General features: G+C 67.3%; 418 protein-coding genes, 3 tRNA genes and 4 pseudogenes (1 of these 425 cut by a window edge). 226 read left to right on the top strand and 199 right to left on the bottom strand.

Going from position 1 to position 461,373, the window contains the following annotated elements; translation table 11 throughout:
* The first annotated feature begins 123 nt into the window (after positions 1-123).
* Positions 124-702, top strand: a complete 579-nt coding sequence (locus AC3B6C_RS07575) for an RES domain-containing protein (protein WP_231896066.1) — start codon at positions 124-126, stop codon at positions 700-702.
* Positions 703-852: 150 nt separating this feature from the next.
* Here AC3B6C_RS07575 and AC3B6C_RS07570 read toward each other — a convergent pair whose 3' ends face one another.
* The 3 genes from AC3B6C_RS07570 to AC3B6C_RS07560 all read right to left on the bottom strand — a co-directional run bounded on the left by AC3B6C_RS07570 (position 853) and on the right by AC3B6C_RS07560 (position 3,064).
* On the bottom strand, positions 853-1,302 hold the full coding sequence (locus AC3B6C_RS07570) for an Imm63 family immunity protein (RefSeq protein ID WP_004020847.1): 450 nt from the start codon (positions 1,300-1,302) through the stop codon (positions 853-855).
* Positions 1,299-2,012, bottom strand: coding sequence for a TNT domain-containing protein (locus tag AC3B6C_RS07565; RefSeq protein ID WP_004020848.1), 714 nt, complete (start codon positions 2,010-2,012; stop codon positions 1,299-1,301). The genes AC3B6C_RS07570 and AC3B6C_RS07565 overlap by 4 nt, the downstream gene beginning before the upstream one ends.
* Positions 2,013-2,131: 119 nt before the next feature.
* The gene (locus AC3B6C_RS07560) at positions 2,132-3,064 is read right to left on the bottom strand and encodes an AraC family transcriptional regulator (protein WP_101820397.1); all 933 of its coding nucleotides are present in this window, start codon (positions 3,062-3,064) and stop codon (positions 2,132-2,134) included.
* Between the two features lie 238 nt (positions 3,065-3,302).
* Here AC3B6C_RS07560 and AC3B6C_RS07555 point away from each other — a divergent pair, with 238 nt between their 5' ends.
* Together AC3B6C_RS07555 and AC3B6C_RS07550 are read left to right on the top strand one after the other, a co-directional pair.
* Positions 3,303-4,514, top strand: a complete 1,212-nt coding sequence (locus AC3B6C_RS07555) for a cytochrome P450 (protein WP_101820398.1) — start codon at positions 3,303-3,305, stop codon at positions 4,512-4,514.
* A gap of 1 nt (position 4,515) precedes the next feature.
* Entirely contained in the window at positions 4,516-5,559 is a 1,044-nt protein-coding gene (locus AC3B6C_RS07550) for a 2Fe-2S iron-sulfur cluster-binding protein (RefSeq protein WP_369519014.1), read from the top strand.
* Between the two features lie 41 nt (positions 5,560-5,600).
* On the opposite strand, the gene AC3B6C_RS07545 is transcribed toward AC3B6C_RS07550, so the two are convergent.
* The 8 genes from AC3B6C_RS07545 to AC3B6C_RS07510 all read right to left on the bottom strand — a co-directional run bounded on the left by AC3B6C_RS07545 (position 5,601) and on the right by AC3B6C_RS07510 (position 13,690).
* Positions 5,601-6,557 (bottom strand): alpha/beta hydrolase family protein, encoded by a 957-nt coding sequence (locus AC3B6C_RS07545; RefSeq protein ID WP_101820400.1) that lies wholly within the window; start codon positions 6,555-6,557, stop codon positions 5,601-5,603.
* On the bottom strand, positions 6,554-8,125 hold the full coding sequence (locus AC3B6C_RS07540) for a hypothetical protein (protein WP_101820401.1): 1,572 nt from the start codon (positions 8,123-8,125) through the stop codon (positions 6,554-6,556). The genes AC3B6C_RS07545 and AC3B6C_RS07540 overlap by 4 nt, the downstream gene beginning before the upstream one ends.
* Positions 8,126-8,281: 156 nt before the next feature.
* On the bottom strand, positions 8,282-8,413 hold the full coding sequence (locus AC3B6C_RS07535) for a hypothetical protein (protein WP_255220179.1): 132 nt from the start codon (positions 8,411-8,413) through the stop codon (positions 8,282-8,284).
* A 43-nt stretch (positions 8,414-8,456) separates the two neighbouring features.
* Positions 8,457-9,296 carry an HpcH/HpaI aldolase/citrate lyase family protein gene (locus AC3B6C_RS07530; RefSeq protein ID WP_369519015.1) on the bottom strand — a complete coding sequence of 280 codons (840 nt, stop codon included), beginning with the start codon at positions 9,294-9,296 and terminating at the stop codon, positions 8,457-8,459.
* The gene (locus AC3B6C_RS07525) at positions 9,293-10,456 is read right to left on the bottom strand and encodes an acyl-CoA dehydrogenase family protein (protein ID WP_004020855.1); all 1,164 of its coding nucleotides are present in this window, start codon (positions 10,454-10,456) and stop codon (positions 9,293-9,295) included. The genes AC3B6C_RS07530 and AC3B6C_RS07525 overlap by 4 nt, the downstream gene beginning before the upstream one ends.
* 74 nt (positions 10,457-10,530) lie before the next feature.
* Positions 10,531-11,916, bottom strand: a complete 1,386-nt coding sequence (locus tag AC3B6C_RS07520; RefSeq protein WP_369519017.1) for an MmgE/PrpD family protein — start codon at positions 11,914-11,916, stop codon at positions 10,531-10,533.
* The gene (locus AC3B6C_RS07515; RefSeq protein ID WP_369519018.1) at positions 11,913-13,139 is read right to left on the bottom strand and encodes a CaiB/BaiF CoA transferase family protein; all 1,227 of its coding nucleotides are present in this window, start codon (positions 13,137-13,139) and stop codon (positions 11,913-11,915) included. Before AC3B6C_RS07515 ends, AC3B6C_RS07520 begins: the two co-directional genes overlap by 4 nt.
* Positions 13,136-13,690 carry a MaoC family dehydratase gene (locus AC3B6C_RS07510; RefSeq protein WP_065632054.1) on the bottom strand — a complete coding sequence of 185 codons (555 nt, stop codon included), beginning with the start codon at positions 13,688-13,690 and terminating at the stop codon, positions 13,136-13,138. Before AC3B6C_RS07510 ends, AC3B6C_RS07515 begins: the two co-directional genes overlap by 4 nt.
* 255 nt (positions 13,691-13,945) lie before the next feature.
* On the opposite strand from AC3B6C_RS07510, the gene AC3B6C_RS07505 reads away from it, so the two are divergent.
* From AC3B6C_RS07505 to AC3B6C_RS07495, 3 genes are all read left to right on the top strand, one after another.
* Entirely contained in the window at positions 13,946-16,024 is a 2,079-nt protein-coding gene (locus AC3B6C_RS07505) for a hydantoinase/oxoprolinase family protein (protein WP_101820405.1), read from the top strand.
* Position 16,025: 1 nt separating this feature from the next.
* Entirely contained in the window at positions 16,026-17,846 is a 1,821-nt protein-coding gene (locus tag AC3B6C_RS07500) for a hydantoinase B/oxoprolinase family protein (RefSeq protein ID WP_488375580.1), read from the top strand.
* A 77-nt stretch (positions 17,847-17,923) separates the two neighbouring features.
* Positions 17,924-19,153 carry an amidase gene (locus AC3B6C_RS07495; protein ID WP_488375579.1) on the top strand — a complete coding sequence of 410 codons (1,230 nt, stop codon included), beginning with the start codon at positions 17,924-17,926 and terminating at the stop codon, positions 19,151-19,153.
* A 10-nt stretch (positions 19,154-19,163) separates the two neighbouring features.
* Here the strand turns inward: AC3B6C_RS07495 and AC3B6C_RS07490 are convergent, their stop codons facing one another.
* The 12 genes and pseudogenes from AC3B6C_RS07490 to AC3B6C_RS07435 form a co-directional block, all read right to left on the bottom strand.
* On the bottom strand, positions 19,164-19,889 hold the full coding sequence (locus tag AC3B6C_RS07490; protein ID WP_239404009.1) for a FadR/GntR family transcriptional regulator: 726 nt from the start codon (positions 19,887-19,889) through the stop codon (positions 19,164-19,166).
* Between the two features lie 147 nt (positions 19,890-20,036).
* Positions 20,037-20,525 (bottom strand): hypothetical protein, encoded by a 489-nt coding sequence (locus AC3B6C_RS07485; protein ID WP_488375578.1) that lies wholly within the window; start codon positions 20,523-20,525, stop codon positions 20,037-20,039.
* 116 nt (positions 20,526-20,641) lie between these two features.
* Positions 20,642-20,851, bottom strand: a pseudogene (locus tag AC3B6C_RS07480) (HNH endonuclease); the annotation flags it as partial.
* A gap of 105 nt (positions 20,852-20,956) precedes the next feature.
* Positions 20,957-21,646, bottom strand: coding sequence for a group II intron maturase-specific domain-containing protein (locus AC3B6C_RS07475; protein WP_488375577.1), 690 nt, complete (start codon positions 21,644-21,646; stop codon positions 20,957-20,959).
* Positions 21,643-22,943, bottom strand: a protein-coding gene (locus AC3B6C_RS07470) for an IS3 family transposase (RefSeq protein ID WP_488375576.1) whose coding sequence is annotated in 2 segments (ribosomal slippage) — positions 21,643-22,670 and positions 22,670-22,943 — 1,302 coding nt in all. Because the reading frame shifts where the segments join, the coding sequence is not laid out codon by codon here. The genes AC3B6C_RS07475 and AC3B6C_RS07470 overlap by 4 nt, the downstream gene beginning before the upstream one ends.
* Before the next feature lie 49 nt (positions 22,944-22,992).
* Positions 22,993-23,754: pseudogene (locus tag AC3B6C_RS07465) on the bottom strand (reverse transcriptase domain-containing protein); the annotation flags it as partial.
* Between the two features lie 545 nt (positions 23,755-24,299).
* Positions 24,300-25,409 carry a DUF222 domain-containing protein gene (locus tag AC3B6C_RS07460; protein WP_488375575.1) on the bottom strand — a complete coding sequence of 370 codons (1,110 nt, stop codon included), beginning with the start codon at positions 25,407-25,409 and terminating at the stop codon, positions 24,300-24,302.
* Between the two features lie 196 nt (positions 25,410-25,605).
* Entirely contained in the window at positions 25,606-26,040 is a 435-nt protein-coding gene (locus AC3B6C_RS07455) for a hypothetical protein (protein WP_488375574.1), read from the bottom strand.
* A complete protein-coding gene (locus AC3B6C_RS07450) occupies positions 26,037-27,218 on the bottom strand; it encodes an FAD-binding oxidoreductase (RefSeq protein WP_488375573.1) in 1,182 nt (393 codons plus the stop codon). The genes AC3B6C_RS07455 and AC3B6C_RS07450 overlap by 4 nt, the downstream gene beginning before the upstream one ends.
* Positions 27,219-27,299: 81 nt before the next feature.
* The gene (locus AC3B6C_RS07445; RefSeq protein ID WP_064572106.1) at positions 27,300-27,794 is read right to left on the bottom strand and encodes an RrF2 family transcriptional regulator; all 495 of its coding nucleotides are present in this window, start codon (positions 27,792-27,794) and stop codon (positions 27,300-27,302) included.
* 79 nt (positions 27,795-27,873) lie between these two features.
* Positions 27,874-28,107, bottom strand: coding sequence for a DUF2510 domain-containing protein (locus tag AC3B6C_RS07440; protein WP_488375572.1), 234 nt, complete (start codon positions 28,105-28,107; stop codon positions 27,874-27,876).
* Positions 28,108-28,215: 108 nt separating this feature from the next.
* Positions 28,216-28,968, bottom strand: a complete 753-nt coding sequence (locus AC3B6C_RS07435; protein ID WP_488375571.1) for a DUF72 domain-containing protein — start codon at positions 28,966-28,968, stop codon at positions 28,216-28,218.
* Positions 28,969-29,103: 135 nt separating this feature from the next.
* Here AC3B6C_RS07435 and wrbA point away from each other — a divergent pair, with 135 nt between their 5' ends.
* From wrbA to AC3B6C_RS07420, 3 genes are all read left to right on the top strand, one after another.
* Complete coding sequence (gene wrbA / locus AC3B6C_RS07430) at positions 29,104-29,703, top strand: NAD(P)H:quinone oxidoreductase (protein WP_064572107.1); 600 nt, start codon at positions 29,104-29,106, stop codon at positions 29,701-29,703.
* A gap of 214 nt (positions 29,704-29,917) precedes the next feature.
* On the top strand, positions 29,918-30,412 hold the full coding sequence (locus AC3B6C_RS07425) for an FBP domain-containing protein (RefSeq protein WP_248644228.1): 495 nt from the start codon (positions 29,918-29,920) through the stop codon (positions 30,410-30,412).
* A 68-nt stretch (positions 30,413-30,480) separates the two neighbouring features.
* Positions 30,481-30,909: a nitroreductase family deazaflavin-dependent oxidoreductase gene (locus tag AC3B6C_RS07420; protein ID WP_004020870.1), complete on the top strand. Its 429-nt coding sequence runs from the start codon at positions 30,481-30,483 to the stop codon at positions 30,907-30,909.
* A gap of 22 nt (positions 30,910-30,931) precedes the next feature.
* On the opposite strand, the gene AC3B6C_RS07415 is transcribed toward AC3B6C_RS07420, so the two are convergent.
* Positions 30,932-31,624: a lysophospholipid acyltransferase family protein gene (locus AC3B6C_RS07415; protein WP_248644226.1), complete on the bottom strand. Its 693-nt coding sequence runs from the start codon at positions 31,622-31,624 to the stop codon at positions 30,932-30,934.
* 37 nt (positions 31,625-31,661) lie between these two features.
* Here AC3B6C_RS07415 and AC3B6C_RS07410 point away from each other — a divergent pair, with 37 nt between their 5' ends.
* Together AC3B6C_RS07410 and AC3B6C_RS07405 are read left to right on the top strand one after the other, a co-directional pair.
* Positions 31,662-32,219 (top strand): TetR/AcrR family transcriptional regulator, encoded by a 558-nt coding sequence (locus AC3B6C_RS07410; protein ID WP_488375569.1) that lies wholly within the window; start codon positions 31,662-31,664, stop codon positions 32,217-32,219.
* A gap of 72 nt (positions 32,220-32,291) precedes the next feature.
* Positions 32,292-32,840, top strand: coding sequence for a dihydrofolate reductase family protein (locus AC3B6C_RS07405; protein ID WP_452191866.1), 549 nt, complete (start codon positions 32,292-32,294; stop codon positions 32,838-32,840).
* 6 nt (positions 32,841-32,846) lie between these two features.
* Here the strand turns inward: AC3B6C_RS07405 and AC3B6C_RS07400 are convergent, their stop codons facing one another.
* Together AC3B6C_RS07400 and AC3B6C_RS07395 are read right to left on the bottom strand one after the other, a co-directional pair.
* Positions 32,847-33,281, bottom strand: a complete 435-nt coding sequence (locus AC3B6C_RS07400; protein WP_488375568.1) for a DUF309 domain-containing protein — start codon at positions 33,279-33,281, stop codon at positions 32,847-32,849.
* Positions 33,282-33,393: 112 nt separating this feature from the next.
* Positions 33,394-33,912, bottom strand: a complete 519-nt coding sequence (locus tag AC3B6C_RS07395; protein ID WP_248644224.1) for an XRE family transcriptional regulator — start codon at positions 33,910-33,912, stop codon at positions 33,394-33,396.
* Between the two features lie 300 nt (positions 33,913-34,212).
* Between AC3B6C_RS07395 and AC3B6C_RS07390 the strand changes: the two genes are divergently transcribed.
* Positions 34,213-34,734 carry a DUF6325 family protein gene (locus AC3B6C_RS07390; RefSeq protein WP_248644223.1) on the top strand — a complete coding sequence of 174 codons (522 nt, stop codon included), beginning with the start codon at positions 34,213-34,215 and terminating at the stop codon, positions 34,732-34,734.
* Here AC3B6C_RS07390 and AC3B6C_RS07385 read toward each other — a convergent pair.
* Positions 34,665-37,502 carry a winged helix-turn-helix domain-containing protein gene (locus tag AC3B6C_RS07385; protein ID WP_248644222.1) on the bottom strand — a complete coding sequence of 946 codons (2,838 nt, stop codon included), beginning with the start codon at positions 37,500-37,502 and terminating at the stop codon, positions 34,665-34,667. The genes AC3B6C_RS07390 and AC3B6C_RS07385 overlap by 70 nt on opposite strands.
* A 22-nt stretch (positions 37,503-37,524) precedes the next feature.
* Between AC3B6C_RS07385 and AC3B6C_RS07380 the strand changes: the two genes are divergently transcribed.
* From AC3B6C_RS07380 to AC3B6C_RS07350, 7 genes are all read left to right on the top strand, one after another.
* On the top strand, positions 37,525-37,728 hold the full coding sequence (locus AC3B6C_RS07380; protein ID WP_248644221.1) for a hypothetical protein: 204 nt from the start codon (positions 37,525-37,527) through the stop codon (positions 37,726-37,728).
* A 142-nt stretch (positions 37,729-37,870) separates the two neighbouring features.
* Positions 37,871-38,251, top strand: coding sequence for an SHOCT domain-containing protein (locus AC3B6C_RS07375; protein WP_248644220.1), 381 nt, complete (start codon positions 37,871-37,873; stop codon positions 38,249-38,251).
* A 50-nt stretch (positions 38,252-38,301) separates the two neighbouring features.
* A complete protein-coding gene (locus AC3B6C_RS07370) occupies positions 38,302-39,603 on the top strand; it encodes a DUF1254 domain-containing protein (RefSeq protein ID WP_248644219.1) in 1,302 nt (433 codons plus the stop codon).
* 98 nt (positions 39,604-39,701) lie between these two features.
* Entirely contained in the window at positions 39,702-39,896 is a 195-nt protein-coding gene (locus tag AC3B6C_RS07365; protein WP_248644218.1) for a hypothetical protein, read from the top strand.
* A 188-nt stretch (positions 39,897-40,084) separates the two neighbouring features.
* Entirely contained in the window at positions 40,085-41,053 is a 969-nt protein-coding gene (locus tag AC3B6C_RS07360) for an AAA family ATPase (RefSeq protein ID WP_248644217.1), read from the top strand.
* Complete coding sequence (locus tag AC3B6C_RS07355) at positions 41,046-43,592, top strand: S8 family peptidase (protein ID WP_488375566.1); 2,547 nt, start codon at positions 41,046-41,048, stop codon at positions 43,590-43,592. The genes AC3B6C_RS07360 and AC3B6C_RS07355 overlap by 8 nt, the downstream gene beginning before the upstream one ends.
* 213 nt (positions 43,593-43,805) lie before the next feature.
* A complete protein-coding gene (locus AC3B6C_RS07350) occupies positions 43,806-46,061 on the top strand; it encodes a hypothetical protein (protein WP_248644215.1) in 2,256 nt (751 codons plus the stop codon).
* Between the two features lie 18 nt (positions 46,062-46,079).
* Here AC3B6C_RS07350 and AC3B6C_RS07345 read toward each other — a convergent pair whose 3' ends face one another.
* Genes AC3B6C_RS07345 through AC3B6C_RS07335 form a run of 3 tightly spaced genes read right to left on the bottom strand, consistent with a single transcriptional unit; the run spans position 46,080 to position 54,459 of the window.
* A complete protein-coding gene (locus AC3B6C_RS07345; RefSeq protein WP_248644214.1) occupies positions 46,080-47,180 on the bottom strand; it encodes a DUF3320 domain-containing protein in 1,101 nt (366 codons plus the stop codon).
* Positions 47,177-50,638, bottom strand: coding sequence for a helicase-related protein (locus tag AC3B6C_RS07340; RefSeq protein WP_248644213.1), 3,462 nt, complete (start codon positions 50,636-50,638; stop codon positions 47,177-47,179). The genes AC3B6C_RS07345 and AC3B6C_RS07340 overlap by 4 nt, the downstream gene beginning before the upstream one ends.
* Positions 50,635-54,459, bottom strand: a complete 3,825-nt coding sequence (locus AC3B6C_RS07335) for an Eco57I restriction-modification methylase domain-containing protein (protein WP_248644212.1) — start codon at positions 54,457-54,459, stop codon at positions 50,635-50,637. The genes AC3B6C_RS07340 and AC3B6C_RS07335 overlap by 4 nt, the downstream gene beginning before the upstream one ends.
* 320 nt (positions 54,460-54,779) lie before the next feature.
* On the opposite strand from AC3B6C_RS07335, the gene AC3B6C_RS07330 reads away from it, so the two are divergent.
* Positions 54,780-55,565: an abortive infection family protein gene (locus AC3B6C_RS07330; protein WP_248644211.1), complete on the top strand. Its 786-nt coding sequence runs from the start codon at positions 54,780-54,782 to the stop codon at positions 55,563-55,565.
* 181 nt (positions 55,566-55,746) lie between these two features.
* Here AC3B6C_RS07330 and AC3B6C_RS07325 read toward each other — a convergent pair.
* Positions 55,747-55,829 (bottom strand) — tRNA-Leu (locus AC3B6C_RS07325).
* Between the two features lie 277 nt (positions 55,830-56,106).
* On the opposite strand from AC3B6C_RS07325, the gene AC3B6C_RS07320 reads away from it, so the two are divergent.
* From AC3B6C_RS07320 to pknB, 7 genes are all read left to right on the top strand, one after another.
* On the top strand, positions 56,107-57,453 hold the full coding sequence (locus AC3B6C_RS07320; protein WP_488375563.1) for an FHA domain-containing protein: 1,347 nt from the start codon (positions 56,107-56,109) through the stop codon (positions 57,451-57,453).
* 222 nt (positions 57,454-57,675) lie between these two features.
* The gene (locus AC3B6C_RS07315) at positions 57,676-58,140 is read left to right on the top strand and encodes an FHA domain-containing protein FhaB/FipA (RefSeq protein WP_004023305.1); all 465 of its coding nucleotides are present in this window, start codon (positions 57,676-57,678) and stop codon (positions 58,138-58,140) included.
* Positions 58,137-59,654: a PP2C family protein-serine/threonine phosphatase gene (locus AC3B6C_RS07310; protein WP_248644209.1), complete on the top strand. Its 1,518-nt coding sequence runs from the start codon at positions 58,137-58,139 to the stop codon at positions 59,652-59,654. Before AC3B6C_RS07315 ends, AC3B6C_RS07310 begins: the two co-directional genes overlap by 4 nt.
* Positions 59,651-61,084, top strand: a complete 1,434-nt coding sequence (locus AC3B6C_RS07305; protein WP_488375562.1) for an FtsW/RodA/SpoVE family cell cycle protein — start codon at positions 59,651-59,653, stop codon at positions 61,082-61,084. The genes AC3B6C_RS07310 and AC3B6C_RS07305 overlap by 4 nt, the downstream gene beginning before the upstream one ends.
* Positions 61,081-62,580 (top strand): peptidoglycan D,D-transpeptidase FtsI family protein, encoded by a 1,500-nt coding sequence (locus AC3B6C_RS07300; RefSeq protein WP_004023309.1) that lies wholly within the window; start codon positions 61,081-61,083, stop codon positions 62,578-62,580. Before AC3B6C_RS07305 ends, AC3B6C_RS07300 begins: the two co-directional genes overlap by 4 nt.
* On the top strand, positions 62,577-63,950 hold the full coding sequence (locus AC3B6C_RS07295) for a protein kinase domain-containing protein (RefSeq protein WP_101820415.1): 1,374 nt from the start codon (positions 62,577-62,579) through the stop codon (positions 63,948-63,950). Before AC3B6C_RS07300 ends, AC3B6C_RS07295 begins: the two co-directional genes overlap by 4 nt.
* A 128-nt stretch (positions 63,951-64,078) precedes the next feature.
* Positions 64,079-66,025 (top strand): Stk1 family PASTA domain-containing Ser/Thr kinase, encoded by a 1,947-nt coding sequence (pknB, locus tag AC3B6C_RS07290; RefSeq protein ID WP_488375561.1) that lies wholly within the window; start codon positions 64,079-64,081, stop codon positions 66,023-66,025.
* Between the two features lie 46 nt (positions 66,026-66,071).
* Here the strand turns inward: pknB and AC3B6C_RS07285 are convergent, their stop codons facing one another.
* On the bottom strand, positions 66,072-66,731 hold the full coding sequence (locus AC3B6C_RS07285) for an aminodeoxychorismate/anthranilate synthase component II (protein WP_055476667.1): 660 nt from the start codon (positions 66,729-66,731) through the stop codon (positions 66,072-66,074).
* Positions 66,732-66,880: 149 nt separating this feature from the next.
* Between AC3B6C_RS07285 and crgA the strand changes: the two genes are divergently transcribed.
* Together crgA and AC3B6C_RS07275 are read left to right on the top strand one after the other, a co-directional pair.
* Positions 66,881-67,171, top strand: coding sequence for a cell division protein CrgA (gene crgA, locus AC3B6C_RS07280; protein ID WP_010843022.1), 291 nt, complete (start codon positions 66,881-66,883; stop codon positions 67,169-67,171).
* Between the two features lie 115 nt (positions 67,172-67,286).
* Complete coding sequence (locus AC3B6C_RS07275; protein WP_488375560.1) at positions 67,287-67,787, top strand: PH domain-containing protein; 501 nt, start codon at positions 67,287-67,289, stop codon at positions 67,785-67,787.
* A gap of 79 nt (positions 67,788-67,866) precedes the next feature.
* Here AC3B6C_RS07275 and AC3B6C_RS07270 read toward each other — a convergent pair whose 3' ends face one another.
* The gene (locus AC3B6C_RS07270) at positions 67,867-68,580 is read right to left on the bottom strand and encodes a rhomboid family intramembrane serine protease (protein WP_488375558.1); all 714 of its coding nucleotides are present in this window, start codon (positions 68,578-68,580) and stop codon (positions 67,867-67,869) included.
* A gap of 209 nt (positions 68,581-68,789) precedes the next feature.
* Entirely contained in the window at positions 68,790-69,311 is a 522-nt protein-coding gene (locus AC3B6C_RS07265) for a peptidylprolyl isomerase (protein WP_014924811.1), read from the bottom strand.
* A 111-nt stretch (positions 69,312-69,422) separates the two neighbouring features.
* Between AC3B6C_RS07265 and AC3B6C_RS07260 the strand changes: the two genes are divergently transcribed.
* Both AC3B6C_RS07260 and AC3B6C_RS07255 read left to right on the top strand, forming a co-directional pair.
* Positions 69,423-69,602, top strand: coding sequence for a hypothetical protein (locus AC3B6C_RS07260; RefSeq protein WP_035717507.1), 180 nt, complete (start codon positions 69,423-69,425; stop codon positions 69,600-69,602).
* Positions 69,603-70,336: 734 nt separating this feature from the next.
* Positions 70,337-70,771 (top strand): DUF4190 domain-containing protein, encoded by a 435-nt coding sequence (locus tag AC3B6C_RS07255; RefSeq protein ID WP_010843028.1) that lies wholly within the window; start codon positions 70,337-70,339, stop codon positions 70,769-70,771.
* Positions 70,772-71,116: 345 nt separating this feature from the next.
* Here the strand turns inward: AC3B6C_RS07255 and AC3B6C_RS07250 are convergent, their stop codons facing one another.
* Together AC3B6C_RS07250 and AC3B6C_RS07245 are read right to left on the bottom strand one after the other, a co-directional pair.
* On the bottom strand, positions 71,117-72,319 hold the full coding sequence (locus AC3B6C_RS07250; protein WP_010843029.1) for an acyl-CoA dehydrogenase family protein: 1,203 nt from the start codon (positions 72,317-72,319) through the stop codon (positions 71,117-71,119).
* Positions 72,316-73,686, bottom strand: a complete 1,371-nt coding sequence (locus AC3B6C_RS07245) for an LLM class flavin-dependent oxidoreductase (protein WP_488375556.1) — start codon at positions 73,684-73,686, stop codon at positions 72,316-72,318. The genes AC3B6C_RS07250 and AC3B6C_RS07245 overlap by 4 nt, the downstream gene beginning before the upstream one ends.
* A 233-nt stretch (positions 73,687-73,919) precedes the next feature.
* Between AC3B6C_RS07245 and AC3B6C_RS07240 the strand changes: the two genes are divergently transcribed.
* Genes AC3B6C_RS07240 through AC3B6C_RS07225 form a run of 4 tightly spaced genes read left to right on the top strand, consistent with a single transcriptional unit; the run spans position 73,920 to position 79,163 of the window.
* Complete coding sequence (locus AC3B6C_RS07240; protein WP_488375555.1) at positions 73,920-75,584, top strand: ABC transporter substrate-binding protein; 1,665 nt, start codon at positions 73,920-73,922, stop codon at positions 75,582-75,584.
* Positions 75,581-76,576 carry an ABC transporter permease gene (locus tag AC3B6C_RS07235; protein ID WP_488375553.1) on the top strand — a complete coding sequence of 332 codons (996 nt, stop codon included), beginning with the start codon at positions 75,581-75,583 and terminating at the stop codon, positions 76,574-76,576. Before AC3B6C_RS07240 ends, AC3B6C_RS07235 begins: the two co-directional genes overlap by 4 nt.
* A complete protein-coding gene (locus AC3B6C_RS07230) occupies positions 76,573-77,484 on the top strand; it encodes an ABC transporter permease (protein ID WP_488375552.1) in 912 nt (303 codons plus the stop codon). The genes AC3B6C_RS07235 and AC3B6C_RS07230 overlap by 4 nt, the downstream gene beginning before the upstream one ends.
* A complete protein-coding gene (locus AC3B6C_RS07225; protein WP_488375551.1) occupies positions 77,481-79,163 on the top strand; it encodes a dipeptide ABC transporter ATP-binding protein in 1,683 nt (560 codons plus the stop codon). The genes AC3B6C_RS07230 and AC3B6C_RS07225 overlap by 4 nt, the downstream gene beginning before the upstream one ends.
* On the opposite strand, the gene AC3B6C_RS07220 is transcribed toward AC3B6C_RS07225, so the two are convergent.
* A complete protein-coding gene (locus AC3B6C_RS07220) occupies positions 79,115-80,602 on the bottom strand; it encodes a DHA2 family efflux MFS transporter permease subunit (protein ID WP_488375550.1) in 1,488 nt (495 codons plus the stop codon). The two genes, AC3B6C_RS07225 and AC3B6C_RS07220, sit on opposite strands and share 49 nt — an antisense overlap.
* Before the next feature lie 78 nt (positions 80,603-80,680).
* Between AC3B6C_RS07220 and AC3B6C_RS07215 the strand changes: the two genes are divergently transcribed.
* The 3 genes from AC3B6C_RS07215 (at position 80,681) to AC3B6C_RS07205 (ending at position 82,577) form a co-directional block, all read left to right on the top strand.
* Entirely contained in the window at positions 80,681-80,932 is a 252-nt protein-coding gene (locus tag AC3B6C_RS07215; RefSeq protein WP_014924808.1) for a hypothetical protein, read from the top strand.
* A complete protein-coding gene (locus AC3B6C_RS07210) occupies positions 80,922-81,770 on the top strand; it encodes an SDR family NAD(P)-dependent oxidoreductase (RefSeq protein WP_488375548.1) in 849 nt (282 codons plus the stop codon). The genes AC3B6C_RS07215 and AC3B6C_RS07210 overlap by 11 nt, the downstream gene beginning before the upstream one ends.
* An 87-nt stretch (positions 81,771-81,857) precedes the next feature.
* Entirely contained in the window at positions 81,858-82,577 is a 720-nt protein-coding gene (locus AC3B6C_RS07205) for a type 1 glutamine amidotransferase domain-containing protein (RefSeq protein WP_488375546.1), read from the top strand.
* Between the two features lie 71 nt (positions 82,578-82,648).
* Here the strand turns inward: AC3B6C_RS07205 and rpsR (AC3B6C_RS07200) are convergent, their stop codons facing one another.
* From rpsR (AC3B6C_RS07200) to rpmB, 4 genes are read right to left on the bottom strand one after another with little or no spacing between them, the layout of a single operon-like run.
* Positions 82,649-82,912, bottom strand: a complete 264-nt coding sequence (rpsR, locus tag AC3B6C_RS07200; RefSeq protein WP_083889011.1) for a 30S ribosomal protein S18 — start codon at positions 82,910-82,912, stop codon at positions 82,649-82,651.
* A 28-nt stretch (positions 82,913-82,940) separates the two neighbouring features.
* Positions 82,941-83,246, bottom strand: coding sequence for a 30S ribosomal protein S14 (rpsN, locus tag AC3B6C_RS07195; RefSeq protein ID WP_055476351.1), 306 nt, complete (start codon positions 83,244-83,246; stop codon positions 82,941-82,943).
* The gene (gene rpmG / locus AC3B6C_RS07190) at positions 83,246-83,410 is read right to left on the bottom strand and encodes a 50S ribosomal protein L33 (RefSeq protein ID WP_488375545.1); all 165 of its coding nucleotides are present in this window, start codon (positions 83,408-83,410) and stop codon (positions 83,246-83,248) included. Before rpmG ends, rpsN begins: the two co-directional genes overlap by 1 nt.
* The gene (gene rpmB / locus AC3B6C_RS07185) at positions 83,410-83,646 is read right to left on the bottom strand and encodes a 50S ribosomal protein L28 (protein WP_055476352.1); all 237 of its coding nucleotides are present in this window, start codon (positions 83,644-83,646) and stop codon (positions 83,410-83,412) included. The genes rpmG and rpmB overlap by 1 nt, the downstream gene beginning before the upstream one ends.
* A gap of 105 nt (positions 83,647-83,751) precedes the next feature.
* Between rpmB and mrf the strand changes: the two genes are divergently transcribed.
* Positions 83,752-85,107 (top strand): ribosome hibernation factor-recruiting GTPase MRF, encoded by a 1,356-nt coding sequence (gene mrf / locus AC3B6C_RS07180; protein WP_488375544.1) that lies wholly within the window; start codon positions 83,752-83,754, stop codon positions 85,105-85,107.
* Positions 85,108-85,145: 38 nt separating this feature from the next.
* The gene (locus AC3B6C_RS07175; protein ID WP_014924801.1) at positions 85,146-85,397 is read left to right on the top strand and encodes a type B 50S ribosomal protein L31; all 252 of its coding nucleotides are present in this window, start codon (positions 85,146-85,148) and stop codon (positions 85,395-85,397) included.
* 44 nt (positions 85,398-85,441) lie between these two features.
* Here the strand turns inward: AC3B6C_RS07175 and AC3B6C_RS07170 are convergent, their stop codons facing one another.
* Positions 85,442-86,743, bottom strand: coding sequence for a serine/threonine-protein kinase (locus AC3B6C_RS07170; protein ID WP_488375543.1), 1,302 nt, complete (start codon positions 86,741-86,743; stop codon positions 85,442-85,444).
* Between the two features lie 63 nt (positions 86,744-86,806).
* The gene (locus AC3B6C_RS07165) at positions 86,807-87,376 is read right to left on the bottom strand and encodes a TetR/AcrR family transcriptional regulator (RefSeq protein WP_488375542.1); all 570 of its coding nucleotides are present in this window, start codon (positions 87,374-87,376) and stop codon (positions 86,807-86,809) included.
* Positions 87,377-87,449: 73 nt separating this feature from the next.
* Here AC3B6C_RS07165 and AC3B6C_RS07160 point away from each other — a divergent pair, with 73 nt between their 5' ends.
* On the top strand, positions 87,450-88,016 hold the full coding sequence (locus AC3B6C_RS07160) for a dihydrofolate reductase family protein (protein WP_488375541.1): 567 nt from the start codon (positions 87,450-87,452) through the stop codon (positions 88,014-88,016).
* An 8-nt stretch (positions 88,017-88,024) separates the two neighbouring features.
* Here AC3B6C_RS07160 and AC3B6C_RS07155 read toward each other — a convergent pair whose 3' ends face one another.
* Entirely contained in the window at positions 88,025-88,957 is a 933-nt protein-coding gene (locus tag AC3B6C_RS07155; RefSeq protein ID WP_488375540.1) for a saccharopine dehydrogenase, read from the bottom strand.
* A gap of 99 nt (positions 88,958-89,056) precedes the next feature.
* Between AC3B6C_RS07155 and AC3B6C_RS07150 the strand changes: the two genes are divergently transcribed.
* Positions 89,057-89,635 carry a helix-turn-helix domain-containing protein gene (locus AC3B6C_RS07150; protein ID WP_488375539.1) on the top strand — a complete coding sequence of 193 codons (579 nt, stop codon included), beginning with the start codon at positions 89,057-89,059 and terminating at the stop codon, positions 89,633-89,635.
* Between the two features lie 102 nt (positions 89,636-89,737).
* On the opposite strand, the gene AC3B6C_RS07145 is transcribed toward AC3B6C_RS07150, so the two are convergent.
* The 9 genes from AC3B6C_RS07145 to dnaA all read right to left on the bottom strand — a co-directional run bounded on the left by AC3B6C_RS07145 (position 89,738) and on the right by dnaA (position 101,259).
* Positions 89,738-89,813 (bottom strand) — tRNA-Ala (locus tag AC3B6C_RS07145).
* A gap of 60 nt (positions 89,814-89,873) precedes the next feature.
* Positions 89,874-89,947, bottom strand: a tRNA-Ile gene (locus AC3B6C_RS07140).
* A gap of 66 nt (positions 89,948-90,013) precedes the next feature.
* The gene (locus AC3B6C_RS07135; RefSeq protein ID WP_488375538.1) at positions 90,014-90,949 is read right to left on the bottom strand and encodes a DUF3566 domain-containing protein; all 936 of its coding nucleotides are present in this window, start codon (positions 90,947-90,949) and stop codon (positions 90,014-90,016) included.
* A 118-nt stretch (positions 90,950-91,067) separates the two neighbouring features.
* Entirely contained in the window at positions 91,068-93,557 is a 2,490-nt protein-coding gene (gene gyrA, locus AC3B6C_RS07130; RefSeq protein ID WP_010843052.1) for a DNA gyrase subunit A, read from the bottom strand.
* Positions 93,558-93,601: 44 nt separating this feature from the next.
* Positions 93,602-95,668, bottom strand: coding sequence for a DNA topoisomerase (ATP-hydrolyzing) subunit B (gene gyrB / locus AC3B6C_RS07125; RefSeq protein ID WP_055476359.1), 2,067 nt, complete (start codon positions 95,666-95,668; stop codon positions 93,602-93,604).
* Positions 95,669-96,010: 342 nt separating this feature from the next.
* Complete coding sequence (locus AC3B6C_RS07120; RefSeq protein ID WP_010843054.1) at positions 96,011-96,595, bottom strand: DUF721 family protein; 585 nt, start codon at positions 96,593-96,595, stop codon at positions 96,011-96,013.
* Positions 96,588-97,805 (bottom strand): DNA replication/repair protein RecF, encoded by a 1,218-nt coding sequence (gene recF, locus AC3B6C_RS07115; protein ID WP_488375537.1) that lies wholly within the window; start codon positions 97,803-97,805, stop codon positions 96,588-96,590. The genes AC3B6C_RS07120 and recF overlap by 8 nt, the downstream gene beginning before the upstream one ends.
* 43 nt (positions 97,806-97,848) lie before the next feature.
* Complete coding sequence (gene dnaN / locus AC3B6C_RS07110; RefSeq protein WP_010843056.1) at positions 97,849-99,018, bottom strand: DNA polymerase III subunit beta; 1,170 nt, start codon at positions 99,016-99,018, stop codon at positions 97,849-97,851.
* 732 nt (positions 99,019-99,750) lie between these two features.
* The gene (gene dnaA, locus AC3B6C_RS07105; RefSeq protein WP_488375536.1) at positions 99,751-101,259 is read right to left on the bottom strand and encodes a chromosomal replication initiator protein DnaA; all 1,509 of its coding nucleotides are present in this window, start codon (positions 101,257-101,259) and stop codon (positions 99,751-99,753) included.
* Between the two features lie 504 nt (positions 101,260-101,763).
* Between dnaA and rpmH the strand changes: the two genes are divergently transcribed.
* The 9 genes from rpmH to AC3B6C_RS07060 all read left to right on the top strand — a co-directional run bounded on the left by rpmH (position 101,764) and on the right by AC3B6C_RS07060 (position 109,870).
* On the top strand, positions 101,764-101,907 hold the full coding sequence (rpmH, locus tag AC3B6C_RS07100) for a 50S ribosomal protein L34 (protein ID WP_004020968.1): 144 nt from the start codon (positions 101,764-101,766) through the stop codon (positions 101,905-101,907).
* 47 nt (positions 101,908-101,954) lie between these two features.
* Positions 101,955-102,386, top strand: coding sequence for a ribonuclease P protein component (rnpA, locus tag AC3B6C_RS07095; RefSeq protein ID WP_010843058.1), 432 nt, complete (start codon positions 101,955-101,957; stop codon positions 102,384-102,386).
* Positions 102,383-102,814: a membrane protein insertion efficiency factor YidD gene (gene yidD, locus AC3B6C_RS07090; protein ID WP_488375535.1), complete on the top strand. Its 432-nt coding sequence runs from the start codon at positions 102,383-102,385 to the stop codon at positions 102,812-102,814. Before rnpA ends, yidD begins: the two co-directional genes overlap by 4 nt.
* Positions 102,815-102,841: 27 nt before the next feature.
* A complete protein-coding gene (gene yidC / locus AC3B6C_RS07085) occupies positions 102,842-104,050 on the top strand; it encodes a membrane protein insertase YidC (protein WP_488375534.1) in 1,209 nt (402 codons plus the stop codon).
* A 45-nt stretch (positions 104,051-104,095) separates the two neighbouring features.
* Entirely contained in the window at positions 104,096-104,809 is a 714-nt protein-coding gene (locus AC3B6C_RS07080; protein WP_488375533.1) for a Jag family protein, read from the top strand.
* A gap of 1,101 nt (positions 104,810-105,910) precedes the next feature.
* The gene (gene rsmG, locus AC3B6C_RS07075; protein WP_488375532.1) at positions 105,911-106,618 is read left to right on the top strand and encodes a 16S rRNA (guanine(527)-N(7))-methyltransferase RsmG; all 708 of its coding nucleotides are present in this window, start codon (positions 105,911-105,913) and stop codon (positions 106,616-106,618) included.
* A gap of 169 nt (positions 106,619-106,787) precedes the next feature.
* Positions 106,788-107,741 carry a ParA family protein gene (locus tag AC3B6C_RS07070; RefSeq protein WP_488376234.1) on the top strand — a complete coding sequence of 318 codons (954 nt, stop codon included), beginning with the start codon at positions 106,788-106,790 and terminating at the stop codon, positions 107,739-107,741.
* A gap of 64 nt (positions 107,742-107,805) precedes the next feature.
* Positions 107,806-108,858, top strand: a complete 1,053-nt coding sequence (locus AC3B6C_RS07065) for a ParB/RepB/Spo0J family partition protein (RefSeq protein WP_488375530.1) — start codon at positions 107,806-107,808, stop codon at positions 108,856-108,858.
* 148 nt (positions 108,859-109,006) lie between these two features.
* Positions 109,007-109,870, top strand: a complete 864-nt coding sequence (locus AC3B6C_RS07060; protein WP_488375529.1) for a hypothetical protein — start codon at positions 109,007-109,009, stop codon at positions 109,868-109,870.
* Here AC3B6C_RS07060 and AC3B6C_RS07055 read toward each other — a convergent pair.
* The 9 genes from AC3B6C_RS07055 to AC3B6C_RS07015 form a co-directional block, all read right to left on the bottom strand.
* A complete protein-coding gene (locus AC3B6C_RS07055) occupies positions 109,815-110,993 on the bottom strand; it encodes an N-acetylmuramoyl-L-alanine amidase (protein WP_488375527.1) in 1,179 nt (392 codons plus the stop codon). The two genes, AC3B6C_RS07060 and AC3B6C_RS07055, sit on opposite strands and share 56 nt — an antisense overlap.
* Positions 110,994-111,263: 270 nt before the next feature.
* Positions 111,264-111,602 (bottom strand): thioredoxin, encoded by a 339-nt coding sequence (trxA, locus tag AC3B6C_RS07050; RefSeq protein WP_010843067.1) that lies wholly within the window; start codon positions 111,600-111,602, stop codon positions 111,264-111,266.
* 59 nt (positions 111,603-111,661) lie between these two features.
* Positions 111,662-112,678: a thioredoxin-disulfide reductase gene (gene trxB / locus AC3B6C_RS07045; protein WP_010843068.1), complete on the bottom strand. Its 1,017-nt coding sequence runs from the start codon at positions 112,676-112,678 to the stop codon at positions 111,662-111,664.
* Positions 112,679-112,819: 141 nt separating this feature from the next.
* Entirely contained in the window at positions 112,820-113,593 is a 774-nt protein-coding gene (locus AC3B6C_RS07040) for a hypothetical protein (RefSeq protein ID WP_488375525.1), read from the bottom strand.
* A gap of 147 nt (positions 113,594-113,740) precedes the next feature.
* Positions 113,741-114,307, bottom strand: a complete 567-nt coding sequence (sigM, locus tag AC3B6C_RS07035; protein WP_010843070.1) for an RNA polymerase sigma factor SigM — start codon at positions 114,305-114,307, stop codon at positions 113,741-113,743.
* Positions 114,308-114,403: 96 nt separating this feature from the next.
* Positions 114,404-114,772, bottom strand: coding sequence for a hypothetical protein (locus AC3B6C_RS07030; RefSeq protein WP_014928721.1), 369 nt, complete (start codon positions 114,770-114,772; stop codon positions 114,404-114,406).
* Between the two features lie 4 nt (positions 114,773-114,776).
* The gene (gene scnC, locus AC3B6C_RS07025; RefSeq protein WP_488375524.1) at positions 114,777-115,493 is read right to left on the bottom strand and encodes a thiocyanate hydrolase subunit gamma; all 717 of its coding nucleotides are present in this window, start codon (positions 115,491-115,493) and stop codon (positions 114,777-114,779) included.
* Positions 115,490-116,347: an SH3-like domain-containing protein gene (locus AC3B6C_RS07020; RefSeq protein WP_010843073.1), complete on the bottom strand. Its 858-nt coding sequence runs from the start codon at positions 116,345-116,347 to the stop codon at positions 115,490-115,492. Before AC3B6C_RS07020 ends, scnC begins: the two co-directional genes overlap by 4 nt.
* 258 nt (positions 116,348-116,605) lie before the next feature.
* Positions 116,606-117,346: a TetR/AcrR family transcriptional regulator gene (locus tag AC3B6C_RS07015; RefSeq protein WP_488375523.1), complete on the bottom strand. Its 741-nt coding sequence runs from the start codon at positions 117,344-117,346 to the stop codon at positions 116,606-116,608.
* A 101-nt stretch (positions 117,347-117,447) separates the two neighbouring features.
* Between AC3B6C_RS07015 and AC3B6C_RS07010 the strand changes: the two genes are divergently transcribed.
* Positions 117,448-118,440, top strand: a complete 993-nt coding sequence (locus AC3B6C_RS07010) for a sterol desaturase family protein (protein ID WP_488375522.1) — start codon at positions 117,448-117,450, stop codon at positions 118,438-118,440.
* Between the two features lie 30 nt (positions 118,441-118,470).
* Here AC3B6C_RS07010 and murJ read toward each other — a convergent pair whose 3' ends face one another.
* From murJ to AC3B6C_RS06995, 3 genes are all read right to left on the bottom strand, one after another.
* Positions 118,471-122,145, bottom strand: a complete 3,675-nt coding sequence (murJ, locus tag AC3B6C_RS07005; protein ID WP_488375520.1) for a murein biosynthesis integral membrane protein MurJ — start codon at positions 122,143-122,145, stop codon at positions 118,471-118,473.
* Positions 122,146-122,555: 410 nt separating this feature from the next.
* Entirely contained in the window at positions 122,556-125,378 is a 2,823-nt protein-coding gene (locus tag AC3B6C_RS07000; protein WP_488375519.1) for a hypothetical protein, read from the bottom strand.
* A complete protein-coding gene (locus tag AC3B6C_RS06995) occupies positions 125,269-126,516 on the bottom strand; it encodes an NUDIX hydrolase (protein WP_014928714.1) in 1,248 nt (415 codons plus the stop codon). Before AC3B6C_RS06995 ends, AC3B6C_RS07000 begins: the two co-directional genes overlap by 110 nt.
* A 284-nt stretch (positions 126,517-126,800) precedes the next feature.
* On the opposite strand from AC3B6C_RS06995, the gene AC3B6C_RS06990 reads away from it, so the two are divergent.
* Positions 126,801-128,216 (top strand): CCA tRNA nucleotidyltransferase, encoded by a 1,416-nt coding sequence (locus AC3B6C_RS06990; RefSeq protein WP_055476385.1) that lies wholly within the window; start codon positions 126,801-126,803, stop codon positions 128,214-128,216.
* A 31-nt stretch (positions 128,217-128,247) separates the two neighbouring features.
* Here AC3B6C_RS06990 and AC3B6C_RS06985 read toward each other — a convergent pair whose 3' ends face one another.
* Positions 128,248-129,156, bottom strand: coding sequence for a diacylglycerol/lipid kinase family protein (locus tag AC3B6C_RS06985; protein WP_055476374.1), 909 nt, complete (start codon positions 129,154-129,156; stop codon positions 128,248-128,250).
* 49 nt (positions 129,157-129,205) lie between these two features.
* Between AC3B6C_RS06985 and AC3B6C_RS06980 the strand changes: the two genes are divergently transcribed.
* On the top strand, positions 129,206-129,802 hold the full coding sequence (locus tag AC3B6C_RS06980; RefSeq protein WP_014928711.1) for a TetR/AcrR family transcriptional regulator: 597 nt from the start codon (positions 129,206-129,208) through the stop codon (positions 129,800-129,802).
* A 36-nt stretch (positions 129,803-129,838) separates the two neighbouring features.
* On the top strand, positions 129,839-131,359 hold the full coding sequence (locus AC3B6C_RS06975; RefSeq protein WP_488375518.1) for a glycerol-3-phosphate dehydrogenase/oxidase: 1,521 nt from the start codon (positions 129,839-129,841) through the stop codon (positions 131,357-131,359).
* Between the two features lie 31 nt (positions 131,360-131,390).
* On the opposite strand, the gene AC3B6C_RS06970 is transcribed toward AC3B6C_RS06975, so the two are convergent.
* Positions 131,391-132,482: an aminotransferase class V-fold PLP-dependent enzyme gene (locus AC3B6C_RS06970; protein ID WP_055476377.1), complete on the bottom strand. Its 1,092-nt coding sequence runs from the start codon at positions 132,480-132,482 to the stop codon at positions 131,391-131,393.
* 122 nt (positions 132,483-132,604) lie between these two features.
* Here AC3B6C_RS06970 and AC3B6C_RS06965 point away from each other — a divergent pair, with 122 nt between their 5' ends.
* Positions 132,605-133,162 carry a hypothetical protein gene (locus AC3B6C_RS06965; RefSeq protein WP_488375517.1) on the top strand — a complete coding sequence of 186 codons (558 nt, stop codon included), beginning with the start codon at positions 132,605-132,607 and terminating at the stop codon, positions 133,160-133,162.
* On the opposite strand, the gene AC3B6C_RS06960 is transcribed toward AC3B6C_RS06965, so the two are convergent.
* Positions 133,143-134,477 (bottom strand): MFS transporter, encoded by a 1,335-nt coding sequence (locus AC3B6C_RS06960; RefSeq protein ID WP_488375516.1) that lies wholly within the window; start codon positions 134,475-134,477, stop codon positions 133,143-133,145. The genes AC3B6C_RS06965 and AC3B6C_RS06960 overlap by 20 nt on opposite strands.
* 145 nt (positions 134,478-134,622) lie before the next feature.
* Here AC3B6C_RS06960 and AC3B6C_RS06955 point away from each other — a divergent pair, with 145 nt between their 5' ends.
* Together AC3B6C_RS06955 and AC3B6C_RS06950 are read left to right on the top strand one after the other, a co-directional pair.
* Positions 134,623-135,216, top strand: a complete 594-nt coding sequence (locus tag AC3B6C_RS06955; RefSeq protein ID WP_488375515.1) for a YqgE/AlgH family protein — start codon at positions 134,623-134,625, stop codon at positions 135,214-135,216.
* Positions 135,217-135,366: 150 nt separating this feature from the next.
* Positions 135,367-137,406 carry a CocE/NonD family hydrolase gene (locus AC3B6C_RS06950; RefSeq protein WP_488375514.1) on the top strand — a complete coding sequence of 680 codons (2,040 nt, stop codon included), beginning with the start codon at positions 135,367-135,369 and terminating at the stop codon, positions 137,404-137,406.
* A 50-nt stretch (positions 137,407-137,456) separates the two neighbouring features.
* Here the strand turns inward: AC3B6C_RS06950 and AC3B6C_RS06945 are convergent, their stop codons facing one another.
* The 7 genes from AC3B6C_RS06945 to AC3B6C_RS06915 form a co-directional block, all read right to left on the bottom strand.
* Positions 137,457-138,623 carry a toll/interleukin-1 receptor domain-containing protein gene (locus AC3B6C_RS06945; RefSeq protein ID WP_488375512.1) on the bottom strand — a complete coding sequence of 389 codons (1,167 nt, stop codon included), beginning with the start codon at positions 138,621-138,623 and terminating at the stop codon, positions 137,457-137,459.
* Between the two features lie 139 nt (positions 138,624-138,762).
* Positions 138,763-139,551, bottom strand: a complete 789-nt coding sequence (locus AC3B6C_RS06940) for a DUF5663 domain-containing protein (protein WP_488375511.1) — start codon at positions 139,549-139,551, stop codon at positions 138,763-138,765.
* A 47-nt stretch (positions 139,552-139,598) separates the two neighbouring features.
* On the bottom strand, positions 139,599-141,860 hold the full coding sequence (locus AC3B6C_RS06935) for a type IV secretory system conjugative DNA transfer family protein (RefSeq protein ID WP_488375510.1): 2,262 nt from the start codon (positions 141,858-141,860) through the stop codon (positions 139,599-139,601).
* A 27-nt stretch (positions 141,861-141,887) separates the two neighbouring features.
* Positions 141,888-142,595 carry a protein DA1 gene (locus AC3B6C_RS06930; RefSeq protein ID WP_488375509.1) on the bottom strand — a complete coding sequence of 236 codons (708 nt, stop codon included), beginning with the start codon at positions 142,593-142,595 and terminating at the stop codon, positions 141,888-141,890.
* Positions 142,592-143,863: an OmpA family protein gene (locus AC3B6C_RS06925; protein WP_488375508.1), complete on the bottom strand. Its 1,272-nt coding sequence runs from the start codon at positions 143,861-143,863 to the stop codon at positions 142,592-142,594. The genes AC3B6C_RS06930 and AC3B6C_RS06925 overlap by 4 nt, the downstream gene beginning before the upstream one ends.
* Complete coding sequence (locus AC3B6C_RS06920) at positions 143,860-144,459, bottom strand: hypothetical protein (protein WP_488375507.1); 600 nt, start codon at positions 144,457-144,459, stop codon at positions 143,860-143,862. The genes AC3B6C_RS06925 and AC3B6C_RS06920 overlap by 4 nt, the downstream gene beginning before the upstream one ends.
* Before the next feature lie 224 nt (positions 144,460-144,683).
* Positions 144,684-146,162, bottom strand: a complete 1,479-nt coding sequence (locus AC3B6C_RS06915) for a hypothetical protein (protein WP_488375506.1) — start codon at positions 146,160-146,162, stop codon at positions 144,684-144,686.
* Positions 146,163-146,444: 282 nt separating this feature from the next.
* On the opposite strand from AC3B6C_RS06915, the gene AC3B6C_RS06910 reads away from it, so the two are divergent.
* The 12 genes from AC3B6C_RS06910 (at position 146,445) to AC3B6C_RS06855 (ending at position 159,668) form a co-directional block, all read left to right on the top strand.
* On the top strand, positions 146,445-146,987 hold the full coding sequence (locus tag AC3B6C_RS06910) for a hypothetical protein (RefSeq protein ID WP_488375504.1): 543 nt from the start codon (positions 146,445-146,447) through the stop codon (positions 146,985-146,987).
* Positions 146,984-148,201 (top strand): type IV secretory system conjugative DNA transfer family protein, encoded by a 1,218-nt coding sequence (locus AC3B6C_RS06905; protein ID WP_488375503.1) that lies wholly within the window; start codon positions 146,984-146,986, stop codon positions 148,199-148,201. The genes AC3B6C_RS06910 and AC3B6C_RS06905 overlap by 4 nt, the downstream gene beginning before the upstream one ends.
* Complete coding sequence (locus AC3B6C_RS06900) at positions 148,198-148,596, top strand: hypothetical protein (RefSeq protein ID WP_488375502.1); 399 nt, start codon at positions 148,198-148,200, stop codon at positions 148,594-148,596. Before AC3B6C_RS06905 ends, AC3B6C_RS06900 begins: the two co-directional genes overlap by 4 nt.
* A gap of 95 nt (positions 148,597-148,691) precedes the next feature.
* Positions 148,692-149,813, top strand: a complete 1,122-nt coding sequence (locus AC3B6C_RS06895; RefSeq protein WP_488375501.1) for a caspase family protein — start codon at positions 148,692-148,694, stop codon at positions 149,811-149,813.
* Complete coding sequence (locus tag AC3B6C_RS06890) at positions 149,810-151,450, top strand: hypothetical protein (RefSeq protein ID WP_488375500.1); 1,641 nt, start codon at positions 149,810-149,812, stop codon at positions 151,448-151,450. The genes AC3B6C_RS06895 and AC3B6C_RS06890 overlap by 4 nt, the downstream gene beginning before the upstream one ends.
* 61 nt (positions 151,451-151,511) lie before the next feature.
* Positions 151,512-152,822: a hypothetical protein gene (locus AC3B6C_RS06885; protein WP_488375499.1), complete on the top strand. Its 1,311-nt coding sequence runs from the start codon at positions 151,512-151,514 to the stop codon at positions 152,820-152,822.
* The gene (locus AC3B6C_RS06880) at positions 152,819-153,841 is read left to right on the top strand and encodes a hypothetical protein (RefSeq protein WP_488375498.1); all 1,023 of its coding nucleotides are present in this window, start codon (positions 152,819-152,821) and stop codon (positions 153,839-153,841) included. Before AC3B6C_RS06885 ends, AC3B6C_RS06880 begins: the two co-directional genes overlap by 4 nt.
* Positions 153,842-153,843: 2 nt before the next feature.
* A complete protein-coding gene (locus tag AC3B6C_RS06875) occupies positions 153,844-154,332 on the top strand; it encodes a hypothetical protein (RefSeq protein ID WP_488375497.1) in 489 nt (162 codons plus the stop codon).
* Between the two features lie 4 nt (positions 154,333-154,336).
* A complete protein-coding gene (locus AC3B6C_RS06870; protein WP_488375496.1) occupies positions 154,337-155,605 on the top strand; it encodes a hypothetical protein in 1,269 nt (422 codons plus the stop codon).
* Positions 155,605-156,762, top strand: a complete 1,158-nt coding sequence (locus AC3B6C_RS06865) for a hypothetical protein (RefSeq protein ID WP_488375495.1) — start codon at positions 155,605-155,607, stop codon at positions 156,760-156,762. Before AC3B6C_RS06870 ends, AC3B6C_RS06865 begins: the two co-directional genes overlap by 1 nt.
* A gap of 115 nt (positions 156,763-156,877) precedes the next feature.
* Positions 156,878-157,738: a hypothetical protein gene (locus AC3B6C_RS06860; protein WP_488375493.1), complete on the top strand. Its 861-nt coding sequence runs from the start codon at positions 156,878-156,880 to the stop codon at positions 157,736-157,738.
* Positions 157,739-157,889: 151 nt separating this feature from the next.
* The gene (locus AC3B6C_RS06855; protein ID WP_488375491.1) at positions 157,890-159,668 is read left to right on the top strand and encodes a ThiF family adenylyltransferase; all 1,779 of its coding nucleotides are present in this window, start codon (positions 157,890-157,892) and stop codon (positions 159,666-159,668) included.
* Between the two features lie 188 nt (positions 159,669-159,856).
* On the opposite strand, the gene AC3B6C_RS06850 is transcribed toward AC3B6C_RS06855, so the two are convergent.
* The 5 genes from AC3B6C_RS06850 to AC3B6C_RS06830 form a co-directional block, all read right to left on the bottom strand.
* Positions 159,857-162,943, bottom strand: coding sequence for a toll/interleukin-1 receptor domain-containing protein (locus AC3B6C_RS06850; RefSeq protein WP_488375490.1), 3,087 nt, complete (start codon positions 162,941-162,943; stop codon positions 159,857-159,859).
* 37 nt (positions 162,944-162,980) lie between these two features.
* Positions 162,981-163,346 carry a hypothetical protein gene (locus tag AC3B6C_RS06845; RefSeq protein WP_488375489.1) on the bottom strand — a complete coding sequence of 122 codons (366 nt, stop codon included), beginning with the start codon at positions 163,344-163,346 and terminating at the stop codon, positions 162,981-162,983.
* A 236-nt stretch (positions 163,347-163,582) separates the two neighbouring features.
* Positions 163,583-164,053, bottom strand: a complete 471-nt coding sequence (locus AC3B6C_RS06840; RefSeq protein WP_488375488.1) for a hypothetical protein — start codon at positions 164,051-164,053, stop codon at positions 163,583-163,585.
* Positions 164,054-164,471: 418 nt separating this feature from the next.
* Positions 164,472-165,467, bottom strand: coding sequence for a bile acid:sodium symporter family protein (locus tag AC3B6C_RS06835; protein ID WP_488375487.1), 996 nt, complete (start codon positions 165,465-165,467; stop codon positions 164,472-164,474).
* Between the two features lie 43 nt (positions 165,468-165,510).
* A complete protein-coding gene (locus AC3B6C_RS06830; RefSeq protein WP_055477287.1) occupies positions 165,511-166,020 on the bottom strand; it encodes an SdpI family protein in 510 nt (169 codons plus the stop codon).
* Between the two features lie 106 nt (positions 166,021-166,126).
* Here AC3B6C_RS06830 and leuS point away from each other — a divergent pair, with 106 nt between their 5' ends.
* Complete coding sequence (leuS, locus tag AC3B6C_RS06825) at positions 166,127-169,009, top strand: leucine--tRNA ligase (RefSeq protein ID WP_488375486.1); 2,883 nt, start codon at positions 166,127-166,129, stop codon at positions 169,007-169,009.
* Positions 169,010-169,264: 255 nt separating this feature from the next.
* On the opposite strand, the gene AC3B6C_RS06820 is transcribed toward leuS, so the two are convergent.
* Positions 169,265-169,597, bottom strand: a complete 333-nt coding sequence (locus tag AC3B6C_RS06820; protein ID WP_010843832.1) for a TfoX/Sxy family protein — start codon at positions 169,595-169,597, stop codon at positions 169,265-169,267.
* Between the two features lie 72 nt (positions 169,598-169,669).
* Here AC3B6C_RS06820 and AC3B6C_RS06815 point away from each other — a divergent pair, with 72 nt between their 5' ends.
* Complete coding sequence (locus AC3B6C_RS06815) at positions 169,670-170,863, top strand: acyl-CoA dehydrogenase family protein (RefSeq protein WP_055477171.1); 1,194 nt, start codon at positions 169,670-169,672, stop codon at positions 170,861-170,863.
* 129 nt (positions 170,864-170,992) lie between these two features.
* Positions 170,993-172,240 (top strand): amidohydrolase, encoded by a 1,248-nt coding sequence (locus tag AC3B6C_RS06810; RefSeq protein WP_488375485.1) that lies wholly within the window; start codon positions 170,993-170,995, stop codon positions 172,238-172,240.
* 21 nt (positions 172,241-172,261) lie between these two features.
* Here AC3B6C_RS06810 and AC3B6C_RS06805 read toward each other — a convergent pair whose 3' ends face one another.
* Complete coding sequence (locus AC3B6C_RS06805) at positions 172,262-173,503, bottom strand: lipase family protein (RefSeq protein ID WP_488375484.1); 1,242 nt, start codon at positions 173,501-173,503, stop codon at positions 172,262-172,264.
* A 61-nt stretch (positions 173,504-173,564) separates the two neighbouring features.
* Positions 173,565-174,407, bottom strand: coding sequence for an RDD family protein (locus AC3B6C_RS06800; RefSeq protein WP_488375483.1), 843 nt, complete (start codon positions 174,405-174,407; stop codon positions 173,565-173,567).
* Positions 174,408-174,519: 112 nt separating this feature from the next.
* Between AC3B6C_RS06800 and AC3B6C_RS06795 the strand changes: the two genes are divergently transcribed.
* Positions 174,520-175,515 (top strand): stage II sporulation protein M, encoded by a 996-nt coding sequence (locus tag AC3B6C_RS06795; protein ID WP_488375482.1) that lies wholly within the window; start codon positions 174,520-174,522, stop codon positions 175,513-175,515.
* A 78-nt stretch (positions 175,516-175,593) separates the two neighbouring features.
* Entirely contained in the window at positions 175,594-175,869 is a 276-nt protein-coding gene (locus AC3B6C_RS06790; RefSeq protein WP_488375481.1) for a hypothetical protein, read from the top strand.
* Positions 175,870-175,890: 21 nt separating this feature from the next.
* Here the strand turns inward: AC3B6C_RS06790 and AC3B6C_RS06785 are convergent, their stop codons facing one another.
* The 5 genes from AC3B6C_RS06785 to AC3B6C_RS06765 are packed head-to-tail and all read right to left on the bottom strand — an operon-like array spanning position 175,891 to position 181,268.
* Positions 175,891-177,183 (bottom strand): DUF58 domain-containing protein, encoded by a 1,293-nt coding sequence (locus tag AC3B6C_RS06785; protein WP_488375480.1) that lies wholly within the window; start codon positions 177,181-177,183, stop codon positions 175,891-175,893.
* Complete coding sequence (locus AC3B6C_RS06780) at positions 177,183-178,262, bottom strand: AAA family ATPase (RefSeq protein WP_010843840.1); 1,080 nt, start codon at positions 178,260-178,262, stop codon at positions 177,183-177,185. The genes AC3B6C_RS06785 and AC3B6C_RS06780 overlap by 1 nt, the downstream gene beginning before the upstream one ends.
* Positions 178,259-179,530 (bottom strand): DUF4350 domain-containing protein, encoded by a 1,272-nt coding sequence (locus AC3B6C_RS06775; protein WP_488375478.1) that lies wholly within the window; start codon positions 179,528-179,530, stop codon positions 178,259-178,261. Before AC3B6C_RS06775 ends, AC3B6C_RS06780 begins: the two co-directional genes overlap by 4 nt.
* Positions 179,527-180,207, bottom strand: coding sequence for a DUF4129 domain-containing protein (locus AC3B6C_RS06770; protein WP_488375477.1), 681 nt, complete (start codon positions 180,205-180,207; stop codon positions 179,527-179,529). Before AC3B6C_RS06770 ends, AC3B6C_RS06775 begins: the two co-directional genes overlap by 4 nt.
* The gene (locus AC3B6C_RS06765; protein ID WP_488375476.1) at positions 180,204-181,268 is read right to left on the bottom strand and encodes a glycerophosphoryl diester phosphodiesterase membrane domain-containing protein; all 1,065 of its coding nucleotides are present in this window, start codon (positions 181,266-181,268) and stop codon (positions 180,204-180,206) included. The genes AC3B6C_RS06770 and AC3B6C_RS06765 overlap by 4 nt, the downstream gene beginning before the upstream one ends.
* Before the next feature lie 146 nt (positions 181,269-181,414).
* Here AC3B6C_RS06765 and AC3B6C_RS06760 point away from each other — a divergent pair, with 146 nt between their 5' ends.
* Entirely contained in the window at positions 181,415-181,804 is a 390-nt protein-coding gene (locus AC3B6C_RS06760; protein ID WP_055477151.1) for a nuclear transport factor 2 family protein, read from the top strand.
* A 255-nt stretch (positions 181,805-182,059) separates the two neighbouring features.
* On the top strand, positions 182,060-182,395 hold the full coding sequence (locus AC3B6C_RS06755; RefSeq protein ID WP_488375475.1) for a hypothetical protein: 336 nt from the start codon (positions 182,060-182,062) through the stop codon (positions 182,393-182,395).
* Between the two features lie 604 nt (positions 182,396-182,999).
* Here AC3B6C_RS06755 and AC3B6C_RS06750 read toward each other — a convergent pair.
* Both AC3B6C_RS06750 and AC3B6C_RS06745 read right to left on the bottom strand, forming a co-directional pair.
* Positions 183,000-184,202 carry an MFS transporter gene (locus tag AC3B6C_RS06750; protein ID WP_488375474.1) on the bottom strand — a complete coding sequence of 401 codons (1,203 nt, stop codon included), beginning with the start codon at positions 184,200-184,202 and terminating at the stop codon, positions 183,000-183,002.
* Entirely contained in the window at positions 184,199-184,987 is a 789-nt protein-coding gene (locus tag AC3B6C_RS06745; protein WP_488375473.1) for an alpha/beta fold hydrolase, read from the bottom strand. The genes AC3B6C_RS06750 and AC3B6C_RS06745 overlap by 4 nt, the downstream gene beginning before the upstream one ends.
* A gap of 118 nt (positions 184,988-185,105) precedes the next feature.
* On the opposite strand from AC3B6C_RS06745, the gene AC3B6C_RS06740 reads away from it, so the two are divergent.
* Together AC3B6C_RS06740 and AC3B6C_RS06735 are read left to right on the top strand one after the other, a co-directional pair.
* A complete protein-coding gene (locus AC3B6C_RS06740; RefSeq protein WP_055476303.1) occupies positions 185,106-185,456 on the top strand; it encodes a MerR family transcriptional regulator in 351 nt (116 codons plus the stop codon).
* Positions 185,457-185,741: 285 nt separating this feature from the next.
* Positions 185,742-186,338, top strand: a complete 597-nt coding sequence (locus AC3B6C_RS06735; protein WP_488375472.1) for an NUDIX domain-containing protein — start codon at positions 185,742-185,744, stop codon at positions 186,336-186,338.
* Positions 186,339-186,521: 183 nt separating this feature from the next.
* Here the strand turns inward: AC3B6C_RS06735 and AC3B6C_RS06730 are convergent, their stop codons facing one another.
* The gene (locus AC3B6C_RS06730; protein ID WP_488375471.1) at positions 186,522-186,779 is read right to left on the bottom strand and encodes a hypothetical protein; all 258 of its coding nucleotides are present in this window, start codon (positions 186,777-186,779) and stop codon (positions 186,522-186,524) included.
* Positions 186,780-186,986: 207 nt separating this feature from the next.
* Here AC3B6C_RS06730 and AC3B6C_RS06725 point away from each other — a divergent pair, with 207 nt between their 5' ends.
* Entirely contained in the window at positions 186,987-187,439 is a 453-nt protein-coding gene (locus tag AC3B6C_RS06725; protein ID WP_488375470.1) for a PLDc N-terminal domain-containing protein, read from the top strand.
* A gap of 114 nt (positions 187,440-187,553) precedes the next feature.
* Here the strand turns inward: AC3B6C_RS06725 and AC3B6C_RS06720 are convergent, their stop codons facing one another.
* A complete protein-coding gene (locus AC3B6C_RS06720) occupies positions 187,554-188,375 on the bottom strand; it encodes a hypothetical protein (RefSeq protein WP_488375469.1) in 822 nt (273 codons plus the stop codon).
* Between the two features lie 208 nt (positions 188,376-188,583).
* Here AC3B6C_RS06720 and AC3B6C_RS06715 point away from each other — a divergent pair, with 208 nt between their 5' ends.
* The gene (locus AC3B6C_RS06715) at positions 188,584-189,972 is read left to right on the top strand and encodes a DUF1254 domain-containing protein (protein ID WP_488375468.1); all 1,389 of its coding nucleotides are present in this window, start codon (positions 188,584-188,586) and stop codon (positions 189,970-189,972) included.
* 30 nt (positions 189,973-190,002) lie between these two features.
* Here AC3B6C_RS06715 and AC3B6C_RS06710 read toward each other — a convergent pair whose 3' ends face one another.
* Entirely contained in the window at positions 190,003-190,683 is a 681-nt protein-coding gene (locus tag AC3B6C_RS06710) for an SDR family oxidoreductase (RefSeq protein WP_488375466.1), read from the bottom strand.
* 85 nt (positions 190,684-190,768) lie between these two features.
* On the opposite strand from AC3B6C_RS06710, the gene ggh reads away from it, so the two are divergent.
* On the top strand, positions 190,769-192,109 hold the full coding sequence (gene ggh, locus AC3B6C_RS06705) for a glucosylglycerate hydrolase (protein ID WP_010843846.1): 1,341 nt from the start codon (positions 190,769-190,771) through the stop codon (positions 192,107-192,109).
* 18 nt (positions 192,110-192,127) lie between these two features.
* Here ggh and AC3B6C_RS06700 read toward each other — a convergent pair whose 3' ends face one another.
* Positions 192,128-192,739 (bottom strand): TetR family transcriptional regulator, encoded by a 612-nt coding sequence (locus AC3B6C_RS06700; protein ID WP_055476306.1) that lies wholly within the window; start codon positions 192,737-192,739, stop codon positions 192,128-192,130.
* Between the two features lie 121 nt (positions 192,740-192,860).
* Here AC3B6C_RS06700 and AC3B6C_RS06695 point away from each other — a divergent pair, with 121 nt between their 5' ends.
* Complete coding sequence (locus AC3B6C_RS06695; RefSeq protein WP_488375464.1) at positions 192,861-194,336, top strand: MDR family MFS transporter; 1,476 nt, start codon at positions 192,861-192,863, stop codon at positions 194,334-194,336.
* A 25-nt stretch (positions 194,337-194,361) separates the two neighbouring features.
* Here AC3B6C_RS06695 and AC3B6C_RS06690 read toward each other — a convergent pair whose 3' ends face one another.
* Together AC3B6C_RS06690 and AC3B6C_RS06685 are read right to left on the bottom strand one after the other, a co-directional pair.
* On the bottom strand, positions 194,362-194,712 hold the full coding sequence (locus AC3B6C_RS06690) for a hypothetical protein (RefSeq protein ID WP_010843848.1): 351 nt from the start codon (positions 194,710-194,712) through the stop codon (positions 194,362-194,364).
* A gap of 127 nt (positions 194,713-194,839) precedes the next feature.
* Positions 194,840-195,130 carry a WhiB family transcriptional regulator gene (locus tag AC3B6C_RS06685; RefSeq protein ID WP_010843849.1) on the bottom strand — a complete coding sequence of 97 codons (291 nt, stop codon included), beginning with the start codon at positions 195,128-195,130 and terminating at the stop codon, positions 194,840-194,842.
* Between the two features lie 586 nt (positions 195,131-195,716).
* Here AC3B6C_RS06685 and AC3B6C_RS06680 point away from each other — a divergent pair.
* The 13 genes from AC3B6C_RS06680 (at position 195,717) to AC3B6C_RS06620 (ending at position 209,354) form a co-directional block, all read left to right on the top strand.
* On the top strand, positions 195,717-196,100 hold the full coding sequence (locus tag AC3B6C_RS06680; protein WP_014928662.1) for a cupin domain-containing protein: 384 nt from the start codon (positions 195,717-195,719) through the stop codon (positions 196,098-196,100).
* A 9-nt stretch (positions 196,101-196,109) separates the two neighbouring features.
* Positions 196,110-196,679: a dimethylamine monooxygenase subunit DmmA family protein gene (locus AC3B6C_RS06675; protein ID WP_488375463.1), complete on the top strand. Its 570-nt coding sequence runs from the start codon at positions 196,110-196,112 to the stop codon at positions 196,677-196,679.
* Positions 196,676-197,677 carry a PDR/VanB family oxidoreductase gene (locus AC3B6C_RS06670; protein WP_488375462.1) on the top strand — a complete coding sequence of 334 codons (1,002 nt, stop codon included), beginning with the start codon at positions 196,676-196,678 and terminating at the stop codon, positions 197,675-197,677. The genes AC3B6C_RS06675 and AC3B6C_RS06670 overlap by 4 nt, the downstream gene beginning before the upstream one ends.
* A gap of 35 nt (positions 197,678-197,712) precedes the next feature.
* Positions 197,713-199,206: a heme-dependent oxidative N-demethylase subunit alpha family protein gene (locus AC3B6C_RS06665; RefSeq protein ID WP_488376233.1), complete on the top strand. Its 1,494-nt coding sequence runs from the start codon at positions 197,713-197,715 to the stop codon at positions 199,204-199,206.
* Positions 199,203-200,201 carry a PDR/VanB family oxidoreductase gene (locus AC3B6C_RS06660; RefSeq protein ID WP_055476311.1) on the top strand — a complete coding sequence of 333 codons (999 nt, stop codon included), beginning with the start codon at positions 199,203-199,205 and terminating at the stop codon, positions 200,199-200,201. The genes AC3B6C_RS06665 and AC3B6C_RS06660 overlap by 4 nt, the downstream gene beginning before the upstream one ends.
* A complete protein-coding gene (locus tag AC3B6C_RS06655) occupies positions 200,198-201,199 on the top strand; it encodes a heme-dependent oxidative N-demethylase family protein (RefSeq protein ID WP_488375461.1) in 1,002 nt (333 codons plus the stop codon). Before AC3B6C_RS06660 ends, AC3B6C_RS06655 begins: the two co-directional genes overlap by 4 nt.
* Positions 201,200-201,264: 65 nt before the next feature.
* The gene (locus AC3B6C_RS06650) at positions 201,265-202,635 is read left to right on the top strand and encodes an ammonium transporter (protein WP_014928656.1); all 1,371 of its coding nucleotides are present in this window, start codon (positions 201,265-201,267) and stop codon (positions 202,633-202,635) included.
* A 221-nt stretch (positions 202,636-202,856) separates the two neighbouring features.
* Positions 202,857-204,215, top strand: a complete 1,359-nt coding sequence (gene glnT, locus AC3B6C_RS06645) for a type III glutamate--ammonia ligase (RefSeq protein WP_488375460.1) — start codon at positions 202,857-202,859, stop codon at positions 204,213-204,215.
* Between the two features lie 66 nt (positions 204,216-204,281).
* Entirely contained in the window at positions 204,282-205,178 is an 897-nt protein-coding gene (locus AC3B6C_RS06640) for a class II glutamine amidotransferase domain-containing protein (RefSeq protein ID WP_488375459.1), read from the top strand.
* Positions 205,166-205,924, top strand: a complete 759-nt coding sequence (locus AC3B6C_RS06635) for a protein glxC (protein WP_488375458.1) — start codon at positions 205,166-205,168, stop codon at positions 205,922-205,924. Before AC3B6C_RS06640 ends, AC3B6C_RS06635 begins: the two co-directional genes overlap by 13 nt.
* A gap of 169 nt (positions 205,925-206,093) precedes the next feature.
* A complete protein-coding gene (locus AC3B6C_RS06630; protein ID WP_010843860.1) occupies positions 206,094-207,425 on the top strand; it encodes an FMN-binding glutamate synthase family protein in 1,332 nt (443 codons plus the stop codon).
* The gene (locus AC3B6C_RS06625; RefSeq protein WP_488375457.1) at positions 207,422-208,612 is read left to right on the top strand and encodes an NAD(P)/FAD-dependent oxidoreductase; all 1,191 of its coding nucleotides are present in this window, start codon (positions 207,422-207,424) and stop codon (positions 208,610-208,612) included. Before AC3B6C_RS06630 ends, AC3B6C_RS06625 begins: the two co-directional genes overlap by 4 nt.
* A gap of 94 nt (positions 208,613-208,706) precedes the next feature.
* Positions 208,707-209,354, top strand: coding sequence for a helix-turn-helix domain-containing protein (locus AC3B6C_RS06620; protein ID WP_425307037.1), 648 nt, complete (start codon positions 208,707-208,709; stop codon positions 209,352-209,354).
* Between the two features lie 10 nt (positions 209,355-209,364).
* On the opposite strand, the gene AC3B6C_RS06615 is transcribed toward AC3B6C_RS06620, so the two are convergent.
* The 6 genes from AC3B6C_RS06615 to AC3B6C_RS06590 form a co-directional block, all read right to left on the bottom strand.
* Positions 209,365-210,051, bottom strand: coding sequence for a hypothetical protein (locus AC3B6C_RS06615; RefSeq protein ID WP_488375456.1), 687 nt, complete (start codon positions 210,049-210,051; stop codon positions 209,365-209,367).
* A 55-nt stretch (positions 210,052-210,106) separates the two neighbouring features.
* A complete protein-coding gene (locus AC3B6C_RS06610; protein ID WP_488375455.1) occupies positions 210,107-211,393 on the bottom strand; it encodes an MFS transporter in 1,287 nt (428 codons plus the stop codon).
* Positions 211,394-211,448: 55 nt separating this feature from the next.
* Positions 211,449-211,922 (bottom strand): MarR family winged helix-turn-helix transcriptional regulator, encoded by a 474-nt coding sequence (locus tag AC3B6C_RS06605; RefSeq protein ID WP_014928650.1) that lies wholly within the window; start codon positions 211,920-211,922, stop codon positions 211,449-211,451.
* Between the two features lie 175 nt (positions 211,923-212,097).
* On the bottom strand, positions 212,098-214,188 hold the full coding sequence (locus AC3B6C_RS06600) for a PhoX family protein (RefSeq protein ID WP_488375454.1): 2,091 nt from the start codon (positions 214,186-214,188) through the stop codon (positions 212,098-212,100).
* Between the two features lie 183 nt (positions 214,189-214,371).
* Entirely contained in the window at positions 214,372-216,402 is a 2,031-nt protein-coding gene (locus AC3B6C_RS06595; RefSeq protein ID WP_488375453.1) for a TPM domain-containing protein, read from the bottom strand.
* A gap of 123 nt (positions 216,403-216,525) precedes the next feature.
* A complete protein-coding gene (locus tag AC3B6C_RS06590; protein WP_488375452.1) occupies positions 216,526-217,317 on the bottom strand; it encodes an LLM class F420-dependent oxidoreductase in 792 nt (263 codons plus the stop codon).
* A 162-nt stretch (positions 217,318-217,479) separates the two neighbouring features.
* On the opposite strand from AC3B6C_RS06590, the gene AC3B6C_RS06585 reads away from it, so the two are divergent.
* Both AC3B6C_RS06585 and AC3B6C_RS06580 read left to right on the top strand, forming a co-directional pair.
* Positions 217,480-218,124 (top strand): class I SAM-dependent methyltransferase, encoded by a 645-nt coding sequence (locus AC3B6C_RS06585; protein ID WP_055476319.1) that lies wholly within the window; start codon positions 217,480-217,482, stop codon positions 218,122-218,124.
* Between the two features lie 127 nt (positions 218,125-218,251).
* The gene (locus tag AC3B6C_RS06580) at positions 218,252-219,502 is read left to right on the top strand and encodes an esterase/lipase family protein (protein WP_488375451.1); all 1,251 of its coding nucleotides are present in this window, start codon (positions 218,252-218,254) and stop codon (positions 219,500-219,502) included.
* Positions 219,503-219,535: 33 nt separating this feature from the next.
* Here the strand turns inward: AC3B6C_RS06580 and AC3B6C_RS06575 are convergent, their stop codons facing one another.
* The 3 genes from AC3B6C_RS06575 to ilvD all read right to left on the bottom strand — a co-directional run bounded on the left by AC3B6C_RS06575 (position 219,536) and on the right by ilvD (position 222,898).
* Positions 219,536-219,802 (bottom strand): lipopolysaccharide assembly protein LapA domain-containing protein, encoded by a 267-nt coding sequence (locus AC3B6C_RS06575; RefSeq protein WP_014928644.1) that lies wholly within the window; start codon positions 219,800-219,802, stop codon positions 219,536-219,538.
* A gap of 144 nt (positions 219,803-219,946) precedes the next feature.
* Entirely contained in the window at positions 219,947-220,891 is a 945-nt protein-coding gene (locus tag AC3B6C_RS06570; protein WP_010843872.1) for a manganese catalase family protein, read from the bottom strand.
* 291 nt (positions 220,892-221,182) lie between these two features.
* Positions 221,183-222,898: a dihydroxy-acid dehydratase gene (ilvD, locus tag AC3B6C_RS06565; RefSeq protein WP_010843873.1), complete on the bottom strand. Its 1,716-nt coding sequence runs from the start codon at positions 222,896-222,898 to the stop codon at positions 221,183-221,185.
* A gap of 170 nt (positions 222,899-223,068) precedes the next feature.
* Here ilvD and AC3B6C_RS06560 point away from each other — a divergent pair, with 170 nt between their 5' ends.
* The 10 genes from AC3B6C_RS06560 to AC3B6C_RS06515 all read left to right on the top strand — a co-directional run bounded on the left by AC3B6C_RS06560 (position 223,069) and on the right by AC3B6C_RS06515 (position 234,066).
* Complete coding sequence (locus tag AC3B6C_RS06560) at positions 223,069-223,899, top strand: alpha/beta fold hydrolase (RefSeq protein WP_014928638.1); 831 nt, start codon at positions 223,069-223,071, stop codon at positions 223,897-223,899.
* Between the two features lie 196 nt (positions 223,900-224,095).
* On the top strand, positions 224,096-224,797 hold the full coding sequence (locus AC3B6C_RS06555) for a DUF6766 family protein (RefSeq protein ID WP_055476322.1): 702 nt from the start codon (positions 224,096-224,098) through the stop codon (positions 224,795-224,797).
* A gap of 280 nt (positions 224,798-225,077) precedes the next feature.
* Complete coding sequence (locus tag AC3B6C_RS06550) at positions 225,078-226,043, top strand: helix-turn-helix domain-containing protein (RefSeq protein WP_488375450.1); 966 nt, start codon at positions 225,078-225,080, stop codon at positions 226,041-226,043.
* A complete protein-coding gene (locus AC3B6C_RS06545) occupies positions 226,040-226,957 on the top strand; it encodes a helix-turn-helix domain-containing protein (protein ID WP_488375449.1) in 918 nt (305 codons plus the stop codon). The genes AC3B6C_RS06550 and AC3B6C_RS06545 overlap by 4 nt, the downstream gene beginning before the upstream one ends.
* 247 nt (positions 226,958-227,204) lie before the next feature.
* Positions 227,205-227,948 (top strand): GntR family transcriptional regulator, encoded by a 744-nt coding sequence (locus tag AC3B6C_RS06540; protein ID WP_051129833.1) that lies wholly within the window; start codon positions 227,205-227,207, stop codon positions 227,946-227,948.
* On the top strand, positions 227,945-228,172 hold the full coding sequence (locus AC3B6C_RS06535; protein WP_010843879.1) for a 4Fe-4S dicluster domain-containing protein: 228 nt from the start codon (positions 227,945-227,947) through the stop codon (positions 228,170-228,172). The genes AC3B6C_RS06540 and AC3B6C_RS06535 overlap by 4 nt, the downstream gene beginning before the upstream one ends.
* Positions 228,173-228,280: 108 nt before the next feature.
* Entirely contained in the window at positions 228,281-229,720 is a 1,440-nt protein-coding gene (locus AC3B6C_RS06530; RefSeq protein WP_488375446.1) for an ABC transporter substrate-binding protein, read from the top strand.
* Entirely contained in the window at positions 229,717-230,574 is an 858-nt protein-coding gene (locus AC3B6C_RS06525; RefSeq protein WP_488375445.1) for an ABC transporter permease, read from the top strand. The genes AC3B6C_RS06530 and AC3B6C_RS06525 overlap by 4 nt, the downstream gene beginning before the upstream one ends.
* Positions 230,571-231,341 carry an ABC transporter ATP-binding protein gene (locus AC3B6C_RS06520; protein WP_488375444.1) on the top strand — a complete coding sequence of 257 codons (771 nt, stop codon included), beginning with the start codon at positions 230,571-230,573 and terminating at the stop codon, positions 231,339-231,341. Before AC3B6C_RS06525 ends, AC3B6C_RS06520 begins: the two co-directional genes overlap by 4 nt.
* Positions 231,342-231,348: 7 nt before the next feature.
* The gene (locus AC3B6C_RS06515) at positions 231,349-234,066 is read left to right on the top strand and encodes a fumarate reductase/succinate dehydrogenase flavoprotein subunit (protein ID WP_488375443.1); all 2,718 of its coding nucleotides are present in this window, start codon (positions 231,349-231,351) and stop codon (positions 234,064-234,066) included.
* 120 nt (positions 234,067-234,186) lie between these two features.
* Here the strand turns inward: AC3B6C_RS06515 and AC3B6C_RS06510 are convergent, their stop codons facing one another.
* Positions 234,187-234,918: an SDR family oxidoreductase gene (locus tag AC3B6C_RS06510; RefSeq protein WP_488375442.1), complete on the bottom strand. Its 732-nt coding sequence runs from the start codon at positions 234,916-234,918 to the stop codon at positions 234,187-234,189.
* A gap of 140 nt (positions 234,919-235,058) precedes the next feature.
* Between AC3B6C_RS06510 and AC3B6C_RS06505 the strand changes: the two genes are divergently transcribed.
* From AC3B6C_RS06505 to AC3B6C_RS06490, 4 genes are all read left to right on the top strand, one after another.
* The gene (locus AC3B6C_RS06505; RefSeq protein ID WP_488375441.1) at positions 235,059-235,898 is read left to right on the top strand and encodes a helix-turn-helix transcriptional regulator; all 840 of its coding nucleotides are present in this window, start codon (positions 235,059-235,061) and stop codon (positions 235,896-235,898) included.
* Between the two features lie 130 nt (positions 235,899-236,028).
* Positions 236,029-236,865 (top strand): alpha/beta fold hydrolase, encoded by an 837-nt coding sequence (locus AC3B6C_RS06500; RefSeq protein ID WP_488375440.1) that lies wholly within the window; start codon positions 236,029-236,031, stop codon positions 236,863-236,865.
* A 36-nt stretch (positions 236,866-236,901) separates the two neighbouring features.
* The gene (locus tag AC3B6C_RS06495; RefSeq protein ID WP_488375439.1) at positions 236,902-237,729 is read left to right on the top strand and encodes an alpha/beta hydrolase; all 828 of its coding nucleotides are present in this window, start codon (positions 236,902-236,904) and stop codon (positions 237,727-237,729) included.
* A 124-nt stretch (positions 237,730-237,853) separates the two neighbouring features.
* The gene (locus AC3B6C_RS06490; protein ID WP_488375438.1) at positions 237,854-239,194 is read left to right on the top strand and encodes a carboxylesterase family protein; all 1,341 of its coding nucleotides are present in this window, start codon (positions 237,854-237,856) and stop codon (positions 239,192-239,194) included.
* A 108-nt stretch (positions 239,195-239,302) separates the two neighbouring features.
* Here the strand turns inward: AC3B6C_RS06490 and AC3B6C_RS06485 are convergent, their stop codons facing one another.
* Positions 239,303-241,024 (bottom strand): CocE/NonD family hydrolase, encoded by a 1,722-nt coding sequence (locus tag AC3B6C_RS06485; RefSeq protein WP_488375436.1) that lies wholly within the window; start codon positions 241,022-241,024, stop codon positions 239,303-239,305.
* Between the two features lie 129 nt (positions 241,025-241,153).
* On the opposite strand from AC3B6C_RS06485, the gene dinB reads away from it, so the two are divergent.
* The 6 genes from dinB to AC3B6C_RS06455 all read left to right on the top strand — a co-directional run bounded on the left by dinB (position 241,154) and on the right by AC3B6C_RS06455 (position 248,655).
* Positions 241,154-242,362, top strand: coding sequence for a DNA polymerase IV (gene dinB, locus AC3B6C_RS06480; protein ID WP_488375434.1), 1,209 nt, complete (start codon positions 241,154-241,156; stop codon positions 242,360-242,362).
* Positions 242,363-242,553: 191 nt separating this feature from the next.
* On the top strand, positions 242,554-244,026 hold the full coding sequence (locus AC3B6C_RS06475) for a CitMHS family transporter (protein WP_010843891.1): 1,473 nt from the start codon (positions 242,554-242,556) through the stop codon (positions 244,024-244,026).
* A 92-nt stretch (positions 244,027-244,118) separates the two neighbouring features.
* Positions 244,119-245,834: a sensor histidine kinase gene (locus AC3B6C_RS06470; protein WP_488375433.1), complete on the top strand. Its 1,716-nt coding sequence runs from the start codon at positions 244,119-244,121 to the stop codon at positions 245,832-245,834.
* Positions 245,834-246,499, top strand: a complete 666-nt coding sequence (locus AC3B6C_RS06465) for a response regulator (protein ID WP_010843893.1) — start codon at positions 245,834-245,836, stop codon at positions 246,497-246,499. The genes AC3B6C_RS06470 and AC3B6C_RS06465 overlap by 1 nt, the downstream gene beginning before the upstream one ends.
* Before the next feature lie 57 nt (positions 246,500-246,556).
* Complete coding sequence (locus AC3B6C_RS06460; protein WP_488375432.1) at positions 246,557-247,900, top strand: TrpB-like pyridoxal phosphate-dependent enzyme; 1,344 nt, start codon at positions 246,557-246,559, stop codon at positions 247,898-247,900.
* Positions 247,901-247,926: 26 nt separating this feature from the next.
* Positions 247,927-248,655, top strand: a complete 729-nt coding sequence (locus tag AC3B6C_RS06455; protein WP_488375431.1) for a DUF429 domain-containing protein — start codon at positions 247,927-247,929, stop codon at positions 248,653-248,655.
* Positions 248,656-248,685: 30 nt separating this feature from the next.
* Here the strand turns inward: AC3B6C_RS06455 and AC3B6C_RS06450 are convergent, their stop codons facing one another.
* Both AC3B6C_RS06450 and AC3B6C_RS06445 read right to left on the bottom strand, forming a co-directional pair.
* Complete coding sequence (locus tag AC3B6C_RS06450) at positions 248,686-249,261, bottom strand: GNAT family N-acetyltransferase (protein ID WP_010843896.1); 576 nt, start codon at positions 249,259-249,261, stop codon at positions 248,686-248,688.
* A gap of 84 nt (positions 249,262-249,345) precedes the next feature.
* A complete protein-coding gene (locus AC3B6C_RS06445; protein WP_014928618.1) occupies positions 249,346-249,963 on the bottom strand; it encodes a TetR/AcrR family transcriptional regulator in 618 nt (205 codons plus the stop codon).
* A gap of 142 nt (positions 249,964-250,105) precedes the next feature.
* Between AC3B6C_RS06445 and AC3B6C_RS06440 the strand changes: the two genes are divergently transcribed.
* Positions 250,106-251,224 carry a homogentisate 1,2-dioxygenase gene (locus AC3B6C_RS06440; protein WP_488375429.1) on the top strand — a complete coding sequence of 373 codons (1,119 nt, stop codon included), beginning with the start codon at positions 250,106-250,108 and terminating at the stop codon, positions 251,222-251,224.
* Positions 251,221-252,408: an alpha/beta hydrolase family protein gene (locus tag AC3B6C_RS06435; RefSeq protein ID WP_488375428.1), complete on the top strand. Its 1,188-nt coding sequence runs from the start codon at positions 251,221-251,223 to the stop codon at positions 252,406-252,408. Before AC3B6C_RS06440 ends, AC3B6C_RS06435 begins: the two co-directional genes overlap by 4 nt.
* Positions 252,409-252,454: 46 nt before the next feature.
* Here the strand turns inward: AC3B6C_RS06435 and AC3B6C_RS06430 are convergent, their stop codons facing one another.
* Entirely contained in the window at positions 252,455-253,342 is an 888-nt protein-coding gene (locus AC3B6C_RS06430; protein ID WP_488375427.1) for a hypothetical protein, read from the bottom strand.
* A gap of 155 nt (positions 253,343-253,497) precedes the next feature.
* Positions 253,498-254,889 (bottom strand): acyl-CoA synthetase, encoded by a 1,392-nt coding sequence (locus AC3B6C_RS06425; RefSeq protein ID WP_488375426.1) that lies wholly within the window; start codon positions 254,887-254,889, stop codon positions 253,498-253,500.
* A 139-nt stretch (positions 254,890-255,028) separates the two neighbouring features.
* Between AC3B6C_RS06425 and AC3B6C_RS06420 the strand changes: the two genes are divergently transcribed.
* Together AC3B6C_RS06420 and AC3B6C_RS06415 are read left to right on the top strand one after the other, a co-directional pair.
* Positions 255,029-256,198 (top strand): low temperature requirement protein A, encoded by a 1,170-nt coding sequence (locus AC3B6C_RS06420; protein ID WP_084817334.1) that lies wholly within the window; start codon positions 255,029-255,031, stop codon positions 256,196-256,198.
* Positions 256,199-256,500: 302 nt separating this feature from the next.
* Positions 256,501-256,752 carry a DUF6480 family protein gene (locus tag AC3B6C_RS06415; RefSeq protein WP_010844872.1) on the top strand — a complete coding sequence of 84 codons (252 nt, stop codon included), beginning with the start codon at positions 256,501-256,503 and terminating at the stop codon, positions 256,750-256,752.
* A 16-nt stretch (positions 256,753-256,768) separates the two neighbouring features.
* Here the strand turns inward: AC3B6C_RS06415 and AC3B6C_RS06410 are convergent, their stop codons facing one another.
* Both AC3B6C_RS06410 and AC3B6C_RS06405 read right to left on the bottom strand, forming a co-directional pair.
* A complete protein-coding gene (locus tag AC3B6C_RS06410) occupies positions 256,769-257,221 on the bottom strand; it encodes a hypothetical protein (RefSeq protein ID WP_488375425.1) in 453 nt (150 codons plus the stop codon).
* 81 nt (positions 257,222-257,302) lie between these two features.
* Complete coding sequence (locus tag AC3B6C_RS06405) at positions 257,303-257,854, bottom strand: helix-turn-helix transcriptional regulator (RefSeq protein WP_488375424.1); 552 nt, start codon at positions 257,852-257,854, stop codon at positions 257,303-257,305.
* Positions 257,855-258,146: 292 nt separating this feature from the next.
* Between AC3B6C_RS06405 and AC3B6C_RS06400 the strand changes: the two genes are divergently transcribed.
* On the top strand, positions 258,147-258,890 hold the full coding sequence (locus tag AC3B6C_RS06400) for an MSMEG_1198 family transcriptional regulator (protein ID WP_488375423.1): 744 nt from the start codon (positions 258,147-258,149) through the stop codon (positions 258,888-258,890).
* Here the strand turns inward: AC3B6C_RS06400 and AC3B6C_RS06395 are convergent, their stop codons facing one another.
* Genes AC3B6C_RS06395 through AC3B6C_RS06375 form a run of 5 tightly spaced genes read right to left on the bottom strand, consistent with a single transcriptional unit; the run spans position 258,891 to position 264,517 of the window.
* Complete coding sequence (locus AC3B6C_RS06395) at positions 258,891-259,772, bottom strand: HAD family hydrolase (RefSeq protein ID WP_488375422.1); 882 nt, start codon at positions 259,770-259,772, stop codon at positions 258,891-258,893.
* Positions 259,769-260,896, bottom strand: coding sequence for a cysteine protease StiP family protein (locus AC3B6C_RS06390; RefSeq protein WP_488375421.1), 1,128 nt, complete (start codon positions 260,894-260,896; stop codon positions 259,769-259,771). The genes AC3B6C_RS06395 and AC3B6C_RS06390 overlap by 4 nt, the downstream gene beginning before the upstream one ends.
* Positions 260,896-262,194: a phosphoribosyltransferase family protein gene (locus tag AC3B6C_RS06385; RefSeq protein WP_488375420.1), complete on the bottom strand. Its 1,299-nt coding sequence runs from the start codon at positions 262,192-262,194 to the stop codon at positions 260,896-260,898. Before AC3B6C_RS06385 ends, AC3B6C_RS06390 begins: the two co-directional genes overlap by 1 nt.
* Positions 262,191-263,408, bottom strand: a complete 1,218-nt coding sequence (locus AC3B6C_RS06380) for an HpcH/HpaI aldolase/citrate lyase family protein (protein ID WP_488375419.1) — start codon at positions 263,406-263,408, stop codon at positions 262,191-262,193. Before AC3B6C_RS06380 ends, AC3B6C_RS06385 begins: the two co-directional genes overlap by 4 nt.
* The gene (locus AC3B6C_RS06375) at positions 263,405-264,517 is read right to left on the bottom strand and encodes a hypothetical protein (RefSeq protein WP_488375418.1); all 1,113 of its coding nucleotides are present in this window, start codon (positions 264,515-264,517) and stop codon (positions 263,405-263,407) included. Before AC3B6C_RS06375 ends, AC3B6C_RS06380 begins: the two co-directional genes overlap by 4 nt.
* A gap of 248 nt (positions 264,518-264,765) precedes the next feature.
* Between AC3B6C_RS06375 and AC3B6C_RS06370 the strand changes: the two genes are divergently transcribed.
* The 3 genes from AC3B6C_RS06370 to AC3B6C_RS06360 are packed head-to-tail and all read left to right on the top strand — an operon-like array spanning position 264,766 to position 266,886.
* The gene (locus AC3B6C_RS06370) at positions 264,766-265,386 is read left to right on the top strand and encodes an AIM24 family protein (protein ID WP_014928604.1); all 621 of its coding nucleotides are present in this window, start codon (positions 264,766-264,768) and stop codon (positions 265,384-265,386) included.
* A gap of 16 nt (positions 265,387-265,402) precedes the next feature.
* Positions 265,403-266,125: an AIM24 family protein gene (locus tag AC3B6C_RS06365; RefSeq protein ID WP_488375417.1), complete on the top strand. Its 723-nt coding sequence runs from the start codon at positions 265,403-265,405 to the stop codon at positions 266,123-266,125.
* Positions 266,122-266,886, top strand: a complete 765-nt coding sequence (locus AC3B6C_RS06360; RefSeq protein ID WP_488375416.1) for an AIM24 family protein — start codon at positions 266,122-266,124, stop codon at positions 266,884-266,886. Before AC3B6C_RS06365 ends, AC3B6C_RS06360 begins: the two co-directional genes overlap by 4 nt.
* 141 nt (positions 266,887-267,027) lie before the next feature.
* Here the strand turns inward: AC3B6C_RS06360 and AC3B6C_RS06355 are convergent, their stop codons facing one another.
* The 6 genes from AC3B6C_RS06355 to AC3B6C_RS06330 all read right to left on the bottom strand — a co-directional run bounded on the left by AC3B6C_RS06355 (position 267,028) and on the right by AC3B6C_RS06330 (position 272,543).
* Positions 267,028-268,185 carry a DUF475 domain-containing protein gene (locus AC3B6C_RS06355; RefSeq protein ID WP_014928601.1) on the bottom strand — a complete coding sequence of 386 codons (1,158 nt, stop codon included), beginning with the start codon at positions 268,183-268,185 and terminating at the stop codon, positions 267,028-267,030.
* Positions 268,186-268,329: 144 nt separating this feature from the next.
* The gene (locus AC3B6C_RS06350) at positions 268,330-268,905 is read right to left on the bottom strand and encodes a TerD family protein (RefSeq protein WP_055476934.1); all 576 of its coding nucleotides are present in this window, start codon (positions 268,903-268,905) and stop codon (positions 268,330-268,332) included.
* Between the two features lie 194 nt (positions 268,906-269,099).
* A complete protein-coding gene (locus AC3B6C_RS06345) occupies positions 269,100-269,918 on the bottom strand; it encodes an SDR family NAD(P)-dependent oxidoreductase (RefSeq protein WP_014928600.1) in 819 nt (272 codons plus the stop codon).
* Between the two features lie 4 nt (positions 269,919-269,922).
* The gene (locus tag AC3B6C_RS06340; RefSeq protein WP_488375415.1) at positions 269,923-270,564 is read right to left on the bottom strand and encodes a TetR/AcrR family transcriptional regulator; all 642 of its coding nucleotides are present in this window, start codon (positions 270,562-270,564) and stop codon (positions 269,923-269,925) included.
* 145 nt (positions 270,565-270,709) lie between these two features.
* On the bottom strand, positions 270,710-271,801 hold the full coding sequence (locus tag AC3B6C_RS06335) for an inositol-3-phosphate synthase (protein ID WP_014928599.1): 1,092 nt from the start codon (positions 271,799-271,801) through the stop codon (positions 270,710-270,712).
* Complete coding sequence (locus AC3B6C_RS06330) at positions 271,794-272,543, bottom strand: PadR family transcriptional regulator (protein ID WP_014928598.1); 750 nt, start codon at positions 272,541-272,543, stop codon at positions 271,794-271,796. The genes AC3B6C_RS06335 and AC3B6C_RS06330 overlap by 8 nt, the downstream gene beginning before the upstream one ends.
* Positions 272,544-272,830: 287 nt before the next feature.
* Between AC3B6C_RS06330 and AC3B6C_RS06325 the strand changes: the two genes are divergently transcribed.
* From AC3B6C_RS06325 to AC3B6C_RS06310, 4 genes are all read left to right on the top strand, one after another.
* The gene (locus AC3B6C_RS06325) at positions 272,831-273,223 is read left to right on the top strand and encodes a DUF5318 family protein (RefSeq protein WP_010844588.1); all 393 of its coding nucleotides are present in this window, start codon (positions 272,831-272,833) and stop codon (positions 273,221-273,223) included.
* A gap of 126 nt (positions 273,224-273,349) precedes the next feature.
* Entirely contained in the window at positions 273,350-275,692 is a 2,343-nt protein-coding gene (locus AC3B6C_RS06320; protein WP_488375414.1) for a transglycosylase domain-containing protein, read from the top strand.
* Entirely contained in the window at positions 275,652-277,295 is a 1,644-nt protein-coding gene (locus AC3B6C_RS06315) for a glycosyltransferase family 87 protein (protein WP_488375413.1), read from the top strand. Before AC3B6C_RS06320 ends, AC3B6C_RS06315 begins: the two co-directional genes overlap by 41 nt.
* Positions 277,296-277,359: 64 nt before the next feature.
* Positions 277,360-277,767, top strand: a complete 408-nt coding sequence (locus tag AC3B6C_RS06310; protein WP_488375411.1) for a hypothetical protein — start codon at positions 277,360-277,362, stop codon at positions 277,765-277,767.
* An 8-nt stretch (positions 277,768-277,775) separates the two neighbouring features.
* Here the strand turns inward: AC3B6C_RS06310 and AC3B6C_RS06305 are convergent, their stop codons facing one another.
* Positions 277,776-278,348 carry a GNAT family N-acetyltransferase gene (locus AC3B6C_RS06305; RefSeq protein ID WP_488375410.1) on the bottom strand — a complete coding sequence of 191 codons (573 nt, stop codon included), beginning with the start codon at positions 278,346-278,348 and terminating at the stop codon, positions 277,776-277,778.
* A complete protein-coding gene (locus AC3B6C_RS06300) occupies positions 278,345-279,829 on the bottom strand; it encodes a hypothetical protein (protein WP_488375409.1) in 1,485 nt (494 codons plus the stop codon). The genes AC3B6C_RS06305 and AC3B6C_RS06300 overlap by 4 nt, the downstream gene beginning before the upstream one ends.
* Before the next feature lie 167 nt (positions 279,830-279,996).
* Between AC3B6C_RS06300 and rpsF the strand changes: the two genes are divergently transcribed.
* The 4 genes from rpsF to rplI all read left to right on the top strand — a co-directional run bounded on the left by rpsF (position 279,997) and on the right by rplI (position 281,737).
* On the top strand, positions 279,997-280,278 hold the full coding sequence (rpsF, locus tag AC3B6C_RS06295; protein WP_004020660.1) for a 30S ribosomal protein S6: 282 nt from the start codon (positions 279,997-279,999) through the stop codon (positions 280,276-280,278).
* Positions 280,279-280,393: 115 nt separating this feature from the next.
* The gene (locus AC3B6C_RS06290) at positions 280,394-280,918 is read left to right on the top strand and encodes a single-stranded DNA-binding protein (RefSeq protein WP_004020661.1); all 525 of its coding nucleotides are present in this window, start codon (positions 280,394-280,396) and stop codon (positions 280,916-280,918) included.
* 86 nt (positions 280,919-281,004) lie between these two features.
* Entirely contained in the window at positions 281,005-281,262 is a 258-nt protein-coding gene (rpsR, locus tag AC3B6C_RS06285; protein ID WP_004020662.1) for a 30S ribosomal protein S18, read from the top strand.
* A gap of 19 nt (positions 281,263-281,281) precedes the next feature.
* Positions 281,282-281,737: a 50S ribosomal protein L9 gene (gene rplI, locus AC3B6C_RS06280; protein WP_010844594.1), complete on the top strand. Its 456-nt coding sequence runs from the start codon at positions 281,282-281,284 to the stop codon at positions 281,735-281,737.
* A gap of 80 nt (positions 281,738-281,817) precedes the next feature.
* Here the strand turns inward: rplI and AC3B6C_RS06275 are convergent, their stop codons facing one another.
* Entirely contained in the window at positions 281,818-282,480 is a 663-nt protein-coding gene (locus AC3B6C_RS06275; RefSeq protein ID WP_488375408.1) for a hypothetical protein, read from the bottom strand.
* A 572-nt stretch (positions 282,481-283,052) separates the two neighbouring features.
* On the opposite strand from AC3B6C_RS06275, the gene dnaB reads away from it, so the two are divergent.
* Positions 283,053-285,284 (top strand): replicative DNA helicase, encoded by a 2,232-nt coding sequence (gene dnaB / locus AC3B6C_RS06270; RefSeq protein ID WP_488375406.1) that lies wholly within the window; start codon positions 283,053-283,055, stop codon positions 285,282-285,284.
* 173 nt (positions 285,285-285,457) lie between these two features.
* On the opposite strand, the gene AC3B6C_RS06265 is transcribed toward dnaB, so the two are convergent.
* A complete protein-coding gene (locus AC3B6C_RS06265) occupies positions 285,458-286,177 on the bottom strand; it encodes a TetR/AcrR family transcriptional regulator (RefSeq protein ID WP_488375405.1) in 720 nt (239 codons plus the stop codon).
* On the opposite strand from AC3B6C_RS06265, the gene AC3B6C_RS06260 reads away from it, so the two are divergent.
* Positions 286,158-286,898: an SDR family NAD(P)-dependent oxidoreductase gene (locus AC3B6C_RS06260; RefSeq protein ID WP_488375404.1), complete on the top strand. Its 741-nt coding sequence runs from the start codon at positions 286,158-286,160 to the stop codon at positions 286,896-286,898. The genes AC3B6C_RS06265 and AC3B6C_RS06260 overlap by 20 nt on opposite strands.
* Before the next feature lie 307 nt (positions 286,899-287,205).
* On the top strand, positions 287,206-288,237 hold the full coding sequence (locus AC3B6C_RS06255; protein ID WP_488375403.1) for a hypothetical protein: 1,032 nt from the start codon (positions 287,206-287,208) through the stop codon (positions 288,235-288,237).
* A gap of 78 nt (positions 288,238-288,315) precedes the next feature.
* Here the strand turns inward: AC3B6C_RS06255 and AC3B6C_RS06250 are convergent, their stop codons facing one another.
* The gene (locus tag AC3B6C_RS06250) at positions 288,316-288,519 is read right to left on the bottom strand and encodes a hypothetical protein (RefSeq protein ID WP_010844598.1); all 204 of its coding nucleotides are present in this window, start codon (positions 288,517-288,519) and stop codon (positions 288,316-288,318) included.
* Between the two features lie 7 nt (positions 288,520-288,526).
* On the bottom strand, positions 288,527-289,630 hold the full coding sequence (locus AC3B6C_RS06245; protein ID WP_488375402.1) for a zinc-binding dehydrogenase: 1,104 nt from the start codon (positions 289,628-289,630) through the stop codon (positions 288,527-288,529).
* 334 nt (positions 289,631-289,964) lie between these two features.
* On the opposite strand from AC3B6C_RS06245, the gene AC3B6C_RS06240 reads away from it, so the two are divergent.
* Positions 289,965-290,714: a FadR/GntR family transcriptional regulator gene (locus tag AC3B6C_RS06240; protein ID WP_010844600.1), complete on the top strand. Its 750-nt coding sequence runs from the start codon at positions 289,965-289,967 to the stop codon at positions 290,712-290,714.
* 7 nt (positions 290,715-290,721) lie between these two features.
* Here the strand turns inward: AC3B6C_RS06240 and AC3B6C_RS06235 are convergent, their stop codons facing one another.
* From AC3B6C_RS06235 to AC3B6C_RS06215, 5 genes and pseudogenes are all read right to left on the bottom strand, one after another.
* A complete protein-coding gene (locus AC3B6C_RS06235) occupies positions 290,722-292,176 on the bottom strand; it encodes a wax ester/triacylglycerol synthase domain-containing protein (protein ID WP_010844601.1) in 1,455 nt (484 codons plus the stop codon).
* The gene (locus AC3B6C_RS06230; protein ID WP_488375400.1) at positions 292,173-293,666 is read right to left on the bottom strand and encodes an HAD-IB family hydrolase; all 1,494 of its coding nucleotides are present in this window, start codon (positions 293,664-293,666) and stop codon (positions 292,173-292,175) included. Before AC3B6C_RS06230 ends, AC3B6C_RS06235 begins: the two co-directional genes overlap by 4 nt.
* Positions 293,663-295,981: a glycerol-3-phosphate 1-O-acyltransferase gene (locus tag AC3B6C_RS06225; protein ID WP_488375398.1), complete on the bottom strand. Its 2,319-nt coding sequence runs from the start codon at positions 295,979-295,981 to the stop codon at positions 293,663-293,665. Before AC3B6C_RS06225 ends, AC3B6C_RS06230 begins: the two co-directional genes overlap by 4 nt.
* A gap of 72 nt (positions 295,982-296,053) precedes the next feature.
* Positions 296,054-296,694, bottom strand: a pseudogene (locus tag AC3B6C_RS06220) (oxygenase MpaB family protein).
* A 249-nt stretch (positions 296,695-296,943) separates the two neighbouring features.
* Positions 296,944-297,147 (bottom strand): cold-shock protein, encoded by a 204-nt coding sequence (locus tag AC3B6C_RS06215; protein WP_004020476.1) that lies wholly within the window; start codon positions 297,145-297,147, stop codon positions 296,944-296,946.
* Between the two features lie 214 nt (positions 297,148-297,361).
* Here AC3B6C_RS06215 and AC3B6C_RS06210 point away from each other — a divergent pair, with 214 nt between their 5' ends.
* The gene (locus AC3B6C_RS06210) at positions 297,362-300,793 is read left to right on the top strand and encodes a protein kinase domain-containing protein (protein ID WP_488375396.1); all 3,432 of its coding nucleotides are present in this window, start codon (positions 297,362-297,364) and stop codon (positions 300,791-300,793) included.
* Positions 300,794-300,941: 148 nt separating this feature from the next.
* On the top strand, positions 300,942-301,775 hold the full coding sequence (locus AC3B6C_RS06205) for an aldo/keto reductase (protein ID WP_010844606.1): 834 nt from the start codon (positions 300,942-300,944) through the stop codon (positions 301,773-301,775).
* A 352-nt stretch (positions 301,776-302,127) separates the two neighbouring features.
* On the opposite strand, the gene AC3B6C_RS06200 is transcribed toward AC3B6C_RS06205, so the two are convergent.
* From AC3B6C_RS06200 to AC3B6C_RS06190, 3 genes are all read right to left on the bottom strand, one after another.
* A complete protein-coding gene (locus AC3B6C_RS06200) occupies positions 302,128-302,922 on the bottom strand; it encodes a class I SAM-dependent methyltransferase (RefSeq protein WP_488375394.1) in 795 nt (264 codons plus the stop codon).
* A gap of 136 nt (positions 302,923-303,058) precedes the next feature.
* The gene (locus AC3B6C_RS06195) at positions 303,059-303,841 is read right to left on the bottom strand and encodes a sulfite exporter TauE/SafE family protein (protein ID WP_010844926.1); all 783 of its coding nucleotides are present in this window, start codon (positions 303,839-303,841) and stop codon (positions 303,059-303,061) included.
* Positions 303,842-303,901: 60 nt separating this feature from the next.
* Positions 303,902-304,852, bottom strand: a complete 951-nt coding sequence (locus AC3B6C_RS06190) for a DUF808 domain-containing protein (protein WP_010844927.1) — start codon at positions 304,850-304,852, stop codon at positions 303,902-303,904.
* 316 nt (positions 304,853-305,168) lie between these two features.
* On the opposite strand from AC3B6C_RS06190, the gene ribB reads away from it, so the two are divergent.
* Positions 305,169-306,401 carry a 3,4-dihydroxy-2-butanone-4-phosphate synthase gene (ribB, locus tag AC3B6C_RS06185; protein ID WP_488375392.1) on the top strand — a complete coding sequence of 411 codons (1,233 nt, stop codon included), beginning with the start codon at positions 305,169-305,171 and terminating at the stop codon, positions 306,399-306,401.
* Positions 306,402-306,526: 125 nt separating this feature from the next.
* On the opposite strand, the gene AC3B6C_RS06180 is transcribed toward ribB, so the two are convergent.
* From AC3B6C_RS06180 to AC3B6C_RS06170, 3 genes are all read right to left on the bottom strand, one after another.
* Positions 306,527-307,033 carry a flavin reductase family protein gene (locus AC3B6C_RS06180; RefSeq protein WP_488375390.1) on the bottom strand — a complete coding sequence of 169 codons (507 nt, stop codon included), beginning with the start codon at positions 307,031-307,033 and terminating at the stop codon, positions 306,527-306,529.
* Positions 307,030-307,545, bottom strand: a complete 516-nt coding sequence (locus tag AC3B6C_RS06175) for an NADPH-dependent FMN reductase (protein ID WP_488375388.1) — start codon at positions 307,543-307,545, stop codon at positions 307,030-307,032. The genes AC3B6C_RS06180 and AC3B6C_RS06175 overlap by 4 nt, the downstream gene beginning before the upstream one ends.
* Positions 307,546-307,627: 82 nt before the next feature.
* On the bottom strand, positions 307,628-308,485 hold the full coding sequence (locus AC3B6C_RS06170) for a GntR family transcriptional regulator (protein WP_488375387.1): 858 nt from the start codon (positions 308,483-308,485) through the stop codon (positions 307,628-307,630).
* A 274-nt stretch (positions 308,486-308,759) separates the two neighbouring features.
* Here AC3B6C_RS06170 and AC3B6C_RS06165 point away from each other — a divergent pair, with 274 nt between their 5' ends.
* From AC3B6C_RS06165 to AC3B6C_RS06135, 7 genes are all read left to right on the top strand, one after another.
* Positions 308,760-309,890 carry an ABC transporter permease gene (locus tag AC3B6C_RS06165; RefSeq protein WP_488375385.1) on the top strand — a complete coding sequence of 377 codons (1,131 nt, stop codon included), beginning with the start codon at positions 308,760-308,762 and terminating at the stop codon, positions 309,888-309,890.
* Position 309,891: 1 nt separating this feature from the next.
* A complete protein-coding gene (locus AC3B6C_RS06160) occupies positions 309,892-310,830 on the top strand; it encodes an ABC transporter permease (protein WP_488375383.1) in 939 nt (312 codons plus the stop codon).
* 67 nt (positions 310,831-310,897) lie between these two features.
* Positions 310,898-312,517: an ABC transporter substrate-binding protein gene (locus AC3B6C_RS06155; protein WP_488375381.1), complete on the top strand. Its 1,620-nt coding sequence runs from the start codon at positions 310,898-310,900 to the stop codon at positions 312,515-312,517.
* Positions 312,514-313,365: an ATP-binding cassette domain-containing protein gene (locus AC3B6C_RS06150; RefSeq protein WP_488375380.1), complete on the top strand. Its 852-nt coding sequence runs from the start codon at positions 312,514-312,516 to the stop codon at positions 313,363-313,365. Before AC3B6C_RS06155 ends, AC3B6C_RS06150 begins: the two co-directional genes overlap by 4 nt.
* Positions 313,362-314,135 (top strand): ABC transporter ATP-binding protein, encoded by a 774-nt coding sequence (locus AC3B6C_RS06145; protein ID WP_488375379.1) that lies wholly within the window; start codon positions 313,362-313,364, stop codon positions 314,133-314,135. The genes AC3B6C_RS06150 and AC3B6C_RS06145 overlap by 4 nt, the downstream gene beginning before the upstream one ends.
* Positions 314,136-314,250: 115 nt before the next feature.
* Positions 314,251-315,585: an NtaA/DmoA family FMN-dependent monooxygenase gene (locus AC3B6C_RS06140; protein ID WP_488375377.1), complete on the top strand. Its 1,335-nt coding sequence runs from the start codon at positions 314,251-314,253 to the stop codon at positions 315,583-315,585.
* 374 nt (positions 315,586-315,959) lie between these two features.
* Positions 315,960-317,606, top strand: coding sequence for an acyl-CoA synthetase (locus AC3B6C_RS06135; protein ID WP_488375376.1), 1,647 nt, complete (start codon positions 315,960-315,962; stop codon positions 317,604-317,606).
* A gap of 1 nt (position 317,607) precedes the next feature.
* Here the strand turns inward: AC3B6C_RS06135 and AC3B6C_RS06130 are convergent, their stop codons facing one another.
* The 6 genes from AC3B6C_RS06130 to AC3B6C_RS06105 all read right to left on the bottom strand — a co-directional run bounded on the left by AC3B6C_RS06130 (position 317,608) and on the right by AC3B6C_RS06105 (position 326,405).
* Complete coding sequence (locus AC3B6C_RS06130; RefSeq protein ID WP_488375375.1) at positions 317,608-320,100, bottom strand: polynucleotide kinase-phosphatase; 2,493 nt, start codon at positions 320,098-320,100, stop codon at positions 317,608-317,610.
* Entirely contained in the window at positions 320,097-321,509 is a 1,413-nt protein-coding gene (locus AC3B6C_RS06125; RefSeq protein WP_488375374.1) for a 3' terminal RNA ribose 2'-O-methyltransferase Hen1, read from the bottom strand. The genes AC3B6C_RS06130 and AC3B6C_RS06125 overlap by 4 nt, the downstream gene beginning before the upstream one ends.
* Before the next feature lie 169 nt (positions 321,510-321,678).
* On the bottom strand, positions 321,679-322,968 hold the full coding sequence (locus tag AC3B6C_RS06120) for a competence/damage-inducible protein A (protein WP_488375373.1): 1,290 nt from the start codon (positions 322,966-322,968) through the stop codon (positions 321,679-321,681).
* A gap of 96 nt (positions 322,969-323,064) precedes the next feature.
* The gene (locus AC3B6C_RS06115) at positions 323,065-324,597 is read right to left on the bottom strand and encodes a catalase (RefSeq protein WP_010844485.1); all 1,533 of its coding nucleotides are present in this window, start codon (positions 324,595-324,597) and stop codon (positions 323,065-323,067) included.
* A gap of 73 nt (positions 324,598-324,670) precedes the next feature.
* Positions 324,671-325,849, bottom strand: a complete 1,179-nt coding sequence (locus AC3B6C_RS06110) for a CaiB/BaiF CoA transferase family protein (RefSeq protein ID WP_055475959.1) — start codon at positions 325,847-325,849, stop codon at positions 324,671-324,673.
* A 31-nt stretch (positions 325,850-325,880) separates the two neighbouring features.
* Complete coding sequence (locus AC3B6C_RS06105; RefSeq protein ID WP_488375372.1) at positions 325,881-326,405, bottom strand: MarR family winged helix-turn-helix transcriptional regulator; 525 nt, start codon at positions 326,403-326,405, stop codon at positions 325,881-325,883.
* 55 nt (positions 326,406-326,460) lie between these two features.
* Here AC3B6C_RS06105 and AC3B6C_RS06100 point away from each other — a divergent pair, with 55 nt between their 5' ends.
* Positions 326,461-326,889: a DUF5313 domain-containing protein gene (locus tag AC3B6C_RS06100; protein ID WP_010844482.1), complete on the top strand. Its 429-nt coding sequence runs from the start codon at positions 326,461-326,463 to the stop codon at positions 326,887-326,889.
* A gap of 21 nt (positions 326,890-326,910) precedes the next feature.
* On the opposite strand, the gene AC3B6C_RS06095 is transcribed toward AC3B6C_RS06100, so the two are convergent.
* Positions 326,911-327,747, bottom strand: coding sequence for an SDR family oxidoreductase (locus tag AC3B6C_RS06095; RefSeq protein WP_488375371.1), 837 nt, complete (start codon positions 327,745-327,747; stop codon positions 326,911-326,913).
* A gap of 446 nt (positions 327,748-328,193) precedes the next feature.
* Between AC3B6C_RS06095 and AC3B6C_RS06090 the strand changes: the two genes are divergently transcribed.
* A complete protein-coding gene (locus AC3B6C_RS06090; protein WP_488375370.1) occupies positions 328,194-329,795 on the top strand; it encodes a GMC oxidoreductase in 1,602 nt (533 codons plus the stop codon).
* Positions 329,796-329,835: 40 nt separating this feature from the next.
* Here the strand turns inward: AC3B6C_RS06090 and AC3B6C_RS06085 are convergent, their stop codons facing one another.
* Positions 329,836-330,540, bottom strand: a complete 705-nt coding sequence (locus tag AC3B6C_RS06085) for a TetR/AcrR family transcriptional regulator (RefSeq protein WP_488375369.1) — start codon at positions 330,538-330,540, stop codon at positions 329,836-329,838.
* A 253-nt stretch (positions 330,541-330,793) separates the two neighbouring features.
* Between AC3B6C_RS06085 and AC3B6C_RS06080 the strand changes: the two genes are divergently transcribed.
* Together AC3B6C_RS06080 and AC3B6C_RS06075 are read left to right on the top strand one after the other, a co-directional pair.
* Positions 330,794-332,788, top strand: coding sequence for an OPT family oligopeptide transporter (locus AC3B6C_RS06080; RefSeq protein WP_488375368.1), 1,995 nt, complete (start codon positions 330,794-330,796; stop codon positions 332,786-332,788).
* 3 nt (positions 332,789-332,791) lie between these two features.
* The gene (locus AC3B6C_RS06075) at positions 332,792-333,403 is read left to right on the top strand and encodes a maleylpyruvate isomerase family mycothiol-dependent enzyme (protein WP_488375367.1); all 612 of its coding nucleotides are present in this window, start codon (positions 332,792-332,794) and stop codon (positions 333,401-333,403) included.
* Positions 333,404-333,422: 19 nt separating this feature from the next.
* On the opposite strand, the gene AC3B6C_RS06070 is transcribed toward AC3B6C_RS06075, so the two are convergent.
* Positions 333,423-333,992 carry a type 1 glutamine amidotransferase domain-containing protein gene (locus tag AC3B6C_RS06070; RefSeq protein ID WP_010844475.1) on the bottom strand — a complete coding sequence of 190 codons (570 nt, stop codon included), beginning with the start codon at positions 333,990-333,992 and terminating at the stop codon, positions 333,423-333,425.
* A 152-nt stretch (positions 333,993-334,144) separates the two neighbouring features.
* Here AC3B6C_RS06070 and AC3B6C_RS06065 point away from each other — a divergent pair, with 152 nt between their 5' ends.
* From AC3B6C_RS06065 to AC3B6C_RS06050, 4 genes are all read left to right on the top strand, one after another.
* The gene (locus AC3B6C_RS06065) at positions 334,145-335,248 is read left to right on the top strand and encodes an alpha/beta hydrolase (protein WP_488376232.1); all 1,104 of its coding nucleotides are present in this window, start codon (positions 334,145-334,147) and stop codon (positions 335,246-335,248) included.
* A 61-nt stretch (positions 335,249-335,309) separates the two neighbouring features.
* Positions 335,310-335,705, top strand: coding sequence for a hypothetical protein (locus AC3B6C_RS06060; RefSeq protein WP_488375366.1), 396 nt, complete (start codon positions 335,310-335,312; stop codon positions 335,703-335,705).
* Positions 335,686-337,233 (top strand): sensor histidine kinase, encoded by a 1,548-nt coding sequence (locus tag AC3B6C_RS06055; protein ID WP_488375365.1) that lies wholly within the window; start codon positions 335,686-335,688, stop codon positions 337,231-337,233. Before AC3B6C_RS06060 ends, AC3B6C_RS06055 begins: the two co-directional genes overlap by 20 nt.
* Complete coding sequence (locus AC3B6C_RS06050; protein ID WP_488375363.1) at positions 337,230-337,910, top strand: response regulator transcription factor; 681 nt, start codon at positions 337,230-337,232, stop codon at positions 337,908-337,910. The genes AC3B6C_RS06055 and AC3B6C_RS06050 overlap by 4 nt, the downstream gene beginning before the upstream one ends.
* A 34-nt stretch (positions 337,911-337,944) precedes the next feature.
* On the opposite strand, the gene AC3B6C_RS06045 is transcribed toward AC3B6C_RS06050, so the two are convergent.
* The 3 genes from AC3B6C_RS06045 to AC3B6C_RS06035 are packed head-to-tail and all read right to left on the bottom strand — an operon-like array spanning position 337,945 to position 340,827.
* Complete coding sequence (locus AC3B6C_RS06045) at positions 337,945-338,520, bottom strand: class I SAM-dependent methyltransferase (protein WP_488375362.1); 576 nt, start codon at positions 338,518-338,520, stop codon at positions 337,945-337,947.
* A gap of 20 nt (positions 338,521-338,540) precedes the next feature.
* Positions 338,541-339,689: an Rv3169 family protein gene (locus AC3B6C_RS06040; protein WP_488375361.1), complete on the bottom strand. Its 1,149-nt coding sequence runs from the start codon at positions 339,687-339,689 to the stop codon at positions 338,541-338,543.
* 4 nt (positions 339,690-339,693) lie between these two features.
* A complete protein-coding gene (locus AC3B6C_RS06035; RefSeq protein WP_488375360.1) occupies positions 339,694-340,827 on the bottom strand; it encodes a phosphotransferase family protein in 1,134 nt (377 codons plus the stop codon).
* 114 nt (positions 340,828-340,941) lie between these two features.
* Between AC3B6C_RS06035 and AC3B6C_RS06030 the strand changes: the two genes are divergently transcribed.
* Genes AC3B6C_RS06030 through AC3B6C_RS06015 form a run of 4 tightly spaced genes read left to right on the top strand, consistent with a single transcriptional unit; the run spans position 340,942 to position 343,350 of the window.
* Positions 340,942-341,529 carry a TetR/AcrR family transcriptional regulator gene (locus tag AC3B6C_RS06030; RefSeq protein ID WP_488375359.1) on the top strand — a complete coding sequence of 196 codons (588 nt, stop codon included), beginning with the start codon at positions 340,942-340,944 and terminating at the stop codon, positions 341,527-341,529.
* Between the two features lie 28 nt (positions 341,530-341,557).
* Positions 341,558-341,986 (top strand): CoA-binding protein, encoded by a 429-nt coding sequence (locus tag AC3B6C_RS06025; RefSeq protein ID WP_193748629.1) that lies wholly within the window; start codon positions 341,558-341,560, stop codon positions 341,984-341,986.
* A 16-nt stretch (positions 341,987-342,002) separates the two neighbouring features.
* Positions 342,003-342,785 (top strand): hypothetical protein, encoded by a 783-nt coding sequence (locus tag AC3B6C_RS06020; protein WP_010844465.1) that lies wholly within the window; start codon positions 342,003-342,005, stop codon positions 342,783-342,785.
* A 16-nt stretch (positions 342,786-342,801) separates the two neighbouring features.
* Positions 342,802-343,350, top strand: a complete 549-nt coding sequence (locus AC3B6C_RS06015) for a molybdenum cofactor biosysynthesis protein (RefSeq protein WP_488375358.1) — start codon at positions 342,802-342,804, stop codon at positions 343,348-343,350.
* Positions 343,351-343,485: 135 nt separating this feature from the next.
* Here the strand turns inward: AC3B6C_RS06015 and AC3B6C_RS06010 are convergent, their stop codons facing one another.
* Positions 343,486-344,748 carry an HNH endonuclease gene (locus tag AC3B6C_RS06010; protein ID WP_488375357.1) on the bottom strand — a complete coding sequence of 421 codons (1,263 nt, stop codon included), beginning with the start codon at positions 344,746-344,748 and terminating at the stop codon, positions 343,486-343,488.
* A gap of 115 nt (positions 344,749-344,863) precedes the next feature.
* Positions 344,864-345,820, bottom strand: coding sequence for a LysR family transcriptional regulator (locus AC3B6C_RS06005; protein WP_488375356.1), 957 nt, complete (start codon positions 345,818-345,820; stop codon positions 344,864-344,866).
* Between the two features lie 92 nt (positions 345,821-345,912).
* On the opposite strand from AC3B6C_RS06005, the gene AC3B6C_RS06000 reads away from it, so the two are divergent.
* From AC3B6C_RS06000 to AC3B6C_RS05985, 4 genes are all read left to right on the top strand, one after another.
* Positions 345,913-346,281 (top strand): YybH family protein, encoded by a 369-nt coding sequence (locus tag AC3B6C_RS06000; protein ID WP_488375355.1) that lies wholly within the window; start codon positions 345,913-345,915, stop codon positions 346,279-346,281.
* 104 nt (positions 346,282-346,385) lie between these two features.
* A complete protein-coding gene (locus AC3B6C_RS05995) occupies positions 346,386-347,786 on the top strand; it encodes a phosphotransferase family protein (RefSeq protein ID WP_488376231.1) in 1,401 nt (466 codons plus the stop codon).
* Positions 347,787-347,823: 37 nt separating this feature from the next.
* Entirely contained in the window at positions 347,824-349,095 is a 1,272-nt protein-coding gene (locus AC3B6C_RS05990) for an acyl-CoA dehydrogenase family protein (protein ID WP_010844460.1), read from the top strand.
* Between the two features lie 13 nt (positions 349,096-349,108).
* Entirely contained in the window at positions 349,109-349,585 is a 477-nt protein-coding gene (locus tag AC3B6C_RS05985; RefSeq protein WP_010844459.1) for a hypothetical protein, read from the top strand.
* Between the two features lie 4 nt (positions 349,586-349,589).
* On the opposite strand, the gene AC3B6C_RS05980 is transcribed toward AC3B6C_RS05985, so the two are convergent.
* From AC3B6C_RS05980 to AC3B6C_RS05965, 4 genes are all read right to left on the bottom strand, one after another.
* Positions 349,590-349,763, bottom strand: coding sequence for a hypothetical protein (locus AC3B6C_RS05980; RefSeq protein ID WP_488358422.1), 174 nt, complete (start codon positions 349,761-349,763; stop codon positions 349,590-349,592).
* Positions 349,764-349,865: 102 nt separating this feature from the next.
* The gene (locus tag AC3B6C_RS05975) at positions 349,866-350,393 is read right to left on the bottom strand and encodes a DUF1697 domain-containing protein (protein ID WP_010844458.1); all 528 of its coding nucleotides are present in this window, start codon (positions 350,391-350,393) and stop codon (positions 349,866-349,868) included.
* On the bottom strand, positions 350,390-351,691 hold the full coding sequence (locus AC3B6C_RS05970; protein WP_488375354.1) for a glycoside hydrolase family 183 protein: 1,302 nt from the start codon (positions 351,689-351,691) through the stop codon (positions 350,390-350,392). The genes AC3B6C_RS05975 and AC3B6C_RS05970 overlap by 4 nt, the downstream gene beginning before the upstream one ends.
* A 181-nt stretch (positions 351,692-351,872) precedes the next feature.
* Complete coding sequence (locus tag AC3B6C_RS05965) at positions 351,873-352,640, bottom strand: methyltransferase domain-containing protein (protein WP_488358418.1); 768 nt, start codon at positions 352,638-352,640, stop codon at positions 351,873-351,875.
* 113 nt (positions 352,641-352,753) lie between these two features.
* Here AC3B6C_RS05965 and rnhA point away from each other — a divergent pair, with 113 nt between their 5' ends.
* The 3 genes from rnhA (at position 352,754) to AC3B6C_RS05950 (ending at position 355,024) form a co-directional block, all read left to right on the top strand.
* Positions 352,754-353,248, top strand: a complete 495-nt coding sequence (gene rnhA / locus AC3B6C_RS05960) for a ribonuclease HI (protein ID WP_010844455.1) — start codon at positions 352,754-352,756, stop codon at positions 353,246-353,248.
* Positions 353,245-354,156 carry a D-isomer specific 2-hydroxyacid dehydrogenase family protein gene (locus tag AC3B6C_RS05955; protein WP_488375353.1) on the top strand — a complete coding sequence of 304 codons (912 nt, stop codon included), beginning with the start codon at positions 353,245-353,247 and terminating at the stop codon, positions 354,154-354,156. The genes rnhA and AC3B6C_RS05955 overlap by 4 nt, the downstream gene beginning before the upstream one ends.
* A 76-nt stretch (positions 354,157-354,232) precedes the next feature.
* Positions 354,233-355,024 carry an SDR family oxidoreductase gene (locus AC3B6C_RS05950; RefSeq protein WP_488375352.1) on the top strand — a complete coding sequence of 264 codons (792 nt, stop codon included), beginning with the start codon at positions 354,233-354,235 and terminating at the stop codon, positions 355,022-355,024.
* Here the strand turns inward: AC3B6C_RS05950 and AC3B6C_RS05945 are convergent, their stop codons facing one another.
* Positions 355,025-355,723 (bottom strand): hypothetical protein, encoded by a 699-nt coding sequence (locus tag AC3B6C_RS05945; RefSeq protein ID WP_488375351.1) that lies wholly within the window; start codon positions 355,721-355,723, stop codon positions 355,025-355,027. It abuts the gene before it with no gap.
* Between the two features lie 46 nt (positions 355,724-355,769).
* Here AC3B6C_RS05945 and AC3B6C_RS05940 point away from each other — a divergent pair, with 46 nt between their 5' ends.
* Positions 355,770-356,342, top strand: coding sequence for a YdeI/OmpD-associated family protein (locus AC3B6C_RS05940; protein ID WP_014928548.1), 573 nt, complete (start codon positions 355,770-355,772; stop codon positions 356,340-356,342).
* Between the two features lie 258 nt (positions 356,343-356,600).
* Here the strand turns inward: AC3B6C_RS05940 and AC3B6C_RS05935 are convergent, their stop codons facing one another.
* The 6 genes from AC3B6C_RS05935 to AC3B6C_RS05910 form a co-directional block, all read right to left on the bottom strand.
* Positions 356,601-358,520: an ABC transporter ATP-binding protein gene (locus AC3B6C_RS05935; RefSeq protein ID WP_488375349.1), complete on the bottom strand. Its 1,920-nt coding sequence runs from the start codon at positions 358,518-358,520 to the stop codon at positions 356,601-356,603.
* Positions 358,517-360,250, bottom strand: a complete 1,734-nt coding sequence (locus AC3B6C_RS05930; protein WP_010843186.1) for an ABC transporter ATP-binding protein — start codon at positions 360,248-360,250, stop codon at positions 358,517-358,519. The genes AC3B6C_RS05935 and AC3B6C_RS05930 overlap by 4 nt, the downstream gene beginning before the upstream one ends.
* A gap of 132 nt (positions 360,251-360,382) precedes the next feature.
* Entirely contained in the window at positions 360,383-361,192 is an 810-nt protein-coding gene (locus AC3B6C_RS05925) for a family 1 encapsulin nanocompartment shell protein (RefSeq protein WP_010843185.1), read from the bottom strand.
* Positions 361,193-361,252: 60 nt separating this feature from the next.
* On the bottom strand, positions 361,253-362,257 hold the full coding sequence (locus AC3B6C_RS05920) for a Dyp-type peroxidase (RefSeq protein WP_010843184.1): 1,005 nt from the start codon (positions 362,255-362,257) through the stop codon (positions 361,253-361,255).
* 105 nt (positions 362,258-362,362) lie between these two features.
* Positions 362,363-364,036, bottom strand: coding sequence for an FAD-binding dehydrogenase (locus tag AC3B6C_RS05915; protein ID WP_488375348.1), 1,674 nt, complete (start codon positions 364,034-364,036; stop codon positions 362,363-362,365).
* 73 nt (positions 364,037-364,109) lie between these two features.
* Positions 364,110-365,588: an amidase gene (locus AC3B6C_RS05910; protein ID WP_055475964.1), complete on the bottom strand. Its 1,479-nt coding sequence runs from the start codon at positions 365,586-365,588 to the stop codon at positions 364,110-364,112.
* A 437-nt stretch (positions 365,589-366,025) separates the two neighbouring features.
* On the opposite strand from AC3B6C_RS05910, the gene AC3B6C_RS05905 reads away from it, so the two are divergent.
* A complete protein-coding gene (locus tag AC3B6C_RS05905) occupies positions 366,026-366,991 on the top strand; it encodes an alpha/beta hydrolase (RefSeq protein WP_488375347.1) in 966 nt (321 codons plus the stop codon).
* A 411-nt stretch (positions 366,992-367,402) separates the two neighbouring features.
* On the opposite strand, the gene pgfA is transcribed toward AC3B6C_RS05905, so the two are convergent.
* Both pgfA and AC3B6C_RS05895 read right to left on the bottom strand, forming a co-directional pair.
* Entirely contained in the window at positions 367,403-368,755 is a 1,353-nt protein-coding gene (gene pgfA / locus AC3B6C_RS05900) for a cell envelope lipid trafficking protein PgfA (protein ID WP_488375346.1), read from the bottom strand.
* A gap of 99 nt (positions 368,756-368,854) precedes the next feature.
* Complete coding sequence (locus tag AC3B6C_RS05895) at positions 368,855-370,222, bottom strand: ABC1 kinase family protein (RefSeq protein ID WP_014928539.1); 1,368 nt, start codon at positions 370,220-370,222, stop codon at positions 368,855-368,857.
* A gap of 218 nt (positions 370,223-370,440) precedes the next feature.
* Here AC3B6C_RS05895 and AC3B6C_RS05890 point away from each other — a divergent pair, with 218 nt between their 5' ends.
* The 4 genes from AC3B6C_RS05890 to AC3B6C_RS05875 all read left to right on the top strand — a co-directional run bounded on the left by AC3B6C_RS05890 (position 370,441) and on the right by AC3B6C_RS05875 (position 374,193).
* Positions 370,441-371,484 (top strand): NAD(P)-dependent alcohol dehydrogenase, encoded by a 1,044-nt coding sequence (locus AC3B6C_RS05890; RefSeq protein ID WP_488375344.1) that lies wholly within the window; start codon positions 370,441-370,443, stop codon positions 371,482-371,484.
* 87 nt (positions 371,485-371,571) lie between these two features.
* Entirely contained in the window at positions 371,572-372,705 is a 1,134-nt protein-coding gene (locus AC3B6C_RS05885) for an Rv2629 family ribosome hibernation factor (RefSeq protein ID WP_488375342.1), read from the top strand.
* 141 nt (positions 372,706-372,846) lie between these two features.
* Entirely contained in the window at positions 372,847-373,056 is a 210-nt protein-coding gene (locus AC3B6C_RS05880; protein WP_010843176.1) for a hypothetical protein, read from the top strand.
* Between the two features lie 30 nt (positions 373,057-373,086).
* A complete protein-coding gene (locus AC3B6C_RS05875) occupies positions 373,087-374,193 on the top strand; it encodes a hypothetical protein (RefSeq protein ID WP_488375340.1) in 1,107 nt (368 codons plus the stop codon).
* Between the two features lie 126 nt (positions 374,194-374,319).
* Here the strand turns inward: AC3B6C_RS05875 and AC3B6C_RS05870 are convergent, their stop codons facing one another.
* The 3 genes from AC3B6C_RS05870 to AC3B6C_RS05860 are packed head-to-tail and all read right to left on the bottom strand — an operon-like array spanning position 374,320 to position 377,017.
* Positions 374,320-374,925 carry a flavodoxin family protein gene (locus tag AC3B6C_RS05870; RefSeq protein ID WP_055475966.1) on the bottom strand — a complete coding sequence of 202 codons (606 nt, stop codon included), beginning with the start codon at positions 374,923-374,925 and terminating at the stop codon, positions 374,320-374,322.
* Positions 374,926-374,966: 41 nt separating this feature from the next.
* Complete coding sequence (locus AC3B6C_RS05865) at positions 374,967-375,401, bottom strand: SRPBCC family protein (protein WP_010843173.1); 435 nt, start codon at positions 375,399-375,401, stop codon at positions 374,967-374,969.
* Positions 375,402-375,415: 14 nt separating this feature from the next.
* A complete protein-coding gene (locus AC3B6C_RS05860) occupies positions 375,416-377,017 on the bottom strand; it encodes a phytoene desaturase family protein (protein WP_488375339.1) in 1,602 nt (533 codons plus the stop codon).
* A 265-nt stretch (positions 377,018-377,282) separates the two neighbouring features.
* Between AC3B6C_RS05860 and AC3B6C_RS05855 the strand changes: the two genes are divergently transcribed.
* Entirely contained in the window at positions 377,283-378,146 is an 864-nt protein-coding gene (locus AC3B6C_RS05855; RefSeq protein WP_010843171.1) for an SDR family NAD(P)-dependent oxidoreductase, read from the top strand.
* A gap of 16 nt (positions 378,147-378,162) precedes the next feature.
* On the opposite strand, the gene AC3B6C_RS05850 is transcribed toward AC3B6C_RS05855, so the two are convergent.
* Positions 378,163-379,689: an FAD-dependent oxidoreductase gene (locus AC3B6C_RS05850; protein WP_055475968.1), complete on the bottom strand. Its 1,527-nt coding sequence runs from the start codon at positions 379,687-379,689 to the stop codon at positions 378,163-378,165.
* Positions 379,690-379,874: 185 nt separating this feature from the next.
* Here AC3B6C_RS05850 and nadB point away from each other — a divergent pair, with 185 nt between their 5' ends.
* The 7 genes from nadB to AC3B6C_RS05815 all read left to right on the top strand — a co-directional run bounded on the left by nadB (position 379,875) and on the right by AC3B6C_RS05815 (position 386,883).
* A complete protein-coding gene (gene nadB, locus AC3B6C_RS05845; protein WP_488375338.1) occupies positions 379,875-381,521 on the top strand; it encodes an L-aspartate oxidase in 1,647 nt (548 codons plus the stop codon).
* A 54-nt stretch (positions 381,522-381,575) separates the two neighbouring features.
* On the top strand, positions 381,576-382,598 hold the full coding sequence (locus AC3B6C_RS05840; RefSeq protein WP_488375337.1) for an alpha/beta hydrolase: 1,023 nt from the start codon (positions 381,576-381,578) through the stop codon (positions 382,596-382,598).
* A 177-nt stretch (positions 382,599-382,775) separates the two neighbouring features.
* Positions 382,776-383,642, top strand: coding sequence for a hypothetical protein (locus AC3B6C_RS05835; RefSeq protein WP_488375335.1), 867 nt, complete (start codon positions 382,776-382,778; stop codon positions 383,640-383,642).
* A gap of 216 nt (positions 383,643-383,858) precedes the next feature.
* Positions 383,859-384,152, top strand: coding sequence for a metal-sensitive transcriptional regulator (locus AC3B6C_RS05830; protein WP_004020389.1), 294 nt, complete (start codon positions 383,859-383,861; stop codon positions 384,150-384,152).
* 51 nt (positions 384,153-384,203) lie between these two features.
* Positions 384,204-384,410 (top strand): heavy-metal-associated domain-containing protein, encoded by a 207-nt coding sequence (locus tag AC3B6C_RS05825; RefSeq protein WP_010843166.1) that lies wholly within the window; start codon positions 384,204-384,206, stop codon positions 384,408-384,410.
* A gap of 2 nt (positions 384,411-384,412) precedes the next feature.
* Positions 384,413-384,598: a hypothetical protein gene (locus tag AC3B6C_RS05820; RefSeq protein ID WP_014928528.1), complete on the top strand. Its 186-nt coding sequence runs from the start codon at positions 384,413-384,415 to the stop codon at positions 384,596-384,598.
* The gene (locus AC3B6C_RS05815) at positions 384,595-386,883 is read left to right on the top strand and encodes a heavy metal translocating P-type ATPase (protein WP_488375334.1); all 2,289 of its coding nucleotides are present in this window, start codon (positions 384,595-384,597) and stop codon (positions 386,881-386,883) included. The genes AC3B6C_RS05820 and AC3B6C_RS05815 overlap by 4 nt, the downstream gene beginning before the upstream one ends.
* Before the next feature lie 87 nt (positions 386,884-386,970).
* On the opposite strand, the gene AC3B6C_RS05810 is transcribed toward AC3B6C_RS05815, so the two are convergent.
* The gene (locus AC3B6C_RS05810; protein ID WP_488375333.1) at positions 386,971-388,443 is read right to left on the bottom strand and encodes an FAD-binding protein; all 1,473 of its coding nucleotides are present in this window, start codon (positions 388,441-388,443) and stop codon (positions 386,971-386,973) included.
* Between the two features lie 141 nt (positions 388,444-388,584).
* Between AC3B6C_RS05810 and AC3B6C_RS05805 the strand changes: the two genes are divergently transcribed.
* Complete coding sequence (locus AC3B6C_RS05805) at positions 388,585-390,168, top strand: molybdopterin-dependent oxidoreductase (protein WP_488375332.1); 1,584 nt, start codon at positions 388,585-388,587, stop codon at positions 390,166-390,168.
* A gap of 60 nt (positions 390,169-390,228) precedes the next feature.
* On the opposite strand, the gene AC3B6C_RS05800 is transcribed toward AC3B6C_RS05805, so the two are convergent.
* Together AC3B6C_RS05800 and AC3B6C_RS05795 are read right to left on the bottom strand one after the other, a co-directional pair.
* A complete protein-coding gene (locus tag AC3B6C_RS05800; protein WP_014928524.1) occupies positions 390,229-390,996 on the bottom strand; it encodes an SDR family oxidoreductase in 768 nt (255 codons plus the stop codon).
* A gap of 73 nt (positions 390,997-391,069) precedes the next feature.
* Positions 391,070-391,999, bottom strand: a complete 930-nt coding sequence (locus AC3B6C_RS05795; protein ID WP_488375330.1) for an aldo/keto reductase — start codon at positions 391,997-391,999, stop codon at positions 391,070-391,072.
* Positions 392,000-392,111: 112 nt separating this feature from the next.
* Between AC3B6C_RS05795 and AC3B6C_RS05790 the strand changes: the two genes are divergently transcribed.
* The 9 genes and pseudogenes from AC3B6C_RS05790 (at position 392,112) to AC3B6C_RS05750 (ending at position 402,458) form a co-directional block, all read left to right on the top strand.
* Entirely contained in the window at positions 392,112-392,696 is a 585-nt protein-coding gene (locus AC3B6C_RS05790; RefSeq protein ID WP_488375329.1) for a TetR/AcrR family transcriptional regulator, read from the top strand.
* Between the two features lie 413 nt (positions 392,697-393,109).
* Complete coding sequence (locus tag AC3B6C_RS05785; RefSeq protein WP_014928521.1) at positions 393,110-394,198, top strand: Re/Si-specific NAD(P)(+) transhydrogenase subunit alpha; 1,089 nt, start codon at positions 393,110-393,112, stop codon at positions 394,196-394,198.
* Positions 394,198-394,503, top strand: a complete 306-nt coding sequence (locus AC3B6C_RS05780) for an NAD(P) transhydrogenase subunit alpha part 2 (protein ID WP_004020381.1) — start codon at positions 394,198-394,200, stop codon at positions 394,501-394,503. Before AC3B6C_RS05785 ends, AC3B6C_RS05780 begins: the two co-directional genes overlap by 1 nt.
* Positions 394,500-396,032 carry an NAD(P)(+) transhydrogenase (Re/Si-specific) subunit beta gene (locus AC3B6C_RS05775; protein WP_010843157.1) on the top strand — a complete coding sequence of 511 codons (1,533 nt, stop codon included), beginning with the start codon at positions 394,500-394,502 and terminating at the stop codon, positions 396,030-396,032. The genes AC3B6C_RS05780 and AC3B6C_RS05775 overlap by 4 nt, the downstream gene beginning before the upstream one ends.
* A 392-nt stretch (positions 396,033-396,424) precedes the next feature.
* The gene (locus tag AC3B6C_RS05770; protein ID WP_055477316.1) at positions 396,425-396,859 is read left to right on the top strand and encodes a nitroreductase family deazaflavin-dependent oxidoreductase; all 435 of its coding nucleotides are present in this window, start codon (positions 396,425-396,427) and stop codon (positions 396,857-396,859) included.
* A gap of 221 nt (positions 396,860-397,080) precedes the next feature.
* Positions 397,081-398,303, top strand: a pseudogene (locus AC3B6C_RS05765) (DUF222 domain-containing protein).
* 153 nt (positions 398,304-398,456) lie between these two features.
* Positions 398,457-398,921: a DoxX family protein gene (locus AC3B6C_RS05760; RefSeq protein WP_014928519.1), complete on the top strand. Its 465-nt coding sequence runs from the start codon at positions 398,457-398,459 to the stop codon at positions 398,919-398,921.
* Between the two features lie 133 nt (positions 398,922-399,054).
* Complete coding sequence (locus tag AC3B6C_RS05755) at positions 399,055-400,029, top strand: YdcF family protein (protein WP_488375326.1); 975 nt, start codon at positions 399,055-399,057, stop codon at positions 400,027-400,029.
* A gap of 143 nt (positions 400,030-400,172) precedes the next feature.
* On the top strand, positions 400,173-402,458 hold the full coding sequence (locus AC3B6C_RS05750; RefSeq protein WP_488376229.1) for a SulP family inorganic anion transporter: 2,286 nt from the start codon (positions 400,173-400,175) through the stop codon (positions 402,456-402,458).
* Positions 402,459-402,479: 21 nt separating this feature from the next.
* Here the strand turns inward: AC3B6C_RS05750 and AC3B6C_RS05745 are convergent, their stop codons facing one another.
* Positions 402,480-403,232, bottom strand: a complete 753-nt coding sequence (locus AC3B6C_RS05745; RefSeq protein WP_010843152.1) for a metallophosphoesterase — start codon at positions 403,230-403,232, stop codon at positions 402,480-402,482.
* Positions 403,233-403,602: 370 nt separating this feature from the next.
* On the opposite strand from AC3B6C_RS05745, the gene AC3B6C_RS05740 reads away from it, so the two are divergent.
* Positions 403,603-404,088 (top strand): MarR family winged helix-turn-helix transcriptional regulator, encoded by a 486-nt coding sequence (locus tag AC3B6C_RS05740; RefSeq protein ID WP_488375325.1) that lies wholly within the window; start codon positions 403,603-403,605, stop codon positions 404,086-404,088.
* 19 nt (positions 404,089-404,107) lie between these two features.
* Positions 404,108-405,814 (top strand): MDR family MFS transporter, encoded by a 1,707-nt coding sequence (locus tag AC3B6C_RS05735; RefSeq protein WP_010843150.1) that lies wholly within the window; start codon positions 404,108-404,110, stop codon positions 405,812-405,814.
* A 33-nt stretch (positions 405,815-405,847) separates the two neighbouring features.
* On the opposite strand, the gene AC3B6C_RS05730 is transcribed toward AC3B6C_RS05735, so the two are convergent.
* The 6 genes from AC3B6C_RS05730 to AC3B6C_RS05705 all read right to left on the bottom strand — a co-directional run bounded on the left by AC3B6C_RS05730 (position 405,848) and on the right by AC3B6C_RS05705 (position 410,636).
* Positions 405,848-406,144, bottom strand: a complete 297-nt coding sequence (locus AC3B6C_RS05730; RefSeq protein ID WP_010843147.1) for a hypothetical protein — start codon at positions 406,142-406,144, stop codon at positions 405,848-405,850.
* Between the two features lie 118 nt (positions 406,145-406,262).
* Positions 406,263-407,027: a dienelactone hydrolase family protein gene (locus tag AC3B6C_RS05725; RefSeq protein ID WP_014928513.1), complete on the bottom strand. Its 765-nt coding sequence runs from the start codon at positions 407,025-407,027 to the stop codon at positions 406,263-406,265.
* Between the two features lie 42 nt (positions 407,028-407,069).
* Positions 407,070-409,451, bottom strand: a complete 2,382-nt coding sequence (locus AC3B6C_RS05720) for an ATP-dependent DNA ligase (RefSeq protein WP_488375324.1) — start codon at positions 409,449-409,451, stop codon at positions 407,070-407,072.
* Positions 409,452-409,540: 89 nt separating this feature from the next.
* Positions 409,541-409,951, bottom strand: coding sequence for a DUF5994 family protein (locus tag AC3B6C_RS05715; RefSeq protein WP_488375323.1), 411 nt, complete (start codon positions 409,949-409,951; stop codon positions 409,541-409,543).
* Positions 409,948-410,214: a hypothetical protein gene (locus AC3B6C_RS05710; RefSeq protein WP_055476422.1), complete on the bottom strand. Its 267-nt coding sequence runs from the start codon at positions 410,212-410,214 to the stop codon at positions 409,948-409,950. The genes AC3B6C_RS05715 and AC3B6C_RS05710 overlap by 4 nt, the downstream gene beginning before the upstream one ends.
* Positions 410,211-410,636 (bottom strand): hypothetical protein, encoded by a 426-nt coding sequence (locus AC3B6C_RS05705; protein ID WP_055476421.1) that lies wholly within the window; start codon positions 410,634-410,636, stop codon positions 410,211-410,213. Before AC3B6C_RS05705 ends, AC3B6C_RS05710 begins: the two co-directional genes overlap by 4 nt.
* 192 nt (positions 410,637-410,828) lie before the next feature.
* On the opposite strand from AC3B6C_RS05705, the gene ku reads away from it, so the two are divergent.
* Both ku and AC3B6C_RS05695 read left to right on the top strand, forming a co-directional pair.
* On the top strand, positions 410,829-411,836 hold the full coding sequence (gene ku / locus AC3B6C_RS05700) for a non-homologous end joining protein Ku (RefSeq protein ID WP_010843141.1): 1,008 nt from the start codon (positions 410,829-410,831) through the stop codon (positions 411,834-411,836).
* Positions 411,837-411,909: 73 nt separating this feature from the next.
* Positions 411,910-413,244, top strand: a complete 1,335-nt coding sequence (locus AC3B6C_RS05695) for an MFS transporter (RefSeq protein ID WP_488375322.1) — start codon at positions 411,910-411,912, stop codon at positions 413,242-413,244.
* A gap of 43 nt (positions 413,245-413,287) precedes the next feature.
* On the opposite strand, the gene AC3B6C_RS05690 is transcribed toward AC3B6C_RS05695, so the two are convergent.
* Entirely contained in the window at positions 413,288-414,193 is a 906-nt protein-coding gene (locus tag AC3B6C_RS05690; RefSeq protein WP_044507377.1) for a LysR family transcriptional regulator ArgP, read from the bottom strand.
* A 23-nt stretch (positions 414,194-414,216) separates the two neighbouring features.
* Positions 414,217-415,263, bottom strand: a complete 1,047-nt coding sequence (locus tag AC3B6C_RS05685; protein ID WP_488375321.1) for an ABC transporter permease — start codon at positions 415,261-415,263, stop codon at positions 414,217-414,219.
* Positions 415,264-415,356: 93 nt separating this feature from the next.
* On the opposite strand from AC3B6C_RS05685, the gene AC3B6C_RS05680 reads away from it, so the two are divergent.
* From AC3B6C_RS05680 to AC3B6C_RS05640, 9 genes are all read left to right on the top strand, one after another.
* Complete coding sequence (locus AC3B6C_RS05680) at positions 415,357-415,974, top strand: TetR/AcrR family transcriptional regulator (RefSeq protein ID WP_488375320.1); 618 nt, start codon at positions 415,357-415,359, stop codon at positions 415,972-415,974.
* A 74-nt stretch (positions 415,975-416,048) separates the two neighbouring features.
* Entirely contained in the window at positions 416,049-416,684 is a 636-nt protein-coding gene (locus AC3B6C_RS05675; protein ID WP_488375319.1) for a LysE/ArgO family amino acid transporter, read from the top strand.
* Between the two features lie 117 nt (positions 416,685-416,801).
* Complete coding sequence (locus tag AC3B6C_RS05670) at positions 416,802-417,668, top strand: YhjD/YihY/BrkB family envelope integrity protein (RefSeq protein WP_055476415.1); 867 nt, start codon at positions 416,802-416,804, stop codon at positions 417,666-417,668.
* Positions 417,669-417,687: 19 nt separating this feature from the next.
* Positions 417,688-418,371 (top strand): CDP-alcohol phosphatidyltransferase family protein, encoded by a 684-nt coding sequence (locus AC3B6C_RS05665; protein ID WP_488376227.1) that lies wholly within the window; start codon positions 417,688-417,690, stop codon positions 418,369-418,371.
* A gap of 137 nt (positions 418,372-418,508) precedes the next feature.
* Positions 418,509-419,078 (top strand): isopentenyl-diphosphate Delta-isomerase, encoded by a 570-nt coding sequence (gene idi / locus AC3B6C_RS05660; RefSeq protein WP_014928502.1) that lies wholly within the window; start codon positions 418,509-418,511, stop codon positions 419,076-419,078.
* Positions 419,079-419,120: 42 nt separating this feature from the next.
* The gene (locus AC3B6C_RS05655) at positions 419,121-420,062 is read left to right on the top strand and encodes a phytoene/squalene synthase family protein (RefSeq protein WP_014928501.1); all 942 of its coding nucleotides are present in this window, start codon (positions 419,121-419,123) and stop codon (positions 420,060-420,062) included.
* Entirely contained in the window at positions 420,059-421,666 is a 1,608-nt protein-coding gene (crtI, locus tag AC3B6C_RS05650) for a phytoene desaturase family protein (protein ID WP_488375318.1), read from the top strand. Before AC3B6C_RS05655 ends, crtI begins: the two co-directional genes overlap by 4 nt.
* Before the next feature lie 92 nt (positions 421,667-421,758).
* Positions 421,759-421,926 (top strand): hypothetical protein, encoded by a 168-nt coding sequence (locus tag AC3B6C_RS05645; protein ID WP_488376424.1) that lies wholly within the window; start codon positions 421,759-421,761, stop codon positions 421,924-421,926.
* Positions 421,927-422,571: 645 nt separating this feature from the next.
* On the top strand, positions 422,572-423,765 hold the full coding sequence (locus AC3B6C_RS05640; RefSeq protein ID WP_488375317.1) for a beta-propeller fold lactonase family protein: 1,194 nt from the start codon (positions 422,572-422,574) through the stop codon (positions 423,763-423,765).
* A gap of 196 nt (positions 423,766-423,961) precedes the next feature.
* On the opposite strand, the gene AC3B6C_RS05635 is transcribed toward AC3B6C_RS05640, so the two are convergent.
* On the bottom strand, positions 423,962-424,576 hold the full coding sequence (locus AC3B6C_RS05635; protein ID WP_488375316.1) for a TetR family transcriptional regulator: 615 nt from the start codon (positions 424,574-424,576) through the stop codon (positions 423,962-423,964).
* A 102-nt stretch (positions 424,577-424,678) separates the two neighbouring features.
* Between AC3B6C_RS05635 and AC3B6C_RS05630 the strand changes: the two genes are divergently transcribed.
* Positions 424,679-425,494, top strand: coding sequence for an SDR family oxidoreductase (locus tag AC3B6C_RS05630; RefSeq protein ID WP_488375315.1), 816 nt, complete (start codon positions 424,679-424,681; stop codon positions 425,492-425,494).
* Between the two features lie 114 nt (positions 425,495-425,608).
* Here the strand turns inward: AC3B6C_RS05630 and AC3B6C_RS05625 are convergent, their stop codons facing one another.
* Complete coding sequence (locus tag AC3B6C_RS05625; protein WP_488375314.1) at positions 425,609-426,250, bottom strand: TetR/AcrR family transcriptional regulator; 642 nt, start codon at positions 426,248-426,250, stop codon at positions 425,609-425,611.
* A 155-nt stretch (positions 426,251-426,405) separates the two neighbouring features.
* On the opposite strand from AC3B6C_RS05625, the gene AC3B6C_RS05620 reads away from it, so the two are divergent.
* From AC3B6C_RS05620 to AC3B6C_RS05595, 6 genes are all read left to right on the top strand, one after another.
* Positions 426,406-427,233: an ABC transporter ATP-binding protein gene (locus tag AC3B6C_RS05620; RefSeq protein WP_488375313.1), complete on the top strand. Its 828-nt coding sequence runs from the start codon at positions 426,406-426,408 to the stop codon at positions 427,231-427,233.
* Positions 427,230-428,837 carry an ABC transporter permease gene (locus AC3B6C_RS05615; protein ID WP_488375312.1) on the top strand — a complete coding sequence of 536 codons (1,608 nt, stop codon included), beginning with the start codon at positions 427,230-427,232 and terminating at the stop codon, positions 428,835-428,837. Before AC3B6C_RS05620 ends, AC3B6C_RS05615 begins: the two co-directional genes overlap by 4 nt.
* A 36-nt stretch (positions 428,838-428,873) precedes the next feature.
* The gene (locus AC3B6C_RS05610; RefSeq protein ID WP_488375310.1) at positions 428,874-429,899 is read left to right on the top strand and encodes an ABC transporter substrate-binding protein; all 1,026 of its coding nucleotides are present in this window, start codon (positions 428,874-428,876) and stop codon (positions 429,897-429,899) included.
* Complete coding sequence (locus tag AC3B6C_RS05605; protein WP_488375309.1) at positions 429,896-431,503, top strand: FAD-dependent monooxygenase; 1,608 nt, start codon at positions 429,896-429,898, stop codon at positions 431,501-431,503. Before AC3B6C_RS05610 ends, AC3B6C_RS05605 begins: the two co-directional genes overlap by 4 nt.
* Positions 431,504-431,788: 285 nt before the next feature.
* Positions 431,789-432,514, top strand: a complete 726-nt coding sequence (locus AC3B6C_RS05600; RefSeq protein WP_488375308.1) for a ferritin-like domain-containing protein — start codon at positions 431,789-431,791, stop codon at positions 432,512-432,514.
* Between the two features lie 829 nt (positions 432,515-433,343).
* A complete protein-coding gene (locus AC3B6C_RS05595) occupies positions 433,344-433,715 on the top strand; it encodes a cupin domain-containing protein (protein ID WP_488375306.1) in 372 nt (123 codons plus the stop codon).
* A gap of 52 nt (positions 433,716-433,767) precedes the next feature.
* Here the strand turns inward: AC3B6C_RS05595 and AC3B6C_RS05590 are convergent, their stop codons facing one another.
* Genes AC3B6C_RS05590 through AC3B6C_RS05570 form a run of 5 tightly spaced genes read right to left on the bottom strand, consistent with a single transcriptional unit; the run spans position 433,768 to position 439,114 of the window.
* Positions 433,768-435,267, bottom strand: a complete 1,500-nt coding sequence (locus AC3B6C_RS05590) for a phytoene desaturase family protein (RefSeq protein WP_488375305.1) — start codon at positions 435,265-435,267, stop codon at positions 433,768-433,770.
* Entirely contained in the window at positions 435,264-436,397 is a 1,134-nt protein-coding gene (locus AC3B6C_RS05585) for a glycosyltransferase family 2 protein (RefSeq protein ID WP_488375304.1), read from the bottom strand. Before AC3B6C_RS05585 ends, AC3B6C_RS05590 begins: the two co-directional genes overlap by 4 nt.
* Positions 436,384-437,262: a carotenoid biosynthesis protein gene (locus tag AC3B6C_RS05580; RefSeq protein ID WP_488375303.1), complete on the bottom strand. Its 879-nt coding sequence runs from the start codon at positions 437,260-437,262 to the stop codon at positions 436,384-436,386. Before AC3B6C_RS05580 ends, AC3B6C_RS05585 begins: the two co-directional genes overlap by 14 nt.
* Entirely contained in the window at positions 437,259-437,975 is a 717-nt protein-coding gene (locus AC3B6C_RS05575; RefSeq protein WP_488375301.1) for a monooxygenase, read from the bottom strand. Before AC3B6C_RS05575 ends, AC3B6C_RS05580 begins: the two co-directional genes overlap by 4 nt.
* Positions 437,972-439,114, bottom strand: coding sequence for a polyprenyl synthetase family protein (locus AC3B6C_RS05570; protein ID WP_488375300.1), 1,143 nt, complete (start codon positions 439,112-439,114; stop codon positions 437,972-437,974). Before AC3B6C_RS05570 ends, AC3B6C_RS05575 begins: the two co-directional genes overlap by 4 nt.
* A 103-nt stretch (positions 439,115-439,217) precedes the next feature.
* Between AC3B6C_RS05570 and AC3B6C_RS05565 the strand changes: the two genes are divergently transcribed.
* The gene (locus AC3B6C_RS05565) at positions 439,218-439,511 is read left to right on the top strand and encodes a hypothetical protein (protein WP_488375299.1); all 294 of its coding nucleotides are present in this window, start codon (positions 439,218-439,220) and stop codon (positions 439,509-439,511) included.
* A gap of 58 nt (positions 439,512-439,569) precedes the next feature.
* Positions 439,570-440,850 carry an alpha-hydroxy-acid oxidizing protein gene (locus tag AC3B6C_RS05560; protein ID WP_488375298.1) on the top strand — a complete coding sequence of 427 codons (1,281 nt, stop codon included), beginning with the start codon at positions 439,570-439,572 and terminating at the stop codon, positions 440,848-440,850.
* Between the two features lie 130 nt (positions 440,851-440,980).
* Here AC3B6C_RS05560 and AC3B6C_RS05555 read toward each other — a convergent pair whose 3' ends face one another.
* Positions 440,981-441,934, bottom strand: coding sequence for an oxygenase MpaB family protein (locus AC3B6C_RS05555; protein ID WP_488375297.1), 954 nt, complete (start codon positions 441,932-441,934; stop codon positions 440,981-440,983).
* A gap of 81 nt (positions 441,935-442,015) precedes the next feature.
* Between AC3B6C_RS05555 and AC3B6C_RS05550 the strand changes: the two genes are divergently transcribed.
* The 5 genes from AC3B6C_RS05550 to AC3B6C_RS05530 all read left to right on the top strand — a co-directional run bounded on the left by AC3B6C_RS05550 (position 442,016) and on the right by AC3B6C_RS05530 (position 446,612).
* Complete coding sequence (locus AC3B6C_RS05550) at positions 442,016-442,717, top strand: TetR/AcrR family transcriptional regulator (RefSeq protein WP_488358385.1); 702 nt, start codon at positions 442,016-442,018, stop codon at positions 442,715-442,717.
* A 28-nt stretch (positions 442,718-442,745) separates the two neighbouring features.
* Complete coding sequence (locus AC3B6C_RS05545; protein WP_010843115.1) at positions 442,746-443,393, top strand: TetR/AcrR family transcriptional regulator; 648 nt, start codon at positions 442,746-442,748, stop codon at positions 443,391-443,393.
* A 166-nt stretch (positions 443,394-443,559) separates the two neighbouring features.
* Entirely contained in the window at positions 443,560-444,792 is a 1,233-nt protein-coding gene (locus AC3B6C_RS05540; protein ID WP_488375296.1) for an acyl-CoA dehydrogenase family protein, read from the top strand.
* Entirely contained in the window at positions 444,789-445,805 is a 1,017-nt protein-coding gene (locus tag AC3B6C_RS05535; protein ID WP_488375295.1) for a phosphotransferase family protein, read from the top strand. The genes AC3B6C_RS05540 and AC3B6C_RS05535 overlap by 4 nt, the downstream gene beginning before the upstream one ends.
* Before the next feature lie 60 nt (positions 445,806-445,865).
* Entirely contained in the window at positions 445,866-446,612 is a 747-nt protein-coding gene (locus AC3B6C_RS05530) for an SDR family NAD(P)-dependent oxidoreductase (RefSeq protein ID WP_488375294.1), read from the top strand.
* Between the two features lie 27 nt (positions 446,613-446,639).
* Here the strand turns inward: AC3B6C_RS05530 and AC3B6C_RS05525 are convergent, their stop codons facing one another.
* Positions 446,640-447,350 carry a histidine phosphatase family protein gene (locus tag AC3B6C_RS05525; protein WP_488375293.1) on the bottom strand — a complete coding sequence of 237 codons (711 nt, stop codon included), beginning with the start codon at positions 447,348-447,350 and terminating at the stop codon, positions 446,640-446,642.
* Between the two features lie 84 nt (positions 447,351-447,434).
* On the opposite strand from AC3B6C_RS05525, the gene AC3B6C_RS05520 reads away from it, so the two are divergent.
* Positions 447,435-447,851, top strand: a complete 417-nt coding sequence (locus tag AC3B6C_RS05520; RefSeq protein WP_014928464.1) for a VOC family protein — start codon at positions 447,435-447,437, stop codon at positions 447,849-447,851.
* Between the two features lie 40 nt (positions 447,852-447,891).
* Here the strand turns inward: AC3B6C_RS05520 and AC3B6C_RS05515 are convergent, their stop codons facing one another.
* On the bottom strand, positions 447,892-448,968 hold the full coding sequence (locus AC3B6C_RS05515) for a sigma-70 family RNA polymerase sigma factor (protein WP_488375292.1): 1,077 nt from the start codon (positions 448,966-448,968) through the stop codon (positions 447,892-447,894).
* A gap of 678 nt (positions 448,969-449,646) precedes the next feature.
* Between AC3B6C_RS05515 and AC3B6C_RS05510 the strand changes: the two genes are divergently transcribed.
* A complete protein-coding gene (locus AC3B6C_RS05510; RefSeq protein ID WP_488358750.1) occupies positions 449,647-450,810 on the top strand; it encodes an ROK family transcriptional regulator in 1,164 nt (387 codons plus the stop codon).
* Between the two features lie 36 nt (positions 450,811-450,846).
* Here the strand turns inward: AC3B6C_RS05510 and AC3B6C_RS05505 are convergent, their stop codons facing one another.
* Positions 450,847-451,692 (bottom strand): ABC transporter permease, encoded by an 846-nt coding sequence (locus tag AC3B6C_RS05505; RefSeq protein ID WP_055476393.1) that lies wholly within the window; start codon positions 451,690-451,692, stop codon positions 450,847-450,849.
* Positions 451,692-452,726, bottom strand: a complete 1,035-nt coding sequence (locus AC3B6C_RS05500) for an ATP-binding cassette domain-containing protein (RefSeq protein WP_488375291.1) — start codon at positions 452,724-452,726, stop codon at positions 451,692-451,694. Before AC3B6C_RS05500 ends, AC3B6C_RS05505 begins: the two co-directional genes overlap by 1 nt.
* Positions 452,727-453,007: 281 nt before the next feature.
* Here AC3B6C_RS05500 and AC3B6C_RS05495 point away from each other — a divergent pair, with 281 nt between their 5' ends.
* From AC3B6C_RS05495 to AC3B6C_RS05480, 4 genes are read left to right on the top strand one after another with little or no spacing between them, the layout of a single operon-like run.
* Positions 453,008-453,409, top strand: coding sequence for a TOBE domain-containing protein (locus AC3B6C_RS05495; RefSeq protein WP_488375290.1), 402 nt, complete (start codon positions 453,008-453,010; stop codon positions 453,407-453,409).
* Positions 453,406-454,170 (top strand): molybdate ABC transporter substrate-binding protein, encoded by a 765-nt coding sequence (modA, locus tag AC3B6C_RS05490; protein ID WP_488375289.1) that lies wholly within the window; start codon positions 453,406-453,408, stop codon positions 454,168-454,170. Before AC3B6C_RS05495 ends, modA begins: the two co-directional genes overlap by 4 nt.
* A 53-nt stretch (positions 454,171-454,223) precedes the next feature.
* Positions 454,224-454,991, top strand: a complete 768-nt coding sequence (locus AC3B6C_RS05485; RefSeq protein ID WP_488376226.1) for an ABC transporter permease — start codon at positions 454,224-454,226, stop codon at positions 454,989-454,991.
* Positions 454,988-456,082 (top strand): sulfate/molybdate ABC transporter ATP-binding protein, encoded by a 1,095-nt coding sequence (locus tag AC3B6C_RS05480; RefSeq protein ID WP_055476390.1) that lies wholly within the window; start codon positions 454,988-454,990, stop codon positions 456,080-456,082. The genes AC3B6C_RS05485 and AC3B6C_RS05480 overlap by 4 nt, the downstream gene beginning before the upstream one ends.
* 10 nt (positions 456,083-456,092) lie before the next feature.
* Here the strand turns inward: AC3B6C_RS05480 and AC3B6C_RS05475 are convergent, their stop codons facing one another.
* The 3 genes from AC3B6C_RS05475 to AC3B6C_RS05465 all read right to left on the bottom strand — a co-directional run bounded on the left by AC3B6C_RS05475 (position 456,093) and on the right by AC3B6C_RS05465 (position 459,004).
* Positions 456,093-457,016: an adenylate/guanylate cyclase domain-containing protein gene (locus tag AC3B6C_RS05475; RefSeq protein ID WP_010843101.1), complete on the bottom strand. Its 924-nt coding sequence runs from the start codon at positions 457,014-457,016 to the stop codon at positions 456,093-456,095.
* 93 nt (positions 457,017-457,109) lie between these two features.
* Positions 457,110-457,742 (bottom strand): TetR/AcrR family transcriptional regulator, encoded by a 633-nt coding sequence (locus AC3B6C_RS05470; protein WP_488375288.1) that lies wholly within the window; start codon positions 457,740-457,742, stop codon positions 457,110-457,112.
* A gap of 89 nt (positions 457,743-457,831) precedes the next feature.
* Entirely contained in the window at positions 457,832-459,004 is a 1,173-nt protein-coding gene (locus AC3B6C_RS05465; protein ID WP_488375287.1) for a TetR/AcrR family transcriptional regulator, read from the bottom strand.
* A gap of 129 nt (positions 459,005-459,133) precedes the next feature.
* On the opposite strand from AC3B6C_RS05465, the gene AC3B6C_RS05460 reads away from it, so the two are divergent.
* Both AC3B6C_RS05460 and AC3B6C_RS05455 read left to right on the top strand, forming a co-directional pair.
* Positions 459,134-460,345, top strand: a complete 1,212-nt coding sequence (locus AC3B6C_RS05460; RefSeq protein ID WP_004018964.1) for an acetyl-CoA C-acetyltransferase — start codon at positions 459,134-459,136, stop codon at positions 460,343-460,345.
* 46 nt (positions 460,346-460,391) lie between these two features.
* Positions 460,392-461,373, top strand: the 5' end (the start) of a protein-coding gene (locus tag AC3B6C_RS05455; RefSeq protein WP_488375286.1) for a 3-hydroxyacyl-CoA dehydrogenase NAD-binding domain-containing protein. The gene runs 1,220 nt beyond the window's last position; the window shows 982 of its 2,202 coding nt (coding positions 1-982); it begins with the start codon at positions 460,392-460,394; its stop codon lies off the right edge, out of view.

Genomic DNA, 461,373 nt, shown 5'->3' with positions numbered 1-461,373 from the left:
CCAGCATCCGGACTGCCACGCCCATATATCGAGTCGGATACGCGCCCAGCCCGTGGGAGTGGACACCATGGGAGTACGCCACCGACGACCGCTTCGCCGGCCGCTGGGACGACCCCGACGGGGGTGTGGCGCACCTTGTACTGCGCCGACACTCCCCTGGCCTGCTACCTCGAAGTCCTCGCCTTCGCCCGACCCAGCCCACAACTGATCGCCGAGCTCGACGACATCGTCGTCGACGAGGAAGACGAGCAGGACTACCCCGCGCTGCCGCCCGGCCACGTTCCGCGATCGTGGTGCGATCTACGGATGATCGGTCACGGCACCCTGACCGGACGGTTCGCGGTGCCCGCCGACCCGGACAGCCTCGCCACCCTCCGGACGGTGTTTCGGCCGCTCGCGATCCGCTACGGGCTCGATGACCTCGACACCGCCGCGTTGCGGGACGGCCGGCCCCGCGGGCTCACCCAGGCCATCTCCCGCTGGATTTACGCCCTCACCGACCACGGCCATGCAGCGGTCGACGGGATCGAGTTCGACTCCCGACACGGCGACCAGCTGCGCATGTGGGCGCTCTATGAACGCGCCGCCGACCCCGACATCAGCCCCCACATCGACGTTGTCGATCACTGCCCCATCGACGCCGCGGATCCACAATTGGCCCGCGCCCTGACGCTCCTCGGACTCGAGTGGACCCCCGCGTAGACCGGACTGAAAAGGCCGTGCCGCAATGTCGAACGAGTATGAGTCTGGCTCGACCAGCCGTGGTGACTACGATCGTCTCTTCGAGACCGGGATAGCGAACCTGCACCGCTACGCCGCCCACACCGGTGGACGCCGATTCCCGGCCTCGTCTCAGCCGTGGTGCCCGCCCGGCAGTTGCGCCAGTTCACGATCGTCGGCTCCCTGGTCGACCAACCTCTTCCGGGTCCGCTCCAGCCACGTACGGGCCCACCCCGGGTCGGCCGCGGTCAGCATCCGATACTGCTCCGCCCAGATCCGGCGCAGATAGTCGGGCGCGCCGGGCGAGTGCAGCCGATACGACGCCGCTTCGGCGATCGCCACCGCAACCCAGCTCAGGAACTCCTCTGGATCGCTGGACTGCCGGTCGAACATCACCGTGCCGCGTTCGCGAATGATCAAGTGCCACACACCGTCCGAGTCGCGCACGCACGAGGGCGTCGCGTCGTCGAGGATGTGACCCAGGCGAGGCACATCGGACGGCTCCGCCGACATCGTCGCCGCGAGATCGGCTATCCGGCTGCGCATCTCGGGGTCGAGCTGGTCGTCGGCGCCCGACGTCATCCGGGGAAGACGCTCTCGAGCACACCCGAACACAGCAACCACTGGGTGTTGACGAAACCGCCTGTCTCGTTGAAACATCCGCGATGGTCCTCGATCAACCCGGGATCGAGGAGCTGCTGGTCGATCTGATATTGAATGCCGCCGCCCGGCTGACCGAAGCCCTTGGCGATACGTCCGGTCCACACCTTCACCGAGCGCATGACCACGTACACGTGGTAGTTGCAGAACTGAGGGTTGTCTTTGTCGACGAGGTTCTCCGGCGGAAGCGCCCGCCTCTTGTAGTGCGTGCCCGCGGGGGCCAGGAAGCGACCATTGGCGGGACCATAGCGATCTATCCGCTTGTTCGGGTTGAGGGTGGTCAGCGACTTCTTGGCGGACCCGTCGGGGTTCAGCGTGTATCCGTCGTGGTCCGGATAGTCCCACTTGTCCCCTTTCCGATACGTCTGCAGGAACTCGCTCGGACTCAGACCCGCGAGCCGGTCGTAACCCCTCAACTGCGGACCCACCGGGGCATCGGTCGCCAGAATCTTCGGACCGAACAGTTCGTCGTTGTACAACAGCTGTGCGGAACATCCACCCGCCTCCGGCCCGCCCAGCGATCCGAAATCCAATGCGCCCAAAGGGTTCGGCGCGGCGGCCGCCACCCCTCCCCCGGAGAGTGCCAGCGTGACACTGATGAGGGTGGCAAGCAGAGCATGGCGACGTTTCATGGCCGCGCCTTTCGATGGGTCCGTCGGAATCACGCAGTGCGGAAACTAACCGATCGGCGTCGCCGCGTGGTCTGAACTGCGAAGTTCCGGCACAGATTCGAGCGGTACCCCCGGAATGCCTACCGCCGACGGTGTTCCGACGGCGGGATGCCGTAGCGCTTCTTGTACGCGGCCGCCAGCCGACTGGGGCTCGAAAAGCCCCATCGCGCAGCAACTTCGGCCACCGTGTCGGTGTTGTCCGCTTCGGTGAGGTCGTGGTGAGCCCGGTCGAGTCGGATGTCCCGTAGCGTCTGGGTCGGACTCGCACCGACGTGTTCGGCGAAGCCCTCCTGCAGCCGCCGGAGGCTCGAGCCGCCCAGTTCGGCCATGTCCGCCAGACGCCAGTCGCGTCCCGGATCGTCATGCAATGCGTCGAGCACACGCTTGACCATCCGCGGGCGCAGACCGGTCCCCGCCTCTTCCGGAGAGACAGCGAGGAGGAACGCGCTGCTGATCGCGCTCGCCAGCTGCGGTCCGACCAGTGGGTTCGACAGGAGGTCGGCGGGTTCGCGCACCTGGGCCGACAACGCGCGCACGAGCCCGAACCACGCCTGCTGGTCGGGTCCGGCGAGATCCAGCTGATCGGGCAGCCGCAACTGTGAACGCAGCGCCGACGCCCGGACCCGGTCGGCCTCGCATTCGAGGTAGTCGGCGTCGAACTTCACCCCGACCACGACACAGTCCGCGGACCACCGGGTGATCGTCGACGGGCGATCCGCGGTGAAGACCGTGGCCTTGCCTTCCTCCGACGTCGTCTCCACCGACCCGGCGCGCGAGTCCAGGACACCGCGGATCGGGATGTTGATCTCGTAGGCACCCGGGTAGTCGCAGGAGATGGAGACGTCGGTTCCCCAGTTGAGCTTGCCGATCGTGACCGGTCCCAGCTCGACGGTCTGCAGGTTCAGATTCAGCTGATCCGGCGACGACAGCGCGGTCAGCTCATGCGGGAAGTACACCTCTTCGACGGCACGATGCGCCGTCTCCCAGTCGCTGGTCGATGTCGTGCTCCGCATGGACTTCTTCCTCGTACTCCGGTCGCGCAGGGTCGTGCATCTCGATTCAACCCGGTGACACACGACACTCGCCACCCGGTTCGGAGACTGCGATCACATTGCCGCGCGATCGGTGCCGCCGACGCGCGAAGCGTATCGACCGCCCGGTCGGCGGTCCCTAATGTCACCTCGCACCGGGTCGCCGACAACCTGCCGGCCGCCGCCCCCGGCTCTCGAGACGAACACAGCGGAGGAACCCATGACCAGCACCATGTCGTGGATCGACGACATCACGATGACCGAACTCGAACGCAACCCCTACCCCGTCTACGAACGGCTTCGCGCCGAGGCGCCGCTCGCCTATGTCCCGGTTCTCGGGTCGTACGTCGCGACGACCGCGGACATCTGCCGGTCGATCGCCACCAGCCCCGACTTCGAGGCGGTGATCACCAAGGCCGGCGGCCGTACCTTCGGACACCCGGCAGTGATCGGGGTGAACGGTGCGATCCACGACGACCTACGGTCGATGGTCGATCCAGCCCTGCAACCCCAGGAGGTCGACCGGTGGATCGACGACCTCGTCCGGCCGATCGCCCGCCGGTACCTGAGCGACTTCGAGGACGTGGGGCGCGCCGAACTCGTCGGCCAGTACTGCGAACCCGTCAGCGTGCGCGCGCTCGGCGACCTTCTCGGCCTTCAGTCGGTGAGTTCGGACAAGTTGCGCGAATGGTTCCACAAACTGTCGGCGTCGTTCACCAACGCGGGAGTCGACGAGAACGGCGAGTTCACCAACCCGGACGGCTTCGCCGAGGCCGACGCCGCGAAGCTGGAGATCCAGTCGATCGTCAATCCGCTGATCGACAACTGGATCGAGAATCCCGACGACAGCGCGATCTCCCACTGGTTGCACGACGGTATGCCCGAGGGACAGACGCGCGACCGCGACTACATCTACCCGACGCTGTACGTGTACCTCCTCGGAGCGATGCAGGAGCCTGGCCACGCCATGGCCTCCACACTGGTCGGCCTCTTCAGCCGGCCGGACCAATTCGAGCAGGTCGTCGACGAGCCGAACCTGATCCCGCGCGCGATCTCGGAGGGCATGCGGTGGACGTCACCGATCTGGTCGGCCACGGCCCGGATCAGTACGAAGGACGTCGAGGTCGCGGGCGTCGACCTACCGGAGGGCTCAGTGGTCCTGATGTCGTACGGTTCGGCCAATCATGACCACTCCGTCTACGAGGCACCGTCGGACTACGACATCACCCGACCGCCGTTGCCGCATCTCGCATTCGGTGCCGGCAACCACGCCTGCGCAGGAATCTACTTCGCCAATCACGTGTGCCGGATCGGACTCGAAGAGCTGTTCGAGTCCATCCCGAACCTCGAGCGCGACAACAGCAGCGACGTCGAGTTCTGGGGTTGGGGTTTCCGCGGGCCGACGTCACTGCACACGGTGTGGGAGGTGTGACGTGTCCGACCCGACGACCCGGCCCGGCCCGACGGCCTTCCGAATCGACGCCGGCAACACCTCGGTGACCTGCGGTGACCGACAGCGAGTTCTCGATGCCCTGTTGCGCCAGGGGGTGTGGATTCCCAACTCCTGCAACCAGGGCACCTGCGGCACCTGCAAGGTCCGGGTGATCGACGGCATGGTGACCGCCCCGCCTGCCCCCGACAGTGTCCTGTCCGACGCCGAGCAGCAGCAGGGATACGTGCTGTCGTGTCAGTCGACACCCATCACCGACATCGCCGTCGAACCGCCCGCCGCCGAGTGCGGCGAGCGCCATCACCTGTTGCGCGATGTCGCCGGAACGGTCGGTTCGATCACCGCGGTGGCCGATGACACCGTGTCCATCACGGTGTCACTCGACGAACCGTTCGAGTTCACGGCCGGCCAATACGTCGAGTTGTCGATCCCGGGCACCGGCCAGACCCGGCCGTACTCGATGGCCAACCCGCCCAGCGAATCCGACACTCTCGAGTTCCACGTCCGAAGGCAGCCAGACGGTCTCGCCACCGACCGGTGGATCTTCGATTCCCTGACGGTCGGGGCGGCGGTGTCCATGACGGGACCGTGGGGCGACTTCTGCCATCAGCCGGGCGAACCCGACGTCGGGCTCATCCTGCTCGCCGGGGGAACCGGTCTCGCGCCGCTGAAGTCGATCGCGAGAGCAGCACTCGACGCCGACCCCGATCGTGAGATCCACGTCTACCACGGCGTCCGCACCGAGGCCGAGCTGTACGACGTCGACTTCTGGCGCGCACTCGAGACCGAGCACCCGAATGTCCGGTACACGCCCTGCCTCAGCCGCGAAGAGTGGAGCGGCCGTACCGGTTACGTCGGTGACGCGATGATGGCCGACTTCGACTCCTGCCGCAACCACTCGGCATACCTCTGCGGCCCGCCCGCGATGGTCGAGGCGGGGGTCCGGGCCCTCAAGCGACGACGCATGCCGCCCCGGCGGATCAAGCGGGAGAAGTACACGCCCGCAGCGAGTCTCGTGACCCTCTGAGTCGACCCGGAGGCACGTCGGTCCCGGTGCCGACGACCAGCTCAGGCCACGTCCTGCACATCCGCCGCCGACGCTCCGGAGATGATGTCGAGGACCCGCGGGTACTCGGGCGCAGTCGAGGTGACCACCGACCCGTGGTTGCCGCCACGGATGAGAACGGCCTCGGCGTCTCCGCCGTCACGCACGACGGCGGCGACGTAGCGTTGCGAATTGGCCGGCGCGACCATCCGATCGGCGGTTCCGTGAACGGCGACCACGGGGGTGTCGGGATCGATGTTCTGGATGGGATCGACCATCGTGTACCGCTGCGGGACCTGCGCCGGGGTGCCGCCGAGGGCGGTCACGATCCGGTCGTCGCCATGCGTGGCCGCATAGGTCATGTCGAGTGGACCGGCGAGCGAGACGACCCGCGTCGGGCGAAACAGCGGCCGCGCACCGACCTCGTCGTCGTCCAGTTTGTGCCGGGTGCCGCCCCAGACCGCGAGTTGCGCTCCGGCACTGTGCCCGACAACCAGCTCGTCGTCGGTGTCGATCTGCGGGAACTGCCGGTCCACCACGACGACGTGGTCCAGGGCGCTCGCGACGTCCCGGAACGTCGTCGGCCAACCACCGCCCGATCCGACGCGGCGGTATTCGATGTTGTACACGGCCATGCCCCGATCGGCCAGGTCTCGTGCCAGCGGCTCGAAGACGTCGGCCCCGAGGGCGCTCTGCCAGGCACCGCCGTGGATGAGGACCACCAGCGGGATCGTGTCGACCCGTTGCTCACCCGCGGGCAGGTACAGCTCGGCCCAATTCTGTTCGGAGTCACCATCGTCCGGCGTCGGGTAGTCGAACCGGTGGACGGTCACCTCGTCGAGGTACTCGACCGGGGCGGCTGTGGCACTGCTGCTGGGGGTCGGGGTCGGCGTGGTTCCCGTGGAGCACGCGGACAGTCCCAACACGCCGGCGACGACGACCCCCAGTGCGATGCGGACGCGACGCGACGTGGCCGTCACCGCACGCTCAGCGGTACAGGCGTGATCGACGCGCCGCTACGCAGGGTCGCCGGCAGCGGTCCGAACCCGGGCCACAGATTCACCGGCACCGTGACCGTCGCGCCCGCGGGCAGCGAGATCGACGTCGGGCTGACCGCGACGCGATCGGTGAAGGTGTCGCTGCGTTCGACCTCCAGTCGGAGCCGCTGTGCCCGTCCTTCGGATCGAACGGTCACTCCCGACGGAGAGGTGGCCCCCACCGAGACCGCCGAGCCCGGGCCGATCGCCAACTGCGTGGTCTCGGTCGACAGTGATCGCAGCGAATTCTCGGTCGCGACTTCGAACTCCGCGGTCGACGGTGCCGACGAGGTCACCCGCATCCCGTGCCGGGCCGGATCGGCGTCGATGACCGCGACCGCACCCGCGGGCACCTCGAGATCACCCATCGCGACCACGCCGCCCGCGCTGAGCACTGTGGCGTCGATGTCCGCGGTCCGACCCGCTTCCACCCCGTCCACGACGATCCGGAACTTCCGGTTCGCGGGCACCGTGAACGTGACGGAGTTGTCGTTGTTGAACAAGATCTTCTTGTCGACACCCGGGATCGCACGACCGGCGGGATCGGTGACCCGCACGTCCCAGTCGACGTCGCCGACACCGCGTGCACCGCCGTTGTTGTCCGACACCATCACGACCGTCTCGTCGTTACGCAGCTCCGGATCCTGATGACGTGCCAGGATCGGTGCCAGCGGAACAAGCATCATCTTGTTGGCCGGCGACCCCTGGAACAACAGTGTCGGCTCGGACGGGTTGGTGGCCGTCGAGTAGTACCAGCTGTTGGCAGCCGGGTCGACGACGATCATCTTCTCCACGCCGGGGAAGTTGTTGTCGTAGACGACGATGCCGCGCTTGCCCTGCCCGAGGTCGCGGATGGCGATCGGGTTGATGGCGTGCCCGGCGCTCTGCTCCTCATCGGTGTAGATCGCCAGGACGTAGTTGTCGTTGCGCGCCCACGCCGAGCGCAGTCGGGACAGCGCCTCTGTGACGGTGACCTCTGACTCGAGGAGGTCGGTGGGCGGGAAGCCCTGGGTGATGAACATCCGCGCGATGAGTTCGTCGAGCGGCGCCGACGGGCCGATGCTGTAGACGGACTGCCACGGCATCGCCAGCGGGAACGGGTTCAACCGCTTGGTGGCATACAGTCCGGCCAGGGCGGCCATCCCGAAGCAGTGCCCGCCCGCCATCGACTCGTTGAATTCCTGCTGGACGAGCTCGGCAACCGTCGTCGGCGAACAGACTCCGAACACGATTCGGGCGCAGACCTCGTCACCGAAGACCGCCCGCATGCCCTCGATGCTCAAACCACGAGTGTGCAGAGCGTCGTTCGGCCCCCAGTTCTCGAACGAGAAACCGTCTCGTTTGACCTGGAAGTCGGCCTGCGCGACGAGCTTTCCGGCCTTGGGGTTCACCACGGGCGCCGCCTGCGACGGACCGGGGGCGACGATCGCCAAACCTGCGGCCACCGCCAGCACAAGTGCCGTCACCGAGAGACGCACCAGCCATCGATTACCGCGCGTGCCTGTGAGCATCGCTAAACACTAGCGGACAATTCAGACACCGCCCGAGTAGCCGGTGAATTCACCGGATCGATTTCTGAAATACGTCCCAAAATGTTTGTTGCGGCAGTTCGGCCCGCAATTCGGACCGAGCTGCCGCAACGTGATTGCGGTTGTTTCGGGATTCCCCTACTTGACGCCCGAGAACACGTACTGCAGTACGGCCAGTGCCAGTTCGTTGTCCTGGATCGCCTGCCACAGGATGTTGTCCACCATGTTCGTCTCCGTTTCGATGTTCGCGTGAGGGGTCGGGTCCGGCACCGAGCAGGAAACCGTGGGTCGCCCCGCCCCGGCGCTGTCGATCCTACGTCGACTGCCGGGCGAGAGTTCGCCGGGCGATCCGCGCGACCGCCTCGTCGATCAGACGGCCCGCACTGTCCGTGGCCGCGGCGCCTCCCGCGGCGTCGAAGGCGGTCAGGACGTCGCGGGCGGAAGCGACCTCGGCGTCGGTCGGCGCCATCCCTGCTCGGGCAGGGGCGATCTGTCGCGGGTGGATGCAGGCGCGCCCGAGGAACCCGAGGGCGGTCAGCCGTCGGGTCTCGTCGGCGAAGCCGTCCGGGTCGTCTATGACCGGCGACGCCGCGCCGAGCGGTGGACCGATCCGCGCCGCCGCCGACGCGGCGACCACCTGCGAGCGTGCCCACAGCAGTTCGTTGCCGACCACCGAGGTGACCCCGAGGTCGGCGGCGAGATCGACTTCGCCGATCTGGACGAACTCGACCCGCGGTCCGGCCGCGATCGACGCCGCGTTGCAGAGTCCGGCCCCGGTCTCGATCAGCGGCGACACCGGTGTGCGGGGTCGTCCCCACTCGGCCTCGAGCTCGGCCAGCATGGTGTCCACCCGCTCGAGCGTCGCCGCGTCGTCGACCTTGGGCAGCCAGACGCCGTCGGCGCCGGCCCGCACCGCCATGGTGAGGTCGTCGCGGAGTTCGGCTCCGGGGTTGACCCGCACCCAGACGGGGACGCCGTCCCGGTCGCGGTTCTCCAGCCACGCGCCGACGGCGATGCGTGCGGTGTCCTTGCCCGACAACGGCACCGCGTCCTCCAGGTCGAGGACCACGGCATCGGTCCCCGACCCGACCGCCTTGTCGAAGCGCTCGGGCCGGTCGCCCGGGACGTACAGGAAGACCAGCGTCTGCGTCATCCGACCGTGACGGTGCCGTTGACGAGCGCCTTGGCGATGACCGTCCGCATGATGTCGTTGGTGCCCTCACCGATCGACATCAGCGGCGCGTCCCGGTAGTAGCGCTCGACGTTGAACTCGGTCGAGTAGCCGTATCCGCCGTGGATGCGCATCGCCTCGAGGCTCGCGGTGATCGCGGTCTCCGACGCGAAGTACTTCGCCATGCCGGCCTCGCCGTCGACCCGGGCACCCGAATCCGCCTTGGCCGCTGCCCAGTACGTCATCAGACGCGCCGCCTGCAGCTGGGTGGCGATGTCGGCGAGCTTGAGCTGGATGGCCTGGAAGTCCGAGATCGGCTTGCCGAATGCCGTCCGCTCACGTGAGTAGTTGAGCGCGGCGTCGTACGACGCCTGCGCGATGCCGACGCTACGGCCGGCGATGTTCAACCGACCGATCTCGAGGCCCGACAGCGCCTGCTGCATGCCCCGGCCCTCGACGCCGCCGAGCAGCGTCGACTGCGGGACGCGCACCTCGTCGAGGAAGATCTCGCACGACTCCGTGCCCTTGTAGCCGAGCTTGCCCATGTCCCGCTGGACCTCGAAGCCGGGCGTGGTGGTGTCCACCAGCAGGATGCTCATGCCCTTGTGCGCCGGAGTGGCCGACGGGTCGGTCTTCACCAGTACCGGAAGCACATTCGCGTGACGCGCGTTGGTGATCCACGTCTTGGTGCCACGGATGACGTAGTCGTCACCGTCCTTGGTGGCGGTTGTCTTGATGCCCTGTAGATCGGTTCCGGCCCCGGGTTCGGTGAGGCCGATTCCGGTGCGGCACTCACCACTTGCCAGGCGCGGGAGCCACTGTGCCTTCTGTTCGTCGGTGCCGTGGCGCGCGATCATCCAGCAGGACAGGTTGTGGCTGCCGAGGATTCCGGCGATGCCCATCCAACCGCGTGCGAGCTCCTCGTAGACGAGGGTGAAGGACACCATGTCGAGTTCGAGTCCGCCGAATTCCTCCGGCGTGGTGATCCCGAACAGACCCATCTCCCGCAACCGGTCGACGATCTCGGTGGGATACCGGCCGGTGCGCTCCCACTCGTTGGCGACCGGGATGATCTCCTTGTCGACGAGCTGACGCAGGGCGGCGCGGAAGTCGCGCTGTTCGGAATTGAAACTGAAATCCATTGTGATCCTTGCTCTCAGGCGTGACCGGACGGGTTCGCGGCGGCAAACCCACGGCGAGATGGGCGTGGTGTGTGTCAGCCGGCGGCGACGATGGTCGTCGCGAGGGTGGTGATCGGTACGACCGACGACGCGTTCGGGAGACCGAACACCGCGTCGACGAGGTCATCGGAGGCATCTCCGCCACCGCTGTTCCCACGGAACTTCGCGGCCACGGCGGCGTCGTCCATCGGCCGGCCCGAAGTGCCACGGCTGCAGGGCACCTCGCCGACGACCCGGGAGCCGTCGGCGAAGGTGATGACCGCCCGGCCGGCGGCGTCGGCGGCCGGGCGGTCATCGGGCACGGTGGTGACCTCGACGAGTCCCGCGGTGGTCGCGACCTCGGGGCGCCCGATCGAGTCCACAGCGTAGGTGCCCACGGTGACGGCACCGTCGTGCACGAGGGCGGCGACGCTCCACGGCAAGTCGAACTTGGCGTCGTAGACGCTGCGCGGGCTGCGCGTACCGGTGCCAGGGCCGCAGACGATCTCGACGCTGTCCGGGTGGACGTCGACGGCGATGCTCGCGATCTCCCCCGGCACGATCTCGCGACCCTGCTCGCCGGCCGTGACCAGTGCGGCGCCGACCGCGTCGAGCGCGGCATGCATCAGCTGGCAGCTCGGATACGGCTTGATGCCGATACTGGCACTCTCCCAGCGGGTTCCGAGGTCGGCCACGATGATGTCGGGATCGATGTCACGATCGGCGAGCGCACGGTACAGACCGCGGCGGCCTTCGAGCACCGACTCGGGTCCGCTCGCCCCGGCCACCGCGAGCCGCGCGGCCAGGACACCGCTGAAGCCGGCGTTCCCGGGGTGCAGGGTCTTGGTGTTCGCGCCGGTGTCGAGGAACTCGAGGAGCCCACCCGACGACGACGCGGCGATGCCGATCGCGTTGGTGAGCACATCGGTCCCGGCGCCGTACAGCAATCCGGCGGCGACGGCACCGGCGAGCGGACCGACGACGGCGGTGGCGTGCAGTCCGCGCGCATGGAACCCGTGGGGCGCGGCCGCGCCGAGACGGCACGCGACCTCGAGCCCGGCCACCAGCGCGACGACGGTGTCGGCGCCGGTCGCGTCGACCTCCTCGGCGACCGCCAGCACCGCCGGGGCCACGACCGTCGTCGGGTGCACCAGCGCGCCGGCGTGCGTGTCGTCGAAGTCGAGCGCATGCATCAGCACGCCGTTGGCGAACGCCGCCGCGGGGGACGAGATCGCCTCGGCATCTCCGAGCGGGTGGGCCTGGGCGGGACCGCCGAGCGCGCGAGCCACCGTCAACCCCGGTCCGCCCTGGTCGAGGCGCCGGGCCCCGATCCCGTTGCCGATGCCGTCGAGCAGGTGTCGGAGTGCGGCGCGGCGGGTGGTCTCGGGGATCGCGTCGATACTCAGGCCGGCGGCCCAGCTCGCGAGTCGGCGGGCGGTCACGACGGGGCCTGACCGGAGGGAGTCTGGGCGACCGCGCCGAAGGCGCCGCCGTCGACGAGACCACGGACGTCGTCCGCGCTGTAGCCCAGCAGACCCATCACCTCGTCGAAGTTCTCGTTGCGATGCGGTGCCCGACGATACTCCGTCTTGTCCGTGCCGAAACGCACCGGCGAGGTCACCTGCCGGACCTCACCCCACACCTCGTGTTCGGTGGTGGCGATGAGACCGCGTGCGAGCGTGTGCTCCTCGGTGAGCGCCTGCTCGACGTCGTTGATCGGCCCGGTGGGAACCCCCGCGTCGGTAAGCAGCGACACCCAGTGGTCGACGGTCGACTCGGCGAATCGCTTCTCCAGGATCGGCAGCAGTTCGTCCTTGTGCTGTCCGCGGGCGGCGAAGTCGGTGAACCGCGGGTCGTCGAGCAGCTCGGCCAGACCGATGGCCTCGGCGAGGCGCACCCAGAACTTCTCCTTGGCGCAGCCGACGACGAACCAACCGTCGGAGGCCTCGAAGGCCTGGAACGGCACCAGCGACGGATGCGCCGAGTTCTTGGTGCGACCCGGACGGTAACCGGCATTGAGATGCCATGCGGCCGGGTAGGTGAGCATGGAGACCGCGGTGTCGTACAGCGAGACGTCGCAGTCGCCGCCGACACCGTCGCGGCGCGCGGCGTGCAGACCGGCCATCAAGCTCAGGGCCGCGACGAATCCGCCGGAGAAATCCACCAGGGACAGACCGGATTTCGTGGGTGGTCCGTCCGGGTCGCCGGTGAGGTCCATCCAGCCGGCCAGGCCCTGCAGGATGTAGTCGTAACCGGGCTGTTTGGCGCGCGGACCGGTCATGCCGAAGCCGGTGAGGCTGCAGCAGACGATCGCCGGGTTGAGGTGTTTGAGGTCGTCGTAGGTGATCTTGATCTTCGCCGGGACGTCGCCGCGCAGGTTGGAGTAGACCGCGTCGCTGGTCCGCACGAGGTCCTCGAACACCTTGCGACCGCCGGGGGTCGCGAGATCCAGTGAGAGACTGCGCTTGTTGCGATTGAAGGCCTCGAAGAACAGGGAATCCTCGCCCGAGTTGTACGGGGGGACATACCTTCCGACGTCGCCGCCGGACTGCGGCTCCTCGATCTTCAGCACGTCCGCGCCGAGGTCGGCGAGGTGGACGCTGCCGAACGGGCCGGCGCCGTACTGCTCGATGGCGATGATGCGGACGTCCTCGAGCGGCTTCATCCGACGCTCCCCTCGGTGGTTCCGGTCAGCTCGGTCAGGGACGGGGCCTTGACCTCGGGGAAGTAGTTCTGTCCGATGCCGCTCTCGCGGGTCGCGACCATCACCGAACGCTTCCAGGAGATGACGACCTCGCCGTCCTGGTTGATCCCGCGGGTCACCATCGACACGATCCCCGCGTAGGGACGGGACTGGGACAGGCGCAGGTCGGTGCAGATGCTCTCGGCGTAGATGGTGTCGCCGACGTAGACCGGGTGGGCCAGTTTGACGTCGGTGAACTGCAGGTTCGCGACCGCGTTCTGGCTCATGTCGATGACCGAGAGTCCGAGGACCAGGGCGATGGTCAGACCCGAGTTCACGATGACCTTGCCGTCGGTGATGGGATTCGTCGCGGCGAGGTGGGAGTTGAAGTGGTTCTGGTTGGTGTTCATCGACAGGCATGTGATCCACGCGTTGTCGGTGTCGGTGATGGTGCGGCCCATCGGGTGTTGGTAGACGTCGCCCACGACGTAGTCCTCGAAGAAGCGTCCGAGAGTGGCGGGATGGGTGGTCAATGGTCCTCCTCAGGGTGCGGCGTCGTGGAGTGCACACAACGAGCCGTGACGCGGACCACCATAAACATCTGATCTTTAGAACGTCAAGGATCTCCTCATCCTGGCAATACCCTGAGTTTTGCCGCAGGTGTTGCCGAAACCCTCCGAGGTATTGCATGATGCTCCGGAGCGCAGCTATGGCTCAGATCACTCCCGTCATCGGGGACACAGCTGAAGACGTCGGGGTGACGGCATGTACAGAGGAAGCGAGTTTCGATGAAGCGAATCGGCGTGGATGTGGGCGGCACGTTCACCGACCTGGTCCTGTGGGACGACGACGGGACGGTCACGGTGCACAAGACGCCGTCGACCAACCACGATCCCTCGATCGGCACGATGGACGGGATCGGGGTGCTCGCCGAACGTGCGGGCATCGACGTCGCGGACATCGAGATGTTCTTCCACGGCACGACCGTGGCCACCAACATCGTGCTGGAGCACAACGGCAGTGACGTCGGCATGATCACCACCGACGGCTTCCGGGACATCCTGCACATCGCGCGCAAGAAGCGCCCCCTGAACTACTCCAACTACCAGGATCTGCCGTGGCAGAAGTGGCAGCTGGTGCCCCGTCGCAACCGGCGCACCGTCGCCGAGCGAATGGACGCGGCCGGCAACGTGCTCACCCCGCTCGACGAGGATGCCGTTCGCCGCGAGGTGGGCCTGCTCCGCGAGCGCGGTGTCGAGGCCATCGCGGTGGCCTTCCTGCACGCCTACCGCAATCCGGCCCACGAGCACCGCGTCCGGGACATCATCGCCGAGGAGTACCCCGGCGTGTTCGTCTCGCTGTCCAGCGACGTCGCCTCGCAGTACCGCGAGTACGAGCGCTTCTCCACCACCGCGCTCAACGCGTTCGTCGGCCCCAAGACCTCCCGCTACATCGAGAACCTGGCCGGCAAGGCCAAGGCCGCACAGGTCGGCGAGGACGTCCACCTGATGACCTCCGCCGGCGGTCTCGTCACGTCGCGCAGCGCCAGCGAGGTCCCGGTCTCGCTCCTGACCAGCGGTGTCGTCGCCGGACTCCTCGGCGGCTGCTTCATCGGCAAGGCGTCGGGCTACCCGAGCGTCATCACCCTCGACGTGGGCGGCACCTCCGCCGACATCGGCGTCGCCCCTGACGGCAAGCTCCGCATGAAGCACCTGCTCGACACCCGCATCGGCGACTACCACGCGATGGTGCCGATGGCCGAGGTCGACACCATCGGTGCCGGCGGCGGATCCATCGCCAGCATCGACGAGGGCGGCATGTTCCGCGTCGGACCGCGCAGCGCCGGTGCCATGCCCGGCCCGGCCTGCTACAACCGCGGCGGCACCGAACCCACATCCACCGATGCGATGGTCGTCATGGGCTGGCTCCGCGAGGACAGCTTCCTGTCGGGAACCATGGAGGTCAAGACCGAACTCGCCACCGAGGCGGTCCAGACCCACATCGCCGACAAGCTCGGTGCCGACATCGAGCACGCGGCGATGGGCATCTTCCAGATCCTCGCGCACTCGATGACCGAGGCCATCTCGCTGCACTCGGTGCGCAAAGGCTATGACCCGCGCGAGTTCTCGCTCGTCGCCGAGGGCGGCGCCGGGCCCCTGTACGCCTGGCAGATCGCCGAGCACCTGGGCATTCCGCGTGTCATCGTGCCCGGTCACCCCGGGATCACCTCGGCGGTCGGCCTGCTGACCACCGATGTTCGCTACGAGGTCCCGACCACCGTGTGGACCTCGTCGGCCGAACCCGATCTGGAGCTGCTGCGTCGCGAGATGGACCGGTTGTCCGAGCAGGCAGTCGCCCAGCTTCGCGCCGACGGTATTGCCGAGGACGCGATCACTCTCGAGCGCAGCGTCGACTGTCGTTATGTCGGACAGGGTTACGAGCTCCGGGTCCCCGCACCTGCCGGCGACATCACCGACGAGTGGGTCGAGCAGACCGCGGCCACCTTCCACGAGGTCCACGGCCGTACGTATTCGCAGCGCTTCGACGACAAGCCGGTCCAGCTGGTCAACATCCGCGTGACCGGGGTGGGCGCGGTCGAGCACATCCGCATCGCCGAGATCGAGAAGGGCGACGCGGACGCGTCGTCGGCGATCAAGGCCACCACCCGCGCGCTGTTCTGGAAGAACGACTCGGCCGATCCGGAATGGGTCGACACACCCATCTACGACCGCGCACTCTTCAAGGCGGGCAACACCTTCGACGGTCCCGCGATCGTCCAGCAGTTCGACTCGACGACCATCGTCGGCATCGGACAGAAGGCCACGGTCGACGCCGTGGGCCACATCATCATCGAGAGGAGCGCCTGACATGGCGAAAGCTCTGATGCCCACGGACGGCGTTTCGCTTGCCGCCGAGGCCAACCGGACCTGGAACACCGTCGAGGTCGACCCGATCACCCTGCGCGTCATCGGTGGTGCGCTGAACTCGATGGCCAAGGAGATGGCCCAGGTTCTCTACCGGATGGCCTACTCGAGCCTCATCCGCGAGTCCGAGGACCTCGGCGCCGGCATCTTCGACGTCAACGGCCGCGAGCTGTGCGAGTCGGATTCGACTCCGATGCACTGTGGTTCGATCCCCGCGTACATCCGCGGCGTGAACCGCAAGCTCGCCGGTACCTACAAGCCCGGTGACGTGATCCTGCACAACCACCCGTATCACGGTGCGGCGCACTCCCCCGACTACGGCGTGATCATCCCTATCTTCTGGGAAGGCGAGCACATCGGGTTCGCCGGCTGCACCGGTCACGTCTCCGACATCGGTGGCAACTTCCCCGGCCTGTGCATGGACGTCGTCGACGTCTGGGCCGAGGGCAAGCTGATGGACTCGATGAAGATCTACGACGGCGGCGTCCGCAACGACATGCTGATCCAGCACATCCTGGACAACGTGCGTACCCCGGAGCAGAACCGCGGTGACCTGGAGGCTCTCATCGCCTGCTCGCGCATCGGTGAGAAGCGGTTCGTCGAACTGCTCGAGAAGCACGGGCTCGACACCGTGATTAGTGCCGCCGACCGGTGGATGGACTACTCGGAAGAGATGCTGCGCAGTCGGATCCGCCAGATCCCCAACGGCAGCTACGAGGCACCTATCGGCTACCTCGACGACGACGGCAAGAACCGCGGTGTGCCGCTGAAGGTCGCGGTGCGCGTGCAGGTCGAGGACGAGGACGTCCTCATCGACCTCACCGGCTCCAACGACCAGGTGCCGACGGCGTTCAACGTGCCGTTCGAGGGTTCGGTGTTGCCAGTGGCGGTGAGCGCGATCCGCACCATCCTGCTCGACGAGTACCTCACCGAGGAGTTCGTCCCGCAGAACGACGGGTGTTTCCGACCGGTGCGCGCCTACGCGCCGGAGGGCACGATCTTCAACCCGGACTTCCCGGCATCGTGTTTCGCACGCTTCTCGCAGGTCAACCGCATCTTCGACTCGATCAACCTGGCGCTGGCACCGGTGCTGCCCGAGCGGGCGATCGCCGGTTCGTCGGCGGCGCTGTGCGCCATCGCGTACTCGGGTCTGGCCGAGGACGGTGAATCGTACTGGGTCTACATCGAGATCAACGAGGGTTCCTACGGCGCACGTAACGGCAAGGACGGCATGGACGCCGTCGACGCCCTGATGGCCAACACCCGCAACAACCCGATCGAGGAACTCGAGCTCAACCACGCGATGCGTGCCGAGCGCTACGAGCTCCGCGACGAGTCACCGGCACCCGGCCAGTGGCGCGGCGGCATCGGCAGCGTGCGGACCTGGTACATGCAGACCGACACCTTCCTCGGCTCCGAGGCAGACAACCGCACCGACCCGCCCGCGGGCGCGCTCGGTGGCGGCGACGGCGCGTCGGGTTCGTTCGTCCGCAACCCCGGCACGCCCGAAGAGGAGGTGCTGTTCTCGAAGGTGACCCAGGAGGTCATCCGCGAGGGCGAGCGTCTCGAGATCCGGATGCCGTCGGGCGGTGGCTTCGGCGATCCGTTCCTGCGCGATCCGTTCGCGGTGCTCTCCGACGTGTGGGACGAGTACCTGTCCGCGGACGAGGCGCGTCAGGACTACGGTGTCGTCGTGAACACCGACGACTGGACCGTCGACGCAGCGGCCACCGAGCAGCTCCGCGCGTCGCGGGTGGCGTCCTGACCAGTGACATCGGAGGGGCCGGCGATTCTGTCGTCGGCCCCTCCGGCCATTCCCCGGAAAGCACCGCGGCGCAATCTGTGAGAGACGTTGCCGCGCGGCTCAACACGGTCATCTCGTGGGTGCCCGAGCAGTTCGGTGTCGACCCCGATGTCGCATCCGGTCCGCTGTCCGGCCTGCGGATCGGGGTGAAGGACAACATCGAGGTGGGCGGCGTGCGCTCCACCTGTGGGTCCGAGTACTTCGCCGACCGGGTGGCATCTGCCGACGCGGCCTGCGTGCGTGCGGTGAAGCAGGCCGGTGCCGTCATCACCTCGACGCTGAATCTCGCCGAGTTCGCCGTCGGTGTGACGAGTCAGAACTCGGCATCGGGTGGGTCGGTGAACCCGTGGGCCGCCGATCGCGTACCCGGTGGATCGAGCGGTGGGTCGGGTGTCGCGGTGGCGGCGGGGATCGTCGACGTGTCCCTCGGCACGGACACCGGCGGATCCATCCGGCTGCCTGCCGCGTGCTGCGGTGTGACGGGCCTGCGGCCATCTGTCGGAGTGCTCGACATGACCGGGATCTTCCCGGTGAGTGCCGATTTCGACACCGTCGGCCCGCTGGCACGATCGGCGGCACTGGTTCGGGAGACGTTCGCGGTGCTCGCGGGCGCCGACTCGGCACCGTTGCGGAGCGCGTCGTTGCGGATCGCGCTGCCCTGGCCGTTCGTCACCGAGGACGTGGACCCGGCAGTGCGCGACGCGGTGGTCGGTGCCGCGGACCTGCTTCGCGACCTGGGCCACAGTGTCGTCGACGTGCCGGTTCCGCACAGCGCATCGGCGCAGGACGTCGTGTACACCCTCATCTACTCGGACTTGGCGAAGACCCATGCCGAACGACTGCGGGACGAGCCGAGCCGATTCCAGTCGGCGACGCGCGAGCGGATCCTGCTCGGACTCAGCATCTCCGACGGTCAGGTGACCGCGGCGCGGCGACAACGTGATGTGTTCCGCGCTGCCACGGCCGAGCTCTTCGACGACGTGGACGTGGTCCTCACCCCGGCGATGCCGGCGGACGTCCCCCTGCTCGGTGGTGGCGATGCCGTTGTCGCACAGGCACGTCGGATGGGGCAGCTGACCTACCCGTGGTCGTTGCACGACGGCCCGACGCTCGCGCTGCCGGTGGGAGTCCACCCGTCCGGGATGCCGATCGGGGCTCAGCTGACCGCGGCCCACGACGCCGAGGCCACGCTGTTCGCGCTGGCCGAGCAATACCAGGAGCACACCGACTGGCACCGTCGACGCCCGCCGGTCCGCGTGGACGTGTGAGGCGTCCGCGTCAGCTCTGGCGTCGGAGCAGGTCCATCTGCTTGTAGACGTCCCCGAGGTGGTCGAGGTGGCGGCGCATGAGCGTCATCGCGGTCATCGAGTCCCGCGCCTCGACCGCCTCGAGGATGGCCCGGTGGTCTTCGTCGACGCACTTCCAGAAGTCCTCGGGTGCGGTGTCCCGGCTGAACCGGCTGCCGATCACCCGGAAGACCGGCACGGTGATGAGGTCGAGGAGTGGGTTGTCGGCGGCGCGGAGCAGCACGCGATGGAATTCCTGGTTGTTCGCGTACACCTCGGGACCGATCTCGCCCAGAGGATCGAAGATGGTGGCGCGCAACTCTTCCAGATGCACGTCGGTGTGGCGGTACGCGGCCACGCCCGCCGCGGGGACCTCGGTGAGCTGCCTGACCTCCATGAGCTGATCGACGGTCACACCCTCGGCCGCCGCCAGCAGGGTGACCCCGGCTTCGAGGTGGGCGCTGAGCTGGCTGATGTCGGGGGTCGCAACAAACGTCCCACCCGTCACGCCACGCGTGGTGTGCACCAGGTTCTCGCTGGCGAGCGACCGGATGGCCTCACGTACGGTGCTCTGCCCCACGCCGAACTCGGCGCGCAACTCGGTGTCGGGTGGCAGTCTGGTGCCCGGGGTCAGCTCGCCGGCCAGGATGCGAACCCGAAGCGCGTCGGCCACGACCTGGTACGCCGGGCGCCGGCCGGACTTATTCGCTTCCGTCACAACATCTTCCGATCGTGGAGGGGTGTGACTCAACTTACCAGATCGACGACCCGGACACGACACTGCGGCAACGGTTTTGGGGATACGTCCGACAAGTGGCCGGTCGACGCCCCGCACGGACCTCCAGACATGTGCGCGCAGGGGGTGTCACGCGGTCCGTCGGCGCCCGGCTCGCCGATTCGACGCCTCGACCTCCGCGATCGCGACGCGGAGCATCTCCGCGAAGCGGCTCCAGTACGCGGCCTCGGCGTCGTAGAGCCGGATGGTCCGCGGATCGGCGCCCGCCAGTCGAGCAGTGTTGACCATGCTCTGCCAGTGCTCCCACTGGTCGTCACACACCTCGAGATAGCCGGTGAGTGTGGCGGCGTCGTGGTTTCCCAGTGCGGCGATCCTGCTCGGCATCGAAGTCCCCTCGTCCGGTATCAGTCGCGCACACGCTATGCCGTGGGTACGACAATCCTGCGGTGCGAGCGACGCCAGCCACTTCCCGCTCCCTGATCCGAAAGAATCGCGACACCTCCGCGCCTGAGCCCGAGAGACCTGCTGACCCGATGCTCCCTGCGTAGCGCCCGGAGCTTGCGGAGGGCGCGGCGCGCCGACCCACCCGACCCGCCGGTACGCGGTGGCGAACTGCATTGCTATGCAACATGGTTCGCTACGAGACCGGCGGGCGGGATTGGCTTCACGCTGTGGAGTTGTCAAAGGTCGTGTGGCATCGGGATCGACGCCGGAGGGTCTGGTGCGCGGGATGGTTAGACGAGGGCGTCGTCGAGGCGCATGGTGCGCCGGTTGTAGGCGGGACGGGGTAGGCGTTTGGGGTCGATGTCGACGGGTGGGATCAGCCACGGGTGCCGGTCGGGCCCCATCACCACCTGCCAGCCGTGGTGGTGGACCTGGGTATGACAGCGTTGGCACAGCAGGCACCCGTTGTCGAGATCGGTTGGGCCACCGTCAGCCCAGTTGGTGTCGGCCCCGGGCGTAGTGTCTGCGATTGCTCGCAGGCTATTTCCCGGGGCCGCACCGCCGAACCGGACGTGCGGCTTTCACCGCATCCGGCTCTCCATAGGTCACGCTGGGATGGCGTGTGAGGTGTCCCAGGGGGTCGGGATCTTGGTGCCGCGATAGCGATAACGCTGGATGGTCATCGTTGCCGGGTGATAGAGCCTGACTCCGTTGTATTCCGGCCACCGGTGTGGGTTGTATCTGGCGAACAGGGCCCGTCGACTGGTGTGGGGGTGTTTGTTCTTGATCCAGTTCCACACGCGCCACCACAGGTAGTGCCCGAGGGCGCTGAAGGTTGCGCTGGCCGAGCTGTGCCGGAAATACAGTGCCCAGCCCCGTGCCGTCCTGCCCAGTCGCAGGAACAACTGGTCCGGGGCTTGGTGGGTGATCTGTCGGGTCATACCCTTGAGCTTGCGTCGGATCGAAGCGACTGACTTCTGTGACGGATAGCTGTAGATGTATGACCGGGTGCCGCCTTTCTGGGTGTGCCGCTGGATGCGGAATCCGAGAAAGTCGAACCCTTGTGTGGTGGAGACGATCCTGGTCTTCTCTAGGGCGAAACGCAACCCCATCGGCGCCAAGATCGCTGCCACGGTGTCCCACAACTGTTCAGCATGAGCACGCGATCCGTGCACCAGAACCACGAAGTCATCGGCGTATCGGACGAGCCGATACGTCGCTCCGCCGCGGTTGCGGTGCGCAGCGCGTGCGCTGCTGTTGTTGTGGGCCGCCCACCAGTCATCGATGTGAATCACCCTAGGTTTTGTGCCGCCTCCAGTGTGGGCTGGTCCTCGGGGCCGAGGCCAGAGTAGTGGAGCGTTTCGAACTCGGTCGGGGGAATCTGGCCGATACTCGAGTGCAGCCTGCTGTTGTTGTACCAGTCGACCCAACCAGCGGTCGCGAACTCGACGTCGGAGATCGTCCGGTACGGGCCGGAGTGGAAGATCGTGGTCCGGATGCACTCGGTCTTGTACAGCCCGTTCACCGACTCGGCCAGAGCGTTGTCGTAGGCGTCCCCGACCGACCCGATCGACGCGGCGATGTCTTCGAGCCGCAGCCGCTCAGTCAGTGTAACCGATGTGTACTGACTTCCAGCATCCGAATGATGTATCAGCTCAGCAGCTTTCACCGGATGCCCCTCTCGTTTCCGCTGCCACAGCGCCATCCGAAGCGGGACCGTCACCAGCTCCACCGTCTTCGACGTCGAGGCGTGCCACGCCACGATCCGACGTGAGAACACGTCGATGATGAACACCACGTACACCCACCCCGCCCACGTCCGGCAGTAGGTGAAATCGGTCACCCACACCCGGTTCGGCTCGACGGCACTGAACTGTCGATTCACCAGATCCTCCGCGCGTACACCATCAGCGGACCGCACGGTCGTACGGACTCCCTTGGACCTTCGAATCCCGTTGTGGCCTAGCACTTTCATCGCTCGATCAACGGCGCCATAGGACACCCCGGGCAGTGTTGTCCGATGCAGATGGGCGCGCATCTTCACCCGCCCGTAGAGGCCCTCCGGAGTCATCTTCCGCCGGCCGTCGTCACCGGTCCGCCAGACCACGGTGCGCACCGCATCGACGACGTGAGCATCGGAGACGGTCCGAGCGGCAGGCGTGCGTGTTCGCCACGCCCGATAGGTTCGTGCGGCAATCATGCAGCCCTGCTCACGCAAGACCCGACAGATCGACTCGACCGCAAAACCGTTGGCGCGCATCTGATCTATGAACGCCACAATCATCGATTGCGGGGGTCGAGTTCCCCCGCGAAGAAAGTCGTCGCCGCTTTCAAAATGGCAACGTCCTCTCGCAACTGCTTGTTCTCCGCCTTGAGTCGCTTGATCTCAGCGGACTCCTTCGACGTGGTCCCCGACCGGGCGCCGGCATCGACCTGGGCCTGCACGGCCCACCGACGTACCGTCTCCCCACCGACACCGCCCTGCTTGGCGATCGCCTCTGCCGCGGCAGTCAACGACGTGTACTCGCCGCCGTGCGCCTCCAGCAAACGCAAGGCCCTCGAACGGACCTCCGGATCGATCTTCTTAGGCATGTGCTCATCCTTCCTGACTCAGAAGGAAGCGGCATCAAACCAGGGGTGATTCAATGTGGTCATCGAGGACCGAGAGGGCGATGTTGGCCAGCAGGGGAGAAAGAATACCGCCCTGCGGGGTGCCAGTGTGTGTGTCCCGGAAGGCTTTGTCCTCATCGAGGATTCCTGCTTTGAGGAAGGCCTTGATCAGTGCCAGAACCCGTTTATCGGCGATTCGGGCCCGTACCCGCGCCAGCAGCGCGGGATGGTCGATCTCGTCGAAACACGAGGCGATATCGGCTTCAAACACCCAGTCATAACCTCGGGCCGCATGAAACCGAATGTCCTCGATCGCGTCCTGTGCTCGCCTGCCGGGTCGGAATCCGTAACTTGAGGACGAGAAATCGGCCTCGAAGATCGGTTCCAACACCAGTTTCAGGGAGGCCTGCACGACCCGGTCGGTGACGGTCGGGATTCCCAATCCTCGTTTCTTGCCATTGGCCTTGGGAATCATCACCTGTCGTACCGGGACCGGGCGAAAAGTCCGTGCTTTGAGTTGCGCGCGGACGTCTTCCAGAAACCCGGTCACACCCTGTGCGGATGCCTCGATCGAGGCCGCGGTACGACGATCGATCCCGGATGTCTTTGCTCCCTGGTTACCCCGAACTCGTGTCCACGCCTCGACGAGGAAACACGGATCGGCCACAAGGTTGTACAGATCCTCAAACCGACGACCACGATCGGCCGCCGCCCAACGATGCAACTTTGTCTGCATCCCCAGTACCCGCTGACGTGCCGTGAACGACTTATCGAGCGCGGCACCGATATTCATCGGTGCATCTTCTGTCATTACAGTCCAATCGTTGCCTGTCCTACTGCGGCCCTTCCCCATGTGGCCGGCTCTCCCGTCCTCGGAGTACTACGACCGCTCCGCCCCCACCCGATGCCGTTGATGGGCAGTGCATCTACCCGCCCGGTTGCCGCTGGCCGCGGCCTTACCCGGCGGGAACACCCGATGGGTTCCCCTGTTCACGATGTTCCCGATCGACGAGGGAGGTGCCCAGCTTTACCCCGATGGCCCCGGCAGATACCCCACAGCACTTCTCCACCGGCTACCGGACACCGCAGGCCACGGTGTTCGGCGGACGCGTCTGGTAACACTTCCCTCCGCGCGCACCATCGCCCGACCAATCCACCAGATTGCAGTCGGTTCCACCTAACGAGGCCTCTGACACTGGTTCCTCACGTACACCTTCTCGTCTTGCTCACCAGGCCCGCGCCATCTGGCAGTACTGACACGACCCAACTTTGTCGGAGGCCGCTTGCCACCCGAACCTCACACACTCCCCACGAGATCCGAGCTGCCTCCCAGCTTCCTCAGGCCGCTGTGACGACCCGAGATCGGGGGTCTCTCACCCCCGATCGGTAACAACGCGCCTCAGGGCGCACGTGGACCAGATGGTGAACTTGGGTATGTGCTGCTGGCGCACCGCATTTCACACAACACATATCGCGGACGATGATCGCTTGGCGCAAGTGATGCGGGAACAGTCGTTTCGTCGTCCCCATCCGCAACGGCACCCCTTCGCTGTCGAGGACGATCTCGGCGACTCCGCCGTCACACGACAACCGGCGCGCTGTCGATGCCGTGACTGCCCCGACCCACGGCAATCGTGCCGGATCTGCGTCGTCAGCGGGGATGGTGACCAACACTTGGGTGCGGGGTGCTCCGGCGGTGGTCATCGCGGCACCGATTGCCGCCTGATCCAGAAGGAGTTCCAGGCCGTCGGCGCGGCGTTCTCCGAGACTGCGACGATCCTCGGCGCCGTCGGGTTCGGGACGCGGGCCGGATCGTTCGTCGATCATCGACAAGAACTTCTCCCCGATCACCGCCGTCACATCCCCGGTGATGGCGACTCGGCCCTCCTCGGTCACCCGAGTGTGGACGGTGTTCAGTGATGCGTCATCGGCGGCCGGAACCGCGTCCGGGTTCTCGTCGGCGACACGCATGGCGATCGAGCGGGCGTGGGTGTCGATCTCGGCGGGTGTGGCACCGGAGAACGCCTGGGTGAGCAACTCGGTCTCGAACACCTGGCGGTCGTCGTCGGACAGCCCAGCGGCTGACCGTTTGTCGATGAGGACGATCCCGCGGACCACCGCGTCAACACACTCAGCGGACAAATAACCGTCGGCGGCGCAGTCGGCGACCTTCGGCAACGACGCAAGGCCACCGGCGATCCGCACACCACGGTGGGCGACCGCCGGCGGCATCCCCATCTCGATCAGCCACGACCGTGTCGTCGATCCTGCGCGTGCCGCCGCACCCGAGGCCTCCAGAAGAGCTATGTGGACAGCGATCTGATGATCGAGCACGTTGCGCAGCACCCGTAGTTCGTCGAGACGCTCGAGCACCGCGCGACCGGTGCCGTCGTCGGGTGGTAATGGCAGCGAAATGAGGGTGTCGCGGAGCTCGGTGATCGAGGGCATGACACCAAGGTACTCGCCAAAGCGTTCGACGACGAGGTTTATCCACAACCCCGAGATAGGCGAGTTCCACTGTGCTGCAAACGATGCCACTCATGCCCCAGCGGTGAACCGTAGTGAACTGCAGTGAACACAAACCCGACCAGTCACAGCCACGAGCCGGCCGGGAGACTGCCGATCACCAGCACGCGGCCACCGATCAGGTCGCGCCGATCAGCACCGCAGCGCCGAGCCAGACGAGTGCGACGACCTTGACCACCTCGAATCCGACGTATACGAAGTGGGCGTGACTGCGGGGTCCCTCATGCCCGGCGAGCACCGCGTCGGACCGCTTGGTCAGTGCGGGCCGCACCGTCACCAGCTGAACGATGAGGGCGGCAATTGCCACGCCGGCCGCGATCGGTTCCGCGAGACCACCCCACTCACCGAGCACAACGGCCACGAGAATGCCCACCGCCCAGATGATCTCGGCGGTATTGAGCGCGCGGAACACCAACCGACCGATGCCGAGCCCGATGGGCAGGGTCACCCCCGGTGCGCGGAACTTGAGCGGTGCCTCGATGAACGAGATGGCGATCACCATGCCGAGCCACAGGAACGTCAGCGCGGTGACGACCGCGCCGGCAGCGCTCATCGTGCGCCGGTCCGCAACAGCTCCGGTCCGAACGTCTCGTAGTGGATCCGGCTCTCGTCGACCTCGCGACCGATGAATGCCTCGCGCATCGACGAGAGAAATCCGGTGGGCCCGCACAGCATGACGTGCGAGTCCCGATCGACGTCGACGTCGTCGAGTGTCATCTGCCCGACCCGGATCGCGTCCGACACCACGTGGGGTGACGTGCTCTCATACCACTGGATCAATCGGCCAGACGGCAGTGAATCGACAAGGGCGGCCAGCATTCCGCGGTGCGGTTGCCGGTCTCGCGAACGGTCGGCATGGAGCACGGTCACCGGCCGGGTGTCGCGCTGCTCCGACAATGCGGTGAGCAAGCCGATGACGGGTGTGCAGCCGATACCCGCCGAGGCGAGCAGAAGCGGCGCCTCGTCGTCGGGCAGGACCAGGTCACCGAAGGGCGTGCTGACGTCGAGTAGATCCCCCTCGAAGACCTGCTCGTGCAGATGCGCCGACACCTCGCCGGCGAGTTTGACGCTGAACCGCCACCGCGACTCGGCGGGGGAACCGGTCAGACTGTACTGACGGATCTGTCGAGCACCGTCGAGAAGCGGCACTTGCACCGAGATGTACTGTCCGGGACGGAATCCGGGCAGCTGTCCGTCGACCGCTGCCACCGTCAGCGCGATCGTGTCGGGCGAGACCTGCACGCGCTCGGTGACCCGGACTTCGCGCCAGACGTGCCCGGGATCGACGGCTGCGTCGGCATAGAGCTGCGCCTCGGAAGCGATGAGCAGGTCTGCCATGTCCCAGTAGAGCTGGTCCCAGGCGTCGGCTACCTCGGGCGTGACCGCGGCACCGAGCACTTCGACGATCGCCGCGAAAAGATGCTCGTGCACAACGACATACTGCTCAGCGGTGACACCGAGAGAGGCGTGTTTGTGAGCGATGCGGTCCAGGATGAAACGCTGGCGCCGAACGTCGGGTTCGAGCTGAAGCCGCGCGAACGCGGCGATCGACCCGGCGAGCGCCTGCGGTTGCTCACCCGACTTCTGGTGCGTGCGGTTGAAGAGGTTGTCGAGCAGGTCCGGGTGCGCGGCGAAGAGTCCGCGGTAGAAGAGCGGGGTGATCTCCGCGAGCGACCCCTCGACAGCGGGAAGCGTGGCGGCGATCGTCGCGCGCTGGGTGTCAGACAGCATGAGAACTCCTTTGTTCATCTGCTCATCGGTTGGTGTGCAGTAAATCTGGGGTTTTCGGCGTACCGGCCGACCCGGAGCGCTCTAGGAGCCCGGGCGTCGAACTGTCATTGCGGACGATTCATGGCCGGCCGGACGCGGCGTCAGCGACAACAACACCGCGCTCGTCGGCTCGCGGGCGAGGTCGGCGACCGTCTCGGTGTCCAGGCTTTCGTAGAAGGCCGTCACCGCGCGGGCCAGCGAGCCCCGGAGCCGACACGCATTCCGCAGCGGACAGGGTTGGGCGCCCTCGCATTCCACGACCTCGCCATCGCCTTCGAGCGAACGTGCGAGCCAGCCGACGCGGGCATCGCGGCCGAGTTCGGTGATCGTCAGCCCACCTGTTCGACCGCGTCGAGCATGGACGACGCCCATCTCCGACAGCCTCCCGACGACCTTGGCGACATGCGTGTACGGGACCGCGAGTTCCCGGGCGAGGTCCTTGGTGGTGAGAGCTGTTGCAACCGAGCCACCTTGATCTGCGACCGCCAACCGCATCACGACTCGGAGGCCGATGTCGGTGAAGCGGGTCAATTGCATGGTGCAAGTAGACCATAAATTGGTACGGAAAATACCAATTAATATCGGTGATGCCGGTCACCCGACGCGTACGGGCTGCCTATCCGCCGTCGGCGATGCGGGGCCGGGTGTGAGTGGTCCAGGTCTGACCGTCGTGGTACCGATCCGCGACCGGGTCCTGCGGGTCCGGGTACCAGCCGGCCACGACATTCCGTGAGCCGTCCACAACCGAACCCGCCGACCTCCGGGACACCAGTACGACGATGCCTGCGACCCCGGCACCGAGGACGGCCAGCAGCGCGAGCAGGACGACGAGCATCAGCAGGATCGACATGCTCGCACCGTACCGAGCGCCGGGTGGGCTGCCACGTCGTCGGCGGCAACTGTGCTCCGATTACGTCGAACGATGGACCCGCCCGTGCCGCACGGCCGACCGACCGAATCAACCCTCGACGGTCTTGACGGCGAGCCCCAGCCGCTGCGCACGGCGAATCATGGTGAACGCGTTGTCGATTGCGGCACAACCCGGGTCATTGTTGAAGTAGATGTACACATCGCACGAGTCGTCGTAGAACTCCGAGAGGCGGCGCAGCCAGCTGTCGATCGCACGGGTCCCGTAGCTCATCGGTCGTCGCGACGTGCCGTCGTGAAGTCGCAAGTATCCGAAATCGGCTGTGCGCCAGAGTGGATTGAGGATGCGGTTCTTCCGGTCGGCCCAGCACAATGCCGCGTTGTGCCGTTCGAGGACCGACCGGGTCTCGTCGGTCCACCACGAGTCGTGCCGGGGCTCGACCGCGACCTGAATCGTCTTCGGGAACAGCGCGAGCGTCTCGTCGAGGGCGTCGGGCGCGGCGCGGAGGTTGGGAGGCAACTGGAGGAGCACCGGCCCCAGCCGACCGTCGAGTCCCGCCGACCGGTCGAGGAAGCGCTGGACCGGTTCGGTCGGCTCCTGGAGGCGCTTGATGTGGGTCAGGTAGCGACTCATCTTCGCCGCCATCCGGAAGTCGGCGGGAACGGTCTCGGCCCAGTTCTCGAACGCCTTCCTCTCCGGCAGCCGATAGAAGGTGTTGTTGACCTCTGCGGTCGGAAACCGCTGGGCGTAGTAGTCCAACCACAGACGCTGCGGAAGCTGCTGGGGGTAGAACGCACCCCGCCAGTCGCGGTACTGCCACCCGGAGGTGCCGATGAACAGCACCGTCGTGCCTATCCGTTGGGGACGGGGCTACGAATCCCGTCCACGACGAGTAGTCGGCATGCGCGTGGGTGTGGATTCACGTGCTCCGGGTACCCGTCGGCGGCATATGCCAATCACCGAGACGGGAGCGACACATTGACCAAGCTGGCGATCATCTATTACTCGGCCACCGGGCACGGCACCGCGATGGCGCAGACGTTGTCAGACGCCGGCGAGTCCGCCGGAGCCGAGGTTCGTGTCCGACACATCGCCGAGACGCGGGATCCGGAGACGTTCGCCGAGAATCCGGCGTGGTCGGCCAACTACGAGGCCACCAAGGACCTGCCCGCGGCAAGCGGTGACGACATCGTCTGGGCCGACGGGGTGATCTTCGGCAGCCCGACGCGGTTCGGTAGCACGGCCTCGCCGTTCCAGTCGTTCATCGACTCGCTCGGCGGACTCTGGGCGGAGGGCAAGTTGGCCGACAAGGCCTACGCCGCCTTCACCTCGAGCCAGACCGCGCACGGCGGCCAGGAGACCACGCTCACCGGGCTCTACACGTCGCTGATGCATTTCGGCGGCATCCTCGTCCCGCCCGGTTACACCGACGGGCTGAAGTTCGCCGACGGCAACCCGTACGGCGTCTCCCACGTCACGGGTCCGGAGAACAAGAACGACCTCGACGACGCGACGAAGGCGGCCCTGGCACACATGGCACAACGCGTGGTGCGCATCGCGAAACTCCTCGCCGGCTGAGTCACCGCGAAACGGGTTGACAGCGGTCACCAGGAGGTCCACCATCGGTCCTCGTGTCTGTCCGAGTGTCGCCCTTCGGGCGTGAGGAGGTCGTCGGCGTCGTGCGCGCCGACGGTTGAGCACCCCGCCCCGACCGGCGCGCGTCCCTTGTTGTGGACCGCGCCGGTCGAATCGTGCCCTCCTCCATCCTCCGACACCTGAGGTGTACACAGCCATGCATTCCTTGACCGAAGCCCAGATTCGCTCGTCGTTCGTCAACGCCTCGCTACGCGAACGCAAGAGCATGACCCTCCCACCCGACTTCGACGAGTTCTACTGGGAGAAGCTGGATTTCGCCGGTTGGCGGGATCCGAAGCTCCCGATGGTCGGATACGTGGTCATCCCGACCGACGACGACGTCGTCGGGATCATGCTGCGACTCGGCGGCCGCCAGCCGCGCAACCGTCCGCTGTGCTCGTTCTGCGAAGATGTCCAGCTGCCCAATGAGGTCGCCTTCTTCAGCGCGAAGTTCGCCGGCGCCGCAGGCCGCAAGGGCAACACCGTCGGGACATTGATCTGCTCGAACTTCGAATGTTCGACGAACGTCCGCGCCAAGCCGTCGGCCATCTTCGGCACCGACGACCCCGAAACCGTGCGGCAGCAACGCATTGCCGCGCTGCGCACCCACCTCGCGGGATTCGCACAGCGCGTGGCGAGCGGGGACAGCTGAGCGGAGCGTCGACCGGCGAACCGGTGTTTCAGCCGGTTCGCCGATCGCGGTTCGGCGATAGTGGACCAATGACCTCGCTGTTCATCCGAGCACTTCAGACCCACCAGTGGCTGTACGAGCATTCGGGCGGTCTCGTCGGCCACCGCCTGCTCATGGGCAATCCCACGCTGCTGCTGCGGACGATCGGGCGCCGCACGGGTGAGGCGAGGTGCAACGCACTGACCTATGCCCGCGACGGCGAGGCCTACCTGGTGGTCGCGTCGAACGGCGGGTCGCCGCGACCGCCGGGGTGGCTCGCCAACCTCAAGGCCCATCCGAATGTCGAGGTCCAGGTGGGTCGGCGCCGGATCCAGGTCACCGCGCGGGCGACCTACCCCGACGACCCGGACTACGCCCGACGCTTCGTCCTCGTCGACGAGGTGAACCGCGGTCGCTACGCGGGTTACCAGAAGAAGACGACGCGTCCGCTGGCCATCGTCGAGCTGACACCGCGGTAAGGGGTCCCGCCCTTTCGATGATTTACGCAGCGCCGGGCCGCCCTTCGCCGCTGGTCCACCGCCTGGCGTACTCGTCGATGTAGTTCTGTCCGGACCGCTCGCAGATCGTCGCCATCAGTTCGTCTGTGAGGACGCGGATTCGGCCCTCGGCGACGTCTCCGCATCCGAGGTCGATCGGCGGGAGGATGTCGATCGTGACCCTGCGTCTGCCTGGCAACCGGCCATCCGCTCGCCCGGTCCCGGAGATCGCAACGGGTACGAGCGGCGCACCCGTGATCAGCGCCACCCGCACGGCCCCGGTCCGTCCGCGATACATCCGCCCGTCCGGGGATCGGGTGCCCTCGGGGTGGATTCCCCAGGCTCCCCCGTCATCCAGGATCTCCACCGCTCGTCGGAGCGCCGACGACGCTTCCGTGCCGCCACGACGATCGACCGGGATCTGCCCCAGGGTGAGAAAGAACCAGCGTTGCAGGCGACCGACGGGACCAGGCCGCTCGAAGTACTCGCGCTTGGCGAGGAACGTCACCGGTCGACGCGCGGCCAGAGCCAGGTAGAAGGAATCGAGCACGGACAGATGATTCGCAGCCACGATGACCGGCCCGGTGGTGGGCAGATGCTCGCGGCCCGCTATCCGGGGTCTCCCCCACAGGACGAGTGCCGGACCGATGAGAACGTACCGACACAGGGCGTACGACAGCCTGGTTCTCTCGCGCATAGACAGTGTCTACCCGAGCATGGGTGACACTGTCTACGTGGAGTCAGCGAAGACCAGGATCGCGTTGGTTCGTGCCGGCGTCGAATTGCTCGAGGAGACCGGCTCACCAGATGTGGGACTACGCGAGATCGCACGCCGCGCGGGCGTCTCACACGGCGCTCCCCGCAGATGGTTCCCGACGCACCGCGCGCTTCTGGCGGCCATCGCCCGCGAAGGCCTGGAGGACCTGTCGTCGGAACTGATGCGTGCGGCGGGCGAGGTACCCCAGAACATCCGGCACGTCGCATTCGCGTACGTCGCGTTTGCCCGTCGTCGACCTGCGATGTTCGCCCTGATCTTTCGGCACGACCTGCTCGAGGGCGGCGGGGCCGACCTTCGCACCACCTCACGGCCACTGTTCGCCTGGCTGGTCTCGCTGATCGAGAACAGCGGCACCGTCGACGCTTCCGAGCTGCGCGCAGCCGAGCTGTGGGTCGGCGTACACGGGATCGCGATGTTGTCCTCGACGGGATCGTTGGCACTGGCCGCGCCCGGGATCGGCGACGACGAACTCGTCGACCGGATCGTCGAGAACTGTCTGCGGCCGTCGCGCTGATCCCCCGATGACTATCGCCCGCCCCGCCGGTCGGTATCTGGGAGAACATTGCGACGACTCTTCAGGAGAAGCATGCGAACGCTGGCGATCACCCAGAACATGACGCTCGACGGCTCGATCGAGATGGTGACCGACTGGTTCGACCCGACCGTCGAGGCGCCGGACCTCATGGCCGAGTCGCACCGACAGGACGCCGAGGCCGACGGTCTGCTCGTCGGAAGGCAGACCTTCGAGGACTTCCGCAGCTTCTGGCCGCACCAGACCGAGGACGCCACCGGGATCACCGACTACCTGAACACCGTCGACAAATACGTGGTGTCGAGCACGATGACCGACCCGGACTGGCAGAACTCGACGGTGCTGTCCGGCGATGTCGTGGATGAGGTCACCGCGCTGAAGAACGCCGATGGCAAGGACATCGTCGTGACCGGCAGCATCAGCCTGTGCCACACCCTGATCGGCGCCGGTCTCGTCGACGAGTACCGGCTGTTCGTCTACCCGACCGTCCAGGGATCGGGGCGGCGCCTGTTCCCGGCCGGTCTGGAGATCCCGACCCTGCGGCTCGTCGACACCAAGGCCTTCGAGCTGGGCGTCTCGCTGCTGCGCTATCGGACGGTGTGACGCGGTTCAGGTCGGATCGGAGTCGATCTCCTCGAGAGCACGGGCGCGGATCGCGGCGAGGTCCATCCCGTACGTCGGTCCGTGCGACTGCTCGTACTCCGTCAATCGCGCAGCCGCGCGGTCGTAGAGGCGTCGCGCGCCGACGGCGTTGCCACGACGATGGTGGGTCAGTCCGACGCAGAGCTGGGCCAGTCCCTGCCACAGCGGACGCTCCGCCGGCGGACACGACTTCCAGCGGGTCTCGAACACCTCGTGCGCGGAGAACGGACGACCCTCCTCGAGCAACCGCCATGCCAGCGCAATCGTCTCGTCGGGCGGCAACGGCTCCTCGGACACGGGCTCGACGCCGCGCTCGCCATAGGGCAGCGGCCGTCCCAGCTCGTCACGTGGCCGGGCCTGACGCGCGCGACCGTCGGGGTCGCGATCGCGGGGCTTGTCCATGGGCACCTCCGGTTCGTCACGGCCAATCTGGCTGTTGCGCCGCGTATGTACAAGAGATGACCCGCGCTACGTTAGTCCTAACCCCCGACCGGGAGACGGCCATGTTCAGCAATTATTTCGTTTCCCCGGCGTCAGGCCGCGCCCAGAGCGTCTTCCCTTCGTCGGTCAAACGCGTGAATCCGTTGACCCTGATCAACAACTCACCGTCGACACTTGCACGTTGGCGGTAGGCAAACCCGCCGGACGTGCTCACCCTCTGGACCGGTTCTAAACCCGGATCGAACTCGACGACGAGGTCCTCGTCTTGCATCTTGCGCCACCAAGCCTGTAATCGCTTGAGCTTGTCCATGCTCATTTCACGACCACCAGTCACTACGCACTCGGCGTGATCACGCAGTCTTCGATACGGAATGGCGCCGCAATGTTCGCTAGAGGTCTCCCACGGCCAGTGGTCGTTCAAGACCTGACGTGTCGACCTCGTCCCTCCATACGTCTTCAGGTGCCAAGATACGGCTTGTCGAGTAACTCCAAACATCTCCGCGATCTGCGACTGATTGTGACCTCTGAGCTTGAGTGCCTCGATGACTTCCTTCGACAAACCGGTGCCGTCAGTCTCCAACATGCGCAGCATGGTTCCTTCCTCCCGACCCGAACCTACGACCATATTCGTCTGACGCAGCGACTTCTTCGACGGGGCGAACCCTACGCAACGAGGCACTGTTCGGACCCCGTCAACTGATCTGCGCGGACTGCACGCTGCTGATCGGCAGCACACTTTCGTTTAATGCGCGCCACACCTGCATCGCCTTTAGTCAATTCGTCTTTCCAAGAGTCTTCGTCGCCCGCGCGGGGCGTCACTCATCCATTCAGCATGACGACACCTGCCGACCGGCCGGGCACACTCTCCCCACAACGCGCGAAAGGGGCACCGGTGACCACAGAACTCGGTCCGGTCGACTACGTCGTGGTGGAACTCCCCACCGGTGCATCGTCCGTCTACGGCGACGTGTGCGCCGAGCTCACCGGCTTGGTGGACAACCACCTCGTTCGCGTACTCGATCTGCTGCTCATCACTCGCGGGGCGGACGGCACGGTGAGCGTCGCAGAGTTCGAGGACATGACTCGGGACGGACTCGGTTCGCTCGCCGGCTCGCTGGTCGAGTTGCTGTCCCTGGAGGACGTCGAGAACCTCGCCACCACGATCGCACCGGGCCTCTCCGGCCTCGCGATCGTCTGGGAGTACACCTGCACGGAGCCGTTCTTCTCGGCAGTGACTCGGCCGGTGCGCAACTCACCGCGGTGGGTCGGATACCCGCCCGGGCTATCGTCGCCTCGCTGCGGGGACACTCGGAGCAGCCGTGAACTGGATTCGTTCGCGCTGTCTCACAGCAGATTTCGTTCGCGAGCTCGATCGACCGCGTCACGTCGCGACGACACTCCCAGTTTGCGATAGATCGCCTGCTGGTGGGTTTTGATCGTGTTGACCGACACGAACAGGTCCGCCGCGATCTCTGCCGCCTTGTACATCGTCGGAAGGTAGCGGAGAACGACCAGCTCGCGCTCGGTCAGCGGATCCTCGACCGACTCCAGGACGTCGAGATCACCGGTCTGCGGTGCATCGTCGCCGAGGATCCCCAGCAGATCGAGGACGAACCCGAGATCGACCCGCGGCCCCGCGATCCGCACATGCCACGCCAGCAACGCACGTGCCGGTTCACCTGCCACCGCGAACGGGCGGACCTGTCCGACCTCGGCAGCCAGGGAAACCGCGGCGGCGATGTGATCGAGCGCCACCGAGTCTCGGCGCAATTGGTGCGCGGCCACTGCCCACAGCACCCCCGCGTCCACCGCCTGCAACCGAAACGGGGCGTACTCGGTCAGTTGCCCCAGCTGGGAGATCGCGTCGGCCGGCCGGCCGAGTTCGACGAACGCCCTGGCCCGGACGATCCGGCCGAGCGCTTCGGGGTAGGCACCGACCGCGTCTGCGGGCGGGAATCCCGTTGCCACGACCGACATCCCGACGATCGACGCCGCATCACCCGCGAGAATGGACACCTCCGCCGACACCACCGCACACCAGCTGCCCAGAAGTGCCGGCAGCGGACCACATCGTGCGGCGACCACCCTCATGCGGCCTTCCGCCGCCCGGGCCCCGAAGGTGTCCCGGCGGGTCACCGCGACGCCCACCGCCGCGATCTCGACCAGTAGCAGAGCCGCAGTGTCGGATGCCTCACCGACGGTCAGGCGAGCCGTGTCGATCGCCGACTCGGCCGCGGTGAGGTCGTGACGCTCGAGCAGCAGCAGGGCCTGCGCCGCATACATCGCCATCATCTGCGGCTTTTTCAGCCAACCTCGTCGTCGGGCAATCGATTCGACTGTCGCGACCCGCTCGGCCGTCCGTGCGAGATCGCCGACGATGAGATCGGTCAACGCCAGGTGCGCCTGCGCGGCAACGGCCATCAAGCCCATTCCGCGCGCCTCCGCGGCCGCGTGCACGCTCTCGAGCTCGGCCACCGCGTCGTCGACATCGCCCCGGTGGACCAGGCCCATGGCGCGATTGGCCCGAGCCATCAGTGCGTAGGCCGGAGCCGCGGGCAACCCGACATTCGACGGCGCGGTCGCCAACGCGAACACGGCATCGCAGCGACTCACCACGTGGCCGACCGCCTCGACCCGTGCACGCACCATCGCGGCAAGGGCGAGGATGATCTCGGCGGTCGCGGAACTCCCGCCCGCCCGACGTGACAGTGCGGCCTCGGCTGCGTCCGCACGATGGAACATGACGCCGAAGTCACGGTCGTGGAATGCGACGATCACGCCCGCGAGCAGCGTCTCCGCCGTCGGCCGACGCGCAGCCTCATCGACCGCCGGCGCCAACGCGGCGGCGAGCTCACCCGACTGCGGTGAGAGCACGAGCGGAACCGCACCACCGCCCAGCACCTCGAGTAACGCCTCCCAGTCCGATGCCGCCGCCAGATGTCGGATTGCCGAGATCGGGTCGCCGGCGCGGACGAACCACGTCGCCGCGCGACGATGTAGTTCGGCCGGCGCGTCCGGGTTCTCGGCGGTCAGACGTTCGGCCAGCAGCTCCCGGAACAGCGGGTGGTAGGCGTACCAGTCCGGTCGGCCCTCGAGCCGAACGGTGAACAGGTTGGCGTCGGCCAGCGACGCAAGGATCCGGCGGCAGTCGGGGCGAAGCGTGATCGCTTCTGCGAGCGCAGGGTCGAGTGCCTCGGCGACACTGCTCGCGAGCAAGAACTTGCGGTCGGTCGGCGGGATCTGTTCGAGCACTTCCTCGAGCAGGTACGACGCGATCAGCTCGTCGTGGCCGCGATCCAGCCACGCGCGCAGTCCCGCTGTCCCCGCACTCAGCAGCGCGAGTCGGACACCCGCAGGCCAGCCTTCCGTGCGCAGCCAGAACCCCACCACGTCGTCGTCGGACATGGGTTCCGCGCCGGCACGCTCGGCGAACTGGCCGACCTCGCCTCTCGTCATGGTGAGGTCGTCAGCGCCGATCTCCGTGAGCCGATCGTCGAGCTGGAGTCTCCGCAGATGCAGGCGGGGGGTCGTGCGCGAGATGACGACCAGGTGGACCTGGTCGGGTTGCGACGCGATGAAGCGCGCGATCGATTCCAGCACAACGGGATCGGTGATGCGTTGCACCTCGTCGAGAACAACGGTCAACGGTGTGGAGTACGTTGCGAGAGCATCGGCGATGTGGTCGACGTCGGACAGCGAGAAGTCGTTGCCGGGCGCCATCTCCGCCAGGGACTCACCTGATATCCGCGCCGCCGACAACGCGCCGAGGAAGTCGCCCCAGAACGTCGGCAGCCCGGCCACGTCACTGACGGACAGCCAAGCAGCGTTGTGTCGATCGCCGCGGTCGGCGAGATGGGCTGCCACCGCGAGGGTCTTGCCGTATCCGGGGCCTGCCGTGACCACGGTGACGTGACGACGGCCTCGCGGATGCAGTTGCCGGTCGATCCGCGGCCGTGGGACGAAACCCGGCGGAAGCGTCGGTCGGGAGGTGCGCAGCCGGAGGGTCGGTGGCAGGTGTCGGCTCGCGTCGTCCACCACGCAGCCCCCATCGCCGTCCCCACGACCCATGTCGCGAAGGTCTGGCGGAAATAATAATCGCGGCGCCGCGCGTCCGCGCCGGAAAATAGTCCTGTTCGGATGACGACGAAATGACGCCGACGGACGACCATTCGAGATCCCCACCCGCCAGACACCGGAGGATCTCGTGCCACTTCGCACCGGCCGGTCCGACCGTCCCGCCGTCATCGGTCATCCCGTCGTACGGATGCCTCCGTCGCCGGGTTCCGGGGAGTTGATCGTCGATTCCATCCGCCGCCGGGCGACAACAGCGCTGTCGCACAACGGTTTCGATTCGCGAGAGCCGGCGACGGACGGTGACGGGCAGCAGCTCGATCGGCCCGCGGAGTAGACGTTGCCCGCCATCGCAACTCATACGAGCCGGGTGATCCGATCAACCGCCGACCCCGACATCCTGATTCTCAGACGACCTGCCATCGGCCGGTCGAGAACCGTCGTTCCGCTGCGAATAGCCTCACCCGAAGGAGAGACAAATGTGGGACTCGTTTTGGGATTTCATCTGGTACACGCTCGTGATCTTCGCGTTCGTCGCCTACTTGATGATCCTGTTCAACATCATCACCGACCTGTTCCGCGACCGTGAGTTGTCCGGGTGGTGGAAGGCGATCTGGATCATCGTGCTCATCGTCGTGCCGTTCCTGTCGGCGCTGGTGTATCTCATCGCTCGCGGCAACGGTATGCATGGCCGCGCTCTGGAGGCGCAGAAGGAGCTGCGGCAGCAGACCGACGACTACATCCGGTCCGTCGGCCCGAAGTCTTCAGCGGAGCAGATCGCCGACGCGAAGGCGCTCCTGGATTCGGGTGCCATCGACGACAACGAGTTCTCGGCCCTCAAGGCGAAGGCGCTCGCCTGAGGCGAGTCCGATCGCTGCCCACCGGATGTCAACCAGCCAAGGAGCCACTCATGACACGGTTGTCCGACGACCTCGCAACCCTCAGTGCGGACGCGTACACGTACCTCTATTCCTTGGTGACGATGGACGTCAGTCGTCGCCAGCAGACCTCGCCCGAGGCGGCCGACCGGCCGGGCTTCGGGCCTGCCAACCAGTTCCACCATCTGTCCGAGTTCCCCCCGGCCGACTTCCGCGCGGTGGTCCGGCCCAACTTCGACACGTTGTATTCGTCGGCCTGGCTGGACCTGACCGGCGGTCCGGTCCTCATCGACGTGCCCGACAGCGACGGCCGCTACTACATGCTGCCGATGCTGGACATGTGGACCGACGTGTTCGCCTCACCGGGTAAGCGGACCAGCGGAACCGACGCGCAACGATACGTCGTGGCCCTGCGCGAACACGACACCTCGGGCATCGAGGACGCCGTGGTCATCACGGCGCCGACGCCGTTCGTCTGGGTCATCGGCCGAACCCAGACGAACGGGCCTTCCGACTATCCATCGGTCAACGCCTTCCAGCAGGGCCTGTCGGTGACGGCGCTCGGATCACCGGTCACCACATCCGATGAACCGGTCGATCCGTCCGCGGAACCACTGCGCATCGTGAATGCGATGTCGGCAGTCGAGTTCTTCAGTCGGGCCGCCGAGGTGCTGAAGGTCGTCCCGCCACACGTCACCGACAACTCCGTACTGATGCGGATCGCAGGGCTCGGTCTCGTCCCCGGACGCAACTTCGACGCGACGCGCTTCGGGTCCGACGACATCGCCGAAATCGAACGGGGCGCGAAGTCGGCTCTCGCGGCCATCACCGATGTCCTGCGGCTCGGCCGGGTCGCCAACGGCTGGGAGATCGTCACGAAATCGATCGGGGTGTACGGCATCGATTATCTCGCCCGCGCACAGGTCACTCTCGCGGGACTCGGGGCGAATCCGCCCGAGGACGCGATCTACCCGCTGCTGCTGACCGATTCCGACGGCGAACCGCTGTCCGGCGAGAACGACTACCGCCTACATTTCGCGGCCGGTGAGCTGCCGCCCGTCGACGCGTTCTGGTCGGTCACCATGTACGACGCCGAGGGCTACCAGGTCGGCAACGAGATCGATCGGTACGCGATCGGCGACCGCGACGACCTGCGGTTCAACGACGACGGTTCCCTGGATCTCCACCTCCAGCACACGAACCCGGGTCCCGAGCTGGTCGACAACTGGTTGCCCACTCCGCGTGGACCGCTGGGCGTGACGCTGCGGTTGTACGCCCCGCAACAAGCCGCTCTCACCGGAGCCTGGAATCCCCCGGCCGTGCAGCGGGTCTGACGCCGGCCGGTAGGCCGGCCCAACGCAAAAAGATCAGGTCGCAGGCGACCTGATCTTTTTGTGTACGGAATAGTCCGCTTGTGGTGGTCAGAGTTCAGGTGATCCAACACGTTCAGCAGCAAATGCTCGACCAGTTCCCGCGCGTCATCCCGGCAGGCCAGTCGTCAGGTGTGCTGTACGTGGTCGACGGCGACGTCGAGGTCCGCGCCGACATCCAGTTCGCCGACGAAGTCGGAGCGCTCTGGCGCCGCATGTTTGGAGAGTCACCAGAACCTGTGCTCGAGGAGAGCTAGAGCGGGAGCAAGTATCGTGCCCACCTCCAGCTGGCACTCTTCAAGTCGGTGAGCCCCTTCGATCGAAGCGACAGATACCCCGTTCGTCTGGCTCGCTGCTAGAAGCAGCGGTTCGGCGATCTATCTGTATCGCACACCGTGTAACACCGTACGATCTACGCAGGATATTCCGCCAGGAGGGAGGCGTCATGGCTGGCCTGGGCGAGCACATCACCGCGATGGTCCGCAATCACGCGGCAGGCGACGACGCAGCCTTCTACTCCGTCGCACTGCAGATCGCTGCACGCGAAGCACGACAGGGGCACCACGTCCTTGCCACCAACATCAAGGAAGCTGTAGACGCGTCCCGTGAACGCGCTCCCCTCTCGAACGTCACCTCGCTTCCGCGAGTTCGTGGCGAGTTGGCCGAACTGGTCGAGGTGTCACACCCTCAGGTTCACCTTCGTGAGCTGGTAGCTCCACCAGAGCGAACTGGACAGATCAAGCAACTGCTCGCTGAGCAGCGTCAGCGAAAGAACCTGCTTGAACATGGTTTCGCACCCGCGCATCGTTTACTCCTTGTAGGTCCGCCAGGAACCGGGAAGACGATGACCGCATCGGTTCTTGCCACTGAGCTGTCGCTGCCGATGTTCACCGTTCGTCTCGATGGTCTGCTCAGCAAGTTCATGGGTGAGACCGCAGCGAAGCTACGCATCGTATTCGACTCTGTCGCGGCGGAGCGGGGCGTCTACCTGTTCGATGAGTTCGACGCGCTAGGCGCCGACCGCTCGGGAAACGACGTCGGCGAAGCTCGCCGAATCCTGAACTCTTTTCTCGTATTCCTCGAGAACTCGAGTCCCGAATCGATCGTGATCGCGGCGACTAACCACCGCTCCATCCTCGACAAAGCGCTCTTTCGGCGCTTCGACGCGGTCCTGGACTACACCCTCCCGGACGCTCGACAAGCCGCCGCGGTGATGCGAGCCCGGCTCGGCTCCCTGGTCCATAAGGGCAGTCTTACGAAGCTAGGCGACTACACAGAGGGACTTAGTCACGCAGACTTGGTGAAAGCCGCAGAGTCTGCGGCCAAATCGGTCCTGATGCGGGGCGAGACGATGGTGGAGCGCGACGATCTCATCGCGGCACTCACTGCTCGGCGATCGGCCACCATTGGCTGAACAGGACCAGCCGCTCGACCACCTCTACGTTCAGGGATACACCACAGCTGAGAGCTTCGATCGCTACTCCGGCGGTGGGGGTGGCGGATTCAAGCGCCGGAGCGTAAATCGGAGCTTGCACGGCGCTGCCCGCAAGCAAGAGCTGGCTGGCGCATTCGATGAACTCGATAGCGACCGTGAAGAGTTTGAGCTTCTTGACGATGAGCTCGCGTCACAGGGAATAATCCTCGTTCTCGAAGGCGAGGGTGCGTCGTACCCGTTGAAGCTTGAGTCATTGAACCGGATGACCGCCCACCGAAGGACTCCGAAACAGCCTCGCTGGCTGTTGCTTTCGGTTAAGCCAGCGATCGAGGATGCACCCGAGCGGGCAACCGTGTGGGTCGCAGACGAGCACAGGGCAGCCTTCATGAAGCTGTTCGAGGACTACCTCCATGGCAGCACGCAGACTGGGCAGCCGCCGAATCAAGACCTCGTCGCCAACATCTCACGAATCCGTAAAGCCATCCTCGCCGATCTGTGGACGTCTGAAGGCGAACCCCCGCTGCGCGGGCAGCATTGGTGGGAGCTTTGGCTCGACACTTCGAACGGTGACTTCGAAGCCATCTATGGGTTCGTGAGTGCCTACGAGCTTCGGATGCTGCCTCGGTCGATCCAGTTACGTGACCGCTTCGTAGTGTGGGTCGAGGCCACCTGGAACCAACTCGAACCGCTGCCGTTCACAGTCGTGCCGCTGGCGGAGATCCGAGAGCCGGAATTCATCGAGACGATCGAAGACCTACCCGCTCCTGAACAGGACGAATACGTCCAGGACCTGGTCGAACGCTTGAGCACTGCCGACGGCAGCGCACCAGCGGTTTGTCACCTCGACACAGGCGTGCTGCGCAGCCACGTGCTGATCGCATCGTCACTCGCTCCCGAGGACCTGCACACCATAATCGGCGCTTCGGGAACAGACTCGGACCCCCGGGGTCACGGCACGTCGATGGCTGGCCTTGCCCTGTACGGCGATAACCTGGACGCGGCGCTGCAGAGCCGCGAGCCTGTACAGCTCCGCCATCGCCTCGAGTCCGTGCGAATGAAACCCGGTCCACGCGAAGCCCGGATCGATCCCCTGGACTACGGAAGCGCCACGGTCCAGGCAGTGGCACTCCCCGAAATTACCGCTCAACGCCGCCGCGTATTCGCCCTCACGCTGAGCACAAGGCCCGACAACCCCGGCGACCCGACCTTGTGGTCAGCTGCAGTCGATGCCCTCGCAGTTGGCACCGAAACCACAAGGGACGGCGATCGATTCCGGCTCATCTCGGAGCCCGATCCCGACAATGCACGCCTCATCGTCGTAGCTGCAGGCAACGTCGACACCTACACGAAGGACTATGCCGACCACTCCGACCTTGCCGCGATCGAAGATCCCGCCCAAGCATGGAACGCACTAACGGTTGGTGCCTTCACCAACCTGACCGAATCGCCCCAACATCCGCAGTACGCGGGATGGTCAGTATTGGGAGAGGCTGGCGGCCTGTCGCCCCACAGCCGTACATCGATGAGGTTCCGCCACCGCATCGCACCGATCAAGCCGGACATCTGTATGGAGGGCGGCAATGTCCTCACCGACGGCGGCCAGATGTTCGAAACCAAACTCCCGGGCCTTTCACTTCGGTCGACGGGGAACGAAAATGACATCGCCCTGACCTCAGCGAACGCCACGAGCGCCGCAACCGCGCAGGCCGCACGTTTGGCTGCGCTCGCAATGGCGAGGTACCCCGACTACTGGCCGGAGACGATCCGCGGCCTACTTACGCACGAGGCCGAATGGACACCGGCGATGGCCCGCAACGTCCAGGCCAATCAGCCCAAAGCCGCTCGGATTGAGCAGCTGCGTCGCTACGGGTGGGGTGTCCCTGCCGAACACTCCGTCCTCAACTCATCGCGACGGGCGGTTACGCTCGTCACCCAGGACCATTTCGTACCATTCGATGGCAGCAATTACACAATGCGCCGATTCCGGCTGCACAAGCTCCCATGGCCAACTGAGGCCCTCGAAGAGCTCGGGTCTGCGGCGGTTCGGCTTCGGATCACATTGTCGTACTTCATCGAGCCGTCAGCATCGCGACGCGGATGGCGGCAGCGGTACGCCTATCCGTCTCACTCGCTTCGGTCCGACTTGCAGGGAGCGTTGGAGAGTGGCCAGCAGTTCGCTGCTCGAATCAACCGCAACGCTCAAGCTCAAGAAGCCGGTCGAGCAGGCGCGGGAACAACCTCTGAGAGGTGGCTCCTCGGCGAGCGTCAACGCCACCTCGGATCACTACATCAAGACGAGTGGCATGGCACGGGAAGTGAATTGGCACAATGCAATTCAGTCGCCGTGTACCCCGCTGGTGGCTGGTGGAAGAACAACAAGCGGCAGGACCGGATCGATATGCCGGTGCGGTATTCGTTGATCCTGTCGCTCAGGACACCCGAACAGGGAGTCGACCTGTACACACCCATCGCGACCCAACTGCAAGTTCCGATCGCGACTGCGATCGCAACGGACTGACTCGGGCCTGGAACAACGCGCGTACCGCGCCTCGCACATGGTGGAAACGCAGTCATGTGCATGCGCTCAACGCCCCGATGACTGCTCGATCCGCCATCCACACACCCGCATGTTCTGTTGTTCCGATGATGTTCCAGATAGGGCTTGACAGCGCGTCTAGCATCGCTAATACTCAGTTTCGGAACATCACTGGAACAACGAGGTAGGAGGGAAATGAAGTTTTACACAGCAAGCAAGAGTCGCACCCAAGGGAGAGAGTCGTGGTCCGTGATTTTCCGACATCCTGCGCGTCTGGATGTTGCGACGGGCAAGACAGGTCGGCGCGTTCGGCGCGGCCTGGGTACCCGCGACGAGACGGAGGCGACTGAACTTGTAAAACAGTTGAACGAATTGCTCAGCAATCCGGAACTCTGGGAGATCACGTCCCGTGCTACGGCGATAACCCGCTTTGACTCCCGCGTGGTTGACATCTTCTACGAGGGAATGGAGATCGCAGAAACCGATTACGCAAACCTTCGTGACGAGTTGCTGCCAATACCGGGCAGCGACGAAGGCTACCGCACTGTACAACTGCTCGGCACCACTGGTGCCGGAAAGACGACCGTCGTCCGACAAATGCTGGGAACCGATCCGGACAATGAACGCTTTCCATCGACGTCAACCGCGAAGACGACGGTTTCCGACACCGAATTGATCACCACCGCTGACGAGACATACAAGGCCGTCGTGACCTTTGTTCCCCGCGACCAAGTGATCGACTATCTGACAGAGAACGTCTCCGAAGCGGCGCTCGCTGCGTTCAGGGAGCGCTCCGACGACGAGATCAGAAGGCGCCTCCTAGATCACATTAATCAGCGGTACCGGTTCAGCTACGTACTCGGGCGTGGCGCGCCGCTGGCAGACGCTGATGACTTCGACGATGATGACGACGACGACGATCATGAGCTCACGTTCGACCCCAGTGACTTTGGTTCAGTCGATCTTGAAACAACCAATAAGGTTGTGACTGAAGCTGTTTCGGCAGTGAAGTCAGTCGTTGGCCGCTACGCAGGTCAACTTCGCTCCGTTGAGACCCAAGCTGAACAAGATGAGCGAGTCCTGGAAGAAGTGATCGAGGAACGACTCGACAATGATCTCCGGCAGTCCGAAGAGTTCCATCTCATCGTCGACTCACTCATTGACGAAATCGAAAAGCGTTTCGCGGCCTTAAGGCTCGGCAAGGTAACGCGAAGCCGACAAGGGTGGCCAACCACGTGGACATGGGAGTCCGCAGATCGTTCCGCCTTCATCACCCAGGTAACGCGGTTCTCCAGCAACTATGCGCCTCTATTCGGAAGCCTCCTGACGCCACTGGTCAACGGAATTCGAGTGTCCGGCCCCTTCCAGCCCGACTGGGTCTCCGAGCCTATTCGACTAGTGCTCGTCGACGGCGAGGGTCTCGGACATACGCCTAGGTCCGTCGCGACGCTGTCTACTCATGTTGCCACTCGACTACAGGAGGTCGATGCGATTCTCCTCGTCGACAACGCCGCGCAGCCGATGCAGGCCGCTGCAGTGGCCGCCCTCAAAGGAATCGCTGTGTCCGGCAACGCCGGCAAGCTCCACACCATTTTCACACATCTCGACCAGGTCAAAGGCGACAATCTACCTGGATTCACCGATCGTAAACAACACGTCCTGGCGTCGGTCGACAACGTGCTCAAGTCCATTGGTGACGAACTCGGCCCTGCCGCCGAACGAATCCTGCGACTCAGAGTTGACCAGGCCAGCTTCTTCGTGGGCGGCATTCAGGGCAAGCTAGATGCAAACAAGAAGGCTGGCTCGCGCTCGATCTCGCAACTCGATGCTGCGCTAAAGCTACTCGGGCACCCGGAACTAGCCGCTGACGCTGGTCCTAGCCGGCCGGTATTTAACCGTATGAATCTCTCGCTGGCGGTAACGGAGGCTGCCAAGACGTTCCATGTACGATGGCGCGGCACTCTGGGGCTTGATTTCAATCCCGACGCACCCAAGGAGCATTGGACTCGGGTGAAAGCTCTCAGCCGTCGCCTCGCCGAGGGGTGGGACGACGAGTACGGAAACTTGAAACCGGTAGCCAATCTTCGTTACTTCTTGCAGATGCAGGTCTACCTAATGCTCCAGCAGCCTGAGCGATGGATCGGAGGGGAGCCAAGCGATGACGAGAGGCAGGCAATCGTGGACTCGCTGTCCCACGCCATCACAAGCCGGCTTGTGGAACTGACACAGCGCCGACTACGCGACGAGGTGCGGCAGGGTTGGCAGACTGCCTATCTGCAGAAGGGGCCGGGATCGACATTCGAAAGGGCCAAAATCATCGCGGCCGATGTCTACGATCGCGGTGCGCCTATTCCGACGGTGAGCGCTTCGCCAGATCAGAACCGATTCCTCCGGGAGGTTGCCGCGGCGGTGGAGGACGCGATCCAGGAACTCGACGGGACCCTGGAGTGAGTTGGTCATCATTCCGCATTAAAGGAGATGTCGGGCCCGCGCGAGTTGCGCAGCAAACTGTTTCGTCTTGCGCTTCCGTCCAAAGGTTCGGAGGGTCGCCGCGTCGAGGTCGGCGTCGCTGATCTCCGGGGTATCAGCTCGGAGCAAGCGCATTGCGTTGGCGATCTCGGCTGGACTGATCTCGGTGAAGGGTCGATCGACAGTGCTGTCGTTGGGCCGGAACTCGGTCCACGTCGCTGGGTCGAGATCGGTTGGCCAGACGCACTTGTCATCATCGATGACCAGTCCGGTCTGCTTGATCTGGTAGATCAGTTTCTTCTCGCGCGCTGGCCAGAGCCGCTGGACTCCAAAGGATGCAGCCGTGAGCTGGGCAAGTCGATTGATGTGTATCGGGCCTTCGAACTCGGCGATCTCGGTCGCGACAGCACGGACTTGTTCCTTGGCGACCTTTTTCGGCAAAGCGTCGAGAATATCGACATCACCGACCACGACGACTGTCCACGGCTCGAACTCCGACCGGCCGGAGCCGATAGTCGGGGTGCTCACCGAATCGGAACGCTTTAACACGGAAGGGTCTGGGCGGACGATGTCCGAGTCCGACTCAGCTTCGGCGTCGGGCTCCGAAGCCTCGGTGTGCGGTTGCGGCGGTGTCGGTGCGACGTGCTCAGCGATGACTCTCGCCTCCACCAAGGCATCGAATGCTTCATCACGTAGCTTTCGCGCATCGACGGCACCCTGGTCGTCGCCGAAGTGTTCCAGGAGTCGTACCGCGAAATCGTTTGCGCGCCAGGCATCCAGTGTCGTCAGGTCATCGTGGTGTGCCCACCGGTTGCGGACGATCCGTAGCTCGTTGCCAAGTGTGGTGACTAGGCGGGTGTGGTCATCGAACGGGAACCCGAGTTTGCCGAGGCGTTCGGTGATCATTCTGAGTTGCGATTGCAGGTCGGCCGCAGAGTATGACTTCGGTGGTTTGCCCTTCATCTTGTCGAGCTCACTCAGGACTGTCGGCCACGGAAGGCCGCCGAGGCTGGGCGCCAGTGTGGTGCTGATGATCGGATCGAGTCGCTGCGCGAGGTGGTGCAAGCTTTGATCGACCGAGTGCCGTGGATCGAAGGTCACTGGGCTGCCTCCTCGAGCGCCCGGGTGCCTTTCACAGCAAGCCAGGTCACGAGGCGGACTTCATGCTTTTCGACATCGGGGAGTGGCTCGCGTGGCGGTGGCGCGCTGATTCCAGCCTCGTCGAGCACCTCGGCGATGAGCTTGATGCGTTCCTCGTCCGTGCGCCCCTGGTTGAGAGCCCCGCGGACCTGACGCGACACTTTGGCGGATGGGACGCTCCGAAGGCGATTGGCGAGCGCGATCTGAGAGTCTCTGCCGAGGTATCCGCCCTTCCGAAACACAAGCGCGTAGGCGTCCCGGAAGGACAGTGGCAGGTCGGGCTGGAACGCATTTGGGTCGGTTAGCTCTTGCCAGGCGTTGTAGACGCTGTCGCGTGCAGCCTCCCACGCGTCGAACGCGTGGTCGTAGACCTCATCAGGCAGCCACCGCTCGGCGCTCGCGTTCTGTGGATCAGCGACGCGGAGGGAGAGCAGTGTGTCCGATGAGATCAGCGGTTGGCCGTCCTCGGTGTGGCGGAGCGACCAGTTGTCGTCGACTGGCACGTACCTGAACCAAGGCTTCGGGCTCTTTCCGATCTTGACGCAGAAGACGTACCCGTTGCCGTTCACCACCGGGTTTACGAAGCCGCTTCCCGAACCGTATGGGAGGCTCAGGATATCGGCCCTCAAGAGGGGCTCCATGTTGAAGGCGCCTGACAATCGGCGTCGGTATTCCTCACCGGAGAGCGAAGCACTCGACCCGCCGGCGTCGAGAAGCTTCTCGAACTCGTCGACGACGTTGTCGTCTGTAAGATTGACTTCGTGGCCCGGTCCCCGACCCGGGAGTACATTCCCAGCTCCGACCGCGGCGTTAGCTAGCGCCAGCTTCGCTTCCAGGCGTGCCTCGAGGTCCAACAAGGCGTCGAGGCGCTCGGCCGGAAAGAAAAGTCCCAGGTAGACGTAGTCGTGCTTGGAGCCGATGCGATCGACGCGGCCGTGTCGCTGCACAATGCGCATCGGGTTCCATGGCAGGTCGTAGTTGATCATCTGCCCGGCTTGCTGGAGGTTCACGCCCTCGGAGAGCACATCGGTGGTGAAAAGGATGTCGTACTCATCCTTCGCGGCTGGCTCGCCCTGCGCATTTCGAGGTCCGGCCGTCGCGGGCGCGAAGCCAGCGATCGTTGTCGCCCGGCCTCCCTGGTCGACACCGCCACTGGCTCCACGCTCGTGCGCCTTCGCGTAGGAGCCCATAATCGGCGGAGCGATGCGACCACGGAAGTCCGCCAACGGGGACCCTGTCGGCGCCGCTTCTATTGCTTCTGCGACGGCGTCATGGATGGGGAGGATCGTGTCGGTGAATGCCGAAAAGACGATGACCTTCCGTCTGTCGGCGTGCGAGAGTCCTCGTGGATCGATTCGCTGTGCCTCTGCGGCAATTGTTTTCAGCTCCTCAACTAGCTGATCCACCTTCGGCTCTAGACCTTCGACCACGGCCTCAGCGAGATCTCGGAGTGCACACAACAGGACGATGTCGGACTCAACATCACCTTGTAGCTCTGACAGGTGATAGCCGTCCACCGACTCGACCTGTTCGTCGTTGTCGAACTCAGCAACAAAGTCATCTAGGTCGTCGGAATCGGAGGAGACCCACTCGTTGAGCGCCTCGCTCTTGAGTACATAACCCTTCTCAAGCGCGTCAAGAAAACTCTCGTGCGACGCAATCATCTTCACCAAAGACGCGTGCAATGCCTGTGGGCTGGACTCCAGACGCTTCAGCAAGCCAGACCGAAGCAAGCCCGCATTGGTTATCTGGTACTCCTGCAAGTCATGGTCGACTGTGTACATGCTTGAGAGGTAGCGCGCGAGCATCAGCCGCTGCGGATCGCGACTGCGATCCGCCCATGCGCGCGGGGCGTGTGGGTCGGTCGGGTCGTCGAGTGCGTAAACCATGGCGTCAATGAGCGCCAGACCGGCATCGTTCAGGTTGTAATCGATCCGACGAACCTTTGGCTGGGGGAACTTCAGGGTGGTGAGCTTGCCATCCGCGCCTCGGATCAACTCGTTGGCGTAGTGCTCCTTGACGAACTTGCGGGTGCGTCGCACGGCAACCTGGTCCATAAGGTCAAATAGATGCTCGGGTGTCAGGTTGGCTGGGTCGATTGCCTGCGCCTGCTTGATGTACTCACGAATGCTCGGGATACCCAGCGCCGCAAAGCGGGCATCGTCGCGGATGAAATACCTCACCAGAGTTTCGAGGTCGGTAAGCGAGTTGTTGACCGGGGTGGCAGTTAGCAGCACAACGCGCTTGGACCCACCGGCGGTTATGACTCGGTCAACTGCACCCGAGCGTTGCGCACCGGAGTTACGCAGGTTGTGCGCTTCGTCAATGACCACCAACGAATAGTCCGCAACTTCCTGGAGGAAGGCGTCGATCGATCCCTTGTCTGGGTCTAGGCGGTTGCGTACCTCCTCGTAGGAGTAGACCTTTACCCAGCGGCTGAAGTCGTAGGATTCCAAGAACGGTTCCCACATAGACGATTTCAGCGCGGCGGGTGCAACGATCAGCACACGCTGGCGATTGATGTTCGCCGCGCGGTAGATGACTTCGCCAGCAAGGTACGTTTTGCCCAATCCCACCTCGTCGGCGACAAGGACTCCTCCGTGTTCATCGAGAAGGCGCTCCATGCGCACGACTCCATCCGCCTGAAAGCGAGTCAGTTCAAGGCGCGTATGGGGTTCAGGGTTCTCGTCACTGTCGAGATGCTCCCCGTACAACTCCCAAAGCATCCGAAGGTAGACCACCCACGGTGTATGCGGATCCCACAGACGGCCATACAGCTCAGCAAGGTCATACGGGTCGCTCTGCGACCAGTAGTGCTCAAACCACTCTCGCACCTTCCCTGCGGCGCTTGTCCCGCCACCCGTCCCGAGATTCAACTCCGCGTTGCGGGCGAGACCGGCATAAGTCATGTTCGACGATCCCGCGATCGCCGCTTGCGCCGCGTTGTCCTCGACAAGGTAGGCCTTCCCGTGGAGAAAGCCACCCGAGTAGCGACGCACCTCTACTTTCGGATTACCCTGAATATCTCGGCTTTTCAGCCACTTGACCATGCGCTTCGCCTCGGCCGTGGGAACACGAGCGAATCCCATTGTGTCACGCTCGGCCTCTAGCCAAGCCTGATGGTGTTCTATCGCCGCGTCACGGCGCTCATCCTGATCAGAGTCACCCGAAGTGATCGCCCGGACCGACTCCTCCTCGGGCTCTGCACCGAGCAATAGCCTTACACTTGGCGCAGTCTCTAACTCATCCGCTAGTAGCGCGAAACCAGCTGAGTTCACATAAGCCGTAGCGATCGCTATAGCTGGTGCAGTCAATTTGTTCTGGCGTAACATGCGAAACAGCTCGTTAATTTTGATCGCAACAGTGCCCGAGGCGTCCTCCGGCGAGTGATTAGTTGCGAAATCCGGAAGGTGGGTCATGGCGATACTCCGCCCACCATGCGGATCAGATCCGTGCGATACCGAGTTGGAACTGCATCTTTCGAATCTTTGAAATCCGAAAGAATTACCTCGACATCATCCGCGTCGAGGTGGAACCCGTTTGCTGCCAAGCAATCTAGGCTGAGACGAAGATCCCGATCCGACATCGGTGCCAGTCGGGATTGGCTCGTCACCTCATGGCCACCGGGTAGGTTACGGATTCCGCCGCGTGAAATCAATTCCTCCACGTACGATCCGGCCTCGCTGATCTGAATCTCAGTCCAATCGGGTAACGGAAGGCCGTTAATGACCCGGGACCCAACGTGCCTATCGACGAACCTTCTAGCCCACCAATCAGCCACGACGCTATTAATATAGCCCAAGAGAGCAAGCTTTCGCCTGACTGGCGTTCCCTTCGGATGGACAATACCGTGGGAATAACCCGTCGAATACAGGAATCCTGCGGCCGGCAGCGTAGTTGCGATCAATGTTCTTGAGTCGTCGTTCCTCGATGGAAATCTGTATGTAATGATCGGATGCTCGTCACTCAGCAGGAGGCGGCCACGTTCCATTACAAGCCCTCTTTCCGGCTGCTCTCTTGCCAGCTGGCCAGGGTCGTTGACGAACCTCCGAATTGGGTCGCTGGCGATTTCGTACTGGTCGACATGCCGAGTCATCAGGACGCTCCAAGCCCCATCACCGGCCTTCGATGTAGAGGCGAACGCCTTGTGCTTTCCTGAACCCGAAAAGTCCCATCGCGAGGAATCACTCTTTCCTCCGATCCAGCTCTCACCGGTGCTCAGATTATGGTGAGTCCGCATCTTCGAAAAAACACGCTCATCCTGTGCCGAGTTGAACCATGGAACAACAGAATCTTCGGTCAATTCCTGGATCTCGCTCAGGGGGATGCGCATCGGCCCATTCTCAATTCCCCGGCGAAAGAGGTCCAGACTGGTGACGCCCGGGTAAATTGCGACTTCCTGCGTGCCGTCAGACTGAACCAGCCCAAGAGATAGGAATACGATTGTGTACGACCTGTGAACATCCTCGAACAGCCATCCGCCCGCGTTACGCGCCTCGACGGCAGCGACAGTTCCTCTCTTCAGTAACGCCTTTCGCAACTTGGCCCAGCCACCAAGAAGGAGTGCGCCCTGTGGCAGGACTACTCCCAGAGACCCACCTTCACGCATGACGTCGAGGTATCGCTCTGCAAACATCTTGGCGAAGTCAAAATGGCCAGTACCTAAGAGGCTATAGCTGTTCCGCGCCGCGTCTTGAAGCAACTCACGCTGGCGCTGCTCAGCCTTCTCTTCAGCGGCGTCATTAGGCCGTGTGTCACGGAGGTGTTCGATGTGCGCGTCACGTTTGGCAGCAGGCAATGCATTGAGCCCTGGGTCCCTCACCACCCAGAACTGCTGAGGCTCGTGTCGCACCTTGTCCCACGGGGGATTACCGACGAGCACATCGAATCCCGGCCTGAGGCGCAAAAAAACTTCGGGGAACAGAAACGGCATATGTGCAGGCTGGAGGGTGTTCGAGATCTCCACCACCCCAGAACGTTGACCGAGTGCCTGCAACTCCTGCTCGCTGGAGATCACTCCAACGGCAACGCGACCAAGTCGAGCGGCGACCGCGATATCGAAAATCTCGCGCGCCGGCCTCGCCGCGGCTGCCGCTTCGGCCAGCAGACGAGCGCCCTCTTCCACTTCGCTCTTATTGGCTTCAGAAGCGCTCGCGACATCGGTAAGAAGTTTCCGAGCTTCGACGAGGCTGTCCGTCAGGACAGAATCAAAGAGCCCGTACTCATCCGGACTCCTGCCAGGCTGAAGCGCTTCCAAGGCTTCATTGACGCTGACCATGCCCGTAAGGCTGTTCGCTTGTACGAGACCGTGGTCCAGGTTGCTCATAGGTAGACCCGGAACAAACGTATGAATCCACAGTGCCAGGCGACATAGCTCAACAGCCATCGGGTTAACGTCGAAACCGTATATACATCGACGGGCAATCTGCCTACGGAGAAGGCCAACCTGGTCGACTTCGCTCTTCGCGACATCGTCAGTTCCAAGCGCCTCGCTTGCAATCTCTGCCAGTCGCAATAGTTCGTCAGTGACTCCTGGCACGGTATGCTCAGCCAGGAACGTGCGCATCAGCGCTTCAATCTTATCAACGGCGGCAACTAGGAAGTGCCCCGAACCCATGGCAAGGTCCGCTACCCGGAAGTCAAAGAAATCTCGCGCTGCCGCAGACGCGTCGCCCCTCGAAAGGTGATCGTCGATGCCCTTCAGGTGAGTGGAGAGCCCCGGAACAATCGCCTGTTCGATGAGATGATCGACGACAACCTTCGGAGTGAAGTAAGAGCCGGTTGCCTTCCGCTCACCCGAGGCGGTGTGGAAGTAGATGTCTCCCTCTGCCACAACAATACTGTCAGCGTTGGATGCTGCGACCCAACGTCCTTTGTTGTCGTGAGCGAGGTCCTGGACCGCGACGGACAGTGAACTCTCTAACAGGCCCTCGTAGATTGTCCCAAATTCCCTGACGCTCAAAGAGCGGAAATCAACCGGGCCGAGAACGCCGTCTTCATTGACGTCGATGAGTAAACTGCGGAGCACGGGACCCAGAACGGTGTCTGGCAACGAAAGACCACTCAGAAGTGCGCCTTCACGTGATCGTTCAGGGTCAGATGAGAACAGCCCCCCGTTGTACGAAGGAATCTGCCATTGGGGATTACCTTTGTCGATGGCGTTCCAGACTTGAACGAGATCGAACCAGATCGTTGACGACTCGCCGAACTGTTCAGCGTCAGCTTCGATTAGACGCCTGGCGTTGGTCTTGAGACTATTTGCATCAAACGCTTCATTCCGTCCCGACGGCAACAGCCCGCGGTCCTCCGCGTACGCCTGGAAAATCAGCCTGAAGAGGAGGTGAAGCGCTACCCGGTAAGCGAGGTTAAGTCCTTCAGCGTCTAACTTCAAATTGGAGGACCTGGAAAGGCGCTGAGCAACCTCTACCGCAAGCGGCGGGACGATCTCTTCGTATATCCGTTCACGAAGACGCTCGCCCAACTCAGTCGCAAAGCGCGCACTGTCGCGCAACAACTCGTCCGCAGTACCGTCGTCGACCAATGCCTCTGCCGAAAAGGCCAGCGGGAGCAGCGCGGCAAACTTGGAATCGAGAGTCGACAGGTCAATTTCAAAAAACGTATCCGCCTGGCCCTTGGAACCAACACCAACGCCGTCTCGTCCGGGATAGAGCCTAATCTGGTCCTTGCGAAGTACAACGAGCCACGGAACCTCGTGCCGCGATGCCACCGCAAGGCCGAACGCCACCGGCGAGAGCTGGAATCGCTGGGTCTTGGTGTCAAACTGTTCGGAGTCATCCAATAAGACGGCGACCGCGCGGGGCGGATGGCCACCGATCGACAGCAACTTCGTCCCGTTCGGCCCTGGCGACGTACCGAACCCAAGCGCCTCTACAAGCTGCTTACCCCGCTTGCTGAGCAGTGGCTCGGCCTTCCTGCCGAGAGCCTGCCAATCGGGTCGCCTCGGGACATTGCTCGTAATGTGATGCGTCGCAAACAAACCGCTGTTGGTGAAGCCAACGGCACCTGTCGTGTCATTCGCTTTACGGAAAACTGCGTATCGCTCCGTCGCGGCCAGTACGTCGGGCTCGTCGAGGACGGACTGGAGCTGACGTTGAGCCTGCTCAACTGGGAGTTCAACGGCCTGCGCCTGAGGGTCGGGGCCAAACAAGTACGCGGTTCCGCTGTGGATCACTGCGATGGTGAGCTGGACCTGCGTCTTACCCTTACGTGCGGTGAACAAGTCCCGAAGCGTCTGCTTGGATGGTGCCGACGTAGCGCTCGCGACAGCCACCTGGAAGCCTCCCAGATGGTGCGGGTCTGGGCCAATGTAGATCTTCTCGGGACTGACCTCGTCTGGCGCTGACGCTGCATTCCACTTCACAGTCCTGTCGCCGCTCAAACGCACTGCTGCACTCCTCCGGCTCACCTCGGCGGCCATCGTGCCACCCCGATCAGACACCCTATCCGCGGCGGCCGACGCAATGGGGGAAGTCCGCGCACGTCGGCAGTGACTCGATCAAGCTCCACGCTCTGAGGCGATCCAGGACCAACAATGGGTGTGTGACATCGAAGACCAGTGGCCTGCCCCACCGCATTACGAAGCTCGCAACCGATATGTTCGCGCGCGAGACTGGATTCAGCGGACCGGAGATTCACGACATCTTTGCTGAGTACACCGATGCCCTTGGCCCATACCAAGGCTGGGGTGGTGGAGCAATGTCGCGATGGCAGGTCTTCCAGGCTGGACTCAAGTCAATGCCCGTGCAGCAGCAGAAGAGGTTTCTGCTTGAACTCTGCAGTTACGACGGTGGCAGCAGGTACGGGATGCCTCCCGAGGAGCAGATCGAGAAGCTCCGCTCGCTCCTGTTAGCCGATGGGACACCAGGTGCCAAGTCGGCCGGCGAAGGCTTGGAGAAGCTGGAGGACTGGCAGGCAGTCGCGAAGTCCTGGACGGCAGCGCTGAGCAAGGTGACGTCAGATCCGGACGGCGCGATTACCGCTACACGCACAACGCTGGAAAGTATTTGTAAGCACATCTGCGACGAGCGGTCGGTGGCTTACGAGAACTCTTGGGACCTCGCAAAGCTGTACAAGGTCACGGCGTCGTCGATGGAGGTTTCGCCTGACCAGCACTCCGAACAGATAATCAAACAGATCCTCAGCGGTGCTACGACTGTCGTCAGCGGCCTCGCCGGGATGCGCAACGCCCTCAGCGACGCTCATGGTCGCGGCAAAGGCTCTGTTGGCCCCGCACCGCGGCACGCGAAGCTCGCGGTCAACGCGGGGTTTGCAATTGCCGGGTTCTTGATCGATACCCACATCGAGAAACCGGCTAGGAACTCGTGACCCCCGAAGTCCGTCAGTCCATTGTCATCGCCCGCAGGCGCGCCGCACGGGAAACGTCAACCCAATATCCCCACGATCAAAGGTCTTGGCCGGCCGCCGAGCCGACCGCGACAAAACAAAAGGTCAGGCCGCATTTCTGCAACCTGACCTCATGTACCGATTTGAGCTGAACTGCTCGCGGTGGGCGAAGGGGGACTTGAACCCCCACGTCCCGAAGGACACTGGCACCTGAAGCCAGCGCGTCTGCCATTCCGCCACTCGCCCGTGGCCACCGAAGTTCCGGTGGGCGTGTCGTCGAACTGGGTGTGTCCGGCGACTGGACGACGATAGCAGCACGCCGCCACCGAAACAAAACTCGATCCCCGACGTTGCATTTGTGCAGTACGTCGGGTTACGTCAGATGCCGAATACACACCAATGGGACGGGAGTTGCACACGGTGCACCAGTTGCCTTGGTGGCACAGTTGGCCGTTGATGTCGCTATCATCAAACAAGGCCAGATGCACGGCGACACGCTCTATTGCCGCGAAAGGAGGTCTCGGTGGGGATCCTGCAACGACTGGAACGCAAGCTCGAAGGTGCAGTTGACGACGGTTTTGCCCGTGTCTTCGGTGGTCAGGTGGCCCCGCAGGAGATCGAGAACGGGCTTCAGCGAGAAGCCGAGGAGTCGCTCGAGAACCTCGGTGACGGTACGGTCCTTGCGGCCAACAGCTACACCTTGCTGTTCAGTCCCACCGATCATCAGCACATCGCTGCGGAATACGAGCTGAACCGCAAGACTTTCTCGAAGCATTTGGAAAACTTCATCAAGGACAACGGATGGCAGACCTACGGCAGGGTCGTCGTAGAGTTCGAGCAATCGCCGTCCTTGCACACGGGGATCTTCCGCGCACGCGGCACGGTCAACCCGGACGCGCGGCCCCGCCCGGCGGGCGCGCGTTCGGAGCATCCGCACGCTGCGCCGGTCCCCGGCCCGCCGGCCGGACGCCCGGCCCCTGTTCCCCCACTTACCAACGCCCCCGACCAAGGAGCCCCCAAGATGACTCAGAATCCCGGATACGACCAGCGCAGGGGCGCCGATCCCGCCTACGACCAGTACGGCCAGGGATCGGGACAGCCGGGAGACCAGGGCTACGGCCAGCAGGGGTACGACCAGTACGGTCAGCAGCCCGGCTATGACCAGGGGTACGACCAGCAGGGCTACAGCCAGCAGGGCTACGAACAACAGGGATACGACCAGCAGGGCTACAGCCAACAGCCCGGCTACGGACAGCAGGGCTACAGCCAGCAACCCGGCTACGAGCAGCAGGGCTACAGCCAGCAACCCGGCTACGGCCAACAGGGATACGACCAGCAGGGCTACGGACAGCAACCCGGCTACGAGCAGCAGGGCTACAGCCAGCAACCCGGCTACGGCCAACAGGGATACGACCAGCAGGGCTACGGACAGCAACCCGGCTACGACCAGGGTTACGGTCAGCAGGGCTACGAGCAGCAGGGCTACGGCCAGCAGGCGTACGCCCAGCAGCCCGCGGGATACGACTACCAGGGTGGCTACGACCAGGGATACGGCGCGGGCCGCCCGGCCGCAGGCTACGCCCCGTCGTCGATCACGCTCCTCCTCGAGGACGGCAGCAACCGCACCTTCCAGCTGCACGAGGGATCGAACGTGATCGGCCGCGGACAGGACGCGCAGTTCCGTCTGCCCGACACCGGCGTCTCGCGCCGCCACGTGGAGATCCGCTGGGACGGCGCCACCGCCATGCTCACCGATCTCAACTCGACCAACGGCACCACCGTCAACGATCTCCAGGTGAACACCTGGGAACTCGCCGACGGCGACCGCATCCGCGTCGGACACTCCGACATCACCGTCCGGTTCCAGTAGACCCGCATACGCCGAGCGCACGCCCACCTGTCGTGGGCGGCGGTCGAGACTGGCCCGCGACCGCTCCGGCCGGTTGATACTGAACTGTCACATCCGAATGACCGGGTTCGGCGAATCTGCCCATAAGATGCAGTCGGGTCCGCTCGTTTCGCTCGGCGGTCCCATGATCGCTGCCGTGGGTACGACCCGACCGAGACGGAACGCGCTGGAGGTGAACACGACATGCAGGGCTTGGTGCTGCAACTGACCCGCATCGGTTTTCTGTTGTTGCTCTGGTTGTTCGTCTTCGCCGTGATCCGCACGCTGCGCGCCGACATCGCGTCGGCCGGCGGACTCCGCATCCCCCGGTACTCCGGCGGCTCGGAGAAGCGACGTCGCAGCGGCGGCGTCCGCGGCGCGGCCCGCTATCTCGTCGTCACCCACGGCGCGCTGGCGAACACCCGGATCAGCCTCGGTCAGCAGCCGGTCCTGCTCGGACGCGCCGACGACTCGACCCTGGTGCTGACCGACGACTACGCCTCCGAGCGACATGCGCGGCTCTCCAGACGCGGCGACGACTGGTATGTCGAAGACCTCGGCTCCACCAACGGCACCTACCTCGATCGTTCCAAGGTGACGACCGCGGTCAAGGTCCCGCTGAACACGCCGATCCGCATCGGCAAGACCGTGATCGAGTTGCGCCCGTGACACTTGTGTTGCGCTACATCGCGCGCAGCGACCGTGGTCTCGTGCGGTCCAACAACGAGGACTCGTTCTACGCGGGTCCTCGCCTGCTGGCCCTCGCCGACGGAATGGGCGGCCACGCGGCCGGCGAAGTCGCCAGCCAACTGGTGATCCGCGCGCTCAGCACCCTCGACGACGACGAGCCCGGTGGCGACCTCCTCACCCAGCTCGACGGCGCCACCCGTGCCGGCAACGAGGCGATCGCGGCACAGGTGCACGAATCACCCGAACTCGACGGCATGGGCACCACGCTCACCGCGATCCTCTTCGCCGGCAGCCGAATCGGCCTGTGTCACATCGGCGACTCGCGCGGATACATGTTCCGCGACGGGGCGCTGACCCAGATCACCCGCGACGACACCTTCGTCCAGACCCTCGTCGACGAAGGTCGCATCACCGCCGAACAGGCACACACCCATCCGCAACGCTCGCTGATCATGCGCGCGCTCACCGGAACCGAGGTCGAGCCGACCCTGACGATGCGCGAGGCCCGCGCCGGCGATCGGTACATGCTGTGCAGCGACGGCCTGTCCGACGTCGTGACCGAGGAGACCCTCGCCGAGACCCTGGGGTCCATCGCCGACCCCAAGGAGTGCGCCGACCGTCTCATCGAACTCGCGCTGCGCGGCGGCGGCCCGGACAACGTCACCGTCGTCCTCGCCGACGTCGTCGACACCGAGTACGGCGACTCGCGCCCGATCGTCGGTGGCGCTGCCGGCGGCAACGAGGAGATCTACACGCCCGACCCGGCGACCGCCGCGGGACGGGCGGCAGCACTTCGTCCGCCCCCCGCCGAACCGCAGCGCCCGACGGTGCTGACCGAGGACGAGCCCGCCGCCAAGCACAAGAGCAAGTACCGACGCTGGATCGTCGCCGGTGTCGTGCTGACCGTGGTGGCCGCGCTGGTCGTCGGCGTCTTCGTCGTCCGGTCCGTCGTCCGCAGCAACTACTACGTGGCCGCCGACGACAGCGGCGACGTGCTCATCTACCAGGGATCACCGGAAAAGGTGTTCTTCCTCTCGATGAGCAACCCGGTGCAGCGCGTCTGCGTCGAGAACCTCGATCAGACCGAACCGAGCTACACGTTCATCTCCTACGACGACGGCACCTGCGAGTTCCCCCTCAACGTCGACGACCTGGTGTCAGGGCCGGCGCAGTCGGTCAAGAACGTGATGATCCGGAACAAGAGCGAGCAGCAGATCCAGGGCGTCGTCACCGACGAGCTGACCTTCCGCTGCGACAACGCGCCCTCGTCGGCAACGCCCGCACCGACTCCCCCGCCACCGGCACCGTCGGAGTCCACACCGAGCACCGACCCGTCCGCGCCCGCACCACGCGCCACCGCGGCGCCCGCGCCGGGAATCCCGCAGCAGGGTGCGACCGAGTCGGTGGCTCCGCCCACCGGCAACGCCGGACCTTCCGCCACGCCCGCACCTGATCAGGACGCCGGCACGAGTTGCCGGCAGCAGGTGAGATGACTCAAGCCGCGCCCGCACCGCACGCCCCGCCACGCCAACCCGCCACGAGCACCGGTCGCAACGCCGAACTGATGCTCCTGGTGTTCGCCATCGGTCTGGTGACGGTGGCGTTGCTCATCGTCCAGGCCGCCCAGGGTCAGACCCTCACCTGGGACATCCTCAAGTACGTGGCCGCCTACACCGGGCTGTTCGGTGTCGCCCACCTCGTGGTCCGACGCTATGCACCCCACGCCGATCCGATCATGCTGCCCGTCGTCGCCGTCCTGAACGGCCTGGGGCTGGTGCTGATCCACCGGCTCGACCTCGGTACGGGCAACACCGGGGAGTCGGTGAACGCCACCGAGGCGACCCGCAACGCCGACCAGCAGTTGCTGTGGGCGGTGCTCGGCATCGTGGCGTTCTCCGCGGTCCTCATCCTGATCCGCGATCACCGCACGCTGTCGCGCTATGCCTACACGCTCGGCCTCGGCGGACTGGTCTTCCTGATCATCCCGGCGATCCTGCCCAGTGCGTTCTCGGAGATCAACGGTTCGAAGAACTGGATCATCACACCGTTCTTCTCGATCCAGCCCAGCGAGTTCTCCAAGATCCTGATCATCATCTTCGCCGCGGCGGTGCTGGTGTCGAAGCGCGACCTGTTCATCACGGCCGGTCCGCACGTGCTCGGCGTCGACCTGCCGCGCGCCCGCGACCTGGGTCCGCTCCTGGCCGCCTGGGCGATCGCCATCGCCGTGATGGTGGTCCAGAAAGACCTGGGTACGTCGCTGCTGATCTTCGCGACGATCCTGACGATGCTCTACGTGGCCACCTCACGTGTCGAATGGCTGGTGCTGGGCATCGGGTTGTTCGCCATCGGCGCGGTGTTCGCGTGGTCGATCTTCTCGCACCTGCAGACACGTGTCTCGGTGTGGCTGGATCCCTTCGCGGACTTCGACGGCTCGGGTTACCAGATCGGGCAGAGCCTGTTCGGCCTGGCCACGGGCGGACTGTTCGGCACCGGCCTCGGTTCGGGTCGGCCCAACATCGTGCCGTTCGCCAACACCGACTTCATCATCTCGACCATCGGTGAGGAGCTCGGCCTGGCCGGCCTCACCGCGATCCTCCTGCTGTACATGATCTTCATCCACCGCGGACTACGGACCGGCATCGCCGTACGCGACAGCTTCGGCAAACTCCTGGCGACCGGACTCGCGTTCACCATCGCGATGCAGATCTTCGTCGTCGTCGGCGGCGTCACCAAGCTGATCCCGCTGACCGGTCTCACGACCCCCTTCCTGTCCTACGGCGGGTCGTCGCTGCTGGCCAACTACATCCTGGTCGCGCTGCTCATCCGGATCTCGAACGCCGCGCGCGAACCCGATCCCGGCAAGAAGCGGCCCGCGGCCAAGCCCGTCGAGGCACTGCCCACGCAGGTGGTGAAGCGCCGGTGAACAAGCCGATCCGCAATGTGTCGATGGCGGTGATCGTGATGATCATCGCGCTCCTCGCGAACGCCACCTATGTGCAGGTCTTCAAGGCCGACGCGCTGAAGACCGACACCCGCAACAACCGCGTGCTGCTCGACGAGTACTCCCGCCAGCGCGGTCTGATCACCACCGCCGACGGCACGGTCATCGCGCTGTCGGTGCCGATCGACAGCCGCCTGAAGTTCCTCCGTCAGTACCCGCGGGAGGGCGCCGAGGCCTTCGCCCCGGTCACCGGCTACTACTCGTTCCAGTACCTCGCCAGTCAGATCGAGCACTACGAGAACAGCATCCTGAACGGATCCGACGACCGGTTGTTCGGCCAGCGGTTCATGGACATGTTCTCCGGCCGCGACCCGCGCGGCGGCAACGTCGTCACGACCATCAACCCGAAGGTCCAGCAGGCCGCCTACCAGGCGATGCTCAACGGCCCGTGCGACGGACCGTGCCGGGGCGCCGTCGTGGCCCTGCAGCCGAACACCGGGAAGATCCTCGCGATGGTCTCGACCCCGAGCTACGACCCCAACAAGCTCGCCAGCCACGACCAGGAGGTCCGCGAGGGCAGCTGGGAGGCGTGGAACCGCCCCGGTGACACCGCGCAGCCGATGCTGAACCGCGCGATCAGCCAGCTGTACCCACCGGGGTCGACCTTCAAGGTCGTGACGTCGGCCGCCGCCCTGCGCGACAACATCACTCCCGGCATCCGTCTCACCGCCGCGCCGACCTTCCCGCTGCCCGGCACCGATGTCTCGCTGCCGAACTACGGCGGCGAGACCTGCCCCGGGTCGTCGGGCGGAACCGTGTCACTGGAGACGGCGTTCAAGTACTCGTGCAACACCGCCTTTGCCGAACTGGTGACCGAGAAGATGTCCGACGCGATCCCGAAGTTCACCGAGACCGCGAGCCTCTTCGGCCTCGATCAGCCGGGCCCCGACATCCCGATGCCCGTCGCCGACTCGACTGTCGGACAGATCCCGTCCCTCGACGTCCTCGCGCAGGCCTCGATCGGGCAGCGTGACGTCCGGCTCACCCCGCTCCAGAACGCGATGATCGCCGCGACCGTGGCGAACGGAGGTGTGCGCATGCAGCCGTACCTGGTGGACAAGTTGCAGGCCGCGGATCTGCGGACGCTGCAGACCACCCCGCCGACCACGGCCAACAAGCCGATCACGCCCGAGCAGGCCGCCGAGCTGACGTCGATGATGATCGAGTCGGAACGGTCGACGGCCGGCGCGGGCGGTCCGGTGTCGATCGCGTCGAAGACCGGAACGGCGGAAAGCGGGTCGAGTACGGACACCCCGTTCTCCTGGTACATCGCCTTCGGGCCGTCGTCGAACGCGCAGATCGCGGTCGCCGTCGTGGTGGAGAATGGACAATTCGGTGCGGACTCGGTCGGCGGAACCGTCGCGGCGCCGATCGGACGAGAAGTGATCAACTCACTGGTGGGAGGTGGCAGTCGATGACCCTGCAGAACGGCACCACCATCGGCGATCGGTATCGGCTCATCCGCCTGATCGCCACGGGCGGTATGGGACAGGTGTGGGAGGCGCTCGACACGCGTCTCAATCGACGTGTCGCGGTGAAAGTCCTCAAGGCCGAGTACACCAGCGACCCGGAGTTCATCGCCCGGTTCCGCGCGGAGGCACAGACCACCGCCAAGCTGAACAACCCGGGGATCGCGAACGTCTTCGACTACGGCGAGACCCCGGACTACAACGGCGGCGATCCGCTGGCGTATCTGGTGATGGAACTCGTCGACGGCGAACCGCTGAACTCGGTGATCTCCCGGCTGGGCCGGCTGTCGCTGACCAACACGCTCGACATGCTCGAGCAGACCGGTCGCGCCCTGCAGGCCGCGCACAACCAGGGTCTCGTGCACCGCGACGTCAAACCCGGCAACATCCTGATCACGCCGGTCGGCCAGGTGAAGATCACCGACTTCGGTATCGCCAAGGCCGTCGACTCCGCCCCGGTCACCAAGACCGGGATGGTCATGGGGACGGCGCAGTACATCTCCCCGGAGCAGGCGACCGGTGACGAGGCGACCGCGGCGTCGGATGTCTACTCGCTCGGAGTCGTCGGTTACGAGGCGCTCACCGGCCGACGGCCGTTCCTCGGCGACGGCGCGATCACCGTCGCGATGAAACACATCCGGGAGTCGCCGCCTCCACTGCCGTCGAACCTGCCGTCGGGTGTCCGTGAACTCATCGAGATCACGATGGCCAAGGATCCGCGGCAGCGTTACGCCAACGGCGGCGAGTTCGCCGACGCGGTGGCCGCCGTACGCGCCGGGCGCCGTCCGCCTCGTCCGGGGGCGATCGCCGGTGCCGCTGCGGGAGCAGCGGGTGCCGCGGCGCTCGGTGCCGCGGTCGCACGTGGCGCCACGCCACCGACCGGGGCCGCGTCGCGACCGATGACACCCCGGCCGACGTCCCGCACCGCGGTCGCGCCACCACCGCCGGACAACAGCTGGACGACCGGGCAGAAGGTCCTCGCCGGCATCGCGGCCGCCCTGCTTGTCGGCGCCATCGGACTCATCGGGTTCTATCTGGTGAACAGTGGGAACGGTGGGGCGGCGACGCCACCCCCGTCGTCGTCGCCGACGGTCACCGAGACCACGACCACCGATGCACCGACCGAGGAGACCGACGAGCCGACCACCACCCGGCGCACGACTCGTACGACGACGAGCGAAGAGACCACGACCACCAGCGAGACGAGCGAGGAGACGACCACACTCGCGCCGTCGGGACCCCCCGACTCGCCGCCGGATCCCGGTGCCGCCACCGGAACCCCGTGCTTCCCCGGCGTGCCGTTCTCACCGTTGTGCTGATGGACAGCTGTACTGGAGACAACCGTGCCGGGGCACCCGCAGTGCCTGTGTGCCGAATGTCTCCGACCGAGAAGTTTCCGACCGATATGTTCTGATCTGAGATCCTGAGGGGCGAACCACCGAGGCCGATGTCGACACCACACCACCTCTCCGACCGCTACGAACTCGGCGAAACGCTGGGTTTCGGTGGCATGTCCGAGGTGCACTACGCGCGCGACCTGTTGCTGCATCGCGACGTCGCGGTCAAGGTGCTGCGTGCCGACCTCGCCCGTGATCCGTCGTTCTATCTCCGCTTCCGTCGCGAGGCGCAGAACGCGGCGAAGCTGAACCACCCCACGATCGTGCAGGTCTTCGACACAGGCGAGGCCGAGACCGACGACGGTCCGTTGCCGTTCATCGTGATGGAGTACGTCGACGGCGACACCCTGCGAGATGTGTTGCGCGCCAACGGTCCGATCTCTCCGCGACAGGCGATGACCTGGATGGCCGACGTCGCGGCCGCCATGGACTTCTCGCACCGGAACGGCATCGTCCACCGCGACATGAAGCCGGCGAACGTGATGATCGACAAGTCCGGAGCCGTGAAGGTCATGGACTTCGGCATCGCTCGGGCGATGAGCGACGCGACGTCGACGATGACCCAGACGTCTGCGGTGATGGGAACAGCGCAGTACCTGTCTCCGGAGCAGGCCCGCGGCATCAAGGTCGACCCGCGCAGCGACATCTACTCGATGGGGTGCGTGCTCTTCGAGCTCCTCACCGGTGAGCCGCCGTTCACGGGTGATTCGCCGGTGGCCGTCGCACATCAGCACGTGCACGAGGATCCGCCGTGGCCGTCGCACGTCCGCCCCGAGATCCCGCGCGAACTCGACTCCGTCGTCCTCAAGGCGATGAGCAAGAACAAGGACAACCGCTATCAGTCGGCCGCCGACCTGCGCGCCGACCTGATCCGGGTTCTCGCCGGCGGTAAGCCATCGGCGCCGATGCTGCTGTCGGACGAGGAGCGCACCGAGTTCATCGACACCGGGCCGCGGCGCCCGACCCGCGCGGAGACGACAGGTCCGCGCCGCGCGATCCCCGCCCGGACCGCGAACGGCAACGGGGGCAATCACCGCCGCGACGACGAAGACGCGGGGACACCACGACGCCGGTCCCGGGTGCTCATGGCCGGCGCGGTGGCCGTCGTCGTGCTGTTGGTCGGCACGCTGTTCCTGTGGTCGCCGTGGAGTTCGGGATCCGCTCCGGAGGTGTCGGTGCCAGCGGTCTCGGGACTCAGCTCGGACGACGCCCGGGCCTCCCTGGAACGCGCCGGCTTCGAGGTCCGCGTGCTCGAGGAACCGAGCCTCGACGTCGCCGCGGGTGTCGCCACCCGGTCGACGCCGGGCGAGGGGGTGATGGCGGCCGAGGGATCCGAGATCGCGCTGTACGTCTCGACGGGTCCGGAGCGTGTGCGGCTGCCGTCGGACCTGGTCGGCAAGACCCCGGCGGAGGCCGCCAGACAGTTGGAGGTCCTGGGGTTCACCAACGTCCGGACGGACCGCGTCGATTCGACGGCCGAGATGAAGGACAAGGTGGTCTCCACCGCGCCCGCGATCGGTAGCGAGGTACCCGTCAACGGTGCGGTGGTGGTCAACGTCGGCAACGGGCCGCGCGAGGTCACGGTTCGCGACGTCGTCGGCATGTCCGAGGACCGGGCACGGTCGGTGCTGGAAGAACTCGGCATGACGGTCGTGGTCGTCGCCGCCGATTCCGACCGTCCGGCCGGCGAGGTCATCAGCACCTCACCGGGTCCGGGGTCCACCGCCGAACAGGGCAGCACCGTCCAGATCAGCGTGTCGCGAGGCAACCTGTTCACCGTGCCGAACCTGCGGGGCAAGACTCCTGCCGAGGCCCAGGCCGATCTCGAACGGGCCGGCTGGGAACGGTCGACCCTGACGCGACAGACCCGGAACGTGCCGCTCGGCAGTCCCGACGACGGTCGGGTCGTCGGACAGGAACCGAATCCGGGTTCGCAGGCCCGCAAGAGTGGTTCGATCACGATCGTCGTCGGCCAGGCGAGCCTGCTGCCCAACTGAGCGAACCCGCCTCCGGTCGCGGACCGACACCCGGTCGCGGCGCGGGTCAGCCGATCGCGGTGGCCATCTCCGCTTCGAGGGCGGCCACCCGGGCCTCGTCGATCTCGATCCCGCAGGTCTTGAGCCAGTTGGCGAGCATCCGGTGGCCGCCCTGGGTCAGAACGCTCTCCGGGTGGAACTGCACGCCGTGGATGGGGAGCTCACGGTGCGCCATCGCCATCACGATGCCCGACTCGGTGCGTCCGGTGACGACCAGTTCGTCGGGGATCGTCTCGGGCAGCACCGTCAGCGAGTGGTATCGGGTGGCGGTGAACGGATCGGGAAGTCCTTCGAGAACACCGGCGTCGTCGTGGAACACCAGCGAGGTCTTTCCGTGCAGGAGTTCGGGTGCGCGGTCGACCGTGCCACCGAAGGCCGCGCCGATGGCCTGGTGGCCCAGGCACACTCCCAGTAGCGGCAGTTGTTCGTCGGCGGCGACGCGGACCATCGGCATCGTCGCGCCGGCCCGCTGCGGGGTGCCGGGGCCGGGACTGAGGAGCACGCCGTCGAATCCGGCGACGGCCTCGCGCAGACGGTCGGGATCGGCCGGGGAGAGTTGCGGGTCGTCGTTGCGCCACACGACGGCCTCGACACCGAGCTGGCCCAGGTACTGGACCAGGTTGTAGACGAAGCTGTCGTAGTTGTCGACTACCAGGATGCGACTCACCCGAAAAGGCTACCGCCGAAGCGGGTGGTCGGCGTCGGCGACCTGGTGAGATACCGTAGATCTCGAGTGTTTGCCACTGGCGGGGACGTGTGTTGTCGCCTCCCGCTCGCGTACGACCGCTCCGGCGGTGCCGCACAACAGAGGAAGTCATGCCGAAGTCAAAAGTCCGGAAGAAGACCGATTACACGATCAACCCGGCCAGCCGGACGCCGGTCAAGGTCAAGGCCGGCCCTTCGAGCACCATCTACGTGGGCGTCATGCTCGGCCTGATGGTGCTCGGCCTCGCCTGGCTCGTCGTCTACTACCTGGCCGCCACCCCCACCGCGTACGGCGGCGAGGGACAGGTCCTGCACTGGATGGCCGAGCTCAACTCGTGGAACTTCCTGATCGGCTTCTCGCTGATGGTGGCGGGCCTGTTGATGACGATGCGTTGGCGGTAGGCGCCGTCGGTCGTTCGCGTGTCGAATGCGCTGAGCTGCTGAAACACACGCTTGTAAGTTATCCCCACTGTGGAAATCACATGTGTGTAAGTCATCCCCACTGTGAGTAACTCCTGTGGATAACTCTGAGGACTACACACATGCCTGGGCGACGCCCGTCGGCGCCGGCCTCGCGGGCTGCGTCGGTGGCGTCATCCTGGTCGTGGCGGCCGTGGTCGTCGCCGGCGACCCGGCCGGATCGGTCCTGATGGGTGTCGCCGGGATCCTTCTTCTCGCCCTCGGCGCCTACACCCTGCTGGTGCGTCCCCGTCTGGCCATCTCGTCCGGGCCGTCGCCCGTGCTGGTCATCCGAACCCTTCGCGGGCCACGGGCCTACCCGCGGGAACGCATCGAGCGGATCCGCGTGCTGTCGATCCGCCGCGTCGGACGCCGCGTCGGGCAGCTGGAGATAGACGTGCTCGACGACGAGGCAGTCGCTTCGCCGCCGAACGCTCACGACGCGGGTCCTCGCGACGACACCCGCCTGGTCGTGCTCAGCCGCTGGGACCTGGGGACCGACCTGCCGACCGTCGTCGACGCATTGCGCGAGGCGGGGTTCGTCGTCGACGAGGGGTAGACGTGTCGCTTCCTGAGCAGACCGGACCGTAGAACCGCCGCTCCCTGAGGTGGCTCGCTCGACTCCTGCAAGCCGGGCGTCAGCGGATGTAGGTCAGCCCGTCGTAGGCGAGGCCCGCGCCGATGCCCAGCCCGACCGCGATGACAGCCAGCGTGGCGAGCGCGATCCAGCCGACGCGGCTCGCGGCCCGGGGATTTCTGCGACCCGCGGGCAGCACCGCGTCGGGGAGGTAGACGATGGCCGCGGTGGCGGCCGCTCCGAAGACCAGGCCGCCGAGATGCCCCAGGACCGAGATCCCGGGGAGCGAGAACGACAGCACCACGTTGAACCCGATGATGAGCAGAACCGGGACGGGGGACACACGGGCCTTGAGGACGATCACGAGCATCGCGCCCATGAGTCCGTAGATCGCCCCGGAGGCGCCGGCGGTGAGGGCTCGGTCGTCCTCGAAGAGCATGACCGCGGCACTGCCGCCGAGGAGCGCGATGCCGTAGACGGCCAGATAGCGCGCGATACCGAGTGCGAGTTCGAGGTCACGTCCGAGGATGTACAGCGAGAGCATGTTGACGGCCACGTGCATGACGCTGAAATGCAGGAAGCCCGCGGTGAGGAGCCGCCAGTACTCACCCGAGGCGACGTCGCTCTTGAGGAGGTCGCCGGCGCTGAAGATCGACGCGCCGCCGGGATCGCCGACCCCGGACTGGAGAACACACAGCGCGAAGACGAGCAGGTTCACGGCGATGAGCGCGTAGGTGGCGTACGGCTGCGTCGCCGCCGCGCGGGTGGGCGCCATCCTGCGGACGCCGCGTCCCGGTCCGCCGAGTGACGGCGACCGCTGCACTCCGTCGTCGCGGAGGCAGTCCAGGCAGTGCTGGCCGACCGACGCCGGGCGCAGGCACTCAGGACATGCCGGACGTCCGCACCGGCTGCACGACAGGCCGGTGGGACGGTCGGGATGCCGGTAGCACACCGCCCGCTGCGGGGCGGTGTGCTCCGGAGAGGTCAGTTGACCTCGATCTTCTCGATGACGACCTCGTCGAGCGGACGGTCGCTGCGGTCGGTCGAGGTGGTGGCGATCGCGTCGACGACCTGCTGCGACGCCGGATCGGTGACCTCACCGAAGATGGTGTGGCGACGGTTGAGGTGCGGGGTCGGGCCGACGGTGATGAAGAACTGCGAGCCGTTGGTGCCCGGTCCGGCATTGGCCATCGCGAGCAGGTACGGACGGTCGAACTGCAGTTCGGGGTGGAACTCGTCACCGAACTGGTAACCGGGGCCGCCCATGCCGGTTCCGGTCGGGTCGCCGCCCTGGATCATGAACCCGGAGATGACGCGGTGGAAGACAGAGCCGTCGAAGAACGGGCCGGAGTTGCCGCCGGATGCGTTGGGCTTGCTGTACTCCTTGCTGCCGTCGGCCAGGCCGACGAAGTTCTCGACCGTCTTCGGCGCGTGGTTCGGGAACAGGTCGACCTTGATGTCGCCGCGATTGGTGTGGATGACTGCGGAGGTTTTCTGTGTAGTCATGTCTCCATCCAACCACTTGCCTCTGCATCGATGACCCGGTGATGGTCCCGAGGTGCGGATATGCGACGGGCGGGGTGGCAGCGGCGGGCACCGACTGGCAGTCTTGAGCCCATGTCCAAGAATTACCTTTTCGCCGCGCTCGGTGTGGTCGCCGCGTCCGTCACCGCCGTCATCGTCGTCGGCTCTCTGCGTCGCGCACGACGCGTGGTGGCCCCGGTGTCTCCGACCGTCCCGCGGATCGAGGAGGTTCGCGAGGCGCTCGCCGAGAGCACCGAGACGCAGGCTTCGTGACCCGCCGCGTCGGCCTCGGCACCGGGCCGCACGTCGTGCACGGGTAATTTGGACTCGTGACCTCAGACGACGAGCGCTCCCCGAACCCGCCGCCGGGGTCCGGCGGCGCTGACGACCGGACCCACGAGTCCTGGTCGACGCCCGAGAGCTCTGCGCCGACGAGCAGTCCGGCGCCATGGGAACGGGCTCCCGCGAGGCCGGTCAGCGCGCCGTCGCGGTCAGCAGACACCCCCGAGCGTCCCGACGCCGGCCGGCAAGCACCGCGCGGGGGATTCACTCCCCCTCCGGGCGGCAGGCCTGCGGCCAGACCCGGTCCGCCTCCTGGCCAACGACCGGCCCCACCGCGCGGCGACACGTCCGGGCCGACGGCAGGTCCGCCTGGACCGCGCCCGCCCGCGCCGGGAGCGCAGCGAGCGGGTGGCAACACCACCGCGCCGGGAGCGCAGCGACCGGGGCCGAATGGTCCCGTGCCCGCGCCGCGAGCGGGCGGAAACACCACCGCGCCGGGTCAACGCCCGCCGATGTCGCCTCCCGGTCCGCCGGGGCATCGACCCCCACCCGGTCAGCGTCCGGGTCCCGGTGGGCCACCGCTCGGCAAAGGTGTTCCGCCACAGAACAATCGTCCCCCGGAGGGTGGGCGTCCTCCGCTCGCCGGTCCCCGTCCCGGCGCCGCGCCGAGTGGGCGGCCCGACTCTCCCACTTCGGATTCGGACCGCGACAACCGCACGGCGAAGGTGGCCGGCGCGGGCCTGCTCGTCGGTCAGTCCGATGATCGGGCGTCGGACACCCGCGTCGTGAACAGTCCCGGCGCGGCGAGCGAACCTCGTGTCGCCGACCGCCCGGACACCGACGGTCCGGGGCCGGCCTCCCCCGCCACCCAGGCCTATTCAGCAGTCGATCCCACCAGAAGTTCGGAGGACAGCGTGGCTCCCCAGTCCGGTGCCGGTCCGCGTGTCAATCGGATGGCGTTGTGGGCCTTGGCGTTGTCCATCCTCGGGATCACTTTCATCGTGGGGCTCGTCCTCGGATACCGTGCGCGCACGCAGATCCGGCAGCGGCGCGAGCTCGGTCTGCCCTTCGCCACGGCCGCGATCTGGGTCGGCTGGGCCTACCTCGGCGTCTTCGTCTTCGGGTTGCTGGTCTACGGGTGGATCTTGTTCATCGCCTGATCCGGGTGGCGACATTCCGTCCGATACCTGAAGTGCGAGCACCGATAGCGACAGCCACCCCCGCTCCCCGAGGAGCGAGGAGCGCACGACAGCCACCCCCGCTCCCTGAGGTGCGAGGAGCGCGCAACAGACACCCCGCTCCCTGAGGTGCGAGGAGCGCAAGCGACGAGCCACGAAGGGTCCGGCGACCGAGATTGCGAAACCCTTCGTGACGCGCCCTCCGCAAGCTCCGAGCGCTCCTCAGGGAGCAGGCGGGCCAGTGGGTCTGTGGTTCTTTCGGATCAGGCAGCAGAGTTCCGTCGTGGTCCACGCCACCCGCCTGGCCGCAGATCCGGTCAACTCCGGTCAGAAGTAGCCGTTACCCGGCAGCGGGGTGTCGTTGACGCGCAGATCTCCGATGGCGACGGCCTTGTACGCGGTCGGGTTGTGCAGGGTGATGGTCCGGATGTTGCGCCAGTGCCGGTCCAGGTTGCGGCTGCGACTGGCCGCCGACGCGCCGCCCACGTCGAAGACGGCCGCGGCCGCCGGGAGCGCGATGCGGTCGACGTGCACCTTGACGCGCGCGGCGGCGAGCGATGCCTGCGCGAACTGCGCGACGTCGATGACCCCGCGCCGTGCCAACGCATTCGCCGTCTCGACCTGCCGGGCCGCGCTCAGGACCGCGTCGCGCGCCACGTGTGCGGCGGCATCGATCTCGCCGATCCGTTCCAACAACAGCGGATCCTGCCTGGGCTCCGGCGTGGGTGCGTGCTCGAAGGTCCGTGCCCGCGAATGCAGCAGTGTCACCGCGTCATCCGCCGCGGACAGGAGGATGCCGGCGATCAGCGCCTGGAGGAACAGCTGCAGGAAGGGGCCGTCGTTGGCGGCGGGCGGCGTGGACTCGTCCAGTTCGACGAACTCGAGGACGTCCTCGGAGGTCACCCGGACATCGTCGAACAGGGTCGAGCCGGTGCCCGTGCGATGCTGCCCGATCCCGTCCCAGTCGTCGACGACGCTCACCCCGTCGCGGTCCACCGGGACGACCACTTTGACCAGCCGTGAGCGCAGGGCGTCCGGGACGATGGCGAGTACCGTGACGAAATCCGCGAAAGCCGTTCCGGTGCTGTAGAACTTCTCACCGCGGAGCCGCCAGCCATCACCGTCGGTGACCAGTTGTGTCGCGTACTGGCGCGACCCGGCGGCGACGCCGCGTTCGCTCGACGCGTTGCCGACGATGGCTCCCGCGGCGATTCGCTCGCTCCAGCGGCTGCGCACCGGTCCGATGGGCAGTCGTTCGATCTGCTCGACGAACCAGTAGTGGGCGCGCAGGATGTGCGCCGCGATCGGGTCGGCGCGGGCGAGGTCGATGATGAACTCGAAGAGTTCGACGCTCCCGGCCCCGCCGCCTCCCGACTGTGTGTCGAGGGACAGCGCGGTCAACCTCGACCGTCGTAGGAGCGCCACGGCTTCTCGCGGGTCCTGGCCCAGGCGTTCGCGTTCGGCCGAACCGGCCGCGATCTCCGCGAGGATCTCGTTCCGGTCGGTCACGACCCGCGCGGGTGCGGTCATGCCGGAACCCCGGCGAACGCGCCGCGATAGCGTGCCGCGGGGTGCGACTCCGGAAGCCGGTCGCGGCCGGTGAGTTTGGCGCGTGAGGTCCCCTCGGCGTACTCCCGCTTCGCCAGGCCCCGCTGGCGCAGGACGGGCAGCACGTGCTCGGCGAACTCGACATAGCTGCCGGGGATGGTCGCGTTGATGACGTTGATGCCACCCACGCCGGCGTCGCGCCACTGCTCGAGACGGTCGGCGATCTGGTCCGGGGTCCCGACGACCCGCCCGGTTCGGCTGCGCAGCTGAGCGAGATCGCGCACGGTCGGTTCGCGGTCGGGCACGGCCTCGCGCAGCCACAGCAGGTGGCTCTGGGAACCCTCGGTGTGGATCTGCCCGATCGGGGTGTCGAGGTCATAGTGTCCGAGGTCCACCCCGATGCCACCCGCGGAGTGGGCGATGATCGTGCTCGGATCGATGAGCTCGTCGAGATCGCGGGACTTGCGCGCCGCTTCGTCCTCGGTGCTCCCGACCACGAACGAGAGTCCCTGGAAGAACTGGAGATCCGACGGATTCCGGCCGGATTCGACCGCGAGGCGCCGGGTGTCGGCGATCAGCGTGCGCGCGGCGTCCGGCGACGGCGAGAGGATGAACTGGGCCTCGGCATTGCGGGCCGCGAAGCGCCGTCCGGCAGGCGAGGATCCGGCCTGGAAGAGCACCGGGGTCCGCTGCGGTGACGGTGACACGAGATGAGGACCCTCGACGCGGTAGTGCTCGCCGACATGGTTGATCTTGTGGACGCGGTCGTAGTCCCCGTGGAGGCCGCCCGACTTGTCCTGGATGAGCGCGCCCTCGTCCCAGGACCCCTCCCACAATTTGTATACGACGTCGACGTACTCGTCGGCCCATGCGTAGCGCTCGTCGTGTTTGGTGATGCCGTCATATCCGAAGTTGCGCCAGGCGTTGCCGGACAGGCTCGTGACGATGTTCCACGCGATCCGTCCCTTGCTCAGGTGATCGAGGGTGGATATCTTCCGCGCGAAGTCGAACGGGTGTTCCTGCAGAATCGAACTCGTGATCGCGATGCCCAGATGCTCTGTGTGCGAGGCGATCGCGGAAGCCAAGACGAGCGGGTCGTTGCTCGGGATCTGCAGGCCGGAGTCGACGAACTTCTTCCAGTCCCCCTGGTAGTCGTCGTACAACCCGACCACGTCGGCGAAGAAGATGTAGTCGAACCGGGCCTCTTCCAACAGTTTCGCGAGTCCGATCCAGTGATCGAGGTCGTTGAAGCGGTGCTGCTGCGCCTCGGGTGCCCGCCACGCGCCGTGCAGGATGTGCGATGTCGTGTTCATGACGAAGGCGGCGAAGTTCAAGGGTGGCGCGGACATGGCTGCTCCTGATCACGAGGCGGCGGACTCAGCGCGACGTTACGGACGAGGACGCGCGTGCGGCGACTTCGGATCACGGTGGCCTCAAGGGGTGCCCGACACCGTCCGAAGCCCCTACTTTGTGGTGATTCCCATCCCGACGCCGGGCTCGCGCTGTCGTGTACCAGGACCTCGAGCCGCGTTCGCCGCCATCTGTGCTGCCCGAGGAGAGTTCTGTGCTGCGACGAAGTCCTGTGCTGCGACGACCGCGGCCATCCCGCCTGTTACCCGCGGTCGGCATCGCTCTGACCTGTGCGGCATTGCTCGCGGGATGTGCCCAGCCGCGCACCGGCGACGGCGAGTCGACGGGGGTCTCCGCCACGCCGGGCGAGTACGTCTTGGGCGGGACCATCTCCTACGGCCATGAGCAGGAGCCGCCCTGCGTGCACGGAGGGTGGGTCCAGAACGCCTATCTGGCACGGCAATACCTCGACAACCTGGTATCGCTGGACGACTCGGGACGAGTGGTGCCGTGGCTGGCCACCCGCTGGGACGTCTCCCCCGACGGACGCTCGTACACCTTCCATCTCAAGCCCGGCGTCGAATTCAGCGACGGCACACCGCTCGACGCCGAAGCCGTCCGTGCCACCTTCGCGTCGTATCTGAATCCGGACAAGCCCAACGGCACGGTGGTGTCCTACATCGGCAAGTATTTCGAGTCCGACGAGGTCGTCGGGCCGCTGACCTACCGGATGAACCTCAGGTCCCCGTACACCCCGCTCCTCACCGTACTGACGCAGGGCTACTTCGGAATCCAGTCGCCGACCGCGCTGGCGCGTGGTCCGAAGGCCAATTGCACCAGCCCGGTCGGGTCCGGCCCGTTCATCATCGAACGCTGGGATCGCAATCGCAGCATCACCTTCGTCCGCAACCCGAACTACACCTCGCCCCCGGCGAACGCGAAGAACCAGGGTCCGGCCCACGTGGACAAGCTGATCTGGAAGTTCCTCAAGGATCCGGTGCTCCGCTACGGATCGCTGCGCAGTGAATCCTCCGACGTCATCTACAACGTGCCGGCCATCAACTGGGCGGACGCGACCAGCCGCTATCAGGTGAGTCGGTACGTGACGCCGGGACGACCGAACGCCATCACCCTCAACGTCGACCATGCACCGTTCGACGACGTCCGGGTCCGCCAGGCGTTCGCGTACTCGGCGGACCGTCGGAAAGCCGTCGAGACGGCGTTTCTCGGCGTGGTCCCCTACAACGCCAACGGCGCCCTCAGTCAGAGCACCCCGGACTACGACCCGGAGGCCGGGAACTACCCGCATGACCCGGAGGCGGCCGCTGCCCTGCTCGACGAGGCGGGCTGGACGGGCCGCGACGACGACGGCATCCGCACGAAGGACGGACGGCGCCTGACCGCTCGGGTCGTGTACGCCGCCGACGCGATCGTCGGACCCGAGGGTGCCGCGATCCTTCAGGCGGTGGCTCGACAGGCGCGTGACGTGGGCTTCGACATCCAGCTCGTCCCCGCCACCCAGAGCGCGTATTTCGGCGGGCAATACGCGAAGGCCCCGACCTACGACGCCTACGTCGGCTACTGGACCAGCCCGACCCCGGGCCTGCTCTACATCAACTGGCGTCAGCGACTTCCGGACAGTCCCAACCCGCACAACACGGCGTACTACAACGACCCGCGCCTGCAGAGTCTCATCGAGCAGGGCAACGCATCCCCGGATCCGGTGCAGGCCCGGGCGTTCTACCGGGACGCCCAGCGCCTCATCGGTGACAACGCGCTGTCGATCGGGTTGTATACGCAGACAACGTCGTTGGCGGTGTCACCGCGCCTGCACGGGGTGTGGGTCGAGAAATCACAAGGCGAACCGGTGTTCGCGGATGCGAGGTTTGTGCGATGACCCTGGTCGACGACTCGGCCGTGACCGCGGCCCGGCGCCAGGTACTCCCACCGCGGGGCCTGACCCGTTGGGCGGGCAAGATCGGTTCCGCTGTCTTCGTGCTGTGGGCGGCCGCGTCCATCACCTTCCTGCTACAGGTCCTCGCACCCGGTGACCGCGCCACGCTGCTCCTCAACCTCTCGTCGGGTGAGAGCCGCGAACGCACGCCGGACGAACTCGCTCCGGTCAACGCCGAGTACGGCTTCGACGATTCGGTGTGGTCGCAGTATGTGGACTATCTCGGCGGTCTGCTGCACGGCGATCTCGGCATCTCGTTCCAGCTGCAGCAGCCGGTCACCGAGATCATCGCCGACCAGATCGGGCCCACGCTCGTCCTCACCCTCACCGCCCTGGTCGTCGCGTGGCTCTTCGTGCTCGTCCTCACCACGCTCACGGCGGGCCGCCGCGGGCCCTGGGGCGCGGCCGGGTCCCTGATCGAGACCGTCAGCGCCGGCCTGCCGCAGTACTGGGTGGGATCGATCCTCCTGGTGGTGTTCGCGATCAACCTCGGCTGGTTTCCCGTCGAGAGCGGAACCGGCCTGTGGGGACTCGTCCTGCCGGTGCTCACCCTGGCCATTCCCCTGTCCGGTTTCCTCGGCCAGATCGCCCGCGACGAGTTCGCCCGCGCACTGGACCAGCCCTTCGTGCTCACCGCGCGCAGTCGCGGACTCGGTGACCTGTCGGTCCGGTTTCGACATGTATTGCGGCACTCCGTCCTTCCCGCGGTCACGGTCTCGGGCTGGGCCATGGGTGCGCTGCTGTCCGGTGCGGTGATCGCCGAAACCGTCTTCGCGCGTGCGGGTATCGGTCAGACACTGGTCGCGGCGGCCAGTTCGCGTGACGTCCCGCTGGTGAGCGGCATCGTTCTCTTCGTCGCGCTCGTCTACACGATCGCCAACCTCGCCGTGGACTTCCTCTACACCGTCATCGACCCCAGGATCGAGGTCCCATGACCCTCACCAATCCGGTCCGGCCCGCATTGACGAACGCGCTCTCCGCGGTACGCAGGTCCACCACCGGCACGCGTCTCGGCCAGGACCACCACCCGCGTCGCTCGTGGCCGCCGGCGGCGGTGATCGCCGCGCTCGTGGTTCTCGCCCTGTTGCTCGTGGCCGCGGTCGCACCCAACCTGCTCGCTCCTTACGACCCGCTCGCCGTCGACCTGGACGCCACCCTGCAACCGCCGAGCTGGGCTCACCCGTTCGGCACCGACCTCTCGGGACGAGACCTGCTGAGCCGCGTCATCGCCGGTACACGGCAATCGCTGATCATCGGGCTGGGCGCAGTCGCACTCGCCTCGGTCTTGGCGGTGTTGCTCGGCATCGCCGCGGGACTGTCGGGTCGCGTCTCCCAGGCACTGGCCAATCGCTGGATCGAGGTGATGTTCGCCTTCCCCATCGTGCTTCTCGGCCTCCTCCTGACCTCGGTCTTCGGCCCCGGACAGGTGACCCTGATCCTCGCGATCGGTATCGGTATCGCGCCGGGGTACGCCCGCATCGTCCGCGGACAGGTGCTCGCCGTCCGCAACGCGCCCTACATCGAGGCCGCGACCGCCCTGGGCCACCCTCGCCGCCGAATCCTCCTGCAGCACATCGCGCCCAACGCGCTCCGCCCGATGATCGTGACCGTGACGCTCGGAGTGGGACAGGCCATCATCTGGGCGTCGGGACTGGCCTACCTCGGACTCGGCGTGCCACCACCCGCACCCGAGTGGGGCGCGCTGCTCGACGCCGGACGCACCTACATCACCGTGGCCTGGTGGCTGGAGATCTTCCCCGGCCTCGTGATCGTCACGGTGGCACTGGCATTCACGACCGTGGGCCGGTATCTCGGCACACGCCTGGAAGGAGAACGCCGATGACCGTCGTCACCCGAGAGGCAGTGGCCTCCGGCACCGAAGACCGGACCGACGCGCCGCTGGCCGAGGTGCGCGACCTCCGCGTCTCGTTCGCCGGCCGCGAGGTCGTGAAGGGGGTGTCGTTCAAGGTCGATGCCGGCCAGTGCCTGGCGATCGTCGGCGAATCCGGCTCCGGCAAGTCCGTCACCGCGCGCACCCTCATCGGGCTCACCGGTCCGGGAGCCGAGATCGACGCCGCCGCATTGTCATTCGACGGACGTGACCTGCGCGGCCTCGTCGACCGCGAATGGCGCGCCATCCGAGGCCGCGAGATCGGATTCGTGCTCCAGGACGCCCTGGTGTCCCTGGATCAACTGCGCACGGTGGGCAGCGAGATCGCCGAATCGCTGACCGCTCATGGTGGCATCGGTCGCCGGACCCCGACACGGCTCGGACGTGCGCTCCGCGAGGAGCGTGTCGTCGAACTGCTCGACCTCGTGGGCGTTCCCGAACCGCGGGTACGGGCGCGTCAACGCCCGCACGAACTCTCCGGCGGACTCCGCCAGCGTGCCCTCATCGCGTCGGCCCTCGCCCAGGACCCGAAGCTACTCATCGCCGACGAGCCGACGACGGCACTGGACGCCACCGTCCAGGCACAGATCCTCGACGTGCTGGCCGAAGCGAAGACGCGAGGCAACGGCATCATCCTCATCTCGCACGATCTGGCCGTCGTCTCACGGCTCGCCGACCGCGTGGCGGTGATGCGCGACGGCGAGATCGTCGAATACGGCAACGCGCGCGAGGTGCTGACGGCCCCGCAGCACGAGTACACCCGGGGTCTCATCGACGCGATCCCGTCCCGCGCATCCAAGGGCACCCTGCTCGTCAGCGGTGAGCAACTCGGCACTCCGGTTACTCCGGCACCCGAACAGCCGCTCGCGCTGCGCGTCCGCGACCTGCGCAAGTCGTTCAGCGGCAAGGCGATCACCGCCAGACCAGCCGTGGCCGGGGTGAGTTTCGACCTCGCCGCCGGCCGCACCCTCGGCATCGTCGGCGAGTCGGGCTCGGGCAAGACGACGACCGCGCGGATCATCCTCGGTCTAACCGAACCCGACTCCGGCACTGTCGAACTGAATGGCGAACCGTGGTCTGGACTCACCGAAGCCCGGCGCCGGGAGTCGCGTCGGCTGATCTCGGTCATCTACCAGGATCCGCTCAGTTCGTTCGACCCGCGATGGACCGTCGATCGCATCCTCGCCGACGCCCTGCGCGTGACCGGCGTCCGCAGCGCGGATCTCGACCACCGGATCACCGAACTCCTCGACCAGGTCGGTCTGCACGAGGAGCACCGGCACCGGCACCCCTCGCGACTGTCGGGCGGACAACGACAGCGCGTCGCGATCGCCCGTGCGCTCGCACCACGGCCCGCCGTCATCGTGTGCGACGAACCGGTATCGGCCCTCGACGTGTCCATCCAGGCACGGATCCTCGACCTGCTGGCCCGCCTGCAGGCGGAAACCGGTGTCGCCCTTGTGTTCATCTCCCATGACCTGGGCGTCATCCACCACGTCAGCGATGACATCGCGGTGATGCGTTCGGGCGAGGTCGTCGAGTACGGTGCGGCCGATGCCGTCTTCGACGATCCGCAACACCCCTACACCCGCGAGCTCCTCGCCGCCGTGCCTCGGATCCAGGTGGCCTGACGCCGCGCCGGCATGACGAACACCGCCGCGAGGAGGGCACACCCGAGGAGCCCGGCGGTGAGGTAGTACGTGTCGGCGACCGCGGACGCGAGTTCGGGCATGGCCTCGACGCGTTCGGCCGAGCTCAGCGACATCGCACCCGCCACTCCCCGGCCCTCGACGACCGCACTGCGCGAATTCATCAGCGCCGCAATCGTGGCCGTGACCGCGGCCGACGCCAGCGCGACGGCGAACTGGTTCGAGGTCGTCAGGATGGTCGTGCCCCCGGGGGTGTCCGCACCTTCGAGGTCGCGGGTGGCGGCGGTCATCGTGGGCAGCATCGTCGCGCCGACCCCGATCCCCATGAGAGCGAGGATCGCGACGATGACAGGGTACGGGGTCGCGTCGTCGAGCACCGCGGCCATCGACGTCATCGCCGCCGTGGACATCACGATCCCGCAGATCGCGACCCGGCGCGGGTCCACGGAATCGGCCACCCGCGTGGCGATCTGGAGAGTGATTCCGCTCAGCAGCGCGGGAAGGACGAACAGCATGCCGGCGGTGGTGGCCGAATCGGACCGGACCGACTGGACATAGATGGGCAGGATCGTCATCGAGCCGAAGTACGCCCCGGCGAAGAAGATCATCACCACCACGCCACCGCGCAGGCGCGCATGTGCCAGCAGTCGCAGATCCAGGACGGGTGTTCGGCTGCGCAGCGACCGTCGGACGAAGTAGCCCAACAACATCAGGCCGACGCCCACCGGGACCAGAATCGACGCCTCCAGCAGCGAGCCGGTGTCCCCGGCGCGGGACAGGCCGAGGACCAGGAACGCACCGCCCGGTGACAGTGCGGCCACCGCTCGCAGGTCGATACGCGGCATGCGGCGAGAAGCGGTCCGGGGGAAGAACCGCCACGCCAGTGCCGCCGCGATCAGACCGAGGGGAACGTTGACCGCGAAGATGACGCGCCAGCTGCCGTGGTCGACGAGAACACCGCCCAAGACCGGCCCGAGCACGGGGCCCACGAGCGTGGGCAGTCCCAGGATGGCCATCATCCGTCCTCGCAGTGCTTCCGGTACCGCCTGCAGCGCGATGGCCATGCCCACGGGTTGCAGCATTCCGCCGCCGAGGCCCTGAAGGGCCCGAAAGACGATGAGACTGCCGATGTTCCAGGACAGCGCGGTGAGAAGTGATCCGAGAACGAAGACCATGAGCGCCGCGCAATAGACCCGCCGGCCGCCGAATCGGTTGCTGGCGTAGGCGGACAGCGGCATGACCGCGACGAGAGCCAGTGCGTACGCGGTGGTCACCCACTGCACGCTGGACAGCGGTGCGTCGAACTCGGTGGTCAGTTGTGGGAGCGCGACGGTCACCACCGTCACGTCGAGCATCACCATGAGGGTCGGGACGACGAGGATGAGGCCGATGCGCCGGCGGGCCGGGTCGAGTGTGGTCACGACGACGAGCAGACAACCTCAAGTCAACTTGAAGTCAAGGCCGGTGTGAAAACGTGCGTCTTCGGGCAAGGTGGAGAGATGCCGGACAACGAGAAGCCAACCTGGACGACGAACGAAGACGAACTGAAGACCGATCCCGATCTGCGCGACGATCCCGACGAGGAGAACGGCCCCGAGTCGGTTCTGCCGGCCGCCGGTGACACGGAGATCGGCGAGACCGACCGAATCCGGGAAGACAAGGCGTCCTACGACGGCGCGCAGCCACCGGCCGACCACACCGATGAGGGTCACGCGGTCGGCGGATCGGAGGGCACGACCGATGGCCAGTGAAACCCCGTCCGGACAGAAACGCACGATCGTCCTCACCGGCGCCAGCGACGGGATCGGCGCGATCGCGGCGCGATCCCTGGCCGGACCCGAGACCGAGCTCATCCTCGTCGGACGCTCACCGAAGAAGCTCGCGCCGATCGCGGCGGAGACCGGTGCGACCCCGTTCACCGCGGATTTCTCGGATCTGTCGCAGGTGCGGGACCTGGCCGCGGAGATCAATTCCGCCGTGGGGACGATCGACGTCCTGATGAACAACGCGGGCGGGACGTTCGACTCGTCGCAACGCTCCGCGGACGGGCACGAGCTCAACTTCAAGATCAACCACCTCGCCCCGTTCCTGCTGACCCACCTCCTCCGGGATCGGTTGGCCGCGGCCCCGCAGTCCCTCGTCCTGAACACCTCCAGCGTGGGCAACCTCTTCGGCCAGGTCGACCTCGACGACCTCGACTACGAGAAGCGTCGCACGCTGGGGATGCGGCCCTACGGCACCGCCAAGCTGATGAACATCCTGTTCACACGCGGGATCGCCCAGCGCTGGACCGCTGACAAGATCTACTCCGCCGCAGTCCATCCCGGACCCGCGGCTACGAGTTTCGGCCGCGACTCGCGGTTCGTCGGACTCGCCTACCGGTCTCCGCTGACGCGCCTGGTGACCATCACCCCCGAGCAGGGAGCCGCCCCGCTCATCGCCCTCGCCGAACGCGGCGCCGACCCGAGCGTCAACGGGGTGTACTTCAACCGCCACAAGGCCAACGGCCGGGAGAACCGTCAGGCCCACGACCAGAAACTGATCGACGGCCTGTGGCAGCGCTCCGCCGAGCTCACCGGTCTCGCCTGACCTGACCTGCGTCGTGGCCGACACCGCGGTTTGTCTCTACGTTGGCGGACGACGACCACACCGACTACCTGGGCACAGGAGGTTCAGATGACACGAAACATCCTCTTCATCATGACCGGCGCCGGAAGCTGGACGCTGAACGACGGCTCGACTCACAAGACCGGATTCTGGGCCGAAGAGGCCGTCGCGCCGCTGGAGGTGTTCCGTGCGGCCGGCTACAAGGTGACCGTGGCCACCCCCAACGGTGTCCAGCCGCCGGTCGACGAGACCAGTCTCGCGGTCGAGAGCATCGGCACCCCCGAGCGTGCGGCCGAGATCCGTCACGTCGTCGAGACCGCACCCGAACTGAAGAAGCCGATCGCCCTCACCGACGTTCGCATCACCGACTACGACGCGGTGTTCGTCCCGGGCGGACACGGTCCCATGGAGGACCTGGCCGTGGACTCGAACGCAGGTGGCCTCCTGATAGCGGCCGACGAGGCGAAACTGCCGCTCGGGATCGTGTGCCACGGACCGGCGATCCTGCTCGCCGCCACCAACTCCGACGGTGTCAACGCCTTCGCCGGTCGCACGGTGACCGGCTTCAGCAACGCCGAGGAGGAACAGGCCGGGCTCGCCGACAAGGCACCCTGGCTCCTGCAGGACCGGCTCACCCAGGCAGGGTTCAAGGTCACCCTCGGCGAGCCGTGGGCGGTCCACACCGAGGCCGACGGCAACCTGCTGACCGGCCAGAATCCCGCGTCGTCGGAATCGCTGGCACGCACTCTGCTCGATCGGCTCGAGAACGTACCGCAGGGCTCCAAGTAGCGTCTCTACCCCTGCTCCCTGAGGTGCGAGGAGCGTTAGCGACGCTCCTCGCACCTCAGGGAGCAAACCCGTCAGTGTCGTGAGTCGTACGGCAGCAAGGCCATTTCGCGCGCGTTGCGGATCGCCGTGGCGACCTGACGCTGCTCCTGCGGGCTCAATCCGGTGAGCCGCCGGCTGCGGATACGGCCTTTGTCGGACAGGAACTGTCGCAGCAGCGCGACATCCTTGTAGTCGACGGGAGTACGCCCGTCCACGCGCACGCCCTGTGCGACGAGCAGGTTCCGTTTGCGTTTGACCGGTTCGTCGTCGCGTCGACGGGTTCTCTTGTTGGCCATCACCATTCCTTGTTCTCGTGGAGCCTTCTCACCAGCTGGACTTCTGGATTCCGGGCAGCTCACCCCTGTGAGCGAGTTCGCGGAACCGCACGCGGGACAGACCCGCCTTGCCGATATACCCGCGGGGGCGGCCGTCGACCGCGTCCCGGTTGCGCAGACGCGTCGGACTTGCATTGCGCGGCAACCGCTGTAGGCGATGTAAGGCCGTCATCCGCTCCTCGGGCGTCGAATCGGGCGCCACACTTGCGCGCTTCAGTTCGGCGCGGAGGTCGGCATACCGCGCGACGACCTCCCGGCGCTGCTCGTTCCGGACGATCTTGGACTTCTTGGCCATCAGCGGTCCTCCTTGAAATCGACGTGGGCACGGGCGATCGGGTCGTACTTGCGGAGCACCATGCGGTCGGGATCGTTTCGGCGGTTCTTCCGCGTCACGTACGTGTATCCGGTCCCGGCGCTGGAACGCAGTTTGACGATCGGCCGGATCTCGTTGCGCGCCATCAGACTTTCTCTCCGCGCGCACGGATCCTGCGCAGCACCGACTCGATGCCGTGCTTGTCGATCGTCGAGATCCCCTTGGCGCTCACACGCAGCGTCACGTACCGACCCTCACCGGGCACGAAGTAGCGGCGTCGCTGGATGTTCGGGTCCCAACGGCGCGAGGTCCGCTTGTGCGAATGCGACACCTGCTTGCCGAAGCCCGGTACCCGACCGGTGACCTGGCACCTCTTGGACATGCTGCTGCCCCCTCCTTATCGACAATGATTGGCATTAACTGTTCCGCCACGGTACCGTCGCCGGAGCACAAATGGAAATCATTCTCAATAGATCGGAGTGGAGTCGTGCTCGACGATGGACTCGCGAACCGCCCGGATGGTGCCGGACCGACCGACCGTCGAACCCCGATCGTCGTGGTCACCGGGCTCGACGCGTCGTCGATCCACCGGGTCGGCGACGCGCTGGAGGGCGGGGGCGCCGGCAGTGTCCAGGTGCACCACGACCTGACCCAGGTCGAGGACGGCCGCGTCGTCCGGACCGTCAGCTGGCGGGGACCCGACGGACGCAGCCGACATGACGTCTGCATCGTCGAGCTGGCCCACGGATGCATCTCGTGCACGCTGCGGGAAGACCTGCTCCCGCTGCTCCGCCGACTTCATCGTCGACCGTCGGTGAACCGGATCGTCCTCACCCTGGACCCGGTCCTCGAACCCGAGCAGGTCGCGTGGTCGATCGAGAACGTCATCGTCGCCGACATGCCGGGGTTCGACGACGCCCCGGCAGCGGTCGACGTTCGCATCGACCTCACGGTTGCCTGTGTGGCCGAGGACGATTGGCTGACGTCGGCGACCGGCGACCTCTCTCTCGCCGAGGGTGGGCACGTCGCACTGGACGACGACCGCACGCTCGCGCAGGTGGCGGTCGGGCAGGTCGCGTTCGCCGACGCCCTGGTGGTCGCGGCGTGCGACCCGACCGTCCGCGACGCCTGGGCGTCGGCGCGACTCGTGGCCGTCCTCAAACGGCTCGCACCCAACGTCCCGATGATGTTCGAGCTGCCCCAGCGCCCGATCACCCCCACCCTCGCCGAACAGTTGCTGGCCGCGGTGCCGCCGCGCTCACGACGAGGTCGCATCGACGGACCGCACGACCCCCTCCTCGCCGGCGAACCCCCGTTGGAGTCCGACTGCGGCGTCACGTGGGTCGAGTTCCACAGCGATCGACCGCTGCATCCGGGCCGATTCCACGAGGCGATCGACGCACTGCTCGACGGGGTCGTCTGTGCGCGCGGGCGAGTCTGGATCGCCACCCAACCCGACGAGGCACTCTGGCTCGAGTCGGCCGGCGGTGGGTTGCGCGTGGCCCACGGAGGTCCCTGGTTGGCCTCGATGTCCGACGACGAACTCGCGCAGGTACCCGCCGAACGTCGTGCTCTCGGCGCACTGCGCTGGGACGAGACCTTCGGCGACCGGCACACGTCGCTGGTCGCGCTCGTCCATCAAGGCGACCCCGCCGAGATCGAGGAGGCGCTCCGCAACGCCTGCCTCAACGAGGTCGAACTCGCTGCGGGCCAACAGTTCTGGTCGACCTTCGACGATCCCTTCGGCGAGTTCCACGCCGACCCCTGCGACGACCTCGACGTCGCCGAGTCGACCGTGGACGCGGTGCCGGGGCTCGACACCTCGGACCCGCGGGACAACTGACCCCTCGCCGACACCCATCTCACCGGAAGGCACTCATCATGAAAAAGGGCATCCACCCCGATTACCACCCCGTCGTCATCCGCGACGGTTCAACGGGCAAGGAGTTCCTCACCCGCTCCACCGCGACGTCGCCGACCACCGTCACCTGGTCCGACGGCAACGAGTACCCGCTCATCACCGTCGACGTCACCAGCGATTCGCACCCGTTCTACACCGGGGTCAACACGATTCCCGACGTCGCCGGCCGGGTCGAGAAGTTCCGCCGCCGCTACGCGCACCTCGAGCGCTGACCCGAGTCAGCGGCCATCCGGGTTCGATTGCCTCGCTGTGGCAATCAGTTCTTGTCGTCCTTCGGTTTCCCGTTGCCACTGTTCCCGTTGCCGCTGTTCCCGTTGCCGCCATTTCCTCCGGAGTTTCCCCTACCGTTCCGATCGTTCTCGGTCGGAGTCGGCCCCGTCTGGGGCACACCGGTCTGCGGCAGTTCTGTCTGGGTCGGTTGCGGCGTCTCGATGGTGCTCGCCGGGATCGAGGGCTCTGCGGCGGGCAGTGAGGCAGGGGCGGGGTTCGTCGGCGACGGCGCGTCCTCGTCCGAGCTCGTCGCCGCCACGGTGATGGCGACCAGGAGCGCCGCCAGCAGTGCGGCGGATCCGCCGACCAGCGCGACCCAGGTTCGTCTCCGTGGTCGCGGCCGCCCCGTGGAGAGAGGTGCCGTCGGCGACCCGCCCCCGACCGGGGGTACGGGCCCCGGTGTCGCCGACAGCGGGGTCATCGACAGCGGGGTCACCGACAGCGGGGACGTGAGCCGGCTCGTCGCCGGATGTGACAGCGGTTCGGCACCATGGCCGGACAGCGCCGCAAGCATCGCCGCGGCGTCGGCGAACGATGCCACGTCACCGGGGCGCATGGCCCGATCGATCGTGTCGCGCAGGGCCGGTGAAACGTCTGGACGCACAACGGTCAATGGCGGCAGGGGCGAGTGCAGGATCGCATGCGCGACAGCGGCGGGATTGTCCTGGTCGTACGCGCGACGGCCCGTCAGCGCTTCGTACGCGACGACGGCGGCCGCATAGAGATCGTCGGCAGGTGTCGCCGCCTGACCCAGCACGCGTCCTGGGCTGAGATAGCAGATGGTGCCGACGACTTCACCGGTCGCTGTGTGCGCCGTGCCGGCGGTCTTGGCGATGCCGAGATCGGCCACCTTCACCCGGTCACCGGACATCAGCAGATTCGCGGGATTGATGTCGCGATGAAACACGCCGGCTGCGTGGGCGGCGTGCAGGGCCGCGAGGACGTCGGCAAGAATCGCGGCAACACGGTCGGGTGGCATCGGTCCGTCGACCATGAGGTCTCCGACCGTCGTGCCACTCAGCCGCTCCATCACGATGTACGGAGTCCCGTCGTGCTCGCCGAAATCGTGAACGGCAACGATGTTGGGATGGTTGAGTGCGGCGGCCGCCCGCGCCTCTGCGGCGAACCGTTCACGAGCGACTACCGGGGTCTCCGGCGCCGACCGCAGCAGCTTGATGGCGACCGACCGGTGGAGCCGCCGGTCCCACCCGTCGTGCACCACCGCCATGCCGCCACGTCCGAGAACTCCCCGGATCTCATAGCGTCCGTCGAGCAGATCGCGGTCCACTTGTCCACGGTAGCGGGTGCCTCGCCGGTCGATCATCGGCCCGACCCCGTGCGGACCGCGTACTCAACCGGGCAGCAATCCGTCGACCAGTGCGTCGACGATGTCGTCGAGCGGCACATCCGGGAGCAACGGGCCGGTCAGCTGGTCGAGCAGGAGGCCGTCGACCGCGAAGTGGAACAGGGCGATCTCCCGCGCCGACCCCGGCAGGCCCGCTTGCTCGTTGAAAGCGACGTCCCCGGCGAACCCGGCCCGACGCCATTCGACGATGATCTCCGCGACCTCGGGGCGACGGATCCCCTCGAGTCTCAGTTCGATGAGCGCGATGGTGACCTCGCGGTCGGCCAACAGGCGTTCGACGATGTTGCGAAGGTACTCCGCGAACAGATCGCGGGTCGGGGTGCGTCCGGCCCGTTCGGCGATGAAGTCGTCGCTCGGTGCGAGCCGCTCGTAGATGCGCTCCACGAGACCGGTCAGAAGTGCTGAGCGAGAACGGAAGTAGTTCGTCGTCGTACCGACGGGGGCGCCGGCGGCACGGTCGACCGCGCGGTGGGTGAGTCCTCGCGCTCCGGTGTCGGCGAGGACTTCGAGACCCGCGTCGGCGAGGGCTCGCCGCCGGTCATCATTTCGGACCATGGGAAAACGATAGCCCAACCACTACAAGTGCTGTAGGTTCTCAACCACTACATCTGAAGTGATTGGGGACAACATGCGTGAACTCGTGTACTACGTGGCCGTCAGTCTCGATGGGTACATCGCGGGACCAGACGGCCAGTTCGACGCCTTCCTGATGGAGGGCGATCACATGGACGGCATCAACGATCGGTTCGCCGACACGATGCCGACCGACTACGCCGCCGCGCTCGGTATCGACCAGAGCGCAGGCATCTTCGACACCGTGCTCATGGGAGCGAGTACCTACGCCGCCGGCTTGCCCGAGACGACGAGTCCGTACCGCCACCTCGACCAGTACGTCTTCACCCACCGCCGACACGATCCCGTGGACGGCGTGACGTTCACCGATCGTGACCCGGTCGAGGTGGTCCACGAGCTCAAACAGGCTGATGGCAAGGACATCTGGCTCTGCGGGGGTGGCAACCTCGCGACGCAGCTGTCGGATGAGATCGACCGGTTCGTCCTCAAACGCCAGCCGGTGCTGTTCGGCAGTGGGATTCCCCTGATGGCTCCCGGCCGCTACGCCCCCAGACGGTTACGTCGGGTCAGTGGTCGCGACTTCGAGACCGGGGTGTCGATCGTCGAATACGCCGCGTCGTAGAAGCGGACCTACGTCAGGACCGCGAGCGCGTCGTCGAGTGAGATGAGGTCGGCCATCGTCACACTCCTCGTGGTGCCTCGGAGGTCTCTCGCTGCACGCGTGGCGGCGAGTGCGGTCAGCCTGCCGGTGGCCTCGGACTGTCCGGTGCCCGAGGCCTGCCGTCGCTCGCCGGTGCGTCGATTCTCGGCGACGACGTGCCAGGCCTCCGACCCGAGCGGAGGTGCCCACGTCAGGGTGCTGCGCAACGCGGGCACCCGCCCGACCAGGCCGAGTGCCGCCGTCATCGGTGCCGAGCTGAGGGTGAGATACGAGCGGATCACGCCGGGCTTGTCGTCGAGGAGGACATGGTCGGGGAAGTCCGCGCGCAGGTAGCGCCTCGTGCGCCCGTCCGGACCGGTCGCGCGGCGGCTCTCACCCAGATTGCGCACCGGCCGGCCTTCGGGTGGGCAGTGGACATCGGTGCCGACCAGACCGACAGTCCAGGCCACTGCCGCCGGGCCGTGCTTCTCACCGGCGCCGAGGAGTACGAGGACGTCGAGGTCGTCGCCGGCGTGGGAGTCGAGCGCGCCGGTCAGGATGGTGCTGAGGCCCGGCGCCAGACCGGCGCCCAGGACGACCGGTCCGACCGCGGCGGCGCGCAACTCGTCGAGGTAGGCACCGGACGCCGCGATGTCGACCAGCGGCGTCCGAGCCGTCGCGGCACCGAGGTCTGGACGTTCGATGCCGGAGGCGTTGACGACGACGTCGTGTTCGGCCGCGAGGGTGCGCAGACCCGCAAGGTCGTCGCGTAGATCGATCCGGACATCCCCGGGTGCGGTGCGACTCGTCCCGGTCACGATGTGGCCGTCCCCCTCGAGTTCGCGCCGGACGACGGCGCCCACCGCACCGCGCCCGCCGAGGAGCAGGACCCGCAGGTGCGCGCGCTCGTTCGATTCGTCCATCCGACACCACTTTCGCTGTTCCCGATTGCCTGGAGACCATGCTCGGCGACAGCGATCGCGACCGGTGAGGACTTTTGCGGGATCTGCAAAGATGACGCCATGACCGCGGAGCTCACCGACCTGATCGATGCGATCGGCCCGCGGCTGCGCACCCTCCGGCTTGGGCGGGAACTCACGCTGACGGCGGTGGCCGAGGAGTCGGGATTGTCGATCAGCACACTCTCGCGTGTGGAGACCGGTAAACGGCAACCGACACTCGACGTCCTGCTCCCCCTCGCGAAGCTCTACCGCGTGTCCCTGGATCAACTCGTCGACGCACCGCCAACCGGTGATCCCCGCGTGCACCTCGAACCGAGGTCCATCGCGTCGGGAGGCATCATCGTCCCGCTCACCGGCTACCCGGGACGCGTGCGGGCGTTCAAGCACGTCCTGGGCCCGCGCGAGCCGCGACTGGTCACCCATGACGGGCACGCGTGGCTCTACGTGCTCGCCGGCAGACTGCGCGTGCTCCTGAACGACGACGAGCACATCCTCGAACCCGGCGAGACCGCCCAGTTCGACCCGACGACACCGCATTGGTTCGGACCGGCCGACGACAGCCCGGTCGAGATCCTGCATCTCTTCGGGCCGCACGGCGACCGCCCGGTGTCGCGCCTGGATGCACTTCCACCGCGGTGACCACGGAGTGCGCCGGAAACACGAAAGGCGACGAGCGGGCTCGTGGAGCGCGTCGTCGCCGTCGCAGTACATCGCCGACCGATGCCGGCTTCGAGATGAAGGTGGTGGAGCCTAGGAGATTCGAACTCCTGACATCTGCCTTGCAAAGGCAGCGCTCTACCAACTGAGCTAAGGCCCCGTGCCGTACCGGATCGGTTCGGCGGGATGCGAATTCGATGTCCGAAAACATCCGTCGCAGTGGGCCTAGGAGGACTTGAACCTCCGACCTCTTCGTTATCAGCGAAGCGCTCTAACCGCCTGAGCTATAGGCCCTTGAACCGAGGAGTGAGATTACCCGACCGATGCCCCAACAAACAAAACGGCTGGTCAGGACCTCGGTCAGTCGAGGTCGGCGAGCGTCACCTCAGCGCCGCCGACGAGGTCGGCGCAGATGTTGTAGATGTAGCTGCCGATCGTCGCCAGGGCCGTCAGCAGGATGGCGTTGATGGCCCCCAGGAGGGCCGCAGCGCCGAAGACGGTGCCCGCCCCCACGACGTCGCCACTCGTGCTCGATTCCTCGGCCATGAGCGTTCCGAAGCTGTTGTTCACCTGATCCCACACGCCCATGCCGTCGAGGATCAGGTACAGCACCGCGATGGAGATCATCCAGATGAAGAAGCCGACGACCGACAGCACGGCCGCGATCTTGAACGTCGCCCACGGGTCGATCCGACGGACCTGCACCGCCGCGCGCAGCGCGGTACCGGCGGCGAGCACCTGGCGCGGTGCCGACCGCGGCACCGACTTGCCGCCCGGCGCCTGCGAGGCCTCAGGCCGCTTCAGATCCGCGGTGTGGTGGATCTGATCGAGATCGGGCAGATCGTTCGCCGGGAGGTGACCCCGATCGATCGTGCTCGTGGGTGACTCGACGAAGCCGGACTCCTCGGTCGCCGTCGCCGCACCCGAGCGTCGAGGACTCTCGAGTTTGGTGACCGGCGCCTGCTGGCCGCTCATGCTGGCCGCAGCGGTACCGCTGTTCGTCACGACGCCGCGCGGCGGCGGGCCGCCCGGGTTGTTCTGCGGCGGGCCGCCCGGGTTGTTCTGCGGCGGGCCACTCGGACCGTTCTGCGACGGACCGCCCGGATTGCCGTCCGATCCGGGCCGGCGGGTGTCGTCACGAGTGAACGTCTCGGTCGGCGCGCCGGCCGAATCCTCGGCCGGACCTCGCTGCCACGGAGGCACCAGTCCCCCGGTCGGGGTACCCGTCCCGGGGCCCGCCGGCCCCCCGGCGGGGCGCCCGTTCTGGTCCTGATGCGGCTCGTTCGGTGTGCTCACAGACATTCCCTCACTCAGGCGTTGCTGACGTTGCTCGCTCGGCGCCGGGTCCGAACCCATCGCTCCCCGACCCGCCGGCGGACGACGGGCCGAGAAACAGTGGTCTTCACCCTAACGCCTAGGAAGAGACCTCTGTCTCGTCCGGCTCGTCGGCGTTGCGGGCGATCGCGATGACCGTCGTTCCCTCGTCGATGTTCATCAGGCGCACACCCTTGGTCTGGCGACCGGCCTTGCGGACCGACTTCGCCGTCGTGCGGATGACGCCGCCGCCCGAGGTGATGGCGTAGAGCTCGGAGTCGTCGTCGACGATGAGGGCGCCGATCAGTTCGCCGCGCCGTCGATCGTGGGCGATCGTCAGCACACCCTTGCCGCCGCGGCCCTGCACCGGGTAGTCGTCCATGCCGGTCCGCTTGGCGTACCCACCGGAGGTCGCGACCAGGAGGTAGGTGCCGTCGCGGACGACGTTGAGCGACAGGAGCGTGTCGTCGGTGTTGAACCGCATGCCCTGGACGCCCGAGGTCTGCCGGCCCATGGGCCGCAGGGCCTCGTCGTCGGCGTGGAAGCGGATCGACTGTCCCTTCTGCGACACCAGGAGCAGATCGTCGTCGGCGCTGCACAACTGGGCGCCGACCAGTTCGTCCTCACCGCGCAGGTTGATCGCCGCGATGCCGCCGGAGCGGTTCGAGTCGAAGTCGACCAGGCGGGACTTCTTGACCAGGCCGTTGCGGGTGGCGAGCACCAGGTACGGGGCATCCTCGTAGGTCTTGAGCTGGATGACCTGGGCGATGCGCTCCTCCGGCTGGAAGGCGAGGAGGTTGGCGACGTGCTGGCCGCGCGCGGTGCGGTTGGCCTCGGGCAGCTCGTAGGCCTTGGCGCGGTAGACCCGTCCCTTGGTCGTGAAGAACAGAATCCAGTCGTGGGTCGAGCACACGAAGAAGTGCTTGACGATGTCGTCCTGCTTGAGGCCGGCACCCTGCACGCCCTTGCCGCCGCGACGCTGGCTGCGGTACAGGTCGGTCTTGGTGCGCTTGGCGTACCCGGTCTCGGTGATCGTGACGACAACGTCCTCACGCGCGATCAGATCCTCGTCGCTGACGTCGCCGTCGGCCGCGATGATCTTGGTACGACGCTCGTCGCCGTACTTGTCGACGACCTCCTTGAGCTCGTCGCGCACGATCGCGCGCTGACGCTCCGGCCGGTCGAGGATGTCCTTGTAGTCGGCGATCTCGAGTTCGATCTCGGCGAGCTCGTCGACGATCTTCTGGCGCTCGAGGGCCGACAGCCGGCGCAGCTGCATCGCGAGGATGGCGTCGGCCTGGATCTCGTCGATGTCGAGGAGGTCGATCAGGCCGGTGCGTGCGGTCTCGGTGTTCGCCGAGCGGCGGATCAGCGCGATCACTTCGTCAAGGGCGTCAAGAGCTTTCACCAGACCGCGCAGGATGTGCGCGCGCTCCTCGGCCTTGCGCAACCGGTACCGGGTCCGACGCACGATGACGTCGATCTGATGCGCCACGTAGTAGCGGATCATCTGGTCGAGTCGCAGCGTGCGCGGCACACCGTCGACGATCGACAGCATGTTGGCGCCGAAGCTGGTCTGGAGCTGGCTGTGCTTGTACAGGTTGTTCAGCACGACCTTGGCGACGGCGTCACGACGCAGCGTCACCACGATGCGCATGCCGACGCGGTCCGAGGACTGATCCTCGATCCGGCTGATGCCCTTGAGCTTTCCCTCGTTGACCTGCTCGGCGATCGACTGGATCAGGTTGTCCGGGTTGACCTGGTACGGCAACTCGGTGACCACCAGCGTGGTGGCTCCCTTGTTCTCCTCGATGTCGACGACGCTGCGCATCCGGATGCTGCCGCGACCGGTCGTGTAGGCGTCCTTGATGCCCTGGCTGCCGACGATCAGTCCGGCCGTGGGGAAGTCGGGTCCCTTGATGCACTCCATGCAGGCGGCGAGGGTGGTCTCGTCGTCGGCGTCGTGATTCTCCAGCGCCCAGAACACCGCCTCGGCAACCTCGTTGAGGTTGTGCGGAGGCATGTTGGTGGCCATGCCGACGGCGATACCGCCGGAACCATTGATCAGCAGGTTCGGGATGCGCGACGGCAGTACCGTCGGCTCATTCGTCTTGCCGTCGTAGTTGGGGACGAAATCGACTGTCTCCTCGGTGATGTCACGCAACATCTCCATGGCGAGCGGCGTGAGACGCGCCTCGGTGTACCGCATCGCGGCCGCACCGTCGTTGCCGCGCGAGCCGAAGTTGCCCTGCCCGTCGATGAGCGGGTAGCGCATCGACCACGGCTGGGCGAGCCGGACGAGGGCGTCGTAGATCGCGGTGTCGCCGTGCGGGTGATAGTTACCCATCGTCTCCGCAACGGGTTTCGCGGACTTCACATAACTGCGGTCCGGCCGGAAACCGGCATCGAAGGACGCGTAGAGGAGACGGCGGTGCACCGGCTTCAGGCCGTCGCGCACCTCGGGGAGCGCTCGCCCCACGATCACGCTCATGGCGTAATCGATGTAGCTCTTCTGCATCTCCTGCCCGAGATCGACGGGCTCGATGCGATCGCCTTCGCCTCCGGCGGGCGGCAGAGTGGTGTCAGTCATTGTGTGTTCTTTCTGCGATCACTACGAATCGAGACGATCCGTGATCAGACATCGAGGAAGCGAACGTCTTTCGCGTTGCGGGCGATGAAGCTGCGGCGGGCGGCGACGTCCTCACCCATGAGGATGGAGAACAGTTCGTCGGCGGCCGCGGCGTCGTCGAGCGTCACCTGGCGGAGCACACGCACGGCCGGATCCATCGTGGTCTCCCACAGTTCCTTGGCGTTCATCTCGCCGAGACCCTTGTAGCGCTGGATGCCGTCCTCGGTGTTGATCTTCTTGCCCGCGGCGCGGCCGGCCTCGAGCAGTCCGTCACGTTCACGGTCGGAGTAGGCGAACTCCGGCGCCGACTTCTGCCACTTGAGCTTGTACAGCGGCGGCATGGCCAGATAGACGTGACCGTGCTCGATGAGCGGTCGCATGAAGCGGAACAGCAGCGTGAGCAGCAGGGTCGAGATGTGCTGACCGTCGACGTCGGCGTCGGCCATCAGCACGATCTTGTGATAGCGCAGCTTGCTGATGTCGAACTCGTCGTGGATGCCCGTGCCGAAGGCGGTGATGATCGACTGGACCTCGGTGTTCTTGAGCACCCGGTCGATCCGTGCCTTCTCGACGTTGATGATCTTGCCGCGCAGCGGGAGGATCGCCTGGTACATCGAGTCGCGACCCGACTTCGCGCTGCCGCCTGCGGAGTCGCCCTCCACGATGTAGACCTCGCACTTGCCCGGGTCGTTGCTGCGGCAGTCGGCCAGCTTGCCCGGGAGACCACCGATGTCGGTGGCGGTCTTGCGACGCACCAGATCACGAGCGTTGCGCGCGGCCATCCGGGCCCGCTGGGATTCGACGATCTTCTTGATGATGGTCTTCGCCTCGGCCGGGTTGGCCTCCAGCCAGTGACCGAGGTGCTCGCTGCAGACCCGCTGGACGAAACCCTTCACCTCGGTGTTGCCCAGTTTGGTCTTGGTCTGGCCCTCGAACTGCGGATCACCGACCTTCACCGAGATGACCGCCGCGAGTCCCTCACGGATGTCGTCACCCGAGAGGCGGTCTTCCTTCTTGTCCTTGATGAACTTCTTCTCCACCGCGTACTTGTTCACCGTGAGGGTCAGCGCAGCACGGAAACCCTCCTCGTGCGTACCACCCTCGTGGGTGTTGATGGTGTTGGCGAAGGTGTGCACCGATTCGGAATAGGTAGCGTTCCACTGCATCGCGACCTCGACCTCGTGACCCGTGCCCTGCCCGGTGTAGCCGATGACCGTGGTGTGGATGGACTGCTTCGTGCGGTTGAGGTGCTTGATGTAGTCGACGAGTCCGTCGGGGTAGTGGTAGGTGCGGGTCTTCGGCTTCGCCGCGGCCGCCGCCTTCTCCTCCGCGGACTTGATCTCCTCCGCGGCCTCGGTGAGGGTGCTCTCCTCGTCGCCGTCGGCGTCCCCCGGCGCTTCGATGGCCTGCGGGCGCTGATCGGTCAGCGTGATGGTGAGGCCCTTGTTCAGGAAGGCCATCTCCTGCAGACGACGCGCCACGGTCTCGGCGTTGAATCGCGTGGTCTCGGTGAAGATCTCGGGGTCCGGCCAGAACCGGACGGTGGTACCGGTCTTACGGGTCGGGCTCCCCTTCTCGAGGGCACCGGGCTTGGCGTAGTTGTAGGTCTGCTCCCAGTGGAAACCGTCGTTCTGGATCTCCAGCTCCACCTTGGTCGACAAGGCGTTGACCACCGAGATGCCGACGCCGTGCAGACCGCCCGACACCGCATAGGCGTCGGAGTCGAACTTACCGCCGGCGTGCAGCTGGGTCATGACGACCTCGACGGTCGGGACGCCGGTCCGGTGCATGCCGGTCGGGATTCCACGACCGTCGTCGACGACCTGGACACCGCCGTCGGCGAGCAGGGTCACGTCGACGCGGGAGGCGAAGCCGGCCATCGCCTCGTCGACGGAGTTGTCGACGACCTCCCAGATCAGGTGGTGGAGGCCTCGTTCACCGGTGGATCCGATGTACATACCGGGCCGTTTGCGAACGGCCTCCAGACCCTCGAGGATGTTGATCGAATCGGCGCCATACTCTGACGGCTTCTTCTTGTTCTTCTTCGGTCCGGTGTCGCTGGTGTCGGCCACGAGGTGCGTCCGCTCCTGTTCTGCTCATCGACGGATCAGGTGGTCTCCGGATCCGTCGTCGATCCTTGTCGACGGGGCACACGGCGGTTGCGCGCACAGGAGTACCCGGCGGGTACATCCGGGTAGCCTGGCGGCGCTGTCTGTCTGTCGTTGTGCACCCCTGTCGGGACAACTCTCCATAGTGTACTGCCTGACTCGCCCTGGAACGCGCATCCGGGGCCGCTAACAGGCCCTCAGAACGATTTTTTGGCCTCGTCCCCGGTTCGATCGTGGCTTGGGGATGGAAAACGGCCCACGAGGCTCAGCAACTAGTAATGTGTCAGCGACTCTGCTAGCGATGCGTCAGCCGTAGGTGTCGCGCGGGCCCCGGCCGCGGACATGCCGCTCACCCTTGCGCCACGACGGACCCTTCGGACCACTGATCCGCAACGACGTGACCTGGCCGTGGCCGATGGCCGCGGCTATCTTGGCGAGGATCTGCGACTGGACGTAGCGGAGTTGTGTCGCCCACGCCGTGGACTCGGCCTGGACATGAAGTACGTTGTCGCGCAGTGCAATCGGCTGCGCGTGCGCGGCGATGTCGGAACCGACGATCTGCTCCCACATCCCGAACAGGGTGCCCTCGCCGATCTTCTCCTGCCAGCCGCGTTCTTTCGCCAGACCACCGACGAGGCGGCCGAACGGCTGCGGATCCCGCGCATCCGGTCCGGAACCGGACCAGCGCCGGCGCCCCTGGGATCCGCGCGGGACACGACGGACGGGTGAGGCCCGGCCCCGGCCGACGGACTTCCCCGCGGCTCGGGCCTGCGCGCGCGCCTCCTCCAGCGCCTTACGAGCGCGCTCGTACCCGCCCAGCTCACCGGGCGGGGTCGGGCGCGGCGCGGGCTCGACGGGATCGGAGGATCCGGCCGGGAGATCGTCACTCATGGGTCTCCTCCCCCGCGGCCACCACATCGGCGTCTGCGTCGTCTCCATCATCGTCGTCGTCGACGATGTGTGACCGTCGTCCCTCGCCGTCGTCGACCACGTCGACGCCGATCCGCCGGCCACCGATCTGGCCGGGGATGTCCTCGGCCACGGCAGCGGTGATGAGCAGCTGCTCGGCTTCGGCGGTGAACTCGACGAGTTGCGCGCGCCGCTTGGCGTCCAATTCGGCGAACACATCGTCGAGCATGATGACCGGCTCGACGCCCTCGGCACGGGTCAGCTCGACCGATCCCAGCCGCAGGGCCAACGCCAACGACCACGATTCCCCGTGCGAGGCAAAGCCTTTCGCGACATCGTTGCCGAGCACGATGTCGATGTCGTCGCGGTGCGGCCCGACCAGGCACAGGCCGCGCTCGATCTCCTTGTCGCGCAACTCCGTCAGGCGCACCGCCAGCACGTCGGCGATGGCCTCCGGGGTGCGCTCCTCGATCTCCGCACCACCCGCGGGACGATAGCGGAGCACGGCCGGCCGTGAATGCGGCGCGATCGAGGCGTACGAACCCGTGAAGTGGGGCTCGAGCTCGGCGAGCACCGACAACCGTGCGGCGATCACCTGACCGCCGAGATCCGCGAGCTGACCGTCCCAGACGTCGAGCGTGCTGATGACCGAATCTGCTTGTTCCCCACCACGTCTCAGTGCCGCCGCGGCAGTCTTGAGCAAAGCCGAACGCTGGCGGAGGACCCGGTCGTAGTCGGCGCGGGCCGCGGCGAAGCGGGGTCCTCGCTGTGCGACGAGCTCGTCGACGAAACGTCGTCGATCGCTCGGATCCCCACGCACCAGGGAAAGGTCCTCCGGTGCGAACAGCACCGTGCGGAGGATGCCGAGCAGGTCGCGGGGTCGTCGTGCCGGGCTCCCGTTGATGGCCGCCTTGTTGGCCCCCTCGGCGTTGATCCGCAGATCGGCGGTCAGCTCGCGACCGTCGTTCTCGACCGTCGCGATCACCGATGCCGACGCGGATCCCGCGTGGACGAGAGGCGCATCGGAACTCACCCGATGCGACCGGAGGGTCGACAGGTAGAACAGCGCCTCGAGCAGGTTCGTCTTGCCGAAGCCGTTACGGCCGGTGAAGACGGTCGGGCCGGGCGCCAGATCGAGGTCCACGGCCCGCCACGATCGGAAATCCTTCAGATGCAGCTCACGGACGAACACGAGTCGGCGTCGATCCTGGTGACGGCGAGGCCGGCGGCGGCCGTCAGCCGGGGAGGCGGACGGGCATCAACAGGTAGCTGAAGGCGCTCTCGGGAGCGACGAAGGCGCCGGACTCGTCCGCCACCGGATCCTCGCCGCTGGCCGGGCGGAGCACCGCGGGCCGGCTGGGGGTGGTGAACCCGAAGTCCACCGCGTCGGCGTTGATCGCCGACAAGCCGTCCTGCAGGTACCCGGGATTGAACGCGATCGTGAGGGGCTCACCCTGGAACGACACGGGCAGCTCTTCCTCGGCCTTACCCGCCTCGTCACCGCCCGCGGTGAGGAGCACGGATCCCTCGGAGAACTCCATCCGGACCTGTGCGCCGCGCTCGGCGACGAGGGCCACACGACGGATCGCCTCGATCAGCGGGCCGCTGTCGATGGTGGCGACGGCGGTGTGGCTGGCCGGCAGCAGCTGACGGAACTTCGGGAACTCCGCGTCGAGCAGACGGGTGGTGGTCTTCTTCGTCTCACCGAGGATGCCGAGGATGCCGTCGGAACCGATGGCCGCGCCGCCACCAAAGGCCAGCGAGACGACTCCGGTGCCCTCGGCACCAGCGGTCTTGGCGCTCTCCGAGAGCGTCTTCGCCGGGACCAGGACGGCGCCCTTGGTGTCGGGATCAGAAGGCTCCCACTGCAATTCGCGCACTGCAAGGCGGAAGCGGTCGGTTGCGGCGAGGACGACGGAGTTGCCCTCGATCTCGACGCGCACGCCGGTCAGCATGGGCAGCGTGTCGTCCTTGCCCGCCGCCACGGCCACCTGGGAGATCGCCTCGGCGAACAGTTGCGACGGGATCGTGCCGGTGATGGCGGGGACGTCGGGCAGCTGCGGGTAGTCCTCGACCGGCATCGTCGGGAGCGAGAACTTCGCGCTGCCACAGGTGATGGCGACGCGAGAACCGTCGAGAGTCACGTCGACCGGCTTGTTCGGGAGGGCTTTGGTGATGTCGGCGAGGAGCCGGCCGGAGACCAGGACCTGTCCGGGGTCGGCGACCTCGGCGCCGAGGTTCTCCTGCGCCGAGACCTCGTAGTCGAAGCCCGAGACGGTCAGGCCGGTCTCGCCGACGTTGAGCACGACACAGCCGAGAACCGGGACGGGCGGACGAGACGGGAGACTGCGGGCGACCCAGGCGACGGAATCAGCGAACTCGTCACGCGCGACACGAAACTTCATGCTGGGAGGTTGCCCTTCTCTCGTTCTCGTTCCCGCCTGGATCGCCGGGTCGGCGCCGCAGTGGGTCGGCCGGCCTGGAGTGGGATCCCGCATCCGGGAGTCCCACTGTAGAACGCCGCTGCCCGGACCGGGGTGGTTGGGGGCAAGTCCGGCCCTCGTCGGGGCGATGTCCGACCGGCCCGGTCGGCACCGGTCTGTGCACAGACCTTCTTACAAAAGATTCTCTTTATAGAGGGATCCATCTCAGTAATAGGAGCTGTGGAATCTGTGGACAACCATGACATCGGGCCAGTCCGGGCGGGTGCACGCGTGTGTATGACCGGTGGAGCAACGTCGAGCGGATCCGGCCGCCGGTGTGGAGTTTCGATGTTGTTCGCGCGGCGTCCACCGTCGGTGCACATCCGGACACGGGTTATCCCAAGGATCATCCACAGCTGGTGATCATTCGTGAGCAGGGCAGACGTCGACCGGATCCGACCGCGCGACCCGCCGTTTCGGAGCCGGAGACCCTCGACCCGAGGAGCAGACTTGGCATTCCCGTGGCGCTGTCGGGGGTTGGTGTCGGGGTTGCCGTCGAGGGCTGCCATTCGGGTCCACGGGAGCGGGACGAGACACCGAGGGAACCCGTGAGACGACCGCACCCCCGGGCCGTTGCCGGCTCGGGGGTGCGGGGGCCAGAGATGTGCGCCAGGGCCACAGGTACGCCGGGCCACAGACAGGGAGAAGGACGCCTCAGCCGACGGCACGCTGCTTGATGCGCGCGGTGAGCTCCTGGACGTGGTCGTACACCCGTCGCCGCTCGGCCATCTCCTTGCGGATCTTGCGTTCGGCGTACATCACTGTCGTGTGGTCGCGATCGAAGGTCTCACCGATCTTCGGCAGCGAGAGATCGGTGAGCTCCCGGCACAGATACATCGAGATCTGACGTGCCTGCGCGATCGACCGTGTCTTACCGGGACCGCGCAGTTCTTCGAGGGAGATGTCGAAGTACTCGGCGGTGATCGCGAGGATGCTCGCCGCACTGACCTCGAGCGTCCCCGAGTTGGGCAGCAGCGCCTGGAGAACGACGTCGGCGAGGGACTTGTCGAGTGCGGCGTCGTTGAGCGAGGCGAAAGCCGTGACCCGGATCAGCGCACCTTCGAGCTCGCGGATGTTGCGTTCGATCTTCGACGCGATGAGCTCGAGGACGTCGTCGGGCACCGCGATGTTGTCCATCTGCGCCTTCTTGCGCAGGATGGCGATCCTGGTCTCCAGATCGGGCGGCTGCACGTCGGTGATCAAGCCCCACTCGAACCGAGTGCGGAGCCGATCTTCCAGTGTCGCAAGCTGTTTCGGTGGACGATCGGACGAGATGACGATCTGCTTGCTCGCGTTGTGCAGCGTGTTGAAGGTGTGGAAGAACTCTTCCTGGATACCTTCTTTGCCCACGAGGAACTGGATGTCGTCGACGAGCAGGACGTCGACGTCGCGATAGCGACGCTTGAACGCGACCCGCCGGTCGTCACGAAGTGAGTTGATGAAGTCGTTGGTGAACTCCTCGGTGGAGACGTACTTGACCCGCATACCGGGGAACAGACGCTGCGCGTAGTGCCCGGCGGCGTGCAACAGGTGCGTCTTGCCGAGACCGGACTCACCCCAGATGAACAGCGGGTTGTAGGCCCGGGCCGGGGCCTCTGAGACCGCCACTGCCGAGGCGTGCGCGAAGCGGTTCGACGCGCCGATGACGAAGGTGTCGAAGGTGTACTTGGGGTTGAGGTTCGCACCCGTTGCCGGTGGCGTCGACGTGGGTCGCTCGGCGAAATACGACGCCCAGTCGCCGGACGGGCGTGTGGACTCCGCCACCGGGGCCGAGGCCAGACCGGCGCCCACCGGGGCCGCGGAGTGGTCGGCGGCCGCGGCCGGTACACCGAGGGACCGACCTTCGGCAGCCGGCGCCTCGGGTGCCGGCTCGTCGTTGCGCGGAGTCGCGATACGGACGCCGAGGTCGACGGGTTCGTCGAGGTGACGGCTCAGAACCGAGCGGATGGTCTCACGGAGATTGCGTTCGATCTGCTCCTGGACCAGCGCCGTCGGCACGGTCAGCAGAGCGAAACCCTCGGTGAGGGTGAGGGGTCGAACCAGCGACAGCCATGCCTTCTGCTGGCGTGTCAGTGGTTCGTGGTCGCGTGCGGCTTCGTCGTCGTTGAGTTCGGCGACGACCTGCTGCCACACCTCGCCGAATGAGTCGCGGTCTGAAGTCACGGGGCTGGCCTCCTGGTCCGGAAAACTACCAGCGTTGACGAGACTGGTGACATCGGCGCCGGGAGACCGTCTCTTTCCACAGGGTTATCCACACCTGTGTACAAAGGTGACGACGAGCTGGGGACTTCGGTCTGAAGCCAGGTCCCGAGGAACTTCCTCGACGGGACGGGTGGCCGACGCTGTGAGTGAACGTAACAGAGGTCGCAGAGGGTCACAAAGCGATCGGGACGTTTGACTCGAATCTGCTGAGAATCTTGCTTTCGTGGCCCAGAACACACTGGTCGGGAGCGGTGTCGGCGGGGTGACGCCGTCGTTTGATTTGAACGCTCGGTGTCAGTAGTCTCGACTGGTCATCCAGGTTGCGGATTTGCGCGGCGATCTTTCATGTTCGCCGAGTCATCACCGACACCAGTTCGGCACCGTCCTGGATCAACAGACCAACGACAACATGTGGGTCATGCCCGGGTAACCGGTGTGTGCCCACAGGGAGCACAAGGAGTCACCGTGGCCAAGGGCAAGCGTACTTTCCAGCCGAACAACCGTCGTCGCGCACGCGTGCACGGTTTCCGTCTGCGCATGCGGACCCGCGCCGGGCGTGCCATCGTCAGCGGCCGCCGTTCCAAGGGCCGCGCGAAGCTCACCGCCTGATCGTCGGCTCTCACCGGATCCCGGTTGCGGATCCGGTCAGCTGTTCGATGACTGCGCCCCTTCATCGGATCTCACGGGGATCCGACTTCTCTCGCACCCTCAAGTCCGGTGCGCGGGTGAACAGTCGTGACTTCGTCGTCCATCTCGCGATGGTCGGTCGTCACTGGCCGGACCCTCGAGGTCTGCGTCGCGACGTGGCGATGTCCGGCGGACCCTGGCTCGGCCTGGTGGTCAGCAAGTCCGTCGGCAACGCGGTGACGCGCCATCTCGTCGCTCGTCGTCTGCGCGCGGCGTTCGCGGGCGCGTCACATCTGCTTCCCGACGAGACCTACGTGGTCGTCCGCGCTCGTCGCAGCGCGGCAGATCGATCCAGCGACGAGCTCGCCGATCAGCTACGTGACGCGTTCACGAGCAGGCGGGTAGCCGGTCTGGCCGACGCCGTCTCGGCTCCGGCCGACGGGGCGAGGTCGCAGCGATGAGCGGCACCTCCGGCACCACGTCGTCGCCTCAGCCCCACGTCGAGTCGGCGGCGATCCACCCCGACCCGTCGATCGGACGCGGTGCTCGCCTGGTGCGCGGATTGCGTCTGCTCCCCCGCCGCACCGTCATCTTCCTCATCGAGCTGTATCGCACCTGGGTGTCCCCCATGCGCCTGCCATCCTGCCGCTTCGAGCCGACCTGCTCTGGATACGCGGTCGAAGCACTCGACCGGCACGGCTTCCTCTACGGCTCGGTGCTGTCGATCATCCGGCTCGCCAAGTGCGGGCCGTGGCACAAACCCGGCTACGACCCGGTCCCCGAGCGCGGCTTCGGAGACCTGTGCCGCGACCTGTGGAGTGCGGTCACCACCGGAACACACCGACCTCGAAACCATCAGCACGCGTCCGGCGAGACGCGTGCCCTGTGAGTACAACAAGTGAGGGGTAACTGACCCGTGCTCGACTTCATCTATTACCCGGTCTCCGGGATCATGTGGGTCTGGCATTGGCTCTTCAGCCATGTCACGCCCGACTCCCCCGGTGGCGACGGGATCGCCTGGGCACTGTCGGTGGTGTTCCTCGTGTTCACCCTGCGCGCGATTCTCTACAAGCCCTTCGTGAAGCAGATCCGCACCACGAAGAAGATGCAGGAGATCAACCCGCAGCTCCAGGCGATCCGCAAGAAGTACGCCAAGGATCGGGTCAAGATGACCGAGGAGATGCAGAAGCTCCAGAAGGAGCACGGGTTCAACCCGCTGCTCGGCTGCCTTCCGATGCTGCTGCAGATCCCCGTCTTCATCGGTCTGTTCCACGTGCTGCGGTCGTTCAACCGTATGGGCACCGGCATGGGCCAGCTCGGTATGAGCGCCGCGGAGACGCGTTCGCAGGGCAACTACGTCTTCAGCGCCGAGCAGGTGCAGAACTTCCTCGACGCCCGTCTCTTCGGTGTTCCGCTGTCGTCCTACCTCGTCGAGCCGGCGACCGAGTTCCAGGCGTTCGTCGAGCCCGGGTCCCCCATCGACTTCACGCGTCCGCAGATCGCGTTCGTCGTCGTGCCGATGATGATCGTCGCCTCGATCGCGACGCACCTCAACTCGCGGGCCTCGGTGGCCCGCCAGCCGGAGGCCGCGCTCGAGAACCCGCAGACCCGGATGATGAACAACCTTGCGCTGTACATCTTCCCGATCGGCATCCTCGTCACCGGTCCGTTCTTCCCGGTCGCCATCCTCTTGTACTGGATGAGCAACAACATTTGGACCTACGGGCAGCAGCACATCGTCTTCGGGCACATCGCCAAGGAAGAAGAAGAGGCCAAGCTTCTCAAGCAGGAGAAGCTCAAGGCGAATGCGCCGAAGCCGGGCGTGCGGCCCGACCGCAAGAAGCGCCCCGCGGCCACGAGCGGCAACGGCGCCGAGCCGACGGGTGTGTCCCTCTCGAAGGACGGGACCGCGGACAAGTCCGGCACCGATGGAGTCGAGCCAGAGGTGTCTGCGCCCGACGACGCAACCGCGGCAGCAGCGGACACCGGCGTGGGTGCCAAACCCAAGCCGGGCCAGAAACCCGCGCGCCCCGGCCCCGGCGCCGCACCGGGCAAGAAGCAGAACCACAACCGCGGAAGCCGTTCGACCGCCAAGCGCGGCAACAAACGCGGTGGCAAGCGTTGACCGCCCCAGACTTGTTCGATGAAGCACAGAAGTTAGGTGAATGAGATGACAGCAGAGACTGCAACTCAAGCCGGTACAGATGCCGAGGCATCGGCCGTGGCCCAGACGGAGGATCAGTCCGACGACGCCGCACAGACCGTCGCCGGTGACGGGGCTGTGGTGGAGAACGACGCCACCGAAGCGGACAACGGCGCGGACGACACCGTCGAGGACACGTCGGGTGAGACCGATGACGCCGCGGACATCGATGATGACGACTCGGATGATGACTCCGACGATGACGACGACGAGGACGACGAGGACCGTCTTGTCGAAGAAGGCGAGATCGCCGGTGACTACCTCGAGCAGCTTCTTGACGTCCTCGACTTCGACGGCGACATCGACCTCGACGTCGATGGCGACCGGGCGGTCGTCAGCATCGACGGTGGCGACGATCTGACCAAGCTCGTCGGCCGCAAGGGCGAGGTCCTCGACGCGCTTCAGGAGCTGACCCGCCTCGCGGTGCAGCAGGCGACCGGCGAGCGCAGCCGCCTGATGCTCGACATCGCGCGCTGGCGCTCGGATCGCCGCGATCGGCTCGCACGCCTCGGTCGCGAGGTCGCCGAGCGGGTGCTGGCGTCCGGCGAGCGCGAGGCGCTGGATCCGATGACTCCGTTCGAGCGGAAGATCGTGCACGACGCGGTGGCCGTCGTCGACGGCGTCGTCAGCGAGAGCGAGGGCGCGGAGCCCAAGCGTCGCGTGGTGGTCCTTCCCTCCTAGTCCGCACTCCCCTCCCCCGCGGAGGCGATCAGGCCCCGACCGATGGTCGGGGCCTGATGTGTTTCCGGGACCGGACTCGCGGGGGTTGGCAGGCTGTCACGGAGAGTTACATGGTTGTTGTTTCACGTGAAACGAGGGTGCTTCGGAAGGACGCCGAGCTCTCGTTCGTCGTTGTGATCCGGCGTCGCAAGGGACCGCGGACTGTCGAGGCTCTGCTGCGCGAGCGCTGCCCGCCGCCCGAGCCCGGCCGCCCGAGCGCGCTGCCGGCGGGCTGTTGCGGGCGTTGTCCTGACGCGATGCGGTGAGGTAGCCACGCCTAGGCTTCTGCGGAGGGCGGCAGGGACCATCGAATTCCCCGGCACGGGTTCGTGGGCCGTGGGTGTCGCGGGAGCCGAGACTTCGGCGCGCCGGGTCAGGTGAGGATGTGTTCCGACCGCTGTAGTCGCCGATGCCCGTCCCACACCTGGCCACCGTTCGTTCGCACGAACCAATGCCGCCGAACCACATCAGGCGGCGGCGGCCGAATGCACGAGCCGGAACTTGCGCTGTGGATAGGTGTCCTCGGCGGGGCCGGCCCAGGTCCTGTGAGCGGTCGCGGAGCAAGGGCTTCTCGTCAGCTTGCGGGCGCGCTCGTAGAGGTCGAACGCGCGTGACTGCGGCCGGCGCGGAGGCGAGCGATACGGTCGGTGACGCTGGTAGGCCGCGCGGACAGTGCCGCGATGATCGGGGTCCCGTCGCCTTTGCCTCGACCGTCGGAGAGCTGGCGTCCGCTCTCGAGAAGCCGAGGCCCACGCCCAGTGCCGCGCGGCGAGGGCGCTGCTGGTGACCGTCCTCGGGTCGCGCCGCCGATACATGCGTCACGAGATCAGGGCGGTGTGGATGGTGAGCGACAGAGCTGTTCGGACTGGGACTGGGACTGCTTCTGGCGAGGTGGCGTCCACTTACGCCGCGCGATGGATCCCCTGCCGGGTGGCTCCACCGAATGACAACGATGTTGTTTCACGTGAAACAGTGCCCGGACGTCCGATGTGTACCGACCCGACGGGCGCATAGGTTTCACGTGAAACACTAGATACCGAGTCCCATCCGAACGGAGGCGAAGTGCCGTCTGACGCACAACCCGAGCACGAGCACGATCTGGACGCGTTGGCGGTTCCGCCGGCTGCGGCCGCCGACATCTTCGGCGAGCGGTTGAAGCTGGCGGTCGACTACTGGCGAATCCTCGCGACCGATGGAATCGATCACGGCCTGATGGGTCCGCGGGAGGTACCTCGCTTGTGGGACCGGCACATCCTCAACTGTGGAGTGCTCGGCGAACACATCTCGGACGGCGCGCGAGTGATCGACATAGGCAGCGGTGCGGGACTGCCCGGGATACCCCTCGCCATCGCGCGCCCGGATCTGTCGGTCACGCTGATCGAACCACTGCTCCGACGCAGCACGTTCCTGGAGCGCACAATCGCGGCGCTCTCGCTCGACAATGTGACCGTGGTCCGGGGGCGCGCTGAAGAGAAATCCGTTCGCGCCGCAGTCGGCCTGGCAGACGTGGTCACGTCTCGGGCGGTCGCTCCCCTGGAGCGACTGTCGAAGTGGTCCGGTCCCCTGGTTCGCCCGGGCGGGCAGATGATCGCGATCAAAGGATCGTCAGCGGGCGAGGAGATCGAGCGTGACCGCGCGATCGTGGGCCGCTCTGGAATCACTGACCTGACGGTGCGCACGTGCGGCGATCGGTTCCTCGAGACGCCGACGACCGTGATCGTGGGGACGAAGAACGAACGGTCGCGGAGCGGCCGCTCCGGACGACGCTGAGGAGGCGATCGGATTGGTGTGGAGTCCGCGGAGGGCGCAGAATAAGAGGCGTTCTGTCGGCACCTCTGAAGGTGCTGCAATCGACGCTTCCGCGGCAGTGGGATCGGCGGCTCCAGCCGCCGGCGGTACTGGCGCGAGTCCTTACGAGGTCGGTCAAAGGAGTCCACGCGTGGTCGATCAAGACCCGAATGTTTCACGTGAAACCTCGGCAGGGGGCCGCCCCGGTACGGACGGGCAGCCGTTCGCCGACACCCCTATCGCCATGGCTGCGGAACGCGCGAGCCAGGTCCTGACTCCGGGGGGTGCCGGGCAGCTCCCGAAACCTCCCCATACCCGAATCATGACTGTTGCCAATCAAAAGGGCGGGGTCGGAAAGACCACCACCACGGTGAACCTGGCAGCGGGTCTCGCGCTTCGCGGACTCCGGGTTCTCGTCATCGACCTCGACCCGCAGGGCAACGCCAGTACTGCACTCGGCATCGATCATCGCGCGCAGGACATCGCTTCGGTGTATGAACTGCTGCTCGGTGAGGTGACGCTGAAAGAAGCGGTTCAAGAGTCGCCGAGTCAGCAAGGTCTGTTCTGTGTACCGGCGACGTTGGATCTGGCCGGAGCCGAGATCGAGCTGGTCTCGCTCGTCGCCCGCGAGAACCGTCTACGTAATGCGCTCGCCGATGACATTCTCGCTGAGTTTCAGATCGACTACGTATTCATCGACTGTCCCCCATCGCTCGGGTTGCTGACCGTGAACGCGATGGTGGCCGCTCGTGAGGTTCTCATCCCGATCCAGTGCGAGTACTACGCACTCGAAGGGGTGGGACAGTTGCTGCGCAACATCGAACTCGTGCAGGCACATCTCAACCGCGAACTCCACGTCTCCACGATCGTGCTGACGATGTACGACGGCAGAACGAAGCTGGCCGATCAGGTCGCCGAGGAAGTGCGTCGCCACTTCGGCGACAAGGTCCTGAGCACGATCATCCCCCGCAGCGTCAAGGTTTCGGAAGCACCCGGATACGGGATGACGATCATCGAATACGACCCAGGCTCACGTGGTGCGATGAGTTACCTCGATGCGGCGCGCGAGCTGGCACTGCGCGCGTCCCGGGAAGCGTCGGCGTGACCCAATTCGTCGACGGTTCACGTGAAACGCTGACCGAGCACCACCACCGCGAAAGGGAGTACCAATGAGCCAACGGGACACCGCTCAGCGTCGGGGCGGACTCGGTCGTGGACTGGCCGCACTGATTCCGACGGGACCGGCCGAAGACCAGTCGGACGCCCCTCGCCTCGGCAACGCTGCGGCCGATGTCGTGATCGGCAGGGGTCCGGCGGCGCCGACCGGCGACGCGAAGGACTCGTCGACCACCCCCTCGACAGCTGCGGGAACGCAACCCCTCAGCCCTGAAGAGGCGGGCGCGGTGTACCGCGAACTCCCCCCGAAGCAGATTCAGCCGAACCCGAGCCAGCCCAGAACGGTCTTCGACGACGAAGCCATGGCCGAGCTGGTGCACTCGATTCGGGAGTTCGGGCTCATGCAGCCCATCGTCGTGCGGCGCCTCAAGAAGCCCACCGCCGACGGAATCGGCTATCAGATCGTCATGGGTGAGCGCCGTTGGCGGGCAAGCCAGGAGGCCGGGCTCGAGGCGATTCCCGCGATCGTCCGCGAGACACCTGACGGCGACATGCTGCGGGACGCATTGCTCGAGAACATTCATCGAGCACAGCTCAACCCCCTCGAAGAAGCGGCGGCCTATCAACAGCTGCTCGAGGAGTTCGGCGTCACGCACGAGGAGCTGGCTACTCGCCTTGGTCGCTCCCGGCCACTCATCAGCAACATGATCCGGTTGCTCAAACTGCCGATCCCGGTCCAACGACGTGTTGCCGCGGGGGTGTTGTCGGCCGGCCACGCCCGTGCACTCCTCTCTCTCGAGACCGGGAGCGACGCGCAGGAGGCACTCGCCGCGCGAATCGTCGCCGAAGGTCTGTCGGTACGGGCGACGGAGGAGGCGGTGACGCTCGCCAATCGTGGAGATGGGCCGGATGCCAAGTCACCGACTGCACCGAAACGCCGTCCGATGCAGATGCCGGGACTGCAGGATCTCGCGGAGAGACTGTCCGACAGTCTGGACACCAGGGTTACAGTCAGTCTAGGGAAGAGAAAAGGCAAGATCGTGGTGGAGTTCGGCTCGGTCGACGACCTGGAACGCATCGTCCAGTTCATCGATCCGAAGAAGTGAACTCAGGCGCGAGATTTTCGGTACCACCTAGACGCGGAAGTAATGTCACTGTGACGATAGACGAACCCGACGGGCAAGTTTCCATCGAAAGGTGTTGTTGCTCAGACACTTTGGTGGTCTCGGGCGCGTTCACCCGGAGTGCGCTGACATGAGTGTGTCCGTCACCCGCTTGGATCTGGAATCTTTCGCCTCACTCCCCCAGCACACTCGCAAATGTGTCTTCTGGGAAGTCGAGCCGGCGACCGAGACCAATCGTGCCGCAGGAATGACGGCGGCGGGCTTCAGCGACTTCGAGCCGTACGAGAGCGAGTTCGACAAGGAGGCGTGGATCTCGGGTCTGCTCCTCGACTGGGGTGCCTGCGGTCAGGTTGCGATCGAGTCCGGTACGAACAGTGTCGTCGGCACAGCGTTCTACGCACCTCCGAATCGAGTTCCTCGATCACAGCACTTCCCCACCTCGCCGGTGAGTCACGACGCAGTGCTGCTCACCAGCATCCGTACCGAGCCCGGTTACGACGAGGTGGCCACGATCCTGCTGGACGCGGTACTGGGCGATCTCATCCGACGCGGTGTCCGTGCGGTCGAATCATTCGGACTGGTGCGGAACGGGACGGGCACCGACCTGTTCAAATCAGTCCGCGGTGCGGCAGGACTGGCCGATGAGGTCGAGTTCTGGTCGGATGAGGCCATCGCCGAAGTCACGCGCGAGATCCTCGACGACCCGCAATCCGATCTCTGCACGTCCTGTATGAACGATGCGTCGTTTCTGAAGGACTCCGGATTCGACGTCGTGTCGTCGCACCAGCGGTTCCCGCGTTTCCGGCTCGAGCTCGACGAGGGTCTCGGATGGAAGTTCGAAGTCGAGAGTGCGCTGCAGAAGCTGGTGGTCATGGCCCAGATCGATCTGGCCGGCCGGCAGCAGACGGCGGTCCCGGTGGGAACCGGGCCGCGTCCGATCAGCGAGCGCCGTTCTCCGCTGCCAGCAGATCTGCGAAAGTGTAGGTGCCCGTAGGACGATCGTCCTGGTCGAGCAGGTACAGACGTTTCACGGCGACGACGATGGCGTCGGCGATCACGTTGCGCCAGTTTGAATCCCCAAGCACCGCAGCGTCGTCGGGGTTGGTGATGTATCCGATGTCGATGAGGGCGACGGGCATCTTCGTGAGTCGCAGGAGGTCCCAGGTGCGCTCGTGGGTTCGGCAGTCCGTCAACGGTGTCCGCGCCGCTATCTCGCGCTGGATGAAGCCGGCGAGGTTACGGCCGATCGTCGAATACGAGTTGTTGTTGCCGAAGTAGAACGACGCGACGCCGTTGGCGCGCGGATTCCGGTAGTGCCCACACCGCAACGAGATCATCAGGTCGGCGTCCATCAGGTTGGCGACACGAGCACGCTCGTCGTCTCCGGGACGTCCACGCCCGTCGTGGGAGAGGAACGTCTGCATCCCCGTGGCGGCCATGCGACCTTCGAGGCGAGCACCCAGGTCCCAGAGCAGTTCGGACTCGCGGTCGGCGACCTCATCGGTCGACAGCGCGTGAAGTCCGCCGGATCCGGGGTCGATGAGAATCCGCTTGCCGGACAACTGGGGACCGGATCGTCGGACATGCTCTTCCTCGCGGATGGCGTAGGGAGAACCGCCGGTCACTCGCGTACCGAGACGCTCGAGCGAGCGCAGCGTGGCCGGGCCGCAGATCCCGTCGGAGGCGAGACCGTACTCGCTCTGGTACAGGCACACGGCGTTGTGCGTCGTCAGCCCGAAGACGCCGTCGACGAGGGAGGTGAAGTAGCCGAGATTCTGCAGCCGGCTCTGCAGGGTGGCGACGTCGTCGCCGACCATGGGCGCCGACAGCTGATACGACAGCACACGGGCTCCGAGACGGTAGGACGCCTCACGCAGAACCCGGTAGGTCGCCGGCCCGACGATGCCGTCGACGAGCAGGCCGCGTTCCTGCTGGAATGCCCGGACTGCCCGGTCACAGGCTTCGTCGAAGACGGCGTCGGGCGGATTCCACCCGTTCGTCGTACTGCCGTTTGTGGCGCTCGAGGTTCCGTCGGCGGGCAACAGTCCGCGTCCGACCAAGATGGCGCGGATCTCGGCTACCGCCGAGCCGTGATCACCAAGTCGGAACACTGGCATCTCGTCACCCCTCGTACGAATCGCGGCAGGTGCGGTTCTGCGCGATGTGCGATGTACGCGAAGCGGTACACCGGTCAAACGTCAGCCTGCATTCTCGCAGCTGGACTTCACTACACCAAACTGCCCGTGGTCGGATCGTCCCGGCTCAGAGCACAGGGGTCTCCCGTCGAGACCACGGCCGACACTACCAACGCGAACAGTCCGCGGGTGGAACGGCAGCGTCGTTCACCCGTCGGACTGTCGCGACGATATGGAGATAACGGCAGGTCGTCAGGCCGACTGGCCGACGATCGAATCCAGCTCTCGGAGCAGGGCGGCCTTGCCCTTGGCGCCGACGATCGTCTTCACCGGCTGACCCTTGTCGAACAGGATCATGGTCGGTATCGACATGATCTGGAAATCACGCGCGGTCGACGGGCTCTCGTCGACATCGAGCTTGGCGACGGTCAGTTTGTCGGCGTGGTCACGCGCGATCTCCTCGAGGACCGGAGCGACCATGCGGCACGGTCCGCACCAGGTGGCCCAGAAGTCCACCAGGACCGGCTTGTCGGCGCCCAGAACGGCGTCCTTGAACGTGGTGTCGGTGACTGCAACGGTGTTTGCACCCATGATGTGACCTCCTTGGTCGAACCGGGCTGTGATGCCCGGGTGGAATGTGGTGTGACGGCTCAGGCGTGTGCCTGAACTGCGTCGATCTCGGAAACGGCGGCCGCTTCGGCATCGTCGACGGTGAGGTCGGCCGCTTCACCCTGCTCGGCCAGCCAGCGCTCTGCGTCGATGGCGGCCGAACATCCGCTGCCCGCGGCGGTGATGGCCTGGCGGTACGTGTGGTCGACGAGGTCGCCCGCGGCGAACACGCCGGGCAGGGAGGTGAGCGTCGTACGTCCCTGAACCAGGACGTAGCCCTCGGGATCCAGATCGACCTGCCCGCGGACCAGCTCGCTGCGCGGATCGTGGCCGATCGCGACGAACATGCCGGTCACGTCGAGAGTGCTGACCTCGCCGGTCCGCGTGTCCTCGACCTTCAGGCCGGACACCGACCCGTCGCCGACGACGGAGTGGACGGCGGCGTTGGTGACGAAGCGGATCTTGTCGTTGGCGCGTGCGCGCTCGAGCATGATCTTCGATGCCCGGAACTCGTCGCGGCGGTGGACCAGGGTGACGCTTCGCGCGAACTTGGTGAGGAAGGTGGCCTCTTCCATCGCCGAGTCGCCACCGCCGATGACGGCGATGTCCTGGTCTTTGAAGAAGAATCCGTCACAGGTCGCACACGCCGACACTCCGCGCCCGAGGAGTTGCTGCTCCCCCTCGACGCCGAGGTAGCGTGCCGCGGCACCCATGGCGAGGATGATCGCGCGGGCCCGGTAGACCTCGCCGCCGACCTCGACCTCCTTGATCCGGCCGGTCAGCCGAACGGTGTCCACGTCCTCCATGCGCAGGTCGGCGCCGAAACGGATCGCCTGTTCGCGCATCTCGTCCATCAATGCGGGACCCTGGATACCGGTCTGGAACCCGGGGAAGTTCTCCACCTCGGTGGTCGTCATCAAGGCGCCGCCGAACTGGGTGCCCTCGAAGACGATGGGAGATAGCTCGGCGCGCGCGGCGTAGATCGCTGCGGTGTACCCGGCAGGACCAGATCCGATGATGATCAACTCGTGGATCTGCTGGGTCTCTGGCTGGCTCACTTGTCCTCCGTGCTGTGGGTTGAGCGAGACCCGCCCAGTCGAGGCGGGTCACGGCTGCTTCAACACCAGGGTAAGCGGAGATGTTCCCAGGGACGCGCTACGTACCCCGGCCGGTCCGCCCCCAGCGTGTGGACGCATCGGTCACCCGCCGACGATGCCGCGCGAGATCAGCGCCGGGTTTCCGAGGTCACAGTCGAGGCCGACGATCAGTGCGTCGAAACGTCCCGCGATGCCGGTCGAGAGGAGGATCGCCGCGGCCCCGGAACCGTCGACGAGGATGCGGCCGGAACCCACGATCACGACATCGGCCGAGACACGATGGGCGGCGGTACAGCGGCGGAGCGCCTCGACGGACCCGAATGGTGCGCCATCGGTCCGGCCGAGAACCGCGAGTGCGACCGCGACGTCGGCGGGCCCGCTCCCGGCCGGGGCCGACGACGACTGTGCTCGAGGTGTCCGGTCGGGAGTCGCGTCGGAATCCGAGACCAGCCGCAGGACTCCGAGGGACCCGGCCGCCACGACGACGACCGCGGCGGCGGCCACGAGCATGCGGGTGGCCGTTCGGCGGTGGCTGCGTGCGGACGGATCGACGCTCCGGCGCCCGCGGCGTGCGGCGGCCAGGTCGACCGGTGAGGGTGCCTCTCGTCCCAGCGCGGCGAGAGCGGCCGCGACGTCGTCACGCACGTTGTCGGGAACGGGAGCCGGCGCCGGTCCGGCGGCGCGCAGGTCGAGGGCGGTGCGGTCCAGGGCGGCCAGGATCGATTGCGCAGCAGGGTCATCCGCGATCTGGGAACGAATGTGGGCCGCCACGTGGTCGGGCAGCGCACCGGCGTGGAGGTCGGCTAGGATGTCCGCCGAGTACGGCGGATCGGGCAGATCACTCGTCTCGTGGTCATCGGGTCCCCGAGGGGTCATGGTGTCAGTCTTCCATTCCAGGGGTCGCGGGCGTTCGTGGTGTTCGCGTCGGGTCGGCGTCGGATACTTGGACGCGTGCCGCCCCGATTCGGTTCCCCCGTGATCGCGATCGGCCGGATCGCGGTCGACGTCGTCCGGTGGGACCGGTCAACCGTCACGCAGATGGCCGAGGACCTGCGCGAGCTTGAGACGGCCACGCGCGCATCGACTCTTGATCGTGCCCTCGGCGACCCCCAGGATCGTCGCCGCCTCCGCGACCGTGTAGCCCTCTATGTCGACGGCGACGATGGCCGCTCGCTGGCCTTCCGGGAGGACGTGCAGGGCACGCCCGATCGACACCGACAGGTCGACCGCGGCGATGTCGTCGGTGGTGGCGGCGATCGACGCCACATCCCACTCCGGGAGCGGCACGGTCCTGCGAACCCGGTTGCGACGGATGCGATCGAGCCCGGCATTCACGACGATTCGATGGAGCCAGCTCGTCACCTTGGCATCGGACCGGAAGTCATGCGCGGTCCGGTGGGCGGCGAACAGGGCGTCCTGCAGGGCGTCGGCGGCATCCTCGGGATTCTGGCTCGTCCGCAACGCCACGGACCACAGGTACTCGAGGTGCCGGTTGATCAGATCGGAGAAGGCGTGTGGGTCACCGGCGAGGTGGGCATGCAGGAGTTGCTCGTCGGTACGCGTGTCGGTCGCGTCGTTCCCCCCGGGCATGGGCTGAGAGTAATGGAGCCGACATCGGGTCATCCGATGGAGCGACGCCTGTGCACAGATGCCCGTGAAATGCGGATTCTTCCTCAGGCCGGCCGGTCAGGCCTGCAGGCGCGCACGTACCGCGTCCATCTGTGACCGCAACTCGCCCTCGTCGATGACACCCCGGTCGAGCAGGGTGTGTGCCAGCGCGACGAGCTGGTTCTCCGGGTAGGGCAGGTCGGCGTAGATCGTCGACGACAATCGGTCCTCGTCGTCGCGTCGTTCGACCGCACCGGGGGTGTCCGCGCACGCCGCCGTGGAGTCGGCGACCCGGTCGAGTGCATCGCAGAGTCCGTCGAGGCTCGTCTTCCATGGCGGAACCGGGTTCTCCACACCGTATTTCGCCGCCATGCGGTGCCACACCTGGTTGCGCTCGACGATCTCGTCGAGCGGGCGATGGGAAGCGGCGTGTCCGTCGTCGGTCATGTGGCTACTCCCCCGCCGGGTGGACGGCCGGCCGGATGGTGGAGACGACGTTGGTGGTGACGCCCGGTTTCGGCAGGGCGACGCCGATGAGGCAGTCGCGGGTGATGATCTCCGACAACTGCTGCTCGGTCCATCCTTCGGTACCCTCGGGGCGCTGCGGCATCACCATGAACCGATGTTTCTGATTGGAGTCCTGCACGCGCACCGAGACTCCATCCGGGAGTTGAAGTCCGAACTCCGACAGTACTTGTCGGGGCCATCGCACCATCCGGCGACGGTAGTTCGGGGTTCGGTACCACTCGGGTGAGTTCCCCAGGATGGGACGCGGGTAGCACGAGCACAACGCGCACACGATCACGTGGTGCACGGTGGGGGTGTCGGCCAGGATCTCGAAAGCCGTGAAGTCACTGGGTGTTCCGAATCCGGTCGGTTCCAGCCAGTCGACACCGACCTCCTTGCTGGCCGCCATCGGGTCGTCGAGTGCGACCTTCTCGAACTCGGGATCGAGCCAGGCCCGGGCGACGAGTTGCGCGGCGGGCGTCGGTCCGATCTGCTCGGCGAACTCGGTGAAGCGTCGATGTTCCTCGGCAGTGAAGAGCCCCTTCTCGATGCAGAGCTCACGCAGCGCGATCTCGAGCACCTCGAAGTCGGTGATCTCGTCGACCATCGGCTTGACCGTACGGTCGTGGTCGTGGTCATGAGAGCCGTGGTCGTCGCTCATCGGTCTTCGTCCTCTCCATCGGCCGATTCGAGCCAGCGTTCGGGGATCTCGGTCTGCAGGGTGTCGTCGGCGGGCCCGGTGTAGCCGTGCCAGAGGTCGCCCATGGCGAACCGGATCACGTAGAACCACTCCGGTTGGGCATCGGAGAGACCCCAGGTCTCGTCCTCGGGCGCGGGGCTCTCGTAGGCGACGGCGGCGACCTCGCCGATGGCCCCCCGGACGTATTCCGGTGTGCGCGTGTACAGCAGGACGGGAAGCTCGCGCACTCGGACCCGGTCGCCGATCGCGAACGCGGCGTCACCTGCCCGTCCGGCATAGATCTGCGGGTCGCCGACCCCGATCGCGTGGCGGTGATGGGTGTTCCGGGGAACGTCGGATCCGTCGCCCACGCTGCGGGGCCGGGCTTCGAGGCGCCGGCCCTCGAGCCCCCCGGCGTATCGCTGTCCGACGTCGAGCATGCGCTCACTGAGCTCACCGAGCGCGATGTGGTGTTTCTCGACGAGAATCCTCGCGACGGCCAGCAACCAGCGTCCGTAGTAAGGGATTCCGAGGTAGACGGCGCGACCGACGTCGACGTTGCCGATTCGACGCCGCTCCTCGGACAACCAGATCCCGCGCCAGGCCAGCACCTCACACATGACGTAGGTCATGTGCTCCCATTCCTCGTAGGCCTTGCCCTCGTAGGTGATCGGGGCGTCGGGCTCACCGCCGACGTCGTGCACAGGCTTCATGTAGGCGACGAATCGGCTGTGATCCAGGAGATCGGGCGTCGGCGCATCCGGCAGCTCGGGATACGAGGACTTCAGTCGCGCAACGAGATCGAGTTGCCTCGCACGTTCTTCGGCAGTGCTCACCGGACACCTCCCGGACGCCATGTCCGATATTGTCGAGCGCAGTTGCGGGAGAATTTACACGCAGTCAGCAGGATCCCGAGGCGTTTTCTCCGACCCCGGCGGCACCCGGCGAGCCCCCGTGCTCCCTGAGGTGTGAGCGAAGCGAGCGCCCCGTGCTCCCTGAGGTGTGAGCGAAGCGAGCGCCCCGTGCCCCCTGAGGTGTGAGCGAAGCGAGCGCCCCGTGCCCCCTGAGGTGTGAGCGAAGCGAGCCTCGAAGGGTCAGGTGAGGAGCCGGCCGTAGGCCGCGACGAAGAGCTCCACGCACACGTCGAGGATCTCGTCGAGCGCGAAGCGCTGCGTGTCGGACTCCCCCGCGCCCGCGACGTACCAGTCGACGAGCAGCTGGGTGACCGCTCCGACGAGGCCCACCGACGCCAGGCGCTCGCGGTCGGACGGCGGTCGCGCACCACGGGCCAGCGCCAGGATGAGTGCCGCCCAGTCGTGGATGGCGCGCATACGGACACGTTCGATCTCCGGGGACACACCCACCACTTCGACGAGCATCACCCGTGCGCGTCGGGGATCGTCGGCGAGGCAGGACATGAAGGCGCCCAGGGCGGCACGAGCGACATCCGGAACACGTTCGGCAGCAACACCTTCCGAAGAACCCAGGAGTTCGGGATCGGCGTCGGCGATCTCGGCGGCGGACCGTACGGTCGCCGCCCGGACGAAGGCCACACAGTCGTCGTACACGGCGACGAGCAGATCGGCGCGGTCGGTGAACGACTCATAGAAATATCGCTGCGTCAGACCGGCGTGGTCGCAGATGCCCTTGACCGAGACCTTGGCGTACCCGTCGGTACCGAAGGTGTCGAGTCCGGCCGCGATCAGAGCGGCGCGACGACGTTCCCGGCGCTGCGTCGGGTCGGCCCCGCCATACCGACGTCCGGGCGAATTCTCCGACGGCGATGGCAATGGCGGCGTCGACGCCGACGGGGACGGCTCCGGCACGGACGCCACGCGATCTCCCTCCGACTCTTTACAGCGCTACTTCTGACACGATACCTTGTCAGAATGAACTGACATGGAGTCGTGTCAGATGATGTCGTGAGGGGTACACCGTGTTGGAGTTCTTGCCGGAGCCGATGCGTGAGCCGACGGTGCTCGCGATCCCGTTCTTCGTCACTCTGCTCGCCATCGAATGGTTCGCCGCGGCCAAACTGGAGCACGACGAGCACGCGCTGACCGCGGACGGTGCCGCCGAGTCGGACATCGCCGGACGACCCGGGCAGGCGCCGCCGGGCGCCTACGACTCCCGGGACGCGCGGTCGAGCGTGTCGATGGGACTGGTGTCGATCGTGACCAGCGCCTTCTGGAAGTTCCTCGGTCTACTGCTGTACACCGCACTGTTCGCCTATGTCGCCCCGTGGCAACTCCCGGCGGACGAGTGGTACACGTGGGTGATCGCGTTCGTGGGCGTCGACCTCCTCTTCTACTGGAGCCATCGCGTCTCCCACCGGGTCCGCCTGGTGTGGGCGACCCACCAGGCCCATCACTCCAGCCAGTACTTCAACTTCGCGACGGCCCTCCGGCAGAAATGGAACATCAGTGCTGCGGTCCTGATGTGGATTCCGCTCCCGCTGCTCGGGGTCCCGCCGGCGCTGGTGTTCGCCGCCTATTCGCTGAACCTGATCTACCAGTTCTGGATTCACACCGAGCGGATCGGAACCATGTGGGCGCCCTTCGAATTCGTGTTCAACACACCGTCGCACCATCGCGTGCACCACGGCTGCGACCCCGAGTACCTCGACCGCAACTACGGCGGCGTCTTCATCGTGTGGGACCGCATGTTCGGCACGTTCGCCCCGGAAGTCCGGCGCCCGCGCTACGGATTGACCAAACCCGTCGACACCTACAACATCGTCCGACTGCAGACGCATGAGTATGCGGCGATCGCGCGGGATGTCCGCGCCGCGTCGTCGTGGCGTGCCCGCCTCGGCTACGTCTTCGGACCACCGGGGTGGACGCCCCGCGATGTCGGACCGGACGCACCGGCCCCGGCGTCGACCCCGACGGCCGTCACCGGCTCGACGACGGCGGAACCGGCCGCCTGAGTTCGGCCGCGCGGCACCACGATCGGCGCGTCAGCCCGCCATCGTGATGCGAGAGATCTCGGCCTGGTAGCCGCTTCCCGAACTCGGCAGACTCGTGAGCCAGACCATCACGTATCGGGTGGTCGGCGCCTGCGCGATCGGAATCGTGGTCGACGCCTGGTCCACCTGGCCCGACGCCACCGTCGTGGTCCGGGCGAAGGCCGGGCGGGCCGACGGCGCGGTACGGATCTCGACACCGATGCCCGGCGTCGGACTCTCGATGGTGACCGACCGGACCGCGCGCTCCGTGCCGAGGTCGAACATGAGTCCCAGCCCCGGCTTGAGTCCGCCGAAATCCGGTCGGCCGCGGTAGTTGTCGGTCTGCCACGGCGGCGCGGCGCCGGTGATCACATTGCGCACGTTCGCCGAGTTGTCCGGCGTCTGCGCGGAGAAGTCGACCACCGACACCGATTGCAGCGCGATGGGCTGCGGTGCGGCCGGTGTCGCGGGGGTCGGTGGCGGGTTGGCGCCGGGCGTGGGCGCGGGTTCGCTGGTGGTCAGGATCGAGTCGATGTCGCTCGGCCCGCTGCTGCCCCCGAAGACGTTGGTGGCACCCACGATCAGCGCGATGACGATGAACAGCGCCAGGAGGCCGGCGCCGATCAGCAATGCCAGGTTGCGGCGCGGCGGCTTCTCGCCGCCGCCACCCAGACGCGGTGTCACCGTCACCGGCGGCGGAGCGTCGGCGTCGGTGATCGCCGGCAGCATGTCGGTGTTCAGGTCGACCACGGTGGCCTGATCGAGGACGTGCTGCACGGTGGCAGCGGTGCGGATGCCGCGGGATCCGTCGAGTGCGCGCGCGGCGACCGCCGAGATCTCGAACGGGATGTCGGGCTTGGCGACGCGCGGCTCGACGGGTTGTCCGTCCTCGCCGGGGGTCGCGACCGGAATCCCGCCCACGGGTTCGGTGCTGTCGGCGGTGGTGATCAGCCGGGAACCGTTCGCCGGGTCGAGGGCCCAGCGGTTCAGCAGCAGCGCGTACAGCACGGCTCCGAGTCCGCGCACGTCGGACGCCTTGTCGTCACCGGCGAGGGTGCCCGGGAAGGCGAGAACAGCATTGCCGTCGTGGCTGATGCGGATGCGATCGGGATGGTCGATCGACAGCGCACCACCGGAGCGGTGGGCGATCTCGGCGGCCGCCGCGAGCGAACGCACCGCACGAGCGGCCCCGATCGGCGACGGTTCGGACCTCGCCACATCGGCCAGCGACGACCCCGGCACCCACTCGGCGACGACGATCCCGCCCGACGATCCGCGGACGACGTCGAGGACGCGTGCCACCCCGTCGGAGTTGATCTGGCCGAGACGCAGGGTGCGCGACAGCACTGCCTGGGGTCCCTGGTCGGAGATCCTCGCGCCCTGGCCGCGTTCGGGTGGCGGAGCCAGTTGCTCGGCGTCGACGAAGGTGAGCGCGACCTCGCGGTCGAGATTGATGTCCTGCGCCCGCCAGAACTGGAGTCCGCGGGTGCCGCCGTGTTGCTCCAGCAATCGGTATCGACCGCCGGCGACCGCCGCGCCGGGGACGAGGCGGGGTCCGCGGCGGCGTGGGCTCGACGAGTCGTCGGTGGTACCGGTCGTGCCGGTATCGGCAACGGCGGGAGTCGGGATCGGCGGAGTGGGTGCGTCGCCTGCTCCGGGCTCGGCGGGCGGCCCGGTGGCAGCAGTGGTGTCGATCTCACTGTCACTCACGCGACGGACTCCTCTCCTGCGGTATCTGATGTCGCGCGGTACCGGCGCGCGCTCCGGGATGGGACGCACATCCCGCGTCGCGCCGATGGCGCCACCGGAGTGTACGGAGTACGACTGCCACGTCGCGGTACCTCTGTCGAAGCGGCGCAGCACCTGTACCTGACCAGAGTACGGGAGCGATTCGTCGCCGGTGACCCGCGGAAACTGAACTGTGATCGCCGGTGACTGTTCACGTTCGGGCTGCGGCGGCGGTGCGAGGGACGGGATGAACCGGCCGAGGAGTCGTCGTACCGCGAGGCCGATCGCGACGACGTCGGGCACGCGGGCCGCGGCGAGGCCCGCGTAGGTCACCGCGAGCACCACTGCCGCGGTCAGCCCGAGGTAGAGAACGGATCCCACCTTGCCCAGCCAGCCGATCATCTGGTCGAGGCCGGTCAGTTTCGCGACGGCCCACACCGTCGCGGACACTCCGATCGAGACGGCGAGGGTGACGACGGACGTGCGTGCCACATCGGAGAGCCGTGCCCCGTGGAGCCGGCTGCGGAGCAGGAAATGACCGACGACGGCACCGACGAGATAGCCCAGGCCGTTGGACAGCGCGAGCCATCGCACGATGAGTTCCGGATCGTCGAAGAGCACCGGCCCGAGGTACGACGACGCAACTTTCACCACCGTGATGCCCAACGCGATGAACGTCGGGGTCCACGCGTCCTCGCGCGCGTAGAAAACGCGGAGCTGGACGAGTGTCATCGAGTACGGGATGAGCGTGAACGCGCCCCAGGACAGCACCGAGCCCAGCTGCGACGCGGACGCCGCGTCGAACTTGCCGAAGTTGAACACCGCGATGGCGATGGCCGGTCCGAAGAACGTCATGAAGGAGACGACCGGGACCAGCGCGACCATCGTGAGCCTGGTGGCCAGCGACAGGTCGTCGACGACGGCCTTGGTGTCGTCCGCGGTGGCGTTGCGGGACAGCCTCGGCATGATCGCGGTCAGGATTGTGACGCCCAGCACGCCGTACGGGAGCTGCAGCAACTGCCAGTGTGTGAAGTAGATGCTGACGCCCGACGCGTCGGCCGACGACGCGATCCGGTAGGTCACGATCAGGCCGACCTGGAGAAGCGCGACGTACGCGACGATGGCGACCGCCATGTTCCCGAACTGGCGAAGCCGGGCATCGATGCCCCATTGGAGGCGGAGACGCACCCCCGACTTGCGCAGGAACGGCACCAGGATGAGCGCCTGCAGGACCACACCGGTCGTGCAGCCGATGCCCAGCACCAGGAGCTGCGGATCCGACATCCGAACGGGATTGAGTGTGATCTCGCCGGGCACCACCGCGTAGAGCACGAGCGTGCTGATCTGCACGACGTTGTTCAGGACGGGCGCCCACGCACCCGGCTTGAAGTGCCCGCGCAGGTTGAGGATCGCGATGAACAGCGCGGACAGTCCGTAGAACAGGATCTCCGGCAGCAGCAGGTAGGCCAGCGCGGTGGAGAGCTCGCGATTGACCTGCCCGTCTCCCAGATTGAGGTAGGTCAGCAACGGCGCCGCGATCACCGCCACCACCGTCGCGGTCCCGAGGACGACGACGGTGATGGTGAAGATCCGGTTGATGAACCCCTCCCCGCCATCGGGGTCCTCGGCTTCGGCCCGGGCGAGCAGCGGGATGACGATCGCGGTCAGGACGGCACCGAGGACGACCTCGGCGATCATGTTCGGCAGCACGTCGGCGGCCTGAAACGCCGACGCGATCGCGGGTCCGAGCATCGCGAGGATCAGCACCGTGCGCAGGAAGCCGGTGATCCGACTGAACAGGGTGGCGATGGCGATCGACCCGCTGGTGCGCAGGATGCTCGAGTCGGAGTCGCGCGCCAGCCCGGTCGACGACGCCTTCTCACCCGACGCCTTCTCGTCCGACGCCGCGACGTTGGTCACCGGGCCGCCCGGCGGCCGGTCGGGCGCTGGCGCGGTCATGACCCGCGTGTGGCCCTGAGCGGGTGACGCGACGGGTCGGGCCGGCGCGGGTGGGGTCGACGCCGGTGGGGGCGCTGCCGGCGCGGGCGGGCGGGGCGTCGGCGGACGGCCGGCCGAGGGAGCAGGCCGACCGGGTCGTGCATTCCCCGACCGCGGGTCGGCGGCTCTCGGCGTGTCGGTCCTCGGGTCGGGAGCTCGCGGCGGGGTCGATCGCGGGTTCGGGGAACCCGGCGGGATCCTCGTCGGGGGAACCCGGTCACCCGGTGTCCGGTCCGGCGGGAGCCGTCGGGGTGCGGCGCGCTCGGGACGTTGGTGCGGCGCCGGGCCGGGGTTCCCCGACCGCGGCGCGCGCGGCTCATCGTTCCAGGTCACGTCGCTTCTGCCGCCGTCCTCGGGTCGTCTGATGTCGGTCATGAGGGGTCATCGCCCGGTTCCTCGCCAAGCATCCGACCCTCGCTCTGCAGGGTACGGCGTCGTTCCTGATACCCGCTTCCGGCGAGCATCCGCTCGAGTTCGTCGGGTTCGGGCCGATCGGCATCGGCGGGATCGGGCTGGCCGCGGAAACGATGCCACAGTCGGCGGGCGGTGAGCAGGACGAGCGCTGCCGCGGCGAGAATCGTGATGTAGAAGAGCGGTTTGCCGTAGGCGTTGGTGTGCACGGACAGACTGATCGACTCACCGAGCGGCACACCGGTGACCGTCGACAGCCGGATCTCGACACTGATCGCCTCGGACGTCTCCCCCTGTGTGGGCAGCTGGATCTGTCGGGTGCCGCGGGCCGGGATCTCGATGACGCCGAGGTCGCCGATCTCGATGTCGGCCGGCTCGGACGTGGTGATCCGGGCACGCACCGGCAGGGCGAGGTCGTTCTTCACGACCAGCAGCAGCGGACTGCGTTCGGAGGCCAGCGTGTAGCGGCCGCCGGGATCGAGGATCGTGACCGACTGGGCCATCCGATGCAGGGTCGACGACACCGCGTCGATGCGTTCGGTCTGCGTCCGTCGCAAGTGCGTGTAGACGGCCGAACCCCATGCGTCCGGCGAGCGGATCGCGCGCAACTGGTCCTCGCGCAGCGGGGACATGTAGCGCTCGGGGGTCGCGGCGACGTCCGCCGAGCGCACCAGGGCGCCCTCGAACTGCCAGCTGTCCTCGACATTGCGCCGGATCGATGCGGTCGCGTCGGTCGTCAGCACCGACCCGATGCGACTGATCGGTCCGACCCCGGGCGGGTCGATCAGTCGTCCCTGCTCGGGCGCGGACCCGAGTTCGGACACAAGCGTCGCCAGCGGTGTCGGGGTCGCCGCACCGGACTCGAGCAGCAGGCGCGCGGTGGTGAACAGGGCCTCGGCGTCCGCGCCGGTCGGTGACCAGTACGTCGGCGGCACGAGAAACGCCGATCTGCCGACGACCGGGTCGCGGGGCGTCGGCCGGGCATCTGACCCCGCCGGATCGGACTCCGGAGCGGCGATCGCCGGATACGCCAGCGCGCCGATCGCACTCTGACGCCGGCTCCCCTCGGACTCGTCGGACAGGTCGACTCGCTGATCGGGTGGCGTCAGCGCGGGGGTGGACGGTGCGGTACCGATGGCCGCGAAGGACGCCGTGACGGGTGCGTCGTAGGTCTGCGCCGCGAGTTCACCGATCCGGTAGCGGCCGGCGTCGTCGCGGCGACCGGTCGGCGCGACGGAGTTCGACGACACCGCGGTCGCGGCGAGCTGTGCGGCGGTCAGCGTCGCCGCGCCGTCGGAGTCGATGGCGCCGAGGGCCGGTATCGACAGACCGCGGACGCTCCGGACGCCGAGCACGGTGTCGACGATGTCGGCCGGCGAGCGCAGCGCGGCCTCGGTGAGTCCGGCGTTGCCGATCCGGGACAGCGAGTTCAGGTCCGCCTGCGCATACGGCAGCGCCACCACGCACATCCGCTGTGCGGTCCAGCGCAGGGTGTCGAGCCAGCGGCCGGCCGCCTCGGCGCCGCTGCCCGGGCGGGTCGACGACCTGGGGTCGGCGGGATTGTCGGACACCTCATATCCCAGTGACATCGCGCGCACCGTGACGAGGAGGTCGGGATCGATGGCGAGGCACATGCTGTCGGCGAGTTTCTCCGACCCCGGCAGGGCACCGGGTTCCGGGCTCTCCGATGTCTCGGACGGGGGAGCGTCCGACGCGACCGAATCCGACTTCGCGGGCGGGGGTTCGCCGACGACCTTCTGCAGGGAGGTCAGCAGCTCGTCGAGCCGCCCACCGTCGGCGACGGATCGCGCCAGGTTCTCGTTGATCAGCCGGACCGGTTCGGTGTTGCCGCCGAGCACACCGGGTGCGAGCTGCGGCGGCGCGGCCAACGGCCACAGCATGGTCATGCGCGCCGGACTCGACAGGTTCGCCGACACCGAGCCGTCCGGTCCCAGACCGGTGACCGGGTCGGTGTCGGAGTACTCCGTGGACGGGTCGACGTACCCGGCGGCCCGGGTGTCGTCGGGCGGCAGGGACAGGACCGGTAACAGCATTCGTGATCCCGCGACCTGCGCGGTGTCGCCGTACTCGGGGGTGCCGTTGACGTTGACCTGCATCGGGTACACACCGGTCCGGGAGATGGCCAGGCCCTGGCCGTCGGGACCGTTGCTCGACGAGAGCGCCATCGACATGCGGAACCCGACGCTCTCGCCAGGTGCGAGCGAGTCGGAGAGATTCTCGAACGGACCGGCCACCGCGACCGCCGGATCGTCGTCGGCCAGATCGGTGCGCAGTCCGGCGGCGGACGCGACCGGGTCCCCGCGCTCGAGCCGGATGGTGAGGTCGGTGATGGACCGGTCGCCGACGTTGTCGACGCGGCCGCTGACGGTGACGACCGGCCGGCTCGTCGTGGTCACGATGCTCGGCGTCATCGAGTCGATCACGATGCGGGCGAACCTGCTCGGAGACTCCTGATCCGACGTGTCGGAACCGGTGTCGGACCCGCTGGTGCTCGTCTCCGGCGCCGCCGACGCCGGTCCCGTCGCACCGGACAGGACCGTCAGACCGAGGACGGCCAGGACAACGGCCAGTGCCGCGGCCGCGCCGGACCGCGTCGCACGCGACAGCGCGAAAGGTCGGGACGAACGGGGTGCGGCGGAGGACGGGCGCGGGTCAGCCATCGCCTGCCGCTGGCCGTCGAGGACGGCGTCGGCGCCGACGAGGACGAGCCGGGGGCGGCGGCTCGTTACGGCGCTGGTTGCGCGCGGCGGCGGCTTTCTCATAGGCGTTGGGTTCGGTGCGAATGCTCTCGGCCTCGGACTGGGCCAGCCGGGTCGGGTCGGCGGCGAGTTCGGCGATCACGCCGCGGGCCATCCGGGCGAGTCGTCGCTCGTCAGAGTACGTGAGGCGACGCGGGAGCTCGTGCAACGGCACCCAGGCCACCTCGGACACCTCGTAGTCGGCGTCGGAGAGTTCGCCGCCGATGCACCGCAGAAGGTAGTGGTGCACCGTCTTGTGGATTCGACGCCCCTCGCTGACGAACCAGTAGTCGATCTTGCCGAGCGGGGCCACCACCGTGCCCTGGATACCGGTCTCTTCCTCGACTTCGCGGATCGCGGTCTGCTCGGCGGTCTCGCCGGTCTCGATGTGGCCCTTGGGCAACGACCACATGGTGCGACCCCGCCGGTCGACCCGGCCGATGAGCGCAGCCGACAACTGATCGACGGGGAGGTCGAGGTCGGAGATGACCAGACCACCCGCAGAGGTCTCGCGCACCGTCCGGAGCTTCTCGTTGCCCGCGCGGTCGGAATGCGCGCGCTCGGCGGCGGGACGCTCGGATCCGCGGTCGGTTCGCGACGCGCGTCGTCGTCCCTTCGACGCCTTGCCGCCGGCCTGAGCCGAACCCGCCTGGGCCAGGCCGGTCTTGGTCAGCTTGGCGCTGACGGCGACCATGTCCGAGGGCTTGGGTGGCGTGACACGGGGCCGCGCGCGGTCGGGATCGACGGGGAGTTTGTCGACGGGTTCGGCCTCGACCGGGTCCGGGCATGCGGGATCGGAGGCGCGGGCGCGTGCGAGGTCGTTGGGTGTCGGGTGGTGCGTCGAGGGCGCCGGTTCGGAGGCCGGATTGGGCGAACCCGGTTTGTGGCCCGGCCGGGAACCCGCCTGAGCGGGATTCGGCTGTTTGTTCTTCGGCTGTGTATTCGAGGACTGCGGATGACCGCTCTGCTTGTGCGAAGCCGGGGTGTGCGCCGCCGAGGTACCTCGCGCCTCGGATTTGCGACGGCCCCGGCGTCGACGGCCGCGCCGGGCACGGCGGCCCTGGCCGGCGGGGTTCTGGTCGCCCTGTCCGCCGCCCTCGCCGTGCGCACCCGACGAGACGCCGCTGACGTCTGAAGGGTTGGTGGAGGAATCGGTGGACACTCCACGATGCTAGCGGCTGGTCACCTGCAGTTTGTCCGGACGCCTCCCAGGACGCGTAGGTTGTGGAATCCCGCCTCGGGGGTGCGCCGGAGGTGTATGAGCGGTCGGCGACGAACTGTGCGGCGTCGTCGGCGCGGGTCACGACGGTAGGGTGACAAGCCGTGAACGACACATCCTCGTCCGGGGCGGCGGCGTCTGGGCCCTCACCGAATGGGGCGGTCCCATCGGACACGGCGCGCTCGGACGGGCGGACCGGTGCGAGCGACCCGGAACGGCGCACGCGCCTGCTCGCCTCCGCCGCGATCGCGCTGCGCGGACTCGACGATGTCCTCGTGCCCCTCGGCGAACTGTTCGAGACCGCGGGCCACGAGCTGTACCTGGTCGGCGGCTCGGTGCGCGACGCCGTCCTCGGCCGTCTCGGCAACGACCTCGACTTCACGACCGACGCGCGTCCGGAAGCGGTCTCCCAGCTGCTCCGGGGCTGGGCCGACGCGTTCTGGGACGTCGGCATCGAGTTCGGCACGGTCGGGGTCCGCAAGGGCGATCACCTGATCGAGATCACGACGTTCCGGGCGGACTCGTATGACCAGGTCAGTCGTAATCCCGAAGTCACCTTCGGCACCTCGCTCGAGGACGATCTGATCCGACGCGACTTCACCGTGAACGCGATGGCGGTGCAGATCGGTTCGTCGGGGGCCCAGGATTTCCGGGACCCGCTGGACGGTCTGACCGCACTGCTGTCGGGGATCATCGACACCCCGGCGACCCCCGAGCAGTCCTTCGGCGACGACCCGCTCCGGATGCTGCGTGCGGTTCGGTTCGTCTCCCAGCTCGGATTCCGGCTCGCTCCGCGGGTGTGGCAGGCCATCACCGAGATGAACGGTGAGATCGATCGCATCACCGTCGAACGCATCCGCACCGAGCTGGACAAACTGATCTGCGGCGAGTTCCCGATCGAGGCGATCGACGCCATGGTCGAGACCGGTCTGGCCGAGCGGGTGCTGCCCGAGGTGCCGGGGATGAAGCTCACCATCGACGAGCACCATCAGCACAAGGACGTCTACCAGCATTCGCTGACCGTGCTCCGCCAGGCCATCGACCTCGAGGACGGCGATCCGGACCTGGTGTTGCGCTGGGCAGCCCTGCTGCACGACATCGGCAAACCCGCGACGCGCCGCCACGAACCGGGGGGCGGCGTCAGCTTCCACCATCACGAGGTGGTGGGCGCGAAGATGGTGCGCAAACGGATGCGGACTCTGAAGTACCCGAAGGCGGTGGTGGCCGACGTCGCGCAACTGGTCTTCCTGCACCTGCGGTTTCACGGGTACGGCGACGGCGCGTGGACCGATTCGGCAGTCCGTCGGTACGTCACCGATGCCGGTCCCCTGCTGGACAGACTGAACAAACTCGTGCGCGCCGACTGCACCACTCGCAACAAGCGGCGCGCCCGGCGACTGCAGCAGAACTACGACGATCTCGAGCAGCGGATCGCCGCCCTGCAGGCGGCCGAGAACCTCGAGAAGGTCCGACCCGACCTCGACGGCAACGCCATCATGGAACTCCTCGGCGTGCCGCCCGGCCCGATCGTCGGCCAGGCGTGGCGTCACCTCAAGGAACTTCGACTCGACCGCGGCCCCCTGAGCCGCGACGAGGCGGAGGACGCCCTGCGGGAATGGTGGGCGGCCCGCGGCGGGAACTGACCAGTCCGTGCCGACGGTGGACCCGCCGCGCTCAGCTCGCGGGTGCGAACACCTCGATCGCGTGGGGTACCGCCTCGAAGACGGCAGGCAGCTGTCCGATGAGGTCACCGTCGACCGACACGAGGGCCGGCGGGTCGCAGTAGAGTTCGACCTCCGCGCCGCGCATCGTCCGTACGTTCGGGCTGTCGATGTGCTTGCCCGAGAACACTTTCGGGAAGACGCGAGCGATCGTCCAGCGGGCCATCCGCGGCGGGGTCAGCGCGAGTGTCACGTCGAGCTGGCCGTCGGTGATCGATGCCGCAGGCGTGATCTTCATACCGCCGCCGTATGACGTGGTGTTGCCGATCGCGGCGAAGATGAGGTCGGATTCGACGGCGTGGTCGTCGACGCGGACCTGATAGTGGCGCGACCGCAGCGCGAGGAGTTCGAGCAGCGCCGCGATCGTGTACCGGGACTGTCCGCGCGGGCGGCGCATGTCGATGGCCCGCGCGGTGACGGCTGCGTCGAATCCGGTGGCGGCGACCGTGCTGAACAGCGCGGTCTGACCGTCCGGGAAGCTGACGCGTCCGAGGTCGATCGCTCGCCGGTGACCGGCGAGGATGACCTCGACGGCGTCCGCCGGATCGAGTGGGATGCCGAGGTTGCGGGCGAAGTCGTTCCCGCTGCCGGCCGGGATGACGGCCAGTGGTTTGCCGGAGCCGATGGTGGCCTCGACCGCCAGACGCACCGTGCCGTCGCCCCCCACGACGACGATGACGTCGGTGTCTCCCCGGGCTGCCTTGCCCGCGAGGTCGGCGGCGTCGGCGACGTCCTCGCCGACGATGATCTCCACCTCCACGTCCCGGGCGCGCAGGAGTTCTGCGGCATCATGGGCTACACGGAGTCCTGCTCCGTGACGCGCGTACGGACTGGCCACGAGTGTGGCGTGTTCGATAGTCATATGAGTCGGCCCCCCGCCGTTCAAGTGATCCGTTACAGTGTTACACATCATGGCAATCCGTAACGAGGAGATCGGCGATCTCGTTCTGGATGCAGCACGGAGCTGTCTGCTGCGAAGCGGCGGACGCAAGGTGACTGTCTCCGAGGTGGCCCGACAAGCAGGCGTCAGTCGACCCACCGTGTACCGCCGCTGGCCCGACATCACCGAGATCATCCGCGCTCTGTTGACCCGCGAGGTCCTCGGGGTGGTCGAGGAGGCCATCGGCGGGGCCGGCGAACCCGCCGACCTGGAGGCGCTCGTCGCCCGGGTGGTGTCGGTGGTCGGCGCGCTCCGGGACGACGAACTGATCGCCTCGCTGTGGCGCGAGCAGCGAGACTTCATGTCGCCGTACGTCTTCGAGCGTCTCGGTACGAGCCAGCAGGGAATTCTCGCGATTCTCGCGGACATGCTGTCGGCGGGTCAGGAACGGCGTCAGGTGCGTGCGGGCGACGCCAAGCGCATGGCGGCGATGGTGCTGCTGATCGCGCAGTCGTTCCTGCAGTCCGGAGCGCTGGTGTCCGACATCCTCGCGGAGGGGTGGAGCGTCGAACTGCACGAGATGCTGGCCGGTTACCTGCGGCCGGTCGGTCCGGGCGCCAACGGATGACGGCGTGAGTGCCGATGTCACGGTGGTGAATTCCTGATGGCGACCCTGTCCGCCGGCACGCGCCGCCGTGCGCTGGACCGTCTCGCGTCCGGTGAGCCCCTCGACCTGCTGGTCATCGGAGGTGGCGTCACCGGCGTCGGTGTGGCGCTCGACGCCGCCACCCGGGGGCTGCGCGTGGCTCTCGTCGAGAAGGACGATCTGGCAGCGGGCACCTCGCGATGGAGCAGCAAGCTCGTCCACGGCGGCCTGCGGTACCTGGCGAGGGGCGAGCTCCGGATCGCGCGCGAGAGCGCCATCGAACGTCACCACCTGATGACCGCCATTGCCCCGCATCTGATCGCCCCCCTTCGGCAGATCATCCCCGATCGCGGCGGCCGGCACAGCTCGATCATCCGTTTGGGACTCCGAACGGGGGACATCCTCCGACGCAACGCGGGTACCCCGGACTCGTTGTTGCCCCCACCCTCACGGCTGTCGGCGCTGGAGACGCTCGGCCGTTGCCCGGCCGTGTCGCCCGACGGCTTGCGCGGCGGGATCTCCGCCGCCGACGGTCAGCTCGTCGACGACGCGCGGCTGGTCGTCGCCCTCGCGCGGACGGCGGCGGGTTACGGCGCGTCGATCTGCACCCGCGTCCGGGCCGACCGCGTGGACGGCCGCGGGGCCACCCTGACCGACCGGGAGACGGGCGAGAGTTTCGACGTCGGCGCCCGGATGGTCGTGAACGCCACCGGCGTCTGGTCCGGCGGTGTCGACGATGCCATCGCCGTACATCCCAGTCGCGGAACGCATCTCGTCATCGACGCGGCCAGGCTGGGGTTTCCCGACGCCGCCCTGATGAGCCCGCTGGGCACCTCGGTGTCGCGGTTCGTCTTCGCGATACCGGCCCAACTGGGACGTGTCTACGTCGGTATCACCGACGTCGCCGCGCCGGGGCCCATCCCGGACGTCCCGACGCCGGACGAGTCGGAGATCGACTTCCTTCTCGATGCGATCAATCCCGCGCTCGCGCGGCCACTCGACCGCTCGGACATCGTCGGCACGTTCGCCGGTCTGCGACCGCTCGTCGACACCCGCGGCGGCCGTGACGCCGACGCCCTGGCCGATGTCTCGCGGCAGCACCACGTCGGTGTCCGCGGCGATGGCCTCGTCAGCATCCTCGGCGGCAAGCTCACCACCTACCGGCGCATGGCACAGGACGCCGTCGACGCCGCGCTGGCGACCACCGATCTGTCCGCCGGAGACTGCGTCACGACCACGACGCCGCTGGTCGGGGCGCTGCGGAGTCCGCGCGAGCACGGTCTGCCGTCGTCGTTGGTGCAGCGCTTCGGCGGTGAGGCCCCCTCGGTCGTGGACGCCGCCACACTCGACCGTCCCCTGGACCCGATCGTCCCCGGCATCGACGTGACCCGCGCCGAGATCGAGTTCGCGATGACCCACGAAGGGGCTCTCGACGCCGACGACATCCTGCACCGGCGCACGCGGATCGGACTCGTCCGGCGCGACGCCGACGCGGCCCGCCCGGAGATCGAGCGGATCGTCGGCGAGATCCTCGGGTGAGGAGTCCGGTGTCGAGGCGTTACCGGGTGTGTCAGTAACCCATCGTCCGCAAGGCGTCGGCGACGCGGTCGAGGTCGGCTCTGCGCACGTCGAGATGCGGGCTGATCCGGAGGACCGGATGTTCGGTCGCGAGCGGCGCGCGCCAGGTGTCGGCGGCGGTGACCAGGACGCCGAGTGAGAGCAACTTGTCGCGGGCGGCGGCGATGTCGTCGAACTGCCACCCGGGGGGCGGCGCGAGGGTGACGATCGCGGACGGCTCGTCGAGTGGTTCGAGCACCTCCCAGCTCGCGATGCCGTGGAGCCGTTCCCGGGTGGCCTGACCGATCTTCGCGAGTTCGCGGAAGACGCGCTGCTGACCGATCTCGAGCAGCTCGCGCACGGCGACACCGAGTCCGAGTCGTCCGGCGATGAACGCATCGGAACCGTCGATGTGGACTGGCCGCAACGAGTCTCGGCGTACCGCGACGAACCCGACGCCACGCGGGCCGGTGAGCCATTTACGGCTGGTGCCGTAGACCACGTCGGCGCCGGTGACGGTGGGGACGTGACCCACCGACTGCGCCATGTCCACCACGACGGGCACGCCGGCCCGGTGTGCGAGTTCGACGATCCGCGTGACCGGCTGCACCACACCGGACATCGAGCCGATGTGGCAGACGTGGATGAAGTCCGGCTGATCGAATTGCAGCATGTTCTCGAGTGCGTCGGTGTCGACGTGACCGTAGACGTCGCCGTCGGGCATCGTCCGTACCGCGTAGCCGCGGCGCTCGAACTCCTCGAGGTTGGGCCCGAATTCGTTCTTGGCCACCCACACCGTCGAGGTGACGGGGAGGCTCCAATGGGTGAGAAGCGCACGCAGCGCGGCACGGGCGCTCTCGCGGAAGACGATTTCGTCGCCGGTGTGGCCGATCAGAGCAGCGAGATTCCTTGTGTCGCGCGCGATCTCGTCGGCGCGGTCGTCAGCGGCGACATAGGAGCCGCGTTCGGTCTCCCGCCACAGGTGCGCGGTCATCGCGCCGATCAGCGCATACGACGAGCGGCCCGCCGAAGCAGAGTCGAGATGTGCCAGGGCTGGTTCGAGCCGGGCCGCGTGCCACTGCTCGCCGAGATCGCTGACATACATGGGCCACAACCTACCGGGTGGTCGTGTGCTGGGTCACCACGTGGGTGGTGCGGGTGACGCACTGTCCGGGCTGTGTTCCGTCCCGGGGGAACCGGACAGGGTCCCGCTGCGTCCAAGAACCCATGGAGCCGGTGATCGAGTACTTCTTCGGGCCCGGCGACGGTTCGATGACGCGCTGGTTCTCGCCGGCCGACCTCATCCTCGGGGAGACACCGGGCGGGGGCACCGAGAATGCCGTCGCGCTCGACTTCGACGGCGACGGACGTCGTGACGACGCGATGTGGGACACCGACGCGGACGGTGTCGCCGATGTCGCCGCGCTCGACGTCGATGACGATGCCGGACCCGAGGCCTTCTACCGCGACTCCGGGGCCGGTCTCTGGGACCGGCCTGTCGCCTGGCTCGAACTCGATGAGCCGGTACCGCGACACGACGCGCCCGAGCGGACCACGGAGTCGCCGGCGGCGCACGTCACCCGGGTCGACCTCGACGACGATGGTGACCCCGATGCGGAGATCGTGGGAGCCGATCGGGGCGGCCGGATCGTCGGCGAACGCCTGTACGTGGATGCCGACGCCGACGGCGGTCACGATGTGGTGCTGGTGGACGTGAACGGAGATGGGGTCGCCGACGCTGCCTACGACCGACGGGATCCGCGGTTCACGCGGCGGGGTCGGTGACGGTCGTCCGCACCGTCGTGGGATCGGCGGACCAGTGCCCGCGTGGATGCAGGAGGCGCACCACGAGCATCCCGACCAGGTACAACACCACCCCGAGCACCACCAGCCCGACCGCCCGGCCGTCGTCGGGGATCGCGAGGGCCGCGACGGTCACCGCGCCCACGTAGGCGATGTTGAACACCGCGTCCTGGACCGAGAAGACCTGGCCGCGCACCGCGTCGCCGACGTCGACCTGCATGGCCACGTCACCACACAGCTTCGCGACCTGGCCGATGAGCCCGAGCACGAACGCCGAACCGCAGATCACCGCGAACTCGAAGCTCAGCACCGACAGCTCCGCGACGGCCCCGACGCCCAGGGCGACGAGGAGCGTCACGTACCGACCCACCCGTGCCACCGCGATCGGCGTGATGACGGCGGCGAGAAGCGCCCCGGCGCCGGTGAACCCGATGACCACGCTGACCCGGTCGACACCGTCGCCGGGACCCATCTGGCGCGTCAGAACCAGGATCATGAGTGTGTTCATCCCGAACACGAGCCGATGGGCTCCGATCGCCGACAGTGCGGCGGCCACGGTCTTGTGGTGCCGGACGGCTCGAGCGCCGTGCCACAGCCCGACGGAGACCGCGTGCAGCGCCGATCGGCCCGGATCGTCGGGCTCGTCGGGTCCGAGCTGCAGCGGACGGAACCCGTGTGCCAGCCCGCCGGAGACGACGGCCAGCACGATCCCGGCGAGCATGGTGAGTGCACTGCCGACGTTGTCGTCGCCGAAGATCGCGCGCAGCCCCAGTGTGACGCCGAGCCCGACGGTGAGCATCCCGCCGCCCAGTGTCGTGAACAGCGCGTTGGTGGCCACGAGCACCTCGCGCCGCGCGACGTGCGGCAACCCGGCGGACAGACCGGCGGCCACGAACCGGCTCGCGCCCGTCGCGGCGAGCGCGGAGATCAGCACCACGACGTCGGGTGCGCCGGAGGCGACCGCCAGTGCGACGAGCCCGATGATCAGCCCGCGCAGGAGGTTCGCATACAGCAGCACGTTGCGTCGATCCCAGTGGTCGAGCAACGCCCCCGCGAACGGGCCGATCAGCGAATACGGCAGCAGGAGAACCGCAAGACCGCCGGCCACCGCGAGTGGGTCGGCGTGACGCTCGGGGTTGAAGAGAATGCTGCCGACCAGCGCGGCCTGGAAGATGCCGTCGGTGATCTGACTCGACAGACGGACCGACAACAAGCGGCCCAATCCCGGTGAGGATCGGAGGGAACGGATGAACACCGACCACCCGCGTGGGTCGCGGGTCACCTGGGCGTTGCTCACTGATCCAGGGTACCGAGCCGACGATGGACCTCGTCGGGCACGGACGTGCGATGATGGTCGGGTGGCCGGAGGTGAAGACGCAGACGATCCCACACCGGAATTCCGCCCCGGAGAACACTCGGCGGGCAGCGGTGGTGGTGCACGTATGCCCGGAGTCCCCTGGGACGCCGACCCCACGCCGCGGGTGCGTCCCGGTACCGCGCTGATCGCGTCGACCGACCTCGTCGAGCCCACTTTCGCGCGGACTGTCATCTACGTCATCGAGCACAACGAGTCGGGCAGCCTGGGCGTCATCCTCAACCGGATGAGCCAGACAGCCGTGCACAATCTGCTGCCGCAATGGACCGACATCGCGGCGTCGCCGCGCGCCCTCTACGTCGGCGGACCCGTGAACCAAGAGGCCGCGCTGTGCCTGGGTGTGGTCAAACCCGGCACCGACATCGACGGCGTGCCTGCTCTGCGCCCGGTGGACGGCCGGGTCGTACTCGTGGACCTCGACGCCGACCCCGAACCTCTTGCCGACGTCCTGGAGGGCGTCCGGATCTTCGCGGGGTACAGCGGCTGGGGAATCGGGCAGCTCGACGACGAACTCGACCAGTTCAGCTGGATGATCGCGTCGGCACTCCCCCGCGATCTGCTCGCGCCGCCGGCGTCGGACGTGTGGTTCGACGTCCTGCGCAGGCAGGCCTGGCCCAAACCCCTCCTCGCGACCCACCCGATCGATCTCAGCCTGAACTGAACCCCGCACGGCCGTGTCGGTGATGCTGAGCATTCCCTGGGACACCCCGTGATCCAGGTCACGAACGAGGTGTTAGGTTGTTGTCGGCTTGGTCACAAGCTCGCTGGATGAACCGTTTGTTTCGCCAGCGCATGACATGCGGGGGTGTGCATGAGCGGGTCGAAGAGTGCTCGGGTTCTGGTCGGGGTGGTCCTCGCGGTGGTCGCGCTGATTGCGCCGATCGCGGTGGCCGGCGCCGCGCCGGCCGGACCGAGCGGCGGTGCCGATGCGGCGCGGTGGGCGGCGAGCCATGACGGCCCGCAACCGTACGCCGGCGTCAACGTCACCTGGGACGTGCCGATCCGGATGAGCGACGGCACGGTGCTCCGGGCCAACGTGTACCGCCCGGCCGACGTCCGCGAGCGCCCCACGTCGACGAAGACGCCGGTCATCGTCAACATGACGCCGTACACCAAGCTGATCACCACTGTCGGATCAGCGGTGCTGCAGAACCCGGTCCTCGAGCCCTACCTCCTCCAGATCGCGCGGTCGATCAACCTGTCCGGAACGCCGATCGACGGCATCAACGACATCGCGCACACGATTCGCGACGGCGGCGCGAAGACCTTCCTCGTCGACTTCGACCTCGTGCGCAGCGGGTACACGCAGGTCGTCGTGGACGTGCGGGGCACCGGCTTCTCGCAGGGGGTCTGGGATGTGTTCCAGTCGCGGGAACAGCGCGACACCATCGAGGTGATCGACTGGGCGTCGAAGCAGCGGTGGTCCAACGGCAAGGTCGGCATGTCGGGTGTGTCGTACTCGGCGATCAACCAGATCCAGGCCGCCAACAAGAACCCGGCGGCACTCAAGGCGATCTTCCCGGTCGAGCCGGGCGGCGACCTCATCCGCGACATCGTCGCCCCGGGCGGCGCGCTCGGCGTCGGCTTCCTGCCGCTGTGGCTGACGCTGGTCAACACGACGAAGATGATCCCGAACGTCGCGTCGATGCTGAACGGCACGTTCGACTGGAAGTGGCTGGCGGACCGGATCTCCGACCCCTTCACCTTCTACCCGCAGCTGTTCGCCGCGCTCCTGACCCCCGACATCCCGTCGGTGCCACCGAATCTGAAGGCGTTGCTGGACACCGATTCCGAACCGCGGTCGTCGTGGCTGGACCACGCCGATCGCATCACCACCCCGACGCTCATCTACGGCGGCTGGTTCGACCTCTTCACGAACAGCGAGGTCCGGATGTACAACAACATCCCGCTGCCGCCCGGCAAGAAGCAACTCATCATGGGCGACGGCTATCACCTCACGATCGGCGGCGGCCAGCAGGGTCGAGCCAACACCCCGCCGCGGCTCGACGTCTTGCAGAAGGCGTGGTTCGACAAGTGGCTCAAGGGAATCGACAATGGCGTCGACGCCTACGGGCCCGTCAACCTCAAGCAGGTCGGCGACTCGTGGATCACCGCCCAGCAGTTCCCGCGTGCCGGTATGGAACGTCAGCGGCTCTATCTCGGCGACCGGCGCAGCGGTACCGCGGCGCATGCGGTGCGTGACGGCAGCCTGACGCCCGCGCCCTCCACGTCGCGGGCCCGGATGACCATCGCCCCCGGCCTGGCACCGATGTGTTCACGCGACGCCGCACAGCAACTGGCCGGTGCACTCGCGATCTTCCCCTTCTGCGCCGACGACGCACGCATCTCCGAGCGCGCCGCCTTGTCGTTCACCACTCCCCCGCTGACCACGACGCGCAGCGTGTCCGGGTACGCCAACGTGCGGTTGAACACCGTCCTCGACGCCACCGACGGCTACTGGACCGCCACCCTGAACGACGTCGCCCCCGACGGGACGTCGAAGGTGCTCACCTCCGGTCAGGTGATGGCCTCGCTGCGCGGGTACGACGATGCGGCATCGCAGTTCGCGCCCAACGGTGACGTGATCGACCCGTTCTACGAGCTGACGCTGGCGTCGCGCCAGCCCGTCGTGCCGGGCCGTCCGGTGAGCGTCGACATCGGCCTGCTGCCGACGGAGGCCCTCATCAAGCCGGGGCACCGTCTGCGGGTCGACGTGTTCGCGATGAACTTCCCACGAGGACTGCCCCTGCGTCCGCTGCTGAACGAGTCGGGCCTGCGGCCGCAGCACATCCAGCTCGACCCGAACCAGCCGAGCTTCGTGAACCTGCCGGTGTCGACACCGATCGGGTAGGCGTCGACGACCGTGGTGCTACGGGGCGCACCGTTCCCGGCCAGGTGGGTTCATCGGGAGCAGTCATTGTCGACGTAGATGATGTTGGGACTCATCACGGCGAATCGTGAATTCCTGAACCAGTTCTCCACGGATACCACCGTCCGTCCGCACGCGAACGACGCGGCGGGCTCGACGTCGATGACCGTGCGGAATGAGATTCCGCCACCGCCGCTGTTCAGTCGGACCCCGATCGGCGCGGCGCCGAGATCCGGACTCGGTGCTCCGTTCGGCTGCGTTTCGTTGAAGATCGAGGTCGATCCGTCACGCACGTGGGCCTTGTCGCCGACGACGACGCTCTGCAGCGACAGGTCTCGGTACTGGTCTTCGACGTAACCGGAGCCGACCGACTTCAGTTCGACCGAGAGGTCAAGGGCGACAGGAGTTCCCGGAGCCACCGTGATGGACTGGATGTGATCGGTACCAGATACCGTGCCGTTTCGCGACGGTTCACCGGCGAACACCTCGGACCGGATCCGGAGATTCTGCGCGAACGACGAGAGGTCGACCGGCGTCACGGTCAGGGCGGCCGGCTCAGCGACCGCAGGCGGCTCAGCGGCATCGTCCGTCATCTCGGTGAACGAAACCCCCGCCACTGCACCGATGATCGCCGCCACGACGAACCCGGCCGCGATCGCGGGCCGCGACGTGAGCGGACCCAGTAGCCGCGGCACTCCGGTCGACGTACGCGCGGACGGCGTCGTGACCCGTTCGGATGAGGGAGGACCCGCCGGGGGCGTGTCACCGCTCGACCCGTGCGACACCTTCGTGCCGAGCACCTCATGGTGCAGGTGGGCGGATACGTCGGGCTTTCGCCAGTCCAGCCGATGCAGATTGGAGAGGTTGTAGCGGAACATCTCCGACAGCGGGGTGTCGTCCAGCATCAGCGGGATGATCGGCTTGTCACTGTCCGCGGCGAGCCCGACCTCGCGGGCGCAACCGCGAGACGTGGACGTCTGCTTGGAGTAGACCAGCAGCAACACATCGGCTTGCCCGATGGCGCTGTTTATCTGAACCGTGTAGTCGCCTCGATGGACATCGCGGAACATCGCCCAACACCGCGCCTCACCCGATGCTTCTACGGCGTCGACGATGTCACGTACCGTCGACTCATCTCCTTCAGAGTAGGAGACGAAGACGAGCCGCTTCGGGTTTCCGGCAGACGGGGTGGCGTCCATGCCCGCATATTTCCACAAGTCCGGCCGGAGAACCTCACTCATTGAGACCGATATCCGATCCTTTCGCCGCAGAGGCCTCCACTCGTGGCCGAGTGTTGCCTGAGGAGTCCCTGTTGGGTGAGTTCCGGGACACGTCGTTTCACTCGGAAGACTCCCGGTTCCAACCGAGTATCAAGTCGAACGCCTCGACGAAGCTCTGGCACACGAGCGAGACGGTCGACGCCAGTTGTTCGACGCTGATACCGGTCTGCAGCGGAATCGCCCCGGATATCTCCAGCGTCAGGTCGTCACCGTCCCTGCTCACCCCGGCATGGGCGGCGGCATGGATCCCGTTCCATCGCCGGCAGATGCGGTTCATCTCTTCCACCGAGTGGTCGTGCACCGAGAGGGCCATCGAACTCCGGGCGGCGAACCTCCGAGGTCCGTGCTCAATCAGGTTCCACCGCAGGGTCACCGGCCGTTCGGTCCCTCGCCGGCCGGCAATCACCACCAACTCACCGGTGTCCGCGCTGGTGACGACATCTTCGTGGTGGAAGAGCACCTCGAGGTGTTCGAGCGTGGGATCCATCAGCCGAACCGACCGCACCTGGCCACGTGTCGCGGTCGTGTCACCGGCCATCGCCCGGACGACCTCCGTGATGACACCGAGCCGTTCGATCAGCACGGTCGTCCGGTAGTCCGGCACGGTACGCGAGAGCCACTCTGAGGCGCCTTCGTCGTCGTTGCTGTCGACGAGCTTCTCGAACTCGGCGAGCTGTTGGTCGGTCAGGCCTGCGCTCAACTCACTGCCGACACGCTTCTGCACTTGTGTGAAGGCGCGGTTGGTGAGTTCGGCGAGGTCCGTGTCGTCCAGTCCCGGCAGCAGTACCCCCAGAACTGTGAGCATTCCGTGGTCGGCGACGGGTGCGGTCGTCGTGGTGGCGGTCATCGGTGCTCCTTGGTAGACGGTGTCTCTCAGCCCGGTTACCGATCCCGTCATGCGCCCAGCGCCTCCTCCTCACTCGGCTGCGTACGGTCGGGCAACTCGTCCTCGAACCCGACGACGCCGCCGCACCCGGCGTCGTTCGCGCCGGCGGCTGTTCCGTCCGCGGCCTTACGCTTTGCGAGCCACTCGTCGAGGAAGGACGATCCGTCACCCGTTTGCCGTGACGGCGTGGCGGTACCGGCCGACGCCTCGCCGACGCGGGACTTCCCCAGTGCGGCGGCCGCGGTCTCCGCGCGATACGGGTCGACCAGGAGGGCGTGACTGCGCGCCGACACCATCTGCTCGAAGGTACGTAACTCGCGACCGGCGCGCGGTTCGATCCGCTCGTTGTGATCGATCACGAGCGTGTGCGGCACCGCCGCCGCGATCGCCGACCGCATCACGATCGCCGACAGATCGGGCAGGGTCGTGAGAGTCGATGGCTCGACCATGCCGCCGAACCGAGTCGTCAACGCGGGGAGATCCGAGACCGCACTGCGAAATGCGATCGTGGTCCCGACGTTCCCGTCGACGGCCGGGCGCAGGTCCTGATCGAGTTGATCGATGTACTGGTGGGCCAGGGTCACCGACAGCCCGAACTTCCGACCTTCGGCGAGCATCGTCGACAACGAGCCGGAGATCAGCGAGTGTGCCTCGTCGACGATCACCGAGAACGGTCGCTCGCGGCGCGATCGCAGCAACGCACCCGCCCACACACGATCGAGGTAGAGGTAGCCGAGCAGCCGGGCCGCGGTCTCCCCGATCCCGGCCTTGGACAGATCGACCAGGATGATCCGATCGGAGTCCATGGCGTCGGCGAAATCGACTGCATTGCGACCTGATCCGAGGATCGCACGCACTGGCGCCGTGCCGGAGAAGCCCTCGAACTTCGAGTTCACCCACGACACCAGCTCCCCGTGATCCGACGACCTTCTCGCGGTCTTGTCGTTCTTCCAGAACGCGATCAGCCGCGCATCGGTCGTCCGCTTCAACGCCTCGATCATCGCCGAATCGTCGCCGAGGATGACTGGGACGTCCAGAACCGATGCGGTGTCCCCGTACAGCGCGGTGAGGGCCCGCAACCCCATCGCGACACGTTCGCGGAAGCGCGGACCGACGATCCCGGTCTCCTTCTTGTCGAAGAGTTCCTGGAAGATCGCGCAGGTGGCGTCGATCGCGATGTCGCGTCGCACGGGATCCGACTCCGCCAGAGGCGAGATCGGGACTGCGTTGTCGACGTCGCCGCACCTGATCAGCCATACACGATCGGCACACTCGGCGGGCATTTCGGCGATGACCCGGTCGACCAGCGTCCCATGTGGATCGAGCAGGATCAGACCCTCACCCGACGTTGCCGTGTGGTGGACGAGACCCGCGATCGCGGAGCTCTTGCCGGTTCCGGTGCGTCCGACGACGTGAAGGTGCCGCACCCGCTCGTGAGCGGAGAGTTGAACGGTCGCAGCAGTTCCGGCTGCCGTGACGGCGCTGCCGATCCTGACCGCGCCGAGAGTCTCCGTGCCGCGCACCGGTGTCACGGGAATGGGTGAGGCGGGAGCGGTGTAGCAACCGGGCATCGGGTCGGGACCGCCGACCGGGATCGGGAACGCCGACGACAGGTCGTCCGGATCGATGCCGAGCCAAGTCGGCTCAGCGGCGCCGGCGTCACCCGCGTGGCCGACGACGAGGCCGGGAAAGTGTCTGCGCGCCATAGCGCGGACACGGATGCCGGGCGTCGTCGACGACAGGATTCCGTGAGAGACCAGAAATCCGTCATCGGCGACTCTCAGTCGTGCGGTGAGTCCGGTGCCGGGGAGGGAACTGAGCTCGCGCAGAAACGCTTCCAGGTCGGTCTTCCGATCGGGCCGCCAGGTGTCGCGGCCGCCGCCGGAGCCCGTCGATGCAACCACGAAGCCCAGACGGGCGTCGCGATGTTCGGGCACCAGGGGACGGACTACACATTCCGGGAGGAGATCTCCCGATGACGTTGTCGTCTCGGCGATTCCACGGAGCGCGTCCGCCACGGCATCGACCAACTCGGCGGAACCGTCAACCCCGACGACCGCGATTCGAATCCCGACGATTCCGAACTCGTCGGCACCCATTTCGAGGGCCAGTTCCGCCTCGGGCACCTCGCGCAGGATGCGACCGAGGGCGGCCGGCACGGCGTCCCGTAGGACACGGGCGCGTTCCTGCGGAAACCGGCGCAACGCCGTCAACTCGACACCGACCCCGGCGTCGGTCCTCTTCGGCCCGTTGTCTCGGCGGTCTTCCACTTGGTCCTCCCTTGTTCGGTCGATCGATCACACTCGAGAGTTCTGGCCGGCGGGGATCACGGGTGATCGGTTCCGCAACCGGCGTAGGTAGGCAGCATGGCCGACGCGTTCTGCCGCGCGTAGGTGTCGCCGCAGGCCCTCCCCGTAAACGGGGTCCGGGTCGTGTCGGATGTGTTCGGCGAGTTCAGGACTGATGTCGGCGGCGGTGAGATAACACCAGGCGACGTATTGGCACAGTCCCTCCTCGGAGACGGGATCGAGGTGCCCGGCACCTCCGAGGTGGAGCAGCGCATGGGTGCCCTCGTGTACATAGACCATCGAGAAGATCCGCGGATCGAGCCCCGGACGGATCGCGATCGTGGCGGACCGGTCGCCTCGCGACGAGATACCTTTGACACACTGTCCCAACTGCTTTCCACGAAGGTCGCCGGAGAGCCGGAGCGGTATCGTCGGCAGACGAAGCCCGAGCAGATCGGCCAGACCGCGGTCGGTCACGGCCGCCGCGGCGTATGCATCCGTGTCGGACTGAACGGCCTCGCGACGATCCGTGCAGCGCGCCCGATGGTGACCGAGACAACGGCTACATGGCGCGTGGCCGCCACACACGTTCTCGCCGAACGGTGTACGCGTGTAGCGGCCGGAGATCGCCGTCGCGCAGACCGCGCATTTCGGGTGGCCCGACGCCCGGGACCGGGGGCGTGCCGGTCCCGGACGCCATTCGCGCAGTCGTCTCATCGCAGGATGATCTCGACGCGACGGTTCGCCGCGCACTGCGCCTGGGTGTAGCGACCGTCCGGTTCGGGTCCGGCAAGGGGTTCGCTGACGCCCCGGCCCACGGTGTTGATCCGCCCCGGGTCGACTCCCGGCATCTGGGCGAGCAAGGCTCCGACCGTCTCCGCACGACTCCAGGCGATCCTTTCCTGGCCCGCGCGGGAACCACTGTCGTCGCAGGCGTGCCCGACGACGAGGACCTGGCGTGTCGAACGCCGGGTGATGTCCGACGCGACCTTGCGGAGCGCTGACCGCACGGATGCCGGGTCCACGAGATCGGTGGTGTCTGGCCGGAACGCCGCGGAGTCGACCCGGAAGGTCGTGCTCGCGACACCGGCGACCGGGCTGACGGGGGCCAGTGGCGGGTCCGCCGGGATCCTCGCCGGCACGTCCTCTGCGACCGGGACGTGGTCGTCGAGCACCGAGCAGTCCCCTCCGGCGGCTTCGCAGAGCGAGGTGTAGAAGGACGTCAGCCACGAGCGCCCCGCCTGCGTCTGGTTCTGTCCGATCCCGTAGTAGCTCACGGGTAGACCGCCGAAGGTCGGGAGCTCGTTCGCGGCAGCCACCCGGCTCGCAACCGCGGCCGGATCACCGGCGGGAAAGTTCTGCTCCCGGAGGTCGAGGCTCCCCGCGTTCGCCTCCCCGTCGGAGATGACGACCACCCGGGTGTCGGTGCCGGCGCGTTTCGCCGCTTGCGCGATGCGCGCTGCGGCCTGCTGCGCACGGAGTTCGTCGCTGCCCTCCGTACCCGGGGTCGGCGCCGCATCGAGCGCGACATCGACGCACTCCCCCAGCCTGTTGAGTAGTCGTTCTCGTCGGGCGGATCCGGCCGACGGGTCGGTCAGAGCCGCACCGTCGAGTACCGTCGGCGGCGCCTCACCGTCTCCGCCGACGGTGACCAGGGTCAGTGCCCCTACCGGATCGCCTGCGCCCCCGGCTGTTTCGGACAGCTCACGGAGTACCCCGGTCGGGAGCCCGGCGCTCGCCATGAGGCCGGTCCGGCTCATCACGACGACGGTGTGTCGAGCTCCCGGACTCGCGGGTTCGGTCAGGTACGGGCACTGGTTGTCCGTCAGAGCCTGGTGCACCGAGGGGTCGGCCGCTACGATCCCGCCGATGGATCGGTCGTGGTCTGCCGCGCCGGAGGGCTTCTGCTCGAGTACGGCCACCGCGCCGACGGCGACCACCGCGGCCACGCCGATGGCGGCGGCGATCTTGGTGTTTCGTTTCATGCGATCTCCTTGTCGATCTGTTTGTCGATGGTGTTGTCGCCGGAGGTGATTCCGGATGGGCTGTCTGGTGTCGCCCTACCGGTGAGACCGATCCCGTGAACGTCGCGACCGGTGGCCACCGCGATCGCCTCGACGACCGCGGTGGCCAGACCGCCGCCGTCCCCGCCGCCGACCACGTGTGCGGGGTCGTCCGGGTATGCCGAGCGCCAGCTCAGTGGCGCGGCGTCGCCGAATGAGCCCGATGCCGGGATGAGCAGGGCCACGCCGTCGACGCCCGCGCTGCCTGCGGCGGCTCGGCCGCCGGCCTGTGTCAGATCCGACACCAGTCCATCAGAGATGAGGACGGCAACGGTGGGATGGTTCGTGCCGGGGAATGCGGAGATGAGCTCCCATGTCGGGCCGAGCATCGTCGCGTACGAATGCAGTGCCGGGTCGGCGAGGGTACTGCCTCGGGCCGGTGGGCTCGGCGGGAGCCGGACGCACGCATCGCCGCCGAACGACACGACCGCGAGTTCGTCGTCGGGCCCGAGGTTGCGGTGTGCCCACCCGAGCAGGCCTTCGAGAACGGCCTCGCGCATCACGGCTATCGAGTCCATGGAGCCGGATAGGTCCTCGCACACCACGATTCGCACGGGTGCACCGGGCGCGAGCCGGACGGCCGACAGGGCCTGCCGCACCGCCCGGCGTGCCGCGCGACGCTCCGCACGTGATCCGCGCGTCGCGCCGCGGGGGCCGCCGACGTGCCACGGACTCCGTAACGGACCCGGTCGACGGCCTCCCGTCGGCCTGAGCAGGCCGCGTGGACGAGTGAAGGCGGACATCAGAGCGAGCTCCCGTTGATCGTGGGCGCGGCGGCGCTGACGCCGGACAGCGGCTTGGTGAGAACTGTTGCGGCATCGTGTGAGTCATCGTCTGCGACGATCTCTCCGACCTCATCGTCGGGCGCGTCGTCGCGGTCGTCTGCCTGCTGGGTGGGTTCGCCGCCCTCGGCCACTGCCTCCGCTCCCCGGTTGAGTGCGCCGGACACCGAGGCCATCCAGTGCTCGAACGCGAGAATCTCCTGGGCTTCGATGGCTGCGTCGAGCCGATGGAGGATGTTCAGCTTGACCTTCGGGATCGGCCCGGCGAGAACGGGATCGAGAGCCTTCGCGGGCAGCCCGCAGTCCACCCACTCCGTCGGCACGTTCTGCGCATCGGCTGCAGGCCACAGCAGATCCGCGCGGTCGGCGCCCTGGTGAGCGCGCTCCTGGGCGATGAGATCGGCAGCGGCGCGCAGTGACTCGTTGAGACGGAGTTCGAGTACGTCACGGAGCTCACGGGCGTGCTCCACGGCGGCGACGCGGGCATGGTGCAACTCGCGGGCGCGCGCCAGGTGTGCTTCCACGTGGACGGCGGCGCCGGCGGCGTCCTCCGTGCGCAGGCGATCGATCTCGACGTCCTCGTTCTGGCTCAGCAGCTCGGCAAGGAGCAGGCCCGGAGGGAGAAGCAGGAACAGGAGTCCGACGAGCAGGGAGCTGATCTCGGCGGCTCCGACCCCGTCCGCGAGTTCTGCAACTCGTTGGCGCACGGCGAGGATGAGGACCATGACCGACACTGCGAAGATCGCTCCGCTGATCGCCATCCGGATGGTGCGGCCCGTGTCGCCGGATTCAGGGCGTCGCAGCGAGGCGAGGTCGGGGCCGAGTGCGTGGCAGCTCAGCAGCAGGGCGACGGGTGTGATCATGCCGTAGAGGAGTGACTGGGCCGTCTCCACCGAGATCCATGATGTGGCTTCCTCGACGTCTCGCCAGAGGGTGACGAAGAACGCGAGGTCGGCAGCGGCCAGGACTCCGTAGACGAGCCAGTACATCCAGGGCTCGATCCGCCGCCGGCGCCTGATTCGACGGGCATCGGCGTCGTTGCCCGTCAACGTCCCGCGGATGTGGCCGGCGCCGGCGTCACGTGCGGCCTGCCATGTCCCGGTTTCGGTGAGTTCCACCTGCGTCAGCCAGGTCGCGGCCTCCTCGGCGGAGCGGTGCATGGTGTCGATCGCGGTGGTGACGTCTGCGGCGTGGTCCCTCAGAGTGGACTCCATGCCCTGGACCGCGTGTACGTAGACCCGTAGTTCGCCGTAGGACACGGTGCCGGCGTCGCCTCGGGGCTGGTCGACGTCGAAGACCTCGGCCCGGATCGTCGCCTGGGGTGGTTCGAGTTGAGGCTCCTGATCGGTCGCATCGTCGGACCAGCTGTCGCCGGCGGCTGCGGAGTTCGGGCCGTTCCAACGGGAACCTCTGTGCGCCAGTATGTTTCTGACATCCATTGGGTGTGCCTTTCGTCGGGGTCAGCGGGGTGTCCGCTGTGCGGACACCGAACCACCTGCTGTGGCCGTGACGTGATCACGTGTGATCACCGGTCCGGGAGCGGTCTGTGTTTGCTGGGGTTCCATCACCCATCGAGCACGGAGGCGTAGATGACCAACCCGTTGTCCGGCCCACCCGACTGGCGTAGCCGTGTCGCAGGATCCGGCAGGAATGAGCCGTACGTAGCGGGGTCCGGCGGGAATCAGCCGAGTGACCCACGGCGAGCACCGTCGAATCAGTTCGTGATCACCGGACGAGTGATCTCCGAGTCCGAGGCACCGTGGTTGCACCGGGCGGCAGGAACCCGGCCGCTGGCATTTGTCCTCCTGGTCGCCGTGCTCCTGGCCGCACTGGCGTCCGGGGTGCTGGCTTCGATCATGGCCGGTGTCGTGGCGATACTGCTGCCGTTCCTACTCCTCTTCGTCCTCGTCGCGTATGTGGCCGGCCGGATTCCCGGGCTCCGATTCCTCGGCGGCCTGGCGAGTTTCGGCGCGTGGCGGGCGCGTCCGCCACGGGCTGCGGCGGCAACCGTCCCCGGGCGTCAGCTCCTCGTCTCGACAGCAGACGGCCGGACGGAGGAGCTGATGGTGGCGAGCGCACGGAGATTTCCGGCGGGCACCGAGGTGACCGCTTTCGGTCCGCAGCTCGCGGGGCGTCGGCACGTGTGGGCGATCCGGTCGACGGGCCACACGTTCAGCTGGTCACGTGGAGTGCTCCCGCTGATGGTCTTCGGTGCCGTCGCGATGCCGATGATCTTCCTCTTCGCGATCGCGGGTCTGTCATGATCGTCGTCGGCCACGACCTCCAGACCGGGAATCCCTTGGTCACCGGGGACGATTGTCACGCACTGGTTCTCGGGCCGCCGCGGAGTGGGAAGACCACCGGGAAACTGGTGCCGTCGATTCTCACGCACCGAGGCCCCGTCGTGGTCGCGTCGAGTAAGCGCGACGTCTTCGACCTCACGGTGGAACACCGACTCGCCGACGGTCCGGTGTGGGTCTTCGCGATCACTCCCGGCGACGTGCCGCAAGAATTCGGTGTGCGACGAGCGGCGTGGTCGCCGGTGACCGGATGCCGCAACTGGGACAGTGCGCTTCTACGCGCACGATCACTCACCACGGCCGAGCCCAGGCAGCGGGAAGACGAGTCCAGCAGGTTCTTCCGCTCCTTGGCCGAGCGCTTGCTGGCAGCCCTGCTACACGCCGCTGCGCTCGCCGGACACGGCGTCGAGGACGTGACTCGTTGGCTTCTCCTCGGGGATCTGAGCGAACCGTCCCGCATCCTCACCGCAGCCGACGCGACGTGGGCGCGGATCATCGTGACCGGATTCGACGCCGCCGACGCCCGGCTGCGGGACTCGATCCTCGTCACCGCATGCGACACGATGCGCGTCTACGACAGCGAGTTCGCGCGCCGGCAGGCCGAGGGAGCGCTCATCGACATCGGCGAGTTCCTCCGGGCCGACGGCACGATCTACGTGATCGCGCAATCGGACGTCCAGCAGCAGTTCGCCGCACTCGTGGTGGGCCTGCTCGACGACGTCCGCCGGACCACTTACTCCGCCTTCGGCCCTGGACGCGGGACGGTGTTGTGCGTGCTCGACGAGGCCGACAAGATCGCCCCGTGGCCCGCACTTCCCGGTGTGCTCGGCGAAGGTGGCTCGCAAGGGTTTCAACTGCTGGTCTGTGTCCAGGACCTGTCCCAGGCGCGGACTCGGTGGGGCGCGGCGACCGACGGGTTCGGCACCCTCTTCCGGCACAAGGTGCTGCTCGGCGGGATCGCCGACGCCCGCACCCTGGAGAGCTTCTCGGCGGTCCTCGGTGAGGAACACGTCCCGGGTTCGTCCCACACCGCGACGCGTCCACTGTGGCCACCACACCGGCTGGCCTCCCTGCCACCGGACACGGCAGTCCACATCGACGGTGTGGTCGCCCGTCACGTGAGTGTGGTTCGAGCACACCAGGTCGGCCGTGCACCATCGGCGCGAGGTCGCCGGTGAGGACCGGGATCGGCCGACGGTTCGGCAGCTGGCGGCGTGCCACCGCACGCTTCCGCGCGGGCGCCGAGGTGGCGATCAGGACGGGCGTACTGATCGGCGACACCGCCCGGGTCGTCGGCACCGCGCCGATTCCGCCGATGCCCGACACCGCGCGCAGGCGCGATGCCGGCGTCGAGCAGGTGGTGAATCTCGAACGCGACGGCACCGCACGCCTCCGCGACTACGGCAGATACGAGCTCGACCGCAGGGTCCGACACGTCGGTGACGCCGCGACCGGACCCGGCGGTCGCGATGTCCGCAACCCGCCTGCCGCGGTGGAGCGTTCACGTACCGCAGTCGCCGGGCGTGGTCGTCAGGGCCGCGGTCGTCAGGGTCGGGAAGCCCGCGGTGTGTAGTCCGTTCGGGTATTTTTTGTGTCGTTACGCGATGTCGGTGGGACATGTGGTTGTCCTCATGCTTCTTCCCTCGGAATTCATGATGGAGTTGGCTGATGTCCACCATTCGACGTGCGCTGGTTGTCGGGATCTCGAAGTACAACGACCAGGAGAGTTATCCACGGCTCATCGGGTCCGCGAACGACGCGAGGGGCATCGTGGATTGCCTGGAGGAACACCTCTACCCGGAGGAGCGTCCGAACTGGTCGGTCACTCCCCTGGTCGACTCGGATGACGACAAGGTGTTCGGCGGCGCACTGCGACATCACGCGACAGACCTTTTCCTGGGGAATCCAGACGTGCCCACGACCGACATCCCCGACACGTCCGGCACCGCCGAGGAATCCAGCACCGAGAAGCCCGCGCACGAGCTGCTCTTCTACTTCTCCGGCCACGCCGTCTTGGAGAAATGGGGTGGCGAGTTGGTCGCCTACGACGGGCCGGCCATCTCGTTCAACGACCTGATGAGTCTGGTCAACCAGTCGACCGCCGATGCGATCACGATCATCCTCGACTGTTGTGTCTCGGGAGGTCTGGGGAACGAGATCGATCCGTTTCGTCCCGACCGCGCAGTGATCCGCGAGGGACTGGCGATTCTGACCGCGAGCCGGAAGGGCGAGAACGCAACGGAGAGCAAGTCGGGCACTCCGATCGGGTCTTTCACGGAACTGCTCATCAGTGGTCTCAGGGGAGCTGCCGCAGACATCCTCGGCGCCGTCACCGAGCTCGACCTCTACACCTACGCCATCCCCGGCTTCAACGACGCCGAGCAGCGACCGACCCTCAAGTCCCACATCACCACGGTGCGACCACTCCGACAGGTGAGGCCGCGTGTGCCCGCGAAGCGTCTGGTCGAGATCAGCAATCTGTTCCCCACCCCGCACCATCTGTTTCCGCTGACCATGGCCCACGACTACGAGGAGTTGGAGGAAGTGGGCGAGGGGGAGAATCCCCCGATCAAGCGCGAGGGTGGCGAGTATCAACCTTTCACCGGTAGCAGGTCACAGGTCGAGCTCGACCATCTCAAGGTGTATCGGGATGCGGGGCTCGCGATGGCGAGTGACGGTCGCGACTTCTGGGAACTCTGTACCAGCAAGGAGAAGGGCACCGTTGAACTGACGCCGCTCGGCAGACACTATTGGACGCTGGTCAAGCGAGGGGCGATCAAGGCCGAATGACCTCGATCCGCAATGTGTGGCGGGAGGCATGGTCCCTGCTTCCAGATGAGGTCCACACGACTCTCTCCAGTCGCGACGGCGAGTGGTGGTTCCCGTCGAAACGCACCGCCACCAACCTCTTCCCGACGGTGTTCAGCGCGGACATCGATGCGGAGTTCGCCCTGCCCGGAAAGCTGTACAAGTACCGGTACATCCGTACCCACTCCAAGGTCCATGATCTGGATCCGACCTATCCGGAAGAGCAGCAGATCGCGCGGATCCGTGCCGCCGTCGATCGGCAATCCGGCCGATTGGCAGCTGCCGCGGTGTGGCTACCGGCACTCGAGAAGGCGAGCACCGGAGAACAGATCGGCGTCGTGGACAAACGTGGGGCGTTGCTCCGGCTTGCGTGGCAGCAGTCGTCATCTGATCCGGCCGTCTCTGTCGACGGCGAAGCGCATCTTGCCGAGGTCATCGCCGGCATCGCGGCGACGCCCTATGCCGGCCGCATGCGGCGACTGCTCTACGCAGACGCCGCCTTTCTCGAGACCTTGGAGGCGGAGGGACGCCGTTGCCGGCGTCCGCACAAGAAGCCAAAGGATCTCGCACGGCGAATCCGACGAGCCTATCCCGTCATTCGTGCCTTCCTTGACGACGAACACCTGGATCACCGCAACCGGCCTGCCGACGGGACCGCTGTCCCCCAGACGACGTGGACGGCGGTCACCGAGCTCGACACCGGGTTGTGGGAGTGGAGTACCACGAGCCTCGGTTTGTCCTCTACGTCGCCGCCGGCACCGGCGCCCCTCCGTCGATCGGAGGAAGTCCCCGAGGACCCCGGGACCGGTCGCGTCGCGTCGATCGAGTCGAGGCGCCTGGACTGGAGTGTCGAGCGACGACTGGAACTCGTCCTCTCCGGTGACCGGGCCCAGCGCGTCGACCTACCGGACGAAGAAGCACTGCTCATCGCAGAGGTCCGGCGCGCCGCTGCCCCTCTGGGGATCGAGAGCCCGCACGGCCGCGCGCTTCTCGCCGCCGGGGCGACGCTGACGATGATGATCGCCGACGGCAAGTCGGTAGCCGGAGACGAGGAGGACGACTCGACTGCCTCGCCGGCCGACGACACCCGTGTGGCGCAAGCCGTGCGGACTCATTTTCAGAAATGGCGCGAGCTCGCCGACAAGAGGGCCAAGAAGGCAGGCCTGCCGAGCATCGCGTCGACTCTGGTCCAGGACCCGAGTCGCTATTACGCGTCCACGCTGTGGGTTCGGATTCATGGGCACGATGTTCACGGCCGTGCCGACTACGATGCGGTCACAGCGCGCGACCTGCTCACCGGTGTCGCCAGGTCGGTCACCGACAGGCTCGATGGGCGCTCGTCGGTCACTACCGGCCGTCCGACCTCGACACCCGAGCGCGATCTCTCCGCGGACGAAGACAACACAGTGCTGATCGCCCAAGCCGCCGAACTGGCCTGTGAGAAAGCGGGTCCGGGTGAATGGGAGGCCGTGTGCCGGGTGATCATGACCGCCGACACCGCGACCGACGGCGAGATCGCGCACGCTCGGGAGATCTGGGACCGGCTCTGCGTGGCCGCGGGGGTGAAACTCATCTTCGATGAGTTCGTGGCCTGGTTCGAATTGCACAGGCCGGAATAGAGGCGGGACCGGTAATGACTCAGGTGGAATACCAGTGCGGACGACAGAGAGAGACGAGCAAGTGAGCCCAGAAGCAGATGCGTGGGGGAGGGTCACCGTCGGATGGGACGGTGATCTGATCTTCGTCACTGCCCGTGACGGCGAGAGTCCCGCCGTGCACACGGGGACGATCCCGGCGATCGGTGGCACCCTGTTCGTCGACGTGACGAGGTCCGGTGACGTGCCGACGGCATGGATCGCCGAACCCGAACTCGCCCAGGCCTGGCTCACCGTCGTCTACGGACCGTTCGTCGCCGATGCGGTCGCCGACCTTGCCGAGCAGGACCCAGGAGAATCCGATGGGACAGTCAGACACAGCGTGTCCGCGACCCGGGGTGAGCTGTCCGGAGTGGTGGGGCGACTCGGCGTCGGTCACTGGCTGCATCGCTGGTGGCCCTCTGGAGCGTCGGAGGTGCCCGAGATCGACCCGCGCTTGCTGGAATTGGAGATCGGCGCTCTTAGTTGGTTGGGCGAAGCGTTGTTCGTCGAGACGAGCAGCATCGAACGTCTCCTTGCTCCCCATACCGATCTGCTCGCCGCATTGGTCGAGGACGTTCGGTCACGTGCCGGCAGTCAGGCCGAGCAGGATCTGGGGATACTGACCACGGCTCTGCGTGCCGCGGTCGACCTCGTCGACGACACAGTGCTCGGCTATTCCACCGCCGGCTCGCTGTTGGAGTCGATCGACGCCGAGAACGCAATCGTCGCGAAGGCGCTCGCGGATGTCGATTGGAATGCCGCCGCAGCGTCACTCACCGATGCGGTGATCTCGGAAGTGATCGAGTCCTGGCGAGTGGTCGCCCCGGAACCCGAGGGTGAACCGACCGTCGCCCGTGGTGGCGGGATCGGCAGTCCAGGCCGACCTCTCGTCGCCGACGCGTCGACGGTCGATTGGATACAGGTCGGCCCGCGGGTTGTGGCCGCACGCGACGACAATGTCTCGTGGGCGGTGCACGTCGACAATGAGGGCGCGCGACTCACGGTGTGGGTCGAAGGTGCGCCCAATCCCCATGGCGGTGCCCTGCCACCGGTGCTGATGACGCGGGTCTACCTCGGGGAGAACCCGGTACCGCGGGTCTTCGCCCTGGAGTTGAATCGTGAACGTGCGGTGTTCACCGGAACGCATGGCCTTCCGGACGTTCCGGACGGTGACATCCGCATCGATGTCTTCGAAGCGGCCCACGTTCACCGTCCGCGACTGAGCGCCGAGGCCCGAGGTGCGGCAGCGGCTGAACGGAGAGGCATCGGCGAGTTGATCTCGGAGCGTCACCGCGCTGGCACCGGTGACACCTTCCTGGCCGAACGGGCCGCCTGGGATGGTGGCCGACCGTGACCGGTTTCGAGAAGTACGCGCCGGGGCGCACCGCGGTGTTCCTGGACGTGGAGAATCTCTTCCGTCCGTTTAGGGAGCACATCCGCTTCGAGGACACCGAAGCCGGTGACGAGCACCGGAAGGGGTTCGAGAGCGCAGTGGAGAAATCTCGGCGAGCTGCAGAGACAATGATCGGCGGTCGGCCTGAAACTTTCGAGGATGTCCACGGTAAAGGCGCCGAAGTGGCCGCTCGCCTGGTCACCTGGTTCGCCATACACGGGTTCACCGTTGCCGAGAACCACGGTCGGACATACGGAAACATCGGCGATCGCGGAGTCAGGGCAGCGTGGCCCACTTTTGTCAACGAGATGGACTGGAACCACGTCGCCACGCGGAAAGGTCCTGACCGTGCCGACCGGTCGCTGTTGAACGATGTGAAGCTCTTCGCGGGAACGGGTCTGGACTGGGTCTTTGTCGGCTCCTCCGACTTGCAGACCGTGCAATCCGGTACGGCCGAGGTCTTCGGCGATCACCCTGACGTACGCCTCGCCGCCATTCTCCTCGGACCCGGTGACTCGGTGAAGAGGATGCGCGAAGAGCCCGCGTTCCAACGGTTTGACATGCGTTTATATCTGTGGGGTCTCTACAACGAGGTTCTGCACATCGAAAGGCACGCACCCGGACGGCTGCCGAGACACGCCGAGGCCGAGGTGTCTGCGGCGACATCCGTCGCGGGTAGAAAGCGCGCGTTCCGGAAGAAGAACAGGCACAACGCGAACCAGCGCCGTCAACAGCAGCATGATCACCGGGTGCAGAAGGTTACGGCCTGGTCTGCTCTGCCCGACACCGAGCTGACGGAGGCGATACGGCACATGTTCGCCACGGTCTCGGATCTCGCCACAGTACGAACGGTGGGCGACCGTTATTCCACTGCGGCATGCGAACTCGTGGAGCCCCACGTCCGAAAGCGAATGCTCGATCTCATCGGTTCCGCGCTGCACCAGCGGATCACCGAGCTCGATTCTTCCAAGGAGCGATGACGATGACGGCACCCACCACCACGGTCGGCATCACCGGGCACATTTCCCTGTCGAGGGCCACGCGGGCCGAGGTGGCGGCCGAGATCACCCGGGTTCTGTCCGAATATGGCTCTGCCACAATGGGGTACACGTCCCTGGCGCCGGGTTCGGATCAGATCTTCGCGTGGTCGACCCTTGCGGTTGGCGGACGGCTGGTGTTCGTCAGACCATGCGAGGCGATCGCCGACACCATTCCCGCGGACAACCGCGCGGCCTTCCATGCGGCGGCCGGACTCGCCGCCGAGACGATCACGATGCCCCACACGGAGCCAAGTGAGCAGGCATACTTCGACGCCGGTGCCCACATCGCCGATACCGTTGACCTGCTGATCGCGGTGTGGGACGGCAAACCCGCCGGTGGATTCGGCGGTACTGCCGACATCGTCGAGCGGCGACAGGCAGCGGGACGTCCGCTGATCGTCGTCTGGCCCGAACGCGCGAGTCGGGAGTAGCGACATGACCGGTACACACGAGAACCCGGGCTCGGGGGAGGAGAACCACGACCCGGACCGCCAGAAGCGCGACGAGGACAGGGCCAAGTTCGAGGCTTCTCGACGGTCGTCCGTGGAGAAAGCGATTCAGGCCTACTTTCAGCACCAGGACTCGAAGGCCCTCCACACGCTTGTGAGGACCGTCGAAGCCCACAGCTGGTCCAATGAATTCGATGCCGCCAGGAGCGAACTCGAGATCGGTCGCATTGATCTCGGCCAGTATGTCGACGACCATGCGGCGGCGATGCTGCTGGCCCTGGGCTGGCTGGAGAGACCAGACGTGGTGTCGTGCCCCCATCACAACGATGACGGTCGGGCCGAACGTGAGGCCCGACTGAACAAGCAGGCGATCGGGATCGTTCTGGAGCGACAACTGGCCACGAGCGGCATCGTCGGGGCGACAGTGGACAGCGAACGGCTGAAGCTCAGAGACGGGTCACTTGATCGGCGACCGGCCCAGATCGTCGCAGATCTGAAAGAACCGTTGTGGACGGCTTACCGAGCCACCTGTTCTTCACCGCCCGTGCCGAATGATCGGAATGATCGCGTCTCCTCTGTCGAGGTGTCGAAGGACGCGGGGGCATTCCGTAGGGAGTTCGAGGAGAGAACGAAATCGGACACGATGTCCCGTGACAAGGTGCTCGTACCCCGATCGTCCATCAAGAACAGTTTCTCCAGCCCGAAACTGGCTGCGGCGGCGCGCGAACGCATTTCGGCCGCACTGATCGACATCAGATTGCGCATCCGCCCCGAAGAGTGCAAGCCTGGCCGGGAGGAAATGGCGCTGCGCTTTCTCACCACTTATCCGCGGGCGGATCTTCCGAAACCGAAGAGCAATCGATCGACCGATGAACTATTGATCGATGCCGCGCGAGTTCTGCGTGACTACCAGGAGACGTTGGAAACAACCGGTTTCGACAGCGCCCGTGTCATAGCGTCATTCGCCAGGCGAACGCTCGATGCGCCACCGCCGGTGGCGACCAAAACAGCACCTGTCGGCGAGGCCGGGATCGCTGATCTGGACGGGATTCCCGATATCGTGTATCGAGCTGTCAAGAGACTTGCAGCACAGGACGATCCCGCCATCGACGCGGTCAGGGATGCTCTCGCACAACCGGACTCGGATGACCTGACGCGCAATCAGGCAGCCAGCAGTCTCCTCGGCGTGGCGCTGCTCGAAGTACTCCGTTCTCACGGAATGACTCTCGATGAGTCAGAGGACGGCGAAGACTGATGGCGCTCGACACGCCGGGGCGGATCTCCTACCGCCGCGATGAACCCACACCGACCGGGTTGTCCTGTCACGTCGCTCTTCCCGGCGGTCCGGCCGTCGTCGACCTTCTCGACCCGGCGCATCCATATCTGATCGAGATGGACACCGATCGGGCGACGGACGATCTCATCGCGCACCTGGCGCCCGGTCCCGGTGTGGGTCTGCCGGTTCTTCCCGATCCGTGGACGCGGCTGGCGCTTGTGACCGGCGTCGACCGGTGGTTCGAGTTGCCTCCGGACATGATTCCGCGCTTCTCGGAGTCGGTGCTCCATGCGGATCTGGCCTTGGCTCATCGCGGTGTCGGCAACAGTGAGTCGGCCGACCACTATTTCGACGCGGCCCGGCCAGCGTTGGAGTGGTTGGTCGATCGTGTGCCCGCAGAAGGTGCGCTGTTCGACGAGTTCGCGCTCATCTTCAGCCAGGCACCGTTCGGGTGTTCGCGCGACGAACTCGTGCATCGTCGTACTTCTCGAACGGGGGTCGAGATCGTCGACGAACCCGTGATGACAGCGGGTCTCACATCGGGGATCCGGACGCGGGGAAGCCGGCCTGTGGCTGTAGCTGTGAATGTCGATCCACGTTCGGTGCCCGGTCGTGTGTTGATCGCGGACACGGCCAGCGCGCTCCGGGACGGCGACGTGATCTCGGTGTCGGTGAACATCTTTCCTGATGTGGCCGCGTCCCCGATCTCCGGACGACTCTTCGCGCGTCTCCTCGTCGGGGAGGTCACCGTCGGACTCGGTTCCCTCACCTACCGCGACGGTGTCGCCGAGGCGAGCCTGCGCGTCCCCCCGGACCTCACCCCTACTGTCGACCTCTTCGATTCCGCAACTCCTGGTGGACCGTATGTCGGTGAAGAGTCACGAGACGTCGCCTGGCGTCTGGGCGACGTCCGGACGGCGTGGTCGTGGAAACGCCTGGCACATGCCGCTGCCGCGCTTGGACGGGACATCGAATCCAGCATTGCCGCGGAGGCTGCTGACTCGTCTGCCGCGAGGCAGCCGCGTCTCCGTCTACCTGAGCGCATCAACGACCCGCTGGTCGGCGGCGGCACCGGGGCGGTGCGGCCTCTGCTCGCCGAACTCGTTGCGGAGATCGGGCTGGCGATTCACGCGTGAAGTGAGTGGTGCGTCGCCTGCGTCGACGGGCCTTACCTCCGTGGATCCAGGCGGGATCGGTCTGAGGGGTGAGCCGACAACACCGCCGGTGCATCCTTCACGAAAGGCCCTCACGATGGGAACGCAGCAGGACCCCACCGTCATCAACCTCGAGCCGAGTATCGATCCGGTCACCGGCCGGGAGGTGTTCGCCGCGCCGGTTCCGGTGATCACGACCCTCCCGGGCGATGACATCGAGCCGGGGCGATTCGACGGGGGCGCCCAGGATCCACCGATGATCCGTAAGGGCGCCGTTGTCGCTGCCGATCAGCCGGCTGACCCGGACTCAGGAGTGAGCCTCACAGGCGAACGCTTCTCCTCCGGCTACGGCGATGAGTTCGCGGCCATCGAGCGTGCGCAGGATGCGGGTGAGGAAGTCCGGATCGTCAACGGACAGTTTGTGACCGGCAGTGGATCGGCCGCTCAGTCCGCCGAAGGCGTCGGCCTCACCGACAAGCGGTTCTCCGCGATGTCGGCCACCGAGATCGCCGCGGTCCGCAATCTCGCGACATCCGGTGCCGCCGGGAGGTACGTCAACTCGCTGCGCCCTGCCAGCGACATGCCGGAGTACTTTCCGAACGGTGCGGCAGGCATCTATCTGCACACCAAGCCCACGAAGTACGGCGACGAACTTCACGTGGTCATCAAGCGAAACCCGTCGACATCGCTGTATGAGGCCCATCTGTGGGCGTTCACGCGCTGCCAGGGTAACCGGACCGAGCGCATCGACCTCGGTCGATGGGTGGGCACCCCGAACAATTCGGCACACCAGTACCACCTGTACCCCGGTTCGAACGGGTCTGGCGGCGTTCTCTGTCTCTCCACCGACACCAACGGCGGTATGCCGTCGCTGGCGTCATGCGTTGTCCGCTGCGCCCAGTGGGCTGTCGGCATGGGCGAGGTCGTACGTGGCCGGCCGTTCCCCTACCGCGAGTGACATCCGTGCGCTCGACTTCACCAGGCCCGGTCGAACGGACCGGCGACCCCAGGCCGTCATCCGGCACCACCCCCCCAATCCATTTGAACGGAGTCCCATGTTCTCCCGCCCGAAGACCCCGGCCCCGACAGCGAGGGCCCCGCGAGCAACGGTGAGATCCGTCCGCGCGGCCCAGCCAAAACGAGGCACGGCATGGTCGTTCACCGACGAGGCGATCGCCCTAATCGATCGCCAGATCGCCGTCCACCGGCCCGAACGCGGAGGAGCTCTGATCACCGCACGGGACAGCCGGGTCATCGTCGACTTCGTGCCCGACCCGCGTCCCGGTGAGCAGATCACCTACTGGCACAGCCCCGCCCTGCGACAGCTGTTGAACGAGTACCTCTCCGCGCATCCCACCCGGCGATACGGCGGTACTCTCCACAGCCATCCGGGCAGCTATGCCGAACCGAGCGGACCCGACCATGAGGCATTCGCGACGCAGCTGCTCGACAACCCGTCGGTCCGCGAGGCTCTGTTCCCCATCGTGGTCCAAGCACGACGCGGAGCCCTCGGCAGCGTGTTGCGGTTGGGAGAAGGCCATCTCGTCGATCTCGACCACGGGACGCTCGCGGCCTACTCGGCCACGCCCGACCCTGAATCCGTCGAAGTCCGGCCCGCACCGGTCCACGTGATACCGCTGCGCGGCGACATCAGCCATGCCTGCGCAGAGATCGGTCCCGATGTGCGGGCCGGGTCGACCTTCGAGGTCGAGGTGGAGGGCCGCTATCTTCCGGCGGTTCCGGTGTTTCGCGGCGACCGACGCCGCTGCACCGTCGTCTTCCCGGACGTCTATCCCAGCCAACCGCCGCTGATGGTGACCGGCGACGGTCCCTTCACCCCTGCCTGGCGTGTGGACGGAGGATCTGCCGAGCAGCTCGCAACCGCACTCGAGCACGTCCTCGACGAGTCGCCCCCGCCAGGCCCGGTTGGTGCCGATGACTCGGGTGAGACCATGGAATCCCGTCTGGCACATCATCTGCCCGGCGGAATCACGGCACGATACCTCGTGATCGGTGCCGGCTCGGTGGGATCGAACGCCGCGGAGTTCCTCGTGCGCAGCGGTGTCACCGACCTCACGGTGGTCGACGACGACGTCGTCGAGTTGCCCAATCTGTCCCGGACCACGTACGAGCGCACCGATCTCGGCATGCCGAAGGTCGAGGCCCTCGCGCGGGGACTGCGCGCCATCAACCCGGCGGTCGAGGTGCGGCCGGTGGCAACGCGTATCCAGGACCTCGATCTGTCGGTACTCACCGACATCGACGTCACGATCCTGGCCGCCGACGACCTGGCTGCCGAGTTCTGGCTCGGTCACCACCTGTATCACCTTGGTATTCCGTCGGTTTCGATCAAGATGTTCGAACGTGGCGAGGCCGGTGAGGTGGTGACGGTGGTCCCGGAGGCGGGCACCGCATGTACGCGCTGCATCATCGGCGACGCGGCCGGCGGCGGCGACCGGGGCTCCACCGACTACGGCACCGGGCGGCTCGTCGCAGCCCCGGCTCTCGGCGTCGACATCGTCGCGACGGTGGCGCGCGGGGTGCGGGTCGCGCTCGCCCTCGGCCAGGGGCGAGGGCCGCTGTCGGAGTGGCTGGCCCCGTTGATAGCTCACGAGCGCACGTACTTCCAGCATGCGAGCGTCTCGGATCATCCGCGCCTGACCGCGCTGCGGCCGAACCACACCTCGCCGGCGTTCGATGCCTCCTGGTACCGGACCGGCCCATCCCCGGAATGCTCGGTGTGCGGTGTCGACCGTGTGGAACCGGCCGACACCTGCGGGGGCGAGGACGTTCCCGACATGCTGCCCCCGGGGGTGGCGTCCACCGGTTCAGAAGCCGAGCACCGAGATGTGGAGCGCGGACCCGCCGCCGATCACGCGGTGCTGTGAGCATCCGCCGAACGGGCCGCCGGTCACTCGTCGGCTTGTTCGGCGAATTCGATTGCGCGCCGGATGATCCGCCGTAGATCTGCAACCAGATGGCGCGCACCTTCTCGTAGGGGATCAGCCACTGGGTGTCGAATCATACGGTTCGTCACCGTGGTAGGCCTTGACCGGTGCTTTGCCGTGACCCGTGTTCAGCCCCGAACCGGTTGGTCGGCGCAGTCTAGTTCGGCGACATACTGTTTGGACCGTTCCAGCATGCCGTCCGCGATCCGCAGCCAGTTCTCCCGGACCTGTTCGTACGGTATGAGCCACTGGGTTTCGCGTGTCGGCAACGTCTGGCCCAGTTCTTCGAGCCACACCTCGACCGGGATGTACGCCATGCCCCGGGATCGTTGCGGGTCCACTGCTGCCACCGCCGCCTCGATGTCTGCGGGATCGAGGGTGAACAGTGCGCGGAGGGTGAGAAGGTACGACATGCCGAGGCCTCGTCGCTCGGTGGTGCCGATCTCCTCGATCCGAGCCAGCACACCATCGAATCTGAGTGTGTCGGTGACGAACGCATATCCGAGGATGCGCAACAACTTTCGTGTGTTGGTCCGTGATGTTCCCCGCGCGATCTGCTCGGCGATCCGGCGTTCTGTATCCTCGACGTCGATACCGGTGAAGTGTGCCTCGGCGATCAACTCGGCGATGGCCAACTCTTCCCGAAGCCGCCGTGAGGACTTGCTCCGGATGTAGCGCTCGCGGAGCGCGGGATCATGATCGCCGATGCCGTGTGCGCGATCGATGGGCAGTCGGAGATGAGGGAGTCCCTCAGGGTCGTGATCTGCCTTGCTCGCGATCGCGTCCCGGAAGTGCCGGCCGATCTGCAACGTGATCGCGTACTGATGCCAGAGGTACCCCTGTTGGTCAGGGTATTTGTCCAGAAGGTTCGCCGAGAGGGTGATCGCCTCGTCGTAGCGTCGCAGCGTTCGCAACCGCATCACGGTCCAGCTGTCGACGCGGAAGGCGACTTCCGAATTGTCGGTGCGAATCGCTTGCAGTAGTTCCAGCGATTTCGACGTCATCTTGGGCATCGAGTGGATGAACTCGATCAGTGCGCCGATGTCCCCGACCTTCGTCAGCGCCTCGACGGAGGGGATCAGAGGAGCGAGAGCGGCCATGCTCGGCCCGTCGTAGACGAGGTCGGCGAGTCCGGGGACGTAGGTGTCCCATTCGTAGCCCAGGCGGATGGCTAGGGCGATGCCCTGGAGTTGTTGTTCGTCGGATCCCTGTTCGTGGCCGTCGCGGATTCGGCGTATCGCCTCGTCCATTCCGCGGCGGGCGGCGTTCAACCAGTCGCTCTCGGACCAGTATCCGTGTGAATCGCGGTCGAGTCTCACGAGCCGGCGGATGTCGTCGTGGACCCGGTAGGGATAGACCGGCGAATTCGACGATTCCACGAGCGCGAAGCGGATGGCACGTTCGACGTCGCCGGAGTCGACTTGGCCTACCGCGGCGGCCAGTTCGGGATCGAAGCTCGGCAACACGCAGGCCGCGCGAAACGCTTTCGCCTCGGCGGCGGTCAAGGTTCGCAGGAGCCTGCCCACCACGTCGGGGAGCTCCCGGTCGAGCTGTTCGGCGGTGAGGACGGTACCGGGATTCTGACGCACCGTCGTCGCGGCGAGCTGGAGGACGGCACCGATGTGCAGCGGCAGACCGGCTGATCGGCTGACCAGTGCATCGACCAACCCGTCCGCCATCTCCCAACCGTTGATGTTTCGGTGGTGTTCGTAGAGCCTGCGTGTGTCCTCGTCGCTCAATCGCCTGAGCATGTGCTGCCGTGGCTCCTCGAGTGAGCCGAGCACGAGGCCCGGCCAGACCGCCGGGCCCGCGAGGTGGAGACCGGTGCGAGCGGGATCTGCCCAGTTGATGCGGTCGCGGCCGGTGATCACGAACAGTGCGTACGGGAGTTGCGCGACGAACGACGCTATGGCCGCGTCTGCGATGGCCGACTCGCCGCGCTGGATGTTTTCGAAATGGTCGAGGAAGAACACCAGCGCCGGACGCCTGGCCGGTTCGATCTCCCAGATGTCGAGGGTCAGGAGGTACAGGATCTCTGCGACGACCTCCGGAGCGTGCATGCCGCTGTGCAGCCGGCGAATACGGTCGAGAACATCCACAAGATCGTGGTTACCCGAGAGCGCATAGGGGGACGGACGGTCCGCACTCGCGCGGACACGCCCCGCGACGCGGCGGATGTCCTCGCTGGTCAGCGATGTCGGTGGACTCATCTTCAGCTGTGCGGCCACGACCTGCAGTGACCGCAGAACACCGTCGGCGGCCTCACCGCCGAGGACTCCCCTGGCGGTGCCGCCGACCGCTTCGAGATAGGCGGCGAGTGCGACATCGAAGGCGTAGCAAGCGTTGTCAGAGTCGGCGAGGGCCGCGCGGAGGGCATGCAGAAGTCGGGTGAGGTCGAGGTTGCCCACGGACTCGTGGAAATCCCATCGCACCGAGATGACGTGAGGGTGTGGCCAGGTTCCCCACTCGGCGGTGCCCGACAGGCCTCCTCGCACCCAGGTCTCGAGTCGTTCGGAGAGCCCGCTCTTGCCCACGCCTCCCCCGCCGTGGAACACAAGGACGGTCGGGTACACGCCGGGTTCCAGTTCCTCCGCGCCGGAGAGGCGCCGAAGCTGCCGGGCCACCGACCGGATCAGCGCGTCACTCTCGCCGACACGATCGACGAACAGCTCGGACACCGATTTGGGGACTGTCTGCTGCGGCGCCTTCGGTGGCCTCTTGCCGGGGTCTCTGTTCGGTCCGCACTCCGGCCCGCCGCGTGCGAGCGGTTCGCCCTGCAACGTGTATTCGGGCCTGTCCAGTACCTTTCGGATCTCGGTGATCCACTCGTCATGATCCCGACGTCGGTAGGTGAGGAACTGGCGGTGCTCGGTGAAGAATCCGACGCTCGGGGGGAAGCGCGTCTCCTCGAGACACACCGCGAGACAGCGCTTGCCGTGCGTGTGTGCCCACTCGATTTCGAGTTCGATGCCGTCGCGTTCCACCGAGACCCGTGTCACGAACAGCACATAGAGTTGGCAGCCCGAGATCTTGTCGGCCAGGGTTTCCGGCCACGAATCCGTGGGCTCGATCCCCTCGTCGTACCAGATTCGGTATCCGCGTTCGTGAAGGTCCGCGACAAGGGGGTACACCAGGTGGCTGTCGGCGTGCGCATACGAGACGAATGCGTACGGCTCGCCACCGCGGTACGCCTCGAACGGTGGGTCGGTCGTCACACGCGCATTCTGCCCCATCCGCCGCTTTTGTGGGGCTTCACCGGCGGCGATGGGACCGAACGGCGTACAGCAGGAAGGCTGCTCCGGCGCTGGCGCAGCAGGGGCCGACAAACCAGTTGCCGGGTGCCGGACCGTTCTTCAGGGCGAACCACACGAACGCGAGGATGACACCCAGTACGGCCCCTCCGAGGGCACCTGTGCGGGCGATCTCGGCGATGTCGTTCTCTCTGGTGTTGAGGTGCCGTTCGGCGACCATCGCGAGCGTCACGGCGCCGAAGATCACCACCCAGGTGATCAGTTCGGGGAATCCGCCACCTTGTCCCGGGGAGAAGCCCGATCCCGCCCATATCTGGGTGACGAAGGCGGCTGGGACACCGACGCCGAACCAGGACACCGAGATCATCACCAGCTCGCCGGCCAGGGACCGTCGGCGAGCGGGCGGTCGGGGAGAGCGAAGGGCCGGTGCCGGCCGCGGTGGGACGCGGCCGGCCCGGGGGGCGGGCGGCCGGGGGGCTGCCGGCTGTGGGTTTCGGGCGGTGCCGGGGATTCCGGGGCGGCTCGGTCGCCCCTCGGGGAGGTGCTCGGTACCTGGTGGTGGACCGGTGAAATCCATCTGCGGTGTCCTTTCCGGGGTGGTGGTCAGGAGGCGAGGTCGTACTGCCGGGCGGTCGGTTCCGGGCTCAGCTTGAGGACCCCGTGTAGCTGGGAGGCGTCCCACAGTCGCCGGCTGACCAGACCGCGCCCGCCGAGTTGCCACACGGTCATGCCCGCGGTACGAGCCCGGGTCGCCATCTCCGCGAAACGTCCGTTGCCGCTGCAGATCACGTAGGTCGAGTAGCGACCGGCGGCGTGGTGCTCATCGGCGCGGTGCAACAGTTCGGCGACGCAGTCACGGTCGGTACTCACGTAATAGCGCACGCCGGTGCCGAGCACGAAGATGGCGATCTTCGCCAGAGTCGGTCCCGAGGCGACCAGGACCTGATCGCCGGGAGTGATGAGGGGGCGGATCTTGGCCCATACCTCCGCGACGCCGTCGGCGCTGCGATCACTGCCCATCATGTTCTCGAGATCGATGACGATGTACTTGCGCTGACCGATGCTGCTGTCCATCTTGTTCTCCTGGTCCGGGGTGGCCTGTCGATGTTCAGACCGATCCCGCCGCCGGCCGCGACATTCGCCGCGACCGGCGACGACGATCAGCGGTGGTTGTGGGGGCCGACCCCGACACGTCCGCCGACGCCGTTGCAGGAGGGGCAGGTCTGGCGCCTTTCGACGCGGCACTCTTGCCCCTTGTGGTTCCGTTCGTACGTCACCACCTGTACTGTCCCGTCGCCGCGGCACTTGGCGCAGCGGTGACAGTTTCCACAGGATGGGTTGTAGCCGGGCATGTCGGTTCTCCTTCGCGTGCCAACCCTTGGCACTCGAGCCTGATACCGATCCCGCCCACGCGGAAGTCATGTCACAGCGATGACCGCGGCCGACCGCGTCGACGCCGAGGCTCGACGTGGGCCACCGGCACCGACTGGCGTCAGGCGGCTTCGAGTGCCTCCGCCTCACGCCCGTACCGCGTCGCCAGCCACGAGCAGATCATGAGCTGGATCTGGTGGAAGATCATCAGTGGCAGCACGATGAGGCCGACGGTGGTTCCGGCGAAGAGGACGGTCGCCATCGGCAGGCCGGTGGCCAGGCTCTTCTTGGTGCCACAGAACTGGATGGCGATCGTGTCGGCGCGGTCGAAGCCGAGACGTTTCGGAACCCAGCCCGTCACCGCGAGCATCACCAGGACGAGCAGCAGCGAGATGACCGTCACCGCGATCACCTGACCCACCCCGACTGTCGACCAGATGCCCTGGACGACCCCCTCACTGAACGCGACGTAGACGACGAGCACGATGGCGCCGCGGTCGGCCAGCTTGGTGATCTTCGCGTGCCGGGTGAAGAACGGGCCGACCCATTTGCGGGCGAGCTGCCCGAGCAGGAACGGCACCAGGATCTGCGCGACGATCTTCAGGACCGACGTCGCGTCGATGCTGATGTCACCGGCGTTCTGCATCAGCGCGACCACGAGCAGCGGGGTCAAGAAGACGCCGAGGATGTTCGACGTGGACGCGCTGACGATGGCACCGGCGATGTTGCCTCTGGCCATCGAGGTGAAGGCGATCGAGGACTGCACGGTCGAGGGCACCAGGCACAGGAACAGCAATCCGGCGTACAGGTCCTCGCCGATCAGCGGCTCGACGATCGGCTTCAGCGCGAGTCCCACGATCGGGAACACGATGAACGTGAACGCCAGGATCGTGACGTGCAACCGCCAGTGCCGGAGACCTTCGAGCGCCTCGCGTGGATGTAGCCGCGTGCCGTACAGGAAGAACAGCGCGGCGATCGCGACGATCACCACCCAGTCCAGTGCCTCCGCGGCCGCGCCGCGGACCGGCAGGAAAGCGGCGACGACGACGGCGATGATGATGGCCAGGATGAAGCCGTCGATCGGAGAGCGATCGAGGAGATTCTTGAGCGTACGCATGAATGTGCCCCGAGGTCAGAGGTGTGAGACGACGCCGGCCGGCTCAGGCCGGGGTGGAGTCGCCCGCGCAGACGCCGCGCAGCGAGCAGGCGCCGCAGCTGCTGGTGCCGCAATCGGCCGCCGGGCCGGAGGGGTCCTCGTCGGCGGCGTGGCTGTGGGCGTCGTCGCCCGAACAGCAGGAGCAGCCGCCGTCGTCGACGGGTACGGCTGCGGCGGCGCGTACGCCGATGCCGCTGACCAGCCCGATCACCACAAGCGCGGCGACCAGCGCGACGAGTCCGAAGGCCAATGCCCATCCGCCCGGGACGGCGAGGGTCGCGATGCCGCCCAGTGCGAGGATCAGACCGGCGCCGAGGGTGCCCGGGCCGGCGATGCGGTTGGCGATGCGGAACGCCTCGTCGGATCGCATGGTCTCCGCGGAGCGGACGCCGATCCAGCGATTGCGCGGGAGGGTGCCGCGCAGTCCGCGGATTCCTACCACCGCCCAGAGTCCGGCCAGCACGAAGAGCAGTACGGCAACGGCGACGGACACGGCATTCACGACCCACAGCATACGACCGTGCGTCGTACCCGCCGAATCGGCGTACCGCGGCCGTTGCCGGCGGCGGCCGAGGCGACCGGATTGGGGAGCTGCGACCGACAGGATTTACCCTGGTCGCGTGACTTCAGCCGAGAAGACGAGCGGCGACACCGCCGGCACGACCGCACACCGCTACACGGCGTCGGTCGCCGGCGAGATCGAGCAGCGCTGGCAGCAGACCTGGTCCGACGAGCGCGCCTACGAGGCGCCGAACCCCGTCGGGCCGCTCGCCGGTGACCTGTCCGCCTTCGGCGGCGGCGACGCCGACGCTGCCGACAAGCTCTTCGTGCAGGACATGTTCCCCTACCCGTCCGGGGCGGGCCTGCACGTCGGCCACCCGCTCGGCTTCATCGCGAGCGACGTCTTCGCCCGCTACCAGCGGATGACCGGCAAGAACGTGCTGCACACGATGGGCTTCGACTCCTTCGGTCTGCCCGCCGAGCAGTACGCCGTGCAAACGGGCACCCACCCGCGCACCACCACCGAGCAGAACATCGAGCGCTACCTGGGCCAGATCCGACGCCTCGGGTTGGGCCACGACGAGCGTCGTCGGGTGGCCACCACCGACGTCGACTTCTACCGCTGGACCCAGTGGATCTTCCTGCAGATCTACAACGCCTGGTACGACGCCGACCAGGGCAAGGCCCGGCGCATCTCCGAGCTCGTCGACGAATTCGCTTCGGGTGCACGAGCATTGGGTGGCAAGTACGAGGGGCGCGACTGGGGCGACCTCTCCCCCGCCGAGCGCACCGAGATCCTCGACGACCATCGCCTGGTCTACCTGAGCGATTCCCTGGTCAACTGGTGCCCGGGACTGGGAACCGTGCTGGCCAACGAGGAGGTCACCGCCGACGGCCGCAGCGACCGTGGCAACTTCCCGGTCTTCCGGAAACACCTGCGGCAGTGGATGATGCGGATCACCGCGTACTCCGACCGGTTGCTCGACGATCTCGATCTGCTGGACTGGCCGGACAAGGTCAAGACCATGCAGCGCAACTGGATCGGACGCTCGCGCGGCGCCCAGGTGCGCTTCGACGTGCCCGGCGTCGGCGGCATCGAGGTCTTCACGACCCGTCCCGACACGCTCTTCGGCGCCACGTACATGGTCCTGGCGCCCGAGCATCCGCTCGTCGACGAGCTGACCGCGGGCCAATGGCCGTCCGGCACCGATGACCGCTGGACCCGCGGAGGCGCGGATCCCGCTGCTGCCGTTGCGGAGTACCGCGCGTCGATCGCCGCGAAGTCCGACCTCGAGCGCCAGGAGAACAAGGAGAAGACGGGCGTCTTCACCGGCAGCTTCGCGGTCAATCCCGTGAACGGCGAGCAGGTTCCGGTCTTCGTCGCCGACTACGTCCTCATGGGATACGGCACCGGCGCGATCATGGCGGTCCCGGCGCACGACGCCCGTGACCACGAGTTCGCCACCGTGTTCGGACTGCCGATCCGCGAGGTGATCGGCTCGGACACCGACATCGCCGCCGAGGCCTACATGGGCGACGGTCCCCTGGTGAACTCCGGGTTCCTGGACGGTCGCAACGTCGAGGATGCGAAGGCGGCGATTGTCGAGCGCCTCGAGGCCGACGGTGTGGGCACCGGGAGGATCCAGTACAAGCTGCGCGACTGGCTGTTCGCGCGCCAGCGCTACTGGGGCGAACCCTTCCCGATCGTCTACGACGCCGCCGGCCAGCCGCATGCGTTGCCCGAATCGATGCTGCCGGTGGAGCTTCCCGAGGTCGACGACTATGCGCCGGTGTCGTTCGACCCCGACGACGCGGACAGCGAACCGTCGCCTCCGCTGGCCAAGGCCACCGAGTGGATGACGGTCGAACTCGATCTCGGTGACGGTGTGCAGACCTACACCCGGGACGCCAACGTCATGCCCCAGTGGGCGGGCAGTTCGTGGTACCAGCTGCGCTACATCGACCCCACCAACTCGGAAACCCTGTGCGCCAAGGAGAACGAGGCGTACTGGATGGGTCCTCGCCCGGCGCTGCACGGCGCGAACGACCCCGGTGGCCTCGACCTCTACATCGGTGGCGTCGAACATGCGGTGCTGCATCTGCTGTACTCGCGGTTCTGGCACAAGGTCCTGTTCGACCTCGGTTACGTCACCAGTCGCGAGCCGTACCGAAAGCTGTTCAACCAGGGCATGATCCAGGCGTACGCCTACACCGATTCGCGGGGCATCTACGTGCCGGCCGAGGAGGTCACCGAGGAGAACGGCGAGTTCTTCTACAACGGTGAGAAGGTCCGCCAGGAGTACGGCAAGATGGGCAAGTCGCTGAAGAACTCGGTGGCGCCCGACGACATCTGCCGCGATTACGGTGCCGACACCCTGCGCGTCTACGAGATGTTCATGGGTCCGCTCGACCAGTCACGACCGTGGGCCACCAAGGACGTGGTGGGCTCGCAGCGATTCTTGCAGCGGATCTGGCGGCTCGTCGTCGACGAGGAGTCCGGCGCCCTGCGCGTCGCCGACACCGAACTCGACGACGACACGAAACGGTTGCTGCACAAGACGATCGCCGGCGTCCGCGAGGACTACGACGCGCTGCGCAACAACACGGCGGTCGCCAAGCTGACGGTGCTGACCAACCATCTCACCAAGAACTTCGAGAAGTCGGGCGCGCCGCGGGACGCCGTCGAACCTCTGGTGACCATGCTCGCTCCCCTGGCGCCGCACATCGCCGAGGAGCTGTGGCACCGGCTGGGTCGTGACACTCTCGTGGTGCGGGGCTCGTTCCCGGTGGCCGACGAGGCGTGGCTGGTCGAGGACACCGTCGAGATCCCGGTCCAGGTCAAGGGCAAGGTCCGCAGCCGGATCACCGTCGCGGCCGACGCCGACGAGGACACGATGCGCGCCGCCGCGCTCGCCGACGAGAAGATCGTCGCGATCCTTGACGGCGCCGAACCCCGCAAGGTCATCGTGGTCCCCGGCCGGATGGTGAACATCGTCCCCTGACAGCGCCCCGCTCCCTGAGGCCTGGCGGCCGTCGTGGACTGCGAAAGAGCACTCGTGAGCGTCCGAATTTCATGCTCCCTGAGGTGCGAGCGAAGCGAGCCACGAAGGGTGTCGCAAGGGAACTCACCAGGCCCTTCGTGGCTCGTCGCTTGCGCTCCTCGCACCTCAGGGACCAGGGGGTATGTGATTCTTTCGGATTAGGGAGCGGGTTGGGCTCGCAAGCTCGCTCCTCAGGGAGCGGAGGCCGGTCGCTATCTACTTCTTCGGCAGCTTGCGCGCGTAGTCGGAACCGATGGCGATCCAGCGGGAGAGTTGACGATCGGTGGCGATGCCCGCGTCGTCGACGCGAAGCCACCCGCGGGTCTCGCGGCCGGACATCACCATCGGTCGGGTGTGTGGATATTCGAGAAAACCGGCCGTTTCCTCCGGCGCGACGCGGACCAGGATGCCGCCTCTGCGGCTGGCCGCGACGGCCATGTTGCCGTTGATCAGGAACGCCAGCCCGCCGAACATGGCCTTCTCGTCGAGGCCGCACTCCGTCGCCAGTAGAGCGCGGATGCGGTAGGCCAGGTCCTCGTCGTACGCCACCGGTCCAGGCTATTCGGCTTCGGTCACGAACCGGGACTTGGCAACGAACTTACCGGGCAGTAAGGTACTGTCATGGCGATCAACCTGGAGCTCCCGAAGAAGTTCGATTCGACGGTCGAGCGCACCCACATGGCTGCCGAGCACCTGTTCCGGCCGATCTCGCGCAAGTACGACCAGGCCGAGCACGAGTACCCGGTGGAGCTCGATGAACTGGCGAAGCTCGCCAAGCAGGGCCGATCCTCGGAGAAGTCGGAGGACAGCGAGAGGACGGCGTCCGACGCGCCGTCCGCGAACGGCGCCAACATGCGCGCTCTGCTCTCGGCGCTGGAGATGAGCTGGGGCGATGTCGGTCTGCTGCTCTCCATCCCGGGTCAGGGTCTCGGCAACGCGGCGATCGCGGCGGTGGCCAACCCCGAGCAGCTCGAACGCTTCGGCGATGTGTGGGCGGCGATGGCCATCACCGAGCCGAGCTTCGGCTCGGATTCGGCGGCGGTCTCCACGACCGCGACCCTCGACGGCGACGAGTACGTCCTGAACGGCGAGAAGATCTTCGTGACCGCGGGCTCGCGCGCCGACCACGTCGTCGTGTGGGCGACCATCGACAAGAGCGTCGGACGTGCAGCCATCAAGAGCTTCGTCGTACCGATGACCACCGACGGTGTCACCGTGGCCCGCCTCGAGCACAAGCTGGGCATCAAGGCTTCCGACACGGCGGTGATCCGGTTTGAGAATGCTCGGGTTCCGGCCGAGAACCTGTTGGGTTCGCCGGAGATCGACACCAAGAAAGCCTTCGGCGGGGTCATGCAGACCTTCGACAACACCCGCCCGGTCGTCGCCGCGATGGCCATCGGACTCGGCCGCGCATCTCTGGAGGAGCTGCGTCGAATGCTGGAGGAGGCGGGCCACGAGATCGACTACGACCGCCCCGCCTCGTCGCAGCACGCCACTGTCGCCGAGTTCATCAGACTCGAATCCGACTGGGAGGCATCGTGGTTGCACACGGTGCGGGCAGCGTGGATGGCCGACAACAAGCAGCCGAACTCGACCGAGGCGTCGATGTCGAAGGCGAAGGCCGGCCGGGTCGTCACCGACATCACCAACAAGACCGTCGAGATCGGCGCCACCGCCGGATATTCGGAGACGTCGCTGGTGGAGAAATGGGCTCGCGACTCGAAGATCCTGGACATCTTCGAAGGGACGCAGCAGATCCAGCAGCTGATCATCGCTCGACGTGTGCTGGGCAAGACCTCCGCGGATTTGAGGTAGTGGTTCGCGGTTGGCGAACTCTAATGCGCAAACCGGACACATCTCGGATGTCCGAGTGTGACGATGGGGAAGGACGAGGGCCGAACCAGGCGCCCTGACCGAGCACCCATCCATCGGAGGTGGTGTGGCATGACCGCACCCGACAACATCGCGATCGATCCGTCACTGATCGACCTGTACAAGGACCTGCACCGTAATCCGGAGTTGGGTTTTCGAGAAGGTCGGACCGCTTCGATCGTCGTGGATCACCTCCGCGCATCGGGATTCGAGGTCACCACCGGGGTGGGCAAGACGGGTGTCGTCGGCGTCCTCCGAAACGGGGACGGGCCCACCGTCGTGTCCCGGGCGGACATGGATGCGCTACCCGTGCGAGAGGACACCGGTCTCGATTACGCCAGCACCGCCACCGCCATCGACGACGACGGTGAGTCGGTTCCGGTCGCGCACGCCTGCGGTCACGATCTGCACACCACCTGCCTTCTCGGTGCGGCTGCTGTCCTGGCAGGTGAGACATCCGCCTGGTCGGGCACCTTGATCGTCGTGTTCCAACCCGCGGAAGAGTTGGGTGCCGGAGCCCAGGCGATGGTCGACGACGGCCTGTGGGACAGGTTTCCGAAGCCGGATGTCGTTCTCGGTCAACACGTGTCACCGCTGCCCGCCGGGAAGATCGCCGGTCACGCGGGTGCGTCGTACGCCGGCTCGGATTCTCTGCGGATACGTCTGGTGGGTCGAGGTGCGCACGGCTCGATGCCGGAGGCCTCGGTCGACCCCATCGTGTTGGCGGCCTCGACGGTGCTGCGATTGCAGACCGTGATCTCGCGGGAGATCCCGAGCACGGCGACGGCCGTGCTGACCGTGGGATCCATCCACGCCGGGGATGCCGCGAATGTCATCCCGGGGGAGGCGGAAATACAGCTGAACATCCGCAGTTACGAAGAGAGCGTGCGCAGTCGGATCCTCGACAGTGTCGAGCGCATCGTGCGCGGCGAGGCTGCAGCATCGGGTGCACCGGAAGAGCCGACCATCACCGAGATCGAGCGCTTCCCGGTGGTGACGAACGACGCCGCGGCGCTCTCCACGACACTCGTTGCGTTCGCGGACTGGTTGGGGGAGAACAACATTCTCGATCCAGGCGCGGGCGCGGGAAGCGAAGACGTGGGGATCCTCGCGACGAGCTGCGGAGCGCCGCTCTCGTACTGGCTGCTCGGCGGAGCGGACCCGACTCTCTTCACTACTGGTGACATGACGGATCCGGCCCTGTTGAAGGTTCCGTCCAACCACTCGCCGCACTACGCGCCGGTCATCGATCCGACGCTGTCGATCGGGGTGCGCGCGCAGGTCGTCGCCGCGCGGACCTGGCTGGGCCCGGCCGCCTGATCGCCCACCGAACCGGGAACCTCACACCCGGCCGATGAGCCAGTCGGCGATGGTCGCGGCGTTGCGTGGATCGGTCGCCACCCCTGGGTGTCCGGTGAAATGATCGGTGTAGGTCACCGACACCCCCGACCGTCGGTAGGTGTCGACCAGACCGGCCACCAGCGGTTGCGGGGACACGGTGTCGACGGTGCCGGAGTCGACCCGGACCGGAAGAGCCTTCGAGAAGCGAAGTCGCGCAACATCGTTGTTGCGAAGGGTCGTCAGCAGCCGCTGCTTCATCTCCTCGCCGCGGGGTCCCAGCAGCTGGGTGGGTGCGAGACCGCCGAACGAATCCGCTGCCGTCAGGTCTGCGTAGCAGCGGGTCTCGACCTGTGGACGCAGTTCGCGCGCCCGGGCGCTGAGTCCGCCGTTGTCCATCAGTTCGTCGAACGCGGGATCAGCTGCAGCCGCACCGCTTCCGATCAGCGCGGCCAGTCCCATGAGTTCGTTGACGGCCGGCCCGGCGACGGGTACGTTGGACGCGCCGTCGAGCAGGTCGGCGACTCGTGTCGGTGGTGCCAGCGCCGACACGGCCCGTAACCGCAGGGGTCCCCACTCCGATGACGGACGAGCAGCGGCCGACAGTGCGGCGACGGCTCCCTCCGAATGGCCCGCCACGACGACGTCGCGACCGATGCGCGGATCGTGATCGGCCGCCGCGAGCGCCATGTCGATCGCCGACCGCGCCAACGAGTCCCCGATGAGATAAGGATGTGGCCCCGGCCCGCCGATACCCTCGAAGTCCGGGCGCACCACGACGAAACCGGCGTCGAGCAGCCGGGCGACGATGCCATCGCCGGACGTCATGCGGGGTAGTTCGCTGTGGCCGGCGTGGGCAACCGACGGGGCGCACGCGTCGGCTGCCCCCACGGTCATGTGGTTCCACACGGCAAGGGGCCAGCCACCTGCGGGTGGCGGCGTCGGCGGGGTGAGGAGGGTTCCGGACATGACCGTCGGCACGCCGCGGATCGAGGTCGAGGTGTATCGCACGCGCAGCGTCGAATCAGCCTGGGGTAGGGCGACAGTCCGGTCGGCCACCATCTCGGTGTCGATGATGCGAGGGACCGCGTGCGAGACGGTCACCGATCCCTCGCTCGGCGCTGCCCACGACGGGGCGGCGCCGGTGAGGACTGCGGCACAGGCCATTCCGACAACCAGGAGGCCGGAGGCCAGTCGTCGGCCAGCGGCTCGGCTCTTGTCCTTCGCGGTAAGGGTCACCGTCACCCCAGTAGCCTAGCCGCGATGGATGGGTCGCGTGCCGGGCTGAGCCCTGCCGCGGCACGGATCATCGCAGCAGACGTTCCCGCAGTTGGGCTTCGCGCGCGAGTCGTTCGGTGTCTCGGCGCCGGCGCTCGGCCATGATCGCCGACAACACGTCCTCGAACTGGGCACCGGGCGGGGGAGCGGGGGCGACGAACGGTGCGAGGTCGAACACGATCCGGCGGGCGGCGTACGCCCGTGGTTCGGGCTTCATGCCGTGCCGGCCGTTGAGGAACTGCCTGATGACCACCGCGAGCGGGTCGGGAAGTGCGGCCATGTCGGCGGAGACGGCCCATGACCGCAGACCCGGCGGCATGTCGATGGGGGCCTGTTCGACGAGCCGATGACGGTCGCGGATCACGTAGGTCCCGGCGAGCAGATCACCCAGGCGCTTGTTTCGTCGGGAGATGGCCGCCGAGATGAGCGCCGGGAGTCCGAGACAGGCGTAGAGCTCGATGAATCCGATCAGCGCGCGGGTCAGTGAGTGCCGGAAACCCGTCGGACCGGCGTCATCTCGGACCGTCCGGAGTCCGAGGACGAGGTGGCCCACGGACTTTCCCGGGGTGACGGTCTCCAGCAGTGTCGGAAGAGCGACGACGGCGAGGATGGGAATCAATGTGTTGATGGTTCCGCGCCACGCGTCACTCGCCTCGCCGGCGACCTTGAACGACATCCACCACAGGAACAACCACAGTCCGAAACCGAGCAGGACGTCGATGATGCCGGACAGAATTCGGTAGCCGAGGTTGGCCGGCGGCAGTGCGAGAGCGACGGCTTCGCCGGAGACCAGGTCGTCGCGCCCGACGCCGACCGTCGTCGTGGCGCCCGCACCCCATACTGGGGGTCGCGGCGGCACGGGATGAGACATCACGCCTTACCCTACGACGCGATACCGCGACGCGGCGTCGGGAACACACACCCGCGAGGTCCCGCTGAATGACACGTGCCTCGGTCGCGCGAATGCCGGATACCCTGGCCGCGTGGATCTCGACGCCTATGTGTCCGCGCACCGCGCGACGTGGGAACGGCTCGACGCGCTATCCCGGCGTCGCCGACTCACCGGTGCCGAGGCCGACGAGATGATCGACACCTATCAGCGCGTGGCCACCCATCTGTCGGTCATCCGGTCGACCGCCCCCGACGCGTCGCTCGTCGCGTACCTGTCGGCTCTCCTGGCTCGCGCCCGCGGCCGTGCGACCGGAACCCGCGTCAGCACGCCGACGACGGTGATCGAGTTCTTCACCCGGTCGTTCCCCGCCGCCCTGTACCGGATGCGCTGGTGGTGGCTGTCGGTGATGGGTGGGTCGCTCGGCGCAGCGGCGATCATGACGTGGTGGGTTCTGGCCCATCCGCGCATCGAGAGCTCGTTCGCGTCGCCCGCCGAGATCGAAAGCCTCGTCACCAACGACTTCGAGAACTACTACAGCGAATACGAGGCGACGTCGTTCGCCGCGCGGGTGTGGACCAACAACTTCTGGCTGGCCGCCCTGTGTATCGCTTTGGGGGTATTCGGCTTCCCGGTGATCTGGATGCTCTATACGAACGTCCTGAATCTGGTGGTCGTGGCGTCGATCATGATTCGCCACGGTCGTGGCGACCTCTTCTTCGGACTGATCCTGCCGCACGGGATGCTCGAGTTGACCTGCCTGTTCGTCGCCGCGGGGGTGGGTCTGCGGATCTTCTGGGCGTGGGTGTCCCCGGGAAATCGGACGCGTGCAACGGCTCTCGGGGAGGAGGGCCGGGCGGCGGTCGGAGTCGCACTGGGTCTGGTGGTCGTGCTGTTGCTGTGCGGGGTCATCGAGGCGTTCGTCACGCCGTCCCCGCTGCCGACCTGGGCGCGCATCGGGTTCGGTGTGACGGCCTGGTCGCTGTTCATGGCCTACGTCTTCGTCGCCGGCCGTCGCGCTCACGAGTACGGGGACACCGGTGACCTCGACGAGGCCGACCGCGGACTCACGGTGCCGACGGTGAGATAGCGCCTGTCGGGGTCCGGTCGCGACGTGCCGGCGCTTACGATCTCCGGGAGAGTCGACGACGACGAAGGGAACACTCTGATGGCCACTCGCAAGGGATCACTGGACGCTGTCTCGCTGCTGGGCGGGGGACTGGCCGCGACCGGCGTGGCGCACTTCGTGGCGCCGCAGGTCTTCGCTCCGATCACCGCGCCGGTGTTCCCCGACGACACCACCACCTGGACCTACCGCAACGGTGCCTCCGAGACCGCGATCGGCCTCGCGCTGGTGTTGCCGCGGACCCGGCGGCTGGGCCTCATCGGCCTCGCCGGCTACCTGGGTTTCCTCGGGTACCGGGCGGCGCTGGCACGCGGCTGACTCTGTTTCGCGTCAAGGGGTCTATAGCAATCCCCGCGACTTGAGCAGCAGATAGTGATCTGCCAGCTTCGCTGGCAGCTTGTCGGGGGCCGCGTCCACCACGTCGACGCCGAGCCGGCCCACTGCGGCAGCGGTCCGATCGCGCAGGGTGAGCGTGCGTGCCGCGGCCGCGGCGTCGTAGATCTGGGTGGCGTCGTCGCGCTCGGTCAGCATCGCGTCGAGGGCAGGGTCGGCGACGGATCCGATGATGACCTTGTAGCGCTGCGCGAGTACCGCCAGTGGGGGGAGGAGCGACTCCTCGACGGCTGCGGGTTCGAGGGGTGTGAGCAGCACCAGCAGCGCGCGCTGGCGACCGATCTTGGCGACCTCGGCACCGAGCAGCGGCCAATCCGCCTCCAGGAGAGCGGGTTGGAGGTCGGCCATGGCGGTGACGAGACTGTTGAGCAGCATGGTGCGGCCGACGCCGACCACCCGTCGATGGACTCGGCGGTCACCGGCGATGAGATCCACCCGGTCACCGGCGTGCGACGCGAGGGCGGCCAGCAGCAAGGCGGCGTCCATCGCGGCGTCGAGTCGAGGGGTGTCGCCCACGCGCCCGGCTGACGTCCGTGAGGTGTCCAAGACGATGACGATGTGTCGGTCCTTCTCCGGCTGCCAGGTACGGACCACCGTCGAACGGCGCCGGGCGGTGGCCCGCCAGTCGATGCTACGGACGTCGTCACCCTCGACATAGTCACGAAGGGAATCGAATTCGGTGCCCTGACCCCGTACCCGCACTGCGGATCTGCCGTCGAGCTGACGGAGGTGGGCCAGCCGAGACGGCAGCAACCGTCTCGAGTCGAAGGGCGGGAGTGCGCGGACCCGGCCCGGCAGGGGTACCGACCGTTGGCGTCCGGCGAGGCCCAGCGGTCCCACTCGCCGCACGGTGACCCGGACGGCGAGCCGGTCACCGCGCCGCGTCGGGGTGAGAGTCGTTGTCACCGAAAGCGTCTCCGCACGCGGAATGGTCACCCGATGGGTGTTCTCCGACGCACCGGCCGAAGGCTGCCAGCTGTCCCGCAGCACGCCACGGAAGGTCCCGGAGCCGTGGTTGGTGACCGTGATCGAACATGTCGTGGTCTGACCGAGCCGGATCGGGCCGGGCGCCGAACGCGACATGGTGATCGACTTCGTGGACCCCGCCAGCGCGATGTCGAGGCACATGAGCAGGACACAGAACATCGTCCACAGAACGGGGACCGCATAATTCGGCCAGATCAGGATGGGCACTGCGCCGAGCAGCACCAGGATCAGGAAGCGGCCGGTGAGGAACATCAGCGGGGGACGGGCACCGAGTTGATGGCGGCGTCGAGCACCGAGCCCACCGACACTCCCTCGAGTTCGGCCTCCGGGCGTAACGACAGGCGGTGCGCCAGCGTCGATTGGGCGAGCGCCTGCACGTCATCGGGGGTCACGAAGTCGCGGCCGTTCAACCACGCCCATGCGCGGCTCGTCCCCAGTAGGGCGGTGGCTCCTCGCGGGCTGACGCCGAGTGCCAGCGACGGTGAGAACCGGGTGGCCCGAGCGATGTCGACGATGTAGGCGGTGACCTGCGGAGCGACCGTCACCCGACGGACCTGCTCGGCGCCGGCCTCCACGTCGGCGGCGGTGGCGACCGGTCGGAGCCCCGCCGCGGACAGGTTGCGCGGATCGAATCCGGATGCGTGCCGCGTGAGCACGGTGATCTCGTCGTCGCGAGGCGGGAGCGGCAACGTGACCTTCAGCAGGAACCGATCGAGCTGTGCTTCGGGCAGGGGGTAGGTGCCCTCGTATTCGACGGGGTTCTGGGTCGCGGCGACGAGGAACGGGCTGGGTAGCGGGCGCGGATCGCCGTCGACGGTGACCTGACGTTCCTCCATCGCCTCCAGCAGCGATGCCTGCGTTTTCGGCGGGGTGCGGTTGATCTCGTCGGCCAGCAGGAGATTGGTGAACACAGGTCCCTCGCGGAACGTGAACTCAGAGCTGGCGGAATCGAACACGAGCGATCCGGTGACATCACCGGGCATGAGGTCCGGAGTGAACTGCACACGCTTCGTCTCGACGTCGAGCGCGGCGGCCACCGACCGGACGAGCAGCGTCTTGGCAACGCCGGGAACGCCTTCGAGCAGGATGTGCCCCCGGCAGAGCAGCGCGATCAGGATGCCTGCCACTGCCGGGTCCTGGCCGACGACGGCCTTGGCGACCTCACCGCGGACGGCCCCGAGCGCATCGCGTGCGCGGTTCGGCGCCCCGCCGGGCCGGTGGTGGGCGTTCTCCGGTGGCCGGCCGGGAGTTGCTTTGGTGAACGGGTCTGGGGCGAAAGGGTCTGGTGTGAACGGACCGGGGCCAGGGTCGCGGGACGGGTCGACGGTCATGGTGTGTGTCGGACTTCCTTCTCGAGGTTGGTCAGATCGGCGGTGAAGTGCACGAGCTGGGCGGTGGTGGTGGGCAGCGGACCGGCGAGCAGTGAACGGATCTCGCCGAGGTCGCGATGGGTCGCCCCGGCCACGGCGATGACGATCGCCGACACCGTCGGGTCCGCGGTCTCTTGTGGCGCGACGACGGCGTCCCAGTCTGGCTGCGACAGTGCATCGGTGGCCCGTGCCGCGTCGAACGGCAGGCCGAGATACGACGCCAGCGAGCTCAGCGTGTGGATGCGCAACGCCGCAGCGGCCCGTGCGTCGGCTCCGGCGCGGTGATACATCCGGCCACGCGCACGGGTGGTCTCGACCGCCTTGACGACGGCGGGCAACGGCTCGGTGACCAGCGATCCGAATCGCCTGCCCCGCCAGAGCATCAAGGCGAGAACCGCGAAGACGGTCAACACGATGAGCGGCCCGACCGCCGCCGGGATGTCGGACTCTTCGTCGTCGGATGCCACCTGGTCGGTGAAGAACGGTACGTACCACAGGATGTCATCGGAACCGGCGAACACGCGTATCGCGACGCCCGCGTTGTCCTGTTGCGCGAGTTGCTCGTTGGTGAGCATCCCGCCGCTGATCACGACGAACTCGGGTCGCTCGGCGGTTCGCGGTACGACGACGAGATCCGACGTCGTGCCGGCGGTGAAACAGGCGGTGGCCGAGGGTGAGGTGGGTGAGTACCCGAAGGGGGTGAAGCCGACGATGTCGGTCTCGTCGATCCCGGGTGTCCGGCAGCCGGCGGCGACCGCGGAGGGGCCGTCGCCGTACGAGGACGTGACCGGCAGGTCGAGCGCGGTCAGGACGGTGTTGTCCGGTGCGATCAGGATCACGCGGTCGGCGTCCTGCACGCGGTCGCGGAACTGCTCGGTGGTACCGGGATTCAACGACGACGTCGAGCTCACCACCACCGTGGTTTCCCCGTCGGGGCGCGGAGCGTCGGTGAACTCGTCGAGTCCGCGCACCAGCCGGAGGTCGGCACCGCGGTCGTCGAAGATCTGCGCGAGCGCCCGCGACCCGCCGGGTTGGGCGTTGTCGGGGTCGTTGCTCACCCCGGGCCCGGGCGTACCCCGCACCCCGGTGAGCGCGGTGACACCGAGGATGCCGATGCCGGCGACAACGACGACGATCACCACGACGATGACCACCCAGACCCAGGCCGGTGTCCTGTTCTTCGCGGGCGGGGGACGCAGCGGCGGGGCGGCCTGCAGGGTGCCGGTCATCGGGGCACCGCCAGGCGGCGCGGTCGGTCGACATCCGGCTCGGCTGGTCGCGCGGACGAGACCGCGCGCTCGAGTTCGAGAACCTTACGCGCGGATTCGGCGGACGCGTGCCGGTCGCCGTAGGCGATGGCGTCGAAGAGGTCTGTGGCCCTGCGTAATCCGGCATCGTGTGCGGGGAAGCGGGGTCCGAGGTCGAGGGCCACCTCGTGGGCGGTGAGGGACGGCTCGTCGGCCAGCAGTCCGCGCTCGATGCCGCGGCGGGCCACGGCGCGCACGGCGGCGAGCACGCACGCGTCGTACTGTCCCGCCGCGAATGCGGTGTCGGCGTCGGACCGGAACTCGGCCGCTGACCGAGCCGGACCGGTCAGCACCGATTCGGATGGCGCCGCACCGGTGGGCCGGGGGATGCGCGGGTTGCGACGGAGATGACGGATGACCACGACGACGAGTCCGAGGACAAGCGCGATCGCCAGGACGATCACGATGGCGCGCAGCGTGTCGGAGCCGCCGAACCAGCCGAAGACGTTGTCGGCGATCCACTCCCAGAGGCGCTCACCGAAGCGGTCGAACCATGACGGCTCGGGCGGTTGGTAGTCGGGCTCGGAGAGCTCCTGTTCGGCCCACCGGCGTGCCTCGTCGTTGGCGGGGTCCAGGGGCGCGGCGAGGATTCCGATCACCGGTCGCCCCGTCCCGGGACAGCCGGTGTCGCTGCCGACTCGGCGGCGCGCGCGTCGTCGTAGAGGACAGCCGGCACGACGGTCAGTACCGGTTGCACGACGATCGACGCGACGACGGAGCCGACCACCGAGACGACGGTCTCGTACGTGTCGGCGTCCGCGTCGTCGAACCATGTGCCGGCGAAGGATCCGAGGAGATCGAACGGATACATCATCGTGGTCATCGCGACCCACGCCAGCACGAGCATGACCGCCAGGACGCCGAAGGTGCGCCAGAATCGCTGCGCGGCCAGCGAACCCGAGCGGGCGACCGCCTCTCGCATAGTGAGTCTGTCGAGCACGATCGCCGGTGCGGTGAATACTGTGCGGACCAGCAGCCAGGCCACCGGGACGAGAGCGACGAGGGCGAGGAGCAGGCTCCCGGCGAGCAGCACGAATCCGCCGGACGCGGCGCCCAGACCGAAGAGCGCGACGGCGGGTGTGAAAGCCGCCGCGACGGCGAACCCCAGGAGCACGGTCCAGGCCAGGAGCCTGGGGAGGGCACGCCATGCGTACCGCAGCGTGTCGTCGAAGGCGGGCCGAGAGCCGGCACGGACGCGCGCCACGGGGTGTGCGGCGACACCGGTGAGCGTCCCGGCCACCACGATCCACTGAACGAAGACGACGCCGACGATCGCAGCGAGAGGAGCGATGATCGATGCCCAGTCGCTCGGGTCGTCGACGGCCGGATCAGTGGTCTCCGACCATAATGTGGCCCCGGCAAGGGGCGGTGCCGCCACCACCCACGTCATCGCGACGAGTCCGAGAAAGATACGGGGTGCAGTGACAACGGTCGAGAAGATGCGCTGCAACAGGGCGCTGAGCGTCGTGGGGTGGTGCGCGGGCATCCATTCCGGCCACCCGCCGTGCTGGGCCGAACCCCACGCCGGCTGCGGTCCGGGCGCGATCGGGGGTGGCGGTGTCCCGGCCTCGGGGATCGGGCTCCATTCGTCGGAGACGTCGGGCGGCCGCCACTGAGACGCGCCGGCGGGTGGCGTCGGTGCGTACGGTGGCTCGGACATCGAGAAGGTGCACCGGCCTTTCCGCGCAGGAGAACTGTGCGGCGAACGTATCAAACAACTCCGACGGTGCACCGGAATCATCCACCGGTTGACGGACGCCGTGCTACGGTGCCGAATTAGAACACGTTCTAATTTGTGGAGGATTCATGACCGTGGAACAAGCCGGGCTCGCCGAGAAGATCGAGGCGGCCGTCGACGCCTACATCGAACTGCTCAATTCGGGTACCGCCGAACAGATCGCCGACCTCTACGCGCCCGACGCGACCGTCGAGGACCCCATCGGCGCGGACATCCGCGACACCCGCGAGCAGCTCATCGAGTTCTACTCGGTGATCACCGGTATGGACGAGCGCACCGCAACGCTCAAATGGAAGAAGATCGCCGGCGACACCGCCGTCTTCGAGTTCACCCTGGTCACCAAGACCGCCGGACTGGCCTTCGAGATCACCCCCGTCGACATCATGGTCTTCGATGCCGACGGCAAGGTGTCGACGATGCGCGCGGTGTGGCAGCAGTCGGATCTGAAGCAGCTCTGACGGAAGCGACGTCGGGGAGGGTAACCGGGCCTCCTCGTCCTCGGTGGAAGCGGTGGCACGGCTAGGTGCCTAGTGGCTGCGAGGCCCGGTCGCCGTCGCCTCGGTTATGAACGCAAGGTGACGATGACGTGAGGCCGGCTGCGACAAGCCCACAGCACCGACGATCCTGAGCCGACAGCACGGTGACGGAAACTCCAGAGCGACGACGAGGCATTCTTCCTGTCTTCAAACTCGACAGCCGTGTTGACTGGTCTGATGACGTTCTCTGGGACTGTGGTGGTTGACCACCATCAGTTCGTCGTGGGGGCGCCCTCCGCTGAAACCTACAAGCCAGCCGTGACTGGCAGCGCGATGGAGATTGGCCCGAACTTCGTCACCATCAAGACCGGCGTCGCCTACGGTCCGGTGTCATTGACGGTGGAAGTGTTAGATGGACAGCCTGACGATATTGATGTCACCCCCAACGACTGGGAGGTGGTCGAGGAAGCCACCGTCAGAGTCAGCAAACCACCGCTGACCCACCGCACCACCTTCATGGGCTGGCAGCCCGCCACCAAGGACGGACGACTGATTCGGAACCTCGCCCGCTAACTCGTTCAGGCGCCCGGGATGGATGAATCGACCGATCGGCAGCCTGACTACGACCAGCCCGCCCGCCGCTCCGGCTGGTGGAAAGGCGTGGCAGCAGTACTGACGTCGTCTACGGCGAGGTGTTCAGCGCGTTCCCCGACTCCAGCGCGTATCTGGTCGTCGTCACACCGTCCGCCGATGGGCTGTCCCAAATTCTCGACCGATCGAAATTCCCCCCCGCCGACACCGATCGATCCGGACGACGACAGCGTGAGAACCAGCACCAGGCATGGACCGGCACCCAGCCCCAAGCTCGTGAGATCTCAACGGTGGCAGTCCACCAACTACCTCACAGCGACATGGGACCCAGTACGAGACCCCAGAAGGCTATACGTCAGCGCAACCCAAACCTGACTCGCCAACGCCCAAAGAGAAGTTGGAAGCACAACTGCAGAAATGTAGAAGTACCTCACCGCGGAAGGTAGTAGCGGCGCTACTCTTCGAATCCCGCATGCTTTCGTCACTGGGTACGAAATACGTCGGTGCTCAGCACCTTTCGCCGATATCTGTAGGCGATGTCCACCAATGGTGAAGGCCTCAACTGGCAGTGGGGGTTGTGAGTCGATTAATGACGTGCGTGTCGGCTGCTGGGGATCACGGCTGCAACTATTGACGCGGCTACCGCAACTGCGATCAGTCCTGCCGGCGCCAACCATGTGGGCCCGGCGCTCGCGAGGATGCCGCCACCGGCCCATGACCCGCCGGCGATCCCCAACTGGAACGCGAGCACATATACCGCCGACGTCGCGAGCGGGTCAACGCGTGGGTCATCATGGGACACAGCGAGTACCGCGCTTTGTAGGGCCGGTGCCGCGCAGGCGAATGCCGCTCCCCAGACCAGCACAGCCGTTGTGAACAACCACGGCCCGCCGCCGGCGGCGATCACGGCGAGCGCGGCTGCCAGGCCGGCGAGAATGATTGCCAGGACAGTTCGCAATCGGTCGTCGAGGAAGCGACCGACCAGCGATATCGAGATCAGACCGGCGGCCCCGTAGCCGATTTGCAGTAGGGACAAGGACGTAGACCGGATTTCGACGTCGGCGGCCAGAACCGAGAGGTAGGTGTAGGGGATGTAGCAGGCCGTCACCACGGCCACCGTGGCGGCGCTGATGCCCCATACCTGCGCCGGGACGGTCGGGAGGCGGCGTACGCGGCTCGGTCGGGGTGAATCGGCGTGCGTGGCGGCGCCCCCGGACGTGAGGGTCACCCGGGCGGCGGCGGCGAGCAGGGCCGCGACCAAACCCACCGACACTGCGGTCGCGCGCCATCCGATCACGCCGGTTGCTGCGGTGACGGCCGGGGCCCCGATGACAAGGCCCAACGCCCCGCCGACGAAAACCCTTGCTGTCGCCCGGCCCGGTGCTCCCACGTTCATCGACGCGGCGACTGTGGGGACCGTTGACCACAACAAGCCGTGGGGAATGGCGGCGACCACCCGCGCGGTATAGGCCCACCACAAATTGTCGGCGAGCGCGAAGGCCACCTGGGATGCTGCCAAGACGAGCAGCGAGACGACGATGAGCTGGCGGCGATCTCGGTGGCGCGTCAGTAAGACCACCGGAATGATCGCGGCGCCGGCCGCTATCGCGTACACCGCGAGCAGGGTGCCCGCGGCCGCTTGGGAGCAGCCCAGCGCCACAGCGAGCTCGGGCACCACGCCCACCGGGAACATCTCGGCTGTCATGTAGACAAACAGCGCACCGGCCAAGGTGGCGGAGGCCCTGGTCCAGCCTGCAACGACGGCCGGATCCGAACGCGCGCCGGTCATAGACGGTGTGTGTCTAGAAAGTCATTGATGTCCGTGATCCACACCGCGGTTTCATCGGGTGTGAAGATGTGACCGGCGCCGGGATACTCGATCATCTTTGCGCCGGGGATCGTGTGCGCCAACGCGCGAGTGGTGGTGGGGAGCACGATGCGATCCTGCCCCGCCACTATCACCGTTGCCGGAACGCTGATTCCGGCCGCGGCGGCGGTTACGTCGAGAGACACCGCGAGCAGGGCCTGATCGGGTCCTCCCGCGGGAAGTGTCGCAGCGGTGTCCTGGACTGCGTGCTCCAGCGCGTCGAGGGTCAATCCGGCGAGGACGGTGGGCGCAGAGAGCATCACCAGGAGTCTCGCCAGCATCAGCGGATCTGTCGCAGCGAGCGATCGCCACAAGTCGACCACCAACCGAATCTGAGCGTCAGCGCGGGCGAATCCGACGGTCAGGACGAGTCCGGATACCCGCTCTGGGTGCCGATGCGCTGCGGTGAGGGCGACGGCACATCCCAGAGAGAGCCCGACTACCGGGAAACGTTCGTGGCCGTCGGCGACCGCTGCGGCAACCAGGGAGTCGGCGAGATCGCCGAGGTCGAGGGGGTCTGACGCCCGCGGTGTGGTCCCTGAACCGGGGTAGTTCACGCCCACCACGCGCCTGTGAGACGACATCGCATCGATCACATGACCGAAATTCAGGCTGATCGAACCACCCGCACCGTGTGCCAGCACGAGGGGCGGCCCGACGCCCGTGGCGACGGTGTCGGGTTCGGTGCGCGCTGTCGAGTGGCTCATGTCGATCGACGCTAAACTCTGACCCCAATGTGAGGGTCAAGGGTGAATCGGCACCAACCGCTGCGGCGTGCGCAGGGTCACACGGTGGGCGGGCAAGTTCGTACCAGGAGGCGAGGCCATGAGAATCGGTGAGGTGCAGCGGCTGACAGGTGTGTCCGCGCGGTCGCTGCGACACTACGACGCCCACGGATTGCTCGCCACAGCCCGGAACAGCAACGGGTACCGCGACTTCGGCGAGGGAACGGTAGAACAGGTCGGCCGCATCAAACGGCTGCTCGCGGCTGGTTTCTCCATCGATACGATTCGTCACGTGCTGCCGTGTGTGAACGGCGATCAGGTGGAAATGTGCCCCAAGGTGGCAGCACTGATCCGAGATGAACTCCTCGACATCGACAATGCGATGGCCGACCTCACCCGCAAGCGCGACCTCGTCACGTCGATGATCACCGAACAGCGTCTCGCGAAATAACACTCTCGTTGGCCGAACACGCCACCGGCATGACGACACAACGGACCCAGTCGCAGTTCAGCGTTGTCGTCGTCATCCCGCGCGACCCGAGTAGGCCGATCTGGGCGCGCCCTCAGGGCTCGACGCGTGATCGGTGGATCATGTCAGAAGCTCCGTAAAACAGTTGCCGGACAACAGAGTTCAACCAACGAGAACCGCCAATTCGTCCGTTCGGTGCCTCGTGCTACCCGCTGAGGGCGAGTGGTGACTCCGGCGTGCGCGTCCGAGCCTCCTAAAGTTGCTGCCATGCCCATCCAGGACCACGCCGGCATTGTCGCTGCGATCTCGGACGAGGTGCGGGCGTTGAAGCCGATCGACGAGCTCGAGACAGCGCATCGAGTCGAGGTTTTGCGGTGGTTGACGTCGACGTCGGATGTGTTTCGTCGGACGGCCGATCCTGTCGCACCTGTCCGCCATCTGGTCGCGTACTTCCTGATCACCGATCCCGGTAGTCGATCATTCCTGCTGGGTGACCACATCAAAGCCGGCAAGTGGCTTCCGTCGGGGGGACATGTGGAGCCAGGTGAGCATCCGGCAGCAACAGTCGAGCGTGAGCGCCTCGAGGAGCTCGGGGTGTCAGCGAACTTCAACCCGTCGACCGGGCCTCATCCTCTGTTTGTGACGATCACTGACACCGTCGGCTCGGCGAACGTCCACAACGACGTGAGTCTCTGGTATCTGCTTGAACTGCCCGAGCACGCAATGCTGACGGTCGACTATGACGAGTACCGATCGGTGCGCTGGTGGTCAGCAGCGGAAATCAGGGCGGATGACCCTGGCCGGTTCGATCCACACATGCACAGAATGCTCACCAAACTGGAGTCCCTGTACGACACGAGATAACCCAGATGATGCGTAAGCACTACTCGGACAGCGTAACCCGATGACGGCCGCGCGCGAGGTCTGTGTGAAAGCAAATGGATTCGGCGAATCACATTGCACGGCAGAATAGTTCGCCACCAGCGACGAAAGTATGCAGAATCCATGAACGTCCCCACTACATGCCTGCCCGCGGCGAGGCGGTTCTCAGTAGAGGTCTTGCTCAAGCTCGGCGGAGCGTTGCGCTCGTCGGATCAACGCCACGACGAACGCAGCCAGCGTGAACCCGCCGGCTATCCAAACGAGCCAGGCAGGAGCCGACACAACAACATGTAGGACAAACAGCACGACTGTGACTGCGGCCAGAACAATCGTTGCTCGCGTCCCCAGGCTCCAGCCGGGACGTGCGACGCCGCCCTGAGAATGCGTGGCCGTTTTCTCGCTCGGCGTTTCATTTGTTGCCATTGCTGCTCCCCGAATAGCTGCGCAGTCAACACGATGCTTTGCAGAGCTAACTATAGCAATTCAGACCCAATAGTGGGGATACTTGCGGGCTTACACAGAAACGGGAACTCCCGGGCCGGGGCCCGGCGAGTTGTCCTCGAAACTGCGTCTATCCGTTTCGTACCGGGTGTGAAAGCATGCGCGGAGGTTGGTGTCGGTTCGGGTGAAGTGGGTGTGTACGCGGTGTTGTGGGATCTGATGATGATCGGTAGTCCGGCGCTGCCCTACTCCTCGGTGATTGTTGGTCTGGTCCTGTTGGCGTGGGTGGTCGGATTGATCGATGTGTTGTGCCGCGACGACACCGGCGTGCGGTTGTTCCCGCGGTGGGGATGGCTGTTGATGGTCATCGCCGTGCCGATCGTCGGGACGGTGGTGTGGCTGATCTTCGGCCGTCCTCGTGCTCGCCGTCGGCGCCGAGCGCGACGTGGCCCGGGTGAGCGTCGGCCGTCGCGTGCGGTGGTGTCGGAGTTCCCGGAGTATGACCGGCCGGGTAGGTATGTGCCGCAGGACCCGGCCGCAGATGCGGAGTTCCTGCGACAGGTCCGCGCACGCGCTGAGGAGCAGCGCCGACGAGGTGAACTCGAACGCCGACGCCGCCGGCAGGATGGCGACGTCGCCTGACCCCGGCCGCAACACTCGGGCCGACCTCAGTCAGATGCCCAGTTCATCTCTGCAGCAGCAACTTCGAGCGCCTTGAAATGGACTCCGTACTCGTTTGGGGATGTTGCCGCTGGGTCATGATGGCTCGTCGAGGACCAGGACGACGAACATGTCGTTGGTGATGTCCGACGTGGGGGTGCCGGCTGGTGCGCGCCGGTAGGCGATGATTCCGGCCGGGCCGGGGACAGCTTCGTCGATCTGGCGTATGACGCCGGTGACGAGTCCGCCGATGCCGGGAGGCCGGTTTCTGCTCTGGGCCGTGGGATTGTCGAGGTCGACGGCGATCCGGTCCCCGCGGTGAGCAACGGTGGGCCCGAAATACGTCGGTGGTGCGGTGATGTGGAGTGTCCGCCTGGCGATTTCCAGTTCTGCCCGGTAGTCGGTGATCTGCTGTGGGGTGGGTTCGACGAGCACGAGGTCGGTGAGTGTCACGACGGCGCCGCCGGGTTCGAACGCGCCGGCCGGGGTGATCAGGGGTTCGGGAAACCTCTCGACGCGCTCCGCCGGCCGCACGGTCTCACCGCCTGGGTCGGCAGTCGTGCCGAGGTAGATCTGGCCGACGCGGGTGATGGTTGCGGTGGCCTCGACGCCGGGTAGGCCGTCGGAGTGCCAGGACAGCCAGATGCCGACGGGTTGGTCGAAGGGGTTGCCGCGGGTCGGTTCCCACCGCGCGACCCCTCCATCGACAGTGACCAGGTCGCGATCGCGGTCCCAGCCGGTCACGCGTACCGGCGACCGGTCAGACGCGGTGGGATGGGCGAAGAGAGTGCCCGTGACGGTCTCACCGACCGCAGGCGGTGTGCGGCAGCATCCGTACTCGAACAACGCAATCCGAACCGTCAGCGACGGCGGGGGTGTGATCACCATGTTCACCGGGAGGTAGGCGGTCCGCAGCACGAAGGCGACGGGTCCCGGTGCACCTGAGCACGAACTGTACGTCCCATTCCCCAGCGTCGTCCATCTTCGGGCCCCTGGCTCGCCGGCCGCCGCGCCGACTACCGCAAAGGCCGTGTCGCGCGCCGTGCTGATGCACACTGGCATGGTCGGCCGTGCCGGCATTCTGGCAACCCACGTCGATCGCGCGTGCCGAAGTCCGGAGGTTCCTGTGAGTGCATTACCGGGTCGATTGGGGCAGGTCCGCCGCGACGGCGAACTCCCGCACCGGGACGACATACCCGTCGTGTTCGACGAACTCGACTATCAGATGGCTTGTCAGGTCTACCTCTGGGCGCTGCCGTTGGTGTCCTATGCGCAGTGGCAGAAAGTCCACCGGGAGGTGTTCGGCGCCACGGAATCCGACATCGTCCACTATGTGACCTACCGGGATCGGCTCGGTCTGATCACGGCCAACGCCACCACCCCGTACATCCTGAATTTCTTCGACCTGGGTGAGACCGGTCCGCTGGTGATCGAGCTCCCGCCCGGACCGACCGCGGGTGGCCTGTCGGACTTCTGGCAGCGAGAGATCGGGGTCATGGGGGAGATGGGGCCCGATGGCGGGATGGGGGGCAAGCACCTCGTCATCCCTCCGGGCGGGTCTGTGCCCGATTCGGCTGACGGTTTCTACGTCCAGCACGCCAGCGGGATGAACATCATGTTCGGTTTCCGCACCCTCGACCCGGACCCAGCGCGAGCCCAGCAGCTCGTCGAGCAGGTCCGGATCTACCCGTTCGCCGAGCGGGCCGCTCCGCCGGCGACGAGGGTGGTGTCTCCCGAGGGACGGCCCTGGTCGGGGGACCAACCGCGGGGACTCGACTACTGGGTCCGGTTGCACGACATCTATCAGCGCGAAGTCGTCGACGAGCGCGACCGGTTCTACATGGCCATGCTCGCCGCGCTGGGCATCGAGAAAGGCAAACCGTTCGAGCCCGACTCCCGGGTGACGTCGATCCTCGAGACCGCTGCTGCCGCCGGGGAACTGATGGCTCAGGCGAATACGTTCGCCAAGCGGTTCCCGGGTTCGACGTACTGGCCGGACCGGCACTGGGACCTCGTGCTGGCACTGGACCAGTCGAGTCAACGTGCCCGATTCCACGATCAGCTCCTCGAGAGAGCCGCGTGGTTCTACGAGGCGGTGAGCTTCTCCGCAGCGATGAAGAGTACGACCCCGGGGCTTGGGCAGGCGTATCTGAGTTGCTACACCGACGGTGACGACCAATGGCTCGACGGCGGACAGGACTACACCCTGCGCGTCCCCGCAGACCCGCCGGCGAAACTGTTCTGGTCGGCAACGGTGTACGACGCCGACACGCGATGTCTCGTCGACAACGAGCAGCAGCGCGGCGACCGCGGATCGCGAGACGCCGATCTCGACTACAACGTCGACGGTTCCGTGGACCTCTGGTTCGGGCCGCACGCACCGGCCGGCCGGGAGAGCAACTGGATACAGACCGTCCCCGGTCAGCACTGGTTCTCGTACTTCCGCCTGTACGGTCCGCTGGAGAGCTACTTCGACCAGAGCTGGAAACTGGGTGACATCGTCCGGTCGTCCTAGACCGGGTCGGGCGAAGCCGGTTCGGACGGGTCAGCCCCGACCCGTGGGCCTCAGCACGATCTCCTCCGGATGGGCGTCGGCCGGGGTGTGGACGGCCTGTACGACCGCACGGGCGACGGTCGCGGGACGCAAGAACTTCGACCCGTCGTACTCGTTTCCTTCGATGGCGACGATGTCGCGCTGCATGTCCGTGTCGATCCGCCCGGGGAAGACGGACGTCACCCGGAGGGTCGGTTCCTCGGCGCGTAAACCGTCGGCGAGAGCGCGGACCCCGAACTTGCTCGCGGCATACGGTGTCCATCCGGCGTTCACGCGGCGTCCCGCACCCGAGTTGATGAACACCACGTGGCCGCCGGCCGTCCGCAGGGCGGGCAGGAGCAGCCGCGTGAGTTCGGCGACGGCGACGAGGTTCACCTCGAGGATGTGGTGCCATTCCTCGACCGGGGTCTCCGCGACCGGCTCGAGGCTGCTGGCCACCCCGGCGTTGTGGACGAGCACGTCGAGTTCGCTGATGGCCTCCACGGCGGCCTCGACCTCGTCGTATTCGGTGAGGTCGACGGCGAAGGTGCTCGCGCCGTCGAGTTCGGTGGCCAGTCGATCGAGTTCGGGGGAGGGGCGACCGCCCAGCAGGAGGTCGTGGGTCGGTGCGAGCTGGCGGGCGATCTCGGCTCCGAGGCCACGGCTCGCCCCGGTGATCAACGCGGTGGGCACACCCCGACCCTACTGGGGTTCGGTGACCGGGAGCCCCGTCGGGTTCGATGAGCAGAGGCCGACGGGGCGGGGCACAATCGTCGACGTGGCCAGGTACGGATTCACCCCAACGCAGTTGTCGGCACGTGCCGCGTACCTGCTCCGAGGCAATGACCTGGGCACGATGACAAGCGCTGCACCGAAGTTGTATCCGCACATGTGGAGCTGGGATGCGGCGTTCGTGACGGTTGGCCTCGCACCGTTGTCGGTGGAGCGGGCTGTCATCGAGATGGACACCCTGCTGTCGGCGCAGTGGCGCAACGGCATGATCCCGCACATCGTGTTCGCGAACGGTCGCGACGGTTACTTCCCCGGGCCGGGTCGCTGGGAGTGCGCCCGGTTGGCCGAGTGCGCGCCGGATTTCCCGGACACCTCCGGCATCACCCAGCCACCGGTACACGCGATAGCGGTACAGCGGATCCTCGATCACTCCCGGCGCCACGGTCGCACCACGCGTGCCGTCGCCAACGAGTTCATCGACCGGCGCTGGAGTTCCCTCGTCCGATGGCACCGCTGGCTCGCGCACGCACGAGATCCCAACGGGCGCGGCCGGATCACGATCTTCCACGGCTGGGAATCGGGTATGGACAATTCCCCCCGCTGGGATTCGGCATACGCCAATGTCGTTCCTGGGGAAGACCTTCCGCCGTACCAACGCGCCGACCTCGACCATGTCGACGACTTCTCGATGCGTCCCACCGACCTCGAATACGACCGCTACATCTGGCTCGTCGAGCAGATGAAGCGCGCGAACTACGACGACGAGCTGCTCCCGAAGGCGATGAGCTTCGCCGTCGAGGACGTCTTCGTCAGCGCGATCTTCGCCGTCGCCTGCGACGTGCTCGCGACGATCGGCGAGGACTACTCCAAGCCGCGGTCGGATGTGCGGGACCTCCGCGCGTGGGCCGACCGCTTCCGGGCCGGTGTTGTCTCTGCCGCCAACGACCGCAACGGCGCCGCAAGGGATTTCGACCTGCGGGCCAACTCGTGGATCAACACCGAGACGATCGCGGTGTTCGCGCCGCTGCTGTGCGGCGGCCTCTCCCGGGAACGCGAACGCGCACTGCTGCGCCTCTTCGACGGTCCGCGGTATTGCGGCCACCCGGACCTGCGCTACGCGGTCCCGCCGTCGACGTCACCGATCTCGGCGGACTTCCGCCCCCGCGAGTACTGGCGCGGTCCGGTCTGGCCGGTGATGACCTGGCTCTTCAGTTGGGCCTTCGCCCGCCGCGGCTGGACCGAGCGGTCCGCACGTCTGCGCGAGGAGGGACTCCGTCAAGCCACCGACGGTTCGTTCGCGGAGTACTACGAGCCGTTCACCGGTGAGCCGCTCGGCAGTATGCAGCAGAGCTGGACTGCGGCATCTGTACTGGATTGGCTTGACTGAGCTTCCAGGACGTACGGCCTACAACTCCCGGATACGACGACAGACATCGTCGTAGACGTCCAGCAGTGCGGGGCCCTGGCCGGTTTCGTTCAACTCGACCCACTCCTCGAACGCGCACTGGACCTCGAGGTTGGCGATCTCGAGGATCATCCGGATCTGACTCTTGGTCCGCGCCGAGCTGCGATCGCCGAGCGACTCGGGTCGTCGCCGACAGGTGTCGGCGTGTCGGCCGAGTGCCGCGCGGCTCAGGGTCGGGGTCGCCAGCACCAGCTTCTGCACTCGAAGGAAGTGTGCCGACACGTCGTCGCTGCGGTCGTCGAACCCCTCCAGGCGCGCCCGATAGACGCTCTCGATGTCGGCGAGCGCCAGGCTGTCGGGATCGATGTCGGCCAGACGCGCGTCCAGTGCCTGCTCGAAGCCGAAGCGGTCGAAGAGCACGCACTCTTCCTTGGTCGGGAAGTAGCGGAAGAAGGTCCGCGGCGAGACCCCTGCGGCGGCGGCGATCTCGTCGACCGTCGTCTCGTCGAAACCGTTGCGCTCGAACAAGTCCACCGCGGCCTCATGGATCTCCATGCGGGTCGCATCCCGCCGGCGGGCGCGCAACCCACCGGTCTCGGAGGAATCTGGCATGCGTCGAGCCTAGCGCGCACCTCGTCGCGGTGTCATTTTCTGCCACTTTGGCAGACACTGCCATGATCCGGTAGCTTCGTCGTGTGATCGACCGGACGACCGACGTGATGGAAGAACGACAGTGACCGAGAACGCCGCCCTGCAGGGCACCGACAATCGAACCGACACCGGCACGGATCGCAGCGCCGTGCTGCTCATCGGTGTGCTGCTCGTCGCAGCCTTCGTGGTGATCCTCAACGAGACGATCCTCAGCGTCGCGTTGCCCACCCTGATGACCGACCTCGACATCACCGCCGCCACCGCGCAGTGGCTCACCAGCGGCTTCCTGCTGACCATGGCGATCGTCATCCCGATCACCGGGTATCTGATGCAGAGGTTCACCCTCCGGTCGATCTACATCGCGGCGATGACCCTGTTCACCGTCGGCACCCTCGTCGCCGCCCTCGCGCCGGGATTCGAGCTGCTGATCATCGCGCGCGTGGTCCAGGCATCCGGCACCGCGTTGATGGTTCCGCTGCTCATGACGACGATCCTCAACGTCGTCCCGGAGCAGAACCGCGGCCGGACGATGGGACTGGTCTCCATCGTCATCGCCGTCGCACCGGCCGTCGGACCGACGGTGTCCGGTCTGATCCTGCAGTCCCTCAGCTGGCGGGCCATGTTCTGGATCGTGCTGCCCATCGCGATCGGCGCGCTGATCCTCGGCGGGGTGTTCGTCCGCAATGTCACCGAGCGGCGGCCCGCACAGCTCGACATCATCTCGGTCCCGCTGTCGGCACTGGGCTTCGGCGGAGTCGTCTACGGCCTGAGCACCATCGGAGAATCGGCGGGCGGTCACGCCCCGATCCCGGCGTGGGTCCCGCTGCTCGTCGGCGCCGTCGCGCTGGCCCTGTTCGTCGTGCGACAGCTCAAGCTCGCCGACCGCGGCCTGGCGCTGCTCGATCTTCGGACCTTCGCGATCGCGCCGTTCCGCCTGGCCGTCGTGCTGATGGCCGGCTTCATGCTGACCCTCTTCGGCGCTCTCATCCTGCTGCCTCTGTATCTACAGAATGTGATGGGCAAGGACGTCCTGACCACCGGCCTCGTGTTGTTGCCCGGCGGTCTCGTGATGGGTTTGCTCGCACCGTTCGTGGGAGCGCTGTTCGACAAGGTCGGCGCGCGACCGCTGGTTCTGCCCGGCACGGTGGCCGTCAGCGCGGGCACGTGGTTGCTCACCACGCTCGACGCCGGATCGTCGTTGGGCATGGTGATCGCGGCCCACGTGATCCTCAGTGCCGGAATCGCTTTCGGTCTGACCCCGCTGATGACCTCGGCGCTGGGATCGCTGAGCCCGGAACTGTACTCGCACGGGAGCGCGACGGTCAGCACGGTTCAGCAGGTCGCCGGGGCGGCCGGGACCGCCTTGTTCATCACGCTGATGTCGCGGGGTACGCAGTCGGCCGTCGACGACGGGGTGGACCCGCTGCAGGCGGGTGCCGACGGCATTCATCTCGCGTTCGTCGTCGCGGCCTGCCTGTCGCTCGTGCTCATCGCGGCGGCTGCGCTCGTCCGAGGCCGAACCGGTGCGCCGAAGGTCGGAGTACCCGAGCCGGCCTAGCGTTCCGGCTCCCGGGTCCGCCCGTTCACCGGGTTCGGTAGTCCAGCAGACCGGACCAGAACTCGTCGGGTATCTCGTCGCCCGCGCGCAGCACCTGGGCGAGACCGGCGGCCATGAACACGCCGAGCAGGCCGAGCCACAACCCGGACACCGAGATCGCCACCCAGGCGATGGCTACGGCGACCGGCCACGGGTCGAGAATCAGCAGGATCGGTGCGAAGAAGAACCCTGCCCCGATGAACCAGGACGACAGGGCCCGGTCGCACCGCATCACCGCAGTCAGCCAGCGTGGGCTCGAGGTCGTGGGTGCGACGAGCGTGGGCGGCCTCGTGCTCGCGATGGTCGGTGTGCTCGCAATGGTCGGTGCGGCGGTCATCGGACACCTCCTCCGGGAATCGTCCTGATCCCAGATTCGGCGCGGAGCGTCGTGAAAGCCACTACCTCTCAGGTAATCGCGACTCCCGCGGTCGGCGAGCGCCGGGGCGTCGATCACCTGTTCCGGTTCACGCTGTGGTCCGGCGGTCCTCGTGCGGGTGAGTCTGCGGAAAGCCGATGGATTGCAGGCGGTTCAGCGCATGGGTGCGCGCCCGGTGCTGGTTCCCCGGCGGGGGAACGTAGACACCCGCCCAGATCCCGGTCAGATGGGTCGGATCGTCGAGGGCGAGTCGGGCGCAGCTGGAACGGATCGGACAGCGGACGCACCCGTCGAGGGCGTGACGGTTCGCCAGGCTCCGGGGTCCGGCGGCCTGTTCCGGGAACCACGCGTCCGGGTTCGAGGTACAGGTGGGACGCACGTCAGACAACCCACCGCGGTCGACGACGTCACTCGCACGAACTGTCGCGTCCGCTTCTCCGGCCGCGACGGCAACCGTCACCCACTGACGACGATGTCCCACAGAGCCCTCCGATCAAACTGAGAACGTATGTTGTCAGAGTCTGGTCGCAGACGCAACAAGGTCGCGGGATACGTTGCCGCGCTGGGCGAAAAGCGGGACCGAACGAGACGGTCGCAGGTTCGGAGAGAACGGGGCGCCGGGGCGGTGCCCGGCTGGGTTCTCAACCGGGCACCTGGGCCGGATCGCTCGCGAGGGGCTGAACCGGCTTGCCGACCGCGGTACCCGGGGCGCTGGGGTCCGAAACGGACAGCGCTCGCCGGGGCGCGGGGCCCGGACATGATCGTGCGCGAGTGCCGTCGCTCGGGGGCCGGCGAGTCGCGTAGCACGCCATTACAGAGTCGTCACACTTCCGAAACACGACGCTTGTTTCATAACAGGGGACAAAGTCCACTGAGGGGAGTCGACCGCGTCGCGGGTGGTACGGCGACGTCATCGACGTATCACCTTCCGCGAGTACGCCCCGTGAAACATATGGAGGAGCAACGTGACCATCGAGAGTGCCAAGGCGTTGGAGTTCCGCGTGACGAGCGGCGGATATGAGGATCTGCCGAAGATGCCCGAGGCCGAGTACCCGGGCACCCAGGGCTTCATCGGCGACGTCTACGAGAACCCGGACGGAAGTCCCATGTGCAGCGGCTACTTCGAGCTGCGCCACACCGACGAACCGCTGTACTACGAATACGAGTACGACGAGATGAAGGTGGTCCTCGAAGGCGAGTTCCTCCTCGAGAACAAGGAGACCGGGCAGAAGACGGTGGCCAAGGCCAAGGACGCGATCTTCTTCCCGAAGGGCTCGAAGATCTACTTCAGCACCCCCGACTACGCGCTCGCCTTCTACACCGGGCTGCGCGACGCCACGCTCCTCTGAGCCGCGGCCATGTCGCAGATCGCCTTCTCCAGCGTGCCGAAATGGGCACGCCCCGGTGATCCGAGCGAGGAAACGACGCCCGCGCCGACCGGCAGCTCCTACGTGCTGGTCGGTGTCGGGGACGTCGTCGAGACCCTCGCACGCTGGGAATCGGCGCTGCCTCCGCGTGCCACCACGCGTATCCACGCCGACGCCGACTCCGCTGCTGCCCAGCTCGCCGGCACCTTGGCCGAAGCCGTTGTCGGCGTGCGGGTGTGGATAGCCGCGGATGCGGGATCGGCGCTGACCCTGCGGGCGGTCGCGCTCGGCGCCGGACTCGAGGACGACGAGATCTCGGTCGTACCGGTGACTTCTGCGCCGGAGGTCGTCGTGGAGGTCTTCTGCGCGCACTGCCGATCGGTCACCCGCGCGACCGCGTCTGTCGACGACGTCGTTCCGTGCGCCGGATGCCGGCGTGACCTGCTCGTGTACCACCACGTCTCGCGTCGAACCGGACATTATCTGGGGTTCATGGTCGACGCCGAGACCGCCCAGCCGGCCTGTCCGGACACCGAATCAGTCGAGGAACCCGTCTCATGAACACCGGAGTCGCCGAGATGAGCATGACCGAGTCCGTCGCGCGCCGGGCATCCGCCGCGACGACGATGGACCTCGTCGTGACCGCCGTCAGCGCGCCGTCGCGAGACATCCGCACGATCACCTTCGCCGACCCGGGCGGACGGCCGCTGCCCGGCTACGTCCCGGGCAGCCACCTGGTCGTGCACGCGGGCGCCGCCACCAACGCCTACAGCCTCACCGGTGACGGCACACATCCGTCGGAGTACTCGATCTCGGTGCTCCGCCTCCACGACGGGAACGGCGGATCACGATGGCTTCACGACGAACTCGACGTCGGCGCGGTCGTGCCGGTGGGGCTGCCGCGCAGCGCGTTCGCACCGATCGCCCGGGCGCGCAAACACCTCCTGATCGCCGGTGGGATCGGGATCACGCCGATGGTGTCACACCTCCGCGCGGCGGCCCGTTGGCATCGTGATGTCCAGCTTCTCTACGCCTTTCGCGAGTCGGCGGCGGCGCATCTCGACGAGGTCACCGCACTCGCTGGGTCTCGTGCCGAATTGTTCACCGACCGTGTCTCTTTCACCGACCGCCTGTCACAAGCACTTCGGCGGCAACCGATCGGGACGCACCTGTATGTCTGCGGACCGTCCGCGATGATCGACGCGGTGGTCGCCGCCGCCACGGATGCCGGCTGGCCCGGCTCGCGAGTGCATTTCGAGCGGTTCGGTGTCGGCGCCCTCGACGACGGCGACCCGTTCCGCGTGGCGCTGACGGCCTCGGGCCGAACGGTCGACGTGCCGTCGGGGACCAGCATGCTGGATGCCCTCGAGAGCGACGGCGTCGCCGTGCCGAACCTCTGCCGGCAGGGGGTGTGCGGGCAGTGCCGCATACCCGTTGTCGGCGGCGCCCCGATCCACCGTGACCTCTACCTGAGCACCGAGGAGAAGGACGCGGGCAACGCCATCATGCCGTGCGTCTCACGCGCGGCCGCCGCAACCACACTGGAGGTTCCGCTGTGACGACCCTGTTCGACCCGCCGACCGGAGCCGGCACGATGCCGGACCTCGTCGCCGGTTTCCCGTTCCCGTTCCCCGAAGACCGCTATCGGTACAGCACGAACGTCGAGCCGGCCCAGGTGCCGGTGACCACCGCCGCGGGCCGGTGGGGTGCTGCAGTCGTCGACGTCGATTCGGAGTACCGCGCCGAGCTCGACCGGCGTGCGATGATCCTCGCCACCGATCCGACCCGTCACGCGGTGTTGCCGCACATGGTCCCGGCCGCGTGGGATGCGATGTTGACCATGATGCGCGAGCTCGACGCGACCTACCCCGACCAGATGCGGCTCCGGTCGACCGGAGCCGACACCTGGTCGTGGTGCAACGACATCCTGGGGATCGAGCAGCACTTCCGCTACGGCGACCCCGCGACTCTCCCCGAGGAGCCGTTGCGGTACATCACCTCTCAGGTCCAGGAGGACATCGCACTCCTCGACCAGCGCAACGATCAGCTCTTCGTCGACGCCGGGGTCGTCACCTTCGCCGCCGACTGGAGCTTCGGATTCGACGTCGGGATGAGCTTTCTCGAGATCCACGGGCCGGTGCCGCGCGTACGCCAGGAGGGCGTCATCACGCGTGCCCACGAATTCCTCAAACGTCTCCAACCCCATGAGCCCTACCGACGGACCAACTGGACCCTGACGATCGACCGCCGACTCGACGTCTCGACCGAGATCTATCACGAGTGGGGACCCGACCGGGAGACGATCCAGCAGGTGCCCGACGACGAGTTCGGCAGGCGAGTGCATCTCCGCGTCGAGGTGCAACATCTCATCCGGCTCCCCGATTCGGGTGCGGTGATGTTCCTGATCCGGACCTACATGCTGTCGCTCGAACAACTCGCGACCGTCGAGGCGTGGCGTCGACGAACCGCCGAGGTGCTGGACGAATTGCCCGGCGACATGGCCGATTACAAGGGCATCATCAAGTTCCGCGATCGTGCGGCACAGTGGCTTCGTGCCGCCGCACCCGCGCCGATCGCGACACCCGGACCCGGCATGCCACGCTGGCCCGCCTCGCCGCCGGCCGTCGACACCACCGGCTCGGCCTTTCTCATCGTGGCGATCGGGGACGACGCCGAAGCCGCGCACGTGTCCCGGAACTGGGTCGGAGCGGCCGAGGCGGCCGGCCAGACGCGGTTGCTGGTCCTGGACACGCTCGTCGGGTCGCACGACCGTTCCGCCCTGCGCTCGGCCCTGGACGAGTGCCGCACCGGCACCCGGATCCTGGTGACCGGTGGGCAGTACGAGGTGCTGACCGCGCTGGCGATGGCGCGTGCCGCCGGCGCGGTGGCGGCGGAGTTGTCGTCGTACGTCACCCACACGCGCGACCTGCCGCTCTACTGCGCGCACTGTCGCGACACCTTCCGTGTCGACGCGGTCGTCGGCGGTACCGTCGCGTGTCCCGGTTGTGCTCGGGATCTCGAGGTGCACGAACATCATTCGCCCGTGATCGGTGGCTTCCTCGGTTCTGCCGTGGGAGACGACGCATGACCGCGGTCGTCGTGGGGGAGTACCCGGCCCACCTCCATCCCGCCTATGTGACGGGTCCGCGACCGATGCGGGTCCTCGCGGTACGACGGCTCACCGACGAGGTGACACACTTCCGGTTCGGGCCGGCCGACGACGCGGCGCCGTTCCTCACCTCATACCAGCCGGGCAGTCATCTGATCGTCTCCGCCGGCGGGCAACGGAATGCGTACTCGCTCGTCGACGACGGGATGTACCCGACGAGCTACGGCATCTCGGTGATGCGACGCGGTGCCGGCGGCGGCTCGGACTGGTTGCACGACAACCTCGTCGAGGACGCCGTCGTCGAGATCGAGGGCCCGCGTTCGATGTTCCCGCCGGTCCTCGACCAGCACGGTGCGCTGCTGGTGGCGGGCGGGATAGGGGTGACCCCGGTGTTGTCCCACGCCCGTGCGCTCGCTCGTGACGGACGTCGGGCGGACATCGTGTACTCCTATCGTCGGGGGTGCGGTGCCCACATCGACGACCTGCGTGCACTCGCGGCGCAACCCACCGTGACCCTGCACGAGGTGTCCGGTGCCGCGGCCACCGTGGAGGTCATCGCCGACCGGTTGCGTGCCCAGCCGCTCGGCACGCACGCCTACGCCTGCGGTCCCACGTCGCTGCTCGAGACCTACACACAGCTCGCGGAGGCCGCCGGGTGGCCGAGCGCGCGGGTCCATCTCGAGCGCTTCACGGCGCCGGAACAGGACCCCGGCGATCCGTTCACGGTGACCGTCGCGTCCTCCGGCGCCCGTGTCGACGTACCCGCGGGTGTGTCACTGTTGCAGCGGCTGCTCGACAGCGGGGTCCCGGTGCCCAACCGGTGCCGTCAGGGCGTGTGCGGCGAATGCCGAATCCCCGTCCGACGCGGCCGGATCGAGCACCGCGACTTCGTATTGACCGACGACGAGAAGGCCATGGGCGACGCCATGTTGTGCTGTGTGTCGCGCGGCCAGGACATCGAGGTGGACCTGTGAGCATCGATTCGTTTCCGACCCGGAGGGTGGACCACCTGGCGAACCTGCCCTGGCCCTTCCCGGACGACCTGGAAGAGTTCTCCTACAGCGTGAACGTCGAGCCGGCGCGCATCCCCCACGCGACGCGTGCGGGCGAATGGGGCAGGCATCTGGTCGATCTAGGCGGTGCGGAGTATCTGGAGATCATGGCCGAGCGGCGTCGCATCCTCGACGCCGACCCGACACGGGTGCGGGTGCTCCCCGGTATGGAACTCGCGTGCTGGGACCTGCTGCTGTACTACCTCCGCGATCTCGGCCATGCCTATCCCGACGATATGACCTTGACCGAGCACGGCGACGGCCGATTGCATTGGCGCAACCGGCTTCTCGGCACAGACCAGGAGTTCGTCCTCGGCGACGCGGCCACTCTCCCGTGCGGACCGATGGAGTTCCTGGCGCGGGAGGTGCCCGACGACCTGCTCCTCGTCACCGAACGCGACGGACACCTGTACTTCGACGCAGGAGTGGTCACGTTCGCCGCCGCCTGGTCGGTGTCGTTCGACGTCGGCATGGACATGTACCAGATCCACGCGCCCGTTCCCCGCATGCTCCGCGAAGGCATCGTCGCCCGCGCCGAGCAGTTCCTGCGCAGGCTACCCGCCGATCAGGTGTATCGCCGGGTGAACTGGACGCTGTCGGCGTCGGACTCGCACAAGCTCGACGTCAGCCTCGAGGAACTGCCGGAGTGGGCAGCCGACGTCCCGGGCATGGTCGCCGACGGCGATTTCGCCCGCGCACGACTGCGAATCGAGCTCGAACACTTCGTCCGGTTGCCGATGTCGGGTGCGGTGACGTTCAATATTCGGACATTCATGGCCTCGCTCGAGGACGTGAAGCGAATACCCGAGTGGGCCGGTCAGCTGGCGACCGTCATCGAGACGCTCGGCGAGGACATCGCCGCCTACAAGGGATTCCTCGACTACCGCGACAGCGTCGTCGCATATCTACGCGGTCAATGATGCCCGTGAGCTCAGGTCCCGAACACCTCGACTTCTCGTAGAGTCCCTGAACCGAAAGATCGCTCATGGAACCCATACTCGCCGCCAATGCCGACCTGGCATGGATGCTGGCGGCCTTCGTCTTCGTCCTGCTGATGTTCCCCGGCCTGGCCTTCTTCTACGGTGGCATGGTCGGATCGAAGAACGTCCTCAACATCATGACGATGGTCATGTCCACCCTGGCGATCACGGCGGTTCTCTACGTCGTGATCGGACACGGGCTGGTGTCCGGTCCGTCGGTAGGCGGGTGGGGCATCATCGGCAACCCGACCGACTACATCGGACTGACCAACTGGCTCACCGACGACGCCTCCGGCGCCACCCAGACCCTGTACTTCGCAGCCTGGTTCATCCTGTTCGCGGCCATCACGATCGCGATCGTGGCCAGCGGCGCGGCCGGCCGGATGAAGTTCTCGTCCTGGCTCGTCTTCGCTCCGATCTGGCTTCTGGTGGTGTACTTCCCGGTGGCGCACTGGGTCTTCGCGGCCGACGTCGACGACAACTACAGCGGCGGCTTCCTGCTCAACGACCTCGAGATCGTCGACTACGCGGGCGGAACCGCGGTCCACATGAACGCCGGTGTCGCAGCACTCGCCCTGGCGGTGGTGCTCGGTGCCCGCAAGCGACGGATGGAACGTCCACACAACGTGCCGATGACCATCATGGGCGGCGGCATCCTGTTCTTCGGCTGGTTCGGGTTCAACGGCAGCTGTGCGCTCGGTGCCAACTTCCTGGCGCAGGCCGTCATCCTGAACACGCTGTTGGCCGGCTCGGCGGGCATGATCGGCTTCGCGATCATCGAGAAGTGGCGTGAGGGGCACGTCACCTCGCTCGGCATGATCACCGGCACCATCGCCGGCCTCGTCGGCATCACCCCCGCGGCCAGCAGCATGGCACCGCTCGGTGCGCTCCTCGTCGGCATCTTCGCCGCCGCGGTCGTCGCATTCCTGCTGAGCTTCAAGAACAGGCTCAAGATCGACGAGACGCTGGACGCCTTCGCCGTGCACGGTGTCGGCGGCATCGTCGGAACCCTCTGCATCGTGCTGTTCGCCACCGAGGCGGCGCCGGCCGGTGTCCAGGGAATCCTGTTCGGCGGACCCGTCGACATCGTCTGGCGCGAACTCGCCGGCATCGTCATCACCTGCACCTACTCGTTCGTGATGACCTGGCTGATCGCCAAGGGACTGGACAAGCTGATGGGCCTGCGCGTCGACGAGGAGACCGAGATGACCGGTCTCGACGCCGTACTGCACGCCGAGACCGCCTACGAGATCCCCAGCGCTTCTGTCGGACACGCCGGCGGACTCTCGACGATGTCACCGGCTCGAGCGGCAGAACGGGTGGAGGAGGCGATGCCGGCGTCCTCGCCGGCCTCGGCACCACCGGCCGGGGTCTGATCGACGCCTGCACACGACGGCTCGGGGGTCCACCGTTCGACGGTGGGCCCCCGAGCCGTCTGCGTTGCTCCCGCGCGGACATCGTTGTCGGACAAACCGACACGTACCGCTCACGGAGCCGAAACAGGGTCGAAACAACCAATATGTCTACTAATAGTAGACAAAGGTTCACAAGAGTGGACACGCGGACCGAAAGCCCCTAGAGTCGACCCCCGGAGCACATGATGACAACCACCGAGACGACGACCGGCGACCTCGCCGATCTCTGCGCGACGCACGGCACCAAGTTCATCCTCGCGATGTTCGTCGACCTCCGCGGCAAACCCTGCGCCAAGCTGGTGCCGGTGGAGGCCGTGGACGAATTGGCCACCGATGGAGTCGGTTTCGCCGGTTACGCCGTCGGTGCCATCGGGCAGGAGCCGAAGGACCCCGACCTCATCGCCATCCCCGACGTCCGTTCCTTCCTGCCCATCCCGTTCATCAAAGAGGGCCTCGCCGTCGTCCAGTGCGATCCGCATGTCGAGGGCAAGCCCTGGCCCTTCGCGCCCCGCAACATCCTCAAGGCCCTCATCGCGCAGACCGCGGACGCAGGCTTCGAGCCGTGGGTCGGTGCGGAGGTCGAGTACTTCCTCCTCAAGCGGGCCGCCGATGGGTCCTTGGTGACCGCCGACGCCGCCGACGACTCGGATCAGCCCTGCTACGACGTCCGCGGCCTGACCCGCATGTACGAGCACCTGACCGCGGTGTCCACCGCGATGAACCAGCTCGGCTGGAGCAACTACGCCAACGACCACGAAGACGGCAACGGTCAGTTCGAGCAGAACTTCGCCTACTCCGACGCTCTGACGACCGCCGACCGCGTCGTCACCCTCCGCTACCTGCTCTCGGCCCTGGCTGCGGAGCGGGGCATGATCGCGACCTTCATGCCGAAGCCCTTCGCCGAGCGCACCGGCTCGGGATTGCACTTCCACCTGTCACTGACGCGGGCGGGTGACCCGGTGTTCCCCGAGGTCACCGACGACGAACGCGGCCTGGGGCTGTCGGAGACGGCCTACGGGTTCATCGGCGGAATCCTGGAGCATGCGCCCGCGCTCCAGGCCGTCATCGCACCGACGGTCAACTCGTACAAGCGAACCGGAGCGACCGCGACCCGCTCGGGGGCGTCCTGGGCTCCGCGGCGGGCCACCTACGGCGGCAACGACCGCACGCATTACATCCGGGTGCCCGACGAGCAACGCGTGGAACTGCGCGGTGGCGACGGGTCGGCGAATCCGTACCTGGCCGTCGCCGCCCTCCTGGGAGCGGGACTCGACGGCATCAAGCGGAGTCTCGATCCCGGTGCCGTCGGGAACTGTCCCGGCCACATCGCCGAACTCCCGCTCACCCTCCTGCACGCGGTGGAGGCGCTCGAGACCGACACGGTGGTCGCCGGCGCGCTCGACGCCGCACTCCCGGAGGACTGGCCGGACGATCAGCAGCGGGTCTCGGCGTACTTCGCCGGCCTCAAGCGCGACGAGTTCTTCGACTGGCACGCGGCGGTCACGCCGTGGGAGGTCGACAAGTACCTGACGGCGTTCTGACCGTCGATCCCTGAGCGAAGCGTTTCTCCGACAGCAACATCCACTTCTCGACGTAAGGACCTGACCATGTGCGGAATAGTCGGGCTGCATCTGCGCAACCCGGACCTCCACCCCCGGCTCGGCGAGCTGCTCGCCGAGATGCTCGGCGAGATGCAGGACCGCGGAGCGGATTCGGCGGGTATCGCCGTCTACGGAAACCCCGCGTGGGCGCCGCCGGGGCACGGCTGCATCTCCCTCCTCGAACTCGACGTGATCCCCGAGGAGGTATCCGCGACTCTGAGCGCGGCGCTCGGGGTGGCGGTCGCGGCGCAGACGATCGACGTCACGCTCGTGATCTCCGCCCCGGTGACGGCCGACGAACTGCTCGCCGCCGCACGCGCCGCATACCCCCACGCACTCGTCGCGGGCTTCGGGTCGGACCTCACCGTCCTCAAGGGTGTCGGAGCGCCCCGGGATCTGACCCGATCCTGGGGACTCGCAGCAGCGTCGGGGTGGCAGGGGGTCGGCCACACCAGGATGGCGACGGAATCAGCCGTCACCTCCTCGGGCGCGCACCCGTTCGCCGTCGGTCCCGAGCAGTGCCTGGTCCACAACGGCTCGTTCGCCAACCACGCCACGATCAGGCGCGAACTCCGCGCCGCGGGAGTGGAATTCGACAGCGAGAACGACACCGAGGTGGGCGCGCGGTTCGTCGCGCACCAGCTGGCGGCGGGTAAGGACGTGGAGACAGCCCTGAAAGAGGTGTGCGCCAACTTCGACGGCTTCTACACCCTGCTGGTGTCCAACCGCGACTCGTTCGCCGTGGTCCGCGACGCCATCGCGTGCAAACCGGCGGTGATCGCCGAGACCGACGACTGGGTGGCCATGGCGAGTGAGTACCGCGCGCTGACCACACTGCCCGGCGTGGAGAACGCCCGCATCTGGGAGCCCGAGCCGGAGGTCGTGTACGCATGGACGCGATGACTGCCGAGTTGGCAACCACCCCTTCCGTTCCCGCCTCCACCGACACGGCGAAAGCTGAGACGATGAGCCCCAACCACACCTTCGACCTCGCCGCCACCCCGCTGCGCGAGATCAATTCGGCGCTGCACGGCGACATCTCGGGAGAGGTCGTCATCGAGAACCCGGCCGGCGCCCACAGCGTCGCGGCCGGGGTCAACCTCCCGCTGAAGATCACCATCAACGGCCACGTCGGCTACTACGCGGCCGGGATGAACCAGCAGGCCGAGGTCACGATCAACGGCAACGCCGGTACCGGTGTCGCCGAGAACATGATGAGCGGCAGCGTCATCGTGAAGGGCAATGCCTCCCAGTCGGCGGGCGCCACCGCGCACGGCGGGTTCCTCGTCGTCGAGGGCGACGCCGCGGCACGGTGCGGCATCTCGATGAAGGGCGTCGACATCGTCGTCGGTGGAAACGTCGGGCACAACAGCGCTTTCATGGCACAGGCCGGCCGTCTGGTCGTCCGCGGAAACGCCGGTGACGGTCTCGGCGACTCGATCTACGAGACCCGCATCTATGTGCGCGGCGATGTCGCCTCGCTCGGTGCCGACTGCATCGCCAAGCCCATGCGCGCAGAACACCTCGAGGAGCTGACCGGACTGCTCAAGGCCGCCGGCTTCGGCGACGACGACCCCCGCGACTACACCCGTTACGGATCGGCCCGCGAGCTGTACCACTTCAAGGTCGACAACACGTCCGCGTACTGAGCCCCACTGCTCCCTGAGGTGCGAGGAGCGCAAGTGCGCCGACCCACTGCTCCCTGAGGTGCGAGGAGCGCAAGCGCGCCGACCCACTGCTCCCTGAGGTGCGAGGAGCGATAGCGACGAGCCTCGAAGGGCCCCACCGTCGCCCACCACACGACGAAAGAGAACCGTCATGACCGACAACCTGAGCATCGAACAGCGTGGCCTGCGCGAGTCGGCCACATTCGACCGCACGACCATCGCCGCGATCCAGCGCGCCGCCGAGACCGGCATCTACGACATCCGCGGCTGGGGCGCCAAGCGCAAGCTGCCGCATTTCGACGATCTGCTGTTCCTCGGCGCGTCGATGTCCCGCTATCCACTCGAGGGCTACCGCGAGCGCTGCGACACCGACGTCGTCCTCGGTAGCCGAAATGCGAAGTACCCGTTGCATCTCGCCACCCCGGTGACGATCGCCGGGATGAGCTTCGGTGCATTGTCGGCCTCGGCGAAGGAAGCACTCGGTCGCGGCGCCTCGGAGGTCGGCACCTCCACGACCACCGGTGACGGCGGGATGACGCCCGAAGAGCGGGGGCAGTCGAAGCATCTCGTCTACCAGTATCTCCCGTCGCGGTACGGGATGAACCCCGACGACCTGCGCAAGGCCGACGCGATCGAGATCGTTCTGGGGCAGGGTGCCAAACCCGGCGGAGGCGGAATGCTGCTGGGACAGAAGATCTCCGAACGGGTCGCCGGGATGCGCACCCTGCCACAGGGTATCGACCAGCGCAGCGCATGCCGTCACCCGGATTGGACCGGGCCCGACGACCTCGCGATCAAGATCAACGAGTTGCGCGAGATCACCGACTGGGAGAAGCCGATCTACGTGAAGGTCGGCGCCACCCGCACCTACTACGACGTCAAGCTCGCGGTGCACTCCGGCGCCGACGTCGTCGTGGTCGACGGCATGCAGGGCGGAACGGCCGCCACCCAGGACGTTTTCATCGAACACGTGGGCATCCCGACCCTCGCCGCGATCCCTCAGGCAGTGCAGGCCCTGCAGGAGTTGGGAGTTCATCGAGAGGTGCAGCTGATCGTCTCGGGTGGGATCCGCAACGGAGCAGATGTCGCGAAGGCGATGGCGCTGGGCGCCGACGCCGTCGCCATCGGAACCGCCGCGCTGATCGCGTTGGGTGACAACGACCCCCGATACGCCGAAGAATACGAGGCGTTGGGCTCGGCCGCCGGCTTCTACGACGACTTCCAGGACGGGCGCGATCCCGCGGGCATCAGCACGCAGGACCCGGAACTGTCCGCCCGCTTCGACCCGGTCCTCGGCGGAAAGCGACTCGCGAACTTCCTGCGCGTGATGACGATGGAGGCCCAGACCATCGCGCGTGCGTGCGGGAAGGCACATCTGCAGCATCTGGAACCCGAAGACCTCGTGGCGATCTCGATCGAGGCGTCGGCGATGGCCCGCGTCCCGCTCGCCGGGACGAACTGGATTCCGGGGTCCGGGCTGTGAACCCGGAGTCCGCGTCGGTCGTCATCGTCGGCGGGGGTCTCGAGGGCGCGGCCGCCGCGTGGGCGTTGGGACAGCGCGGCGTCACCGATGTGATCGTCTGTGAGCGCGACACCGTCGGCGGTGGGATGACGGGGAAGTCGTCGGGAATCGTCCGCTGCCACTACGGTGTCGGCTCACTGGCAGCCATGGCCGCGATCGGGCTCGAGGTCTTCGAGAAGGCCGAGGAGATCTTCGGAACGGACATCGGTTTCCGGCAGACCGGGTACGTGGTGGGCGTGGGGGAGGCGAATGTCGAGAACATGCGCAAGAGCCTCGCGGCACAACGCGTGATGGGTGTGCAGACCGAGGAGATCGACGTCGCCGACGTCGCCGCGATGTGGCCGACCGCCGACCTCGAACCGTTCGCGGCCTTCGGATGGGAGGAACGGGGCGGGTACGGTGACGCGTATCAGACCGCGCAGGCCTTCGCGGCCTCCGCACGGGCGGCGGGAGTCCGAATCCGTCAGGGCACGAAGGTGACCGGCCTCGTCGTCGACAAGGACAGGGTGACCGGCGTCCGCCTCGCCGACGGCTCGACGATCTCCGCGGACACCGTCGTGGTGGCGACCGGCGTCTGGTCCAGGCCGTTCCTCGCCCCCTACGGGATCGACGTCCCGATCGAGGTGCATCGCGAACAGATCGTGATGATCGACCCGGGTGAGGACCTCGGCGAGGTGCCGGTCTTCTCGGACCTGGTGTCACTGCAGTACGTCCGTCCCGACGTCCGCGGTGAGATCTTGTTCGGCAACAGCGATCTGGCCGCCCTCGACATCGCGGATCCGGACGACTACCGCAATCGCGCGGATTCGGACTTCATCGACCTCACGGTCGACAAGGTCGGCACGCGGTTCCCCGGTTTCTCCGCGCCGGCGATCACCACGAGCTATGCCGGGTGTTACGACGTCACGCCGGACTGGAACCCGATCATCTCCCGTGGACCGCTGGACGGGCTCGTGCTCGCAGCCGGATTCAGTGGGCACGGGTTCAAGATCTCACCGGCGGTCGGCCGGTTGATCGCCGATCTGGTCGTCGACGGGCGCAGCGCGGACCCTCGTATCCCCGAGTCGGACTTCCGTTTCTCTCGGTTCGCCGAGGGAGACCTGCTGACGACACGCTTCCCGTATGTCGGCGCCGGCGAGATGCGCTGACCCGGCCTTCCGATGACCTGAGGCCCGACCGTCGACGGGAGCCGACTTCGTGTGTCAACTGTCAGGAAACGTTGTTTCTCACTATGCTGGCAGCGTGACGGACGACCCTTTGATCCGGAATCAATCCGGCACAGCGCGAGAGCGGCCCGTCGACCAGTCGGTCGAGGAGTTGGAGCTGGAGACGGCGATCGCGCACAACGTGCGGCGTCTGCGACGCCAGCAGGGACTGTCGGTGGGGGACATGGCGACTCGCGTCGGCATCTCCAAGGCGATGTTGTCGAAGATCGAGAACGCCCAGACCTCGTGCAGTCTCAGTACGCTGGCCCGCCTGGCCAACGGGTTCGACGTGTCGGTGACCTCGCTGTTCCGCGGCGCCGAGATGGAACGGTCGGCCGTGTTCGTCAAATCGGGTGAGGGCTCGGAGATCATCCGCGAGGGGTCTCGGGAGGGCCACGAGTACGAGCTGCTCGGTTCGTTGCGCGGTGAGCACAAACGGCTCGAGTGCCTACTGGTCACGCTGACCGAGAAGTCGGTCACCCAGCCGCTGTTCCAGCACGCGGGAACCGAATTCCTGTACGTCCTCGAGGGCGTGATGGACTACGCCCACAGCCGCTCGGTGTACCGGATGCATCCGGGCGACTCGCTTCAGCTCGACGGCGAGGGAGCGCACGGGCCTGTCGAACTCGTCGAGCTGCCGGTGCGTTTCCTGTCGGTGATCGCATTCCCGGACTCGGCCGTCTGAGACGAATGGCTCACGTGCGCGACCCGCTGAGATCGAAGTCGTGGCGCGACGTCGGCACCACGTCGAGATTCCGGTCCGCGCCGAACCGGGCCACGCTCTGGAGCATGAGGGTCATCCGGCGTTCGAGTTCCTGCTGGTCCCCGCCGCTTCCGTAGAAGGCGTGGATGTCGCTGACCGCCTCCATCGGGAACAGTTCTTCGACGATGGCCGCGACCGGCGGGGCGTTCTCGGTCAACGGTCGTTCGACGATGTTCTGGACATATCCGAACGTGGCCTGGGTGTCGATGGCGACCTGGGTGTGGTCGTCCAACCACCGACGGAGCCACTCGTCGCGGTCGAGTTCGTCGGGACGACGCAGGAACGCGATGTTGGACAGCGCGTCGATGCGCGTTCCCTCGGCGGGTAGTTCCGGATCCAGCGGCGCTCGATCGGTGACCGCCCAGGCATCGATCCGAACGCCGAGGTGGTCGTCGACGGCCGCCAGGACAGGGCCGGGCTCGGGGGCCCAGAACGCCAGCACCGCAGCGATCGGCGGGTCGAGTTCGTAGATGCGCATGGCTCCCGACACCAGGTCGTCGTCGAGGTTGACCTGGACGCGCGTCGCGCCCGCGGCGGCACAACCCCGGACGAGGACATCGGCATCGGCGAGGGTCGGCGCATCGCCCCGGATGGCAACGATCACCTTCGAATCCGTCACCCCGCGGACGGTACCCGGCGATTCACGCGCTGGTCACCGATTGGCAGATCGGCGCCTAGAACTCCTCGGCGCCGATGAGTGCGGCGTCGTCGGCGACCTTGCGATCGTGGGCGACCTTGGCCAGCGACACCGCGACGAGGGCGACGACGCAGTACGCGGCGGCGAACCACCACGGGGTCGCCTCCGAGCCGGTCCACTTGGCGAGGTAGGCGACGAGTACGGCCGCGATCGCGGCACCCATCCAGCGGAGGAAGCTGAACCCGGCGCTCGAGACCGAGCGCGGGGTGTCGCCGCCGACCGCCGACATGGCGACGTCGGTGAAGAGGGTGTTGAGCACGCCCGACGGGAAGCCGGACAGGATCACGGCCAGACCGATCAGCCAGACCTGGTCGGTTGCGGTGCCGATCCCGGCCAGCACCATCACCAGCCCGTAGACCGAGACGGCTACGAGGACACCTGACTTCTCACCGATGAGCCGTGCGAGCAGCGGTGCGACGAAGACGCCCGCAATAGCGGTGAGCAGACCCCAGCCGAAGAACACCAGTCCCGCGTACATGGGACGCAGACCCATCGCGATCGGCGCCCAGGCGATCACGGTGAACAGCGCGCCCGTGTAGAACGCCGAGCCGACGGAGGTGACGAAGAGGGTGCGGTTGCGGAGGACCTTGAGCGGGTCGACGATCCGCACCTGGATGCGTTCGGATCGCGGGCCGTCGGCGGGGAGCATGACGGCGCAGAGGACGGCGCCGGCCAGCATGAGCAGCGCGGTACCGGCAAACGGTGCGCGCCAGGTCCATTCGCCGAGTGTTGCGCCCAGGAGCGGGCCGACCGCCAGGCCGATTCCCAGTGCGGCCTCGTACATCATGATGGCGCTGTTGCGGTTGCCGACCGCGGACTGGACGATGAAAGCCAGTGCGGTGGCGAGGAACAACGCGTTTCCGAGGCCCCAGATCACCCGCAACGCGATGAGCTGGTCGATGTTGTCGGCGAGGGCCGAGACGCCGGCGGCGACGACGATGAGGACCAAGCCGACGGTGAGAGTTCGTCGGGGACCGAAACGGTATGCGGCCCAGCCGGTCAGCAGCATCGCGACGCACTGCACGCCGACGTAGACACCGAACAGGAGCGTGAGCTTCTCGGGCGGGGCATTCAGCGCTTCGGCGATGCTGTGCAGGATCGGATCGACGAGGCCGATGCCCATGAAGGCGATGACGGCGGCGAATGCGGTGATCCACACCGCGCGCGGTTGCGCGCGCAGGGAGGCGAGCATCGACGGCTCGGCCTCGGTGCGGTCGGCTCCGCTCGCGACGGTGTCGCTCTGGGTGTGTTCGGTGACGGTCATGGGGTCCTTTGCCAGATCAAGGCGGGGTGGCCGGTGGCGACGCGCCGGCTCCCGCTCACACGCGTGCGGGGGACGCGGCGTGTGATGCCGGATGGTTGTCGAGTTGGTCGCGCAGGGCCAGCAGGGCGGGTCCGGCCGCGGCGATGGCTTCGCGTTGCTGATCGCTGAGTTCGGCGAGCGCGCCCGTCAGGACGACGTCGCGTTGCTCACGGATCCGCCCGACGAGAGTGCGCCCGTGGTCGGTGAGGCCGACGAGCACGGCTCGACGGTCAACCGGATCGGGTCTGCGTTCGACCATCTCGTGTTTCGTGAGTCCGTCGATCACCGACGTCGCTGTCGGCATGCGGATGGATTCGCGGTCGGCGAACTCACCCATGCGCATCGGCCCGTGGTCGGCGAGGACGCTCAGGGCGGACGATTGCGCCGCGGTCAGCTCGACCGACGGTGCACGACGACGAAGAGCGAGGTAGAGCCTCGTGATCGTCGGCCGCAGGGCCTGGGCGAGTTGGGCGGGGTCGGAAGCGGACACGTTTAGCAAGTCTAATACTTAGAACTTCGAAGTAATGCATGGCAACGGTGTGACGCTCCTTACGGACGGGGCCACACGGTGCTCCCCCTGGATCCGTATGAGGTTGTGCCCGTGAACAGGGCACAACCTCATACGGAAGGTCGCGGCTTCCTCGTCGGAAGCGTGGGCTCTGCGGTCAGGCCCCGATCTCGGCACCGCCGTCGCGCCACACGGCGACGATGGAGGGGCGCGGCTGGGAATCGCCGCCGTCCGGCCAGTGCGACGCCGGGTTGTCCGCGGAGTGATCGTCGAGCTCACCCGGGTGCTGGACGGCGATCAGGACGCGGTTGGTGTCGATGATCGGGCCGCAGGTCTCGCCACCCTTGGGTACGGTCAGGAACTGCTTGGTCTCCCCACGCCGGTCGCCGTCGAGGGCAACCGCGAACAGGCCGTCGTTGCTGTCGAGCGCATTGCCGTCGGTCGAGATCCACAGGTTTCCGTGCGGATCGAAGGCGACGTTGTCCGGGCACGAGATGGGGCTGACCGCGGTCTTGTCGAACCCGCCGTAGTAGGTGTCGGCGGCGGCGGGGTCGCCGCACACCAGCAGTAGTTCCCAGGTGAACTCGGTCCCGGTGTGGTCGTCGGTCATCTCCAGAACCTGACCGTTCTTGTTCTCGGTACGCGGATTGACGGCGTCGGCAACGGCCTCTCCGTCGGTGCCGCGGTCGTCGTTGTTCGTCAGTGCGCAGTACACCTTGCCGGTCTTCGGGTTCGGTTCGATGTCCTCGGGGCGGTCCATCTTGGTCGCACCCACGGTGTCGGCGGCCTGCCGCGTGAACACCGCCACCTCGGCCGGGGTCATCCCCGGAATGTAGGAGCGAGCCGAGCCGTCGGCGTTGACCGTCAGCAGCGGTTTCCACGAACCCTTGCCGGTGAACTTCCCTGAGGCGGGCGGGGTTCCGGACCCGTCCACGGGGTCGGTCGAGTCTCCGGTGAAGGTGGCGACGTAGAGGGTGCCCTCGTCGAGGATGCCCATGTTGTGCTCGCGGGCGGTCCGTGACAGACCGCTCTTCATCTTCCGGCTGGACACGAACTTGTAGATGTACTCGAACTTCTCGTCGTCACCGCTGTAGGCCACGACCGTGTCTTTGTCCGGGCCGCTGCCGACGACATAGATGTTCGCCGACTCGTGCTTGAACCGTCCCATCGAACTGTGTTTGACCGGAACGGAATTCGGGTCATGCGGGTCGACCTCGACGATGTAGCCGAAGCGATTGCCCTCGTTCGGTTCGACAGCGAGATCGAAGCGTTTGTCGAACCGTCCCCAGTGGTGCTCGTCCCCGTCGTCCTCGAAGGAGTAGCGCTCGAGTCGCTCCGCCGCCTTGGGGTCGGTGACCTTGCTCGGGTTGGCGAAGTAGTTGTTGAAGTTCTCCTCGCCGGAGAGCATGGTGCCCCACGGGGTCAGTCCGCCGGAACAGTTGGCGAAGGTCCCCAGGACGGTGGTCCCGGCCGGGTCGGCAGCGGTCTTGACGAACTCGCTGCCGGCGGCTGGTCCCGTCAGGCGAAACGGGCTGGACGCGGTGAGGCGCCGATTACGCGGTCCCACAACGGTTGTGAGTGCACCGCTCCCGGACTTCGAGGTGACCTCGACGATCGCTATGCCGACCGACGCCATGGCGATCCGGGCCTGCTGCTCGGTGGGCTCGCCGTCGTTGTACCCGGCGAACATGAACGGTTCGGTCGGATACTCGAGGTTGGCGACCAGGTAGTGGTGGTCGGCGACCCCGTCCACGGGGATGAGCCCCGCGAAATCGTTGTTGAACCCGAACTGCCCCGCCTGCGCCTCCGGGGTCTGATTGGCGAAGTCGAACTCGGGAGCACCGGGCAGAATGGGATCACCCCATCTGATCACGACCTCTTGGCGGTATCCCGCCGGGATCACCACGGCGTCTTCGGTATTCGGTGCGACGGCATCGAACTTCATGCCGGGCAGTGCATCTCCGGACGATGCGCTGCTCGGCGATGCGGGGTCCGATGATCCGGAGTCCCCGCACGCCGCCAGCAGCGAGGTCGCGCCGACGGCCACGGCGGCACCGGCGGAGGTCTTGAGGACGCTGCGACGCGACACCGCGGTCCGGACGATCTCGCGGAAATAGGTGTTGTCGCTGGTGTTTCCCGGGTCGTGGCGGCACGCGTCGCCACACTTGTATCGGCAGGTCACGTAGGCGCGGGACGAGCGTCCGGCATCCTCGCCGGTGGACATGAACAGCTGCAACGGAATACGCACACGGGCTCCTCTGGAAGCATGGTCGCGCCACGGGGCCGGCGCACGACGAAGAGCACGTTAGGAGGGCGAAGCGAACCGATGGCTACCCGTGTGTGAACGGCAACCCAACACCCCTGTTGGTTCCACGTGGAACAACGCCAGGCTTCGATTGGGCCCGCTCGCCACGCTCCCGGCGCCGGTGCCTCAGAAGCGGCCGCCGGTGCCGATCCGTCCCGAGGACCCGGAGCCGCCGAACGACCCGGGGCTGCGTCCGCCACTGCCGAAACCCCCGCCGAAGCCGCCCCCGGCGAAGCCTCCGCCGCGCCCACCGATGGTGCCGCGCAGGAAACTGTCGACGAGGATGCCGCCCAAGACCGCGCCGGCGGTCGATGAACCGGTCGGGTGTCGCTGTTGCGACTGCTGCCAGCTGACCACGTCGCCCTGGGCGGCCATCAGGGCCTGGTCGGCCAGAGATCCGGCGCGACGAGCGGTCTGGGTCGCCGCCGGCGGGTCGGTGGCAGCGGCGTCCGTCGCGGACTGCAGGAGGCGTTGCGCCTCGGCGAGCCTGGTGCGGGCGGTGGACTGGACGGCGCCGCGGCGGGTGCCGATGAAGTCGGCGGCGGCGGTCACCTTGGCGCCGGCCGATTCGAGTGCGGCCGTGAGGACCTGTGCGCGGCGGACGCGCTCGGCAGCGGCATCACGCGCTGCCGCGAGTGCGTCGTCGAGGTCGGCGTCGGCGTCGACCAGCGCGGTGAAGGTGCCCAGGGGATCGGTGTCGAAGCTGCTGCGCGCACCCGCGACCGCCGCACTCGCGGTCTCGATCGCGGTCACCAGCGACGTGCCGCCGGCCTCGGCCAGGGCATTCGCCTCGGCGAGTTCCTCCTCGACCTCGGCGACGAGCGCCGGCATCCGGGAGCGGGCGGCGGCAATGTTGGCATCCGCATGGTCGATGGCGTCGAGGAGCACCGTCGCCTGCTCGATCGAACCCTCCGCCGACCGGATGGCGGCGACCGCCGGACCCTGCTGACCGACCGGTGCGGTGATCGCGGCCCGGCCCTGATCCGCGGTCGCCTCCGCGAAGTCGATCTGGGAGCGGGCCAGGTCGACGTTGTCGAGAATCGAGGTCAGTGTGCCCTCGCCGTGCTTGCCGACGAGATCGGTCAGCTGCTGCGAGGCAGTCTCCAGACGGGCGCGCAGGCCGATCAGCTGCTGGGTGATCGAGTCGAATCGAGCGTCCGCGTTGATCAAGAGGTTGCGCATCGCGTCGAAGTTGTCGACCTGATCGTCCAGCACACTGTCGATCTCGGTGCACATGGTGATGATCTGCACCAGGATCGACCGACGCTCGTCGTCGGTCTCGGCGACGTTGTCGTCGAGCCGTTGCCGAAGCGCGAATGCCCGCGCCAGCGCCTGCTCGGCCTGCCGGACGGAATCGGTGAACGGTGCGGTCTCGACCTCGCCGAATTCGCCGACGGCCAGTTGCAGCTCTTCTTCACTGGTGCGGATCGCGTTGTCGAGGTCGGTGAGCACCTCGCGTGACCACGGGTCGAGCACGTCGACGGGCTGGGCGGCCAACTGGTCGACGGTCAGTTCCTGCTCGCGGAGCGTCTCGACGCCCTCGGTGATGCGGCGTTGCCTCCGTCGTCGTGAGTAGAGGTACGCGCCGCCGCCACCGAGGACGACCACCCCGCCGACGACACCGGCCGCGATGATGCCGGTGTGGCTCGGATCGAGTGCTCCGGACAGACCGTTGACCGCGGCCAGTCCGGCTCCCGCCCAGTTCTCGTCGCGCAGCTGCGGGACGACGTCGTCGTTGGCCACCTCTTCGAGCGTCGACTGATCCAGGCCGCCGGCGCTGTCGGGCGCGAACAATCGGTACGCCCGATCCTCGGTCGCGACGGCGAGCAGGGCGTCGTGATCACCCAGCTCACTGGCGACGGCGGTCTGATCTGCCCACTGCTCGCTGGTGAGACCGCCGAAGTCGCGGACGTACACGATCCACATCTGGACCGCGTGGTCGCTGTAGAGCGAGTCGATCGCGGCCTCGAGTTCGGTGCGTTGTGCCGGACTGATCGCGTCCGCGGAGTCGACGACGTAGTTCGGCAACCGGGTCGGCGGTTCGGCGGACGCCGCGCCGGGTGACGCGAGGGCCACAAGGACTCCCAGCAGTCCTACCAGCGCGGCCGTCGAAGCCACACGTGTCAGCAGTTCCCGAAGTGCCGGCACTCGATGCATGATCACAAACCTAGTCGTGCAGACGTGCGATGCCGACGAGGCATCGGGTCGGGTGTTGCATCCGGGCAATCGTCCGGCCGAGCGAATGACGGGCGGCGCCATACGGCGCCGCCCGCGATGCGGTCAGTTCCGCGAGTCGCGCCACCGGCACAGCGCCTCGAGGGCGGTGAGGTCATAGTCGGGCCCCGTGACGCCGACGGTCAGCAGAGTGACGCCCTCGTCGGCGAGTGCGTCCGCGTCGCGGAGCAGTGCGTCGGTGTCGCCGCTGAAGTTCACCCCGGACGACCGTTCGATGGTCTCCGGGTCGCGACCCACGGCCGCGCAGTGCTCGGCCAGCACCTTGGACTTGTGCCGGTACTGCTCGACGTCGTTGAAGCCGTGCCAGACGTCGCCGTGCTCGGCGATGTAGCGCAGTGTCTTCTTCTCGCCGCTGCCACCGATCAGGATCGGGATGTCGCGGGTGGGAGCCGGATTGAGCTTGGCCAGACGCGACTTGATCCGCGGCAGCGCAGCGCCGAAGTCGTTCAGACGTGAACCGACCGTGCCGAACTCGTAGCCGTACTCGTCGTAGTCCTTCTCGAACCAGCCGGCCCCGACACCCAGGATCAGGCGGCCGCCGCTGATGTGGTCGACGGTGCGGGCCATGTCGGCGAGCAACTCCGGGTTGCGGTACGAGTTGCAGGTCACGAGTGCGCCGATCTCGACGCGTGAGGTCTGCTCGGCCCACGCGCCGAGCATCGTCCAGCATTCGAAGTGTTCGCCTTCGGGTGCGCCGTAGAGCGGATAGAAGTGATCCCAGTTGAATGCGACGTCGACGCCCGTGTCCTCGGCGCGTCGAACCGCGTCGCGGATCAACGAGTACTCGGGTGCGTGTTGGGGTTGGAGTTGGACACCGATGCGAATGGGGAATGCCATGCCGACCAGTCTGCCTGCTGTCAGCGCAATCGTCGACGAAGGCGACCGGCGAGACCGTGATGCCCCGACCCCGCCGGTGTCCGCCCTGACCCCGCGCCGGACTTCCTGCGGGTTCGGCAACGGTCCTGGCCACCCGCGACCGCGCGTGCCACAGTCGACTGCATGGCCACCGAGAACAGCCGTCCCGACACCATGACCGAGCCATCGAGACCCGACGACCCGGGTACCGCCGAGGGCTGGGATGCGCGGTACAGCAGCGCTGACCGGCTCTGGACGTCGGACGTCAACCCGGCACTCGTCGCCGAGGTGTCCGGGATCGATCCGGGCACCGCACTCGATGTCGGGTCGGGGGAGGGCGCCGACGCCCGCTGGCTCGCCGATCGTGGATGGCAGGTCACCGCCCTCGACATCTCCCAGGTCGCCGTCGACCGGGCTCGGGAGATCGATCCACGACCGTCGATCACCTGGTTGCGTGCCGACGTGATCGCCGATGACGTGCCGGCGACCGGCGTCGATCTCGTGACGGCGCACTACTTCCCGATCCCGAAGGAGAACGTCGACGCGGCTCGCCGACTGGTCGACGCCGTCGGGCCCGGCGGGTCCCTGCTGGTGGTCGCCCACGCCCCCGAGGGCGTGCGGGCCCATGGGTTCGACCCCGACGCGTACGTCCAGCCCGGGGATTTCGCGGATCTGCTCGGCGACGGCTGGGACATCGTGACCGACGAGACGCGGGAACGCGGGAAGGCCGCCGGAGGCGGACACCACACGCACGACGTCGTGTTCCGGGCGCGACGCCGGGCCGACTGAGATCGAGTTGCGTTCTGGCCCGGAAACCGGGACAAATCGCACCCTGATCTCGACGAGGTGTACACGCACACGAGCACGCCCAACGCTTGCGCCCCGGAATTGAGTGCACATCTGTACACTCAGGGCCATGACCGCCACGACCACGCGTGAGGCCGAGCTGCGGGCGCTCACCCACCTCGGTCTCTACGAAGCCGGCGCTGCCACGCGAGGCGTCGGAGCGATGCATCGTGTCATCGCCGGTGGTGTCTTCCGGATGCTCCGGCCGGTGTTGGGGAGTTCCGTCGACACGGCACAGATGGTGCACGACGCCGTCAGCGAGGGCACCTACAACTCCATCGCCGCGGCGCTCGACGCCGGGAGGTCGGCAGCGGACCACATGCCGTGGCCGGAGGGCCGCGCGCCGTCGCACACCCATCGTGGCGCCGTGCTCCTCGGCATCCTCAACGGCCTGATCGGCGATGAACTGGAGACCGCGGAATCGCCCCTGACGGCCGACATGTCGATCCGCGTCGATGGCCGTCCGGTCGCGCTCGACGCCGAGTCGCTGCGCGCGGGCTTTCCCCACGCGGGCGGACACATCGTCGTGTTCCTGCACGGCCTGATGGAGTCGGAGTTCGCCTGGTCCCTCAGTGAGCGCGCGACCTACGGCGAGAAACTGGCCGACGACATCGGCGCCACCGAGGTCCAGGTCCGGTACAACACCGGTCGCCACATCAGCGAGAACGGCCGCGCGCTCGCCGACCTCCTCGCCGACCTCGTACTGCTCTGGCCCGCACCGGTGACCCGGCTGACCCTCATCGGTCACTCGATGGGCGGGTTGGTCATCCGAAGTGCTTGTCACACAGCCGTTCAGCGCAGCGAGTACTGGACGGGTCTGGTGTCGGAGACGGTGTGCCTGGGCACGCCGCATCTGGGTGCGCCGCTGGCTCGTGGTGTCCACCTGGCCACGAATGCGCTGCGGCGGACGCCGGTCACGCGTCCGATCGGCTCCCTGCTGCGTCGTCGGAGTGCCGGGGTGCGAGACCTGTTCCACGGCAGCCTGACCGACGACGACTGGGTGGGACAGGACCCCGACGCGTGGTCGCAGCCGCCCGGTGCCGACGTCCCGCTGCTGGCGGGCGCACGGCATCTCTTCGTCACCGCCACGATCACCCGCGATCCCGACAACCCGTTGGGACGCCTGCTCGGTGACGGTCTCGTGCTCGCACCGAGTGGGCGCGGGCAGCACACACGCCGGCGTCGTGGTCTGAAGTTCCAGGAGGGTTTCCATATCGGTGGCGCGCACCACTTCACCCTGCTGAACAGCGACGCGATCTACGACTGGCTGCTGGGCCACCTCACTCCACGAAAGGCGCTGCCGGCCGGCCGGTCGTCGTAGGACCAGAACGGGGTCCGTTGACAGCCCGGGAATTCAGTGCGGCCGGCGCTGACGGTAGCGACCGCGTGCGGCAAGCACACCCACGACCCAGCCGACGACGAAGACGACGGCCAGGATGAACCACAACGGCGACTCGACGCTCACCCAGAACAGCTCGATACGCACGGTGGTCCGGTTCTGAACGATGAAGACCACCGCCAGAATCGTCAGCCCGAGCGCAATCCATTGCGGCAGTGACACTCTCGACAACGTGGAGGGTCTGCCGGATGCCGGCGTCGGGGCGCCGCGGTCTTTCGCCATGTCTGGGACTCTAGGTGCTCTCAGCAGCGGCCGTCTGCGATCCGGTTGCGTCTTGTCCCGGAAACCGGGACAAAACGCAACCTGACGTCGAACCCTCACGCCGGCGGGCGGCACCGGAGGCCGTGCGCCGCCCGCCGGGTGTGGCTACTTTTTGCCCGGGTCGTCGGCGGCTGCGATCTCGACCTCGGCGGTGGCCTGGATCAGCGCGAGTAGATCCTTGTCCAGTCCGGGCGCGAACTCCTCGCGCCGTTCGGGTGCGATGGTCATGGGGAATCCCTCGGGCATGATCTCGGTGCTCAGTTCGGTCCCGTCACCGCTGGGGGACGCACCGCGGTACAGCTTCGCCGCGTCGCTCTGGTTGTCGGCGCTGAAGGTGAACTGAACGCTCTGCAATCCCTGGTCGACCAGCTTCTTGACCTCCGGGTACCGCTCGGCATTGGTCTTCGGGATCGGCAGGATCGATCCCCAGTTGACCCCGAGGCTCTCCAGGGCCTTCGCGAAGGCGTTCTCGTGCGCCTGATCACGGACGATCAGGTAGGCGATCGTGGAGCGGGCTGTCTTGTTGTCGGTCATCTCGTAGATCCGACATTTCTGCAGTCGCCCGGTGGATTCGAGCATCAGGTTGTAGAGCAGATCCAGAACGAGGTTCCCGCTGTTGTACACGTAGGACCCCGACCAGGGATTGCCGGCGGCGTCGACCGGCAGTGCACCCTGTGCGCCGACGAGGTAGTGATGGATGTTGCTGGTGTCCAGCGCGATCTTGAGGGGTGTGGACCCCTTCTCACCCGGCTTGTCGACCGGATCTGTCTTCTTGCCCTTGTACTCCGGCGAACCGTCGAGCAGGCGCGAGATGGTGGTGCCGATGAGTTCGACGTGGCTGATCTCTTCGGTCCCGACTCCCTGCAGCAGATCCCGGTACGGCTTCGACGCCGGATCGCCGCGAAAGTTCATGGACTGGAACAGGTACTGCATCATGGTGCGCATCTCGCCGAACTGCCCGCCCAGCCCCTCCTGTAGGGCATTCGCAGCGGCCGGATCGGGCTCGTCGACGGCGATCTCGTTGATCAATTGCTGAGTGTGTAGGTACACAGGCTCTCCTCGAACTCGTTGGGAGGCGGACCGGCGGTGCCGGAGTTCGCATATGGAGTGATCGGTTGGCCCCGGACCGGTTGCGGCAGAGGATGAGCAATCCGACTCGCAGACACCCATGCCTCGCCGACGCCGGTCGAGGGGGCCACATCATCAACAGAGGCCACGTTTCTGGAGCAACTGGTATGCCGAGCGATACCCACGCAACCGGCGCCCAAACACGCCGGGCGGGTCAGCCCTGTCCGAGGGGTGTCCGGGGTCGGTTCGACGAACTCGACGATCGATACGCGGTCAGCGGCAGACGGCCCCCTGCGACGCGGAGGTGACGAGCTTGGAGTACTTGGCCAGCACCCCGCGGGTGTAGCGCGGCGGCAGGGGAGTGAATTCCTGTGCACGTGATGCGAGTTCGTCGTCGTCGACCAGGAGGTCGAGGAGTCCGCGGCCGACGTCGAGTCGGATGCGGTCGCCGTCGCGGACCAGCGCGATCGGTCCACCGTCGACCGCTTCCGGTGCGACGTGACCCACGCACAGGCCGGTGGTGCCGCCCGAGAACCGTCCGTCGGTCATCAGCAGCACGTCCTTGCCGAGGCCCGCGCCCTTGATGGCGCCGGTGATCGCGAGCATCTCCCGCATCCCCGGTCCGCCCTTGGGCCCTTCGTACCGGATGACCACGACGTCCCCGGCGGTGATCGTGCCATCTTCCAACGCGTCCATCGCGGCGCGTTCCCGATCGAATACCCGTGCCGTTCCCTCGAAGACATCGGAGTCGAAGCCTGCGGACTTCACCACGGCGCCTTCGGGAGCCAGCGAACCCTTGAGGATCGTGATGCCGCCGGTGGGATGGATGGGCGATTTCGTGGCGCGCAGGACCTGACCGTCCGGATCCGGCGGCGCGATGTGCGCCAGGTTCTCGGCCACCGTCGATCCGGTCACCGTCAGGCAGTCGCCGTGCAGGAGCCCCGCGTCGAGGAGCGCCTTCATCACCACCGGCACACCGCCGATGCGATCGACGTCGGTCATCACGTGCCGGCCGAAGGGTTTGACGTCGGCGAGGTGCGGGACGCGGCTGCCCACGCGGATGAAGTCGTCGAGGGACAGTTCGACCTCGGCCTCGTTGGCGATGGCGAGAAGGTGGAGCACCGCGTTGGTCGAGCCGCCGAACGCCATCACCACCGCGATCGCGTTCTCGAAGGCCTCGCGCGTCATGATGTCGCGCGCGGTGATCCCGCGGCGCAGCATCTCGACGACGGCCACACCGCTGCGCCGGGCGAACTGGTCGCGGCGCTTGTCCGGGGCCGGGGGCGCGGCACTGCCGGGCAGGGACATGCCGAGGGCCTCGGCGGCGCTGGCCATCGTGTTGGCGGTGTACATGCCGCCGCACGCACCCTCACCCGGGCAGATGGCGCGTTCGATCGTGTCCACGTCCTCGCGGCTCATCAGTCCGCGGGCGCACGCGCCGACCGCCTCGAAGGCGTCGATGATGGTGACCTGGCGCTCTGTGCCGTCGGACAGCGTCGCGTAACCGGGCAGTGTGGAACCGGCGTAGAGGAACACCGACGCGAGGTCGAGGCGCGCCGCGGCCATGAGCATGCCGGGCAGGGACTTGTCGCACCCGGCCAGCAGGACCGAGCCGTCGAGTCGTTCGGCGCTCATCACTGTTTCCACGCTGTCGGCGATCACCTCGCGGGAGACCAGCGAGAAGTGCATGCCCTCATGGCCCATCGAGATGCCGTCGGAAACCGAGATGGTGCCGAACTCGAGCGGATATCCACCGCCTTCGTGCACGCCTTCCTTCACGGCCTTCGCCAGCCGATCGAGCGACAGGTTGCACGGGGTGATCTCATTCCACGACGACCCGACCCCGATCTGCGGTTTCACCCAGTCGTCGTCACCCATCCCCACCGCGCGGAGCATGCCGCGGGCCGCGGTCTTCTCCAAGCCGTCCGTGACGTCGCGACTACGCGGCTTGATGTCGATCTCGGCGTCCGGTTCGGTTCGCTTGGTCATGAGGGCAAGAGTAGTGGTGATCGTCGGGACGCGGTCGGAGTCGGTACCGGCGCCGCGAGATCGGGCCGTGCGTGGTCAGCACAGAACCGTGCGCTCGTGACCAGATGCGTGGCAGCGGGAGTGGTTAAGGTCCACCTCGACCCCCGTTGACTCGTGGAAAGGCCGCCGACATGAACCCCAGGACCGCGCTTCGAAAACTGGCCGGACGGGCACTGCTCGTCTCGACATTGGTGGCCACGGCCGCCGGCCTGTCGGTGGTTCCGGCCGAGGCCCAGCCGACCGCACCGACAGTGGTCCTGGTGCACGGGGCGTTCGCCGATTCGTCGGGCTGGCGTGACGTCGCGCAGGACCTGCGCGGCCGCGGACTCGCGGTGCAGACCTTCGACAACCCCCTCCGGTCTCCGGCGTACGACTCCGCGCAACTCGAGAAGAAGCTCGCGACGATCGACGGGCCCATCGTGCTCGTCGGACACTCCTACGGCGGCTTCGTCATCACCAACACCCAGGACCCCGACGTCCGCGCCAACGTCTACATCGCCGCCTTCGCACCCACCACCGGCGAGTTCGTCCAAGGGCTGCTGAACCCGATCACCTACCCGGGCAGCCGGTTGTTGCCCCCCGCTCTGCAACTCAAGGTCGTCGAGAACGACCCCACCGGACTGGCCGGTCGCAACGTCGACGGCTACATCGCACGCCCGTACTTCCGGGACATCTTCGCCCAGGACGTGACGCCCGCGGTCGCCGCCGACATGTTCGCGCACCAGAAGTCGGCGGCTCTCCGCGCCAACCTGGAACCCTCGGGACCGCCGTCGTGGTCGCGGGTGCCCAGCTGGTACCTCGTCTCACAACAGGATCGGGTGATCCCCCCGGCGCTGCAGCGATTCATGGCCGGACGGGCCGCGCCCGGTCGCACCTCCGAGGTCAACGCATCCCACGCCTCGCTGGTCTCGCGACCCGACGCCGTCTCGCGGATCGTCCTCCGAGCGGTCGACGCGACGTAGCCGGACCGACTGTCGGCGTGATGGCCCCGGCTCAGGCGATCGATCGACCTGGGCCGGGACCTCGTCCTCGTCGATCCCGATCGTCCCGTCGCCGTGAGCCGGCCGGAACCGGGGCCGGGGTTGCCACAGCGTCTTCGCGGGTCGTGACCTGGATGTTCGCCGTCGTCAGCGGTCGGACTCGATAAGCTCTGACAGCATGGTTGGAGGAGATTCGCTATCACTGCTCGGCGAGCGGACGAGTCGCCGGCTGCGCGACAACGGCCTGTTCATCACGTGCATGCTCCTGTTCGCAGTGTTCTTCGTCGGAATGGCCGTGTCCGGCTGGCAGGTCTACAACGCCGAGCAGCTCTCCCACGGCGGCTCCGGACAGGTGTCGTTTCTCGGCTACTTCCTCACCGGCGACTTCATCGAGGCGACCTTCGAGAACTGGGAATCCGAGTTCCTCCAGATGGCCATGTACGTGGTTCTCACCGCGTTCCTGTTCCAGCGCGGATCCTCCGAATCGAAACCCGTCGACGGCGACGCACCCCAAGACGCCGACCCTCACGGGTCTGATCAGCCCCGCACGCCGTGGCCGGTCCGTCGCGGCGGATGGGTACTCAAGATCTACGAGAACTCGCTGGCCATAGCATTCTTCGCACTCTTCTTCGCCTCATTGGCACTGCACGCGGTCGGCGGTGCCCGTGCCTACAGTGCCGAGCAGCAGGAACACGGTGAGGCGGCCGTATCGGTGTGGCGCTATTTGACCACTTCGCAGTTCTGGTTCGAGTCCATGCAGAACTGGCAGAGTGAGTTCATCGCGGTCGCCGCGATCGTCGTCCTGTCGATCTTCCTGCGCCAGCGGAATTCTGCCGAGTCCAAGCCGGTCGCAGACCCCCATACCGAGACGGGTTCGTGAACGGCGACGGCGGCTCGCGACCACGGACGTACGTCCCTGTCGAGGACGCGCATGGGCGGCCGCACGCCGGATCGGTGTCGGCGGAAGTCGCGGTGGCGCACACCCCGCGCGGCGGAGCGTTCGAGCGGTGCGCATTCTGGCGGGAGTCGTCGCGCCGGGTTGAGGCGGAATTGTGCCGTGACCGGCGGCAACCCCGCCGTCGCACCGTGTTCGCCGGTATTCTTCCTGTTCGATCACCCGTCGTCGCACGGCGAACATTCGGAGCTGAGGGGGTCCGGGCATGGCCATCGTCTTCGCCTCGCACGAAGTGACGGAGAAGGACCGGCGTGAGGCGACCTACTCGGCGTTTCTCGACCAGATCTGGCCGACCTCGGTGGAGTTCGACGACCCGCTTCGTACGGACGCGACGTTGGAGCGCATCCCGTACGGCGACACCAGCATCTTTCGTTCGTACCTCACCGGACTCCGGCTGTCGCGCAGTCCGGCGCAGATCCGCAGCGGCCCGTCGGAGGTGCTGGCGCTCGCGGTCCAGGAGCGCAGCGTCGGTGGATTCGATCAATACGGAAGTCAGCAGTTGCTGCAGGCCGGTGACATGATGTTGTGCGACCTGAACACCCCCTACGACTATTACTGGCCGGGTAGGGGCTCATCACAGGCCCTGTACATCCCGCTCGAACAACTCGACCTCCCCCACGAGGTCATCCGCGGCGCGGCCGGCCGGCTGGCGTCGAGTCCGCTCTGTTCGCTGATGACCGACCGGATCGGGGCGATGGCGAACAACGGTGACGTGCTGGCAACGAATCCGATTGCGGCAGAGGCCATCGGATCGTCCACGATCGACATCGCCCGGGCGTTGCTGGCGTCGGCCTACGACCCGGATTACGCGCGCCACGCGATGGCAGCCGTTCTCCTGCCGCGTATCCGCGGTTACGTGCGGCGGCATCTCGGCGATCCTCAGCTCTCGGCCGGGATGATCGCCGACGCGCACGGGATCTCGGTCCGAAAGCTGTTCCGGCTCTGCGCGGACGCGGGTTTCGGACTCGAACAGTGGATCATCGCGTGCCGCCTGGAGGGTATCCGCGACGATCTCGCCCGACCGGAGACCCGGCATCAGTCGGTCGCGCTCATCGGACGTCGGTGGGGAGTGACCAACCCGTCCTTCCTCGGCCGCCGGTTCCGTGAGATGTACGGCATGACACCGAGAGCATGGCGGGTGATGTCCCTGGCGCAGGAGAACAGCCCGTGATCACCGGTCAGACACAGGCCGGTCCGGAGGGTTCCCGATGCGGGCCGTGGCGCGACGTCAGGGGCGTCGAGGCGGTGGTCGCACCCGAACGTCACCCAGACGCGCCGACCGCGACGCACTGGCCGATGGGTGAGGGCATGTGGTTGACCATTGCCGACCATCAAGGGATCACTCTGTCCCGCAAACGATCCCACCGTGGCCGAGCCGAGGTGGCACTCGTGGTCGCGGTGCCCGGAGACGATGGCTGGACGCTTCGTTGCGGTCCCGGCGAGGAGGCGAGTCCACGCGGACTCACCGTTGTCGATGTGTTGTCGCCCTTCGATTTCCGTGCTCACGGCCCGGGTTCGATCGTGGCGTTGCAGGTGCCGCAGGGATGGTTGGGACTTGCTCCCGAAACAGTCCGGCGCGGTCTCGATCGCCTGCGCGACGCCAACCCGCTGCTCGGCTTCGTCCGTGATCACGTCCTGCATCTGAGGCGTCTGGCAGCGGACTGTCCCGAGTTGCTCCCGGATCTGGCCGCTCCGACCAGTGCCGTGGTCAGGTCCCTGCTCCTCACGGCGCTCGACGCCGGTGACCAGCCGCAACCGTCGGAGCTGGTCATTTCGGTGAAGAACCACATCGATGCTCATCTCACCGACCCCGGGCTGTGCGCGGACACAATCGCAGCCGCCCACCACGTGTCGACCCGGAAGCTGTACTCCGAGTGGCCTTCTGCAGAGGTCCGGCTGAACGACTACATCATCCGCCGGCGACTGGACCGCGCCCGGGACGCACTCGTGGTCCGTCGACAACTAACCATCCCGGCAGTCGCCCGAGCCCACGGCTTCAGCGACGCCACCCATTTCGCCAAGCGATTCCGGGCCGCGTACGGGGTCTCGCCGTCGCAGTGGCGCCGCGACAACGCGGTGTCCTGAATCTGTGGTGCCTTTCGACCCCGGGCTGCCCGGCCACCCATCCGGCGCCGCGTCGGAGGTGGCCGGCGCCACATTGCGTGCGGAGTGATTCTAAAGCGGCCGCGGGCGGCGAGGGTGGCGCAATGCCCTGCGCCCGAGCGTGGCTCGCAGGTCAGCGCGCATCACCGGTGGCGCATTGCGGTGGGGGCGCGACCAGCGCCGGCAACAGTGATCCCAGAGTCGACGTGATCGCGTTATCGTGCCATCCATGCAGCTCAGGACCACAGCAGCCGGACGGCTTCGGGCGGACAACGCCCGTATGGTCGCCGACGTCCTCCGGCGCCAGATCCACGACGGCGACCTCGCCGACTCGCTGGACGAACGCGCACTCATCGCCGACTTCAATGTCTCCCGCAACACCATCCGGGATGCGCTCGCGATCCTCACGGAAGAGCGACTGATCGAGCGCGCGCCCCGGGTCGGCACCCATGTGGTGGCCCGAAAGCTCGACCACGGTCTCGATGCGCTGCAGGGATTGAAGGAGACGTTCCGCATGCACGGCGAGGTACGCAACACGGTCAAGATCGCCACCCTCGTCGACGCCCCGCGCGCGGTGGCGAGGCGATTGCAACTCGACGATGCGCAGGCCGTCTACATCGAACGGCTCCGCTACCTCGACGACGAGCCGATCAGCCTGGACATCACCTACCTCGTGCCGGACCTCGGGATCCCGCTGCTCGAGCACGACCTCGAGAACAACGACGTGTTCACGCTGCTCGAGCAGATCTCCGGCGGACCGCTCGGACACGCGACGATGACGGTCGAGGCGGTCGACGCCGATCCGCACTCGGCCGCACACCTGGAGATCGGTTCGGGGACTTCGCTTCTGCTCCTCGAACGACTGACCCACCTCGCTCACGAGAGCCGGCCCGTCGACCTCGAGTACATCCGGATGCGTAGCGACCGTGTCTGCCTGCGGAGCACCGCTCGGCGTGAGGTGGCCGGATCATGAGCCAGGTCAACAACCGGGTCGACGTACCGGTCACCATCGACGAATCCCTGTGCATCGAGGGTTGCACCCTCTGCGTCGAGGTCTGTCCACTGGATTCGCTGGCCATCAACCCGGAATCGGGCAAGGCCTTCATGCATGTCGACGAGTGCTGGTACTGCGGCCCGTGTGCGGTCCGGTGCCCGACGGGTGCGGTCACCGTCAACATGCCCTACCTCCTCCGCTGAGTTCTCCCGCCCACACCGCCGGCGCCACAACGCAACCGGCGGCAATGGCCCATGCCGTCATCTGTCCTGCACTTCCTCCATCCCCGGTCCCAGCCCGAAGGACACCCGATGAGAACACGTCTCCGATCCCGACAACTGGCGGCGATCACCGTCACCCTCGCTGTTGCTCTTGGCAGTGCGGCCTGTTCGCTGGAGGACACCGGTGATTCCGACGCGGTCCGGGTCGTCGTCGGCTACCAGTCGAAGACGATCAACACCGTGACGGCGGGCACCCTCCTCCGCGCGGAGGGCCAGTTCGAGAAGCGGCTCGCCGAGGTCACCGAGCGAACCGGCCAGAAGTACACGGTCGAGTGGCAGGACTACGACACCGGCGCGCCGATCACGACCGGGATGGTCGCGGGCAAGATCGACATCGGATCGATGGGTGATTATCCGTTGCTGATCAACGGGTCCCGGGCCGGTGCCGAGGAGGCGACCCGAACCGAGATGTTGTCGGTCACGGGGTCCAGCGCGCGGGGTTCGTTGAACATGGTTGTGGTACCGCCGGATTCGCCGGCCACGACGATCGCCGAGCTGCGCGGGAAGTCGATCTCGGCCAGCGTCGGATCGGCGGGTCACGGGACTCTCGTGCAGGCTCTCGACCGTGCGGGAATCGACCCCACGACCGGCGTGCAGGTGCAGAACCAGCAACCCCAGGTCGGGGCGTCGGCGCTGGAGTCGGGCAAGGTGGATGCCGTCGCCCAGTTCGTGGCCTGGCCCGGTCTGCTGGTCTTCCAGGACAAGGCCCGCTTGCTCTACGACGGTGCTCAGCTCGGTGTCCCGACGCTGCACGGAGTGGTCGCGAGATCTGCCTACGCGCGGGAGAATCCCGATGTGGTCGCGGCATTCATGCGGGCGCAGCTCGATTCGACCGAGTCCCTGACCCGCGACCCGCTCGCCGCGGCCCAGCTCGTCGCGGAGAACAGTGGGCTGCCGGCCGAGGTCGTCTACCTGTACAACGGCCCGGGCGGAACGGATTTCAACCCCGGTATCAAGCCGAACCTCGTCGAGGCACTGCGAAACGATGTTCCCTACCTGAAATCGATCGGCAGCTTCCCCCACGAGATCGACCTGGACACCTTCGTCGAACCCGGGCCGTTGCAGGAGACCTTCTCCGCGGCCGGCGCGGACTACTCGGAAGCGGTGAATCGCACCGGCAACGCCTCCGTCATCCGTGGCGACGACCCGGTCTGCGAGGTGGAGGTCGACCCGGCCACCGCCGGTGAGATCTGGCTGCGCGGGCAGGAGCGGACCCAGCCCGCCGCCGACCCGACCTGCTTGCTGCGTGCGGTCGATCGGGCTCGGCGACAAGGGCAGGAAGTCAGGGCCGCCTACATCTCCGACCCGCAGCTGGGGACCCGCTGGTTCGCCGACAAGGCGGTCTGGCTGCGGGAGGGCAACCGGTACGTCGCGTTCACCACCCTGGACAGCGCGCGGCAGTATCGGGCGACGCATCCCGGTGCCGTCGACGTGACCTATGAGCAGGCACTCGCCGAGGTCGCGTCATGACCACCGCGACGGTCGCCCGGCTTCCCGTCGACGACGTGGTTTCCGGCGAGGCGACAGCACGGTCCCGCGACGGATCGAATCGCCTCTGGCAGTGGGGAGTACGACTACTGGTCCTGGTGACGGCCGGGGTTCTCTGGCAGCTGCTGACGACCCACGATGTGGTCCTGTGGGCCAGGTTCGACACCATTCCCTCACTCACCGATGTCGCCCACGCGTTCTGGGGCGCTCTCGGCACCGGCCAGTACTACCTGGATCTCGGGCAGTCACTGATCAGGATCGGTACGGGATTCGCGCTGGCGGTCCTCGTCGGCATCCCGGTGGGCATCGCTCTCGGACGCTCCAGGGCGGCCAGACTCACGGCGGGCACACTCACCGAGGTTCTCCGCCCGATCCCGGCGATCGCGCTGGTTCCGGTCGCGATCCTGGTGTTGCCGACCGACGAGGCCGGCATGGTCTTCATCACCTTCGCGGCGGCGTTCTTCCCCATCCTCGTCGCGACCCGGCATGCCGTCCGGGCGCTGCCCACGATCTGGGAGGACTCGGTCCGGACGATGGGCGGCACGCGTCGAGACGTCGTGATCCGGGTGATCCTGCCCGGCATCGCCCCGGGCGTGTTCAGCGGACTGTCCGTCGGCGTCGGCGTCGCCTGGATCTGCCTCATCTCCGCCGAGATGATCTCGGGCCGGTTCGGCGTCGGATACCGCACCTGGCAGGCGTACACAGTGGTCGACTACCCGCAGGTGTTCGTCGGGATGCTGACCATCGGGGTGCTCGGCGCCCTGACGTCCGGGCTGATCGAGCTGTTCGGCCGGCGGGTCACCCGGTGGCTGCCGCGAGGGCAGGAGCAACGATGAGCACTGCGACGACGAGACGGGACTCGGCCAGCGCGATGCGGCTCGACCTCGCCGACATCCGCATCGGGTACGGCGAGTCGACGGTGATCGAGGGCCTCGACCTCGTCGTGGGCGCCGGCGAGATCGTCGTTCTGACCGGGCCGTCAGGGTGCGGAAAGTCCACGCTCCTGCGTGCGATCGCGGGCCTGCTGCCGGTTCGGGGTGGACGCATCCTGGCCGACGGCGATCCGGTTTCGACCACGTCTCGGGATCGGGCCATGGTGTTCCAGGACGACGCCCTGCATCCCTGGCGGACTGTGCGAGGGAACATCATGTTGGCCTTGACGTTACGCGGTGTTCCGCGGCAGCAGCGCCGGGAACAGGCCGAGCAGTGGATCGCCGAGATCGGCCTGGACGGCTTCGGCGACCACCTGCCGAAGTCGTTGTCCGGCGGGATGCGTCAGCGGGTCCAGCTCGCCCGCGGTCTCGCCGGGTCGCCGAGAGCGGTTCTGATGGACGAGCCCTTCGGCGCTCTCGACGCGCAGACACGGACCTCCATGCAGGAACTGCTGCTGCACACCCTGTCAGGTCACCCCTCGACCGTCGTGTTCGTGACCCACGACGTGGACGAAGCGCTGCTCCTGGGTGACCGGGTGGTCGTGCTCGGCCGCGCAGGCGAACCTGTCCGCGCTCTCGTCGACATCCCGCACCCACGCGACCCGCGGCGGCGGGGCGACGACGTGACACTGCGGTTACGCCGCACCATCCTCGAAGCATTGGAGAAGTGAACCAGCCGTGGACATCCCAGACATCGACGATCGCACTCGACTCGACTGCGACGTGCTGGTCATCGGCGGCGGCACGGCCGGGACGATGGCCGCCCTCACCGCCGCCGAGAACGGCGCAACCGTTCTGCTGCTGGACAAGGCGCACGTCCGCCACTCCGGGGCGCTCGCGATGGGAATGGACGGGGTGAACAACGCCGTCATCCCCGGTAAGGCGACGCCTGAGGATTACGTCGCCGAGATCACCCGGGCGAACGACGGCATCGTGAACCAGAAGACGGTGTATCAGACGGCCACTCGCGGTTTCGCGATGATCGGGCGGCTGGAACGCTATGGCGTGAAGTTCGAGAAGGACGAGTACGGGGAGTACGCGGTCCGGCGGGTACACCGGTCAGGGGCGTATGTGTTGCCGATGCCCGAAGGCAAGGACGTGAAGAAGGCGCTCTACCGGGTCCTGCGCAAGCGCGACATGCGCGAGAAGATCACCATCGAGAACCGGCTGATGCCCGTGCGGGTCCTGACGGCGAACGGCCGTGCGGTGGGTGCGGCCGCATTGCACACGCGGACCGGCGAATTCGTGGAGATCGGCGCGAAGACGGTGATCCTTGCGACGGGACCGTGCGGCCGGTTGGGCCTGCCCGCGTCCGGCTACCTCTATGGCACCTACGAGAACCCGACGAACGCCGGGGACGGATACTCGATGGCCTACCACGCCGGCGCCGAGCTCAGTGGTATCGAGTGCTTCCAGATCAACCCGCTGATCAAGGATTACAACGGTCCCGCATGTGCCTACGTGGCGAACCCGTTCGGCGGATACCAGGTGAACGCCGAGGGTGAGCGTTTCGTCGACTCCGACTACTGGTCCGGCGACATGATGGCGGAGGTGAAATCGGAGATCGAATCCGCCCGGGGTCCCATCTACCTCAAGGTGAGTCACCTTCCCGACGAGACGCTGGACTCCCTCGAGTCGATCCTGCACACCACCGAGCGGCCCACGCGGGGAACGTTCCACAGCAACCGCGGACACGACTACCGGACCCACGACATCGAGATGCACATCTCCGAGATCGGCCTGTGCAGCGGACACTCCGCATCGGGGGTCTGGGTGGACGAACACGGGCGCACCACCGTCGACGGCCTGTACGCGGCGGGTGACCTCGCCTGCGTGCCACACAATTACATGATCGGCGCGTTCGTGTACGGCGAACTCACCGGTCAACACGCCAGTGACACCGCTCGCGACCTGACAGCGCCCGCGGAACTGCCGATGGACCAGCTGCGAGAGGCCCACGAGCTCATCTACCGGCCGCTCACCCATCCGGATGGGCCTCCGCAACCGCAAGTGGAGTACAAGCTGCGCCGCTTCGTCAACGACTATGTGGCGCCGCCGAAGACGTCGAACAAGCTGGCCATCGCCATCGAGACCTTCGAGCGCATGCGCACCGAGATCGAGGAGATGGGCGGGCGGACCCCGCACGAGCTGATGCGATGCGCGGAGGTGTCGTTCATCCGCGATTGCGCCGAACTGGCCGCGCGGAGTTCGTTGACGCGCACCGAGAGTCGCTGGGGCCTCTATCACGAGCGCGCCGATCTACCCGAGCGCCGGGACGACGAGTGGGGTTACCACCTGAACGTCCGCAAGGCGGCAGACGGCACGATGGAGTTCCTCGGACGGCCGGTGGAGCCGTTCCTGGTCGGGGTCGAGGGCCTGGACCACATCCCGCCCACCGACCGTAGGGTGATCGCGATCGAACAGCCGGTCGTGTCGACGGGGCCGGGGTACCGCGGTGTCGAGAGCCCGGTCCGTGTTTCTCCGCGGGACGCAGAACCGGCCGCACCGGGTTCGCCTCGGATCGTCGAGCTGCTCGGGACGTCGGTGACACACGCGTCGGACCTCGATCCCTACCTGGAAGACTCGGACCCGACCGTCCGCCGGACCGCGATCGCGATGCTGACCGAGAACACACCGGACGGATTCGAGATGGCCGTCGTCGGGGCGCTGTCGGATTCCGTGGGGTCCGTCCGGGGCGCGGCCACGCAGGGTCTGCGGGAACTGGTGGAGATCATCGATCCGACGGTGGAGTTCGTGTCGGCCCTCGCCGGTCACGTGGAATCGACCGACCCGGTCGTCCGGGCGACCGTCATCGACCTGCTCCGCGCCGTGCGCGCCGACCGTGTCGACCTGTTCGTCACCGCAACCGGAGATCCCCACCACCGAGTGCGCATCGAGGCCATCCGGGCGCTGGTGTCGCGCGACGAGTCCGGCCTGATCGCCGGCCTGGCATCGGATCCCGATCGTGAGGTCCGCATCGCGGTGGCCGAGGGACTGGCGACGGTCGGTGCCGGTGGTGCGGAGGCCGTGCGTCGGCTCGGTGCCGACCGCGATCCGCTCGTGCGGGCTGCGGCCTTCTCGGCGATGGCGGTGGTCGGTGACGGCGCCGCCGACGGCCCGATCCTGGTCCGGGCGTTGCGGGAGACCGCGTGGCAGGTGCGCGTCGGCGCGGCGCGCGGGTTGTCGGTCGCGAGGGACGAGACGACGGTCCAGGCCCTGGACGCAGCTCTCGCGGACGTTCACAACGACGTCCGGCGTGCCGCTGCCCTCACCCTCGCGGACTGGGGTGACGATCCCAACGTCCGGCGAATCCTAGAATCCGCCGCGGACGATCCCGACGCCGACGTGCGCGCCGCGGTACGGCGGAGCCTCGCGAGTTCGTTCGTCCCGCACTGAGTTACTGCCCGCCCGGACTGAGTTCACAAACGTGAGGTCATGCTCGTCGGTCCTGAACTCACGGTCGTGAGTTCACGGGTGATAGCCGTGAGCGCAGTCGACAGGGCGACATCGCGAGGGCTACTGCGGGCTGCCGGCAGGTCGCACGACGATCGAGTTCACGTCGACCTCCGGTGGTTGCGAGATCGCGTAGGCGATGGCGTCTGCGATTGCCGACGCCGGTAGCGCCACGGCGCGGTAGGCCTTCATCGACTCGCGTGCGTCAGCGTCCGAGATCGACTCGGCCAATTCCGATTCGGTGACACCGGGAGACACCAGGCTGACGCGTATGGTGCCGTCGGTCTCGATTCGCAGACCATCGGTGATCGCCCGCACAGCGAACTTGGTGGCGCTGTAGACCGCCGATGTCGGAGGCACCTCCCAGGCGCCGACGGAGGCGATGTTGACGATGTGCCCGCCGCCCTGCTCCTGCATCACCGGTAGCGCTGCGGCGATCCCATGGAGGACGCCGCGGATGTTGACGTCGATCATGCGATCCCACTCATCGATCTTCAACGCGGCGAGTGGGGACAGGGGCATGACCCCCGCGTTGTTGATCAAGGCATCGATCCTCCCGAACTCGGCTCCCGCCGTGTCGACGAAGCCCTGCACATCGGATGCGTCGGTGACGTCGAGTTCCCGAAAGGACGCGACACCTCCCTGCGCAGCAATCGATTTCACCAGTTGCTCCAGCCGGTCGGTGCGCCGGGCGCCCAGGAACACCCGATGGCCATCGGCGGCAAGTCGTGCTGCGGTGGCTGCGCCGATGCCGCTGCTGGCGCCGGTGATCACAATGTTCTTCGGATCTGTCATACGTTCTCTCCTTCGAATTCCGGATGTGGTTGTCACCGTAGGAACATCCGGGCGGTGCGTGCCTGGGTGTACTGCACCCACGCAGGCGACCTGCAACAACGGCGCCGGTGGCCCGTGCACGGCTCGCTAGGATGGCGCGTATGGCTGATGACGATCTCGGAGCCTTCTTGCGCGCTCGACGTACTGCCGCGGCCCCGCAGGATTACGCCCTGCCCACCCACACCACGCGTCGGGTACCTGGTCTGCGGCGTGAAGAAGTCGCCGAGATGGCGGGAATGAGCACCGACTACTACACGCGGTTGGAACAGGGACGTGAGCAGCATCCCTCCGAGCAGGTGGTGACCGCGCTGACACGGGCGCTGAGATTGACCGGACATCAAGGCAATCACCTGCGGCTACTCGCAGGACTCGCCCCGCTCCCGGTGTCGACGACGACCCATCTCGATCAGGCGCTCACGCGCATGATGGATTCGTGGGATGACTCCGCAGCTTTCATACTCGATCCGCTGCTGAACATGACACGGCTCAACCCGCTGGCCGAGGCGCTCTTCAGTTCGTTCCGCGACAACCGGAACTATGCCCGAAACGTCTTCCTCGATCCGGCCGGACGACGCTTCTTCGCGGACTGGGACCGGTCGGCGCAGTCGAGTGTCGCATCGCTCCGGGCGACGATGCACCAGCACCCGTCACCCCAGGAGCGGGCCGCGCTCATCGAGGAACTGCGGACGGACGACGAGTTCGACCGGTTGTGGGAGCAGTACGACGTTGCGCCCAAGACCGCCGAGGTCAAGACCCTCAGGCACGAGAGGGTCGGCGACATCACCGTGAGCTTCCACGCCTTTGCCGTGATGAGCGCGCCGGGCCGGCAACTCATCGTCTACCAGCCAGAACCAGGATCGGTGAGCGAGAGCAGATTGTTGACGCTGCGGATCGGAGCCCTGCATCCGGGGCCGACCGGCGTCGGAGCCGCGTCCGACTAGCGCATCGCCGGCCGCCTCCACGACCGTGCCGCGTCACGGACAGCACAGAACAGTGCACCCTCGACACGTTTCGCGAACCGGTTTGCTCCTACGGTGATCCCACATCGACACCGGAGGACTCGGAGGGGCCATGCCGTACGTCACCACACTCGACGGAACCGAGATCTACTACAAGGACTGGGGTGCCGGACGCCCGGTCGTTCTCAGCCACGGGTGGCCGCTGAACTCCGACAGCTGGGAGTCGCAACAGCTCTTCCTGGCGCAGAACGGATATCGGGCCATCGCACACGATCGACGCGGGCACGGACGGTCGTCACAGACCTGGTCCGGCAACGAGATGGACACGTATGCCGATGATCTCGCGGAACTGATCCGGCACCTCGATCTGGAGGAGCTCACGCTCGTCGGATTCTCCACCGGTGGTGGCGAGGTCACGCGCTACATCGGGCGGCACGGGACCGATCGGGTGGCGCAACTGGTGCTGGTCTCCGCGGTGCCCCCGTTCATGCTGAAGACCGACGACAATCCCGGCGGGGTTCCGATCGAGGTGTTCGACGGCATCCGTTCGGCGTCGACCGCCGATCGTTCGCAGACGTACCGGGATCTCGCCGACGGGCCGTTCTTCGGCAACAACCGCCCCGGTCAGAATCCGTCACAGGGGATGCGCGACGCCTTCTGGCGGCAGGGCCTGCAGGCCGGCGCCCACAACGCCTACGAGAGCATCGCCGCGTTCTCGGCCACCGACTTCCGCGCCGACCTCGACACCGTGGACGTGCCTGCCCTCGTCATCCATGGTGACGACGATCAGGTGGTGCCGTTCGAGGTGGGCGGCAAGGCGTCCGCCGCCCAGATCGCGGGCGCCGAACTGAAGGTCTACCCCGGTGCGCCACACGGGATCACCGACACGCACAAGGACGAGCTCAACGACGATCTGCTCACCTTCCTCGACACCTACACCGCCCGCTGAGCCCACACCCCGACCATCGACAAACGGAGACAACACATGACCACACCGTCCCCCGACACCATCGTCCTCATCCACGGCCTGTGGGTCACGCCCCGGTCCTGGGAGGAGTGGATCACCTACTACCAGGACAAGGGGTATCGGGTCATCGCGCCCGCTTATCCCGGCTTCGAGGTGGAGGTCGAGGCGCTGCGCGAGAACTCCGATGTGATCGCGAACCTCACCGTGCCCGCGACCGTCGACCATCTCACCGAGATCATCCGTGCGCTGCCGACGCCGCCGATCATCATGGGCCACTCCTTCGGAGGCGTCCTCACGCAGCTGCTGGTCGCGCGCGGTCTGGGCGCGGCCGCCGTGGTGATCGACTCGGCGCCGACCGAAGGTGTACGCGCGCAACCGCTCTCACAAGTGCGATCGCTGCTCCCGATCCTCAAGCGCTTCTCGAACCGGCACAAGGCCGCCGGATTCACACCCGCGGAGTGGCACTACGCGTTCACCAACACACTGAGCGACGAGCATTCGCGCGCGGTGTACGACCGGTACGCGATAGCCGCCCCCGGGTCGTGGGTGTGGAAGTACGGCGTATTCGCGAACCTCACACCGGGACATCAGGAGACCTGGGTGGACTACCGGCGCGACGACCGTGCACCGCTGCTGTTCATCGCCGGCGGGGCCGACCACATCATGCCGCCGGCGGTCAACAAGTCGAACGCGAAGAAGTACCGTCGGTCGAAGGCGGTGACGGAGTATCACGAGTTCCCCGGACGATCACACTGGACCTGCGGTGAGCCGGGGTGGGAGAAGGTCGCCGACCATGCGCTCCGGTGGGCCGAGGAGCACTCCGGGCGGGCGGCGTTGCCGAGTTGAGTGGTCCCGGGCCCGGCCGGGCGACCATGCTCGGCTCACCTGTGATGGTCGCCGACCGCATGTAGCGTGGATCCCGTGCCACGCGCGACGTCCGCAGACAGCGAACCCATGAGGGCTCACCGGTATGACTGAGCCACCCCTGACGAGTCCGACCTTTGAGTGCCCCGCCGGGACGATCATGGCTCGTGTGGACGGACAGGTCCTCCGCGCCACGGGTATTCGCTACGCGCATGCGACGCGCTTCGAGCAACCGTCCCCGGAGCCACCGGCCGTCGCGCCGATCGACGCGACGTCGTGGTCTCCGGCATGCCCGCAGCGCGACGGTGAGGGGATCGTCCACAACACCTTCGGCGACGCCGCGTTGGGCGAGATGGTCGGCGACGAGCACGCGCAGTACGTGTCGGTCACGGTGCCGGTGGATCGGGGACCTGACGAGCTGCTCCCGGTGATGGTCTGGATACACGGCGGGTCCTACATCATCGGCGCCGCCGACGCTCCCTGCCACGACCCGGCGGCGCTGGTCGCCGAGCAGCGGGTGATCGTGGTGTCGGTGACCTATCGCCTCGGTCTGTTCGGTTTCCTCGGCGACGGCGTCACGCGCCCTGCGAATCTCGGCGTGCTCGACATGATCGAGGCGCTGCGTTGGGTGCAGCGGAACATCTCGTCATTCGGCGGAAATCCCGACGCGGTCACCGTGTTCGGCGAATCGGCGGGCGGGGACGCGATCGCGCAGCTGATGGCGGCCGACGGTGTGCCGGGTCTGTTCCACCGCGCCATCATCCAGAGCGCGCCGCTCGGCATCACCCGCCGACGCGAGCGGTTGCATGCCGACATGTTCGCCGCGTCGCACACGGTGTCGGAATCCGCCACGGTCGAGGAGGTCCTCGCCGTTCAGGATTCGATGATGGCTCCGAAAGCGATTCTGCGACACGGACTACCGGCGTTCATGTCTTTCGGGCCACAGTACGGTCATCATCCGCTGCCGCCTGAGAGCGAGGTGGACGCGGTGTGGGCGGAGCGTGCCCGGGATGTCGAGGTCTTGATCGGTTGGAACAGCCGTGAGGCCGGGTTCTTCACCGCTGCCATCGGTGGGGTGTCGTCGTTGCCCGCGGTGCCGGTGGTCGGTTCCCGCCTGTACGAGTGCCTCGTTCATCAACTGACGAGTGCCATCTACACGTCTGCGGCCGATCGCTTCGCTCGGCGACACCGGCGGGCCGGTGGTAAGGCCGCCCAGTACGTCATCGACTGGGGTGCCGACGATCACCCACTCCGCGCGGTGCACACCGTCGACATCCCGTTGCTGTTCGGAAGTCCGGAGATCTGGGCAGGGGCTCCCATCCTGGCCGGACACGAAGCCGACCGGGCTGAGCGAGACGGTCGGCAGCTCCGCCGGATCTGGGCCGATTTCGCCCGGAACGGGTGGACCTCACCGGGCGACGTGCCCGGTCTGATCCGGTTCCCGTGACCTGCGGCATCTCGGAGCGACGTCGTCAACACCACCGACACCCCGGCGACCGGGAGTTCTTCACCCTCCTGGGTTTCGAGATCAACGGCCGGCCGGTTCGATCCTCGCTCACCCCCTGGTGACCGGCACGAGTAGCCGGGACGGGGCGTCCGGTCCCCAGTGCACGGTGGCCCGCCCACGGGAACCGCTTTCATAAGCCGCGGGTGCATTGCCGGTGAGCGGGTTTCGCGGCCACAACCAACGGCCGGCGATGACCAACCGTAATTGTTCGCCGTGCCGGAATGCAGTGGCGGACGGGCCGAGTGGGATGTCGACCTGCACGATCTCGCCCGGCTCGAGGGGTTGGCGGCGTTCGTAGGTGGGGACGGGTGCGTGGGGCGTGGACAGGGCGGGGTCGAGCTCGCGCAGGGACGCGCGCAGCCAGCCGGTGGTGATCCGGTCACGGCCGAAGCCGTAGGAACCCTCGAACGGAACGTACTCTGTGCCACGCCACTTCTCGAGTCCGACGAACAGGTCGACGTCGTCGGCGTCGGTGACGGAGACGAACAGGCGCAGCGCCGCCGGCCCGCAGATCTCGGTGTCGGCGCCGAACGTGATACCGAAGCGCACAGCGGTTTTCGCTGGATCGAAGGAGATCGAACCGGCGTCGGGCTCATCGGATGTGAGCCCTTCGGAGCCGACGAACAGCGAGGTCCACTGCGTCGAGGCCGGCGGCCACCGGCTCTCGTCGCGGACGTCGACCACCGCGTCCCGGCTCTCGCGCACCTCGAGTCGGACCGCCGGCAATTGCGGCGCGGTGGAGTCCTCTCCCAGATGTCGTGCGAGGAAGTCGATCTGGGCTCGCTGCGATTCCGCGGAGTAGAACGTCGCCCACTTGCCGCCGCGGTGGGTGTAGAGATGCTTCTCGATCGACGAGATCTTCTCGAAGCCGCGCATCGATCCGCGGCTGTGCAGGTTGTTGTCGGAGAAACTGCCGCAGACCAGGGCGGGTACCTCGATGGCGGCGAGGTCGGGCACGAGCGAACGCCAGTAGTCATCACGCAGGGGATGTTCGGCGGTCTCGGTGCTGATGTCGTACGCGAGACGGTTGGTCTTCACCCCCCGACTCCACATCTTGATGAAGCCTGTTTCCCGAATGCCGCCGGGGCGCATCAGATCCCGGTACGCGTCGGTGAAGCCCTCCCAGGGCACGATCGCGACGAGATGTGGTGGTCGTGTCGCTGCCGCCTCCCACTGGGTGATCGCGAGGTAGGAGACACCCAGCATGGCGACCCGCCCGGTGCTCCACGGCTGCACGGCCGCCCACTCGACCAGGTCGTGGACGTCCTCGCCCTCTTGGCCGGCAAAGGGGCTGCCGATGCCGTCGGAGTGGCCGCAGCCACGCAGATCCGCGTTCACGACGACGTAACCCTGCGCGGTCCAGAACGCCGGATCGGGGGACTCCCAGCTGGTCAGCGAGGAGAAGCGCACGGGTGCGGTCTGCCGCAGGGCGCGGTACTGGAACGGCAGCGTGTGACCCGTGCCGAACCGCTTCGGGGTCGGGAGATTGTCCTTGCCGTACGGGTGAGCACTGAGAATCACCGGAAACGGACCGTCACCCACCGGACGGTGGACGTTGACCCGCAGGACGGTGCCGTCGCGAGTGAGCACCTCGGAGTCCCGCTCGATGACCATCGAGTCCGGATCGGGCGTGTACACCTCGACCGGCGGACGGAGGGCTCCTCGAATACGCGTCAACGCGTACCGCGCCGCACCGGGGCGGCGCCATGGGCGGTCGAGCGCGGCGGCATCCGACGGTGTGTGAGGCAAGAACGGCGGTGTCGGGACCATGGATTCTCCTGGCATTCTCTGCGCGCGAAACGTCCCTCACCGTACGGGGGTTTCGGTTGCCGGGGGCGGGTCCGCGCAGGGGGGATCGGGTCCTGGTGCATGTCCTACCCGCATGCGAACATGTGTTCTATGCACATCGAGCGTCGGGAGCGGCGAGACGCGTCGATCCTGCACGCCGATCTCGACTCGTTCTACGCGTCGGTCGAGCAGCGGGACGACCCGGCACTGCGGGGGCGACCCGTCCTCGTCGGCGGGGGAGTCGTCCTCGCGGCGAGCTATGAGGCCAAGGCGCGCGGCGTGCGATCGCCGATGCCCGGCCACGAGGCGCGCGCACTGTGCCCCGACGCAGTGGTGGTGTCCCCGCGATTCGAGGCCTACATGGAGGCCAGTCGCGAGGTCTTCGACATCTTCCACGACACGACTCCGGTGGTGGAGGGGATCTCGGTCGACGAGGCGTTCCTCGATGTCGGCGGTCTCGGTCGCATCAGCGGAACGCCGCACGAGGTGGCGGCGACGATCCGGCGGCGCGTCCGGGAGGAGGTGGGACTGCCGATCACGGTCGGCGGTGCGCGCAGCAAGTTCCTCGCCAAGGTCGCCAGCGCCGTCGGCAAACCCGACGGCCTCCTCATCGTCGAACCGGGTACCGAGCTCGACTTCCTGCATCCGCTCCCGGTCCGCCGGCTGTGGGGCGTCGGACCGGTCACCGAGGCCAAACTGCACGATGCGGGCGTCGAGACGGTGGGTCAACTGGCCGCCCTCGGGGAGCGATCGTTGCGCGGCATCGTCGGTTCAGGTTCCGGTAGACACCTCTTCGCGTTGTCGCTCGCGCAAGACCCGCGGCGGGTCGAGACCGGCAAGAGGCGCAGCTCGATCGGTTCGCAGCGCGCGCTCGGTCGGCGCCCGAAATCCGAGGCCGACCTCGAGGCGACGATCACCGCGATCGTCGAGCGGCTGGGCAAACGACTCCGAACGGCCGAGCGGGTCTGCCGGACGGTGGTGCTGCGGCTGCGCTTCGACGACTTCACCCGGGCCACCCGGTCCCGCACGTTGCTCGAGTCCACCGACCGCACCGACCTCATCATGGCGTCGGCGCGCGGTCTCCTCGCCGATGCCATGCCGATCATCCGCGAACGGGGGTGCACCCTCGTCGGACTTTCGCTGACCAACCTGGACGACCACGACAACATCCAGTTGACCCTGCCCTTCGACACCGACCACGCCGAAGAGCTCGACGCGACGATGGATCTGCTGAAGGAGCGGTTCGGTCGCGACTCCGTCACCCGCGCGGTGCTCATCGGACGGACCCACGGCGACGACGCACCGATGTTGCCCGACTGAGGATTTCGTAGCGAGAATGCGCGCTATCAGCGCATCCGCGCTACGAATTTCCCGGAAATCCTCGGGTGCGCGAAAAGCGCAAAACGATACTTATGCGCTCAAGCGTGACTGTGATGCCGGTAACGCCAACACTTCTGATGTGACCACCGATGTGGTCGTCCTCACATCCGCTTGAAGAATCGAGTAAGACAATGTTGGTAGCACTCGGCCTCGGGATGGTCGCCACCTTCATGGTGCTGATCATCACCAAGCGGGCGACGCCCGTGGTGGCGCTGATCCTCGTCCCCGTCGCCTTCGGCCTCTTCGCCGGTGCCGGCCTCGGCATCAGCGACATGATCACCGACGGCATCAAAGACCTCGCCCCGACGGCTGCGATGCTGTTCTTCGCGATCATCTTCTTCGGGATCATGATCGACGTCGGCCTCTTCGACCCGGTGGTCCGGGCGGTCGTCCGCGCCGTGCACGACGACCCGGCGCGGCTGGTGGTCGGCACCGCGGTGCTCGCCGGTGTCGTATCCCTCGACGGCGACGGTTCGACGACCTTCATCATCACGACGGCCGCACTGCTGCCGCTGTACCTCAAGCTCGGTGTCAGCCCGGTCGTCCTCACCGTCGTGGCCGGACTCACCAACGGCACGATGAACATCCTCCCGTGGGGCGGACCCACCGCCCGCGCCGCGAGTGCGCTGAACATCGACACCAACGACGTCTTCGTCCCGATGGTCCCCGCGCTGGTGGCCGCTCTGGTCGTCGTGCTGCTCTTCGCCTATCACCTCGGTGTGCTGGAACGCCGCCGCATCGGCAAGCTGCAGATCAGGGACTCGATCCTCGCACCGAAGGAGGAGGTGCTCGTCGCCGCCGGCGGTGGGACCGGATTGCCGCCCCGGAGTCGTCGTGCACGCGGTTCGGGTTCGGCCGGGACCGGCTCAGCCGCTTACGACGACGCCCCCACCGGCGATCACGACCTGAGCGCCACCGTCGCGAACCCGAGTGACGACGACCGCGATGCGTCCTTCTCGGGCGTCCTCGATCCCAACCGGGAAACCCTGCGCCCCAAGCTCTTCTGGGTGAACGCGGGCCTCACCGTGGCTCTGCTGGCCATCCTCGGCGCCGACATCATCGCGATCCCCGTGCTGTTCATGATCTTCGCCGGGATCGCCCTGGCCATCAACTTCCCGCACGTCAAGCAGCAGCAGGAGGCCATCACCCGGCACAGTTCCAGCATCGTGTCGGTGGTCGCCATGGTCCTCGCCGCCGCCGTGCTCACCGGGGTCTTCAACGGCACCGGAATGGTCGACGCCATCGCGCACTGGCTCGCCGACGGCATCCCCGACTGGATGGGCCCCCACATGGCCATCGTGATCGGCGTGCTCTCGATCCCGCTCACCTTCCTGATGAGCAACGACGCCTTCTACTACGGAGTGCTGCCGGTGCTGTCGGAGACCGCGACCCGCTACGGCATCGACCCCACGGAGATGGCTCGCGCCTCGATCACCGGCCAGACCGTGCACATGCAGAGCCCGCTCGTCCCGGCCATCCTGCTGCTGGTCGCGCTGGCCGGGGTCTCCCTTGCCGACCACCACAAGAAGGTCCTGTGGCGCGCCACGGTCGTCTCCCTGGTGATGCTCGCAGTCGGCGTCCTGGTCGGGGCCATCCCGTTCTGATCGACGTCGCGGCGACGCCGGTCCCTCTCGAAGCCGACGCGGCGATCCGTTCCCCACGGATCGCCGCGCCGGCACGGCACTAGGCTGGCGTCATGCGTTTGCGGACGCAGGTGCTGCTCCTGCAGCTGGCGGTGATCGCCGTCAGCCTCGTCGTCGGGTTCGGTCTGGTCATCGCCGGCGCCGACGACCGCGTGCGGGAGGAATACGCACAGCGGGCTCTCGCGATCGCCCAGTCGGTCGCCGCCGATGCCGAGGTCCGCAGCGAGGTGGCCGCCCATCCGGGCACCCGAGTGAATGCGTCCGACCTGCTCGACGGCCCGCTCCAGCGTCAGGCCGCGGCTGTGCGGGCGCGCACCGGAGCCCTGTTCGTCGTCATCGGCAACGATCGCGGCATCCGTCTCGCTCACCCGGAGGCGTCGGAGCTCGCCAGGATGGTGTCCACCGACCCGTCGAAGGTGCTGTCCGGGTCGGACGACGTCACCACCGACCGGGGCACGCTCGGGGAATCGGTACGGGCGAAGGTTCCGGTCCTGAGCGCGGACGGCACGGTGGTCGGGTTCATCAGCGTCGGCGTCTCCACCGAACGGCTGGCGTCGGAGACCCGCAGCGACATCATCGCGACCTCGCTCCTCGCGCTCACGGCACTGGGCATCGGGGCGGTGGGCTCGGCGCTGCTGGCTCGCCGCTGGCGTCGGCTCACGCTCGGATTGGAGTCCGACGAACTGGCCGAACTCGTCCGGGAGCAGGGTGCGGTGCTGCACTCGATGGCCGACGGCGTGCTCGCCGTCGACGCCGACGGCATCGTCCGCGTCGTCAACGACAGGGCGCGTGCACTGCTCGCCGTCGACGCACCCGTCGGCACGCCGGCCGCCGACCTCGGCCTCAGCCCGCGGGTGGCCGCCGTCCTGGCCACCCCGACCACCGAGCCACTCGCCGCGAGTGTCGGTGAGCGGGTCGTGCTGGTGAGTTCGCATCGGGTGCGCGCCGACGGCCGCGATCTCGGCATGGTCCTGTCGGTGATCGATCGCACCGACGTCGAGGCGCTGAGCCGCGAGGTGGACTCGATCCGATCGATGAGCACGGCCCTACGCGCGCAGCGTCACGAGACGGCCAACCGGATGCACGTGCTCGCCGGCCTCCTCCGGCACGGGCACGCCGACGAAGCGCTGGCCTACCTGGACGAGGTCACCGGCACCGGACCGGGCGGAGCGCTCCTCACCGGACTCGACAATGTGCGCGAGCCGCATCTGCACGCATTTCTCGATGCGAAGGCGGCCCAGGCACGGGAGCGCCGCGTCGTGTTGCGACTGGGCGACCAGACCTGGCTCCAGGGTGCGCTCACCGAACCCGTCGTCGTCACCACCGTGCTCGGCAACCTCGTCGACAACGCCATCGATGCCGCCGGCTCGGGCGATGGCACGGGAGCCGAATCCGGCACGGGGGAGACCGGGGAGGTCGAGGTCGAGGTGATCGCCGACGACGACACCATCCTGGTCACCGTCGGGGACTCGGGTCCGGGCATCTCCTTCGACGATCCCGACGACGTCTTCGCCGAGGGCGCCACGACGAAGTCGGGCGCGCACGTGCCCGGCGGCCGCGGCATGGGCCTCGCCCTGGCCCGGCAGATCGCGCGTCGAATCGGTGGGGACGTCTGGGTCGCCGACGCGGGTGGGCAGGCTCACGGCGAGCAAGAGCTCCGCGGTGCCGTGTTCGTCGCCCGCCTGCCGGGCGTACTCGCGCCGACGGAGGGCACCGCGAGCAGCGACGCCGGGGACCTCGGCGACACCGACGAGCCGGGAGGCCACTGATGACCGACGACCTCGGCGTCCTGATAGTCGACGACGACTTCCGGGTCGCCGCACTGCATTCCACGATCGTCGATGCCGTGCGGGGGTTCACCGTCCGTGCGCGTGCGGGGAGCATCGGTGCCGCGCGGCAGGCGGTGGCCGAGCACCCCGACATCGACCTCGCGCTGCTGGACGTCTACCTGCCGGACGGCTCGGGCATCGATCTGGTCGCCGAACTCGACTGCGACTGCTTCATCGTCGGCGCCGAGACCGATGCATCGGCGGTGCGTGCTGCGATGCGTGCCGGTGCGCTCGCCTACCTGATCAAGCCTTTCGACGACGCCGACCTCGCACGTCGGCTGGCCGGTTACGCCCAGTACCGGCGGGTGCTGGCGGGCGAGAACGTCGACCAGCATGCCGTCGACGCCGCCCTCTCGGCACTGCGCTTCGGTACTCGCGCCGCGGACCGGGCAGAGGGTGGGTCACCGACCGAACAGCGCATCCTGGCACTGTTCACCGCCGGTACGCCGCTGTTCGCCGACGACGTCTCCCGCGAGATCGGTGTCGCGGCACCGACCGCGCGCCGGCACCTCGCGAACCTCGTCGCCGCCGGCCGCCTCAAGATGTCGCTGCAATACGGCACCACCGGCCGGCCGCGGCAGGAGTATCGGCTGCCCGAGGCGTGAGTCCGGGATTGCCCGGCACCGGTCGCCGACGCCTGCCGAGGATTAGAGTGGTGACCCATGACGACGCGTGTTGAACCCGGCGCCGGGAGCGGAGCGAGCGGGCCGAGAGTTGCGGGTGGGGGCAATCCGGATCTGATCACGGTGGATGTGCCGACGCATTGGTACAACCTCGCCGCCGAGCTCGACTCCCCGATCCCGCCGCACCTGCATCCCGGCACCAGGGAGCCGGTCGGCCCGGACGATCTCGCCGCACTGTTCCCGAGTGGGCTCATCGCGCAGGAGGTGTCCACCGAGCCCTACATCGAGATCCCGGATCCGGTACGCGAGATCTACCGCATGTGGCGGCCGTCGCCGTTGATCCGCGCGCGCCGTTTCGAACAGGCGCTGAACACCAAGGCGCGGATCTACGTGAAATACGAGGGCGTGAGTCCGGTCGGCAGTCACAAGACCAATTCCGCTGTCGCGCAGGCTTACTACAACAGCATCGATGGTGTCACCAAACTGACCACGGAGACCGGGGCCGGGCAATGGGGCAGCGCGCTCGCATTCGCCGGCGCGCAGTTCGGTATCGACGTCGAGGTGTGGCAGGTGCGTGCGTCGTACAGCTCGAAGCCGTACCGCGGGTTCCTGATCCGCACCTATGGCGGCACCATCCACCCGAGCCCCTCGGAGCTGACCGAGTCGGGCCGTGCGATGCTCGCCAAGGACCCCGACACCACCGGGAGCCTGGGCATGGCGGTCAGCGAGGCCGTGGAGGTCGCCGCCGCCGATCCCGACACCCGGTACGCACTGGGCAGCGTGCTCAATCACGTGGTGCTGCACCAGAGCGTCATCGGGCAGGAGGCCGTCGAGCAGCTGAACGCAGTGGAGCCCGGCGGTGCCGATATCGTGTTCGGTTGCGCCGGAGGCGGTTCGAATCTGGCCGGGTTGTCGTTCCCGTTCCTGCGGGAGAAGCTGCACGGTCGCTCGGACCCGCGGGTCGTCGCCGCGGAGCCCGCCGCGTGCCCGTCGATCACGCAGGGGGAGTACCGCTACGATCACGGTGACGTCGCCGGACTCACGCCGCTGCTCAAGATGCACACTCTCGGAATGGATTTCGTGCCCGATCCGATCCACGCCGGTGGTCTGCGCTACCACGGCATGGCACCGGCGTTGAGCCACACGGTGGAGCTCGGCCTGGTCCAGGGCGTCGCCATCTCCCAGCATGATGCGTTCGCCGCGGGCGTGCAGTTCGCCCGGACCCAGGGCATCGTCCCGGCCCCTGAATCGACCCACGCGATCGCGGCCTGCGCCGCGCACGTCGCCGACAGCGACAAGGAGGAGGTCGTGGTGATCGGATTGTCGGGCCACGGCCAACTCGATCTGCCGGCCTACGCCGAGTTCCTCGAGGGCAACTTCTGAATCGAACCCGCACAGTGTTGCCGGCGATGCGGACCGTCGGCGTCGACCTGTCCGCATCGCCGGTGAAAACAGCTGTGGCATGCGTGGATTGGCGTGCCGACCGGGCGGAGCTGACCGAGCTCGTCGTCGGTGCGGACGACGCCGCCATCCGGCGGCTGGCCGACGGGGCCACCCGGATCGGGATCGACTCTCCCTTCGGCTGGCCCGACGAGTTCGTCGACTTCGTCGTCGCGCACCACCGCAACGAGCTGCCGAGGGGCCGCGAACTCGACGACATCACTCGTCGACGACCACTTGCGCTGCGTCGCACCGATCTCCGGATCGTCGAAACCGGAGTGGGCCGCCCGCTCAGTGTGTCGGCCGACCAGATCGCGCACGTCGCGTTCCGATGCGCGGGGTTGCTCGCGGACCTGGGCGTCGACGACCGCGTCGACGGATGGGCGGTCGAGGCGTACCCCGCGGGGGCGCTCAAGCGGTGGGGACTGACCTCGCGCGGATACAAGCGTGCCGCGAACGTGCCGGTTCTCGCCGCACTGGCCGACGCTCTGCAAGCGGCTGCGCCATGGCTGGATCTCGGCGATCACGCCGAGACGATGGCGCGTGACGACGACGCGTTCGACGCCGTGATCACCGCGCTGATCGCGCGCGCCGCGCAGCTCGGCCGGACCACGTCGCCCGACACGGCCGATCGGCCGGTCGCCACCCGCGAGGGTTGGATCCATGTACCCACCGGCGAACTGTCGGAATTGATCTGACCTCCCCCGCGCGGCTCGGCGCGAGCACGCTCAGACCAGTGCCAGGCGCATGAGCACGCGCGGAAACCCGGCGAGGACCGACGAGGTGTCGGCGGCCTTGACGAATCCGGCCTTCTCGAACAGGCCGCGGGTCCCGACGTAGGCCATCGTCAGATCGACCTTGGCGCCCTTGTTGTCCACGGGGTAACCCTCGATCGCCGGCGCACCGTTCGACCGCGCGTAGTCGACGGCCCCGGCGAGGAGCGCATGCGAGATCCCCTGCTTGCGATGACCGGGACGGACGCGGATGCACCAGACCGACCACACCGGGAGGTCGTCCACATGGGGGATTCGCCGGTTCCGCGCGAAGCTCGTGTCCGCGCGCGGCGACACGGCCGCCCAGCCGACGACCTCACCCGCGTCGTCGTAGGCGAGCACGCCCAGCGGGATACCGCTGTCGCACAGCTCTTTCACGAACTCGCCGCGCTGTTCGCGGACCAGCTCCTGGTTCTGCTTGCTCGGTATTCGGTAACTCAGACACCAGCAGACGTTCGAGGTCGGCTTCTTCGGGCCGACCATCGTCGCGATGTCGTCGAAGATCACCGCGGGACGGACCTCGATGGGCATGTCCCCCAGCATCGCCGCTGCCGTCCGAGACAGCAAGGGGGACACATCCAGCCGCGGCGCGATTGGATGTCCTGGCCGCCCGGATCAGGGAGCCGGGCTCGCGGGCCCCGATCCGAACACGGTGCGGTACCAGATGGCGGTGAGGATCTCGATGGCCGTGTCGTCGTCGGGGACGGGACCGGCTGCGTCGTTGCGGACCGCGAGCCAGGTCCAGCAGTTGGATTCGAGGGTTGCGACCAATGCGGACGCCAGCGGTTCGAGCGGCAGCCCGACGGCGTAGCCCGCGCGTTCGGCCGCGTGCAGCCCGGACAGCACCTGCTTGATCCCGGACACGCGGTTGGCGTGCCATCGAGCGCGGAAGTCGTCGTCGAGCATCGACATCTGGAACAGGCCGATGATCTCGGGCAGGTACTTCTTGTAGGTCGTCCAGTAGGCCGTCACGGCCGCGCGGACACCCGCCTCCGGGTCGGTGTGCCTCGTCGCGAGCGACTGTTCCACCACTTCTTCGGAGAACCGGTCCAGCAACGCTTCGAGCAACCGGTCCTTGCTGTCGTAGTAGTTGTAGAACGAACCCGTCGAGCGGCCCGCAGCTGCCGAGATGTCGGCGATCTTGGTGTTCAGATAGCCCTTCTCGGCGAATGTCCGACGCGCCGCGTCGAGAAAAGCGGCCTCGGTCTGGCGTCCCTTGTTCGTCGGCGGCACCGTGAGCTCCTTCCACGCACCGATCACTCATCGAACCACGTGATCGTCGAGCCGGTGCACGTGGATCGAGACTGAGTGTGACCCTTGTCATCTCCTGAACCTGAATCTAGCATCAGAAAATCGCAGAGAACAGGAGTTCGGCATGGAATCGTTCATCCAGCACCGCTCAGGGCGCACGCCTCGGCAGGTGCACCGAGATGTCGGCGACCTGAAGGACGATGAGCTCGGGCGGTACGGATTCACCGGTCGCACCGCCCATCTGTACCGACGCAACGATCCGACACAGTTCCGGGCGGTGGGCACCCATACGGGGGTCGATCGGATCGTCACCGATCTCACGCCCACCGACCAGACCGATCCCGCGGGCGAACCCCTCGTGATGTTCCACAACGAGGACTGCCGCATCTCCTTGAGCCGTCGAATCGAGACCGCTCCCTTCTGGTCTCGTCCGGTCGACGGCGACGAACTCGTCTTCGTCCACGAGGGTGCCGGTTACTTCGAGACCGAGTTCGGCCGATTGCCCTATCGCCCCGGCGATTACGTGTACATCCCGAAGGGGTGTACGCATCGCCATGTACCGGACGGTCCGTCGCTGCTGCTCATCATCGAGGCGGTCGACGAGTTCCGGGTTCCCGAGCCCGGAGTGCTCGGCAGGTTCTTTCCCTTCGATTCGTCGCTCGTCGTCGTTCCCGAGGCGGAGGCGTTCGATGGTGACGGCCGAGACGAGTACGAAGTGCGGTTCCGGCAGCGCGACGGGCAGACGTCGTTGTTCTACCCGTTCCATCCGCTCGACGTAGAAGGCTGGCGCGGAGACAATTTCCCCTTCGCGTTCAACATCGAGGACTACGACGTCATCACGTCCGAGACCGTGCACCTGCCGCCGACGGTCCACCTGTTCATGCAGGCGACCGGGGTGTACGTGATGAATTTCCTCCCGCGCCCGGCCGAGGCACGCAAGGGCGCCGAACGTCTGCCCTGGTATCACCGCAACACCGATTTCGACGAGATCGCATTCTTCCACGGCGGCAGCATGTTCGGGGTCGGAATGCCGCCGGGATTGATCTCCCACGCACCCCAGGGCATGCATCACGGCATTCCCGAGCGGGCACGGGAACGGTCCCGTCGCAAGTTCGACGAGTTCGATCGAGTGGAATGGCAGGTGATCTCGATCGACACGCGTCGTCGGCTCGTCGCCGCACCGGCGATGCTCGAATCGGACCTGTCCGACGCCGCGCCGGCCGACGGAGAGTCGCGAGCATGACCGTCACGACCGATCCGGCTCGTCACGACTACGACCGCATTCCCTATCTCGTTGTCTTCGACGACCTCTCGGCCTACCAGGACACCTACGGCGGGGTCACCGAGAGTGTCGTTCTCGAGAGCTACCTGCTGCGGCCCAGGGGCGTGCCGTCGAAGAACGTCATCGTCTTCATGCATCCGATCGGCGGCGGTGCGTACCTGCCGATGACCAACGCGCTCGCTCGCGCCGGTCACCATGTCATCTACTGCAACAGCCGGTATCGCGGCGTCGACAGTGCGTTGATCATGGAGAAGGTCGTGCAGGATCTCGGTGCGTGCGTGAAGGATGCACGCGAACGTCTGGGCTACGAGAAGGTGATCCTCGCCGGTTGGAGCGGCGGGGGTGCTCTCTCGCTGTACTACCAGCAGCAGGCGCAGCACGCGACCGTCACCGCGACCCCCGCCGGTGAACCACCCGACCTGACAGCCCTCGACCTGCCCGCCGCGGACGGCATGATGCTGCTCGCCGCGCACGTGTCGCGACACGGGACACTGACCGAGTGGATGGACCCGTCGATCCTCGACGAGTCCGATCCCGATCGCCGCGATCCGGAGCTGGATCTCTACAACCCGTCGAACCCCAACCAGCCGCCGTACTCCGCGGACTTCCTCGACCGGTACCGCGCGGCGCAGATCGACCGGAACAGACGGATCACCGCATGGGTCAAGGAACGACTCGACGAGCTGCGCCGGCGCGGTGAGCCGTTGCTGGAGCACGGATTCGTCGTCCACGGGACGATGGCCGATCCGCGTTGGCTGGACCTCACCGTCGACCCCAGCGATCGCTCACCCGGTTGTTATCTGGGAGATCCACGGATCGTCAACATGGGTCCGGTCGGGCTTGCCCGGTTCACCACCCTGCGTAGCTGGCTGTCCCAGTGGAGCTTCGACGAGGCGAACGGTGACGGCCCGCGGTGCGCCGCCGATCTCGCGGTTCCGACCCTGGTCATCGGCAACTCCGCGGACAACGCGTGCACGCCGAGCCACACGCACCGCCTCTTCGACGCGGTGGGTCATCCCGACAAGACCCTGCACACGATCACCGGAGCGACCCACTACTACTCGGGGCGCGACCAGATCCCGCACCTGAAGGAAGCGGTCGGGACGATCACCGAGTGGATGGCCGAACGGGGATGGGCCGACTGAGGACGTCAGCCTGCCGAAAACCGCCCCCCGGACGCGACGGGGCGCCTTATTGTCGACTGTCCGTTTCTGACGGGCGGTTTAGCGCAGGGTGGCGCCCGCGCACCGTGCGACTGCGGTGGTACCCGTGCGCGACGATGTCCGCGATGTCGGTGTAGGTGGCGTCCCAATCGCCGAACACTTGCGCGTAGGTCAGTCGCAATGGGAAGTAACCCCGAGCCACCAGCTTCCGGTCCCGGGTCCGATCCTCCTCGTATCGTTCGACACCGGTGTGGTGTTCGACGCTGTCGAGTTCGAGGGCAAGTCGGTCTCCCACCAGGAGATCGATCCACCCGACACCGGGCACCTGATGTTGGACGGCGACTCGCAGTCCTGCGCTTCTCAGACGAAGGCGAGCGGCTGTCTCCGTTCCCGATGCGGCGAGGCGCTCGGTCTTTGCGACAGCTCTCTTGATGAACATCGGAGCGTCGTCGAAGTGGGCGCGGAGGCACTCCGGCGTGATCTTGCCGGTGTTGAGTGCGGAGTCGCAGAGGATGATGAAGCCCTCGACGTCGAAGCAGCGGGCGGCGTACTGCAGTGCAGTGGGGACGTCGTCGACGGCGCCGTGGACTGGGCTCGGCCGGCCGTACCGTCGGCATCGATCGTGCGACTGCCGACGCTCGTGGCGTGTGACTCTGGAATGAAGTTCTCTGGGGTGCTCGGGTACCCATAGACCATGACGTCGAAGCGCGGAGGCGCAGTACACGACGCCCCGGTCGGCAACCGCCCGGGCCACTTCCTCATCGGCCGCACCGGTGCGGTACCACCCGTGCCGGATGGGAGTGATCGTGCCGGAACGGTGGGCATTCCGGATCGACGCAGTGGTCTCGCCCGCGGCCAGGAGTTGATGGATCGCGACCACACCCCCGAACCGATCGATGAGCTCATCGAAATCCATGCGAGACAGTGTGATCGTGATGTCGGTTGTCAGGCCGGAGTCATGGACACCTGTGGACAACCGGGTGCACTTGCTGAGAACCGCCCGTAGAAAATGGACAGCCGACACTATGACGACGGTTCAGGTCCACCGGGCGGTTTTCAGACAACCCCAGTTCAGCCGAGCAGTTTTTTCTGCACCTTGCCCATGGCGTTGCGCGGGAGGGACTCGACGAAGCGGATCTCCCGGGGCCGTTTGTGATTCGACAGTTCGCCGGCGACGAACTCGATGAGTTCGGTGTCGGCGACCTCGTCGCCCACGACATAGGCGACGATGCGCTGCCCCAGGTAGTCGTCGGGTACGCCGATCACGGCCACCTCGCGGACCGCCGGGTGAGCCAGCAGGACGGTCTCGATCTCGCCGGCCCCGATCCGGAAGCCACCGGACTTGATGAGGTCGGTCGCGCGTCGGCCGACGATCCGATGCATCCCGTCCGCGCCGATGACCGCGACATCACCGGTCGCGAAAAAGCCGTCGGGAAGCCATGATTCGGCGGTCGCGTCGGGGCGATTGAGGTACCCGGCCGTCAGCATCGGTCCGCGGACGTGGAGATCGCCGACGGTCTGACCGTCGTGCGGCAGTGGCTCCCCGTTCTCCACGAGGCGGGTTTCCACGTGGGCGAGAGGCAATCCCACCCACCCGGGTCGGCGTTCCCCGTCGACCCGCGCACTGACCGTGATCAACGTTTCGGTCATGCCGTACCGCTCGACGATCTGGTGTCCGGTGAGTTCGTGAACGCGATCGAAGACCGGAACGGGTAACGGGGCGCTTCCGGAGACGAGGACCCGCGCCGACGACAGTGTCTGTGCGGCAGACGGTTCGGCGGCAACACGACTCCAGACCGTCGGCACGCCGAAGAACATGCTCGCGCCGGCCCCCGCGGCGGCGGCGTATGCGTCGGCTGTCGGTGTGACGGTGTGGATCAGTCGTCCGCCGCGGCGCAGCGGGCCGAGGACACCCAGGATCAACCCGTGGACGTGGAACAGCGGAAGACCGTGCGCCAGAGTGTCGTCGGCGGTCCAGAGCCAGGCGTCGGCGAGTGCGTCGAGTCCCTCGGCGATGCTCTGCCGACTGACCGGCACACCTTTGGGGAGGCCGGTCGTGCCGGACGTGTAGAGGATCAGCGCCGTCGAGTCGGCGTGCGGTTCGGGGTGGCGGTGCCACGATTTCGCGTACCGCCGGACCGGGATGACCGGCAGCGTCGGCTCGGCCGGGGACTGCCCCAGCCAGGCCTGTGCCCCCGAATCAGCGAGGATGTGCTCGAACTCCCGAGGGCCCGAGTCGGGCGGGACGGGAACCACCGGGACGCCGGCGATCAGCCCGCCCACCACCGCGAGCACCGTCTCGACCGTCGGGGTGGCCAGCACTGCGACGGTCCGCGCGCCGGCGATCCGTTCCGCGACCGCGGTCGCCGCACCGACCAGGTCCTCGCGCGACAACTTGTCGTCGCCGACACGGATCACGGCGGGGTCGTCCGGTGCGGTGGGGGTCAGGGTGGGCAGCAGCACGCCTTCACTGTGCCACGCGGAGACCCTTCCACCGATCACCTGCGCGGATCGCCGAGGTCATGCGGCGTGCGGCAGCCACCACCGACCTGGTGGCATGATCTCGTGCACCAGGATCGACCGATCGGGGGGATTGGCAACGATGTCCACACGCTTGCACCTGAGCACCATGCGCCCACGGGACCCGGACGAACCGGGTCGGACGGCCAGCACTCTCGAGCTCTTCTTCGATCTCGTGTTCGTGGTGGCGGTGAGCATCGCGGCGGTCCAGTTGCACCATGCGCTCACCGAGAACCACATCGTCGACGGCGTGGTGTCGTACGCGTTCGTGTTCTTCGCCATCTGGTGGGCGTGGATGAACTTCACCTGGTTCGCGACATCGTTCGGCACCGACGACTGGCTCTACCGGGTCCTCACCTTCGTCCAGATGGCCGGGGTGCTGGTGCTCGCGGCGGGGATCGAATCCGCATTCGTCGACCACGAGTTCTCTCTGGTCGTCGTCGGCTACGTGATCATGCGCGTCGCGATGGTCGCCCAGTGGCTGCGTGCGTCCGGCTCCGCCGGGGACCGCCGCCGGACCACCCGGCTCTACGCCGCCGGGATCGCAGTCGTCCAGGTCCTGTGGCTGCTGTGGCTGCTCGTCCCGTCGGGTACCGCCGCGACCATCGGCTTCGTGGTGCTCGTCGGCGCCGAACTCGCCGTGCCGGTCATCGCCGAACGCCAGGGAAACACCCCTTGGCATCCGCACCACATCACCGAGAGGTACGGCCTCTTCACGCTCATCCTGCTCGGCGAGAGTCTGCTGGCGTCGTCGAACGCCATCATCGAGGCGTTGCACAGCGAGCAGGAACTCGCGCCGCTGATCTCGATCGCGATCCTGACCTTCGTCGCGACCGCCGCCCTGTGGTGGATCTACTTCTGGCCGCCGCACCACCGGGCGATCGGATCGCTGGCGGATTCACTCCGGTACGGATACGTGCACTACTTCGTCTTCGCGGCGGCCGGCGCGTTCTCGGCAGGCATCGAGGTCGAGATCGATGTGCTGACCCATCACAGCGAGCTGACGGAAACCCAGGCGTCGTTCACGGTCACGATCCCGATCGCGGTCTTCATCCTCGGGATCTGGTGGATTGCCATCCGCGCCAACGCCGACCGCGTGGTGAACACCGTGGTTCCGGTCGGGGCCCTGCTCGTCCTCCTCGATCCCGTCATCCCGGTCCCGTTCGCGCTGACCGCCGTGTTCCTCATCGCGATCGTGACCGTGCTGGTCCTGCGACCCCCACTGACCACGGACGCCGGCGTGCACGGGTGATCTGTGGCGGGGTGTAACGCTCGCGTGCGGGCGCGACGCCGACGGGACCCGCTCGTGTTTGGGACCGATAGCCACGGGTAAGGGTGTACTCAGGTCGCGAGGATGAGGATTGAATGCGGCCCCCGATGACGCAGATCGGCGGGGGTTGAGCAGCCAGCCCCCACCGATCTGGCCGGAGGCGTGGTGGTGGGATCGACCGCACGCGGGACCCCACCACCACGCTTCGACGGCCCCCGACGGTCTGCGACGAGGCTGGGGAACGACCACGAGTGACTTGTCGTCATTCCGGGTACACCGGCAACATGGCTGACAACGACCCCGCCCGGAAACCGTTCAATCCGCAGAACCCCGACCCGGCGAGCACGGCGGGACTCGAACCCGGAGGCGGAGTCGCGCCAGGTGACACCCCGCCGGCCGAGTCCGCGGTCGGAGGGGACGAGCACGAGCCGCCGCAGCGCAGGCGGGTCGGCGGTGTGATCGTGATCGCCGTCGCGGCGATCATCTTCCTGCTGGTCGCACTGGGTCTCATCGGTCGTGCGGTGGGTCTGTTCTAGATCGCCGACGGGCTCCTCATCTCGTCGCCGGGATCTCGACGCCGCGACGCCACCGCAGGGCCAGTACGACCTCGACGATTCCGACGACGATCATCGGGGGCTGTAGGAAGAAGAAGACCTGGAGCAGTGCGAGCTGGAGAACGATCCATGCGATCAGCGACCCGCCGGCGAGCAGGCCGCCGATGATGCCCAGACGCGCGGGCACGGACGGCACGGCGATGGCCGCGGCTGCAACGAGTTGCGGAATCGCGACCGCCGCGATCAACGCGATCCCGGGACCGGTCCACGTGGCGAACGGCGTGTTGAGGAGCCACTCCCGCGGCATCGCCCACTGATCGCCCATCAGGGCCAGCCCGCCGGCAACGGCCGCGAACGCCACGAGGACCTCGACGATCGCGAGAGCCCACGCCGCGGCCGTCTGTCGGTTGCCGATCCGCTGGATGCCGGAGGTGTCAGAGGTCGCGGTCACGCTCACAGTCTCCCGCACGTGTCGCCTGGTGTCGTGAGCCCAAGGGCACCATCGCGCGGACACCGTGCCGGTCATCGAGCCTCAGGGCCGCACCCACCCGTCGGTGATGAACTCGACGAGGAGCTGGGCCTTGTTCCCGATCGGCCGGCCGGCTTCCTCATATCGTCGTGCGACTCGCCGATAATGTTCGCGCACCGTGCTTTCCGCGATCTCGTGGGCGCGCGAGGTCTGGCGCAGCGTGGCACCCAGCGTGTAGGTCCTGAGGATCTCCAGTTCCCGCTCGGTGAGTCGTACCCGGTTCGCGAGTTCGGGGGCGGACTGCGGCGTCGGTGGGCCCGCCGCGGTCGCCAGCGCGCGATGTAGTGCCTCCTCCGCTCCCGGGGCGCGGGGGGAGACGCGGATGTGTTCGAAGCCCGCGACACCGTTGCCCACGAAGATGATCTTGACCGAGCGCAACGCCGGCACGCGCCGGACGAATCCGAGCATGGCCGCGGACCGCACGAGGATCGCGGCCGCATTCCGCAGGCCGGTGAGCTGGGCGGGTTCGACGACGGTTGCGTCGTACCCGGCACTCTCGATCAGCGCGGCCAGGGCGGCGTCGAAGATGTCGCCCTCGGCGACAACGGCAGCCATACGCGCGGTCTGCTCGCTGCCCTTACCCGGCTGCGTCGCACGCGGGTGTGGCGGTCGGGGTTCGTTCGACGATGCGGACAAGCTCTCGGTTCTCCTGGGTCGGTGCGCAAGCGGAGATTGCTCACGGGTTCCCGTTTCGCCCATTCCGCACGCGATTGTTTCAGCCTTTCGAATATCGACTCCGATATCAGCGGCTTCGACGACCGAATGTGACCTTGGCCGAGTATTTAAACGCACGAACCGATCAAATGAATACGTGATTACGCATCGAGCATGCACTTCAGGCAAAATCGTGCATGTGCCGGACAGTCTGAGAGTGTTGCTTGTTTCTCCGCTCGGGCATGTCGGTGCGGCACCCCTGTCGCAGGCATTGGACGACGCGACCGTCACCGTGGCGACGGGGCAGGACGAATTCATCCGCAGCATCGTGAACAACGTGCGTTTCGACGTCGTGGTGGCCGACCTGATCTGGAACGGACCCACCCTGGAATGGACCTTCGACGGACTCGACCTCGTCGACGCGCTGGATTCTCACGGACGCCGGGCGCCGGTGATTCTCGCATCGGATGGATCGGCGATGGATCGCGACCATCTCGACGAAGCGCGGTTGCGGGACGGGGTCGCCGGCGTGATCGCGAAGCCCGACGGATACGCCGTCCTGACGGAAGTCGTCAAGGCGGTCGCGCTCGGCCGGCGGCCACCCGGCATCCAGCGCGACGTCCGGCATCCGACGTTGTACGGCCTGCTCACCGGTCAGCGCGGTCATACCGCCGGTCGTCTCGCCGGTGCGATCGCGTCTGGCAACGCGTCCGACAACGCGACGCTCGCACGTGCGGCGAAGGTGTCGCCGAACACGGCGAACAAGATGACGAGTCACTACCTGGGCCCGATCATCACCGAGCTGGGAGAACATGACGCCACCCTGCCGATGACGCAGGCGGCCGTCTACCGCTGGTGCGGCCTGCATGCGCGCTACCTGATCAGCTGGTGCCGACGCCACGGGCACTCGGATGTCCTCGGATCGATGCCGGCGTGATCAGCCCGCGTGGACACCGGCGGTGGCGCCCCGACCGGTGGGGTCGCTCGGCTCTACCGGGTCCAGGCCGGTTCGTTCGCCGAACCACCTCAGGATCTCGACGCCGGCGAGTGCCCCGGTGTGCGCGGTGACCCTCAGCCCCGGCGACGACCATCCGAGCGACTCGAGCTCACCGTGCCGAGGGCGGATCGCGTGATCTGCGGCGAGCAACAGGTCGGTGTCGAGCCAGCCGTCACCGGCCGCGTAGAGCTCTGCCGAGTCGTCGAGGGTCCCGTCGGCGACCAGCCGTCGCCGAACCTCGGCGATCGCCGCCGACTTGGTCACCGGTTGCGGAGTCGCGTAGATCTTCCGGCCCTGCTGGGACGCCGTCCAACCGCGCGCGTCGCACCACCCTTGCCACTGCTCGAGAAACTCCGGCGGCTGGGCCGACGGGTCGACGACGAGGTAGCAGAAGAGGTCGTCGGCGGTCCGCAACGCCGTCACCCACGAGTCGTCGATGCGGGTCCTGAGCTCGTTGCGGACCTCGTCGAGCGTGGCGCCCGCGCGGGTCACCTCGTTCTCGATGTGCGCGCGCCAGACCGGGTCGTCGGCGCCGTCGACGAGGATCCGGCCGCCGTTGCTGACCACGGCATATCGGAACGGGCTGCCCGGTAACGTGATTCGCTCATACTGTGCCGGGGTGCGAGTGGTTGTCGGGACGACGACGACCTCGCGCGCCAACCGGGTCATCAGTTCGACGGCGGCCTCGGCCATGTACGACAGCGGTGCATCGCGGTAGATCTCGACGCACACGGTCTCCAGGGTCGCGAACTGTTCGTCACCCATCGCCGCGCGGGAGTAGATCATGGTCCGGTCGAGATCGGTGGCGATGATCGCGTTCACGAGTCCTCCTTGATCAGCCCGACACACGAATACGCGAGATCGGGCGAGACCTCTACGGGCACATCTCGTTCGGCGGCGAGCAACCGGATGTGGCGATGCTCCGGCAGGTCGTCGGCGCGCACCAAGATGCGCCACGGCACGCGACGCAACAGCACTCTGGTGGTTTCGCCGACCCCGGGTTTGACCAGGTTGATCGATGACAGGCCGTACTCGGCCTGGATGCGCTCCACGGATCGCCAGCCGGACCAGTCCGGCCGGCGAGTTGGCGGCGTCATCGAGGCCACCGTCGCCCGGACCCGGTCGGCGACCGCGTCGAACTCCGCACTGACGGTGTCCAGGAACACTCCCGACACATCGAAGTCGCTCAGGTGGCGGTAGAACTTGGCGCCGTGGAACTCTCCCGGACCGATGTGGTCGGCGTTCAGCACGGTACGTGAGACCAGCCCGGACACAGTGGAATTCAGGCAGGCCGACGCGATGAGGAAGTCGTCCCGGGTGCCGAAGAGTGTCGTGGCCGAACCCGGGTCGGCCAGTACCGCCAGTTCGTCGTGCAGCTGCGGACGCCCGGCGCGTGCGTACTCGCCGACGGCGGCGGTCAGCTCCCGCTGGATGGCGCCCTTGCCGGTCCAGCCGTCGACGAAGACGACCGACTCGGCAGGATGGCGTTCCACGATGTGATCCAGTGCGACGGTGTCGATCCCACGACCGCGCACGATCGAGATCGTGTAGTGGCGGGGGTCGACTCCGTGGACCGCGAGCATCCACCGACGGATCAGGATGCCGACCGGCGTTCCGGCGCGCGCCAGTGAGACCAGTGTCGGTGCGGAGTGGCGCTCGGCCAGGATGAGTTCGGATACGACACCGACCGCTTCGGCGAGGCGCTGAGCCGAGGATCGCAGCGTCGCGTGGAACAGTTCCTGATACTCACGGCCCGGTTGATACTCGATCGGCAGGGACTCGGCATAGTGCGCCTGTCCGGACTGGATGCGACGTTCCCGTTCGCGCAGTTCCCCTTCCAGCGCCACATCGGACAGGTCCTTGAGCAACCAGGTGACCTCTTCGGCCGCATACGAACCGAACTCCGGGCCGCGCAACGGTGGAGTGGTGGTGGCGATCCCGTGCATCACTGCACCGCCTCTCGCGCCCGGGCCAGGGAAAGCTGGTCCGTTGCGGGCAAGACGGTCAGGACGACCGGGTGCCCGGCGGCGGTGAGGACGTCGACCAGGCCGCCGGCCGCGCGCAGCTCGTCGGTGTCGGCCGGCGAGTCGATCACCAGCACGACCTGGGGATCGGGGTGCTCGACGGATGAGACGTTGTAGACGTAGCGAGGCGTGTCCGGGTCGGGTTCCGGTGCGACGAACCGGAACCCGCGTCGGAGTGGATACCCCGGGACGTCGTGCACCTGGGCCGGGGACCTCGTGGTGGTCTGGTACGCGGTGGCGAAACCACGACGCTCCAGGGCCTCCGCGACACACAGCGGCGCGTACATCAGCTCCTCGTGTCCGATCACGACCACCGGACGCCCCGGATCGAGATGTGCCGCCGCGGTGTCCGCGGCGTCGTCTGCGGCTCGATGGAAGTCCGTCGAGTCGGCGCGAAGGATCCCGTGCCTGCCTCCGTCGGGAACCGCCGCGGGCCAGTCGGGCGAGACCTCGACCAGGTCGCCGCGTCGCGGTGCCACCGGATTGAGGTCACCGGATTCGAGCTTCCACACGTCCTCGAGGAGCGTCGGCGGAAGCGTGATCGAGCCGTGGGCGAGCGTCACGTAGGTGACCTCGACGCCGAGTCGCGCTGCGAAGGCCTCACATTCGGCCTCCTGATCGGGTGTCCGCATGTCCACCAGGGACGCCACGACGAACCGCGTGCGGGGACGTTCCGCGACAATGGCCTCGATGGCGCCGAGCGCGGTCTTGCCGGTGGAGACCTCGTCGTCGACCATGATCAGCACCTCGTTCGGCGAGGTCGCGTCGAGGAAGGCGGGGTCGCTCGGCTGCAACAGGTGGGTGGTGGCGTGTGAATGACCTTCCTCGAAGGTGCCCGACACCGTCACGCCCGGTCTCCTGCGCCGCGTCGAATGCAGGTACCGGGATGCGGAGATCCGTTCGGCCACGCAGTGTCCGAGGCCGGTGGCGGTCTCGGCGAAGCCGAAGACGACGGCGTCGCGCGCCGAGTTCGCGCCGATCGCGGCGATGATCGCAGCGCCGAGATCGTCGGCGGCGCCACGGACGATCGACGGTGGCGTCGGGATGTGTTTGCCCAGCACCGTCGAGACCAGGAGATGCGCGCGGCGCCTATTGTGGCGCAGTCCGAGTGAGACGAGGTCGTGCACCGTGTGACCCGTTCGGGCGCCGTCGGCGGCGGAGATCTCGACGCCGAAACGTTCGGTCACCCAGTCGATGCCGACGGTGTCCGGGTCGCTCACGATGCGCCCGGCCCGGGCGAGGCCAGCGCGGTGAGCAGGTCGACGAAGGAGACCCCCTGCCGTGTCACCCCGAAAGCGGCCGCGCGATCGATGACACGCAGTGCCCAATTACGGTGCGGCTTCAGCTCGTTCATCTTGTTCCGATACGACGACGCGCGTACCCCGCCGGACTCCCCGGCCAGGATGTCGAGTGCGTCGTGATACTCCTCGTGGGTCACCGCCGACAGCGCATGCACCGCGGCGACGTGCGCGGGGTGGATGACCGTCTTTCCGTGCAGGCCGTTGGCGCGGTCGAGGGTGATCTCGCGCAGGAGGCCGTCCATGTCTCGGCTGACCAGTTGCTGCCGGAAATAGACGGCGTCGTTCTCCCGGAACGGCGTGTGCCGCAACATGGGCTGGAACATGCGCTCGTGGTCGGCGAAGTACTCCCAGACCGGGCCGGTGACGACGAAACCGGTCTCGTCGCTGCGCCCGAGATGATTGACGATGCCGGCGATCACATCGGCGGCAACCCGGACGTCGTAGATGGTCAGGTCCCGATCCCGGCGGATGCCGAAGAAACCGCAGATGTCGGTGGCCCCGATGCGAACCGCCAGCACGCGGTCCCGGTGCTCGCCGAGCAGCGATGCCAGGGCGGTCAACTCGTCGTCCCGGGTCTCACGGTGCACGACCGACGCCGACTCGAGGACCGGCATCACCCAGAGGTGCTTGTCGAGGATCTGGCCCGCGCGGGCGACGGCGTCGAGGGCCGCGGGCGCAGTGTCCGAGGCGAACTTCGGGATGACGAACCCGGTCAGCACCGACGGCGTGCTCAGCGCCTCTGCGAACGGCACGATCCGGTCGGCCGAACGCGGACGGACGAACAGCAGCATCGGTGGACCCGGGTTCTCGGCCATTCTGCGGAGCGCGGCCACTGCATGGTCGATCGCCTCGGCTTCCTCGTGGTCGGCGACCGCGTCCTCGAGGTCGATGACCATCGAGATCACGCCCTCCGCGCGTCGTCGGCGGATGACGTCGGCGAGGTCGGGGCGGGTTGCCGGGACGTACAGGGTGGCACCGAGGGCGACCGCGAGCCGCTGGGCGGGCCAGGTCGGCTCGATCGGCTCGGGCTGCCGGTAGAACAGATGCTCCGCGACCGACGGCTCCAGATGATCGAAGTGTCGGATCGTCCCGGGCTCGAGGCCGGTGTCGTCGTGCCGTGCAGTGGTGGTCATCCTGCGGCCACCTGTCCTCTCATCCGCGAAACGATCTCGGTGATCCGGTCGTCCACCGCGCGGAGCTGGGTCAGGTAGCTCCAGTAGTCGGGGTGGATGCGGTCCAGCTCTCCCTTGGCGCGCTCGATCCGGTCGGCCTGAGCATCGAGGACCGAACCCCATTCGTCAACCAGGGCGTGATCGACCGCGAACAGCTGGGCGTCGCGGAGCCGGAACCGCACACGCTGCTCGGCACCCTTGGGGTCGGACCGGACCTCGCGCAGGAGGCGCAAGCGGTCGAGCACGGCGTTGACGGCCTTCTCGGCCACGGCCAGGTCGTCACGCGCGGCGTCGGCGCGGTCGATGGCCTGGTCAGGGTCGTCGGCGAGCATGGAGCGGGCTGCCACGAGCTCGGCGTCGGCATGTGCGAGCCGCTCGTCGACGACGGTGCCGTTGCGTTGGAGATCGAGAGAGCAGTCGGCACTGAACTCCCGGCGCAGTGCCGACAGGGTGTCGGGGAGCTGCGCGCTGCGTGTCGACACCGCGCTCCGGCGGGTTTCCACCGAACGGATGACCTGCTGTGCCCGCTCGGCGAAAGCGGGCGCCTCGGCGAGGAGCCGGTCGAGCTGCCGCGCCGCGCTGAGCACGGCCGCCGCGGCGGTCTGCCGTTCGCGCAGGCCCGTGGCCTGGTCGAATGTCGTGAGCACCCGTGCGAGGTCGTCGGTGGCACCTGATACCGATTGCAACCGTGTCACCGCCGGAGCCGCGTTCTCCAGGGCGGTCATCGCCCGGTTGGCGGCCACCCGGGCCTGGTGATCCTGGGCGTCGGCGGCACGCACCGTGGCGCGAGCCCGCTCGAGGGTCCCGGCGTGGGTCTCGGCGAAGTCGCGCATCGAGGCGGTGACCGCCCGCAACGCCTGCGTCGAGCGCTCGAGATCCTGCGGGGCGACACGCGTGCCGGCGGGCGGCGAGGCCAGTCGCAGATAGTCCGACGTCGCCTGGGCGTGCTGCTCGCGGATGCTCGACCACGCGGCGCGCAGCTGCGACCGCGGCTCGAGGGTGGAACTCACACCGACGGCCGGATCGATCTCGGCCAGGACGGATTCGGACTCCAGGAACGCCGCTGTCATTTGTTCCGATGATGCAGGTGGTGCGGAATTCGTGCGTGAATCGTTCCCGAACCATCGACGTACGAAGTTTCCGGGCACCACACGATGCTATCGGCTATTTTCATCTCCGTATGAGGCCGGATTCCCCGGCTCACGACGGGCTGGAACGGCCGGTCGACGGCGGGTGCCGTGGTGCGGGGATGGCGTCGGGAGACGAACGAGGGACGGTCGGTCGGCGACCTCCCCGCGGCGCGAGAGAGGCACGTCGAATGCAGTTGGTACAAAGGTCCAAACGCGTGGTGGAAGCCAGGCTCAACAATTCCGCGGTGCGCGCGATCAGCGGGTCGATGGTCGCCTACGAGGGGCAGGTCACCTTCAAGTCGGCGGGCTTCGGCGGCGGCGACGGCGTGCTCGCGGGCCTCAAGCAGCGGGCCACCGGAGAGGCGTTGTCGCTCATGGAGGCGTCGGGCAGCGGCATCGTCTACTTCGCCCACAACGCCGCCGAGACGACGGTCATCGAGCTGAACAACGAGACGCTGCAGGTGGAGTCCGAGCAACTGATGGTGCTCAACGGCAACCTGCAGACCAACGTCACCTTCGCCGGTCTGCGCGGCGCATCGTCGGGTCAGGGGCTGTTCACCACGACGGTGAGCGGCCACGGTCAGATCGCGCTGCTGTCCAACGGCGGTCCGCTCATCCATCTGGAGGTGTCCCCGCAGTATCCGCTCGTGGTCGATCCGGACGCCTTTGTCTGTGCCCGTGGGCAGTTGAGTCAGTCGTTCGTCACCGACGTCTCCTGGCGGTCGGCGCTGGGACAAGGTGGCGGTGAGGCGTTCTCGTTGCGCTGGGATGGCAGCGGCGTCGTGTCGATCCAGCCGGCCGAGCGGTGAGGGTGAGGTAGCGAGAATGTTCACCAAGGTCAACAGCAAGGTCGTCTCCGTCGACATCGGTCGGACCGGGCCCGTCATCGCACGACGCGGGGCGATGCTCTTCTACAAGGGAGACGTGCACTTCCAGCCCCACCAGATCGCGGGTGCGGGCGGAATGGGCGGCGGGATGCCGGGTCTGGGCGGCATGGGCGGCATGGCCGGTCGGATGCTCGCCGGCGAACACGAGTCGACGATGATCGCCCAGGGACACGGCGAGGTGCACTACGGCTTCCTCGGCATCGAGGTGCACGTCGTGGATCTCGGAGCGGTCGGCGGAACGATCCGCGTCGAGGCCTCGCGTCTGCTCGCCTACGGGGCCAACCTGCAGGCGTCCGTCGTCTCGGTCGCTTCCCAGGGCGGTGGCGGTGGTGGCGGCGGCGGTGGCGGTCTGTTCGGGGCGCTGCGGAACGCGGCGGCCGGGGCCGTCACGGGCCAGGGCATGTTCACGACGCAGCTGGCGGGTCCCGGCTCGGCGGTCCTCCTCGGGCACGGCGGGGTCTTCGAGCTCGAGGTGTCGCCGCAGAAGCCGCCGGTGACTGTCGATCCGCAGGCGTTCGTCGGGTCGGCGGGGCAGGTCAACACCAGCCTGCGATCGGCGATGAGCTGGCGGAACGTGGGCCGATCCGGCGGCGAGGCAATGCAATTGGAGTGTTCCGGACAGGGCGTCGTGTACGTGCAGGCATCGGAGGAGAAGCTGTGAGCCAACTCAACACCGTGTGGAGTCCGATGAATCTGCCGTCGGACGACAATGTTCCGGACAACAACTACTCGTTCTGCATCGACCTCAATCAGCCCTGGTTCATGTCCAAGGGCGCGATGATCGCCTACTACGGACAGATGCAGTTCACCGCGCTCACCCAGGGACTACAGGGCAACATGCTGCAGATGGTGGCGCAGCAGTTCTCCGCCCCGCTGTACCTCGGTGACTACGTCGTCGCCGAGGGCCACGGCAAGCTGATCATCGGTGACCGCGGCTACGACATCAACGCCTACGACCTCGAAGACGGCAACCTCACCATCCGGGCCGCCAATCTTCTTGCCTTCCAGCCGAACCTGTCGCTGAACCAGTCCATCGTGCCGGGTTTCCTCACGCTCATCGGCACCGGCAAGTTCCTCGCGTCGTCGAACGGACCGGTGATGTTCGTCGAACCGCCGGTGCGCGTCGACCCGGAAGCCCTTGTCGGATGGTCGGACTGCCCGTCGCCGAGCCACCACTACGACGAGGCGTGGGTCAACGGGTTCATCGCCGCGGCGGGCCGGCGGATGGGGCTGAACTCCGGTGAGGAGCGTCAGTTCGACTTCACCGGCGTCGGAACGGTGTTGGTGCAGTCGAGCGAGAAGGTGCGCGACGACTCGGCGATCCTGCGCACGATCCAGGGGCACCTCCCCGGCATGTCGGCACCGAGCCTGCACCAGATCAATCAGCAGGTCACCCAGCAACTCGGCCAGCAGCAGGGCTGAGATCCAGCATCGAGAACAACTGCGCCCCCCTCTGCTTCCGGAGGTGCGGGGAGCGAAAGCGACGAGCCTCGAAGGGCTTGGCGACTCAGGTCGCCGAAACCCTTCGAGGCTCGCTTCGCTCGCACCTCAGCGAGGATGCGGTCAGATGTTGACCTTCTCCTCTTCCTCGCCTCGCGCGGCGATGCGATTCCGCCGGACGATGCTCGAGATGAGCGCGGCGACGATCAGCGCGACGCCGATCAGGCCGGTGATGACCTCCGGCACGTGGGTGCCGATCGAGTACAGCAGGATGAACGCCAGCGCACCGATGGCCCAGTGGGCACCGTGCTCGAGGTACACGTACTCCGACAGCGTGCCCTTGCGGACGAGGTAGACGGTGAGCGAACGGACGAACATCGCACCGATGAGGCCGAGGCCGAGCGCGATGATGATCGGATCGGCGGTGATGGCGAACGCACCGATGACTCCGTCGAACGAGAACGACGCGTCGAGCACCTCGAGGTAGAGGAACAGGAAGAACCCTGCCTTGCCGGTGGCCTTCGCGAGGGTCGTCGGTCCGGACCGCCCGTTCGAGTTCTCGACGGCTTCCTTCTCCGCGGCATCGGTGCCCGGCTCGGCAGCCTCGTCGGTCTCTTCGGTCTCTACGTTGAAGTACTCGCCGAGGCCGTTGACCAGGATGTAGGTGATCATGCCGAGCGCACCCGCGATCATCACCGTCGACCGTTCTTCGGCCGGGGCGATGTAGGTGGCGGTGAGCACCAGGAGCGTCATCGCGATGACGACCTCGAGCATCTCCAGCTTGCCGATCTTCTCGAGCGGGCGCTCGATCCACGACAACCAGGTGATCTCCTTCTGCTCGAAGAAGAAGCCCAGGAACAGCATCAGCAGGAACATGCCACCGAAGGCGGCGATCTGCGGATGGGCGTCGGTGATGATCGTCTCGTAGCTCGGGTCGCCGTTCGCGAAGTACGCCGCATCGTTCGGCGGCGGATTCAGGGCGAGGTCGAGCGCGTCGGCGGGGTTGAGGCCGGACGCAAGCCACACGATGACCAGCGGGAACACCAGGCGCATACCGAAGACGGCGATCAGGATGCCGATGGTGAGGAACATCTTCTGCCAGAACTCACTCATCCGGCGGAGGATCGTGGCGTTGATGACCGCGTTGTCGAAGGAGAGCGAGATCTCGAAGACGCCGAGGATCGCCGTCAGGATCAGCGCTTCGACACCGCCATAGAGGAACGCGATGATCAGCGACACGATCGTCACGACGACCGAGAGGCCGAAGATTCTTACTACCACTGGTTTGTGGCCTTTCTAGGGTGCGTGTGGACCAGCCGACCGCATTGTCGGAGAGGAGTGGTGACGCGCGGATGCCGCACCCGTTCTCACAACGGGTGCGGCATCCACGGCACGTTCAGGCGGACAGCCGAAGTCTACGGAGACTCAGACGTTCACACCGAAATCGCGGGCGATGCCCGCAAGACCCGAGGCGTAGCCCTGGCCGACCGCGCGGAACTTCCACTCCGACCCATGACGGTACAGCTCGCCGAAGACCATCGCGGTTTCGGTGGAGGCATCCTCGCTGAGGTCGTAGCGGGCGATCTCGGCGCCGCCGGCCTGGTTCACGACGCGGATGAACGCATTGCGGACCTGGCCGAAGGACTGCGAGCGTGCGTCGGCGTCGTAGATCGACACGGGGAAGATGATGGAGTCGATCTCCGGCGGCACGCCCGCGAGGTCGACCTTGATGACCTCGTCGTCGCCCTCGCCCTCGCCGGTCAGGTTGTCACCGAGGTGCTCGATCGAACCGTCGGGGGAGCGGAGGTTGTTGAAGAAGATGAAGTGCTGATCGGACACGACCTTCTTGCTGGAGTTCAGCGCGATGGCGCTCGCATCCAGGTCGAAGTCGGTGCCGGTCGTGGTCCGGATGTCCCAGCCGAGGCCGACGGAGACCGCAGTCAGGCCCGGAGCCTCCTTGCTGAGGGAAACGTTTCCGCCCTTGCTCAGGCTCACGCCCATGGTTTGCGCCTTTCTGTTGGTACGAGGTCTCGTGATGTCCGATGTGCCCGATACCGGGCCACTCGGAGCAATCGACAACACTCTATGTGAAGGGTCTGGCGCGGTCACTGATTTGGTCGGATGACCTGCGGTTTCCGTCGAGCGGGGGTTGCGCGGGCGGACGGTGCCCCGCACATCCGGGGCACTGAGGACGATCACACGGTGGTGGCGCCCAGTGCCCTCATGTCGGCGACCATCGGCTGGTGCGAGAGCAGGCCGGCGTCGACCTTGATCTCTTGCCCGTTGATTCCGGCGGCGTCGTCGGAGGCGAGGAAGACGAAGACCTTGGCCTGCTGCTCGGGCGTCGGCATCTCGGGGTTGAGGTTCTGCCTGCGGAAGATGTCCTTGATCTGATCGGGCAGCTGCTGCGCGGGAGGCGAACTCGTCGTCCCCGGGCTGACGGCGTTGCAGCGCACGCCTTCTCGGCCGTACTGGGTGGCGAGGAACTTGGTGAGCGCGATGACGCCCGCCTTGGAGGCGCCGTATCCGCTGAGGCTGGTGTCGCCCGCGGACCCATGGGTGGACGCGGTGCTGACGATCGCTCCGCCGGCCTTACGCAGGTACGGCAGGGTGTGCTTGCTCAGGAGCATGACGCTGCGGAGGTTGACCGCCATGACGTTGTCCCACGCCTCCACCGTCATCTCGGCAACCTCGGTGTCGTCCGGGGGGAAGATCCCGGCGATGTTCATGACGATCGTCGGTTCGCCGAGTTCCGCGACGGTGGTCCTCACGAGTTGCTCGATCTGCTCCTCGGATCGGACGTCGGTCTCGACCGCGATCGCCACGGTGGACCCGGCGCTCTCGTTCAGCCGGTCGGCGAGCCGCTTCGCGCCGTCGATGTTGGTGTCGGCAAGCGCGACCTTCGCTCCGCTGGCGACGAGTTCGGTCGCGGTGGCTCCACCGATGTTGAGGCCGCCCGGTTCGACGAACGTCGCACCCGTCACGATCGCTGTCTTGCCTTCGAGATTCGGCATGTTGCTACCTTCCTTCTTTGGATGGGGTCTCGTTCGTTCCGGCCGTCAGCCACGCGGGGAAACACAGCACGAGCTGACCGATCACCTGCGCCTGCGACATTCGGGGCTGCGCATCGTCGAGCCACCGCTCGATGACTCCGAGTACGCCACGGGCCAGGAAGCGTGCCAGTACCACGGTGTCGACCTCGGCGGGTCGGGTGGTCATCCGCGTGATCGCCGCGGCGGTGAGGTCCTCGAACGCTGCCGCGATCTGCCGACCGGCCCCGGCCGGTGCGTGCGGTCCGAGTAGTGGGGCGTAGACCGACCGGCGCGCACCGAGGAATCGCACCAACTCCGTCATGGCACTGCGGCTCGCCTCGAGACCGTCGACCGCGAACCGGCCGCGCATCACACCATCGGCGTCGCTGAGGGCGGCGAACAGATCCCTCAGCATGTACACCGCGAGGTCGTCGGGCGACTCGAAATGCTTGTAGAACACCGACCGGTGCACCCCGGCGGCCTCGGTCAGGGCCGCGACCGTGACCGGGCCCGAGCCTGCGATCCGGGCGAACGCGTCGACCAGCTTCTCTCTCGTGCGTACGGCGCGCGGGTCGTCGCTGTTGACGACAGTGCGATCACCGGCGGCTGGCTGCGACGAGGTGGACATCACCTTCCGAAAGTAGCACTAAGCGACATGTGTCGACGAAGTCTTCGGTGTACTGGGCGCAGTGCGGATGTGGAACAGCACAGAAAACAGCAGCGGCGCTTCCTGATCAGATCAGGAAGCGCCGCTGGGATGTGTTCTACGAGGCTCAGGCCTCGATGATGAACTCCTCGAGCTGGGTGCGCGCGACGTCGTCGGCGAGCTGCTTGGGCGGGGACTTCATCAGGTAGGCCGAGGCCGGGATGACGGGTCCGCCGATGCCGCGGTCCTTGGCGATCTTGGCGGCGCGGACGGCGTCGATGATGATGCCGGCCGAGTTGGGGGAGTCCCAGACCTCGAGCTTGTACTCCAGGTTGAGCGGCACGTCACCGAAGGCGCGGCCTTCGAGGCGGACGTAGGCCCACTTGCGGTCGTCGAGCCAGGCGACGTGGTCCGACGGTCCGATGTGGACGTTCTTGTCCTCGACCTTGCCGGCGAGCGAGCCGGTCAGGTTGGAGGTCACGGCCTGGGTCTTGGAGACCTTCTTCGACTCCAGGCGCTCGCGCTCGAGCATGTTCTTGAAGTCCATGTTGCCGCCGACGTTGAGCTGGTAGGTGCGGTCGAGAGTGACGCCGCGATCCTCGAACAGCTTCGCCATCACGCGGTGGGTGATGGTGGCGCCGACCTGGCTCTTGATGTCGTCGCCGACGATCGGGACACCGGCGTCGGCGAACTTCTGGGCCCACTCGGGGTCGGAGGCGATGAACACCGGCAGTGCGTTGACGAAGGCGACGCCCGCGTCGATGCAGCACTGTGCGTAGAACTTGTCGGCCTGCTCCGAGCCGACCGGGAGGTAGCTGACGAGGACGTCGACCTCGTTGTCCTTCAGCGTCTGGACGATGTCGACGCCGGAGCCGTCCGCCTCGGTGATGGTCTCGAGGTAGTACTTGCCGAGACCGTCGAGGGTGTGACCGCGCTGAACGGTGACGCCGGTCGGCGGCACGTCGGCGATCTTGATGGTGTTGTTCTCGCTGGCGAAGATCGCGTCGGAGAGGTCGAAGCCGACCTTCTTGGCGTCGACGTCGAACGCGGCGACGAACTCGACGTCGCGGACGTGGTAGGGGCCGAACTTCACGTGCATGAGGCCGGGAACGGTGGCGTTCTCGTCGGCGTCCTTGTAGTACTGCACGCCCTGCACCAGGGATGAAGCGCAGTTTCCTACGCCCACAATGGCAACGCGCACCTTATTGGGCTCACCCATGGTCGGGTTCTCCTTCTTCTCGCGGCATCGCAGTCGTTCGCTGCGCAACCGGTGTTTTCAGTTGCTCGGGTTCGTCCCGGCTCGGCGTCGAGTCCGGGTCTTGATATTCGTCATCGGCTCGTCCGGTGGAGGCATTGGGCCGCCCCGAATCGAACTGTGACCGTTCGCTGTCGGCGAGGTCGTCGTCGAACTGCGTGTCGAACGGATTCGGCGCCCCGTCCTGCTGGGAGCTCTCGGCTGCGATCAGCTCGTTGAGCCAGCGGACTTCGCGTTCACTGGACTCGAGGCTCAGCTGATGTAGCTGACGGGTGTACCGGTCGACGGCCCGGTTGGACCGTCCGACGATCTCCCGCAACCCCTCCCGACGCTCCTCGACCTGCCGGCGCCGGCCCTCGAGGATGCGCATACGCGCAACCGCGGGGGTGCGGCTGAAGAACGCCAGGTGCACCCCGAAGCCGTCGTCGGTGTAGTTCTGGGGACCGGTGTCGGCGACCAGCTCGGCAAACCGTTCCCGGCCTGCGTCGGTGAGCTGGTAGACGCGCCGGCCACGCCGCACCTTGGCGCCCAGGGGCGTCTCGGGTTCGTCGATGAGGCCGTCGGCCTGCATGCGGCGCAGCGTCGGGTAGAGCGATCCGTACGAGAACGCACGGAAGGCACCGAGCAGTCCGGTGAGCCGCTTGCGCAGCTCGTACCCGTGCATGGGGGATTCGAGAAGTAGTCCGAGAATGGCCAGCTCGAGCACTTCGCCACCCCCTTCACGGTTCTGCCGATGATCTGTCACTTTCTCCTCGGACTTGATGTACCGGCACGCTCTGACGCGCCGACACCTCGTTCCGATGTAGTTCCCAATGTATCGCACCGATATAACTGGTGTCCACGAGTGGTCGGTCAGGGGAAGGACTGGTGTCGGGGCGGCGTCCGGACGGCGTGATGCATGTCTCCGAGGGGCGGACGCGGTTGATTTCCGCGGCGGTCACGCGGGACCCCGTCGCGCCGACGCCCCGGCAGAGACCACGTACCCTGAAAACCGTGCAACGCCAGATCGTCGACTACGCCCTGCAGCGGCGCGCTCGGCTGTCCTCGGTCCATGCGGGCCGGACCGCCGTTGCCGAGGTCTGCGACGCGAGTCCGTACCTCCTGCGCGCGGCGAAGTTCCATGGTCGGCCCAGCACCACGATGTGCCCGATCTGCCGAAAAGAGCAGGTCACCCTCGTGTCATGGGTGTTCGGCGAACGACTCGGTCAGGTCAGCGGTTCGGCGCGTAGCAACGAAGAGATCGCCCGGCTCGCGACAACCGCCGAGGAGTTCTCGGTACATGTCGTCGAGGTGTGCCGGACCTGTAGTTGGAACCATCTGGTCCAGTCGTACGTTGCCGGGCTGCCGCCGCAGTCCACGCGTCGCTCTCGACGCGTGGCCAAGTAGCGCGCCGGCCTGCGGGTTTTTGCCCGGGGCGGTTGCCTGCTGTCACAGTGGAGCGGCACGAGGCCAGAGAAGTCGAACGTGATCGACGGGCGAGGACGTCCGCTCGATCCGGTAGGAAGGTGGACGATGAGCGAGGCACGCGGTTCTTCGCCCACGCCCCGACGCACCGGCATCCGTCCCGGTCCGGGCGGTGGCGGTCAGAACGGAAGCGACACGGCAACCCGGCACCGGCGGTTCGCGTGGGCGCTCGGGATCGTGGGCGCCGTCGTCCCGGCGATCGTGCTCGTGCTCATCGTCGCGTTCGCGTTCACCTACTTCACCGCCGAGATCCCGGAACCCGACGTGAGCCAGAAGGCCACCATCGTCGACACGTCCGGTCGCACACTGGCCGACATCACCTCACCCGACGGCAACCGCACGGTCGTCCCCTTCGACGAGATCCCCGAGACGATGAAGCAGGCGATCGTCGCCGCGGAGGACCGCGAGTTCTGGACGAACAACGGTTTCTCGCCCCGCGGCCTCTCCCGTGCCGCGATAGGGCAGATCACCGGCAACCAGACGGCCGGCGGCGGTTCGACCATCACGCAGCAATACGTCAAGAACGCGATCGTCGGTGACGAGCGAAGCTTCGATCGCAAGTTCAAGGAACTCGCGATCGCCGCGAAGATGAACGACCGTCATGGCTGGTCCAAGGAGAAGGTCCTCGAGGCCTACCTCAACACGATCTACTTCGGCCGCGGCGCGTACGGCATCGCCGTCGCCACGCAGAAGTACTTCAACAAGTCGATCACCGACAAGCGTCGCGCCGAGCGCAACCCGCTGACCTTCGAGGAGGCGGCCCTGCTCTCGGCGGTCATCCGGGCACCGTCGTATTACGACCCCGATTCCAACCGAGAGGTCACCGAGTCCCGCTGGCGCTATGTGCTGGAAGGCATGGTCGCCACCGGCGCCATCACCCAGCAGCAGGCCGACAACGCGGTGTTCCCGAAGACGATCAAGGCGCGCGTCACCGAATCCGACGAGACGCCCGGCCCCAACGGACTGATCAAGCGTCAGGTGCTCGGCGAGCTCGACCGTATCGGCATCACCGACAAGCAACTGCGCACCGGCGGCCTGAAGATCAGCACGACGATCGATCCGCAGGTGCAGAACGCGGCGGTGCAGTCGGCGTGCCGCAAGAACCGGATCTACAAGTGCCCGGAGGGCGAGCTCAACGGCGAGCCCGACGACGTGCTCGCGTCGGTGGTGTCGATCGACCCACAGACCGGCGGCGTCCGCGGGTACTACGGCGGCGACAACCCGTCCGGCTGGGACCTCGCCCAGGCCGGGCTGCAGACCGGGTCGTCGTTCAAGGTGTTCGCACTCGTCGCGGCCCTCGAACAGGACATCCCGCTGTCGAAGACCTACAGCTCGGCGCCGTTCCAGGCCAGCGGTGGCCTGACGGTCGAGAACTCCGACGGCGAGAGCTGCGGCACCTGCAACCTCGCCACGGCGATGAAGATGTCGCTCAACACGGTCTACTACCGCCTGATGATGGATCTGAACGGTGGAGCGCGAGCCGTCGCCGACGCCGCGCACCGTGCGGGTGTCGCCGAGTCCTTCGGCAACATCGAGCGGACCCTGCAGGAGGCGAACGGGCAGCCCGAGGGCGGCGTGGTCCTCGGCCAGTACCAGTCGCGGGTCATCGACATGGCCTCGGCGTACGCGACGCTCGCGGCATCGGGCGTCTACCACGAGCCGTACTTCGTCCAGAAGGTCGTCGACTCCGAGGGGCAGGTCCTCTACGAGCGCAAGACCGAGGGCAAGCGCGTCTTCCCCGAGAAGGTCGCCGACACCGTGACCGCGGCGCTCGAGCCGATCGCGGCGTACTCCAACGGCAACTCGCTCTACGACTCGTCCCTCGGTTCGCGACCGTCCGCCGCCAAGACCGGCACCGTCCAGCTCGGCGACACCGGGCAGAACAAGGACGCCTGGATGGTCGGGTACACCCCGCAGCTGTCGACCGCGGTGTGGGTCGGCACCAACGACGGCACGGCCCTGACCAACTACAACGGCGCCTCGATCTACGGCAGCGGCCTGCCGGCGTCGATCTGGAAGTCGGCGATGGACGCCGCGCTCGAGGGCAAGGAGATCAAGCAGTTCCCCGAGGCCGACGAGCCCATCGGCGGCGAGACCGGAATCCCGTACGAGGCGCCGGCCACCACCGAGGCGCCGACGCGGACGCGTGGACCCTCGGTGCCGACCTTCGACATCCCCGACCAGGCCGGTGATGGCAACCTCACCCTCGCTCCGGGAGTGACGATCCCTATCCCGGGCGCTCCGCGGAACGGCGGCGGCGGCGGAAACAGCCCGGACGGCGGCGGGCTGGCCCCCGCCGACCCAGGTGGCGGTGACGGCGGCGATTCCGGCGGCGGGGTACCCGGCGGCGGTGACGGAGGCGGAGGAGTCCCTGAACCGCCCATCGGCTGACCCGGACCCGGCTGCCGACTCCGCGGCGAGCGGCTCCGACCCCGTCTGGGACAGCCCTGCACCCATCGCGAGTGATCTGCGCGTCGACGACGCGCGCGTCCTCCCCACGCGCACGGACGGTCTGGTGCGTGAGGCGAGTTCGCTGGTCGGTGGACCGGTGGGGACGCACGCCGTCATCGGCCGGGCCCGGCATCTGACACCGCTGCGCGTGCTCTTCGCGCTGGCGTTGTGCGGACTGGCGCTCGGGTGGTTCGGCAAGGCCGCGTGCCTGCAACAGGCACCTGCCGACGGCGGTACGACCGCGAACGCCGAGATGCGGCTGGACTGGGACGATCAGCGTCAGTTCACCAACCTCTGCTACTCCGACGTGATCAGCTTGTTCGGTGCGGAGCGGCTCAACCGGGGCGCGTTGCCCTACCGCGACTTCTGGTTCCAGGAGGACTCCGACGGGCAGACCATCAAGCGGTACATGGAGTACCCGGTCCTCACCGGGATGTTCATGTACGGCGCGGCCCAGCTGACCCAGGGGTGGCTCTGGGCAGAGACCAACTGGGGTGTACCCGGCGCACTCGACGTCGTCCTGTTCTTCACCATCGTCGCAATGGGACTGACGGCGTTCTGGCTGGTGACCATCTGGGCGACGGCCCTCACCGCACGACACCGCATGTGGTCGGTGTGGCTGGTCGCGTTGTCCCCGCTCGTCGTCGTGCACGCGTTCACCAACTTCGACGCGATAGCCACCGCAGCAGTGGCGGCGGCGCTGCTGGCCTGGTCGAGGGAGCGGTTCTGGCTGGCAGGTGTGCTCATCGGGCTCGGTACCGCCGCCAAGCTGTATCCCGCCCTTCTGCTGGTGGTGCTGGGTGTGCTGTGCCTGCGGACCGGGAAGGTCCGCGAGTTCGGGGTCGCGGCTGCGACGGCGATCGGCGCGTGGCTGGCGGTGAACCTGCCGATCCTGATCCCGTACCCGTCCGGTTGGTGGGAGTTCTTCCGGTTCAACGGTGACCGGTCCGCGGACCCGGACACCATCTACCGGGTCGTGGCCGACGCCGCTGGTTGCACATGGAACATCGGCTACCTGAATGCGCTGTCGGTGGGCCTGACGGTCGTCGTGGTCGCCGCGGTGGTCGCGGTCGGTGTCCTGGCGCCATACCGGCCCCGGGTGGCCCAGCTCGCATTCCTCGCCGTGGCCGGCTTCCTGCTGGTGAACAAGGTGTGGAGTCCCCAGTACTCGTTGTGGCTGGTTCCGCTTGCGGTGCTTGCCATTCCGCACACTCGCCTGCTGCTGGCCTGGATGGCCGTCGACGCGCTCATCTGGGTGCCCCGGATGAGTCTGTTCCTCGACGCCGAGCGCCGGTGGCTCCCCGATCAGTGGTTCACCGCCGCTGTCGTGCTCCGTGGACTGATGGTGGTGGTTCTCTGCGCCGTCGTTCTCTGGCAGATCTGGCATCCGCGCGACGACCTGGTCCGCCACGGAAACGACGGCAGGTGGTACGACGACCCGGCCGGCGGCGTCCTCGACGGTGCTCCCGACCGGCTCGGACGACGGTCGAGAGCGACCCGGACGGCGGAGGACCCGCGGGAGCCGGTGCCGGCGGCCGGATAGCGGTCGCGCTTCACGGGAGCCGTACCGACGATTGGGCGAAGGTTTCGGTGGGTATTGACGGGTCATGTCGGATACCGCACCTCATATCTCGGACGACACCGCGGAAGCGGTCGGCAAGGTGGGGGAGGCGCTGGAGTACATCGAGCGCGCCCGCGGCCACCTGTACTCATTCCATCAACTCATCGGACGCGGGGACCTGCTGCTCGGCGAGGCCGTCGACGAGCTGGGCGAGGCGGGCCATGCCGGGTTCGCCGATGAACTGTCCACCGAACTGGTCGGACGCAACGTGCTCGATGGTCGCTGGACGTTCCAGATCGTCGAGGAATTCGACGACACCTACTGGGGCCCGCTGCGTGAGTACGTCGACCGGGTGCGAGCCGATCTGACCGATGGTCAGCGGCACGTTCACGAGGCGCGCTTGAAAGAAGATCGACGCACCCACGGGCATCCGAAGCACACCGAGAAGCCCTGAGCCGGCGGTCAGGCGGTGATCCGCTGCAGCAGGCGATCTCTGGCCGACGGCCAATCGTCATCGGTCATCGCGTACAGGGCGGTCGTGCGCCAGCCGTCGCCGAATCGGCGGTGCTTGCGCAGCAGACCCTCGAAGGTCGCACCCAGCTTGGTGATCGCGGCGCGCGACTGAGCGTTGAGCTCATGGGTGTGCCAGGTGAGGCGGACGGCGCCGCAGTCCTCGAACGCGTGGCGCATCAGCAGGAACTTGGCGGTGGGGTTCACCGCGGTCCCCTGGACGCGTTCGCTGTAGAAGGTGTAGCCGATGCACGCGGATCGGTTGGCCTCGTCGATGTCGTAGAAGCTCGTCGACCCGACGACGCTGCCGTCGGTGTTGTCGACCACCGCGAAAGCCACTCGCGACCGAAGAGCGGACTCGACGTACCGGCGTGCACTGTCCTCGTCGGTCGGCACCCCGGGTGCCCATCGGAAACGGGTGGGGTCACCGATCAACCCGGCGAGCGCGCCGACATCGTCGAGGCCGATCGGACGTAACGTGATCCGGTCACCCACCAGGGGGCCGGTCGCCAGCCACGAAGTCACGGGGACCCTTTCGCCACGGCTTCTCGTCGCGGGTCGAGGGTCACCCCGGAGGCGGCGGGATCAGTCCCATCTCGCGCGCTTCCGGCCACACGGGAGGCCAGCGGCTCACGAAGCGGGGTGCCGACGAGGGTCACGATCAGATAGACGAGCAGGACGGCGTGCACCCACACCGAACCCGCGACGCCGGTGACGATCCACCACGGCAGCGGATCGCCGGCATCCCGGATCGGGAACAACCGGAAGATCGTCAGATCGAGAGCGAGGTCGGTGAGCAGGTACGCCAGGATGACCGGCCAGCGCACCTTCATCAGGACGAAGAACGGCAGTATCCAGAGCGTGTACTGCGGGGAGTGCACCTTGTGGAACAGCATGAAACCGGCCAGCATCGCGCCGCTCACGCCGATCCACGGGAAGGTGCCGACGCGTTCGAAGCGGCGCCACCCGAGGTACATCGCGACCGCGAACGAGGTGAGGATCAACAGCGGCGACATCACGCTGACGATGGAGTGGTAGGTGTCGGTGGTCCCGGTGACATACCGCAGACCCCAGTACCAGATGGAATTGGTGTCGACGTCGGCCCGCCGACGGCCCTGGAAGGACAGCGCGGCCTTCCACCCGTCGAATCCGAGGACCATGAACGGCAATTGGATCGCGGCCACCGTCACGACGGCGGCGCCCGCAACCCAGCCGGCGCCCGTCCAGTCGAGGCCGCCTGTGGCGTCACGTCGTCCCGCAACCGCGCGTGCGCCGCCGGCGCCGCGCGTGAGAACGTATGCGGCCAGCGGTAACACGAAGATCCCCGGGTAGAGCTTGAGACAGAAGCCGACCGCGAGCAGAACAGCCGCGACCACCGCGCACGTCCGAAGCGGCAGTCGTCGCCGGCCTGTTCCGGGCTGGACGGACGCGCCCCAGGCCATCACGGCGACTGCCCCGACGGCGGTCGCGACGACCGGCAGCTCCCAGTTGTGGAAGGAGTACAGCACCAACGGGGGCGTCGCGGCCCAGAGCAGCGCCCACCATCGGACCATCAGGGCGAGCAACACGGTGATCGCGACCCCGAACGGCGCCAGCAGGAGCGCGGAGTGGGTGAAGAACTCGGTGTCGGTGTCGGCGCCGATCGCACCGAAGAACATGAGGACGCCGGAGAGCACCGGGTACTCGACGACACCGCCGAACAACGTTCCGTCGGAAGCGATTCCGCCGTGGATGTAGGGAAAGACGTGGGTGTTGATGTCGCGGCCGAGCCAGAGGTACATCAGGTCCGAGTAGCAGGGGATCACCGCATCCGGATCCCCGACCGGCCAGTTGCCGCTGCGCCCGAACGCGTCGAACGGTGGGCCCCCGCACCGGAGCTTTGCCCGGAAACTCCAGAACATCGTGACCGTGGTCGCGAGCACCGACACGACAACGATCAGGGCCGTCTCACCACGGCCGGACAGCCGTGCGGACCATCGACCCGGGGTTGTCCGCCGTTCCGACATGGGCAACAGCGTAGGTGGTCCGGCAGTGCGCCGCCGAAGCGACCCGCGGCCTCGGATTTCTCTGCGAACGGGCAGGTCATGTATCTTGGACCGGTTGCCGACGCAGGCGACCCTCCTGCCACGGACAGTCCGTGGCCGACCTAGCCCATAGGAGGTGATGTGGTCTTATGCGTCACTACGAATTGATGGTCATCCTCGATCCGAACCTGGACGAGCGCACCGTCGCACCCTCACTCGATACGTTCCTCAATGTTGTCCGCAAGGATGGCGGTTCGGTGGACGGCGTCGACATCTGGGGCAAGCGCCGTCTTGCCTACGAGATCCTCAAGCACAACGAGGGCATCTACGCCGTCATCGATCTCAACGCCGAGCCCGCCACGGTCACCGAGCTCGATCGTCAGCTGAAGCTGAACGAGTCGGTTCTGCGCACCAAGGTCCTGCGGAAGTAATCCACAGGCTTTCTTGATCGTCTGAACACGTCGGTACCGGGTTCTAGGGTTGAACCCAGAACACCCGGTGCATGTCGATCAGCGAGTGCCCACCAACGACCCAAGGGGAACACACATGGCAGGCGACACGGTCATCACCGTCATCGGCAATCTCACCGCCGACCCGGAACTGCGGTTCACGCCGTCCGGGGCAGCGGTTGCCAACTTCACGGTGGCTTCCACTCCGCGCACTTTCGATCGCCAGACCAACGAGTGGAAGGACGGCGAAGCGCTGTTCCTCCGCTGCAACATCTGGCGTGACGCCGCGGAGAATGTGACCGAAAGCCTGACCAAGGGTTCCCGGGTGATCGTGCAGGGACGGCTCAAGCAGCGGTCCTACGAAACCAAAGAGGGCGAACGACGCACGGTCGTGGAACTCGAGGTCGACGAGATCGGCCCCTCGCTGCGGTACGCCACCGCCAAGGTCAACCGCGCCTCGCGCGGTGGCGGCGGTGGTGGCGGATTCGGGTCCGGCGGTGGCGGCGGTAGCCGCGGCGGCGGGAACTCGAACCAGCAGGTCGCCGACGATCCCTGGGGCAGCGCGCCTGCCAGCAACAGCGGGGGATCGTTCGGTGGCGGGGACGACGAACCACCTTTCTGATATCGCTCGGGGCATGATCGACCCGCCCCGAACAGCCCGGGAACGGCAGTGACCGTCCCCGAAGCATTGACTGGAGCAACACACACATGGCAAAGGCAAAGCCGAGCCGGAAGCCTCGCGTCGAGAAGGTCACCAAGACCAAGGCGTGCAGCTTCTGCAAGGACAAGAAGGCCGTCATCGACTACAAGGACACCGCGCTGCTGCGTCGTTTCCTGTCCGACCGGGGCAAGATCCGGTCGCGTCGCGTGACCGGCAACTGCGTGCAGCATCAGCGCGACGTCGCTGTGGCAGTGAAGAACTCGCGTGAGGTGGCCCTGCTGCCCTTCACCTCGACCAGCCGATAAGCGGAAAGGATCAGTTGACATGAAGCTCATCCTCACCGCCGCCGTGGAGAACCTCGGCGAAGCCGGCGACATCGTCGTGGTCAAGGACGGCTACGGCCGCAACTACCTGCTGCCCCGCGGCCTGGCCATCAAGGCCACCCGTGGAGCCGAGAAGCAGGTCGAGGGCATCCGCCGATCGCAGGAAGCCCGCGAGGTCCGCGGTCTCGAGCACGCCAACGAGCTGAAGCAGGCCCTCGAGGGCCTCGCCGATGTCTCGCTGGATGTGAAGACCCACGACTCGGGCAAGCTCTTCGGTTCGGTCACCGCGGCAGACGTCGCCGGTGCCATCAAGACCGCAGGCGGCCCGACCGTCGACAAGCGCAGCGTCGAGCTGCCCAAGGGACACATCAAGGCAACCGGCAGCTACCCGGTCATCGTCAACCTGCACCCGCAGGTCTCGGCGACCGTACAGCTCGCCGTCGTCGCCGCGAGCTGACCTCAGCGTTACGACCAAAGGCCGGGTGGAGATCCTCCACCCGGCCTTTGTCGTGTCTGCCTGACCGAATGATCGAAGCCCTACTTCGGGGCCGGTGGATTCGCCGGCAGCTGGTTCCAGTACTGCAGCCGCGGCGGAAGGTATTGCGGTGCCGGGTTGGCGCTGTGGTCGACGGCGTTGTTGCCGGGGCCCAGGGTGTCCCACGACGGGAAGAAGAACTTGTGCCAGGCCGGGGTGAAGATCAGCGCGCGGTCGCCGGTACGGCAGGCCACGGCGTCGCGGCGGGGGACGGTGCACGTGACGCCTTCGATGGTGACCCGTTTGCCGACGCCGAGGACCGGTGGTCGGAAACCGCTCTTCGGACCGAATCGATAGGTCTGATCCGTGCGCGCCCACCACGGACCCTGCTGGTCGTCGGAGATGACCGCGCCCGACGCGGTGGGCGGTGCGGTCGCGGGACGGCCCGCACAACCGACGTAGCGGTAGCCGGGACCGACCTGGCACACCCACCGGCCGGTGGTGAAGAACGACCGGCCGTTGTCGACGTAGGCCAGCGATCGGAACGTCGTGGGGTTGACGGGTTGGTAGCGCGAGAGATCGAACTCGACGGGCATCGTGGGCCCGGGCGCGGCGAGAGCCGATGGGGCCGTCGTCAGTCCGGCGGCAGCGGTCAGGGCGGCCAGCACGGTGACCACGCGGCGGACGACGACCGACCTCAACCCCAACCTCGACACGCTCGACATTGCACCACAACCGACGGCGTGCCGTCGGCGATCGACGGTAAGTCGCGCGACTGATGACGCCCGCGACCTCGTCTGGCCAGGTGTAACGCAGACCACACCGGATGTTCACCCGAATATTCGCCACCAGGAGTTGAACAGGCGTCCGCAACACGCCCGCAAGGCGACGCGCCGAAGAAGCCCCAACGATTTCCAATTCGTTGATTGTGGAAATTAGCGAAGGCGCTGACCTGCGAGAACTGTGTTGTTCACACCCGAATTCCTCAGGTTGTCCACAAAGGGTGCACAACGCGTCCCCCGGCCACTCACACACGCTCCACAAGTGATCCCCAGATTCGTCAACAGGTCGGTTTGAGTCGCGGTCGTGGAGGTCCTAGTGTCACGCCTCAGCGTCTCCGTCCGTCTCGGCGCACACGACAGTCCGACTGTCGGTGCCACCCGATAGGAAGAGACAGACCGAAACACGACGTCGACACCGGGGACTCGCGACGTGGCCTACCGGGGCCGACACCAGACTCAAGGTCGTACTCATTCGATGTCGGGTGGGATCGAACGTTGCGAGAGGTTTGACACGCGTGGCTGTTGTGGATGACCGCGGGCGCGGCCCCGCCGCCGGAGGGCGAGGACGGGGAGACGACGAGATCCCCGCCGAGGACTTCGGCAGGCAGCCCCCGCAGGACCTGGCCGCCGAGCAGTCGGTGCTCGGTGGCATGTTGCTGTCCAAGGATGCGGTTGCCGACGTCGTCGAGAAGATCCGCACCGGTGACTTCTATCGTCCTGCCCATCAGGCGGTGTTCGAGGCGATCCTCACCCTGTACTCGAAGGGCGAGCCCGCCGACGCGGTGACGGTCGCCGCGGAACTCGAGCGGGCGGGCGAACTCAAACGGATCGGCGGGGCGCCGTATCTGCACACCCTGATCTCGACGGTGCCCACCGCCGCCAACGCCGGCTACTACGCCGAGATCGTGGCGGAGAAGGCACTGCTGCGCCGGCTCGTGGAAGCCGGCACACGCATCGTCCAGTACGGCTACGCCGGCGCCGACGGCCAGGACGTCGCCGAGGTGGTCGACCGTGCCCAGGCCGAGGTGTACGAGGTCACCGAGAAGCGCACCGCCGAGGACTACGTCGCCCTCGAAGATCTCCTGCAGCCGACGATGGATGAGATCGACTCGATCGCGTCGCGGGGCGGCATCTCGCTGGGGGTTCCCACCGGCTTCGCCGACTTCGACAAGCTCACCAACGGTCTGCACCCCGGGCAGATGATCATCGTCGCGGCCCGTCCGGGTGTCGGCAAGGCGCTGGCGCTCGACACCCCGCTGCCGACGCCCACGGGGTGGACCACGATGGGCAAGGTCGGCGTCGGCGATCACCTCCTCGATGCGCACGGCCGGCCCACTCGGGTCGTCGCCGCTACCGAGGTGATGACCGAACGGCCTTGCTACGAAATAGAATTCAACGACGGTGCGACGATCGTCGCCGACGAGCAGCATCAGTGGGCGGCCGAGATCGACGGCAAACGCCGGGTGGTCACCACGGCCGGCCTGCGGACGCATGTCGGCGGCGCGGTCGTGCGAAACACCGCGCCGCTCGAGTTGCCGCGCAAGCGATTCGCCTACGGCCCGTACACGGTGGCGGCGCTGGCCGGCATGGCCTTCGACGATCCCGAGATCAGCATGCGGATCGACGCGGAGGGCCCTGTCGACGTCATGACGCTGATGGCCGACCTCGGCGGGCGGATCCCGTACGAGTACCTACGGGGTTCGATCGCGCAGCGCCGCGCCCTCCTCGCAGGTTTGCTGGATGCCCGTGCCTCCGTCGACGACGACGGCTGGATCACCGTGCCGGCCGCCACCCGGCACATGACGGCCGTCGTCGCCGACCTCGTGGCCGGACTCGGGTTCAACTACAAGCGGTCGGCAACGGGTTGGTTGCGCGTCGACGCCGACGACGATGTGTTCACCGTGCACCACAAGGCGATCCGTCACAAGGAGCTGCGCAGGCGGGCCGGGGTTCGTCGCGTCGTCGCCGTTCGTCCGGTCGACCCGGTTCCGGTGCGTTGCGTCCAGGTCGACAACGCCGACCATCTGTATCTGGCGGGCGAGGCGATGGTCCCGACCCACAATTCGACCCTGGCGATGGACTTCCTGCGATCGGCCGCGATCGGCCACGGCCTCACCGCCGCCATGTTCTCGCTGGAGATGAGCAAGACCGAGATCGTCATGCGTCTGTTGTCGGCGGAGGCGAAGATCAAGCTGGCCGACATGCGTGCCGGCACCATGAGCGACGACGACTGGACACGTCTCGCACGCCGTATGGGTGAGATCTCGGAGGCGCCGTTCTTCATCGACGACTCACCCAATCTCACGATGATGGAGATCCGCGCCAAGGCGCGCCGGCTCAAGCAGCGTCACGACCTGAAAGTCGTTGCGGTGGACTACATGCAGCTGATGACGTCGGGTAAGAAGGTCGAGTCGCGCCAGCAGGAGGTGTCGGAGTTCTCCCGTCAGCTGAAGCTGCTGGCGAAGGAACTCGAGGTCCCCGTGATCGCGATCAGCCAGCTCAACCGTGGCCCCGAGCAACGTACGGACAAGAAGCCCCAGGTGTCGGATCTCCGTGAGTCGGGATCGTTGGAGCAGGACGCCGACATGGTCATCCTGCTCCACCGTCCCGACTCGATCGAGCGCGACGACCCCCGCGCGGGCGAGGCCGACATCATCGTCGGCAAGCACCGTAACGGCCCGACCGCCACGATCACCGTCGCGCACCAGCTGCACCTGTCCCGGTTCGTGGACATGGCGCGGGGGTAGCGAGCGGGAGCGAGCTCGAGCTCGAGGACTACGTGCCTGAGTGGCCGCCGTTGGTGTTGGCGTCGGGCCTCGATACATGGTCAGGCTCCACGACAGAACGAACAGCAGGTACGTCGGCCACAACCCAACTCGACACGGAGTCGGACGGTGGCATCGACCCGGAGAAGCGCCGTCTAGACACTGGGCCACCAAGCCGGAATCGTCTGCTCGAGTCCGCGCACCCACCGGTCGGGATCGGCGTCCTCCTCGGCCGCCTCACACCACGCTTCCAGAACGCCGACGAATCCGCTTGCGCTGTAGGCGAGTACGACGTCCCGATCGACGGTCGGGATCCGTCCTTCGGCCTCCCACCGGTCGATCATCCTCGCCACCTGCTCGGCGACCGCATCGCGCAGAGCGATGCGAAGGTGGCCGGACTCAGGAGAGGCGAACGCGGCCCGAAACAGTGACCGGTCGGCGGCCATGCGGGTGAACGATGGCCGGGCAATCTGCTCGAAGGCGGCCACCTCCTCACTGTCGCTGCGATCCGTCTGCGCCGGGGGAAGCCGCAGCATCTCCACGATCTCTGTGGTCATCGTCGAGACCAGCAGATCTGACACAGAGGTGAAGTGCGTATAGAAGCTCGTGCGATTCACGCCGGCGAGTCGGCAGATGTGGGCGGCGCTGAGATCCGGCGGATCCTGGGCCAGCGCCAACCGGACACCTGACCGCAACGCCGCGATGGTGCGCGGTGAACGTGGGTCCGCGCGGCGCGTTGCGGCCGGCGGTGGGAGCGAGGTCACAGCGTCGAACTCGTTTCTCCAGTAGATTCTGACACCTGTCAGAATATAATGATTTATATCTTTGCACGAAAACCGGGAAGGGGCGTCGGCGATGACGCGATTCGAGGGCAAGACAGCTTTGGTAACCGGCGCGGCTTCGGGCATCGGCGCCGCGATTGCGCGTCGACTTCATGCCGATGGCGCGACAGTGATCGTCGCGGACGTCTCCGACGCCCGAGACGACGTGGCAGCCGAGCTCGGAGAGCGGGCGGTCGCCCGTCATCTTGATGTCTCCGACGCAGCCGACGTTGTGCGTACCGAGGAGTGGATCCGATCTGAATACGGTGGCCTCGACATCCTCGCGAACAACGCCGGTATCGGTGGCCCCACCTTCTTGACCCACGAGTACCCCGTCGACGTCTTCGACAAGGTGATCGCGGTGAACCTGCGCGGGCAGTTCCTTGTGCTGCAAGCAGGCATCCGCCTCATGCTCGCCAGCGGCGGCGGTGCGATCGTCAACACCGCGTCCATCGGCGGTTTTCGGGGTACACCGCAGTCGATCGCCTATATCGCGTCGAAAGGCGGCGACGTGATGCTCACTCGCACCGCTGCGCTCGAATATGCCCAGCAGGGCATTCGCATCAATGCGGTCGGCCCCGGCGTCATCGGCACCCCGATCATCGCCGATGCCCCGCGGGAGTTGGTCGAGGTACTCGAGTCGCAGGTTCCGCAGGGGCGGCTGGGACGACCGGAGGAGGTCGCCAACGTCGTGGCTTTCCTCGCCGACAACGAGCAGGCGTCGCACGTGACGGGTCAGGTGTGGCTGGTCGACGGCGGCCGTTCGGCGGGCTAGAAGGCAACCGCTGCATCAAATGCACACCGCCACAACGTGGTTCGGCGTTTGCGGTTCGATCGAGCCCCGCGCGCCATGCGCGTCGAAGGACATCGGGAGCGGTGAACGCCTTCGCGACGTCGAGCGACTCGTGAACCCATGGCGCGCGGGTGGTTCGTCGCATCCCTGAGTATGGGGTGAGAACTCGCTGATAATCGCGCTGCCGGGTGCTTCTCGATGGGAGAAGTCGTCCGCCGGCCCGGTAGCGTGCGTCCGGGACGTGTCCGCGAGAGTCGTGGTGGAGTTCGGATCGGCTGGCGTTGTGAGTGTGAAAACTGTTGTGAGCAAGCGTGTCCCGGCGTCGATGGTGCCGGCGGGTGCGCTTGCGGTGCTGCTGGCTGCACTGTTGGTCGGCGGGGTCGTCTACCTGGTGCTGCCCACGGACTCGGCGGACGCCGAGGACACCAGACCACCGGCTGAGCAGATCGACGCGGCAGGCGACTCCGTGTCGTCGGCCAAGATGATGTTCCAGCTGATGTCCGCGGGCCTGAACAGCGCGACCGGCGGCATCGCCACCGCGACGGCGAGCGCGCGCGACATGTTCGACGCCGTCGACACCGCCGCTTCGGCGTCGGATCAGCTCGTCCGCGGTCTGGGCAACGCGCCCGACGTGTCGTCGGCGACACGACAGGTCAACGACGGTGCGCTCGCGGTGTCGGCCGTGCTCGGGCAGGCGTCCGCCCTGTCGAACTCCGTCACGCAACTCGATTCACTCGTGACACCGTTGATCGGTTACCTCGAGACCGCGCGGACCCCCGGGTCGGCGGACGCCCTCGACCGGCTGCGCGCTCTCCAGGGTTCGAGTCGCGAGATCAGCGAGCAGCTCGGCTCCCTCGACTCGCTGCAAGGCGAGTTGGCGACCATGCGGAAGTCTCTCGAATCCGCCGCCGCCGGCATCGACTCCGCGATCTCCCAAGCACAGACCGCGGCCGGCCAGCTCTCCACGGGTCTGAACCGCCTCGCATCCGCGCGGGAGGACACGCTGAGTGCCACCGACAAGGTGAACGCCGGGGTGAAACAGCTTCAGGGTGTACTCAGCTCGATCAACGACGACCTCGACAACGCGTCGATGAACCTGACGCCCGTAGCGACCGACGACACCGCGCCCCAGGCATCGAACGAGTCCGTCGGGAGTGTCGCCGAACGCGTCGGTTGGGCGGTCGTCGCCGGTTCGGCGGTGGGTGCGATCCTGCTGGCACTACTGCTGATCAGAGTGGCGCGGTCACGGCCCGACGACGCTCCTGATCGGGCAACCGACGACGCCGACCTGGTCGGAGCATCGGCGGGCGCCGACCGCTGACGAAGCATCCGCAGAGTGCGGCCTGAGTGCCGGTTTCCGGCGCCCATCCCGCACTCTGCTGGGAGGCCGGCGCTGACCTCAGCTCAGCAGCACCCATCCGAATCGCAGGCACAGGGCCGTCAACCCGAGGATTGCGGTAGCGACCAGCCAGCGCCGGGCCAGTCGTTCGGCGTGCAGATGGTCGTCGCCGGGCCGTAGATAGACGTACGCAGCGGTCAGCGCACACACCGATGCGGCGGTCCCGACCATCAGGACGAGGACGAGCATGACCATGATGACCATGGTGCCGTCATTCGGAGCCCATCTCGATGATCGCCCGGCCGATGATCTCGCCGCGGGCCAGGGCCTGATAGGCGTCGTCGACGTCCTCGAGACGATAGCGGCGGGTGATCACCCGTTCCGGCTCCACGATCCCCCCGGCGACCATGCGCAGCAGCGCCGGCATGTCGCGTCGGGCCTTCGCGCCGTAGGAGCCGCGGATCTGGAGGCTGCGGCGTACGAGGCGGGCCAGGTCGAGTTCGCCGGGCGTGCCGGCCGGTGCGATGCCGACGATCACGGCGCGGCCGCCGTCGTCGAGGATGTCGAGCGCGGTGGCGAAGGTGCTCGGATGTCCCAGGGCCTCGAAGGCGACGTCGACGCCGTGGCCGCCGGTCAGTGCCCGGACCTCGGCGACGACGTCGGTGTCGCGGGAGTTGACGGTATGCGTCGCACCGAGTTCCGCCACCGCCCGGAGCTTGTCGTCGTTCACGTCGATGGCGATGATCTGGGCGACTCCCGCTGCCGCGGCGAATTGGACGATCGACGACCCGACGCCGCCCGCCGCAACGACGGCGATGCGATCGGCGAGCCGCAGTTCGGCGTTGTTCACCGCACCGAGCGCGGTGAACGAACTGCAACCGAGGATGGAGACCTCGCCCAGCCCCACTCCGTCGGGGACGACGAACGCGTCCGAGGCAGGGACGACACAGTATTCGGCGAGTCCGCCCATCGAGTACATGGCGAGCGGGCTGCCGTCCGCGCGGGCCAGACGGGTCTCGCCGTCGTAGAGCGTGCCCTTGAGTCGGTTGTGCGCGAAGAACTTCTCGCACAGATCGTCCAACCCACGCGCGCAGTGCCGACATTCGCCGCACGGCATGATGAAACTGCACACGACCCGATCGCCCACGGCGAGGGTGTCGACACCCTCGCCGAGCTGCTCGACCACGCCGGAGACCTCGTGGCCGAGGACCGCCGGCGCAGGGAAGGCGACCTCGGACTTCAGCACGTGTAGATCGGTGTGACAGACCCCGCATGCCGTGACCTTGAGCAGGATCTCGCCACGACGGGGTGTCGGGCGGGGGATCTCCTCGACCGCGAGTCTCGGTGTACTTCCCTCCCAGACAGCAGCTTTCATGACGAGTCCTCCTTCTGTGGGCGGGACGAGTCGGGCCCCGCAGAGGCCCGACTCGCATGCGAGGGGGTTCCCCTCCGGCGGGCCGGTGTCGACAGCACCAGGGGCGTTCGACGGGTCGTCGTCAATCGATCATAGGGTCGGAGCTGTCGGCTCCCGGCCGGGTCGGCGACCTTCGGCTCCGCTGCGATCCGGGAACCGGGGATGCTCGGAGAGTGACCGTTCATCTCTCACAACCGCCCGTTCGACGACGATGACAGGTCCCGATCGCAGTTCGACGGCAGGTTCGGGCGGGTAAGGTGTCGGCACCGACCGATCAGCCGACCCCGGGAGCCGCATGACCGTCGCCGACAAGCCCGCCACCCGGCGGCCGCGCGGGCAGAAGATGTCCGCGCGGGTGGCCAACATGGTGGCCGAGGAGATCCTCGGCGGCGGCATCGTCGAGGGCCAGCGCCTCCCGACCGAGAAAGAGATGGTCAGCGAGTACGGCGTGGCCCGCACGACCGTGCGCGAGGCGCTGCGTCTCCTCGAGAGCCGCGACCTCGTGACGATCAAGGCCGGAATCGGCGGCGGACCGATAGCCAAACGGCCCGAACTCGATTCGCTCGGCAACATCATGAAGCTCTTCCTCCAGATCAACGGCGCGAACATCAGTGACGTCATCGATGTCCGTCTGATGCTCGAGCCGATGGTTGCCCGGGCCGCCGCGCAGAACGTCACCGACGAGCAGGTCGAGTCGATGCAGTCGGCTCTGGACCGGATGCGGGATCATCTGGAGGACCACGCCAGCTTCCAGGAGAGCAACGCCGCATTCCAGCGCGGGGTGTACGAGGCGGCGGGTAATCCCGCGTTGCGCGTGGTGATGGAGACGTTGTGGCTGCTCGTCCGCGACGCCGAACCCGTGGAGCATCCCCTCGCGACGCGGCGCGCGGCCTACGAACTCCAGCAGGACGTCCTCGACGCGATGCGCGCTCGCGATGTCGAGGCGACCGCGGCGGCGATGGACTTCTTCAACCAGGAATCCGCGCGGTACTACCGCCGCCGGCTCCGCGACATCATCTCCCGGCCCGTGCAGTGGCGGATCTGAGTGTCGGTCACACCACCCGCCGCAGAACCCCCGGCACCACCTCGTCGTCGGCCGCCAGCGCGAGCACCTCACCGAAGCCGGCGACGAGGCAGTCCGCGAACAGCTCGAGGTCGGTGACCGCGGCACCATCGGAATTGATTCCGAGACAGGCTGTTCCGTTGTGGGTGATCATCGTCGCCATCATCGCGCAACCGGGGAGCGGGCCGAAGGGAAACATCCGCTCGACCTTGGCGCCGGCCACGTAGGTGTCCCACGGGATGCCCGGCACGTTGCTCGCCTGGAGATCGTTCTGGCTGGTCGTCCCGCTGAACTGCATGAGGACCGAACCGGGGAGCCAGGCCATCACCGAACCGAGGGTGTTGAAGATGTCGACCGCCGGTTCGTGCCTGGCGACGCGCACCTGTTCGCGGATGGTGAGCACGCGCTCGAACGGGTCGGTGATCCCGACCGGTCCGGCCAGTCGACCCACCGCGATGCGGTTTCCGCCGGCCGGATCCTCCGGACGGCGTACCGAGATCGGGATCGCGACCGGCATCGTCTCGATCGGGGTGCCCATCTTCTCGTGATAGAGGCGGAAACCGCCGACGAGCCCGGCCAGGTAGATGTCGTTGATCGACGCATGGGTCGCCGTCGCGGCCGCCTTGAGGTCGGTGAACGGGACCTCGAAGGCGCTGAAACGCCACGACAGGCTCCGGTGCGCGAGCAGCGGGGAACCGGGTGGACTGACCAGACCCGCGACCCGCGGAACCGAGCGCCCATATCGCAGAACAGAACTCAGTGCTCGCCGAGGGTGGGCCAGGGCGCGTACGCCGCGGAAGGTGGTGTCCACGCGGTGCGGGATTCGCCGGATCTCCTCGCCCACCTGACGGCGTAGCAGGTCGAGGGAGGTGATGTTCACCGGGTCGGGACTCGGTGGTTGCGGTTTGCCCGGGTTGTGCTCGCGCGTGGGCGAATGCAGCTGTGCGAGTCCGATGATGGCGCCCATGCCGTCGGTCAGGGCGTGGTGGGCCTTGAGGAAGTACGCCGCCTTGCCGTCGGGGAGGCCTTCGATCAGCGTGCCCTCCCACGGCGGCCGGGCGGCGTCGAGGGCGGTCATCGCGAGCTGCTCGCACGTGACGAGCAGCTCGCGCATGCTGCCGTTGCCGCCCAACCGGATTCGGCGCAGGTGGTAGTGCAGGTCGAAGTCCGGGTCGACCGCCCAGCTCGGCGTTCCGGTGCCGAACGGCGAGTCGACGACGCGCTGCCGGAATCGCGGTGCCATCCGGCTACCCCATTCGTGGGCGGCCACGAGCCGGTCCCAGTCCGGGGCGCAGTCGTACACCTCGAGCATGCAGATCGTCCCGCGCATCCGCCGGTCGGTGTCGCCGCGCCACATGATGGTGTCCACCGAGCTCATGTGCGGCTCGTTGGCCCAGTCCAGCGGCCGGTCCACCCCATCGGTCAGGTCGGTCTCGTCGCTCACAGTTGCCTCTCCTCGGGGACCTCGACCGGTGGCCGGACGTCGTCGTCGGCGAAGAAGTCCAGCGGCCAGTCGGCCAGGGCGCTGACGTACATCTGCCGAACCTCTTCGGCGCGGGCGCCGATCTCCTCTGGTGACCAGGTGCTCGTGTCCACCGGCGGCAGGACCATCACCTCGACGGTTCCCGGACGGATGAGTTGCGCTCCGCGCCACATCAACTCGCCGGTGTTGCGCAGGACCACCGGTACGACGGGAACACCGGCCTGCATGGCGATGTGGAAGGGCCCCTTCTTGAACCGGCCCACCCGTGGGGTGGGCGACCGGGTGCCCTCGGGTGCGACCACCAGCGACATCCCCTCGTCCCGTAGCGCTTTCACCGCGGGCGCCAGTTGTTCGATCGCGCGGCCCGGGTCGGCGCGGTCGATGAACACGAGCCCGGCCTGCTGCAGGATCGGACCGACCACCGGGACCCGCTGCACCTCCTTCTTGGCGACCCCGGTGGCCTCGGACCGGACCAGGTTGATCATCACCGGCAGGTCGAGCTTCGACTGGTGGTTGAACAGGAACACGCACGGGCGTGCCGACGTGAGGTACTCGCCGCCTTCGAGGACCTGCACGTGGATTCCGGCCAGTGACAGCCCGACGTCGGTGCCGGTCGGCAGGGCCTCGACGAGTGCGTGGGGATCGCGTCGGACGAGCCCGGTGGTGACACCCACCGCGGCGGATGCGAGAAAGGAACTGTAGAAGGCGCCGGTTCTGGCCAGCATCCCGAGCCGGTTGTACGTGGGATTCTTCAGGTCGATGATCGGCCAGCCGCGGGATTCGGCCTCCGCCCGGAGGATTCGACGAGGAGACACCGCTGCCGGGTTGCCCACGGACTCGAGGTAGGGGATGTCCTCGTTGCCGTCGCTGTAGGCGAACGAGGCGGTCAGATCGATACCGTGCTCGCGCGCGAGAGTCCGTACCGCGGCGGCCTTTCCGGGTCCCCAGAGCGGTCGGCCCCGGATGTTGCCGGTGACCACCCCGTCGACGACCTCGACGTCGGTGGCGAGCGCGAAGTCGGCCTCGATCTCCCGCGCGATGGGTTCGATCTGGAATCGGGTCGCCGACGACGCGATCACGATGGTGTGTCCCATCTCCCGGTGCGCGCGCAGGATCTGCCACATCTGCGGCCGCAACTTGGCTGCCGTCTCGTACTTGAAGAGGTGTTCGCCGAACTCGATCAGCTCGGCGTACGTCTTGCCGGCGAAGGTCGGGCGCGTGGCGTCGAGTACTTCCGCGTAGTCCTGTTCGGAGACGACGCCGCGCAAGCCGATCAGCAGGAAGTCGGCGAGCTCACCAAAACCGAATTCCATGCTGCGCAACCGTGCTCGCATGATGGCCGCCGCGGAGAACCCTTCGATCAAGGTGCCGTCGTAGTCGAAGAGCGCGGCGACCTTCTTGCCGGTGGGCGCAGATCGGATGGCCCGCATGCGGTCGGTGAAGGCGCTCACCTCGTGACCTCCGACCAGACGGCGGGTTGGATGTCCTCGATCGACGCGATCCGCGCCAGCCGCCCGCGCATCGACTCGACCTCGTCGAGCCAGGCCTGCCGCGCGGCAGCGAGGTCCGCAACGTTCTCGCCGTGGATCAGGTTGCGGTTGTCGGCGAGCTGATAGCAGCCGTCGTAGAGGTCCTTGGACACCGAATCCTTGCTCCGCACAACACCCTGTAGCGACAACTGACGACCGAGTCCCAGACAGTCGGTGATCAGGTCGTCTTTGTCGTGTGACGCCGTGCCGAGTTCCACGAGCTTGGCCGCGAAGACCAGCTGGGCGTCGAAGAACGGCTGCAGGGTACGTCGGGCCAGGAGGCCGCCCGTGTGCCCGTGCAGTACCTCATAGGTCCATTCCCGGGTCGGGGTGACCGCACGCCAACCGGGGGCGAGCAGGTCGAGTTCGAGGCCGAGGCGGTGTAGGAACTCGGTCTTGGGCGGGAAGAAGAACTCGAACTTCAGCAGGTCCCGGATCCGAAGGGCCTCGCGTTGCGACGCGGCGAGCAACCCCTCGTCGGCGATCGGACCGTCGGCCGTCTCGTCGTATCCGATCGGGGTCTCCTCGGGCGGGATGTCGTCGGCCCGGACCTCGCCGTCGGCCACGGCGAGCATGGCGACCTCGACGATCGCCCGGTCGACGAAATGGTGCAGCGCGCCGTTGCGGTAGTAGGCGGCGACCGCATGGTTGTCCGGCACGATGGACCACACCGGCTCGGACCCGCCGTCGAAACAGCTCACGACGCCGTTGCCGGCGAGGACACGCAGGGTCTGGGTGAGGCCGACCCCGCGGCACAGGGCTGGGTCCGGCCCGGGCAGCTCGCGCCGGCGGATGTAGTCGAGCAGGGGAGCCAGGATCGCCTCGATCTCGGCGAGGGTGTACGCGCGGTCGTGCGCGCCGAGGAGGGCGAAACCGGCCAGTGACGTGGCCGATATCGGTGTGGCGGAATTGATCTCGTCCATCACCCGGAACGCGACCTTCTCGAGGCGTGCGCGTCCTTCGCCGGCCTCGTCGAGAGCGGTTCGCAGCGAGATGGGCGTGCCGAATCGCACCCGCGCCTCACCGAGATAGTCGCGTTGCGCCTTCGCGTACCGCAACAGCCACCCGACCCCCTCGGGTTTCTTCGTGCCACCGGCATCCTCGGCCGCCATCGCGCCGATCTCCTGGAGCTGGTCGTACACGATCGACGTCGGCACGATCGTGACGTCGGCCTCGTCGAGCTGGCCCACGGCGTCGACGACATAGGTGAGCAGGCCGAGTTTGGGCTTCCGCAGCTTGCCGGTCCGGCTGCGACCCCCCTCGATGTACCACTCCAGATTGAAGCGCTTCTCGACGATGTAGGCGAGGTAGGAACGCATGGCGAACTTGTAGACCGGGTCCGCGCCGAACTTCCGTCGGATGAAGATCATCCCGGCGCGGCGGGCGACCGGACCCACCGGCCAGAACGACAGATTGTTGCCGCCCAGCACCAGATTGGGTGGGAAATCGTTGGTGCGCAACACTTTGGCGAGGACGAGCGGATCGACGTAGGACCGGTGGGACGGCAGGAAGATCAGACCGGTGGACTTGTTGAGCGTGCGCAGGGTGTTGAGGTTCTCGACGTCGACCGTGACGTTCCAGGCCCGCTCGTGCAACCGGTTGAAGGTCGCCGAGAACACGTCGTCCATGAGGCGGCTCTGAGTGGCGACGAAGGTCGAGAGTTTGTCGGTGGCCTCGGCGACCACCGCATCGGTGGGCCGGCCCAGTTCGGCTGCGAGTTTGGCCGCAGCCGTCCGGAATCGAGATGAACTGCTGATCTGCTCGGCGACCAGCCGGGGGACCTTGTAGCGGTCGCCGACGATCTGACGTTCGGCTCGCTCGGCCGACATCGACGCCTGGAACAGGACGAACTGGGCGAACGGCTCACCCTGTGCCTGGTGGTGGGTGTAGCGGGCGCGTAGTTCCGCGATCGTGGCGGGCGCACCGGCGACGACGCGAAGACTGTCCGGCCGTCGTCTGCGGATCAGCGGCTGAACCGCTCCGAGCGGACGCCGCGGATTGGACAGCACCAGCACGTCGCCCAGGGTGACCCGTCGCTCGCCCTGCCGGACGGCCGGCAGCCACACCGCCCGGACCGGGACGAGGAGGGTTTCCGGCGCCATCGCGTCGAAGTCGAGCTCCACCGATCGGGAGATCGTCGCGTCCGGGTAGTTCGCCGATGTCCACTCACGCACTGCCCGCATCTCGCACGACGTGCGGGCCCTGGTCAGCACCACCACCGGATCGGTCACCTGCATCACCCTCACGTCTCCTCGGGCCGCACCACGCCTCATTGTGACGTGGACTACATCGGGGAGGGCGGGTTTTCGTCAGGACGGCCGACGCGCCGCGAGTACCTTGCTGCGCACCTCACCCGGCCAGATGTTGCGGGTGGGGGCGACCGTGTCGGCGGCCCGCAGTATCGATGCGGTGAGCGCCAGGCTGCGCTGGTCGGACCGCGACGGCGTCACGCCGAGATGCTCGGCGGCCGCGGGGTGCTGGATGGCGCGCACGGCGGGGGAGGGAAGTGCGCGGAAGTACCAGTAGTCGGGCCGCAGCAGTTGCGCTCGGTACCACCCGAGCCCCGGGTCGGGATCGAGTTCGGTCACCAGCGCGTCGGCGAAATACTCGTCGAAGTCGGTCAGCGTCGCCGGAAGCTCGCGGGCGGAGATGCCGTATCGGCGGTACCACTCGCAGGTCTCGGCATACAACCGCTCGCGATCGTCAGGGTCGAGCCCCCCCCGAAGAACACGTCGACACAGGTGAAGAGCGCGTCGACGTAGGTCGCGTGCTCGAAGAGGAAGGTCGCGGGATTGAGTGCGTGATAGCGACGCCCGTCGGGTCGTCGACCGTGAAAGTGGTCGTGGCTGTAGCGGATTCGGCGCAGAGCGTCGAAGTCGTCCTCATAGGCCGACCGGATGATGCAGGGAGTCGTCCGTCGTTTGTGGACGAAGACACGACTCTCGACCATCGAGAACCGGTGCGATCGACGGGTGCAGCATCTGCAGCGAGACGGCTCGGCAGATCGACATGACGAACCGGCGGTCGCCGACACAGCGCCAGAGAAGTGAGTTCTCGTCGAGCGGCACACTCGTCTCCCGTCCGCGTCAGACCAGCATCTGACCACGAACGTTATCAGATATGGCTGTGACGCCCCGGAAACGACGAAACGCCCCGTCCGACCGAGAGGCCGAAGGGGCGTTTCGCGAAAGTCAGGAGCTCAGAGCGCGCTGACGTTGGTAGCCTGGGGGCCCTTGGCACCCTGCTCCACGTCGAATTCGACGCGCTGGTTCTCCTCGAGGTTGCGGAAGCCGCTACCGGTGATGGAGGAGTAGTGGACGAAGACGTCTGCGCCCTGATCGTCGGGAGCGATGAAGCCGAAGCCCTTTTCGCCGTTGAACCACTTGACGGTTCCCTGTGCCATACTGCTGTACTTCTTTCTTCAGTGAGCGCAACCACCAAGACCGATGGCTGCGCTAACAACTCTTTCACAGATGTCGGCGGTTGCAAACCCGAGGGCGGGATCACAGCAGAAAAACTTGATGAATCTTCCCCCGTATCGAACCCTCAGAGGGCCCGGCCCGGCGTGAGTACTCTGGACAGAGCACCAGGCGATCGACACGCGATCGAGGCAAGTCATGGCCGAGAACCATCCGCTGACAACACAACGCGATGCCGTCCGCGACGTCGCCGGTGAACTGGTGGCGTCAGGTTTCACCGACCCGGTCGAGATCGGCCGAGGTGGTTACGGAGCGGTGTACCGCTGTCGGCAGCCGGCCCTGGACCGCGACGTCGCGGTGAAGGTCCTGACCGATCACCTCGACGCCGAGAACCTCGAAAGGTTCGTTCGTGAACAGCGGGCCATGGGACGGTTGTCGGGCCACCCCAACATCGTGAACATCCTCGAAGTCGGTTCCACCCCCGAGGGATTTCCGTTCATCGTGATGCAATATCACCCGCACGCCTCGCTGGATGCGCGCATCCGCAAGGGCGGACCTCTCGCCTGGCAGGAGGTCCTGCGGTACGGCGTCAAACTGGCGGGCGCACTGGAGACCGCGCACCGCGCCGACACCCTGCATCGGGACATCAAGCCCGGCAACATCCTGCTGACCGAATACGGGGAACCACAGCTCACCGACTTCGGGATCGCGCGGATCTCCGGCGGCTTCGAGACCGACGCCGATCTGGTGACCGGTTCGCCGGCATTCACCGCGCCGGAACTGTTGGCCGGTGATCCGCCCTCGGTGGCCGCCGACCTCTACGGCCTCGGCGCGACGCTGTTCTGCGCGCTGACCGGGCACGCCGCCTTCGAGCGTCGCAGCGGCGAGCAGGTGGTCGCCCACTTCCTCCGGGTGGCGAGTGAAGGAGTGCCCGACCTCTCGGCGGCCGGGTTCCCGGTCGAGGTGTCGCGCTGCATCGAGCACGCGATGGCCCGAGAGCCCCGGAACCGTCCTGATTCAGCGGCGGCGCTGGGGGAGGAGCTCCGCGAGGCGCAGCGGCGTCTCGGCGAACCGCCTGACGAGATGGCTCTGCCGGCCGGTCCGGCGGTCTACCCGTCCGCGCCCCAGTCGGCGCGTCGCCGGATCACGACCGGCCCGCCGACGCCGTCGACCAAGTTCCGGCCGCCACTGCGACCGCGCGCCCAGGTCTCGCGTGCCCGGCTCATGGACGCGCTCCGAGACGGGGAACGCCGGCGTCTGATGCTCATCCACGCCCCGACCGGTTACGGCAAGACGACGCTCGCGGCGCAGTGGGCGGAACGTCTCGTGGACGCTGATGTGGCGGTGGCCTGGCTGACGGTCGACGACGGCGACAACGACGTGGTGCGGTTCCTCGCGAACCTCGTCGAATCGCTCGGCCGCGCCGAACCCGAGCTCGTCGGTGACCTGGCCGCCGTCGTCGAGGAGCACGGCGAACGCGCCCAGGAGTACGTGCTCACCTCCCTCATCAACGACATCCATTCCCGCCGCCGAAATCTCGCACTCATCGTCGATGACTGGCACCGGGTGAGCGATCCCGCGGTCCTCGGGGTGATGGACTATCTGCTGGAACACGGATGTCACCACTGGCAGATGATCGTGACGAGCCGCACGCGGGCCGGCCTCCCGATCGGTCGTCTCCGAGTTCACGACGAGATCGTCGAGATCGACATGACCCGTTTGTGTTTCGACGCGGCCGAGGCCGGCCGGTTCTTGCGTGACGTCGCGGGGCTGGAGCTGGGCAACGACGATGTGGACCAGCTGTGGAGCTCCACCGACGGGTGGGTTGCCGCGCTGCAGCTGGCGTGCGTGTCCCTGCGTACCTCGGACGCGCCTTCGGAACTCATCGGTCACATCTCCGGACGCCACCATGCCATCGGGGATTTCCTCGCCGAGAACGTCCTCGGCGCCCTGGAACCCGAGGTGTTGCAGTTCCTTCTCAAGGCGTCTCTTCCGGAACGCATCTGTGCCGGGTTGGCCACCGCCCTGACCGGTGAGCCGCGCGGGCAGGCGATGTTGGAGCAGATCGAGATGCAGGACCTGTTCCTGGCCCGAACGGACCAGGCGGGCGAGTGGTTCCGATTCCACTCGATGTTCGCCGAGTTCCTGCGTCGACGCCTCGAACGTGATGAGCCGCAGGTGATCACGTCCTTGCACCGCACGGCGTCGGAGTGGTTCGCGGCGCACCGCATGCTGGCGGAGGCGGTCGATCACGCGCTGGCCGCCGGGGACGTCGACCGTGCGGTGGAACTGGTCGAGACCGATGGTCAGTCGCTGATCGAGCATTCCCGGATGACCGCCCTGCTCGCGCTGATCGAGAAGCTCCCGCCGGTGACGGTCGAGGCCGATCCGATCCTCCAGCTGCAAGTGGCATGGGCGAATCTCTTGCTCCATCGCACGGCGGATGCCGACACGGCACTCGATCGTGTGGATTGCGCGCTCGAGCGGTTGCCGCAGGCCGAGGCCGGCGCCGGGATACGTCTGGAGGCAGAGATCGCCCGCGCCTGCGTGGGCGCGATCTCCGACCGCGTCGACGGGCTCGATGAGCTAAGCACGAGGCTCGTCACGCAGACCGACGAGCTGTCGCCGTTCCTGGTGTCCACCGTGCACAACGTCGGAACGCTGAGTGCCATGTTCCGATTCGACTTCGAGGGCGCTCACCGCTGGCAGCAGAGCGCGATACCGGCGCACCAGCGCAACAAGGGGCCGTTTGCGGTGATGTACGGCTACAGCCTCGACGGGCTGGCCTACCTCGAGCAGCTCGACCTCGACCATGCCGAGGCGTGTTTCCGTGTGGGGCTGCGGTTGTCGCGCGAACGTGGCTCGCCGGTGCTGTCCCAGGGTGCCCGACTCGCCTGCGCTCTCCTCGCCGAGATCCTGTATGAGCGTGGCAAATTGGCCGAGGCCGAGCGGCTCCTCGGTCAGAGCACCCTGATCGGGGCCGCGGAGGGGGTCGTCGACATGATCGAGGCCCGCCACCTCATCGGGGCGAGAGTGGCGTTGTGCCACAACGATCGTGAGACCGCGGCGAAGTATCTCGACGAAGCCGTGGATGTCGCCGACCGGCTCGGCACCCCACGACTCCGTGCCCTCGCCGAGAACGAGCAGGTGACGCGGCGACTCCCGACTCGGCGGCCGATCGTGCCCCGGGTCGATACCGACCGGGATACGCCGAGCGAGGGCATCGCCGCGGTCGTCGCGCAACTCGACGCCGAGACCGCGATCCGGTTGCTGATGGATTCCGACGATGGTCCCGACGCGTCCGACGCCGCGTGTCGGCGAGCGCAGTGGTGGGTCGACAGGTTGACCGGGACCGGGCGACGACGGGCGCTGTTGCGGGCGCAACGACTCCTCGCCGTGTGCCTCGCGGCGGCGGGACGGTTCGAGGAGGCCCAGGACCTCACCGTGTCGGTCCTGGAGCAGTGCGGGGCGGCCGGGCTGGTGCGATTCCCGCTGGATGGCGGTGACGGATTCCGGCGGCTAGTCGAGGCGGTCGCGACAGGTATCCGCGCAGGTGAGCGGTCGAATCCGGCGTCACTGCCGCCGGAGTTCCTCGATCAGGTCATCGGCGGCGGGCCGGTTGAACGATGAGGTGTCGGGAATACCGGAACCGACGGATCGACTTGAACCTGAACGCGGCCACAGCCGGGCGCCTCGACTTCGGGTGTCCCGATCGGCTCGTCCCGAGGACGGCGCCGCGGCCGGTATCGCCAGACCCCAACAGAGAGGACAAGTTCGCATGACAGTCCCCACCATCACTCTCAACAACGGAATCACGATCCCGCAGTTGGGTTTCGGAGTTTTCCAGATTCCGCCGGAAGACACGCGGGAGGCGACTCTCACCGCGCTCGAGGTCGGGTACCGGCACATCGACACCGCTGAGATGTACGGCAACGAGAAGGGTGTCGGCGAAGCGGTCCGGGACTCCGGGATTCCTCGCGACGACATCTTCATCACCAGCAAGCTGAACAACGGCTTCCACGACCACGACGATGCGCTGAAGGCACTCGACGGCACCCTGGCCGACCTGGGCATCGAGCAGATCGACCTCTTCCTGATCCACTGGCCACTGCCCGAGGTGGGCGACTACGTCCAGACCTGGAAGGCCCTGGAGAAGGCCTACGCCGACGGGAAGGCGCGCGCCATCGGCGTGTCGAACTTCCACCAGGCTCACCTGCAGCGTCTGTTCGACGAGGCCGACATCGTGCCCGCGGTGAACCAGATCGAGGTGCATCCGTACCTGTCGCAGAACCCGTTGCGCGCGTTCAATTCCGAGCACGGGATCGCCACCGAGGCGTGGTCGCCGATCGCGCAGGGCAAGGTGACCGACGACCCGGTCATCACCGAGATCGCCCAGGCCAAGGGCCGTTCCCCGGCGCAGGTCACCCTGCGGTGGCACATCCAGCGCGGTGACATCGTCTTCCCGAAGTCGGTCACCCGCGCACGGGTCGAGGAGAACTTCGCCCTGTTCGACTTCGAACTCTCCGACGCCGAGGTCGCCCAGATCGACCGTCTGAACAGCGACGACCGCATCGGCCCCGACCCGGACACGTTCAACTACGTGCCGGAGTGACCTGACCCCCCGTCGACTGTGCACTGTTTTTCGTCGACTGTGCATCGTTTTCCGTTGACTGTGCACTGTTTTTCACTGACTGTGCGCGAATCCGTGCGGCAACTCCCGCTCCCTGAAGTGTGAGCGGCGCCCCCCTGCTCCCTGAGGTGCGAGCGGCGCCCCCCTGCTCCCTGAGGTGCGAGCGAAGCGAGCCTCGAAGGGTTCGGTGGCGTGACGTCGCCGCCCTTCGAGGCTCGTCGCTTTCGCTCCTCGCACCTCAGGGGGCGGGGAGGCTCGTCGCTTTCGCTCCTTGCACCTCAGGGGGCGGGGAGGGTCGTCGCCTTCGCGCGCCTGGACCGCGGGACACGGAAGATCAGGGAAGTGCTTCGGGCCGAGCGGGGTTCGTCAGCGAGGCACGCAACTGACTGAACCGGAAGAGCGCAGGCTCACCGACGACATCGGCGTACCGATCGATGACGGCACCGACGAAGTCGTCGACCGCGCTGTCCGGCAGTCGGCTTGTCCAGTCCGATGATCCGACCGCGAACCAGGCACGGAAGTCGGCAACCGAGTCGAACTGCCAGCGCAGGTCTTTCACCGACAGATCGTCGACGACGAATCCGGCGTCGGTTGCCAGTTCCCCGAATCGGACCGGTTCCACGTGAACGTACGGCGCGGTGAAACCGTCGAAGTAGCGCTGCCATTCCGCCTTCGCAGCGACCTCCATGGCCACCTCCTCGATGCTCGGTCGCTCTGTCGCACAAACCAACTGGAGTACCGCCCGGCCGCCGTCGACGAGACTCCGGACGATCCCGCGTAGCGCCGTGCCCTGCTCGTGCACCCAATGCAGTGCGTTGAACGACACCGCGATGTCGAAGTCGTCGTCGAAGGGCAGTGCCAGCACGTCGTCGACGTGGAACTGGACGCGCAGCAGATCCGGCGGGACCCGAAGCAGCGCGCGTTCGATCATCCGGCGCGAGGCGTCGACGCCCACAACCGAGCCCGACGGGAGCCGGTCGGCCAGCAGCATCGTGATGAACCCGTCGCCGCAACCGATGTCCAGCAGGCGTTCGGTTCCGGCGAGTTCCAGATCCCCGATCGATTCCTCGGCGACCATGCGCTGCAATGCGCTCACGTCCGCGTACCGCTCGCCGTCCCAATCGACCATCGCGCGCTCCTCGGTTGTCCTGACCTCCGGTCATTGTCCCCGGCGGCGGCAGTCGTCGCGCGGCTTCGGCGTTTCAGCCAGGCGAGTCCCAGCCGTCCTGGCGCGCAGGCTCCGACCCTCCTCCACAGACCCAGCCTCAGGCCAGCAAGCGCCACAGGCCGATCAGCCCGACGAGGACGATCACCGCGCGAAGCGCGGGCGGCGAGAGGCGGCGTCCGTAGCGGGCACCGATGAAGCCGCCGACAAGCGATCCGACCGCGATGGCCGCGGCGGCCGACCAGTCGATCCGGTCGAACGCGACGAGCGTGTACGTGACGGCGGCGACGACGTTCACGACCAGGGCGAGGAGGTTCTTCGCCGCATTCATGCGTTGCAGATGATCGGGCACCACCACGCCGAGGATGCCCATCAGCAGGATGCCCTGAGCAGCCGTGAAGTAGCCACCGTAGACGCCCACGGCGAAGGTCCCGACGATCATCGCGGTCATCCGTACGGGACCGAGGTGTTGTGGGGTGAGGTCACCGCCGGTGGACGAGCGGCGGCCCACCCATTTCTGGATGTAGGGCTGGGCGACGACCAGGATCAGTGCGGCGACGAGCAGAACCGGGACGACCGTCTCGAACACGGTCTCCGGGAGGTGGAGCAGAAGCCAGCAGCCGACGATCGCGCCGACGAACGACGCGGGTATCTGCCAGCGGAGGCGCGGCCACTGGCCCTCGAGTTCGCGCCGATATCCCCATGTGCCGGACACCCCGCCGGCCACCAGGCCGATCGCGTTGGACATCGTCGCGGTCACGGGCGGAACGCCGAACGCGACCAGCGTCGGGAACGTGATGAGGGTCCCGCTGCCGACGAGGGCGTTGATGGCGCCCGCCCCGACGCCGGCGACGAGTACGGCGACTAGTTCCCACATGGTCACAGAGTTCGAGGGTGCCCTCCAGCGACAGCGGTGGAGTCACCGGGGTGGTTTCGACGGGGCTCAGTGCGCGGTCGCGTCCTTCTTCCGACGCGGGATGACGTGCAGGATCGCCACGATGATCGCACCGACCACCAGGCCGACGACGGCGGAGAGCACGGTGCCGGCGGTCCAGGAGAGCACGGCGCCGAAGCCGCCGTGAACCAGCTCGCCGAACCAGTGCTCGACGTCGTGGAGCCGGTCCGCCGGCCAGTGGAAACCGGCTTCGCCCACGTTCACGATCAGGATGTGGCCGCCCACCCAGAGCATGGCGGCGATACCGACGACGGTCAGCGTCGACATGATCTTGGGCATCGCGCGGACCAGGCCGCGGCCGATCTTCTGCAGCGCTGTCGAGTCGCGCTGGGCCAGCGACAGGCCGACGTCGTCCATCTTCACGATGATCGCGACGACGCCGTAGACGAGGGCGGTGATCAAGAAGGCCACGACCACGAGTACGGCCAGGCGCGTCCAGAAGGGTTCGGACTCCACCGAGGACAGCGAGATGACCATGATCTCCGCCGACAGGATCAGATCGGTGCGGATCGCGCCGCTGACCATCGTCTTCTCGAACTCGGGACCGGCCTGACCGGCGGTCTGTTCCTCCTCGTGGTGGCCGCCGCCGATCGCCTCCCACACCTTTTCGGCGCCTTCGAAGCACAGGAACAACCCGCCCGCGATCAACAGGTAGGGCAGCGCGCCGGGAAGGAACTGACTCAGGATCATCGCAACCGGCAGGATGATGAGCAGCTTGTTGCGGATCGATCCGATGGCGATCTTCCGGACGATCGGAAGTTCACGGTCCGGACTGAACCCGTGGACATAGCGCGGCGTGACCGCGGTGTCGTCGACCACCACGCCCGCCGCCTTGACGCTGGCCTTGCCGGCCGCGGCGCCGATGTCGTCGAGAGATGCGGCGGCAGCCCGGGTGAGGGTCACGATGTCATCGAGCAAGGCGACGAGACCACTGGCCACGGGAACCTCCGGTTTCGAGGGAATGACTTCTCGAACAGTATGCCGAAACAGGTGCAGGTGACAGGGCGCGGCCGTCGGAGGTGTCCGTTTCGTCGGACCCCACGTGCGGCGCTCCGGACACCGGAGGGATCGCCGACCCGCCGGTGCGGTTCGGCGCATTCGTCCGTCGCGTCGTCGCTGACCTGCGGGGACCTCGTCGTCGAGTGGCGAAATCCACATGCCACGAGCGGGTCTCCGGACCGACACGCTCGCGTTGTCGAATGGCGTACACGGCGTGACGCAACGCCGCCGTTTCGCCACATGCCGAGGAGGCCTGATGAACGTCATCGAGAACGCCGTCGATGCCCTGCGCGCCGGTCGGCCGGTCCTGGTGACGGACGCCGCCGACCGCGAGAACGAGGGTGACGTCATCCTGGCCGCCGACCGCGTCACCACCGAGTGGACCGCGTGGACGGTACGCAACACCTCGGGTCTGGTGTGTGCGCCGATGACGTCGGAGCGAGCCGACATTCTCAAACTGCCACCGATGGTGACGAACAACGAGGACCCGAAGGCGACGGCCTACGCGGTGAGTGTCGATGCCGCGCAGGGTGTCTCGACGGGTATCTCCGCCGCCGACCGTGCCCGGACCCTGCGGACGCTGGCCGCGGCGGCCACCGGTCCGCGCGACCTCACCCGTCCGGGGCACATCCTGCCGCTCCGGGCCCGGCCCGGGGGTGTACTCGAACGTCCCGGTCACACCGAGGCCGCCGTCGATCTCTGCGCGCTCGCCGACATCGCGCCCGTCGGGGTCATCGCGGAACTCGTCGCCGACGACGGCTCGATGATGCGGTATCCGAAAGTGGCGGAGCTGGGTTCGCGTATGGGACTACCCGTGCTGACCATCGAGGAGCTCACCAACTACCGCCGGATCCACGACGCGCGGCGGTGGACGACGGTGCCCCGGGTACGCCGCGGCGCCGAGACCGTGTTGCCGACCCCGACCGGCGAACTCCGCGCGATCGGCTACCTCGACACCGAGACCGGCGCCGAGCACATCGCCCTCGTGAGCGACGGCGTAGACGGAGCGGGGCCGTCCGGCGACTCGGTCCTGGTCCGAGTCCACTCCGAGTGCCTCACCGGCGAGTCGTTCGCGTCGCAACGCTGCGAATGCGGCCCACAGCTCGACGCGGCGCTCGAGCGGATCTCTCGCGACGGGGGCGTCGTGGTGTATCTACGTGGCCACGAGGGTCGGGGCATCGGGCTCCTGAAGAAGCTGGCGGCATATCGGTTGCAGGACCAGGGTTTCGACACCGTCGAAGCGAACCTGGAACTCGACGAGCCGGTCGACGCCCGCGAATACGGCGCTGCAGCGGCCATTCTCGCGGACCTCGGCGTGTCACGCGCCCGGGTGATGACCAACAACCCGGACAAGGTCCGCGGGCTGACCGCCGCCGGGATCGAGGTCACCGCACGTGTGCCGCTCGTCGTCGGCGTGATGCCGGCGAACGTCCGCTACCTGGATGCCAAACGCCATCGGCTGGGGCATCTCATGGGAAGCGTGTCGTAGCGCGGTGGAGGCGCCCGCGCCGCCTTGAACGCCCCGGTGATACCGAATGAACCTCGACCCGGCCGACGGACTTCGATCGAAGTCCACCAGTCGAGTCGAGGTTCATCCGTCGGCCGGTGACCGGGTCACGCACTCAGCCGTGCGAACGCGGAGCGGTGGAACACGATGGGTTGCTTCGAGTGGTCGTTGGCTAGGCCGGTGACACGGAGGACGACGATGTCGTGGTCGCCTGCCACATGTGAACTCTCGACCGCGCACTCGAAGTGAACCGGAGCGTCGTCGAGAAGCAATGCGCCGCTGGGCAACACCGTGGTCTCGACCCCGGTGAAGCGCTGTGCCTTGTCCTTTGCCGACAGCTGTCGGATAACGTCGGTGTGGGCCTCGCCCAGCACGGATACACCCAGGGCGGGAAGTTCGCGAAGAGTGGGCCACGTCGTGGATGTCTGCTGGACGGCGAACATCACCAGCGGCGGGTCCTGGGACACGCCCACCGCGAACGATGACGCAACGAGGACGGTCGGTACCGAGTCCGACAGCGCGGCCAGCGCGACGACGCCGGTGGGGAAGGCGCCGAATGCCGTCCGGAGGTCGGCGGGTTGCAGGTCGGTGGCGGCGATCAGTGTGGTGCTCATCGGTCGGCCGCCGTAACCGGGGTGCTCGCCGACGCGAGCACGACCGAACCCCATCGGTCGATCCAGGGTGCGAAGGCGTCGGCGTCGTCGTGCAGCTTGTCCACGATGTACAGGCCCGCTGCGGGGACGGTCGCACCCAACTCGACGAGTACGGGCTTGAGCAGCAGCTCCGGAGCGAGGTAGTGGGCGGGGCCCGCACCGAGCATCAGCGGAACCGCGGTGACGTCTTGGAGACCGTCACTGGTGGAGAACTGGTCGAGGAACAACTTGAGCAGGCCGGTGTAGGTCGCCTTGAACGTCGGGGAGGCGACGACGACCAGGTCGCTCCCGGCGACGGTGTCGACGGCCTGCGACACGGACGGATCACCCCAACCAAGCAGTCCCGCACCTAGATTCACCACGTCGATCACGTGGTCGGGTGCCTTGCCGGTCAGGCTCGTCGCCAACAGTTCGGCGGCGGTCAGTGTCCTCGATGCAGGTTTCGGGTTTCCTGCCACCACGGAGACGATCACGGTGCTCCCCTTCGAATGTCACGTGAAATGCGTTCGAGTGCAGCGTGCTCGGGGGAGATTGCCGAACCGTCAATGGGTCATTTCACCCAGATTGCGCGAGCGGCCCCTCGGAGGTGTCCGCCGAGTGCTGCGGATTCGTGACCCCCGAGTGCGATTCCGATGTCGGCGGAGTCGAATCCGGCGTCGGACACCAGGTGACATCGGAGTTGTGGATGTGTGACTCGAAGCGGATCCGGTCGGCCCGGAAGCGGTCGAAGACGATCTCCAGAGGGGCGCCCTCGGCCGTCGTGTACAGGATCTCCCGCGACAGCAGGGTCTCCCCCGTCCGGACGTCGAGGAGGCGGGCGGTACGTTCATCGGCGCTCTCTGCGCCGATCGACACCGTGGCGCCCCCCGGCGCGACCCCGAAGAACTCGGCGAGGGTCCGCGCCATGGTGATGGGTTTGCCCCCCAGCATGTTGGGGTCGGCGTTGAACCGCGGGGAGAAGTATGCGCTACGCATCCCGATGATCTCTCCCCGGGCGATGAATGAGTTCTCGACCAACCGGACGACGTCGTCGTCGATACGAAGCCGCGACCGGATGAGTGGAAACGTGGGCACGATGCACTGGTCGGTCACCTGGATCTGGACCTGTTCGCCGCCCGTGTCAGAGATATCGGCTAGTGCCACACCGAGATCCCGCCGGTTGACGCGAGTGCCGACCCGCGGGCGTCGGATCACGACGCCGGCCTCGCTGAGGTCGTTCAGTGCGGCGCGGACCGACCCGCGGCTCGAGTTGAACATGATCATCAGATCTTCTTCGACCAGTTGCGCATCGATGTCGATCGTGCCGTTCCGGATCGAGGCGAGGACGAGATCGCGGACGCGGCGGGACGAGACCTGACGTCCGCGTGCGGACCCGCCGCGTGAGCGCGGATGGTGTGGTGGCGGTGCGGTCATGGCGAGTCACCTGCGATTCGATCAGAGGGTGGGTGAAGCCGATGACCAGTGATTCTAGGAGCTTTCTGCACGCTCGCATCTGCAAGTAGTCGGCGTCACATTCGGCGCAGAAAAGTCGAGGATCGGTTGCCACACCCGTTTGACCTGCATGAATGGGATCGCGGGCTCGTGTACGAACCCGCGCAATTGATCAGTCACGACTTGGCGCGGGTTCTGAAACAAACCGCCCCCACGATGAGTGCCAATCAGATCGAACTCCACAGGGAGGGGTCGAGTGACCATCCAATCCAGCAAAGTCGACGCCCGGCTCAGCCTCACCGTGCCCGGTGCGGGCGGGCCCGGCGTCTCGGCCTCCCACAACGGCCTCCCCGGGCGTCTGGCCGAATGGGCGTGGATCGGACGCGCCGCCGGTCGAGGCGTCGTCAATTTCCTGATCTTCGTGGTGGTGGCCTTCTTCCTGGTGCAGTTGATTCCCGGAGACCCCGTCGTGTCGGCGTCCGGTGGTCAGCTCAGCGCCGAGGGGGTGACACTCGCGCGTGAGAGCTACGGACTGAACGACCCTCTGCCGGTGCAGTTCTGGAGCTACCTGACCAATTTGTTCAGTCTGGATCTGGGTAGCTCGATCGCGACCGGGCGACCCGTCGCAGAGGACATGGCGACCAGGGTCCCGGCCACCCTCGAGTTGATCGCCTCTGGATTGTTCTTCGCCTGCGTGGTGAGCGTGCCGATGTCGTTTCTCATCGTGACCCGCCCGACGGGCCGGTTCGCCGCAGTGCTCCGCTCCTATGCGAGTTCAGCCGGCGCCATTCCCGAGTACGTCGTGGGAATCGTGTTCCTGTTCGTCTTCTTCGCGACCCTGGCGTGGGTGCCCGCCCCGTCGGGTCGTCTCGATCCGATCCTCATGCCACCACCGCAGGTGACCGGGTTCCCGATCGTCGACGCGCTCTTGGCGGGGGACAACGCCGCTGCCAGTTCGTATGCGGCACATCTGATCCTCCCCGTCACCGTCATGGTGGTCGCCCATTCGGCGATCCTCGTCAAGTCGTTGATCCTCGCGCTCGACACCGAGATCGACAGCCCTGCCACGCGATTCCGCATTGCGTCCGGGGCGCCCCGGCGTGTGGTGATCATGAGTGTCTATCGTCGAGCACTTCCCTCGGCGGTGGCAATGCTGGGCATGATCTTCGGTCTGCTGCTCGGCGGGGCGGTGGTGCTCGAGTCTCTCTTCGGCCTGGGGGGCTTGGGACAGTATGCCGTCGACTCGGTCCGTACCTCGGACGTCTACGCGCTCAGATCCTTTCTGGTGGTCGTCGCCGCGCTATGTCTGATCGTCTACTTCATCACCGAGGTGGCCACCGGCCTTCTCGATCCCCGTCGCCGTGACACACGAGATCTGGAGGTCTGACATGCTCGTCACGCCCGCACCCGGTGCCGCGGTGCCGACCGCCGCCGACATCGACCCCGGAGACATCGATGCCGCCGACATCGACACCTCGGCCACCGGCGGGTCCGTCCCTTCGAAGGTCGGCCCACGCAACCGCGTACGCGAGTACGCACCCCTGATCCCGTTCGCGATCGTGTTGTTACTGGCGGTTCTCGGCCCGCTGCTGGCTCCGCAGTCGGCGACGATGGTCGTCGGCACCCCGTCGACACCACCCTCGTCGGACCACTGGTTCGGCACGGACGCCAACGGTTTCGATGTGCTGTCGCGCACCCTCACCGCGTTCCGGCTCGACATTCTCATCGCCGTCGCGGTCACCGCGCTCGCCACCGTCGCCGGCATCGCGATCGGATCGTTGGCCGGCATGTACGGGTCGCGTCGCGGTGCCCTCGGTTTCGTCGCGGCAGCACTCGGTCGCACCATCGATCTCGTGCAGTCGATGCCGGTGATGATCGGCGGATTGGTGATCGTGTCTTTCTTCGGCCGCAACTCGGTGGTGATCGCGCTCGCACTGGCCTTGGTGGTCATGCCGTTCCAAGGACGCCTGATGCGCAGCGAGGTGCTGCGCACCCGTGGCGACGGATTCGTCACCGCCGCACGGATGAGCGGTGAGTCCGAGGCCCGTGTCCTGGTTCGTCACGTGATCCCGAATTCCTGTGCGCCGGTGCTGGAGAACGCGTCGGCCATCTTCGGCATGGCGATCATCTTCTGCGCCGGTCTCGGCTTCCTGGGGGTCGGTATCCCGACCCCCGCGGCGGAATGGGGCAACATGCTCGCCGCCGGCGCCTCGGATGCAGCGGTCGGGCGCTGGTGGCCTGCTCTCTTTCCCGTTGTCGCCCTAGCAGTCTCGGTGTGGTCGGCCTCTAAGGTGGCGACCTTCGTCGCCCGTCGCCGTCGCACCTGAGTCATCCGCCGCTGTCCACCATTTCCAACCCTGTCATGCCCCCTTCAGAACGGAGATCTCGATCCTCATGAGACGCCTATCCACTCTGCTGAGCGGTACCGCCGTCGCTCTGGCGGCGACGTTGACGCTGGCCGCCTGCGGCGGCGGATCGTCATCCGATTCCGCGTCCGGTGGTGTCGTCATCGTCACCGCCGCCCAGCCGCCGAGTTTCAGCTACGAGACCAGTGCCACCGGCTACGAGGCCGCGGAGTTCTTCGTGAACACCGGAGCGACGCTGATCCGTAATCCGTACGTCGCGGGCGAGGACGGCCTGGCCGCGCACCAGGAGCTGTTCGAGTTCACCCCTCGTCTCGCGCAGAGCTATGAGGTCAGCCCCGACGGCAAGACCTTCACCTTCCGTCTGAACACCGAGGCGAGAAGTGCTTCGGGAAACACGCTCGACGCCGATGACGTGATCTTCACGATGAAGCGAAAGTTCGACGTGGAGACGAGCATCGTGCCGTTCATCAGCGCACCGGTTATCACCTCGCCGGACCAGTTCCAGAAGGTCGACGACGCCACCGTCACGGTGTCGATCCCCGACGCCGGATACGGGTTCACACTGCTCTCGCTGCTGTCGAACTCGCCGTACTCGATCTACGACTCGGACGTCTTGCAGGCGGCCGCGACGCCGGATGACCCGTATGGGGTCGAGCACTCGAAGACCAACGCCGACTACGGATTCGGTGCGTACAAGCTGGTCAGCTACACACCCGGGCAGCAAATGGTCTACGAGGCCAACCCCGGGTACGCGCTCGGCGAACCCGCGGTCAAGCGGATCGTCCAGCGGGTGGTCGCCGACGCCGGTCAGCGATCCAACCTCGTCCGCAGCGGCGATGCATCGATCGCGACGCAGTTGCGCCCGGCGGACCAGGTGGCGTTGCGAGACGCCGACGCGGCACAGATCTTCACCGTCCCGAGCAACGCATACGTCTACGTCCCGCTCACCACGACGATGGCGCCGTTCGACAACGTCGAGGTCCGGCGGGCCTTCTCCCACGCGGTGCCTTATGACGCGATCATGAAGGACGTCTACAAGGGTCGGCTCGGCCCGATCTCGTCGATCCTGAACGACACACTGCCGGAGTACAATGACAGCGGTCTCGAGGCCAACACCACCGATCCGAACCGATCCCTCGAGATCCTGCGCAACGCCGGGATCACCACCCCGGTCCGGTTCGAGCTCACGGTGAACAGCGCGGTCCCCGACCTCAGGGAGACCGCCGTGCAGATCCAGACCGCCGCGCGTGCCGCGGGTTTCGAGATCACCATCAACGAGGTGAACTCGGCGGCCTTCCAGGAAGGTCTGGCGAACAAGACGTTCCAGGCGTCGATGGGCCGCGACTACGCGGTGATCCAGTCCCCGCCCTATGTGTTGTCGCTGTTCTACACCCCGGGGTCGCCGATCAACTGGCCCGACTTCGACTATCCGCCGATGAATGCGGCGGTGGCCGCGGGCAACGCCGCTGGTGACCCGCTCAGCCCACCCGCATGGACCCGGTGGAACGAGGCCGAGCGAATCCTGCAAGACCAGATGCCGACGGTGTACATCGGATATGTCCAGCCACTCAACGCCTTTGCGAACGGAATGCAGGGTTACGCATTCCGCACCGACAGTGTGATCGACTACTCGGAGCTGAGGTCATGAGCGGCCCCGTGCTCGAGGTGGCCGACCTGACGATCCGCTACGGCGGAGTGGAGAAGGTCCATCCGAGTTCGTTCACGGTCGGTTCGCGTGAACGCGTCGCGATCGTGGGGGAATCCGGTTCAGGGAAGACGAGTGTCGCCAACGCCCTGGGTGGGTTCGTCCCGCCCGGTGTCGGTGAGGTGGCCGCCACCACGATGTCACTGTCCGGCCGGCCGCTGCTCGACGCCGAGCCGCGACGGATTCCCCGCCGGCGAGAGGGCATCTCGATGATCTTCCAGGACGCGATGAGCTCACTGGACCCGATCTGGTCGGTGGGCAGCCAGCTGACCGCGGTGCTGCCGGTGGCCGATTCGGGGGCACGTCGGTTCGGGTCCCGACGGGCGCGTGCCGCCGCTGCGGAGGAGCGCCTCGGGCAGGTCGGGATCTCCGACCCCGGCCGGGTGATGTCGTCGCTACCCGGTCAGCTCTCGGGTGGCATGCGTCAACGCGTCATGATGGCCATCGCCCTCGCCTCCGAACCCGAGTTGCTCATCGCCGACGAGCCGACCAGCGCACTCGACGCTTCGCTCTCGGTGGCGGTGATGGAACTGATGACCGGGCTGACTCTCGACAACGGGGCGTCCCTGGTGTTCATCACGCACGACATCGCGCTCGCTCGGCGGTTCGCCGACAAGATCCTGGTGATGCGCGATGGTCATATCGTCGAGACCGTTTCGGCGCGGGACCTCGACCGTGCCACCCACCCCTACACCCGCGGGCTCCTCGAGTGCATGCCGACCCTCGGTTCCGCCCAAGCGGACCGCCTGCCCACGCTGGACACGGTGATGCTCGAGGAGAGTGCGGCATGAGCACCATCATCGAGGTCGTCGACGTGCACAAGAACTACGGACGCAAGGTCACTGCGGTCGGTGGCGTGACCACGACGCTCGAAGGCGGGTGCGCTGTCGGCATCGTGGGTGAGAGTGGTTCGGGCAAGTCGACTCTCGGAAAGATGATCGTGGGACTCGCTGCACCCAGTTCCGGCCAGATTCTCGTGGATGGACGGGATCTGACCAGGATGCTCGAGCGGCGGCCCGGGCGGATGGAGTACCGCCGGAAGGTCCAGCTCGTTGCGCAGGACACCACCACGACATTCGATCCGCGGCGAGTCGTGCGGGAGGCCATCCGCAGACCGGCGCAGATCCTCGGCGGGATGGACCGGGTGGGCGCCGACGACGCCGTCGATGCGATCGTCGCCGAGCTCGGGATCGATCCGGAACTCGTCGACCGGTTGCCCCATCAGTTGTCCGGCGGCCAACGGCAACGTCTCTCGATCGCCCGTGCCCTGGTGGTCCATCCCGACATCCTGGTGTGCGACGAGGCGGTCAGTGCACTCGATGTGTCGGCACAGGCCGTGGTGCTCAACCTGCTCAAGAGTTACGTCCAGACGCATTCGCTCGGCTTGGTGTTCATCTCTCACGGTCTGCCGGCGACCGCGTTCATCACCGACGACCTGATGGTGATGCACAAGGGCAGGGTCGTCGAAGCCGGTGAGACGACATCGATCCTCGGCAAGCCGTCGGATGCCTACACCAAGACGCTCGTCGCGGCCTACCGGGAACTGGAGGATGTCGCGTGACCGGACGTTCGCCCCGGCCCGTCGGACGCGTTCGCCTGCAACAGCTCTCATCCAAACCCGCACATCCTTCCGCACGACTGCGGAACGCAGACACTCACAAGCAAGGAGATTGAACATGTTCCATATGGGTTGGTTTCTCGGCGACGGCTTCGGCATCCATCCGTGGAGTCCGACGAACGGCGACGGACCGTGGACCGGTACCAACGCCACGGATTGGATGAAGCCGGGGATCTACGTGGACATGGCCACGAGTCTCGAGCGCGCCGGGTTCGACTACATCCTGATCGAGGACACGTCGATGGTCGAGGACTCCTACAACCAGTCCTCCGAGACCTCGCTGCGACGGGGGTTCATGGCACCGAAGAACGATCCGCTACCGCTCGTGCCGTTGATGACCCAGGTGACCGATCACATCGGAATCGTGCCGACGGTGTCGACGATCCAGTATCCGCCGTTCCTTGCCGCGCGCGCCTTCACCACCCTCGACCATCTCACCGAAGGGCGCGTGGGGATGAACGTGGTCACCAGCGTCACCGACCGGGTGGCCCAGAACTTTGGCTACGAACGACATCTCGAGCACGACGAGCGCTACGACATGGCGATGGAATGGATCGACGTCGTCAAGGCGCTGCAGAACTCGTGGGAGGACGGCGCGGTCATCGCCGACCCGATCGCGGGTGTGTACGCCGACCACACCAAGGTGAACCCGATCGAGTTCGTGGGCAAGTACTTCAAGTGCCGCGGGCCGCTGAACACCATTCCGGGACCGCAGCGCACAGTCCCGGTGTGCTCCGCGGGTAGTTCGGAGATGGGCCGGGTGCTCGCCGCCCGGTACGACGACACCCAGATCGCCATCGTCAAGGACGCCGCCGCGGCGAAGACCTATCGCGCGGGCATGCGTGCCCGAATCGCCGCCGCCGGACGCGATCCCGACGACGTGAAGTTCCTCTTCATCGCCACGCCGACCATCGCCGCGACCGACGCCGAGGCCCAGGCGAACTACGAAGCGGCCCAGGCGTTCCGCTCGTCGGACAAGGCCATCGAGTACAACCTGTGGAACATGTCCTACACATCCGGCGGCCGGATCGACTTCGGCGCGATCCATCCGGACACCCTCGTCGGCGACATCGATCTCTCCAAGCAGAACGGCGAGTTCACCTCCATCGCCGGCCTGTTCGACGGCCATGAGGACAAGACTCTCCGGGAGGTCGTGTCGAAGAGTTTCCAGGTCAAGGACATGGGCCTCATCGGATCGCCCGCGACGGTCGCAGCGAAGATGGGGGAGATCATGGACGAGGCGGGCGGCGACGGGTTCCTCTTCTACCTGCCGACCACCCGGATGAACCTCGCCATGGTCTCCGACGGTCTCGCACCCGAACTGCGCCGGCGGGGTCTCATCCGCGAGGAGTACACCGGATCGACCCTGAAGGAGAACCTCACCGCATTCTGACCCGGCACCACCCCGACAGGCCGCCCCGCGCACCGAGCGAGGCGGCCTATCGGCGCGTCCGGGTACTGGTGATCACCGGTATCGACCTACGTCACCGATCTGATGACGTAGGTTGTCAGAGTTGGTAGTGTCTCGCCACGAGATCGCCGTTTCGGCTGACCCGCATCGGGGCCGCCTCATGGTGACCTCCGTGCGAATGCGGTGAGCAGCACTGTGCACAAACAGATTTGGTCGAAACGGACATCGGCCGGTGGGGTCGGCAATATCCTTCACCTGTATCGCGACTGGTGACGAGGGTGACCAGAGGTGCGTCGAGCGCGCAGCCGACCCGAACAGGATGACAACGCGGCTCAGCCGCGAAAGGTGGGGTGGACATGGTCTCGGTGACCGGTGCAGTCGGCACGGTGGTCGAATCGGCGCAGGACGCGTTCGGCGCGTTCAAGGTCCTGCGGCGGTCGGGCCTGGTGGATCCGACGCGGCCCAAGGAACTGCTGACCACGATCAAGCGCGCCAAGATCATCGGTCCGTGCGCAGCGGCGGTGGCGCACGGAGCCGACGAGTACCCCGAGGCCGGGGCGGTCGCCGACGAACACGGCGAGCTGACCTTCGGTGAACTGAACGCACACGCGAACGCACTCGCCAATTTCTTGCTGTCGTCCGGGATCAAACCGGGGTCGGTCATCGGCGTGATCGCGCGGGACCATCGAGGCCTGTTGACCACCATGAGTGCCGCGGGCAAGGCCGGATTCCGCCTCGCGATGATGAACACCGGCTTCGGCAAGACGCAGTTCGCCGAGGTCGCCGAGCGCGAGAAGATCGTCGCGATGCTCTACGACGAGGAGTTCACGGACCTCGCCGACACCCTGCCCGCCGACACCCTGCGCATCGTCACGTGGGTCGACGGCAACCGCCCGACCGGCGACGGCGTCCGGACCCTCGACGACATCGTCGACAGCGGCGACTCGTCCACCCCGCCCGAGCCGGCGGAGTGGGGTGGGCTCGTCATCCTCACCAGCGGTACCACGGGGCTGCCCAAGGGCGCCCAGCGTTCCAAGATGTCTCCGTTCGCCAGTGCCCTTCTCCTGGACCGCATTCCGTTGCCCCAACGCAGTGCCATGGTGATCGTCTCACCGATCTTCCACTCGACCGGCTTCGCGCTCTGGGGTGTGGGGACCGCGCTGGGCAACAAGACCGTGGTGATGCGCCGGTTCGACGCCGAGAAGACGCTGGCAGCGATCTCCGAGCACAAGGCGGAGGTGTTGGTGGCGGTCCCGACCATGCTGCACCGCATGGTCGCTCTCGGACCCGAGGTCATCGGCAAATACGACGTGTCGTCGCTGAAGATCATCGTGCTTGCGGGTTCCGCACTGTCGCCGACCCTTTCGGAGGCGGTGCAGGACACCTTCGGTGACGTGCTCTACAACCTGTACGGTTCGACCGAGGTGGCGATCGCCACGGTCGCCCAGCCGAAAGAGCTGCGCCTGGCGCCGGGCACGGTGGGTCGTGCGCCGGTCACCAGCCGACTGGCGCTCTTCGACGACGACGGCAAGCGGATCTCCGGAACCAACGTGCGCGGAAGGCTGTTCGTGCGCAACGGCGCCCCGTTCGAGGGGTACACCGACGGCCGCAACAAGGAGGTCATCGACGGGTACATGTCCACCGGCGACATGGCCCGGTTCGACGAGCACGGACTCCTCCACATCGACGGCCGCGACGACGACATGATCGTCTCCGGCGGCGAGAACGTCTATCCGCTCGAGGTGGAGAACCTCCTCGGCCGACATCCCGACATCGACGACGTCGCGGTGATCGGCGTCGACGACGACGAATACGGAAAGCGGTTGCGCGCCTTCATCGTCACGGCCGAACACGCCAATCCGACGCCCGAGGACATCAAGGCGCACGTCAAGGGTCACCTGGCTCGCTACAAGGTGCCGCGCGACGTCGTCTTCGTCGACGAACTGCCACGCAACCCCACCGGCAAGCTGGTCCGCCGGCACCTGCCGACCGGGCCGCTCTGACTTACAGTCGCGGGTCGACGGCCTCCGACTCCATCGCGAGGACGCCGAACACGCACTGGTGAACGCGCCACAGCGGCTCTCCGGCCACCGCTCGACGAAGGGCTTCGAGGCCCAGCGCGTACTCCCGAAGCGCCATCGACCGTTTCAGTCGGAGATTGCGGTTCTTGAGCCGAGCGAGCGTCGTCGGGTCGGTGTAGTCGGGGCCGTAAATGATCCGCAGGTACTCGCGCCCACGGACTTTGAGTCCGGGCTGTACGAGGCCCTTGGGGCCGCGCACGAGATTGGCGAGCGGCTTGACGACCATACCTTCACCGGCGTTCGCGGTCAGGTCCTCCCACCAGGTCACACCCGCCGCGCGAGAGGATTCTGCGGTGGTCTCCACGACGAGGCGGCGGGTGGGCCGGAACAGTTCCGGGTCGGCGACGGCCAGGCGGTCGGCGATGGCGAGATGCCATTGGTGATCACGGTTCTCGTACGTCGCGGCATCCCCGGCGAGGATCTGGAAAGGTGCAACCTGGATACCCAACGGGGAGGCGATCGGTTGGACGTGATGGCGATAGGAATCGACGAAGAGGCCGGCGTTGACGCCGCGCGTTCGGGTCCTGTCGAGTAGGTCGCCGACGTCAGCCCCTCGCGCGGCCGCAGCCGTCAGCACGTCGATCGTGGCCGGTATCGCGGTTGTCGCCGCGGCGCCGACCCTGGCGTACTGACTGCGAATCATCGGCTCCGCCTTCGCTGTCCACGGCAGCACCTCGGCGTCCACCAGTAGGCGGGTGGTGTCGAGCTCGGTCCACAAGCCCGCCTCGGTGACGGCGTCGGCAATCCGCGACAGCACCGCCGCCTGCCGTTCGTCGGAGAAGAACGCCCGCCCGGTGCGGGAATGGACGCAGCCGGACCCGTCGCGCGCCACACGGACGACGGCGCGAGACCCCATGTGCTTCTCTTCGCAGACGACCCGACCGATCGAGTGCTTCGCGTAGTGGTCGAATGCCTCATCCGGGTGCTCCAGGAATCCGTCGCGCGACGAGCTGTCCACCGGCAACATCGTCGGCGGCAGGTAGAACAACCCGGCCGGCGCAATCGCGAACCTGCTCATCACTTCCAGTGCGCCCGCGGCGGTCTCATCTCGTACGGAGATCCGTCCCATGTACTCGGTGGAGATGACGCGGTGCCCGAGGACATCGGTCAGCCTCAACACCTCCGGGCGGCGGGACGGCGGGACCAGGGGGCGGATGGGCTGGTAGTACGTCGCCCGCGCCGGTACCGACACGACCTCTCGCTCGGGATATCGCAGCGCGGTGAGGCTACCCCCGAAAACGCATCCCGTGTCCAGGCACATCGTGTTGTTGATCCACTCGGTCTCGGGTACCGGCGTGTGCCCGTACAAAACGGTTGCCGCACCGCGATACTCATCAGCCCACGGGTAGCGGATCGGTAGGCCGAACTCGTCGGTCTCACCGCTCGTGTCGCCGTACAGGGCGAACGCCCGCACCCGGCCGGAGGCCCGGCCGTGATACTTCTCGGCCAGGCCCGCATGGGCGACGACCAGTCTGCCGTCGTCGAACACGTAATGGGCGACGAGGCTGTCGCAGAACCGACGGACCTCGGCGACGAACGCATCGTCCTCGGTTGCCAGCTGATCCAAGGTCTCCTGCAGACCGTGGGTCGCCCTGACATCCTTCCGGCCCAGTGCGCGAACGAGTTTCGCCTCGTGATTGCCCGATACACAGAGGGCGTTGCCACTCGCGACCATACCCATCACCAGACGGAGGGTGCCGGGAGAGTCCGGACCGCGATCGATCAGATCGCCGACGAAGACCGCTCGGCGACCATCTGGGTGTGCGGCGTCCACGGAGTGGCCCTCGTCGCCGACGATCGCGTAACCCAGTCGCCGGAGGAGGATCTCGAGCTCTTCGCGACAACCATGCACATCCCCGATGACATCGAATGGACCGTGTTCGTCCCGACGGTCGTTGAGCAGGCGTGTCCGCACGATCGAGGCCGACGCGACGGCCTCGGGGGAGTCCAGGACATGGATCGTGCGGAATCCCTCGCGCTTGAGGCCGCGCAACGACCGCCGTAGCTGGTCGTGCTGACGCTTGACAACGTGCGCGCCGAAGTCGCGGTCCGACCGAGAAGCATTGCGCTCCAGCGCCAGTGCGACCGGAAGATCGAGGACGATCGCCACCGGGAGCACATCGTGATCCTTCGCCAGTGCCACCAGCGACTTGCGCGCGGAGGCCTGCACGTTGGTGGCGTCGACGACGGTCAGCCGGCCGCGATCGAGCCGCTTGCCGACGATGTATTCGAGCAGGTCGAACGCATCTGTGGTCGCCCCTTGGTCATTCGGGTCATCCGAGACCATCGCGCGGCAGTCGTCACTGGACACGACCTCCGTCGGCAGGAAGTGGGTGCCCGCGAACACCGACTTGCCGGAACCACTGGTCCCGACGAGGACGACCAGGGACAGTTCCGGGATGCTCAGTTCGGTCATGCTGATCCCCCTGTCGTGGTCGATTGGGCGAACACGGCCATCTGTGTCGGCGACCCGACCTCCTCGTCACATTCGCCGACCGGCCGCAGATCGACGTCGTATCCGTAGCGTTCGCCTACCTGGCCGGCCCACGTTCCGAACTCCCGGCGGGTCCACTCGAAACGGTGATCGGGGTGTCGGAAGCCGCCCTCGGCCAGAGCCGGATACCGCACGTTGTACTCGCTGTTGGGTGTCGTGACGACGACCCGGCGTGGCCGCATCGTCCCGAAGACGTTGTCGACGACCGCCGGAAGCCGTTCCGGGTCCATGTGTTCGATGACTTCCATGAGGATCGCCAGATCCAGGCCGTCGAGGCGATCGTCCTCGTACTGCAGCGACGACAACAGCAACGTCAGGCGTCCGGACTGGCGCTCGGTCATCCGGTCGACATGCAACCGCTTGGCTGCCTTCGACAGGGACGAGTCGGACACGTCCGTTCCGATGACACGTGTCACCCCGTGCAGCTCGAGCAACGAACCGAGCAGCGCGCCCGGTCCACACCCGAGGTCGACGATCGTCGCCGGCCGGAACTCACGCACGACGTCGAGGACCGCGTCGTGCCTCCACCGCACCAGGGGGCGCGAGACATCGGGCTCGGCGTCGTCCGCCGCGTCGTCGACCGGCCGGTCGTCCAGCTCGATCAGTCGCTGCGTGGCAGCGTCTTTCAGTCCGCGCTGATGGGCCAGATAGCGATGAGTGATCAGCTCCCTCTCCGGGTGGGCGGCCAGCCACCCCGATCCTGCGCGGACCAGCTTGTCGACCTCGTCGTCGCCGACCCAGTAGTGCTTCGCGTCGTCCAACACGGGCAGCAGGACGTAGAGGTGATTCAGCGCGTCGGCCAGACGAAGCGACCCGACGAGGGTCAGTGACACCAACGGTGCAGCTCCCCATTCGGGTCTGGTGGCATCCAAGTCGATCGCGTCGGCTGTGACGTCCCACCCCATGGGTTCGAACAAGCGGCGCACCAGATCAGGATCACCCGGGACCGCGGGGAGGGCGATCGTCAGATCCAGCTCCGACTCCGCGAGTCGATCCCGAGAGGCGCAGCGGCCCTGGAGCGCCGACCGGAACACCTTCCCCATCGCCACCGCGAGCAACGACGACGCGACGTAGGGACGGTCGTTGACGTACTGGCCCAGCGCGTACCCGTCGCGCGCACCAGAACGTCCCCGCACCAACGCAACCGGATCGACCTCGATCACCATCGCGGCCGTGCACCTGTCGTCGTCGACCTCGGGGTAGAAGACATGCGCCGTGCCTCCGTACACATCGAACGCCTGAACCCTCTCCGGATGCTTGTGCAGCAGGAAGCCCAGATCGCTCGGTGTTTCGAGGGTCGACGAACGTTCGGCGGAGATGGTCAACAGCATTCGGACAGTCTGACTGACCGAGTGTGGCCGGGAAACAGGTTTCTCGGCTGGGCGGGCCCTTCGAGGCTCGTCGCTTTCGCTCCTCGCACCTCAGGGGGCAGGGGGGCTGGTTGCTTTCGCTCCTCGCACCTCAGGGGGCAGGGGGCTGGTTGCTTGCGCTCCTCGCACCTCAGGGGGCGGAGGGGGCGGTGTCGTTGAGCACACGCACGACGAGATGCAGTGCGGCGGTGGTGGTCAGCGACCGGATACGCTCGCGGTCGCCGGGAAACCTGCGGGTGACGGTGATGGTGGGCCGGCCGCGGAGGGCCACGCCGAAACACACGGTCCCGACGGGCTTGGCCTCGGTGCCGCCACCGGGTCCGGCAACGCCAGTGGTCGACACGGCGACATCGGTGCCGAATCGCGTGAGAGCCCCTTCGGCCATCGCCGCCGCGACCTCCACGCTGACGGCGCCATGCGTGGCGATCAACTCGGTCGGGACGTCGAGCAGGTCGGATTTGGCGTCGTTGGAGTACGAGACCACGCCGCCCATCACATAGGCCGAGGAGCCGGGCCGATCGGTCAGCCGGGCGGCGACGAGTCCGCCGGTGCAGGACTCCGCGGTCGCGATCAGCTTCCCGTCCAGCGCTGCCACCAGCTGGTCGTCGATCGTGGAACCGTCGGTCGAGAAGATCTGCCGCCCATGGTGTTCGGTGAGGAAACCCAGCAGGGCGTCGTAGACCGGGGTGTCCACGGCGGCGAATCGGGTCACCATGTCGAGTTCGCCTCGTCGTAGGCAGGTGGTGATCTCGAGTCGATCGAACGAGGAGATCGAGGTCTCCGCCGATCGGAGCGTCTCGGCGAGTTCGGCTTCGAGGAGTCCGTAGGCGCGGATGGTCGCCTGACGGAGATCGTCGGCGCGGGACAAGACATCGGCGACGGCCGCGGAGGCGATCGCCGTCGGCCACATCGCCTGGAGCTCGCTGGGAGGACCGGGCAGGACGACGATCGTCGGCACACCGGCGGCAGCGGGGATGACGACACCCGGCGCGGTGCCGGTGGGTGGTACCGGAGCAGCCCCGACCGGTACCAGGACCTGTTTGCGGATGCCGGCGCGCGTCGGACCGGAATCGACGTCGAATCCGACCCCGCGCCAGCGCTGGATGATCGCGGCGATGTGTTCCTCGAGTCCGGGATCGAGGAGCAGTTCGCGACCGCAGAACGCGGCGACGGTGGCGACGGTCAGGTCGTCGGCGGTGGGACCGAGCCCGCCGCTGGTGACGATGAGGTCCACCTGTTGCTCGGCGAGAAAGCGCAACTGAGCGGTGAGGTCGTCGGGTCGGTCGCCGCAGATCGTGATGTGGGCGACGTCGACCCCGAGTTCGAGGAGTTCCGCGGACAGCCAGGGTCCGTTCTGGTCGGCGATCCGGCCGGTCAGGACCTCGGTTCCGGTCACCACGATGCCTGCGCGCACACTCACGGATTCGAGCCTAGTGGTGTGTCTGCCGCCGACGCAGAACGCGCCCTCGGCGAGAGGGCGCGTTCCACGGCGTTCGGAGAGGACAGGATGTGACGATCAGGCCTTCTCGGCCTTCGCCTTCTCCTGCATCGACGAGCGGGCCGGGTTGGCCTGGTCGTCCTTCTTGGGGTCGGATTCGTCCTGCTTCTCGGTCACCCCGGACTTGATGCGCGCGCCGATGTCGGGGTCGACGCGATGCCAGTACTCGAAGGCCCGCTGGAGGATCGGTTCGGAGACGCCGTTGAGGAGGTGTCCGACGACGTTGTCCACGAAGCGTTCACGCTGCTCGTCGTCGAAGACCTCGCGGACCAGCGTGCCCGCCTGACCCCAGTCGTCGTCCTCGGGGTGGTCGACGTAGGCGCTGCGGAGGATCTCACCGTTGGCCGCCCACTGCGGCTCGCCCTGTCCGGGATAGAGCGCGGACGGCCCGCCCTTCGAGTTCGGGGCGTACACCGGGTCCGTGACGTTGTGGATCCGCATGGCGCCGTCCTTGGAGTACGAGTGGACCTCGTTGGTCGGCGCGTTCACCGGGATCTGCTTGTAGTTGCCGCCGATCCGGTGGCGGTGGGCATCGGCGTAGGAGAACACGCGCGCCAGCAGCATGCGGTCGGGGCTGAAGCCGATACCCGGCACGACGTTGTTGGGCTCGAACGCCGCCTGCTCGATCTGCGTGTGGTGATCCACCGGATTCGTGTGGAGGGTCATCTTGCCGACCTCGACGAGCGGGTAATCGCCGTGGGGCCAGACCTTGGTCAGGTCGAACGGGTTGAACCGGTAACTCACCGCGTCGTCGAACGGCATGAGCTGCACCTTGAGGGTCCAGCTCGGATGGTTGCCGGCGGCGATGTTCTCGAAGAGGTCCCGAGTGTGGAAATCGGTGTCAGCCGCGGCCATCTGGTCGGCTTCGTGCTGCGTGAGATGCTCGACGCCCTGATCGGACTTGAAATGGTACTTCACCCAGTGCTTCACGCCTTCGGCGTTCACCCACAGATAGGTGTGGGAGGTGTAGCCGTTCATGTGGCGCCAGGTCTTGGGGATTCCCCGGTCACCCATCAGCCAGGTGACCTGATGTGCGGACTCCGGTGAGAGCGTCCAGAAGTCCCACTGCATGTCGTGGTCGCGAAGGTTGTTGTCCTGTCGGCGTTTCTGCGACCGGATGAAGTGCTGGAACTTCATCGGATCCTTGACGAAGAAGACCGGCGTGTTGTTGCCGACCATGTCGTAGATACCTTCGGACGTGTAGAACTTCAGCGCGAAACCGCGCGGGTCACGCCAGGTGTCCGGACTTCCGCGCTCGCCTGCGACCGTCGAGAATCGCGCCACCATCTCGGTTTTCACGCCCGGCTGGAACAAGGCGGCACACGTGTATGCCGAAATGTCCTGCGTGGTCTCGAATGTGCCGAAGGCGCCGCTGCCCTTGGCATGTGGCTGGCGCTCGGGGATCCGCTCGCGGTTGAACTGCGCCATCTGCTCGATCAGATAGTGATCGTGCAGGACGATCGGGCCGCCGGCGCCGACGGTCAAGGAGTGTTCGTCGCTCCCCGCCGGTGCTCCCGAATCCCGGGTGGTGAACAGTGAATCGTCGGACATATCGCCTCCGAGAGGTCGTCGTATCCGTGCATGAACAACGGGACCCGAGGGCTGCAGGTCCGTTCCGCCGATCCTACGCTGACGGGGTCTGCGGGACGTCGATCCCGAATTCCCGCAAGACCTCCTCGGTGTGCTGCCCGAGTGCCGGGACAGGGCCCATCGCCAGTTCCACGTCGTCGAAGGTCAGCGGCGGCAGGAGCGCCCGTACCGGGCCGACCTCGGTGTCCACCTCGCGCCAGCGGCCGCGCTCGCTCAGCTGCGGATGGTCGACGACGCCCTCGAGGTCGCGGATCTCGGCGGCGGGTATGCCCGCCTCGGCGAGACGTCGGTCGAGTTCGTCGGTGGTGAACCGTTTGGTCTCCGCGCTGATCACCGCGTCCACCTCGGCTCGTCGCGAGACCCGGTCGATGTTGGTGCGGTAGCGGGGGTCGTCGGCGAGATCCGGGCGGTCGAGGGCGACGCGGGTCAATGCGTCCCAGCCACGGTCGTTCTGCACGCCGATCAGGATGTCGCCGTCCTGGGTCGGGTACTTGTCGTAGGGCACGATCGCCGCGTGTCCGAGACCGGCGCGGGCGATCTGCCGGCCGCCGTAGAGACGCAGGTACATCGGGTGGCCCATCCATTCGACCGTGGCGTCGAACATCGCCACCGAGACCCGGGCGCCGAGTCCGGTGGTGGCCCGTCTCAGCAGCGCCGACAGCACGGAGGTGAGGGCGTACATTCCGGCGGCGATGTCCGAGGAGGGGATGCCGGTCTTCGCCATCTCCTCGGGTGTCCCGGTCACCGAGATGAGCCCGGCCTCGGCCTGGACCAGCATGTCGTAGGCCTTGCGGTCGCGATACGGTCCCGCGTCGCCGTACCCGGACATGTCGACGACGACGAGTTCGGGATGGTCCGCGCGCAGATCGTCGGCGCTCAGACCGAGCCGGCCGGCCGCGCCGGGGGCGAGATTCTGGACGAAGACGTCTGCGCCCGCGATCAGGGTTCGGATGGCGTCGCGTCCGGCCTCGGTCTTGAGGTCGAGTGCGACCGACTCCTTGCCGCGGTTGAGCCATACGAAGTGCGAACCGACTCCGCCGCGCACCGCCGCGTCGTAATGCCTGGCGAAGTCGCCGTCGCCGACCCGTTCCACCTTGATGACCCGGGCGCCGAGGTCGGCCAGATGCCGGGTGGCCAGCGGTGCGGCGACGGCCTGCTCGAGCGCCACCACGGTGATGCCTTCGAGGGGCAGCGGTCCTTCGTCCGGGGTCACCGGCCAAGGATCGCCGACGGTGTGACGCGCGTCAACGAGAACCCTCGCGGTCCTCGAGGTCGTTGGTGGCCTCGGTGAGACGGTGCAGCAGGTGGGTGAGCGTCCGGATGTCGTCGGGGTCCCACTGGGTGAGTCGCGCGCGCCAGTCGGTGACCGCGGAGGCGAGTACCGCGTCGATGCGCTCGCGACCATGGTCGGTGAGGGTGACCACGCGGGCGCGCGCGTCGCGCGGGTCGGGGTGCCGCTCGGCCAGTCCGAGCCGCACGACCGCGTCGATCTGACGCGTGACCGTCGACTTCTCCATGCCGACGGCGGTGACCAGCTCCGACATCGGCATGGAATTGTGCCGGGCCAGCACGGTGATGAGGGGGTAGCACGACGGGTCGAGCCGCGGATCGATGGCGCGGGCGCGCAGGCGGGTGCGGACCCGGCCCCGCCGCCAGAAGTCGGCGAGTTCGGCCTCGAGACCGCTGATCGGATCCGGGCTGATGGGACCCGGACTGACGGGATCCGGACCGGCGGGGTCGTCGGCCGACGCGGTCATCTCCGAACCCATGCGGGTCAGATTACCCAGCGGATGTGGGGGAGGCGACGTCGGACGACGACCGCACGTGGTGCACGATCGAGAGGTGGCCACCTCACAGCGCACCAAGCCGAATCCCTGGGAGTACGTGAAGTACGCCTACTGGGCGCGTCTGCCGAAGTCGATGCTCGACTGGGTGGCCCACGATCTGGCCGGTCCCGGTGCCTCGGTCCGGATGGTGGTCCGCTGGGCGGTGCCCTGCATCGTCGTGCTGATCCCGATGCTCTTCGTCCCCGCCGACTGGGGTGTCCGGATCACGATGACCATGCCGATCCTGCTGGCCTACCTGTTCTTCTCGATCGCGCTGAACCGGGTGTACCGGCGTCACCGGCTGGTCCAGCACGGCCTCGATCCCGATCTGGTCAACAAGCTCGAGCGGGAGAAGAACTCCGACCTCTACGACGAGTACCACCGCAAGTACCGGGGCGAGCGCCGGCGACCCGGCCCGACAGGTTGACCGTCCCGCCCGGTTCCGGACTCAGTACAGGTAGTCCTCGCCACTGGCCCGCACCGTCACGTCCGACAGGCTGATCCCCCACGGCTGGTCGATGACGTGCACGACCGCCCGTGCGAGATTCTCGGGGGTGATGAGCCAGTACTTCACCGAGTCGACGTCGGTGAGTTCCGCGGGCAGCGTGCCCTGCATCAACTCGGTGATGTGCTCGCGATACGACGCGGCGCGCTGTCCGACGATTCCGCGGATCGCGCGGTCGTTGACGATCCAGCTCGCCAGGTTGGTGCCGGCGACGCCGGTGGGTTTGACCGTCGTGACCTTGATCTTGCCCTTCGCCTCGATGCGCAACGAGTCCGACAGCATCGTCACCGCCGCCTTGGTCGCGCTGTAGACCCCCGAGCCCTCGAAGCCGCCGTTGCCGTAGATCGACGCGATGTTCACCACCTGACCGCGACCCTGCGCGATCATCTGGTCGTACACGGCGGAGATGCCGTTCACGACGCCCTTGATGTTGATGTCGATGGCCTTGTGCCACTTCTCCCAGGCCCGTGCGTGGTCGGCGAAGAACGCCAGCGGCATGACGCCGGCATTGTTGACGATCACGTCGATCGCGCCGAAGCGATCCACCGCCACCGCCGCGGCGCCCTTCATCTGGTCCATGTCGGTGACATCGGCGAGGTGTGCGACAGCCGATCCGCCCGCGGCAACGATGCCCTCGACGGCTCCGGTGAGTCCGGCATCGTCGATGTCGACACCGACGATGTTGGCGCCCTGCGCCGCGCACATCTCCGCGATGACCTTGCCGAAACCGCCTCCGGCGCCGGTGATGATGATGGTCTTGCCCTGCAGATGATCAGACATGGAGCTCCCCGGCCGCGACAAATGGTCGCGCCATCCTAACAACGCTGGTCCCCGCCGCCCGCTCGGCGAATACCCTGTTCCTCTCCCTTGCTCGTCGGTACCGTGCAAGCGGTCCTGACCCCGGTCCACGCGAGAAGTACTCCGCCGCAACCATGCCCGCGAATCATCCGCGACATCCGATCGCCGCTCCATCCACGCCCGGGGACGATTCAGTCACATGACTGATGGGGTTGTCAAGGGTTACGTCGGCCATGGCCCAGATCACTGCTGCTCACCGAAGTTGCGCTTGACACAGCAGACGGTCATGGCAAATCCTGTGTCCCGACGGCCACGCCCCGGCACGTCCTCCGCGGAGTCCCCGACCCCGCAACCGGTCTCCCCGTCTCTCGAGATCAACGAAACGCCATGCGTCGAGGGCTTTCTCGCGCACCGACGACAGGAGAACCATGACCGGGGTGTCACCGACGAGACGTACCTTCCTCCGAGCGGCGGCGATGACCGCGGCGGGCGCGGCGACAACCGTCGTCGCCGGCGCCGGTCCGGCGTCGGCTGATCCCTCGCGGCGAATTCGGCGGACACGCGAGGAGCATCGGGTGGTGATCGTCGGCTCGGGTTTCGGCGGTGGCGTCGCGGCGCTTCGCCTCGCGCAGGCCGGTGTGCCGGTCCTGCTGCTCGAGCGGGGCCGATGGTGGTCGACGGGTCCGAACTCGGAGACGTTCCCGCGTGCGTCCAGTCCGGACAAGCGGATGTTGTGGCACGAGTCGACCCCGAATCTCTTCGGCAAGCCGTTGAGCGTCGAACCCTATGTGGGACTGTTCGAGTCGGTCGCCGGCGCCAACATGACCGCACTGTGCCCGGCCGGACTCGGCGGCGGTTCGCTTGTCTACCAGGGCATGACCCTGCAACCGAGCGAAGCGGTGTTCAACGAGCACTTTCCCGACGCGCTCGACTGGCAACTGCTGAACCGGGTGCATTACCCGAGGGTCGCGCGGATGCTGAAGGTCGCGGTGGCGCCCGACTCGGTGGTCCGTTCTCCCCAATATCTGGCACCGCGACAGTTCGCCAAGAGGGTCAGGGCCGAGGGCCTTCCGCTGCAGAAGATCCCGATGCCGATCGACTGGGGTTATGCCGCAGCCGAACTGCGCGGCGAGATGAAGCCCGCGTACACCAACGGCGACGGCGCCATCGGCGTGAACAACGGTGGCAAGCACAGCGTCGACGTCACCTACATCCGTCAGGCCGAGGCGACCGGGCGCGTGCAGGTCCGCACCCTGCACACGGTTCGGCAGGTCTCCCGCCGACCCGACGGCCGGTGGTCCCTCGAGGTCGAACGCACCGACGAGTCCGGAAAAGTGGTGGAACACAAGGAATTGATCGCACGGACCCTCATCATGTCCGCTGGCAGTGTGAACACCACCAAGTTGCTGGTGAAGGCACGCGCGACGGGCACCGTGCCCGACCTGCCGGATGGTCTGGGGCACGGTTGGGGCACCAACGCCGACCGGATCTACACCTGGACCAGCCCCAGCATCGACTTCGGGACGGTGCAGGGCGGTCCGGTCGTCTTCGGCAGTCCCAACTGGAGTGACCCGAAAAGCGCGTTCACCGTCATCCAGGCATCCCTTCCGCCGCTGCCCGTCTACACCGGCACGACGATGATGGTCGGCTTCGGAGTGAGCTCGGGTCGCGGTGTCATCTCCTACGACTCGACGATCGGGGATGCGTTGATCCGCTGGCCGCACGAGGGTGACTCGGAGATCCAGACCAAGCACATCGACCGAACGGTTCGGCGGATCGCCGGGCCGGACGCCATCCTCACCGACACCAACGCGGTGTTCCCGTCGACCTGGCACGCACTGGGCGGGGCCAACATGGGCACGGTCTGCGACCTCGAGGGACGGGTCGAGGGCCAGCGCGGGCTCTACGTGATCGACGGCGCACTGATGCCCGGCAACACCGCGGCGTGCAATCCCTCGATGACCATCGCCGCGGTGGCCGAGCGTGCACTCGACCGGATCGTCGCCGAGGACGTCGGCACGGTGATCTGAGCCGTGCCGACGACGACGGGAGGGCGGACGAATCCGTCGATCACGGTGGGGTGACCGGCGCGAGCCACATGCCGGTGAGCGCGTCGACGACGAGATCGCGCTGATGTTGCCAGGTCTGGGGTGCCGGGTCTGTTCGGCCCGCTCGCTCTGCTCCCGGCGCCGGGTCGATTCGGCCCGCTCGCTCCGCTCCCGGCGCCGGTACCTCAGCTGCCCGCTCGATGTCGGCCAGCGCGTTGACGATCATGTGGCGCGTCAGGTTGTTGCGTACCGCGAGCACGTCGTCGGGGAAGGTCGGCAAGCTGCCGTAGAAGCGGTCGAGAATCGTCATGAGGGCTTCCGATCTCGCCGTCTCCTCGTAGAGCAGGACTGTCGCGGACGGGTCACTCGACACCTGGGCGAAGAACCGCGCGAAGTAACTGGGTGCACCGAGTTGCGCCAGATACTCGACCTCCGGCCCGACGAGGCAGCCGAGCCAGTCGCGGACCCCCGGGTCGGGTCCGACCTCCGCCAGACACTTGCGGCGGAGGCGTTCGATCGGGACGTTGTGCGAGGTGAGCGTGGCGCGGAGAAGATCGTCCTTGGAACCGAAGTGGTGGCCGACGGCATAGTTGTTGCCCTGACCGGCCGCCTTGCTGATCTGGCGGTTCGAGACGGCTGCCACGCCGTTGAGGGCGATCAGCTTCTCGGCCGAGCCGATCAGCAGCCCACGAGTGCGGGCAGACTGCTCCGTCTTGCCTTCGCCCATGACTAGATGATGCCCTACCGGAGCACGATGAAACGGCGGGAGGCCCGGCCGTCCGGTCGAGCGCGGGAAACAGGCATTGCGGACAGGCCGGCCGGATCGTGCCTCGGCTCGACGCGCGAACCGACCTCCGCCTACACGGGAAGCCCCTGCGCGAGTGGACACCCGGACCTAAGGTGAATCGACGAACGCCCGGATGATGATCCACCGTCCGAACGACCATCGGTCGCAGGACCCGACTGTTGGGAGGGACACGATGGCCACTGCGCCTCCGGCCACGGCGAACCTGAGGGAACTGACGCTTCGAGGAGCCGTCCTCGGCGGGATCATCACGCTGGTCTTCACCGCAGCCAACGTCTATCTCGGACTCAAGGTCGGCCTCACCTTCGCCACCGCGATCCCGGCGGCCGTCATCTCGATGAGCATCCTCCGGTACTTCTCCAACCACTCGGTGGTGGAGAACAACATCGTCCAGACCATCGCGTCCGCGGCGGGGACGCTGTCGGCGATCATCTTCGTCATCCCCGGTCTGGTCATCATCGGGTGGTGGACGGGCTTCCCGTACTGGATCACGATGGCGGTCTGCGCGATCGGCGGAATCCTGGGCGTCATGTACTCCATCCCGCTGCGTCGCGCGCTGGTCACCGGATCCGACCTGCCATATCCCGAAGGTGTTGCGGCGGCCGAGGTCCTGAAGGTCGGCGACTCCGCGGGCGGTGCCACCGAGAACAAGGCGGGCCTGCGCACGATCGTTCTCGGCTCGGTCGCGTCGGCCGCCTTCGCGTTGCTCACCAAACTGAAGCTGCTCTCCGACTCGATCTCGACGACGATCAAGATCGGCACGGGCGGAACGCTGTTCAGTGCCGGTCTGTCGATGTCGCTGATCGGCATCGGCCACCTCGTCGGGGTGACCGTGGGCATCGCCATGCTCGTCGGGGTGGTGATCTCCTACGTCGTGCTGCTGCCAATCGAGACCCAGGGGCGCACGGCGGGAGAGGATCTCGGCGATGCGGTCGGCGAGATCTTCGCCAATGACGTGCGGCTCATCGGTGCCGGGGCGATCGCCATCGCGGCCATCTGGACCCTGATCAAGGTCATCGGTCCGATCGTGCGTGGGATCAGGGCGGCCATGGTCTCCTCCCGATCGCGCCGTGAGGGGGTGACGGTGGACATCACCGAGCGGGACATGCCGATCAACATCGTCGGCGGCAGCATCCTCGTGCTGCTCGTCCCGATCGGGTTCCTGCTGTGGGACTTCGTCCACGACACCGTCCTGGAGGGCAATGCGACCGGGATCATCGCGGTCAGCATCGTGTTCGTGTTCGTCATCGGACTTGCCGTCGCCTCGGTGTGCGGTTACATGGCGGGCCTCATCGGGTCGTCGAACAGCCCGATCTCCGGTGTCGGCATCCTGGTGGTCCTCATCGCCGCGCTGCTCGTCAAGCTGACCTTCGGGCCCGCGGACGCCTCGCAGACCGACGCGCTCATCGCCTACACGCTGTTCACCGCCGCGGTCGTCTTCGGTGTCGCGACCATCTCCAACGACAACCTGCAGGACCTCAAGACCGGTCAGCTCGTCGGGGCGACCCCGTGGAAACAGCAGGTGGCCCTGATCATCGGTGTGCTGTTCGGGTCCGCCGTGATCCCGCCGATCCTGCAGCTGATGTACGAGGCCTTCGGGTTCGTCGGTGCGCCGGGAGCGACCGAGGACGCGCTCGCGGCACCGCAGGCCGGCCTGCTGACGACCCTCGCGCAGGGCGTGCTGGGGGCGGACCTGAACTGGGGACTCATCGGTATCGGGGCGCTGATCGGCGCCGTGGTGATCGTGATCGACGAATTTCTCGGCCGCGCAGGGCGATTCCGCTTGCCGCCGCTGGCCGTCGGCATGGGCATGTACCTGCCGATGTCGGTGGTCCTGGTCATCCCGATCGGTGCGTTCATCGGCCACTTCTACAACCGGTGGGCCGAACGCAGCGGTGGCGCGGTCGAACACAAGAAGCGAATGGGCGTTCTGCTGGCCACCGGTCTGATCGTCGGCGAGGCGCTCTTCGGCGTGGTCTTCGCCGGGATCGTCGCGGCGACCGGCGACGACTCGGCACTGGCGATCGTCGGAGACGGGTTCGAGCGATGGGCACAGATCCTCGGCGTCATCGTCTTCGCCGCGACGATCGCCTTCCTGTACGACCGGGTCCGCAAGATCGCGATCGCGAGCGCAGCAGAGTCGCCGACGACCACCGGCACGAAGGACTGAGGGATGAGCGAGGGGGCACTGCCGCGCGCGATCGACGACTTCACGGCCGGCGCCGAGCATCTGACGCAAGTGGTCGACCTGATCGGCGACGACATGTGGGACGGTCCCGGACTCGGCGAGTGGTCGCTGCGATCGCTGGTGGGGCACGCGAGTCGATCGCTGACCACCGTCGTCAGCTACCTTGCCGAGCCGAGCTCGGATGTCGAGTTGCATTCCACCGCAGAGTATTTCGCTTCCATCCGCGGCTACGGCGACCCCGCCGAGGTCCGCCGGCGCGGAGTCGACGCCGGCCTGGCACTGGGAGGCGATCCGCGAACCGGGGTGCGGGAACGTCGGGCGCAGGCCGTCGAAGTCCTTGCGGGAGCGGATGATCGTCCGCTGACGACACCGTTCGGCGGGATCATGCTGTCGGACTATCTACCGACCCGGACCTTCGAACTCGCGGTGCACGGCCTCGACATCTCCCGCGCGATCGGAGCGGATATCCCGCTACCGGCGTCGGTGCTCGCCTCGGCCCTGTCGACCGCAGTGGCGACGGCAGCACTCACCGGCCAGGGGGAGCAGGTGCTGCTCACCCTGACCGGCCGGGAGTCGGCGCCGGTGTCCGTGGTCTGAGGCTCCTCCGCGCGGGAAGTCAGCTCGCGACGTTGCTGTGGGCGACTTCGGCGACGATCGCGGCGTTGAACGCTGCCAGGTCGTCGGGTTTGCGACTGGTGATCAGAACGTTGTCACCGTCTCGACACGTCACGACCTCCTCGTCGACCCAGGTGCCGCCGGCATTGATCACGTCGGTCCGCACGCTCGGGAAGGACGTGAGCGTCCGCCCGCGGACCACGTCGGCCTCGATGAGGGTCCAGGGCGCATGGCAGATGGCCGCCACCGGCTTGCCCGCGTCGAAGAAGCTGCGCACGAATCGCACGGCGGGTTCCGAAGTACGCAGGAAGTCGGGGTTCGCGACACCGCCGGGCAGGACCAGCGCGTCGAAATCCATCACCCGAGCGTCCTCGAGGGTGAGGTCGACCGGAAAGGTGTCGGCCTTGTCGAGGTGGTTGAACGCCTGGACGGTCCCCGAGTCGGTGGACACCAGGACGGGCTTTCCGCCGCACGCCTCGACCGATTTCCAGGGCTCGGTGAGTTCGACCTGCTCGGCGCCCTCCGAGGCGACCAGGAAGGCGATCGTGGTGCCGTTGAGTTCTTCGGCCATGCTCGTGTACCTCCTATGCGCACCGCCTAGGGCAGCGGTGCCTCGTCAGGTGCGATACCCGCAGGTGTGCCGCACCAAACGGTCGTACCCCGCCCGGACCCGGCCCGACCGGGGTGTGTTGAATGTCCCCGGGTGACGACTGGGAGGTAGTGGTGGGAGGCTTCGACGGCGTCGCGACGCTGGTTCATCTGGCGCGCGGCGGACAGATCGGTGAGTCGCACGAGACCCCGCACACGCTCATCGCCGACGGACCGCATCGCACACTGCGGCGGTACGGCAGCGACGACGAGGTGGTCGCGGCCGTCGGCACCGGACGCCGGCCGGTGCTGCTGATCCCGCCGCTCGCGGTGTCGACGGCGTGCTACGACCTCGCCGAGGGACTGTCCGTGGTGCAGTTCCTGCTGTCGACCGGCCGGGTCCCCTACGTGCTCGACTTCGGCGACATGACCCGCGCCGACCGTCACCTGGGGTTCGCCGACTTCTTCGACGACATCGTCCCCGGGGCCGTCGCCGCGACGGTCGCGGACTTCTACGGCACCGACGACCGGCGTGAGTCCGGCTCGAAGTCGGGTACCGCCGACGTCGACGTGCTGGCCTGGAGCATCGGCGGGACCATCGCCCTGCTGACCGCGGCCGCGAACCCGGATCTGCCGCTGGCCTCGGTGGTCGCGGTCGGGACTCCGCTCGATTACGCCAAGGTCCCGCCCTATCCGCTGGTGAAGAACGTGATGCGGCCCGTCGGCGCGACACCGGTGAAGCTGGTCCTGCGCGCACTCGGCGGGATTCCCGCGCCGCTGGTGCGCCTCGCCTACCGAGGCACGGCGTGGCAGCGCGAACTGAAGAAGCCCGGGTACATCCTGCGCAACGCCGACGACCCCGACGCCCTCGCGCGGATGAAGGCCATCGACCGGTTCCAGGAGACGATGCCCGGCTACCCGGGCAAGGTGTCCGAGCAGATGTGGGAGAACTTCATCATGCGCGGCGAGCTGGCCGAGGGCGTGCTCGACTTCGACGGCCGCGTCGTCGATCTCGCCGAGGTCGCGGTACCGGTCGCGCTGTTCGGCAGTCACCGGGACGCGATCGTCAGCTGGGCGGCGGCCCATCACGGGGTCGAACTTCTGGCGGGGTCGCCGCACGTGGACTTCACCACCGTCGAGACCAGTCATCTCGGGCTGATCGCCGGGTCCGCCGCGGTCGAGTACACCTGGCCGCGGATCGACGAGTTCCTGAACGGACTGGACCGCCGCGACCCGTAGATGAAAAAACCTTCATCTACGACTCATGGACGGCTCACCGGAGTCCGACAGAGTCGTCGGCATGAAGATCTCACGAGTACTCGCCACCCTCGCTCTCGGTGCACTTGCGATCGCTGTCGTGACCGCCAGCTTCTTCCTCATCCGTTCGCCCGAGCCCGACCTGGCGTCCGACGCGGTGCCGGTCGATGTCGCGTCGCAGACGGCCCAGACCGCGGCGCCCAAGGCCCAGACCCCGCCGGCCCCGGCCCCGGTTCCGCAGATCCCGGCCGGTGCGCCGGTCCAGCGGGCCGTCCCGCCGAATCTGAACTCCGACGACGATGACTGGTGCGACGTCCGGGCGGTCGACCGCGACGACGACTGCGACGACGATCGCGGCGGCTGGGACGATCAGGACGACAACCGGGATGACCAGCGCGACGACTGGGACGATGGCATCGATGACGACCAGGACGACTGACGACGCCGACGGGCCGAGAACAGCCGAGAGCGTGGGTGTGCGACAGCGCCCCGCGCTCTCGGCGCGCTGGCGTATCACGGCCTGGATCATGCTCACCACGTTCCTGCTGCTGGCGGTGGTGTTCGTGGTGACCCGCAACCTGCTGCTCCGCGACGTCGACAGCCGGGCCAATCATGACGTCGCGCAGGAGGCCAGCGAGTTCCGGACGTTCGCGGCCGAGGGGGTCGACCCGACGACCACCGAACCGTTCACCTCGGTGTCACGGCTGCTGGAGGTGTTCCTGTCCCGGCAGTCTGCCGGGCAGGGCGAGGTCATGGCCGGTGTCGTCGGTGACACCGAGATCCTGGAACTGCCGGGTAATGCATGGCCGGCTGCGGGCGAGGGACCCCGGGTGCTCGACGAGCTGCGAGCTCAGACCGGTCCGGCCGGTGTGCTGATGACCGACCACGGTGAGATCCGCTGGGGCAAGGTCGATCTGGAGCCGGTCGGTGCGTCCCCGGCCGACCCGGCGGCGGCGCAGCCGGGGACGTTCATCGTCGGCATCTACACCGATCCCGGGAGGGAGTTGGTGGACCGCACGATGCGGGTCCTCGCGATCGTCGGCCTGGCCGGCATGATCGTCACCACCGGTGTCGCCTACCTGGTCGCCGGTCGGATTCTGGCGCCGGTGCGCAGCGTGCGGGTGGTCGCCGCGGAGATCAGTGAGAACGACCTCACCGCACGCGTGCCGGTCATCGGACGTGATGACGTGGCCGCGCTGGCGCAGACGTTCAACGCGATGCTCGACCGCATCGAGGACGCCTACACGACGCAGCGTCAGTTCGTCGACGACGCCGGCCACGAACTGCGCACACCCATCACGGTGGTGCGCGGTCATCTCGAGCTGTTGCCCGATGATCCGGAGGAACGACGCAAGACGCTCGACCTCGTCGACAGCGAGCTGGGTCGCATGGGGCGCATCGTCGGGGACCTGCTGCTGTTGGCGAAATCCGAGCAACCCGACTTCGTGGTGGCCAGGACGGCTGATGCGGCTCAGCTGATGCTCGACATCGAGTCGAAGGTCCAGCCGCTCGGTGATCGGCAGTGGTTGCTCATGGAGGTTGCCGAGGGGACGTGCACCGTCGATCACGAGCGGATCACCCAGGCGATGCTGCAGTACGCGTCGAACGCGGTCCGCCACACGCACGACGGCTCCGTGATCCAGCTGGGGTCACGGTTCGCCGGTGCGGGCACGCAACGCCACCTGTCGATCTGGATCACCGATGACGGTCCCGGTATCGAGCAGGAGGACGCGGCGCGGATCTTCGAACGTTTCCAGCGCGGCCGGAGCGCGTCGGCACCGGAGCACTCGGCCGGCGCCGGCCTGGGTCTGGCGATCGTGCGTGCCATCGCCGACGCCCATCATGGCGTTGCCTGGGTGCGAAGCATCCCGGGTCACGGTGCGACGTTCGGCATCGACGTCCCGGCCCCCGACAACTCGTACGCCGGCGCCGCGCAGTCGGCGCCAGGAGAAGGAGAACGGCGATGAGCCGTGTTCTGATCGCCGAGGACGACGCGAGGATCGCCTCGTTCATCGGCAACGGCTTGCGTGCGGCGGGGTACAGCACCGAGCACGTGTCCGACGGACTGTCGGCGCTCGAAGCCGTGCGCGGCGGCGGTTTCGACATGGTCGTCCTCGACATCGGTCTGCCGTCGATGGACGGGTTCGACGTGCTGTACTGCATGCGAGGCGAGGGGATCACGACGCCGGTGGTCGTGCTCACCGCCCGAGACAGCGTGAGCGACACGGTGAGTGGGCTCGAAGGCGGGGCCAACGACTACATGACCAAGCCCTTCCAGTTCGCCGAGCTGCTCGCCCGCATCCGGCTCCGGCTCGTCGACGACTCGGCCGTCGCGTCGGAGAACCTGTTGGCCGCCGGTGATCTGCGGTTGGATCTGAAGTCGCGGCGGGCGCGGGTGGGCGCGGACACGATCGATCTCACCGCGCGCGAATTCGCACTGCTGGAGGTGTTTCTCCGGCACCCCGATCAGGTGCTGTCCCGCGAGCAGATCCTCGGCCACGTCTGGGGTTACGACTTCGACCCGGCCTCGAACGTCGTCGACGTCTATGTGCGGGCGCTCCGGAACAAGATCGGCTCGCATCGACTGGAGACGGTTCGTGGCATGGGATATCGGCTTCGCGCCACCACCGATCAAAGCCGGTAGTTGCCGGGAGGTCTGCGTTCTCGGTGTGCGGACTTCAGCGTGGCGTTCGTGCGCGGAACCTGAACGCAACGGGTGACGTGTCGACCCGCACGTCGACGAAGCCGGCGTGCACCAGTCGATCGTGAAGGGACGCCGGCGGAATGGGGTTGTAGGTGTCGTTGATGTGCATCAGGGCGAACGGCGTTGTCGGGCTTCCGTCTCCGCCCACGAACACCCCGCCCGGAGCTAGGAGGCGGCGGGCCTCGACGAACAAGGCGTCCTGCAAGTCCGCCGTCGGAACATGGTGGAGCATGGCCATGGAGACGACCGACGAGTAGTCGCCGGCATCCAGGTCGGAACCCGTGGCGTCACCCTCGACGATCAGGACTCGCTCGTGGGCGGCATAGCGCCGGCGCAGATGCTCGACCAACGCATGATCGATCTCCACCGCGGTCACCGTCTTCGCGTGTGAACCGAGATACGAGGTGTTGGCGCCGAAACCGGGACCCATTTCGAGCACCGAGTCCCCGAGGAGCGCGTCGTCGAGTGCGAAGGGCAGGAGAAAGCGTCGGCTGACGAGGGCCCATGGACGAGAACGACAGCCCCAACGGTGCAGCAGGTTCATCGCCATGCGAGTTAGGATACCCTAATTCAGGGTCCCGGTGCGACGCTGAGCCAGTCGGCGAATCCCGACGGGTCGTGCCGGCCCAGTGCCCCGTGTTCGAAGAGTCCCCATCCGGTGCGGGTGGTGCCGTCGGCCTCACGGCATTCGGCGCGTCCGACGTGGTCGATCACCCCGAACGGCATGCGCCCGACGATCTCGGCGCTGGTCATGTCGTAGGTGAGGCGTTCGGTGAAGTCCGCTCCACGCCAGACGCCGTGGGACCAGTCGGGGTCGCCGCCGTATCCGCCGCCCACGTGGATCGGCACGGGGAGCAGCGAGTGGACCGTCAGCGTCACTTCTGAGCCGCCCGCGCCGGTTGTGGAGATCGTGGCGCCGGTGGGCACCCGGGTGCCGGGTGCGTAGTCGACCGAGACCCGGGGCCACCCGAGTTGCTCCACGCGCCCGTCCTTCCAGACGCGCGAACAGTCGTTGAGCGTGCGGTAACCGTCGGGGTCCTCCTGGATGATGACGACGAGCTGGAAGTCGTCGAAGGCCATCGGGACGTACAGCCACCACATGCCTTCGAACGGCGGGTCCGACGGCCGTCCGGCCGGTTCGGGCTCACCGACCGGCCGGATTCCCCACGAGCGGTCGCGGGTCCCGACCCAGGTCGACGGGTCCACGTCGATGTGTTCCCCGTCGACGGTGATCGATCCGCGCCAGCTGCCGACCTGCGCGAACCGTTGCGCGTCGAGGGTGACCTTCGTGCCCTGCCGCATCACGTGCGGCTGCTCGAGCAGGGCGTCGAACAGGCCCTCCCAGTGCAGATCCAGGGCAATGCCCTCGGTCTCGGCGACCGTCAGGTGGAGGGTGCGCAGCGGATCGTCGACGGCCAATCGATAGTTGCCGACGCGCTGTTCGAGCCGGTTGTCGTCGATGGCGTCACCGAAGTGCACAGCGGTCTGGGTGTCGGTGCCGTCGGGCCTCCGCCGCCGGATCAGGACGAAGGCGTCCTTGACGCCGAGGTTGGGGTAGTACCCGATGCCGGTGATGAGGAAGATGGTGCCGCTGCGGTCGTGCGCGTTCAGATAGGCGCGGTCGTAGAAGTTCCGGTCGCTGTTGCCCGGCCACGCGATCGGCTGCGGTAGTTGATGAATGGGATATTCGTCCATCGGTCCCAGGCCGGATCGGCTCATGCGGTCAGTCCTCCTCGAGGAGTCGTTCGAGCAATGGTCGGTGGTAGAATAGGGTGCCGTCGACGTCGTCGGGGCGTTCGAGTTCGCCGAAGTGCACGCGGCGGGCGCCGGTGCGCATGAAGACGCAGCACCACTGCACCGCGGCGTGCACGTAGAACCAGCGCAGGTCGCCCAGTTCGACGCCGGTCCGCTGCCGGTAGGTGTCGCGGACGTCGTTCTCACGCAGCAGGTCCGGCAGACCCGGGAGGCCCGCCATCGTCGCCAGTTCCTGAAAGACCCGGTGCGCGAACACCACCCAGGCGATGTCGAGTTCGCGCGGACCGGTGCGCGCCATCTCCCAGTCGAGGACCGCCGTGGGGGTGAAATCGACGAACATCACGTTCCCGATACGTGAATCACCCCAGGACAGAACGGGTTCGGTCCTCGCGACATCGTCGGGGAAGTTGTCGGCCAGCCAGGCGAGTGCCCGCTCGACCAGAGGCGACCGACCGATTCCGTCCACCGAGAAGTCGTACCAATCCCGAAGCCAGGCGAGCAGACGGGCGAGGAGGGTGTCGCCGGCGGGGAGGTCGTCGGCGAGGAAGCCGAAGTGCCGCGCCGCGTCGGGGATGGAGTGGAGGTCGGCGATCACACCGACGACCGACTCCTGGGCGCGGCGGCGGTCGGACTCGGCGGCGTTCCCGAACCAGTTGTCGCCGAACGTGTACGGCATCACGTCGGGCGGGACCTCGCCCTCACATCGGTCCATCAGGAAGAACGGCGCACCCAGCAGTGAACCGCTCGGCTCGAGGTGGTGGACCGCGGGGACCGGGACGTCGCTGAACCGTGCGATCAACCGCATCGTCTCGTACTGGTGATCCATCCGGTAGGAGCGGAAGACGGGGACGTCGGCGCTCGACGGGGCCATCCGCATCACCCAGTGCCGGGTGGGCTCCCCGGGCCAGGACACCGACACGGGGATGGTCTCCGACGACATGCCGTTGCTGTCGACGCCCGCGGCCACCGTGACCCCGGGCGCGGCGTCGGGAGTGTCGTCCTGCTCGGCCAGCCAGCGTGCGAGCGTGTCCGGGACCGAGGTGTTGTCCCGGCTGGAGCGTTGCAGATGGTCGACCTGCTCGACGGCGGGTTCGGTGGCCATGGGCACCCCCAGAGATCATTACCGACAGATTCGCTACGGTGAGTAGCGTTATGACATCAGAACGGTCGCGCGGTTCGCAGCGACTTCGGGAAATCTCCGACGGGAAGGTGGGCGATGAGCGGTGAGACGACAGGAGCTGTCTCGGGGCGTCCACGTGACCTCCGTATCGACTCGGCGGTGCTCGACGCCGCGGCGGAGCTACTCGTCGACGTCGGATACCGGAAGCTGACGATGGCCGCGATCGCTGATCGCGCGGGGACGACGAAGACCGCGCTCTACCGCCGCTGGTCGGGCAAGGCGGAGCTGGTGCACGATGTGGCGTTCTCCCGGATGGCGCGGCTACCGCCGTCCAGGGGTGCGGTCGAGGCCGATCTCCGGATCATGGTGGCGGCGGCGCGCGATCTGTTCGCCAGCCCGGTGACCCGCGCCGCACTGCCCGGGCTCATCTCGGACATGGCTGCGGAACCCGAGCTCGCGGCGCGCGTGCACGCCGGCTTCGCGGACGTGTTCGGCGCGTTGCGTGACCGGCTGGTGGTCGCGGTGGAGCGCGGCGAGGTGCACCCGGATGTGGATCCGGACCGGCTCATCGAGGCCGTCGGCGGGGCGGCGATGTTGCACGCACTGTTGCTCGACGACCGCGAATTCGACACCGCGTGGGCCGATCAGCTCAGTGCACTGGTCGTGCACGGAGTTGTCCGATGAGAACTCCGAACCCACCTACACTCGTGGGATGACCACACCGAGCATCAACACCGACGATGTCGTCGAGCAGATCCTGTCCACCTACGACGCGATCACCGTGGTCGGGGCCAGCGCGAATCCGTCGAAAGCTGCCAACGAGGTCCCGGCCTACATGAAGAGCCGGGGCTGGCGGATCATCCCGGTGAACCCTGCGGCCGACGAGATCGTCGGCGAGAAGGTGTACCGAACTCTCGCCGACGTCCCCGAACAGGTCGGCCTCGTCGACGTCTTCCGCCCGGGTCCCGAGTGCGCCGATGTCGCACGGGCGGCCGTCGCGTCGGGTGCGACCGCCCTGTGGCTGCAACTCGGAATCCGTTCGGCGGAGGCGCGGGCGATCGCCGAGGAGGCCGGCCTCCTGTACGTAGAGGACCGCTGCCTGATCATCGAGCAGCGCCGCACCGGCATCGTCCCCGGCTGACGGCAGCGGTGGCCCGGTGAACTTCCTGGACGAGCTCACGCACCAACGACTTCCGCTGTTCCTGCTGTTCGCGTCGTTCGTCGTCACGTTCATCGTCACGCGGGTGATCACGCGACTCATCCGGGCGGGCAAAGGCCCCTTCCGCAACAACGTGTCGGACGGTGTCCACGTGCACCACATGGTGCCGGGCCTGATCCTGACGATCGTCGGCGCCTTCGTCTCGGTGGGTGTCAACGGGGCGTCACCGGGCGCGGAGATCAGTGCGGTGCTGATCGGCGTCGGCGCCTCTCTGGTCCTCGACGAGTTCGCGCTAATCCTCCGTCTGCAGGACGTGTATTGGTCACCGGAGGGCCAACTCTCGGTTCAGGTGGTCGCCTTGACGGTCGCCGCGCTGGGGATGGCGGTACTCGGATTCAACCCCCTCGACGACGCGGATGTGGAGCTCGGTCCCGTCGCTCTGGTGGCCACTGTCCCGATCAACGTCGCGTGCGCGTTCCTGTGCGTGTTGAAGGGCAAGTTCTCCACGGCCATCGTCGGTGTCTTCATCCCGGTGTTCGCCTGGGCCGGTGCGATCCGGCTCGCACGGCCGCACTCGGCCTGGGCCCGCCGTCGATACTCACCGGCCAAGACGGACAAGGCCCGGGCCCGCGCGAAGCGCTTCGACGACCGCTGGGGCCGTTGGGGACTGAGTATCGGCGACCTCATCGCCGGGAAGCCCACCGATCCCGTGAGCGTGGTGGTGAAGACGCCGGACGATGCGACGGCCGCCGATGCTCGTCCCTCACCCCCGGCCTCGTGATCCGTCGGGAGGTGCGGTGACCTACGAGTACTCCTGCGAGATAGTGATGTTCGTCGTCTCGTCGAAGCATGCCTACTTCGGCCGGCCCAAGGACGGCCCGGCCGGCGAGGTCGAGACCCGCACACCAGAGTTCGTGGAGGTCGTCGCCGACAAGGGGATTCGCGGAGACCGCTTCTTCGGGGTCCGCGCCCATACCGAGGCTGCGGTGACGTTTCTCGCGCTCGAAGCGTGGTCCGCTGCCGCCGGGGACGCCGACCCGGTTCTGGCACGGCGCAACGTCGTGGTGCGCGGGGTCGAACTCGATCCGCTGCGTGGCCGGGAGTTCGAGCTGGACTCGGGGGCGGGCCCGATTCGATTCCGCGGGGGGCGTCCTGCGCATCCGTGTTCGTGGATGGACACCGTCGCCGGCGACGGCGTGCGCAAGGCCCTGATCGGCCGGGGTGGATTGCGGGCGCAGCCGCTGACGTCGGGAACCTTGAGTCTCGGTCGTGCGGTCTTGATCAGCGATGTCGAACTCGACGCCGCGCGCGCCGCCGACCAGGTGCGTCGGGCACAGCCGTTGTAGCGGGGCAGTAGGAACGGAGACTTGGGCCCTCACTCTGGAGTTGTCAAGGGACGGACGCGGTCCCGAGCTGGGCTCGGGTGCGGAAGGTGCTACGCGAATGTGTGGGTGGGCCGAGTGTGGCTGGGCGGGTCTGGGTCAGGCGGCGTCGTCGAGTCGCATGGTTCGTCGGTTGTAGGCGGGTAGCGGTCGGCGTCGTGGGTCGATGCTGGCGGGAGGAACGAGCCAGGGATGTCGGTCGAAGCCGAGGATTACGTCCCAGCCGTGGTGATGGACCTGGGTGTGGCAGCGTTGGCAGAGCAGGCAACCGTTGTCGAGATCGGTGGGACCGCCGTCTGCCCAGTGCTCGACATGGTGAACCTGGGTATGTGACGGTGGGGCACCGCATTTGATGCAGCAGGTATCTCGCACGATGACCGCCCTGCGCAGATGTGCTGGGAACAGGCGGTGGGTGTGCCCCATCTGTAGCGGTACGCCTTCGCCGTCGAGGATGATCTCTGTCAGCGACCCGTCACAGGACACCTGTTTGGCGACGGCCTGACTGACCGGTCCGGTCCACGGCATGGTGGCGGGATCAGCGCCGGTGGCGGGGATGGTCAGCATGAGTTGGGTGCGGGGAGATCCGACACTGTCGAGTGTGGCGCCGAGTGCGGCTTGGTCGAGGATCAACTCGAACGCGTCGGCGCGGCGCTGCTCGGCAGTACGCCGATCGTCGGCGCCGTCGGGTTCGGGTCGCGGGCAGGATCGTTCGTCGATCATGGACAGGAACTTCTCGCCGGCCACCTGGGTGAGGTCGGCTCGGATGTCGACACGGCCGTCGTCGGTGGTGTGGGCATTGACCGTGTTCAGCGATGGATCGTCGGCGGCCGGGATACCGGTGTCGGTCGCGTCGGCAATCGTGGTACCGATCGCGCGGGCGTGTTGAAGCACTTGCGTCGGCGTCGCACCGGATAGTGCTTGGGCGATGAGTTCGATCTCGTACTGGGAGCGCTCATCGTCTGAAAGCGCTTCACGACAACGTTTCTCGATCTGGCTGATGCCGCGGACGATGGCATCGACGACTTCGGAGGAGAGTCGTCCGTCGGCGGCGTGACGGGCGAGGGTGGGCAGCGTCGGGAGAGCGTCGACGCTTCGCATGGCGCGTAGAGCCGCGGCGGGTGCGTAGCCCATCTCGATCAACACCTTCTTGGTGGTCCCACAGGCCTTTTGTGCGACTCCGAGTTCATCGAGTTCTGCTGCATGCGTGACGATCTGGTGGTCAACGATGTTGCGGATCAGCCGGAGGGTGTCGAGCGCGTCGAAAGTCGCTCTGCCCGTGGGATCGTCGGTGGGCGTGGTGGTCTCGATGAGCTGGTCGAGCAGGGTGGCGAGCTCTGGCATGACTCCACTGTACGGGAACATGTGTTCGGTTACGAGGTTTCTCCACAACCTATCCGCGCGGAAACCAGTGCTGTGTAGCTATTTTCGGCGACGATTCGCTTCTTGGCAACAGCAGTGCACTACAGTCACATCCGTATCACTTCTCCGCCGGAAAGCGGCGATCCTGTTGTCTGCCGGTCGCCCACGCCGGGGGTGGCAAGGTTCCGCCCCCATCCCATTCGGCTCCTCCGAACACATCCGTGGCCACCTCGACGAAACGCGCCGCAGCAGCGGACGGTTTCGAACCCCACAGCAAGCCGAGATGCGCGGTGCCGTCGACGTCGCGGATCGGAACCCCGGCCACACGTTCGTCATCCGCGACGATTGACTCACTGAGAATGCCGACTCCCATTCCGCTACAGACCAACTCGATGATCGCTTCCGGTGAGGAAGCTTCAATGGCCGGCCGGATGGGTCCGCCCGCTGAAGCCGCCGCCGCGTCGAAGACACTTCGGATGCCCGCGCCGCGGGGCAAGCAGATGAGCGACCGGTCGCGAAGCAGTGCGAGATCCACCGGCCGGCGAGGGGAGCGGCCGTCCGCGGGCATCACGGCAACGACGCGCTCGGCGATGATGGTCATGGAGGCGACTCCCGGCGGGAGTTCGCCGCCGTATCCGGCCAGTGCGACGTCGAGGCGACCGTCCTCTATCGATGCGATCAACTCGGTCGACGGCGACTCGCGGAGGCTCAGCTCGATCTGCGGGTGAGTCGTCCGGAAGGTGCCCAGGGCTGCGAACAGGGGGGCGATCGTGCACCCCTCGACCATCCCGACCGCCAGGCTCCCGCGGACCAGTCCGGCGACCTCGCTGACGGTTCGGGCGACGTCGTCGGCAGCGGCGAGCGCGCGCCGCGCTGCGGGGAGTGCTGCCCGCCCGGCGTCGGTCAGGCGGACCGTACGAGCGGACCGGTCGAAGAGGGCCGAACCGAGTTCCCGTTCGAGGGTGCGGATCTGCGCGCTGATGTTCGGCTGGGTGGTGTGCACGCGCGCCGCAGCCGCGGTGAAACTGCCTTCCGCGGCGATGGCCGCGAAGTACTCGAGCTGCCGGAGTTCCATAACTGTCAATGATAGTCGGCATCTGCAACATCACTTGGACTTATTCGGGCGTTGGGGAGACGCTGGGGGGGAACACACCGAGAGGAGCTGTCATGACCGACTACGAAATCGCACGCACGCCCGAGGATCTGACCAGGCTGTTCGTCGAGTACTCCAATGCAGGGGACGCGGACGCCGTGGCCTCCCTCTACGACGAGGAGGCTGTGATGGCTTATCCGCCCGGAGAAGTCACGCGCGGACGGGCCGCTATCCGCGACCTCTGGGCTTCGGTTCTCGCGCACCGGCCCACGTTCGTGCCGGAGCCACCGTTGCCGACCTTGATGTTCCGGGACGATCTCGCACTCACCTCGACGCCGCCGCGTGACGGCGCCGGTGCTCGCGCACAGGTGGTGGCGCGGCGATCCGACGGATCGTGGGTACGGATCATCGACCAGCCGGAGTTCCAGACGCCCGACCACTGAGACTTCGGCACCGATTTTCTGAGGCCGGATTCAGATCTCGTGCTAGCTTCGCTGTGGTGGCGGTTACACCCGCCCAGGCGACGGCGAAGAAGGGACGGATCGGCGTGGCAGTACCGGAAGCAGGCGGTGTCGCCGCGAAGATCGCATCCCGACTCGCCGGCAAGCGCGGTACCCCGATCTCGGTCGAGTCCGCGAGACTGCTGCCCGCGGGCGCGAGTCGCGCCACATACGCCGCCACCCTCGTCGAGAGTTCGGGACGGTCCGAGCCGATCATCATCCGCGCCGTCCCGGCAGCGACCGACGACGGCGGACTGCAGGCCGAGGCGCAGGTCCTGCGCGCTGCAGCCGATGCCGGCGTCCCGGTGCCGGAGATCCTCGACGCGGGTTTCGACGAAGACGGCAATGTCCTGGGGTTTCCCTATCTGGCAATGAATTTCATCGAGGGAGAGTCCATCCCCCGTCGGATACTGCGGGACGACGCTCACGCCGGTGCGCGTGCCTGCTTCGTGGATCAGTGCGGCGAGATCCTCGCCCGGATCCACCGGATCGACGTGGCCCAGACGCCCGGTCTCGCCGAACTCGCCGATCCCATCGACGGGTTGCGGGAACTGTTCCCACGCGAATTCGAGTCCATGCCCGCGGGATTGGTGCTGGCGACCCAGTGGCTCACCGACAACCGCCCCCAACCGTCACCGCGGCAATGCCTCGTGCACGGTGACTTTCGGCTGGGAAATCTCCTCGTCGGCGCCGAAGGTATTGCGGCGGTGCTCGATTGGGAACTCGTCCACCTCGGCGACCCGGTCGAGGACCTCGGCTGGCTGTGCGCGAAAGCGTGGCGCTTCGGAGGGTCGTCGCCGGTGGCCGGGATGGGAAGCCGCGACGCGCTGCTGGACGCGTATGCGCGAGAGGCGGGCTGGCGTCCCACCGAAGCCGCGCTGCGCTGGTGGGAGCTCTACGCGACCGTGAAGTGGGGACTGATCTGCGCGGTGCAGGCCGCGCGACATCTCGACGGGGTCGAACGGTCGGTGGAACTGGCCGCCATCGGACGTCGAAGTGCGGAACAGGAATTCGACGCCCTGCTCGACCTGGGCCTCGTGACACCCGAGGTGGTGCCCGATCCGCTGATCGGGTCGTCGACGCCCGACCCGAACGACGGTGTCTACGGCTCGCCGAGCGCGGTCGAACTGCTCGAAGCGGTCGCCGAGTTCCTGCGGTCCGATGCGGTGCAGGCGGAGTTGTCACCGCAGGTCCGCTTCCATACGAGGGTGGCGGGGAACGTCGTCGACGTCGTGCGTCGGCAGACACTCCGGGCGGCACAGGACGCGACCGCGAGTGCGCAACGCCTGAGTGCCCTCGGAATCGCCGACCAGCGCGCACTCTGTGACGCGCTGTGGTCCGGTGAACTCGACGGGACCGACGAGAAGGTCCGCGCCGCCGTCGTCGCCGACGTGCGGGCCCGACTCCTCGTCGCCAACCCCAAGTACTTCGCGGTCCCTCATCCGTGACCGCCGGACATCCGATCCCAACCGAGAGGGGTTCATCGTGGACTTCGCACTGCCCGAGTCGCTGAAAGACTACCTGGCCGAACTCGACGCCTTCATCGAAGCCGAGATCGTCCCCCTCGAGCAGGCCGACGACAACATCCGGTTCTTCGACCACCGGCGTGAGGACTCCCGAACAGACTGGGAGCGAGGCGGTCTGCCGAACAAGGAGTGGGAAGCGCTCCTCGGTGAGGCAAGGCGGCGGGCCGATGCCGCCGGTCATTTCCGCTACCCCTTCCCGGCCGAGTTCGGTGGCCGGGACGGATCGAACCTGGCGATGGCGATCATCCGCGAGCACTTGGCGTCGAAGGGGCTCGGGCTGCATTGCGATCTGCAGAACGAGCACGCCATCGTCGGCAACAACATCGGTCTGCTCCTGATGCTCGAATACGGCACGCCCGCGCAGCAGGAGGAATGGGTCGAAGGACTGGCCGCGGGGACGAAGTTCTTCGCCTTCGGCATCACCGAACCCGACCACGGCTCCGACGCCACCTACATGGAGACGACCGCCGTCCGCGACGGCGACGACTGGATCATCAACGGTGAGAAGACGTGGAACACCGGTATCCATGCCGCGCACCGCGACATCGTGTTCGCCCGCACCAGCGGAGAACCCGGCGATGCCCGCGGGATCACCGCTTTCCTCGTCGACCCGCAGGACCCCGGGTTCGCTGTCGAGGAGTACCTGTGGACGTTCAACATGCCGACCGACCATGCACACATCTCGCTGCGGGATGTCCGGGTGCCGGACTCCGCGGTGTTCGGCGCCGAGGGCGCCGGCCTGCAGGTCGTGCAGCACTTCTTCAACGAGAACCGCATCCGCCAGGCGGCGTCCAGTCTGGGTGCCGCACAGTACTGCGTCGACCGTGCGGTGGCATACGCCAACGAGCGTGCCCCTTTCGGCAAGAAGCTGTCGACGAATCAGGCGATCCAGTTCCCGCTCGTCGACCTGCACACCCGGTGCGCGATGATCCGGGCCCTGATCCGCGAAACCGCCTGGAAGATGGACACCCACGGGCCGTTTGCCGCGTCCGCGGAGGTCTCGATGTGCAACTACCAGGCGAATCGGCTGTGCTGCGACGCTGCCGACCAGGCGATGCAGGTGTTCGGCGGACGCGGTTACTCGCGGCACGAACCGTTCGAGCACATCTACCGTCACCATCGGCGCTACCGGATCACCGAGGGTGCCGACGAGATCCAGATGAGACGCGTCGCCGGATACCTGTTCGGTTTCATGTCGGGAAAGGCGCCCAAAGGAGTGCAGTCGTCCTGAGTAGGCTGACCACATGATCGCGGTCATCATCATCGTGGCCACCGTGGTGGTCGCACTGTTCATTCTCGGCGGCGCCGCCTGGTTCGCGTACGACTCGGACAAACGAGTGCGCACCTTCGCACGATCCACCGACCTGATTCCCGGCCGACCGGGCCGCGCGCCCGATAGCTGGGCCACCGACAACACCCGAGAAGCGCTGCTGCATCGGCGGATTCGGTATGCCATCGCGGACGTGCACGCGAACCCGGCGATCCCGCACGACGACGAACTCGTCGCGGCGCGCAACCGCCTCGACGACGCGGTCTTCGAACTCGACGACCGGCTCATCGCGTCGGTGGACCTCGGCGAGGACGAGGCGACCGAAGCGCTCGATCACGCCGAGGCGGCTGTCAAGGATCTCGAGAAGCTGCCGAAGAAGCTGTGGGAGGCTCCGCGGGAGGAGCAGCTCGCCGATCTGGACCGCGTCGCGCGCGTTCTGACGCGCGGCTGACCGCTCAGATCACCGTGGGCCGAGGCGGCGGGTCCGGCTGCGGGGGTGCGGGCTGCGGGTCGGGAGCCGGCGGCGGAGTGGGTACGGGGATCGGCGGTTCCGGTGGCGGCTCCGGGATGGGCTCCGGCGCCGGAATGGGCTCGGGCGGTGGCGGTGGCGGCGGGACCGGTTGACTCATGTCCGGACTCCTCTCGACGCGAACGTCTGGTTCGTCTGGTTTGTCTCGTGATGCCTCCACCGACGCTACGCCCGTGCCGGGGCACGGGCCACCTGATCAGTGCTAGGAGCCGGCCAGCTCCAGCAGCTTCCGGACGGTCCGCAGATTACGTCCGGTTCCCTGCACACCCAGACCGCGAGCGATGACCGGCGCGGTCAACGTCGAGCGGCCCGCACCGTCGGCGTAGCGGATGTGCAGATCGGACCCGATGACCCGGACGACGTCCTCGCCGAAGTCCTTGCGCTCGAAGGCGGTCACCTTGTCGGGCGCCGGTTCGCCGGTCAGGAAGTAGACGTAGGAGTACTTGTCGTCGACGATGTCGAACGGATGCGCGTCCAGCGCGGCACGGACCTGGTCGGTCGTGCGGCTGATGACCTCGCGGAACCAACCGTAGCGCTCCTCCATCGCGGTCTCGAGAGCGCGGTCGAACTCGTCCGGGTCGGGAGGTGGCGAACAGATCAGATTGCCCGACGCGATGTAGGTCGTGACCTCATCGGCACCGAGGTCGGTTGCGATCTGGCGCAATTCGGCCATCGGGAGTTTCGCCCCGCCGACGTTGACGGCGCGGATCAGTACGATGCGCCGGCTCACGGACGCACCTTCGACAGGTCGGTCCGCACCAGCATGACGTTGTAGTCGTCCCATCGCGAGACGACGAAGTAGAGGTCCTCTCCCGACGACCGAGGGTGGATGTAGGGCGTGTACAGGCCGCTGGACTGCCTCTGGGAGATGAGCACTCGCTCTCCGCTCCACGGTCCCACGGGTGACGGCGACGTGCGCATCATGATCGTCCCCGCGCGCTCGGTCAGCATGACGAACCGGCCGAGAAAGGCGTTGTAGGCCACCGAGATCTCGCCCACCGGACCGGCGACGATCGGCGCGGCCTCGGCCGGATTCGACGACCACGACGTGCCGCCCCGGAAGTACTGATACCGGTTGAGGTTCAGGATGTCGGCGGGACGGAACCGGGCCACGTGGGCCGAGCCGAAACGCCCATTCGGCGTGCCGTATTGGTAGATGTACTCACCGCTTCGGAGGAAGGCGCCCATCTGAAACCGGTTGTGGCCACTCGCCACCTGGGGAACGCCGGGAATCGTCAGGTCGGTGTTCCAGCGGAGGGTGTTGTTGTCGACGGTCCAGGTCTGACCATTGTTGTGCGACAGGGCGATTCCCGAGTAATTCGTGCTCCACCGGCCGGGGCCGAGCCAACGATGGATCGACATGAAGCTGACGAACTGGGTGCCGTTGACCGAGATCCCGCCGGTGGGGATTCGACCGACCTCGATGTTGCGCACCCCGACCGCGTTGAACATGGGTTGTGCCCATGTCGGATGTGCCGATGACACCGAGGCACCTGACCGGACCGATCCCGGTACGGCGTTCGGGAATCGGATTCCCTTGGCCAGATCGGAGTTCGCGTCACTACGCAGCATCGTGTTGTGCTTCCAGGCCATCTGGCCCGCGCACTTGCCCCATGTGTCGCCGAAGGCCATCAGTATCTGACCGGAGCCGTTGTCCCACGGCACGCCGACGTCGGTGGCGGTGATACCGAAACGGGTGTCGGTGCGAGCGGGACTTCGCGGACCGGTCACCCACGAGACGGCCTTGCTGGCACCGGTGAGTTTGGGGAGCGGCCCCTGTGGCTTCTTGCCGCCCGCCCGATAGCTGCCGAAGTCGAGACTGCCCCACCCGAGCTCGCTGGACCCCGAACTTCCGGTGCTCCCGACGTCTCCTCCGGTGATGCCGGTGACGTTGCAGACCGCGGCTCGCGCCGGTGCCGGCACAGCAGCGAGCACGCCGCCGGCCAGGCCGACGGCGGCAACGGTTGCGATGACGCGGCGTCGGACATGGTGGGCAGGGCGCAGACGAGTCCGGCTGCGTCGAGGCATGGACGTACCCCCTGAGGAAACGACAGTGGCGTCAGTGTTGCAGAAGTGGCACGGGGCAGCGTCGCCGATGCCAAACCGATGCCGGTGCGTGACCCTTCGACGCTCGCTCCGAATTGTCGTTCCCCGATTCCGATGAACGACGCGAGCGCTGTTCTCCGGAGGGGGGACGAGGTCGCGAGGATCAGCGGCGAGTGGCCACGGCGAACGTGCGGCGGAAGGGCAGAACGGTACCCCACTCCCGTCGCGGATAGGCCTCGGCGAAGCGTTCCTTCAGATCGGCGATGAAGCGCTTCCGGAGGTCGTCGGTGAGCGCCTGCAGGTAGGGCCGCGCGCCGGTTCCCGACATCCAGTCGAACACCGGATCCTGGCCGTCGAGCACGTGGAAGTAGGTCGTCTCCCACGCGTTGACGTGGTAGCCGCGCTCGGCGAAGAAGTCCAGGTACACCTCGGCGTCGAGACGCGGCAGCCCGCGTAGGTCGCCGAACGCCCCGACATACGGTTCGGTCACGGCGAGCTCGGCGAGAGCCGCGTGGGTCGGCGAGTCGGTGTTGTTCGGGACCTGTAACGCGAACGCGCCGCCGTCGGTGAGATAACCGAGCAGCCGGTCGATCACCTCGAGGTGATCGGGGACCCACTGGAACATCGCGTTGGAGATCATCAGGTCGACCGGCCGGTGCGGCGCCCACTGCGAGACGTCGACGGCGTCGTAGTTGGCGCGCGGGTCGGTGTTGTCGCGGATGGCCCGGTCGACCATCTCCGCCGAGTCGTCGATGCCCAGGATCTCGGCCGCCGGCCAGAGTGCACGCAGGTGCTTGGTCAGATGGCCCGGTCCGCAACCCAGGTCGACCACCGACAGCGGGTTGGTCGGAATCTGCGCGATGAGGTCGAGAAACGGCCGCGCGCGATCGTCGGCGAATTGCAGATAGCGTGTCGGGTCCCACACAGCCATGGGTCCACCCTAGACACCACTGGTGCCCGGCGCCCGAGATGTCGGGAACGCCGTCGGTTTGCCCCCTCGACGAGGGTGCTGCCGGCCGTCGCGCCTGCCGTAGGCTTCCGTGCGTGACAGCTTCTGCGAACCCGACAGCCGACGGCTCCTCCGCAGACCCGGGAGCGGGGTCGGACGTCGTCGAGATCTCGACCGACGGTGCCTGCCTGGGCAACCCGGGCCCGGGCGGATGGGGTGCGGTGCTCCGCTACAAGGGCACCGAGAAGCGGATCTCCGGTTCCGAGCCCGATACGACGAACAACAAGATGGAACTCACGGCCGCCATCGAGGGTCTCGCGGCACTGACCAGACCGTCGAAGGTCATCATCTACACCGACTCGACGTACGTCCGCAACGGGATCATGAAGTGGGTCAACGGCTGGCAGGCGAACGGCTGGAAGACCAAGGACCGCAAGCCGGTCAAGAACGCGGATCTGTGGCGCCGTCTGGTCGAGGAGGAGAAGCGGCATCAGGTGGAGTGGCGCTGGGTGAAGGGGCACGCCGGCGATCACTTCAACGAGATCGCCGACGAACTGGCGACGACCGCGGCCCGGTCGGTCGCCCGATGACCCCGGTGGCGGTGGCCCTCGAACCCGTGCGCGACGAGCACCTGGTCGAGGCGATCGAGGGTGCGGGCGGACGGATCGTCGGCCTCGACGACGCGCGGGTGCTGGTGTGGATCGGACCGCCGTCGGACTTTCCGGAGCTGCCCGACACGGTCGAGTGGGTGGCCCTCAAGACCGCGGGGATCGAGGACTTCGTGGCCGCCGACATCCTCGACGACCGCCGCATCTGGACCAACGCGTCGGGCTTCTATGCCGAGAACGTCGCCGAGCATGCGCTGGCGCTTCTCCTCGCGGGACTTCGGCAGATCAACACCGCCGTCCTCCGGCACTGGGACAAGGAGCGGATCGACACCGCGGTCCGGTCACTGCACGGTTCCACCGTGGCCATCGTCGGAGCCGGCGGGATCGGCGCATCGCTCGCTCCGCGCCTCCGGGCATGCGGTGCCCGCGTCGTCGCGGTGAACCGGTCGGGCCGAGAGGTCCCCGGCGCGCATGAGGTCCGCCGGTCGGACGAGTTGGACGACCTGTGGGCGACGATCGACCACGTCGTGCTGGCCGCGCCGGCGACCCCCGAGACACGGCACATGATCAACGCCGACAGCCTCGCCGCGCTGCCCGCGCACGCGTGGGTGGTGAACATCGCGCGCGGCCCCCTCGTCGACGAGGAAGCGCTGTACCGCGCGTTGGCCGACGGTCAGATCGCCGGGGCTGCTCTCGACGTGACCGATCCCGAACCGCCCGCCGAGGACCATCCGCTCTGGTCCCTGCCGAACGTGATCATCACCCCGCACGTCGCCAACCCGGCGTCGGGACTGACGCGTGAGCTCGCGCCGTGGGTCGCCGAGAATCTGCGCAGGTTCGCCGCGGATGAGGATCTCCTCTCCGTGGTCACCGTCGGAAGCGACTACTGAGGTCTCGTCAGGCCGGTTACGAACGATTTTCTAGAACACGTTCTCGTTTTCGGGTGCGACGTGGCATGGTCGACGGGTGATTCTCGACAGATTCCGGATAGACGACCAGGTGGCCATCGTGACCGGCGCGAGCCGGGGGCTCGGGGCGGCGATCGCGGTCGCCTTCGCCGAGGCCGGCGGCGATGTGGTGATCGCGGCGCGCAGCGAGTCCGACCTCGAACAGGTCGCCGAACGGGTCCGTGCCGCGGGCCGGCGCGCCCGCACCGTCGCAGTGGACCTCGCCGACCCCGACGCGGCGGCCGCGCTCGCGCAGACCGCGGTCGATGAGTTCGGGCGACTCGACACCGTGGTCAACAATGTCGGCGGTGCGATGCCCCGGCCGCTGTTCGACACGAGTCCCAAGCACCTGCGGGATGCCTTCGACTTCAACGTCGGTAATGCACACGCGCTCGTCGTCGCCGGTGCCAAGCAGATCCTCGCGACCAGCGGTCAGGGTTCGATCATCAACATCACCTCCGCGGTCGGCCGCCTGCCCGGGCGTGCCTACGCGGCCTACGGCACCGCGAAAGCCGCTCTCGCGCACTACACCCGCATCGCGGCGATGGATCTGAATCCGAAGATCCGGGTGAACGGGATCGCGCCGGGCGCCATCCTGACGTCGGCGCTGGAGATCGTCGCGGGTGACGAGGGGATGCGCAGCGCCGTCGAGACATCGACGCCGCTGCACCGGTTGGGCGATCCGGAGGACATCGCCGCGGCCGCGCTCTACCTGGCGTCACCGGCGGGCGCCTACGTCACCGGCAAGATCCTGGAGGTCGACGGCGGCATCATCGCGCCCAACCTCGACCTTCCGATCCCGGATCTCTGATCAGTCCGAGCCGCGCTCGAGCGCCCCGGCGATCTGCTGTTCGAGATGTGCGGCCGCCACCTGCGGAACGTCGATGATGCCGTCGAGCTCGGCGCGGACCTTCTTGTAGGCGGCCTGCCGCTCGGCCGGCGTGGCCCCGGCGTCGGCGGCGACGTTGATCAGTTTGCGCGCCCGGTCGAGTGCCTCGCGCTCGACCGGGGAGAAGCCGGACTGCTTGCGACGCCGTGCTTCTCGCTCGGCTGCGTCGAAGGCGGCGGCGTAGTCGCCGACCGCATCGCGGTATTCGGCGAAATCCGCCGGCGACATCGATGTCGCGGCCGTGGAGAGGTCCGCGGCGGCGGGATCGGGTCGCAGGTCGTCCGCGCGCACCCGGGCCCGGTGGAAGGCGAGGGTCAGCGGCTCGCGCATGTCGGTCATCAGCGGGTACTCGATCAGGGTCGCGAGATCGAGTTCGTAGGCGAACCACTTCTCGTTGAGTGCGTCGTGCTGTCGGAGCACCCTGCGCAGCTGATCGGCCGAGGTCGTCGTGAGCTTGAGCTGCTCGGACTGTGCGGTGGCCTTGATCCGAGCGAGCTCGATCTTGTCCCTGCGCCGCTTCTCGTTGTACTTGCCGATCGAACCCGCCCACCCGCCGACGACCGCGCCGATCGGGAAGATCAGCCACCAGTTGTCCGTGGCAAAGTTGACGATCTCGTTCACGGCTCAACTGTACCGAGACCTGGACGTAGGTCATTAGGGTTGACGAATGGCCGATCCCGATGCCCCGAAACTCACCGTCGAGACCGTCGATGCGTGGCGAGAGTGGTTGCGCGACAATCACGAGACGTCGCCCGGAGTGTGGCTTGTGTTCTGGCGCAAGGGCTCGGGCCGGGAGCCGATCGACTACGACGAGTGTGTTCGCGAGGCGCTGTGCTGGGGGTGGATCGACGGTCACACCCGTGTCATCGACGAACAACGCCGCGGCATGTGGTTCACCCGGCGCGGGCGCAACAGCGGGTGGTCGGCGTCCAACAAGGCGCGCGTCGCCGACCTCGCGGCCGCCGGCCGCATCCAGCCCGCCGGACAGGCCGTCATCGACGACGCCCAGGCCCGCGGCCTCTGGACCCTGTTCGACGATGCCGAGGCACTGATCGAGTCCCCCGAACTGGCCGCCGCGCTCGACGCCGACCCCGCCGCCCGGGCCAACTGGGATGCGTTCCCGCCGAGCGCGCGCAAGTTCGGACTGTCCCAGATCGCCCTGGCGAAACGACCCGAGACCAAGACCAAACGCATCGCCGGCCTCGTCGAACGCGCGGCGCGCAACGAGCGACCTTCGTGACCCTTCGAGGCTCGTCGCTTACGCTCCTCGCACCTCAGGGATCGGGGGTGGGCTCGTCGCTTACGCTCCTCGCACCTCAGGGATCGGGGGTGGGCTCGTCGCTTACGCTCCTCGCACCTCAGGGAGCGGAGGGGACGCCTTTACTGCTCCCTGAGGTGCGAGCGAAGCGAGCCACGAAGGGCTCCGAAACCCGCGTCACCAGGCCCTTCGTGGCTCGTCGCTAGCGCTCCTCGCGCCTCAGGGAGCAGAGGGGGTCGCTCAGGTCGCCTCGATGGCTCCGGTGAACTGACTCTCGTAGAGCCGGCAGTACGCGCCGCGGGCGGCGAGCAGTTCGTCGTGGCTGCCCTGCTCGACGATGTGACCGTCCTCCATGACGACGATGACGTCGGCATCGCGCACCGTGGACAACCGGTGCGCGATGACGAAACTCGTACGGTCCGACCGCAGATTCGCCATCGCCTTCTGGATGAGCAGCTCGGTGCGGGTGTCGACGGAGCTGGTCGCCTCGTCGAGGATCAAGATCGTGGGACGGGCGAGGAACGCCCGCGCGATCGTGATGAGCTGCCGCTCACCGGCACTCACCCCGCCGCCCTCGTCGTCGAGGACGGTGTCGTAACCGTCGGGAAGGGTCCGCACGAAGTGGTGGACGTGACTCATCCGGGCCGCGTCGAGCACTTCTTCCCGCGAGGCGGTGGGGTCGCCGTAGGCGATGTTGTCGTAGATGGTGCCGCCGAAGAGCCACGAGTCCTGCAACACCATGCCGGTGCGTTCACGCAGGTCGTCGCGGGTCATCTGGGTCGAGTCGACTCCGTCCACGCAGATGACGCCCGAATCGACGTCGTAGAACCGCATGATCAGGTTGACCAGGGTGGTCTTGCCCGCGCCGGTCGGACCGACGATCGCGACCATGTGTCCGGGGCGGGCCACCAGGCTGAGGTTCTCGATGAGCGGTTTGTCCTCGACATAGCGGAAGGAGACGTCGTCGAACTCGATGAGTCCCTTGTCATCGGTCGGGGTCTTCGGGCTCGCGGCGTCCGGCGACTGTTCGTCCGCGTCGAGGATGTCGAAGATCCGCTCGGCGGATGCGACGCCGCTCTGCATGAGGTTGATCATCGAACCGATCTGCGTCAGCGGTTGGGTGAACTGGCGCGAGTACTGGATGAACGCCTGCACCTCACCGAGACTCAGCGATCCCGAGGCCACGCGCAGACCGCCGACAACCGCGACCGCGACGTAGTTCAGGTTCCCCAGGAACATGATCGTCGGCATGATGACGCCCGAGATGAACTGCGCCCGCCAACTGGACTCGTACAGCTTCTGGTTGCGTTCGTCGAAGGTCGACTGGATCTCGCGCTGGCGGCCGAAGGCGGTCACCAGCTCGTGGCCGGTGAAGGCCTCCTCGACCTGAGCGTTGAGGGCGCCGGTCGAGGACCACTGCGCCGAGAAGTGCGGCTTCGACCGTTTGGCGATCACGCCGGTCGCGATGATCGCCAGCGGAACCGTGGCCACGGCGATCAGGGCAAGCAGCGGCGAGATCCAGATCATCATGATCAGCAGCGCGATCACCGTCAGCACCGAGTTGGCGAACTGGGAGATGGTCTGCTGCATGCTCTGTGACAGATTGTCGAGGTCGTTGGTCACCCGACTCAGCAGCTCACCACGAGGCATGGTGTCGTAGTAGCGCAGCGGCAGGCGATGCACCTTGGCCTCGACGTCGTCGCGCAGCCGACGGATGGTGCCGACGACGACGATGTTCAGCAGGTAGCCGGCCAGCCACGCGAGCAGTGACGAGACGACGTAGAGCGCCAGGGTGATGAGCAGCACGCGGCCGACTTCGCCGAAATCCACTCCGACGCCGGGTGTCACGTCCATCGAGGAGACCATGTCGGCGAAGGTGTCGTCCCCGCTCTCGCGGAGACCGGCGACCGCCTGTTCCTTGGTGAGTCCCTCGGGCAGGGTGCGTCCGATGACGCCGTCGAAGACGAGGTCGGTGGCGTATCCGAGCACGCGGGGCGCGATCGCGATCAGCACGACCGAGCCCACCAGCGAGGCCAGCGTCACGGTCATCAGCATGCGATAAGAGGCCAGTTGTGCGACAACGCGTTTGACCGAAGGCCAGAACGAACGGGGTTTGGATTCGGGTCCGGCCGCCATCGGCGGACCTGCGGGCCGGGTCATGCGCGCTCCTCCATCGCCATCTGCGATTCGACGATCTCGGCATAGGTGGGACACGACTGGCGCAGGTCGTCGTGCGTACCGAGACCGACGATCCGTCCGCGATCGAGGACGACGATCTGCTCGGCGTCGATGATGGTCGAGATACGTTGGGCCACCACGATCACCGCCGCCTCGCGTGTGGCCGGACGCAGTGCGGCGCGCAACCGTGCATCCGTGGTGAGGTCGAGCGCGGAGAACGAGTCGTCGAACAGGTAGATGGCCGGTCGGCGGATGAGTGCCCGAGCGATCGCCAGGCGCTGGCGCTGTCCGCCGGAGACGGTCGTGCCGCCCTGGGACACCTTGGTGTCGAGCCCGTCGGGCATCGCCGACACGAAGTCCTCGGCCTGCGCGATCCGCAGGGCCTCCCAGATCTCGTCGTCGGTGGCGTCGGCCTTGCCGTGCAGCAGGTTCGAGCGGACGGTTCCCGAGAAGAGGTACGGCCGCTGCGGAACCAGACCGACGACCGATCGCAGTTCATCGGGGTCGAGCCGCTTCACGTCCGTACCGCCGACCCGGACCGCGCCGGACGTCGTGTCGATCAGTCGCGGGACCAGCCCGACGAGTGTCGTCTTACCCGAGCCGGTCGATCCGACGATCGCGGTCGTCGTGCCCGGCTCGACGCGGAAGTCGATGCCGCTCAACACCGGGTCGTCGGCGCCGGGGTAGCGGAACTCGGCGGCGTCGAACTCCACCATGCCCGGATGGGTGGCGAATCCGATCGGCTCACTGGGCGGATGGACCGAGGTGTCGGTGGCCAGGACCTCGGAGATGCGCTCGGCGCAGACCGCCGCGCGCGGTGCCATCATCGCCAGGAACGACGCCATCATCACCGACATCAGGATCTGCATGACGTAGCTCATCACGGCGGTCAGCGCGCCGATCTCGAGCGAACCGTCGGAGACCGCGTGACCGCCGAACCAGATGACCGCGACGATGGTGACATTGGTGATCACCATGACGACCGGGAACATCAGGGCCATCAGCCGTCCGACGTGCAGGGTCGCATCGGCGAGATCGTCGTTGGCGACGGCGAACCGCTTGCGCTCGTAGTCCTCCCGCACGAACGCCCGGACGACCCGGATGCCGGTGATCTGCTCGCGCAGGACGCGGTTGACGTTGTCGATCCGTTCCTGCATGGCGCGGAAGCCGGGGATCATCTTCGCGATGATGGCCCCCATCGAGACCCCGAGTACGGGTACCGCGATCGCGATGACCCACGACAATGCGGGCGCCTCGCGGACTCCCATGATGATGCCGCCGATGCACATGATCGGAGCCATCACCAGGATCGCGCTGCTCATGACGATGAGCATCTGCACCTGCTGGACGTCGTTGGTGGTGCGGGTGATCAGCGACGGTGCACCGAAGGTGCCGACCTCGCGTGCGGAGAAGGAGTTCACCCGGTGCAGCAGGTCGCCGCGGATGTCGCGCCCGACCCCCAGCGCGGCGCGGGACCCGAAGAACTGGGCGGCGACCGTGACGATGATCTGCGCGACGCTCACCAGCAGCATCCATCCGCCGATGCGCAGGATGTAGCCGGTGTCCCCGCGGGCCACGCCGTTGTCGATGATGTCGGCGTTCAGGCTCGGCAGGAACAGCATCGCGGTGGTCGCGAGCAGCTGCAGCACGATGACGAGGACGACGTTGATCCGGTACCGCGCCAGGTACGTGCGGATGAGGCGGGTCAGCATCTGACCGCCGGGAGCGAGAGCGGGCCGTGTTCTACTGCGATCACCTGCGCAAGACTAGTTGCCGCTCGCAACGGACGCCTCTGAGTATCGCCCGGGCGGTGTGCGGGGCCGGCGAGGACGGCGGTCTGCCGCTCAGACGGTCGGCGGTTCGGTCAGCGCGACGGCCGCCTCCGCAGTGTGGGTGAGGAAGGTGAACGACTCCTGGAAGTAGAGGTTCACCACATCGCCGTCGTGTGAGTCGTAGCCGATCGACACGTCCTGGCCGATGGTCAGCTCGAAGTCGCCGCCGCGGGTGCTCATGACGAACGCGCCGCTGATCGCCGGCGCCCACACGATGTCGCCGGTGAACAGCCGCTGGATGTGTTCGAGGATCGGGTAGCCGTGGTTCGACGTCTCGTTGACCTGGGTGTAGGCCTCGGCCGACAGGGCCACCGCGTACGGACCGTCGACCGACGCGAGTCGTAGCGTGCTCAGCGCCTGACTGACCGCCTCCGGGTAGTCGCGGACGTCGGTGGGCAGCGGGATCGGAGAGGCGGAGGCCTCGGCGCGGATCCCGCTGATCGACGCCGCGGTGTAGCCCTCGAAGATGGCCCGGTCCTCGGCGAGTGCGAGTTCGCGCGCGGCGTCCACGACCGGATCCCAGTCGGAGTCCTTCGCGCCGCGATCGACGTCGTCGATGGCCTCCCGGGACACGGTGAACGGGACCTTGAGTTCGACCAGCGACTGGGTGCGACGCTGGAACGCGGTGATGCCCTGGGCGGGGGAGTCGATCTTGGTGCGATGCCCCAGGGTCACCGACGCGGTGTCGGAGCCGAGCGGCCCGGTGACGTCGACGAGGCGCCGGCCCGCGACGTTGCGCTTGAACGAGCGGGTGGCCTCCTCCTCGATCTCCGCCCACGCCGCGTCGGAGATCGGCGCGAGTTCGCGATGCAGGTTGTTCATGGTGTCCTCCTGGTGCGGCCGGGATGGGGTTTCCGGGTGCGGTGGTCGGGTGTCGTGTCGTCAGTGCAGTGACCCGATGCCCAGCGAACCGTCGGAACGGGTCGTCGGGGACGGGGGAGCGGCGGGTGCGGCGTCGGGCGCGGGCGGCAGCTCTTCGAGGAAGTCGAGGGTCGGGGTGAAGAACTGCGACCCGGTCACCGCGGTGGTGAAGTCGAGGAGGCGGTCGTAGGTGCCGGGCGGGTCGCCGATGAACATCTTGCGCAGCATCTCCTCGGTGACGTCGGGCGCTGCCGAGTAGGCGATGTAGAAGGTGCCGTTCACGCCCGTGCCGGAGACGTCGCCGTAGGGCATGTTGTCGCGGACCACGTCGATCTCCTCGCCGTTCTCGTCCTCGACGACGTTCAGCGCGATGTGGGAGTTCGGTGGCTTCACCTCGTCGGACATCTCCACGTTGTCGAGCTTGGTGCGTCCGATCGCGGCTTCTTGCTCCTCGGTGCTCAGGCCGTTCCACGACGACAGGTCGTGCACGTACCGCTGGATCGCGACGTAGCTGCCGCCCGCGAAGTCCGGGTCCTCCGCACCGACCGTGATGGCGTCGATCGCGGCCTGTCCGGTCGGGTTCTCGGTGCCGTCGACGAACCCGATGAGGTCGCGTAGGTCGAAGTAGCGGAAGCCGTGCACCTCGTCGACCACGGTGACCGCGTCCCCGAAGGACTCGGTGATCTTGGCGCCGAGTTCGTAGCACAGGCCCATGTCGTCGGACTTGATGTGCACGAGCAGGTCCCCGGGCGTCGCCGGGGCGGTGTGGACCTCGCCCTCGTAGGGAACGAACGGACGCAACGAACGGGGCCGCGGGCCGGCGAACAGGCGGTCCCACGCCGCAGACCCGATCGACACGATGCCGGCCAGTGCGGCCTCCGGTGCCCGCGAGGACACCGCGTTGTTCAGCCCGGGAATTTCCTCCAGCGCATCGCGAACCGCGTCTTCACCGCCGTCGTCGATGGTGAAGACGAGGAAGATCGCCGACTTCGTCTTCCGGGTCAGGATCGTCTGGGGCACCGGCACGCCCAACACCCTAGCCGATCGTCACCCGGCGTGGGGTGGCAGATCATGCTGCGAATGTATAGGGCAGGCAACCCTTTTCGACGACGAGGTGCGGACGAGTCCGCGTCAGCTGCGCGGTGTGGCCCGCGCCACCGCCCGGCCGGCGGCGCGCCCGGAGAAGATGCATCCGCCGAGGAACGTCCCCTCCAGGGCGTTGTACCCGTGTACGCCGCCACCGCCGAAGCCCGCGACCTCACCGGCGGCGAACAGGCCGTCGAAGGCGCTGCCGTCCGGCCGCAGCACCTGGGAGTCGAGGTTGGTCTCGAGACCGCCCAGGGTCTTGCGGGTGAGGACGTTGAGCCGGACCGCGATCAGCGGGCCGTGCTCCGGGTCGAGCAACCGGTGGGGCTTGGCGACGCGAACGATCTTGTCGCCGAGATACTGTCGCGCATTGGTGATCGCCATCAGCTGGGCGTCCTTGGAGAACTTGTTGCCGATCTCGGCGTCGCGCGCGGAGATGATGCGCTCGATCTCCGCGAGGTCGAGTTCGGGGCCGCGAGCGATCTTGTTCATCCCGGCCACCAGCTCGGGCAGATTGTCGGCGACCACGAAGTCGACGCCGTTGCGCACGAAGGCGTCCACCGGTCCCGAGGCACCCTTCGCCAGCCGGCTCTTCGCGGTGAGCTTGAGGTCCTTCTCGGTGATGTCGGGGTTCTGCTCCGACCCCGACAGCATGAACTCCTTCTCCACGATCGTCTGCGTGAGGATGAACCACGAGTAGTCGTGGCCCGCCGACAGGATCGCCTTCATCGTCGAATTGGTGTCGAAGCCGGGGAAGTTCGGCGGTGCGAGACGATTGCCGTTGGCGTCGAGCCAGAGTGACGACGGGCCGGGGATGATCCGGATCGCGTGATCGGGCCAGATCGGGTCCCAGTTGTGGATGCCCTCGGTGTAGTGCCACATCCGGTCGCGGTTGACGATGTTGGCGCCGGCGCTCTCGGTGATCTCCAGCATCCGGCCGTCGACGTGCGCGGGGACGCCGGAGATCATCGTCTGCGGAGCGGGGCCGAGACGATCGACCGGCCAGTTCTTGCGAATCAGATCGTGGTTGTGCCCGATGCCGCCGGAGGTGACGATGACCGATCCGGCACGGATCTCGAAGTCGCCCACGACATCCCGGTTCGACGCCCGGCCGCGCTCGGCGTCGGTCGGGGCGAGTGTCACACCCCGCACGCCCACGGCGGTGCCGTCGTCGACGACGAGTTCGTCGACGCGATGCCGGAACCGGAACTCGACGAGCCCGCGCTTCTCCGCCTCCAGGACCGGCTCGGCGAAGACCCGGACCACCTCCGGTCCGGTTCCCCACGTGAGGTGGAAGCGGGGCACGGAGTTGCCGTGGCCGTCGGCGAATCCGCCGCCGCGTTCGGCCCAGCCGACGATCGGGGTGATTCGCAGACCGAGGTCGTGCAGATACTGCCGCTTCTCGGTGGCGGCGAAGTCCACATAGGCGCGAGCCCACTGGCGTGGCCAGTAGTCCTCGTCCTCACGATCGAAACCCGCCGATCCCATCCAGTCCTGCAGCGCAAGGTCGGCGGAGTCGGAGATGCCGAGGCGGCGCTGCTCGGGTGTGTCCACCATGAACAACCCGCCCAGGGACCAGAATGCCTGCGCACCAAGGTTGTTGCGGTTCTCCTGATCGACCACGACGACGCGACGCCCGGCCTTGGTGAGCTCGTATGTCGCGACGAGTCCCGCCAGGCCCGCACCGACGACCACCGCGTCGGCCTCGTTCTCCGCCACCGCATCTCCTCCCGCCGCAGCCATGCCGGGTTGCTCCGGAGCATGTGCACTCGCAGAAGAGACTAGCCCCGCACTAGAGCACGATGTCGGCGTACCGGTGGAACCACGGTGCGGCCGCCTCGAGGCCGGCCGCGAGCGCGAGGAGATCGCCGTCGGCACCGAGACGGCCGACGAACTGCACGCCGAGGGGGAGGCCGGCCGCGGTCCAGTGCAGCGGCACGCTCATGGCCGGCCGCCCGGTGAGGTTGGCGAGCTGGGTGTACGGCACCCAGCCGAGGCTCTCGTAGACGAGTTTGTCGATGATCCCGAGACGGGAGATCGCGCGGCCTGACCGTGCGCGCGAGGCGAGCCGCGCCGCCCGCTGGAGGGCAGGCGGCGTGGTCATCGAACCCACCCGCGGTGGTGGCACGGCGAGCGTGGGCGTGAGCAGCAGGTCGTGGGTCTGATGGAACCGGTCGAGGGCCAGGACGTGGTCGTTGATCCGGTCGAGCGCGCTGAACAACGGGACGACCCCGGCTGCTCGGCCAAGCTCGGCGAGGGTCAGGGTGTCGGCTTCGAAATGCGAGTCGGGAGCTCCGGTGAGGCGTCGGACCTCGTCGACCTGCGCGGCGCACTTGGCGAACCAGATGTCGAGGAAGTCGCGTGCGAGGGCGGCGTCGTCGTGCGGCGGGTCCACCTCCTCGACGTTGTGGCCGAGGTCGGTCAGCACCGACGCGGCGTGTTCGACCGCGGCCACGGCTTCCGGATGCGGGTTCCCGTTGATCGCCGACGTCGTCGTATAGCCGATCCGCAACAACCGGGGCGGGGTGGCGATCCGGGCGGTGTAGCTCTCGGTGTGCAGGGGCGTCGGGTAGGTCGACGACGGCGTCGGCCCGATGAGCGCGTCGTAGAGGGCCGCGGCGTCGCGGACGGTCCGGGTCACCACGCCCTCGACGCCCATCCCGAAGAGCGGCTCGCCGGTCTGCGGACCGAACGGCATCAGGCCACGAGAGCTCTTGAGCCCGAACAATCCGGTGCATGCGGCGGGGATGCGGATGGAACCTCCGCCGTCGCTGGCCCCGGCCGCCGGCACGATCCCGGCAGCCACCGCGGCGGCGCTGCCGCCCGACGACCCGCCCGGGGTCGCATCCAGGTCCCAGGGATTGCGCGCCGGACCCCAGAACGTGGGCTCGGTGATCGCCTTCGCGCCGAATTCCGGGGTGTTCGTCTTGCCGAAGATCACCAGGCCGGCATCGAGGAAACGCCTGACGCCGAAGGAGTGTTCGCGGGCGATGTGCGAGGCGAGGGCGCGAGAGCCGCGTGTCGTCGGGTACCCGCGGTAGTCCTGCGCGAGGTCTTTGATGAGGAACGGGACGCCGGCAAACGGCCCGGTGAGGTCTCCCCGGACGCGCGCATCGGCTTCGGCGTCCATGCGGATCACGATGGCGTTGAGGGAGGGATCGACGGCGTCCGCACGTGTTCGCGCGAGGTCGAGGAGTTCGGCTGCCGTCACCTCGCCGGAGGCGACGAGACCGGCCAGGGTGGTCGCGTCGCAGGACAGGTATTCGCCCATGTGCACGTCCCGACACTAGTGGTTCCGGGGGCGGGTCGAGCGGACTTGGCGGTGATCGCCGGACAGGCGGGCGGCCGGGCCCGCTGTCCCGAAAACCACGGTCACCGTTGCCCACCCAAACCGATAACGGCCTCATCGCGGGCACGTGGACCGAACAGACGAAGAAATCGGCCGACGCGTCCTCTATGTACCAAATGGGCTGTTCAGCCGCGGAGGGTGTGACATGAACCACCGTCGGCAGGCATCACAAGACCCGCTCTCACCTTTGCCGTGGCGTTATCGTGCCGTTACACTTCAGCGGGACGGGTACCACTGCCCGGGGGGACCAATACAATCCCTCCTCGTACGACTTCGTACACAAGCCCGCAGCAGTACCCGGTAGGCAAGACCCGCAAGCGGCCGGTTCCGGCCGTGGTGATCCAAAGGAAAACTGACGAATGCTGACACGCGCCCGTAAGCGCCTCGTCGCCGGACTCGTGGCTCTCGTGGCCGTGTCGGGTGCGACGCTGGTCGCAGCTCCGCCGGAGGCCTCCGCGGCCAACGGCTGCAATGTCGAGTACGTCCGCTCGAACGCCATGAACCGGACCGTGCCCGTGTGCATCGTCTCGGCCGGCGGTGGCGGACCGAAGCCGACGCTGTACCTGCTCGACGGCCTCCGTGCCCCCGCCAACAACAGCGGCTGGCTGATCAACACCGACGTCGCGCGCTACATGGCCGGCAAGGGCACCAACGTCGCCATCCCGTTCGGCGGTGCAGGCAGCTTCTACACCGACTGGCAGACCCCCGACCCCCGGCTGGGCGTCAACAAGTGGGAGACGTTCCTGACCCGCGAACTGCCGGGCTACATGGCCGCGCGTCACGGCAGCGACAACCGTCGCAACGGGATCGCCGGGCTGTCCATGTCGGGCACCTCGGCGCTGAACCTCGCGTCGCGTCACCCGAACTTCTACAAGGCCGTCGCCTCGTACAGCGGCTACCCGACGGTCACCCTGCCGGGCTTCACCCAGGGCATCATGGCCTCGGTCGCGGAGGTCGGTGGCAACCCGTTCAACATGTGGGGCTTCTTCCCCGCCGGGACCTGGTTCCAGAACGACCCGTTCCTGAGCGCGGGCAACCTCGCCGGCAAGAACGTCTACGTCTCGTCCGGTAGCGGTGTCGGTAGCAAGTACGACTCGTCGGTCAACCCGTCCAGCAGCAACTTCGACCCCGTCAAGTTCGCGCAGATGATCCCGCTCGAGGTCGCCGCGTCGACCAGCAGCCAGCTCTACATCGGTCGCCTCGCGCTCGTGCCGGGCGTCAAGCTCACCACCCGGATCACCCCGGACGGTGCGCACTGGTGGGACTACTGGCAGAGCACCTTCAAGGAGTCGTGGGCCAAGACCTTCCGCCCCGCCTTCTTCTGAGGGCCGCGGTAGTCTCGCGCACGTAAGACAGTCGGCAAGGGCCGGTGACCTTCGGGTCACCGGCCCTTGTTGTATCTGCTGGGTGAGCCGCTCGTGCACGACTGCTGGGTGAGCAGCTGTGCACGCGTAGCGTGCCCGCGCGCCCCTGCTGGCCGAGCAGCTCGAGCACGCGTAGCGTGCCCGCGCGTCCGTCGAGGTCACTTGTGGGGGCTGGTTGCGGAGGGGGCTTCGACTCGGCGCCTCGCTCCGCTCGGGGCCGGCTCAACCCGCGGGGGTGTGGCCCGGCTCAGCGCGCGGGGGTGCGGCTCAACCCGCGGGGTGCGGCTCAACCCGCAGAAGTGCCGGACCGAAAACACCGCGGGCGCACCCGGTGGATACCGGATGCGCCCGCGGTGTGTGCTCTGCCGCTCGCTACTCGGGCGGGGGCTGCTTGCGGAAGGTGCGCGTGGCCGAGTCGTCGGCCGGCGGTGTGTCGCCGACCTTGGGGATCTGCTCGGTCGGTCGCTCCCACGGATTCGCGCCCGCAGGTGCTGCTCCCGCCGGCGGGGCGTCGCGCTTGATCAGGGTGGTGTCGCGCTCGTCGGCGGGGGGAGTCGTGGGCGGCGGGGTGTCGTCGACCCGGGTGTCGTCACGGCGTCCGCGGAAGAACAGGAGCAGGGCGGCGATCAACAGGATCGCTCCCACGATGCCGAGGATGATCGGCACCCACACTCCGCCGACCTTCAGCTGGTCGACGTAACCGCTGGCCTTGCCCGCCTGGTTGGAGACGGTGTCGTCGGTCCACTTGAACGTGCCCTTCAGGGCGTCCATGCGGAACTCGCGCACCGCTTCCGGCGTGGCGTCGCTCTGGTCGGGGGACTTGAAGTACTGGTGCTGGTCCTCACGACCGTCGACGATGGTCCCGGTCTCCGGCTCCACCCAGACGTGGCGGGTCGCGGCGGCGTACCGGTGCATGGTGATGGGATCGTTCGCCCGCACCCCGCGCCCGGTGATGCCCCACCAGCGGGCGGGCATCGTCAGCATCGTGCCGAGTGCCGCCTCGCCCTGCGCGTTCGGGAGGTTGGAGAGGTCGGTCTCCGGGACGTCACACACGAAGTGGTACGTGTTCACCCCGTCGATGGTCTCCTCGCCCTCGAACTTCGCCGCGCAGTCCTGGCGGGTGTTGAGGTCGTAGTACGGGTAGTCGCGCTGCTGCACGTCGAAACCGAACTTGTACTGGTAACCGGTGCGGTTGTCGATGGCGACCGACACGTCGTTGACGTTGCCGCCCTCGGGAACCGCCTCGAGTTGCAGCGAGCTGACCGCACCGTTGGGTGCCGAGGTCTTGCGATTCACCGACACCCGGTCGATGGTCGCGGTCAGCAGACCGTCCTCGCACGTACGCGTCTCACCCTCGGCGGCGACGGTGGGTTCGGTCTCGGTTCCCTCGGCATCGCGCAGGCGGTCGATGCGCACGGTCTGCGCCGACTGCAGGCTGGCCTGGCGGCTGTCCGACGGTTCGATGATGATCGAACGTCGCTGCTGCGTGAGGTGCGCCTCCAGAGTGCGGGCACGATTCTCCGACACCGAGCAACGATCGAAGATCACCGCTGGAAAGCGTTCTCCGGTCGAACCGTCCGCGGCGACAGTGGTGGCGTCGGACGTGATGTCCAGATCGAGCGGAACCACCTTCAACTGCGGCACGAGATAAAGCGGTATGGCGACGGCCGCCGCGATGCACGCAGCGCCGAAGAAGGCCAGCACTGCCGGCACAAAACGTCTCATGTGTGACTCCTGGAATCAGCTGATCGCTCCCACCCTAACTGTCGCGTTTGCCACAGAAGGGCACAGTGGGTCCGACATGCCGGGATACGCGGCGCCCGGTCAGCGCCGGTCGGCTCGCCGGTCGCGTTCGGCCTCCTTCAGGATGCCGGCCATGTATCCGTAGATCTCCTTGTCGGACATGGCCTTCCATCGGGGTGCGAGAAGCTTGGTGTACTTCTCGACGTACAGCAGCTGCTTTCCGACGAGGACGAGTTCCCGGGGCAGCCGCGCATCGTGGGCCTTGGCGACCGCGGCGAGTTGCCGCCCGAGGTCGGTGTAGGACATCGAACCGAGGTCGGTGGTCGACAGCGGAGTCGTCACCTTCTTGATGTCCTCGGCACCCTGGGACGTCGACCCCGGCTTGTGCACGGCGCCGAGAAGGAAGATGGCGCGGCCCGCGGACTCGTAGTCCCCGCGCACCACGAGATCGACGACGAGCTGGCGGAGGATGCGCCGGGTGCGGGGGGTGAACCGTCCGACGATGCCGAAGTCGAGGAGGACAAGCTTGCCCGCGTCGTCGACGAGGACGTTCCCGGCGTGCAGGTCGCCGTGGAACAGTCCGCCGTGGAACGCCGATTCGAGAAGCGACAGCAGCAGGTTGCGGCAGAGCGCGACACCGTCGTGGCCTGCGGCACGTACGGCCGCGGCGTCATCGATGCGGGTCGCGTGGATTCGCTCCATCGTCAGCACGCGCTGGGTCGTGTAGTCGTCGTAGACGTGCGGGACGCGGACGCGGTCGCCGAACGGCCCGGGCTGGAGACAGGCGAACCACTCGCGCATGGTGTCGGCTTCGATGCGGAAGTCCAGTTCGGCGTCGAGGCCGGCCGCGAAGTCCTCGACCACGTGGCGTGCGCTGAGCATCCGCCCGTACTCGGAGATCTCGGCGAGGCCGGCGAGGCGTTCGAGGATCGCGACATCGGGGGCCAGGCGGTCGGCGATGCCCGGGCGCTGGATCTTGACCACCACCTCCTCGCCACCGGGGAGGGTGGCGGTGTGCACCTGGGCGATCGACGCCGACGCGATCGGCACCGGATCGAAGGTCGCGAACACCTCTTCGGGAGCCCGACCCAGTTCGGCGATGAACTGTTCGCGCATGAGTGCCGGGTCGGCCGGCTTCACCCGGTCGAGCAGCGATTCGAACTCGGCGGACATGGACTCGGAGAACACGCCGGGACTCGAGGCGATGAGCTGACCGAGTTTCACATAAGTCGGTCCGAGATGTTCGAAGGTCGTGCGGATCTCGTGGGCTACCCTCGCCGAACCCGGCGCGCGGCCCCGGAGGGCGTCGCCTGCCGTGTGGAGGACGAAGCGTCCGACGCCCGCGGCCGCATGGGCGGTGGTCGTCCCGAATCGGCTGAGCTCGGCGATGGGGGACACCGGGTGCAACTGCGTGCGCTGACCGTCGTCGACTGAGCTGTTGATCGTCACCGTCGGTCATTGTAACGATCATCGACGGCGAATCCAGTGTCGGAGCGCATCGGCGGAGGGTGACTGCGACGCCACGACGTGCCGTTATGGCAACGAAGCCGACCTCGGGGCACACTGGCAGCGTCGGACACATGCACCAGCCCGCATCTGTTCGCGTCGTCGGTGCGTCGCGCACCACCACATCTGCCACCCTCCGAAATGTGCACCGAGGAGCCCGCATGCCCACCACGGTCAACGCCTACGCCGCCCCGGCAGCCGATCGTCCGCTCGAACCCACCACCATCGAACGACGTGACCTCGGCCCGAACGACGTGTCGATCGACATCGCGTTCGCCGGGATCTGTCATTCCGACATCCACACCGCACGCGACGAATGGGGTGGGACGAGGTTCCCGGTGGTACCCGGCCACGAGATCGCCGGGACGGTCGCCGCCGTCGGCGACGAGGTCACCCGATACGCCGTGGGAGATCGGGTGGGCGTGGGCTGCTTCGTCGACTCGTGCCGTGAGTGCGAGCCGTGCCGACTCGGCGAGGAGCAGTACTGCGAGCGGGGCAACGTGGGCACCTACAACGCCGTCGGACGCGATGGGACACCCACACAGGGCGGATACAGCACGTCGATCGTCGTCGACGAGAACTACGTACTCCGGATTCCCGACGGCATCGCACTCGACGAGGCGGCCCCGCTGCTGTGCGCCGGGATCACGCTCTATTCACCGCTGCGGCACTGGGGTGCCGGGCCCGGGAAGAAGGTCGCGATCGTCGGCCTCGGCGGTCTCGGGCATGTCGGGGTGAAGATCGCGCACGCGCTCGGTGCGGAGGTGACGGTGCTGTCGCAGTCGCTGAAGAAGATGGAGGACGGTCTGCGACTCGGAGCCGACCACTACCACGCGACCAGCGACCCGCAGACGTTCCGGGAGCTGCGCAACACCTTCGACCTCATCCTGAACACCGTGTCGGCCAATCTCCCGATCGCCAAGTACCTCGGCATGCTCGCCCTCGACGGCACGATGGTGGAACTCGGGCTCCCCGAACATCCGATCGACGTCCCCGCGGGCGCGCTGGTCGGAAAACGTCGCAGCTTCGCCGGTTCGATGATCGGCGGTATAGCGCAGACCCAGGAGATGCTCGACTTCTGCGCGGAGCACGGCATCGGCGCCGAGATCGAGGTGATCTCCGCGGATCGGATCAACGAGGCCTACGACCGCGTCGTGGCCTCGGATGTGCGCTACCGCTTCGTGATCGACACGTCGACGCTCTAGTGGTGGGTCTCGGCATGTTTGCCGCCTGAAATCGGTGGGCACCCTCGTGAGAGTCGACTGCCCCGACATCAGGCAAGGAGGCCGCGCATGAATTCGACCCGATTCCGCGAGCTGGCGACCGCCACCGGTCCGTTCGCGACCATCTACATCGACGACTCCCACAACACCGAAGACGCCGCCCACACGGTGGAACTCCGCTGGCGGGCTCTCCGTGCGGAACTGGAGTCGGCGGGTGCCGATCCCGCCGTGGTGGAGTCGATCGGCACCACCCTGCTGGACGGGACGCCGGCGGTCGGGCCCAGCGGTCGTGCTCTGATCGCGGGTCCCGGCGGCGTGCTGCTCGACGAACACCTCTGCCGTCCACCGGTCACACCCGTGGCGCGGTATTCGCCGGTGCCGTACCTGGTTCCGCTGATCGAACACGGTACGAGCGCCCCGCGGCATGTGATCGCCGCGGTCGACCACGCCGGCGCCGACATCGAGCTCTTCGAGGCCGGCGGGTCGTCGATGAGGCGCGAAAGCGTTGAGGGAGAGGGTTATCCGATCCATCACGCGGCTGGTGCCGAGTCGCCGGGGTACGGTGATCCGCAGCAGCGCAGCGACGAACAGAACCGCAAGAACATCCGGCAGATCGCCGATCGCCTGACCGCGATCGTCGACGCGGACACACCCGAGATCGTCTTCGTCATCGGCGAGCTCTCGTCGTTGTCGGACCTGCGGGCGGCGGCTCCCGAGCGGCTCGCAGAACGGTTGGTCGATCTCCAACTGGGAGCCCGGGACAGCGGCATCGCCGACGAGGACATCCGCAAGGCGGTGACCTCCGAACTCGAACTGCGCCAGAACCGCACGATGGCCGACGCGGCGGAGAGCCTGCAGGCGGGGCTCGGTCACGACCCGGCGCTCGCCGTCGAGGGGCTGACGGCGGTGTGTGGAGCCCTGCGCAACGGCGAGGTCGAGAGGCTCGTCATCGGCGACCTCGAGGACGCGGTCGTATTCGACGGCGGAGACGCCGCGGGAGGCCTCGCCGCGGTCGCACCGACGCCGGAGAACCTGTCCGAGTTGGGCGTCCCGCCGGCGCGCACGCTGCGTGCCGACGAAGCGCTGCCGATGGCAGCGGTCCTGACCGGTGCAGACCTGGTCCGGATCGACGAGCGCATCTCACCGCGCGACGGCATCGGCGCCGTCCTGCGGTATGCACCGAGAACGTCGGCCACCGACTGACTGGTTCACCCACAACCGAACCGTTCGCTGGGCCCGGCGCGGCGTGACGCGCCGCGCCGGTTTGCCCGCGGTGACGAACGGGAACCCACCCATCTGACAGAGGCACCATCGAGACCCACCGACGGAAGGTCGACGCACACGATGACCGAAGAACTTCCCATGGAGCCCGCCGAGACCGGGACCCCCGACGCGACGCCGGATGATGCCCGCCGCAAGGTCGACGAACTCGAGGAGCGGACAGTCCACGAACCCGACACCGATGAGCAGGTGGACCCCTCCGCCGCCACCGCCCGCGACGACGAGGACAACCCGGCCTCCCCGGCCGCTGGTGAGTCCGAACCGCCGGACTGAGACCGCTTGGACGACACGACGGCACGGCTCATGAACAGCCAGGAAAGTGACGATCGACGCGCCGGTGCCTTGCGCATCGTCGCCGAACACGGACTCCCCGCCACCCTGATCGAGGGTGGCGAGGACCGTTTCGCGCGGATTGCCGAGGACCTGTCGCTGGAGTACCGCGGCCATACCGTCACAAGGGACACCACGCTGCAGATGACTCCGCGTGGTGACCTCGAGACGGTCTGGGGCACTGACGATGCGGCCGACGAGGTGATCGTGTTCGTCACCGAGATGCCGCGGCTGTACAAGCCGCGGGACAGTGACGAAAACGACCGCAGTCCCCACAATTTGGTGGTGCTGGCCGAACTCGACCGCGAGCGCCACGCCGCCGTCGTGTCGCTCCCCGCGCTCGGCCCGGTGCCCCGGCGGGCACTGCGCACTCTGATCGCGACCATCGCCGGGACGATGACCGGTGAGGATTCGATACGCGGGTTCGAGCAGCAACGCGGCATCCTCGTCACATCCGACGGCGACACCGAATACGTGTGCGCCGAAGGCTATTCGCGCCGGCTCAAGCTGATGGCCGGAATGGTCCGGGGGAATCGACCGTGGCGGTTGATCCCGACCCTGACCGGTATGACGGCCGCAGCTGCGGCGGCGGCGTCGTTCGGCATCTTCTTCTCCACGATCTGGTCCATGGCGAACGCGCTGAGCGCCTGGCGTTTGGCCGCGATCACGCTGCTGTCACTGGTACTGGCCTCGGTATGGCTCATCACCAACAACAGGTTGTGGGAACGCGCGACGGTCACCGCGAGACCGCGCGCCCGCCTCTACAACATGGCCACCGTCTGTACGGTCGTGTTCAGCGCGGTGGTGCTCTACGCCGGACTGTTCGCGGCCACCCTGGCCGCCGCGCTCATCGTCATCGACGAGAGCTTTCTCGCCTCACAGCTCGGACATGCGGTGGGACTACGCAATTACGTGTACCTGTCGTGGCTCGCGACCTCGATGGGGATCTTCGCCGGAGCTCTCGGGTCGAGTGCCGACAGCTACGACGATGTCCTGCGCGCCACCTACGGATACCGAGAGCGCCTGCGTCGACAGGCATCAGAAGCCGCCGCTGATCGTTCCGAGAGCGAGATGCACTGATCGGTGAAAGCCGACCTCCTGCCGTGGTGCAGTTTTCATCGCGCGGCCACGTTTACGTCCCGCTCATCGGATCTCATCAGCGTGACGTAGACAGGACCGCGGGAGTGGAACCCACTGTCGCAGAGACTATTCGTACGGCGGAAAGCTGTTCTGCGACAGCAATCGCGCGAGATGTACCGCGTTACGGGCGGCGGCGCTGGTGGCCGAGGCGACGGGGTCGGGCACCGCGTCGAGATCCTTGTAGTCGCGGCCGCCCATCGCCTCGTCGTTCCAGTAGGTGTTGCCCTGCCCGGGGATCGTGAACCCGATGTCGTCGAGCGCCCCGAAGACGTCGGCGATGATCTTGTGCGCACCGTCCTCGTTGCCGACGACACCGCACAGGGCGACCTTCCCGAGCATGGTCGGGCGGCCGGCGTCGTCGGTCTCGGAGATCTCGGCGTCGAGTCGCTCGAGGACACGCTGGGCCACGCTCGACATGTGGCCCAGCCACGTCGGGGTCGTGATCACCAGGATGTCGGCCGCGGCCACCCGCTCGAAGATGGCAGGCCACTCGTCTCCGTCACCCATGTCCCGTTCGACTCCGGGCCGGATGTCGTGGTCCACTGCCCGGATGATGTCGCCGGACACGCCGTGTTCGGCGAGTGCGTCGAGGATGTGCCGGGCCATGAGGTCGCTGCTCGATTCAGCGGGCGACGGTTTGAGGGTGCAGGTGATCGCGAGTGCTGTGGTCATGTCGGATCGCGTACCCGAACCGACCCGATTGCAACCAGGCGTCAGCCCGCGTGGTTCTCGGCGAGCATCGCCAGTCGTCTCAGGCATTCGTTCAGACGCGGGGACATGACCGCCTCCTGGACGACCGGCGGAATCCACTTCAGCGGCGCGGTCTCGACGAACTCCTCCATGCCGATCAGGGAACCGTTTCCGTCTTTCTCGACGGTCATGCGGATGCGCGCGCGGCCGAAGGGCCAGCCGGCAGCCGACAATTCGAGGAGGCCGGCCTTCGACTCCACGGATTCCGTCTCGTCGTCGAGCAGGGCGGGCCACACGCCCGCCGAATGATGGATCTTGGATCCTGCCTGCGGCCACGACTGATCGACGTCGCGGATGCGGGAGGCCCCGACGACCCAGGAGGCGTAGAGCCAGCCGTTGGACAGCACCGACCAGACCTGCGCCGGTGTTGCGCTCGTGTGACGTTCGACTCGGTTCATGCTCGGGTCTCCGTTCAGTGCTTGTTGTCGGTTGTCGTCAGACGCCGGATGACGTTGCGGTCGAACAGTCTTCGGGGTAGACCACGGACGCCGTCCGATGCGAGGGCAGCGCGCGCGGCGTTGTTGCCGCACGCGCCGTGTACACCGCCACCCGGGTGGGCGCCCGATCCGGCGAGGTAGAGCCGGTCCACCGGCGTCGACGCACCACCGAGGTTGGGCGTAGGGCGGAAGATCAACTGCTGGAACAGCTGTGCGGTGCCGCCGTTGACCGTGCCGTGGACGAGGTTGGCGTCGGAGGTCTGGAGGTCGCGGGGTGTCTGGACGTGCCGTCCCACGATGAGGTCGGCGACGCCGGGTGCGTGCGCCTCGAGTACCGCGTCCATGCGCCGAGCCAGCAGCTGCGCCGCTTCGTCGTCGGTCACCCCGCGCGGGAGATGGCTGTAGGACCAGGCGCTCTCCGTGCCGGCGGGAGATCGCCCGGGGTCGGCGGTGGTCATCTGGCCGAAGAGCAGGAACGGGTGTTCGGGGACACGGCCGGTTTCGATGTCGGCGGTCGAGTAGGCGATGTTGCGTGCGTCCGCGCCGAGATGTACCGTGCCTGCCCCGCCGAGATTCGCACTGCGCCAGGGGATCTTCTCGCCGAACGCATAGTTCACCTTGACCACGGGGGTGTCCCAGGTGAAGGTTCGGAGATCGTCGAGGACGCGCGCCGGCACGTCGTCGGCGGAGAGCAGTTCGGTGTACAACGCGGGCGCCGAGACGTCGGCGAGAACGGCCCGTCTCGCCGGCCACCGCCGACCCGTGCTGTCCACGACCCCGGTGGCGCGTCCGCCCTGGACGTCGATGCGGGTTACCCGTGTGTCGCACACGACGGTCACCCCGGCGCTCTCGGCGCCGCGCCGGAGCGCCGCCGACAGTTCCCCCGCACCGCCGACGGGTACCGGATACCCGGTGTCCTGGCCGAGCATGGTCAGCAGATACCCCATGAGGCCGCTGCCGGGCGCGTGCAGGGGGATGTCGGCGTGCAAGGCGTTGCCGAGGATCAGCAGACCGGCCTTCTCGCTGTGAAAGAGCTCCCGCACCATCTGATCGGCGGGCAGGATCAGGAATCGGGCGAGGCGCAGGGCGTCGGCCGTGCCGAGCGAACGCAACACCGACAGCAGCGCGCGGACGGGTGGAAACGGGCCGAACAGGGTGTTGAGGATCGCCGGGCGCAGCTGCTGCCACTGCTCGACCAGGTCGAGCCAGGCGCGCCGGTCACGCTCGTCGAAGCCGGCCAGGTGCGCCGCGGTGTCGGCGGCATCGGGGAACACGACGGGCGCGTCGACGTCGTCGGGACCGGCGGGATGGCCGAAAGCCAGAGGTGCGCGGCTCCACTGCAGGCCGTGGCCGGCGAGGTCGAGGTCGGCGAACACCGGTGACGCCACCGCGAGCGGATAGAAGGCGCTGAACAGGTCGGTCACATACCCGGGGGTGAGTTCTGCGCTGCGGACCGCGCCACCGACCTCGGGCTGCGATTCGAGGAGCGTCACATCCCACCCGGCATCGGCGAGGCGTATCGCGGCGATGAGGCCGTTGTGACCGGCTCCGATGACGACTGCGTCCGACACACTCACCGATCGACTCCTCTCCGCCGTGGCCACGTCCGTCCGGTGCGCGGGGTACCCGCGGCCCCACACGGTAAACGCGTGCGGGCGACGCCGTGGCCGCGTCAGGTGATCATGGGCGATGTGTAGTGGCCCGGCAAGGGGGTAGTCCGCTCGGGTGACGAACTCGTCTGAATCCCGGTCGCGACGGCCGGGCCTGCCATTTCCTCTCGAACGCCTGTGGCACCCGCGGGTCTCCGACCGTCGGCTACGTCGACGATGTGCCGGACGGCCGGTGGTGATCACCGGCGCCGGGGCAGGCATGGGCCGGGCGCTGGCGCGACGATTCGATGGCGCGGGTGTCGAGCTGTATCTGGTCGACGTCGACGTCGCGGCGGTCCGGGAGACGGTACGGCTGTGCGACGCGGGGGCCCGCGTCCACGTCGACCAGACAGATGTGTCCGACGCGGACGCGATGACCGCCTATGCGGACGCTGTCGTCGACGAATCCGGGCCGCCGGCAATGGTGTTCAACAACGCCGGGATCACGATGGTGGCCGGGGTCCTCGAGGAGGACGACGATTACGCGCGGCGGATCATGTCCGTGAACCTGGGCGGGGTGGTGAACGGCACGGTGGCCTTCCTTCCGCATCTGGAGGCGGCCGGGAGCGGTTCCATCGTGAACACCTCGAGCGCGTTCGGTTTCCTCGGTTCGCCTGCGCAGTCCGCGTATTCGGCGTCGAAGTTCGCCACGCGAGGGTATTCCGAGACCATCCAGCACCAGCTGCGCGCCGCCGGTTCCGGTGTCCGGGTACACGTCGTGCACCCCGGCGTCGTGCACACCGAGATCGCCGCCCGTGCCCGCTATGTGACACCCGGGGTGCGGGACTTCGTGACCCGCGGATTCGATCATCGACTGCCCGGGACCAGACCCGCCGCGGCGGCCGCGGCCATCCTCGACGGAGTGCTGGCGGGCCGGGACCGCATCCCCGTCGGACTCGATGCGCGCGCACTCGATGTCGGCGTCCGGCTGCTCGCCGGCGCGCTGCAGCGCCCGGTGGCGACGCTGACCCGCCCTGTGTTCCGGCGGATCCTGGGGCAGGCCACGTTCGCGGGGACCCTCCGCCATCCCGATCCGGGGTTGTCCCGGTCGCTGTGACCGGTATGTGCGAGCCTCAGTCGTTGTGCGAAGCCAGGTTTCGTGTCGCCGGCCCTTCGAGGACCTCGCCAGTGTGGCTGAACCGCGAGCCGTGCAACGGGCAATCCCAGGACTGCTCGGCGTCGTTCCACCGCAACACCCCGTAGAGGTGCGTGCACAGCGGCGCGACCGACCGCGTCTGACCCTGCACCGTGCACACGCCCTCGGGCTTGACGCCGGAACGTCCGACATTGCCGTCGCCCTCTTTCGGTGCGCCGTCGGTCGGCTTCAGCAGCGAGAGATAGCCCGCCGCCATGTATCCGGCGACCTGGGCATTCGCCGACACCGCCGAGGCCAGTGACCCCGGACGACTGATCTCCGTGGTGCGCCACGGACGCAGGGTCGCCGACCACGGCGGCTCGGACCCCAGGATGCGACCGGCCATCGCCAGCGCCGCCGCGACGCCGTTGGTGAGACCCCACTTGGCGAAGCCGGTCGCCACCTGCACGGACTCGACGCCGGGGAGAATCGGTCCCACATAAGGCAATTCGTCGATGGTCGTGTAGTCCTGGGCCGACCAGCGGGCCACCATCCGGGCACTGGGGAAGTGCTTCTCGGTCCAGCTGAGCATGTCCAGGACGTGCTGTCGCTCGGACTTCGTCCGGCCCACCTCGTGCCCGAATCCGCCGACCATCAGCAGTTCACGGTCGTAACCGGGTCGCCTGACCGTCCGCAGCGAGACCGACGGGTTGTCGGAGCCGAGGTACATCTCGCGCGGGATGTCCCCGTCGACGATGAACGCGGCCGCGTAGGACCGCTGGGGATGGACCCGGGCGAAGAATCCGCCGCGGTCGAGGAAGGGCTGTCCGGTCGCGATGACCACCGAGTCGGCGCGCACGTCGCCCGCGTCGGTCGAGAGGACGTTCGGTGAGCCGTGGCGCAGGCCCTGCACGCGGACGCCCTCATAGAAGTGGCCGCCGTGCGCGCGCAGGTCGTCGGCGAGGGCACGCAGCACGACCATCGGGTCGATCTGCGCCTGTCCGTCGAGGCGGATCGCGGTGCGGACGTCGAAGGGCAACTCGGGACAGTCGACGTGTTCGACCGGGAGGTCGTGGGCGCGGCAGGCCTCGAACTCCTTCTCGACCGACTTCGCGCCGGACGAGGTGGCCGCGAAGGTGAGGGCGGCCCGCTCGTCGACGGGCAGCCCGCGATGTTCGAGGTAGTGCCGCAACCAGGCCTGGCCCTCCCGATTGGCGTCGACATAGTCCTGGACGGCCGCGTGCCCGTGGCGGCTCGCTATCGACGACAGTCGGGTGCCCTGCAGCAGTGAGAGTTTGCCGGTGGTGTGGCCGGTCGCGGCGGCGCCCATGTGGCGCGCCTCGAGGACCGCGACCGACTGACCGGCGCGGGCCAGGAGCAGGCCGGTGGTCAGGCCGGTGATCCCGCCGCCGACGACGACCTGGTCGAAGGTGTCGACGACGTCGATGGGCATCGTCTCCGGACGGACATCGGGCAGGGCGTCGGGGGCTGCCTCGCCCGCGGGGTCGAACCAGAGGGTTTTCATGCTGGTCGGGGTTGCCCCAAGTGGACGTGGTCAAACATCGCCACACGGCCGCCGTCGAGCATGTCGTCCCGTCCAGCTGCAGGGTAGGGTTTTCGACTGGGAATCGAAAACGGTTCGGGACTGTTGTCCCGGATGCCGGCCACCGGGTGTGGGGGCTTCGGATGCCGCGGCGAGAGGCGAGTGACATGAGCGGGTCCATACGCATGGGAGCCGGGACGGATCAGACGGTCCGCGCCGACCTGGTGGTGGTCGGTGCCGGTATCGCCGGCCTGACCGCGGCGCTGTGGGCCGCCCAGGACGGACTCCGGGTCGTCGTCCTCAACAAGGGTCCGCGCTGGGACGCCGAGAGCGGGGATCAGCCCACCTCGACGTTCTACGCCCAGGGCGGTGTCGCGGTGGTGATACCGGGAACGGAGCCGGGGGGTTGGAGCAGCGACGACTCGGTGGACCGCCACCTCGCCGACACGGTCGCCGCCGGCGGCGGACTCACCGAGCCGACGGCCTCGGGTCTCATCCTCGCCGATGGCTGGGCCTCGGTGTCGGCCCTCATCGGCTGGGGCGCCGAATTCGACCGCGACGCCGACGGTTCGCTGCTGCGGACCCGCGAGGGTGGTCACACCCGGCGGCGCATCATCCACGCCGGCGGTGACGCGACCGGGGCGGCCATCCAGCGGGCGCTCCACGAGGCCGTCCGACGCGCCGGCGGGGACGTGCCGCCGATCCGATTCCTCGACGACACGATCGCGACCTCGGTCCGCCTCGAGGACGGTCGAGCCGTCGGCGTCGACTGCCTGCGGGCCGGGCGTACCGAGTCCGTCCTGGCGCCGACCGTACTGCTCGCCACCGGCGGAACCGGGCACCTCTACGCCGCGACCACCAATCCGGCCGGGTCGACCGGCGACGGCATCGCGCTCGCGCTGCGAGCCGGGGCGGAGGTGGCAGATCTCGAGTTCATCCAGTTCCACCCGACGATGCTGTACACCCAGGGCGCGCGGGGACGACGGACGCTCATCAGCGAGGCCGTGCGCGGGGAGGGCGGCCGACTCGTCGACGTCGACGGCCGGTCGGTCACCGCGGGCGTCCACCCGATGGGTGATCTCGCGCCCCGCGATGTGGTGGCCGACGCCGTGCAGACCGCGATCGAGCTCACCGGACACCCGTGCGTCTACCTCGACGTGAGCGGCGTCGTCGGCTTCGAGACCCGCTTTCCGACGGTGGCCGCGGGGGTCCGGGCCGCCGGGCTCGACCCCGCGTCCGGACGCATCCCGGTCGTGCCGGGAGCCCACTATCTGTGCGGCGGCGTCGTCACCGACGAGTCGTCGCGCACCGCGGTGGACGGGTTGCTAGCGGCGGGCGAGGTCGCGCGCACCGGGTTGCACGGTGCCAACCGACTGGCGTCGAACAGTCTCCTCGAAGGTCTGGTGATGGGCCGTCGCGCGGCAGCGGTGGCGACCGCGCGGCGCGGCCTCCCGGTTCCGGAGAGCGGTTGCCGGCGGTGTGAGTCACCCGTCCCGATCCTGGACCGCGATCAGCTGCAGGACACGATGACGCGCCGAGTGGCCCTGCGACGGTCGGCCTCGGGGCTCGCCGCGGCGGCCGACACGCTCGCCGCCGCACCCCGGCGGGTGGCGGAAACGGTGCGTGACGTCGAAGACGCGGCGCTCACGCTCACCGCGACGGCGGTCGTCGCCGCAGCAGCCGCGCGCACCGAGTCGCGGGGCGCGCATGTCCGCACGGATTTCCCGTTGACCGCCGACGTGGCGGAGTCGCGCGTGTTCCGGATCGTCGACGGCGAACTGCGGGAAGCGCGCCACGCGGGCGTACCCGGCTGACGCGACCGGTCAACTCGGTGCGCCCGGTGGGCCGTCGGCGTTAGATTGGCCCCGATGACCCAGATCTCAGCAGACGGCTCGGGGCACGAGGGCACCCCCGATCACGGTGACCCGGTCGCCGCGACGCCGGAACGGATCACCCTCGAGCTCGGACACATCACCCTGCACGCGCTGGCGTGGGGTCCCCTGGCGGGGCCCGTCGTCGTGTGTCTGCACGGATTCCCCGACTCGGCGTGGACGTGGCGGCACCTCGGACCCGAACTAGCCGCCGCCGGGCATCGCGTGATCGCTCCCTTCACACGCGGCTACGCACCGTCGGAAATACCGGCGGACAACGACTTTCACGTTGCGGCGCTCGCCTACGACGCGCGAGCGATCCACGGCGCCGTCGGCGCGGACGACGACGCGGTGCTGATCGGGCACGACTGGGGCGCGATGACGGCGAACGCGGTGGCCCACCGCGACGACAATCCGTACGCGCGGGTGGTCTCGATGTCGGTGCCACCGGTCCCGGCGGTACGACGCTCGGTCGCCGGCGGGATCGACGGTGCCAGGATCCTCGCGCGGCAGGCGCTGATGAGCTGGTACATCGCGTTCAACCAGTTGCCGTGGCTGCCCGAACGGGCGCTCGACCGACTGATTCCGCTGCTGTGGCGCCGCTGGCGACTGAACACGGGCACGGCGGCCGCTCGACCCGACCATCTGCTCGACGTCGACCACGCCCTGGCTGCGTTGCCCACCCGCGCACACCGCACGGCCGCCCTCGGGTACTACCGCGCGCTGCGCCGCCCGCGGACGCATCCCCGCTACGCCTCGCTGCGAGACGACTGGCTGGGTGAACCGCGTTGTCCCACGCTGTATCTGCACGGAGCCGATGACGGGTGCATGCAGTCGCGCCTCACCGACCACGTCCGCGACGTCTTACCCGCCGCCAGCGCGGCCGCGGTCGTCGCCGGGGCGGGTCATTTCCTGCACCTCGACCGGCCGGACGAGGTGAACGAGAGGATCCTCGCGTTCGTCACTTCAAACGCGCGGGGCCGAGAGGGTGGCACCGGACCGGCCCGCTTCGTAGACTGACCCGCGGGATCTTCACCAACAGTGGCCACCGGGGGCGGCCGCTGCAGATGTGCATGCCGGGGGGCTTGCGATCGGGGCGGCACGACGCCCTACGGGCACGAGAAGACCACAATGCGCATCACAGGGGTGTGGTCGCGCGAAGATCTGCGGCGATGCAAGGCATGAAGGGGAGTCCGTATGAACGGCGAGGGCTGTTGGTCGACGGTGGTGTGCCGGCCGGCCGAACGCGCGGCGCTGGGACTGTCGGGTGACTCCGATTGGTTGCTCCAGTGCCGGCTGGCGATCGGCCACCGGGGCAACCACGCCACCGACGCGAGTACGCACCCGCGGCACGATCGGCGTCTCTGGCTCGAGTGGAACGACTTCGACGATCGCGCCCAGTCGCTCATCGAACGCAACCCCTGCCCGGTCCCGTCGCCCGAAGGCGCGGGATGTGTGTTCTTCGCCGGACATGGCGGTCCGCACTTCTACGCGCGCAGCAACGGGCACGCCCCATCGGTGATGACCGGTGCGGGCGCACCCAATCCGCAGTCCGGCACGCCTGATCGCGCCGTCGATCCGCATCGGCAGTCACCCCCGCGGATGGGCTCGCACCGCCTGCCCGACTCGCACCCGGCCGCGTCGCTCTCCGCCCAGCCCCCGGCGCCTGCCGATCCCGAGCCGCACACGTCGTATCGCGGCGGACGGCGCTCGACCAACGTGGAGCCACTGACCGCCGACGATTACCACGGCCGACGCCATCGCACCGATGGTTACGACGTCGCCTACTCGCCGTCGACGGACCCCGCCGATCCACTCGACGGCCCGGGTGTCGGCAGCCCGGGTGCCAGTGGCCCGGTCGTCGGCGGTCCGGGTATCAGCGGCCCGACCGCCGTCCGCCCGGGTACGGGGCCGACGGGGATTGCGCCGGGGAACCTTCCGGCCGTCCCGGGGCCGGACCCAGGCGCTCCGGGTTTCGACGCCGCCCGGGTCGCCGCCATCGGAGCCGCGCTCGACGAGGTGGCCGCCGCCCTGGCCAAGCTGGCTGCCGCGCTGCGGTCGTAGGGGAGGGCACGGCTGACCACCCCCCGGGGCCCTCGGCCCGGGTTATTGGCCGGCGCGCCTGTCCGTGAGCAGGCGACCTCCTCCGCAGGGGCCGACGCCCGCGCGCAGGCGGTGACGTGCCCAGACTCTCCGATACGGTAGGGGGGTACCGTTATCGGCCCGCTGGTGGTATACCTGGTCGGGCATACCCTTGAGGGGTATTCGGACGGGAGAATCATGGACGAGCATCAGCACGGCTACATCGGCCGGAAGGACGACTACCTCCGCCGACTGAAGCGCATCGAGGGCCAGGCGCGCGGACTGCAGCGCATGGTCGAGGAGGACACCTACTGCATCGACATCCTGACCCAGGTGTCGGCGATGACGAAGGCGTTGCAGGCGGTCAGCCTCGGTCTGCTCGAAGAGCACATGGCGCATTGCGTGGTGCATGCCGCGCAGGAGAGCGACGAAGCCGGCAAGGCGAAGGTCGACGAGGCCATGGCCGCGATCACGCGCCTGGTCAAGTCCTGATCGTTCCCGCCTGATCCATCCCCGCAACACGACGATTCGAGGAGTACCGACATGAGCACCACCAGTACCTACACCGTCACCGGCATGACCTGCGGCCATTGCGCCGCGTCGGTCCGCGAGGAGATCGAGGCGCTGCCCGGCGTGACGAGCGTCGAGGTCACCGTCGACGACGGCTCGGTGCGGGTGGCGGCCGACCGTGAACTCGGACGAGACGAGGTCGCGGCAGCCGTCACCGAAGCCGGTTACGCGCTGGTCTGACGATGAGATCCGCTGTCACCGGGCCCCTGACGTATGTCGTCGCGCTGATCGCGGTCTTCGCGATCGCCTTCGGCGTCGGGCGCGCCTGGGGACCCGACGTCGAGCCCGCGCCGCACGATGCGCCCTCGCATGGCGTCGTGGTCACCGACGACCCGTCATCCGACACGCACGGAGGTGATCACCCATGACCGCGAGCACCCGGCAACTGGTCGACCTGGACATCTCCGGGATGACCTGCGCGTCCTGCGCCAACCGCATCGAGCGCAAGCTCAACAAGCTCGACGGCGTGACCGCATCGGTGAACTACGCGACCGAGCGCGCCCACGTCGAAGGGCCCGCCGGCCTGGCGGCCGGGGACCTCGTCGAGGTGGTCCGGGCCGCCGGTTACGATGCCTCGCCGATCCTGCCCGACCCGCCGGCAGACGCCACGGAACACGCCCCGGCGGGGTCCGGCGATCCCGAGCTGGACGGCCTTCGGCAACGCCTGATCGTGTCGGCGATCCTGTCGGTGCCGGTGATCGCGCTCGCGATGGTCCCGGCGTTGCAGTTCACCTACTGGCAGTGGCTGTCCCTGACCCTCGCCGCGCCGGTCGTCGTGTGGGGTGCCTACCCGTTCCACCGGGCGGCGTGGATCAACCTGCGCCACGGCGCGACGACGATGGACACCCTCGTGTCGGTCGGTACCCTCGCGGCGTTCGGATGGTCGTTGTACGCACTGTTCCTCGGGACCGCGGGCACTCCCGGACTCACCCACGGCTTCGATCTCCTGCCACAGCGGACCGACGGGTCGTCGCACATCTACCTCGAGGCCGCGGCCGGCGTCACGACCTTCCTGCTGGCCGGACGCTACTTCGAGAAGCGCGCCAAACGGCGCGCCGGTGACGCGCTCGCCGCGCTGATGGATCTCGGGGCCAAGGACGTGGTCGTTCGGCGGCCCGGCGGCGACGAGAACCGAATCCCCATCGCGCAGTTGGCAGTCGGCGACGAGTTCGTCGTACGGCCCGGTGAGAAGATCGCCACCGACGGCGTCGTCGTCGACGGTGCGTCGGCCGTCGACGCGTCGATGGTCTCCGGAGAATCGGTGCCGGTCGAGGTCACCGCCGGTGACTCGGTGGTCGGCGCGACCGTCAACACCAGCGGTCTGCTCGTCGTCCGCGCGACCGCCGTGGGTTCGGACACCGCGCTCGCCCAGATGGCCCGCATGGTGACGGCGGCACAGGAGGGCAAGGCCGACGTCCAGCGGCTGGCCGATCGGATCTCCTCGGTGTTCGTCCCGATCGTGATCGCGATCGCGCTTGCCACGCTCGGCTTCTGGCTCGGGGTGGCGTCCACGACCGACTTCGCCGGTGGCGATGTCACCTTCGCGTTCACCGCCGCCGTCGCAGTCCTCATCATCGCGTGCCCGTGCGCGCTCGGGCTCGCCACGCCGACCGCGCTGATGGTCGGTACCGGACGGGGTGCGCAATTGGGCATCCTGCTGAAGGGTCCGGAGGTGCTCGAGTCGACGCGGCGGGTGGACACCATCGTGCTGGACAAGACGGGCACGGTGACGACAGGAGAGATGTCGCTGTCCGGGATCACCGTCGTCGACGGCTACGAGACCGAGCAGGTCCTGGGATGGGCGGCGTCGGTGGAATCGGGGTCGGAACATCCGATCGCGGCGGCCGTCGTCGACGCCGGGCGCGACCACATCGACTCGCACGTACGCGATTTCGTTTCGACGCAGGGCGCCGGTGTGGCCGGGATGGTCGGCGACCGGCTGGTCAGGGTTGTGTCACCGAGCAAGGTCGATGTCCCCCTGCCGCGCACACTGGACGACGCGGTCGCCGCCGCCGAATCCGACGGCGCGACCGCGGTCGTGGTACTGGCCGCCGACGGTGTATCCGAAACCGCAGCTGCGCAACCGGTTCCCGTTGCCGTGCTCGCGGTGGCCGACCGGGTCAAACCGTCGTCCGCCGCGGCCGTCGCCGAGTTCCGGCGGCTGGGACTGACGCCGAAGCTGCTCACCGGCGACAACGAGGGTGCCGCCCGGGCGGTGGCGTCGAGCGTCGGCATCAACGACGTCACCGCAGGCGTCAGTCCACGCCGCAAGCTCGAGGTGATCGCCGAACTACAGGAGCAGGGTCATGTGGTGGCGATGGTCGGCGACGGGATCAACGACGCCGCCGCGCTCGCCCAGGCCGATCTGGGGCTCGCGATGGGGACGGGCACCGACGTCGCGATGGCTGCCAGCGATCTGACCGTCGTGAGTGGCGACCTGCGCGCGGTCGCCGACGCGATCCGGCTCGCGCGTCGCACCCTCGGCACCATCAAGGGAAACCTGTTCTGGGCCTTCGGATACAACGTCGCGGCCATTCCACTCGCCGCCGCGGGCATGCTGAACCCGATGATCGCCGGCGCGGCGATGGCCCTCTCGTCGGTCTTCGTCGTCGGCAACAGCCTGCGACTCCGCGGGTTCACGCCGGGGCGGTGACCGAAAACCGCCCTCGCCGGCAGCGCCGACGACGCTCCGCCGTCTGTGGTCCGCTGGAGGGCGGTTTTCGACCGGGGTGTTCGACCCTCACGCGCTGGCGGTGACCCGGGCGGCAGCGTGCCGCCCGGCGCGGCGTCCGAAGTAGGACCCTTCGCCCAATTGCGTTCCGCTGCAGTATCCTTTGCAGTCCTGTGCGATGTTGGTGGCGCTGGCACCGGCCGCGTACAGGCCGGTGATCACGGTCCCCGATTCGTCGAGCACCTCGCCGTCGATCGAGGTCGCCATGCCGCCCATCGTGAATCCCGCATACATGGCCTTGCCGAGTGACAGGTCGTAGGCCGCCCACGGCCCGGTGTCCTGCGGCTCGAGGAACTCGGCGGCCTTGTGGAAGTCGGGGTCCTCTTTCTTCGCGGCGTTCTCGTTGTAGCGGGCCATGGTCGCCTGCAACCTGCCTTCGGGGATGCCGAGGTCCCGCTCCATCTCCTCGATGGTCTCCCAGCCGTCGATCAGCGGGACGAGGTAGTTCTGCTTCTCGTTCATGTGCGACTCGTTGACGATGAGGTAGGCGACCGAATCCGGCTGCTCGAGAACGAATCCCGATGTCCTCGCGTGGTAGGAGTCCTCGGTGACGAACCGGTCACCGAACTTGTTCACGATGACACCCATGACCATGCTCGCGGGTGGGTAGATGGGGGCGGTGATGAATGCCTTGTCCATGTATTTCAGTGCGGCGCCGACGGATCGGCCCATGCGCAGGCCGAGGCCGTCGTCGTAGGTGTTGCCGAGCACGAACGGTTTCTCGGCGAGATGCGGGGTGTGTTCGGCGACCATGTCGGGGTTCATGACGAAGCCGCCGGCGGCGATGATCACCGAGTCGGCGCGGATGACGCCCTCCGCATCGGGGGTCTTCCACGTCACGCCGACAACCGCTCCGTGTTCGTCGACGACCAGTTGCCGGGCGCCGGTCTCATACCGGACCTCCGCACCCAGCTCGTCGAGCCGGGAGACGAGCAGGTCGATCACCAGCTTCGCGCCCCCGGTCTCGCCGGGCACCGGCACCTTGTGTCCGCGGGGTGCGGGAACGGCCTGGTCCTTGAACGGCCAGACCTTCTCGTTGCCGGTGAACATCAGTCCTTCGGTGCCGGGCTGGATGACGGCCTTCTCGGGGTAGAAGCTGCGCTCGAAGGTGAAGCCCAGGCCTTCGAGCCAGTTGAAGTGGTCGACACTGTCGGCGCAGTAGGCATGGATCTTGTCTGCCTCGGGATCCAGCGACACCGCGGTGAGGTACTTCTCCATCTCCTCGACGGAGTCGTCCTGGCCGGTGGCCTTCTGGACGGCGGTGCCCCCGCCGAGGTAGAAGAACCCGCCGGACAGCGACGTGGTGCCGCCGGGTGCCGCGGCGCGTTCGAGCAGCAGTACGCGCGCGCCGTTGGCGGCGGCCTCGGCTGCCGCACATCCGCCGGCGATGCCGAATCCGATCACGACGACGTCGACCTCGTCGGAGAACTCGCTCACAGAATCGAGTGCGACGGTCTCCGGGATCTCGGTGCTGGTAGCCATGCGGATCAGATTAGCCGACAAACTAGAACCTGTTCTAGTCTCTGGTAACGATTGGTGCGGCGGTGTGCCCGGATGGTCACCGCCCGGTCTCGGAACCGATCGCACACGGCGTATTCACAGGTTCCTCCGCTATCAAGAAATATGCCCTCGATCACGACGCGTCATGCAACCTCGCCGGCTCCCGCGCTGGCGGGTGTGGTCGCCGTCGGTGCGGCGCTGGCCGCGGGCGAACTGGCCGCCGTTCCCGTGTCGCCGGACGCGTCCCCCTACTTCGCCGTGGGATCCACGGTCGTCGACCATTCGCCCGAGGCGGTCCGCAAGTGGGCGATCGAGACGTTCGGGGTCGCCGACAAGCTGGCGCTGTTCATCGGCATGGGCATCCTCATCGCGGTGCTCGCGGCGGCGTGCGGATACCTCGAACGGCGACGAGCCCCGCTCGGCTCCCTGGTGATCGCGGCCTTCGGGCTGGTCGGGGTGCTCGCCGCGATGAACCGGCCGGATGCGACCTGGACCCACGCGCTGCCGTCGATCGTCGCCGGCGTGGTCGGGGTCGTCGTGCTGCGGGTCCTGATCGCGCAATTGGGTTCCGACGATCCACCGGCCGCCGAGACTGATACCGACCCCGCGGATGACACGCCGAAACCGGCTGCGCGGTCGGCATTCACGCGCCGCTTCGTGCTCACCGCGGGCGGCGTGGCGGCTGCCGCGGTCGTGGTCGGTGTCGTGGCCCGACGGGTACTCGCCGACACGGCGGGCGTCGTCGCCGACCGCGCCCGGGTGCTGTTGCCGCGCGCGGCCGAGAAGGCGCCGCCCATCCCGGCCGGTGCGCAGCTCGAGGTCTCGGGCGCAACACCCTTCATGACCGACAACGCCGATTTCTATCGAATCGACACGGCGCTACAGGTCCCCACGCTGACCACCGGTGAGTGGCGACTGCGGATTCACGGAGACGTGGACCGCGAGGTGACACTGTCCTGGGATGACCTGCTCGCCATGCCGATGACCGAGCGGATCGTGACCCTCGCCTGCGTGTCGAACGAGGTCGGCGGCGATCTCGTCGGCAACGCCAAGTGGCTGGGGGTGCCGATGCGCGAGGTCCTCGACCTCGCGGGTGTGCGGCCCGGCGCCGACATGCTGCTGTCCACCAGCGTCGACGGTTGGACTTGCGGCACACCGATTTCGGCGGTCACCGACGGACGTGACGCCCTTCTCGCCGTGGGGATGAACGACTCGCCGCTTCCCCTCGAGCACGGATATCCGGTCCGGCAGGTGGTGCCTGGGCTGTACGGATATGTCTCGGCGACGAAGTGGGTCGTCGATTGGGAGATCACGCGCTTCTCCGAGGCCAACGCCTACTGGACCACACGCGGGTGGTCGGCGCTCGGACCGATCAAGATGGCCTCGCGCTTCGACCGTCCGGCCGACGGAACCGAGCACCCGGCAGGCGAGGTAGTCGTCGCCGGCACCGCATGGGCCCAGCACACCGGTGTCGAGCGCGTCGAGGTGCGCGTCGACCAGGGGCCATGGCAGCCCGCCGAGCTGACCACGGAATACAGCATCGACACCTGGCGGCAATGGAAGTTCGTCTGGCAGGCGACGAAGGGCAACCACACCCTTGAATGCCGGGCGATCGATCAGCAGGGGAAACCGCAGATCGAGCGATACCAGGCGCCGGCGCCCGACGGTGCAAGCGGGCTGGACGACCGCACGTACACCATCGTCTGACGTCGACGGTCCGGCGACGCGAGATGCGCCGGCAGCGCTGGGTGCGATTCGAGGAGGACCTCAGGCACGCTCCCCGTTCAGCATCCGACCGCCGTCCACCACGATCTCAGAGCCCACGGTCCATGCCGATTCATCCGACGCCAGGTAGAGGACGGCGCGCGCGACCTCGTCCGCGGTCCCGAATCGCCCGGCCGGGATGCCGGCGGTGATGTTGGTGGCCATCTGATCGCGATGCTCGACGGGTAAGCCCATCTTGTCGTACAGCGGGGTCTCGACCGGACCGGGACTGACGGCGTTGAAACGCACTCCGCGGCTGAGGAACTCGCTAGTGAGCGTCTTGGACAGGTTGAGCAGTGCCGCTTTGGACGCACCGTACACACTCGAGTTCGCGGACCCCACATGGGCGTTGACCGAGGTGTTGAGGACCACCGACGCCGGGTCGGCGAAGACGGGCATCAGCGCTTGGGTGAGGAAGTAGGGACCCTTCACGTTGATGTCGAAGACTCGGTCGTAGCTCTCCTCGTCCCAGTTCTCCATGGGCTGCCACACCGACACCCCTGCGTTCAGGAACGCGACGTCGAGCCGGCCGTAGTGATCGGCGATCGTGGCTGCGAGTCGGCGCTGTGCCTCCACCGACGCTGAATCGGCGGCCACGACGAGGACCTCGGATCCCAGCTCCTCCTGCGCCTGCGCCAACGACGTCGGGTTGACGCCGGTGATCACCACGCGGGCGCCCTCGGACAGAAAGAGCTTCGCCGTGGCGAGCCCGATGCCGGTGGTTCCACCGGTGATGAGTGTACGTTTGCCGCTGAGTCGTGAACCGGACATGTCTTCCTCTTTTCTACTTGTTGATTCGTGAACTGGTGGCGCAGAACTTGTACTGCGACAGCTGAATTGACCGTCAGTCGGCGATGCCGCCGTGCGGGGCGATCCGGTCGATGCGGGCGAGATCGTCGACGCTGAGCTCGAGGTCGGCGGAGGCGTTGTTCTGTGCAACCCGTTCGGCGTCGCCGGATCCGGGGATGGGGACGATGTACGGCTTCCGGGCGACGAGCCACGCCAACGCCAGCTGTGAAAGAGTCACACCTTTGTCCTGGGCGAGGTCGGCCAGCCGCCTGACGATGTCGAGATTCGCCTCGAAGTTGTCCGGTCGCCACCACGGTGAGCGACGGCGGAAGTCGTCGGCCGCCAGGGCATCTCGGGGCTGCACGGCTCCGGTCAGAAATCCTCGTGCGAGCGGGGCATAGGCGACGAGGCCGATGCCCAGTTCCTCCAGCAAGTCCAGAACCGCCTCGGACTCACGGGAGAAGATCGAGTACTCGGTCTGCAGGACGCTGATCGGGTGCACGGAATGGGCCCGGCGGATGTTCTCCGCGTTCGTGTTGGACAAGCCCAGGTATTTGACCTTGCCGGCGTCCACGTACTCCGTCATCACCCCGACGACTTCCTCGATCGGCACCGCCGGGTCGTCGATGTGCTGATAGAGCACGTCGATGTGATCGACTCCGAGGTGGCGGAGGCTGTTGTCGACGACATCGCGTATGTGGTCGGGTCGGGAGTTCGGCTCCAGGGGCGGCTCGAAACCGAACTTCGTCGCGATCGTGACGTCGTCGCGAACGGGCGCGAGCGCTCTGCCCAGCAGCCGCTCGCCCCTGCCCCAGCCATACAGTTCCGCGGTGTCGAAGAGCGTGACACCGTCGTCGACGGCGCGGCGGATCGCCGCGATCGACGCGTCGTCCGTGCTGGTGTCGGTCCCCAGTGCGATGCGCATCGCGCCATAGCCGAGCACTGACGTCGTGAGTCCCTGGCGTCCGAGTTCGCGTGTCCGCATGACCTGTCCTTTCGTCGCTGAGAGTCACACTACGCCACATGTGTCAGAATCTGACAATCAAGTCGGACAGCGACACGGTCCGCAGTCTCTGTCAGGCCGTTAGGGTGGGGTGATGAGTGTGGGCGACGCTTCCGGAGGACTTCGCGCAGTAGCCAGGGATGCCGTGCGGCAGCGCCTGTCCGATGTGGCGATCGATCTGTTCGCCGAACAGGGTTTCGAGGCCGTGACGATCGAGCAGATCGCCGAAGTCGCCGGCGTGTCGGCGCGCAGTGTGCATCGCTACTTCCCGGCCAAGGAGGACCTGGTCATCGGCATGCTCGAGGCCAACGGCGAGTTCGTGCGGGATGCGCTCCTCGCGCGGAACGGCGACGAGCCGGTTCTGAAGTCCTTGCACGCCGCGTACTCGGAATTGGTCGAACAGGGATCGTCAGCACCCCGCTACCGGGTCGCGATGCGCCTGTTGTCGAGCACGTCGACGCTGCGCGCCCGCAATGTCGAGAAGCACCTGGCGTGGGCGGAACTGCTCACGCCGATTGTCGCGGAACGGCTTCGGGGCACGGACGCCGATCTTCGAGCTCACGTGCTGGTCGAAGCCAGCCTTGCCGCTTTCCAGCTGGCCATGATCGCGTGGGCCAACGATCCGGATGATCGTTCGAGGCTGGAGTTGCTCGACATCGCCTTTCGCGACCTGGAATGACAGCGGAGGGAAGGCCTCTCGAGCGCCGGACCGGAGGGGTTCGACAGGTGGGTGCTCCTCCGAGCTGGCGGCCGCGGGGTGTTCCGAAGGAAGGCGGGCGGACGACACCTGTTCAGACATGTGTCCAGAAATGAGCGAAACCGCAGCGTCAAGGGTTGAGTGAGGTATCTGACTCACCTGAGTTCCCGCTGAGAACGCATGTTATGTTCAACGCACATTTATGTGAGCCGGGTGACAGTCATCCCTAGTCCCACCCGTGCACTCGTGACCTGCGCCAGGTCGTCCGTTTCGCCGACACACATGGCGGAGCTGCACGATCTGGGAGCAGGTCACCTCGTTGACAAGACGCGCCGAGCACAGGCGCCAACCAGCGGCGCCGCGGTGAGCGGCGCCGGATCAGACAGGTGAGACAGATGACAGTGGGTGTCGTGCGCGAGACGGCCGAGGGGGAGCGCCGGGTGGCGCTGGTCCCGAAGGTCGTTGCCGCGCTGGTGGGCAAGGGTGTGCCCGTCGTGGTGGAGTCGGGGGCCGGTCTCGGCGCTCTGATCCCCGACGAGGCGTACACCGAAGCCGGAGCGACGATCGGCGATCCGTACGGCGCCGATGTGGTTCTGCGGGTGTCGCCGCCGTCGGATTCCGAGATCGCGAAACTGCGCAGTGGGCAGAAGCTGATCGGTTTCCTCGCGCCGCGTAACGCCGACAATCAGATCGGCACGCTACGCGCGGCCGGTGTGGAGGCGTATGCGGTGGAGGCCATCCCGCGTATCTCCCGGGCGCAGGTGATGGATGCGCTGAGCTCGCAGGCCAACGTCGCGGGCTACAAGTCGGTCGTGGTGGCGGCGGATGTGTCGACGCGGTTCTTCCCGATGCTGACAACCGCCGCCGGAACGGTGAAGCCGGCGACGGTGCTGGTACTCGGCGTCGGCGTGGCGGGTCTGCAGGCACTGGCGACGGCCAAGCGCCTGGGTGCGCGGACCACCGGGTACGACGTGCGTCCCGAGGTCGCCGAGCAGGTCCGTTCGGTCGGCGCCCAGTGGCTCGACCTGGGAATCGACGCGGCCGGTGAGGGCGGGTACGCCCGTGAGCTCACCGAGGACGAGCGCGCACAGCAGCAGCAAGCGCTCGAAGACGCCATCAAGGGGTTCGACGTGGTGATCACCACCGCGCTGGTGCCGGGTCGTCCGGCCCCGCGCCTGGTGACCGCGGCCGCGGTCGAGGGCATGAAGCCGGGCAGCGTGGTCGTCGACCTCGCGGGCGAGACCGGCGGCAACTGCGAGCTGACCGAACCGGGGCAGACCGTCGTGAAGCACGACGTGACGATCGCGGCACCGCTGAACCTGCCGGCGACCATGCCCGAGCACGCCAGTGAGCTGTACTCGAAGAACCTGCTGGCGTTGATCGAGCTGATGCTCGACGACAACGGCTCCATCACACCGGATTTCGACGACGAGGTCGTTGCGGCCGCGTGTGTCACACGCGAGGCACAGGAGGTGTCTGCCTGATGTATGCCGGACTTCTCGCGAATCTCGCGATCCTGGTGCTCGCCGGGTTCGTCGGCTTCGCCGTCATCTCCAAGGTCCCCAACACCCTGCACACACCGCTCATGTCGGGCACCAACGCCATTCACGGCATCGTCGTGCTCGGCGCGCTGGTCGTCCTGGGCAAGTTGCCCGCCGACGCCGGGTGGGGTGTGCGCATCATCGCCTTCGTCGCGCTGGTTTTCGGCACGCTCAACGTGATCGGTGGCTTCGCGGTCACCGACCGGATGCTGGGCATGTTCAAGGGTAAGAAGGAGGCGGCCAAGTGAACGGCTCGCAATTGGTGCTCGCGGCAGGCGCGCACACCCCGAGCGAAGGCATCGCCTATCTGGTGACCGCGCTCTACATCGTGTCGTTCTCCCTGTTCATCTACGGTCTGATGGGCCTGACCGGGCCCAAGACCGCGGTGCGCGGCAACTGGATCGCCGCGGTGGGTATGGGCCTGGCCGTCGCCGCGACGCTGCTCTACGTCTGGAATGAGGGTGCGGTCGGTTCCGACGGACACTCGACCGAGGGCGTGCCGACGATCAACTGGGTGCTGATCGCGGTGGGTCTGATCCTCGGTGTCGCACTGGGTATCCCGCCGGCACTGAAGACCAAGATGACGGCGATGCCGCAGCTGGTCGCACTGTTCAACGGCGTCGGCGGTGGCACCGTCGCGCTCATCGCGTGGGCAGAGTTCATCGAGACCTCCGGGTTCTCGACGTTCCACAACATTGAACCCGCCTCGCCGCTGGTGATCGGTTCGCTGATCGCGGCGATCATCGGCTCGATCTCGTTCTGGGGATCGTTGGTGGCCTTCGCCAAGCTGCAGGAGATCATGCCCAAGGGGCTGGAGAAGACGTTCGTCTCCAACGCCAAGCTGTTCCAGGCCGCCAACATCGTGCTGCTCATCGTCGCACTCGGTGTGGCGATCTACCTCGGAGTCGACGCCTCGAACGGTGGGGGCGCGAGCATCTGGTGGATGGTGGGTCTACTGGTAGCCGCGGGCGTGATGGGACTGTTCGTGGTGTTCCCCATCGGCGGCGCGGACATGCCGGTGGTGATCTCGTTGCTGAACGCGATGACGGGTCTGTCGGCTGCGGCCGCGGGTATCGCTCTGGACAACACGGCGTTGATCGTGGCCGGCATGATCGTCGGCGCCTCGGGTTCGATCCTGACCAACCTCATGGCCAAGGCCATGAACCGGTCGATCCCGGCCATCGTGTTCGGCTCCTTCGGTGGCGGCGATGCCGCTGCCGCAGGCGGCCCCGGCGCCGAGGGCGGCACCGTCAAGGCGACCTCGGCCGCCGACGCCGCGATCCAGATGGCCTACGCCAACCAGGTCATCGTCGTTCCCGGTTACGGTCTCGCCGTGGCGCAGGCCCAGCACGCGGTCAAGGAGATGGCAAAGCTGCTCGAGGCCAAGGGCGTCGAGGTCAAGTACGCGATCCACCCGGTCGCCGGCCGCATGCCCGGTCACATGAACGTGCTGCTCGCCGAAGCCGACGTCGAGTACGACTCGATGAAAGAGATGGACGACATCAACGGTGAGTTCAGCCGGACCGACGTCGCCATCGTCATCGGCGCCAACGACGTCACCAACCCCGCGGCGCGCAACGATCCGAGTTCGCCGATCCACGGCATGCCGATCCTCAACGTCGACGAGGCGCGGTCCACCATCGTGCTGAAGCGGTCGATGAGTTCCGGTTACGCCGGCATCGAGAACCCGCTGTTCTTCGCCGACGGAACCAGCATGCTCTTCGGCGACGCCAAGAAGAGCGTCGACAGCGTCATCGAGGAACTCAAGGCGCTCTAGCGTTTTCGCGTACCTCTCGGGACCCCGGCTACCGTTCTGGTTGCCGGGGTCTCGCAGTTCATTGCTCCCTTCAGGTGTGAGCGAGGCGAGCCACCCCTGCTCCCTGAGGTGCGAGGAGCGATAGCGACGAGCCACGAAGGGTTTGGCGAGTGGGGCCTGCCAGACCCTTCGTGACGCGCCCTCGCAAGCTCCGGACGCTCCTCAGGGAGCATGGGGGTCGCATCTTTCGGATCAGGGAGCAGGGCGGGCCAGTGGGTTCTGCGGGTTCTTTCGGATCAAGGACCAGTGGTCGCGGTGTCCAGTCGTGATCGAGCAGGAATCGAGAAGCGACCCCCGCGCGTCGGGCCGTAGTGTCGACGCCAATCGCCCGATCGGCCACGGAGGAAGAAGAGATGTCCCTGTCACCACGATCCCTGTCGCTCTGGTATCAGCGAAAGATGAACGAGCGCACCGTCACCCGCATCCGGAACAAGTCCGGATCGATGTGGGGTATGGAGATGCTCATCCTGCGCACGACCGGTCGGCGGTCCGGCCTGGTGCGCGAGACGCCGCTGAGCTGGTTCGCCGACGGCGACCACTGGCTGGTCGTCGCATCGGGTGGTGGCGACAGGAACCCGGACTGGTTCGCCAATCTGACAGCGAATCCCGGAGGCGTGTCAGTCGAGCGCCACGGGGAGGTGCCGGTGGCCGTGCGGCCGGTCGTACTCGACGCGGATGAGCGCGCGACGGCGTGGAACCGGGTGGTCGAGGCGCAACCGAGATACGCCAAGTACCAGAAGAAGTCATCGCGGGAGTATCCGCTCGTCAAGCTGGTTGCCTCTCAGTAGTGATCTCCGGGCCGGGATCGAGGCCGCTCGGAGCATCGAGAATATGACGAGGGTGAATAGCGATGATCCACAGTTCGTGTTCCGCGGAACACTCGTGACCTCGGGTTTGTGGCCCGGAGAATTGTCGGTGGTGCCCGATATCTTGTTCTCGTACCTTTCGTTCGGTTCAGGGGGTTGCGGTGGGGGTCAGTGCTTTTCGTTCGGTCGGGGACGTTGCGTCGATGTTCGACGGTGCGGATCCCGGGTCGTTGTCTGATGAGGTTCTCGAGGCGAGGGTGCTCGGGTATGCCGCGCAGATCACGGCGCTGACAGCGGGTTTCCTTGACCTGGTGGGGGAACTGGACGAGCGGGAGTCGTGGCGGGGGCCGGGGATTCATTCACTGGCGCACTGGTTGTCGTGGAAGGCCGGCATTGCACCGCGAACGGCGCACGAGCACCTGAGAGTCGCAAAGGCGATACGAGAATTGCCGGTGATCCGCAAGGCATTTGGCGAAGGTCGCCTGACGTATTCGAAGGTGCGCGCGTTGACGCGGGTGGCCACGCCGGAGCGCGAGCAGGAGTTGGTGAATGTGGCGCTGTCGTGCACGGCGAGTCAGTTGGATCGGGCGGTGCGGGCGATGGGCCAGATCGACCGCACCCGCGGGGTCGCCGAGGGCAGTGCTCCGCCGGTGGAGTCGACGGGTCGGTGGAAGTGGAACGCTGACGGGTCGTTGTCGGTGTCGTTGAGGTTGAGTCCGTTGGATGGGGCGCGGTTTCTGGCCGGTGCGGTGCGCGCGGAGTATGAACGCACCCGGACCTGCGAAGATGCGGATCTGCCTACAGCTGCGAGTGTTCCGCGGAACACTGAACCGGAGTCGGGTGACGGCGAATTGGAGGTGGTTCCGTCGCGGCGTCGGGATCTGTGGCGGCAGGTGCCGTCGGATGTGGCGCCGGCGGTGGTGGTGATGGCCGGCATGGTGCATGACGGGATCGCGATGCCTGACGTTGCGCCGGGTGTGGAGATCCTCATTCATGCCGGTGAGGGGGTGGAGTCCGCTCATCTCGATGATGGTCCGGCGTTGCCTGAGGAGGAGGTGGCCGAGGCTCGGTGCGGCGCGTCGACTCGAGATGTGGTGAGTCGCAGGGTTCCCGGGCAGCCGGGGAAGCTGGCTTTGTTGGGTGCGGGTCGTGTCACCGGTCGTTGCATCGGGGTGAGTTCTCGATCACTGCGCATGGGTTGCAGCGGTTCACGTTTCACCGGCCTGACGGGGCCGAGATCGCGGTTGCTCCGCCGACGGTGAGACCTGCTGGGTGGCGGCCTGATCCGCGGGTGGGTGTGGAGGCGACGGTCCCGATCGGTGGGGGTCGGATGGACCTGGGGTACACCACCGAGGTGCTCTACGCGGTATGGGAATGGAAGGAACGCAACTCGTCTCGCGTAAACCTCGCAAGGTCGGCCGCGTAGTCGTCGATCGTCGTCAGGCCAGTGATCTCTGCGGTGCCCGGACAACGACGCCAGTCCGTCCCCGAGGGTGCAGGCCGATCCGACGATGAGTTCTGGCGAGCAGGCGTGTCTATCCCTGCACAACCCACTCGCACCACTCGCCAGGAGGCCATCATGACTCGCAACAGCACCACCGGAGACACCGCCAGCCCGGCGGCCACGACCAACATCACGTCCTCCGACGAGGCGCGACCGGCCCGCCGGAACCGGCGGCGCACCACGGGAATCGTCATCAGCGTCCTCGTCGGCGCGTTCCTCGCCTTCGACATCGTCATCAAGCTGACGCGCCCGCAGGAGGTGGTCGATTCGATGGCGAAGCTGGGCTTCCCGATCGATCAGGCGCTTGTGATGGGTGTCGTCTTGCTGGTCTGTCTCATCGTGTTCGCCATCCCGCGCACCGCGGTCCTGGGCGCTCTGGGCATCACCGCCTACCTGGGTGGTGCGGTGACCGCCAACATGCGGATCGAGGCACCACTCTTCGACACGGTCCTGTTCGCGGTCTACACCGGCGTGCTGATGTGGATCGGTCTGGCCCTGCGTCGTCCGGAACTGCTGAAGGTGGCCGGCCTGAAGCGCTGAGCTTCGCCCGCCGCATCCGACCCCGCACCCGTTACCGATCTGGGATCGAACGGGTGTGGGGTCGTTGCGTACCTCTCGTACTGTTACGCGAGTGACTGGTGTTACCAGAGTTAAGCGGAGGACAACTGCGGCGGTGGCGGCGATCGCCGTCGCCGCGCTCGGCGGCGTGGCGGTCGGGACATTGCCGGCGCAGGACGCCTCGGTGGTGACGACAGCGTCCGCGATCGACCCGGCCGGTCTGTACAACAACGCGCAGTCGAAGTTCGCCGGGGGTGACGTCGCGGGCGGCCTCGAACTCCTGCAGCAGGTCCTCGCGGTGGCGCCCGCCGATTCCGATGCACTTGCACTCCAGGCGATCTGGTCGGACCAGCTCGATGACGTCGTGGTGGGCCGGTCCGCACTCAACCGACTGGCGATGATCAATCCGGCGTTGGCGACGACGGCGCGCAACATCATCTCGGGTGTCGCGACCGCCGCGCAGATCGTGCCGGCGACCACACCTCAACCGGTGTCCGGGCGAGTGGCCATCGTCGTGCTCGGGTACGGACTGAATGCGAACGGGAAGATGGCGCCGGAACTCGTCAACCGGGTGTCGGCCGGCAAGGCGCAGTCGGAGGTGACGCCCGGGGCTCCCCTCGTGGTGACCGGAGGCGTGCCGAAGAAGGGCATCACCGAGGCGGCCGCGATGCGGACGTGGCTCCTGGAGAACGGTGTCAGCGCGAGCCGCATCCTCGTCGAGGACAAGTCCGGGTCGACGGTGGGCAACGCGCAGAACACCGCCGAGATCCTGCGGGCGCAGGGTATCCGGGACATCGTGCTCGTCACGTCGCCCAATCACATCCGACGCGGTGCCGCGGACTTCGGAGCCATGGGTCTGCGGGTCGTCGGGTCCCTCACCACCGCAACGGACCTCGAGAAGTACCGAACCCCGCTCACCAAGGCCCAGCAGACCGGTATCAGGTTGGAAGCCACCCGGACCGCACGCATCCCGGCCACCCATGAACCCGGTCTGCTTCCGCAGAATCTCCCCGAGACCGGCCCCGGTCTCATCCCGGAGATCGGCGGGAAGATCCTCCAGGAACTCCTGAAGGCGGGATCGTCGGCCTGACACCCGGATCCGACCGCCCCCGTGGCCGATCGGCGTGAAGTGAATCACAGTTCCGCCCTGCTGCCCTGCGGTTTCACAGCATTACGCCGCGGGAGTTCATCTGATGTCAACAAACCGTCGGTAGCGTCGGACATATGCGAAAAATGGGGAGTCGGGGCCCCGGAATTCGCGAGGTGGTGCGGTACGACCTACCCGCATCTCTCGTCGTTTTCCTTGTGGCCCTTCCGTTGTCATTGGGTATCGCGATCGCGTCGGATGCCCCCGTACTGGCCGGGCTCATCGCCGCGGTCGTCGGTGGGATCGTTGCCGGGCTGATAGGTGGTAGCGCACTACAGGTTTCGGGACCGGCCGCTGGTCTGACCGTGGTCGTCGCCGACATGGTCGCCAACTTCGGTTGGCGCGTCACATGTTTCATCACCGTCGGTGCGGGCGTCTTGCAGATCCTGTTCGGTCTGAGCCGGATCGCGGGCGCCGCGCTGGCCATCGCGCCGGTGGTCGTCCACGCGATGCTCGCCGGTATCGGCATCACCATCGCGTTGCAGCAGATCCATGTGCTGCTCGGCGGGAGTTCGGCGAGCAGTGCGTGGGAGAACGTGACCTCGCTGCCCGCGGGACTGGCGGACATCGAGACTTCGGACGCGCTCGTGGGTGGCACGGTGATCGCCGTCCTGCTCATCTGGCCGCTGATGCCGGCCGCGGTGCGCAAGGTGCCCGGCCCGCTCGTGGCGATCGTCGGTGCGACGGCGTTGACGATCGTCTTCGGCCTCGACGTCGAACGGATCAGCATCGACGGCAACTTCTTCGAAGCCATCACTCTTCCCGAACTCCCCGACAGCAGTTGGGCTGCAGTGCTTCTCGGGGTGCTGACGGTCGCGCTGATCGCCAGCGTCGAGTCGCTGCTGTCCGCGGTCGCGGTGGACAAGATGCACACCGGTCCGCGCAGCGACCTCAATCGCGAACTGCTCGGGCAGGGCAGTGCGAACATCACCTCGGGGATGCTCGGCGGACTGCCGGTCACCGGTGTGATCGTGCGCAGCACCACCAACGTCAACTCCGGCGCGCGGACCTCGGCGTCGGCGGTCATGCACGGCGTGTGGGTGCTGGTCTTCGCCGCGCTGCTCACCGGGCTGGTCGAGCAGATCCCGATGGCTGCTCTGGCGGGCCTGCTGGTGGTCATCGGCATCCAGCTGGTGAAGCTGGCACACATGCGGATCGCGCTGCGCACCGGAGATCTGTGGGTCTATGTCATCACGGTGGTGGCGGTGGTCTTCCTCAATCTGCTCGAGGGCGTGGGCATCGGCCTGGCGGTGGCGATCGGACTCGTCGTGTGGCGGGTGGTCCGCGCCGAGATCATCTCGGAGGCAAGCGGTACCGACGATGGTGCGCAGCAATGGACAGTACGCGTGCGCGGCTCGCTGAGCTTCCTGTCATTGCCGAAGCTGAACAAGGCGTTGTCGCAGGTGCCGGACGGGGCGCACCTGACGCTCGAACTCGACACCGACTTCCTCGACAACGCGGCGTCGGAGATGCTCGAGGACTTCCGCTGGGCGCACGAGGCCGGCGGCGGCACGGTGCTCGTCGTCGAGAAGGGGCGTGCCCGGCTCGTCGACGCCCCTCGACGTCCACCGCGGCGCCACACCTCCGGTTTCGCCGGACTGACACCGTGGCGCAATCGAACCGAGTCGGAGACGTCGGTGGACCCGGACCGTCCGGCCGCGCTCCGGTCGGTCCTCGGCGGAGTCGACGAGTACGAGAACGAGCATGCCGACGCCCTGCGCGCGATGCTGGCCGATGTCACCGAGGCGCAGGACCCCGATTCGTTCTTCGTGACATGTGCCGACTCGCGGCTGCTGCCCAACATCATCACCGCCAGCGGTCCGGGCGACCTGTTCACGGTGCGCAACGTGGGCAATCTGATCCCGACCGACAGTGACGACGTATCAGTCGAGGCCGCACTGGAGTTCGCTATCGGGGAGCTGGGGGTGTCGTCCATCGTCGTCTGCGGTCACTCGTCGTGCGGGGCGATGCACGCGCTGCTCGACAGCGAACGGTCAGACAATCACGACCACCAGACCGGATCGGCGACCCCGTCGGAGCAGACGCCGATCCAGCGTTGGCTCAAGCACGCGGTCCCGAGCCGAGTGGCCTTCCGGCACGGGCACCCGGCCGGACGCGCCGCGGCCGAGTTGGGAATGGCCGAGGTCGACCAGTTGGCCGTGGTGAACGTCGCGAAGCAGATCGAGACGCTCGCGCGGCACCCGCTCGTCGGACGCGCCGCGGCAGACGCGCGACTGCGCATCGTCGGACTGTACTTCGACATCGCGACCGCACGTGTCTACGAGGTCACTCCGCAGAGCATCGCGCCGGTCACCGGTGACGATTCGCTCCGCTCCCGGCGCCGCGATCCCGAAACGACATCTGCGCGTTGACGATGCTGCTGCGGGCACGCGTCAGAACATCACCGATCGGAAGTGGGTGACGAACCGCTCGTCCTCGTAGAGGTGGAACGCGATCCCCGGCGGCTGACCGCGATTGACGACCTCCCGGCCCTCGAATGGGAGGTTGAGCGTCGACGACACACCCGGCGCGACGCACAGCGGGCGTTCGGCGAAGGTGGTCACCGCCGGGGTGTGCGCGTGTCCGCAGAGGAACGCGACGATGTTCGGATGTTGTCCGACCAGGGCGGCGAGGCGGTCCTCGTCGTACTGGCGGATCGAGTCCATGAACGGCATGTGCAACTCGACCGGCGGATGGTGAAAAGCGATGAACACCGGGGTGTCCGAGGGTGTCGCGCTGAGCCGGTCCGACAGCCAGGCGATCGTCGCGTCGTCGAGGCGGCCGTCGTTGCGGCCGGGTATGGAGCTGTCACACATCAAGAAGAGAACATCGGAACCGTCGCGTCCGCGCACCGTCCGGGCGTGATTGATCGGACCGGAGGTCTCGGTGCCGATGAGGGCGGCGCTGAACGGTTCGCGGACGTCGTGGTTGCCGGCCGTGATCAGCATCGGCAGCGGACTGTCGAGCACCCCGTGGGCCTCGCGGTACTCGCTGGCCGCACCCTCGTCGGCGATGTCGCCGGTCACCAGCAGGACGTCGATGCCCGCGGCACGAGCATTGATGTAGCTCAGTGCGGCCTGGATGCGGGCCCGATTGAACCGAGTCCCGTTGAAATGCAGGTCGCTGATGTGGGCGACAACGAACACGAAGAGCTCCTGTCACGGTTCCTGACTCCCACGAGGCTAACCGCAGGCAGGGTCCGGCGATGCATCGCCCACTGCGCCACGAGGCGCAACGCACTTCCGCGCCGCCGATGTGGCTCAGCCCGCTTCTCCGATCGACGCCGGTAACGTCGGACGGCCCGCGAGCGACATGAGGGTGAGTCGCCGACCTGCCAACCCCCGACCTGGCAGGTCGGCGGCTGTCTTCGGGTGCGTACCCGGGCGACCACCCGATCCCCGGCATCGAACTGTTTGCATTCTCTCGCGTGTGCGCGCACACTTGCGATCGGCAACTAGTTGCACACCGCAACTAATTGCAAAGGGAAAGTAAAGACGTCGCCCGGAGGTGAGTGCTGTGCCGGCTCTCGATCAGCAGGCGTTCGACGACCTGTTCGAGACGCTGCAGCGGTTCGTGCGCATCCGCGAGCGGGCGGTCCACACCACGTTCCGGACGCGCGAGGGTGAGTTCGAGGCGGCTGCGTTCAAGGCACTGTTCCCCCTCTCCCGACGATCGATGCGATCCCGTGAGCTCGCCGAGGCGATGAGTGCCGATCCGTCGACGGTGAGTCGTCATGTGGCACAGCTCGTGGACCACGGACTGATCCGCCGTGAGGCGGACCCCGACGACGGACGTGCGACCCTGCTCGTCATCACCGACGCGGGCCGGGACCGCGTCCTGGGTATGCGCGAGATCCGGCGATCAGCGATGGCCGGCGTCATGGCGGATTGGTCGGACGACGAACTGCACACCCTGGTCAGGCTTCTCGGACGATTCGTCGACGCTGCCGACGCGGCCCTCAACCCGGCGTGCCCAGCCCGCACGCCGGACGCGGATGCATGAAACCCGTGAAAGGACGACAATGACAGACTCCCCGTCGGGCGCCGACACAGTGGCCCACGACGATGAGGTCGCCGGTGCCGGACTGACCCATCGCCAGATCCTGACCATCCTGGCCGGACTCATGATGGGCATGTTCCTCGCCGCGCTCGACCAGACCATCGTGTCGACTGCGATCCGGACCATCGCCGACGACCTGCAGGGCTACGACATGCAGGCCTGGGTGACCACGGCCTACCTCGTCACCGCGACGATCGTGACACCCCTGTACGGCAAACTGTCCGACCTCTACGGCCGCAAACCGTTCTTCCTGCTGGCGATCTCGATCTTCATCGTCGGTTCGTTGCTGTGCACGATCGCCACGTCGATGTACGAGCTGGCCGCGTTCCGCGCTTTCCAGGGACTCGGCGCGGGCGGGCTGATGACCCTCGCCTTGACCACCATCGGCGACATCGTGCCGCCGCGCGAACGTGCCAAGTACCAGGGCTACTTCCTCGCCGTGTTCGGTACCTCCAGTGTTCTCGGCCCGGTCCTCGGTGGCCTGTTCGCCGGCCAGACGACGATTCTGTGGGTGGCCGGCTGGCGCTGGGTGTTCCTCGTGAACGTGCCGATCGGCCTCGTCGCACTCTTCGTGGTCTACAAGGTGCTCAACTACGACCAGCAGAAGGGTGTCGGCGGGCGAACCGACTACTGGGGCGCGACAGCGCTCGCCGTCGCGGTGGCGCCGCTGCTCATCGTCGCCGAACAAGGGCGCCAATGGGGTTGGAGCTCCGGGCTCTCGATTCTCTGCTACGTGATCGGCGTGCTCGGTATCGCCGCGTTCATCTGGATCGAGCACAAGATGGGCGACGACGCGCTGATTCCGTTGCGCGTCTTCCAGAACCGGGTGTTCAGCCAGGGCATCATCATCTCGGTCGTCATCGGTGCCGTCATGTTCGGCGGAATCTCGATGCTGCCGCAGTACTTTCAGGTCCTCCGCGGATCGAGCCCGATGGTCGCCGGGCTGCAGATGCTGCCCATGGTGCTCGGTCTCATGACCGGCTCGATCCTGTCGGGCCAGCTGATCTCCCGTACCGGCCGCTACAAGATCTTCACGATCGTCGGTGCGGTGCTGATCACCGCCGCCACCTTTCTGCTGCACCTGGTCGGCACCGACACCCCGGTCTACCTGGTCATGCTGATGGCGGCGCTGCTCGGTTTCGGTCTCGGCAACCTGATGCAGCCGATCACCCTGGCCATGCAGAACATCCTGCCGCCCACGGACATGGGCCTGTCCACCGGTACCGCCACCTTCTTCCGCCAGATCGGCGGGACACTCGGCGTCGCGGTCTTCTTCTCGATGCTGTTCTCGTTCATGGGGCCGAGCATCCAGGACGAGATGGTCGCCGCGGCAGCCCAGCCCGAGTACCGGGCCGCGGTCGTGGAGGCCTCCCAGAGCAGCGACCCGCAAGTCAGCGCGTTCGGACAGTCGCTCATCGCGGCCGCGCAGAACCCCGGCGCCGCGGCCGGATCGTCGGACAGCGTCATGAGTGACACCTCCGTCATCGAGAAGCTGCCCACCGAGGTGGCACAGCCGATCAAGGAGGGCTTCGCCGACTCGATGGACCGCGTGTTCCTGGCGGTGTCGATCATCTCGCTGCTGGCCATCATCGGCACGATCACGTGGAAGGAACTCCCGCTGCGCCAAGGACGCCCGATCGGTGCACCGGAGTCGACGCCCGCCTCGTGAGGAGGCCTGCTCCCTGAGGTGGGTCCGTGATCCTCAGGAGGCGCGGGCGGTGGGGAGATCGGTGGCGTAGCGGATCACGGAATCGACTCGGCCGAAGCGCCGTTCGATGATCACGATCGCCTCGGCGAGCTGCTCGGGATCGTCGACATCGGCGACGAGTGCCGCCGTGTACCCGTTGTTTCCCACCATGAACGGCAAGACGGCGGAGTACTCGCTGCTGACGACGGCCACCGGGATGTCGAGGCGGAACAGGGCGTGGGCGTAATCGATGGCGGCGGGATCTTCGAGGACCACGAGCGGGACGGAGACGGTGTTCTTGCTTCTTCTCATGTGTCGAGAGTGGACTCGTAGTGTGGGGTCGGGTTCGGAATCCTCTGTGGATTGGCTGTGAACGTCGCAGCGACAGCGCATCTCATTGCCGGTTGTCCGGCCACGTGCCGCGACCGACTCACTCGGACAAGGTCCTGCCGAACAGGGCCTCGAGTTCGGTGAAGTGATGTTCGCAGGCCTCGTGGTGGTAGGCCTCCAGGTCGGACATCGTATAGCCATGCGGTGCACCGGGGTAGACGGTCGCCGAATGCGCCACGCCCCCGCCGATCAGGGCGTGTTCGAACTGGGCCACTGCCATGGCGGGTAGCGACCGGTCCCTGTCGGCGTGGATCGCGAGGACGAATGCGTTGATGCCGACCAGATGCAGGTGCGGACTGTCGTGGTCGTCGGTGACGAGTTCGCCGGTGTGGAACATGCCGACCGCGGCCACATCGTCGGGCCGGGCGGCTGCGATGTTCAGCGCGAGCCGACCGCCCATGCAGTAGCCGGTGACACCGATCGGGCCGGGCGCGACGCCCGGCAGGGAGCGCAGCGCGTCGAGGTAGGCGACGAGGTCGGGGCGCACCGCGTCGGGGGTGAGGGTCCGCGCCCGAGGCATCGCGGATCCGAAGAACGCGGCCCGAGCCTCGGGTAGCAGGAGATCCTCGGTGGGTGCCCAGTCGGCGGGGGACCCGAACCGGTGGAACAGGTGCGGTACCAGCACGACATAACCCCACGACGCGATGCGGTCGGCCATGGCCTCGATCCGAGGTCGTAGTCCGATCACGTCGGTGAGGAACAGCACGCCGGGTAGAAGGGCGCCGGGTGACGACGAGTCAGGCCGGGCCACATAGGCATCGGTGTCATCGTCGGCCGCGGCGATGGTGATCGTCTCGCCGGTCATGTCCACGCTCCTGTTCTCGTCCGGTCGCAGTGCCGTCGCAGCTCAGAGGTCGCCGGGCAGTTTGTCCCGGCGGATTCCCCGCCAGCTGGGGTGACGCAGGTGTCCGGCCGTCGTCCAGTCCATGAAACGGACCTCGCCGACGATCTTGGGGAGTACCCACACCGCACTCGACTCGACCGGGCGGTCGAGTTTGTCCAGGAACGGCGACCGCGAGATCTCCAACGGGCCGAGTTCCTCGGCGAGCGAACGCAGCTGGGCGTCGGTGAAACCGGTGCCGACCCGACCGACGTAGCGCAGTCCCGTCTCCTCGGGCAGACCGATCAGCAGGGAGCCGATGGTGTGCGCGCGGTTGCCGCGCCCCGGTCGATATCCGCCGACGACGACCTCGATGTCGCTCCAGTTCTTGTGCTTCAGCCAGGTCGTCGACCGACGCCCCTGCTGGTACACCGAGTTGCGGCGTTTGGCGACAACGCCTTCGAGATTGTGTTCGCGGCTGTACTCGACAGCGGCCGATCCCGGGCCGGGGAGCAGCGGCGGAACTTCGACGAAGGCGGAGTTGCGGAACGCGGGTGCGAGTTCCTCGAGGAGCTCGCGCCGGACCGACCACGGCTTGCGCAGCAGCGACGAGCCGTTGAGGAACAGGATGTCGAACAGGTGTAACCGCAGCGAGTACGGCTCGTCGGTGTGCCGGCGCGAGGTCAGGAGGGTGAAGTTGGTGCGTCCGGAGGAGTCGATGGCGACGACCTCGCCGTCGAGTACCACGTCCATGAGCCCGAGATCGTCTGCGAGACCGGCGAGTTCGGGGAAGTCGGCGGTCATGTCGATGCCTGATCGGGAGGTGAGCCGGAAGTCGCCGCCGACCGAGCGGATGAGCAGCCGGTACCCGTCCCACTTCCCCTCGAACGCCCAGTCGCGGCCGTTGAGACCGTCGATCGACTCATCGGTCGCGAGCATCGGGCGTGGATCGGTGAGGCTGTCGGGGACGATCGGCCGCGGCTCGTCGCTCATGAGGTGGGCGAGCCAGTTCTTCTCCCCGGTTCGGATCAGCGCGTACCGCCCCTGGACGCGCTCGCCGTGCAGGCGGACGATGACCTCCTTGTCCCGCCACTTCTCGAGCTCGAATGTGCCCTTGTCCCAGATGGACACGTGCCCGCCGCCGTATTCGCCCGCCGGGATGTCGCCTTCGAAGTCGGCGTAGTCCATGGGGTGGTCCTCGGTCTGCACCGCGAGCCGGTTCTGATCGGGATCGGTGGGCAGGTTCTTCGGCACCGCCCACGACACCAGGACGCCGTCGTGCTCGAGGCGGAAGTCGTAGTGCAGGCGTCGGGCGTGGTGTTCCTGGATCACGAAGATCGGTGCCCGGTCCGTCGGGGAGTCCGTGGAATCGGGCTCATCGGAGGGACTCTCGGACTCCACGCGCTGCCGGTACACCTCGTCGCCGAAAGGCTCGGGCGTCTTCGACTGGTCGCGCTTGCGCCGGTACTCCTTCAGATTGATGACCTGGCCCGCCGCGGGCTCGACAACGGGTTCCGGCCCGCCGTCATCGGCGTCGCGGTAGGGGTCGTCGAGACCGTCGAGGAGATCGCCGAACTCGTCGACCCGGTCGAGCACCTCGGTGTAGAGCAGCTGGGCGAGCTTCGGGTCCTCCATCTCCTCCCAGGTGCGAGGCGCCGCCACCCACGGTTGCTCGCGACCACGCAGCGAGTAGGGGGCGAGGGTGGTCTTGGCGGCGTTGTTCTGGCTCCAGTCGATGAAGACCTTGTCGTCGCGCAGCGACTTGGACATCTTGGCGGTGATGAAATCGCTGTGCTGGCGCGCGAACTCGTTGGCGACCTCTTGTGCCACCTTGCGCGCCGCGTCGGACGTCACGGGTTTGGGAAGCCGTGCGTAGAGGTGGATGCCCTTGCCGCCGCTGGTCACCGGGTAGGTGGTCGCCCCGCCGAGCCAGTTGCGTATTTCGCACGCGACCTCCGCGGTCCGGTGCAGCGGCACCCGTGGACCGGGATCGAGGTCGAAGACGATGCGGTTGGCCATGGGCGCTCCGTCGGGCCCCATGGGGAGCCGCCACTGCGGTGTGTGGATCTCGAGCACGGCCATCTGGGCGAGCCAGACCAGCGTGGCGCGGTCGTCGGCCATCGCATAGGAGATGACCCGTTCACTGTGCTGGATGCCGTGGCGTCGAATCCATTCGGGCGCGCTCTCGGGGACGTTCTTCTCGAAGAACGGGGTCGATTCGACGCCGTTGGGCCACCGCTTGCGGGTGATCAGGCGATTGCGTACATGGGGGAGGAGGACGTCGGCGATGCGCGAGTAGTAGTCGATGACCTCGAACTTGCGGGTCCCGGTCGCCGGATAGAGCACCTTCGAGAGGTTGGTGATCGAGATCCGGCGGCCGTCGACCTCCAGAATCTCGCCGCCTGCCATGTCCCCCATTGTCCACAATGTCGGCTGGATGGGTCACCGGCCGGCGGATTCAGCTGCCTCGCCACAAGCGGCGCCGGCGGACCCGCCGATTATGTCGGGTTGAGGAGCGTCGAAGCGCTTCCGGTGCTGTGCTTGTCGGTGGCTCGCGTCATGATCTCGCGCGCGGTCCGTGCATCGGTGTCCGGGGGGATCACCGCGAGTGTGAGCGTATTCGCGGCGCCCGTGAATCTGACGGTTGCCGGTGTCCAGACCGTGAACCCTTCCAGACTGATCCGTTTTCCGTCGATCGCGATCTTGGTGGTGTCGGAGGATTCCCAATCGCGGACGGCGTAGCCGACGCGTTCGAGTCGTTTCAGGTGTTCTTCGATCGCGGGTGCGATTGCGCGCGTCTCGTCGGCGAGGTCTCGGGTGTGGGGCCACCACGCTCCGTCGACCGAGCCGCGGTCTGATCCGGCGGGTTTGAACTGTATCCGTGACGAGGGTGAGGCATCTGGAGTCATGAGGTGCTTTCCTGGGGTTGATGTCCGTTCCGGCCATTCGCCGGGATCGCGGAGGCGGAGGGGGCGGCGGGGGAGGGGGAGGAAGTCGCGGCCTTGGCGATGATGAGGTCGTTCTCCAATTCCGCCACGGCGCTGAGTATGTGGGCGCCGAGGTCCTTGATCACAGCCGCGGTCTCGGGGTCGAGCGAGCTGCCGGCGGCGAGGCCGAGGAGCTGGGAGTTGAGCTTGCGGGTGATGGGCGGGAGATCGGTTCGTGTCGTCATCGGCGTGCCGAGTCCGCTTCGATCAGCACATCCGAGAGAGTCCCGCCGCGTTCTGCCGCCAGGATCACGTGCTGCCAGATCTCTTCGGCGAACGACCGGTGGACGTCGGTCGCCAAGAGGATGACCGGGTGGGAGTCGTCGTCGACAGTCGCTGTGCGTGAATGGCGGGAGCGTCTCACGTTGCGCCGGGCGAGCACATCACCGACGGGTCGTCCCGGGGTCGCGGCGGTGGCGGGGGCGAACCAGACGTCCCATTCGGCCAGCGTGTCACCGGGTACGCGCCGAGAATCCTCCTCCTGGATACCGGAGACGACGATGTCCGGATGGTGAGAATGCCCGGGACGCGCCCGGTGATAGTCCCCTGTGTGTCCGTACAGACGGCTGCGTGGGGCGGTGTCGAGAATTCGCGAGGTGGTGATCATTGGGCGACCGCCCTGCCTGACCGCCAACGTCGAGCGGCCATACGGCACCGGGGCGCTGGCAGAATGCCGCCAGATATGAGATCCGGTGTATCGCCCAGCCTACACCCGGAAATCCACTCCGGAGCGGTGCTCGCCACCCGGATTGCCGTTCCCTACCGCCATCAGAGCCCAAGTCCTGGCAGAATGGCATCCATGCGCTCGATCTGGAAGGGCGACCTCAGCTTTGGTCTGGTCAATGTGCCGGTCAAGGTCTATTCGGCGACCGAGAGCCACGACCGCAAGTCCTACCAGGTCGACTCGTCGGACGGCACCCGCATCCGCTATCGCCGCGTGCGCGAGGGAACCGACACCGAGGTCGACTACGGCGACATCGCCAACGCCTACGAAGCCGAGTCCGGCGAGACGGTGATCCTCACCAAGGAAGACCTCGCGTCGCTGCCGGTGCAGAAGAGCCCCGAGATCTCGATCCTGGAGTTCGTGCCCGCCGAGCAGGTGGACCCGATCTACTTCGACAAGCCCTACTATCTCGAGCCGTCGTCGAAGTCGCCGAAGGCCTACGTCCTGCTGGCGAAAGCGCTGGAGGAGACGGACCGGCTGGCGATCGCCTCGTTCACCCTGCGCAACCGCACCCGCGTGGCCGCGCTGCGTGTCGTCGACGGCGTGATGACGCTCCAAACCCTGTTGTGGCCCGACGAGGTCCGTAAACCCGACTTCGGCTTCCTCGACGACGACACCGAGATCCGCGATCAGGAACTACAGATGGCGGCGTCCCTGATCGAGTCGATGGCGTCGGACTACGACCCCTCGGAGTTCGAGGACACCTATCAGAACGAGTTGACCAAGCTCATCGAGGCGAAGTCCGAGGGGGGCGAGGCGTTCCCCGAATCCGACGACGAGGACAAGGACACCGACGACTCCGACGTCGCCGATCTCCTCGCCGCACTGCGTGCCTCGGTGAAGGACCGCGGGGGTTCGGACGCCGACTCGAAGGACACCGACTCGAAGGACACCGGCACGGAGGGCACCGGGGCCGAGAAGGCGCCGGCCAAGAAGGCTGCGGCGAAGACCGCCGCGAAGAAGGCCCCGGCCAAGAAGGCGGCCGCCAAGTCGACCGCGAAGAAGACGTCCTCGGGCGGTTCGGCAGGCAAGACGACGGCCAAGAAGTCCCCCGCCAAGAAGTCCTCGCGGAAGGCGAGCTGACCGCTCCACCGGAGAACCGGCGTTTGCGAAAATCGGCTGGCACTCCGCCTGGCGGTTCGGGCAAGCTCGAAGGGTGACATCCGCCGTCGACTCCCGTCTGCCCCGCGCGCTGTTGCCGTTCGCGCGCCGGCAGTACCGGCTGCTCGCGTCCGGACTGATCCTCGCGATGTTCGCCGACGGTGTGTGGACGATCGCGGTGATCTGGCAGGTCATCGCGCTCGGTGGCGGCCCGGGCCAGGTGTCGCTGGCCACCGGCGCGGCCGCGGTGGGGATGCTGTTCTCCACACTGGCCGGCGGTGTGCTTGCCGACCGTATCTCGCAGCGCCACATAATGATCGGGCTCGAGGCCGCGAAGATGGTCGCGTTCGGTGCGATCGGTCTGGCGTCGATCACGGGTGTGCTGCAACTCTGGCATGTGGTGCTGGCGTCGCTGCTGGGCGGTATCACCACCGGGATGTACTACCCCGCCTACTCGGCGCTCCTGCCCGGCATCGTCGCGCCTTCGGAACTGCAGGCGGCCAACGGGATCGAGGGATTCTTCCGTCCCGTCGTCTTTCAGGCGGTCGGCCCGATGGTCGCCGGTGCCGTCATCGGTGCCTGGGCGCCGGGACCCGCGGTGCTGATGGCGGCGATCGCGGCGATCGCCTCCGGTGCTTGTTATCTCGCGATGTCGCCGGTCACCGCACGGCGCTTCGGAGAGGCGGCGCAGGACCAGCCGGAAGTGGCGGTCGAGGGCGCCGGCGTCCGCCGGATCGTGACCGACCTGGCCGAGGGATTCGTCTACATGGCGCGGACTCCGTGGCTGTGGGGGACGCTGCTCTTCGCGTGTGTGCTGGTGCTGGCGACGCTCGGTCCGATCGAGGTCCTCGTCCCGTTCGCGCTGCGCGAGCGCATCGACGGAGGTGCGACCCAGCACGCCTGGGTTCTGGCCGGATTCGGGCTCGGTGCGGCCGCGGCGTCGCTGGTCTTCGCCTCGATCCCGATGCCGCGCCGGTACCTGACCGTCATGTTCTCGCTGTGGGCGTTCTCGAGCCTGCCGCTGGTGTTGATGGGTCTCGCCGATTCGACCTGGATGTTCATCGCCGCCGGGGTGACCATGGGCATCTTGTTCGACGGCCCGATGGTCCTGTGGGGGACGCTGTTACAGCGTCGGGTCCCGCCCGCGCTGCTGGGTCGCATCGCCAGCCTCGACTTCTTCGTGTCGGTCGCGCTGATGCCGGTGTCGATGGCGATCGCCGCCCCCGTCTCCTCGGCCATCGGACTGACCGCCACGTTCGTGCTGGCCGGGTTGTTACCGGTGCCGATCGCGTGGGCCTTCTACGTCGCCGCGCGCATGTGGCGCGACGAGATCGAGAACCCCCTCGTCGACGACGCGCACCCGAAGCTGGTCGACCCCGCCGTCCTATAGTCCGAAATCGCGCGAACCGCGGCTTCGGGCTATGGAATCGGCTCTAGAGAACACGGGCGGCGCCTTCGACGACACTTGCCGTGAGTGCTTGTAGCAGAGGTGAACTCAGCTTCCAGTACTGCCAGTACAGCGGGACGTCGATGTGGTGGTCGGCGATGAGGCGGACGCGACCCGCGTCGAGAGCCTCGGCGATCTGGACGACGGGGACAGCGCCCCAGCCGATCCCGAGCGTGACGGCGCGGTGGTATTCGGTCGACGCCGGGATGTAGACCGCCGGCGGGTCGACGGGCCGGCCCGCGAGGGCCGCCGAGATGTTCCGCTGAATGTGATCGTTGCGGTCGAACTGCACCATCGGGGCGCGGGCCAGGGAATCGGCGTCGGGTCCGTCGGGCAGCCAGGTCTCGATGAATTCCGTTGTGGCAACGGGCAGATAGCGCATCGTGCCGAGCGACTGGAGTGCACACCCGCGAATCGCCAGAGGCTCCGAGGTCACCGCGGCGAGCACGTCGCCGGTGCGGAGCAGGGTGCTGCTGCGTGTCTCGTCGTCGCGGAAGATCTCGACCGCCACCGCGTGTTCCCGGTGGAACTGTGCCAGTACCGGCAGCAACCAGGTCGCGAGGGAATCGGCGTTGGTGGCGATCGGGAGGTGGATGCGTGGACGCTCGACCAGTGGCAGCCCGTCGTCGTCGGGGGCGCCGACGAACTCGGCTCGTGTCTCGGCGAGCAGGAGTTCCCATTGTTTGGCCAGGCGGACCAGCACCTCGCCGTCAGGGGTGGCGGTCGCGGGCTTGGTCCGCCGCAACAGGACCCGGCCGGCAGCGGACTCGAGCGCCTTGATCCGCTGGCTCACCGCCGACGGGGTGATGTGCAGGGCGGTGGCCGCGGCGTCGAACGTTCCCTCGCGCAGCACCGCGGCCAGCGTGCGCAGGCCTTCCTGGCTGATGTCCACGAGCCGAGGCTAGACGACCCGGATCAGGCCGGGACGGAACTCGGCTCGGCGGCCCGGCGCCCGCGCATCACCCCGAGTGCGAGCAGTCCGGCGCCGATCGCCACCCAGCCGACGAGCACGGCTGCTTCTCCGGTGATGCTCGCGGCCGGGAAGTACGCGACCGAGCGGAGCAGCGTGCCGCCTGCGCCGGGTGGCAGCCACTGTCCGATCGCTCCCCACGGGGCGGGGAGCAGGTACGGGGACGACGCCAGACCCGACAGCGGGTTGGAGATCAGCACCATCACCAGCGCGGACACCCCGACACCCGCGGTACCCAGAAGGCTTCCCGCGCCGACCGTGAACCAGGTGATCGCACCGATCATCAGCGCCGCGGCGAGACCGACGGCGCCGACTCCACCGTCGATGACGCCCAGCCATGACCATGTCGCCGCGAAGCCGAAGCCGGCCATCAGCGGACCCAGGACCGCCAACGTCACCTGCATCGCGACGCGCCCGCGCAGCGCGACCGCCGCTGCTCCGCCCAGTGCCATGCCGGCGATCAGCAACGGCAACAATCCGGCGGCGAAACCGGTTCCGCGGGCGTCGGTTTCGGGGGTGGGGACGACTGCTTCGATGGCGACGGGTACGCGTTGAGCGGTGGCGATGCCACTGCCCACCCCGGAGACGACCTGCGCCAGCACGGGGGATCCCGCCTCTGCGGTCAGGACCGTGACCCCGCCGGGTCCGACCGCGATCGCGCCCACCAGATCGCGCCGTTCGATCGCGGCGCGGGCGTCGTCGACGTCGGTGAATCGTTCGACGACGAAGGCGTCGGGGCCCGCCCGCTCGGCGAGTGCCGACTCGATCGTCTGCGCGGCGGCCGGAGGTGCGACGAGACCCAGTGGGGCCTCGTGTGGTTCGGGATCGACGGCCAGCGACACGAACATCGCGGCGATCGCGACCACGAGCGTCGGGATTCCGACGATCATCGCCGCCACCTGCCGCCAGCTCGGTGCATGGCCTGACGCGGGTCCCGCGGTCGTGCCGGGGCCATCTGGTCGGGTATCCGTCGGGTGCAGCTCGGTGGTCATGACATCTCCTAAAAAGAACGAGCCTTCGTTTTGAAGAGTATGCGCCGACCGTAGGCTGGAATCAAGAACGAATATTCGTTTTAGACTGTCCGCATGCCGAAGATCAGCGACGAACGCAAGCTCGAACGAAGTCAGCAGATTCTCGACGCCGCTCGCCGCTGCTTCATCGACAAGGGGTTCCACCGCGCGTCGATGTCCGACGTGATCCGGGAATCCGGGCTCAGTGCGGGAGCCGTCTACTCGTACTACTCCTCGAAGGAGGAGCTGATCGCCGCGGTCGCGCGGTCGATCTTCGTCGCATACGAGACGGGCATCAATGGCTTCGACGACCCGGGGGCCCGACCCGCCTCACCCGAGGCCGCGGTGCGTTCGCTCGCGGAACGGATCCTGCTCGAGATCGCCCCGTTGACCGACGGTTTCCGGATGGTTCTGACGGTGTGGGGTGAGGCCTCGAACAATCCCGCCCTTCGCGAGACCGTGGGCGACATCGTCCGTGGATTGCGTGGGGTCTTCGAGCGCGTCTTGACGGACTGGCGGGCGGCGGGTCACGAACTGCCCGCGGAACCCACGATCCTCGCCCAGGTGATGGTGTCGGTCATGCAGGGAGCGGTCGTGCAGCAGGGACTGGTCGGCGACGTGGAGATCGACGACTACATCGACGCGTTCTGCGCGGTCCTGCGCGTCGCGGGACTGGGCGACGACGCGACCTAACCTGAAGCTCAGCTGTTGATTCGTGAGAAACTTTCGCTGTACTGAGGCAGGTGGGCGCTCCTAACGTCGTCCCCGTGACCGTCTATCTCGTTCCCGCGCTCGCCGGACTCCTGACCGGAGCCGGCCTGATCATCGCCATCGGACCCCAGAACGTCTTCGTGCTGCGCCAGGGTGTCGCGCGCCGACACACCGCGTCGATCGTGGCGGTCTGTGCGGTCTCCGACATCGTCCTCATCGTGGCGGGTGTCGCCGGACTCGGCGCCCTCGTCGGCGCGCATCCGGAGGTGGTGACGTTCGCCAAGGTGGCCGGCGGACTCTATGTGGGGGCGCTGGGGGTGCTGGCCGTCAGACGCTGCCTGCGCAGCAACGAGGTGATCGAGGCCGAGGCCACCGGGGTCGACGACAGGGGAGCCGAGTCCACCGGACGCTGGATCGCGGTGGGCACGGCGCTGGCCCTGACCTGGCTGAACCCCCACGTCTACCTCGACACCGTCATCACCATGGGCGCCATCGCGAACGGACACGGAAACGGCAAGTGGGCGTTCGCTTTCGGTGCGTGCATCGCGAGCGTTCTGTGGTTCACCGCCCTCGGCGGCGGGGCGCGCAGGCTGTCCGGGTTCTTCGCCAGTCCGCGTGCGTGGAAGGTGCTCGACGCGGTCGTCGCCCTCATCATGCTGGGTATGGCGGTGGCTCTGTTCGCCTCGATCTGACGCCGGATCGGAGTCGTCCGGAGATCGCCCGACACGACCAGCGGCAAGCCACTGCGGCGTAGGCGTGGAGTTTTCGGGTATCCCGGAGGGGTGACACCGCGCCGATCGGCCCCCACGGTGACTCGCGAGACCTCGTTCCGCGAGCACGCGAAGACGCTCGACGTCCGTGCGCTGGTGGCGGATGTCCGCACCACCCTCGGCCGCGGGGACCTCGCGGCTGCCGCCGCCACGCTGACCTACTTCGCCGCGATCGCCGTCGTCCCGTGGGCGCTCCTCGGAATCTGGTCGACGACGTGGCTGCGCGGCCCGTCGGCCGCCGAGTCCCTGTCGGAGCTTCGCGTGCTCATCCCGCCGGCGATGGGCGGCCGCGGTGTCTTCGACGAGGCAGTCGTGATCGGCACCGGGCTGTCGCTGATGAGCGCTGTCGTGCTGCTGTTCCCGGCGTCGTTCTACGGCGAGGGACTTCGCCGTGCGTGCATGACGCTGTATCCGCGGGACGACCGGTTCACCGGCTGGCGGTCGCGGATCTGGGTGCTGGGGCTGGTCGTCGTCGTGCCGCCGCTGGCCTTCGTCGTCGTCGGCGTCGCGGGCACACTCACCACGCTCGCGCCCGACGGCGGCGGGACGGGCGGTCTCGGGGATCTCGTGGTGCGGATCGTGGTCGAGTTCATCGTCGTCTGGCTGACGGTGGCCATCGCGCTGACGTGGGTGTACTGGCGGGTGACGCCCGGCGAGCCGACGCTGGGAGTCGCGGCGGTCACGGCTCTCGGGACCGCGTCGTTCATCGCCGGGTTCTTCCAGGGCTTCCTGCTGTTCCTGTCCCTGCCGATCGACGTCGGTATCCCGTACGGGGGGCTCCGGGTGATCGGCGGCGTGGTGGCGGTCGGGCTGTGGCTCTACGTCGCGCATGTCATCGTGATCGTCGGATGGGCGGTTGGGCAGGCGATCTCGAAGCAGAGGAGGGACCGTGTCCGCGGAACCTGAACACCTCGCGGCCGGCCGGATGGAGCCCGCCCGGGACGAGGCCCTCGACGCCTGGTCGGAACTCCACGGCGGTATCGATCCGCGGCAGAACCCGTGGGTGCGCGGCTGGGTGCTGATCAGCCATTGGTGCGCGCGCCCGCTCGCACGGCTCGGTGTGTCCGCCAACACCGTCACGGTGCTCGGCGTGGTCGCCACCGCGACGGCACTGTGTCTGACGATCCTCGGGGGCTGGTGGCCGTTGCTCGCCGCACTGGTCATCCTGGTGGCGGCGCTGCTCGACGGCGTCGACGGCGCGATCGCGGCCCAGACGCGAACGGCGTCGCGGTGGGGCCGGCTCAACGACGCCGTCGCCGACCGGTGCTCCGACGTCATGCTGATCGGCATCGTCGTGGTCGTGGGAGCGCCGTCGTGGCTGGGCGTCTCGATCGTGGTGCTGACCCTCATCCTCGAGACGACCCGTGCCACGGCGCAGGCGGTCGGGATGACCGGGCCGGGTGCGGTCACCGTGTGGGAACGACCGTCGCGGGTGATACTGGCGATCATCGCCGCGCTGTGTTCGACCTGGTGGTGGGCTACCGGCCTGGCCTCCGGCACCGTCACGGTGCTGGCCGCAGCCATCGCGGTGACCGGAGCCGTACTCGCGGTCGTGGGCACGGTCCAGCTCGGAGTCGCGGTGCGGAAACAGACCCGACGGCTCGGATGATCCCGGGTGACGGACAGCTCCCCATCCGGATCGGGCGTCGGCGACGAAGTGCCCCCTGAACGACAATGCCCCGTGACGAACAATGGGGAACGGCGGGTGCCCGCTTCCACGATCTCGACGCGATGAGGAAATCTTCGATGACCAACGACTCGGTGGTTCTCGCCGACGCCGACGGCCGCCCATGCGGCACCGCCGACCGCGAGGCGGTGCACGGGTTCGACACCCCGCTGCACTTCGCCTTCTCGTGCCACCTCGTCGTCGACGGCCGCATCCTCATGACGCGTCGGGCATTGTCCAAGCGGAGCTGGCCCGGTGTGTGGACCAACTCGTTCTGCGGGCACCCGCGTCCGGGTGAGGACGTTGTCGACGCCGTGCACCGGTACGCCGTGCGCGAGCTCGGTATCGAGGTCGCCGACGTCCGCTGCGTCCTGCCCGACTTCCGGTACCGGGCGGTCGACGCGAGCGGGATCGTGGAGAACGAGATCTGCCCGGTGTTCGTCGCGCGCCCGCTGGCAACGCCCCGACCCGCGCCCGACGAGGTCGCCGAACACGTCTGGGCCGATGTCGCCGACGTGTGGTCACTCGTCGAACGCACCCCGTGGTCGGTCAGCCCGTGGTTCGTCGAACAGGTGCGCCAGCTGCCGAATGGTCACGACGGTTCGGTCCACGAGACCCATCCGGCGATGTCCCGGGCATCGAATTCATGACGTCAGGCAACCCGCGAAGTCACCAGGTCGAGGAGCGGTCGGATGATGCACATTCCCGGTCACACTGAGGTGGTCCCACCTCACCGGCGGTACGACGAGGTCGCCGAGGCCAGCGCGGCGCTCGTCATCAAGTCGTATTCGAGTTCATTCGGGCTCGCCTCGCGGCTCCTGCCCCCGCGGATCCGTCGCGACATCCAGAACATCTACGCACTCGTCCGGGTCGCCGACGAGATCGTCGACGCCCCGCGCCCCGAACAGGGACTCGTCGACCGCAGCAACGAGCTCGACCAGCTCGAAGAGCAGACCAGCGTCGCGCTGGTCACCGGCTCGAGCAGCAACCTCGTCGTGCACGCTTTTGCCCAGACCGCCCGCCGGGTCGGCATCGACCTCGATCTGGTGGGGCCGTTCTTCGATTCGATGCGCAGCGACCTGACCCAGGTCCAGCACGACTTCGACTCACTGGCCACCTACATCTACGGCTCGGCCGAGGTGATCGGTCTGATGTGCCTGCGCGCGTTTGTCGCCGACGAAGCCAAATCGGCGGCCCGGTACGACCACCTCGCACCGGGTGCCCAGCGGCTGGGCGCAGCGTTCCAGAAGATCAACTTCCTGCGCGACTTCGGCGAGGACAGCGACGGGCTGGGGCGACGCTATCTGGTCGGCCTCGATCCCGACGATCCGGCGGAGTCCGCCTGGGCGCTCTGGCTGGACGACATCGATCTCGACCTCAGCGCCGCCGCGGCCGCCATCCCGCACCTCCCGGTCGGAAGCCGGGTCGCGGTGTGCACCGCGCACGATCTGTTCGCCGAACTGACCGCTCGTCTGCGCGAGTCGTCGGCCGCGGAGGCCCGCCGCAGCCGCGTCCGCATCCCGAACCCCGGGAAGGCCCGGATCGCGGCGGCCGCCGTCGCCCGGCGCGGCATGCCGCGAACCGCTTCCCGCGCCGAGGCCGTCGACGTCCGCAGAAGGAAGATCAACGCATGAGCGACCCCAGACGTGTTGTCGTCATCGGTGGCGGTGTCGCCGGACTGGCCACCGCCGCCCTCCTCGCCCACGACGGGCATGACGTCGAACTCGTCGAGAAGAACGATGATCTCGGCGGTCGTGCCGGTTCCTGGGACCGCGACGGTTTCCGCTTCGACACCGGCCCGTCGTGGTGGTTGATGCCCGAGGTCTTCGACCACTTCTTCGAGATGCTCGGGACGTCGACCGCCGAACAACTCGATCTCGTCCGACTCGATCCCGGGTATCGGGTGTTCTTCGGCGACAGCGAGGACGCCGATGAGAAACCGATCGACGTCTTCGGCGACCGCGAGCGCAATCGCGCCCTCTTCGAGCAGATCGAACCGGGCGCCGGAGCTGCGCTCGACGACTATCTGCGCTCCGGTCGACAGGCCTATGACCTTGCGGTGGAACGCTTTCTGTACACCAGTTTCGACTCGCCGCGCGCTTTCCTGGGTCTACCGGTGTTGCGGCACGCGAAGACCCTTGTCACCCTGCTGACGACGTCGTTGCAGTCCTATGTGGCGGCCCGTTTCACCGACCGCAGACTCCGGCAGGTCCTCGGGTATCCGGCGGTGTTCCTGGGTTCATCGCCCGAGCGCACCCCCGCGATGTATCACCTGATGAGCTGGCTCGACCTCGCCGACGGGGTGCGATATCCCAACGGCGGCTTCACCACGTTCGTCGATGCGCTGGAACGGGTGGCCCGCGAGCGGGGTGTGCGGATCCACACGGGGACCGCAGCGACCACCGTCCTCACGCGGGAGCGTGCGGGCACGAGGCGGGTACCGTGGCGCCGTCGTGCCGAGGTGGCCGGGGTACGCGTCGAAGGGCCCGACGGTACCTCGCGAGACCTGCTGGCGGACATCGTGATCGGTGCCACCGATCTTCATCACCTCGAGACGCGTCTGCTGCCCCGGGAACTCCAGACGTTCCCTGAGCGCTACTGGGACCGCGCCACTTCCGGTCCCGGTGCGGTGCTCGCCCTCCTCGGAGTGCGCGGTGAGGTGCCCGAACTGGCGCACCACTCGCTGTTCTTCACCGAGGACTGGAAGACCAACTTCGACGCCATCTTCGAAAGCCCCACGCGGGTGCCGGACCCGGCCTCCCTCTACGTGTGCAAACCGTCGGCCACCGACGCCTCGGTGGCGCCGTCGGATTCGGAGAACCTCTTCATCCTGGTGCCGGTTCCGCCCGATCCGGGTCTCGGTCACGGCGGTGTGGACGGCAGCGGTGACCCCGACATCGAGAAGGTGACCGACCGCGCCATCGCGATGATCGGACAGTGGGCGGGTGTACCCGACCTCGCCGATCGCGTGGTCGTCCGGCGCACCATCGGCCCCGCCGACTTCATCGACTCGGTCAACTCCTGGTGCGGCGGAGCCCTCGGCCCGGCGCACACCCTGCGTCAGAGCGCGTTTCTGCGCTCGACGAACAGGTCACGCAAGGTCGACGGCCTGTACTACGCGGGATCGAGCACACGGCCGGGTATCGGCTTGCCGATGTGCCTGATCAGCGCCGAACTCATCCGGAAGAAGCTGCGGGGTGACCGGTCGGTGGGCCCGATGCCGGTCGCGAACCGCTGACCTGCGCGTAAGGAATCGCCGGTCGAGGTTTGGAATCCGTGTCACCCGGGTACGGGCGCGTGACAGTGCTCACAGCGAGAGGTGCGGGTGACATGCAGGGAACCAGTTGGAGCTCACGATGGCGCGCCCCTCGGTGGATGCGGACCCGCCGGGACCTCACCCCCGAGGAGCGCCGGAATCTGCAGGCCTCCCGCGTGCCGGTGGCGGTCGTGACCGCGTCCCTGGGTGGCCACGCGTACACCTATCGCGATCGGGTCTGATCAACAATCTGTCGGCGGCCCTGGTGTAGGGCTGCATCGTGTCGACGATGGCGCGCGTCTCTTGCGCACCTCCCACCCGTGGCAGTGCCGCGGACGGCGCCTTCGATGACGTGGGTACACCGGCGCGGCATGCGGTCGCACGAAAGGCGAGAGGTGCGTCTTGCCGGCGAACAGGTAGTGGCAGAGGCGTCGTTGTTTCCGGCATGGCTCGCGTCGAGTGAAGCAAATTACGTTGCTGCACAGCTTGATTCGGAGACATGGGTGGCCAAACAGCTGCCGGAGCGACGAAACGCACGGCTGACCCCCGTGCAGGGTCAACCATCGTTGATGGCCGCCACTCTCAAATTGTCTGCAGCAGTGGAACTTTCGCAAGTGTCAAGTGCTGGCCATGGGCGGCCGCCTTGTGCTGGGGGCCTGGCCTGCAGGCGTCCACTCCGCCATGGGTCGGCCTGTCACTGATGGACGGATGACCGAAGTCGTTAGGAAGCCAAACTCATTTTCTTGCAACGAGGGTCGGGATGAAATGCGTCGTGTCGGTCCGAGGCGCCGCGCAAACGGTTGAGCCCCTAGGGCATTGACCAGCACCGATTGCCTGGTTATAGTCCACAATGATTTACCTATATTGGCCACGTCGAGGAGGACGCCATGTCGAGCGCTACGAGCAGGACATCTTCGTCGACCGGCCACCGCCACCGCCAGCGTTCGATCATCGCCGCTCTCGTGTTGGCTCTGTTGTTCGTGAGCGCGCCGAGCGCCTTTGCCGACAACCCTCCCGCCGCAGAGTCGGAGTCCCGGCAGCCACTGCTGTTCCTTCCGTCGTTCGGCAGCAACGTGGTGTCGGTCCTCGATACACGGACGGACCGCGTGATCAAGCACATCGGTATGCAGGCCAAGGGAGCGAGCGTGGCCTATGCCAGTCCAGACCAGAAGACGGTCTACGTCGTCGCCGGCGCCGACCACTTCGTCAGCGAGATCGACACGGCGTCGTTGAGCGTCCGGAGGGTCATCCCCTTCCGGGGCACCATCGGTGACCGCGGATCGGCACTTCCCGCCGACGGCGACCTCTTCTGGCTGACCACCCTGCCCGAAGGAAACATCCAGGCGATCGACACCAGCAAAGGCAAGGTCACGCGGGTCCTCAAGGGCGGCGGCATGATGTTCGCCAACAGCCGCGACGGCCGCTGGATCTATGTGGTGACGAACAACCGCACCTTCGAGGTGCGCGACGCGACGAACTTCCGGGTCGTCTCGAGTACCCCCGTCCCGCACAGCATCGGCCTCGCCGCGATGGTCTCGCCGGACGGTCGGCGCGTCTACCTCATCGGCGGCTCCGACATCCCGCTGCCGATCTCGACCGTGACCCACGGCTTCGTCGACGTGATCGACGTCGCCGACCCGCGTGCGCCACGAGTGGCCGAGAGCATCAAGACGGGCTCGTACACGTTCAATGCCGAGTTCACCCCCGACGGTCGTCAGCTCTGGGTGCTGAACGCCGGTGAGGGCACCATCGACGTCATCGATGTCGCCACCAACCGGATCGTGCACCGGATCGCGACCGGGCGCCAGATCACGTCGGTCAGCTTCTACAAGAACAAGGCGTACCTGATCCAGGACCCGAGTCCCATCCCGCCGACCTACGCGTCGGCCGTCGCGATCACGATCGCCGGCCCCTTCGGCGGGGCGTTCCTGACACCCGAGTCGGGCCTGACGACCACCCGCCCGGTCATCGACGCTCCGGCCGAGATCGCCGTCTACGACCGCTTCACCTATGGGCGGACCGCCGCGCCGACGGTGCCGCTGCCGTCCATGGTGTTCACGCCGGCGCTGGCGAGCCGGTAGCCGGCCGGCGGCGGACCCGCCTGGACCGCTGCGCATCCTGCCAACCGGCCTCCGGAAGCGTCGGCAGCGCACTCGGCCGGCGACCGAGTAGGCAAACCGTCGCCGGAAGGCGACGATCCGCCGACAAGTCAGATCGAACCCGCGACCGGTCATCACCTCGAGGTGCGGGTCGGCATGGGAGTCGAGCCGGCCCGGCTCAGATGGCTCCGTTCTGCCGGACCGCGGCCATCGCGTCGTCGAGGTAGCGGGCGAACGGTTCACCACGGTCCGACGCGAGATACGCCAGTCGCGCCGCCTGCACACATGCGAATGCCGCGCCGACGACCGATGCGGGTCGAGGGTCGGTGGGTTCGAGGTACTCGCCTCCGAGCCGATGTCGGACACGTTCGGTCAGCAACTCCTGCACGCGCTGCATCTTCTCCAGGTATCGCGCAGTCAATTGTGGAGTGGTGCGAACGATTGCTTCCATCGCGTCGTTGCGCGCCCGTTGGTGGTCATCCTCGACGTAGTCCAGCGTCATGTCGAAGACTCGACGCAGGGACTCCCACACCGGCTCGTCGACTGGACGGGCATCGAACGCTTCAGCCATCCGCTCGGCGAACAGGTCGTACTTCCCGATGACGAGATCGTCCTTCGACGCGAAGTATCGGAAGAACGTGCGCTTCGACATCCCCGCCGCAGCCGCGATCTGCTCAACCGTCGTGTCCTCGAACCCCTGGGCAAGAAACAGATCCTGAGCGACTGCGGTCAATTCGGTCTGCGCGATCTTGCGGGTGCGCTCACGGATCGGCGTCGGCCTGATCTCTTCCATGGCGACATTCTATCCCCAAGGCGCGGCCTTGACACCCGGTGTCAATATCGGCGTATGGTGTCTTCAGGCGCCAGAGGGGCGACCTCGCCAGGAAGGAATGTCATGAGCAGAGTGTGGTTTGTCACGGGCGCATCGAAGGGTTTCGGTCGGGAGTTCGTCATTGCGGCCCTGGAGAACGGCGACAAGGTCGCGGCCACCGCGCGCAACACCGACACCCTTGCCGACCTCGTCGACAAGTACGGCGACGCGATTCTTCCGATTCAGCTCGACGTGACCGATCGCCGCCAGGTGTTCGACGCGGTCACCTTGGCGCACAAGTCTTTCGGAACCCTCGATGTCGTGGTCAACAATGCCGGCTATGGGTTGTTCGGCACCGTGGAAGAGATCACCGAGCAGCAACTCCGCGACCAGCTCGACACCAACCTGTTCGGCGTCTTCCACGTCACCCAGGCAGTACTTCCGATTCTGCGTAAGCAGGGCTCGGGCCACATCATCCAGATCTCCACAATCGGCGGCGTCGCCGCCTTCCCGACCCTCGGCGGCTACCACGCATCGAAGTGGGCGCTGGAAGGACTGACCGAATCCCTCGCGCAGGAGGTGGCCGGATTCGGAGTCAAGGTCACCCTCATCGAGCCCGGGGGCTTCGACACCGATTGGAATGGCGCCTCGGCCACCGTCGCCGAACCACTGCGCGAATACGCGGCCATCCACGATGCCATGGCCCAACGGGCAGGCGGTGCGAGCCCCAAGCCCGTCGGCTTCGGCTCAGCCATCCTCAAGATCGTCGAAGCAGAGAAGGCGCCACTGCGCGTGTTCTTCGGCGAGCAGCCCACCCAGATCGCCCCGCACATCTACCAGCAACGGCTAAATGAATGGGCCGAATGGGCCCCGGTATCCCGCGAAGCCGAAGGGAAGTGAACTTCGGAATCGCCCAGGACACATGGGAATCCGGGAATCTCGCTACCTGATCATCGGATCACCGTGAACCGATGTGCCCGGAATAGCGCGGATCAGCACACCAGCCGCGACCCGTCAGCGTTGTGCCCCGCGGAACACGAGGGCGAGCTTTCGTCGGAGCATCTCTTCGGGCGGCAGCGACAGTGACGCCGCGAGCGCGTCGCGCAGCGTCCCGCCCACACCCCGAAGGGTCTGCGGATCGTGGTCGTCGGAGCGCCACCCGGCTGCGCCGTGGGCATACGAGATCTCCAGCAGGATGTCGGCCAGTGCGATGACGTCGATCGGATCGAGGCCACTGCGGGCGACGGTGGTACGGAGGCGTTCGACGAAGGCCCAGAGATGCGGCTGCAGTTCTTCGAGCGCCTCGGACACCCGGTATCGCCCGGCCAGTTCGTCTTCGAGACCGGGGTGCGCGCGCAGCAGGCGCCACAGCTCGACCACCAGCGCGGTCGCGTCGTCCTCCCAGCTCCCGGTGATCTCGGGCCACGGCGCATTCGCGAAGATGCTGTCCACCGCCAGGACGACCATCTCCTCACGTCCGGCGACGTGGTTGTAGAGCGTGGAGTGATTCACTCCGAGGGCTTCCGCGACGCCCACCATGCTCAGCTGGTCGATGCCCACCCGGACGGCGGCCTCCACGACCTGCTCGCGGGTGATCTGCGGCGGCCTCCCCACGCGGCGTCGTGGCTTGCCGTCCCTGGTCTGTTCGCTCGTCATCCGTCCTCGATCGTTGAATCCGAAGAGGCGCTCGTGACCTCGGCCACTGCTGCTGTGAACCCCGTGTAACAGTTTCCGTCAGCCTGTTGTAAATGTCCACAGCGCCGTGGACTCTCTTTAACAACACGTTGTCAGTAACTGTCGCGAGGAGCGTCATGACTCAGAGACCCGACGAGGCGATCGCCGTCACCGGAAGCCTGGACGAGACGATCGTCGTCCGAGACCTGACGAAGACCTACGGCGCGGGCGCGAAGGCCGTCACAGCTCTGGCCGGCGTCGACGTCGAACTGGCACCGGGATCGTTCACGGCGTTGGTGGGCCCGAGCGGCTGCGGCAAGTCGACCCTCCTACGCATCCTCGCCGACCTCGAGATCGGCTCGAGTGGCTCGGTCACCATCGGCGACCGATCGCCACGGGATATCCGGACCAGCGGTGAACTCGGCATCGCCTTCCAGGAGCCCGCTCTGCTGCCCTGGCGCTCCGTCCGTCGGAACATCGCGTTCCCCGCGCGCGTGTCGCGTCGTCGGATCACTCCCGAGCGCATCGACGAACTCGTCGGTCTGGTGGGCCTGGACGGATTCGCCGACAAGCGGCCCTCCCAGCTCTCGGGCGGGATGCGGCAACGCGTCGCGATCGCACGCGCCTTGTCGACCGATCCGCGGCTGCTGCTGCTCGACGAGCCGTTCGGCGCACTCGACGAGTTCACCCGGCAGCGCCTGAATCTCGAGCTCCAGCGCATCTGGATGCACGAGCGCACCACGACGGTGATGGTCACGCACTCCATCACGGAGGCGGTGTTCCTCGCCGATCGGGTGGTGGTGATGTCACCGCACCCTGGCCGCGTCGTCGAGGTCGTCGACGTGCCGTTCGACCGTCCACGTGCGCCCGAACTCCTGCTCGACCCCGCCTTCACCGAGATCGCAAACCACGTGCAGCGCCTCATCTTCGAGATGCAGGGCGAGCAGTTGCGGAGGACCGCGTGACCACCGCCGCCGCGCCGCCACTGACCGTCGCCGCACCCGCCGTCGCCCCCGTGCGGTTCGGGCGAGTGGGCCCGCCCCTGCTGGCCACGGCGGCGCTGCTCGTGCTCTGGCAGATCGCGGCGTGGGCCGGTCTGGAGAGCGCGCAGATCCTGCCGGGTCCGATCGCGATCGCACGGGGATTCGTCGACGCAATCCCCGCGATCACGGCGAACCTGCCGCTCACCGCCGGGGCCGCGCTCTCGGGGTTCGTGGTTGCCGCCGCACTCGCCATCGCCGTCGCCTGCCTTGCTGCGACCTGGGCGCCTGCGCTCACCCAGGTGGTTCGCTCGGCGATCGTGCTCGAGAGCCTTCCGGCACTCGCGCTCACCCCCATCGTGGTGATCGTCGCTCCCGGCCACGCCGCGGGCGCGATCCTGGCGGGTCTCGCGGTGTTCTTCATCGTCCTCATGGGCACGGTAACAGGTCTCGGCAGTGCTTCACCTCTCATGCTCGAGGTGCATCGGGCGGCGGGTGGCCGCCCGGCAGGCGCCGTGTGGAGCGTCCGTCTGCCGGCGGCCCTGCCCTCGATCTTCTCCAGCCTCATGATCGCCGTGCCGGTCGCCGTCGTCGGCACGATCATGTCCGAGTACCTCGTCGTCGGGGAGGGTCTCGGCGGCGTGATGATCGCCGCGTACGAGGCCATGGACGCCCCCCGCGTATGGGCGGTCGCGCTCGTCAGCGCCGCGTTCACCGGAGTGCTCTTCCGTGCGATCGGGCTGGTGCGCGACCTGGTCGTGCCGTGGGCGCAGTCCCGTTCCACCGAGTACCGCGCGGCCGCGGCGCCGACCACCGGACCGGCCAGGCGCATCGCCTCCGTCGTGCTGACCGGCGCCACCTCGGTGCTGGTCGTGCTGGGCCTCTGGGTGCTCGCGCTCCGCGGCTTCGGACTGAACTCGTTCTTCGCGAAGTCGCCCGCCGATGTCTGGGGATACCTCGTCGCCTCGCCGGACGCCGGCGCCCATCTCGACGAGATCCTCGGCTACCTCGCGCCGACACTCGTCAAGGCGTTCGCAGGTCTCGTCGGTGGCACCGTCGTCGCGGTCCTGGCCACCTGGGTGATCTTGAGCGTGCCTCTGCTCGAACGCGCCACGATGCCGCTCGTCGTCGGCTTCCGGGCGGTACCGCTGCTCGTTCTCACGCCCGCCATCGGCCTGATGGTCGGCTCGGGCGCGGCAACCGCGATCGTGCTCGCGGCCGTCCTGTCGTTCTTCACCACCCTCATCGCCCTGGTGCAGGCGGCCCGCTCCACCCCGACGGACGTCCTGCTGCTGGCGCGCAGCGCGAACGCGGGCGCCTTCGACACCCAGTGGTTGGTGACGGCGCCGTTCGCCTTGCCCGCCCTCTTCGGCGCCCTTCGCATCACGGCTCCCGGCTCCCTCGTGGCAGCCATGAGCGCGGAGTGGTTGATCACCGGCGACGGCATCGGCTTCCTGATGATCCAGGGCGGCATGGAATCGCGCTTCACCACGATGTGGTCCGCCTTCGTCGTCCTCGCCCTCGTCTCCCTCCTGATCTTCGCCGCGGTCACTCTCGCCGAGCGTCTCGTGCTGCGCCGCCTCTCCTGATCCGAACGAAACACCTTCCCTCCCAAAGGACATGTCATGAATCTGACCCGTGCCCTACTCGCTCCGGTCGCGCTGGCGACCGCTGCCGTCATCCTCAGCTCGTGCGGGAGCACCGACGGCGGCACCACCGCCGACGGGACCGCGGTCTCGACGCTCGCCGTGCAGAACCGGTGGGTCAACAACGTGCAGTTCGCCGGCGGCTTCGTCGCCCAGGCCTCGGGGTACTACACCGACCAGGGCCTCACCGTGACGACCACTCCGGGCGGCCCCGGTGTCAACGTCGAACCCCTGGTCGTGCAGGGCACCGCGGATGTCGGGCTGAGCAATCCGACGAACACCGCCAACGCTGTCGCCGAGGGTGCTCCGCTGACCATCATCGGTGCCGGATATCAGACCAGTCCGTCCGCGGTGATCTCGCTGGCCGACGACCCGATCGAAGAACCGGCGGACCTCGTCGGGCGGTCGGTGGGGGTGACCGCGGCTTCGACGGCGGACTTCGTCGCGTGGCTCGAGTCGACAGGCGTCGACGAATCGGAGGTGACCATCGTCCCGATCCAGGGTGATGCCGCTCCGCTGATCAGCGGGCAGGTCGATGCCATCTCCGGCCTCGCGACCAATCAGCCCGCCGCGCTGGAGCTCGCGGGGAAGGACCCGGTTCTCCTCCTGCTCAGCGACTTCGGACGCGAAACCATGGACCTCACCTACACGGTCGCCACGGCCGATCTCGAGGACCCGGATAAGCGGTCGGCGCTGGTGCGCTTCCTCGCCGCGGAGATCCGCGGCTGGCAGAGCGTGATCGCCGACACCCAGGCAGCCGTCGACACCGTGGTCGGCGGGCCGGGGGCCGACCTCGATCTCGATCCCGAGCAGCAGTTGCAGCAAGCGACCCTGACCAATCCCTACATCCAGCCCTCAGATGACGTGCGGGTGCGGTCCATGTCGGACGCACTCATCGAGGAGACGATCGCGGCGCTGGCCATGGACGGGGTCTCCGCCGACGCGGAGATGTTCGACGCCTCGCTCGTCGAGGAAGCGTACGCACTGATCGAGGAGAGCGAGTGACCACTGTGGCCGACGTCGAGGTCGTCGTCGTCGGGGGCGGCCCGACGGGCCTCGCGCTGACTCTCGACCTCGGACGTCGAAGCATCCGGACCGTCGTCGTCGACCGTGGTCTCGCGCCGCTGCCCGGTGTGCGCGCCGGCGGACTGAGTGCGCGGATGATGGAGCACCTCCGCCGTCTCGGTGTCGCGCCGATTCTCAAGGATGTCGCTCCGCTGCAACCGGGTTGGCCAAAGTCGAACATTCTGACCACCCGCCTGGCCGGGCATCTCGTGGGCGAGTTCACTCCCAGCGAGACGACTCTGGACTTCCTCTCCTTCGCGGCGGAGATGCCGCAGAATGCGCCGTCATGGCTTGTCGAGTCGGCCATTCGTGGTCTGCTCGTCGAGGAGCCGACCGTCGAGACACTGTTCGGCTGGCAGTTCCGTGATGATCTCGTCGATCTCGGGGACCGCGTGGAGATCGGCCTCGAGGGGCCGAACGGTGCGGTGCGGCGGATTTCGGCGGCGTATGTGGTCGCTGCGGACGGGGCGAACAGCCGCGTCCGCCGCACGGCAGGCATCGAGATCGAGGGGAGCGCCAGATTCGACACGCGGTGGACTGTCGAATTCCGCTCCGTCCTGCTCCGTCACATCATGGGCAAGGGGCGCCACAACGGCTACAACTTCACCAACGCCGACGTCAGCGGCGGGGTGTTGCAGCAGGATGCGACGTCGCGCTGGACCATGCACTTCCATGCGATCGCGCCAGGCGTCGACCGGGATCCGCGCACGCTCATCCGCCTCGCCGTGGGCGCCGACGTACCCGTGGAATGGACCAGCGAGTTGAAACAGTGGCACGCGAATGCGTTCTCCGCGGCGACCCTCGTCAAAGGCCGCGTCCTGCTGGTCGGTGATGCGGCCCACGCGATGCCGCCCGGCGGTTACGGTCTGCACCTGGGCAATTCCGACGCAGCGGACCTCGCGTGGCGACTCGATGCGGTGTTGCGCGGCTGGGGAGGTCGCGCCGTCCTCGACGCTCTCGACGCCGAGCGGCTCCCGCTCGGTCGCGCCTACGTCGGCATGGTCGACACATCGGGGCACGCACCGTCTGCGCCCGCCGACGCCGAACTCGAGACCCCGGAGGGCGCCGCGGTGCGCATCGCCTGGGAAGCCGCGGTTCGCGAGGGTGTCGTGCGACAGATGGAGCGGCTGGCCACGTCGCTGTTCGACACCGTCGGGCCGTCGCCGCTCATCCTCCGGGATGACACCGACCCGCTGGACTGGTCTCGGCGGGAGGAGGTCGTGCCCGGCCGTCGCCTGCCGCACAGCTGGCTCGCGGACGGCCGGTCTCTGTTCGACGTGCTCGGACCGGGCTTCACCATCGTCTACGTCGACGACGCAGCCGGGGACGCGGCGACCCTGCTGACCGCGGCGCGCGACCGGGGCATCCCGACCACCGCCGTGCGCGTGGACCGGCTCGACCCGATCACCAGAATCGCGCTCGTCCGTCCCGATCATGTCGTCGCGTGGCGGTCGTCCGACGCCTGCTGGGACCCGCAGCACGTGGTCGCCGCCGTCGTGGGGGCCGCGGTACCGGTTGATCCGGCGAGTGCAACGCTGCGCTGAAGTTTGAGTAGGACCTCGACAGGGTGGCGTCTCGCCGCGGAGCAGGTGGTAGCGGTGGTGCTCCTGGTCCCTGCACATTCGCGTCAGACTTCACGAACTACATTGCTGCACGGTCAGAGTCGACCACACCTACACATGTGGATCGTCCCGTCCTGCCTTGCGAGGATGGTCCAATGATGCGTTGGTCGTCATCTCTGGCATGCATGTCCCGCCCCGAACACGCTGACTCACGTGGACACTGTGAGTCAGGACCCGGGTCAGTCGAGGTGACAAGGAGCAGCGCCGATGAGTTCACAGCTGGAATCAGGCAGTTGGTCCGAGGGGTTCCGCGTGCGGGCTGTGCAACGGTCCGAGGGTGCCGATCCGCCTTGGGCAGTCGGGAGTCGGCTCGACCCAGCGATCGTTCGGAGTCTGCAGAAGTTCCAGGTGGGCGAGAGCGGCGATGGGGCTCATCTGATCGCCAACGCCGCCGCTGCCGGCGACCGCGACTACGAGACCGCCGTGCGGCTCTTCGTCGCCGAGGAACAAAACCACGCGCGAATGCTGGCGCTGCTGCTACACGCGGGTGGGGCACAGACCAAACGCTGGCACTGGTCCGACAGCGTCTTCGTCCACCTTCGGCGACTGCTGGGGTTGCGGCTGGAGTTGATGATCCTGACCGTCGCCGAGGTCGTCGCGTTGCGCTACTACCGTGCGCTGGCCGAAGGCGGGGGCGACCGGCTTCTGGTCGAGGTGTCCGAACGCATCCTCGCCGACGAAGGTCATCACGTCCCGTTCCAGATCCGGCGTCTGCGGCTCGGCTTCCGTGACACCCCCGCGGCGGCTCGGATCGCGATCAAGCAGACCTGGCGGGCCATCGCGGCGGTGGTGATCGTTGTCGTTGCGCTCGACCACGGTCGCGCCCTACGCGTGTGCGGGGTCTCGCGCCGAGAGTTTGCCACCGCCACCATGCGGATCTTCGACGACACCGCGACATCGGTGTTCTCTCGGGACGAGAGCCTCAGATCGTGAACTCCGATGCTGAGTGATGCGTCGCCGGGGCCGGCTCGGCGTGACACCGTGATCAACACATCAACGGCGCGACCAAGCCGCCCGTCGCCGATCGGCCTTCTCCGCCGGCTCTTTCCGCGAGTCGTTGGTCTCGCAGTGTGCGGGCTTGTGGTCGCCGCAGCAGCGTCGATGGGCGCCGCCGGCACTGCGTGTGCGTGCAGTTGTGTTGGCTACACAACCGAGGAAGCTGCTTCACGGGCTGACGGTGTCTTCGTCGCGCGAGCCACCGACAAGGTGTCGGCCGGATCGCATGACATCTACGAGTTCGAAGTACTCGAGGTCTTCAAAGGGAACGTCGGAACCGTCACCACCGTCGAAACACCTTCGCAGGGGCCGTCCTGCGGCATCAGCTACACCGCGGGCGTTGAGTACCTACTATTCGTGTCCGTAGGCGGTGGGGCCGGCCACTCATGGAAAAGCAGCTTGTGCCACGGACCGTCCACCCCCTCGGCGGTTGATGTACGGTCGGCACTCGAGCGAAAGTACGGGCCACCGCATCCTCCGCACAGCGCCGGACCGGCCAGCGAGATCAGTTGGTGGACCAGGACCACGGCTGTCGTGCCGTTTCCGCTGATGGCCATCGCGGGCGTCGTCCTCACCGTGGTTCTATGGCGGACCGTGGTGATCGCGCGACGCCGTCGAACGGGACACCAGGCCGGCAATGGCCGCGCGAGATAGCTGCGAGAAACCGCACCGGCTCTCAAATCGTTGCCATCAGTTGTCATCGCCGATGTCCACCAGACGATCTCATGTCCGACCGTCGCCCGACACGACGACTACGGTCGAAGACATGCCACATGTCATCGTCACCGCCGAGTCGATTCAGCCCGGCCGCGGCCCACATCCAGCGACAAGCCCCTACGACCGCCGCATCAGCGAAGCACTCAACGTCACGGCTTTCGAGATCTATCAGGTCGAGCTGCCGGCCGATGCCGAGACGGTTCCGCATGACCACCTCGACGACCACACCGACGACGTCTACGCAATCCTCGCCGGCACCGGATGGATTGTGATCGACGGAACCGCGGAACCTGTTGCGCCAGGCCAATACATCTCGGTCGACATGCACCACCGCCGGCATCTACGCGCCGGACCCCACGGACTCACCTTCATCGCCGTGTGCGCAGAAGCAAAGCCAGAGCTCGCCGGTGGTGGCGACTGAACCGGCGGCGCCGGGCGATCACGTTCCCGAAATGGCTGTCCGGCACCTTCGGTCAATGACGCTCGGGCGCGGGTCCGATCAGGTCGGCGACGATCTTCGCCGACATGACCACGAGCGGCAGACCGCCACCGGGATGCGACGATCCGCCGACGAGGTAGAGACCCGGCACCGGTGAGGTGTTCGACGGCCGCAGGAACGCCGAGCGGGGTCCGTTCGACGACGAACCGTAGATCGAGCCGCCCGGTGTCCTGGTCCGGCGCTCGAGGTCGGCGGGCGAGACGATCAGACGGTGTCGCACATGGCCGGCCACGTCGAGTCCGCGGTCGGCCATCACCTCGAGGATCTGGTCGGCGTAGGAGTCGGCCAAACCCTGTGTGCCCCAGTCGACGCCGTGGTCGGGATCGTGTCGGGGTGCGTTCACCAGCACGAACCACGCACCGGTTCGCGGGCCGGGGACGATCGCGGGATCGGCTGGCGCCGAGATGTACACGGTAGGTCGCGCGACGGGGCGTGGTGGGCCGCGGAAGCCGAAGACCGCGTCGAATTCCTCGTCGTAGTCCTCGGCGAACAGCACCTGGTGGTGTGGCTGAGGGGGAGGGTCGTCGAGGGCGAGCAGCAGTACGAACCCGGACAGTGACGGCGTGGTCCGTCGCAACAGCGCGGCAGGCCGGCGGGCGGCCCGACGCGGCACGAGGCGGTCGTAGACCTGCCGCGCATCGGCGTTCGCGACGACCAGATCGGCGGAGCGTCGGCTTCCGTCGGTCAGCACCACACCATCGGCTCGGCCGTTGAGGCCCACCGAGATCCGGTCGACCTCGACGCCCAGTTCGACCCGCCCGCCGAGTTCGGTGAGCCGGTCGCGCATGGCGCTCGCGATGCGGCCCAATCCGCCTCGGACGTACCACGATCCGTACGCCTGCTCGGACCAGGGCACGGAGGCCAGTGCCGCTGGTGCGCGACGCGGGTCGGAGCCGGTGTAGGTCGCGTAGCGGTCCAACAGCATACGCAGGCGCGGGTCGTCGAGGTAACGCTCGCCGAGACCGCGCAACGTTTGCCACGGCGCGACGGCGCGCACGTCCGACGGGGTGGCGATTCCGCCGATCATCGTGCGAATGCTCATCGGCGATTCGAGGAAGGGTTCATGTGTGACGTCCCAGACACGTTCAGCGCGTTGGAGAAACGACGACCACTCGGTGCCCCGTCCGGGTCCGAGCGCGGCGTCGAGGGCGGCCGGGATGTCGTCGAGGTGTCCCGGCATGTCCAGGCAGGTGCCGTCGGGGAATCGGTAGCGGGCGGCGACCGGGAGTCTTTCGAGGGTCAGGTGGTCATGGATCGACGAGCCCGTCGCCGCGAAGAGTTCTTCGAACACGTGCGGCATGGTGACGAGCGAGGGGCCGGTGTCGAAGACGAAACCGTCGTGCTCGATGACCCCGAGCTTGCCGCCCACATCGTCGAACTGTTCGAGGACGGTGACGTCGTGACCGGTCGCGGCGAGACGCATGGCGACGGAGAGCCCGCCGACGCCCGCACCGATCACGAGAACCCGGGTCATCGACGGACCTCGATGGGGCGTCCCTTCCATTCCAGGACTCCGCGTTGTCGGGCCAGCGTCGAATCGACTGCCAGACCGGTGAACACGAGTATCGACAGCGGGTGACCGAAGGCGTCGGGCCACGCACGGCCGCCGGTGCGCTGCGCCGACACCGCCCGGGACGCCACGCCGGCCGCGTACCCGACCAACCCCACCCGTGAGCCGAACAATGCTGCGGCCGCAGGCAACACGTACATCAGGCAGAGCAAACCCGTGACACCCAGTGTCCCGCCCGGTGACCCGAACGCGGACCACAGCGATTTGCGATAGCCCGCGCGGACCTCTCGCCAACCGTGGTACATCCGGCAGGTGGCGACGTCGCTTCCCTCCGCGACCACGCCGCGGCCACCGGCCGCCTTGATTGCCCGCAGCAGTGCGATGTCCTCGAGGACGACGTCGTGCACTGCCGCGTGACCGCCGGCGCGCCGATACGTCGCGGCATCGACCACCAGGAACTGTCCGTTTGCGGCCGAGAGGGATTCGCGCGGCGACCGCTCGGCGAGCCCGAGTGGCAGGGTGCTCAGCCACGACCATTGCAGGAGTGGTTGCACCAGTCGCTCGCCCGCCCCGACGGCGACCTGTCGTGGATACGGGCTCACCAGGTCGAGCCCGGCGTCGCGGAGAAGGGCCGACGACGAGGTGAAGGCATGGGGCTCGACAACGACGTCCGCATCGAGGAACACGTGGATCCCGTCGGTAAACGCCTCGTCCGCGAGTTGGGCGCAGGCCCAGTTCTTCCCGAGCCAGCCGGGAGGTGGCGCAGTGCCGCGGTGGACGTGAATCCGGTCGTCCAGTGCGGCGAGGCGGACGAGCACGGCATCGGTCCCGTCCACCGATCCGTCGTCGAGCACGAGAATCCGGATCGGTCCGGGCCATCGGTCCGCCGCCTCGACGACGGCCAGCAGGCACCGTTCGGCGGATTCCACCTCGTCGCGCATCGGGATGAGCACCGAGAGCGGTTCCGGCGCAGGGATATCAGTCGGGACGGGTCGGCGTACTCGGCGCGCGTTGTCGAGGGTCAGGGCCAACGACACCAGCGACAGCGCGGTGCCCGCCGCGACCAGCGGCCGCACCAGGTCAGACGCCCGCACGGCGCCCCCTGATCTCGACGACCAGCAGCGGGATCGCGATGACACCCATGAGGAGTCCGCCGGTGAGGGCGACCGTCGGGCGCCCGAAGAAGACCGCGTGGGCCATCACCGACGAGAAGTAGGTCCACAGGTACGCCGTGACGGGCACGGCATCCATTCCGGCGCGGTCGGTCTCGCCATTTTCGTCGCGACGGATCAGGAGATCCAGCGTCGCGACGATGAGGAACGAGACCAGCAGCCAGCCGGCGAAGTTCGTCAACGGGATGTCGGCGACCCCGGGTAGGGAGGGTGTCGGGTACCGCCACACCCAGTTTCCCTGATCGACCATCTGCGGGTCGAGGAACACGTCCCAGGCCGTGAGTGCGTATGCACCCACCACGGCGGTGGCCGGCCGTGCCCATCGCCGGGCCACACCCGACGCCCGGACCAGACGTCGGGTCACGACCAGCGCGGGCCACGACATCATGATCCAGGCCAGCGGGACCAGGACCGGCACGCCAAGGACCTTCAGTCCCAGGCCGTCGGTGTACTCGTAGGTGCCGAACGGGAATCCGGTGCTCACACCGACGGATTCGGCGATCAGCCCGCCGCCGCCTGCCACCACAGCGAGGGCGACCGCGGCGGCGGCGCCCCGGGTCGCGGCGACATGGACGAGTGACGCCGACGCCAGCAGCAGCACGCTTGCGACGGTCAGCGGAAGGGTTCCGCCACCGGTCAGCGGAAACGCGATCTGGACGCCGATCGTCGCGGCCAGCAAGATCCATGCCAGGGTGACCAGACCCCGATTCCAGGACACGACGCCGACCACCCGCCGCGATCGGGACGGTGGGGTTCGGTGAGAAGCGCTGCCGTGCAGCAGACTCACGCCGACCTCCCCTCATATGTGCCGACCACCTCGGTGACGGCGAGACGGGCGAACAGTTCCTCGGCGTACCAGCGTGACGGTGCGGTCCGCCGGACCGCCGACAGATGTGCGGGGGAGCGATAGGCGAAGTCGGTCAGGTCCTGTGCGGAGTCCCAGATCGAGAAGGTGCCCTGCACCCCGACCGGGAGCTCGCCGACGCCGAGCGCCAGCCGATTGCCCTGTGCCCCGGCGAGTTCGGCTGCCACCGGCGGGACGGCGCGCCAGAACGATGCCATCTTGGTCGGCCTCAGCCGCGCCCGCGTCAACGCGGCGACGGGGCCTGTCCACCCCTGCCCGGGTGCACGGTGGGCGTCGGACGACTGTGCCGTCTCGAAGGGATCGACGCGCGACCATCGTCCTTTCGACCGGATCGGTCGCATCGTGACCCGGAGCTCCTCGGTGCTGGAATCCTGCCAGCGGTCGAAGATCGGGGAATCTCGTGCCGCCGAAGCGGCTTCGTCGTCGTGCCAGACCGTGAGGGCGGCCCAGTGCTTCAGGTCGGCGCTCTCCAGGGTGAATGTGCGGGCGGTGCCGGTGCCGAGGAGCTTGACGAAACGCAGACCGGGGGCGCGGCGAAACGTCCGGCGACTCGACGACATCCGTCCGAGCGCGGGTAGGACCCGATCGACACCCCAGACGCGGAGTTCGACCGTCGGTCCGGAAGGAGCGGTCATGCGCGCCGCCACACGCAGCGTTCGATCAGGGAGGTCAGGGCCCGTCGGCTCTGCGAATCCATCGGGGCATCTTCGACGATGCCGAGCGCGTCCTCCGCGAGATCGACGATGCGCTGTTCCACGTGTTCGACGGCGCCGGTGGAGTGCAGGACCTCGCGCATCCGTGCGGCGCCTTCCGCATCGAGATCCGGGTTGCCGAGGCAATCGGCCATCACGCGGCGCTCCATCCGGCCCGCCGATGCCTCGGCCACCGCGATGAGCATCGTGCGCTTGCCCTCCCGTAGATCGTCGATGGAGGGCTTACCGGTGATCTTCTCATCGCCGAAGACACCCAGGATGTCGTCGCGGAGCTGGAAGGCCTCGCCTGCGGTGAGGCCGATTCGATCGTAGGCGTCGAGGAGCGCCGCGGGAGCGCCGGCGAGCGTGCCGCCGAGTCGCAACGGTTGGCCGATCGTGTAGCGCGCGCTCTTGTAGCGCAGGATGCGCGCCGTGCGGTCTGCGTCGGTGGTGTCCTCGGTCTGACTCAGCATGTCCAGGTACTGGCCGGCGTACGCTTCGTCGCGCATCGCCGACCACGTGTCTCGAACGGCCCGGCGGACGTTGGCGGTCGCGTCGTCGGCCGCAGCGGCGGCGAGGTCGTCGGACCAGGACAGGCACATGTCACCGACGAGGATCGCGACGGCGGTGCCGTGTCGCTCGGCGTCCCCCCGACGCCGCGCGCGGCGATGATCGTCGGCGAAGTGCCGGTGCACCGTGGGCAGGCCACGACGGACGTCGCTGTCGTCCATCACGTCGTCGTGCACCAGAGCGGCGAGATGGAACAACTCGATCGCGGCCGCCATCTCGACGATGCCCGGAACGGTCCGACCCTCGGCCGCGCCGCGCGCCCCCCACAGGCAGAACGACGCGCGCAGGCGCTTGCCACCGCCGATCCGGGCCGACACGACGTCGATCGCGGGTGTCAGTTCCGTACCGACCTGCCGCAGGGTCGATGCGTGGCTGCGGAAGTGAGCGGCCAGCACTTCCTCGACGAGCTCGAGATCGGTCGTCGAGGAGTCGATGGTGTGCAGGTCGCAGGCCGGGGAGACCGACTGTGCAGGCGGTGCTGACGAGTCGGTCATCTCGGCGGTCGGTGTCATGACGGGGCCCTTCGGAGTCCGGGGGTGAGGCTCGGTTACCCCGTCTTCGGAGCAGTAACCGTCGACGGATGGGTGTCGGCGCGGTCGCGGTAGCGTGGGTCGCATGGCTGTGGATGCAACGGTGCCCGTGGTGGCGGTCGGTCTCGTCGGTGGTTTCGCTGTCGCCCGGTACAGCGGTCGCCGCGAACTCGGAGGTGTGGTGCTCGGCTCGGCCGGCGCCTGGTGCACCCGCCGGTGGGCGCTGACGCAGGGCCCTGCGGTCGCGGGCGGTCTGCTCGCCGGTTACCTGGCGGCGTTCGGCGGTTCGCATCCCCTGGCGAAGAAGATCGGTGCGTGGCCGTCGGTGGCGGTTGTGACCGTCGCCGCGGCGGGCGCCACCGCTGTCGCCACCCGCTGAGCGGCGCGCTCCGGCAATACCGGCCGGACACCCGACGCCGGCGTTACCATCACCACCCATGACCGCGGGATACGGGCGTGCACGGCAGAACGACATCTACACCGCCGGGGTTCATCGGCGAAAGCCGCGCGTACCAACGGATTTCGCCGAACTGGAGCGCCGCGCCAAGCGCGCGATGTCCGCCCGCGCCTGGGCGTACATCGCAGGTGGCGCCGGGGAGGGCCGCACGATGGCGGCCAACCGAGCGGCACTCGACCGCTGGGCGATCGTGCCGCGGATCCTGCGGGATGTCTCCCAGCGGAACCTGAGCACCGACCTGTTCGGCAGGCGGCTGCCTGCGCCGGTGCTGTTCGCGCCGATCGGAGCCGGTTCGCTCGCCGCACCCGGAGCCGACGCGCTCATCGGGCGCGCCGCCGCCGAACTCGGTGTCCCCTACATCTTCTCGAATCAGGCCAGCGTCTCCATGGAGGACGTCGCCGCGGCGATGAACGAGGTGGACAGCGGTGCGCCGCGCTGGTTCCAGCTGTACTGGTCCACCGACGACGACCTCGTCGACAGTCTTCTGGAGCGCGCGGCGGCGATCCGCGCCGAGGCGGTGGTCGTCACCCTGGACACGACAATGCTGGGGTGGCGGCCCCAGGACCTGAACCTCGGCTCGCTGCCGTTCGCGCGTGGTGAGGGCATCGCCCAGTACACGTCCGACCGCAGGTTCGTCGACATCGTCGCCCAACGGTTGCGCGCCGCGACCGACGAACGCCCGGAGATCTCACTCGGCGCGATCGCGACCCTCATCTCCATCACCCGCAACGCACCGGGCAGGTTCTTGCAGAACGTGAGGTCGCCGCAGCCGCGTGCCGCGGTGCAGACGTTCCTCGACATCTACTCGCGGCCATCGCTGAACTGGGACGACCTCGCCGGTCTGCGCGCACGCACCTCACTGCCGATCGTGCTGAAAGGGGTCCTGCATCCCGACGACGCGCGTCGTGCCGTCGACGCCGGGGTGGACGGCATCGTCGTCTCCAATCACGGCGGTCGGCAGGTCGACGGCGCGATCAGTTCGATCGACGCCCTCGACGCCATCGCGCCGGTCGTCGACGGCCGGATCAAGGTTCTGATCGATTCGGGGATCTACACCGGTTCCGACGTGTTCAAGGCGCTTGCCCTGGGTGCCGACGCCGCGTGTATCGGCCGGCCGCACATGTATGGTCTGGCGCTTGCCGGCGCCGATGGGGCCCGAGACGCGGTCGCCGACATCATCGCCGAACTCGACCTCACCCTCGGACTCTCGGGACACACCGACGTCGCCGACCTCGATCGCGAGGCGCTGCGGCGGTTGTAGTCCCCCTGCTTCCTGAGGTGCGAGGAGCGCAAGCGACGAGCCTCCTACCGCTCCCTGAGGTGCGAGGAGCGCAAGCGACGAGCCTCCTGCCGCTCCCTGAGGTGCGAGGAGCGCAAGCGACGAGCCTCGATCAGACCAGCGGGCGACCGGTACGCATGCGCCACCGCACGTCGGCGAGTAGGACGTTGAACGGGAAGGCGCGTACCGGCCGCGGGGCCCGTGTGACGATCGCCCGCAGGACCGCGTTGTGCTTGTCGAAGTAGAACTCCTGCCACGGCGAGAGCTGGACGCGCATCTTGCGGCGGAAGTTCTCGGGCAGGAAACCGATGGCCATGATCTGGAAATGCCAGCCGAACAGTCGCGAGATCACGGGACCGAGGAATTCGGCGCGGGCGATCGACATCAGGTACTCACGGATGGTGTCGTCGATCTCGAGGGTCTCGACCGTGTCGTTCCAGTAGGTCTCGAAGTCCTCGCGCGTGGCGGGCCACATCTCGCGGGGGACCTGGAGTGTCGTGCCGAGGACCGCGCCGGCCTGGTAGCGCTCGTCGGTCACCTCGGTGATCCCGCCGAAGATGCGATGGACGTCCTCGGTGCCGCGGTAGAGACAGGCCGCGACCCACAGCTGCAGCTTCGGGTCGAAGGCGTTGTACTTCACCGGGCTGTCGGCGGTCGAACGGACCTGCGCGTGAGCCTTGCCGACCGCCTTGCGATAGGCCTTGCGGTCCTTGGCGCTTCCGAGCCCGGCGACGGCAAGGTAGCTCAGCGTGGTGCGGCCGCGCTTCATCGGGTGTTTGAACAGGTTCCCCGAGTCCACGCGGCTCTCGTACACGCCATAGCCCACCGCGGGGAGACTGAGCTGCATGATCACGTTCGCGGCGCCGGCGAGCACGCCGATGCCGAGCGGGTCGAGATGGCTGGTGGGGAGAGCGTCGAGCTCCGCTCGGGACATCCGGGCGGTGGAGGGAAGGAACTCGGTGTCCGGTCGCTCCGCGGCGAGGAACTCCTCGACCTCGACGGTCACGTCCGTTGACGCCTGTGGTGACAGGGCCGAACTTCCACTGGTGATAGGCTCCGTTGCCATCGAGCACCCCTCCCGAATCTGGAAACGTCTGTTTCCCGTTTTATGACACACCTAACTTACCGGGGTGTCAAGATAGGAATCATGGGACGAGCACCATCGACTCCGGACAGCCGATCCGCTGCGGCGTCGGACTCGACCGGAACGCTGCGGGCCTACGGCGGCGAAGGCGGCGACACCCGGGTCGCGCGGCGTCGGTCGGCGCTGATCGACGCCGGTCTCGATCTGCTCGGGGCCGATGACGTCGGGGCGGTGACGGTGCGCGGCGTATGCCGGCGTGCCGGACTCACCGCCCGCTATTTCTACGAGAGCTTCGAGTCGGTCGATCAGCTCGTCGGCGTCATGTACGACGAGGTCATCGAGGAGATCGCGCAGGCCAGTCTCGCCGCGTTCTCCGAGGGTGCGAGCATGCGAGCGAAGGTCGCCGGCGCGGTGACGGCGATCGTCGACGTCATCGACGCGGACCGCCGCAAGGGCCGGCTACTGTTCTCGCAGGCATTGCTGAGCCCCGTCATCGCCGCCAAGCGGATGGAGTCGACCGCGCTGTTCGCGGGCCTCACCCTGCAGAGCACATCGGCCATCCTCGACGTCCACGTGGGACCCGCGGCGGCGGTCGGCGTCGCGCACTATCAGGTCGGCGGACTCAGCCGGCTGCTCGCGGCGTGGCTTGAGGGTGACGTCGACCTGGACAAGGCCGAGGTGGTGGATCTGAGCATCTCGTTGCTGGTCTCACCCGCCGAGATGCTGGAGAAGAGTCTGTCGCGCCGCACCGGCGATGCGGAGTAGTTCTGCGCGGCGGGATATGTTTGATGCCATGAGTGGCGGACCCGGCGAAGCAGACATCCGTCCGGCAACGCAACAACTGGACGGCTGGCGCGACTACGGCGAGCCCGAACTCCCGGTTCCGTTGGCGGCGGCGCTGGCCGCTTTCGCCGAGCAGGGCTACCACGGCACCTCGGTCCGGGAGATCGCCGCGCGCGCCAATCTGTCGGTGCCGGGCCTCTACCACCACTACCCGTCGAAGCAGTCGTTGCTGCAGGGCCTGCTCGAGCGGACCATGACCGATCTGCTGGCGCGCTCGGAAGCCGCGATCCTCGAGGCCGGACCCGAACCGATCCGGCAGTTCGACGCCGTCGTCGAGTCGCTCCTCCGATTCCACATGTATCGACGGGAACAGGCGTTCGTCGGTTCCACAGAGATCCGCAGCCTCGACGACACCTACCGGCCCACCTACATCGGGCATCGGGACCGGCAGCAGCGGATGGTCGACGAGATCGTGTTCGCCGGCGTCGAGGCGGGCGAATTCACCACCGAGTACCCGAAAGACGCGGCGCGGGCCGTGGCCACCATGTGCGTCGGGGTGTCCACCTGGTTCAAGCTCGACGGCCTGCTGGGCCCGGATGAGCTCATCGCGCGCAATCTGCAGCTGGCCCGCGCGCTGGTCGGCTACCGGGTGGACTGAGGGCCTGGGCCGACTCCATCGTCGGTTGAGCTTGACCAGGCGGGTGTGGCCTGGCAAGGTATGGGACGCCGAGCGAGCGATCGGTCGGCGATCGGGGAACTCACCAGCGCCGGGAGCGAAGCGAGCGGGCTGAAACCGATACCGGCCCATGCGTTAAGGAGTCACCATGCCCATAGATCTTCGTCACGACGACGATGTGCTCGATGTGGTCGCGAAGACCGAGACCTTTGTCCGCGACTACGTCCTGCCGATCGAGGACGAGGCGGCGGGCGACATCACGGCCGCTGGTGGTGACGACATCCGCCGCGAGATGAATGCGAAGGCCAAGGAGGCCGGGATCTTCGGGCCCCACGCACCGGTCGAGTTCGGCGGACTGGGTCTCAACATGTGCGACCGCGCTCCGGTTTTCGAGGCGGCGGGTTACTCGACGTTCGGTCCGATCGCGCTGCACATCGGCGCTCCCGACGAGGGCAACGTGCACATGCTCGCCCACATCGCGAGCGAGGAGCAGCGGCAGAAGTACCTCGCTCCGCTCGCGGCGGGTGATGTCCGCTCGGCCTTCGCGATGACCGAACCCGCACCCGGTGCCGGCTCGGATCCCAGCGCGCTGCGCACGGAGGCCGTCCGGGTGGACGGTGGCTGGAAGATCAACGGCGACAAGCACTTCATCACCGGAGCCGACGGTGCCGGGTTCTTCATCATCATGGCGCGGACCTCGGGGGCGCCCGGTGACCGCGGCGGGGCCACGATGTTCCTCGCGCCCGCCGACACCCCCGGGTTGTCCGTCGGTCGTCACATCAACACCATCGACAAGGCGATGATCGGTGGTCACTGTGAGGTGACCTTCACCGATGTATTCGTTCCCGACGAGGACATCCTCGGCGAGGTGAACGAGGGCTACCGCTACGCGCAGGTCCGGCTCGGACCCGCCCGCATGACCCATGTGATGCGATGGCTCGGTTCGGCAAAGCGCTGCCAGGACGTCGCCGTCGACTATGTCTCGCGCCGTGAGGGATTCGGCGGACGTCTCGGAGACCTGGGCATGATCCAGCAGCTCGTCGCCGACAACGAGATCGATCTGGCGGCCACCCGCGCGTTGCTGCTGAAGGCCTGTCACGAGCTCGATCTGGGCAACCACGCCTCCGACGAGACGTCCATCGCCAAGACCTTTGCGGCCGAGGCGTATTCGCGGATCGCCGACCGCAGCATCCAGATGTGCGGAGGCCTCGGCGTATCCGCCGATCTGCCGCTGGCCCGCCTGTCGCAGGAACTCCGGCCGTTCCGTATCTACGACGGCCCGTCCGAGGTCCACCGGTGGGCGATCGCCCGTCGCGCCGTCGGGCGCGCGAAGAAGGCCCAGCAGGCGCTCGAGGCCAAGGCATCGGCGGGTGCCCGATGACCGCCGTGGATGCCGCGCTGGACCGGGACCGCCTGCGCCGGTTGCTGATCGACAACGGTGTCGAACCCGCCGGTGAACTCGCGATCGATCTCATCAGCGGCGGCAAGTCCAATCTCACCTACACCGTCACCGACGGGGTCACCACCTGGGTGGCGCGCCGGCCGCCGACCGGTGGACTCACCCCGTCCGCTCACGACATGGGCCGCGAGTGGGCGGTCACCAGCGCGCTGCAGTCGACGTCGGTCCCGGTCGCGCGAACCGTCGCCTTCGATGCCGACGGTTCGACCATCGGCGCACCGTGCACCGTCGTGGAATTCGTGGACGGCCGAGTCGTCCGGACCGCCGCCGATCTGGACGCGTACTCCGATGACGAGGTCGCACGCAATCTCGACGCCCTCGTGCAGACCCTCGCCGACCTGCACGCCGTGGATTATCGCGAGGTCGGACTCGGCGAATTCGGTCGCCCGGCCGGCTTCGCCGCGCGTCAGGTGAAACTGTGGGCGCGACAGTGGGGGCACGTGAAGACGCGCGAGCTACCCGATGTCGAGCGGCTCGTCGACGCGCTGGCCGCACGCGTCCCGGAGCAGGCGCGAGAGTCGGTGGTGCACGGTGACTTCCGCGTCGACAACACCATCATCGACGCCGACGATCCGGCGCGGATCGCGGCGGTCGTCGACTGGGAGATGTCCACCCTCGGTGACCCGCTGACCGACGTCGCACTGATGTGTGTGTACCGCACCGGCGCCTTCGATCAGGTCCTCGGGTTCTCCGCGGCCTGGACCAGCGATCGGTACGCATCGGTCGACGAGATCGCGCAGAAGTACTCCACCGCAACGGGGACCGATCTCGGTGACTGGGACTTCTATCTCGGGCTGGCCAACCTGAAACTGGGCGTGATCGCCGAGGGGATCACCTACCGCGCGCTCTCGGGCGCGTCGTCGGGCGACGGTGCCGAGAAGGCGGCCGAGGCCACGGCGACGTTCATCGCCGAGGGATTGCGCCACATCGGCTGATCGAAGCCGTGATGTCAGAACACACCGCGCGGGTTCGCGCGCAGTCGAGGGAGTAATTGCATGAGTGAGACGAGCAAGAACCGTTCCGCGTTGGTGACCGGCGCGTCACGGGGGATCGGTGCGGCCATCGCAGACCGATTCGCCGCCGACGGCTGGGACCTCACCATCAGTGCCCGCGGGCGAGAGGCGCTGGAGAAGAAGGCCGCCGAGCTACTCGAGCGGGGTGCCGGGCGGGTGGAGGTCGTGCCCGCGGACATGACCGATGCCGAGGCGATCAGCGCGCTCGGTACCGCACATGCGGAGGCGTTCGGACGGTTCGACGCGTTGATCATCAACGCCGGCATGGGCTCGAAGGGCATGATCGCCGACCTCCCGGTCAAGCGCTTCGACCGCCTCTACCAGGTCAACGTTCGTGCCCCCTATGTTCTGCTGCAGTCGGCGTTGCCGGCACTGCGGGCGACCGCAGAGGCGCATGGATCAGCGAAAGTGATTGCCGTGGCGTCGATCACGGGTGTGTACCCGGAGCCGGAGCTGTCCGCCTACGGTGCCACCAAGGCGGCACTCATCTCGCTGTGCGAGACCTTCAACCTCGAGGAATCACGCAGCGGGGTCAGCGCCACGACGATCGCACCCGGGTATGTCAACACCGACATGACCGACTGGCTGAAGGATCGCATTCCCGCCGACGAGATGATCACGGCCGACGACATCGCGGTGGTCGCTCACTCGATCACGCAACTGTCGCGGTTCGCGGTGCTCCCGAACGTCGTCATCACCCGGCCGGGGGAGAACCTGCACCGGGCGTAGGGTTCTGGCTCTGCTCTCGTACCTGCCTCAGCGGAAGGTGGCGATTCCGCCTTCGCGGTCCGACAGGTGACCGTGCTCGTTGAACGAGACCACCGAGACGCCGCTCCGGCCGACGATGAGCTTGCTGGTCGAAGCGTTGACCATGGTGCGGGCCATCGCGGGCCAGGTGTCGTCCGGGATGCCCCACAACTGGGCGATCCACTGGGTGATGGTGCCGGCCGAGGAGACGACGAGCACGGTCTGACCCGAGCCGGCGAGTTCGGTCGCGCGGGCGGCCGCGTCGGAGACGCGTGCCTTGAACTGGGGGTAACTCTCGGCCGGGCCGCCGTCGAGGCCGGGGGCCGCGTCATGCTCGCCGGCCGCGATCCAGGCCGCGAGTCCCTTGTCGAGCTGTTCCTGATAGCTGCGGCCGTCGCGGTACATCTCCGGCGTCGCCTCGCCGACGAGCGCGGGCAACGAGTACTCGTTCCAGCCCGGGTCGACGTGGGGGCGGGGCCGGTCGGTGGCGAACGCTCCGAGCACTCCGTCCAGCGTCTGCTGCTGCCGGGGCAGGTCGCCGCTGGCCGCGGCGGTGAAGGTGTCGATCTGCCCGGCGAGGAAGCCCCCGGACAGGGCGGCCTGCGTCGCCCCGGCGGTGGTGAGACCGCCGGGCCCGTTGCTCAGGTCGTCAGTGGCGTCGGCGATGCCGTAGGCCAATGCGTTCGCCTGACCATGACGAACCAGATAGATCACACCCATGCCTGCACCCTATGTCGGCTTCGATGAGTTCGGGGCGCCGGGCCGGTCAGTACCACTGACCCCCGACATGTCTGGAGTGCGCCCGTGACGCCGATGCTGTTCGTCAACCTGCCCGTCGTGGACGTCGCGCGGTCGCGTCGGTTCTTCGGCACGCTCGGGTTCCGTTTCGATGAGATCTTCTGCGACGCCGGCAGTGCCTGCATGATGATCAACGACTCCGCGATGGTCGTGCTCATGCAGCACCGACGATTCGCGGGATACGCGGCCGGAACGGTCGCCGATCCGTCGCGCGGTCGCGAATCATTGCTCGCGATCTCCGCGAACAGCCGCGCACACGCGGACCGACTCGCCGACGCCGCGCTCGGGTGCGGCGGCAGTGAACTCCGCGCGGCGGAGGATCTGGGATTCATGTACTGCCGCAGCTTCTGCGACCCGGATGGTCATGCCTGGGAGATCGTCTGGATGGACCCGTCGCAGATCCCCCAGACCCCCGACGACTGACCGCGGGACCAGAGGAGCGGGGGATCAGAGGAGCGGGGGATCAGTGCCAGGGACTCGCCGCGGAGCGCGCCGGTGCGTCGTACGGGGTCGCCGGAAGCCCGAAGCGTGCGAACTCCGCCTCCAGGTCGTCGCTGAAGAAGGCGACGACATGGCTGACCTTCCCGGCCGTTGCGTCGATCTCGAGCACCTGTAGCTGGAACGGTCGGTGGACACCGTCGGGTTCGCGCATGTACAGCCCGTATGCAGGCTGTCCGTTTGCGGTGGTGGGCAGCATGATCTGATCGCCTGGCTTCTCGGCCGGGCAATTGTGGCGGATGAGGGTTCCGATGTTCTCGGCGCCCTGGTACCAACCGGTGAACGGCGGCATCTCCCAGATGGCTCTGTCGGTGAACAACTCGACCATGGCGTCGACGTCGTAGCGTTCGAAGGCCGACACGTAGCGGGCCAGCAGCTCACGTTTCGCGTTGTCGTCGAGCGTCGTCGCGGCTGCCTCGCCGACCGAGTCCTGTTGCGGCCGAGCGGTCTTGACCTGTTCGCGGGCCCGCTGCAGAAGACTGTTCACGGTGGCGGTGGTGACGCCGATGGTGTCGGCGACCTCGGCGGCGCGCCACTGCAGCACGTCGCGCAGGATGAGGACCGCGCGCTGCCTCTCGGGCAGATGCTGCAGAGCGGCGATGAACGCCAGCCGAACCGATTCGCGGGCGCCAACCACGTATGCGGGGTCCGCATCGTCGCCGGGCGCGATCTCGTCGGCGGTGCCGGAATACGGTTCGAGCCAGGGCACCTCGTGGTTCTGCAACAGGTCGTCGGTCGGGTCGAAGGCGTCGCCACCGAGACCGGAGGGGAGGGGTCTGCGTTGGGAACTCTGCAGCGCCGTCAGACAGGTGTTGGTCGCGATCTTGTGCAGCCAGGTACGCACGGATGCCCGGTGGTCGAACTTCGCGTAGCCACGCCATGCCCGCAGGAAGGTCTCCTGGGCGAGATCCTCGGCGTCGTGATGGGACCCCGTCATCCGGTAGCAGTGCGCAATGATCTCACGGCGGAAAGGCTCGCTGACGTCGAGGAACTCGGCGTCGGTCACGGCGCTGGACTCAGCCGCTGGGCTCGTTGTGGTCATGCTCACAATCTACCGGGGTGCACCGACAGCCTCGACTCGAGTGGCCAAGCCGACCACGGTCCGCTTCGCCCTCGGTCCGCAGGTCGGGACGCCGGCCGCCGGGCGAGTTCGGATCAGGGTGAGTGCAACCCCTGTCTGCGGGTGGCCGCGAGCCTATTCTCGCCGGTGGACGCGTGTGCCGCCGGTCCCCGACGCCGTCGAACGGGGGCCACACGGGCTTGCCGGTGCGGGGTCGCGTTGCTAGCTTGATCCGCATGACAAGTGCCGACCACAAGCTCACGGAGGTCACCTATGTGACCACCGCGCTGGGCTGTCGTCTGCCGCTTGCACGCGTTCTCTGTTGTTGTCGTCGAATGCGCTGACCGACCCCCGCCGAGTCAATCTCCTCCCCGGGGCGTCGTTTCTCGAGTCTCTTCTCAGAGCACCAGCTTCCGGCTTCCGCCCCGCGATCCGCGGGGTCTTTCGACGAGGACGATCATGACCACCACACTGCCCGAACTCTCCACCCGTACCCTGCGCAACGCCCCCGCCTCTCCTGTCCGGCGTCAACCGGTCACCCGCACGGTGCGTCGTGCTCCGCAGGGCACTCGCCAGCCCGTACCGTTGACTTCCGTACCGTCGACTCGGACCCCGGGTCCGGTCGTCGACCGTCGCGGACCAGTGAAGGGGGACCAGCGGGTGCACGTCGCAACGCCGCGCCTGGAGTTGTCGACCAAACCCGCGGCACTCGTCCTGAGGGCTGCTCGACTGTCGGGACCGCTGTTCCGCGACGACGCGGCCGAGCGCACCGGGCTCAGCATCTCCACGGTCAACCGCCAGGTCAGCGCGCTGCTGAAGGCGGGACTGATCCGTGAGCGGGCCGACCTCGCGCCCTCGGGCGCCATCGGACGTCCGCGGCTGCCGTTCGAGGTCAACATCTCCGAGTTCCTGACCCTCGGCATCCACATCGGTTACAAGGTCACCGCGATCACCACGCACGACCTGCTGCATCGCGTCGTGGGCGCCATCCAGATCCCGACTCCGCACGCGGACACACCGGAAGAAGCGCTCACCGCGATCGGTGTCAGCGCACGGCGTTTCGCCGAGCGGTGGACGGGCCGGCGGGTGCTGTGGGTGGGCGTCGCGCTCGGTGGGCGCGTGACCGACGGCGGTGTCGTCGACCATCCCCGGCTCGGCTGGGAGGGTGCGTCGGTCGGCCGGACGATCGCCGAGGCCGTCGGACTGCCGGTGTCGGTGGCATCCCACGTCGAGGCCATGGCGGCCGCCGAACTCGTGCTCAACCCCGACGACCAGCAGTCGAGCTTCCTCTACTTCTACGCGCGCGAGATGCTCGGCATCGCGTTCAGTGTCGGCGGGACGGTGCACACGCCGACCGCGGGCCCGCCGGTGATCGGGCACTTCCCGACGGGTTCGACCACTCTCCTGGACCCGAACCGGACCGGTCGCCTCGAACCCGCGGTGAGCGACACCGGCGTCGTGGAAGCGGCTCGGGCGCTTGGCCTCTCGGTGACCGATGTCGAGGATGTCCATGCTCTCGCCCGCAGCGGTGACGTGACGGCCCGCCGTCTGCTCGAAGAGCGGGCGGAGGTGCTCGGACGCACGGTCGGGCTCATCGCCGACATCTTCAATCCGGACCACATCATCCTGGGCGGTCAGGCCTTCACCGACTATGCGGCCGGCCTGCCCACGGTGGCTCGCGCCGTGCGGGACACCTCGATCGTGCCCAAACGCGATGTGCGCGTCTCCCATTCGGGTGCAACCGTGCAGCAGCAGGCAGCGGGCGCCGTCTCACTCGACGCCATATACAGCGACCCGCTGCAGGCGATCACATTGACTGCCTGAGCGGGTCGCGTCGACGAATCTCGGTCGGGTGGTGGTCTAGTCCGAGGTTCGCTTGTTGTAGGCGCGCAGCGCGAACGGGGCGAAGACGAGCGTCAGCGCGACCGTCCAGATCAAGGTGGCGAGGACCGGATACTGCATGGGCAGAGCCGCATCCGATCCGAAAGCCGGTCCGTTGCCCCACAGCACACGCAACGCCTGCACCAGAGACGACATCGGATTCCATTCGGCGATCGTCTGCAGCCAGGTGGGCATCGGTTCGGTCGGGACGAACGCGTTGGACAGGAACGTGATCGGGAACAGGACCGAGAACATGAAGCCGTTGACGGCCTCGACCGTCCGCAGCCACGAACCGATCAGGATGCCGAACCAGATCATCGCGAAGCCGAAGAGCAGGAGCAGCGCGAAGGCGAGGACCGCCTCACCGAACGAACCCCGGATCCGCCAGCCGATGGCCAGGCCGGTCACCGCCATCACGACGATGCCGATCGAACTGTGGAGCAGGCTGGCGATACTGCGTCCGATCAACACCGACGACCGCTGGATGGGCAGCGACCGGAATCGGTCGATGATGCCCTTCTCGAGATCGGCCGTGATGCCGGTGGAGACGATGAACGCGGTGAACACGATCGTCTGGCCCATGATGCCCGGGAGCAGGAACTCCTTGTAGGAGGCCGAGTCGGTCTGGATCGACGCGCCGAACACGTACGCGAACAGCAGCACGAACATGATCGGCTGAATGGTGACGTCGGAGAGCATCTCCGGCATCCGCTTGGTGTGGATCATGTTCCGCTTGACCATGATCCAGGCCTGTTGCCAGATCGTGGTCGGGTGGACCCGCGGCTTGTCCGCGACCACCGCGTGGGTGTGTGCCGTGGTGGTCATCAGGAACGCTCCTCGTCGGTGGTGTTGTCGGTGTCCTCGGCATTGCTGGACTCCTCGGCGCGGTGGCCGGTGAGGGAGAGGAAGACGTCGTCGAGGCTCGGACGGGAGAGCCCGAAGTCGTCGACGGCGATGCCGCTCTCGTCGAACCAGGCGGCGACGCGCGGGAGGTCGCCCAGGCCGCCGGCGGCGGTCGTCAGCCGGCGGGCCGCCACGTCGACGAACACCTCCGCACCGTTCTTGCGGAGCAGGGCCTCCGCGGCGGGCAGGTCGGCTGCGTGCGAGACGGTCAGCACCAGGCTGGCCGAACCGGCCTGTTCCTTGAGCTGCAGCGAGGTGCCGTGCGCGATGATCCTGCCCTTGTCGATGACGACGATGTCGTCGGCGAGCTGGTCGGCCTCCTCGAGATACTGCGTGGTGAGCAGCAACGTGGTCCCCTCGGCGACGAGCTCGCGCAGGACCTCCCAGAGTTCGGAACGGCTGCGCGGGTCGAGGCCGGTCGTCGGCTCGTCGAGGAACAGCACCGGGGGCGTGGCCAGCAGACTGACCGCGAGGTCGAGTCGGCGACGCATGCCGCCGGAGTACGACTTGACCTGTTTGTCACCGGCCTCGGCGAGGGAGAACTGTTCGAGGAGTTCCTCCGATCGGCGAGTCAGGGTCTTGCGTCCGATGCCGTAGAGGCCACCGATCATTCGCAGGTTCTCGCGGCCGGTCAGGATCTCGTCGACCGTGGCCGCCTGTCCGGTGAGGCCCATGTTCTGGCGGACCATCCCGGGTTGCTCGCGGACGTCGTAGCCGGCGATGCGCGCGGTTCCGCTCGTGGGTGGTGAGAGGGTGGTCATCATGCGGACGGTGGTGGTCTTGCCCGCGCCGTTGGGGCCGAGCAGTCCGAGTACCGAGCCCCGCGGCACGGTGAAACTGACGCCGTCGACAGCGGTGAAATCGCCGAAGCGTTTCACGAGGTCGATGGCCTCGATGGCGACGTCGGACGTCGCGACTTCTCCCGGCGCGGTGGCGGGAACTGTGATTGAGCTCATGATTCTCCACGGTATCTATGGGGTGTGACAGCCGCGACTGAATTTCGTGGCGTCCGGGTGACGTCGGGGAACAATTCAGGGCACCTTCGGGGTGTGGTGATCTTCTTCGAGAGGTCAGACCGTCCGCCCGCAGCGAATTCATCGGTTCTTCGACGACGAATCCGACGGCCGGATCGCATTCGAGCGTAGAACCTCAAGTTCACTTGAGGTCAACACTTTCAGAGTCCGCTGATGCGGAGATATTGAGCATTTATCGCCGCGCATGCGGGTAGGGTGTCGCGGTGACTGCTATTCGGATCAAAGACGCCGCCGTGCTGCTCGGCGTCAGTGACGACACGGTTCGGCGGTGGGTCGCCACCGGCGTCCTCGAACCCTCCGATGACGGACCGGTCGCCTCCGTCGACGGGGCACGACTCGCCGCCCTCGCCCGCGAGCGTGCGGTGGCACCGGACGACGGCGCGTCGGTGGGGCGCTCGGCGCGCAATCGGTTCACCGGTCTCGTCACCGACGTCCGCACGGATGCGGTCATGGCTCAGGTGACCCTGCAGTGCGGGCCCTTCGAGGTGACGTCGCTGATGAGTGCGGACGCGGTCCGTGACCTCGACCTGCGACCGGGCGTCGTGGCCACTGCCGTCGTCAAGGCGACGACCGTGATCGTCGAGACCAACCGGGAGAACAGATGAGGAGGTGTGCCGTCGCGGTCGGTGCCGCCGGGTTGCTGCTCACGGCTGGTTGTTCCGCCTCCGGCGGGGTGGATGCCGGCTCCGGCGACTCCGCTGCAACGACTCTCGACGTCTCGGCCGCGGCGTCGCTGAAGAAGACGTTCACCGCGATCGCCGACGAGTTCGAGGAGCAGCACGACGGTGTCACGGTGCGGCTGTCGTTCGACGGCTCGTCGACCCTGGCCAACCAGATCCGGCAAGGCGCGCCCGCCGACGTGTTCGCCAGTGCCGACGAGAAGAACATGGACAAACTCGGTGACCTCGCCATCGCCCCCGAGGTCTTCGCCACGAACACACTCGTGATCGTCACGGCGCCCGGCAATCCCCGCGGCATCAGATCCTTCGCCGATCTGAACAAACCCGACGTGACGACCGTCATCTGCCAGTCGGCCCAGCCGTGCGGGGCGGCAACCGAGACCGTCGAACGCAACACCGGGATCACCGTCGACGCCGCCTCGGAGGAACAGTCGGTGAGTGCCGTGCTGACGAAGGTGACGACCGGGCAGGCGGACGCGGGCGTGGTGTACGTGACCGATGCGCGCGGCGCCGGTGACAAGGTGGCCACCGTGACCGACCCCGCCTTCGCGGCAGTGGTCAACTCGTATCCGATCGCGACTCTCACCGGCGCCGGGGACGTCGAACTCGGCACGCGGTTCGTCGAGCTCGTCCTGGGCGTGGACGGTCAGCGCATTCTGCGCGATGACGGTTTCGGTGCGCCGTGACCATCCGGTCATCGCTCCGGTCACGACGAGACCCCGCGGGTCTGCCCGGTTGGATGTACGGTCCGGCACTGATCGGCGTCGGGCTGATCGTCCTGCCTCCTCTGGCGCTGGTCCTCCGGGCGCCGTGGGGCACCTTCGTCGAGCAGATCTCGTCGTCCTCGTCGCTCGATGCGTTGCGACTGTCGCTGATCACCGCCACGTGCAGCACCGCCATCTGCCTGGTGGTCGGGGTGCCGATGGCGCTGATCTTCGCGCGACACGACGGTCCGCTCATCCGGGTGCTCCGCGCGCTCGTGCTGCTGCCCTTGGTGTTACCGCCGGTGGTCGGCGGTCTCGCACTGCTGTACACCTTCGGCCGGCTCGGGATCGTCGGCGACCATCTGCACGCGGCCGGTGTCGACATCGCCTTCACGACAACGGCGGTCGTGCTCGCGCAGAGCTTCGTGGCGCTGCCGTTCCTCGTGATCAGCGTGGAAGGTGCGGTGCGTGTCGTCGGCACGCGATACGAGGAGGTCGCCGCGACCCTGGGTGCCGGTCCGACCCGGACGCTGTGGCGGGTGACGCTGCCGTTGGTCATGCCCTCACTCGTCGCGGGCCTGGTGCTCTCTTTCGCGCGTGCGCTGGGGGAGTTCGGTGCGACTATCACGTTCGCCGGGAACGCGCCCGGGGTGACCCAGACCGCGCCGCTGGCGATCTACGTGTCGGCCATCGACGACCCGCAGGCGGCGATCCCGTTGTCGCTCATCCTCGTCGCCGTGTCGCTGGTCGTCGTCGTGGGAGTGCACAGTCGCCGGCGTCGTGGTTGGGCGGGTGCGGTGTGAACGACGATCTGCTGGTGTCCATCGACAACGCGGTGCCGTTCCTGCAGATCGCGCATCGGTTCGCCGCCGGTGGCACGACTGCCGTCGTCGGGCCCAACGGTGCCGGCAAATCGACGATGCTGCGAACGATCTCCGGATTGCTGCGTCCGGACGAGCCCAGTCGGATCATGCTCGGCGAGACAGTGTTCCGTGATCGTCGACGGTCGGTGCCGCCGCATCGTCGCGGGGTCGCACTGCTCTCGCAGGACGCGCGTCTGTTCCCGCACCTGACCGTTGCGGAGAACGTCGCCTTCGCGCCGTCGGCGCAGCGGTTGTCGAGGGAAGAGGTCGGTGCGCGTGTGGATCGATGGCTCGGTGCCGCCGAGGTCGCCGATCTGGCCGACCGTGAACCACACCAGCTCTCCGGCGGACAGGCCCAGCGGGTCGCGATCGCCCGTGCGCTCGCCGCAGAGCCGCGAATCCTGTTGTTGGACGAACCCTTCCGCGCCTTGGACGTCGACGTCGCGAGCCGGTTGCGGACCTTGTTGCGGAACCTGCTGGCCGACCGGGGTCGGATCACCGTGATGGTGACCCACGATCCGGTGGACGCTCTCGGGCTCGCCGACGAGATCATCGTCCTCGACTCCGGTCGCATCGTCGAAACCGGCGCCACACGTGACGTTCTCACCCGTCCGTCCAGTCGGTTCGCGGCGTCGCTGTCAGGCCTCAATCTCTTCGTCGGCAGCATGGCCGGTCCCGACACCGTCGTCGACGCCGACGGCCACCGAGTGGTCGGCTCGGTGGGGGACGGTCCTGCGGATGTGCCCGCTCCCGGCGCACCCGTCGCGGCCACGTTCTCGCCGCGGGCTGTCGCGGTCTACCTCGACGCCCCGCACGGCAGTCCACGCACCGTCCTGCCCGCGACGGTCCGAGACGTCGTGCCCCGCGGGGATCACGCCGTCATCAGTACCGACGTCGGCGGCCAGATCGTCGCCGCCGAGGTCACCTGGGCGGCGATAGCGGACCTCGGTCTCGCCGCCGGTCTCGCCGTGCACCTCGTCATCAAGGCGAGCGAGGTGCGGATCAGCGCGGTCGGTCCGGGCTCGAGTTGATGGCGGTGGGTCAGTCGTTGAGCGGGCCGTCGCGGTGCGGCTCGAGAACGCGTGCCTTGAGGTGCTTGTATCCGCGAACACGGAGCGTCGGAATCGATTTGAGGAAGAATCGGTCGTCGTCTCGCAGTGCATCGGCGATCGTGTCGTCGACGAGGGTGGTTCCCGGCCTTGCCGAACTGGTGAGACGGGAGGCGATGTTGACCGGTTCCCCGAAGACGTCGCCGAGTCGGGTGAGCACCGCGCCGCGTGCCATGCCCAGACGTAGCGGAGGGAGGTTGTCGTGGTCGGACAACTGATGGATCACGAGGGCGGCGCTTGCTGCCGCCCCCGCATCGTCGAAGGTGAACATCACGGCATCACCGAGCGTTTTCACCACGCGGCCACCGTGATCGACGACCACATCGAAGGTGTCGTCCTCGAACGAGCCGAGGAGGGTTTCCAGGTCGTTCAGGTCGATACGACGGGAAAGGCTTGTGTAACCGACGATGTCGGCGAAACCGACGATGAGGTCGATCTCCTCGTCGGCGGAGTGGTCGGCGTGCCGCTCGATGGCCTGGGCCATGTGCCGACGCCAGATGAGCTGCTGGATCTGACCGAGGGCGACGCTCATCTGCTCCATGTCCCACGGGACAGCCGGATCGTCGGCGATGTCGCGGAGAAGGTCGGCCTGCCACTCGGCCAACCGCGCCATGGTCTGGCCGATGGCCCGTGCCATCGCGATCTGCGTGGTCTCCGGCATCGCCGACGACGAGCTGGCGAAGACCTTCAGAGCTGTGACGTCGCGGTCGGAGAAGACCTTGTCCGACGAGGGGCGTCGGACGAATCCGAAGGCATTCCAGGCTTTCTCGGCGAACTCCGGTGACAATCCGAGTTCGGCGACCAATTCGTCGCGTGTGTGACGAGGTTGATCCCGATCACCCGACTCTTCGTGCATTCGACTTGCGTCCCCTCACCGGCGTCGGCTCAGCATACCGGCATCCGGACGTGGTCGGTGCCCACTCAGAGAAGCGCAACGGGCGGCGACATGTCAGGGTGACGGCGCGGTCACCATCCGGAGTGTCGTGTCGGACACGGGGCGGATGAGGTCGTCGAGTGTCAGCGCGCCGCCGGGGCGATACCAACGCCACACGCTCGCGAGGGCACCGAGTAGGAGACGGGAATGGACACCTGGGTCTCCTTGCACGAAGTACCCCTCGTCCATTCCGCGTCGGAGCAGTTCGGTCCACTCGTTCTCGATCTCGGCGACCAGTTCTCGCGATCGGAGGCGCTCGGCCTCCTCCTTGTCCGACTGGCGCGGCGCGCTCAGGATGTGCATGTGACTCTGCAGAATTCGACGTTGTAAAGCGTCAGTCGGTCCACCGCGGAGGTGGGCATCGATCGCCGAGCGGGCGGCCTCGGCGGGATTCGGTATCCCGGTGACACCGGTGTGGAAACGCTCGAGCGAGTCGGTGAGCTCGAGGCGCATGATCGTCAGCAGACAGTGTGCCTTGGACTCGAAGTAGTGGTACAGCGCCGTCTGGCCTATGCCGACCTCGCTTGCGACAGAAGCCCACTTGGTGGTCTCGTAGCCGTCGCGTCCGAATCGTTCGATCGCGACGGTGAGGATTCGCGTGCGCTTGGAACGGGGGCCGTCCTCGTGTACTTCTGCAACCACCGGCACGTCTCCCCTCGTTTCGACGGAGGATATACGTCGACCGAGCTGAGTTCGAGTGCCCCCTTCGCTGCACAGCCCCCCCGGGTCTGCGCGGATCAGAGCGCGAGTACGCCTTTCATGAGATAGGCCATTCGCGCGGCGAACTGCGGACTGTCCGAGCCGCGCCGCATGCGCACGGCGTCGTTGACGATCGAGAGCGCGGCGTGCACGGCGACCGCGCCCTGATCGCGCTTGATCTCCGGGTCGACCTGCATGAGCAGATCCACCCAACGCGCCACATAGCGTCGCTGCACGTCGACGAGATGGGCGGCACTCGGTTGTCCGGCGAGCGCGGGAGAGTTGTTGAAGTTCACCGACAGGTCCGGTGTGCTGGTGATGGCTCCGACGTACGAGTCCACGAGGGTGGCAAGAAGTTTGGCCGGGTCGGACGTTGCACCGTACGCGGCCATCACGCCGGCCTCGAGTCGTGCGCCGCTGCGCTGGCCGATGGCCACCAGGATCGCCATCTTCGACGGAAAGTGTTTGTAGAGACTGGGTCCGGCGATGCCGACGGCCTTGCCGATCTCGTCGACTCCGACCTCGGAGTAGCCGCGCTCGGCGAACAGCTCGGCAGCGGCGTCGAGGATCTCGTCACGGCGGGAGGGCGTCGCCGAGTTGACGATCGGGGGCGTCTCGAAAGGTGGTGCCGCAGCGGGGCTCAGGGCCAGGACCCGACGGATGAGCTTTTCGATCTCGTCGCGCGCCCGTGCTCCCGACATGCGGGTGTGGTGCACGGTGAGGCTGCCGCTGACGCTCAGCCCCGCCCACGCCAGCTGTACGGCCTCGCGCTCGGACAGATCCGTTCGCCGGGCGGCGAGTGCCGACGCCCAGTGCCCGATCACCTCGCGGGTGCGAACTGCCACCAGTTTGTTCTGCTCGGTGGTGAGGTAGTTGCTGGTCCACCGCCACAGCGACGCCGCCTGGGGGCGCTGGACGGCCAGGTCGCAGACCCTCGAGATCAACGCGTCCGCGTCGTCACCGTCGGCCAGGGCCCGGTCGGTACAGGACTCGAGGTCGTCGACGCCCGCCAGGACCGCGGCGGCGAGCAGGGACTGCTTGTCATCGAAGTGCCGATACACCGACGGCGCGGTGACGCCTGCCGAGCGCGCGATGTCCGCAAGCGACACCTGCGCGTACCCACGCTGCAGGAAGAGCGCTGCCGCGGAGTTGACGAGTTGTCGCTTGCGGTCGGCGCCCCGGGTGCGGGTGGTGGGTTTCCGGTCAGGCATGGTGAACAGACCATAGCGCACATTCGACGGAACACCAGACCTCTTGACCACCGGGTATAGCCAAACAAGTTATTCCGCGTTAGCCTCGGTGGGTAACCAACCAGTGGTTCGTGTGAAAGGAACACTTTCGTGCCTGATCAAGCATTCATCTACGAGGCGATCCGTACGCCTCGTGGCAAGCAGCGCGGCGGTTCGCTGCACAGCGTGAAGCCGGTCGACCTGGTCTCCGGTCTCATCAACGAGGTCCTGTCGCGTCACGGCGGCCTCGATCCGGCCGACGTCAACGACGTCATCCTCGGTGTTGTCTCCCCGGTCGGCGAGCAGGGTGCGGTCATCTCGCGCACCGCCGCCCTCAACAGCGGTCTCCCCGAGACCGTCCCCGGCACCCAGATCAACCGCTTCTGCGCCTCGGGCCTGGAAGCCACCAACCTCGCCGCGGCCAAGGTCGCCTCCGGCTTCGACGATCTGGTTCTCGCCGGTGGCGTCGAGTCGATGTCGCGCGTCCCGATGGGCAGCGACGGCGGCGCACTCTTCACCGACCCGGCCACCGCATACGACCACTACATCGTCCCGCAGGGCATCGGTGCCGACCTGATCGCCACCATCGAGGGCTTCTCCCGCGAGGACGTCGACGCCTACGCCGCCGAGTCCCAGGCCCGCGCCGAGAAGGCTTGGAACAGTGGCTACTTCACCAAGTCCGTGGTGCCCGTCAAGGACATCAACGGTGTCACCATCCTCGATCACGACGAGCACCGTCGCCCGGGCTCGACCGTCGAGAGCCTAGGCAAGCTGAAGGCCGCCTTCGCCGCACTCGCCGACATGGCCGGCTTCGACGACGTCGCACTGCAGAAGTACCCGAGCGTCGAGAAGATCAACCACGTCCACACCGGCGGCAACAGCTCCGGCATCGTCGACGGTTCGGGTCTGGTGCTCATCGGCAGCGAAGAGGCAGGCAAGCGCAACGGCCTGACCCCGCGTGCCCGCGTCGTCTCCTTCGCCGAGATCGGTTCCGAGCCCACCATCATGCTCACCGGACCCACCCCGGCGACCGAGCTGGCGCTGAAGAAGGCCGGCCTGACCGTCGACGACATCGACGTGTTCGAGCTGAACGAGGCCTTCGCCTCGGTCGTCATGAAGTGGATGAAGGATCTGAAGATCCCGCACGAGAAGGTCAACGTGAACGGCGGCGCGATCGCCATGGGTCACCCGCTCGGTGCAACCGGCGCGATGATCTACGGCACCTGCCTCGACGAGCTCGAGCGCACCGGCGGCCGCTACGGCCTGATCACCCTCTGTATCGGTGGCGGCATGGGCGTCGCGACCATCATCGAGCGTCTCTGACGCTCCCGGCCCTGCCACTTCACGAGAAAGAGCTCTGCGAATCACCATGAGTGACAACATGATCAACTGGGAGAAAGACGCCGATGGCGTCGTCATCCTGACCATGGACGACCCCAACCAGGGCGCCAACACGATGAACGCGCTCTACCAGGAGTCGATGGCGGCCACCGTCGATCGCCTGGAGGCCGAGAAGGACGACATCACCGGTGTCGTCCTCACCTCGGCGAAGAAGACCTTCTTCGCCGGCGGCGACCTCAAGGACATGACGAGCGATCGCAGTGACGTCTCCAGAGAAGAGATCGCCACCCAGATCACCGAGACCACCAACGGCATGAAGAAGGTGCTGCGCCGTCTGGAGACCCTGGGCAAGCCGGTCGTGGCGGCCATCAACGGTGCTGCGCTCGGCGGCGGCCTGGAGATCGCGCTGCACACCCACTACCGCATCGCCGCGGACGTCAAGGGTGTCCAGATCGGTCTGCCCGAGGCCACCCTCGGCCTGCTGCCCGGTGGCGGCGGCGTCGTCCGTACCGTGCGTCTCCTCGGCATCCAGAACGCCCTCATGGGTGTCCTGCTCCAGGGCCAGCGCTTCAATCCGACCAAGGCCAAGGAGACCGGCCTGGTCAACGAGGTCGTCGGCTCCATCGAGGAACTGATCCCCGCCGCCAAGGCCTGGATCAAGGAGAACCCCGAGGCTCAGCAGCCGTTCGACGTCAAGGGTTACAAGATCCCGGGCGGTGCACCCACCAACCCGGCGTTCGCCGCGAACCTTCCGGCTCTGCCGGCCCTGCTGCGCAAGCAGATCAAGGGTGCCAACATGCCGGCGCCGCGTGCCATCCTGGCCGCTGCCGTCGAAGGTGCCTACGTCGACGTCGACACCGCCGACATCATCGAAACCCGGTACTTCGTCTCGCTGGTCACCGGCCAGGTCGCACAGAACATGATCAAGGCGTTCTTCTTCGATCTGCAGCACATCAACGGTGGCGGCTCGCGACCCGAGGGTTACGACAAGTTCACCGCCAAGAAGGTCG

The sequence above is a fragment of the Gordonia sp. 11cp genome (assembly GCF_057767225.1).
Note: the sequence above shows the minus strand (reverse complement) of the source record. Positions and strands in the feature narration are given on the sequence as shown.

Excerpts from the sequence above, each read along its gene's own strand:
- AC3B6C_RS07570 (WP_004020847.1), bottom strand. The coding sequence starts at position 1,302 with ATGACGTCGGGCGCCGACGACCAGCTCGACCCCGAGATGCGCAGCCGG.
- AC3B6C_RS07565 (WP_004020848.1), bottom strand. The coding sequence starts at position 2,012 with ATGAAACGTCGCCATGCTCTGCTTGCCACCCTCATCAGTGTCACGCTG.
- AC3B6C_RS07560 (WP_101820397.1), bottom strand. The coding sequence starts at position 3,064 with ATGCGGAGCACGACATCGACCAGCGACTGGGAGACGGCGCATCGTGCC.
- AC3B6C_RS07555 (WP_101820398.1), top strand. The coding sequence starts at position 3,303 with ATGACCAGCACCATGTCGTGGATCGACGACATCACGATGACCGAACTC.
- AC3B6C_RS07540 (WP_101820401.1), bottom strand. The coding sequence starts at position 8,125 with ATGCTCACAGGCACGCGCGGTAATCGATGGCTGGTGCGTCTCTCGGTG.
- AC3B6C_RS07530 (WP_369519015.1), bottom strand. The coding sequence starts at position 9,296 with ATGACGCAGACGCTGGTCTTCCTGTACGTCCCGGGCGACCGGCCCGAG.
- AC3B6C_RS07525 (WP_004020855.1), bottom strand. The coding sequence starts at position 10,456 with ATGGATTTCAGTTTCAATTCCGAACAGCGCGACTTCCGCGCCGCCCTG.
- AC3B6C_RS07515 (WP_369519018.1), bottom strand. The coding sequence starts at position 13,139 with ATGAAGCCGCTCGAGGACGTCCGCATCATCGCCATCGAGCAGTACGGC.
- AC3B6C_RS07505 (WP_101820405.1), top strand. The coding sequence starts at position 13,946 with ATGAAGCGAATCGGCGTGGATGTGGGCGGCACGTTCACCGACCTGGTC.
- AC3B6C_RS07500 (WP_488375580.1), top strand. The coding sequence starts at position 16,026 with ATGGCGAAAGCTCTGATGCCCACGGACGGCGTTTCGCTTGCCGCCGAG.
- AC3B6C_RS07485 (WP_488375578.1), bottom strand. The coding sequence starts at position 20,525 with ATGCAGTTCGCCACCGCGTACCGGCGGGTCGGGTGGGTCGGCGCGCCG.
- AC3B6C_RS07460 (WP_488375575.1), bottom strand. The coding sequence starts at position 25,409 with ATGCCCTCGATCACCGAGCTCCGCGACACCCTCATTTCGCTGCCATTA.
- AC3B6C_RS07455 (WP_488375574.1), bottom strand. The coding sequence starts at position 26,040 with ATGAGCGCTGCCGGCGCGGTCGTCACCGCGCTGACGTTCCTGTGGCTC.
- AC3B6C_RS07450 (WP_488375573.1), bottom strand. The coding sequence starts at position 27,218 with ATGCTGTCTGACACCCAGCGCGCGACGATCGCCGCCACGCTTCCCGCT.
- AC3B6C_RS07445 (WP_064572106.1), bottom strand. The coding sequence starts at position 27,794 with ATGCAATTGACCCGCTTCACCGACATCGGCCTCCGAGTCGTGATGCGG.
- AC3B6C_RS07440 (WP_488375572.1), bottom strand. The coding sequence starts at position 28,107 with ATGTCGATCCTGCTGATGCTCGTCGTCCTGCTCGCGCTGCTGGCCGTC.
- AC3B6C_RS07425 (WP_248644228.1), top strand. The coding sequence starts at position 29,918 with ATGCATTCCTTGACCGAAGCCCAGATTCGCTCGTCGTTCGTCAACGCC.
- AC3B6C_RS07420 (WP_004020870.1), top strand. The coding sequence starts at position 30,481 with ATGACCTCGCTGTTCATCCGAGCACTTCAGACCCACCAGTGGCTGTAC.
- AC3B6C_RS07415 (WP_248644226.1), bottom strand. The coding sequence starts at position 31,624 with ATGCGCGAGAGAACCAGGCTGTCGTACGCCCTGTGTCGGTACGTTCTC.
- AC3B6C_RS07405 (WP_452191866.1), top strand. The coding sequence starts at position 32,292 with ATGCGAACGCTGGCGATCACCCAGAACATGACGCTCGACGGCTCGATC.
- AC3B6C_RS07400 (WP_488375568.1), bottom strand. The coding sequence starts at position 33,281 with ATGGACAAGCCCCGCGATCGCGACCCCGACGGTCGCGCGCGTCAGGCC.
- AC3B6C_RS07395 (WP_248644224.1), bottom strand. The coding sequence starts at position 33,912 with ATGCTGCGCATGTTGGAGACTGACGGCACCGGTTTGTCGAAGGAAGTC.
- AC3B6C_RS07375 (WP_248644220.1), top strand. The coding sequence starts at position 37,871 with ATGTGGGACTCGTTTTGGGATTTCATCTGGTACACGCTCGTGATCTTC.
- AC3B6C_RS07370 (WP_248644219.1), top strand. The coding sequence starts at position 38,302 with ATGACACGGTTGTCCGACGACCTCGCAACCCTCAGTGCGGACGCGTAC.
- AC3B6C_RS07360 (WP_248644217.1), top strand. The coding sequence starts at position 40,085 with ATGGCTGGCCTGGGCGAGCACATCACCGCGATGGTCCGCAATCACGCG.
- AC3B6C_RS07350 (WP_248644215.1), top strand. The coding sequence starts at position 43,806 with ATGAAGTTTTACACAGCAAGCAAGAGTCGCACCCAAGGGAGAGAGTCG.
- AC3B6C_RS07340 (WP_248644213.1), bottom strand. The coding sequence starts at position 50,638 with ATGACCCACCTTCCGGATTTCGCAACTAATCACTCGCCGGAGGACGCC.
- AC3B6C_RS07315 (WP_004023305.1), top strand. The coding sequence starts at position 57,676 with ATGCAGGGCTTGGTGCTGCAACTGACCCGCATCGGTTTTCTGTTGTTG.
- AC3B6C_RS07305 (WP_488375562.1), top strand. The coding sequence starts at position 59,651 with ATGACTCAAGCCGCGCCCGCACCGCACGCCCCGCCACGCCAACCCGCC.
- AC3B6C_RS07295 (WP_101820415.1), top strand. The coding sequence starts at position 62,577 with ATGACCCTGCAGAACGGCACCACCATCGGCGATCGGTATCGGCTCATC.
- pknB (WP_488375561.1), top strand. The coding sequence starts at position 64,079 with ATGTCGACACCACACCACCTCTCCGACCGCTACGAACTCGGCGAAACG.
- crgA (WP_010843022.1), top strand. The coding sequence starts at position 66,881 with ATGCCGAAGTCAAAAGTCCGGAAGAAGACCGATTACACGATCAACCCG.
- AC3B6C_RS07270 (WP_488375558.1), bottom strand. The coding sequence starts at position 68,580 with ATGGCGCCCACCCGCGCGGCGGCGACGCAGCCGTACGCCACCTACGCG.
- AC3B6C_RS07265 (WP_014924811.1), bottom strand. The coding sequence starts at position 69,311 with ATGACTACACAGAAAACCTCCGCAGTCATCCACACCAATCGCGGCGAC.
- AC3B6C_RS07260 (WP_035717507.1), top strand. The coding sequence starts at position 69,423 with ATGTCCAAGAATTACCTTTTCGCCGCGCTCGGTGTGGTCGCCGCGTCC.
- AC3B6C_RS07250 (WP_010843029.1), bottom strand. The coding sequence starts at position 72,319 with ATGACCGCACCCGCGCGGGTCGTGACCGACCGGAACGAGATCCTCGCG.
- AC3B6C_RS07245 (WP_488375556.1), bottom strand. The coding sequence starts at position 73,686 with ATGTCCGCGCCACCCTTGAACTTCGCCGCCTTCGTCATGAACACGACA.
- AC3B6C_RS07235 (WP_488375553.1), top strand. The coding sequence starts at position 75,581 with ATGACCCTGGTCGACGACTCGGCCGTGACCGCGGCCCGGCGCCAGGTA.
- AC3B6C_RS07230 (WP_488375552.1), top strand. The coding sequence starts at position 76,573 with ATGACCCTCACCAATCCGGTCCGGCCCGCATTGACGAACGCGCTCTCC.
- AC3B6C_RS07225 (WP_488375551.1), top strand. The coding sequence starts at position 77,481 with ATGACCGTCGTCACCCGAGAGGCAGTGGCCTCCGGCACCGAAGACCGG.
- AC3B6C_RS07215 (WP_014924808.1), top strand. The coding sequence starts at position 80,681 with ATGCCGGACAACGAGAAGCCAACCTGGACGACGAACGAAGACGAACTG.
- AC3B6C_RS07210 (WP_488375548.1), top strand. The coding sequence starts at position 80,922 with ATGGCCAGTGAAACCCCGTCCGGACAGAAACGCACGATCGTCCTCACC.
- AC3B6C_RS07205 (WP_488375546.1), top strand. The coding sequence starts at position 81,858 with ATGACACGAAACATCCTCTTCATCATGACCGGCGCCGGAAGCTGGACG.
- rpsR (WP_083889011.1), bottom strand. The coding sequence starts at position 82,912 with ATGGCCAACAAGAGAACCCGTCGACGCGACGACGAACCGGTCAAACGC.
- rpsN (WP_055476351.1), bottom strand. The coding sequence starts at position 83,246 with ATGGCCAAGAAGTCCAAGATCGTCCGGAACGAGCAGCGCCGGGAGGTC.
- rpmG (WP_488375545.1), bottom strand. The coding sequence starts at position 83,410 with ATGGCGCGCAACGAGATCCGGCCGATCGTCAAACTGCGTTCCAGCGCC.
- rpmB (WP_055476352.1), bottom strand. The coding sequence starts at position 83,646 with ATGTCCAAGAGGTGCCAGGTCACCGGTCGGGTACCGGGCTTCGGCAAG.
- AC3B6C_RS07175 (WP_014924801.1), top strand. The coding sequence starts at position 85,146 with ATGAAAAAGGGCATCCACCCCGATTACCACCCCGTCGTCATCCGCGAC.
- AC3B6C_RS07165 (WP_488375542.1), bottom strand. The coding sequence starts at position 87,376 with ATGGTCCGAAATGATGACCGGCGGCGAGCCCTCGCCGACGCGGGTCTC.
- AC3B6C_RS07160 (WP_488375541.1), top strand. The coding sequence starts at position 87,450 with ATGCGTGAACTCGTGTACTACGTGGCCGTCAGTCTCGATGGGTACATC.
- AC3B6C_RS07155 (WP_488375540.1), bottom strand. The coding sequence starts at position 88,957 with ATGGACGAATCGAACGAGCGCGCGCACCTGCGGGTCCTGCTCCTCGGC.
- AC3B6C_RS07150 (WP_488375539.1), top strand. The coding sequence starts at position 89,057 with ATGACCGCGGAGCTCACCGACCTGATCGATGCGATCGGCCCGCGGCTG.
- gyrA (WP_010843052.1), bottom strand. The coding sequence starts at position 93,557 with ATGACTGACACCACTCTGCCGCCCGCCGGAGGCGAAGGCGATCGCATC.
- AC3B6C_RS07120 (WP_010843054.1), bottom strand. The coding sequence starts at position 96,595 with ATGAGTGACGATCTCCCGGCCGGATCCTCCGATCCCGTCGAGCCCGCG.
- dnaN (WP_010843056.1), bottom strand. The coding sequence starts at position 99,018 with ATGAAGTTTCGTGTCGCGCGTGACGAGTTCGCTGATTCCGTCGCCTGG.
- rnpA (WP_010843058.1), top strand. The coding sequence starts at position 101,955 with ATGACTGCGCCCCTTCATCGGATCTCACGGGGATCCGACTTCTCTCGC.
- yidD (WP_488375535.1), top strand. The coding sequence starts at position 102,383 with ATGAGCGGCACCTCCGGCACCACGTCGTCGCCTCAGCCCCACGTCGAG.
- AC3B6C_RS07080 (WP_488375533.1), top strand. The coding sequence starts at position 104,096 with ATGACAGCAGAGACTGCAACTCAAGCCGGTACAGATGCCGAGGCATCG.
- AC3B6C_RS07065 (WP_488375530.1), top strand. The coding sequence starts at position 107,806 with ATGAGCCAACGGGACACCGCTCAGCGTCGGGGCGGACTCGGTCGTGGA.
- AC3B6C_RS07060 (WP_488375529.1), top strand. The coding sequence starts at position 109,007 with ATGAGTGTGTCCGTCACCCGCTTGGATCTGGAATCTTTCGCCTCACTC.
- AC3B6C_RS07055 (WP_488375527.1), bottom strand. The coding sequence starts at position 110,993 with ATGCCAGTGTTCCGACTTGGTGATCACGGCTCGGCGGTAGCCGAGATC.
- trxA (WP_010843067.1), bottom strand. The coding sequence starts at position 111,602 with ATGGGTGCAAACACCGTTGCAGTCACCGACACCACGTTCAAGGACGCC.
- AC3B6C_RS07040 (WP_488375525.1), bottom strand. The coding sequence starts at position 113,593 with ATGACCCCTCGGGGACCCGATGACCACGAGACGAGTGATCTGCCCGAT.
- sigM (WP_010843070.1), bottom strand. The coding sequence starts at position 114,307 with ATGCCCGGGGGGAACGACGCGACCGACACGCGTACCGACGAGCAACTC.
- AC3B6C_RS07030 (WP_014928721.1), bottom strand. The coding sequence starts at position 114,772 with ATGACCGACGACGGACACGCCGCTTCCCATCGCCCGCTCGACGAGATC.
- scnC (WP_488375524.1), bottom strand. The coding sequence starts at position 115,493 with ATGAGCGACGACCACGGCTCTCATGACCACGACCACGACCGTACGGTC.
- murJ (WP_488375520.1), bottom strand. The coding sequence starts at position 122,145 with ATGACCGCGCCAGCGCCCGACCGGCCGCCGGGCGGCCCGGTGACCAAC.
- AC3B6C_RS07000 (WP_488375519.1), bottom strand. The coding sequence starts at position 125,378 with ATGAGAAAGCCGCCGCCGCGCGCAACCAGCGCCGTAACGAGCCGCCGC.
- AC3B6C_RS06985 (WP_055476374.1), bottom strand. The coding sequence starts at position 129,156 with ATGACTATCGAACACGCCACACTCGTGGCCAGTCCGTACGCGCGTCAC.
- AC3B6C_RS06980 (WP_014928711.1), top strand. The coding sequence starts at position 129,206 with ATGGCAATCCGTAACGAGGAGATCGGCGATCTCGTTCTGGATGCAGCA.
- AC3B6C_RS06975 (WP_488375518.1), top strand. The coding sequence starts at position 129,839 with ATGGCGACCCTGTCCGCCGGCACGCGCCGCCGTGCGCTGGACCGTCTC.
- AC3B6C_RS06970 (WP_055476377.1), bottom strand. The coding sequence starts at position 132,482 with ATGTATGTCAGCGATCTCGGCGAGCAGTGGCACGCGGCCCGGCTCGAA.
- AC3B6C_RS06965 (WP_488375517.1), top strand. The coding sequence starts at position 132,605 with ATGGAGCCGGTGATCGAGTACTTCTTCGGGCCCGGCGACGGTTCGATG.
- AC3B6C_RS06955 (WP_488375515.1), top strand. The coding sequence starts at position 134,623 with ATGCCCGGAGTCCCCTGGGACGCCGACCCCACGCCGCGGGTGCGTCCC.
- AC3B6C_RS06950 (WP_488375514.1), top strand. The coding sequence starts at position 135,367 with ATGAGCGGGTCGAAGAGTGCTCGGGTTCTGGTCGGGGTGGTCCTCGCG.
- AC3B6C_RS06945 (WP_488375512.1), bottom strand. The coding sequence starts at position 138,623 with ATGGACGCCACCCCGTCTGCCGGAAACCCGAAGCGGCTCGTCTTCGTC.
- AC3B6C_RS06940 (WP_488375511.1), bottom strand. The coding sequence starts at position 139,551 with ATGACCGCCACCACGACGACCGCACCCGTCGCCGACCACGGAATGCTC.
- AC3B6C_RS06930 (WP_488375509.1), bottom strand. The coding sequence starts at position 142,595 with ATGAGACGACTGCGCGAATGGCGTCCGGGACCGGCACGCCCCCGGTCC.
- AC3B6C_RS06925 (WP_488375508.1), bottom strand. The coding sequence starts at position 143,863 with ATGAAACGAAACACCAAGATCGCCGCCGCCATCGGCGTGGCCGCGGTG.
- AC3B6C_RS06920 (WP_488375507.1), bottom strand. The coding sequence starts at position 144,459 with ATGGACTCGATAGCCGTGATGCGCGAGGCCGTTCTCGAAGGCCTGCTC.
- AC3B6C_RS06915 (WP_488375506.1), bottom strand. The coding sequence starts at position 146,162 with ATGGATGTCAGAAACATACTGGCGCACAGAGGTTCCCGTTGGAACGGC.
- AC3B6C_RS06905 (WP_488375503.1), top strand. The coding sequence starts at position 146,984 with ATGATCGTCGTCGGCCACGACCTCCAGACCGGGAATCCCTTGGTCACC.
- AC3B6C_RS06895 (WP_488375501.1), top strand. The coding sequence starts at position 148,692 with ATGTCCACCATTCGACGTGCGCTGGTTGTCGGGATCTCGAAGTACAAC.
- AC3B6C_RS06890 (WP_488375500.1), top strand. The coding sequence starts at position 149,810 with ATGACCTCGATCCGCAATGTGTGGCGGGAGGCATGGTCCCTGCTTCCA.
- AC3B6C_RS06875 (WP_488375497.1), top strand. The coding sequence starts at position 153,844 with ATGACGGCACCCACCACCACGGTCGGCATCACCGGGCACATTTCCCTG.
- AC3B6C_RS06870 (WP_488375496.1), top strand. The coding sequence starts at position 154,337 with ATGACCGGTACACACGAGAACCCGGGCTCGGGGGAGGAGAACCACGAC.
- AC3B6C_RS06865 (WP_488375495.1), top strand. The coding sequence starts at position 155,605 with ATGGCGCTCGACACGCCGGGGCGGATCTCCTACCGCCGCGATGAACCC.
- AC3B6C_RS06860 (WP_488375493.1), top strand. The coding sequence starts at position 156,878 with ATGGGAACGCAGCAGGACCCCACCGTCATCAACCTCGAGCCGAGTATC.
- AC3B6C_RS06845 (WP_488375489.1), bottom strand. The coding sequence starts at position 163,346 with ATGATCTCGGTGTCCTGGTTCGGCGTCGGTGTCCCAGCCGCCTTCGTC.
- AC3B6C_RS06840 (WP_488375488.1), bottom strand. The coding sequence starts at position 164,053 with ATGGACAGCAGCATCGGTCAGCGCAAGTACATCGTCATCGATCTCGAG.
- AC3B6C_RS06835 (WP_488375487.1), bottom strand. The coding sequence starts at position 165,467 with ATGCGTACGCTCAAGAATCTCCTCGATCGCTCTCCGATCGACGGCTTC.
- AC3B6C_RS06830 (WP_055477287.1), bottom strand. The coding sequence starts at position 166,020 with ATGCTGTGGGTCGTGAATGCCGTGTCCGTCGCCGTTGCCGTACTGCTC.
- AC3B6C_RS06815 (WP_055477171.1), top strand. The coding sequence starts at position 169,670 with ATGGCGATCAACCTGGAGCTCCCGAAGAAGTTCGATTCGACGGTCGAG.
- AC3B6C_RS06810 (WP_488375485.1), top strand. The coding sequence starts at position 170,993 with ATGACCGCACCCGACAACATCGCGATCGATCCGTCACTGATCGACCTG.
- AC3B6C_RS06800 (WP_488375483.1), bottom strand. The coding sequence starts at position 174,407 with ATGTCTCATCCCGTGCCGCCGCGACCCCCAGTATGGGGTGCGGGCGCC.
- AC3B6C_RS06790 (WP_488375481.1), top strand. The coding sequence starts at position 175,594 with ATGGCCACTCGCAAGGGATCACTGGACGCTGTCTCGCTGCTGGGCGGG.
- AC3B6C_RS06785 (WP_488375480.1), bottom strand. The coding sequence starts at position 177,183 with ATGTTCCTCACCGGCCGCTTCCTGATCCTGGTGCTGCTCGGCGCAGTG.
- AC3B6C_RS06780 (WP_010843840.1), bottom strand. The coding sequence starts at position 178,262 with ATGACCGTCGACCCGTCCCGCGACCCTGGCCCCGGTCCGTTCACACCA.
- AC3B6C_RS06775 (WP_488375478.1), bottom strand. The coding sequence starts at position 179,530 with ATGACCGGCACCCTGCAGGCCGCCCCGCCGCTGCGTCCCCCGCCCGCG.
- AC3B6C_RS06765 (WP_488375476.1), bottom strand. The coding sequence starts at position 181,268 with ATGTCCGAGCCACCGTACGCACCGACGCCACCCGCCGGCGCGTCTCAG.
- AC3B6C_RS06760 (WP_055477151.1), top strand. The coding sequence starts at position 181,415 with ATGACCGTGGAACAAGCCGGGCTCGCCGAGAAGATCGAGGCGGCCGTC.
- AC3B6C_RS06755 (WP_488375475.1), top strand. The coding sequence starts at position 182,060 with ATGACGTTCTCTGGGACTGTGGTGGTTGACCACCATCAGTTCGTCGTG.
- AC3B6C_RS06750 (WP_488375474.1), bottom strand. The coding sequence starts at position 184,202 with ATGACCGGCGCGCGTTCGGATCCGGCCGTCGTTGCAGGCTGGACCAGG.
- AC3B6C_RS06745 (WP_488375473.1), bottom strand. The coding sequence starts at position 184,987 with ATGAGCCACTCGACAGCGCGCACCGAACCCGACACCGTCGCCACGGGC.
- AC3B6C_RS06740 (WP_055476303.1), top strand. The coding sequence starts at position 185,106 with ATGAGAATCGGTGAGGTGCAGCGGCTGACAGGTGTGTCCGCGCGGTCG.
- AC3B6C_RS06735 (WP_488375472.1), top strand. The coding sequence starts at position 185,742 with ATGCCCATCCAGGACCACGCCGGCATTGTCGCTGCGATCTCGGACGAG.
- AC3B6C_RS06730 (WP_488375471.1), bottom strand. The coding sequence starts at position 186,779 with ATGGCAACAAATGAAACGCCGAGCGAGAAAACGGCCACGCATTCTCAG.
- AC3B6C_RS06700 (WP_055476306.1), bottom strand. The coding sequence starts at position 192,739 with ATGCCAGATTCCTCCGAGACCGGTGGGTTGCGCGCCCGCCGGCGGGAT.
- AC3B6C_RS06690 (WP_010843848.1), bottom strand. The coding sequence starts at position 194,712 with ATGACCGCCGCACCGACCATTGCGAGCACACCGACCATCGCGAGCACG.
- AC3B6C_RS06675 (WP_488375463.1), top strand. The coding sequence starts at position 196,110 with ATGTCGCAGATCGCCTTCTCCAGCGTGCCGAAATGGGCACGCCCCGGT.
- AC3B6C_RS06670 (WP_488375462.1), top strand. The coding sequence starts at position 196,676 with ATGAACACCGGAGTCGCCGAGATGAGCATGACCGAGTCCGTCGCGCGC.
- AC3B6C_RS06665 (WP_488376233.1), top strand. The coding sequence starts at position 197,713 with ATGCCGGACCTCGTCGCCGGTTTCCCGTTCCCGTTCCCCGAAGACCGC.
- AC3B6C_RS06660 (WP_055476311.1), top strand. The coding sequence starts at position 199,203 with ATGACCGCGGTCGTCGTGGGGGAGTACCCGGCCCACCTCCATCCCGCC.
- AC3B6C_RS06650 (WP_014928656.1), top strand. The coding sequence starts at position 201,265 with ATGGAACCCATACTCGCCGCCAATGCCGACCTGGCATGGATGCTGGCG.
- glnT (WP_488375460.1), top strand. The coding sequence starts at position 202,857 with ATGATGACAACCACCGAGACGACGACCGGCGACCTCGCCGATCTCTGC.
- AC3B6C_RS06640 (WP_488375459.1), top strand. The coding sequence starts at position 204,282 with ATGTGCGGAATAGTCGGGCTGCATCTGCGCAACCCGGACCTCCACCCC.
- AC3B6C_RS06635 (WP_488375458.1), top strand. The coding sequence starts at position 205,166 with ATGGACGCGATGACTGCCGAGTTGGCAACCACCCCTTCCGTTCCCGCC.
- AC3B6C_RS06630 (WP_010843860.1), top strand. The coding sequence starts at position 206,094 with ATGACCGACAACCTGAGCATCGAACAGCGTGGCCTGCGCGAGTCGGCC.
- AC3B6C_RS06610 (WP_488375455.1), bottom strand. The coding sequence starts at position 211,393 with ATGACCGTCACCGAACACACCCAGAGCGACACCGTCGCGAGCGGAGCC.
- AC3B6C_RS06595 (WP_488375453.1), bottom strand. The coding sequence starts at position 216,402 with ATGCATCGAGTGCCGGCACTTCGGGAACTGCTGACACGTGTGGCTTCG.
- AC3B6C_RS06590 (WP_488375452.1), bottom strand. The coding sequence starts at position 217,317 with ATGGCATTCCCCATTCGCATCGGTGTCCAACTCCAACCCCAACACGCA.
- AC3B6C_RS06585 (WP_055476319.1), top strand. The coding sequence starts at position 217,480 with ATGGCCACCGAGAACAGCCGTCCCGACACCATGACCGAGCCATCGAGA.
- AC3B6C_RS06580 (WP_488375451.1), top strand. The coding sequence starts at position 218,252 with ATGACCGCCACGACCACGCGTGAGGCCGAGCTGCGGGCGCTCACCCAC.
- AC3B6C_RS06575 (WP_014928644.1), bottom strand. The coding sequence starts at position 219,802 with ATGGCGAAAGACCGCGGCGCCCCGACGCCGGCATCCGGCAGACCCTCC.
- ilvD (WP_010843873.1), bottom strand. The coding sequence starts at position 222,898 with ATGACCAAGCGAACCGAACCGGACGCCGAGATCGACATCAAGCCGCGT.
- AC3B6C_RS06560 (WP_014928638.1), top strand. The coding sequence starts at position 223,069 with ATGAACCCCAGGACCGCGCTTCGAAAACTGGCCGGACGGGCACTGCTC.
- AC3B6C_RS06555 (WP_055476322.1), top strand. The coding sequence starts at position 224,096 with ATGGTTGGAGGAGATTCGCTATCACTGCTCGGCGAGCGGACGAGTCGC.
- AC3B6C_RS06550 (WP_488375450.1), top strand. The coding sequence starts at position 225,078 with ATGGCCATCGTCTTCGCCTCGCACGAAGTGACGGAGAAGGACCGGCGT.
- AC3B6C_RS06540 (WP_051129833.1), top strand. The coding sequence starts at position 227,205 with ATGCAGCTCAGGACCACAGCAGCCGGACGGCTTCGGGCGGACAACGCC.
- AC3B6C_RS06535 (WP_010843879.1), top strand. The coding sequence starts at position 227,945 with ATGAGCCAGGTCAACAACCGGGTCGACGTACCGGTCACCATCGACGAA.
- AC3B6C_RS06530 (WP_488375446.1), top strand. The coding sequence starts at position 228,281 with ATGAGAACACGTCTCCGATCCCGACAACTGGCGGCGATCACCGTCACC.
- AC3B6C_RS06525 (WP_488375445.1), top strand. The coding sequence starts at position 229,717 with ATGACCACCGCGACGGTCGCCCGGCTTCCCGTCGACGACGTGGTTTCC.
- AC3B6C_RS06520 (WP_488375444.1), top strand. The coding sequence starts at position 230,571 with ATGAGCACTGCGACGACGAGACGGGACTCGGCCAGCGCGATGCGGCTC.
- AC3B6C_RS06510 (WP_488375442.1), bottom strand. The coding sequence starts at position 234,918 with ATGACAGATCCGAAGAACATTGTGATCACCGGCGCCAGCAGCGGCATC.
- AC3B6C_RS06505 (WP_488375441.1), top strand. The coding sequence starts at position 235,059 with ATGGCTGATGACGATCTCGGAGCCTTCTTGCGCGCTCGACGTACTGCC.
- AC3B6C_RS06500 (WP_488375440.1), top strand. The coding sequence starts at position 236,029 with ATGCCGTACGTCACCACACTCGACGGAACCGAGATCTACTACAAGGAC.
- AC3B6C_RS06495 (WP_488375439.1), top strand. The coding sequence starts at position 236,902 with ATGACCACACCGTCCCCCGACACCATCGTCCTCATCCACGGCCTGTGG.
- AC3B6C_RS06490 (WP_488375438.1), top strand. The coding sequence starts at position 237,854 with ATGACTGAGCCACCCCTGACGAGTCCGACCTTTGAGTGCCCCGCCGGG.
- AC3B6C_RS06485 (WP_488375436.1), bottom strand. The coding sequence starts at position 241,024 with ATGGTCCCGACACCGCCGTTCTTGCCTCACACACCGTCGGATGCCGCC.
- dinB (WP_488375434.1), top strand. The coding sequence starts at position 241,154 with ATGCACATCGAGCGTCGGGAGCGGCGAGACGCGTCGATCCTGCACGCC.
- AC3B6C_RS06475 (WP_010843891.1), top strand. The coding sequence starts at position 242,554 with ATGTTGGTAGCACTCGGCCTCGGGATGGTCGCCACCTTCATGGTGCTG.
- AC3B6C_RS06470 (WP_488375433.1), top strand. The coding sequence starts at position 244,119 with ATGCGTTTGCGGACGCAGGTGCTGCTCCTGCAGCTGGCGGTGATCGCC.
- AC3B6C_RS06465 (WP_010843893.1), top strand. The coding sequence starts at position 245,834 with ATGACCGACGACCTCGGCGTCCTGATAGTCGACGACGACTTCCGGGTC.
- AC3B6C_RS06460 (WP_488375432.1), top strand. The coding sequence starts at position 246,557 with ATGACGACGCGTGTTGAACCCGGCGCCGGGAGCGGAGCGAGCGGGCCG.
- AC3B6C_RS06455 (WP_488375431.1), top strand. The coding sequence starts at position 247,927 with ATGCGGACCGTCGGCGTCGACCTGTCCGCATCGCCGGTGAAAACAGCT.
- AC3B6C_RS06450 (WP_010843896.1), bottom strand. The coding sequence starts at position 249,261 with ATGCCCATCGAGGTCCGTCCCGCGGTGATCTTCGACGACATCGCGACG.
- AC3B6C_RS06440 (WP_488375429.1), top strand. The coding sequence starts at position 250,106 with ATGGAATCGTTCATCCAGCACCGCTCAGGGCGCACGCCTCGGCAGGTG.
- AC3B6C_RS06435 (WP_488375428.1), top strand. The coding sequence starts at position 251,221 with ATGACCGTCACGACCGATCCGGCTCGTCACGACTACGACCGCATTCCC.
- AC3B6C_RS06430 (WP_488375427.1), bottom strand. The coding sequence starts at position 253,342 with ATGGATTTCGATGAGCTCATCGATCGGTTCGGGGGTGTGGTCGCGATC.
- AC3B6C_RS06420 (WP_084817334.1), top strand. The coding sequence starts at position 255,029 with ATGTCCACACGCTTGCACCTGAGCACCATGCGCCCACGGGACCCGGAC.
- AC3B6C_RS06415 (WP_010844872.1), top strand. The coding sequence starts at position 256,501 with ATGGCTGACAACGACCCCGCCCGGAAACCGTTCAATCCGCAGAACCCC.
- AC3B6C_RS06405 (WP_488375424.1), bottom strand. The coding sequence starts at position 257,854 with ATGGCTGCCGTTGTCGCCGAGGGCGACATCTTCGACGCCGCCCTGGCC.
- AC3B6C_RS06390 (WP_488375421.1), bottom strand. The coding sequence starts at position 260,896 with ATGCACGGGATCGCCACCACCACTCCACCGTTGCGCGGCCCGGAGTTC.
- AC3B6C_RS06380 (WP_488375419.1), bottom strand. The coding sequence starts at position 263,408 with ATGACCACCACTGCACGGCACGACGACACCGGCCTCGAGCCCGGGACG.
- AC3B6C_RS06375 (WP_488375418.1), bottom strand. The coding sequence starts at position 264,517 with ATGACAGCGGCGTTCCTGGAGTCCGAATCCGTCCTGGCCGAGATCGAT.
- AC3B6C_RS06370 (WP_014928604.1), top strand. The coding sequence starts at position 264,766 with ATGCAGTTGGTACAAAGGTCCAAACGCGTGGTGGAAGCCAGGCTCAAC.
- AC3B6C_RS06365 (WP_488375417.1), top strand. The coding sequence starts at position 265,403 with ATGTTCACCAAGGTCAACAGCAAGGTCGTCTCCGTCGACATCGGTCGG.
- AC3B6C_RS06350 (WP_055476934.1), bottom strand. The coding sequence starts at position 268,905 with ATGGGCGTGAGCCTGAGCAAGGGCGGAAACGTTTCCCTCAGCAAGGAG.
- AC3B6C_RS06345 (WP_014928600.1), bottom strand. The coding sequence starts at position 269,918 with ATGCCGAATCTCGAAGGCAAGACAGCGATCGTGACGGGTGCGACGTTC.
- AC3B6C_RS06340 (WP_488375415.1), bottom strand. The coding sequence starts at position 270,564 with ATGTCCACCTCGTCGCAGCCAGCCGCCGGTGATCGCACTGTCGTCAAC.
- AC3B6C_RS06335 (WP_014928599.1), bottom strand. The coding sequence starts at position 271,801 with ATGGGTGAGCCCAATAAGGTGCGCGTTGCCATTGTGGGCGTAGGAAAC.
- AC3B6C_RS06320 (WP_488375414.1), top strand. The coding sequence starts at position 273,350 with ATGAGCGAGGCACGCGGTTCTTCGCCCACGCCCCGACGCACCGGCATC.
- AC3B6C_RS06310 (WP_488375411.1), top strand. The coding sequence starts at position 277,360 with ATGTCGGATACCGCACCTCATATCTCGGACGACACCGCGGAAGCGGTC.
- AC3B6C_RS06300 (WP_488375409.1), bottom strand. The coding sequence starts at position 279,829 with ATGTCGGAACGGCGGACAACCCCGGGTCGATGGTCCGCACGGCTGTCC.
- rpsF (WP_004020660.1), top strand. The coding sequence starts at position 279,997 with ATGCGTCACTACGAATTGATGGTCATCCTCGATCCGAACCTGGACGAG.
- AC3B6C_RS06290 (WP_004020661.1), top strand. The coding sequence starts at position 280,394 with ATGGCAGGCGACACGGTCATCACCGTCATCGGCAATCTCACCGCCGAC.
- rpsR (WP_004020662.1), top strand. The coding sequence starts at position 281,005 with ATGGCAAAGGCAAAGCCGAGCCGGAAGCCTCGCGTCGAGAAGGTCACC.
- rplI (WP_010844594.1), top strand. The coding sequence starts at position 281,282 with ATGAAGCTCATCCTCACCGCCGCCGTGGAGAACCTCGGCGAAGCCGGC.
- AC3B6C_RS06275 (WP_488375408.1), bottom strand. The coding sequence starts at position 282,480 with ATGTCGAGCGTGTCGAGGTTGGGGTTGAGGTCGGTCGTCGTCCGCCGC.
- AC3B6C_RS06260 (WP_488375404.1), top strand. The coding sequence starts at position 286,158 with ATGACGCGATTCGAGGGCAAGACAGCTTTGGTAACCGGCGCGGCTTCG.
- AC3B6C_RS06250 (WP_010844598.1), bottom strand. The coding sequence starts at position 288,519 with ATGGTCATCATGGTCATGCTCGTCCTCGTCCTGATGGTCGGGACCGCC.
- AC3B6C_RS06245 (WP_488375402.1), bottom strand. The coding sequence starts at position 289,630 with ATGAAAGCTGCTGTCTGGGAGGGAAGTACACCGAGACTCGCGGTCGAG.
- AC3B6C_RS06240 (WP_010844600.1), top strand. The coding sequence starts at position 289,965 with ATGACCGTCGCCGACAAGCCCGCCACCCGGCGGCCGCGCGGGCAGAAG.
- AC3B6C_RS06225 (WP_488375398.1), bottom strand. The coding sequence starts at position 295,981 with ATGCAGGTGACCGATCCGGTGGTGGTGCTGACCAGGGCCCGCACGTCG.
- AC3B6C_RS06215 (WP_004020476.1), bottom strand. The coding sequence starts at position 297,147 with ATGGCACAGGGAACCGTCAAGTGGTTCAACGGCGAAAAGGGCTTCGGC.
- AC3B6C_RS06210 (WP_488375396.1), top strand. The coding sequence starts at position 297,362 with ATGGCCGAGAACCATCCGCTGACAACACAACGCGATGCCGTCCGCGAC.
- AC3B6C_RS06205 (WP_010844606.1), top strand. The coding sequence starts at position 300,942 with ATGACAGTCCCCACCATCACTCTCAACAACGGAATCACGATCCCGCAG.
- AC3B6C_RS06200 (WP_488375394.1), bottom strand. The coding sequence starts at position 302,922 with ATGGTCGATTGGGACGGCGAGCGGTACGCGGACGTGAGCGCATTGCAG.
- ribB (WP_488375392.1), top strand. The coding sequence starts at position 305,169 with ATGAACGTCATCGAGAACGCCGTCGATGCCCTGCGCGCCGGTCGGCCG.
- AC3B6C_RS06180 (WP_488375390.1), bottom strand. The coding sequence starts at position 307,033 with ATGAGCACCACACTGATCGCCGCCACCGACCTGCAACCCGCCGACCTC.
- AC3B6C_RS06170 (WP_488375387.1), bottom strand. The coding sequence starts at position 308,485 with ATGACCGCACCGCCACCACACCATCCGCGCTCACGCGGCGGGTCCGCA.
- AC3B6C_RS06160 (WP_488375383.1), top strand. The coding sequence starts at position 309,892 with ATGCTCGTCACGCCCGCACCCGGTGCCGCGGTGCCGACCGCCGCCGAC.
- AC3B6C_RS06155 (WP_488375381.1), top strand. The coding sequence starts at position 310,898 with ATGAGACGCCTATCCACTCTGCTGAGCGGTACCGCCGTCGCTCTGGCG.
- AC3B6C_RS06150 (WP_488375380.1), top strand. The coding sequence starts at position 312,514 with ATGAGCGGCCCCGTGCTCGAGGTGGCCGACCTGACGATCCGCTACGGC.
- AC3B6C_RS06145 (WP_488375379.1), top strand. The coding sequence starts at position 313,362 with ATGAGCACCATCATCGAGGTCGTCGACGTGCACAAGAACTACGGACGC.
- AC3B6C_RS06140 (WP_488375377.1), top strand. The coding sequence starts at position 314,251 with ATGTTCCATATGGGTTGGTTTCTCGGCGACGGCTTCGGCATCCATCCG.
- AC3B6C_RS06135 (WP_488375376.1), top strand. The coding sequence starts at position 315,960 with ATGGTCTCGGTGACCGGTGCAGTCGGCACGGTGGTCGAATCGGCGCAG.
- AC3B6C_RS06130 (WP_488375375.1), bottom strand. The coding sequence starts at position 320,100 with ATGACCGAACTGAGCATCCCGGAACTGTCCCTGGTCGTCCTCGTCGGG.
- AC3B6C_RS06125 (WP_488375374.1), bottom strand. The coding sequence starts at position 321,509 with ATGCTGTTGACCATCTCCGCCGAACGTTCGTCGACCCTCGAAACACCG.
- AC3B6C_RS06115 (WP_010844485.1), bottom strand. The coding sequence starts at position 324,597 with ATGTCCGACGATTCACTGTTCACCACCCGGGATTCGGGAGCACCGGCG.
- AC3B6C_RS06105 (WP_488375372.1), bottom strand. The coding sequence starts at position 326,405 with ATGGGTTCGGAGATGACCGCGTCGGCCGACGACCCCGCCGGTCCGGAT.
- AC3B6C_RS06095 (WP_488375371.1), bottom strand. The coding sequence starts at position 327,747 with ATGTCTGATCATCTGCAGGGCAAGACCATCATCATCACCGGCGCCGGA.
- AC3B6C_RS06090 (WP_488375370.1), top strand. The coding sequence starts at position 328,194 with ATGACCGGGGTGTCACCGACGAGACGTACCTTCCTCCGAGCGGCGGCG.
- AC3B6C_RS06085 (WP_488375369.1), bottom strand. The coding sequence starts at position 330,540 with ATGGGCGAAGGCAAGACGGAGCAGTCTGCCCGCACTCGTGGGCTGCTG.
- AC3B6C_RS06080 (WP_488375368.1), top strand. The coding sequence starts at position 330,794 with ATGGCCACTGCGCCTCCGGCCACGGCGAACCTGAGGGAACTGACGCTT.
- AC3B6C_RS06075 (WP_488375367.1), top strand. The coding sequence starts at position 332,792 with ATGAGCGAGGGGGCACTGCCGCGCGCGATCGACGACTTCACGGCCGGC.
- AC3B6C_RS06070 (WP_010844475.1), bottom strand. The coding sequence starts at position 333,992 with ATGGCCGAAGAACTCAACGGCACCACGATCGCCTTCCTGGTCGCCTCG.
- AC3B6C_RS06060 (WP_488375366.1), top strand. The coding sequence starts at position 335,310 with ATGAAGATCTCACGAGTACTCGCCACCCTCGCTCTCGGTGCACTTGCG.
- AC3B6C_RS06055 (WP_488375365.1), top strand. The coding sequence starts at position 335,686 with ATGACGACCAGGACGACTGACGACGCCGACGGGCCGAGAACAGCCGAG.
- AC3B6C_RS06050 (WP_488375363.1), top strand. The coding sequence starts at position 337,230 with ATGAGCCGTGTTCTGATCGCCGAGGACGACGCGAGGATCGCCTCGTTC.
- AC3B6C_RS06045 (WP_488375362.1), bottom strand. The coding sequence starts at position 338,520 with ATGGCGATGAACCTGCTGCACCGTTGGGGCTGTCGTTCTCGTCCATGG.
- AC3B6C_RS06040 (WP_488375361.1), bottom strand. The coding sequence starts at position 339,689 with ATGAGCCGATCCGGCCTGGGACCGATGGACGAATATCCCATTCATCAA.
- AC3B6C_RS06035 (WP_488375360.1), bottom strand. The coding sequence starts at position 340,827 with ATGGCCACCGAACCCGCCGTCGAGCAGGTCGACCATCTGCAACGCTCC.
- AC3B6C_RS06030 (WP_488375359.1), top strand. The coding sequence starts at position 340,942 with ATGAGCGGTGAGACGACAGGAGCTGTCTCGGGGCGTCCACGTGACCTC.
- AC3B6C_RS06025 (WP_193748629.1), top strand. The coding sequence starts at position 341,558 with ATGACCACACCGAGCATCAACACCGACGATGTCGTCGAGCAGATCCTG.
- AC3B6C_RS06010 (WP_488375357.1), bottom strand. The coding sequence starts at position 344,748 with ATGTTCCCGTACAGTGGAGTCATGCCAGAGCTCGCCACCCTGCTCGAC.
- AC3B6C_RS06005 (WP_488375356.1), bottom strand. The coding sequence starts at position 345,820 with ATGGAACTCCGGCAGCTCGAGTACTTCGCGGCCATCGCCGCGGAAGGC.
- AC3B6C_RS06000 (WP_488375355.1), top strand. The coding sequence starts at position 345,913 with ATGACCGACTACGAAATCGCACGCACGCCCGAGGATCTGACCAGGCTG.
- AC3B6C_RS05985 (WP_010844459.1), top strand. The coding sequence starts at position 349,109 with ATGATCGCGGTCATCATCATCGTGGCCACCGTGGTGGTCGCACTGTTC.
- AC3B6C_RS05980 (WP_488358422.1), bottom strand. The coding sequence starts at position 349,763 with ATGAGTCAACCGGTCCCGCCGCCACCGCCACCGCCCGAGCCCATTCCG.
- AC3B6C_RS05970 (WP_488375354.1), bottom strand. The coding sequence starts at position 351,691 with ATGCCTCGACGCAGCCGGACTCGTCTGCGCCCTGCCCACCATGTCCGA.
- AC3B6C_RS05965 (WP_488358418.1), bottom strand. The coding sequence starts at position 352,640 with ATGGCTGTGTGGGACCCGACACGCTATCTGCAATTCGCCGACGATCGC.
- AC3B6C_RS05955 (WP_488375353.1), top strand. The coding sequence starts at position 353,245 with ATGACCCCGGTGGCGGTGGCCCTCGAACCCGTGCGCGACGAGCACCTG.
- AC3B6C_RS05940 (WP_014928548.1), top strand. The coding sequence starts at position 355,770 with ATGGCCGATCCCGATGCCCCGAAACTCACCGTCGAGACCGTCGATGCG.
- AC3B6C_RS05935 (WP_488375349.1), bottom strand. The coding sequence starts at position 358,520 with ATGACCCGGCCCGCAGGTCCGCCGATGGCGGCCGGACCCGAATCCAAA.
- AC3B6C_RS05930 (WP_010843186.1), bottom strand. The coding sequence starts at position 360,250 with ATGCTGACCCGCCTCATCCGCACGTACCTGGCGCGGTACCGGATCAAC.
- AC3B6C_RS05925 (WP_010843185.1), bottom strand. The coding sequence starts at position 361,192 with ATGAACAACCTGCATCGCGAACTCGCGCCGATCTCCGACGCGGCGTGG.
- AC3B6C_RS05910 (WP_055475964.1), bottom strand. The coding sequence starts at position 365,588 with ATGGGCGAATACCTGTCCTGCGACGCGACCACCCTGGCCGGTCTCGTC.
- AC3B6C_RS05905 (WP_488375347.1), top strand. The coding sequence starts at position 366,026 with ATGCTGACACGCGCCCGTAAGCGCCTCGTCGCCGGACTCGTGGCTCTC.
- pgfA (WP_488375346.1), bottom strand. The coding sequence starts at position 368,755 with ATGAGACGTTTTGTGCCGGCAGTGCTGGCCTTCTTCGGCGCTGCGTGC.
- AC3B6C_RS05890 (WP_488375344.1), top strand. The coding sequence starts at position 370,441 with ATGCCCACCACGGTCAACGCCTACGCCGCCCCGGCAGCCGATCGTCCG.
- AC3B6C_RS05885 (WP_488375342.1), top strand. The coding sequence starts at position 371,572 with ATGAATTCGACCCGATTCCGCGAGCTGGCGACCGCCACCGGTCCGTTC.
- AC3B6C_RS05880 (WP_010843176.1), top strand. The coding sequence starts at position 372,847 with ATGACCGAAGAACTTCCCATGGAGCCCGCCGAGACCGGGACCCCCGAC.
- AC3B6C_RS05875 (WP_488375340.1), top strand. The coding sequence starts at position 373,087 with ATGAACAGCCAGGAAAGTGACGATCGACGCGCCGGTGCCTTGCGCATC.
- AC3B6C_RS05870 (WP_055475966.1), bottom strand. The coding sequence starts at position 374,925 with ATGACCACAGCACTCGCGATCACCTGCACCCTCAAACCGTCGCCCGCT.
- AC3B6C_RS05865 (WP_010843173.1), bottom strand. The coding sequence starts at position 375,401 with ATGAACCGAGTCGAACGTCACACGAGCGCAACACCGGCGCAGGTCTGG.
- AC3B6C_RS05850 (WP_055475968.1), bottom strand. The coding sequence starts at position 379,689 with ATGAAAACCCTCTGGTTCGACCCCGCGGGCGAGGCAGCCCCCGACGCC.
- nadB (WP_488375338.1), top strand. The coding sequence starts at position 379,875 with ATGAGCGGGTCCATACGCATGGGAGCCGGGACGGATCAGACGGTCCGC.
- AC3B6C_RS05840 (WP_488375337.1), top strand. The coding sequence starts at position 381,576 with ATGACCCAGATCTCAGCAGACGGCTCGGGGCACGAGGGCACCCCCGAT.
- AC3B6C_RS05835 (WP_488375335.1), top strand. The coding sequence starts at position 382,776 with ATGAACGGCGAGGGCTGTTGGTCGACGGTGGTGTGCCGGCCGGCCGAA.
- AC3B6C_RS05830 (WP_004020389.1), top strand. The coding sequence starts at position 383,859 with ATGGACGAGCATCAGCACGGCTACATCGGCCGGAAGGACGACTACCTC.
- AC3B6C_RS05825 (WP_010843166.1), top strand. The coding sequence starts at position 384,204 with ATGAGCACCACCAGTACCTACACCGTCACCGGCATGACCTGCGGCCAT.
- AC3B6C_RS05820 (WP_014928528.1), top strand. The coding sequence starts at position 384,413 with ATGAGATCCGCTGTCACCGGGCCCCTGACGTATGTCGTCGCGCTGATC.
- AC3B6C_RS05815 (WP_488375334.1), top strand. The coding sequence starts at position 384,595 with ATGACCGCGAGCACCCGGCAACTGGTCGACCTGGACATCTCCGGGATG.
- AC3B6C_RS05810 (WP_488375333.1), bottom strand. The coding sequence starts at position 388,443 with ATGGCTACCAGCACCGAGATCCCGGAGACCGTCGCACTCGATTCTGTG.
- AC3B6C_RS05805 (WP_488375332.1), top strand. The coding sequence starts at position 388,585 with ATGCCCTCGATCACGACGCGTCATGCAACCTCGCCGGCTCCCGCGCTG.
- AC3B6C_RS05800 (WP_014928524.1), bottom strand. The coding sequence starts at position 390,996 with ATGTCCGGTTCACGACTCAGCGGCAAACGTACACTCATCACCGGTGGA.
- AC3B6C_RS05795 (WP_488375330.1), bottom strand. The coding sequence starts at position 391,999 with ATGCGGACACGCGAACTCGGACGCCAGGGACTCACGACGTCAGTGCTC.
- AC3B6C_RS05790 (WP_488375329.1), top strand. The coding sequence starts at position 392,112 with ATGAGTGTGGGCGACGCTTCCGGAGGACTTCGCGCAGTAGCCAGGGAT.
- AC3B6C_RS05785 (WP_014928521.1), top strand. The coding sequence starts at position 393,110 with ATGACAGTGGGTGTCGTGCGCGAGACGGCCGAGGGGGAGCGCCGGGTG.
- AC3B6C_RS05780 (WP_004020381.1), top strand. The coding sequence starts at position 394,198 with ATGTATGCCGGACTTCTCGCGAATCTCGCGATCCTGGTGCTCGCCGGG.
- AC3B6C_RS05770 (WP_055477316.1), top strand. The coding sequence starts at position 396,425 with ATGTCCCTGTCACCACGATCCCTGTCGCTCTGGTATCAGCGAAAGATG.
- AC3B6C_RS05760 (WP_014928519.1), top strand. The coding sequence starts at position 398,457 with ATGACTCGCAACAGCACCACCGGAGACACCGCCAGCCCGGCGGCCACG.
- AC3B6C_RS05750 (WP_488376229.1), top strand. The coding sequence starts at position 400,173 with ATGGGGAGTCGGGGCCCCGGAATTCGCGAGGTGGTGCGGTACGACCTA.
- AC3B6C_RS05735 (WP_010843150.1), top strand. The coding sequence starts at position 404,108 with ATGACAGACTCCCCGTCGGGCGCCGACACAGTGGCCCACGACGATGAG.
- AC3B6C_RS05730 (WP_010843147.1), bottom strand. The coding sequence starts at position 406,144 with ATGAGAAGAAGCAAGAACACCGTCTCCGTCCCGCTCGTGGTCCTCGAA.
- AC3B6C_RS05725 (WP_014928513.1), bottom strand. The coding sequence starts at position 407,027 with ATGACCGGCGAGACGATCACCATCGCCGCGGCCGACGATGACACCGAT.
- AC3B6C_RS05720 (WP_488375324.1), bottom strand. The coding sequence starts at position 409,451 with ATGGCAGGCGGCGAGATTCTGGAGGTCGACGGCCGCCGGATCTCGATC.
- AC3B6C_RS05715 (WP_488375323.1), bottom strand. The coding sequence starts at position 409,951 with ATGACTCCAGATGCCTCACCCTCGTCACGGATACAGTTCAAACCCGCC.
- AC3B6C_RS05710 (WP_055476422.1), bottom strand. The coding sequence starts at position 410,214 with ATGACGACACGAACCGATCTCCCGCCCATCACCCGCAAGCTCAACTCC.
- AC3B6C_RS05705 (WP_055476421.1), bottom strand. The coding sequence starts at position 410,636 with ATGATCACCACCTCGCGAATTCTCGACACCGCCCCACGCAGCCGTCTG.
- ku (WP_010843141.1), top strand. The coding sequence starts at position 410,829 with ATGCGCTCGATCTGGAAGGGCGACCTCAGCTTTGGTCTGGTCAATGTG.
- AC3B6C_RS05685 (WP_488375321.1), bottom strand. The coding sequence starts at position 415,263 with ATGACCACCGAGCTGCACCCGACGGATACCCGACCAGATGGCCCCGGC.
- AC3B6C_RS05680 (WP_488375320.1), top strand. The coding sequence starts at position 415,357 with ATGCCGAAGATCAGCGACGAACGCAAGCTCGAACGAAGTCAGCAGATT.
- AC3B6C_RS05665 (WP_488376227.1), top strand. The coding sequence starts at position 417,688 with ATGGAGCCCGCCCGGGACGAGGCCCTCGACGCCTGGTCGGAACTCCAC.
- idi (WP_014928502.1), top strand. The coding sequence starts at position 418,509 with ATGACCAACGACTCGGTGGTTCTCGCCGACGCCGACGGCCGCCCATGC.
- AC3B6C_RS05655 (WP_014928501.1), top strand. The coding sequence starts at position 419,121 with ATGATGCACATTCCCGGTCACACTGAGGTGGTCCCACCTCACCGGCGG.
- crtI (WP_488375318.1), top strand. The coding sequence starts at position 420,059 with ATGAGCGACCCCAGACGTGTTGTCGTCATCGGTGGCGGTGTCGCCGGA.
- AC3B6C_RS05645 (WP_488376424.1), top strand. The coding sequence starts at position 421,759 with ATGCAGGGAACCAGTTGGAGCTCACGATGGCGCGCCCCTCGGTGGATG.
- AC3B6C_RS05640 (WP_488375317.1), top strand. The coding sequence starts at position 422,572 with ATGTCGAGCGCTACGAGCAGGACATCTTCGTCGACCGGCCACCGCCAC.
- AC3B6C_RS05635 (WP_488375316.1), bottom strand. The coding sequence starts at position 424,576 with ATGGAAGAGATCAGGCCGACGCCGATCCGTGAGCGCACCCGCAAGATC.
- AC3B6C_RS05630 (WP_488375315.1), top strand. The coding sequence starts at position 424,679 with ATGAGCAGAGTGTGGTTTGTCACGGGCGCATCGAAGGGTTTCGGTCGG.
- AC3B6C_RS05625 (WP_488375314.1), bottom strand. The coding sequence starts at position 426,250 with ATGACGAGCGAACAGACCAGGGACGGCAAGCCACGACGCCGCGTGGGG.
- AC3B6C_RS05620 (WP_488375313.1), top strand. The coding sequence starts at position 426,406 with ATGACTCAGAGACCCGACGAGGCGATCGCCGTCACCGGAAGCCTGGAC.
- AC3B6C_RS05610 (WP_488375310.1), top strand. The coding sequence starts at position 428,874 with ATGAATCTGACCCGTGCCCTACTCGCTCCGGTCGCGCTGGCGACCGCT.
- AC3B6C_RS05600 (WP_488375308.1), top strand. The coding sequence starts at position 431,789 with ATGAGTTCACAGCTGGAATCAGGCAGTTGGTCCGAGGGGTTCCGCGTG.
- AC3B6C_RS05595 (WP_488375306.1), top strand. The coding sequence starts at position 433,344 with ATGCCACATGTCATCGTCACCGCCGAGTCGATTCAGCCCGGCCGCGGC.
- AC3B6C_RS05590 (WP_488375305.1), bottom strand. The coding sequence starts at position 435,267 with ATGACCCGGGTTCTCGTGATCGGTGCGGGCGTCGGCGGGCTCTCCGTC.
- AC3B6C_RS05575 (WP_488375301.1), bottom strand. The coding sequence starts at position 437,975 with ATGACCGCTCCTTCCGGACCGACGGTCGAACTCCGCGTCTGGGGTGTC.
- AC3B6C_RS05570 (WP_488375300.1), bottom strand. The coding sequence starts at position 439,114 with ATGACACCGACCGCCGAGATGACCGACTCGTCAGCACCGCCTGCACAG.
- AC3B6C_RS05565 (WP_488375299.1), top strand. The coding sequence starts at position 439,218 with ATGGCTGTGGATGCAACGGTGCCCGTGGTGGCGGTCGGTCTCGTCGGT.
- AC3B6C_RS05560 (WP_488375298.1), top strand. The coding sequence starts at position 439,570 with ATGACCGCGGGATACGGGCGTGCACGGCAGAACGACATCTACACCGCC.
- AC3B6C_RS05555 (WP_488375297.1), bottom strand. The coding sequence starts at position 441,934 with ATGGCAACGGAGCCTATCACCAGTGGAAGTTCGGCCCTGTCACCACAG.
- AC3B6C_RS05550 (WP_488358385.1), top strand. The coding sequence starts at position 442,016 with ATGGGACGAGCACCATCGACTCCGGACAGCCGATCCGCTGCGGCGTCG.
- AC3B6C_RS05545 (WP_010843115.1), top strand. The coding sequence starts at position 442,746 with ATGAGTGGCGGACCCGGCGAAGCAGACATCCGTCCGGCAACGCAACAA.
- AC3B6C_RS05540 (WP_488375296.1), top strand. The coding sequence starts at position 443,560 with ATGCCCATAGATCTTCGTCACGACGACGATGTGCTCGATGTGGTCGCG.
- AC3B6C_RS05535 (WP_488375295.1), top strand. The coding sequence starts at position 444,789 with ATGACCGCCGTGGATGCCGCGCTGGACCGGGACCGCCTGCGCCGGTTG.
- AC3B6C_RS05530 (WP_488375294.1), top strand. The coding sequence starts at position 445,866 with ATGAGTGAGACGAGCAAGAACCGTTCCGCGTTGGTGACCGGCGCGTCA.
- AC3B6C_RS05525 (WP_488375293.1), bottom strand. The coding sequence starts at position 447,350 with ATGGGTGTGATCTATCTGGTTCGTCATGGTCAGGCGAACGCATTGGCC.
- AC3B6C_RS05515 (WP_488375292.1), bottom strand. The coding sequence starts at position 448,968 with ATGACCACAACGAGCCCAGCGGCTGAGTCCAGCGCCGTGACCGACGCC.
- AC3B6C_RS05505 (WP_055476393.1), bottom strand. The coding sequence starts at position 451,692 with ATGACCACCACGGCACACACCCACGCGGTGGTCGCGGACAAGCCGCGG.
- AC3B6C_RS05500 (WP_488375291.1), bottom strand. The coding sequence starts at position 452,726 with ATGAGCTCAATCACAGTTCCCGCCACCGCGCCGGGAGAAGTCGCGACG.
- modA (WP_488375289.1), top strand. The coding sequence starts at position 453,406 with ATGAGGAGGTGTGCCGTCGCGGTCGGTGCCGCCGGGTTGCTGCTCACG.
- AC3B6C_RS05485 (WP_488376226.1), top strand. The coding sequence starts at position 454,224 with ATGTACGGTCCGGCACTGATCGGCGTCGGGCTGATCGTCCTGCCTCCT.
- AC3B6C_RS05475 (WP_010843101.1), bottom strand. The coding sequence starts at position 457,016 with ATGCACGAAGAGTCGGGTGATCGGGATCAACCTCGTCACACACGCGAC.
- AC3B6C_RS05465 (WP_488375287.1), bottom strand. The coding sequence starts at position 459,004 with ATGCCTGACCGGAAACCCACCACCCGCACCCGGGGCGCCGACCGCAAG.